Source organism: Chitinophaga silvisoli, assembly GCF_003412465.1.
Taxonomy (GTDB): domain Bacteria; phylum Bacteroidota; class Bacteroidia; order Chitinophagales; family Chitinophagaceae; genus Chitinophaga; species Chitinophaga silvisoli.
Genome location: NZ_QTJV01000002.1, coordinates 749,730 through 1,141,685, shown reverse-complemented (window position 1 = coordinate 1,141,685; position 391,956 = coordinate 749,730). Strand labels below are relative to the sequence as shown.

Sequence of the window (391,956 nt, the reverse complement as noted above, 5' to 3'; positions counted from 1 at the left end):
TTGATAGTGATATCTACCAGTGCTGCTGCTGCGGCCTGCTCCAGGCGGCTTTCCAGTTCTACTACGTTTAATTCCTGCATGGGATTTAAGATTTAATTGGTTTGAAAATCTGTGATTCGAATGGCTATTGAATAGCCGGGGTGGATTAGCAGTTGATAGTGATATCTACCAGTGCTGCTGCTGCGGCCTGCTCCAGGCGGCTTTCCAGTTCTACTACGTTTAATTCCTGCATGGGATTTAAGATTTAATTGGTTTGAAAATCTGTGATTCGAATGGCTATTGAATAGCCGGGGTGGATTAGCAGTTGATAGTGATATCTACCAGTGCTGCTGCTGCGGCCTGTTCCAGGCGGCTTTCCAGTTCTACTACGTTTAATTCCTGCATGGGATGGATGTTTTAAAAGGTTTGAAAATGAATTTTAATTAGTCGCAATTGATGGTGATGTCGATTGCTGCTGCTGCCTGCTCAATGCGGCTTTCCAGTTCTACGATTTGTGTTTCCTGCATGTGATTATGTTTTTAAAAGATGAAAGATGAAAAGATTAACAGTTTACTTCGATCGAGTCGATTACAGTAGATCCGGCCAGTTCAAGACGGGTTTCCAGTTCTACTACATTGAGTTCGAGCATGGACATGTGATATAAAATTTTGGTTGATGAGTGGGTTAAACCGGGGTGCCTATTTATTGATGCAAAGCTGCCTGGAAGGCCTTCTTACACTACGGGCTCCCTCCGGTGTGACAATGTTGGAAAGACCGTTTCTAACTAATTCTTTTTGCATGGGGCGGGTATTACCGGTTATACAACAGCCAGGTGCAATACATCATAGATGCGCTGCGCGAGGGTACCTACAGTTTTGAAGCTTTCTTCACCGAAGTCAGATGCTTCCAGTTCGAATTCTGCCATCAGTACAGATGTTACTTCCAGTACAGCCAGGGAGTCGTCAAACAGGCCTGGGTTTTCATCATTGCCAAATAAGGCCTGATCATTAGATAATTCATCAACAGTTTTGTTCAGGTTCAGTACGCTGATGAGAACTTCTTTAGTTTTTTGTTCGATTACTTTGTGTTCCATAATTATAAGTTTTTTAAGGTTTTTTAATTTTTATATTTAGTGAGTAAGATGCTGGCCATGTTTCCGCCGAATCCAAAGGAGTTGGACAATACTGTATCCAGCGGAATATTATTTTTGTTTTGTGTGACGAATTCGATCTTTTCAGATTCAGGCAGGTCGTCCGCCTCGTAGTTTGCATAGAGCGCATTGTGCTGCATACTAAGGATACTGATGATCGCTTCGATGCTGCCTGCTGCACCCAGGGTATGCCCCGTGAGGCACTTGGTAGAGCCGACATAGGTTTTCCTTGTCTTCTCCTTTAGCAGGGCTTCACACCCTTTTAGTTCTGCACTGTCATTCTTGCCGGTACCTGTACCGTGTGCATTGATATAATCCACATCATCCGTACTCATACCGCCGTAGGCAAGGGCACTTTTCATACACTTCAGGGCATAGATGCCATCGGGATGAGGTGCTGTAGCATGATAGGCTTCGTTCAGGATGTGATAACCTTTGATCTCTGCGTAGATAGGCGCTCCCCTTTCGACAGCCGATTCCAGGCTTTCCAGGATCAGGATGGCGCAGCCATCGCCCAGCGACATACCGTCTCTCGATTTGGTAAAAGGCTTACACTTTGTTTTGGAGATGGCCATCAGGGAATTGAATCCGGTATAGGTGAGCTCCGTGAAGATGTCCATGCCGCCACTGATCATGATATCGGCCTTGCCATTTTCGATCAGGTCAAAGGCTCTGCCTATCGAGTTTGTGCCGGAAGCACAGGCTGTAGAGATGGCGGAGACGTATCCGTTGAGTTTAAAGGCGCGGGCTATCTTGCCTAAGATCTTGGGAGTGGAGTACAACGCCAGTTCATAGTCGTCCTCATTGTCCTGCACAGACTTTTTGATACGCTGCAGGATGGGAAAACTGGCCCCTACTGATGTACCGATGATGAGGCCTGCATTGTTCGCATGCAGTTCGTCTTCTGAGAGCCGGGCGCTTTCCAGGGCCTCCCGGATGCATTTTACGGCTACTTCGCTCATGATGGATACATCCTTGTCCCAGGAGCTCTGATAGAGATCATAATCCATCATAAACCCCCTGTTGTTGGCAAATAACTTGTGGCTGGTACTAAACCTGTCTGATGGGATGGCATTGTATTGAATGCTGCCATTTTCGAGGCTTTCTGTCATCTCAGCGATATTATTGCCTAGTGCTGATATGGCACCGATACCGGTAACAACGACTCTTTTTTTCATGTTACATAGTTTTTATTAGTTCATACCACCATCGATCACGATTTCCTGGTTGATTAAAAACTCGGGGCATTCCAGCGCCAGGTAAGAAATGAAGTTGGAAATTTCATCGGTTGTACCCATGCGCTTCAGCAGACTGTTGCCGACCCTGTTGCTGACATATTGATCAGGCAGATTATCTACCATATCTGTTTCTATGAATCCGGGAGCTACACAGTTGATGATGATCCCCATGCCCTTTACTTCCTTGCTCAGTGATTTGGAGAAGCAATTGATAGCGGCTTTGGAGGCTGCGTAAGCAGACTGGCCGGGGTTGCCCTTGATCCCTGCGAGGGAGGTCACATTGATGATCCTGCCGTTCTTTCTTTTGATCATGGAAGGCAGTACTGCACGACTGGTATTCATCACGCCATTTACATTGTTGTGCATCACTTCCCACCACTCGGCAGAGGATGTCATGAGGAAGGGTTTAGGATTTGCATTCAGTTTGCTATCCCGGATGCCTGCGTTGTTGATGAGTACATCCACATCTTTCAGGATCTCTTTGTTGCCTCTGAACAGGGCTTTTACGTCTGCTTCGTTGCCCATATCACATTTGAATGTGTATACATTGGGGAAGCCTTCTGCGTGGAGTTCATCCACTATTTTCTGTGCGCTTTCTGCAGAATACTGGTAAGTGAAGACTACCTGATGGCCCAGGCGGGCGAATGTTTTTACCAGTTCTTTACCGATTCCTTTGGAACCACCGGTGATGAAAATATTTTTCATGATTAATTTGTTTTTCTAAGTAAGAGATGAGAGCTACCGCCACCTTCGTGGCTTGTATTGACCAGGGCATAAGCGAACCCGGAAGGATGATCTCCGGCTGCATCCGGCTCAGGGAACCGGTCGCTGTACAGGATCTGGCTGGCGATGCTTGCCCCCATGATGCTGCTGGCCGACTTCATATCACCGGTGTAGGCTTTGTGCCGCAGGGGGTATGTTTCGTGTTGTTTATTCAGGTCTTCTAAAAGGTGCCGTTCATTATTCTCTAATTGCCCGGCAGTGGTGTAGGCACTCAGGTATACCAGCTTTCCATTGGCAGTGACGATGGGCTTGAGTGCATCGATCGCTGATTGCACCACTTCCTTGGATCGCCTGGTCGTATCTTCCACATTCTGATAGTCGAAGCAGCTGTGGTATTCTACCAGCTCAGCATATCGCTTCGCTCCTCTGCGTTCGGCACTGGCTTCGCTTTCCAGTACCAGGAAGGCAGCACCGTCTCCGAGTATATTGCGGCGGTCATCAGTCTCTGTAATGGAGGCACTGAATGGATCCGTATTTTCATTTACATGCACCAGGTGATTGCTTTCCTGTTCACTCAGGATCCTGAACTCTGTGTAGTGGTCTACACCGCCACAGATCACGATATCAGCCAGGCCTTTTTTGATCAGATCAAACCCGTAGGTGATGCTGTTGGAATTATAGATCAGGGAGCTGGGTCCGTTCAGTTTGAAGACTCTTGAGATGTCGCCTAAGACGGTATTGGCAACGGTCTTCGTAAACTTCACCGGACTTATTTTCTGCAATCCGAAGCGGTACAGGTCATACAGGTAATCCTCTACAGAAGCGGTGGCTCCGAGGCTGGTTTCTATGACCAGGCCTATTTCGTTGTCCGATGGTTCGAGTACGATACCTGCATCGTCCAGGGCTTTCTTGCAGGCCAGCATACCGAGTTTGGAGTATTGCTGGGGAGGGAAACGATCATCCCATTTTACTTCGCTGGCGAATTCTATCGCAGGGGCTTCGCCGTAGTACTGGGGCTGGATGCTGGTATTGGTCCAGTCGCTTTTTATTTTGAGACCATTTTCGCCTGCGAGGATCTTCTCCCATGCAGCGGCAGAACCATATCCCAGGGGGGACACGCTGCCAAGGCCAGTGATGAGGATTTTGTTATTATTTTTCATATGCTTATAGATAAAGTGATTTCTGCTTTACATACTACTTCTCCGTTTACTGTGGCGACTGCCTTGTATTCGCTGAAGTTTAAGATATTCTTAATGCGTTCAGATGTAATCACCAGTTTATCGCCGGGTAACACTTCCTTATAGAACGTAGCTGATTTTACTTTCACAGCTTTGCCTAATTTCTTTTTCTGTGTGGCTTCGCCATCTCTCTCCAGGGTAGCGACTCTGTTGAGTACACCTGATGCCTGGAACATGGCTTCTATAATGATCACACCTGGTAATAAGGGATAACCGGGGAAGTGTCCTTTCAGGAAGATCATGTCCTCCCCTATTTCGGTTTCGGTGGTAATGGTATTTTTAAAGTCTGTGTGCAATACCTTATCCACCAGCAACATTGGCTCTCTGTGGGGTAGTAGCGCAGATGGCTTCAGGGTATCAAATTCTGCCGTTGTCATATAGTCAATGTTTTTATTTGGCCAGCAGTATCCAGGCATGTCAGTGCAGACATGGATACGAGGTAGTTATTGTTTAAAAGATATTGTCTGGTATAATGTTTTTCTGATAGCAGATTGCCGTAGAATATATCAGCAAGTCCTTTGTCATCGTATAGCTTGGCGATCGATTCTATCTGTGTCCAGAGCATAAAGAACTCCATCTGGTTCTTTACTTTCCTGCCTGTCCATTTTTCCAGCAGGGTCATTGTTTTGCTGGTAGGGGCTGCACTGATGTCTTCTATGTCGACACCTATTCTGTGTTCACTCAGTACACATGCTACGATGCTGTTGCTATAGGAGATAGATATATGGGGGGTGCCCGTATCCATCACTAACTTTCCATGCCTATTGTAATGCAGACCTCTGAGTAGCGCCAGGTCCAGTCCCAGTGTATGGAAGATCTGTACAAGCATCAACCTGGATGTAACCCGCTTCAACCAGTGTCCCGCCCCCGGTGATTTGGTTAACCTGTTTACTAATTCATCGCTGAAATATTCCCGTATTGTCTCCATGCAGCTTTCATCAGCTTCCGGCTTTGTTTCAGCAATGAATAGGTGGGTCATTTGTAATAGGTATTATTGAACTCTATTAATTTCAGATCGTAGTGATCTCCTGCATGCAGGTCGTATTTGTCTTTCAATGCCTGTTCCACTTCGGGGATATTGATTTTGTTCCTGTGAAAGACACCTATTTCCATCCTGTCATCGCCATCCTTGCGGATGCTTACTTTCAGTACTTCAGGAGCGTGATACAGTTCGTCGGAGAGACTGTTGAACCAGATGATCCGGTCTTTGTATTCAATAAAATCTCCTTCCCTGCCGAGTATGAAGTAGCGGTCGTCTTTCTTCACCACGATATCTTTTGTGGTAAGTACTGTATTGGAAGCTGGCTTCTCCAGTACATTGCCCCTGATATAACCGAGGTAAATGGAGGGACTTTCTATTTGCAGATACCCGATAGGTGTATCGTTATATTTGTCCTGGTATTTCTCAGTGGTAGCTACCCTGAGTGTGATGCCTGGATTGACGATGCCAATGCAGGCTTCACTATCTTTTTCCGGGACTTCTGTGTATTTGCAGGTGGCGACTCTGGGTCCCGCTTCAGCCAGGCCATAGGTACTATAGATCGGGCAGCTGAACAGTCTGAATACATTCTGGAATGTAGGCAGGTGTGGCTTGTCTCCTCCCATGGTGATGAACCGCAGGTTATTTTTGATCTTAGGTATTTTCTGATAATAGTATAAGATGAGTCTTGCCAACAGCGGTGTCATAAACACATTCGTGATCTGGTGTTTCTGAAAGAGCTGCGGGAGTTGTAAGATGCCCAGCAATCTTTCGCCCAGTACGATCTTTGCACCTGAAAAGAAGTGTGTCAGGAATTGCGCAATGAGACCGTAGGAATATGATACAGGCAGGAGTACAAGCGTCACATCATCTTTGGTAATGGACATTGCTTCCCTGTTAGATGCAATGTTGGCAATGGTTTGCTGCCTGCCCAGCAGGATCTTTTTAGGAGTACCTGCGGTAGTACCGGAGCTGGATACCACCAGCAGATCATTTTCATCGCCTACATAAACATCATCGTGTATATTATGATAGATGAATGCATCATTTACTTTCTGCGCGGTTGCATTGTCTACTATGCTGTCTGTGATGGCTGCTTCGGCAATGATGGCGTTGAATTTGAGATCTGTTATTTTACCCAGTCCACCGGTTTCCACCAGGAAAGGGATCAGATCACATTTCAGGCAGGAGAAGAACAGCAACAATGATTTGAAGGCATTCTTGTAACCATAGATTACGACGATAGAATGTTTTGCGAGTTGCAGTTGTCCGATGCCCTCAGCTATATCAGCAATCTGGCCATACACTTCTTCATAGGTATAACTCTTCGACTGAGTAGCATCTACAATAATGGAATCGTGATGTTGAGTAAATGGGATGAAAAATGAGTCCTTATACATTTGAAAGGGCTTTTAAGGTTACGTGCTTTAAACAATCGTCCTGTATAGTTTCGACATTCGCCGACAGAAATTCAATGTCTGTTTGTTTGTGGCTTACAAAGTTTACCTCGGACAATTTCTTTTCAACGATGAAGCGCATCAGTCTTGCTTCGTAGCAGTCGTTGTTGATCACGATGGACTTGCCAATGAACTCACCATACTGCTGGATATATTTTCCTTTCTGCAACATTCCGGAAGCTTCTTTTGCCATCATCGCGTAGCAGAATGCCTGGTATGCGTACTTCTCGGAAGCGGGCAGGCTGGTGGTTTTGATGGCTGTGATCAGTTCATCTATTTTTGCTTCAGCCTGCACCACCTTGTAGAAGGCATTTGATACTGTGCTGTAATTTTTAAGTTCCATGTTTTTATTTTCAGTTTTGATTGATGGTTTAAAGTTGCTGAGAAACGTACACTTTGAAAATTCTTTTAGACAAGATGCTGTTTCTACACAACCAAATTTCATTCTCTTCAAACCTCGTGTCTTTTCTATCGGGTGGCAATCATGATCATCTTTCGTTTTTCGTGTTTCGTGATGTGTTATGTTTGCTTCGATGATTCAAATGTCTAACAAATCGCTTCGCACAAAAACTCTTTTAGACGAAATTGAGAGTTTACCACACCAAATAAACCAGGGTTTAGATATTGCGGATTGATGGCCATCCGGATGCACACATTTTGCATTTCTTTTTTCAATAAAGCTGCTATGTCTCACAGATCAGAAAACGGAAAGCCCGCTCCAACATAGTGTTGAAGCGGGCTTTCCGCGATACTGGCGGGGATTTTACTATACTTTGCCAGCTACATTCAATCGATCGATCAACATTTGTTTATGTTGTTTTGATATGATGATAGATTCATTATTGACTAATTCAATTGAATTGCCTACGACTGATTTGATAGCAGGGAGGTGGATGATATATGACTTATGTATACGTACAAACTGTGTCTCCGGCAGCACTTCCTCTATGCTCTTCATGCGCATGTAAGTCACTACATTCTTTTGTTTGGTGACTATTTTAATATAATCTTTCATGCCTTCGATGTACAGGATATCTTCGAAGAGGATCTTGGATAATTTATGTCCATCTTTCACGAACAGGTGCTGGGGCTGTAACGCTTGTTGCGACTGGCTTACAGGAGCAGCAGCTGCGGCAGTTTCGCCTCTTTTCTGATCAATATCTTTCTTTGCTTTATTGATCGCTTTCAAAAATCTTTCGAATGAAATAGGCTTTAATAAAAAGTCTACGGCATTCAGATCATAACCTTCAATGGCATAGTTGGAGTAGGCTGTGGCAAAGATCAGGAAGGGCGGATTAGACAATGATTTGATCAGTTCCAGGCCATTGATCCTGGGCATCTGGATATCTGTGATCAGGAGTTCAATGGTATCTGTCTGCAATATGTCTATCGCATCGAAAGCATCTGCGCAGGATTTGACAAGTTCTAAGAAGGGTATGCGCTCGATATGACTTTCTAACAATTCCCGGGATAATGGCTCATCATCTACGATGATACATTTGATTTTCTTCATGGCTAGATAAGAGTTATGTTAAGGTTGATGCTATGGGAATCCGGATTATTGTTGATGGATAATGAATACTTATTCTGGTATAACAAGGATAGGCGTTTCTGCGTGTTTGCAATCCCTATTCCCCCCGTTCCGGATTCTTTATTATGCTTAAATAATGATTCGTCCCCTTTGCTGTTTGCGATTTCAAAAAAGAGGGTATTGTCCTCCACCTCAAATGAAATCCTGAGCCATGGATTTTTGGTGGTGGTATCCAGCCCGTGCTTGAATGAATTCTCGATGAACGGGAATGTGAGCAGGGGTACGATCTTGAATCCTTCCAGGGACTCAGAATTGTACACAAACTGGATATCTACATCCTTACCATACCTGGCTTTCTCTAATTGAACATAGTTATATAGAAAATCGGCTTCTTTCGACAAGTCTACTACTTCGCGGTTTGACTCATACAAGGTATAACGCAGCATATCGGAGAGCTGCATGATCAACTCGGGTGCTTTGGGATTATTTCTGACAGACAGCGAGTAGATATTATTAAGGGTATTGAATAAAAAGTGTGGATTGAGTTGTGATCGTAGAAAACTCACCTCAAGGTTCAGGTTATCCCTTTCCAGGCGGAGGGCCCGGGTCATGGCCCGGGATATTTCTTCGACGAGTTTTATTGTAATAGGAGGGGTGACGATCATGAGGACCCCGATGGAGGTCTGGAAGATGGTATGGGGTGCCAGGATCTGCCAGATCGATTTGTCGGCTATGACCTTTACGGAGGCCAGGAGGTCTCTGTCGGAAATAGAGAAGTAATTGATAAGCAGTGTCATAAATGAATAATTGATCACTGCCCAGATCCAGAAGGGTACTAACAAGCCGAGGAAGAACAGGACGCGTTCCTTCCTCTTCAGGAAAACCGGTACCAGTACATAAAAGATGAAATAAAAGAAAAACATTGCCCCCAAAAGGTTTCTTAAACCGAAGATGAGGGAAATAACTCCGTTCGTCGAGTAAAGGAACATAATATTCAGGGTATACAGCGTCAACATAATACACCAGAATACAATGTGTACATACTTTACATTCTCGGGGATAAGTAATCGGGTAAAATTAAAGGGTCTTGGTTTCATGTCCTCCTCTAAACAATTAGAAATCAGTGTCTCTCGCCTGGGTCAAATGCTACGTACTCTCATGAAGATATGTTTTTTTTGGCGTATTTCCTTATTTAATGGGGTTTTCCAGCCCAAATTTTGATGAGTATTCCCAGACATAAACCCCATACAACCCCATTTTTCCCCAATTTCAAAATTCCAGATGTTGCCATGTGATCATTTCGTTGGGTAAGACATCACTTTTGTCTAAAAGAATTTTTGTCCGGCGGGAAAAGATGAAAGTTTGTATCGTAATCAACAACAAAAAACTACCACTATGAAACAAGCAAAACAAACTACCGGCAAACAATCAAATCTGAGCCTGAACAAAGAAATTATCAGCAAGCTCAACGCCTGCGGTTGTGGCAAAGGTTCTAATGGCCAGAATAACAACTATTCTTCTATCAATACCCTGCCTACCGGTGTATCCAGCTTAGCGACTATAACCGCTTAATCCTTATTTCATCAATTATCTACCCAGCAATGCTCTTGACCTGCATCATAATAGACGAAGACCCGCTCAGTGTTGATATGCTGGAATACTATATCAGTCAGACGGAAGGAATAAGGCTCATTGCCAAATCGGCCAAAGCCTCCGACATACTGTCTACGATCAGGAAGTCCGCCCCGGATATAGTTTTTATAGACATCAGTATTTCAGGGATTGAAAACCTGGTATTTGATGACATTTTCCAGAAGGACATTGTCTATGTTTTCGTTACCAAATATCCATACGACTATGTGCTGGACGTACTGCCCAGGCAATTAGCGAACGTAGGATATTTAAATAAGCCCGTGAGTTTCCTGCTCTTCAAAAAAGAAATCGGAAGAATCAAGGATCTCCATGCATCCAAATTAAATTAACCCTTATTGTATGCTTAATAAGATACTTACCACAATATTGTTCCTGCTTTTAACCACCGTAGCCTTTGGGCAGGCACAAATAACCGGTTCGGTTACTGACAACAAAAAGCAGGCAATACCCGGTGTATCTGTTGCCATAAAAGACACTTACGATGGTGCCACCACTGACTCTACAGGGCACTTCCGGATCCGTACTACAGAAAAAGGTACTGTCACGGTAGTCGCTTCAGCCACAGGGTACGAGACAAGCACACAAACCATTACCCTGGCTGCTCAGCCTATCCAGGTCAGCTTTGCCCTGAAGGAAAAGATCAGTGAACTGAATGCCGTCACGGTCACCGCAGGCGCATTCGGAGGGGGCATGGGCAAAAAAGGTCTTACTGTATTAAGTTCGCTGGACGTGCAAACCACGGCAGGAGCCAATGCCGACATTTCCCGGGCGGTCAACAATCTACCCGGTGCCCAGCAGATCAGTAACCAGGAAGGCCTCTTTGTACGGGGTGGCGATAGCTATGAAGCCAAGCAGTTCATAGACGGCTCCCTCGTGAACAGACCTTATTACCTGAGCGCCTCCAATATCCCTACCCGGGGCAGGTACCCCGCGACCCTGTTCAAGGGCTTTGCTTTCAGTACAGGTGGATATTCCGCCCTGTATGGACAAGCCCTCAGCTCTGTACTGATCATGGAGACCATCGATCTGCCACAGCAATCCGAAGCCAATGCCTTCATCTCCCCTATTCAGAACAGCCTGGGGATCCAACGCCTGGCTAAAAACCAGCAATCATCCTTTGGCTTCAACTATCAATATACCAACACCAGCCTGTATTATGCACTGGTGAAGCAAACGCCTGATTACTTTATCCGTCCACGGTTTCACAATGCTGATGCGAATTTCCGCATCAAAACCAAAAACGGGATGATTAAATATTACACGACTTTCAGTTACAATAAACTGGGCGTGCGCACCTTCAATATTGACACCGTCGATATGAAGAATGCCCTTACCCTCAGCAACTATAACTGGTTCAATGCCCTCAGCTGGAAAGAGAACCTGGGTGATGGATGGAAGATGAGCCTCTCCGCCAGCTATAGCATCACACACGACAGCATCAGCAGTCAGCTGCAGGATGCACATAATGTACCTCAATATACCTTTGAAAAATACTGGCTGGATACCGTGAACTTCAGACTGGACAGAAGAGAAAGCCTGGTACAGGGAAAAGCCGTGATTGAGAAAAGATTCAGCAACCTGAATACGATTCGCTTTGGGGGTGAATACTGGTACTCTCAATACGACTTTCAATATAATACCATCAGCAAGCACCTGCCTGATCAGTTGAGTGCCGGCTTTGCTGAAACGGAACTTTACTTTACGAATTCGCTCGTGGCCACGATTGGTATCAGGGCAGAATATTCTTCCATCCTCCAAAAGGCCAAAGTGGCACCCCGTGCCTCATTGGCCTATAGGATGGGCAAAGGATCTACGATCTCTGCAGCCTTCGGACAGTTTTATCAGAAACCCGAAAACACTTATCTGCAGGTTACTTCTGCCCTGGATTATACACAAGCCACTCACTATATCATCAATTACCAGCGACAGGTACGTGGTACCTTCCTGAGAGTGGAAGCCTTCTACAAAAAATATGAAGACCTGATTAAAACAGTGCCATCATACAATAATAGTGGCAGTGGTTATGCCAAAGGAATTGAACTGTACTTCCGGGACAAGACATCTTTCAAGCACCTGGATTACAGCATCAGTTATTCCTACCTGGATACCAAACGTGATTACCTGAACTACCCCACTGCACTGATGCCGGGTATTGCAGCCAATCACACGGCTACTGCTTCGGTAAAGCACTTCTTTACCAGGATTGGTACAGGTGCCAGCCTGACCTACACCTTTGCTACAGGAAGACCTTACTATGCCATCATACCCGATAGTACCGGCAAGGCCTACTACATCAAAGATCAGGGCAAGACGAACGGCTACCAGACACTGGACCTGAGTATTTATCACCTGACCAGGATGGGCAAGGCGGCTGCAATATGGTACGCCTCAGCTACAAATCTGCCGGGCAGGACTAACATAGCAGGATACAATTACTCTTATGATGCCAGGGTAAAACAACCTATCCTGCCGCCTGCACAACGTACCTTCTTTGTAGGCCTGATCCTCAACTGGGGTATTGACAGAAGACAAGACGCAATTGATAACCTTTAAAATATAACCATGAAACAAATCATCTTAGCCATTGCTTTGCTGGCCACCATGGGTGCCCGTGCACAGAGCAGCAAATATGTAGCTGCTATGCAGCATAACCTGCAATTACTCGATTCAGCTAAAACCACCGAAGACCTGGCAGCTGTATCACAGGCATTTGAGCGTATTGGTGATGCAGAGAAAACACAGTGGTTGCCTTATTATTACGCAGGACTGGCACAAACACGCATCGGGTTTGCAGATCCTAAATCTGACAGGGATGCCATCGGCCAGAAAGCCAATGAACTGGCCGCGAAAGGAGAAGCCATTGAGAAGAATGCAGAGCTCTGCACCATTCACAATATGGCATCGACTATCCAGATGCTGGTAAACCCCATGGAACGCTTTAAAACTTACGGCATCAAAGCTTATACTTACCTGCAGGAAGGATATAAACTGGATCCGAACAATCCACGCCTGTATTTCCTGGATGGTGCTTCTACCTTTGGTAAACCAGAATACATTGGTGGTGGCAAAGAAAAAGCAAAACCACTGTTTGTAAAAGCAGAAGAGCTGTTCAAGGCAGAGAAGCCGGCAGACTTATATCCACACTGGGGCCTGGCTGAAACAGAAAGATACCTGGCCAAATGTAATTAACCTTCAATTGTTACTACCATGGAAACGCTTGTAAAGATCCTTATTTATATACATGCCTTATTTGGCGGACTTGGACTCATCAGTGGCATTGCCAGCATAGGAATAAAGAAAGGCAGTAAGCTGCACAAAAACAGTGGTAAAGCTTTTTCTTATTCCATGTTCATCAGTTCACTGGTATCGCTGGTGATAGCGAGGATGCCGGGACATGAGAACCTGTTCCTGTTCCTGATAGGCGTGTTTACCATCTACCTGGTACTGGCGGGCAACCGGGCACTTACATTCAGGGGCGATAGCAAGCACAGTGCTGATACCATTGATAAAACGATATCAGGTACGATGCTGGGAGCTTCTGTAGTGATGCTGCTGACTGGCATTTACCAGCTTACGATGCACAGGGGTGGAAATGCAGTGTTGTTTGTTTTCTTTGGTGGCTTTGGCTTGTATATGACATTGAAGGATTTTTACACTTTCAGGGTTTTTAAGGAGAAGAAGAATGCATGGCTGAGTAGTCATATTGGCAGGATGGTGGCGGCGCTGATTGCTTCTATCACGGCCTTTATGGTGGCGGGCCTGCATATACAGACGCTGATGGCGTGGATGTTGCCTTCGGTAATAGGGACGATTTATATTACTTACTGGAATCGAAAAATAAAAGGAGTGCCTTCATTGGCCCTGGCAAAAAATTAAAAAACGCTGCGACCTGTCAGGTCGCAGCGTTTTTACTATTAACTGTTAGTTGAATAAATACCTGATACCAAATTGCATTTGCCATCTTGAAAGAATAGCTGTGTTATTAGCATAGCTGTTTACATAAGGCACCTGGTTTTTTGAATCAGCATAAGGGAATGAGAATAATGGTGTCTTCCCATCGTCAGCCAGGCCTTCGAACTTCAGGAAGTTGTTGACTGTAGCTGCCTGCACGATACCCCAGTTCCTGTTCAGGAAGTTGCCCACGTTGATAATATCCAGGGACAGTCTCAATGTATGCCTGTCTTTTCCTGTTTTTACAGAGATATCTTCTGTGATATTTACATCCAGCTTTTTGTAGTAAGGTAATACAGCAGCATTTGCTTTGGCTGTTTCACCACGGTGGAAAGCGAGGTATTTGTTCTGACCAATGAAGTTGTCCAGCTGGGTGTACATCTGTGCAGATGTTCTTGGATCAGCAGCCGTTCCTGTAGTAGAACCTGTGTGTGTGGTTGAATTGTAAGAACCCACATTGATCAGGTTAATATCAGTTGAACTCTTTGGAATATAAATCAGGTCATTGTTAAAACCATCGCCGTTCAGGTCACCATTGTAGATATAAGATACTGTACCTGCGGGTGCAGCTTCGAAGATAGCACCGAATGAAGTAGAGAAGTACTTAGCATAAGATACTTTGTAAGATGCCATCGCGATAATACGGTTAGGCAATCTGTAAGAAGCATAACCCAGGCTTCCTGCATTAGGGTCTCCGCTTACTGCACGTGCACTCCACATAGAAGAAGCGGTGCTACCTGTTTCAGAAGTATTTCTTGCATCGCCATGTGTGTAAGCTACGCTGGTGTAGAGGTTACCGAAAGTACGTTCTATCCTGGCTGTTACATTGTATGTATACCCCTTGTTATTGTTCTTCATCAGGATCGCATTGCCGATGTTAGGGCTGGCGAGTGAGCTACCATCCGCGTAATACCTGTTACTTGTATTCAGGGAGGTAGTCAGGGATGTATTATATCTCATACGGTTATCACCACCATTATTCAATGCATAGGCATTGGTTTCATTCAGGTTGATATTAGAGAAATAAACAGCATTTACATCTTTGGTATAAGTACCTTCTACTGTGAATACCCAGTCATTGATCTTTTTATCTACTGCCAGGCTTCCTTTCAATACGGAAGGGTATTTGAAATTCTTGTCTGTCAGCGCTACGCTATAAGATGTGTTAGCAGAAGCAGCGGCCGGGCGGTATGCATTCGGATCTGCGCTGAAGGCAACACCTGTAGTTTTTGTGAAGGACCCCCACTGGATACCATTGTTACTAGCCTGGTTGCTCAACCACACAAATGGCGGAGGACCGGAGAAGATACCGAAACCACCTCTCAGCTGCAGGGTTCTGTCGCCCAATACATCGTAGTTAAAACCAATGCGTGGAGATACCAGTACCGCATTGCCAGGTGCTTTCCCAATATTGTATTGTTCACCATCTTTGAAAGTCAGCTTATCAAAATCAGGGTTGTCAGTAAAGGATTGTTTGTAGATGGTCATGTCAAAACGTACACCATAAGTAAATGTAAAGCGATCAGACACTCTCCATTTATCCTGTGCAAATAAACCAAGTTCGGTAGAACCGGCATATGCCCATGGGAAAGAACCATCTTTCAGCGCGGAGTACTGCAGGTAGTAACTTTTTGCATTGGCAGCGCCGGTGTTCACACTGTTGTAAAAGTCAGTCAGGCTGTTGAACTGGTAAGCGCCCTGGTAGCCGGGAGCAAATGCGTTCTGGTACTTCCTGTAATAGTCCTGTGTACCTACTGTGATTTCGTGTGCACTGGTGTAGTAAGTGAAGATGTCCGAAATCTGGAATACGTTAGTATTTAATACGTTGTTGTAAGTATATGGTTCGTATCCGAAGGTGGTGTAGATGTTACCATTGTTCAGGATATCGACCAGGGGGAAGGTAGCGGAAGAAGAGTTAGGTGAACGGAAATCACGCAGGGCGGTATAACCAACCTGGAATTTGTTCGATACCCTGTTACTAAACCGGGAGTTTAACTCAGCTATAAAGATGTTGAAGTTGTTATTGATCACATAACCACTACCGGAGAAAGGCAGGGCATTTATGCCTGGCTGACCGGTGGTAGTACCGGCAGGGCGGCTGTTGCTCGCGAACTGGTCGGCGAAGGATTTCAGGTAGTTATACTTTACCGTCAATGAATGTTTTTCACTGAGGTTCCAGTCGAATTTAATAGTTGCCTTGTCACTGTTGGTTCTGAAAGAGTAACCGCTGAAGGCACCTGGATCATAGCCAAAGTTAGACTTCAGGAAAGCAGCGAGTGCATTCAGGGTATCGGCATTGGCATTGGAGATCCCGGCTGCTGCATTTGCAGGATGGCTGGCATCGGAAGGTACCCAGCTGGTAGCCGGAGCTGTTTGACGGGAAGACTCTAAGCTCACGAAGAAGAACAATTTGTTCTTAATGATCGGGCCACCGATAGAGAGACCACGGATATTGAAGGACAGCGGCGTTTTTGCCACAGTGCTGTTACCTACTTTATAACCCTGTGTACCTGCACCTTTGATATAGGTATATACCGATGCTTTCAGGGTATTGGTACCACTCCTGGTTACGGCATTGACACCGGCGCCGGAGAATCCTCCCTGGCGCACATCGTAAGGCGATACACTCACCTGTACCTGTTCAATCGCATCCAGGCTGATAGGCTGAGCGCTGGTCTGGCCACCCAGGGTACCAGACAGGCCGAAGGAGTTGTTGAAGTTAGCCCCATCGACAGTGAAGTTGTTGTACTGGGGGCTACGGCCACCAAAGCTCTGGCCAGCTGCTACGGTGCTGCTGGTAGGTTCCAGGCGGGTGAAATCCTGCGCAGAACGGCTGATGGTTGGCAGTTTCTCCAGCTGGTCTCTGCTGATGATTTCCTGGGAACCTGTGCGGCTGTTGTTGAAGGTTTTATCCTGCTTGCCTTTCACGATTATTTCGCCCAGCTGTTTTGTACTTGGAGCGAGTGTGAAGTTGCCGGTAAATTCCTGTCCCAGTGACAGATTGATGTTGTCCAGTTTTTGGTCGCCATAACCGATGTAGGACACGGAAATGGTGTAAGGGCCGCCTACGCGTACGTTAGCAAAGTTGTAACGACCATCAGAACGGCTGGTGGTGACATAGCGGGTGCCGGTAGGTGTGTGTACAGCTGTGATGACAGCGCCGGGGATTCCTGTCTGGCCGTCGGTAACGACACCGTGAATCTCGGAGGTTGTTTCCTGTGCCAGTAGAAACATAGGTAGACAAAAGATTAACACAAGTGTTAATAGACAATTTCGGATCAACATGATTTGCCTGATTTTGATTTTGGTTGTTAAATTATATGAATTACAAGCTACTTATTATACGGGCCGTGTTAAGTGTAGGTTACATTTCCAGTTTCTCTTTTACACCATCCTGGAAATATGCTGGTACGTACTTATAGGCACTCTTATAAGGCACTTTAAAACTGTTTTTCCCCTTGGTGATCTCACAACTATCGGCAGGATCACAACAATTACAATACCTGAAATCAATTTGTTGCACTGTATCTGCCACTATTTTGTAAACGCCAAACCGCATAGCCATATCAGCACAGCCATCACTCTGATAAGAGTAGATCAGGCCTGTTTTGTCCCAGTATTCTGCTGATACGATGTGATCAAAATTCTTCACTTTTACGAAACGCTTGTTGCGGTAGAGCCAGAGGTCAGATCGCTCTCCTACATGAATGTCCCAAAAGAATTTCAGCACTTTTAAATCAGGAATGTGGTCCCCATTGAAATCACTGATCACTATAAAATCGGAGAAATTCCCGTATTGGGCCGGAGAAATCACCGCTGAAAAGATGGTATCCCATTTTGTGCCGGACTGTCTTATTATTACGACATGTTCTGTAGAATCATTCTCATAATATCTAAAAAGTGCTTCCTGTTGCTCATGACTGAATAAATGACCGATTCTTAAAGTACCCCTGTTATCTTCGTCGTTATAAGTTAATGAATCTTTATTTTTCAAAAACAACGAATCTATTTCGCTTTTTCTCAGGCTCAGGTATTCTTCATTGCTTAGTTCTGTTTCTTCTGTTGTATCGCTTATCGTTGTTGTTGTATCTTTTGTTATTGCTCCCCGCTTTGGATGATGGTCACAGGACAAAAATAGGGGTACAAGGAGAAATATAAGAAATTTCATAACCCTAATATACAACTTCTCTCATTTTGCTTTTTACCTCATTATCATCTACCTTACCCCACTATTCGATAATTATGCCATCGGGAGTCGCCAATCAATTCATTCCTATACTATTACTGTTCGCTACATTGGGGGTACGCGCACAATCTAAAATACACTATCTGAATAATGAACCGGTACTGGAAATCAGCACTGATTCAGCTCAGATTATAGTGGGGAACCCCTATCCTAACAACGAAAAATACCGGTTTTCCCTCTCCGAGCCACTGAATTATACTTTATATGTCAACGGGAAAGCGCAAAAGGCAGGACCGGCCATCCCATCGTGCCAGCGTGAAAGGGGAGAAATACACCTTAGCTTCCCGGGCAACTCGCAGACCACCCTGCACCTGCAGCTGAATATAGCAGAACTACAGCGATATGGCTACAAAGTTCATCCCAGGATCCGGCTTGAAAAGGAAATTGCCGCCGCCAGCCGGGATCACCTGCTGGTTATTTCCTGGATCATCACGATCTCCCTGCTGGCCTGTTTTGCGGCCTATAATTTATATACCTGGTTCCAGTTGCATGACCGGGTCAATCTATGGTACCTTGTAGTGCAGGTGGGGGCGATGATCTTCATTACTTCCTTCAAGCATTTTACTACCCAGCTACTCCCCTTCTCCAGCTACCAGTTGAGGGTTATGCCAGATGGTACGGTATATATGTACAATCTGAATTCCTTTTTCCTGCACATTGGGTGCATGATCATCTTCACAGGACTTATTCAGCTGACCCGCTCCTACCTGCGGACGAAAGAACTGTTGCCTGTATATGACAAGGTGCTGCGCTGGGTGCTGATCGGGTATATCATTTTTGAGATCATTCCCTGTATTGTTACGATATCAGGCTGGTTCTATATGGACAATTATACCCTGGTATACGATGATTTCTTCATTTGCATTCTTTCCTTAAGTATATTGATTACCAGTATAGTAGCTTACAAAAAACGGATCCGGGCTGCTGGTGCCTTTATGGTGGCCAATACCCTGCCGATTGTATTTGCTACCGGCCTGGCAGTATTCTTCATTATCCATTCAGCACCTAATTATTCTAATAACAGCTCCCTGCTGCCGGAGATTGCCATCATTTCCCAGATCGTTACTTTCACCATCGTACTGGTCTCCAGGATCAGGACCATTCATGAAGAGCTGGATGCCAAGGGCTATGAAATAGCCAGACTGGAAACGGATATTGCCCAAAGCAGGCATCACCACTGGCTCCTGGAAAGGGAAAATGAGCAGATCTCCCTTGCTATACAGGCAGAGAAAGATAAAAATGAGCAACTGCAACTGAAACTGGATAGCAATAACCGGGAGCTGGTCAGCAACAGCCTGTACATCCATCAAAAAAACAAATTGCTGGATGACCTGAAGAAACAATTACATGATATTGACGAACTATACCCTGCTATAAAATCCATCAAAACATCGCTGAGAGAACATAAATTCCTGGACGCTGAATGGGAAAAGTTCAGGTTACATTTTGAACAGGTACACCCCGGTTTCTTTGAAAAACTGAAAGCCAAACATCCAAATCTCACCAATAATGAGTTGAGATTATATGCTTATTTCCACATAAACCTGTCTACAAAAGAGATAGCGGCACTCTTAAACATTGAAGCGGCGAGTGTGCGGCAGGCAAAAGCAAGACTAAATAAAAAACTGAAAACCAACGAGTAAAGCATATATTTTTCCTCTTGTATACACTTTGTAGACGCTCATTTTATACACTTTTGAGCGTTTTATCCTTTCTTTATGCCATAATTATCGATCAGCATAACCGGCCTATTGTCCTTGTAGTAAAAAATTAATCCCCCTTTCTTCCTTAGTGAAGATAGAATTGTTCGTAAACGCATCCACATTTGTGGCCCCAACAATATTATATAGAGAATCCCACTTTTATATTTCTATCAAAGCGTGATGAATTGATAACGCAATTAGCCCCATCCCAACCCATAATTTGACTGGCTGGAAAAGGTGTCTTTTCTGGTCAGTCAGGGGATTGGTTCACGTCACAATTCAATCTTTTCATCTCCCTCTTCGTAGGGCACATAGATCATCATCAGGGTAAACATTTCCTCGTTGGCCCGCATATCTCCGCTGGACATGACCAGTTTTGGGGGATGATTGGGATTGACCGGATTGTCAGCTGTATTGTCATACACCCCGATCATATGGATTACGGAACCTGCCGGAATCCGTACTAAATGCTGCAGGCGATACAGTTCCTGCCAGCGGAAATCCCAGGCAGGGATATGTACCAGTGGGATGGTATCGCGATCCGGTGTTACAGCATAGGCTGTAAATTCTTTCCCCAGCAGGTGCATATGTGGCCATACATACATGATAGACTGGCTTTCCTGTGTCCTCACTTTCAGGGTATACGTACTCACCTGATTGGGGAAGATCACAAACCGGGGCTGTATATCTCTTTCTGCAATTCCTCCTGATCCCAGACTGATGATCTGGACTTTGCGCTGTACCGGACCTTTCTTATAGAATAACTTCACCCCTACGGTAGATACTTCGTCGGCAGCTACGGCGGCATAATGAACGGTCAGGAGTACCACGCCTCTTTTGGGGAGCACCCAACCAAACTGTTTGGGATAAAACTCTTCGGTAGTACCGGGAATCCAACCGGAATAGTATACCATATTTCGCTTCAGGGGGCCGTAACGCTTTGTTTCCAGGCCTGCAGTATCGGTTTCAGCTTCTACAAAGGAGGGGGCGATATTGATATCTTTGCCGGCATCCTGCACGGCATAAAAACCATAATTGATATGGTGAATGACTTTTTTGTTATTGGTGTATAATTCCAGCCGCTCGATATTGGCGGTGTCCTTTAGTTCAAAGGGGACTTTAAAAACAACGAATCGTTCCTGATTGTCGCCCTTCACGGTATAAGCTTTATCAGCTTTCAGGATCAGATCGGGGGCAGTGGTATCAATGGGAGTTGATTTGGTGGCAAGGGCAGGTTTTCCTTTGGGTGCATTGTTGCCGATCCAGTCGAGGATGAGTTTCTTTTCTTCCGGAGTCAGGATCCGGTTATTGGCATAATCCCGGTAGTGCACATCCGCCTTAAAAGGAGGCATATAACCGGTATTGATGACATCTTTGATAAACGAGGTACGTCTCTTTACTTCTTCGTAGCTGGCGAGTGAAAACGGAGCTGAGCCTCCGGTATGGTGACAACCTACACACCTGGCTGCTATTACAGGTTGTACATCTGCATAAGTTTGTGCCAGCATCAGGCGTGCAGGCAATAATATCACCATTAATAAAATTAATGCTCTCATCAGTTATCGTTAATATAACAACCCACCGGTTTGGTAACAGCGGGACTCACTGCCCTGCCGGCCAGGGTATTGATAATGGCGTTTTCCAGATAATGCTCGGTGGCACTGGTTTTAGTCTGCCCAAGGCGGGTGGCCCAGTCATCGATCGCTCCCTGGTAAACTACTTTACGGTGGCTATCGAGCAGGCATACTTCCGGTGTCACGGTTGCATGATATTGTTTTCCCAATTTATTTTTCTGATCGGTTAGCAATGGAAAAAAGACCTTATACTTCTGTTGAAATGTGGCATAATCCTGTTGCGTGTACCAGTGACCAGGGAATACACCGACAACTGTCAGGTTGCCGGCGTATTTCTGGCTGAGTTCATTCAATGGTTTTGTATAATTTTTGCAAAGAGGGCACTCCGGCGATAACCATACGATGGCTACCATCGGGGTATGATATCGACGCACATCCTGCGCAGTGGCAAAATTGCAGATCAGTAATAACAATACTAAAGCCCTCATACAATACTATTAATAAGCGGTATCCCACCATACTCTACCCTTGATATCATCAGGGGTACTGAATCCGGTTTCTTTCACCATCTCTTCAATAGCCGCCAGCCTGTTTGCATAGTTCAGGTCGGACACTGAAGGATAGCTCACAGAAAAGCGTCTTGGCATTACCTTTTCATCGCTGTCTACTACCACAGGTTCACGCTTCAGGATGTTACCTGTCTTAGACGGGAAGCCGGTACGCTTGATGGTAGCCCATGCTTCATTCTGGTTTTTAAAGCTGTTGATGTATTCCTGCACACAGATTTGTTCCAGTGCATTGGCTGCATCATATTTCACACCGGGACTGGCAATATACGTAGCAATTTCATCTGCTGACAGTGCGTTGTAGCCAGCAACACCAGCTATTTTACCCATGCGGTCGTAAGCGCTGACAGATGCTGAGACACCTGCATAATATAAGGTTTGTGCATCTTCGTTAGTGATCCCTCTTACGGCCAGCTCAGCCCGCATAAAACAGATATCAGCATATGTAATGATAGGGAATGTAATTGAATGATGACCGGTTGGATTGTAAAATAATGAGTCCTGGATTTCCGATACCCATCTCTTTGTAACAGATGCACCATTGTAACTAAACTTCAGGTCAGAATAATAATAGTTGACGGTTGGGTCAGTCGACTTAGCAGGGTTTGCAAACTGTCCTCTGTAGAACTTTCCATCCCATTGCAGCGTATCCGGAAGGATCTTCTGGGCTTTAGCTGAGTCAAACTGATCTTTGGTAAAAGATTGCTGGAAGAAGATCCTTACGCGTGGGTCGGCAGTGTTCACCATGAAATCAACATAGTTCCTGGCACCGGATACATTGCCGTTACTTTCAGGATTGTAGTTGCCTCCCTTTGCATAAGTAATTGCAGCTTCAAGCTGCCAGTTTTCATCATTAGAGCTGATCAACCCACCGTCATCAGCCAGGATCTCACTTACCAACGTTTTCATTTTTGCAGCATCTCTGTTTATGAGTCGCATAGCCAGTCTTAAGCGCAGGCTGTTGGCTGCCTTGATCCAGTAACTCAGATTCCCACCGTAATAAACATCCTGGTTACTCAGATTAGCCTGGGCTACAGCGGGATTGGTTTTTAATGTAGCTACACTTCTTTTCAGTTGTGCCTGCAGGGTATCGAACAACACTTCCTGCGCATCATATTTTGGAGTGAGCAACCCGGTGTATCTTGCCAGGAAAGCTTCGGTATAGGCAATGCTCCCCTGCACGTCTGACACATAGGCGGCATAATAAGCCATGGGAATGTAAGTGATGGCATACAGGTGAGTATACTTTTCACGATCGCTGCCCGACTTCTTCTCGATCAGCTGTTGTACATCTTTCAGCTGATTACCCACATGGGTGTAAAAGTTGCTGTAACGCTGATTGAGGTTACCGCTGCCTTCATATACGGTAGCAGAGGCACCATTCATGGTCACAAAGGTTTGTGTCCAGTAGTACATGGCCCTGTTGTAATCGTAGTAGTATTCGAAGTCAGAACCATTAATAGCGGTCAATGCAGATGTAAACTCCTGTTCAGGGTTTACAGTCAATACATCATCCGGGTCGGTATTCATTTCAGCAAATTTCTCTCGGCTGCAACTGATCATGAAGGTAGGTATCAGGAGCAGCAGGAATATATATTTAAAGCTATTCATTCTTTAACTAGTTTTCTGATTAAACAAATCACACCTTAGAAGCTGCCCCAGATCTGGAAGCCGATATTGCGGATATAAGGCATTGCAGATACTTCCTGGAATGCATCAGATCCGCTGCTGTTCAGGTTATCAGGATTCACGTGGTCTTTCGCACTATTGTACAGGTACATGATGTTGTTACCTATTAAAGAGAAGCGCAGGCCATTCAGTTTCAGTTTTGCAGCTACCTTGTTAGGCATATCATAAGTCAGGCTCACCTGTTGCAGAGATACCCATGAAGAGGTGAACATAGATGCTTCGCGGATACCATTGCCCCAGCTATGTGTGTTCTGGTAGTAAGCGAATGAGTTGGTAGGATTGATCCAGCCTTTTTCATATGCATCTTTCATTGTCATACCTGACAGGTCGTGGGATGCACCATCCAGACCAGTAACGACTGTACCATCTCTGTACACACCGTCGATGATCATACCGGTTTCCATTTCCACGCCAGCAGCATTTGTAAATTTCTTACCGCCCAGTTTCTCATTTCTGAAAGGAAGTGTGCTCTTCATGCTACCCAGCCAGCTACCCAGATCATGTGTGAAAGAGTATACTTTACCACCGAATTTGCTATCGAGTACAAAACCTAACTGAAATTGCTTATAGTTAAAGTTGTTGCGCCAGTTACCCAGGAAGTCAGGGGTAATGTTGCCCACTACAGGGTTCTTGTTGATACCGTCATTATAGTTCTGTGCTCTTACATATACAGAGGAACCTTTTGCACTTGACATGCTGAGCACTCTCTTGCCGTTGTTTTCGCTATGTTTGCCATCTGGGCTGTTGTACGATGCATAGCCATAGTTAGCGATGATAGTACCATAATCGCCGCCTTTCTTAGCAATTACGCTGAAACCGTCTCCGCTACCCAGCGATACATAATCCAGGCCATAAGGCAGGCTCAGGACCTTATTCCTATTGCGGGTATAGTTGAAGTAAGTATCCCATGAGAAGTTCTTCGTCTTGATTGGTGTAGCATTCAGGCGAATTTCCCAACCGCGGTTGCGTACTTTACCACCATTGATCAGGGTTGCACTTACACCTGATTCAATAGGTGAAGAGAAACTGATGATTTGTGCTTTACTATCCTGATTGTAGAAAGTGATATCTGCGCCCAGCCTGTTCTTGAACAATTTCAATTCGATACCTGATTCAAACTTATGTGAGCGGGTTGGCAACAGTGCCTGGTTAGGCAGTGTATTGGAGCTATAGGTATAGCTGGCCACTCCATTATAAGAACCATTGGCGGTATAAGCACCGGTATTCGCGGTATAATTGGTAGTACCACCACCTACACTGGCAAATGATGCCCGCAGTTTACCATAGTCAAATGCAGCAGGCAGTTTGAAATTGTCTGTGAAGATCCAGGAAACGTCAGCCCCGGGATAGAAGAAGGAATAGTTACCATGTCCGTCGTTGTATACGAGTGTAGAGTTCCAGTCATTTCTGCCATACAGGTTTAAGTAAAGGAATTCTTTATAACCCAGTTGTGCCTGTGCAAATGCGGAGCTGGATTGGTATTTATTAGGTGCCGATTCGCTTACAGTGGGAACGCCATTAGAGTTCGACAGGCGGTATACATCTGGCAGGATATAACTTTCCATTTGTGCAGACAGGCTTTGTTGCACACCCCTGTTCACCTCACCGCCACCTTGTACCATCAGGCTGAAGAATGGTGTCAGATCATTAGTATAAGTGAGACTGGACTGATAACGCTCTATCGTTTTGTTGGTAGTGCTCACATTGTACCTTGGATTGCCAAATCCTACATCCTGCCCTCTTTGTTTATTATCCCAGTTGGTACCGATATAGTTTACACTGGCAAGGCCCTGCCATCTGAGGTGCCTGGTCAGCTCTGCTTTCAGGTCAATGCTACCTCTGAAGTTATTTTCAGTCTGTGTCATTTTATTCTCCAGGAGAGGGAACCATACATAGGAGGTCATACCACTTGGATCACTTTGATTCACGCCACCATTTTCCTTATCAATGTAGTTAGACATCCAGTATTTGGTATCGTAGTTACGGGTACCACCGTATACGAAGTTCTTCATGGTACCATAGTTAGCGCCTACATTTGCAGGGTTTACAGCTGTACTCTGTACGTAGGTAACGTTTGCATCTACCATCAGTACATTGGCAATCCTGGTAGTACCACGAAACGCGATGTTATTACGACTCAGGTCGTTGTTAGGTGTGACACCTTCAGAGTACAGGTTGGAATAAGACAAGCGGTAGGTACCAAGGTCACTGCCATTAGATAAACCTACATTGAAGTTCCTGGTGATACCTGTGCGGAAGGCATCCAGAATATTGTGTGGACGAGGATTGTTCTGGATGGTTTTGCCTGTTACATCTATTACAGTCTGACCTGTCATTTCGGGGCCAAAGTTGTAACCATAGGTATCAGGGTTGATCTTCAGGTTACCATTCGCATCTGTAGCGAAGTCAGACAGGCCATAACCTGAACCGAACTGGTTCTGGAAGTCAACGGTCTTATAAGGAGTAGCTGTGTACATGTCAGCGCTCACATTTACGCCCAGCCCCCTTTGTTTGAATCCTTTCTTTGTTTTGATGAGGATGACACCATTTGAAGCACGGCTGCCATACAAGGCAGTCACCGCACCGCCTTTCAGTACACTGATAGATTCAATATCGTCAGGGTTTATGTCTTTGAGAATGTTACCCATGTCCTGATCGCTTCCTTTATTTGGCATGATCACATCCTGGTCCATAATGATATCATCGACCACTACCAGGGGTTGGTTGCCATAGGGATCAAGAGAAGCGCTCCCTCTGATCAGGAAGCGGGTAGTACCCTGTGGGCCACCGATACCTGATTGTACCTGCAGGCCGGGCACCATGCCCTGGAGGGCAGCAATGGGGTTGATGGGTGTAGCTTTCAGGATGTCTGCACCACCTACAGTTGCAGTGGCATAGCCTAAAGTACTTTTGTTGCGGGATTCTCCAAATCCTGTGATCACGACTTCGCCCAGTGCGCCGGTTTTAGCCTGCAGGACTACTCTGAGCGGTTCGTTCGAGCCTGCAACCACTTCTTTCTGCTCCATGCCAATAAAAGAAAATATGAGGGTAGCACCAGCCGGACCATCCAGCTCGAAGCTACCATCTGCTTTGGTTGAAGTTCCTTTTTGCGCGCCTTTGAGACGTACAGAAACGCCGGGCAAGGGATTGCCTTTCTCATCTCTTACGATACCAGTAATTACCTGACGGGGAGCCAGTTCAGGGGCAATGAGTCTCTTTGGACTCAGGATGATTGTATTCTCTTCAATTTTGTAAATAATGGGCTGATCTTTGAGGCATACATTCAATGCTTCTTCGATCGTAGCGTCTTTGACAGAGACGCTGACAGGTTTTGCGTTGTCAAGCAAACGGGCATCGTACCAGAAGAGGTAGCCGGTTTGATCCCTGATAGAGCTAAGAACGCTGGCCAGTGCTACATTCCGGCCGGAAAAGGTGACTTTTTGTGAAAACCCCCTTGCGTGAATCTGCAGGCAGCAGGCTAGTATTAAAACAGTAGCAAGGCGCATGATCAAAAAGATTTTGGAGGACATAAAACGGCGGCCAGGCCGGGCTTTGCCGTGCATGGATAAATTCATACCTTGAGTAGGTTTTGGTTACAAAATGAAATAGTTCTTCATGATGGCTATATGCAAATAGCCAGACCAGACTACTGCCGGGATTGTTGCAGCGATCCCGGCTTACTTATAGCAAGCCGTCAGTAGTACAGACAAAAGTTTAATGATTCATTTGATTACTGTTCATAATGATGCTTTAGTTTGGTTAGATATTAAATAGATATAGAATCGCTATGGTGTAACTGTGATGGTATTGCCATCCATCTTAAAATTGACCTGGCTATAGCTCAGGATCTTCAAATTGGTTGATAAACTCGCTTTTCTTTTAAGCTCTCCTACAAAGCGAAAATCTGGTATAGGGCCCTCGAAACTAACCTCCACATCATACCAGCGGGCCAGCTGGCGCATGACGGTCTGTAAGTCTGCCTGATTAAATTTAAAATATCCATTTTTCCATGCGATCACACTTTCAAGGTCCGTGGTGGGTAACACATCCAATCTTCCATCTTTTTGTACCTGTGATTGTTCTCCTGGCTGCAGTATTTTAGATTTCCCCCCGACAGAGACCTTTACTGCACCTTCGATTAAGGTTGTCTGAATTTGTTTTTCATCGGGATAAGCCATGACATCGAAACTGGTGCCCAGTACGTCTATCTGCATGCCGGCTACTTTTACCAGAAATGGTTTGGCTGCATCTTTCTGTACTTCGAAATAGGCTTCACCTGTTAGTTCCACTGTCCTGTTGCTTCCATTGAACACTGTCGGAAAGCGTAGTGATGATAAGGCATTGAGCCATACCTGCGTTCCATCCGGCAGGGTGATCTGGAACTGTCCTCCCCGTGGTGTGCTGATTTTATTGTATAAAACTTCGTTACTATTATTAGCCGCATGATAAGCGAGCTTCCCTCCTGCTAAGTTGATGATGGAGGTGTTGCCCTGTTTCGCGATCTGCTGATTGCCTGTACTATCAAGTTCAATTGTCGATCCATCTGCCAGTGTCAGGATAGCTTTGTCGCCACCTGCAAGGATATCATGCTGGGTTTGTACCTGCGCCAGTGGCTTGCTTTTGAAAGACTTCCACAGGTATCCACCCCGGGCAGCTGCCAGGATCAGGGCGACGGCGGCAGCATAGCGCAACCAGCGGAAGCGGTGTTTCTTCACTACTACCAGCTGTGTATTTTCCTCTGCCTGGAAAATGGCAGTGGTAATAGCGGCAATGGTGCTCACTGGCAGCTCCATTTCGGGGACAGCCTCGTGTGCCTGTTCTATCAACCGCCTTGCTTTCTCCGCGTTCTCAGGTAGCAGCATTAATCGGGTCAGCTCAGCTACTTCCTCTTCAGTAGCCTGCTCATTCATGCAGCGGTTAAAAAGCTCTTCCAGACGGTTTAATGAATCCATTACTAATATTGACGCTTAAAAAATAGGTTTGGGGGGTAAGGCGTAAAAAATATTTTTTACCAGCCCAGCCAGATGATGATCGTAAGTAGGTCCAGGTTGGCCATACAGAAGGCCCGGATGTTCTTCATCGCCTGTTCCAGATTGGATTTTACGGTTTCGGGGGAGATATTCATGGCAGCTGCCGCAGCCTCTCTTTTCATCCCTTCTTTTTTAATGAGGATATAGGTCTGTTGTTGCCGCTCTGGTAAGCGACGGATTGCTTTTTCAAGCAAGCTTTCATATTCCCTGTCCTGCACCACATGTTCAGTCGTGTTGGCTGCCGGCGATCGTTCTTCCAGATCGGTATCGCAGATGCTCAGTATATCCCTTTGTTGCTGCCGGAGGGTGCTATAGATCATGTTTGCAGAGACGGTATGGAGGAATGCCGGGAAGTTGGCGATTTCCACCAGCATCTCTCTTTTTAACCAGATCTTCAGGAATACATCCTGCACAATTTCTTCGGACAGTGGTACGGACCTGGTAAGCCGGTATGCCACGGAATATACACTCTTATGGTAATGGGCGACCAGCAATGCAAATGCAGTCTGATCACCGGATGCGATGCGTTGAAAAAAGGCATTATCTATTAGTGGCCTCGTCATGGTTTGGTTGAAACTGGTAGCTGCCGCACCTATGAAAATCAATTGTGTTAGTAACCCGGATAAAAATACAAAAATCCGCGTATCGGCAAGGGACCTCAAAAAAAAAGCCCTCACTACTGTGAGGGCCTTTTCAAAAACCTTTAATATAGTTTCGGTGCCGCATTCAGCATTGGGAAACCCCGTTGATGCCAGTAAGGATACACCGGCGGTACCTCACTCACCTTGTCCAGTCGCTTCACCTGATCCAGCGTCAGGTTCCAGCCTACTGCGCCAAAATTCTGTTTCAGCTGCTCTTCGTTCCTGGCACCGATGATGATGTTGGAAACGGTAGGTCTTTGCAGGAGCCAGTTGATAGCCACCTGTGCTACTGTTTTCTCCACTTCTTTGGCGATGGCTTCCAGTTCGTCGATGATGTTATAGAACACCTCGTCTGTGATGGCAGAAGCCGGAATAGGGCTACCACCCTGTGCCACTCTTGCATCGGCAGGAGCAGGCTGATTACGGCGATATTTGCCACTCAGTCTACCTGCTGCCAGGGGACTCCATACAATGGTACCTACGTTCTGGTCTATGCCCAGGGGCATTAGCTCCCATTCAAAATCCCTGTTCACCAGTGAATAATAGGCCTGGTGTGCAATGTATTTAGACCAGCCATATCTTTCGGAGATGGACAGCGATTTCATGAGGTGCCAGCCTGAGAAGTTGGAGCAGGCGATGTAGCGTACCTTGCCGCTTTGTACCAGGGTATTGAGCGCATTGAGGGTCTCTTCTACCGGTGTATTGGCATCAAAGCCGTGCAGGTGGTATACATCGATATAGTCGGTGCCCAGTCGCTTCAGGCTTGCCTCAGCACTCTTAATGAGGTGAAAGCGGGAAGAACCATAGTCGTTCACTCCTTCGCCCAGGGGGAAAGTGGCTTTGGTAGAGATCAATACCTGGTCACGCAGCCCTTTCAGCGCCTTGCCCAGAATTTCTTCTGAGGCTCCTGCTGAATACACATTGGCAGTATCAAAAAAATTGACACCAGCCTCTAAACAGATATCTATCAGGCGACGCGCTTCTTCTACCTGCGTACTACCCCATGCTTTAAAAAATTCATTGCCACCACCGAAGGTAGCTGTCCCAAAACTCAATACGGGCACTCTTAATCCTGATCCTCCTAATTGTCTGTATTCCATAGTTTCAAAACTTTTTGTCTACCTATAAAATTAAGCCCCCTGTATAGAAAACCTGTTTACTATCTAACTAAATAGTAATTAAAAAAGGTTGTATTCATAAAAATGATACAACCTTTTTTAATTAAGAATTTTGTTTCGTTTTTCACACGCTTATTGCAGACTATTCTTCGTCATCTTCATCATCACCAAATTCATCTTCATCCAGCCATTCCAGGTAAGCATAATACCAGCTTTCCAGTTCATCCAGCAGCTCCTCTTTTTTAGCCGGATCGTTCTTGAAGAAATCTTCTACATTGTCGATTTCATGAACGATATCGATGTATGCACTTTCTTCATCTTCTTCCACACGCTTAGCGAAGAAACGCGGCTGCTCTGTATGGAAGATATATTCGTTATCAGGATCCGTCACTGGATCGTCTGCGATCATAAACTTGGGTAACTTAGCCATAGTAATTTTATTTTTATTGATGATGTAAAACAAATGTATTGTAAATAAATCATTCAACGAACATACCGGCCTAATCTGTTATAGTCCAGCTCATCAGCTCCTGTACTGGCATCAAAATTGAATAATAATCGGTATAAAAAATTGATGTTATGAAACCAAAAACAATACGTGCAGGTATAGTGGCTATGTCCATTACTGCTGCAGCTTTGCTCTCCAGCCATGCAGGTATGGCGCAGGGTATAGACAGTACCGCTAAGAAAGTAGGTAATAAGACAGCCTCTATCGCTGTAAAAGGTGCCAGTAAGGTAACTGACAAGACTTATAAAGGCAAGGTAGGTCCGGGTGGCCAAACCGTCTATATCGACAAAAAAGACAACAAATATTATGTGGATGACAAGGGTAAGAAAGTTTACCTGAAACCTTCTGAAATCAGGGATAAGAAAGATTAATTCATACAAATAAAGAAGGGCTGACCTCGGATAGTCAGCCCTTCTTATTTATAAAGAAATTATCAGCTTAATTCACTCAGTTCCAACCAGCGCATACCCTTCTCATCCAGTAAGTTAATCACTTCCCCTACGCGGCGCGCAATCGGTTCCAGTTCGGCATATGGAAGAGTCCCTGATGCCATTTTAGCGTCCAGCGTTTCCTTTTCTTTTTCCAGGTCGGCGATTTCCTTTTCCAGCAGTTCCAGTTCCCGTTTCTCCTTGAAGGACATTTTGCGTCCCTTATCTACCGGCGCGGCTGGTGCGGGTGCTGCAGTCGTAGCTGCAGGTACTGGTTTGGGCTCTTCTTTTTCCTGCCCGGGTTTATCCTTTTCCCATTCGCGGTACTGGGTATAGTTGCCCGGGAAGTCACTCACCACACCCTGGCCTTCGAACACAAACAGGTGATCGACCAGTTTATCCATGAAGTAACGGTCGTGGCTCACGATGATCAGGCAGCCCTGGAAATCCAGGAGGAAGTCTTCCAGGATGCTCAGGGTAGGCAGATCCAGGTCGTTCGTAGGCTCATCCAGTACCAGGAAGTTCGGGTTACGGAAGAGTATGCTCAATAGGTGTAATCTTCTCTTCTCTCCACCACTCAGCTTGGAGATGTAGGTATACTGCTTTTCCGGCGGGAACAGGAATAGCTGTAAGAACTGGGCGGCACTTACCTTTGTACCATCTGCCAGGGGGAAGTTTTCAGCAATGTTCTTTACGAATTCAATGACACGCATATCTTCCTTGATGACAAGGCCGCGCTGATCATAGTTGCCGAATACGATGGTTTCGCCGGTATTGATCTTTCCGGAATCAGGTTGTTCCAGTCCCAGCAACATGTTGAGGAATGTGGATTTCCCCACCCCATTCTTTCCTACCACGCCTACGCGTTCACCTCTCTTAAAAGTATAGTCAAAGCCTTTCAGGATCTGCAGATCGCCATAAGCTTTGTAGACTTTTTTCATTTCGATGATCTTGCCCCCCAGGCGGGTCATCTTTACATTCAGTTCCAGCTGTTGTTTTTCCAGTCTTACGCTGGCTTTTTCCTTTACCTCGGCAAAAGCATCGATACGTGATTTAGACTTGGTAGTACGGGCTTTGGGCTGCTTACGCATCCATTCCAGTTCCTTGCGGAACACATTGCGGGCCTTTTCCACACTGGATTTAGCCATCTCCTCGCGGGTGGCTTTCTTTTCGAGGTAGTTTTCGTAATCGCCCTTATAAATGAACAGCTGTTGCTGATCCAGTTCCATGATTTCATTACACACGCTATCCAGGAAGTAACGGTCGTGGGTGACGAGCAGCAGGGTTACTTTTTCCTGGTCCAGGTAGTTTTCCAGCCACTCGATCATACCTACATCCAGGTGGTTGGTAGGTTCATCCATGATGAGCAGGGTGTGCCTGTGTTCAAAGCCGATATCGATCAGTACTTTGGCCAATGCCACTCTCTTGACCTGACCACCGGAAAGGCTGCCCATGAGCTGTTCCATATGGTGGATATTCAGCTTGCCGAGGATTTGCTTCACTTTGGAATCAAAATGCCATGCATTCAGCTCATCCATACGTTCGATAGCTTTGGTCAGCTTGTCCAGATCGGGCTCCTCTCCTTCTTCAGTCAGCATTTCATAATCCCTGATTGCGGAAAGTACAGGATGGCCCTGTGAGAATATGTGGCGGGAGATGGTTTCTCCGGGATTGAAAGCATTTTGCTGTTCCAGCATGACTACTGTTACATCTTTATGGATCCAGACAGTGCCGGCATCTGGTGTTTCCTGGCCGCAAAGAATGCGGAGCAGGGTGGATTTGCCGGTACCATTCAGCGCCACCAGGGCGATCTTGTCACCTTCTTCGATATGGAAAGAAATATCTTTAAACAAGGGGCCTGCGCCATAGGACTTCGTTAGTCCTTCTACTGTAACATAATGCATGGGGCGAAGTTAGTAAAAGCTTTACAAGTTAATAAATAACCACAGATGGGGTTTTATGACCAAACATATAGAAATCGATTATATAAGTATATAAAAACCAATCGAAAATTTTATTTTTGTTAAACTTTAACGGAAATTTTTGATCTAAAGGGGTACATCTTTTTTTCAACCGTATGCGAATATGTGTTGCCTTGCTAGTGGGTAGGGAAATCATTTCCGCGTAACCGATGAAATTTTTTAACTGGAGATTGTTTAACCTGTCATAGGGGGGGATCCTGGAAACGACACCATGATGATTTTTATTGAGTATCCTGGATAAGGATAGTCTCCCCTATTGAGAAAGGAATTTATTTATTGAGCAATTCGGTCCTTAAAGAACGTACTTGCTATGAAAGTTATTTACATCACACATTACACCGACCTATATGGTGCTAATAAATCGTTACTCGATTTAATAGAAGGATTATCGTCTGATGTGGATTTTCATTTAGTAGTGCCTAATGAAGGCCGGCTTACCACTGTAGCCAGCAAGAGAAATATTCCTTACACTATTATTCCTTTTTACAACGAAGTATATTTTAAAGGGCAGGATCAGCAACTGGATTTTAAACGGGTGATGACTGAAAGGGCCAAAGGGATCGTTAAATTCCTGCACAACTGGCGACTGGTGATCAAACACTCCTCCCTGTTTAAAGATTACGATATCATTCACATGAACTCTTCCGCGACCTTAATAGGCGCTTACTTCTCGTTATGGACCAGGAAAAAACTGGTATGGCATATCCGGGAGTTTGGCTGGCAGGATTATAAGTTCAGGTATAATTTCGGATACAAGTACTTTATGTTCTGGCTCAATAAAGCGGATACAGTTATCAGCATCAGCAAAGCGATCTATCAGAAACGGGTGATCGATTCCAAAGCGGGTATCAAGAAGATCGTATACAATGGGGTGATCTCCATCAAGACCCTGAAGCAACATATTGAAGCTATTTCCAATAAAAAAGAGGAGCCGCAGAAAGAGTTTGTCTTTGCCCTGGTAGGACATCTAAGCGAGGAAAAAGGGCAACTGGAGGCGCTCAGGGCGTTTCATCAATTATATACAAAGTGTAAAAATATCAGGTTGATCCTGGCCGGTTCCGGACCCGATGATTATACAGCGATGTTAAAGGCATATGTACAGGAACTTGGACTGGGAGCCAATGTCGACTTCACCGGCTATATTGCTGATATACGCGGGGTGTACACCTCCATTGACTGCCTGCTGATGTGTAGTAAACATGAAGCATTGGGTAGAGTGACCATTGAGGCCATGAGCTTTGGTAAACCTGTAATTGGCTATGATGCAGCGGGAACAAAAGAGATCATCCAGGATGGAGAGAATGGTTTATTATACCTTGGGGAAGCGGACGTACTCGCAGAGAAGATGGCTATTCTAGCCCTGGACAAAGCCCTGCAGGAGAAACTGAGCAGGAATGCATTCAACTCAGTAAAGAAATTCACGATCGAAGAATATGCAGAAACTGTCAAAGACATATACGCATCTCTGACAGTTTCTGAAAGTATAAATTAGAAGTCATAGTAAAGCTGACGGAATGAGCTCCTCAGCCCTACCTGAAAAATCAGTTCATCCTTTTTCCAGGCGGAGTTCTTTTCATGCCTGGAGGTGACAGAACATTCCAAACGCAGGTTATATTTTGGATTGAGCAGGAAGGCTGCTGTCCCCTGTACATTCAGCAGGGAAGTATTCAGACCCTGACCGATGTGGTTACCATAGTCTTCTGCCCTGGTATAGTAAGACTCAAATATGTTCTTACCATAGTTGATACCAGCTGAATCCAAGCCATATTTAGCATACGTGATCTGACCACGCAGGAATAACCTCTTGTAACGGTAATCTGCAATATTCACCCACTCTACGAAGTTTGCGCCTAGCGGATGTGCCAGTGGCTGATTATAATGTCCGTAGTTATTGAGTGTGGTTCTTTGAGAATACGTATATGGTCTGGCTGCGTTCACCTCTGTCAGGATATTCAGGTTCTTCACCTTGAAAAGGTTGTTAGACCTGAAACCTAATTGGCCACCATATTTATTCGCCCACCAGCCGCTGCCGCTGGTTATTTCCTTCAATACAAATTCATCCAGTATGAACTGACCATAGAAGGTACTGTTCACGGATGGTGCATACTTTAAGTTGAAACCCATCAGTGCATTGTCAGGAGAACCTACTGAGAACTCAACAGGTCTGAGGAACACGATCGGGTTCAGGTAACTGGCATCAAAACCTCTCTTGCCGGTGGAGTCACTATCCTGCCAGATAACGGCTTCGAATAAACCCACGGACACCTTTTTACTCACATTCCAGTCCAGGTAGTTGAATACCCCCCATTTCTTGCGGTAACCGGTACCATAAGAAGACTCCGGATATTTCATATCAATGAACTGTGCCCACATGGTAGTGTATTGTACACGGCCCACATTGGCTATGATCTTGAGGAAAGGATAGTTGAAAGAAGCATCTGAGAGGAGCATGGAACGATAGCCATCCCCGATAAAGTTCTTATCGTACCCCAGCTGGAAATCGAAGTGACGGCCTGCCTTGTAATTGATCAATGCAGAAGAATACGCATAGTCAAACGCGGTACCGTTGGAGAAAGACTTCCATTGGCCCTGGCCAGGTACGATCAGGTTCTGTCTTCCATAATCATCTATGTAAGTGGCGAACTTGCCCTGGTTCTCATAGAACTCTGCTTTCAGGGTGAGGTTCTTGCCGATGGTACCACCGGCTATTACGCCACGGGTATTCAGCCAGATATTCCCCCTTGTACTGCTATGACCTAATTGCAGGTCAGGCAGTATGCTGGCGTAAAATGAATAGTCGTCTTCTTTTAATTCCAGCAGATGTTCTCTGAACAGCTTGCGGTAAAACCAGCTCTGCTTGTGTAAAGTATCGCCCTGCGGCAGGTCAAAAGACGGTTGGATACTGTAATCACGTTGAGAAGAGTGGTAGTTAAGGGAGTCTGTTGAAGACTTATAAAACCCCAGTGAGTATTGGGTTCCTATACTCTGAGCATTCACGGTGGTACTGACAGCCAAACCACTAAACAGTAGTATGGCTGTGGGGGTAATCACATTTTTGAACATAGATTTGAATTTGCTTGCCAGTTGCAAATATATCGGCTTTCCATCGAATAATGCGGTTTACGCGATTAAAAGAGGATTATAACATATTGCCAGACTCATCTTCATTATTCTAGAGATATGCGTGCTGTTGGTTGTCTTTTAACTGCTCTGCAATCTTCTTAATCTCCTGTTCCAGTGATTTAGGGTAGATGAGCAGCACATTTTCCGTATCCACCACGATGTAGTCACTCAGGCCCCTGATCACTGCCATCTTATCTTTCGGCAGTCTGATGATACAGTCAGCGGTCTCCATCAGCTGGTGTTCGCCTTCTGAAATCACGTTATTGTTATCTTTCTTTTCCAGTACATGGTAGAGAGAAGCCCAGGTTCCCAGGTCGCTCCAGCCGAAATCGACGGGCATGGTACTTACGTTGTCCGCCTTTTCCATGATCGCATAGTCTATGGAAATCTTAGGAGAATTGCCGTAGTGCGTATTGATAAACTGCTGTTCTTCAGGTGTATTGTAGTAAGGCAGCCCTTCATTGAAGATGTCGTATACATCCTTTGCATAGGTTTTAAACGCCTGCAGGATGGTGCTTACATTCCAGATGAAGATACCGGCATTCCACACATAGTTGCCTTCTTCGAGGAAAGCCACGGCTGTTTCATGTACGGGCTTTTCGGTAAAGCGGAGCACCTTACAGATCTTGCTACCGGGCGTATATTCATAGTTGATATAACCATAACCGGTATCAGGACGGGTTGGTGTGATACCTAATGTGAGCAGGATATCGCGCTGTGCCACAACTTCGAGCGACTCTTTGATATCCCTTACAAACTGCTGTTCGTTGAGGATAAAGTGATCGGATGGAGCTACCACCATACGGGCGGAAGGGTCCAGCTTCATCATTTTGAAAGCAGCGTATGCGATACAGGGCGCTGTATTGTTCCTGGATGGTTCACAGAGAATATTGGCTGTATCAATATTCGGCAGGTGTTCCAGTATCAGGTCTTTATACTCATTATTGGTAACGATGTAGATATTTTTCTCAGGCGCAATTTTGAGAAAACGTTCGTAGGTAAGTTGTAATAAGGATTTCCCTACGCCCATTATATCAATGAACTGCTTGGGGCAAGCTTGGCGACTTTGAGGCCAGAAGCGACTACCGACGCCGCCTGCCATTATAAATATATAGTTATGGTTATCCATAATCAGTTAATCCATTTTGTAAGTCTCACGTGTTTATACACCGAAGCAATGCCTGCTTTCAGTTCGGTCTTTGCTTTCCAGCCCAGTGCATGCAGTTTAGACACATCCATTAATTTACGTGGAGTACCATCTGGTTTTGTAGCATCAAATACCAGATTGCCTTCATAGCCTACGATCTCTTTGATCATTTTAGCCAGATCGAGAATGCTGATATCCTCGCCTACGCCTATGTTCACCAGTCCTTCTTCGTTATAGTGCTGCATGAGGTAGAAACAGGCATCCGCCATATCATCAGCATGCAGGAACTCACGGAGCGGAGTGCCGGAACCCCAGATCACCACTTCGGGTGCCTTTGATTCTTTGGCTTCATGAAATTTACGCAATAATGCAGGTAAAACATGGGAGTTCTTCAGGTCGTAATTGTCATTAGGGCCATACAGGTTAGTCGGCATGACAGAGATAAAGTTGCAACCATATTGTGCCCTGTAGGCATCACACATTTTGATACCTGCTATCTTGGCTATCGCATACGGTTCATTGGTAGGTTCCAGTAAACCGGTGAGGAGGTAATCTTCCTTCAGCGGCTGTGGCGCCAGTTTTGGATATATGCAGGAAGAACCTAAGAACATCAGTTTCTTCACATCATTTGCCCAGGCATGATGAATGACGTTGTTCTGAATCATGAGATTCTCGTAAATGAATTCGCCTTTGTAGGTATTGTTAGCTACAATTCCCCCTACCTTGGCAGCAGCGAGGAATACATAGTCAGGCTTTTCTTCAGCAAAGAATTTACTTACAGCCGCCTGATCACGCAGGTCCAGTTCTTTGGAGGTTCTCACTACAATGTTATTGAAACCATCCTGTTGCAGTCTTCTTACGATGGCAGATCCAACCATTCCCCGATGTCCGGCTACATATATTTTATCCTGTTTTTGCATATACTATTCGAATCGGTTTAAAACATTATAACCTGCATTTTTCAATACAAGTTCTTTTCTGAACAATTCCACATCGGCAGCCATCATTTCTTTTACCAGCCCGGCCAGGTCGTACTTTGGTTTCCATCCCAGTCTTGTCTGTGCCTTTGTTGGATCACCGATCAGCAGATCTACTTCGGTAGGGCGGAAATATCGGGGGTCTATGGCCATTACTTCCTGGCCCGGTTTGCAATGTTCATTGTTAGCGCTTACGCTTTTGATGATTGCTTTCTCGTCTACACCGGTGCCTTTATATTCAATCTCAATACCTACTTCGGCAAAAGCCATCCTGATGAAATCTCTTACTGGTGTGGTGATACCGGTAGCGATCACATAGTCGTCAGCCTTATCCTGTTGCAGTATCAGGTACATGGCTTCCACATAGTCTTTTGCATGGCCCCAGTCACGCTGTGCATCGATGTTACCCATGTATATTTTATCCTGCATACCCAGTGATATCCTGGCTACGCCACGGGTGATCTTGCGGGTCACGAAGGTTTCGCCTCTCAGCGGACTTTCGTGGTTGAAGAGGATACCGTTGCTGGCATGCATCCTATAGGCTTCACGGTAATTTACAGTGATCCAGTAAGCGTACATTTTTGCTACGGCATAAGGTGATCTTGGATAGAACGGGGTTCTCTCAGACTGAGGAACTTCCTGCACCAGACCATACAGTTCGGAAGTAGAGGCCTGGTAAATTTTAGATTTCTCCACCAATCCCAGCAGTCTTACAGCTTCCAGTATCCTCAGGGTACCAATACCATCTGCATTGGCAGTGTATTCAGGTGTCTCGAAGCTTACCTGAACATGGCTCATGGCGCCCAGGTTATAAATTTCATCTGGTTGTACCTGCTGGATGATCCTGATCAGGTTCGTGCTGTCAGTGAGGTCACCATAGTGCAGTTTCAGGTTGATATTTTCATCATGGGGATCCTGGTACAGATGGTCAATTCTATCCGTGTTGAACAGGGAACTACGGCGTTTGATACCATGTACTTCATATCCTTTTGATAATAACAATTCGGATAAATAGGCACCATCCTGCCCGGTAATGCCGGTAATTAATGCTTTCTTCATAATTCTATTTAGCGTTGCCAGTGACAATCATTTTTAAGGTTCTCAGTTGGCAAGTATTATGATTTTATTTTTCAGTTTTTCACACTCTGTATTTAGCGAAGCCGTTCAGGGCCCAGTGGAACAGGTAATAGCAACTCCTGATCAATCCCAGCTTTTCTATTTTGTAATACACCAGGAATTGTGGTTTTACTACCTTCTTCTTTTTACCAGTGGTAGAGTTGGCCAGTACTCTGTAGCTTGCCAGTACTTCGGTATTTCCATATGCTTCTTTACATTGCTTGATGATCGTGAGCCAGTACACATAGTCATCCCTGAGGCTCTTAAGATCTTCTCTAAGGTACATCTTTCCAAAACGTGACGTATCATACACGCCTGTTAAGCAGGAAATAGAGCAGGTTTTGAGCAGGCTGTTGTAATCGACCTTTTCGGGTACGAGGAACGGGCGCATGCACTCTTTGGAATGCTCATCTATCCGGCGGTGAGAACCATATACGAGGGTGGCGTTCTTAGCTTTCATCAAAGCCAGTTGCTTCTCGAGGAAATCGGCATCCCACAGGTCATCTGCATCCAGCAGCGCTATATATTGCCCTTCCGCTCTTCTGATACCATTATTTCTGGCGGCAGCGGAGCCGGCGTTGGGCTGTGAGTGCAATTGTATACGACTGTCTTTCTTCACATATTCACTGATCACAGCTACGCTGTCATCTTTTGAACCATCATTGATGATGATCATTTCCCAGTTAGGATAGGTTTGCGCCAGCACTGATTCGATCGTTTCGGGTATGAACCGCTGCGCATTGTAAACCGGCGTAATTATGGATACTAGGCCTTTTTGCATAATCTATGTTTCAAATAAAATCTAATCACTTCCCTTATCATGATCACTCTTCCCCGCAGCTTTGCATTCAGGCTACGTTTACTTTTTCCCTGACCGGTATTGGTAAAGGCAGCACTATGGCGCCTGTACATGATCAATGGCTGCTGGTAGAAGAATACTTTCGCATTCAACATCTCGCCTACCAATCCAATCCATAGATCATGACCTATTTCGATCGTGTCCGGGAAAGGTAATATATGAGGTAATAAAGATCTTTTAAATGCCATACAGCTACCGTAATAGGTCGACTTGAGCATGTTCTTTATGATACCCTTACCACCGTTAATGAAAGCTAACAGGGAAGGCGCTATCTCAGATAAATTTTCATCGACTATCGTAGCATCGCTCACCACTACATCGTACTGTTCAAACAGCGGTAATGTTCTCTCCACCTTATCATCCATCCACACATCATCCTGATCGGACAAAAAGATCAGTTCTCCTGTAGCCTGAATAATAGCATGCTGAAAGTTTTTGATCGCTCCTTTTCCAAGTGTATTCTGTACGATCTTTACCCGCTTATCATTCAAACTTTCAACGATCGCAATCGTATTATCTGTGGAATGGTCATCACTCACGATCAACTCATCATTTGCTGCCAGTTGTTTTAATATTGACTCGCATTGTGCTTTTATAAAACGTTCTCCGTTGTAAACGGCCATACACACAGACACACTCATATATTGCTATTTTCTCAGTAAATATTTTTGAATAAAGATCTGCAGGTAACGGGCATCCCTGTTCTTCAGCATCAATCCACCCATCCTCCTGATCGTCCATGCCAGGTACCAGAAACTATCTGCCACGCGCTCTCTGTCACAATTCCTTGCGCCTTCGCAAAAGAAGGCAAAGCGGTGCCGCAGCTTATCCGGATTGGTATCGTAGGCTGAAAAATCCTGTTCACAAACAAGGTCCAGTGTATAAAACCAGTTGTAGTGCCGGGCCAATCGCTCTATAAACTGAAAGTCGGCAAAGTCTAGTCTGACAGCTCCATTATACCCTCCCGCCTTTTGAAAGGCATCCAGGTTGATCAGTAAACCACTATTGACCGGACTGTATTTCTGTAGGCTATATTTACCTTCCGGTACGGATTTCACCCAATATACCCGCTTCCGCCTATAGATACCGGGAGACATAATATCTCCGTGTTGTGTCTTAAGGACAGGTGCAAACAACGGAATATCCGGGTTTCTGTTGACTGCATCTTCGTAAATAACAGGGAAATTGGAAGGGAATACCGTATCCTGATCAAGCAACAACAACCATGATTTCTTTAAGGTCAGGCCGTATGCTGCTCCTGTATTATAGGCTTTGCTTACTCCAGCGTTCACTTTATCATGTACATACTGTACTTTAAAGTTACCAAAAGTAATACTATTTTCATACATCGGCTCGGGACTGTTGTCATACACAAACAGGTCCATTTCCGCTCCCATTGCTTTCAGGTAATCATTCAGCACAGCAAGGCTCTTTGCGTTTTCAAGCTTTTGCTTATACAGCACAATTACTGGTAGTATGGAAGTAGAAAACTGCATCAGATATAATAAGGGTTTAGGAATCCGTTATAAATAAGGTCCAGGAACAGGAATAACAGGCACCATCCAAATACGAATGTCAATACCAGGTACTTATAATCCAGCAGGTAAAACAGCATTGGTACTAGTGCCAGCTCTACTATTCCAAACACATCCGCAAATCTCAGTGCAAAAGCAGGCATACTGGCAAACAGGACCATAAATGCGATTGACAGCACATACATCTTCACCATAATGATGAAATGTGGATTGCGATCCTTCAGGTATTCGTTGTTAAACAGGAATATATAGATCAATACGATCCTTAACATTACCGCCGGGTTGAATACATTTATCTTGGTGTACATACCTACTGATTGCAGTGTATTGTACGCCTCTATCTTGCTCTGGATAATGCCGATGTGCAGCTTCCCTAATATTTCAAGTAACCCGAGGCCACCTAAGAATAATACATAACTGACAGGAATGATCAGGAAATAGATCCTGTTCATCTTCACCGTCGACAGGAAGTACACTGGTATTAATACGATCGCCGAATAATGGAATAAGGTAGCGATCCCTATCACCAGCAAAAATTTATACAATTTCCGCTCTTGTACATAGTACAGGCTAAACAGGACCAGACCGATCGCTACACCGGCACGTACCTGGTTCATTTCATGTACAAAAAAGTAATGGGTAACCCATAAGGCTACGGAGAAATAAGGGAAGGAGGATACTTTTTTAAAGGCAAGGATATGGATAAATACAGCTAAGAATGCAAAGATCACCATCACATACCTGATATTCGGCACTATATGGGTGATGAATACAAATGAGGGCTCTACCATTAGCAATGATTCTGATATGGACAGATGTTTTACCCTATCAAAATAATCGATGTAAGTAGAATAGTCACCATCTACCTTGTCGCCCCTGAAGCCTGCGAACAGGAAAAGGAAACCACCAATCAGTAACAGGGGAATAAGGTCCTTCCTATCATTGAAATGAACTGCAACTAAAAACAGGCCTATAAAAATGATAAAATAAATAGCCATTACTTATTCCCTCTCTTCATTCTATAACTTTACGGTTGCTGTATTTTTAAATCTCATTTTCTCCAGCCTGCTGATGATGCCACGACCAAAGAGTTTGCGTATTACCAGTTTGACCTTGTAATAGCTCACATCCCTGATCATGCGGGGCAGCGAGATCCTTCCAAAAATATAATCGGCGCACTTCTTCTGATAAAATGACCAGGATGCTGCCGATACACCATCTCCGGTATTGATGGAAATAGGTTCATCCACTTTCATCACCACCTCTTCAGGTACATTGTTGAAGAAGAGGTAATCCGAGATAATAATACGCTTGGTCACGTTGTAATAGCCATACACCTCGTGTAGTGCGCGCTTATAGATCGCAGACTGATGCAGGATGATACCGCGTTTGAAATCAGCTGTGAACCTTGCCTTTCCACCGGGGAAGTAAGGTTGACTCATATAGAAATCTGAATAGATAAAAGCAATATGATCAGGAATATCAGCCATGACGGTGGACAGTACTTTGCTATGGCAAAAGGTATCCGCAGCATTCATGAATATGATCCACTCTCCCGTCGCCATCCTGATACCTTTGTTCATAGCATCATAAATACCCTTGTCAGGCTCACTGATCCACCTGCTGATGGAGCTTTCGTATTTCCTGATCACATCGACGGTGCCATCTTTCGATCCTCCATCTACAACTATATACTCCAGGTTATCTACATCCTGCCCGGTCACACTCTGAATTGTATTTTCAAGCAGTGCCGCCGCATTGTATACGACTGTGATGACAGATATCCTGGGCGATCTTTCACTTGGCATATTGATATCTTTGACCTTTTCGATTACTATATAATATTCTGTATAAATTATTCAGACATCGTAATGCCTTTTTTTTCCGGCTATCCGCTTTCAACGTCTGACCTGTAGATCCAGAAACACCTTCCCATACCGGCACCCTGCCAAATGGCTGATGGTGTACATGATAGGCTGTTAAGGCATCGCAATATACATGTTCCAGGTACCGCCCTGCATTATCATCAACTTCTACATACTGATTGATCAATACCTTTTCAAACACCTCCCTGGTACAATAATAAAACCTCGTATCAACGAGTTGCTGTTTTTTGAAAGGATTGTTGCCAATCGCCTCAAAGTAAATATTACCGGGCCTGATCAGGTGATGAATATGGGTAAAGTTTAACACCTTCACCCGACCGGTAATTTTAAAAAATGAGCTGTATTCACGTAACAGCACACTCTTATCAAAAACGTAATTCATGATCATTCCTTCACCATACCCCTTCCCCTGATGTAATATCCTGATTGAATCAGCCTTGAATGATAACGTTTCTATTTTCTTTTTATACAATGCTGCATGATCAATTATTTCAGGTACCTCTCCATAATCAAACCCACTATTGTCGCAAATAACTATCGCAGATATTCCTGGTTTTCCCAGATAAAAAAGTACGCTTTCAATATATTGCTGTCTGCGTACTTCAGGGTCAGTTAATACTGTAAAACTACTGTTTACATAGACGGTGGATGTCAACACCAAAAGGCACATGAGAGGATTTTTTCAATAAATAAATTAATATCCGGTAAGCCTTATTGGACACTTACTAGTTAGCCATTATTTTCTTATAAAATTTCAGCAAAATTAGTCCGATGACTGATAGAAATCCACCGAGGAAACCACCAATTACAATACCCATCATCTTTCCAAATCTTTTTTTCTTTAAAGGCAAAATAGGAGTATCTACAATCTGAATAATAGGCGTTTCCTGAGACATAGAAACTTTACTTAACTCAAGGTTCTTTACAACCTCGGCATACATGGTCTGCAACACCGTTTTATCTCGTGATGCGACTTCCAGCCCAACTGCCGCCTGTACCTTTGCAGGGTTTATATTCAGATCTTTGGCAGCAGCTGCTGTATAGGTTTTTTGATTTAATAGTCTTTCAATAGAGTCAGCTTTGGCTTGTAATTTGTCCACATTTACTTTGGATCGTTGTGTTTTCATTGTTACATAAAAGGATGTGGCCTCTTTTACAAGTTCCTCAACAAAATATTTTGCAAATAACTGGTCTTCGGAAAGACAGGTTACATATATAAAGCTGATCTTTTTATCAGGCTTTTCTACGGTTAAGTCCTTCTCTGAAATACGATGGTATAATTCAAATAATACGCTGTCCTGTTGTAAGGAGAATTTACTTCTATCCTCTCCTACCGGGAAATGTATGTTCGCGAGCGAAGCCAGTTGCTCATCTTTCTTCCACTGCTCCCTGAATTCGTTTAAGTCAATGTAATAATCTGCCAGCGAGATTTCTTTGCCATTGATCGTGATAGGTGATAATAATGCTTTCTCTACCATGAGCCGCGACTTCAGGAACTCCATGATGTTGTCGCCGGCGAACAAGCCACTGCTACTACCACCCAACCCACCCAGGTCTACACCCAGGGAGTTGGCGATACTTGAATAGCTGCCTAACATGCTCGATTTGCTGCTTTCTTCCAGTACGAAGCTTAACTGACCTGTGTATTTCGGCTTTTTGAATATGGAAACAGTTACTCCTATTACAGCCCCCAGTACCGCTACGAGTATTATGATCAGCTTTTTCTTCCATAGATACCCGACCCATTCCTGAATAACCAGAATTAAGTCCTTCAGTGAAATCTCTCTCTTTGGTGCATTATCAGGCAACTGATTCGGCAGGTTCATTATTTTTCCTTTTTGAATACTTATTTTGAAGCATTAATAATTGTCACAATCACCAGTGCCAGCGATGCCATTGCACTTGCAATACCCACTATAGCAGCCGGACCCAGACCTTCCTTCACTTTCTTAGCTGGCACATATACCTCCGCGCCAGGTTTCACCCTTGGATACCTGTTAAAGAACAGCACCTTTCTTGTACTTCTTACTTCACCGTTTGAGTACACTACATAACTCCTTCTTCTCAGTGACTGTGAAGAGAAACCACCTGCTCCCCTGATATAATCCCTGAATGTATAGTTCTTGTCGAATCGTACTTTCTTTGGGAAGTATACCTCACCAAATATCTGCACGGTTTGCAAGCGCTTAGGTACTCTCAGGATATCGCCATCTTCCAGGTACAGGTCATATTTAGAACCCGGATGCGCCATTACTTCCTCCAGCTGGATACCTAATAACTGTAAGTTCCTGCCTACTGCATTTCTCACTTTTTCTACGCTTGTACTATCATAGAGCTTGTCGTAGAAGATCTCCAGTTTACTGCGGATCAGTGCACTGTCCGCATTGTTTGTATAAGTTCTTCTCAGCAATACGCTACCTTCTGCATAAGCTTCCGGACGTAAACCACCTGCTCTTTTGATCAGGTCTGACAATCTTTCTTTCTTCGTATTGATCGTATATGACCCGGGATACACTACTTCACCATCCAGCATCACATCCGCCTGCTCTGTGTAAGAAGGCGATCTCCGGATTATCACTTCGTCAAAAGGATGTAAAGGGAAAGCACTGGATGGATCCACTGCCAGGTCTTTGTTAATATCAAATTGTGCGGTGATCGCCATCCTGATATCTGTTGAGTCAAAGGCACCATCGGTACGTATTCTCCTTGATACTTCCACATTCTTGAGACTCGCTGCATCTTTCAAACCGCCTGCCAGAAGGATCAGGTCTTCCAGGTGCATGCTGTCGCTGTATGGATAATACCCCGGCTGGTTCACCTCTCCATCTATCTTTACGAGGTATTCCTCTCTTACTGCTAGTTTGGAGAAGATGATTACGCTATCCTCACGTTGTAATTTTAAGTTTTGTTTACCTGCCAGTACTTCCTGTACATTGAAGTTTAGCAAAGCAGGTGTGTAGTCATCTTTCAGCCTGCGCACCACACCTCTTGACAGTAATGCTTCGTCCAGTACACCATCTGCTTTCTTCAACAGATCGGCTATTGTCATATCCTGTTCCAGTGCATACTCGCCGGGATGATAAACGGCACCACTCAGTGTGACGCGATTGGCGTAGCGGGCAATTACAGAGTCTACTACAAATTTATCGCCGGTTTGCAGGTGGAAAGAACCTATCTGATCTTCCGGCACATTCAATACTTCCCGGTTACGGTTGTTGACCCTGAAAGCTTTTACCATGCCTTTGTAAGCGAGATCTGTGTACCCGCCGGCAAAGTCAATGATGTCTTTCAGTGTCTCAGTCGATTTTCCTTCGAAGATAGCCGGACGCTTTACCTCACCAGTCAGTTCTACCCTGAGTTTATACGGATTTACCTTTACGATATCCTGATCCTGTAATACCACGTTGTTAGAAAGATCACCATGTATGAGGAAATCGTACAGGTCAAAAGTAGCCACAGACTGACCATTCCTGATCACGGAGATCTCACGGAAGGAACCATTCTCGTTCGGACCACCTGATACATACAGTGCATTCGCCACTGTAGCCAGGGACGGTAAGGTGTAAGAACCCGGTTGCATCACTTCGCCAATCAGTACTACCCTGATGCTACGGATGTTGCCAAGGGATACCTGTACCTGTGTATTTCCGGTTTTGATACCGGCATAAATCGTTGATAATTGTTTGGTGATGCGGGTCTTCGCTTCTTCCATAGTCAGGCCGTTCACATATACCGGACCTAGGTTCGGGATGAAAATATATCCGTCAGGTGTAACCCTCAGTGTATGTTCTATTTCTGAATAACCGTAGATGTTGATGACTACTTCGTCGTTTGCTGCCAGCTTGTAGTTAAGTGGCGTAGCCATTCTTAAGTTGGGCTCAAACGTGAGGTTCTTGTTACTGAATAACTCGGTTCCGAAGATCCGCTGCCTCCTCATTTCCTTATCGTAGTCCTGTTTGGCTTTGATCTTCTTGTACTGATCCTGCCAGTAATAGGCGGAGTCCAGCTGGTTGGCATCGTTGTTACCTCTGCCGGTAGTATCTGATAATTTATTCTTGCCTGAATTGCTACCTGAGGTTAACTCTGTGTCAAGATTCAGACTTTTAATCCTTGCTTTTAGCTTATCTACTTCAGTCGTTGAAATACCTTTTTGTGCTGCATATTGATCAATCTGGTCATAGCCAATGTTGTTCTTCTTCATCTCTGCCACAATCTGCCTGATCTGGTCATCAGATAAATTATCCACCTTGACCTGGCTTAACTGTGACTGAGAGATAGACGAACTGGAAACCTGAGCCTGCACAAATGAAAATATGGTCATCAATAACAGTTGCAGCAGTAATAATTTTTTCAACATGTACTTATCAGATATTCTCTTTGATTAAAAAAAAGTCAACCAACACCTTGTTTCCCAATGGATTTGATTCTGGATATAAATCAGGTGCAAATCTATTAAAAATAATATATAAATATTAACCTGATGAAAACCAGTCATTCACTTAGACAACCGGAAATGTTTCACCGATTAAAAATGACATAATATTTAACTATACAATTTCATTATTCACAATCCCCTGGCCCTCCGCAGCCACTTCCTGTGGTTTTGCTTTCTTCCAGGTATTCCAGTTCAGTAATTGTAGTTGCTGGTCCTTCACCACCAATACCTGGAATAGCAAATAATACAACGCACAAAGTGGTATTCCTGTTACTAAAATTATCAATTCATTATGGCTAATCTTCCGACAGAGCCAACCAATTGGCAAGAAGACAATGACTATCAGCAAGTTGTAAATTACCATCTTCCACCTTACGTTGATAAGGTAGTATTTAAACACAAAGTACCCGGCGATCAGGGTAACGACTACCTCTGTCATAATATTGGTGACTGCTGCTCCTACCGCCAAAAACCGGGGTACCAGCAAAAAGTTGAGTGCCAGGGAGATCACCGTTCCGCAAATTACAGCTATAAAGTATTGCTTTTCATATCCTCCTGGTATCAGAAACTGTACTGCCATGATATGTGCCATCCCCACCACAAAGACAAGGGGACCCATCACTTGCATAGGGATAATAGCATCAGCAAATGCCTTGCCGGCAAATAAGGTAATGAGTTCAGGGGCAAACAAATAGAGCCCGGCCATCATAGGAATACCTAAAAAACACACGAACCAGAATGACTGGTCGAACAATCTTTGTTGCTCCATTGTGTCGCCATCCTTAATAGCAATGGTGATCCGCGGTATCAGTACGGTTCCCAGTGCGGTGATCAGGGGCAATGCAACCCTGTTCAGTTTTATGGCTGCGGTATAACAGGCTACCGCCGGCTCATTGCCCAGCAACCCCAGTAAAACGGTATCAAACTGTGTATATAAACTTACAGCTAGCATCACTCCAAATGTGAGGAACACTGGTTTCAGGTGCCGGCGCACATCCAACCCGCTTAGCGTAAAACTCACCACCTTGTGCAGGGAGACCAGGTTCCATATCTGGTTACCTATTAATGCAAACACACTGATTGACAGGTAGATATAAGTATCAGTCGCCGTATGTACAAAGCAGAACAAGGCAATAAAAGCCAGTAACTTGATGGTCACTGACCGGAATGTGATCACCCCGAAATTCTCCAGTCCTGAGTATAACCAGTCTACATTCGAAAAACTGCCGATGATAATCAATCCGGCGAGATAATAGTAAGACGCATCCTGCTGAAATCGAGGAATACCCACGACCATGGCTACATACACTACCATCACGATCAGTGAAGCGATGACATTGATCACCACTATCTCTGAAAACAACTTTGACAATGCAGTTCTGTCATCCCGCACTTTGGAAGTTTCCCTCAATCCGTAAATAGGAATACCCAATGCGGAGAAGATGACAAAATACTGGGCGAATGTGAGTATAAACTGGGTCTTACCTATACCCGTTACACCCAGCACGCGGGAGGCGTATGGGAAACTGATAATTGGGAACAGAATATTACAGACAGTCAGCAAACTGTTATAAACAAAGTTTCTCTTTACGGAGCGCATACATTAAACCGTGTTTGGTAGTCCTTAATGGCGGGTCCAAAGGTAAGTTATTCTTTATATCCCCGCCGTATGCTCTTTATTTTGGAATAGTGAGTCAGCAGGTAGCAGATCTCCCTGAGGTGATACCCTGCCGACACCGGTTTGAGCCGGAGCGTACTTGCTAGCAGCCCTACCAGCCTGATCCTGGTAAAAAGCAGTACCCTGCTGGTCCATCCATTTGTAATATCCAGCAGTACGGACAGCGACATGGTACGTTCTCTTAGTTTATCGGGGGTAGGATTCAGCTTTCCTTTTCTTACTTCCCTGTCATGGCAAATGGTGTAAGCAGGGGCTACGCCAATTTTGAAATTGTGCGCTCTTACTCTCTGGCAATAATTCCAGTCCTCGCCATAAAAGAAGAATAATGGTTCAAATCCACCAACTTTCCTGTAACACGCCATTGATACCAGCCAGGCGGCGGCATTCACAAATTCGAGATCATAGACAGGTTTCAGTTGCCGGATGAACATATCTGACACTAACCCTTCGCATTTGTCAGGGGCAATGTAATTGGAGAAATTAATATCAAGGCCGGTATAGCTCCCATTCAGATGGATCGGGCTGATGATGCCGAAATCCTTATTGCTGGCCGCTACGGTGACCAATCCCTGAAGAGTATCACCCTCTATCCAGGCATCCTGGTTGAACAGGAAGATATAATCTGCACCAGCTTTTTCGGCCAGTTCCATACCCATATTATTGGCCTTGCCAAAACCGAGGTTCGACTCCGCCTCCATCAATTGCACTTCGGGGAAGTCTGCCCTGATCTTTTCTACAGAGCCGTCAGTGCTGCCATTGTCAATAGCGATCACCGTTACAGGCAAAACAGATTGCCGAAGGCTGCCAAAGCACCTGTCTATCCATTTTAATCCATTATAGATTACTATGACAACGTATACTTTCATTACGGGTGTCTTTGGAATATTTTGTCAAGATCTGCTATAAACACACGCTCTTCATCATAGATCTTTTGCCTGTATGCTTCGAAATCATTGACATGCTTGCTGTATGCAGTACAACATTCTTTGATCCTGTTTGTAATCGTCGAAATTTGGGTAGCCGAATCTTCTATCTTGTATTGTTCTGGTATAGGTACATCGCCGGCATTGGCCGCAGAACCTTTTCTACCGGTGATCACACAGCAACCATAGATCGCAGCTTCTCTTGGAAAACGGTCCTTACCCGGATGTTCCCCAAAGTCGATATAGACCATAGAAGCCTTGAGTAATTCCGCCACCTCAGCGGGTTTCAACCCTATCAGCGGAATCCATTTTGCTTCAGGATAAGCTGCCATGATCTGCTTTGTAAATTCTATCCCTTTCTTAGGGTTATACAATACCTGTGGCAGCTTTTTATTGTAATCTACCTGGCGGGAATCTTGTAAGAAATCTGTATTCAGATAGTCAGATAAATAACCTGCCTTTATTCCATGTTTGTCAAGGAAATCTATGGCGTAATATGACTGGGCGATGTGATAGTCGAATTTCCCTTTTACCTCACCTATCATCACGCTCTTTCTGAACAGGTTTTCTCCACCCAGCCTTCTGATGTATTGATAAAATCTTGGAGATAATCCGTACTTGAACAGGTTGTCGATACTGAGCCACCATACACACTTACGGATATGTTTGAAAGCTTTTGTTTTAAAGAGCAAAGCTTCCGGGATGATCAATATGTTCTGCGGATCATCTTCTATCTGTGTTACAAATTTGCAATTGTACTTCAGGTAATTTTCATGCACTGGGTTTTCCTGCACAGGCACGTAATATATACTGATGTCAAATCCCTTGCTGCTCAGTGCCGATACCAGCTGATGCAATAGTTCAGGGCCACCTGTCGCTGTTTGGGGTGGACACATCATATATATCTTCGTATTCCCGGATACCTCAATCATCGAACTACTTTTTGCTTAGAAAATTCTTCACCTGGTGCAATGCAGAACCTACTACCTGGTGCATGTCGTAATACCTGTACTCTGCCAGACGGCCACCAAAGATCACAGCGGTCTCTTTGTCTGCCAGTTCTTTGTATTGCTTGTACAGCTTTGAATTTTCATCGTCGTTGATTGGATAGTAAGGCTCAAGCCCTTCCTGCCATTCCTGTGAATATTCGCGGGTGATCACTGTTGATTTCTGTGTACCAAATTCAAAGTGCTTGTGCTCTATGATTCTTGTATATGGCACTTCGCGCTCTGTATAATTCACTACTGCATTCCCCTGAAAGTCAGGTACAGACAGCTCTTCGTGCTCAAAGCGTAAACTGCGGTATTGCAGTTTGCCAAACCTGAAATTGTAATACTCATCCAGCTGACCGGTGAATACAACAGTGGTAGCCAGTTGATCTAATTCTTCTTTTGATTTCAGGTAATCTACATCCAGCCGCACTTCTATACCATCCAGCAATCCATCGATCAGCTTGTTGTAGCCACCTACCGGAATACCCTGGTACTTATCGTTGAAGTAGTTATTGTTGTATGTAAAACGCAGTGGTAAACGCTTGATGATAAATGACGGCAATTCTGTCGCCTTGCGTCCCCATTGTTTCTCTGTATATCCTTTGATGAGTTTTTCGTAGATGTCAGGACCTACCAGTGAAAGCGCCTGCTCTTCGAGGTTCGCAGGTTCTTTGATATTGAGTGAAGCCACCTGTGATGCAATCTTATCTTTTGCCTGCTGAGGTGTTTTTACTTTCCACAACTGGTAGAAAGTATTCATGTTGAATGGCAGGTTGTATAACTCTCCTTTGTAATCAGCCAGCGGAGAATTTACATAATGATTGAATGGAACAAATGAGTTCACATAGTCCCATATATCCTTATCATTGGTATGAAAAATGTGCGCTCCATACTTATGGACATTGATATCCTGAATGTTCTCGCAATATACGTTTCCGCCTCTGTGACTGCGTCTGTCCACAACAAGTACTTTCTTTCCTTCCTTTACGCATTCATGTGCAAATACAGCCCCGAACAATCCACTGCCCACTACTAAAACATCAAATTCTTTCATTTACCATTTTTTTAATTCTTACATAATTTTCCACCCACAAGGTTTCCTTCAATACAAATATTTCCATGATCGCATAATAGATCGAACACAACACTGCTGTCAAAGCGATCGTCAAAATCATATTCTCCGAACGGACCACGTTGTATATACCCCAGAAAGGTACACATACAAGACAATTGACAAGCAGTTGTCCCCATGCATATTTTACATTTATTTCCTTACATGCAAAATAACCGGTCAATATAGCTACCAGTAGTTCTGTGAGCGTAATGGCCACCGATGCACCATTGTGATACCAGAATGGGATCAGCACCAGGTTCGCCACTACATTCAGCACCGTACCTGCCAATACACTTCGTAGCAATAATCGCTCCTTGCCATTGGCAGTAAGGATCTGCATACCAAAGATATTATTCAACCCTATCAGGAAAACGATAGGTGCGATGATCACAAGCGATGTGGTAGCCGGTAAAAACTCCCTGCCAGTCAGTAAAATAATGATTTCATCTGAAAGGCAGATTAATCCGGCGGTAATCGGAATACCGATGGTATGTACAAATGATACTGCTTTCCTGTACAGGTGGTGAATGCGGTCCATGTCCTGGTCCTTAAATGCCTTCGACATTTGTGGTACCATCACGATGGCCAGTGCACTGATCACGGTGAGCAATACCTTCGCGATCTTGAGCGATGATGCATAATAACCGAGGTATTTATCATCGGCCATATAACCCAGTATTACTTTATCAAGTAACACATATACACTGATCGCTACCTGCGAGGAGAAGAGTAAAGTGAGAGGTTTGATATGGCGTTTTAATGCCAGGTCTTTGAATGTAAACGTCGTTTCCTTACCCAGTTGCCTGAGATTGACCAATACATTCAATGTGAGGGTGATGATATTGATCGCGTAGTACCACGTGGCATCAGCAGGTGATTTCACCAATGTGAACAGGAGTATCAGCGATACGATATTCAGGAAAAAACTACGCGTAGCTACATATTTGAACTTCTCCATTCCCTGGAAGAACCATTCAGCAGGAAAAGGAGTCAGTAATAACCCGATAGCACCTAATATAAACAGAAAGTGATTGCCGGCATACTTATGCGTTAAGATGGCAATGACAAAGTAGAAAACGCAACAGATAAGCGATCCGAGAAAATTTAAAACCAACAATTCTGATGTCAGTTTCTTTAATCCGATCGGGTCATGTCTTGTTTTAGCAACTTCCCTGATGCCGTATAATGGTATACCTAAAGCGGCTAATAAGCAGAAGTATTGGGAGTAACTATCCACAAAATTGATCTTTCCAATACCGTCAGGACCCAGTATCCGGGAGGAGTAAGGAAAACTGATCAATGGGAAGATGATCCGGCTAACAGATAAAATGGAATTGTAAAAGAAGTTTTTCTTTATCGATGACACATTGAACCAATTTTAGAACTAATTAAGTCGGTTTTCTTTAGCAATTCCTATGAATTTTCAATAACAGATAGGCAAATTTATTAAAATTTACATATAAAACTCAATATGTAAGAAATCAGTAGTGTATCATGTTGCCTTTTTAGCCGGCCGCAGGCATTCGCATGATTTATTAAGAGAAAAATGAAAATGATAAGCGGTCACTCTCCTTTTACGCCATACAACAGCCGCAGATATTGCTTTTCGATAGCCGGCCAGTAGATCAGGAACAACACCTGCCCCACCAGGAATACAACCAGCGATAATGGCCAGATACTTGAAAGCGCGAGGAATATGACGAAAATACGGGCATATTCTAGGTAAAACACCCAGCGGCGTTGTTCAAGTATAGCCCCTGTATTGATCAGGGTCAGAAAGATCAACAATGAGATACAAATTTGTATAAACACAGATGCATAATGCTCCAGCAGCAAAAAGAAAAATAACACCACCAGCGTGGCCAGCACCTGCCATACCACATACAGATGAAGCCGTCGGGTAGCTACCCCCGTCCTGTTCCTGCTCAGGAACTTTTCTTCCAGTTGTGGCCGGATGGCAGGATCAATCTTGTCAGGCTTACCGAAGATGACTTTGATTTTTTCCCTGAAACCCGTTGTCTGCCTAACGGCATATATGATCTCCAGTATAAAATGAAAGTGCTGCCAAAGAAAACTATTGCTATCCAGTGGTTTAGTCAACCCATACACCGGCTCCTCCTCCTCCACTGTAAAGGTGCTAAACAGCTTGTCCCAGAATATGAACACATCCCCATAGTTCTTATCCAGGTACTGGTCATTAGAAGCATGGTGTACACGGTGATGGGAAGGTGTTACAAAAATATATTCTAAAAATCCCAGCTTAGGGATCGTTCGGGTATGTATAAAGAAAGGATAGATGCCATGTACCAGTTGCACACTGATGATCATAGCAGGAGGAAAACCGATCACCGGCAGAATAGACCAGAAACACATCCGGGCAAATGCCTGGAATACAGTAATCCTGGCCGAGACGGTGTAGTTGAAGTCATCACTCTGGTGGTGTACCACATGGGCAGCCCAGAGAAAATTCACTTCATGCGCCAGCCGGTGGTACCAGTACCAGATAAAGTCTGTAAGCAGGAGCAGGCTAAACCAAAGGAGTACGCCAGATTGAATGTTGAAAATTGCAAAGTGGGTATGCAGGAATTCATACACAAAGTAAAAGATCCCTACGGTAAAGGTATCCAGCAATCTTTCTGCGATACCAACATTAATGTTGCTGACGGAGCTGGCAAAACCAAAATAGTTCTTTCCGGTCTTACGGGCTACAAGATACTCTAAGCCCATCAACCCCAGGAACAGTGGAACGGCCCAGGCCATGTGATTTAAATGCACGCCAAGAATAATTTCGAATTACGGGTAAAAGCCCTACTGTTGGTGGCCAATGGAGCGAGATCAAGGCAATATTACATAAAATTATTTAAATAGTCTACAGTTTTAATGGACTAATTGTATAATAAAATCCCCCGCCGGATAAGCGGGGGACTTAAAACATTATAACTTAAAACCGGCTCTGAAACCAATCGTAGCCTCCTGCTTTTCGAAGCTGGGCTCGTGCTGGTTCATCACCTCCGCTATCGTCATCGGCTTATCGATCATCGTCTGGAAGCCCTGGTTGCCCGACAGCTGACGCGCCTTGTCTACTGAAAGCTTTCCAAACTCATACTTGGCGATCAAACGTCCTTTTCTCATCAATGCACTATCAATCTGTGAAATATCACTGTTGAAAGTACAGATTACCTGTACATTCAGGCAGTCTGCCAGCAGACCGTCAGACAGGTTCAGGAGGTTAGACACCGAGGAGTTGCCCGTAGTCTTTCTGTCCATGATGATGTTTTCCGCATCTTCGATCACCAGGATCGTGTTGGGATTGTCAATCAACAGGTCTATGAACTCAGGCTGCATAATATTGCGGGCTACTGCCGGCGAGAGGAATAATACCCTCTTTTTTAACCGGCCAATCAGGTAACGCAGGTAAGTAGTCTTCCCGGTACCCGGCAGGCCGTGCAGTAATACTATCCCCTTGTCGTCGTCTGTATTCAGCCGCTTGTAGATCAGCTGGTCAATAGCGATAAAGTCATCCTCATAGTAGAGACTCAGATCCAGTTTGGTCCGCTTGAACTCCATTGCCTTCAGGGTCAATGCACCATTTTCGACGGTAATGAGGTTCAGTTCAAATTTCTTTTTCTTTTCGCGGGTACGGTATCTTCTTACGAGGGTTGTTACTTCTTTGACAAAGGCATCGGACTGTCCATTGTGCAGAATTTCACAATATCCATCTCCAAATTCCACCATACATTCATTGTTCAGGACCACGATGGAGATGTCATGCTGATAAGTTTTATCCTTCTTATCGATCTCTTCTCTTCTGTATACTTCAGATATCTTATCCTTGTAGGCATTTCTAAACCCGGCGAAAGACTTCTCGCCGTTAATGCCGTAAACCATACTTATATTAGGTATTCTATTGAAATAATACAGGTAGAATGGTCTGCTTTCCAGCAAGCCATTGCCAAAAATAGTATCCCCACTGATCACCCGCTGCTGTAAAATATTTTCCATGCGATTTTTAAAAATGATTGCAAAGGTACATTCTTATACAAGAAAACTGGCAGGGCAGGATTACCCCGCGGTCTACGTACGATGTTTCTTACAATATCATTTGGGCGTATTAACAAATTTTGGGGGTGCTGCTCCTTTCACAAAAATACCGGCGACAAGATTGTCACCGGTAAACTGATGGTATTAGAACAGCGGAATTAAAAAACAAAGGATGAGAAATATAGTTGACCATATTATAGCACTGCCATATCTGCTGCTGCTTCATCTGGCGCATCTACGATGGCTGTCACGATTCGTGTAGCCGGTTCTTTTTCTCCGTTGTATTCCCTTTTCAACCTTTCCATCTGGCGAATATGACGCTCGATGTGCTTAGTCAAAAAGTAGATGTACTGGTAAATATCCAGTTTGCCAAGGTGATTCACAGACATGTTGGTGAGTACCAACCTGCCTTCTCCGTTTTTCAGCAGACTAAGATTATACATACATTGCGCAAACTGTTGTTTGAGCAGGGTTCTGATTTCGTGCATGTCCTGCAGGCCGCTAGGCTCCAGGTGTTCGGGTCTGATCCAGCCAAAAGAACGACTACCTATCACATCAATCTGTTCAAACTTTTCATGGTAATCTGCAGGCAATGTGATTGCTCCGGCCGCATGTCTGCGATCCAGGGCACGGCGTGTACTCTTGTTAATGATCAGTAACAGGAAATAATTTGTAAGGCTGATATGTTCCAGCACTTCTCTGGCATTCCAGTGCCCCGCGTCAGGTTTATAGTGCAACAGGTCAGCGTCTTTTTCAAACCACTTGTCTAACTCCCTGAAATTGGTGAGCAATGCCTCTCTTACTACTTGTATTACGTTTCTCATCTTCTTGCTGTTTGGGGTTATGCACCCTATCCCGATCCACTTTCTGTACACGGTTAGTACATAACAGTATTATAAAATATTAATGTCCATAGTTTGTTTTTTCGTTTCACCGGATCGTTTATAAAATAAAAAACCCGGTTCCTTAGATCAGGACCGGGCGTATCTACATAAGTTTACTTATGTCAGTACATACCTGGCCCATTCGGCCCTGTAGAGGCCAATGCGATCCATCGCGCAGATACTTCCGGCTTTCCCTGACAGTATATACACATAACAGTTGTCTGTATCGATTCCTTATCTAACTCAGTCGTCTTCATTTCAGTGCTTAAAAAGCAAAAGGTCCCGCATCACCTGCGGGACCTTTGTTTTATCATTTGATAAGTTATTTCTTCGTTATCAATTGGTGCAACATTCCCGCAACCCACAGCTGGCCTGCTTTTGCTTACAGGACATCGCTGATGTAATATGTTTTGGACTGCGTTTCATTTATCTTTTTTATTGCTACACAAAGATATTTTTTATTTTTTTATTTCTGCTATATTCTTTAATAAATTTTTTCTATTTTTTTATAGAGCAATCTAATATAATCAGTAGCAATGATATGTGCTAAAACAGTCGCAGCTGCACTTGCGGGCGTTGAAACAATTCAGTATTGAATTCAAACTTCTCCTGGTTCAAACCAAACTTTTTCGTGTGTACTTTGAATTGTTGCCGTATCAGGTCCGCAATATTTCCCTCTCCTCTCATCCTTCTTCCAAAGTTGCTGTCATTTACCTGGCCGCCATGCAGGCCTTCGATATGATGCCATACCTTGTCTGCCCTGTCCGGGAAATTCTTGTATAACCAGTCATTAAAAATCACTTTCACCGCATCGTTCAGGCGCACGACCGTGTACCCTGCAAATTTAGCGCCATTCGCTGCAGCCATATCCAACAGCTGCGGCATTTCATGATCATTTAACCCGGGAATCATTGGTGCCGTCATCACTCCTACCGGTATACCCAGCTCACTCAGCTCCTTCACTATCTTGAAACGCTGCGCTGCCGTGGTAGTACGGGGCTCCATCTTCAGCCTCAGATCTTCATCTGCCGTTGTGATGGATACATATACACATACCAGGTTGTGCTGCGCCATCTGCTGCAGTATATATTTATCTCTTAATACCAGGGAATTCTTTGTAATGATGCCAATCGGCTGCTTATACTCCCACGCTATCTGTAGCAGGGACCGGGTCAGGAACATCTTCCTTTCCAATGGCTGATAACAATCTGTATTACCTGAAAGGGAAATGGGCTTAGGTACCCAGCTTTTGTTGTCGAGGAACTTCCGCAGCAATTCAGGTGCATTCTTCTTGACAACGATCTTTCTTTCAAAATCAAGACCAGCGCTCATGCCCCAGAACTGGTGCGCATTTCGGGCATAGCAATAGATGCAGCCATGTTCACAACCCTGGTAAGGATTCATACTGTACCACATGCCTACATCAGGACTATCTACCTTATTGACCAACGTTTTTGCGTGTTCTTCCAGGATCTGGGTAGGCACGTCTGCCTGCCACCATTCATCAATGCCTTCAGCATGCTCCTGTGCATATTCGTTCTTTAGATATTTGTTCTTAGGATTTAATTGGGCACCACGTCCTTTATAATAGAGATTCTCCGGTACACTCTCCTGAAAAGGCAAGGTCATAGCTAATATTTTTAGCTAAAATACTAATTAAATTAGCATGACCAAATTTTAATTATTTAACAGATGTGGGCGCTAAATGATCTCCATCTTCTTCATCAGGAAGGTCGCATTCTTATTCCGCGCCACCCCTTCCCTGATCCGGTAATCAAAGAACAACTGCTCTTCCTGGATGGTACTCTCAAAACAATAGTTCCTGATCCTGCCCGGATACTCTTCTTCCATTTGCCCCAACTCCAGGTCATGCGTCGCTATCATACCCAGGCAATTATATTGCAGGAAATGAGCGATCAGACTCCGGGATCCGGACAACTTATCTTCCGAATTCGTTCCTTTCAAAATCTCATCCAACAGGATAAACACCTTCTCCCCTGATTTCAACACCTTCACAATCTCCTGCAACCGCAGCAACTCTGCCTGGAAATAAGACGTATGCTTCGCAATGGAATCCTTGATCCGCATACTCGTCATGATCTTCATCGGACTACAGGTAAACTCCTCCGCACATACCGGCAGCCCACACATAGCCAGCAGCAGGTTGCTCCCCACACTACGCAGGAAGGTGCTCTTGCCGCTCATATTTGACCCCGTAATGATCAGGAACTGCTGCGGTGTACCAATGGCTATACTATTCTTCACGCTCGCTGCCGCCGGAATCAGGGGATGGCCAATGCCCTTCCCTGTCAGCTGCGATTGTTTATCATCTATCACCGGATAAATGAATTCCGGATGATTGTAGGCAAAAGTGGCCATACTATTATAGATCTCAAACCCATAGATCACATCCATCCAGCCAGCTACCCTATCCTTGTATTTCAGCTTCCATTTCTCCAGGATCACGGCACAATGCAGGTCATACAACCCCAGTCCGTTCAGCACCATCCCGATGGCCATATTCATACGCTGGTCCCAGATATTTACAATCCTTGCCAGGCGCTTCAGGGCCGCACCCGCTTCCTGCGTCTTTTCCTGGTCCCTGTTCAGCAGCGCCGCCTGCCCGAACTGCTCACCATTGATCATCTGTACCAATACCGAAAACTTTGCAAATACCCGCTCCTTGCTGGAAATCAGCACATGCTGACGGCTGATTTCCGCTACATATTGTCTTAAGATCACACTATTGATCAGCAACATCGCCAGCAAAGGATACACATTGTATGTAGCAAGCAGGTACCCCACAGCCACCACACTCAATACAGGGCTTACCCATCTCACAATCTGAACAAACTGGTTATTGATAAACTTAACCGGCATATCCAGCCATAATCTCAGCTCCTTCTGGTCATCCGCCTTTTCTCCTGCCAGCTCAGCCTGAGCACTGAGCAGTTGCCTGAATTGCAGTTTTGGTACCAGTTCCTTTACAGCTTCCTGTCTTTCCCGGGTCCGCTCTACGCCCGGCCATGGCATTTTTAAAAACTGCGCCAGCACGCTGGCCCCTGTCATTGTGCCCGTACGGTTTATATGACTATAAATAGAAGAGTGTCCGAATACATCCAGGTCACCCGTATAAGGATGGGTTTCATCAACAAAAAAGGCCCCGTCATAAAATGAAGAATTCCCCGTCGTAGCCAGCTGGTATTCCTTTTCATTCAGTTGCAGCAATGTCCTGGCCAGGACCTGTTTCTCCTGGATGCGTGTATATACCATCAATGCTCCTGCAAATACCCCCAGCATCAGCACCACAGGCAAGATCCACATCAGCTCAAAGCTATCCCGGAAATACAGGTACCCAAAAAATAACATGATCAGAAAACTCAACAAACGCAGATATCCCAGCAAACTTAACTGACGTTTATACTTCGCCAACTCCGTCTTATAATGGTTCATCTGTTCTTCATAAATAGCAATAGGGGCCATGTTTTATTATTTAACGACTGTAATAAAAGCAAAAAATCGCTTCCGCCAATGGCAAAAGCGATTTTTTGCAAATACTTAGGAAGACAATTATCAGGCATAATTGCGCTTCAGCAATTCGGGATACTCGTTGTGAATTTTCACAATCAGCTCACCGAACAGTGTGTTCACCCATGCAAACCATGGACGGGTATAGTCTGAAGGATTGTCTTTATGATAAGATTCATGTATAAATCCGGTTTCACCATCGGTATTACGCAGGGTCTTCAGACATGCAGCTATTTCTTCCTTATCACTGCTGGTCAGCGCCTTCATGATAATACTCATCGGCCAGATCTTGTCTACCCCGGTGTGCGGACTACCTACACCCTCACCATATTTACCCTTGTAGAACCAGCAATGGAAAGGACTCCATACGAAATGACGTGCTGTCTGGTACAAAGGATCATCTGCAGTAGTATAACCCAGGTAAGGGATTGACAGCAGGCTAGGTACGTTTGTATCGTCCAGGAACAGGCGGTTACCAAAACCATCTACTTCAAAACCATACATCTTACCCAGCGAAGGATGTTCTACGATCGCGTAAGCCTTGATCGCACGATCTACTTCTTCTGCCAGTTCTTTACACTCCTTCGCAAAGGCTGCATCTTTGTATACCTCAGTACTGATCTCGGACAACTGGTGCAGGGATACCACTGCAAACATGTTGGAAGGAATCAGGAATGGAAACACAGTCGCATCATCTGATGGGCGGAACATAGAAGCAATCAGGCCCACAGGCAGGATCGGGCTACCATAACCACTGTTGGCTACAGTATCGGACTGCTTAGGGGTATTACGCTGGAAGTGGTAAGGACCAGGACCATCTTTACGCTGCTGCTCCTTAAAGGTTTTCACGATCAGTTTAGCAGCTTTCTTATGGGTATCGTCCAGTACGCTGGCATCACCGGTTTTCTTCCAGTAGTTGTACGCCAGCCTTACAGTATAGCACAGTGAGTCAATTTCCCATTTTCTTTCATGCAGTTCAGGCTTCATTTCAGTCAGGTCACTATCCCACTCAGAACCGGTTGGACCTTCGTTGAACGCATTGGCATATGGATCGATGATCACACATTTAGTCTGCCTGTTTACCACACCAGCTATCAGCTGCTTCAGTTTCTCATCTTCATTTACCAGCTCCAGGTAAGGCCATACCTGGGCGGTCGAGTCGCGCAGCCACATCGCGTGGATATCGCCTGTCAATACAAAGGTATCGGGACGGCCGTTTTCTACCTTGAATTTCACCGTGGTGTCCAGGGTATTTGGAAAACAGTTCTCGAACAGCCAGCCCAGCTTCGGATCTGCAACTTCTTTCTTGATGGTTGCGATCATTTTTTCTACTGCCTGACTGGTAAACTTACGATCTGCCAGCGGAGGACGCTTGGAAACGTATCCTGCCCGGGCGAATACAGCCCCAGGGAATCCCAGCGCCATAGCGCCTGCCAGCAAACTGCTGTTCCTGATAAATTCTCTTCTTGCCACCATTTCTGTTATAAGTTTTCAATTACGATTTGCGCTTTTTTGTGGAAATGCAAGTCAATAAACGTGAATAATGGGTGTAAAATAAAAAAATACGGGAATATTAAGTAATCTGTAATTTGTAAATTACATAGCTTAATTCCACAATGCCAAAGTGCTTGTCAAACACCAAAGCAAATGACTGATACTCCAGCTCACAAAATTCGTATCGTTACCGCAGCAGCGCTCTTTGACGGCCATGATGCCGCAATCAATATCATGCGCAGAATCATGCAATCCCAGGGGGCAGAAGTGATTCACCTGGGCCACAACCGCTCCGCAGCAGAAATTGTGGACTGTGCTATCCAGGAAGATGCCCAGGGCATCGCCATTACCTCCTACCAGGGTGGACATGTTGAATTCTTCAAATACATCTATGACCTGCTGCACGAAAAAGGATGCGGGCATATCAGGATATTCGGTGGCGGCGGTGGCACCATCCTGCCTGCAGAAATTGAGGAACTACATGCCTACGGTATCACCCGCCTCTACTCGCCTGACGATGGCCGTCAAATGGGGCTGGAAGGCATGATTGCCGATGTGATCAGGCAATGCAACTTCTCTACCGTACAGCATTTGAACGGGAAACTCGCTCAATTGCCCGCAAAGAATGCACACCTCATCGCCGCCGCCATTACAGCTGCCGAAAGTAACCAACTCTCCCTGCCCCATCCGGCCCAGGGCAGTATGGTACTGGGTATCACAGGTACAGGTGGTGCCGGCAAGAGCAGCGTGACCGATGAACTGGTACGCCGTTTCCTCCATTCTTTTACAGATAAAACTATCGCCGTAATTTCCGTCGATCCTTCTAAAAAGAAAACCGGCGGCGCACTGCTGGGAGACAGGATCAGGATGAATGCCATCCACCATCCCAGGGCATATATGCGCTCGCTGGCTACACGCGATAGTGATAAGGCCATCAGCGCTCATATACAGGAAGCCATCGATATCTGCAGACTGGCAGCTTTTGACCTGATCATCCTCGAAACTTCCGGTATCGGACAGAGTGATACTGCGATCATCGATCACTGCGATGTATCACTGTATGTCATGACTCCTGAATATGGCGCTGCCAGTCAGCTCGAAAAGATAAATATGCTTGACTATTCGGATGTGATTGCAATCAATAAATTCGATAAAGCAGGTGCCCTCGATGCATTGCAGGATGTAAAGCGACAATACAAGAGAACCCATAAGCTGTGGGATGCAGCAGATAGTGACCTGCCCATCGTAGGCACTATCGCTTCGCAATTCAATGATGCGGGCATCAATCAGTTGTTTCAGAAACTGCTGAAGGCATTGAAGCTCCCTGCTGCAAAAGATGACGGACATCATCCTACTACACGCACACAGATCATCCCTCCTGCACGCGTACGTTATCTTTCTGAAATTGTAACATCGCTGGAAGAGTATAGCAGCTGGGTAAAGGAGCAATGCGCACTTGCCTCCAAACTATATCAGCTGGATGGTAGTATCGGATTAGTAAAGGAAGCTCAGGTTCAGCAGCAATTACAACACATCGCTGATCAGCTGAAGAAAGAACTGCATCCTGATTGTAATCAGTTGCTGGAGGAATGGCCAGCCATACAACACCAATACCGGCAAGACCAATATTCATTTACAGTCAGGGATAAGACCATCAACCTGCCGCTTTATACAGAAAGTCTTTCCGGCCTGCGCATTCCCAGAATCAGTCTGCCTGCCTATAAGGATTGGGGCGATCAGCTGCGCTGGCTGCTCACTGAAAACATACCGGGATCATTTCCATACGCAGCAGGAGTGTTTCCTATGAAGAGAGAAGGCGAAGATCCTACCCGTATGTTCGCCGGTGAAGGCGGGCCGGAACGTACAAACAAGAGATTTCACTATGTATCTGCCGGCCAGCCCGCAAGGCGGCTCAGCACTGCATTTGACAGCGTTACACTGTACGGGGAAGATCCGGGTTTCCGACCCGATATTTATGGTAAGGTGGGCAATTCAGGGGTAAGCATTGCAACGGTGGATGATGCAAAGAAACTGTATAGCGGCTTTGATCTGTGCGATCCCATGACTTCTGTATCCATGACCATCAACGGGCCTGCTCCTATCCTGCTGGCGTTTTTTATGAATGCTGCCATTGATCAGGAATGCGAAAAATACATCGCCAAAAATGGTATTCCTGCAGACCTTAAAAACGGGCCTGTATATGCAGGAGAATTACCTGAAGGAAACAATGGTCTTGGATTAAAACTCCTGGGTATTTCAGGCGATAAAATATTGCCCGCAGAGATTTATAACCAGATAAAAGCAAAAGCCCTGAGCAGTGTAAGAGGTACAGTGCAGGCAGACATCCTGAAGGAAGACCAGGCGCAGAATACCTGTATCTTCTCTACTGAGTTTGCATTGAAACTGATGGGTGATGTACAGCAGTATTTTATACAGGAAAAAGTGCGGAATTTTTATGCAGTGAGTATATCCGGTTATCACATTGCAGAAGCAGGTGCGAACCCGATCACGCAGCTTGCATTTACATTGGCGAATGGATTTACCTATGTGGAATATTACCTGAGCAGGGGAATGAAGATTGATGATTTTGCACCGAACCTTTCGTTTTTCTTCAGTAATGGAATGGACCCGGAATATGCGGTGATAGGCCGTGTGGCAAGGCGCATCTGGGCCAAAGCAATTAAGTATAAATACAAGGGAAATGACCGTTCACAAAAACTGAAATATCATATCCAGACATCTGGCAGAAGTCTGCATGCACAAGAGATCGATTTCAACGACATCCGGACTACGCTGCAGGCATTGTATGCGATTTATGACAACTGCAATTCACTGCATACAAATGCATACGATGAGGCGATCACCACACCAACAGAAGAGAGTGTGCGGAGAGCAATGGCGATACAACTGATCATCAACAGGGAACTGGGTACTGCTAAAAATGAGAACCCGATCCAGGGATCTTTCTTTATTGAAGAATTGACGGATCTGGTGGAGGAAGCGGTGATGGCGGAGTTTAACAGGATCACGGAGAGAGGCGGCGTGCTGGGTGCAATGGAGCGGATGTATCAGCGAAATAAGATCCAGGAGGAGAGCTTGCATTACGAATCCCTGAAGCATAGTGGGGCTTATCCCATCATTGGAGTGAATACATTTTTAAATGCAAAAGGTTCGCCTACGATTATACCTTCGGAGGTGATCAGGAGTACGAAGGAGGAAAAAGATTTTCAGATTCATGCCCTGGAAGCTTTTCATAAGCGACATGCTACTGAAAGTGAGCAGGCATTGAGGCGCTTACAGGAAGTAGTGACGAATAATGGGAATATTTTTGTGGAGCTGATGGAAACCGTGAAGACTTGTTCCCTTGGGCAGATTACGCATGCGCTGTATGAAGTGGGCGGGCAGTATAGAAGAAATATGTAATTGGCTGCATTTGCCAAAGGCAAATGCAGTTCAAATGCCTCTTAAAAAAATTCCCCTGCATAAAACCTTTTATGCAGGGGAAGTATCACACAAAATCAGCAAAACACACTTGCCAGATTTCATTGACGTGGAATTATTCAATATTGTACGTGGAATCTACATTAATAGCTTTTAATAGCTTTCGTGGAATTCATAAAGGCCGGAATTTATAAAGGCCTTGTGGAATTTACAAAGACAAACTCTTGGAATTTATAAAGGCTTACGTGAAATTTATAAATGGCTTTAAACTAATTTTGGTCGTTTTTCACTTCGTTGATAGATTTCTTTAAGGAGCGCATAGGAAAAAACATTCAACCTTTCACTTGTTCCTTATCAATCTGTAATTTTTGTATCCGTCTTTCAGTTGCTTTCGTTTCGTTACACAATCTTAATTAATTTTTTGTTAATAAAAAACTTTTTGGTCATCTTTTTCTTAAAATTAATAGGTCCACAGGGGGCCCAAACACATCAAAAGCCAATACAGACAAGGGAAATGGCTATTTTAGAAATAGTTCAGAAAGTATTTTAAATTTACACGCCGATAGTAAAAATATATGTATACGAAAGAAATAGAAATCACTTTAGCGCAATTAGCGAAGCAACTGTTAGCTGAATTGCAAAAAAAAGAAAGCCCCTCATCCATTGATGAAACGCTGGAAAACCTACGCCGTGTCATACTCTACAATGACTGGCGCTATTATGTACAGAGTGATCCTGTGTTGAGCGATTACGAATATGACCAGCTCTTCGCCTGGTTGAAACAACTGGAAACCGCCCACCCGGACCTCATCAGCCCGGACTCTCCTACCCAGCGCGTTGCTTTGGGCCTGAATAAGGCATTTCCTACTGTACAGCACCTGGTGCCCATGCTGAGTCTGGAGAACTCCTACAATGCCGATGACCTGCTGGACTGGGATCGTAAAGCCCGGGAAATAAGCGGCCTCACCGATATTGAGTACTGTATTGAGCCAAAATTTGACGGTGCCAGTATATCCCTAATATATGAAAACGACCGCCTGACCCGGGGTGCTACCCGTGGTGATGGCGTGGCGGGTGATGATATCACGACCAATATCCGCCAGATCCGCTCTATTCCCCTTACGGCGAACTTTTCAAAGTTTGGGATACATACCATCGAAATCCGCGGAGAAGTGCTGATCAATAAAAGTACTTTCAAAGCCTTCAATGACCAGCGCGCTGCCGAAAACCTGCCGCCACTGGCCAATCCCCGCAATGCCGCCTCCGGCTCCCTCCGTATGGTGGACCCGAAGGAAGTGGCAAAACGCGGCCTGGAAGCCTTCCTCTACCATATGAGTTACCACACTATGGAAGACGGGCAGACAGAACCGAAAGAAATCCAAACCCACAGCAATACCCTGGATATGCTTACCCAGCTGGGCTTCCGCTCTCCTGCTAAAGAAAAGAAGGTGGTAAAAGGCATCCAGGCAGTGATCGATTATGTCCTGACTTTCGAAAATGAAAGGGATAACCTTCCATATGAAATAGATGGAATGGTAATAAAAGTAAATGATTACGAATTGCAGGATAAACTGGGTATGACCACCCACCACCCCCGCTGGGCCATGGCTTATAAGTTCAAAGCCCGCCAGGCTACCAGCAAACTCAGGGATGTGGAATTCCAGGTCGGTCGTACAGGTTCTATTACTCCGGTAGCCAAAATTGATCCCGTACCTATCGGTGGAGTTACAGTTGGTTCCATTTCCTTATTTAATGAAGATGTAATCCGTGAAAAGGATTTGAAACTTGGCGATACCGTACTGGTCGAAAGAGCCGGTGACGTAATCCCATATATAGTGAAGTCAGTTGCCGACCTCAGGGATGGTTCTGAAAGGGAGATCGTATTCCCTAAGGAATGCCCTGTGTGTAAGGAGCCGCTTTTCAAACCTGAAGGTGAAAGCGTATGGCGCTGTATCAATATTAACTGCGAAGCCCAGGTGGTAGAAAGAATGATCCACTTTGTAAGCAAAGATGCCATGGACATCAAGAGCTTAGGCGAAAGTAATGTCCGTAAGTTCTATGGCCTGGAACTGATGAAGGATATTCCGGGTATTTATACCATGGATTTTAGCAAACTGGAACAATTGGAAGGTTTTGGAAAGAAGTCCCTCACTAACCTGCAAACGGCCATCGAAGCTTCCAAAACCCAGCCGCTGCACCGCCTGATCTTTGGTCTGGGAATCCGATATGTAGGTGAAACCACCGCCAAGACCCTGGCCAATGCCATCAGCTATCTGCCGGATTTCAAAGACTGGACGGAAGAACAATTACTCGCCCTGGAAGATATCGGACCGAAAGTAGCTGGTAGCATCAAACAGTTCTTCGCTACACCTGAGAACCTCGATATGCTGAAACACCTGGAAGAATTAGGACTGAACCTGAAGAGCTCCCGTTCTGATCATCCTGTGGGTGGTACTTTCGATGGACAAACATTCCTCTTTACCGGTACGCTCAATAAACTGAAACGTAGCGATGCAGAAGAAATGGTAGAGCAGCAGGGAGGTAAGATCCTGAGCGGGGTGTCCAGCAAACTGAATTACCTGGTAGTAGGTGAAGATGCCGGCAGTAAACTGGAAAAAGCGAAAAAGATCAATACCATACGCATCCTGAGTGAGGATGAATTCTTAAACCTGATAAACCAGCAGCAGGGATGACGGATGAATTCTATATGCAGCAGGCCATGCGCGAAGCCCGGAAAGCCTTTGATGAAGGAGAAGTACCTGTGGGGGCGATTGTAGTGCTCAACGATAAGATCATTGGTCGGGGCAGTAACCAGGTGGAGAAGCTGAATGACTGTACAGCCCATGCAGAAATGCTGGCACTGACAGCAGCGTTTAATTTTCTGGGTAGTAAATACCTGATGGAAGCAACACTGTATGTAACGCTGGAACCCTGCCTGATGTGCGCGGGGGCGCTGTATTGGAGTAAGATTGGCCGTATAGTATATGCGGCTAAAGATGAGAAGAACAGTTATAGAAGGTCTACCGGGGAGGCGAATCCTTTTCATCCCAAAACCAGGGTGGAACAGGGGCCTGGAGAAGCGGAAAGTTTGCAATTAGTAAAAACATTCTTTGCGCAAAGAAGATAGCATTAAAAAGGCACCCACAAAAAAAGTCCGGCCCTCATATGAGGGCCGGACTTTTTTACTTTTATCTTTATTTAGCCTGTAGTTTATTCAGCGCCATCAACTGCTTCATCGTCTGCTCCATCCCCTCAGATGACCCGTCCAGGAAGATCACATTCCCCTTCGAATTCTCTGAGAAGTGCTTAATCGCCTCCGTCCACATAGAGAACAGAATCACAGAGGTATCCAAATTAGCCTGCTGCATCTCCTTAGCCGCCATACTCATACCTTTCGCCACCTCTTCACGGAACAGGGCCACACCCATACCACGCAGCTGTGCAGCCTGACGCTCCGCTTCCGCCGCAATCTTGATCGCATTACCTTCCGCTTCTGCCGCCTTCGTCTTTGTAATCAGCAAAGCCTGACCTTCATTTTCAGCAGCCGCTTTCAGGTTATTGGATGCCACTACCTGGGCCATAGATTTCATAATTGCATCATCGAAAGTGATATCATTCATTTGCAGATCCTGCAGGTGATACCCCCAATCCTCCAGCGTTACATCGATCTGCTCCTTCACATGCTCCGTAATGTCACGACGCAATCCCAATACCTCAGATTGTCTTTTAGTAGCCACAAATCCGCGGATAGAACCTTCAATGGTACGTACCAGCGCCTGCATGAAACTACGTTCATCCAGGAACTTAAAAGCCACATTCTTGATGGTGTTTTCTTCCTGATTCCATACGGAATACAGTAACATCGCTTTGAAGTAAACATTGGCCTGATCAACAGTAATGGCCTGGAATTCCAGCTCTACCGAGCGGTTCTGAATAGAAATACGTTTGAATACTTTTTCAACGATGGGAACTTTGAAGTTAAGCCCGGGGAACAAAATACGGTTATACTTTCCAAAAATCGTGGTTACCCCAATAGTACCTTGCTGTATGGTCACAAAACTCGAGAATACCACAAGCAGGGCTAGAACTAATAAAACGATAGCAATTGTACCCATATATAGGAGATTTAAAGGTAAATATATAATAAATGTCGGCAATATGGTCATTACCGGCACATAAATACGCGCATACCGATGCCTAAGGCATCAGTGTGCGCGATACTATTAATTTGGGAAATAATACGGGTTGAAAGATTAGAAAGACAGACCCTGGGTTATTTTGATTGTGTGTCACGTCAAAAAAACAGCGACAAACAATGGATGAAAGCTGAGCTAAATTACAACGAATGAAAGGGTAATAGCTTCAGGTTAAATCCTTTGTTTCTTTCTGAAATAAATATAGACATCGTCTAATTCTATCTGCTTGAGCTGATATGCCAGCAGTGTTTTTAGATCGTCAGTTTCATTTTTGATCTTTTTATATTGATCTTTCAATGACTCATAGCGGGCAACTATCTCTTCTGCCGTTGCAGAACCGTCCAGCTGCAAAACTTTTAATGCGCTTTCCTCGGTGATCATAGCAATAGGGGTATTACTAACTATCTTTTTCCTTTTTAAAAAAATGTCTTTCCTAACGTTTCAAACTCTCCTTCGGTTAATAGGCTACTAAATTAAAGGGAATTGATTGTTATGCAAATACCCAAGCTTGGGTATTTTTTTGCAAAAGGAGTGCAGGCAAATTGCAGGAATTTTACTTAAATTATTGATACCCAACTTTTCTCGCCAGGGCCACTAATTCAGTAGTATTCCTAACTTTCAGTTTTAAACGGATGTTTTTCCGATGGGTTTCAACCGTATGTCGGCTTAGATTGAGGGTATCAGCTATTTCTTTATTATTCAGGCCATTGACGGCCAGTTTGAGGATTTCTTTTTCTCTTGCTGTGAGCTTCGCCAGCACATCGTCGTTATGCTTGCGCAAAACTTCTCTCATTGCCTCGGCCAGCTGATCATTAGTATCCATGGCCATAGTCAGGTCCAGGAACGCACAGATCACATCTTTCACTTTGCCCTGCTCATCTCTTGTAAATGGCATTGCCAATCCTACCAGCCAGCACCATTGCTCCGTATCCCGTTTACGAAATCGTAACACACCGCCAAATACACTTTTGTTTTCCTGAAATGATTGCTGGGCGATTATTGCCAGATCAAAGTCCTCCGGGTGCATGACCGCTTTAAAAAAATCAAGCCCCATATTACTCATCTCCGCCTGCGTATACCCCGTCACCTCTTCCATATAACGATTACACCAGTTGACAGTCTTAATATTATTCTGATGTGTGTATAACATAGCGGGAACATGGTCCAATAAGGTCTCGAGCCACTTGATCCGTGTCTTCAATAGTTCATTTTCCTTCTGTAAGGCGTTGAGGGAGTAGTTCTGGCCCATGTCCAAGTCTGTCAACATACTTTTAGTTTTATACTAATAGCAGTAACCTTTACGTGTATACGTAAAGGGCATGCTTACTAAAGCTGTTATAACACTTAACGTAAATATAAAATAAAAAAGCATATATCCAACCCATTTGGTACGGGAATTGGGCGGGAATACCTATGTTTTATTGATAATTGAGGCATTATTACACGGCGACCGCAACCACCCACCAGCCCATTTCGCCTGCGCCTTTTGATATTTACCTGATTAGGCAGTAAATTTGGTACCTATTGATACACTCTTATTTATTAACGCAATAAAAAAACATAAGTTATGGCATTTACACTTCCGAGCTTACCGTACGCTACAGACGCACTGGAACCACATATCGACAAGCAGACAATGGAAATTCACCACGGTAAGCACCATCAGGCATATGTTGACAACCTGAACAAAGCAATTGCCGGTACTGAAAATGAAAATAAATCCCTGGAAGAACTGGTTGCTATCGCCGGTACACTGAGCCCAGCGATCAGGAACAACGGTGGTGGTCACTGGAATCACAGTTTCTTCTGGACCATCCTCGGCCCTAACGCAGGTGGCGAACCTACCGGCAAACTGGCTGATGCTATCAAGAGCACTTTCGGTTCTTTCGAAGAATTCAAAGAAAAATTCAATGCTGCCGGTGCTACCCGTTTCGGTTCAGGCTGGGCCTGGCTGCTGGTAAAAGGTGGTAAACTGGAAGTTTCTTCTACTCCTAACCAGGACAATCCACTGATGGATGTTGCTGAAGTAAAAGGTACTCCGATCTTAGGTGTAGACGTTTGGGAACATGCTTACTACCTGAAATATCAGAACCGTCGTCCTGACTATCTGAAAGCATTCTGGAATGTTGTGAACTGGGATGCAGTTAGCAAACGTTACGAAGCTGCTTTGTAATTTTGCATTTTAAATATTAATAAGAACGGCCATTGCTTCGCAATGGCCGTTCTTATTGAATCCTGCACTATGAAAGTCGTTTAATTTTTATATTCTTAAACCAGATTTCACTGCCATGATCCTGTAAATCTATAAACCCTTTTTTCGTAGCACCGTAACCTTTAGCATCTTTCCATTTTCCCTTTTCTTTCTCCGCTTTCCACTCCGCTGAGCCAATTACATAGTCCGCCGTTTTCTGCCCGTTCAGCCAATGCTCCACATGCCCATGATATACCACAATCCGTGCATGATTCCACTCACCTGCAGGCCGGGTAGCATTCACCAGCGGCGCACTCATCGCATAGTTACATCCTGTCTTCTGCCAGTCTTCCAGCTTTTCAGGAAAATTATTATCATCGATTAACTGGTATTCCGGCCCACTCTGGTAAGCAGCAGGATATTCCTCAGAGGCCAGGTAAATGATGCCACTATTCCCCTGCGCCGCAATCTTCCATTCGAGGAACAATTCAAAATTCTCATACGTACTGTCTGATGTCAGATCTGCACGATTGGCCTTGAAATCCTTGTCGCCTTTGCAATGCAGCATGCCGCTGTCCACTGACCATGCGCCACCTGTCTTATGCTGATACAGGTGCCAGCCACTCAGGTCTTTGCCATTAAACAATAACTGCCATCCTTCCACCTTCTCCGTTTCACTCAGTATATTCATTGCCGTTGTATCAAAATATTCAGTTGTCGTATCTTTTCTCATCACGGTTACTGAATCATGCTGGCTACTGGTATTGTTATTATTACATGCCAGCAAAATGGTAACAATAAAGGGCAGGAGGAGCTTTTTCATAAATGGATTTTTAAAATTTCTCTTAACAGGCCGCATGGCCATGCAAAAAAAATCGCTTTTGTCTGAGACAAAAGCGACAAATTTTTATCAATGCAGCAATTGCTGATATTTCTGTGGATCGTGCAGCACTTTCACCGCCTCGGTCACTTCGTTATCTGTCACCAGGGACTGTGCAATTCTACCTTTCTGCATATAATAGCGGTTAGAAATCTCTTCTTCCAGCAGGTGTTTGATCTCTGTTTTATTCTTCAGCAGATCCTGCTTTTTGTCGTGCTTCATCTTTGCCTGCAGCGCTTCGAATTCCTTCGACATGGCATCATAGTATTTTTCTTTACGGGCAGTTGCCTGCAGGTTTTCCATAGCTTCTTCCGTATGGGTTTTATAACTATAATTTCTGCCATCCAGGTAACGCATAAAGTCGGAGAAATCATCTTCACTCAGGGAGAAGGAACCTGCCGCCGCAATCTTAGGATGTGAATAATAGTATTGTGTAGCGTAGTCGAAAATATACTGCCTGCGCAGCAGGGTCACGGTTACCTGGCTCAGGAGGGTTGGATCTACGGCATCATCCGGTTCTATCCCACCCCCATCACGTACCTTACGGCCATCGGCGGTACTGAACGATTTACGCAGGCTGTCCGGTACTGATTCCACTTCACCATCGTCATTGCGGTGAGAATAGTCGATCGCCTGGATACAACGGCCACTGGGTGTATAGTATTTGGCGGTGGTAACCTTCAATTTTGCATTATAAGGCAGCGGACGGGTAGTTTGTACCAAGCCCTTACCAAAGGAGCGCTGACCGATAATTACGCCGCGATCCAGGTCCTGGATAGCACCTGCTACGATTTCTGAAGCAGAAGCAGAGGAGCGGTTCGTGAGTACTGCCAATGGAATTTTGGCATCTATCGCGTTGCCTTCGGTTTTATAGTCACGATCCCAGTTCTTTACCTTGCCTTTGGTGCTTACGATGACCTTGTTCTTATCTACAAAGATGTTCGCTACCAGTACCGCTTCGTCCAGCAGGCCACCGGGGTTGCCACGCAGATCCAGGATCACACCCCTGATAGCCGGATGGTCCTTTTTCAGCTGGGTAAAAGCATCGGATACGGCATCGCCGCTATTTTCAGTGAACTGTGTCATGCGGATATACCCGATATCATTACCTACCATACCGGAATAGCTCACCGGCTTTACATTAATCTCTTCGCGGGTAATGGTTTTGGAGGTTTCTACACCTGTGGACGGATTTTTAGTCACCATTTGCAGGGTAGTACCAGGCACACCTTTCAGCATATGGCTGATGTCGTCCTGGTCCATATCCTGGGTAGGCTTGCCATCCAGAGACAGGATCAGGTCACCGGTTTTCACGCCGGCCTTGTCCATAGGACTGCCTTCGTAGATGTCGGTGATTACCGTGCGAACGCTGTCGGTAATAACAGAAATCCCTACACCTCCGTACTTGCCCGTAGCCATGAATTTAAGTTCATCCAGGTTTTCTTCGGGAATGAAGTCAGTATAAGGATCAGTTTCTTCCAGGATGGCATCTATGCCTTTATGCATCAGTTTTTCCGGGGGCAGGTCGTCTACATAGTAGGTATTCAGCTCCCGGTAGAAAGCTGCGAAGATGTCCAGATTTTTAGCGATCTCAAAGTATTTGTCTTTGTCACTGTATGCTTTGATACCGGTAGCACCTATGATGAGCAACACCAATACCACGACAATTCTCCTCTTTCTTTGAAAAAATGCACGCATAGGTAAAAGTTAATGTGAGCTAATTTATAAAGCAGTCGTAAGCTACAAGTTCTTTACGTATTTGAAAAGTTAAAATACGTGATTGCCAGAGTTTTAGCCTTTCAGGCCGCCGGGATCTATGGTACCGGGTCATGTCCATGTCCGCCCCAGGGGTGGCATGACAAGATTCTTTTTACAGTGAGGTATCCGCCCTTAATAAGACCGTGTTTTTTCAATGCTTCCACGCCATATTGAGAGCAGGTGGGTGTATACCTGCACTTATTGCCCAGTAGCGGAGAAATACCCCATTGGTAAATCCTGATTACCCAGATAAAGGGGTAGCTCAACAAGCTCAAAATCTTCATGATGCAGCCAGCGCTTCCTTCGCCAGTTTCTTTAAAATTAGGGAAATTTTGTGTTGGAGGGTAGTAAAGGGGGCTATTTTCTTGTCGGTATAGATGAAGAATACGGCCAGCTGGCTATTCGGCTGCTGTGCCCGTAGCTGTTCATACAGTTCGCCTTTTTGCAGGCGATAACATTCCCTGGTCAGGCGTTTCACCCTGTTGCGGTCCACGGCATGTGGAAATCGCTTGGTTGAGACACTGAAACCGGCCTGAACGGGATATGGGGCAATGGGAGTATCCACCGGCATATATACTATGCGGTATGGAAAAACAGAAAACGCTTTTCCTTCCCGAAAAAGCGTTTCAATGATTTTTCTGCTTTTTAACCTTTCTTCTTTTGTAAAAGAATAAGTTTTTATGGCAAGTCCGATTTATCTATCAAAAGCAATAACATTCTGTTCGATCAGGAACCAGCCTTAAAAGCTGCAAGTTAAGCCCGAAAGCTCATGCAGTTAAAGCTGACCTTATTTCAGCTTACGCTCGTCAGAAACAGTTAATTTCTTACGTCCTTTAGCTCTGCGGGAAGCTAATACTTTACGGCCGTTAGCAGTTTCCATTCTCTTTCTAAAACCATGAACGCTCTTTCTGCGTCTGTTATGCGGTTGAAAAGTACGTTTCATTTTAATATTTTGTTTTTACCTGTACTATACTAAACACTCTCCCGTTTTGCGGAATCCTGTTTTTAAAACGGAAGGCAAAGGTAAAGAATTTTATGAGATAATAAAGGAATTTTTAAAAAAATACCCCGGGACCGGGTCCCGGGGCTTCTATAGTAAGTTTTGTGTGCCTGGATTATTTGATACCCAGCTTAGCTTTTACAGCTGCAGACAGGTCATCACCAACTGGTGCAACCAGCAGAATGCTCTGGGAATTGTCGATTACATAAGCGTAACCTTTCTCTTTTGCTGTATCTTCGATAGCTTTACGAGCCTTGTCGTAGATTGGTTTCAGCAGTTCCTGACGCTTAGCTTCAATTTTGTTCTGAGCTGCATCCTGGTAGTCCTGGATGTTTTTCTGAGCAGTCTGGAGCTCTTTACCCTTGATCTCACGTACGTTGTCAGTCATTTTATCTGCACCGTCATTAAATTCTTTCAGTTTCTTCTGATACTCATCAATCAGTCCTTTTCCATCCTTATCCAGTTCCTCTGCATAAGTCTGCAGGGTTTTCATTGCCGTCTGGGCTTCCGGCATTGCCTCGATCAGGGCCTGAGCGTTGATGTGAGCCACTTTGGACTGTGCCATTGTCTTCACGCTGAACAATCCGGATACTGCCACGAAAGCAATAATTACATACTTCTTCATGATGTTGTCTGTGTTTAAAAAAGATTTTGAATACTAAACTAAGGTTAAAATTTGGTACAAAAGGTTAATAATTCCTAAATCCCATTTCTGTTGGATGCGCTGCTATTACTTCTTTACACCAAGTGCATTCAGAATATCATCACTTTTATCCAACTTAGTGTCAGAGAAAATTACGGTAACACCTCCGGCCTTATCCAGCACAAAGTCGTACATACGCTGGGCTGCGAGCTTTTGTACGGCATTATAGATTCTGTCCTGTATAGGTTTTACCAGTTCCTCTCTCTTCTTGAATAGGTCCCCTTCGTAACCAAAACGTTTTTTCTGCAAATCCTTTGCCTCTTTTTCTCTTGCTACAATCTCTTCTTCACGTTTGTGCTTCAGTTCGTCCGTCAGCATCACCTGTTCTGCCTGATAAGACTTGTACATCTTGTCTACTTCGAGGAATTTTGCATCTATTTCTTTTTGCCATTGCTCAGCTACAGCATCCAGCTTACTTTGAGCTTCTTTATATTCAGGGATATTGTCCAGAATATATTTGGTATCGATCACGCAATAGCGCTGTGCACTTGCCATCAGGGCAGTACCCAGCACCAGGGCAATCATGAGGCTTAGTTTCTTCATAATGTTTATTGATTTAAACTATAGGCACCCCGGGATTTCGGATTTGCAATATATAATTTAAAATTTATTCAAACGTCACACATCCCCCTGATAGTATGAAAGCTCCCCGTCAGGAGAGCTCCATACTGTAAGTTTCTTTCTATTATTCCGGTTCGAAGCCGAGCATGAAGGTGAACTTAGCAGCATCCTTCAGACCATTGCCGGATGTGATACGGTCAAATCCAATACCGTAGTCAAATCCAAGCAAACCAAACATCGGCAGGTAGAAGCGCATACCCAGACCCGCTGAACGACGCAGTTTGAATGGATTGTATTCCTGTACATCCCTGTAACCGTTGGCTGCCTCCAGGAATGCCAGACCAAAGATCGTAGAGCTTGGATTCAGGCTGAAAGGATAACGCAACTCCATCACGTACTTGTTGAAGATTGTGAAACCTTCGTAACCACTTGGCTGGCTGCCTTCAGAATTGCTTCTTGGGTCAGATGAATAATATACGGGATAACCTCTCTGAGATACGATATCACGGTCATAGATCGCAAAGTTACTCAGACCATCACCCCCTAACTCAAAGCGACCAAATGGAGACAGGGTCGTTCTGCTGTTGTAACGGCTGATATAACCAAATTTAGCCGCAATCTTCATCACGAACATCTTGTTGTCGCTACCAATTGGCTTGCTCAATGGTACGTACCACTCAGCATTGAAACGGTATTTCTGGTATTCGATAAAGCTGAACTGATCTTTTACAGACTCCAGTTTGTAATCCTTGTCAGGATGGAACATGGAGTATGGAGGTGTAAACTGACCGCTCAGCATAAAGTTGGAACCGGATCTTGGGAAGATCTGCTGGTCAACAGATGAACGGGCCAGGGTCAGTTTCAGGTTGATGTTATTTGATGTACCGCTGGAGAAACCTGGGATGTTGAAATAGTTATAGTTCTTCAGTTTATACTGCTGATAGTTCACCGCGTAGATCAGGGTGAAATAGTCATCAGGCCATTTCAGCTGCTTACCCAGTGATAAGGACGCACCCATTACCTTGAAGTATGCACTGTTTGACAGGGTTGAGCCATAAATGTAAGAAGAGTAAGCATTCGGGTTCTGGTAGCTGTTGTAGAAGCTTACAGAGAACTGGTTTCTCTTTTTACCGCCTAACCATGGCTCCGTGAAAGAGAAGTTGTAAGAACGATAAGCCTTACCATTTGAAGAAACACGAACAGATAATTTCTGGCCGTCACCACTCGGTAAAGGATCCCATGTCTGCTTGTTGAAAATGTTGCGCAGGGAGAAGTTATTGAAGGTCACACCGAGTGTACCGGTCAGACCAATGTAACCACCCCAGCCTGCTGACAGTTCCAGCTGGTCATTTGCTTTTTCTTCTACTGTATAGTCGATGTCCACAGTTCCATCCTGGATATTAGGCACCGGGTTCATACCGATCTTTTCAGGGTTGAAGAAACCGAGGTTCGCAATTTCACGGTTAGAACGAATCAGGTCAGTACGGCTGAATTTCTCGCCAGGCAGTGTACGCAGCTCACGACGGATTACGTGTTCGTTGGTCTTTTCGTTACCTGCTATACGTACTTCCTTGATCGTTGCCTGCGGACCTTCTGAGATTCTTATTTCGTAGTCGATAGTATCACCATGAATACCTACTTCTACCGGGTCAGCATGGAAGAACAGGTAACCGTAGTCCATGTAGAGACCACCAACGTCACCACCTTCGGATGACAGCAGGCGTTTCTGCAGCATTTCCTGGTTGTAAGTGTCACCTTCCTTGATGCCCAATACCTTTGCCAGCAGGGAGTCAGTATAGCGGGTATTACCTTTCCAGGTGATTTTACCGAAGTAATATTTCTTACCCTCCATCACTTCCATACTCACATTTACACCACCATTATGGGATTTGTAGGTGGTATCTCTCAGCAGCACCGCATCACGATACCCCTGGGTATTATAGTAAGAGATTACTTTCTCTTTATCTTCAGCGTATTTATTTTCGTTGAACTTAGCAGAGGAGAACAGTTTGAAGCGGAAATAAGGATCCAGTTCTTCCAGTGTACGGGACGGCTGGAGAAAACCGAAAGTACGCCAGTAATCACCACGATCATCAGCGGAATCAGGCCATACTGGCTCATAATCCGGATAGATGGTGAGGCGGGTCCTTTCTTTGGTACCCTTCATTTTCTTTTTCAGTTTGGTATCGGAGATGTTCGCATTACCTACGATGTATATGTTGTCTACCTTGGCTTTGTTACCTTTTGCTACAGTGAATACGACGTTGGTAGCATTGGTCTGACCGCTATCGATTCTTTCGCTAACACCTACTTCGGCGTTACGGTAACCTTTTTCGCTATAGTATTTCCTGATGATGCCTACTGCATTTTGTTCCATGCTTTCGGTTACCACCTGGCCCTTACGCATGCCGGTTTTCTTGATGATCTCTTCCTGTTCTGATTTTTTAACTCCTTTGAAGATAAACTGGTTCAGACGAGGGCGTTCCTGCAATTCAATTTCCAGCCAGATCTGACCATCCTGAATTTTGTTTACATAAATAGCGACGTTGGCAAACAGTCTTTGTCCCCACAGAGCCTGGATTGCTTTCGCAAACTGGTCACCACCGGGATAAACGACTTTGTCACCTACGTTCAATCCGGAGAGGGAGATCAGCAGGGACTTATCAAGATACTGGGTTCCTGACACGATGATGTCAGCTATCTCGTATTGCTGAGGTTGTGAATTTCCCAATGGTAAGTTCAATCCCACTGGTTGGTCTGCTGCAGGGATGGTATCTCTCTCCTGGGCGGATACACGAATGCCAGCACTGCAACATAATACTATGGCCAGTAGGCTCTTAGGAAATAATTTCTTCATTCTGCTGTATTTGATCGCTTGTTTTGCCAAAGCGTCGTTCTCTGTTCTGAAAGTTTAAGATAGCTTCGTAAAGATGTTCTTTGCGGAAGTCAGGCCAACGGGTATCTGTAAAATACAGCTCCGCATAGGCCAGCTGATAAAGCAGGAAGTTACTGATTCTGCACTCTCCGCTGGTCCGGATCATCAGTTCCGGATCAGGCAGATCGGCCGTACACAGGTACTGCTGCCACTTGTCAGGTGTAATGGCCTCGGGTTCGAGTTTGCCATCTTTTACATCCTGGGCAATTTTTTTGGCAGCATTTAGGATTTCCCAACGGGCACTATAACTGAGGGCCATAATCAGATTGAGTCCAGTACATTGACCGGTAAGGGCTATGGCCTCCTCCATTTCGCTTTTACAGTTTCCGGGCAGCATGTTCATGTCTCCGATCACATGCAGCCGGATATTATTTTTAATGAGCGTGGCTACTTCGCTACGGATCGTATTGACCAATAGCTCCATAATCCCGTTTACTTCGTAAACAGGTCTATCCCAATTCTCGGTGGAAAAGGCATAAAGGGTAAGGTAACCAATTCCCAGTTCGGCGCAGGCTTCGGTGATATCACGCACACTTTCCACTCCCTCATAATGACCAAACAGCCTGTCCTGACCGCGCTCCTTAGCCCAACGGCCATTGCCGTCCATAATGACAGCAATATGTCGTGGCAACCGTTGTAAGTCTAATTTGTCCTTCAAACTCATGAGTATCTCCGGCGTATTATATATATCGATACAGATTTTTATTAAGGTGTGCAAAGATACAAAAATAGATATATGCCTTTCCCGGCAAAGAGGGGGTAGGGGTTTTAACGGATTTTTAACAGCGAAATCCTTTGCTGTCGGACGTTTGACTCGAAAAAGCGCTTATAGAAAGTATAAATATTAGGCCAATGGGCCAGAAAGGACTATAGATAGACGAATTTTGCCTGCGAAATCAGAATTTACATCTATAAGACGTAAATAAAATGCTAATCGTCAGTTCGGCCGTAACGAACTGATCTTTGTCACGGCTGTTACCCCGTTGTCTGCCGGCTATCCCGATACGGTCTCCGGTAGCATAACTACGGTCCTGGAGCAGGTAAGCAGCAGTGGGATTACCATTGGCATCTGCCGGGAACAAAGCAGTACCGGCATAGGTGGTGCTTACATCATCCAGGTAATCGGTGTTGGTAAAGCGGTACAATACTTCCAGCCCAAGGTTGACCTTTTTAGACAGGTTATACTTGAAACCACCCCCCAGCAACCAGGCAGTAGAAACCAGGCTATAAGGCTTCCTGTCCGGGTACATGGCACTCCCCTGCCCTTCCGTACGAAGCGGCTGTAAATAGTACTTTTTGTTGTTCAGGAACGCGTATGGATTGTAATAAAACAGCGAGGCTCCCCCTGTGAAGTACGGCGTAAAGCGGTAATAGCTGGAGCCGGGTTCAAAGCGGAAGAAGTTAAAATCGCCCTGTACACCTATCTCATACACATTGGTATTGAAACTGAGGTTGCGGCGTTTTTGGAAGTCATTGTCATTGTACGTGTCCGAATAACCCAGCATCATATAGCGGCCATGGAAGCGTACGCCGATGTAGTCATTCATGTACTTGCGGTAAAAGATACCGATAGCAGGTTTGGGGGCGTTCAGACGACCATTGGTATTGAGATCCCCAAAATAATGGGCCGCTCCTATAGAAAGGCCCAGTTCACCGGTATAAGACAGTTCGTTCTGCGCAAAAGCAGGCGTCAGGAACAGGGATCCCACTGCTATAAGGGTGGTCGTGATGATACGTTTGTAAAAAAAAGGTTTGCCCATAAATCGGTTTGCTTAAACGCGATAATTCCTTTAAACGCGATTATCCTGCTTTTGGTATTAAGCTAAGTGAACAAATGTAATAAAAAATCCTAATGTGCTAATATGCAAATATGTAGGTTATTTACTACAACATCGAATAAAGGAGCTTGTTCACTGTGTACGGATTTCAATTTTTTGCGGACTTTTGTCTTTGCCGGCGGCAAACCCAAATGATTCGGCTATTTTAGGGTGTTTCTTGCATCAATGCCCCAAAGCAATTTATGCCTTAAGGTCTGTAAAAAATTACTATCATCCAGCCTCAGCAGGCTAAACCTGAACGACTCTTTCTTAATCGCCAGCTGCACGGTATTATCAATTGTCTCCATCCGCGAATCCAGCGTACAAAGAAACTGATCACTCCTCCCCTCCACTTCAAAGCTAATCACATTATCATCTGGTACTATAATCGGCCGCACATTCAGATTATGCGGTGCCACCGGCGTAATCACAAAACTCCCCGCTTCAGGAAACACTACCGGGCCTCCACAACTCAGGGAATATCCTGTAGACCCCGTAGGCGTAGCCACGATCAACCCATCCGCCCAGTAAGTATTCAAAAACTCCCCGTTCAGGTAAGTATGAATTTTCACCATCGCCGATGTATCCTTCTTATGTATCGTAAAATCATTCAGACCATAAGGCACCTCTCCAAACAGCGAAGGCACATTACTATCCAGGTGAATCAATGTTCGCTTATCTACCACATAGGTACGCTGTTTCAGGGCCTGCACCGCCGCATAAATCGCATCCTTCCCTATACTCGCCAAAAATCCTAAACGGCCAAAATTGATCCCCAGCACCGGAATATTCTTATCCCGTACATAGCAAACCGTATCCAGCAGGGTGCCATCCCCACCCAGACTCACAAGAATATCAGCCCTGCCATGCAGATCCGCTGCACAGGCAAAGGTCGCCGGCTCTTTTGTATAAGTGATATGTGGCTGTAAGGCCTGAAAGAAAGCTTCGTAAATGATCACATCAATTTCTTCTCTCGCCAGCTCATTCAGTAACAGCTGGATGATTGGCAGGTCTTCTCTTACAAATCCACGGCTATATATTGCAATCTGCATAACTAATCTGGAGGACGATTACATGCTGATATAATTCATCAGCAGATCGTAATTTTTGCGGAGCATATCTTCCTCCTGCTCTTCGGTGATTGTGTACTTAATTGTGTAGTTGAACCGCTCAAATGTAGCTACCAGCCCATGCAGCTCCTGGCGGTTCGTTTTCAGCAGTACTTCCAGTCTGCCCGAAGCCGGACTGGTGATGGTATTCACACTGAGCAGTGTGATATCATTCGATTCTGCAATTCTTGCGATTTCACTCAGACTGTAATCGCGTGGGTCAATATCCAGTGCAATGATCCCTCCCGGTTCCTTGACACCATTGTACTGAGCCAGCACCGCCAGCAGGTTATCTTTCGTGAGCACACCAAGGTACTCATTTTCACGGCTGATGACTGGTAGTACGGACAACTTCAGGTCATAAAAAACCCGCAGCGCCTCATAAAAGTGAGCACTCTCCAATACTCCTGGCTTCGGACCATTGTACTCCATATTCTCCAATGATACTTCGGTATCTTCCAGATCCAGGATATCATCTTCTTCTACCAGTGCCAGGTATTTGTTCTCAAGTACCAGGGGAAGCTGTGACAGATGATATTCATTCATCAGGCGCAGGGCTCTGGACCCTGGGTCAAGAGGATGGAGGATTGGTATAACTGTCGATATGAGATCACGTGCCAGCATTATTAAATTGCGCTATTGTGATACAATAATAGGAAAAGAATCGCTAACGTCCTCGTACCGGACGAGGGGATTTATGAATAAAGCATGCTGCTCAGCTTATATACGTAACGCTAAATGCGCGTGGTTTGTTACATACAGCGCGGTAGGACGATAGTGGATGAGTGGTAAAAAAAAATGAAGCTGATCCTGTTGAATCAGCTTCAATATAGTAATATGAGTAGTAGGTTTATTTACTACCCAGTTTTTGCAGAAAAGGATGCAGGATCTGATTAAACTCATCCGGCTGCTCCATCATAGGTGCATGTCCGCATTTATCGATGAAGTGCAGTTCTGAGTTAGGAATCAGCTTATGGAACTCCTCACCTACCATTGGCGGTGTCACAGTATCATTCAGCCCCCAGACCAGCAGGGTTGGGATCTTGATATCGCGCAACTCCTCACCCAGGTTATGGCGTATAGCCGACTTAGCCAGAGTGATGATCTTGATTACCTTAAGACGGTTGGTCGTAATGTCAAACACTTCGTCCACCAGTTCTTTGGTCGCCATTGCAGGATCATAGAAGGTCAGTTCTGTTTTCTTGCGGATGTATTCGTAGTCCCCTCTTTTAGGGTAAGTTTCGCCCATACCGTTCTCAAACAGACCGGAGCTTCCTGTCAGTGTGAGAGATTTGATCGGAGCTTCAGGATGTTTCAGCAGGTATACCAGCCCAACGTGTCCACCCAGGGAGTTACCCAGCAGGTGCACATTGGTATATTCCATTGTCTCAATAAACTTATGAACGTATTTGGCCAGGCCAGCTACGGAAGTGTCCAGAATATTCAGATCAAACAAAGGCAAAAGCGGCACCACTACTTTGTTGTAGCGGCGGAAGTATTCGATCAGGCCACCGAAATTACTCAGTGCACCAAATAGCCCGTGCAATAATACCAGTGGTTCACCCTCCCCTTCTTCAACAAACTTAAACTTTCCCTGTGTTTTGATTTCGTAATCCATTGCCAAAGCTTGAAAGTCAATTTTGCGCTAAAATAATTCTTTTTATTAATTCAAATAATCTTTGAAGCGAAGGATATAGATCATTTAACCTACGTCCGTCAACCGCTATTGTTTGCTCTGTATCTTCCTGGCTGCGTTGTCAAAAAATGATTGCAGGCTCGCAAACATATCCTTAAATACAGGAATTAATTTGCCAACCGCATTCATGACAGCCGGCCCGAGATGTTCAATATACGGATATACAACAGATTGCATTTTGATCTCCGGACTTAACCAGTATAATTGGTTAGCTATCCATAAAAGCACGCTGTAGACCATGATAAAGATAGCACTATACAGTAAGATCCCGCCTAATTTGTTTAGCCAGCCCATCATCGCCACTTCTACCAGTTTTTGCAGGAGAGTGGCACCCAGGCGCACTAACAATACTACTCCCAGGAACAATGCGATGAAGCAAATAACTGGTAGCCAACGGGTATGCACATCCCAATGTGATTGGGCGTATAATACAGCTACAGTGGTCAACTTCAATGCCGCTGCTAGTCCCAGTGTGACTGCCACAAAGGAAAATACCGCTACTATCAGGCCACGGCTATATCCCTTATAAATAGCAATTACAAGGATAATGGCGAATACAATGTCTATACCCATATATTTCTATAGGAAGATAGGAGGAACGGGGAAAAGAATTAAAATCCCCGCTTATTTTGCCAGTAACTCTTTTACCAGTCCGGAAATGGCTTTACCATCGGCTTTACCAGCTAACTGCTTGGTAGCCACACCCATTACCTTACCCATATCGGCAGGAGAACTAGCTCCGGTTTGGGCAATAATAGCTTCAATGGCTGCTTTCAGTTCAGCTTCGTCCATCATCTTTGGCAGGTACTTTTCGATCACAACCAGTTCTTCCTCTTCCTTTGCGGCAAGGTCTTCCCTGTTTTGCTGACGAAATATATCCAACGAATCTTTTCTTTGTTTGGCTAACTTTTGTAACAGTTTTGTTTCATCTGCTTCGCTCAGCTCTCCGCTAAAGCCCTCTGCAGTCTTGGCATGCAGGATAGCAGCCTTAATAGCACGCAGCGCACGCAAATCCGCTTCGGCTTTTGCCAGCATCGCTGTTTTAATCGCTGCGTTAATGTTTAGTTCCAGAGACATATATGGTTGTTTTGAAAAAACTTGGATTATTGTTCCGCCTTTTGCTTTTCTTCAAACTTCTTGTAGAAGTCACGGGCAAAAGTTCTCAGTTCGTCCGCCTGATCCTTGTATGGAGTAGCACGCTGATAAGTATCTGCCATGGTCATCATCGTCTGAAAGAAGAAATCAGCCATTTCGTCCACCATCATCTGCTTTGTCCACAAATCTATACGCAGCGCTGTTTTTTCAGCTCCGTCCCAGAAAGCAACCATCATCGCCTTCGCCTGCTGGAAACGGTCTGCCTGAGTACTATCCGTCGCCCTCCATTCAATCTTCTCAGGTATCCTGTCATTGTCCAGTTCAACCTGGATCTGTATGGTAGATGTCTTTGCCATAAAAAATAGTTCCAATATTTTAGAAACGCAAATTTACTACTAAACTGCGAATGTGCTGATGTCCAGATTTATGATACTTATATTATTATTTTAATATCTTCGAAGCCGCGTCTGTCCAGCTTCCCGGCAGCGTTACCTGCCTGCCGCGTTCCAGCATCCTGCTGCGCAACACCTCATCTTTGTATAAAACCGACATTTTTTCTGCCAGATCATCCAGACTGTCAGGGTCGGTATACAATACCCCCTCTGCACCCGCTACCCTGGCAGCAGCCCCTTCCATAGCCACCACGGGAACTTCACATTTCAAGGCTGCATATACCGGCATCGCCAGCCCCTCAAAGCGGCTGGTGTAAACCAGGGTATAGGCTCCTGCTATCACACGGGACAAAGTTTCCTGACTCGCATCCTGCAACCAGATGATGTCGTTCCGGAACTTGTATGTGGCCATATTTTCGATGATTTCTGCACCGGCATTGGTGGAAGCACCGGCGAGGATCAGTTTCATATTGGAACGTAAACGACGTTTCAGGGCGGAAAATGCCTTCAGCAAAGGAAGAATATTATTCCTGGGATGCATACTGCCAACGGCTACAAAATACTCCAGTCCCCCTGTAAACTCCTGCTTGATCTGCTCTCTCTCCTCCCATTCCACCGGGCGATAACTACTATCCAGGCCTGGAGGCAACAACACCAGCTTTTCTGCTACTGCCGGCGCATAAGTTAACAAATCTTCCTGTACCACAGGAGAAACAACCAGTACTTTTTGCGCTGCCTGTATATATTTCAGGGTATTCTTCCGCAGGAAACGCTGCAAATCCTTCGACATGCCAGCCACTCCATGCAGGAAACCCGTATCAGTAACCAGTAAACGGGCAGGTACCTTACTCCGCAGCGGCAATTGCCCATCCATACCCAAATACAAGTCCAGCTGCTGCTTTTTGATCGCCGCCGGAAGCTGCCACTCCCGCCACCAGTACAACTGCCAGGCCTTTTTCCCCTTGAGCGGCACTTCTACAAGTTGCACATTACCAGGGAATTCCTCCAGAGACACCCCAGGACCGTCTACAAAAAAGATAAACTGGTGCTCCGGGTGTAAACGACATAATTCCTTCAATAACGCTGTGCTGATATTTCCTGTATCTGCCGGTCTGTCTCCAGCCAGGCCGGCGGCATTCACTCCTATACGCATAGTTAAGCTGCTTGTTCTGATGGCTGCAAAGCTACAGCTTTTGTACCAAGCAGTATATAGATAGCTGGAAGCATCCTCTCCAACAGGTCCCCAAAAGGACACCATAAGGTCACCAAAAGGGCACTTCAATATCCAATCGATATAGAGGTGACCTTTTGGTGACCTTATGGTGATCTTATAACGACATAGTAATACCGAAGCTACAGTATGGTTATACCGAAGCGTCAATGATGTTAAACCAGCCTTGTAAGGGTATTATTCTGACTTATTGGTAATCCAGAAGGTCTTGGTGATGGTATTGTCCGGATTGTCGACAGAAGTAATTACCACCGTCACCAACACAGTACGCAACGGCTCTAAGCCGATCAGGGTAATCTCAATGGCCCCACTGGAACTTGGTGCCACTGCATTCTGGGGAATATTGATTCCACCAGGGTCTGTGACAGCTGTCACGGTGATCGTCACACCATTGGTTGGCAACCTGGATGTAACAGCTGCCTGGAAAGTATAGGTGCTGCCCGCAGCAGCGGTATAGGAAGCCTCAGTTACATTTGCAAGAGATACTTTCAGTCCTTCTTCCGAAGGTTTTACAGCAGTACCGCTGTCTTTCTTACTGCAGGATGAAAAAATCAGGGCAAAGAGGGCCAGAACAGGTAAAAGATATGATTTCAAAGGCATAAAATAAGGTTCAGAATGATGTTAAAATTAATAGTTTTTATAATGCGAAACAAGGGGACTACTGTCTCACATCCATTGCATCTCTCAACCCATTCCCCAACAGGTTAAATGCCAGTACCATAAGCATGATAGCTACACCCGGAGCCAATGCCAGTAAGGGATTATGTGTGATAATAAAGTTGTAGTTTTCTTTGATCATCAGGCCCCAGGAAGGCTGTGGTGGCTGTACCCCCACCCCCAGGAAACTTAAGCCCGCCTCTACCACTATTGCCGTGGCAAAATTGCCGGCAGCGACCACCATCACCGGACCTAAGATATTGGGTAATATATGTTTTATGATTGTTCGGGTATGTCCAAAACCCAGTGCACGGGTAGCTTCTATAAATGTCAGCTCCCGGAGAGATAATACCTGTCCCCTGATTATCCGGGCTACATTCACCCACATGGTGAGTCCCACCGCAATGAATACCTGCCAGAAGCCCTTGCCCAATGCCAGCGTAATGGCAAACACCAGCAGTAAGGTAGGCACTGACCAGATCACATTGACCAGCCACATCACCACCTCATCCGTAGCACCCCGGAAATATCCCGCTACCGCCCCCAGGAAGATGCCAATGGTGAGCGATATAATCACAGCAATAAATCCAACACTTAAACTGACCCTGGTCCCTACAAGCAGGCGACTCAGGATGTCCCGCCCAAACTTGTCAGTCCCCAGCCAGGCCTTGTAATGTTTTATATACGTTCCCCTGGCCGGGTAACTTTCCCGCATGGATGTTTCTTCATCTATATAATGCTGTACAATGATGCTGTCTCCCACCGAACGGTAAGCACTCAGTGGCACCCAGGTCACATCTTCATCCTGGCCATCCATTAGCCTTTTCAGGAAGCCTGCTTTTTCCACCGGCTGCTGCCGGGGCAATGCCAGCAGGTCGATGCTGAATCCAGGATGCTTACCTCCGATCTCTACGATCATCCTGTTCGCCATAGGAGTACCATCGGGCGAGACCCAATAAGCAATGATACTGACTACGACAGCGATGGCGATCAGAAACATACCTGCCACTGCCCCCTTATTGCGTCGCAGCCTGGCCCAGGCCTGCTGCCGGAAAGATGAACGTATATTGAGCTCCGCCATAATTTATTTAACTTTTCGCCCCTTCCACTGGTAAGAACCAAACTTACCCAGCCACCCCGCCACTACAATATATGGAATATGAAATAACTGTCCGGGTATAAACCAGCTGAGCATCCCTTTTTTCCGGAAAAACCGGGATACAGGGATCAGGAAGTAGAACTCCAGCACTACCTTATACACCATCGCTACCAGGAAATATGGCAGGGCTCCCGGGGCAAAGATGCAGAACACGCCTCCAAACAGCAGGACCACATTCCAAAAGTAAACCAGCGCCAGTACCCAGGTCAGTCGCTTATCATCATATTTATCAGCTTTGGACGACCAGCGGATCCGCTGGTTCATGAAAGCACGGAAAGTATCTACAGGCAGGGTTTCCACAATGGCATCCTGGCTCTTTAAGTATTTCACACCATCCGGATATGCTTTAAAGACCTTGAACATCAGCAACATATCGTCGCCAGAGGCAATATTGTCGATCCCTTTAAAGGCACCTACTTCGTAGAATACCTTTCTTTCATAAGCCAGGTTGGCTCCATTACACATGGTACCGTCTTTCAGCCGGGCGAGCGCCCCTGTGATCCCCTGCATGGTCATGAAGTCCAGCGACTGGAGGACCTTGAAGAAATTATTTTCTTTATAAAAGCTCACTGGTGCGGCGATAAATTTGGGCTGGTATTGTTCGTAGAACTTCACCATGGTACTGATCCACAAAGGCCCCATCACGCAATCTGCGTCCGTAGTCATGATCAGGTCACCAGTCGCCTGTTCTACTGCCAGTTCGATCGCTTTCTTCTTATAGGAATTCAGTCTTTCAGTAGCGCTGAGGTGCTGGCTTAGTTGCAGCAGTTTGATATTCGCAGCGGGAAAGTCTTTGACCACGTTGGGTGTACTGTCGGTAGAGAAATCGTCGATGACGATCACTTCGAAGAGGTCTGCCGGGTAGTCCTGGGCATGGAGTGCTGCCAGCAAGGGAGGCAGGTTATCTTCTTCATCGCGGGCAGGAATAATGACGGTCACTTTGGTGAGGCCGCTAATGGGTTGAGCGGGGATATAGGGTGGTAATGCCTTCCAGCCATGTCCATATCGTATCATCAATATGCCATACAATCCTCCCAGCAGGAATAAGACGGTCAGAAAAAAATACATATGCGAATTTATATCTTATCTAATATTATTTCACCCAGGTCTTCCGTGAGTAGCTGATGTCCTTTGTCAAGTACCATCATCTCGCAGGGGAAGGTGCCGTCCATAAAACGTATACCCAATGACGATGGTATCACCCTGTCATACTTCCCGAATATAAGCAGGGTATGGATACGGTATTGCGCCAGCATTTGTTTGATGTGCTTACGGTTGGGCATCATATGGGCCATGATGGTCCATACGTTGAGAACCAGTTCACGTTTCTGCAGGGTATTCATGCTGTTATTAGCAAAGCGGTGCAGGCTGTTATTGATTAATTTCAGTTTGTTCCCTGTATTAAGTAACCAGAAATAAAACCCCGGGTGATAGGTGATGTGTTTAAAAAGCCGGTGACCGATGCGGGTCTGGGTTACGAAGTGGTGCCAGGGATTATCCCTGAGACCATCGGCAGCCAGCAGGATCAGTTCCCTGATCTGCGGGGCCATCATTTCGGTAAGGCAAAGTGCCAGCCGGCCTCCCATGCTGTAACCCAGGAGGGAGAAGCCGGATTTCTTTTGAGCCTGCAGGAGCAGGTGGATGATAGCACGCAGATCTTCTTTTTCAAAAGGGCGGTTTTCCTCCCATTGGGTTTTACCATGAAGGGGCAGGTCGAGGGCCACAATGGTGAAAATATCGCCAAGGGTGGGCACCAGCCTGGAAAAAGGCAGTGTACTTTCTCCGAAACCGTGCAGGCAAATGAGGAGATCCTTGCCTTTGCCGGCAATGGCTCCATGGATGCGGCTGTTTTCATATGGGAGGTAGAATGACTGCATGGCGCAAATGTACCCTTTTCAATTTTAACGATTTTTTATGGGGAATTCCGAATATCCGGTAACCGGATATTCAGGCCATTATTCCGCCGGAAATTGAGTAGCTGGCTGCCCGAATTTCCCGATTTAAAATTGCTATGTGAGGTAAAAAAAGTAAATTGAATAGTAACTCAAATTAACTGATAAAACTTTATCACAATGGAAGCAACTGTTGATAAGTCCACGTTGAAGGGAGCCGAGTTCCTGATCAAAGAAAGCCCCGTACATGAAGTGTTTACACCCGAAGATTTCAACGAAGAACAAAAAATGATTAAAGAAATGGCCGAGCAGTTTGTGGCAAAAGAAGTCACACCTGTATTGGACCGTATCGATAAACTGGAAGAAGGGCTCATGCCTTCCTTACTGGAAAAAGCCGGCGAGCAGGGATTGCTGGGTGCTGCCTTCCCCGAGGAATACGGAGGCCTGGGCAAGGACTTCATTACTGCTACACTTATCAACGAAGCCCTGGGTGCAGGTCATTCCTTCTCTGTAGCCATGGCAGCCCATACGGGTATCGGTTCCCTCCCTATCCTGTACTTTGGTACCGAAGCCCAGAAACAAAAATACATTCCTCTCCTGGGCACCGGTCAGATGAAAGGAGCATATGCGCTGACGGAACCTAATTCCGGTTCCGACGCACTCAGTGCCAAAACTACCGCCAAACTCTCCGCTGACGGTAAATACTACATTCTGAACGGCCAGAAATGCTGGATCACCAACTCCGGCTTTGCGGATGTATTCACTGTATTTGCAAAAATAGACGGTGACAAATTCACCGCCTTCATCGTAGATAAAGACACGCCCGGGTTTACCCTGGGTGCAGAAGAGCACAAGATGGGCATCAAAGGATCTTCCACCCGTCAGATCTACTTCCAGGATGCACAGGTACCTGTGGAAAATGTACTGGGCGAGATAGGCAAAGGGCACCTCATAGCCTTCAATATCCTGAATATCGGCCGTCTGAAACTGTGTGCCGCCGCATTGGGAGGTGCCAAGCAAACAGCGACTATCACCATAGCATACGCGAACACACGCGAGCAGTTCAAACAGCCCATAGGCAACTTCGGCGCTATCAAGCATAAGTTAGCCGAAATGGCTATCCGGATCTGGGTCAATGAATCTGCCCTGTATCGTACTGCTCAACTCATAGACGAGAAAGAAAAAGAACTGCTGGCAGCCGGCAAGCCTTTCAACGAAGCCCTGTTGGGTGCTGCAGAAGAATATGCCGTGGAATGCGCCATCCTGAAAGTAGGAGGTTCTGAAGCCCTCGACTATGTAGTGGACGAAGGCGTTCAAATCCATGGCGGAAATGGTTTCAGCGATGAGTATGTGATTTCCAAAGCATACCGCGACAGCCGCATCAACCGCATCTTTGAAGGCACCAACGAAATCAACCGCCTGCTCACACTGGATATGACGCTGAAACGCGCCATGAAAGGAAGACTGGACCTGATGAATCCCGCCATGAATGTGATGAAAGAGCTGATGAGTATTCCGGATTTTGGCAGTGATGATGAGACACCTTACAGCGCAGAGAAAAAGCAGATCCTGAACCTGAAAAAAGCGATCCTGCTGGTAGCAGGAGCAGCTGCACAAAAGCTGATGGCTAAGCTGGAAGGGGAACAGGAAATACTCATGAACATTGCGGATATGGCCATAGAAACCTTCCTCGCGGAAAGCGCGCTGCTGCGCCTGCTCAAGCGGATAGAGATAGAAGGTGAAGCCTCCAATGCCCTGCAGGCAGACATTGTGAAAACTTACCTGTATGATGCCGCTGACCGTATTAACAAGTATGCAAAAGATGCCATCAATTCCTTTGCAGAAGGTGATGAACAACGTATGATGCTGCTCGGCATCAAGCGCTTTACCAAAGCCGCGGCTGTGAATACAAAAGATGCGAGAAGAAGAATTGCTGATAAACTGCTGGCAGATAATAAGTATAGCCTGTAAGGCCTCCTGTTATTTAAAATACGAATTCAACTATATGCCATCCCGCGAAGAGCCGGATGGCATTTTTTTTGGTAAAGTATCGTTTTGAATTTAATCAAGCCGGCCGCAGGCCCTTACCGAATCTCCGCGCTTTGCCTGCGGCAAACGCGGAGATTCGGTAATTTTTGAAAGGAAATTCAAATTGATACACTACCTTTTTGTTTATTTGCGACCGGACAATCATGAGAATTACAGCATTAATCATACTGATACAGATAGCATTTACTGGAGTAAAAGCGCAGGAGCAAGCCTTCCTTAAAATGGTGCAGCCGGTAAAGACTGAGATCAATACCAGTAGTTCGAAGCAATATATGTCAGGTCGCACCTGTGTAGGTTGTAAAGTAACGCTGAATGATGATACCATCCACGTCTACCCTACCGGCGTATTTGCCTTAAAACGCATCATCAAACCAGGCAGAACATCCTTTACACTGACAACAACGGATACCACCGGCAGGAAGGTATCACGCACCTACAATTACTATTATACGACACTGCCACCAGTCAGGGCAACCAGCGTATTCAGGATAGACGATGTCAAGGTATTCCCCAAAGGCAATAGTACCCTCTCCCCCGGCGATACCATCCGTGTGCGGATAAAGGGGTACCCTGGCTGTAAAGCCTACTGGATGCATGAGACCCCTTTGCATGAACTGCCTTCTTCCAGGTACGGTGCTGAAGGATTCTATGAAGGATCCTATGTAATTCAGGAATCTGATTCACTGCTGGATAATAAAGTAGCCGTTTTCCTGAAAAATAAAGATGGCAATACCACTGTTTTGCAAAGCACGAACAAACTCACCTATCAACGCAATCAATTGCTGGCTGGCAGAACGATTGACAGAAATACGTATCTCACCATCGCTCCCGAAGGCGATCGCCTGGGACCCATCAAAATAGGGTACCTCGATCAGGATGTACTGCTACACATCACAGGCAAACAGGGCAACTATTTCAAAGTAAAACTCAGCAACCAGCAGACGGCATTCATACCTGAATTATTGCTGGATACCCAGACACTGGCAGCGCCCACACCGCTCAATATAGTAGAGGAAACCCGTACCTGGAGCGATACCAGGTATGACTACATCTCAGTAAAATTATCTGAAAGGCTCCCCTACCTCAGTACACAGCAGGTAGATCCGGGCAAAATCACCCTGGATATTCATGGGGCGAACCTGGAACCGGATTTCACCCCTCTTTCTGATTCCATGCAGGAAGTAAAGGAGATTAAATGGGAGCAAATAGGTTCGGATGTGCTGCGGATTAATATTTCCCTGAAACATAAACAGCCCTGGGGCTACAAGGTATACTATGACAGTACCCGCCTGGTAGTGGCGGTGAAGCATATCCCGGCCAGTTTCCAGCTAAAAAACCTGACATTTGGCCTGGATCCGGGCCATGGAGGTACCAATGTAGGTGCTTTAGGTGCTGCAGGGTATTATGAAAAGCAGCTGACGCTGATGATTTCTATGCTGCTGAAGACGGCACTCGAGAAGGAAGGAGCGAAAGTACTCATGACCCGTACTACTGATCAGTACGTGCCAAATGAAGACAGGCTCTCATATTACAGGCAAATGAATCCTGATCTACTCATAAGTATTCACCTGAATTCATCGGTGAACCCCGTAGATGTACATGGTACAGCCAACTATTATAAGCATCCTTTCTGTGAGCCTTTTAACAGGGCGATCCATGCACAATTGCTGGGCCTGGGCTTGTCCGACTTCGGCAATAATGGGGATTTTAATTTTATCCTGAATAATCCCACCGAGTTTCCTGATGCACTGATCGAAACGCTGTTTTTGAGTAACCCGGAAGATGAGATGAATGTGCTGGATGAGGGGTTCCGGCAGAAGATGGTGGACAGAATTATGGCAGGGATCAAGGATTTTTTGCGGGAAGCGGAGCAGGACCAGGTTACCAGAAAGGCCGGGAAACAGGCGGAAGAGTCTGGTTCAGAGGAAGGACCAGGCTCCGATCAGTAAAAAAAGACCGATTTCGTCATAAATTTTCCTTTTTGCGTAAACGATTTTCCGGAATCGATATGAATTGCAGCTTGTCTAGCTGCAATTTTGCTGCGCAAAAAATAACAAAGATTTATGATAAGGATGACTATTAAGTCCTTCATGCTTGTTCTGAGCATGATTGTTTCCTTCTTCTATGCTACTGCTACTACTTTAGAAGATAACAATGGTGGAATCAAGGGTAAAATTGTGACATCTGATGGCAAGCCAGCTGCGGATGTGTCTGTGATTTTACAGGGGACCAGTTTTATGACGGTTTCTGACGGTGCCGGTACCTTTGCTTTTAAGAATGTACCTGCTGGGAATTACCAGGTTGCCATTTCTTTTACAGGGTATGCTAATAAGACACAAGATGTGGTGGTTGAAGCGGGTAAAGTTGCAACAGTGAAGTTCCAGCTGGAAGTATCAAGCAAACAGCTCTCCGAAATAGTTATTACGGGCAATCAGACCAAGCTGGTAAAACGCTCCAGTAATTATGTAGCGAAGTTACCATTAGCCAACGTCGAAAACCCAACAGTATATTCAGTGATCACCAAGGATCTGCTGGCACAACAGCAAGTGTATACTGTGGATGAAGCAATGAAAAATGCACCTGGTATCACTAAAATGTGGGAGGCTACCAACCGTAGCGGTGATGGTGGTGCTTATTATAATTCCCGTGGCTTTACTGTTCAAAGCCAGTTCCGCAATGGTGTAGCCGGAAACGTTTCTTCTGTGATTGATGCTGCTAACATCGAAAGCATCGAGGTAATCAAAGGCCCGAATGCTACTTTGTTCGGCAATCAGCTCACCTCTTATGGTGGTTTGATCAATCGTGTTACCAAGAAGCCTTATGATCACTTTGGTGGTGAGGTTGCATTTGCAGGCGGCAGCTATGCTTACAACCGTATCATGGCTGACGTAAATACACCGCTGGATTCAGCAAAGAATGTACTGCTCCGTTTGAACACGGCCTATACTTCACAAGGTAGCTGGATGGATAATGGTCATAACAAAACATTCGCATTTGCTCCCAGCCTTTCCTACAAAATCAATGATAGATTAAATATCTTACTCGAAGGTGAATTCTTCAGCGGAGAAGGTAATGGTAATACATTCTTTTTCTTCCCATGGGGACACAATGTTTCCGAGCTGAGTGCGCAGAGAGCGGATAAACTGAACATCGATTACAACCGTACTTTTGCAAACGAAGACCTGACATCTACCAGTCGCAATGCGAACTTTTTTGGTACGATGAATTATAAGATCTCTGATCAGTGGAACTCTCAGACAGTTGTATCCATGACCAACAGTTTCTCAAATGGTTTTGGTCCTTACTTCTACCTGTTTGCCGGTGATTCCATTTCACGCGAAGACCAGTCTACAAGCAACAGTAAAGTAAATACTACAGAGATTCAGCAAAACTTCATTGGTGATTTCAATATCGGAAAATTCAGAAACCGCTTCGTAGGTGGTATTGACTTCTTCTACCTGAATTCTGACCAGATATTTATCAGTGCTGCTTACGATAAGGTATCTACTCATGGAGTAATATCAAACTACAGCGATTTCAATGCTGCAAACATGAGCGATGTTTATAAGGCAGCAGGTAGCCTTGTCAGGTATCCTTATATCTACAAGAGATATAATTACAGTGCTTACGCATCTGATGTATTTAACATCACAGATCAACTGGCTGTACAGGCGGGCTTGCGTATAGATTACTATGATTTCAAAGGCAACTATAGTGAGAGCGCAGGCACTGCATCCGGTGCATATAATCAGGTTGCACTGTCTCCTAAATTTGGGATCGTTTACCAGGTTATTAAGGATCGCCTGTCTCTGTTCGGTAACTACCAGAATGGCTTCACAAATACCAATTCACAGATTTACGTGAGTGAAGGCGTGAGCAAAACATCCAGACCTGAACAGGCAAATCAATGGGAAGGTGGTGTAAAAATGGACCTGTTTGATGGTAAGCTGACAGGTACTGTGAGCTACTATGATATCCTGGTGAAAAACGTACTTCGTGCAGATAATGCACATGCTAATTTCTATCTCCAAAACGGTTCTCAGAAAAGTAAGGGCGTAGAATTGAGCATTATTGCAAATCCATTCCAGGGCTTCAGCGTTGTAGCAGGGTATGGATATAATGATTCCAGGTATATCAATGTTGATGTGGATGGTACACCTGATGTGAATGGTCGTCGTCCGGCTACTTCTTCTGCTCCTACTTCAGCTAACCTGTGGTTAAATTACCGTTTATCAAATGGTAAACTGAAAGGCTTAAGTATTGGTGCGGGTGGTAACTACGCAAGCGATGTAAAGATTGTAAACAGCATCAGCCAGGGCGTATTTATCCTGCCTTCTTATGTAATTGCAAATGCTACACTTGCTTACGAAACATCTAAATTCAGGTTCGCTGCAAAGGTAGATAACCTGACAAACAAACATTACTGGATCGGTTATTCTTCTATGAATCCTCAAAAGACAAGAAGCTTCACCGGTACAGTTGCTTTCAAGTTTTAACACGACACTTGCATAATTGTAAAAGGGGTTATCGTAATTACGATAACCCCTTTTAGTTTATAAGTCAAACTTCACACCGAAGTTATATCTCGGCCTATAATACTCTGCCTGCATTGTTCTCGAAGAAATCCCCTGATAATAACGCAATGGCTGATTAGTCAGGTTATTCGCCTCTGCAAAGAAACGCCAGTTCTTCGCAAACTTATAAGACGCATTTGCATCCAGGAAGAACTGCTTATCATAATAGCTGTCATCAAAATCACTGCCACCCAGCGCATCCAGATAAGCCGCTGTATAGTTACCTGATAATCTCGCAGTAAAACGCTTATTCTCGAATGAAAGAGACGCATTAAACATATGCGGTGCTGTACCGGGCAATGTAACACCGGTGCGCTTTTCACCATCAGAATTATACACTCCACTTGCAGTTGATTTGGTATAAGTATAGTTCACATACACGCCAAAACCCTTTGCAAATCCAGGCAGGAAATCCAGCTGCCGCTGTAAGGCCACCTCAAATCCATACACCTTCACATTATCACCGTTACGCGCCTGTTTGTACGTCCAGTTCTCTCCATCAGGAATAGGATTAGTAGCCGTATTACCATAATCAGCTGTAAAATCTGCAGCTGAATAAGACACGTTTTTATAAGTATAAATAAAGTCGTTGATACTCTTATAAAATACGCCGGCAGACAGGATACCCACGGATTTAAAATACTGCTCCGCCATAATATCAAAGTTCCATGCATACGCAGCTTTCAGATCAGGATTACCTGCACTGATCGCAGCATCATCTGCCACACTGCTTACATAGGGCGCAATGTCATAATAGTTAGGACGCGCAATAGATGTAGTAGCAGCTGCACGCAACACTAAATCATTATTTACATTGTACCTGAAAGTCACTCCCGGCAATACATTCAGGTAACTATTCTTCACAGCACGCTGACCAGCTAAATCTTCTTCATCCTCTACTACGTTACCTTTATAATCAGTAGAAGTATTTTCTACCCGTACACCGGCAATCATAGACAGCTTAGCATTGAAATCCTGGTCCCAGCGGACATAAGCAGCGGTTATGGTTTCATTTGCTTTATAGTTCACTGCCAGGTATTCAGCCGGATTATCTTCACCGGCGAATTTAGATGCGTCATTCAGGTTCAGGCTACCCAGGTAGTCTTTTGATACAAAAGAGCCACGGGTGTATTTGGAACCTGGCTGATAGCCTTCCCCGTTATAGTTTACCTGCGGCAATGTCGCCATTGAACCATACTCCGTCACCGGCTCATAATCGAAGTAATTATTCTCACGTTTTTTATCCTTGATCCGCATTCTACCACCTACACGCAGACGGCCTTTCTGATCAGGCAGAATACTGAATGGGAAACGCAGATTTAACTTCATTCCCAACTCGTTCTCGCGGGTATAATCATGGTTCTCTGACAGTGAATTAAACTCCAGGTCATTCTCAGTAACAGTTGTCGTCACCAATGGGAAACGGGTGTCAGTGAGATCCAGTGATACAGGTGCATCTTTCACACGGAACTCTATATAGCGCTCATTCGGACGATCTTCACTTGCTGATGAATAGCTCACTGCCCAGTCCAGGTCTACCTTGCTACCCAGCAGGTGTTCACCACGCAGGGAATAATTCTGTACGCGCTGATCTTCCAGTCTTCTGCCTTTATTCCTGTCATTGTTGATACCACCTTTTGTTTCCCGGCGCACCTGCCCGGTATAGCTGGTGATGCTGCCATCAGTAGCATACTCAGGTTCGATATCGCTATATCTCAGGCGGTAGCGGTTTTCACGGTCATCGCGCCAGTTGTACATGGCATTTGCATAAAGCGTGTTCTTTGAGTTGATCTTATAGTCCAGGGCGGCAGATAAGCTACGGCGAATACGCTGAACATTATAAGTACGCACTTCCATTTCTTCGGTGTATACATGCCCTGCATCGTCTTTCTTCCAGGTAGCTTCTACATCGTCAGAGCCATAGTCGTTGTTATTGTAAGAAGCGCTGACTACCGCCCCCAGTTTGTTGTTGAAGAAGCGATTGCCCAATACCAGGCCACCGGTATACAGCGGCTTGTTACGAATGGGGTTCACACCACCGGAAAGTGTAGCAGACACACGCAGGCCATTCGGTGCCGCACGGGTGACGAGGTTCACAGAACCACCGATTGCATCCGCATCCATATCAGGGGTAAGGGTCTTATTGACTTCGATCGTCTGCACCATGTCTGAAGGAATGAGGTCCATCTGCACACGGCGGTTATCACCTTCGGCAGACGGGATCCTGTCACCGTTCAAAGTCACAGAGTTCAGCTCAGGAGCCAGACCGCGGATGATAATGTTACGGGCTTCGCCCTGGTCATTCTGCATGGTGATACCAGGAATACGTTTCATCGCATCGCCTATGTTCGCATCCGGGAAACGGCCGATCTGGTCAGCAGAAACGATATTGGTCACGTTGGGATTGTTTTTCTGCTGGTTCAGGGCTTTGGCCTGGCCCCGGAGACGGTCACCCACTACCAGGATCTCCTTTCCGGCCACACCACCGGCTTCAAGTTGCAGTTTCAGGTCGGTAGCTTTGCCGGCAGTAACGCTTACTTCCTGTGTATGAGATTGATAACCAATGTAAGTGACTTCAAGTGTGTAGGTGCCAACAGGTACGCTAAGGAATTCGAATTTACCCTGTTGGTTAGATACTGTGTAGTGGTTGCCGGGTTTCAGCTTCAGGGTGGCTCCCGGGAGCGATAATGCCTGATTTTTGTCGACGATACTACCTGTGACTAAGCCGGTAGTCTGACCCAGGCATATCATGCTGAGCCACGAGAAGAGCATAGTGAAAAATACTTTCCGCATAAAGGTTGAATTAATGTGTGGGATTTTTTCGCATAGTTGAATAGAAGCAGGTTCCCCAGACCTGCAGGTGAGCATTTAGTTCAAAACATGTGGTTGAATAGTGATGCAAAGGAAATATTCTAATGTTACGCCACTGTTAAGCGAGCGAAATTAAATGGACGAAAGCAAGGGTTTTGCGGGGGGCAAAACCCTTGCTTTCGTGGTGGGCCTGCCGCCGGCTTTGGGAATGCATTTAATTACTTATTGTTATGAGCTATAACCGGCAGTTATGCCAAACCTTATAATAAATTATAAATCAAGAACTTAATAAAACGAGGTTTTAGCCTCACAAAGCACTAGTCTACTCATTAAGTAGATTGATTTATATTTGGGAATCGTTTCATAGCTTTATTGTGCAAATACAATAAAATGGCAGACGAGATAAAAGCATTTAACGAGTACCGGGAAAAGATGAATGAGGTCATTCTGGGCAAACAGAACAAAGTGATCAACCGGTTATTCAACCTGGACACCAACACTTATATGGAAGGTGCCCTTAGTACGAAAGTGAAAGAAATGCTGGGATTGGTTTCGTCTATGGTATTACGTTGCGACGACTGTATCAAATACCATCTGGGCAAGTGCCATGAACAAGGTGTGACCACTGAAGAGATGTATGAAATTTTTGCAGTAGCTAATATAGTTGGAGGTACGATCGTGATACCACATACAAGAAGAGCGGCTGAATATTGGGAAGCGTTGTTGGCACAGGAAAACTGATTGTGGTCAGTTCCCTATACAGTTATTCCGGATTGCGTAATCCCTATCGGGTTACAATTCGTAACTTTGCCAACCAATTATAACTTTTTCTATTAACAATACAACAATGTCAACAGCAACTATAGCTCCGCAGGCGTTAACGGCGAAGGATTTTGCAACGGACCAGGAAGTACGCTGGTGCCCGGGTTGCGGAGATTATTCTATATTGAAACAGGTGCAGACCATTATGCCCGGACTGGGTATACCGAAGGAGAACATAGTGATTGTTTCCGGTATTGGCTGTTCATCCCGCTTTCCTTACTATATGAATACCTACGGCATGCACTCCATCCATGGCCGTGCTACTGCGATCGCGTCCGGCCTTAAAGCTGTACGTCCTGAGCTGAGTGTATGGATTGTGACAGGAGATGGCGATGGCCTGTCCATCGGTGGTAATCACACGATTCACCTGTTGCGCCGTAACTTTGATGTGAATGTAATGCTGTTCAACAACCAGATCTATGGTCTGACCAAGGGACAGTACTCTCCTACTTCCGAGTCCAACAAGGTAACGAAGTCTACCCCTTACGGCAGTATCGACCATCCGTTCAACCCGATGGCGCTGGCTTTGGGTGCTGATGCCACCTTCATTGCCAGAAGTATGGACCGTGATCCTAAACACCTGCAGGAAATGCTGAAACGCAGTCATGCGCATAAAGGCGCTTCTTTCCTGGAGATCTATCAGAACTGTAACATCTTTAATGATGGCGCATTTGAAGTGTTTACGGAAAAATCCAGCAAAGCTGAGCAGGCTATCTTCCTGGAGCAGGGCCAGCCACTGGTGTTTGGCGCACAGAAGAATAAAGGTATCCGCCTGGATGGTTTGAAACCTGTGGTAGTGGAACTGGGTGCTGAATACAGTGCCGCGGACCTGTGGATTCATGATGAACACGATTTCTATAAGGCACAGATCCTGACCCGTATGTTCGACGATCCTCGTATTGAAGGACACTTCCCACGTCCGTTTGGGGTGTTTTATCAGGGATTCCGTCCTACCTATGAGGAGCAACTGAACTTCCAGGTAGAAGATGCATTCAGCAAGAGAGGTCCTGGCGATCTGGATAAGCTGCTGGCGGGTAAGGAAACCTGGACTATTAAATAGGAGCTTTTAATCCACCAATAAATAGAAAGCATCTTCCGCAAGGGGATGCTTTTTTTTAAAATGAAAAATGCGCTGTCACCTTCGGTAACAGCGCATTTTTCGCAAGAGCGCCTGCGGCGGCTCCAAAAATTTTAATGACCTATTGCGCTTACATTGAATGCCATCTGGTAGAGAAGCAGCAAGCCAAACACAATCATACTGGCCCCGGAAATCTTATTTAACCACTTCACATTCGTGAGGGTCAGCTTATGCCTGATTTTATCTGCTACGAATACCTTCAGTATATCGGTAGACAGGACCCATATCAGGCAGACCCCATATGTAATAATCTTATGTCCTACCGGGTGCGGGGCGTTCGAAACACAGATTCCCAGCCAGAACAAAAGTACCCCGGGATTCAGCGTATTCATCAGGAAACCCGCCAGCCAGATCTTCAGATAATCATGGGTTCTGAACATTTCAGGCTTTTCATCGCCGGTGCTGATCTTTACTTTTTTGAACAGCAGGCCGTACAGGCCCATGCAAATCAGTAAACAACCCCCAACTATCCCGATCAGTTTATTGTACTCCTTCAGATTTTCGATAAAGGCAGTGGCCAGGTTGCCCAGCATCACATACATAATATCACTGAATGATACACCCAGCGCAAAACTAATCCCGGCTTTGAAGCCGTTATTCACACTATATTTTATAATCGCGAAGATGACGGGGCCGACAGATACTGATAAAACCAGTCCAAGTGCCACTCCGGAGAAGACCGCTGATAAGAAAGCAGATGTCATGCGCTACAAGATTCCCTATCTAAAAATGAGGGGTAAACTCCCCTTTGTGGTTGAAGTTACCCCTCTTTTTACTTTAAAATTCGTTAAAGTTCTTACACTGATTTCAGCCTGGATGCCAGGAAGTTCTCCCAATCCTTCAGTTTTTCTCCTTTCATCACGCGGGGGAACTTGTTCATTGCACCTTCCTTGCCTTTTACGCGCAGGTAGTCGATGAACACATCTTTTGGCAGGATCTCAACAAAGAGTTCCTTCAGTGCGGAGGTACGCTCTACTGCATAGTCGTCATTTACCTCACACAGGGTCTGGTCTATGATTTCACGGACACGGTTGCTATCTACATTCACATCATCGGTACCAATAAACCAGCGGTGTGCAAACAGGCTATCGTGCGGGAAGCCTGCTACAGTAAATTCACTAACGGTAATACCCAGTTTCTTCTGTACAGCATCGATCGCATTGTTCATGTTATCGATACTCATATGTTCGCCGCAAAGGCTCAGGAACTGTTTAGTACGGCCTACTATGATAATCTCATGCTCTTTTACGGAAGTGAACTTCACAACGTCACCAATGAGGTAGCGCCATGCACCGGCACAGGTAGAAAGCATGACTGCGTACTCTACATCTTCCACTACTTCGTGGATCATGTAGGACTTAGGATTTGCTTTTACCTCGCCATCACTGGTAAAGTTGTCTTCTGTAAATGGTATGAATTCGTAGAAGATACCGGTGTTCAGGACCAGTTTAATGCCCCTTACACCCGGACGGGCCTGGAAGCCGAAAGAGCCTTCCGAAGCCATATATGTCTCGATGAAATTGATCGGTTTGCCCAGTAGTTTCTGAAAACTGTCGCGGTAAGGCTCGAAGGAAACGCCTCCATGTATATACACGGCCAGGTTAGGCCAGATCTCATGGATATTTTTCACCCCGTGGTATTTGATGATCTCTGCCAGTACAATCTGTACCCAGGCAGGCACACCACATACGGTACCTACATCCCACTGTGGCGCTTTGCGCACGATGAGCTTGATACGCTGTTCCCAGTTTGGCTTTTTGGAAATGTTCCCACCGGGTTTGTAGAAACGTCTGAACCAACGGGGGATGTTCTTCGCCTGGATACCACTCATATCCCCTTCATAGTAATCCCCTTTTTCATACAGGGCGGTGGTACCACCCAGCATCAGGATTCCCTTGGAGAACGATTTAGGAGGAATGTCGAAGTTAGCCATAGAATATAGCTGCTTGACACCCACCTTCTTTACGTTACGCAGCATATCGCGGGTAACGGGTATGTGCTTGCTCGCAGATTCGGAGGTTCCCGAACTGAGCGCGAAGTATTTAATCTTTTCAGGCCAGCTTACATTAGCCTGCCCTTCCAGGCACTTATACCACCATTCCGCGTGCATCTTATTATAGTTGTGTACGGGTACAGTGGAACGATAATTAGCGATGATATTCGGGCTATTGAGTATTTCCTGGAAGTTGTAATGCTGACCAAACTGCGTATCCTTAGCTTTTGTCAGTAGCCTGTACAATACCTGTAACTGATACTGGCGTGGCGTACCTAACTTAAATGTGAACTTCTTCCTGATGCGCAGTGACCTGGATATAAGATTACCTAAAATGGCCATTAATTACCTTCTTCTTTATAAACTGCAAAAATACGGCGAATTTCGGATTGGGTGGAGACTCAATTTTGTCAGACCGGCCGTTAGCAGCCTGAACATTCTACTTCCAAATATTGTCCCCAGTTGGCAATCCTATACAAACATATTACTAAAAACGATATGGCAGGTAAAAAAATTGAAACGTACCTTTGCTGCATGTTAAAAGAAACCCTTCTCAAGGCAACACAGGCTGGCGGACAAGTTTTACAGCACTATTTCAACGGCGCTTTTCAGATCAGCAGTAAGAGCACGATCAATGACCTGGTAACGGAAGCCGATAAAGGGGCAGAATCTGCCATCTTTAAGGTAATCCAGGATACCTATCCTGACCATTTCATTCTCAGTGAGGAGTCGGGTGAGCTGGTAACCACTTCTAATACCAAATGGATCATTGATCCCCTGGATGGTACGGTGAACTTTGCCCATGGTATTCCTATCTGCTGCGTTAGCATAGGTGTGGAAGTAGATGGAGAAATGGTACTGGGAGCTGTGTACAACCCTTTCCTGAATGAGTTTTACTTTGCAGAAAAAGGGAAAGGCGCTACGCGGAACGATCAACCGATCCACGTATCTGCCAAGACAGACCTGGGCAGTGCCTGCATGGCAACGGGTTTCCCTTACCAGTGGGAAGGCGGTGAAAACGATCCGGTGGATATCTTTGCTTACTTTGTGAAGAGAGGACAGGCCGTACGCCGCCTTGGTTCAGCTGCTATAGACCTCTGCTGGGTAGCCGATGGTCGCTTCGATGGTTATTATGAACATACACTGAATGCCTGGGATGCTGCTGCCGGTTTCCTCATCGTGGAAGAAGCAGGTGGTAAAGTCACTGACTTCAAAGGCAACAGGTACTCCCCTTACCAGCGTACGCTGATTGCCACCAATGGCAATATTCATCAGCAACTGGTAGATGTCGTTAATGGAAAATACTGAGCAAAATAATGAGTGAAGAAAGAACCGAGATCAACTCGTTAGGCGAATTCGGCCTGATTGAGCTCCTCACCAAGAATATTGAAATCCAGCAGGCCAGCACCGTACTGGGTGTGGGCGACGATGCTGCCGTGATCGACCACTTCGGCCGTCAGACAGTTGTATCTACCGACATGCTGGTGGAAGGCATTCACTTTGACCTGATGTATACCCCGCTCAAGCACCTGGGATATAAATCTGTGGCCGTGAACCTCTCCGACATCTATGCCATGAATGCAACGCCTACACATATTACAGTAAGCATTGCATTCAACAACCGTTTTTCAGTGGAGGCACTGAACGAGTTTTACGAAGGCGTATATGCTGCCTGTGAGAAATATGGCGTAGACCTGATTGGAGGAGATACTTCCAGCTCACAGAAAGGATTTGTAATCAGCGTAACTGCCCTGGGTGAGGTAGCCCCTGACCAGTTTGTGAAGCGCTCCACGGCCCAAAAAGGTGACCTGCTGTGCGTATCCGGCGATCTGGGTGCTGCATTCCTGGGTCTGACCCTGCTGGAAAGAGAGAAAAAGATCTTCCTGGAAAGTCCGCAGCTGCAGCCAGACCTGGAAGAACAAACCTATATCATAGGCCGGCAGCTGAAACCAGAACCAAGAAGAGATATCATCGAGTGGCTGGAAAAGAACGACATCAAGCCGACGGCGATGATGGATGTAAGTGATGGTCTGAGTTCTGAAATCCTGCACATCTGTAAGCAATCCAACCTGGGCGTAGTGCTCTATGAAGAAAAGATTCCTATTGCACAGGAGAGTAAGGAAATGGCACTGAAGTTTGGTATGGACCCTACCGCATGTGCACTGAGTGGTGGTGAAGACTATGAACTGCTGTTCACCATGAAACAGGAGGACTACGACAAAATTGTAATGTCCGAAGAAATCAGTGTGATCGGATATATGGCAGATATCAGCGAAGGGGCACACATCCTCACGAAAGGTGGCAATAAATTTAAGTTGGTAGCGCAGGGATGGAATGCGTTTCAACAATAAAAGATTGATTTTAAAAGCGCTTCACTCCGAAGCGCTTTTTTATTAACAAAAATTTCCGTTTTGGATCATTAGTTTTCCGTCTTGCGTAATGTAACCTTTTGTTTTTCAGAGGACATTTGTCCCACTGTAAAACAACTCCATGACACTGAAGCATGCGCTGATCCTATCATTAGGCAGCATCCTTATTTCCTTTCAACCAATTTTCTCTCAACAAATCACGCCGGCGCAAAAATTAGTCCTGACTACCGGAGAAGATTCCCTGACCGCAGGTACATCTTCCAGCAGAACGGTGATTTCCGGGTATGGTTCAGCGTTCTACCAGCGTGACATGAATGAAAAGATGGCCCGTGCCACATTAGAAAGGGTCGTATTATTTATAGGACACCAGTTTAATTCCAAAATCGCCTTCTTCAGCGAGATGGAACTGGAAAATGCGAAAGTCCAACCGAATGCCGTCGACAACGGTTTTGCCGGTGAGCTCTCGATGGAACAAGCCTACCTGAAGTTCAGCCTCAATCCCCGCCAGTACATCGTAGCTGGCCTGTTCGTACCGCGTATCGGTATCCTGAACGAAAACCACCTCCCAGTCAATTTCAATGGCGTGCAGCGACCAATGGTTGAGCAACTCGTGATTCCTGCTACCTGGCGTGAACTGGGTGTGGGTTTCTATGGGCGTGCACGCCGTATTCCGCTGAACTATACTCTGGCGGTGGTAAATGGTCTGAACGATGCCACCTTCACCCACGGCACAGGTGTAGTAGATGGCAAGGCGGAAGGTAGTGGTGCTTATGCCAACAACCTCGCCGTTACTGCCAGCCTGCAATACTACTGGCAGAACTTCCGCTTCCAGGTATCCGGTTATGCCGGCGGTACCAATGGACTCAATGCCCGTAAGTCGGACAGCCTGAAACTTAATCATGGTACTTTTAGCCTTCCTATCTACCTGGGTGAAGCGGATATCATGTATAGCAACAAAGGCTTCTCCGCCAAGGCAATTGGGACCATGATCTCCTTCCCCAACGCAAGTGATGTGAACAGAGCATACGCCAACAACGTAGCAAAAGTGATGTATGGCGCTTATGGAGAACTCGCCTACAACCTGCTGGAAAATTCTGTGAAATACAAAGACCAGCAACTGAATGTATTTGGCAGGTACGAAATACTTGACCTCAATTCCTCTATCCCTTCGAATGGTATTTACGATGGTACGCTGAAACAGCAACATATCATTGCCGGTTTCACCTACCTCCCTATTCCCAACGTTGCGATCAAGGCAGATGTGAGAATCCTGCATACGGGCGATGAAAATCCAGCACTGGTGATCAATCCTAGTCCTGCAAGAGTGCCTTACAGGGTCAATAATTCCTTCCTGAATATTGGTATCGGTTATTCATTCTGACAATTGGAATTTATGGAAAACAAGGGCAGAAGAACTTTTCTGAAAGACACCTGCAAGATCTGTGTACTGGGCGCTGTATCATTTTCTGTAGCTGACTTCCTGGCCTCCTGCGGCACCACACAAAAAGGGTTTAAGACGACTGTAGACGATCATAAAGTCACCGTGCCCCTGACGCTCTTTGATGCCGGCAACGCGCAGATCATCAGCCCCAAAAACTACGAATACGAAATAGCCGTACAAAAGAATCCGGACAACACTTATCAGGCATTACTACTGCGCTGCACACATCAGCACAATCCACTCGTGCCTACCGGTAATGGTTACCTGTGCAGCCTCCATGGCAGCCAGTATGACAAAACCGGGAAAGTGAAAAAAGGCCCTGCCGAAAAACCGCTTCCTACGCTGCAAACGGAAACAACAGCTACCAATTTGATCATATACATATAACTAAACATCATGAAAAAACTTGTATTACTGTTCGCTGCAGGTACTATCACGATCCTGTCCTGTAGCAAGGATAGCGACAACGATACGTCCAACAGTGATTTTGCTGCCCTGGAAGACTCGGTGACCCTCAACTTCGTAAACAAAACCGCCGTTCCGGGCTATGAAGACCTGCTGGCCAAAGCCACTACTTTCAACAATGTGGTAACGGCGCTGAACTCATCTACTACTGAAGAAAACCTGACCGCTGCTAAAACAGCCTGGAAAGATATGCGTAAGACATGGGAACAATGTGAAGGTTACCTGTTCGGCCCTGTTGAAGATGATAACTATGATCCGAATATGGACACCTGGCCGGTTGACTATGTACAAATGGACTCCCTGCTCAATAGTTCAAATGCACTGGAGATAGCAGACATCGAAGGGCTGGCTACGCTCTCCCTGAGAGGTTATCACCCCATTGAATATATCCTGTGGGGTACTGATGGCAAGCGTGCTGCCGCTGCGCTCACTGCCCGCGAAAAGAAATACATCACCAGCCTGACGGTAGACCTGAAAAATACCTGTACCAAGCTGCGTGACAGCTGGATCGCTGCCGGTGGTAACTACTCCGCCAAAGTACTTGCTGCAGGCAAAGGTGCACAGCCATTCCCTACCAAGCAAAGCCTGTTTACTGCTATGGCAGCAGGTCTGGCAGACATCTGCGGGGAAGTGGGTGAATCAAAAATGAAAGAGCCTTATGATGCACAGGATCCTAATATCGTAGAATCACCATTCAGTGGTAACTCCACTACTGACTTCAAGAACAATATTGTGGGTGCTTATGACGTATATATGGGAACCTTCCTGGGCAGCAATGGTAAAAGCCTGCATGCACTGGTAGCAGCAAAGAACCTGAGCCTGGACACCAAGTTACAGCAACAGTTTGAGGCAGCCATCGGCTCCTTCGATGCTATCACAATGCCTTATGAAAAAGCGATCATCAGCCAGAGAGGCTTATGTGCTACGACCATGAGCAACCTGGTAACGCTGAAAGGCACCATTGAAGAAGATCTTGAGAATTTCATCCTCACTAATATCAAAGATTGATTTGAACCAGCCGGCACTTCTTCCGAAGGCCGGCTACTTTTTTAATATACTTTTCAATGCGGATAAGGAAGATCTATTTAGCAGCGGCTTTACTGGCCTGCCCTTCATTGCTGATGATGTGTACCAAACCGTCACCATTCAGCGAGGAGGATTACGATCCGCGACTGAGCGGGGGCGCTGCTACCGTATTTGATGCGACCAGCAAAGCTTTTGGCAACGTCATCCCTGGCCTGAGCAACTATGACCAGCACGTCCACGACCTGGGCGACAACAGCGTAGACCAGACATTCGTAACAGCACCTGCTACTATCAATAGTGGCTTAGGACCTATATTCAATAACGTGAGCTGCCGCAGCTGTCACCATAACGATGGAAAGGGAAGCCCGACTACCGGTACGGTCACATCTTCGATGCTGATGCGATTGAGTATTCCCGGTACGGATGCACATGGAGGCCCCCTGGCAGTGCCGGGATATGGATTACAATTGCAGGATCTGGCAGTATTCGGGAAGACGGCAGAAGCTTCTGTCAAAATCACCTATACAGAGCAGGTGTATACTTACCCTGATGGTACGGTTACTACCCTTCGTAAACCTACTTATAACTTCGTCAATCCTTATACAGCACTACCGGTAGATCTGATGGTATCACCACGTATGGCACCACCATTTTTTGGACTGGGATTGTTAGTCACTATTCCGGAATCTACGATCCTTTCCTATGCAGATGAAAATGATGCAAACGGCGATGGCATCAGTGGTAAACCTAATTATGTATATGATGCATCGAAAGATAAAATGATGCTGGGCAGGTTGGGTATGAAGGCGAATACCGCTACCATCCTCACACAGGCCGCAGCAGCATACCAGCAGGATATGGGGATTACAAGCAGGATCTTTCCCAAAGAAAGCTCTTATGGACAGCCACAGATGGATAATCTGACAGATGATCCTGAGCTGCCGGATAGTTTGCTGGATGCAGTGGAGTTTTATTTATTATCACTGGCGGTGCCGGCGAGGAGGAATACGACAGATGGAGATATTATGGCGGGTGAAAAGCTGTTTGCACAGGTAGGATGTAGTAATTGTCATATTCCTACTATGCAGACGGGAGTTGATGTGCGGTATCCGTATCTGAGTAATCAGCGGATCCATGCTTATACAGATTTGCTATTGCATGATATGGGTGATGGGCTGGCAGATGGCAGACCGGATTTCAGGGCAACGGGAACTGAGTGGAAGACACCGGCGCTCTGGGGTGTGGGGCTGTTTGAGAAAACGAATGGGACACCGTTTTATCTGCATGATGGCAGGGCTAGAACGCTGGAGGAGGCGATATTGTGGCATGATGGTGAGGCGGCAAAGGCGAAAGGAAAATTTAGTGAGTTGAGTGCGGGGGAGAGAGGGCAGGTGATCGCGTTTTTAAAATCACTTTAAATTCATAGCCGGCTGCTTAGCAGCCGGCTATAAATTTAAACCAAAAGGCCGGTCAGCAGAGCTGACCGGCCTTTTGATTTATTCTACGATGACTTTTATTGTCTGGCTATTATGCGTCGGCGGCAACACCCCGGCGAATACGCAGAACTTTAGTTGGTATGTACCCGGTTTATCAGGCATCTGTACTTCTATTCTTACTATCCTGCGTTCTATTGCTTTGCTGATCGTTAACTCCGTTTTTACAGCAGGAAATTCTACATCCTTTTGTGTAAACGCATATCCTACTACCGCCTCATTTGCCGGATCTACCGGCACCGCTTCATGATACCCGTTATCCACCTGCAATAAGAATCCCATCGTCGTTCCCGGTTTTACTTTTACCTGTCCCATAGCTGCTTTAAACTGCACCAGGGAATATGAATAATAAGGATCCTGCAAATGGAATTTCACCAACCCTTTCGGCGTATTAAAACTATCAGTCACGGGTATATTTTCTGTAGCGTACGTAATCTCTACCTGCTTACCCCACAACTGCTTTTCCGTTTCCCAATAGTTATACTGGCTCCGGCGATTATACCGGCTGTTGATACTATATCCCAATCCATTGTCACTATAAAACATATACTTGGAAGGCATCTGGTAGCTATTCAAAAACACAATCGGGCGGCCACCGGCATGCTCCTGCAATGTCTTTGCCCACTCCCTGTTATGATGAATTTCAGGGCGAATATTTACCCCCGGCATAAAATCCCAGATCATATAAACACGTGCTATAAAAACCACTACCAATGTAGCGGGTGCCAGATACTGAATAACCTTCAGTGAACGACGAATAGATCTCTTTCTTCTTACTGACTGATGTGCCAGCACCATCACAGGAGTAAACAACATCACCGTCCAGTTTGCCTCTACCCTACCCTTGAATGTACTGAGCAGGAAGAATGCCAGTACCCCCACTGTACAGAACTTCAGCGCTCTTTCAAATGCACTCTGTATAGGACATACAAATGCATAATATAATACTAACCAACCAGCCAGGGGACCAAATAACAGGATCTGACCGAGGATGTATTCTATTGTAAAATTAAGCTGGTATACGGATGCATTTCTTTCTATCAGGTGATATTGCAATGAAGGAAAGTTATGCGCGTATTGCCAGTATAAATGCGGAAAGAACAAAATAGTGGTGATCACCACCGCTACATAAAACTTAAATACCCGCAGGAGATTCAGGTTAGAAATCACCGTGAAGCCTACCAGCAATACACCATGGTACTTGCTATAGAACATGAGCGCCATGCTCAGCGCCAGGAGAAATGTATTCTTCCAGCTTTGCTGTTCCAGGAAAGCACGATAGACATAAAAGTACAATGCAGCAAAGAAAACCAGCGGTACATCCGGCACAGCCAGCATCCCCCCCACCTGCATCGCCCCCATTACCAGCAATAAGAGGTAGAAAAGGCGGTTATCCTTGCGGGGAATCAGTTTGTCTGTAATGATAATGGTTCCCAGGTTCAGGATCACCATACCGATACGCACACCAAATTCATTGTGAAAAAGGGCATACCCCAGCCTGATCAGCACCGCAACCATTGGCGGGTGGTCAAAATACCCCCAGCTCAGGTGATGCGCGTACACCCAGTAATAAGCTTCATCGTCCATCAGTTCTGTATACCCTGCCTGTATGAGGCAAAGCAGGAACCAAACCAACAGGAAAAGGTTCTTATATTGATTCTTGGTGAAGTAGCGTAGAATGCCCATGAAATATAAATATCTGCTTGAAACCGCTAAGATAAGATAAGTTGCTGGAAGGCCCAGCTTTCATCCAGCGCCAGCATGGCGGTCCGGAAGCCCGGGGCTATGCGGCCCAGCTCAGAAGAGAGTCCGGCTACTGTAGCAGGATAAGCCGCTGCCATACGCAATGCTTCTTCCGGTGCTATACCTACCTGTGCGATACAGTTCCTTACAGCTTCCAGCATGGTGAGTGCAGAACCTGATAATGTTCCATTCGCATCTTCATAGCGATTGCTTTCCGGATTCCAGTGAAACCCGTATTCAGCACTATCACTGCCTGCTACCGCATCGGTGATCAGGAATAAGCGGTTTGCCATTATCTTTTTGCTGATGCGGATTGTATTGAAGTCTACATGAATACCATCGGCTACCACACTGGCATGTACATGCGGATGATCATAGATCGCTCCTACCATACCCGGTGCGCGGCTTTGTAGCTGCGACATGGCATTGAACAGGTGGGTACAGGTAGTAATACCATTTTCGAAAGACTGGTATAACTGCTGGTAGGTGCCATTGCTATGGCCGGCAGATACCAGGATCCCGGCTTCCTGAAGGCGGGTGATGAGTTCAGGAGCTACACGCTCTGGTGCCACCGTCATCATTTTTACGATACCCTCACCATGGCTCAGTACCCAATCAATATCTTCGGAGCCAGGTGATTTGATGTATTTCAGTATATGTGCACCATTCTTTTCAGGACTGATAAAAGGCCCTTCCAAATGTAAGCCCAGGCAGCCTTCACCGCCCTGATCCCAATACTCTTTTACGGCAGCAATGGATTTTAAAATTATTTCAGGAGAATGTGTAGGAATAGTGATCATGAAGTAAGCCGCACCACCAGCTTTGCAATATTCATAAGTGGCCTTGATGGACTCCACATCGGGCAAAGAAGGGAAATAACGACCATTACCACCATAAATCTGTAAGTCTATAAAAGCGGGCACCAGGTCTGCCCCGTTCAGGTCATGAAGTATAGCATGTGGGGGAACTGCTTTAGGGGAAACAATATCCGTGATTTTACCATTTTCGGAAAGTACAACGTGATCCTCCAGCCAGTTATCGCCGGTGAAGATCCTGCAATTGCTATATGCATTCAGCATGGGTTATGTTTTATGATCCGCCAGGCTCACTGTTCATATAGCTCCAGTGGTAACCCATCCGGATCGGTAAAAAATGTAAATCTCTTTCCGGTATATGGGTCAATTCGGACAGGCTCAGTGTCAACAGCGTGGGTCTTCAGGTGAGCCACAGCCTGGTCCAGGTCCGACACAGCAAATGCCAGGTGACGCAGGCCGCTCGCCTCCGGCCTGGAAGGGCGGGGCGGAGGATCGGGAAATGAAAATAACTCGATCACATACAGTCCATTCAAAGCAAGATCCAGTTTGTAGGATTTACGTTCCATCCGGTGGACTTCCCTGATTATTTCCAACCCGAGCACTTCCGTATAAAACTTCTTACTCCGCTCATAGTCTGAGCAGATTACTGCAATATGATGAATGGCTTGTAACATTAAAACAACTGAAATTTATCAGCATCCCTGAGGAAAGGAATGTTCTTCCTTATTTCGTCCAGTTTGGCGCGCTCAAGTGTGGTAGTAAAAATATCTTCGTCGTGACTCTTTCTATAGAGGATTTCGCCCAGCGGATCAATGAGGCTGGTATCGCCACTGTGGTAGATGCCGTTGCCATCATCTCCTACCCTGTTTACACCGATAGCATATACCTGGTTTTCGATGGCGCGTGCCTGAATCAATGTTTTCCAGGCAGTGCTGCGGCGCTCTGGCCAGTTTGCTACGTTGATCAGGAGGTCGTAGGCAGGGGCATTGGTATCTGGATTGATCTGGTTGCGCTGCCATACAGGGAAACGCAGGTCGTAGCAGATAGTGAGGCAAATTTTCCAGCCTTTTACAGAAGCAATCAGGCGGGTATCGCCGGCAGAATAGTGCTTGTCCTCACCAGCGTAAGCAAAACGGTGACGCTTGTCGTAAGTACCGGCTACACCATTTGGCTGCATCCATACGAAGCGGTTGAAGTATTCACCATCTTCCTCGATGATCAGGCTTCCACCGATAATGATGTTTTTCTCTGCTGCTTTTTTAGCCATCCACTGCACAGCCTTACCATCCATCTTTTCAGCCAGCTTTTCAGGAGCCATGCTGAATCCTGTGCTGAACATTTCAGGCAGGATGACGATTTCGGTTCTTTCCTTGATGCTATCTATCTTTTCGTTGAACATGTTCAGGTTAGCATCAATATCTTCCCAATGCAGTTTCGTCTGTATAAGCGTTACTTTCAGATCTGACATAAATTATCGGTTTCTAATTGCATAAAATTACGATGACTTCGGCTAAAAACTTTTAAAATTATAGCCCATCTTTTGCAATTTGTTTAAGGATATCGCTTACCAGCTCGGGTTCATAGCCTTTTTGTAGCAGGTACTGGGTCGTCTTATACTGTCTTTTCAGGTATTGTTCTCCTTTCAGAGAGGCGTATTTCTTTTCAATGAGCGACTGCAACACATCCATATAGTCTTCATCATCAATCTCTTCCATACCTTTTTTGATACAGTAAGCAGAAACCTGGTGTTGCCTGAGGCCTGCCAGGATCTTTTTCCGCCCCCATTTCTGCGAGCGGAATTTACCACCGGCATAGGCCCGGGCAAATCGCTCTTCGTTCAGGAAGTTGTCGGCAATCAGCGCAGCTATCACCTCATCGATTTCATCGCCACGCAGCCCCAGCTCCAGGCTTTTTGTTTTCACCTCGCTGTGGCTGCGTTCCTGGTAAGCACAGTAATGACGTAATTTTAAGAGAATGGAAGTCTGCATTATTTCTTTACGATCATCAATCGCGCATAGTTCAGCATAATCTTTTTTTCACCGCCACCTTTCGGGAATAATACGGTAGCGATACGGTTGTTAGGTGCTCCTTCCATACTAAGGATGGTACCGAAACCGAATTTCTGGTGTTCCACTTCCATACCTGCTTCCATAGTAGCCGGATCATCCGGTGTAAAACCGACGCTTGGTACATGGGTGCTGGCAGCAGCGCTGGCAACTGGTTTAGGTGCAGGGCGGGGACCGGCTACAGGCTGGGAAGACTGGCTACCCGGCGTTTTCTTCTGCATACGGTCAAACATGTTGCCTCCACCACTGTTGCCCCAGAGGCCACCACCATTGTTGATCGGGCTTCTGTTGCCTACAGCACCACCACCTGCATAGCTGCGGTCAATGTACTGTTCCGGCATTTCCTCAAGGAAACGGCTGGATTCATTGTTCACCAGCTGACCAAAGCGGTAGCGGCTGTTAGCATAAGTGAGGAACAACCTGGCTTTTGCACGGGTGATAACCACATAGAAAAGACGGCGCTCTTCTTCCAGCTCCTCCCTTGAATTGATGGAGAGGGAGCTCGGGAAAAGGTTTTCTTCCAGACCTACGCTGAACACTACCGGGAATTCCAGTCCTTTTGCAGCATGGATGGTCATCAGTTTTACCACATCGCTGTCTTCATCGTTGCCTTTGTCAGCATCGGTGAGCAGGGTGATTTGCTGCAGGTAGGTACCCAGTGATTTTTCCAGCAGCTCACCATCTTCAGTAGGTGTTTCGGTGAATTCCTTTACGGAGTTCAGGAGCTCCTGGATGTTCTCGTAGCGGGCAAGACCTTCAGTGGTTTTATCGTTGAAGAGTTCTTTGACGATGTTGGTAGACTTACCTACCTGTACGGCGATGTCGTACGCATTGTGTTTACCCAGCATAGCCTGGAAACTACGGATCATAGTCACGAAGTTTTCAATAGCTTCCAGGGTACCACCTTTGAACCCGAATTCCTGTGCTCTTTCCAGCACGTTCCAGAAGGTGATATTGTGTTCGTTTGCGTAGATCACCACCTTTTCAACGGTGGTTTTACCAATGCCGCGGATAGGATAGTTGATGATGCGTTTCAGGCTTTCTTCGTCGGATGGGTTCATCACGATACGGAGGTAAGCCACGAAGTCTTTGATTTCCTTGCGCTGGTAGAAGGAGATACCTCCATAGATGCGGTAAGGAATCGCTTTACGACGTAAGTTTTCTTCAAACGCACGGCTTTGAGCATTGGTACGGTACAGGATGGCGAAGTCCCTGTTTGCATAATGGTTACGCAGCTTTTGCTCGGCAATGGTTTCGGCTACAAATTTGCCTTCCTCATTGTCGGTCATGGTTCGCACCAGTTTTATCTTTTCTCCACCTGGATTGTCTGTCCAGAGATTCTTTTCGATCTGCCCCTTGTTATTGGCGATCACATCATTGGCAACCTGGAGAATGGATTTGGTACTACGGTAGTTCTGTTCCAGTTTTACCACTTTGGCATCGTTGTAGTCCTTTTCGAACTGGAGGATGTTCTGGATGGTAGCACCGCGGAAGGAGTAGATACTTTGCGCATCGTCTCCTACCACACAGATATTTTCGTGGGCAGCGCCCAGCAGTTTGATGATTTCGTACTGAGCAGGGTTGGTATCCTGGTACTCATCGATCATGATGTATTTGAACTTGTGCTGGTATTTGTGAAGTACTTCAGGGAAGTTCTTCAGGAGCTGGTACATCTTGAAGAGCAGGTCATCGAAGTCCATAGCGCCGTTTTTGAAGCAGCGTTTGGCATACATTTCATACAGCTTGCCGGTCATGGGGCGGTTGGCCCTCATGTCTTCCTGCTGGATGGCGTAGTCATGCTGGTATTCTTCGGGGCCTACAAGGCTATTTTTGGCGGAAGAGATGCGGTTATAGACCATGTTAGGTTTATAATGCTTATCGTCCAGGTTTTGCTCGTTAATGATTGTTTTCAATACGCTTTTCGCATCGTCGGAATCATAAATTGTAAAGTCATTGGGATAACCGAGGCGATGGGCTTCGGCCCTTAACAAACGGGCAAATACCGAGTGGAAGGTACCAATGTAGAGGTTCCTGGCTTCGGTACCGCCAAGGATCTTTTCCACACGTTCCTTCATCTCTTTTGCAGCCTTGTTGGTAAAGGTCAGTGAGAGGATATTAAAAGCATCTACACCATTGCGGAGCAGGTGGGCGATACGGGTGGTAAGTACTTTCGTCTTACCGGATCCGGCACCCGCTACGATCATCAGCGGGCCTTTGATATGCTCAACTGCTTCGCGCTGCCGCTCATTCAGTTCGTCTAAGTAATTTGCCTTCATTATTGTTATTAAAAATCCACATTACCATCAGGAACTGATGGTCAAAAAAATTAAAGGGAAGCCGTAAAAGTACGAATTAAATTCATGTACCCATCGCTCAATGTGGAAAGCGTTGCGGGATGTAGGTTTCAGGATATTTTAAATTGTTAAGGTAAAGAGAAATAATGTCCTCTGCAGATGGTATAATCTGCATTAAAGAATTGTCCCCGATTCATGTAATAAAAAGATTAAAAGCGTACGATCCTTGACTTCAGCATTTTTCTGGCAAAGTGTATGCGGCTTTTCACAGTCCCCAGTGGTTCATTGAGCATGGCTGCAATCTCGTAGTACTTATAACCCTCAAAATAAAGCATGAAGGGTTGTTTGAAAATCACCGGCAGGTTGTAGACTGCTGAATGTACATCCTTGATGCGCAGATTTGTTTCTGCAGCATTTCCGATGGTAGGAATCTGCTGGTGCATCAGGAATTCGCCGGCGGAGTTGTCCAGCAGGCGGAACTGCCTGTTGCCGCGGCGATAATTGTTGATAAAAATATTCCGCATGATGGTGTAGAGCCAGGCGCGGATATTGGTACCGGCCAGGTACTTATCGCGATTGGCGAGTGCACGGAAAAGTGTTTCCTGGTAAAGGTCTTTTGCTGATTCAGCATCCTTGGTCAGGGTAACAGCATACGGTCTCAGGAAATCGGCATTTCCTAACAAAAGTGCGTTAAATTCTGTCGATGACATATTTGAGAAGTTTAAGCATCTGAAAAAATGTTGTTTCAGCTGATAAACCGGATTGAAGGAAAACAAATATTACCAGTATGGGGATAATGTGAATATCGCTGCTTGCTCTAAATCCGGATGGGGTTGCATCACATTTTCTCAGTTCAGGTATCCTTTTGCTTCACAAATAATGTCGTTGCGCTATTACGACGAATAATAGTAATTGGGCGCCGGCTTACATGATAAGTAGCAGGTGTTTCCATGGTGGTATAATTTTATCGGTTATTGATGATGGGGGTTTTGGTTTGCAATTCTCTGGTCTAATAAATAATTCCTGTGCGATGTTAAATACCGGACGTGTAACAATGCTTTTTTTGGTTATACGGAATAGTCGTAGGTATTTACTAAAGCACGCTATGTACAGATTGGATTCTAAGATAAAATGACACTCAACTGACTGACTCTTAACACAATTTAACAAAACATTTTATTATCGCCAAAATAATTCTATGTTCGAAATGAGTGGGATTATTATGATTTTCACATGTTATACCTTGCCTTCGATTGCAATGAAAAAAATCATAAAAAAGCGAAGGCGTTGCATGTGCAACGCCTTCGCTTTTTTATCGTTTACCTGTTATTTGTTATAAGCAGGCGATTTTTCTTACTCTGTTTTCATGTCTGCCACCTTCAAATGGAGTGTTAATGAACACATCTACCATTTGCTTTGCAACTGCATCGTCTACAAATCGGGCAGGTACGCACAACACATTCGCATTGTTATGACAGCGGGCCAGGCGGGCCAGTTCTTCGCCCCAGCAGATAGCTGCACGAATTCCCTGGTGTTTATTCGCTGTAATTGCTACACCATTACCACTACCACAAACGAGTATACCAAACGCAGCCTGCTCTCTTTCTACCAGTGTGGCTACCGGATGAGCAAAGTCAGGATAATCAGCTGATTCACTCGAGAAGGCACCTACATCCTTTACCTGCAAACCTTTTGCTTCCAGGTATGAAATAATCTCTTCTTTGTAGTCGAAGCCAGCGTGATCAGAGCCGATAGCAATTGGCAATGACAAATTGAATGTTGTTTGTTGTGACATAAAAAAACTTTTAAACAGTGAAACCGTTACGCTTTATCAGGACCACTCTTCTATTTCCGGTTCTTTTTCTTTATCCTCCATACCTTTCAGTGCTCTAACAGATATATAGATACTGATTTCATACAGCAAATATAAAGGTGTAAATACGATCAGCTGGTCAATTACGTCAGGAGGTGTGATTACCGCTGCCAGTACCAGGATTATAACGATCGCATGACGACGGTAGGTACGCAGGAAAGTAGGCGTAATCAAACCGATCTTTGTGAGGAAGAAGATGAGAACAGGCAACTCAAATAATACCCCCATACCGATGACGATCTGGGTCATAAGGTCGAAGTAATCATCTATGAAGAACTGGTTAACAGCTTTCGTTGTTACAGTATAGCCAGCCAGGAAGTTGATGGTAAACGGAGCCATCAAAAAATAACTGAAACAAATCCCTAAAAAAAACTGGAAAGATACCCAGAATATTATTCCTCTTGCGCCTCTCACCTCCTTTGGTTTCAATGCCGGCTTTACAAAGCGCCAGAATTCCCAGAAGATATAAGGGAACCCCAATACCAAACCCACAATAAATGCCAGTTTGAACTGGAGCATGATCTGACCAGTCAGTACATGGTTTTGAAATACGATATCTACCGGAACGATACAAAGCTTATCTCCCAGCCCGGTTGCGTGGCTAATTTTACACAGTGCGATATAGGAAGGGAAATCTCTGTTGGTAGGCCCAAAAACGATTTTATCCAATATTTCATTTGTATATACCCAACCTATAATTCCAAATACCACAATTGCTACAGCAGCGCGGAACAGATGCCCTCGTAGTTCTTCCAGGTGGTCAAAGAAAGTCATCTCCGCTTTCTCGTTGTTATTTGCAAAAATTCTTTTGAACATATCTGTTTGTCAGGCTGAGTTAAACATTAATTCCTAAGGAGCACAAATATAGCGGTTGCCTGGAAGAAAACAGAGTAAAGCAGGTGGTTTTAATGTGATTTAAATGCCGGGCGGAAAGAGTACGGTATAGACTGGCAGAGAAGTTGATATAAGATTAACGATTTAGCAGAGGCGAAGGGGACTTAAAAAAAGAGAGCCAGCCCGAGAAGAATCAAGAGCCGGCCTTTCATCCATTGTTTGTTAACCCCAAAAAAGTTGAATTCGAGAATGTCTTTAGTTTCCAGTGTCACTTTCTATTCGATTGATGGCAAGCTTTCAAAATAGTCCGTGTTTCTGGTCACTTTTAAATTTCTATTACAAAAATAGTAAAGAATTATGTTATTATCAATGTTGTAACAATTTTTTTTACATCCTTTTAACAAAAATCAAATCATTGTGTTACATCATCTGTAGCAAATGTATAAAATCCGTGTTAATTCCCTACTACTTTTTTTTAAATCGTTTTAGCAGGTCAGATGCTTAATGACTATGCAAATATATTAAAAAAAATATCACAATATCAACACCTGATTTCTTTTCTTTTATAAAAAACTAGTAAGTTCTCCTAAATACCTGACAAATAAGCAACTAAAAATGAAGTTTCTTTTAAAAAAGCCGTTATTTTATCCAATTCCGGATAAGTATATGAGATTCTTTACTTACCCAAGTACCTTCATCTTAATCATTTCGATACGTGTCTCTGTTACATTAATAATTTCAAACTCGTAATCGTTGATAATTATACGCTCCTTCTGACGGGGAATCGTCTCGTGGTGGTTGATGATATAGCCAGACAGGGTCTCACTTTCATCTTCCGGAAAGTCAAATCCATACTTCTCATTGAGGTAATCCAGCTCCAGGCGACCAGAGAAAATATACTCTTTTTCTGCAATCTGCTTGTCTACAAATTCTTCCTCATCGTGTTCATCTTTGATCTCCCCGAAAATTTCCTCCAGTACGTCCTCAATCGTCACGATTCCGGCGGTACCACCAAATTCATCTACTACCCAGGCAATACTCTTACGTTCTTTGTTGAACTTACCCAGCAGGTCAATGGCACTCATGGTCTCCGGCACCGCCAGGATCGGGTACAGGATAGCCTGAATATCAGCAGGACCTTTGAACATATCCAGCTGGTGAATATAGCCGAGTATATTGTCGATCGTATTTTCGTAAATAATGATCTTGGACAGTTTCGTGTCCATAAATTTACGCTGTGCCTGTGCAATCGGACTGTTTATTTCCAGGGCTTCTATTTCCTTGCGGGGAATAAGGCAACCACGGATCTTCACATGAGCCAGGGAAAGGGCATTTTCGAATAATTCGGTATTCAGCTCCTGGTTCTCAGTCACATGTTGTTGCGACTGCCGTATAAAATGCTCCACATCTACACGGGGAAAGGAAGTGGCTGTTTCGATAATTCTGACGTTAAAGAGGTATTTCAGGATCCATTCGGATACTGATACGAGCAGACTACCAACTACAAACAGTGGTTTTGAGATCACTGATATAGGCAGGGCAAAGAAACTGAGCAAACCTTCCGGCCGGGACCGGAATATAGCACGGGGCAGGAAGAATCCGAATGTAAGCAGTATGAGGGTAGCCAGCAGGACTTCCATCAACAATAACAGGGGCTGGTAGCTGATACTTTCCTGTGGGGAGAGCACCTTGTTCCAAAGGGGCTGAAAGAAACCAGCGAACAAAATGCCATAGATAACAATAGTAATCGTAAGGCCCAGCAGGCTGGTTGCCAGAAAACGGGAGGGGTTATCATTAAAACTGGCGAGGATTTTTCCGGTAGCGCGTCCTTGCTTCTTCTTGAGCTCAATGCTTAGTTTGTTCACATTGGCGAAGGCTGTTTCCAACCCGGCGAAGAAACCTGCCAGCAATACCAGGAATGCCAGTATCGGGAGTGTATAAGTATCCATATGTAACAAAAATAAAGAATTTCCTGACTGCAAATAGTGTGCAGATAATTTAGGAAAGGGGACCTTTAAGCCCCCTATCATGCAATTATTTCAAAAAGCCTTCTACCAGCGCTTTTACTTCCGCGTAGGCCACCGGCAATTTATCATTGACCACAATTTCATCAAACTGGTGAGAGAAAGACAACTCATATTTAGCTTTTCCCAGTCTTTCCTCCAGTGAAGCCTGTGTTTCAGTTCCACGTTCGCTCAAACGCTCCCTGAGGGCATCAATTGAAGGCGGCTGAATAAAAATCGTGAGTGCCTCATCCTGATAATGTTCTTTGATTGAAAGCGCTCCCTTTACATCAATGTCTACCATCGGAATTCTGGCATCAGACCAGATTCGCTCCAACTCAGACTTCAGCGTTCCATAATATTTACCGGCATACACCATTTCGTACTCCGCAAATGCATGTGCCTCTATCTTCTCATGAAAATCTTCCTTTGTCAGGAAATAATAGTCTCTTCCGTGCACTTCATTCTCTCTTGCTGCACGTGTTGTAGCAGAAATTGAGAATTCCAGCTGTGGCATTTCTGCCAACAGTTGCTTAACGATGGTGGTTTTCCCTGCTCCTGAAGGGGCAGTAATAATGATGATCTTATTAGCCATAATATAGTTTCCTAATTAAAAGTAAGCCATAAGCAGCAGGAGTTGGTCTCTTGTAGCTTATGGCTTATAATATTCTGCGTACAGCTAATTGTACTTATACTCTCTTGATATCCGCACCCAGCTTGCGCAGGCGCTCATCGATGTACTGATATCCACGATCGATCTGCTCGATGTTCTGGATGGTACTCTTACCTTCTGCACTCAGTGCAGCAATCAGCAGGGATACACCTGCCCTGATATCAGGCGATGACATAGTGATACCTCTCAGTTTGTGCTGACGGCCCAGGCCTATCACCACTGCACGGTGTGGATCGCACAATACGATCTGTGCACCCATATCGATCAGTTTGTCCACGAAGAACAAACGGCTTTCGAACATCTTTTGGTGAATCATCACGCTACCTGATGCCTGCGTAGCTACCACGAGTACGATACTCAGCAGATCCGGCGTAAAACCAGGCCATGGATGGTCAGAAATAGTGAGGATTGATCCATCCAGGAATGTCTGGATTTCATATTTTTCCTGTGCAGGAATATAAATATCATCTCCCTGGATTTCCAGTTGAATCCCCAGCTGGCGGAACTTTTCAGGAATAATACCCAGGTGTTGCACACCAGCTCCTTTGATCGTGATTTCGCTCTGCGTCATAGCAGCCAAACCAATGAAAGAACCAATTTCAATCATATCTGGCAGCATACGATGGCTACAGCCTTTCAGAGAGGTCACACCTTCGATGGTGAGAAGATTGGATCCTACCCCACTGATCTTAGCGCCCATGCTGTTCAGCATTTTGGACAACTGTTGCAGGTAAGGTTCACAGGCAGCATTGTAAATGGTGGTTGTACCGTTTGCCATTACAGCAGCCATTACGATATTGGCTGTACCTGTTACTGAAGGCTCGTCCAACAGCATGTAGGTACCTTTCAGTCCACCATCGCCGGCTTCAAGTCTGAAGTAATTATCATCATTATCATATACGAACTGAGCACCCAGTTTCTCGAAACCAATAATATGAGTATCGAGGCGGCGGCGACCAATTTTATCACCTCCGGGTTTAGGGATATAGGCTTTGCCAAAGCGGGCCAGTAAAGGACCAGCTATCATGACAGAACCTCTCAGTCTTCCTGATTTCTTTTTGAATTCTGCACTCTCCAGATAAGGAAGGTTGATCTGATCTGCCTGGAATTCACATGTGTCGCGGCTGATCCTGTTAATCTTCACCCCCATATCACCTAACAATTCTATCAGCAGGTTTACATCCAGGATATCCGGGATATTGCTGATAGTCACCTTTTCGGGAGTTAGTAAAACAGCACTGACAATCTGTAAAGCTTCGTTTTTGGCACCCTGGGGTACAATTTCCCCTTTAAGGCGGTTGCCACCTCTTACTTCAAAAGCACTACTCACTTGTTCCTGTTTTTATATTTTTGGTTCTTGTTGTTATTGTTGTTTTTAGTCTTTCCGCCTTTGAAGTTATTCTGCTGCTGGAAATTGCGTTTTTTATTGCTGCCACCACTGTTGTTGCCGCCGGATGTGCGTACAAATTCAGCATTGGTGTTGAAGTTCGGACTTGTTGCAGCGATTACTGCACTCGCATGAGCGGCCGTGTTGAAACCTGGATGAAACTCCAGCTGACCGTTGGTAATACCAGTCAATTCAGCCTTGATAGCATCGTCATGTACACTTTCCTTGTGCCAGTTGCTATAGGCCAGTTTCATGTAATTGCCAATACATTGTGTAAACCCTTCCTTCTTTTCAATATTATCTTCTGCAATGGCTTTATCAATCACCATTTCCAGATTTTTACCGAAGTGACGGTTGCGGGGATACTTTTTAGGATAAGGCAGTCTTTCTGGTCTTGCTTTCAGGGTTTCACGCGTTGGAATGGGGTAAGGTGATTCTACATCTAGTCTGAAGTCGGAGATGAGAAACAGGTGATCCCATAACTTGTGCCGGAAGTCTTCTACGTTGCGGAGGTGGGGATTGAGCGTGCCCATGAGTTCAATAAGCGCCATTGCATTGGCCTGGCGGTGATCTGGGTCTTGTATGCTCAGGACGTATTCGATCATCTTTTGGATGTTCCGTCCATACTCCTTCATAATCAAATGGTTACGGGTGGTATTGTATTCCATATCACAATTTAAAAAATACGATTATTGTCTTGCTTGAAAGGTAAGTTTGTGCTTTGCGCATTCACAAATGCAAAAGTGCTAAAGGAGAACATTTGTCAATTTTTGTACCCTGGGCTCTGGCTAAAGCCGGGATGGCTTTTTATATGTGAAAGCAAACCGTTCTATGCAAACTTATGAAAAATAGTTTAATTGTACGATAGCTGGGAGTTTCGTGGAAAATTAGTTTAACTTTTTCTATAGAAATACCGGGCACGGCCCATCAAATGTTAAATCTCATCTAAATTCTGGCTTCCCTCCTCATCCCGGGCCTCAAATTGTTGTTTCAACGTATATCCTCCTTAAAGTAGATTTTACTGGGTCACTGAACAGCAAAAATGCCGCCATACTGTATACTCAGCAAAATACACGTGTCAATACAGTAAGTCATGAGCAGCCCCGCCGCTTCATTTGTCACAGGCTCCTATTATCCTGTAGACGGTGCTTACCTTGCACGATAATCAATCATTAAAAAAGCCGCAATTCAACATTGCGGCTTTTTTTTATAATTCTTTCCCCCAGTTATCCAATTCTTCTTCTGTCCATAATTCAGGGAAGAATACAATTCGTTTATTGCGGGGAGGCAGGTATTTCTGCCAGTTAGTACCACCAGTAGCAGCTATATCCTCCGGCTTGCGGTTCAGGTAGCGAACAGCTGACTTATAATGCATGAGCGGCCAGCGTACATTGATGTTGGTATCATACTCCTTCAGTAATGGTATGAGTTCCTGCTGGTCTGCAGGGGATAAACGGCGATACTGCGCCTGTATATTATTATCCTTATAGCGGGAGGCCAGTTGCAGGAATTCGTTCATGTATTTCAGTTCAAACTGCCTGAGTGTAAGGGTTTTCTTCCCTGTAGACAATTCAGTAGCCCCACTCCTCCAATAGATCTGATCCAGGATCTTATCAAGTTCAGCCCCTATGAGCCCCGGGCGCTGCGGTTGATACACCAGGTTCACCAACTCCGTTGAGCAGATTTCTATTTTCCTGAACTGGCCGCTCTGAAAGCCAGAAGCTGGCAGCAGGGCCATACGGAACTGCAGGAACTGATCTTTATCCATCCCATCTACCATGATCTCAAAAGAATTGATCAGATTACGGAAGTAATTATTGATCCTCTTGAGCTGGGTTTTGAATCCAGCCACCGTCAGCTCAGGTGCAAAACTGATTTGCTCAATAGCCTGAAGGGTAAGTTTGAAATAAAGTTCAGTGATCTGGTGGTAAATGATAAAGATGTTCTCGTCCGGGATAGGGGTGCGCGGATGCTGGAGGTTGAGCAACACGTCCAGCTGGATATAATCCCAATAGGTAAGGTAATCGGCATAGAGCAGCCCATCCAGGTAGGAAGACAGGTCCTGGCCCATAGCAGCATACTTCTCTTCAAGACGCTTGATCTTGTCGGCGATTTCTGTTGTAACCATAAATATGTATATGAGAGTTAGAAGCCCCTCCCCTGCCTTTGCTGGCTGCCGGGAAGGGGAAAATATCATGGGGTGGCTTATTCCACAACGTTGATGGTTCTATAAAAGCTCTCTTCCAGGGAAATCAGTGTTTCAGTGCGTTCTATCCCTTTGATCTTCTGTAATTCATCATGGAGTATACGGCGAAGTTGTGTTATGTCTTTACAGATAATCTCTGCGAACATGCTATAACTACCAGTCGTATAGTTCAAACGTACCATTTCCGGTATCTTACGCAGTTCTTTGGCCACAGTGTCGTACATGGAGCTTTTTTCAAGGTAAATACCGATAAAAGCAATTACATCATAGCCTATCATTTTTAAATCTACGTGTAATTTTGTACCTTTAACGATACCCAGTTCTTGTAGTTTCTTCATTCTAACGTGGATCGTGCCACCGGAAACGAAAAGCTTCTTCCCGAGGTCAGCGTAGGAGATTTCTGCATTATGCATCATTTCACTGATGATCTGCAAATCGAGTTTGTCAATATTCAAATTGTGGCTCATTTTTACAATTTGTTTTTGAATGCATTAAAATTACATGCAAATATTTGAAAAATATCGAATTTTCAAAAATTTTTCTTAAAAAATTTGCAAGAAAACCGTTATGTCTTTAGATTTGCATCATAATAATCATTCAAAACAACAACGGCATCAAAAAGTGAGGCCGAAATTGAGAAAAAAGAATGAGAAGTTCTTAAATATTGTGGGGTGATGAAATTTGGCAGACATGCCCTCTTGTCTCGGGGGTTGGGAGTCCAGGATAAACACAGCATAATGGGTTGACCACTAATCTTATTTGTGCTGCGGCTAACTGCCCAGTGGAGGTTCGAGTCCTCCCCCTACAGCCTTTGTTTAAAGCTGTTCCGTTCACGCGGGACAGCTTTTTGCTTTTATACCATCAAAGCCTTCCCCCCGTAATTTAACCAGTCCCCTTCACTTAATTATGCCATTCCTGTTAAAAAAGAAATAAAACCTACATCTTCCCCCGAAGGCAGATGCAGTTAATCTATTACTTTTGCACCCAAATGGGACAGAAAAAATTACAACGTTTCGCAGAAATTGAGACATTCCCGAATGTACTGATCTACCCGGAAGGTATGCCGGGCCAATGGCAGTCATTCTATAAGAATACCAACCCTCTTACCCTGGAACTCGCCTGTGGTAAGGGTGATTATACTATCGGGCTCGCCAGGCGCTTCCCCGACAGGAACTTCCTGGGCGTAGACCTGAAAGGTAACCGCATCTGGAGAGGAGCGAAAACCGCTATTGATGAAAAAATCAATAACGCTGCTTTCCTCCGTACCCAAATCGATAAACTCAACAATTATTTCGCCCCAGGCGAGATCAGCGAAATATGGATCACCTTCCCCGATCCATTTCTCCGTCAGTCCAAATCAAAGAAACGACTGACCCATCCTAAATTTTTACAATTATACCAACCACTCCTGGCACCAGGCGGCACCATCAACCTGAAGACAGATTCCCCTGAACTCTATGCCTTCACCCAGGAAGTGATTGAACATAGCGGCTGTACTTTGGTAGAAGATATTCCCGATATTTATGCTTTAACGGAAGTACCCGCCCTTTTACAGATCAAGACATTTTACGAAAAAATGCACCTGGAAGACGGTAGAACTATCCGCTATCTTAAATTCAGACTGCCGGAACAACCTATGGACTGGAAGTCTATAAAATTACCATCGGATGCAGCCCCAGCTGAAGGAGGGAATTGATTTTTATTATAATGAAGACGGCTACGTAGTACTCACCGCAGCCTTTTTACTGAAAAGAGGATATTGCTGTGGTAATGGTTGCAGACACTGTCCATACAATTACGAAAAAGTTCCGGAACCCCGCAGAACCAATCTGCTCGCTGCCCGGAAGTTAAATAATAAAGAAAAAGGCTGAGATCGCAGCCTTTTTCTGTTCTTGGCACGGAAAGTGCCCGTTATGTGTGACAATTCCGTAACCTTAAAAGGTGTACTTTGGCGTCGGCCGGGAAAAATGGTTATATTACAATGAGAGACGCTGTTGAACATCAACCTACTACTAGTCAACCTACTAGCATGTCAGTACTCAAACTAAAACTGGATCAGGACCAATTAGTGGAAGACTTCTTCGGGTCGACTCATTTAATTGGCATCGTGTCTTCTGCACGGGATTATCAGGTGTGCTGGCAGGTAAACCGGGATCTGCACTATGATTTCAGGGTGAACAATTCGCTCGAAATCAACCTGACCAAAAACCAGCGGTCGTTTTACTTCAGTGTATTCGAATTTGAAGAGCCGACCAAATCGGCAGCGCATTATTTTTATAATAATCACTGCCAGGCAGAATTCCTGCTCCCCGAGCTTAAAAATGTAGATTATCTCTGGCTCATTAAAGGAGATTACTACCAGCTGCAGGATGTCAAAAAATTAATCGGACAATTACGTCATGTGGAGCCAGTACAATTAGTATCTTTATTGGATATTAGAAAGCTCGAAAACAAGATGAACCTCATCTTTTAACCGGAACCTACCGGTTTTCCTCACCGAATCACACTATTGCATGGACAATTCTATTGTTTCATGATTAAAATCTTTTTGTTATGTGGCAGGAGAAAAACAATCAATTATATCGTGCCTTTACATTTAAAGACTTTAAAGAAGCATTCTCATTTATGACAAAAGTGGCACTGATAGCAGAAAAAATGGATCATCACCCCAATTGGAACAATGTCTACAATAAGGTGGAAATCTACCTGAGCACGCACGATGCCGGGAACGCTATCACCGACAAGGACCATGCACTGGCGAAAGCTATAGATGGTTGCCTATAAATTTTACTTAAACAGTGATTCGGATCTTTTTCTTATTACTGTTGTTTTGTTACTCCAATATAGCCAAGGGCAATATAACCGCAAAAGACACGCTGGCAACGGATTTTGATAATCTTCCGCCCGGTCTGGACCTGCGGCCCTGGTTGCTGAGTATAGAAGATATGGAGGGACAGGTAACACTGCAACAGGTACCTACTTTAAATTTTTCCCACAACGTCTCGCTTTTCCACGACTCAAAGAAAAATAATGGAAAAGGTCACGATTGCTGGCTGCGACTATCTGTAAAAAATACCGGTAGCGAAGATTCTGTTGTTACCCTCTTCGCAGGGTGGCATGACCATATGTACTGGTACGTACAGGAAGGCCGGCAATTACAACTGCTGGTGCAGACCGGCATGATGCATGACAGGGAAGATATCCGTCGCTGGGAACATTATGCCTTCCCTGTAAAAGTACCTCCGGGACAAACACGTACCTTCTATTTACATATCAATAATCAGTTCTTTAACGAGAACCCGCTGATGCCTGTATTGTATGATGCCATGCAATACAACAACTTCCGGAATGCCACACTGGCCCACTTCCGCAAGGAAGCCGCTATGATCTTCATGCTGCTGGGCATGCTGCTCGTATGTCTCACTATAGCAATTATCAACTACATCCAACTACCTGATCGCTCCTATCTCTACTTTGCCGCGTACATGCTGGGACTGATCTTATTTTTTGCCCTCCGCCTGGATAGTAAACCTTACCAGTTATCCATATTCTACAACTGGCCCATGCTCAAATACTACTGGGATGTGCCAGCCCTGTTATTCTGTTTCTACCTCATGTACCTGGCCTTTGGAAAATCATTTCTCAACCTGCAGGAGCGGTATCCCTTTATGGAAAGGTTGTTCAATATCTTCGCATCCTGCATTGGAGGAATCATTATCATTTGCTTTTATTGCATAGCAAGGGGATTGTACCAGGTGCCGGGCATGATCTACAGCTATGTCTACCTGGCTACACTTCTGCCCCTGCTGGCTGTATTCGCAGCACTGGCCAAGCGATCCCGCCATCATCCGCTGGTGCGGTTCTTCCTCTTTGGCTCACTTTGTTTTTACATGGCCAGCTTTGGTTCCTTCCTGATGCTGATACGCCCTTTGGGACTGATCAGCGCATTGGGAGAATTATCTGCCCCTTCCCTGCTGATCATCATTGGCGTTCTGATGCAATCCATGTTCTTCCTCGCAGGACTCAGTTATCGCAATAAACTGGTACACCACGAAAGAACCCGTACACAGGAATTGCTGATCAAACAGCTGAATAAAAACAAAGAACTGCAACACAAGCTGAACGAGCAACTGGAAGAACTGGTAAAAGAACAGACAACAGAAATCCTGCGCAAAAAACAGGAACTGGAAGAACAACGTAAAATACACCTGGAAACAGAGTACAATAAAAAACTGACGGAAATAGAACTCAAAGCCATCCGTGCACAGATCAATCCACACTTTATTTTCAACTGTCTCAATTCCATCCAGCTGTTTGTCATGCAGCGGGATTATGAATATGCACAGAAATACCTGTCAGATTTCTCTTACCTGATCAGGAAAACACTGGACTTCTCCAGACGTAATTTCATATCCTTAGCGGATGAAATTGCGTACCTCAATACCTATCTTGGTCTGGAAAAGATGCGTTTTGAAAATAAGATGGAATATGAGCTGGCGGTAGACCCCCTTATTGCCACAGCAGAACTGGAGATCCCGGCCATGCTGCTGCAGCCTTATGTAGAAAATGCTGTAAAATACGGGATGACCAATTCCCGTGACCATATCGGACAATTGCTGATACAATTTAATCAGGTAGAACCGGATATGCTGGAATGCCTGATCGAAGACAATGGTATTGGTATTAACAGGTCTAAATCCATGCGTACATTGCCGAAGCATCATCAGTCCTCCGGCATGGAGATCAGCTCTAACCGTGCAGAACTCCTCAACAAAATGTACAACACCGGAATTCACATAGACATCATTGATAAATCGGAGAAAAATTCTGTGGAAAGTGGTACTATTGTGCGGATACTTATTCCCCAATTGTAGGCCAACTACTACTCTTTAGATTTTTATGATAAAGGCCGTAATTATAGATGACGAGCGCAATAGCCGGGACATCATTTCCCTTATGCTGGAAAAGTATTGTCCGCAGGTAGAAATTGTAGCTACTGCTTCTGACTGTGCTGATGGTATAGCTACCATCCGGGAATTCCAGCCCGAGCTGGTTTTCCTCGACCTCGAAATGCCTGATGGGACCGGGTTTGATGTATTATTAGGTACACAGGACGTGCCACCGTTTGAAGCGGTATTTGTCACTGCTTTTGAAAAGAAATTCCTACATACGATCCGCTTCAGTGAAGTCGAAATCATCTTAAAACCAATAGACAGGGAAAGTCTGACTACCGCCATCTCCATCATCAGCGCGCGGCTGGCAGCAGGTAAGAGTAAAGAAAGGTACAAGGTATTGCTGGGCAATTTTAATAATGGCCGGAACACCAGTACAGAACTGGTATTGCCACAACTGGAAGGCGATGATAAAACCATAGCGCTTGCTACTGTAACTTATCTTGAAGCCTTTGGCGATAAGACATTATTCTACCTGGATGATCATCACCAGATACAGGCCAACAGGCCATTCAGATATTATGCTGATCTATTCAGCACTCTGAGGTTTTACCAGGTCAATAACCTGCAGATGGTGCAAATGAGTCAGATCGGTCATGTAAGTATGGAGGGAGGAAATGTGGTCATGCGCAATGGGGTAACGCTGGAAATAGCAGAACGGCGAAAGAAAGATCTGCTATTACACTTGAAACAGTATAAATAAAAAGACAAGATTCATCCCCGGGAATGAAAACTATTTTCAAAAAAAAGAGCCTGTATCTTTCTTAAGATACAGGCTCTTTTTAATTACGGTTGGAAGTCCTTTATCCGTTCATAGAGATCAGGAACTCTTCATTATTTTTAGTCCCCCTCATGTGCTGCAACATGAAGTGCATGGATTCTTCTGTATTCATATCCGCGAGGTGATTGCGGAGAATGTGAAGGCGTTTCAGATGATCCTTGTCGAGGAGCAGATCATCACGGCGGGTAGAGGAAGCTGATACGTCGATAGCAGGGAATATACGTCTGTTCGCCAGTTTACGATCCAGTTGTAATTCCATGTTACCGGTACCTTTAAATTCTTCGAAGATTACTTCGTCCATTTTAGAACCAGTATCGATCAGTGCAGTAGCAAGGATGGTAAGTGAACCACCATTCTCAATTTTACGGGCTGCACCGAAGAACTGTTTTGGTTTCTGCATAGCGTTTGCTTCCACACCACCACTCAGTACTTTACCTGAAGCAGGAGCAACTGTGTTATGTGCACGTGCGAGACGGGTGATGGAATCCAGCAGGATCACTACATCGTGTCCGCATTCTACCAGGCGTTTTGCTTTTTGCAATGCAATAGCAGAAACTTTTACGTGCTTTTCTGCCGGCTCATCGAAAGTAGAAGCGATTACTTCTGCCTTTACGCTACGTTCCATATCGGTTACCTCTTCAGGGCGCTCATCGATGAGCACTACCATCAGATAAACTTCGGGGTGGTTTGTTGCGATTGCATTAGCTACTTCTTTCAGCAACATGGTTTTACCCACCTTAGGCTGTGCTACGATCAGACCACGCTGGCCTTTACCTATAGGGGTAAACATGTCCATAATGCGGGTAGAGTAGTTATTAGAAGTAGTAGTGAGTCGCAGTTTTTCGAAAGGGAACAGTGGTGTCAGGTAATCGAATGGTACGCGGTCACGTACTTCTTCAGGTGATTTACCATTGATTGTTTCTACTTTCAGGAGGGCGAAATATTTCTCCCCTTCTTTCGGAGGTCTAACGGAACCTTTAACGGTATCGCCTGTCTTCAGACCGAATAATTTGATCTGGGAAGGAGACACGTAAATATCATCAGGAGAACTGAGGTAATTATAATCAGAAGAGCGGAGGAAACCATAGCCGTCAGGCATCATTTCCAGTACACCTTCACTGAGGATAATACCATCAAATTCTATATTGAAAGCAGGCTCTTTCTGCTTGTTGTTGAAACGTTGTTTCTGCGGCACGATAGGCTCTTCAGGCATTACGAAGTCGTCGTCGTCATCCTCTTCCTCATCTTCGTCTTCCTCATCTTCTTCCACTACTATTTTTTTAGCAGGAGCAGCAACAGGTGCCTTGGTATTAGTAATTACTTCTTCCTCTTCATCCTCCTCGTCTTCAGTAAACTGAGGGATGATTTCATCGTCGTCGTCATCAAATGTCAGGGAAGGAATACTATCCAGGTCGATATCGAAGTTTTTCTTTTTGGGTTTGGTTTCGGATGCCTTAGGTTCTTCAACTTCTTTAGCTTTATTGAGTGTTCCAGGTTTTCTGCCGCGTTTTGGTTTTTCATCTGATGCGGCTTCTGCTACTGGTTCTTCGTGTTCGTGCTCGTCTTCTTTCTTAGTTGATTTCCGTTTACGTGTCTTCTTTTCTTCTCCATTGGCCGGGTTACCTTCTGAGGCCATTACTGCCTGCTTGTCGAGAATTTTGTAGATAAGATCCTGTTTGCTCAGTTTTTTGGCGTTTGGCACATCCAGTTTCTCTGCAATGTCAAGCAGCTCAGGAACGAGCATGTCGTTCAGTTGTAAGATGTCGTACATCATCGTGTGTTGTCAAATTTTAGAAGTGTTGCAAGGTGGGTACCACTACATACCAACATACACCAATTACAAAATAATTGTTTTTTGAGTCCAATAAATTTAATCTGGTTATTAAATCTGATAGGGAATGTTGAGTTTAGGACTGTCGATTAGGATGGAAATTTGAACTTAATCAGACAGATTGTAACGCAAGATTAAAACAACTTTCGCTATTATCCAAAAAAAAAGCAGGTTCCCAAAAGCCTGTAATCCGGCCCTGAGGCAGCTTGGAGAGCGGTTTCAGGAAGGAAAACACCGGCCCACAGCCTATCTCCGGATATGGTCCCGCTTATTGCCAGCAACATTCCTGCCAAATCGGGGATAACAGTATTTTTCCACATTTAACATTTTATTTGGAAACCCGGACTTAGGCTAAAATTTTCCATTTACCCCGAAAGCACCCGAAACCAGCAGGCAGTGTTATGCAGTATGCTTCCTATCACTTAAATTTGCAGTCCTAAAATATATACATATATGAGCCAAAGAACGAAGGTTAAGCAGATCCTGCTTGACGAAAAAACAGACTACAACGTAGTGGTAAAAGGTTGGATACGGTCTTTCCGTAACAATCAGTTTATAGCTTTGAACGATGGCTCTACCAATAATAATATCCAGATTGTATTGGATCAGAATTCCGTTTCTGCTGAACTGATCAAGCGCCTTACCACCGGTGCTGCCATCAGCGTATCTGGTACCGTAATCCCTTCTCTGGGCAAAGGCCAGCGCGTAGAAATCAAAGCTGTAGAACTGGAAATACTCGGTGATTGCGATGGTGAGAAATATCCCCTGCAGCTGAAAAACCGCCCGAGCCTGGAATATCTGCGCGAAATTGCACACCTGCGCTTCCGCACCAATACCTTCGGAGCCGTATTCCGCCTCCGTCATGCACTGGCATTTGCTGTACACAAATTCTTCAACGAAAAAGGCTTTGTATACCTGCACACCCCTATCATCACTGCCAGTGATGCTGAAGGTGCCGGCGAAATGTTCCGCGTAAGTACCCTGGATCCTAAAAATCCGCCACTGACAGAGAACGGCGATATCGATTACAAAGAAGACTTCTTCGGGAAAGCGACCAACCTGACCGTATCCGGCCAGCTGGAAGGCGAACTGGGAGCTATGGCATTTGGTGATATCTACACCTTCGGCCCTACCTTCCGCGCGGAGAATTCCAATACAGCCCGCCACCTTGCTGAGTTCTGGATGATCGAACCAGAAATGGCCTTCTATGACCTGGAAGACAATATGAACCTGGCAGAAGCTTTCATCAAATCCGTAATCGGCTATGCACTGGAAAATAACAGGGAAGACCTGGAATTCCTGGCTGCCCGCCTTGCTGAAGAAGAAAAACAAAAACCACAGCAGGAAAGAAGTGAAATGGGCCTGATCGAAAAACTGGAATTTGTACTGAACAATGAATTCCAGCGCCTCACTTACACCGAAGCAATTGACATTCTGAAAAACAGTAAGCCAAATAAAACCAAGAAGTTTAACTACCTGATCGAAGAATGGGGTGCAGATCTGCAAAGTGAACACGAACGTTACCTGGTAGAAAAACACTTCAAAAAACCAGTGATCCTTACCGATTATCCTGCTGCTATCAAAGCTTTCTACATGAAGCAGAACGCAGATGGCAAGACCGTAAGAGCAATGGATATCCTCTTCCCTGGTATCGGTGAAATCGTAGGTGGTTCACAACGTGAAGAAAACTACGACAAGCTGGTAAAACGTATGGAAGAAATGAAACTGCCTGTTGAAGAAATGAGCTGGTACCTGGATACAAGACGCTTTGGAACCGCGCCACACGCCGGTTTCGGCCTAGGTTTCGAAAGACTGGTATTGTTCGTTACTGGTATGGGTAATATCAGAGATGTCATTCCTTTCCCAAGAACACCAAAGAGTGCAGAGTTTTAATTTATAATATGCACAATATTTAAAATGGCTCCGGGTGGAAATCCGGAGCTATTTTTTTATGGAATTCTTTTACGCCAGCGTCTATATTATAAATCTTTAGTTATGGCTGAAATGAATACCCAATCCAACCCTGGCAAACAAAGAGGTGGCCAGCGTGCTAAGAAACTGAGTACCCGTGTCGATATGACCCCTATGGTAGACCTGGGATTCCTGCTGATCACCTTTTTCATGTTGACCACTACCCTGCTGCAACCCAAAACCATGGACCTGATTATGCCCCGTGATGATGGCGAACCTCAATCACTGGCAGAAAGTAATGCCATGACCGTATTACTCGGCGCTAATAATACCGTGAAGTATTACGAAGGCATGTACCATCCCGAGGACGTAAAAACTACTACCTATGGGGAAATCAGGGAGGCCATCATCAAAAAGAAAGAAGATATTATGAAGAAAACCGGCGACAACAAACTGATGGTCCTGATCAAAGCCGACAATGATGCTAACTACAGGAATGTCGTAGACATTATGGACGAAATGCTGATCAACCGCGTAGACCGCTATGCCATGGTAGATATTACCGACGAAGAAAAAGCATTACTGAAATAGGCATTTTCGATACCTTAGTGATGTAAATCGCATTAACTATGGTAACAACTCATTCCATCCCTGTTGTAGACCTCGCCGCCTTCACTAAAGGCGACGCCGCCAGCAAAGCAGCCTTTGTGCAGCAGCTGGGTAAAGCTTACGAAGAAGTAGGATTTGTAGCAGTAAAAAATCATGGTATTCCTGACAAGCTGATTGAAGACCTGTATAAATATGTACAGCAGTTCTTCGCTCTGCCAGCTGATGTAAAGCGCAGTTACGAAATCCCGGAACTGGCAGGTCAGCGTGGTTATACCTCATTTGGTAAAGAACACGCAAAAGGATTTGACGCACCCGATCTGAAAGAATTTTTCCAGTTTGGACAAACAGTTACAGATGGTGACCCGATTGCCAACGAATATCCGGACAACGTAGCAGTAAAAGAATTACCTGCTTTTACCCCTACCTGCACTGAAGCCTACAAAGCTTTTGAAACTTCAGGTATCTCCCTCTTACAGGCAATTGCATTGTACCTGGGACTGGATGAGCATTACTTTGACAAGTTTGTTCACAATGGTAATTCTATCCTGAGAGCCATCCATTATCCGCCAATCAAAGAGGAACCTAAATCTGCTATCCGCGCAGAACAGCATGAAGATATCAACCTGATTACCCTGCTGGTAGGAGCTTCTGCCGATGGTCTGCAGATCCTGGATAAACAGAATAACTGGGTACCGGTAACGTCATTGCCTGAGCAGATTGTAGTGAATGTAGGTGATATGCTGCAAAGACTCACGAACAATAAACTGAAGTCTACTACCCACCGTGTAGTAAATCCACCTCGTGAACGCTGGGGCACCAGCCGCTTTTCAATTCCATTCTTCCTGCACCCTAAATCAGAGATGCCACTGAATTGTCTTGAAAGCACAATTGATGCAGAACATCCAATAGAATACGAACCTATTACTGCTGGTGAGTACCTGGATGAACGCCTCAGAGAAATAGGATTAAAGAAATAACTCCGCTTATTTTATGAAGCCGGCCATCACTGGCCGGCTTTTTTATGATATTTATCATAGTTAGCCCAACAAAATCAGGCTTTTGTCGCTTAAATGTTTGATATTTTCAATATTTTATTGAAATTCGGGCAGCCGTAATTTCCCACATAGTGTTTCTTCGTCATATTCCGTTCCTGCGGGCTGTTTTTTTACACAGTATAACAGCCTATGGTGGCCCACAAGGTCACCTGGCTATGATGTTGAAAACATTCGTGCAGCAAAGAAGGGATGTGACAGAACAGGAGTTGATGGAATACAATGCCTTCTGTCAGCTGCTTCCCGGTGCATCCTCTTCACAGACACTTACCCTCATCGGTTATAAACGCGGAGGTGTACCCTTAGCTGTAGTTACTTTACTCATATGGATCGCCCCGGCTTGTCTGCTCATGGGATCCCTCAGTTTCCTGTTACAATACTTTGATCAGAAAGCCCTGCACACAGACATTTTCAAGTACGTGCAACCTATGGCGGTAGGCTTCCTCATTTTTGGCAGCCTGCGTGCTTTCAGTATCAGTATTCGTAACCTGGCGACCTTTATCATCATGGTTGTGGCATTGCTCACGGCTGTCTATCTGAAGTCTCCATGGACCTTCCCGGCATTAATCATATTGGGCGGAATCGTCTCCAATTTCAGTAATAAACGTATTCCTGATATTCCAGACCAGCCTAAGAAGATTCAGTGGACAAACATCTGGTTGTTTGCCACACTCTTTATACTCGCCGGTGTATTCTCCGAGGTAGCGCGTACGCACAACTGGATGACCCGTCGTCCTTTCAACCTGTTTGAAAACTTCTATCGTTTCGGCAGCCTTGTATTCGGGGGTGGAGATATCCTGATTGCGATGATGCTGGAACAGTATGTAACCCGCTCGAAATCGGCGTTCATGAGCGCAGAAGAGCTGCTGACCGGCGCAGGTATCATGCGTGCCCTGCCGGGTCCCACTTTCTCCATTACTGCATATGTAGGAGGAATGGTGATGCACAATCTGGGACCAGGCTACCAGTTGCTGGGCTGCGTACTGGCACCCGTTGCTATATTCTTACCCAGTTTGTTGCTGGTATTATTCTTCTTCCCGATCTGGACCAATCTGAAGAAATATGTCGTCATCTACCGCGCACTGGAAGGTATCAATGCAGCAGTAGTAGGCATCATGTGGGCGGCAACATTCATGTTGTTCATGGCCATTACACCCACATGGTACAATATCCTGATCACCCTGAGCACCCTGGCAATACTGGCCTTTTCACGCCTCCCCTCACCTTTCATAGTACTGGCCTGCCTGCTCCTGGGCTGGTTAGTATAAGCGCGCTTACGATGCCCGCTTGCCATTGCCCAGACTGGCTTTGAGCTGACTAAACAAGTCTGTACTCTTGGTATGCACCACCTTCATTTTCTTCACCGTACGTTTTTTACCACTTGCTTTTTGCTTGATAATTTTCAGCAGCTCTGCATGGTATTCATCTTTGTACTGGCTAATATCAAAATCAGTAGTATAGCTCTCTACCAGTTTTACAGCCATATCCAGTTCTTTTTTCTGAATTTTGGCTGCTGTACCTGTAGGCAGGGCAAGGTCCTCCGCAGAACGGATCTCTTCCTGGAAACGGAGCTGTTGCAACAGTAAATAGCCTTCCCGTGGACGTATTACAACAACATGTTCACTGGTGCGCAACACGAATCGGCCAATGCCCGCTTTACCCGTTTGCTCAAGCGTTTTCAGCAATAATGCATATGCCTTGGCACCGGATTTCTCCGGCTCAATGAAATACGGCGTTTCGAAATAAATATCATCAATAGCCGTTTCTTCAACAAAGGATTCAATATTGATGATCTTCGTTTTTTCAGGCGCTGCAGCTTCAAAATCTTCATCTTCCAGAATGATGTACTCATCATTGTACAGGTATCCCTTTACTATTCGGTCCCATGGCACTTCCTTGCCGGTTCCTTCATTGACGCGGTGGAATTTAATATGTGCATGATCACGCTTGTCCAGCATATCCAGGTCGAGCCTGCTATCCTGAACAGCGCTATACAATTTCACCGGAATATTGACCAGCCCGAAGCCGATGGTTCCTGACCATATTGCTCTCATAGTTCATTGATTTATATATTTATTGGCATCCAAAGGATATGCCATGGCACGCCTTTTGGATTTTTGATCTGTAAAAACCTTTGTTTATGGAAAAGCCAGGTGAAATGACAACACTAACCAGAGTGTTAGAAAAACTGCACAATAAGGGTCTGGATCATGAGTTGGTAATGAGTGACCATGGCCGATTGCAGAATAAAGAAAAACAAAAGATCTACAACCCCGATGAGTTGAAGATCATTAAAACCTACCGGTTTGAAGGAGAATCTGATCCCGGCGATATGTCGGTATTATATCTTATAGAAGACAAGGAAGGAGAAATTGGTTACGTGCTGGATGCATACGGTGCTTACAGTACGCACGAAGAATCAGGCTTTGATGAATTTATCCAGAAAATACCGGTAGAAGACAGAGAAGATCAGTTGATCTTTGCTTAATTAATAACTACTAAAACTTATTAAAAGAGGGACGATTGTAACTTACGATCGTCCCTCTTTCATAAATTTCAACAGTACCCGCTCATCATTGTGTAAGCCTCCTTTCGCTTCTTTTTCCCTGCCTGCTTTCAATGCATCCAGGTAAGGCCCCAGCTTACATTGTTCATAAGCTTCCACGAGACGGGGATGAATGTAATATTTCTTACACACGGCCCTGGTATTTCCCAGTTTTCCCGCCACACTATCGATGATACCTACCAGGTTTTGCTTGCACTCATGCTGCGACGCAAATGGTGTCAGGTCCGCCAGTAAATTCAATGCATGCAATGTACCTGACCAGGTACGAAAATCCTTACAGGTAAAATCCTCTCCCGTCCATAATTTCAGGTATTCATTGATGTCTCCTGAATCAAGTGATTTGTGCTCCCCTCCTTCATAATACTGAAACAATTCCTGACCTGGAATATCACGTACTTTCTGCAATAACCTGGCGAGCTGGCGATGCTTCAGGGTAATCTGGTGCATGACACCTTTCTTACCTTTAAACTTGAAAAAAGCAGTGCCGCCGGAGATCTTTACGTGTTGATCACGAAGGGTAGTAAGACCGTAGGAACCATACAATTTTTCATACGCCACATTGCCTACGCGAATCAATGTTTCCTGCATTACACTGAGTGCAATAGCAATGACTTTCTCTTTGTCGAGCGTTTTCTTTTTTAGCGCATTATCAATATGGCGGCGCAGTTGCGGTAGTTTCTCCCCAAAATGTAGCAGACGATCGTACTTGGTTTCATTGCGTACCTTTGCCCATGTGGTATGATAGCGGTATTGCCTCCTGCCCATAGCATCAATGCCGGTGGCCTGCAGGTGACCATTGGCATAAGGAGAAATCCATACTTCCTGCCAGGCAGGAGGAAGCACTAATCCTCTGATGCGATGCAGCGTTTCTTCATCAGTAATCCTGTTCCCATCCTGATCCAGGTAGTAAAACCCGCTCCTGGTTTTCACACGTGAATAACCAGGGGTACCTGATCTGACATATCTTAATTTCACGGCCTTTGCGGTGGCCATTGCTTCTGCGACTAAGTCCATAGCTCCTTAAATTTAAACCTTTAAAAAAGGCTCCGTACATTACTTAAAATGCAGGAGCCTCTCAGGGTTTTCAATGATTAGTAAGAAATTATTCTGCGGAAGCTTCCTCATTGATAGAAGATTCAGCTATCTGTGTGAGCAGGCTATCTGCTTCCTTTTCTTCATTCAGCGTCTGCTCTAATACAGCAGCTACATCATCATTGCCCATGACATGTGCGAGTGTACGCAGGCTACCATATGCAGCGATTTCATAGTGTTCTATTTTCTGTGAGCAGATGATGATGCCCGCATCTCTTACTGCGGTATCTTCTTCTGTATCTTCTACTACTTCCTGACCTTCTGCGATCAGGCCTTCCATAGCTTCACATTTTTTAGCTCTTGGTGCCTGACCCAGCATTTCGAATACTTGTTCTAATCTTTCAACATGACCCTTAGTCTGCTCCTGGTGTTCAGTGATGGCATTGGCCAGTTCTTCTGACGTAGCTGCTTTCGCCATTTTACCCAATGCTTTCACCAGGTTTTTTTCAGCCCAGTAAATGTCTTTCAATTCTTCATTAAAGAGTTTCTGGAATTTAGATTCGGGCATTGCAGCTTTTGAAGTAGATTTTTTTGAAGCTGTGCTACTTTTAGATTGAGTTTTTGTAGTTGCCATAATTTTGGAGTTTATATGTGTTAAGCTTTTGGATTAGGTGGAGTACGATGTGTATCGTGATCAGGCACTTCGTTCGGAACCGGGTTCCTTTCTGGACCCTGCGGTGATGGCGGAGGAGTAATCTCCGGACCGGGAGCTGGGTTTGGGTTCGTTGGAGGCGGCTGTACAGGTTGTTTTTCAGGTACGCCTCCAGGAGGCGGATCACCTGCGAACATTGTATAGTGTAACATGGTGATTAATTTTTACAGAAATAAAAACAAAGTTCATTCCCGCTGCCATTTTCTGAGTATAAATCGCAAGCCACCAATGCCCGAAATCCTTTACCACAAGCATTTATAGCGGCATACTAACAACGTACACAGCTATATTATTTTGTACAGCAGCCACGACTGCACATGCTGTAGACAAGTACTTTCATATTGTAGAATTTGTTTCCGCTACGTAAGCCGGAAAGTTTTAGTACATTCGAATGCTGTCGAATAAACTACTATGCATATCCCGGTTCAGAAAAAGCTAAGAGCAGGATTTTTTATAGCTGCTACTGTAATGATCATTGCTTCTGTTTGCTCGTATATTGTCACTAAGAACCTGCTTGATAATGCTAGATGGATGAACCATACGATTGAAGTATCCAAAAGGCTGGAAGTAATCACCAAGCAGGTAAAAGATGCGGAAGCTGCCATCCGTGGTTTTAGCATCACCAGGGACACTGCCTTCCTGCGCCCCAGTATGCAGGAAAGGAGCATCAAAATAGAAGAAGAATACCTGCACCTGCGGGAGGTGACCAAAGCAAGCCCACAGCAACAACTGCACCTCGACACATTAAAACATCTGCTGGATAATAAATACAAACAACTGGCTGCCGGTGAAACAAAATGGCGATCCTTTAAAAAAGATACCTCCTCAGTACAGGAAGGTGAAAAATCTATGGACAAGATAGACCGGAAAGTACAGGACATGATGAAAATAGAAGAAGGACACCTGCAAAACCAATCAGAAATGCAGCACTTCTATTCCATGATCTGGGCACCCGTTATTTTTATCTCCTCTCTCATTGCCATCTTCATAGGCATCTATTCTTATGTGACACTCACAAGGGAATATCGCCTGCAATTACATATTGAATCAAGATTAAAATCTTACCAGCGTGACCTGCAGCAAAACATCAGTCTGCTGAATAAATCCAACGAAGAACTGGAACAATTCGCCTATGTAGCCAGTCATGATCTACAGGAACCTTTACGTAAAATCTCCACCTTCAGCGACCGCCTGCAGATCAAATATGGATCACTGCTCCCTACAGAAGCCAATGAGCTGCTGGATCGGATGGGTGCTGCAGTAACCCGCATGCGGGTCCTGATCAATGATCTGCTCATCTTTTCAAGAGCAGGCCGCATTACTCCTGATTCTATCGTAAAAGTAGATCTGAATACCCTGCTCCAGCAAGTGAGCAGTGACCTGGAAGAACGATTGCAGGAAAAGAAAGGCACTATTCATACAGAAGAACTGCCCGTAATAGAAGGTCATCCCACCGCCCTGCAACAGCTCTTTCAGAATATCCTGACCAACGCTATTAAATTTGCCAGTCCCGAACGGGAACTGGTCATCAATGTTAGTTGTAAAATTATAAAAGGTGCCGCCCTGGACATTCCGGTTAGAGAAAATCAGCTGGACGATACATTCTGCCAGCTCTCATTTGAAGATAATGGTATAGGATTTGAACCCGCCTATGCCGAGCGCATCTTTTTGCTTTTCCAGCGGCTACATGGTATGAGTGAATACTCAGGAACCGGTATTGGTCTGGCTATCTGTAAAAAAATCACAGATAGTCATCATGGCTATATCAAAGCTTATGGAGAAGCAGGTAAGGGTGCCACTTTTATGGTCATATTACCACTTACCCAAACCCATCAGGATGAGCAGTATTAAACCTGCCGGAAAAATTAGCATCCTTATTGCAGATGATGATGCTGACGACCGAGAATTGATCAAGGCCGCTTTTGACGAAAACAGCACACAGCAAGAGATTCACTTCGTTGAAAACGGAGAAGAATTGTTGCTTTACCTGAAGCGGAGTGGGCAGTATGCGGATGAAACGCTACACCCGCTTCCACATATCATACTGCTGGACCTCAATATGCCTAAGAAGGATGGTCGTGAGGCATTAAAGGAGATAAAGGCTGACACTTTATTTAAAAGCATCCCTGTTATCATTCTGACTACCTCTATGGAAGAAAAGGATATTACCACCAGCTACGAACTCGGCGTAAACAGCTATATTATCAAGCCTGTCACCTACTCCGGCCTAGTAGAATTCACCAGCGTATTAAGTAAATATTGGTTCGAAATTGCAGAACTGCCAAACGTTTAAAGAATGACTGATCAACCTGTTCACATACTAATGATCGATGATGATGAAGATGACTTTTATCTGGTAAGCCAGTTATTGCAGGACATCTCTCCCGGTCAGTACGATCTGGCCTGGGCTCCCACCTACTCAAAAGCCGTAGAGGAAATAGAGCGTAAAAAACATGATATCTATCTCGTAGATTATCGGCTGGGACCATATACAGGTATCGACATCCTGCACCACTTCCAGCAGCTGCAATACAAGGCACCAGTGATCATGCTCACAGGTAAAGGGGATTACAGCATAGATAAAGAAGCGATGCAGGCCGGTGCCTCTGACTACCTGGTAAAAGGAGAAATCAGTGCTGACCTCCTGGAACGCTCTATCCGTTATGCCCTGGACGAAGCCAGGCATCTGCGCACCATCGAAGAGAAAGAAAAGAAATATTTCAGTGTGTTTGAAAAAGCACATGACCTGATTATACTCGCCGATTGCGATAAAAACGTGATTGATGCAAACCCTGCGGCCATCAGAACCCTGCTGTACAGCAAGGAAGAATTCCTGCAGCTGAACCTGAAACAACTTTTCCTGCAGGAAGAGCAAAGCCGCCACTTCTTCGACCACATCTGCGGAGAAGACAGCAGCCTGCAAACGGAATATAACTTCGTGACCAAAGAAGGCAAAAAACTGGATGTCATGGTCAGCGCTGTAATGCTGGACGAAGCAGAACAGATCTTCCTTTGTATCGCCCAGGATATTACCGAGCGGAAAAGAGAAGAACTGGAAAAACAACAACAACAGAAATTCATTGTCACCGGTCGTATTGCCCGTGTCATAGCACATGAAGTAAGAAATCCCCTCACCAATATCCTGCTGGCGGTAAGCCAGTTCAAAGGAGAACCGGTGAGCATGGAAGAAAGCCAGGTATACGTAGATATCATTGAGCGCAACTGTACCCGCATCAATCAGCTGATCACGGAATTGCTCAGCTCTACCCGTATGATAGAACTGAACATTCGTCCGCATGGCGCGAATGAACTGACAGAAAAGGCACTGTTGCTGGCCAAAGACAGGTTGCAGCTGAATGAAATTAAAGTTAATAAGGACTACAGTTATCCTGATATCATGGTACCTGCTGATGAAGAAAAAGTAATCATTGCATTACTCAACATCATCATCAATGCTATCGAAGCCATGACACCCGGCAAAGGAGTACTTACCATCAATACAGAACGCCTGAAAGACAAAGCTGTAATTACAATAAGTGATAATGGCCCGGGTATACCTGAGGAGACAAAAATGAGGCTCTTTGACCCCTTCTTTACGAACAAACCGAAAGGCACCGGCCTGGGATTAACAAGTACTCAGAATATTATTATGAACCACAAAGGAACCGTACATGTAGAAAGTGAGATAGACCGGGGTAGTGTGTTTACGGTCGTTTTGCCCGCTAACTAATCAGATAAAAAGGCCGGAGACTTTATAGTTGTCCGGCCTTATTTTTTCTCTTCCTCTTCAAATTTCTCATCTGTATTTTCAATCGCCTCTTCTACAGAGTGCGACTCTTTCATCGACATTCTCTTCTTGGTTTCATCCGCCAGCTTGCAATAATATTTATGCAGCGTGTCCAGTTCTTCTTCTGACAGATCTTCTACCACGATAAGGCGGTTGCTGGCCTGCTTGTTCGCCGCAATTAATTCATTTAGTTTTAACTGAAGAGACTTGGAATCTTTATTCTGTGACTTCTGAATTACAAATACCATGAGAAAAGTGATGATGGTAGTACCCGTATTGATGACAAGCTGCCATGTATCAGAATAGTTAAACAGTGGGCCTGTAATTCCCCACACAATAATCGCTAACAGCGCCAGGAAGAATGCACCTGGCGAACCCGTGATATGACTGACTTTACTTGAAAATTTCTCGAAAAAGTTTCCGTTTCCTTGTTGCGCTTTCATGACGTTGTATTTATAACTTATAAAAAGGCAAATAATATACCTGTTGACAATAAAAAAGGGGCGCTATAAAGCGCCCCACAATAAACTATAAACAAACACTATATTGATCAATAAATTAATAATTTATGTTCAGTAAGCGCAGCTTGTTGTACAGCGTTTTCCTGTCAATATTCAACAGCTGTGCTGCCTTAGTTTTATTATATTTTACCTCTTTCAGTACATTGATGATCTTATTGTATTCAGCCTGCAATGCCACTGTTTTCAGATCATTTTCGTTGGTTATTGAAATCAGTTCGCCTGACATATTCACCTGATGATCTTCTTCATAAGATGGTTGTTGGGAGAATGATTCTTTCATTTCCAGCGGCAATGTAGACAGGGTGATGTCTTCATGTTCCGGTGTCAACAGGCAGGCACGGCGAATTACGTTTTTCAGTTCGCGGATATTACCCGGCCAGTTGTAACGGTTGAAACATTCCCACACTTCGTGCGTGATCTTACCACAGTTCTTTTGCAGTTCTCTTTCTACCTGGCGCATAAAGGCATCTACGAATAAAGGCAGATCTTCCACTCTTTCACGCAATGGCGGAATGTAAATAGTGAACTCGTTGAAGCGATGGAAGAGATCTTCACGGAAACGTCCTTTCTGTACAGATTCAGACAGTTTCTCATTACTTGCCACAATGATGCGCACATCGATCGGAATCTCTTTCAGATTTCCTACACGACGAATCACTTTTTCCTGGATCACGCGCAGCAGGGCTACCTGTATATCGTAAGAAAGATTGGCCACTTCATCCAGGAAGAGTGTACCACCATGGGCCTGTTCAAAAGCACCGATCTTGGTATTAATCGCACCGGTAAATGCACCTTTTTCATGACCAAACAGTTCACTCGCGGCAAGTTCTTTGGAAAGACTTCCGCAGTCCAGCGCCACAAATGGCTGTGAATGACGTTTACTATGGTGGTGAATGAGGTGGGCAACTGATTCTTTACCCGTACCTGTCTCACCAAATATGATAGTACTATAATCTGTAGGTGCTACCAGTTTGATCTGACGAATCAGCTCGCGGGCGCCGCCACTTTCACCATATACGTATTTATTGCTTTTATCCAGCATCTCACCATTTGGCTCGTCGGATGATGTAGCCGCAACAGCAGGCCTTTCACCTACGCTGCCATTGTAAGTTCTGGCAGGCATGGAAGATTCCCTTTCACGTTCGGAATCCATGTGCGCGAAAGCTTTATGTACAAGGTTGAGGATCTCGTCCGGATACAATGGTTTTGATAAATAATCATAAGCACCATTCTTCACCATATCTACTGCAACCCTTACATCAGTATAACCAGTGATAATAATCACGATTGTACGGGGATTGATTTGCAATATATCCTGTAATAACTGAGCACCATCTGTATCCTTTAAACGATAGTCACACAACACCAGATCAAATGTTTTCTCCTTCATCATTTTCAGGGCCGTAGCACCGCTCATAGTAGTATCTACTTTGAAACCGTGTTTGCCCAGAAATTTACTAAGCAGTGTACAAATATTGATCTCATCGTCTATAATCAGAATATTTCTCATAAAAGTTATATGTGGTGTTAGAACAACAGCTTTTTTAAATTTACTAATTAATACCTTTCATCGCAACGCACTATCTGCTTAACATGTTACTCATCAGCTCATCCAGACTTTTTACATTGAATGGTTTCGCGAGGAAGTAACTGGCACCAGCCTTCAATGCTTTCTGTTTTTCCATACCATTATCATATGCACTGATGGTAACAACTGGCAATGCCGGGCATTTTTTCTTGATAGCCGGAAGCGCTTCTAATCCCGATCCATCTGGCAGATGAATGTCAAGAAAAAGCAAATCCGGTTGTTGCTGTTGCAAATACTGCGTTCCCTCTGTGAGTGAATGCACATATTTTACATTATATCCATGTTTAACAAGACTCAACTGTAACAGTTTGCAGATGTCCGGTTCATCGTCAATAATCAGAATAAATGATTTGTTCATCCCCTCGTGCGTATATACTGTGTCGGATGGGGGTCCCACATCCGGTTTAATATGCTGTGCCATGCTTACACTTGTTCCATTAATAAATTGATTATCAAAAAATAGAAGGCTTTTCTTCGTTCTATATCACATTTCAACTAGCAGCTTCATCGTATTTCACTCCATTTTTCTCCCTTTATTAGTTTCAAATATCAATCCATTATGCCTGTGGCAGCTTCTACAAGATTTTATATACAAAAGTGTGGAATTATTTCCACAATTCCTGATTCCCTATGACCACAATCCCAACCGGAGAAGTGTGGAATCTCTCAAAGAAGTGCATGGTATGGTAATTGAAACCTTTATCCGTGAAGCATAACATTTTTTTCATTCATAGCTGTTGTTTTAGTTTATTGTCCCGGGCGCTAACCCGGGACAATCTTTTTTTTATGCGATCGACTATTTTTTTTCATTAACATGGCGTTCACATATTTTTCCGATCAAGACCCTACATTTGACCCAGACGACGAAAAGCTAAATCAGACAACCTGCCGGAGAGCAGGCTCATCATCAATTTTAAGTACATTTTATTAACAGGTTCTTGAGCGATGCCTGGCTATCGAATAGCCAGGCAAACGCTATCAGGTATTCTGTGGAAACCATTATTCTTTATTCATCTTAAACTCCATCACCACATGCGCACGCTTGCTTGTAGTATTACAGTCAACGGGGTCAGCAGGAAAATCTCCCTGCGTAAAAAAGCAAAAGAAAAAAAGTACCTGGTAGTTATGAAGGAAGCAGTGCTTGAATATACTTTTGGGAAAGACAACACACTTCTACAGCTGGCAGGCCCTGTTATTACAGAAGCCGGCCTCTCCGAACATATTGAATGGATGATCCGGAACTACTTTGGTCCCGAACCTTCTGCCCAGTAGTTTGAATAACTTACAGAACTCCCGTACTTTTGCCCGGCAATGCAAAACGTATACGAAAATATCCTCTCTGCGCTCCAGATCGACGCGCTGAATGAGATGCAAGAGGCATCTATCAAAGCAAATCAGGAAGCAGACAATGTCATCCTCCTCTCTGACACCGGCTCCGGAAAGACCCTGGGCTTCTTAATTCCTGTACTGGAATCGCTGGACAAAACAGCACCCGGTACCCAGGCCCTGATCGTCGTGCCCTCCAGAGAACTGGCCCTTCAGATAGAAACTGTGTGGAAAAACATGCGTACAGGTGTTAAAATCACCTGTTGCTACGGCGGCCATAAGAGAGAAACAGAAGAAAATAACCTCCAGGAAGCGCCGGCCCTCATCGTTGGTACCCCCGGCAGACTTGGTGACCACATCCGCAGGGAAAATATAAAAACCGACACCATCAGGATGCTGGTGCTGGACGAGTTCGATAAATCACTGGAACTGGGCTTTGTAGATGAACTGGAATTTATTCTCAATTCCCTCACCGGACTGAAAAAACGCCTGCTCACCTCCGCTACCGATACTGTAGAGATACCGGAATTTGTAAAAATGGATAACCCGGTTACACTGGATTACCTGAGCGGAGAACCCGCACCTGCTCTCGCCATCAAGTATGTCGAAAGTCCCGACAAGGATAAACTGGATACCGCGTTTCAGCTGGTATGCAAGCTGGGTAACCGCTCCACCATTATCTTCTGCAACCATCGCGAAGCCGTAGAACGCACTAACTCCCTGCTGAAAGATAAAGGACTCGTAAGCGTATTCTACCATGGCGCTATGGAGCAAAATGAAAGAGAAGCCGCCCTCGCCAAGTTTAGAAACGGCTCTTCCAACCTCCTCGTTACTACCGACCTGGCAGCAAGAGGACTGGATATACCTAATATCCGTTACATCATTCACTATCACCTGCCCACCACAGAAGCTATTTTCACCCATAGAAACGGCCGTACAGCCAGGATGGATGCCAGCGGTACCGCTATCCTCATTATCGGTCCGGAAGAGCACCTGCCTGATTATATCTCTGAAGAGGTAGAGCTGATTGATGTAGAAGGCGATTATGAGATTCCTGAAAAGCCAAAATGGACCACCTTCTTTATAGGTGCCGGCAAAAAGGATAAAGTGAACAAAATCGATATCGTAGGCTTCCTGAGCAACAGGGGTGAGCTCAAGAAAGAAGATATCGGCTTAATTGAAGTGAAAGATTTCTACTCTTTTGTGGCAGTACGCAAGAGCAAGGCCAGCCATGTGCTGAACCTCATTCAAAACCAAAAGATCAAGAATAAGAAAGTGAAAATAAATGTGGCTAAATAAAGCCTTTTTCCAGCGCCAGAAATGCTTCCGCAGCATTCTGGTGCTGCCATAATATGGAAAACACCGCCTGCGCTACCGGCATATACGCCCCTACCTGCTCATTCATTTCTTTCAGACACTTACTGGCATAATACCCCTCGGCAATCATGTTCAGCTCCAGCTGAGCAGACTTCACGCTGTATCCCTTGCCTATCATATTGCCAAAAGTACGGTTACGGCTATGGAGACTGTAGCAGGTCACCAACAGATCGCCCAGGTAAGCGCTGGCATTGTAGTTATGCTCAGTTAGAGTTTCTGTATGATGCTGGCTGTAGGTCTCCAGGAACTGCTGCATCTCTCTGAAGCAGTTCGTGATGTATACACTCAGGAAGTTGTCGCCATAATCCAGTCCATGAGCAATTCCTGCACCCAAGGCATAGATATTCTTCAATACCGCCGCCAGTTGCACCCCAATCACATCTTTGTTTACAATAGTCTGCAAATAACTATTGCTAAACAGATCCGCCATTTGCTGTGCAGCATCCTCTTCCAGCCCGGAAAAAGTAAGGTAAGAGAGTTTTTCATTGGCCACTTCTTCTGCATGACAGGGACCAGTGATGGTAAAGTATTGATCTAAAGGAAGACTGAAGATATCTTCCAGGTATTCGTTGATGAGTTGGTTGGCTCCAGGTACCAGGCCCTTGATAGCGTTGATAATCTTTTTTCCCTGCAGTGCATCGGTAGGTAGCTGTAAAAGCACTTCTTCCAGGAAAGCAGAAGGCACCGCCAGTACCAGTACATCACTGGCAGCTACTACAGCAGCCAGATCATTACTCAACTGTATCAGATTCGTATCAAAGTATACAGATGTGAGATAATGCTTATTGTGGTGGCGTTGCTGCATGTAACGGATCGTCTCTTCACTCCTGATCCACCAGTTGATCTGTTTGCCATTGTCGGTTAAGATTTTGGCCATGGCTGTAGCCCAGCTACCGCTACCAATAATACCTGCTTTCATCCCTGTATCCAATTTTCTGCAAAGTACGTGAACCTGCAATAAAAAAACGCTTTTGCGGGGGGCAAAAGCGTTTTTTTGTGATTATTTAGTGAGGTAAATATTCCTTACTCCTTGTTTTTCATTGGGTTTATCACCTGCTACAATGGTGAGTTCCCCTCCCTTTGTAATCTCATCCTGGGTGATCCAGTTCCGATCCAGCGGCTTTCCATTCAGCAATACCTGTTGTATATACACGTTTTTGTCAGCGAAATTCTTTACCTGCACATGGAATTTCTTTCCACCATTCCACTCCCACTCCACAGATTCAAACAACGGCACATTCAGGTAATACACCGGCTCTCCGATACAGGCAGGGAATATACCGGCTGATACCAATACAAACCAGGAAGACATTGTACCAGCATCATCATCCATCGTTCTCGCATAGGCAGCAGGCTGATTTTTATAGATCACATCTATTTCAGACCCAATGCCCCTGCTATTGTCATTGAAGTAATGCTGAATCATCGTATCTACCGCAATCTTATGTACCAGTGCCTGAGATTTCCATGGCTCTGCCGTCATATTATACTGGAAAGGTGCCTGCAGATCCGGCTGATTGGTATGATTGTAATAATCGTGACCAAAGAATTCATCCAGTTGAGCAATGTATTTAGCTTCGCCTCCACACAATTCAATCAGGCCTTTGATGTCAAAAGGCACAAACCAGCGATACTGCCAGATGGTACCCTGGTATAATCCTCTCGCCTGCATCTGGTCTACATCGCGACGGCTCAGGTCCTGAAAATCTTTGGTCCAGTATTGTTTGTAGTTAGCAGCCCTGTCGCGATAGAGAGTGGCCTTTTGCTGATCCTTCAACGCATTGAAGATCCCCGACAGCGCCCAAAGATCATAGGAAGATTCCAGAGCCTTATCAGGATGTGCAAAATCTAAATTTGCAGCCTCTTTTTCCAGCGAATCGGCGATGGTTTTAAAATCAACTTTATATCCTTTGCGATAAGCATCCAGCAGTACTACTTCCGCATGTTCTGTACGAACAGTGATACTTGGTTCATGCAAGGTAGCCATGTCTTTTTTACCATGTGCATACAGGCCTGCGATGGATGTCATCATATCCTGGTACTCTCCCGGAAATGCAATAGACAACAACGGTAACTGTGCCCGGTAATTATCCCAGATGGCCCAGCCATTGTAAATTTTGCTGCCAGTTTTTTGCAGGGTACCATCCGTCGCAGCATAACTCCCATCCGGCTCTGATACCACATAAGGAGATTGCATAGAACGATAGAATAAAGAATAAAACAGTTTCTCACGGGCTGGATCACCCTTCACTTTGATGTGCCCCAGCATTGCATTCCAGTCCTTATCACTGGCCGCTTTCAGGGTTTCAAAATTACCGTTGTTGATCGCCGCTTTTGCATACGATTCACCTACTGAAGAGAGAGCAACTCTGACATTCAGCAACTTTGTATCGTTGCCTACACGCGCAATCAACTGGTGATTCGCTGTTGAATCCCAGCTTACAGGCTGCCCGGCTTCCAGGTAATAATAAATGCGGTAGATGCCTGCACTACAGGTAGTGCGGGATTCAATCCATCCACTTACCGCATTGCCACTGATAGTATGCTGCTCAGCCACAAAGCGGCCTACATGCGCAAAACCAAGATCGATGAACAGGCCTTTTTTCCCCGCAGGAAACTGGTACTGGTGTAAGCCTGCATTTTTATAAACGGTAAAGGAGGCACCGATTCCATTCTCAAAAGCCACTGCATAATATCCTGGCGAAGCTTTCTCTGTAGCCTTTATCAGGTCCGCTTTGGCAGGACCATCTCCCAGGAAAGGGCGCACCAGCAGGTTACCACCACACCCCTGGCAGCCTACACCTTCCATACGGTTGTGCGTAAATCCCAGAAATTCTTTTGCGAGATACTCATATCCTGTGTGGGTAGATGGATAGGTTTCCGGGCCAATGCTAAGCATGCTAAAGGGATAGGATGCTGCGGGGGACATCTGCCCATGGTCTCCGGATGAGCCAAGGAATACATTCACCTGACTGCTTTGCTGGCCCGCTGCCGCCACAGGCAGGAGGCTCAGGAAATATATGACAAGCCTTTTCATACTAAAAGGCCTAAATATATACCAGAACGCCCACATATACCAGCAAGTACTGTATAAGTGGGCGTCGTAACAAACTTATGTTACCTATTCAGCTGCTACCGGTGCAGGAGCTGCTGTCGTTTTTTTGGTCTTAACAGCTTTCGCTGGTTTAGTTTTCTTTTTGGCGCTTACGGCGTTTTTCTTTGCTTTCCCGATACCTTTACTTAACAACTTAGCAGCCTTCTTGATTCGGCTTTTGAACTTTGTGTCTCCCAGGTCTTTCTTCAGATCAACGAGCAGTAAATCCAACTTTTTCTCTATATCATGGCGGGCATCTTTGCTGGCGGATTTACCAGCTTTGGGCGTTTTGTTACTTGACATAACCTCTTAAATATTTGCTTAATGTGATAACATAAAATTAATGTTAAATTAACATTGGGCAATGTTAAGTTTTTCATGACATCGTCAGGTAAAAATGTAATGGGCATACCCAACAAGTGAATACGCCCAATACTATAGTTTCCGTTTATAATATGTTTATGAATTACCTTCAATCACTTTGTAAATACCATTACTGAACTTACTTCCCTCCTTTGCTTATGATGTTTAAATATTAGTGGAACAATTGTAGACTCAGGTAATTGATATGTTATAACATTTTCGCAAAGATCCGACCAGTAATTGTTAAGAAAAACAAAAACGCTTCTGCCAATTAAACAGAAGCGTTTCATATAAAAAGTTAGACCTGGCTATTAGTTACCGGTACTTTCAAAAAGATCTTTCTTAGGCACCACCTTCACTTTCTTATCATTTCCGAGGTCTTTCGAAATAGCAGAATAAGGTGCTGTCACCACAGCCTCTCCCTGTTTCAGGCCTGATAAGATTTCTATATAGTCATTATCCTGCACCCCGGTAGTTACCTTTACCTGTTTAACCGTTTTATTGGGTTGCAACATGAACACTACTTCGTTGTTATCTTTTGCATCCTCTCCTCTCTCCTTCGTAACAGCATTAATAGGTACAGAAAGTACATGGTTCTTGCGCTGGGTCTGAATATCAACTGAAGCACTCATTCCCGGGCGGAAAGGATAAGGTTTATTACCAGTGATCAGGTCCTTGTAGCTCTCCTGCAGAATGCGGATGTGCACTACATAATTTGTAACCTGGTCTGCGGAAGATGTTGTAGTGGAGGTGCTGGTAGCAGCATTCTTGCTGGAACTGGCTATCTGGGTCACGATACCTTTGAACTTACGGTTATTGTAGGCATCTACCTCTATGATGGCAGTATCATTATATTTTACACGGGGAATATCGTTTTCACCTACATCCACCTGTACTTCCATCGTATTCAGATCTGCAATACGCATGATCTCTGTACCGGTCATCTGGGCAGTACCTACCACACGTTCTCCTTTCTTCATTGGCAGCAGGGATACGATGCCATTCATAGGAGCTACAATAGTGGTTCTGTTCAGGTTTGTATTGGCTTCTGTAAGACCTGCACGGGCGCTGGCCACAGCAAAACGATTACTGTTCACCTGTTCTACAGCAGCATTGTAATCTGCCAGTGCCGAGCGATAGGTACCTTCTGCTGTTTCAAATTCACTGCGGGATACCACCTTCTGGGCAAACAATTCCTTATTACGGTCATAAGCCAGCTTATTCTGATCCAGCTTCGCTTTATAGGCAGCCAGTGCTGCTGAACTGTTGGCCTGCTGTGCCTGTGCCTGGCTGAGGGCGGCATTGGCTTTGTCCCTCATAGAGCCATATACATCCGCATAGATCTTTACCAGTACCTGGCCTTTTCTTACGGAATCTCCTTCTATGACCGGGAGGTCAACAATTTCACCGGATACGTCAGAACTTACTTTTACTTCTGTCTCTGGGTAAACCTTTCCGTTGGCAGACACTACTTCTATAATGTCTTTGTATCCGGCTGCCTCTGTTGCAACCTTAATACCATCAGATTTCTTGCTGGCAACCATTGCCCAGATACAAATAATAAGCAGGAAAACAATGACAAGTACCCAGACTAGTGTCTTTTTTCTTTTTTTCTTCATATGCCGGTGTATTTCAAAAAGGAGCGGGATCCGCCTTGCTACAGCGCTATTTTTTGATCCCTGTAAAACTCCAGAAGCTTCATTTTAAATATATAGTCGTATTGCGCGGAAACCTTATTGATCTGCGCATTGAACAATTTGCTTTGTGTAGTAATATAGTCAATCGTATTCATTAAACCCAGATCAAATCGTTTAGTGGCAAAATCATAGGCCTTCTGGGATGCATCTACCCCTCTGGATGCAGCATAATACTTCTGTAAAGCAGATACAGCATTGGCATGGGCAGTATAAATATCCTGACGCAGCTTCTGATTATCCTTTTCCATCGTCAGCTTCTGGGATTCGATATTCAGCTTTGCCTTCTGGGCATTTGTACGATAAGTCCAGCCATTCAGGATCGGAATATTGAGCGATACACCAAGTGTTTGCTTAAAGTTATTACTGACCTGGTCCTTAAATGGAATAGTAGTAGATTTCGTATTGTATTCGTACACTTTATTAGTTACATTGTAGGTTCCTGTACTTGTAACCACTGTACCAATCGTCTCGTCAGACACATTCTTTATGGAAACTATCTCTGTATTTTTTGCACTGGTCGCAAATCCACTATATGCCTGCCCTGAAACACTCAGCGTGGGATACATCTGCGCCCTATAGGCAGCATAAGATCTCTCACTGGATTTAATCAATAACTGATCCGCCTTTATCAGCGGGTTATTGTTATTCGCCGCGCTGTAAACCATTTCCGGATCTACTTCATCCAGTCTTGGTAAAGGGATCTCTCCAATATTATCCGGGATCTGAGGTACATAAGGCTGGTCAAAACTCAGATTCAGCAGGGCCTTCATTTGCAACGTTGACTGTATAACCTGATTCTGGGCATTTACCAGGGTCACGCTATCCGTAGCCAGCTGTGCTTCCAGGTCCGCCTGGTTACTTTCCGGTACAGACCCCGCTATCACCAGTTTTTTGGTATTAGCCAAATTATCCATGGTAAGCTTAACCTGTACCTCGCTTATATGCACCTGCTCTGTATTCAGCAGAATCTGCAGAAACGCAGTCGCAATATTAAAGGCAACATCGTTTCTGGCTTTTTCTAACAACTTATCTTGTGCCTGATAATTATACTTATTAGAGGCAATGGTGTTCTGCTGGTAGAAGAAATTGAAAATGTTTGCACCTGCAGAAAGTGCACCCGTATAGGACGCATAAGATGTAGTAATGAAAGAGTTCGTAATCGGATCAACATTTCGTCCACTTGCATAACTTCCATTTACAGACCCGTTCAGGGTAGGTATCCGCGCCATCTTGCTCTGGTGCAGCGTCAGCTCAGCCAGTCTTTTCTGAACGGACTGCTGCCTGATATCTATGTTATTCGCAAGGGCATAATCAACGGAACGCTGAAGGCTCCAGGTGTCCTGTGCTTTAGTTGCTACAATGTTAGCAAACAACAAACAAATTGCCAGGATACATCCCGGGTACTTGGATAATTTCATGACATTCCAAAAATATAATAATTGTAATGATAACATAAACATTTTCTTTATAAAAGCCTTAAAAACATTCCCTCCAGTGTACAAAAAACCGGCGTTCAAAGTCCGCAACTGGCAAAACGGCTGTTCTGCTGCACCCAAGAGACTTTAAACGCCGGATTATTAAATTATTAACTCCCAATTATGCGATTTTCCCGTCGCGGATTTGTATAATTCGCTGACCGTAGGTTGCGTTTAACTCGGAGTGTGTAACCTGTATAATGGTGATCTTGTCTCTTTGGTTCAATTGCCTGAACAATTCCATGATCTCCTTTGCCTGGTCAGAATGTAGGTTCCCCGTAGGTTCATCGGCCAGTATCACCCTGGGTTCGGCTACGATAGCGCGGGCTATACCTACCAGTTGCTGCTGTCCGCCGGAGAGCTGATTGGGAAACAGGTCCTTCTTTGCTACAATATTAAACCTGTCAAGTACATCCGCCACACGGCTCTTTCTTTCTGCTGAAGGAATGTTCTTATATAAAAGTGGTGTTTCTATATTTTCATAAACCGTCAATTCATCTATCAGGTGGTAAGCCTGAAACACAAATCCGATAGAGCCACGGTGCAATTGGGTTCGCTTCTTTTCATTCATCTTGTGTACCGGCTCCCCTTCGAATAAGTATTCTCCCTGTGAAGGTTCCTCCAATAGGCCAAGGATATGCAGTAAGGTGGATTTCCCTGAACCGGAAGGCCCCATAATGGATACAAACTCCCCTTCAAATATTGTGAGGTCAATATCTTTCAATATTTCATTTTTGCCAAATCCTACGGGATAATATTTTGAAATGTGCTTTAGCTGTATCATTATTTATGCTGTTTTGATCGATTTTACGGGATTCATGAATGCTGTTCTGATCGTTTGTATACTGATAGTAAAAAATGCTATAATGAGCGCCGCCAGTCCAACCAGGACAAATAACCACCACTGAATCTGGATGCGGTATGCAAAATGCTGTAGCCAGGTGCTCATGATATACCAGGCTATAGGTGTAGCAATCACAATGGCAATGACCACCAGCTTCAGAAATCCTGCTGACAGCAGGGTAACAATGCTGCTTACAGATGCCCCCATTACCTTGCGGATTCCAATCTCCCTGTTGCGCTGCCCTATCACCAGTACAGCTACCGCGAACAGACCCATACAGGAGATAAGGATAGCCAGTATTGCACTACAAACAATAATGGTAGCTAACCTTGCTTCGGCGATGTACATCCGGTTTACATTCTCATTCAGGAATGAACCTCTAAAGTCCCCTTGCGGCACTACTTCCTTCCATGCCTTTTCCACGGTAGCCATAGCACCAGGCAGGTCTGTGGGTTTCACTTTTACAAATACAGCGGCTGCCTGCAATGATGGTGTCAGCTTCAGTGCCAACGGCCCAATACCCTGGCGCAGGGATTTAAAGTTAAAATCTTTTACGATGCCGATGATCTGTATCTGCTGCCCGTCAAATTCGAAATGCTGCCCTATCACATCCTTTCCCCCATCCAGCGAAGCTGCCAGCTTTTGGTTTATGATCACCGTATTTGAGTCTGCTCCATATGACCGGGAGAAATCTCTTCCTGCCACCAGCCTCAGACCCAGGGTCTTTAAATAATCGTATTCCACCGGTACCCATACCGTCTTTGCCTCATGACCATTGAAATCAAAGCCTACTTTCCATGTTGATTCTCCTCCTGCCAGACCAGTCCCCAGATTCATAAACGATGCCGTGCTGGAAATGATATGTGAATTTCCATCCAGCCGCTGTTGCATACGTGCCAATACCCTGCTGGCATCTACATTGCCTGTCACAGGTATGCTGATCACCTGCGCTGTATCAAAACCCATTGGACGGGTACGCAGGTAATTCAGTTGCTGCCATAACACAGCCGTAGAACTGATGAGCAATACCGCCACTACAAATTGAACGATAATGAGCGTGTTTCTCAGTAAACTACTTTTGCCTAAACTCATTTTACCTTTCAGCACTTCTATCAGGTTCGTACGGGCTATCAGCCAGGCAGGATAACCACCTGCCAGTATCGTCACAAAGAAAAATGCTACTATCGTCCAGCTAATCAATTTTACATTCAGTAAAATGGAAAAGTCAAGATGATAACTGAATAAACGGTTGAACGAAGGCAGCATCATTGCTCCCAATACCAGACTGCCTATAAATGCAATGCTGCAAACAATCAGCGCTTCACACCAAAACTGCATAATCAGTTGTGTACGTACAGCTCCCAGTGCCTTTCTTAATCCTATCTCCCCTGCCCGGGTAAAGGACCTGCCCATACTCAGGTTGATAAAATTGATGCTGGCAGTACCTACTATCAACAACGCCATGATCAGCAACATCCAGGGATAAAATGGATTGATGTCTCCACCGGCACCACTTTCTTCTCTAAAATGCATCTCTGCCAGCGGCAAAGTACGCATAGACAACAGCTCTCCATCTGCACCAGGCGTTACACCATTCTCCTTCATGCTGTTCAGCTTATTGGTTCTGTAACGATGCACAACCGCCTTCATTTGCTGCTCCAGCATAGCAGGTGTAGTATGAGGCCGCAGCTGTACAAAAACCTGGTAAGCCTGATTATCCCAGGTATTGGGATCTTCCAGCGCTGCTATTACATTCTGAAAACTACAAAGCACCTCAAAATCAATACTGCTATTACGTGGTACATCTGCCATCACCCCCGCAATAGTGAATGGTTGCAGATGATTATTCATATTGATCTGTACCAGCTTGCCAATGGGTGATTCGCCATGAAATAATTTGTCCGCAGCCTTCCTGGTTATGAGGATCTGACTGGGTTTCTGCAAGGCATTTTTATCTCCTTCCTGCACAGGAAAACTGAACATGGAGAGGAATGATGGATCTACAAAAGTGATATGCAGGTCCAAAGAATTATCTTTGTATGACACCGACTCATAGTCCCAGCCAAAACGACTGCTTGATTGTACCGCAGCACATTCTTTTTCAATAGTAGGACCAAATGGTGCTGCCTGACTACTGTTATGCTGCACACTGCCATCAGCCATACGCTCCGCAGTATAGACCTGTACAACACTGTTTTTATTTGCATGAAACTGATCGTAAGACCATTCAAAATAAGCCGCAATACCTAACAGGAAAGCAACACAGAATGCCACCGTCATGCCTACGATATTGATCGCGGAAAAAACTTTTTGACGCATCAGGTTGCGCCATCCTATTTTTATATAGTTATAGAACATAACCTTGTTATTATTCTGATCTCAATGCTTTAACCGGGTTTAAATTAGCAGCCCTGAAGGATTGAATACTTACTGTAGCAAGTGCAATCAATACAGCCAGCAGTCCTGCTATACCAAACATCCACCATTCAATGTCGATGCGATAGGTATAATGCTGCAACCAGTTGTTCATAATATAGGCTGCTAAAGGCGATGCAATGACTATAGCAATTAACACCGGCTTCAGGAATTCTTTAGACAATAACAACATCACCTGTTGAATACCGGCACCCATTACTTTGCGAATACCTATTTCCTTTTTACGCTGTTCAGCAGCAAATACAGAAAGGCCTAATAAACCAAGACAACTGATAATAATGGCCAGCGAAGCAAAGATGTTGATAGCCCTGCCCAGGAACTTTTCATTATCATATTTCTTTTGATAACTATCGTCGACAAATGTGTAATTGAATGGATAATCAGGATTCATTTCACGATATACTTTCTCCAGCTTATCCATAGATGACTGCACAGAAAGTGCGGGATTGAGTTTAAAAGTCATCAGTCCCCGCCAGTCAGTATTGTAGGTAAAAATCATAGGTCCGATTGGCTTATAGGACATATCTGAGACAAAGTTCTTTAATATCCCGGTGATAATACGTTGCTGACCATTGTAATTAATTACCTGGCCTAATGGGTCTTTCAGGTGCATTTCCTTTACCGCAGCTTCATTCAGCATGATCCCCAGTGAATCGTTTGGAGAGAGAAAGTCCCTGCCCTGCACCACCGGGATACTAAAAGTAGCGGCAAAGTTGGCCGCAGTCGCAATTACACCAAAGGATTTGTTCTCCTCTCCTTCTTCCATTCCCGGCCATTGGAGGCCCCAGGTAGTACTCCCGGAATTTGTAATCTCACCGCTCACGGTAGTTCCATCCACAGCCCCACCAGAAGCAATGACCGCATTCCTGAAAGCTCCGTAGTTTTCGTACAACTTACCTTCCAGCTGGATATCTACCAATCCTTTGGGATCATAACCAATAGGCCTGTGCTGGATAAAATATAGCTGGCGGTAAATGACAATTGTAGTAATGATCAGTACTACTGCCAGGCCAAACTGGAATATCACTAATACCTGCCTGGACAGGAAATTGCCTTTTACCTTAGTAACACCACCCTTCAATACCCGGATAGGGCGGAAAGAAGAAAGATATAAGGCAGGGTAACTACCCGCCAACAAACCGGTTAACAGCAATAAACAAGGTAAACTCACCCAGAAAATCATGGGAGCCGTACTTAACTGCAGAGAACTGGCTGCAAAGGTGTTGAATGCAGGCAGCAGGATCCATAGCAACAACAGGGCTAATGCTGCAGACAATACCACCAGTATCAGCGACTCTCCAAAGAATTGCCAGATAAGTAATCTCCTGTTTGCCCCAATCGCTTTCCGCACCCCTACTTCACGTGCTCTCCGCTCCGCCTGCGCTGTACTCAGGTTCATAAAGTTCACACAGGCAATGAGCAGTATACCCAGAGCCAATATGAGGAAAAGGCGCACTGTCTCGATATTACCGCCAATTATCTTCCCATCTTTGATATTATTATATAGCTTCCAATCCTTTGCTGCATGCAGCATCAGGGTAGTCGTCATTTTAGATCCGCCTTCTTGTTGCAGTACATGCTTCACCTTAAGCTGAACAGCCGTAAGCGACGCTTTAGGGTCCAGCAACACATAGGTATGCAGGCCAAAATTGCCCCAGGTATTTTCTTTAACCCAGCTTTCCTTTGCCTCGTACAATGACCAGCCACAGAGGAAATCGAATTGAATTGAAGAATTAGCAGGAGGATCATTCACTACCGCACTTACTACCAATGGATCCTCTGCATCCAGCTTTACAATCTGACCAATAGGATTTCCATCCCTGAACAATTTATGGGCTGTACTCACTGTCAGCACTATTTCATTTTTCTCATGCAATGGTTTTTGATTCCCATTCATGACAGGAAAGCTAAAAATATCCAGGTATTGTGGATCAACATAGCCACCCTTCAACTTAACCCCCGTTTCTCCTGCCAGCAGCAGGTGGTCAAAAAAATAGCTGGACCGGGCAGTAGTTTTAATTCCAGGTACCGTTCTTTCCAGCGCAGCCGCCAGGGGCGCTGGTGTAGTCCATACACCGGCATCGGCTGTCACTACCTGGTAAATGTTATCTGTATTGGCATGAAACTTATCAAAACTAAATTGGAAGAGTACATACAGTATAAGCATAAAACTTATCGCCATACCTATTGCCAACCCACCAATATTGATCGCAGAAAATAACTTATTACGCCATAGGTTGCGCAACGCGATCCTGATGTAACTCTTAATCATAACAACCGATTTAAAATTTGGTTAGTAAAAAGGAAGGGCTGGTTAAAACCGGCCCAGGTTTCATTTTGAACTTGTCATTTTAAAACGTAACGACTTACATATCTTTATTCTGTTCTTAATGATTTTACAGGGTTCGTCAGCGCAGCCTTTACCGACTGGAAACTAATGGTGACCAATGCAATGATCATGGCCATAATACCCGCAGTTAAAAACATCCACCACTCTACATTGATGCGATAGGCAAAGTCCTGCAGCCATTTGTTCATCAGGTACCAGGATACAGGAACAGCTATCATCAGGGATACCATTACCAGCTGCATAAAATCCTGTGAAAGCAACCTTGTAATATTTGTCGTGGATGCACCCAGTACTTTGCGGATCCCAATTTCCTTGGTGCGCTGTCTGGCTATCAGAATACTGAGACCGAACAATCCCATACAGGCAATTAAAATAGCGAGCATAGAGAATGTACCAAACAGTGATGCCAGGCGATCCTGGTTGACATACTGGTGAGCCAGATCGTCCGATACAAATGAATAGGTAAAAGGATAATCAGTGACATATTTTTTCCATACAGTCTCTACATCTGCCACCTGCTTCGTGAGATCTCCACCTTTTGCCAAACGGATACTCATCACGCTAAAACCGTCGTTGCGAACGATATAAATAGCTGGTGAAACAGGTACAGTCAAGGTCGAGTAATTGAAGTCTTTTGCTACCCCAATAATTTCGCCTTTTCGCTCAGTAAATCCAGGTAGCCATTTGATACGCTGACCAATAGGATCATGAAGATTCATGGCTTTCACCATCGCTTCGTTCACAATAAAAGCATTATTACTGTCTGTCGAAAAACCAGGAGAAAAATCACGGCCTTTCGTCAATTTAATATCCAGTGTCTTCAACAGGTCAAAGTCACCCATGATCACGCTGGTTACTATAGATTTATCTTCACTGTCGCCTTCCTTTACCACCGGGTTCACAGACCCTACATACCGGCCCATAGCAGTGTTGGACACCGTTACATGCAGAACCCCTGGCTGTCTTAACAGGTCTTCTTTGATCACTTTATAATTCTTTTCCGCACTACCGGAAGTAATATTTACATTCACCAGTCTATCCTTATCAAACCCCAGGTATTTATTCTGCCAGAAACGCAACTGGCTATATACCACAATCGTAGCTACAATAAGAATAATCGCAATTGAAAACTGCGCAATTACCAGGGTCTTCCTGATCCATACCCGGGAGCCGGATGTTTTAAATCCGCCTTTCAGCACTGCCACCGGTAGCAAACCGGAAAGGTACAGTGCGGGATAACTGCCGGACAATAACCCTACAATGACAGACATCCCGAAAAGATATCCCAGGAAAGGAATATTGCCCAGGGTAAAGAGCCCGAATTCCTTGCCGGTAATTTTATCAAACCAGGGCATGAATAATAAAGCAAGAAAGATAGCCAGTACAAATGAGAGCGAGGTTAATAACACCGCTTCTGATACAAATTGGATAATCAGCTGCCGGCGCTCGCTGCCCATTACCTTTCTTACCCCTACTTCAATAGCCCTTTCATTGGCCCTTGCCGTAACAAGGTTCATGAAGTTGAAGCAGGCGATCAATATGATGAAGATGGCAATAGCAATATAGATATAGAGTAAATGGGTATTATCCTGCTTGTTCTTATCACCATATGGATGCAAATGTATATTGGCCAATGGTTGCAGATCCAATCCAAATACTTCGCCCAGCGAACTGGCAATACGTTTGATATGCCTGTCTACAAACCCCTGTAGCTGAGATTCCATCTTATGCAGACTTACGCCCTCAGGCAATTGTATATATGTAGTGTTATCATTAAAGTTATACCATTGCTCCATAGAACCACCACCTTTCTTTATCAGCTGTTCTACCGTAGCATAAGATAACAGGATTTCTTTTCCAACATCCGTATTCAAAGGCAAATCTTTTACTACAGCAGTAACCCTGCAATCAAACTGATTATCTACCTTCAATATCTTGCCGATTGGGTCATCATTACCGAAATACTTCTTTGCAATTTTTTCAGTAATTACCATTGTATAGGGTTCCTGTAAGGCGGTTTGGGCATTCCCTTTTACTAACGGGAAATTAAACATGGAGAAAAAACCGGCATCTGCATATGCTAAAGGATCTACATACTGCTTATCCTGGTAAGTATACAAGGCTGTACCAGCATTCATGACCCTTACCGACTCTTTTATATCGCTTATTTCATTTTTCAGATAAGGCCCTACAGGCCACTGGGTATTGCTGCCATAATTGGTTTCTCCGGCTTTAGTGAAACTATTTGTAACACGGTATATATTCCTGCCATTGGGGTGAAAATTATCAAACCCATATTCGTTTCTCACGAACAGTACAATCAACATACAACATGCCATCCCAATTGCCAGTCCCAGTATGTTAATCACAGTGATAATCTGTTGCCGCCTCAGGTGGCGGAGGGCAACTCTGAAATAATGCTTCAGCATGTTTATTGTAGTTTAAACGTGAAACTGCTCCTTGATGTTCTCAGTTACTACCTTACCATCGAACAGGTTGATTACGCGGTGTGCAAATCCCGCATCATAAGGGCTGTGCGTTACCATGATCATAGTCGTACCGGCATCATTCAGCTCCTGCAACAGTTTCATTACTTCTTCACCATTGGTAGAATCAAGGTTACCGGTAGGCTCATCCGCCAGGATCATTTTAGGTTTTGCTACTACTGCACGGGCAATAGCCACACGCTGTTGCTGACCACCAGATAACTGTTGTGGAAAGTGATTGCGACGGTGCATAATATTCATACGCTCCAGCACTTCTTCTACCTTCTTCTTACGATCACTGGCAGGCACTTTCAGGTACAGGAGTGGCAATTCCACATTCTCAAATACAGTCAGCTCATCGATGAGGTTAAAACTCTGGAATACGAACCCGATAGAACCCTTTCTCAACTGGGCGCGTTGTCTTTCACTCATTCTGGCTACCTCATGATCCCAGAAGTGGTATTCACCACCAGAAGGATTGTCCAGCAGTCCCAGGATGTTCAGTAATGTTGACTTACCACAACCGGAAGGTCCCATGATGGCAACAAACTCCCCATCCTTTACTTCCATGTTGATCCCATTGAGCGCAGAAGTTTCAATTTCTTCAGTGGTAAATATTTTTTGCAGATTAACGGTGCGTATCATTGGTGTTATTTTGATTATTAAAATACTAATACTTCTTTATCTCCGAAATTCTCATAGGATGAAGTGATCACCTGTTCACCTTCCTGCAGGCCTTCGAGAATCTCAAAGAACTGCGGGTTTTTCTGGCCCAGGGAAATGTTGCGTTTTACAGCCCGTTTACCACTTTTATCTACTACATACACCCAGTTACCACCGGTATCAGAGAAGAAACCACCTACAGGCAGCAGCAGAGCAGCCGAAGATTTACCTAATTCGAGGCGGATAGGAGAGGATTGTCCTCTGCGAATACCTTCGGGGGTTTCTTTGTCAAACTTCATATCTACATTGAAACGGCCATTCTTTACTTCAGGATATACTTTCAGGATGACCAGTTCATAGCTTTTATTATTGAATTCAAAACTGGCTTTTAATCCAGGGAACACCCTTGAAATATAATGTTCGTCTACCTCAGCTCTCATCTTGAAACCATTCAGGTCATCGATCTGGCCAATGTTCTGACCAGCCTGAATGCTTCCCCCTACCTCCGCATCTACTGAAGACAGCTGTCCGTCAATCGGCGCTTTCAGTACCAGGTTGTTCAGGTTATCCTTCATCATCTGGAGGTTGCGCTGGGTGCGGGCGATGGTAGATTCCAGCCTTTCAATCTGGATTTTGGCATTATCTTCCTGGAACTTCTGGCTTTCGATCTCAATCTGCTTTTGCTTTACCAGTCTTTCGTAATCCAGTTTATACTTAATATAGTCCTGGCGGGCTACAATCTTCTCATCTACCAGCTGTTTGTTTCTGTCATACAGATCTTTGGCCTGGTCTATCTGGAAGTCCAGTTCATTGATGGTTTGCTGCATCGTGAAACGGTTCTGTTTCAGCGTCTGCCGGGTATTCTGCAGCTCATTGATCAGACGGTATATTTCTGTTTCATGGTTTACAAACTCCATCATCATATTCTGGTTTTCCAGGCGGAGAATGCTGTCTCCTCTTTTTACCATACTACCCCCTTCCAGGTATTTCTGGCTCACATATCCCCCAACGATCGCATCGAGACGGATCGTCTTTAAAGGTAATACGACTGCTGTAACAGCAATATACTGATCAAACGTACCCCGGGTTACTTTAGAAATAGTGATCTTGTCCTTCTCTACATTTAACTTAGAGCGGTGATCGGCAAAGATCAGGTTATAGATCAGCAACAGTGCTACGACTGCGCCTCCACTTACCAGGGTGATCCTTTTCTTTGACCAGAATTTCTTTTCTATTTTTCTATCCATAGGTGAATGTGCTAAACTTGCATTCCCAGTAAGACAACCGGCATGCCAAAGCCAGAAACCCTTTACCAGCAAAGCATTTCAAAGCATTACCCGCTTTTAAAACGTCCTGTACCGCACACCGTACGTCCAATTCCGGACACTTTCCCTGAATCCTGCTCCAGTACTGCTGAAAACCGAAATCTTTTTATAATATTGCCAGTGGCCACATCCGCAGTCGTTTGCTCTTATTACTTATTGTCGGGAACATTGTTTGCGGAGCTCTATCAACTTTTATTTTATTTGATTTGGTTATGACTACGACTACACTGCCTGGTAAAATACTGATAGTAGATGATGATATGGACGTATTGCGTGCAGCACGTCTCCTGTTGAAACGCCATTTCGGCCAGGTAGATTTTGAACGCAATCCCCAAAAGATCCCTTACCTGGTGTCTAACTTTGAATATGACGTGATCCTGCTGGACATGAACTTTACCCGCGACCTGAGTAGCGGCAAGGAAGGTTTTGAATGGCTGGACAGAATTCTGGACATTCAGCCGACTGCTGCCGTGGTCATGTTCACCGCCTATGGCGACGTAGAAATGGCAGTCAGGGCCATCAAGGCCGGAGCAGCCGATTTTGTGCTGAAACCCTGGGAAAATGAAAAGCTCCTGGCCACCATGCAGACAGCCTATAATAAAAAAAACCAGCAGAAAGAAAAGGTTACTCCCCCCTCCCCTGTCACTAACAATACAAGTTCAATCATAGGCAATAGCCCCGCTATGCTGGCTGTACTCGATACTGCTGCAAGGGTAGCCGGCACCGATGCCAATGTGCTTATACTTGGTGAAAATGGTACAGGCAAGGATATGCTGGCCAGGCATATTCACCAGCTCTCCCATCGCAGTCCTCACCCTTTCGTGAGCGTAGACCTCGGAGCCATTAGCGAAAGCCTGTTTGAAAGCGAACTGTTTGGCCATGTAAAAGGTGCCTTTACGGATGCCCGCGAAGACAGGGTGGGCCGGTTTGAAGAAGCCAATAAAGGAACCATCTTCCTGGATGAATTGGGCAACATCTCCCTCCCGCTCCAGGCAAAACTGCTCACCGTACTGCAAAACAGGGCTGTGACCAAAGTAGGCAGTAACAAAGCCATCCCGGTAGATGTCCGGCTGATCTGCGCCACCAACCGCAATATTCAACAAATGGCGGCCCAATACCTGTTCCGCCAGGATTTACTCTACCGTATCAATACCATTGAAATCCAGCTCCCTCCCCTCAGAGAAAGGCAGGAAGACATTATCCCACTGGCAGAACACTTCCTGCAACTCTATAGTAGTAAGTACAAACGCCCGGTGAATAGTCTGCACGAATCCCTCATTCAACAGTTATTAACATATGACTGGCCGGGAAATATCCGGGAACTGCAACACGCCATGGAGCGGGCTGTCATCCTTTCTCAGGGCAAAGTACTACAGGCCAAAGATGTATTTGTGAAAAACCCGGTACAGGAAACCCAGCTGAACACCGGCTATAACCTGGAAGAAATGGAACGCAACATCATCACCCAGGCCATGAAAAAATGTAATGGCAACATTACAGAAGCCGCTAAAGAGCTGGGCCTCAGCAGAGCTGCCCTCTACAGAAGACTGGAAAAATATAATATCTAAATGAACCGGTTCAGTATCAATATATTCCTGCGCATACTCCTGCTCACTGCCAGCACTATTGCCGGTGTGGAAGTATGGAGAACACTGGGCCCCATTCCGGGCCTGGCCATCATCGCCCTGATCTGCCTGCAGATCTATGGAATGTATTACTACATGAACAGGATCAACAGGAAACTCACCCTTTTTCTCGAATCCATCCGCTACGAAGATTTCTCTATCCGGTTCAGTGCTGACAACAAAATGGGCAAAAGCTTCCAGGCACTCAACTACCAGTTCAACGAAGTGCTGGAAGCCTTCAGGCAGACGAGGGCAGAAAAAGAAGCAAACCTGAAATATATAGATACTATCGTACAGCATATCAGTATCGGGGTACTATCATTTGATGCTGAAGGAAGGATAGAACTGATCAATCCAGCAGCTTTCCGCTTGCTGGGTATCTATCGCCTGCGCAACATTGCGGAGCTCAGGTCAGCACACCCCGATTTACCTGAATTGCTGCTTCAGGTGCACTCTGGCAATAAAATCCTGTATCGTACCCGCAATGAGCAGCAGTTGTCTATTCAGGCAGCTACCGTACGCCTGCAGGGTCGCCTGGTCAAACTGATTTCCCTGCAAAACATCCATGCAGAACTACAGCAAAAAGAACTGGAAGCCTGGCAAAACCTGACCAAAATCCTTCGCCATGAAATAATGAACTCCGTCACCCCTATCGTATCCCTCATCAGCACCATGCAGGATATAATAGAGCAGGATATAGCACCTGACAGTCACCAGCCGGAAGCTATTACAGACCTGATGGAAGCGCTTGAAACAATCAAAAGCCGGAGTAAAGGCATCATGAACTTTGTGAATGCCTATAGAGATTATACCACCCTGCCCAAGCCACAATTCACAGATGTCAATATCAAGGAACTGATTACCGTAGTGAGCAACCTGCTGCAATCCGATCTTAAACAGGCAGGTATTTATTACCAGTTTGAAGTAGATTCTGCAGGTGCAGAAATTCATGCAGACAGTGCCCAGTTGCAAATGGTGCTGATCAACCTGATCAGGAATGCGATGGATGCCCTGGAACATACCGCACGCCCGGAGATCAAAATCACAGCGACCATGACTACTTCCAACCAGGTTTGTATATCCATTTCCGACAATGGTCCGGGTATAGATGCAGATGCGATCAATAAAATCTTCATCCCTTTTTATACCACCAAGCGAAAAGGCAGTGGTATCGGCCTAAGCCTCTCCCAGCAAATCATCCAGCTGCATGGCGGGCAATTGAAGGTAAATAGTACCAGCAATAACGGCACTACATTTAATGTCATCCTGACTACAGTGTAATTTCATATGTTTGCAACATGAAACCTGTTGTCTTTAACAGTCTGAATTGGAGTATAATGCCAATACTGCTCTGGGGCTGTATTGTTGATTCCTTCTTTTTAATGCAGCTTTCAATGACGCTGTTGGCGGTGTTGTCGGTGGTATTTTTCCTGAAAGGAACCCGTTTTACCCCCATGATGCTTAGAGTGCTGTTAGTAATAGGTATAGCGCTCACGATTCCTCCCCAGGTCCTCCTCAGGTCCATAACAAGTCCACCTCAGGTCCACGTTCTCGCCGTCGCTTCTATACCGCTTGTTCATCTTGTATATATTGCTTTCTTCCTCAAGATCCGGTATACCAATTATCCATTGCCTACCTGCAAATGGGCCTTTATCTTCCTGACAGAAGCCCTGGGCCTGGCTATCTTTTTCTACCTCCTTCCCCGCCTGGAAGCTAAGGGCATGGTTTGGCAGGTGGTGCTTTGTATGTTCACAGCTTCCATTGCCCTTCAGTCGGTCATGCATGCCTTTCGCCTCCGGGAACAACCCTATGGCTGGTATTGCCTGGCAGGAATTTCCTTTCTCATTGCGGGTGCCGCGCTGGCACTCTCCTCCCCTTCACTTAGCATGCTTTGCTACGGTTTAGCCAATTACGGCCTCGTCTATGGTGCTACCCGTTATATCTGGCAAAAGCAGGGTGTCCCTTACGCAATCAGGTAACAATCCGGTAATATACCGTACATTTGATTCGCTAGATGAGTTATTATGCAACAGACAGACTTTTTAGTGATCGGTTCCGGCATCGCAGGATTAACCTATGCGCTCAAAGTGGCAGGTGCCTGTCCAGATAAGAAGATCACCATTATCACTAAGACCCAGGAAGACGAAACAAATACAAAGTATGCCCAGGGTGGCGTAGCCGTAGTGAATGATCTTGAAAATGACAGCTTTGCCAAGCACATAGAGGATACGCTGATTGCCGGCGATGGCCTGTGCAACGAGAAAATCGTGGAAATCGTAGTGAAGGAAGGACCGGAACGGGTAAACGAGATCATAGAATGGGGAACCAACTTTGATAAAAATCCCGGTGGTGACTTTGCCCTGGGCAGAGAAGGCGGGCACTCCGAATTCCGGGTGATCCACTACAAGGACATCACCGGTTATGAAATAGAAAGAGCCCTGCTGGCAGCCGTTAAACAGCGCCCAAATATCGAACTGGTCACTCACTGCTTCGTGGTAGACCTCATCACCCAGCACCACCTGGGCTACCTGGTGACCAAGGCTACGCCTGATATAGAATGTTATGGCGTATACGTATTGAACCTCCTTACAAACAAGATAGAAAAGATCCTGAGCCGCATCACCGTGCTGGCCACTGGTGGCAACGGACAAGTGTATCGCAGCACAACCAATCCTACTATCGCCTCCGGCGATGGAGTGGCCATGGTATACCGTGCCAAGGGTAGAATCGAAAACATGGAGTTCATACAGTTTCACCCTACCGCCCTCTATCAGCCTGGCGTAAACAATGCCTTCCTGATCACCGAAGCAGTACGTGGCGATGGTGGTATACTGCGCAATATACACGGCGAAGACTTCATGCATAAATACGATCCCCGTCTCTCCCTTGCTCCCCGCGATATCGTAGCCAGAGCAATAGACAGCGAGATGAAGATCACAGGTACAGAACATGTATACCTCGATTGCCGCCATATGGATATGGAGAAATTCATACACCACTTCCCCAATATCTATGAGAAATGCCTGGCATCCGGTATAGATGTGAAGAAGGACATGATACCTGTAGCCCCCGCAGCTCACTATAGCTGTGGTGGAATCAAGGTAAATGAACATGGCTGCACGAGCATCAAGAATTTGTATGCCTGCGGCGAATGCTCCAGCACAGGATTACATGGTGCTAACCGCCTTGCGTCCAATTCACTGCTGGAAGCCATGGTATTCGCACATCGTTGTTACCTTACAGCGGTAGACAGGATCGATTCAATCTCATTTAAAGAAGACGTGCCAGACTGGAATGCAGCAGGCACCACGGCTCCCAAGGAAATGATCCTCATTACCCAGAGCCTGAAGGAACTGAAGCAGATCATGAGCGATTACCTGGGTATCGTACGTACAAACGAACGTATTCAAAGAGCGATTCGCAGACTGGATATCCTTCACGAAGAAACAGAAAGCCTCTACGAAAAAACAGAAGTATCTCCACAATTGTGTGAGCTGCGAAACCTGATCACCGTAGGTTATCTGATCGTAAAAAGTGCTTCCTTCCGTAAAGAAAGCAGAGGTCTTCATTTCAATACTGATTATCCAAATAAGAGCGCGCTGGTACAAAACATTGTGTTATAGAATTTGTTGCTAAGTAGAGATGTACTATTTAATACTGGCATTTACATATGCCATATCAATATTGCCATTGTGGCTGTTATACCTCATCAGCGATGGGTTATACCTCATTATTTACTACCTGGCCGGCTACCGGAAAAAGATTGTATTTGATAATCTCCGGCAGTCATTCCCGGAAAAATCTCCTGCTGAAATTACGAAGCTGGCGAGGAGTTATTACCGTAATCTGACGGATATGACTGTGGAGACAGTCAAACTGCTCACCATGAGCAAAAAGGAGCTGGAAAAGCGCTTTAAATGCGATTTAACGGTATTGCATGAGCTCTATGCACAGGGCAAAAGTTGTCAGCTACATTTAGGCCATAATTTCAACTGGGAATGGGCCAACGTATTTTGTATGCAGCGGGTGGGGTTCCCCTTCCTCGTAGTATACATGCCGCTCACCAACAAATCTGCAGATCGTTTTTTCCGTCATTTCCGGGAGAAGTCAGGCACCGTACTGATTCCAGCCAATGACATCAAGGAGGCCATGGCTCCCTGGCAGCATAAACAGCACCTCATTGCACTGGTGGCGGACCAGAACCCGGGTAATCCCCGCCGAAGCTACTGGTTCCCTTTTCTGAACAGGATGACGGCATTCTACAAAGGACCGGAAATGAGTGCGAGAAGAAACGATACCCCCGTGGTATTCGTGGATATCCGAAAAGTGAGAAGAGGATATTACCATGCTACCTTAAAACTGGCATTTGATCATCCACAACAGGAACCAGAAGGCAAGGTGACAGAAACCTTTGTAAGGTACCTGGAACATAACATCCTGGAGCAACCGGATGTGTGGGTATGGAGCCACAGAAGGTGGAAACATCGCTATAACGGGCAATAAAAAACTATAAGAAAGAAATAAGGAGAGAGTTCCGTAGGGAACTCTCTCCTTATAAATATTCATTTTATTGCTGTCCACCGGTATCTTCAGGCATCGGAGGTGGTGGGGGTATTACGGGTTCCACCATAATGTTGTTATTCACAGCTTTTACGCCGTTTATTTTCTTCACGGCATCTTCTGCTGCTACTTTGGCGCTGTCATTGGGCACTTCGCCGTTCAGGTCTACAACACCGTCTTTTACCTGGGCTGTGATGCCGGGGGAATTATTCAGTTTATCAATTACGGCCAGCTTCACAGTATCATCTCCGGGCTGGCACGAGTACAGGCTTGTTACCACCAGCAGACTGGCGGCCATCAATAAAGATTTACGATCCATGGTTAAAATTTTTAAATACTAAAATGCTCTATCCATTGTCGGCGAAGCCGGGATAAAGGGTCATTCCTCCATCAATAAATAAGGTAGTTCCTGTCACATAATCGCTCTCATCACTCGCCAGCCATACGGCTGCTTTAGCTATATCTTCCGGTGCTCCTATCCTGCCATAAGGTATGAGTTCCAATAATTTCTTTTCGTCTTCCGGGGTATCCCACGCATCCTTGTTGATACGTGTTTTGATGGCACCGGGAGCCAGGCTGTTCACTCTTATTTTATACGGAGCCAATTCCTGTGCCATAGATTGCATGAGTAATTTCACACCTCCCTTACTGGCAGCATAATTTACATGGCCCGCCCAGGGTATCACTTCATGCACACTACTCATACAAATGATTTTTCCGGCAGCTTTTGAGCGGGAGCCGTCTACACCCCTTCTTTTAAATTCTTTGGCTGCCTCACGGGCACAAAGGAATTGTCCTGTAAGGTTAGTGCCAATCACCGCATTCCACTGTTCCAGGGTCATCTCCAGGAAGGGGGCATCCTGCTGAATGCCGGCATTAGTCACCGCAATATCAAGCGTACCATATCGGGATAAGATTGCTGAGAACATATTCAGCACTTCCTCTTCCTTACTGATGTCACATTGATGTACGAAACCATCCCCCCCGGCAGATTTAATTTCCTCCAGGATTTCTTCAGCATCCCCCTTGCTTTTGTCACTATGATAGTTGATAATTACAGCAGCGCCTGCCTCTGCCAACGCCCGTGCTACAGCAGCCCCAATGCCCGTACTGCTACCGGTGACCAGCGCCACCTGTCCTTGTAGTTGTTTGCCCATAGGAAGTACTTTTTTTCATTTATGGTCAAAAAGCATACCCTCCCTTCATAAAAAAAGGACCGTACACCTGGCACGATCCTTTTTAAACGATTTTGTAATAAGTTTATTAATTCAGTACGTTCGTTTCCTTCACCACTTCCAGTCCGTTAGTGCCCTTCATATTGTTGAAACCACCTTCCACATTACGCAGGTTGTGAATACCTTCTCTCTTCAGGATAGAGCAGGCAATAATACTTCTGTAACCACCCTGACAGTGTACATACAGGTTATGATTCTCATCGAAATCACCCAGGTTACCCGGATCTGTCATATCACTGAGGGTCAGGTTTATTGCATCCTTAATATGGCCATCGGCAAACTCAGCTGGTTTACGTACATCCAGGATCACCAGGTTGGGATCATGAGGAATATCCATAGCCAGTTCATCAGGCTCAACGTTGATGATCATATCATGCTTTTCACCGGCAGCAATCCAGGCTTCATAGCCACCCTGCAGGTAACCTACTACATGATCGAAGCCTACACGCGCCAGACGAATGATAGTTTCTTCTTCCTGCCCAGGAGTGGTCACCAGTACGATATCCTGCTCAAAGTTCAGCAGACTGCCTGCCCACTCTGCAAAGCGGCCTTCCAGTCCGATGCTGAGTGAACCTGGTACAAATCCATTTGCAAATTCTGTAGCAGGGCGTGTATCCAGGATACCAATACCTTCCTTCACTTTCGCTTTAAATGCTTCTACACTCAATGGCTGATTCGCTTTTTCCATTACTTCCTGCAGCGCATCATAACCTTCCTTGTTAATTCGTGCATTGATCGGGAAATAAGATGGAGGTGTAGTCAGACCATCCGTTACCTCAGCTACGAAAGAAGCTTTATCGTTCGCCAGCAATGCGTAGTTAGTCGCTTTCTCCTCGCCCAGGGTGCTGAAAGTATTCGGACCCAGATTCTTACCACAGGAAGAACCCGGCCCGTGAGCAGGATAAACGGTTACGTTATCAGGCAAGGTTTTGATCTTATTATTGAGGGAGTCGTAAAGCAGACCTGCCAGTTCTTCTTTGGTCAGGTTACCGCTGAAGAGGTCAGGACGACCTACATCGCCTACAAAGAGGGTATCACCTGTAAACAGGCTGGCAGGCTGCCCCTGTTCGTCCAGTAGCAGATAACAGGTAGATTCCAGTGTATGGCCGGGTGTATGAATGACCTGCAGGCGCAGTTTTCCAATCCTGAATTCCTCTCCGTCTTTTGCTTTATAAATAGGAAAGCTGGTTACAGCTTCAGGTCCATAAACGATAGGTGCCTGCGTAGCGGCAGCCAGATCCAGATGACCTGATACGAAATCAGCATGGAAGTGTGTTTCGAAAATATACTTTATAGTGGCATTGCGCTCTTTGGCGAGGTCGAGATATGCATCGATATCCCGCAGGGGATCTATCACAACAGCTTCACCTTCCGACTCTATAAAGTAGGCAGCTTCCGATAAGCAATTAGTATACAGTTGCTTTACAAACATTGGTCTTTGATTTCCTGCAAATTTACGGATAATAAAGCAGGAAGCTACCATGGGAATAAGGAGAGAACATATTAAGAATGCTAAACAGATATGTATAGCAAAAAAACATCAACCCGTTATGATATCATAACCGGAATGATGTTGAAAAGATTTTTACAATGCTACTGAGCTATCACTACAAACAAATGCTTCCCCCGCAAAAATTTGAGCCTAACTAAAAGTTCTCAGCTTTTTTCACTCTTAGTTAGTCCCAATATTTTTTGTACTCAGCTGAGCAATAACCAAAACCATCTTAGCCTACCAGCTCTTCTACGAATTTGGCAACTTCTGCTATACGTTGTTTGTTAATCGTATAGTGAATGAATTTACCATCTCTTTCGGTAATCACAATGCCGGCACGACGAAGAATAGCCAGATGCTGTGAAGCTACTGACTGCTCCAGACGCAGCTTAACGTAGATTTCAGTCACTGTCATTTTTTTGTGATCTTCCAGCAGCTTAATCATTTGCTGGCGCAGCTTATGATTGATTGCACGCAATACCATAGCTGCCTTCTTAACGGCAATGTAATCCAATTTAATTTGGTCTTTTTCATTGGTACCTCTAGAAATAATAAGAGTATTAGAAGAGGTCGTTAATAATGTTTTTTCCATCGCATAATAGTTTTAAAAAATGATGAAATGAAAGGGATCAACGGACAGTAAACCCATAACTTGTTAGAAAACAATAACCGGGTATCGATTTATACAAAAATATAATATTAGTCGTAATAAAAAAAACTTCTATACCTTATTTTTTAATATATAGACGGGGTTTACTTGCCAATTAAACGTAATTTGACAGTTCTATGACACTATTTTGGATAAAGGTTGGGATTACACTTCTTTTTATAGGGAAAGAGGCGGTATTTAGGGCTAAACAGGCCTGTTTATGACAGTATGAGTACTTACTTTTTCATTGTCGTGTGAAAGGGTTTCAGGTAGTAGGGACTGAAATATGCCACATCTTCAAATGTGCCTTTTTCAAACGCTTTTTCTGCTAATTGCACCATGTGTTCCGCATTCATTGTATATGGTAAAAATGTAGCATGAACATGTTGCCCCAATAACTGGGACCATTTTTCACTTCCATTTCCAAAGAAGTAAATCTTCTTCTCTGCCAGCTGAGCGGCGTATGATTCAGGTGTTAAAATCAATGCATGCGGAGCCAGTATTTCATCCAGATCTGCCGTATATACGGCAGTGTATACTTCCATACGTCTCGCATCGAGCATGGGAGCATATAAAGCCTGCTCATTTCTTTCGTGCAGCAGGATCCCCTGCGTCATTTGTTGAAGCGTGGAAACTGCTATCAGCGGCTTCCCCCAGGCATAACACAATCCTTTGGCAGTAGCTACTCCTACCCTCAATCCTGTGTAGGAACCTGGTCCCGCACTTACGGCTATGGCATCCAGTTCGGCAGCGGTCACATGGTGTTCCTGCATCAACTGCTGTATGAACAATGTCAGGGTCGCAGCATGATCCTGCTGCTGATCATTGACCAGGGTCTGTAATACCTGTCCATTCCTGGAGAGACATACTGAGCCTATATTCGTTGCCGTATCGATATTGAGTATTAATGCCATTGTTTAGTTGTTAGTAGCTTCCTTTTTCAATAATTCACTGATAATGTAACGTTCGTTGCCGGTAGCTGCGTGTACAGCAGCGAGCACTTCGTACACCTGCCGGATCCCGATTTTCTTACTCCATTCAAAAGGTCCCATGGGATAATTGGTGCCCAGTTTCATCGCAACATCGATGTCTTCTCTTGACGCTGTATCTGTTTCTGCCGCCATATATGCTTCATTGATGATCATGCATACCACCCTTGGCGTGACCATGCCTACTGCATCCTGCACCAGTTCATACTCCCAGCCCAGTTGCTGCATAATAGCTGTCAGCACAGGCTTTTGTGCTTCTTCCAGCAGTGAGATTTCCGTCACAGGCATATCAATAAAACCCGGCAGCCAATTGCATCCGATGAGGGCGCAGCTATATGTATCCTTTACTGCTTGCAGGGAAGTTTTCACCACACCTGCCAGCACAGGAATAGCCGCATATTGTGCGTAAATAGCCGCATTTTCAGGATGCCCGTCGAACTGCAGGTCGATGACGAGGTCCCTGTTTTGCAGTGCCTCCGCCCCTTTCAGGCTGTCAGCCCGCTCCACAATATGTGAAGCCAGACCTCCTTTGCGCTGCAGCGCTGTAAAATTTTGCTCATCTCCGATAACCAGGATGTTCATGGGCTAAATTTTCGCAAACCTATTAATTAATAACTAATTATTTTTACACTATGGAAAAACAGATCATCAATACTCCAAATGCGCCTGCTCCAATAGGCCCATATAATCAGGCAATCCTGACAGGCAATATGCTGTTTGCTTCTGGACAGATTGCTCTCAATCCAGCTACCAACCAGCTGGTAACTGACGATATCGTTGCCGAAACTCACCAGGTCATGCAGAACGTAAAAGCGATTCTGGATGCTGCCGGTATGGATTTCAGCGATGTACTGAAGAGCACCATCTTCATTACCGATATGAATGACTTCGGTAAAATTAACGAAGCTTACGGTAGTTATTTCAGCGGTTATTATCCTGCCCGCGAAACTGTGCAGGTAGCAGCCTTACCAAAGAACGTACATGTGGAGATCTCTGTGATCGCCAGCAAGTAATATTAAAGCCAAAGGCTGACTTTATAAGTCAGCCTTTGTTCCAAATAAGGTAGTGGCCAGTTTTGCATCGTGACCATATACATCATCCCTGAAATTCAGCCGGCCCTCACTATCCACAAATGCAGTGAAATAACCTATATACACCGGTACTCTTTGTTTCAGCGTTACAAACTTCTCCTTACTTCCATTCATTGCATCTACAATCTTTGCTTTGGTCCAGCTGGAATCATAGCGGAGCAACCATTCCGCCAGATGCTGTGGTTCAGACACACGAATACAACCATGACTAAAAGTGCGTTTATTTTCGCCAAATAATCCTTTCGAAGGTGTATCATGCAGGTAGATATTGTACTCATTGGGGAAGAGGAATTTCACCTTACCCAAAGCATTGGATCCACCTGGTAACTGGCGAATTATATAAGGGAAATTGGAAGCAGTAGCTTTACTCCAGTTGATCGACCCTGCACTCACAGGCTTACCATTGCCTGTCACCACTTCCATATGATTTCTGGCCAGATAGCCACTGTTGCGGCGCATGGCTGGCAGTACTTCATTTACCAGGATACCGGGAGGTACATTCCAATATGGTGCAAACACTACATACTTCACTTCATTGCTGAAGATAACAGTATTAGCACCCGGTTTTCCTACTACCACATTACAACTCCAGTCTACCTTATTGCTATCGTATACATAGAGTTTAAATGCAGGAATATTTACCAGCAGATAAGTCGATGGAGGGGATGCTGGTACCCAGCGCAAACGCTCCATATTGATCAGGATCTGTGTAATGCGCTGCTTAGGAGTTACATTCAATGCACGTAGTAAAGGGGCCTGAATCGTACCATCAGTTTTTAAACCTGTGCGATCCTGGAAGTTGCGGATGGCAGAATCCAGTGCCGGTGTAAATACAGAGGAAGTATCAGCAGCCGCCAGATCGCCCAGGAGGTGCAGACGATGTTTAACACCGGCGATTACGGGAGCTGTAGCCCCTTGCTTATAGAGTTTTTCTGTTGCACGGAGAGAATCCCATGGCTCTTTCTCGAGGGCTGCAAGTTGCTTTAGTTTATTGCGGAGTAATTTATACTGAATGTTCACAGGTTCTTCAAAGGCATTGGCTGGACGGGTGATCATTGAATCCAGCAATCCTTCTATATTTATCTGTTTGCGGGGAATGAACCATTCCAGGTCTTTGGCAGTATCAGAGGTCAACCCACCCCAAACCTTATTTCCATATACGAAGAACTGGGCAGTAAGTGCCAATTCAATCTGGGAAGCGGTTTTATCACCAGGCTTCAGTTTACCGCCTTCCATCATGAGGGTGTCGTACACGGCACGCAGTGGACGGCTGATGATGCTGCTGTCATTCAGGCCAAAGTCGGCATCTGATTTCATCAGGTTAATAAAGTTACCTGCCTGTTCGGTTAGCTGGCCATCATTGCCTATCCAGGCAAAGTGAAAATTTCGTTGCCTGTAGAAGTTACGGATATACGAAGCGTTGCTGGTATCATGCTGTAAAAATGAATTTACAGTATTACTATCGAGTATGAGGTCAATATAGTCCTTCTGGGTATAGTGACTGGTATCTCTGGCGCGCTGGCGTTTACGTTTACCTTCGTGGTTACACGATGCGAAGACAGCTGCCAATGCAAGCAGAAATAGGGGAACATTGCGCATGATCAATGATTTAAAGTGGTGTGTGCTATAAAAGTAAAATAAAAAGTTGATACCCATATAAAAGCAGAAAGCTTAATGCGGTTACGGCATTAAGCTTTCTGCAATATTGTGTGGTACTTAGTTCTAGAGTTTTATTTCTTCATCATTGGCATCAAAGAAGCGGTATTCTGTCAGGTGGTAGTTAGAGTCTGCTTTTATTTTGATCCATTTCTTATAGAGGAAATACCATTTCCATTGACGGGATGTAAGGAATCCCTGTGTAAGGAAAGCTTTGAAGATGGGATGTACATGAATGGAGAGTCCCTTATGCTGATGGTTTATCAGGTATTGCAGGTTCTTTTCGATTTCATCTATGATCAGTACAGAGGCACCGATTTTGCCGGTACCGTGGCAGGTAGGGCAATCTTCCGCCACCGAGATGGTGACTTCGGGTTTCACCCTTTGGCGGGTGATCTGCATGAGTCCGAATTTGGAGATAGGCAGGATGGTGTGTTTAGCTCTATCCTGTGCCATGAATTTCTCCATTGCTTCATACACTACCTTTTTGTTTTCAGGCAGCTTCATATCTATGAAGTCAATGATGATAATGCCTCCAAGGTCACGCAGGCGCAGTTGTCGGGCTATTTCCGCGGCGGCTTCCAGGTTGGATGCCAGGGCGTTTTGTTCCTGGTTATTACTGGAGCTTTTGTAACCACTGTTCACGTCTATGACGTGGAGGGCTTCAGTAGCTTCAATAATGAGGTAAACACCACTATCCAGGTTGACAGTTTTGCCAAACGATGCTTTTACCTGACGGGTAATGCCGTAGTGATCAAAGATGGGTGCGCCATTATGATAATAGGTAACAATATCCTGTTTCTCGGGAGCTATCTTTTGGATATACGCCCGGGTATCAGTATACATATTTTTATCATTAATGACGATCCGGTTGAAACTTTCGTTCAACAGGTCACGGAGTATACTGGTAGTCTTGGCCTGTTCGCTCAGTATTTTCTGTGGAGGTTGTGCGCCTTTCAGATTGGACTGGATATTTTTCCAGGTTTCGACCAGGGTGGTAAGGTCTTCGTGCAGTTCTGCAGTTTTCTTTCCTTCAGCGGCTGTGCGCACTATCACACCAAAATTGGGTGTTTTGATAGCTTCTACAATCTTTTGCAGGCGTTTTCTTTCTTCGGAAGAGTGTATCTTTTTAGATACAGCTACAATGTCATTGAAGGGTGTTAACACAATAAATCTTCCTGGTAAAGAAATTTCGCAGCTGAGACGGGGGCCTTTTGAAGAAATGGGCTCTTTCAGGATCTGCACGAGAATATTGGGTTTACCGCCCAGTACGTCTGTGATTTTACCGGTTTTTACAATTTCCGGTTCATTCTTAAACTTTGTAAAGTCAAACCCCTCGGGGGTTTTATCAGAAATAGCCTGCTGGGTAAATTTTAGTATGGAGCGTATGTAAGGGCTAAGATCAGTGTAATGCAAAAAGGCATCTTTTTCAAAGCCAACATCTACAAACGCCGCATTAAGGCCTGGAATTAGTTTTTTAACCCGCCCCAGGTATAAATCTCCTACAGCAAAATTGGGGTTGCCACTTTCATGATGCAATTCGACCAATTTTTTATCTTCCAGCAACGCTATTTCCACACCAGTAGGTGCCGCATTTATAATTAGTTCCTTGTTCAAGCGTCCAAAATTTTAACCATTATTACTTCACCTTTATGTTATGCACGACTATTTAACAACAGCTTACTGCATACCAGATTATAGCTAACAGTGATGTCAGCATACATGATGATGGATTGCTTAAGGGTTTAGCGATCTAGCAGGTAATATCCGGGATGCTAAGCGGGAATTGTGGAAAAACCTGCATGACTTCAGCAATTTAAGAATAATCGCTAAAATCATGCAGGGTATATAAAAAAATTTATCCGATTAACACGCCGTAAATAAAACCTGGTTAGTATAAATGGCGGGAAACAGGAGAAAACTATTTCTTATTCTTCTTATGCCGGTTCTTTCTCAGTCTTTTTTTACGTTTGTGGGTGGCAATTTTATGTCTCTTTCTTTTCTTACCGCAAGGCATACTAAAAAGTTTAAAATGATTAGAAAATAGAATATTATTGAATACTCTTAATATAATTGTCAATTTCAGCCTTTAGGGCTGGGTCTTTGAGCAGTTTTTTGCATTGCTCGAACAGTTCTACTGCTTTTTTTACATCGCCTTTAGAGCGGTAAGCTTCGGCCTGGACAAAAATAGCTTTCGCTTCGTCCGGGTGGCGTTGCAACAGTGTATCCATACGTTGGATGGCTTTATCATACTGTCCGGATTGGATAGCAAGATTCGCCAGTGTCAACTGAGCTTCAAGATTGTCGGGATTGGCAGCCACCACTTCCCTGAGTTTTTGAACACCTACCATAGGTTCGCCGGTATTCATATACAACAGCGCCTGTTGAATCTTTAGGGAATCATTATTCGGGCTAAGTTGAATAGCCTGATCCAGCAATGAGAGCGCCTGCTGGCTTTCCCATTTACTAATTGCCGGATCCTGAGCATGTTCCAGGTGTTCCAAAAATAAATTGGCTGCAAAGGTGAGGCTTTTTTCGGAATTTTCCAACTTGGCTGCTTCGCCAAGATAATGCGCAGCTATGGGTAGTTGGTTAAGGCTATCCCAGGAGGCATAAAGCTGTTTATAAGCGGCTATTTGCTGAGTTTTAACATCTCCCCGCACTACTTTATTTTCCAAAGAATTGATCAAAAGTAATTTATCAGCAGGGACTTTTTGCTTGGCGGAAGCCAGCAATTCGCTAAAGGCAATAGGTTGCTGCTCCTGACCGCCCATCATAGGGCCGGCAGTTGGCATCGCTCTCTTCTCCGAATGTGGTATGGTGCGGCCGAAGGCGACCAATACAACTAGTAATGCCACCGCGGCACCTACCAATAGAACTTGTGATTTTTGCACGCCTTAAATATTAGGCTGCAAAATTACGAAGAACTTTTAAGCTTCTTTACCTCAGCAACGAATTCTTTCGAAGGTTTGAATGCAGGAATAAAGTGCTCTGGAATTTCTACCGCCACATTCTTCTTAATGTTACGACCAATCTTGGCCGCTCTCTTCTTTGTAATAAAGCTACCAAAACCTCTAATATAGATATGCTCGCCATTAGCCAACGCTTCCTTGACCTCCTTAAACATGGCTTCTAGTGTTACTAACACATCTACTTTAGGTATGCCGGTTTTTTCAGCAATATTGTTTATTAAGTCAGCTTTTCTCATAATTGAAGCGAAGGATTACTTGTCCCAAAATTATTTAATTTTTTTTAATTGCTGAATTTTAAGCAAATAAATTTTATCTTTTTTTCTTATACCTTATATCTTTTTATTAATCACTCTACAAGTCTTTGTAAACTAACCCTTAATGCATTTTTTGGCAACAGGTTCCTGCCCCGCAGAGCTCATATTTCGTGATCAGTATATCGTCACTTCTATAGGTATGTAGCGGAAAATTTCACTAAACCACTACTTAACGAATATACAAAAAATAATATTCATTTTGTCTTTTTTTTCTGCTCTTAATGAAAAAGTTACGCTCATTTTAGCAAAATGAAATTCGGGCTCCTACCTAAATATAACGCATTTTTCTGCACATTCGTCTATTTATCAGCAAGTTCTGTTAAAAAAGCATTCAGATAACGGTTATTTTCATATGTTATAGATGATTATATATATTTTCACTGCGCCTCCCATAACACCTCCTCTTTTTATCATTCCCGACTCACTTATCTTTGCATTTCATGAAACAATTTTTCACCAGTGCCCTCCTCGAATGGAATCGCGAAGACAATACACGCTCAATGCCATGGAAAGGCGAAAAAGACCCCTATCGTATATGGCTGTCTGAAATCATCCTTCAGCAAACCCGCGTGGAACAAGGTTGGGCTTATTACGAGAAGTTTATACAGGCTTACCCCACCGTACAGCATTTAGCCGCTGCACCGGAAGAAGAAGTATTCCGCCTATGGCAGGGATTAGGTTACTATGCCCGCTGTAAAAACATGCTGGCGGCTGCCCGTCAGATCGTTTCCCAGTTTCACGGCCATTTCCCCAATACCTACGAGGCTATTCAGTCCCTCAAAGGTATCGGACCCTATACCTCCGCAGCTATCGCTTCCTTTGCGTTCAACCTTCCTCATGCTGTGCTGGATGGCAACGTTTTCAGAGTCCTCTCCCGCTTCTTTGACATAGATACCCCTATCGATAGCACCGCCGGTAAGAAGCAATTTGCATCCCTGGCCGCTGAACTTCTCCCCCACGGAGAATCAGCTGTCTACAATCAGAGTATTATGGACTTCGGCGCTGTGGTCTGTAAACCACAACAGCCCGCCTGCAAAATATGCCCCCTGGCCAGGAAATGTAAAGCCCTCCACCTGGGCCTTATAAGCGTACTACCCGTAAAAACAAAGAAGCTGGTAATCAAAAAGCGATATTTCAATTACCTGATTGTTAAACACAAGGACGACCTTTATATCCGTAAGCGCACCGAAAATGATATCTGGCAAAACTTACATGAGTTTGTACTCATCGAAACCAGCGCCCCCACAGATATCCAGGCCCTGGAAAAACTCCCGGCCTTCAAAGAAAAATTAAGCGATATGAGTTATAACATAGATGCAGTGTCCGCCTCGTTTAAACAGCAGCTTACACATCAGACTATTCATAGCCAATTCATATTGCTATCGGTTGCAGAAAAACCTGAAATGCCCGGCTATATTGCTGTTCCTCAGGATCAACTGGATAGATATGCATTCCCAAAAACGATTACAGACTTCCTGAAACGGAGAGAATTGAGCTTGTTCTGATTCTAAAATCAACCCGGGCCAAAGTGCGCTTAACTTGCTGCGGCAAGGTATTTGAAGCTAAAAGTAGTCAGCATTTTTTTCACATCGATTTGAAAAAAATGTTAACTTTAAGAAGGTTGTTTATTTAAAGAAACATTATATTTCCATCGTTAAATCAATAGATTAAAACCTGCAACAATGAGAGGTGTTAATAAAGTAATCCTGATTGGCAACTTGGGTAGAGATCCGGATGTACAGTTTTTGGAAGGCAATATAGCAGTAGCTAAATTTTCTCTGGCTACCACAGAGACATTTAAAGACAGGGCCGGTAAACTGATCTCCCAAACAGAATGGCACACGGTAGTTTTATGGCGTGGACTGGCAGAATTGGCGCAGAAATACCTGCACAAAGGCAGCCTGGTTTACATCGAGGGTCGTCTGCGCACCCGTAGCTGGGAAGATAAGGAAGGAAATAAAAAATTTGCTACCGAAGTTGTAGGTGATAACCTTGTTATGCTGGATAAACGCATGGATCTTAACAATTCAGAACATGCCATCCACCATAGTAATACAGGCAGCACCTCCGGTGACAATTTCCCCAATATGGACATCCCCCCCCAAATTAGTGACGCAGCTGACGATCTGCCCTTTTAAGTTATCCAATTAAAAAATATTAATTCTTTTTTGCTTGATAATCCCGTAATGGGGTATTACTTATATTTGCATATAGGGAAAGCGATTCAATTTAATACCTGAATTTCTTTCCCATTTTTTTGGAACCTGCTTTGCAGTGTAATGCTGGTTTTTTTAATTCCTTAACGAAAAGTTGAACAATTTGTACACCTATCCGGCAAGCATTATTTCTGGTAAGCTCACCCTGTTACAAGCCTCGGCACCGATTGCCACGCCGAACGTGGTGATTTATCTGCTTGTAATCTTCATACTCTTACTCCTGGCTTTCATTGTCTCCGGCGCGGAAGTAGCCTTCTTTTCCCTGAACTACAAGGACCTGAACGCCCTGAAAACCAGACAAAACACCAGTGGAAAACTCATTACCAAACTACTGGAAAAGCCCCGCTCCCTGCTGGCATCCCTCCAGATAGCAGGTATCCTCCTCTCCCTGGCCTTCATCCTGGTGACCAGCTATCTCATCACCCAAATGGAAGACCTGCAGACCCTGCCCGTCGTTTCATTTGTTGTACGCATAGCCATCATCATCTTTGTACTCCTCTTCTTTGGCCAGGTACTCCCCAGAGTATGGGCCGCCCAAAACAATATTCGCTTTGCTACCTATTTCGCCTGGTTCGTAAGCATTATCCATGCTACCCTCGAGCCCGTGAGCGACTTCTACGTAAGCATGAGCGAAAGCATCGAAGCCCGCTTCTTCCACCGTGGCAGCGGCGCTGTCAACTACCAGGAAATAGATGAAGCCATCGAAATGAGCGTGGATCCAACCGCCTCCCAGGAAGAAAAAAACATCCTGAAAGGCATTCTGAAATTTGGCAATATCACCGTAAAACAAATCATGCATACCCGCCTGGACGTGCATGGTGTAGAATATGACGCACCTTTTGATGTGGTAGTCAAACATGTCGCTGACCTTCACTATTCCCGCCTGCCTGTTTACAAAGGCAATCTGGACAATATTGTTGGCGTTATTCATACCAAAGACCTGCTTCCTCACCTCGACAAGGGTAAAGCTTTTGACTGGCATACCGTGATGCGCCAGCCATTCTTCGTACACGGCCACAAGCTGATCGAAGACCTGTTGTCCGAATTCCAGACCAGGAGAATGCACTTTGCCGTAGTAGTGGATGAATTTGGTGGTACCTCCGGTATTGTAACCCTCGAAGATATCGTGGAAGAAGTAATCGGAGATATCAAAGACGAATTTGACGAAGAAGAATTCAACTATTCAAAAGTTGACAACTATACCTACGTGTTCGAGGGCAAAACCATGCTCAACGACGTTTGCCGTATCATGAACATTCCGCCGGATACCTTCGAAGCCGTAAAGGGTGAAAGTGACTCCATTGGAGGCCTTATCCTTGAACTGGCCGGTAAATTCCCGGAAGAAAACAGCGTGATCACCTATGGGGACTATGACTTTACCGTACTGGAAAAGAGCAAGATGCGCATTCAAAAAGTACAGGTAAGCGTAAGGCAGAACGTGGAAGAAGAATAATATCACAACATAGAAGCAATGAACTGTAAGAGAAATAGAAGCCTGTCAACTGTTACCGCCCGGCTGAAGGGCTGTTTCATGCTGTTATTACTGCCGTTGCTGTATACTGCCTGTGACCAAACTTATACTCCCAAACCAAGAGGTTACTTCCAGATCACCTTTCCTAAAAGGGAATACCGCGTATTCGATCAACCCGGCTATCCATATACTTTCGAATATCCCGTTTACGCCAATATCGTCAAGGACAGCCTCTTCTTTGGGGAGAAAACGGAAAACCCCTTTTGGATTAATGTAGAGTTTCCTTCCCTGAATGGGAAAATATACATGAGCTACAAAGAGATCGGGAAAGGGGAAAACGACTTCCAGAAACTCGTGAATGATGCATTCAAGATGACCTATAAGCATACTTATAAGGCTGAATATATTGAAGAAAAAAGCATAGGGAACCATGACAATCATATCTATGGCCTCTTTTACGATGTAGGAGGAAATGCTGCTTCCGCCAAACAGTTTTATGTAACGGACTCTGTAAAACACTTCCTGCGTGGTGCCCTTTATTTCGATGCCGCCCCTAATGCTGACTCCCTGGCTCCGGTTCACAAATTCCTGCAGGAAGACATGCTCCACCTGGTAGAAACACTCAAATGGCGTTAGACTCCGGACCGAACCATGTAAAAGCAAGCGGATTGTTGTAATTTTGCGGTCATTATCCTGCCAATGATCATCATAGACGATAAATATATCAGTGACGAAGTAGTAGAAGAAAAGTTCGTATGCAACCTGGGGGCCTGCAAAGGAGCCTGCTGTGTGGCTGGGGACTGTGGCGCGCCACTGGACAAAGAAGAAGTGAAGATCCTGAAAAAGGTCTATCCAAAAATCAAATCTTACCTCCGCCCGGAAGGGATTGCCGAAATAGAAAAAACCGGTACCAATACCACCGACGATGAATATGGCTACGTCACTCCCATCGTAAATGGAGGTATCTGCGCCTACGCCAGCATCGATGAATATGGCGTAGTAGGTTGTGGCATAGAAAAAGCATATAAAGACGGTGTAGTAGATTATAAAAAACCAATCTCCTGCCACCTCTACCCTATCCGTGTCACTAAATACGAATCTTTTGAAGCGGTCAACTACGACCGCTGGGACATATGTAAGCCAGCCTGCAAAAATGGTAAAAGTCTGAAAGTACCAGTGTATCGTTTCCTCCAGGAAGCTATTATTCGCAAGTATGGCGAAGAATTTTATGCAGTACTCGATAAAATAGCAACCAAGAAATACCGCGCTGACTAAGGCTAAGAGCCAATAGTATTATCCATCCGTAATTCCCTATCTTTACCAGATAGTTGTCTAATACACCACCATACCGGAAAACGGTATGGCTTTTGTCATTCGCAATCAGCAATTCCAAAAACTTATGCATCAGAATGCCTCCACATTCCTGGACAAGAGCGATAAGAAAGCGACAGACCTCGGTCATCGCCAGACAATCAATTATAATATAGGCAAGTATAACACAGCAGTTAAAGCCGGAAAGAACCAGTTCTCCGACCTCATGACCGCCCGTGAACGCGCCAAAAATATCAAATGGAGAGCTATCGAGCAACTGGACAAACACCTCGAAGAGTTTGAATCCAACCTGACCCGCCGTGGCGGCAAAGTAATCTGGGCAGAGAATGCTGAACAGGTGCTGGAAGAGATCCTGGCCATCTGCAAAGCAAAGAATTGCAAAAGCATCGTAAAGAGTAAATCCATGGCAACGGAAGAAGTTCACCTGAACAGCTTCCTGGCCGATCATAATATTGAGTGTGTAGAAACAGACCTGGGTGAATACATTCAGCAGCTGGACGGAGAGCCGCCTTACCACATCGTAACGCCGGCCATGCACAAAAGCAAGGAAGATGTAGCCCGCCTGTTTGAAGAAAAACTGGGTACCCCTCCCAATCTGACACCACAGGAACTCACCATGGTAGCCCGTGAAAAACTGCGCCAGAAATACCTGGATGCAGAAATCGGCATTACCGGTGCAAACTTCATCATTGCAGATATCGGAGGAATTGCGGTTACTGAGAATGAAGGAAACGCACGCCTGAGCACCGCTTTCCCCAAGACACATATTGTACTCGTGGGCATCGAGAAGATGCTCCCTTCTATCAACGACCTGGCACTCTTCTGGCCCTTGCTGGCTACCTATGGTACCGGTCAGCAGGTAACCGTGTACAACTCCATCTTCAGCGGCCCACGCCAGGAAGGAGAAGTAGATGGTCCGGAAGAAATGTATGTGATACTGATGGATAATGGTCGTACCAATATCCTCGCAGATACTGAAGCCAGAGAAGCCCTGTATTGCATTCGTTGCGGCTCCTGTCTGAATGCCTGCCCTGTCTATAAAAACATCGGTGGCCATACCTATGGCACTACCTATAGTGGCCCTATCGGCTCTGTCATTACCCCACACCTGAAAGGTATTGATAATTATATGCACCTGAGCTATGCTTCTTCCCTCTGTGGAAACTGTACAGAAGTATGCCCGGTGCGCATTAACCTTCACGAATTATTACTCCACAACCGACATAAAGCAGTAGAAGAAAATCACACTTCCGGTGCAGAAAAGATCTCCTGGTTTGGCTGGAAACAAGCTAGTCTGAGCCGCCGGATGATGAACCTGGCAAGTGGGAATATGAAAAACTTCTTCATGAAAAAGTTCTTTACCAAGGCCTGGGGAGACGACAGGGAACTACCGGTATTTGCTCCTAAGTCCTTCAACCAAATGTGGAAAGACCGCAAAAAGTAGTATATTCAATAAAACACCACTACATGACACTGATAGCAATATTGTTACCCTGGCTATCATTTTTGCTGAGAGGTAAGCTCCTTTCCGGCATATTATGCCTGATATTACAATGCACTATACTGGGCTGGATTCCGGCCGCAATATGGGCTGTCGTATCATTAAATGATAGTCGCGCAGATAGAAGAAACAGGAAACTGATTAAGGCAATAAAACAAAACAGAGCGAGCTATTAGTGCGCTTCCGGGGTAAACTTCACATCTACTTTTACTCTTACAGCTTTTCCATTTGCCGCCGGCAGCCAGGCTGGCCCGGACTTAATTAACCGGATGGCTTCCTGATCACATTCAGGCTGTAACTTCTTTAGCACCCTGAAATCTGTCAGAGTACCATCCTGCTGTACATAGAACTGTACCCTTACTCTACCACTGACCGTAAGGCCAGCAGGATATTGCACATTTTTAGCGAGATATAATTCGAACTTGTCAAATCCACCCATTGGAGATGGGTCATTGCTGTTATTAATAACGGTTGTTGAAGTATCGGTGGTTCTTTTAAGCTGCATTCTCACAAAAGCATCTCCTTTGTAAGTCTGGCTATTAGTTTTATACCCGGGGGCATATGCAGTAAGCAGCTGCTGGTTACTACTCATTTTTTTTCTGCTTAACACCGGCCCATTAGCAGGTAGAGAGAAATATCCTTCCTGATCAGTGGTAGTTCCCACCGTTCCCATGCTGACAGTTACATTAGCAATGCCACTATCCCCATGCACATTGAGTATCCGGCCTTTGATCTGACCCGGATCAATTGCGGATACTGCTGCAGCCCTTTTTAACCCCAGGGAGGAAACGGCCATATCATCAGTATCAAAACTCTTATAAAAATTCTGACTGGCTATCATTTTGGCAGTATCAGCTACAGGCATTTCTGCTTTAGGAGCAGGTTCAGCTGCGGCTACTTCAGCCTGTGGCGAAGGCGTAACGGCCGGCGCAGGACTTACCATTGGAGCTGGTAGAACCGGGCTCCTATAGGGCTTACGACTATCCTGGCTCTTTTTGAACATGGTTGCATTCTCCGGTACCTGCACCATACCAGATACTTCGGCGGGAATGATTGTATCAGTTTTAACAGTAACCTTCGCTATTTCACTTTGATTATTGGCTGGCCACAACCAGATGATACTTGAGCCAACGACAAAACATACAGCTGCAGCAGCGGCCCAACGCATATACATCGGGATCACTTTCTTTTTAGCAGGCTGCACCCTTTGCTTCAGTCGTTTGCTCAGGTCAGCCAGGTTTACCCGCTGATCCGGAGCATGCTGTTCGAAGCCCTCCAGTGCCTCAGCCAGGAACGGATCATCCAAAGCCTGCCGCTCCAGGGCGTGCATAGCCTTGTGATCCAGCTCTCCGGCCAGATAACGGCGTATCAGCTCAGGATCGGCCACAGGTTTAATATGATTGTTTTGCTGCTGCATTTTGTTGTTCCATACAAATTTTCAGATTGCGCTTTCCATTCTGAATGTAACTCTTCACCTTCTTCATCTCATAACCCGTCAGGTCTGCTACTTCTTTATAACTCTTTTCCTTCAGGTAAAAAAGATCAACACTGCGCTTCTGCTCATCCGGCAAGGTCTCCATACACCTTTCCATATCCTGAAGATTGGTCTCCAGGGCCGTGCTGCTTTCATGATGTGCAAATTGCTCGTTTTCCATAACAGGGAGTCCATCCAGGGAGATTTCACGGCCTTCCCTGTTCTTCATGGACCGCAATTTCATGAGGCAATGATTCCGGGTAAGGACGTGTAGCCAGCTCTTAAAGTTTTGTACCTCATGCTGTTGCAATTTCACAATGAGCTCTTCGAAAATCTGCATCACAGCATCCTTACTGGCCTCTTCATCAAAATAACGCAAACATACCCCGTATACCAGGTTCATGTAACGCTGGTAAAGGGTGGCGAGATCTTCCAACTTACCGGACTGCTTGTATATCCGGATCAGCTGCGCATCATCCGCCCCGTTGTCACTATTGTGATGTATAAATGCCATAGCCGGTAACAAATATAAAAAATAAGCACCGGCATAACCGGTGCTTAACAAATATTATTCTTGCTGCTAAGGAAAGCTTAGTGCCTGAAATGACGCATACCGGTCATTACCATCACCATATCATTTTCCTTACAGTAAGTAACTGAGTCATTGTCACGTACTGAACCACCTGGCTGAATGATAGAAACGATGCCCTCAGCATGAGCAATACGTACGCAGTCATCGAATGGGAAGAATGCATCAGATGCCATAGCAGCACCTCTCAGATCGAAATTGAACTGCTTTGCTTTTTCAATTGCATGACGCAGTGCATCGATACGGGAAGTCTGACCACATCCCTTACCTATCAGCTGTTGGTTTTTCACCAGCGCGATAGCATTAGATTTCAGGTGCTTACATACGATGTTAGCAAAAGTCAGGTCAGCTTTTTCTTCAGGAGTAGCTGGTTTTGCACCTACATCATTCCAATCCTGGAAGTTACCTTTATCATTACCCTGCAGCAGCACGCCGTTCAGCACATTCTTGTACACGTATGGGGCTACTACCGGTGCTATCTGCTCTAATAAGATGCGGTTCTTCTTAGCCTGCAGAACTTCCAGTGCATCAGGTGCAAAACCTGGAGCAATCAGGATTTCGAAGAAGATCTCACTGATAGATTCAGCCGTAACCTTATCTACAATAGCATTACATACCAGTACGCCACCAAATGCACTTTCCTTATCACCTGCCAGTGCAGCATCCCAGGCTTCTTTCAGGGTAGAGCGGCTGGCGATACCACATACGTTGGTATGCTTGATCACAGCGAAAGTAATGTCTTTAAATTCCTGGATCAACTGGCAGGCAGCATCTACGTCTACCAGGTTATTATAAGACAGCTCCTTGCCATGCAGCTTGTTGAACAGCTCAGACAGGTTGCCGTAGAATACACCCTTCTGGTGAGGATTTTCTCCATACCGCATGATCTGACCCTGAGGTGCAGATACCTGGAAATAAGCAGCAGGCTCATTGTTCAGGAAGTACTGTGAAATAGCTACATCGTAGTTAGCACATACTTCAAAAGCTTTGGCAGCAAAAGCACGACGATCTTCGAGAGAAGTAGCACCGTTATTGTCAGTCAATACTTTTTCCAGATCAGCATACTGGTCTTTGGAAGCTACGATCACAACATCCTTGTAGTTCTTACCGGCAGCTCTGATCAGAGATACACCACCGATATCGATCTTCTCGATGATAGCTTGTTCTTCTTTGGTGCTCTTTACAGTCTCTTCAAATGGATACAGATCCACAATTACCAGATCCAGTTCAGGAATCTCGTATTGTGCCAGCTGCTCCAGATCCTGTGGATTATCGCGACGAGCCAGAATACCACCAAAAACTTTAGGATGCAATGTTTTTACACGGCCTCCCAGAATGGAAGGATAAGCTGTCAAATTTTCTACAGCCACACAGGAAACACCTAAGTCTTCAATAAACTTTTGTGTACCACCGGTAGAATAGATGGTTACACCCTGTTCACCTAATTTTTTAACGATGTTCTCCAGGTTGTCTTTATAGAAAACGGAGATCAATGCTGATTTTATTTGCTTTTGCATGTATGGAAACATTAGAAATTTACAACATAGGCTCCCTGGTCCGGAACCGAAAGGAAGCGCAAAGTTAGCGCGTAACATTCACTTTTCCATTCCTGTATCCTGCTACGGGAACTGGATGCATCAAAAATATAACAGCCCACTTCAAAAAACCCCTGCAAATCTTTGATAGCCACATGTGGATTATGTGACAGTAAAAGATAATCTGTCTTGAATTTTTTTGTTGCCCTGCCAGCGGGCAATGCGCTGTCCACAATTACCAGGCGCTTGTTTCCACAACAAATAAAATGCCCCAGCTGTTCAAATGCGGTTAGTCTTCCTGTATCTACTTCATAAAAAGCCCTTGCTGTCCGCAGTATTCCGGTAGAAATACTATCATCACCTACGAACTGAACTACATGCCCCTGAATAAAGTCTATGCCTGTATGCCGTGGTTGATTGTATACAATCATTAGTTGCTGTTGCTGCCGCTTCAGGTGCCCAGGCAGTATTGCCAGCCTCCACAGGCAGAGTGCTGCCAGCATCCATATCATCCCTTTCCTGCCGGCTAATATTGCAGCTATACAAATGTACAATGCCACTACGCCGTACACTGAAATCTGTAAGCCTGAAATGAGTGCGCCGGGCAAATGACCGATCCAGGCAACGATGCTATTCATCAGCGTCAACAACCATTGCAGACACATTCCCAACCAACGATGCTGCACACACAAAAGCAACATCTCACCATATAAGATCAAAGTCGACAATGGTACCGCCAGTAAGTTTGCCGGCAGAAAATAAAGCGGAAACTGGCCAAAGAGATACAGGCACAAAGGGAAAGTAATTGCCTGCGCAGCAATAGCCAATGCAGTTGCTTCCCAGAGCTTGCGCTTCCAGTAAGACTTGAATAACAACAAATCGTACAGGGGTTTATAGAGCAACAGGATGCCTGATACAGCCAGGTAAGATAATTGAAAGCCTATATCTTTGATCAATCCCGGATCATAACATAATAACAGGAATGCGGAAAGCGCCAGCTGATTGTAAGTAGATGATTCCCTGTCTAAAAAGAACTTTCCGATAGTTACAACAGTTAGCATGACTGCCGCTCTCAATACAGAAGCAGAGGCACCTGTGAGTAGCGTAAATCCCCATATCACAACAATAACAAGCAATCCTTTCACCGCAGGAATGGGGATCCATTGCAGGCACCAGATCAGGCATGCATAAATCAATGCCAGGTGCATTCCTGAAATAGCGATGATATGCACAATACCAGTTTGCATATAATCATTCTCGATCTCTTTGTCTAAACCATACCTGTATCCAATCAGCAAAGCCGCTGCCAGTCCGGCTTCGCGGCCGCCTATATAAGTATTGATAATACGCAGACAACTATTCCTGCAACGCAGCAGAAAACTCCTGGGCATTGGCATATGCCGCCAATGCCCCATTTGCAGATGTACCTGCTGATAAATATATCTGCTGGCACAGTATGCACGATAGTTGAATGCACCCGGATTGCCACTAAAAGAAATGGATTGTACCTGGCCGTTGAATAATAGCTTATCTCCTTCCTGGATAGCCATGACAGCACTATCCGGAGGAAAGTAAATCAGTAACTGTTCCTTTGTCTCCAGGGCTATAATCGTTCTGTATCCATACTGACTGCTTTGTACAGGAACTATTACTGTACCTGCCAATACCTGATCTGGCGCGGGATTGATTAAACGATGCTTATGCTTTTCCTTTGCATCAACCAGTAAACTACCGAGACATACAAGTAACAACTGTAGTATCACTCCTCTGTATGCATCCAACCGAAACCGCAGCCACACAGGCATACAGCCGATTCCCACATGAAGCACCAAAAGAAAAAACGCAACGGGAATGACATATAACAATGGGAATGGCCATATAATACCTGCCATAAATGGAATTACAATCTGCAAAAATGGAGCAGTTCTCAGAACGTAAACAAACATGACTTACTATTGGTTAACAAAAATGGAATACGGCAATTTAACATACCAATCTCAGGAGTAAAAATTTAACAACCCCAAAGTCATCATGATAAGTTAATAAGATGAAAATTTCCTAAACTTTAAAATTGTTTTTACATATCTGCTTTTATAAATATCTATTATTTAATTATTTATCAATGGAATAAGAATTATGAGAATTTTCATCTGTTATTGATTAGTTAACATCTTTTTAATATTTAATATTTATAGTAAACTGCATTACCGGTCACGCTATTTATGTAAGTAAATAGTCGTGTCTTTAATGGTTATTTTGAGGGAAAAGAAAGAGCCTGATCTTCATCAGGCTCTGATTTTTTTTATACTTACCGCATTTATTCTTCACTTTTTTCATTGCACTAAACATGCAGTAATTGCATAAAAAAAGGGATGCATCTTATTGAGATACACCCCTTTTCAGAATATGCTATTACAACTTATTTGTTGCTCAGATACATGCTCTTTTCCTTATACAAGGTTCTGAAATATGGATCACGCAGGTCTTTAATGAAGCGGATAGCTTCACCTGTAGATTTCATTTCAGGGCCTAATTCCTTGTTCACTCCCGGGAACTTATTGAAAGAGAATACAGGCTCCTTGATCGCAAAACCATCCAGTTTCTTCTCGATAGTAAAATCGGTCAGTTTGTTCTTACCCAGCATCACCTTGGTAGCAATGTTTAGGTATGGTACCTGGTATGCTTTCGCGATGAATGGAGTAGTACGGGATGCACGTGGGTTTGCTTCGATCACATACACCTGGCCACTCTTGATGGCAAACTGGATGTTGATCAAACCACGGATATCGAGTGCTCTTGCAATTTTCTCAGCATAGTACTCCATGGTCGTTACTTCCATTGGAGAAAGGTTGAACGCTGGCAATACGGCGTTACTGTCGCCACTGTGAATACCCGCAGGCTCGATGTGCTCCATTACACCCATTACATGGAAGTTTTCGCCATCGAAGATACCATCGATCTCTGCCTCCTGACAACGATCCAGGAAGTGGTCAATCAGGATCTTATTACCTGGTAAGTGTTTCAGCAGACTCAGTACAGAGCTTTCCAGTTCTTCTTCGTTAATTACGATACGCATACGCTGACCGCCCAGTACATAAGAAGGACGAACCAGTACAGGATAACCTACTTCTTTCGCTACTTCAATTGCTTCGTCGGTATTGTATGCAGTACCATATTTAGGATAAGGAATGTTCAGTTCTTTCAGCAGGTCGGAGAAACGGCCACGGTCTTCAGCGATATCCATGTTATCGAAGGATGTACCGATGATGCGGATCCCTTTTTCTTCCAGCTTTTTAGCCAGTTTCAGCGCTGTCTGACCACCCAGTTGTACAATCACCCCTTCAGGTTTTTCCAGCTCGATAATCTCCCACAGATGCTCCCAGAATACTGGTTCGAAGTACAGCTTGTTCGCCATATCGAAGTCAGTAGATACTGTTTCAGGGTTACAGTTTACCATGATTGCATCGTAACCGCATTCCTGAATCGCCTGCAGACCATGCGTACAGCAGTAGTCGAATTCAATACCCTGACCTATACGGTTAGGACCTGAACCCAGCACAATTACTTTCTTCTTATCAGAAGGCTGACTTTCATTGACCTGATCAAATGTAGAGTAGAAATATGGAGTCTTTGCTTCGAATTCAGCGCTACAGGTATCTACCATTTTGTAAGTACGGGTGATGCCCAGTTCCTTACGTTTAGCGTATACCTCTTCTTCTTCACAGTTACCCAGCAGGTTTACGAGCTGTGCATCGGAGAAGCCCATACGTTTAGCTTCGCGCAGCATATCAGCAGGTAAAGTTTCCAGATCGTGCTCCATCAGTTGTTTCTCCAGGGTCACGATATCATTGATCTGGTTCAGGAACCATTTGTCAATATATGTCAGCTGGTGCAGGTGCTTTACTGATACACCTTCCATCAGGGCATCCTTGATACGGAAAATCCTGTCCCAGGTAGGTGTCTTCATTCTTTCCAGCAGCTGCTCGCTCTTCATCTGGGATTTACCATAGTAACCCAGACCCAGTGCATCGTTTTCCAGACTCTGACATGCTTTCTGCAAAGCCTCAGGGAAAGTACGGCCAATTGCCATTACCTCACCTACAGATTTCATTTGCAGACCCAGTGTCTGGTCAGCACCTTTAAATTTATCAAAGTTCCAGCGTGGCATCTTTACGATTACGTAGTCCAGTGCTGGTTCAAAGAATGCAGAAGTGGTTCTGGTGATCTGGTTTTCCAGTTCATCCAGTGTATAACCGATTGCCAGTTTAGCAGCAATCTTTGCAATTGGATAACCAGTTGCTTTGGAAGCCAGTGCAGAAGAGCGGCTCACACGAGGGTTGATCTCGATAGCGATAATCTCTTCAGTAGCAGGATTCAGAGAAAACTGAACGTTACAACCACCGGCAAAGTTGCCGAGGTCACGCATCATCTCCATTGCCTTGTTACGCATCAGCTGATAAGCAGTATCACTCAGCGTCATGGCAGGAGCCACAGTAATGGAATCACCAGTATGGATCCCCATTGGATCCAGGTTTTCCACTGTACAGATGATTACTACGTTGTCTTTAGAATCTCGCAGCAGTTCGAGTTCGAACTCTTTCCAACCCAGTACGGCTTTTTCTACCAGTACTTCATGAATTGGAGATGCCTGAAGACCACGCTGTAAGGCTTCGTCCAGGTCATCCTTGGTATGCACGAAACCACCACCGGTACCACCCAGGGTGAAGGAAGGACGGATTACCAGCGGGAAACCGATTTCCTGTGCAAATTCTTTACCTTCCAGGAAGGAGTTAGCTGTCTTTGCAGGCGCTACAGGTACCCCCAGCTGAATCATCCACTGGCGGAACTGCTCACGGTCTTCTGCTTTATCGATAGCTTTGATATCCACCCCAATCAGGCGAACATTGTATTTTTCCCAGATACCCAGTTCATCTACCTCCTTACAAAGGTTCAGGGCAGTCTGACCACCCATGGTAGGCAACACAGCGTCTATCTGCTGCTCTTCCAGTATCTGTTCTATACTTTCTACCGTCAGTGGCAGTAAGTATACCCTATCGGCCATCATAGGGTCAGTCATGATAGTGGCCGGATTGGAATTTATCAGGATCACTTTGATTCCTTCCTCGCGCAGAGAACGTGCTGCCTGAGATCCGGAATAGTCAAATTCACATGCCTGACCAATAATAATAGGACCAGAACCAATAATAAGAACAGATTTGATAGAAGAGTCTTTAGGCATTTGCGTATTTCATTGAAAAATTAAAACCTGGCTGATTTTCTTCTCATTCACCCGACAAAAAAATCGTGCAAAGTTAAGAGTAATAAACTTTATTGTTGCAATAAACTTTGAAACTTTAAAGATTCCATTACCTGGAATCCACTAGTAGCCTGTAATTCACCTGATGAATAATATTTAATCATATATAAATTTGCCGGACCCCATTACCAGATATCCAATAGATACATATTTTATTTTTCAATAATCAATTAAGTACCAGCTGGTTAATGTTTTGGCTTTCTACCAGTTATCATTCCATTATAGAATAACATCATTGTCCATTGTATGTTTGCACTCATAATAATTTCTTAACGCCCAAATTTCCTATGAAACAATTCATCAAACTTTAATTTATAACTACCATATACGGAGAAGGCACCTGCCTTTAGACAGGTGCCTTCCCCAAATGATAATGTTTTTTCTTTTTGTATGAGCTTGCGCATATCCATTCCTGGATATGCTTTTTTAATTCTTAACCCGCTTACTCATCACTGCTATAGATAAACCCATCAGCGCAATGAGAAAGAATGATGCCCGCAGACTACTCACCTGTGCTACCAGCCCAATTAATACAGGACCAAACAAAAATCCAAGATAACCAATCGTTGAAACCGCCGCCAGCGCCATTCCCGGAGTCATCGTATTACTACTCCCCGCAGCACTATACACCAACGGAACCACAGATGATACACCAGCACCCACCATCAGAAAACCAACTATGGCTGTAGTGAAATAAGGGAATATTACCGCCAGTAACAAGCCTCCGGCTATGAGTCCGCCACTTAACTGCAATACCCGCTTCACCCCAAAACGGAGCTTCAGATAATCAGCCAGGAAGCGGAATGAGGCCATCGTACTCATAAAAGCATTAGTACCTACTACCGCAATATTTACATGAATCACTTTTCTGAAGTATACGCCGCTCCAGTCAAACATAGCCCCCTCGCAGATCATAGACGCAAACGCAATAATACCAAGGATCATCAGGAACTTGTCTGGCAATACAAACAAGGGCTGCTTTTCCTCGCTCTCACCGGTTTTATAATCATGCCTTACTACATGGTTGATATTTACCGCCAGAAGGATAAACACGATTACCATGCTCACCAGGAAATGCTGATATGGCAAAATATGCCACTTCTGCATACCCCAGGCCAGTAAAGAACCCGCCAGGCCACCAGAGCTCCACAATCCATGGAAGGATGCCATTACAGACCGGCCATACATTTTCTCTACAAATACAGCCTGGGTATTCACTGCTATATTCGCTATGTTGCCACAAAATCCAAAAGCAATTAACAGGGAAAATAAGATCCACGTCTCTCCTGCCAATCCTAGCGTTGGCAGGATCAATCCATACAATAATCCAAACACCAGCAGAACCTGCCTGCTGCCATACCTGGCAACGAGTGCACCAGCAGCCGGCATAGACAATAGAGAACCTATTGGCAATGCCAACAACAATCCACCTAACTGCCCTTCGGAAAGATGTAATTGCTGCTGAATGTCCGGAATACGGGTGGCCCAACTAAAAAAGCAAAATCCCGTCAGAAAAAAGAGTGCGCTCACTGCTATGCGCGCCTGCCGCTGCTGCGGAAGGCCTGCTGTCAATACCTGAAACATAAAAATTTTTAAAATCAGATCACATTAATGCCTAATTCTCTGTAAGGCCCAGCCATGGCTAATCCCTTCTCATCGGTTATAATTGTATCCATCTCTCTTATTCCACAGACCTTATACGGTTCCGCCGTTCCCATTTTCTCACTTGTCACCAGCGCAATCACCTTACTTGCAGACTGAACCATCACATTCTTTACTGTAACCTCATCCAGATGAGGACCAGTTACCCCTACTTCTGTATGCAAACTGCATACCCCCATAAAACATATATCAGCACGTAGCTTTTCGAGCATACGAATCGTTTCTATTCCAGCTGTTACCTGCGAACTTTTGAAAATACGCCCTCCCGTAAGTATAACATCCACGCCCCGATGCTCCATCAATAACATAGCGATTGGAATACTGGGAGTTACTACTGTCAACTGTAATGCAGGAGGAAATAACTTGGCAAGCGCATAAGTAGTAGTACCACCGTCCATTATAATAGTCTGACCATTGTGTAAAAAAGAAAGCGCCTTCGCAGCAATCGCTCTTTTGTCATCTTCATGAATGGCAATTCTTTCAGTAAAATTGAACGGATTGGGAGAATGGGGAATAGCCCCTCCCCTTACCTTGGTTAATAAACCACTAGCCGCCAGGGCCTCCAGATCACGGCGCACAGTATCTTCAGACACATTTAAGTCATTACTCAGCTCTGTATGCAATACCTTATGGTCTGCCTGTAACTTCCTGAGGATGTACTCAAAACGTTCCTCTTTCAGCATATTCTTGCAATTTTCTGCAATATTAACTAAAATGATGCAATAATTTGCTACTTATTTTGTGTTATTTGCATAACTTTGCAATAAATCGCAAAATATGGCAAGAATAGCAATAGACATGGATGGAGTAATGGCCGATACCAGCCAACAATACATAAACTGGTATGCAAACCGCTACGGGCAAACAATAGACATAAATTCCCTGGTAGGCTTACCAGAAACTGAAGGTTTTCCTGCAGGCAAAGATGTGATCAGAAGTTTTCTCTATGAACCCGGATTTTTCAGGACTAAACCAGTCATTAAAGATTGCCAGGAAGTAGTCAAAGCCCTGTTTGATAAACACGATGTTTTTATCGTATCTGCAGCGATGGAATTTCCTCAGTCCTTAGTTGAAAAACTGGATTGGTTAAAGGAGCATTTTCCATTCATCGGATGGGAACGTATCGTTTTCTGTGGATCCAAAACCATTGTACACGCCGATTACATGATCGATGACCATGTGAAAAATCTGCAATCCTTTAAAGGTGAACCACTGATGTTTACAGCACCGCACAATGTGAATATTTCTGGTTACAAACGTGTAAACAGCTGGGAAGAAGTTGGCCAGATTTTATTGTAAATCTATGCCTGCTTTATTATTTACACTGTTATAAGGATAATATTCCGGATCCGATGCCAACCCTTTGCGCACAGGTAAAAACAACATTTCATTTACCCTGTGCTCAAAGGCTTCGGGACTTGTAATCAACTCATATGAAACGGGTTCCCACACCAGGCTGTCAGCAGATTCGGATGCACCTCCAGCCTTCAAACCAGCCAGGTATAATTCCTTCAATTCCTCCAGTAACTGATCCCTGAAAGCAGGCCACCAAACATCAAATTTAAGGGCTTCTTCCTGCACCATCAGGTGTAAGGTATCGGGCAACAACAGATAATCATCTACACTGATCAGACGATTCGCCTGATCCTGGTTTAGTCTGTGCGCCAGCACATCGCAATATCTCTTCTGAGTTAGAATACCAGATGCACCCTTTAAATGCATGACGATATACCACAAGGGAACATCAAATGCACCAGGCAAATAATTCATATCAGTGACAATTTTTTAAATCCTGGAATCGGGATTAGCAATTTATAATTTACTGTAAAAATAGTAATACTAACTATGTACAATAAAATATGCTCGACAATGGAATTAAGAAAATGGCTCTCTATTTAATACAGAATAGGCTTTTTCAAATAGGTCTTCTTATAGGTTGATAAACACTGGTTCTTTTTAATTCTTTTTAGCCCTTTTTGGACCGGGCTTGTTTACGTAATTGTAAATTATCTTTCTTGGCCTGTTCAAGTGCTTCTTTTAATGAGGAATGGGTCTTCAACAACAAATTGTGCTCCTCCAGCAACTTGTAATATTTTTCCCTCAAAGCAAGCATCTCATCATTATCAGCAATCCGGTTATCATCCAATGATCCGGGGTGAAGGAAACCGGTGGAACTTATTTCAAGCGCCCGGGACACCTTGTCTAATTCTTCGCTTCCGAATAGCTCTTTGTCAAAGAGATTGTACATCGTTCGCCTCGACATTCCCAGCCGCTTGGCTAACCTCGTTTTGTTCAATCCCCGTTCGCTGATCAACTCCATCAATCTGTGACCGTGATGTAATACTGTAGATGCAGGTGGCTTTTCGCCATTAACGATAGAAACACTGTTCCATTCATAGAATTCCTCCGGCGAGATATTAATGATCTCACAGAACTTCTCTAATGTACTTCGTTTCATATCGCTTTTTCGTAGATGGTAATGGGCTATCTGGTTTGTGAAACCGGCCATATCAGCAAAGTCAACAATCTTAATCTTTCTCTGCTTTAAGATTTGCTTCAGGCGCTGGCCCATATGGATTAACCTGGACATGTATGCTTGATTTTACTAACTGTTTATCGCTTTTATGTGCAATTCATACAATATAATAATAATTTCCATTTCATTTCCCTAATTGATCTTTCATATAGACAATATAGTTACGTCATACTTACAAGGGTAAAGTGACAAACTCCGTTAAAAATCAAGCAATCTGCCTTCAAAATCAGGGCAAAAAGTTGACATTTATAAACTATACAAATTTATAATAATAAGGTTTTTAGTAATTTATGAAAAAATGTGTGTAGATATTACGCCAATTATAATTTTATAAATAAATTTGTTAGCAAGTGCAGGGCTTTTATCATATTTACATAATTATCAACAAGTTGCAATCAACAATCCCAAGGTATAAAACCATACAAGATGACAAAACACGGCAACGAAGCAGTGAACCTCATGGCAGACCTGCACTCAAGGATGATTGGCCTGCCACTTACATTCCGCGAACGCGTTTGTAATGAATGTAACTGGAGCATTCCTACTTTCTATCGCAAAATGCGACCATCCTACAGAACAGTCAATGGAGAGAAAGAAGCGATTATTCCTTTACTTAGTAATGCAGAAAAGGAAAAGATCATCGCAGTCTCAGACGAAGTCTACAAAGAGTTCTGGGACTACTGTGAGAAGTATCGCAAAAGGAATGGACGGCACTAAGCACTCCATGTTACTCTTCTAATTTCGCCTCCCGTCCGGAGGGTATTTACTATCTCTCCCAAGGTCATAGTAAAAGGCATATCAGTTACTCCCCTGTTCTTTTACATTAATATTTGCTTATAAACGGTTAATGACTACCACCGTATTCCCCAATTTTATTAAATTTAAGCTGCACATATTACGCGCACGTTATTACTTATTGACCAACACAAAAACTGATTGCAGCCATGGCTTATCCTTACCAGATTAGAAGCTTAGAAGAGTATCAACAGCAATATCAGCAGAGCGTTATGGACCCCGAAGGATTTTGGGCCAATGTTGCTGACCATTTTTATTGGCGCCGCAAATGGGATAAAGTCCTGGAATGGAACTTCAAAGAACCAGATGTAAAATGGTTCGTCGGTGGCAAACTCAATATCACTGAGAACTGCCTCGATCGCCACCTTGGCACTTTAGGCAATACTCCCGCCATCATCTGGGAACCCAATGATCCGGAAGAACGCCACCGTGTTATTACTTACAGAGACCTTTATAACAAAGTTTGCCAGTTCGCAAACGTCCTCAAAAATAATGGTGTTAAGAAAGGAGACCGCGTCTGCATCTACATGGGCATGATCCCGGAACTGGCTATCGCCGTACTGGCCTGTGCCCGTATCGGTGCCGTTCACTCCGTGGTATTTGGAGGATTCAGCGCGCAATCTATCGCTGACAGAATTCAGGATGCCCAGGCCAGCCTCGTCATTACCTGCGATGGTGCCTTCCGTGGTAATAAAGACATTCCCCTGAAATCCGTAATCGATGATGCTCTCATCGCCTGCCCTTCCGTAAAGAAAGTCATCGTATGTACCCGCACCCGCACTCCCGTAAGTATGATCAAAGGACGTGACCTGTGGTGGGAAGATGAAATCAAACAGGTGGAAACTATGGGCAACCCTCCATGCCCCGCTGAAGAAATGGATGCCGAAGATATGCTCTTCATCCTCTACACCTCCGGCTCTACCGGCAAACCCAAAGGCGTAGTACATACCACCGCAGGTTATATGGTATACGCCAACTACACATTTGTAAATACATTCCAGTACCAGCCAGGTGAAGTATACTTCTGTACCGCAGATGTCGGCTGGATCACTGGTCATAGCTATATTATCTATGGCCCCCTCAGCGCAGGTGCCACCACAGTAATGTTCGAAGGGGTGCCCACCTGGCCGGATGCAGGTCGCCTGTGGTCTATTACCGACAAATTCCGTGTCAATACTCTCTACACCGCACCTACCGCCATCCGCAGCCTCATGGGTTACGGTCTGGGCCCTGTAAATCACAAAGACCTGAGCTCCCTCAAAAAACTGGGCAGCGTAGGTGAACCGATCAACGAAGAAGCATGGCACTGGTTCAAAGACAATATCGGTAAAGGACGTTGCCCAATCGTAGACACCTGGTGGCAAACTGAAACCGGTGGTATTATGATAACACCAATAGCCGGCATCACACCCGAAAAACCAGGTTACGCCACACTCCCACTCCCCGGTGTACAACCCATCCTTGTCGATGAACGGGGCCAGGAAATCACCGGCAACAACGTGAACGGTAACCTCTGTATAAAATTCCCATGGCCAGGCATGCTCCGTACTACCTACGGTGACCATGAACGCTGCCGTACCACCTACTTCGCTACCTACGACAACCTCTACTTCACCGGCGACGGCTGCCTCCGCGATGAAGATGGTTACTACCGCATCACCGGTCGTGTGGATGATGTATTGAATGTAAGCGGACACCGTATCGGTACTGCCGAAGTGGAAAATGCAATCAACATGCACGCAGGTGTTGTAGAAAGCGCTGTCGTAGGATATCCGCATGATATCAAAGGACAAGGGATCTACGCATTCGTCATCGCAGAGAAAATGGTACACGATCCGGAACTCAGCAAGAAAGACATCCTCCAGACTGTATCCCGTATCATCGGCCCGATTGCCAAACCAGATAAGATCCAGTTTGTGAGCGGATTACCAAAGACCAGATCAGGCAAAATCATGCGCCGTATTCTTCGCAAAATCGCTGAAGGCGAAATGGAGAACCTGGGCGATACCTCTACCCTGCTGGATCCAAACGTAGTTGATGAGATCAAAAAAGGAAAGCAATAATACTACCCAACAATGCTTCTGCCGCTGGCAGAAGCATTGTTTTAAAAGAAAAAATCCTATACCTTGTTCCCCATGAAACTGCTTAAACGTACCCTGCTTATTCTCTTCCTCGCTCTCAATATTGTCGCCGCCTTTCATGCTTATAAATTCACACACTTTTATGCTCCCGGCACTACGGACAACCGTAAGCCTGAGCAGATGAATGCCCTCGAAAAACTAAAGATCATTTTCTTCGGTGTACGCATGTCAAAAACCGTAGCTAATACAACTCCGGATACTGCTTACATTCCCGTCAACCTGCCTACTACCAATGGCCTGCATTTGTCCTGCTGGTATATACCTGTACCTGATTCCAAAGGTACTGTACTCCTCTTTCACGGCTATGGCGGCAACAAAGGTCCGGGCCTCTCTGAAGCTGCCTGGTTCCGCCATTTAGGATATAGTACTTTCCTCACAGACTTCAGAGGACATGGCGACAGCGAAGGCAATACATGTACAGTTGGTTACAAAGAAGCAGATGATGTCAAAGCCGCCTATGATTATATCAGCAAAAAGGATAACAAACCAATTATTCTCTGGGGTGTAAGCATGGGTGCTGCCGCAATTCTTAGAGCTATACCAACGTATCACCTGCAACCTGAAAAAGTGATCCTGGAATGCCCATTCGCCACGCTGACAGATGCCGTCAAGACTCGTATGCGGGCCGTCAATCTACCGCAGACACCACTCTCCCAATTACTGACAATCTGGGGTGGTTTAGAGCAGGGATTCTGGGGGCCGGGATATCAACCTGCAAAAGAAGGAGAAAAGCTGAAAATGCCCGTATTACTCTGCTGGGGAGAGCATGATATAAGAGTGACCAGACAGGAAACCAATGCCGTTTTCAATCACCTGGGTAGCACCCAAAAACAACTGGTGATATTTACGCACTCAGGTCACCAATCCTTTTGCAGACAAGAAGGGCCTAAATGGAAAAAAGCCATTTCTACCTTCCTGGCCGCAAAATAAAAAAGCATGCTTCACCCGAATGAAGCATGCCTTCACAAGACCAATACCCGCCTTTATGTTAATTCATGACACCAGCCACTTTCCGTTGCTAATGTCACTACAATGCTTAACCTAAAGTCCGAAAGATCTTCTAAGAATTATGTCGTATAGCTATACAAATTTAATACCTCTTACTGCAATGAAATATGCAGCTTTTATTTTCTGATCACCACCGGTGTTCCTACCTTTATCACCTCGTACAACTCGCTCACATCACTATTCTTCATACTGATGCAACCCAGCGTCCAGTTGATCCGCTGCTCTACATAATTGTCACGGATGCCGGAATTCCACTCTACACCATGGATACCAATACCACCGCCCGGTGTCGCCACTGCAGGCAGATATCCCTCATTCTGTAAACGATGGAAACGCTCCATAGATGCCTCATTCGGATAATCCAGCAGCATAAACCTGTTCCATAACTTATCAAACCGTTTACTCATGATATGAAAAGTTCCTTCCGGAGTCAGCCGGTCACCTTCTTTGCACTTATCAGACTGGTCATTATTACCAAATACTACCTTATAGATTTTGCGCAGCGTCACATCCTCATATAAGTAAAGCCTGTAGTCACTTTTGTCAATCAGCAGAAAGATCTTGTCAGGGTCTATATTCCCCGGATTCACCTTCACTGAATAAAGATAACTGTCATTGTTAATGTTAGTAGTAATTGTGGTTTTAAATCCTGATACTGGCACATACAGTAATACCAATAATAGTAGCAGGCAATAGCGATTCATTTTCACAGGGTATTTAGCTGGTTACTTAACGTTGAGTGTCAATTCTTTATTGCAAAGGGTTAAAAAAATTGACTTCGCAAAGGTAAATAAAAAACCCTCCGGCACCATAGCAGGTACCGGAGGGCTTATATTTTTTTGAATGTATTAGTAACCGAAGATCTCTTCCAGCGTTAATACTTTCACATCTCCAAACTTCTTCAGGTCATCCAGGCTCACACGTTTATCAGATGCTACCACGCAATAAGTATATGGCTTGTTCGCCAGCTCCTGGTCATGGAATTTCTTCACATCATCAAAAGTGATCTTATCGATCTTTTCGTATACCTTCTTGCGGTTATCTTCCTGCAGCCCCAGTTTCTGGTCTGCCAGGTAAGTAAAGATGATACCATCCTGCGTGATTCTTTCAGTTTCAATATCCTGCTTCAGGCTCTGTCTTGCAGTTTCAAACAGCTTGTCAGAACGAGGAATATCATTCAGCAATTCATTCATGCCGTTGATCGCATCATTCATCTTATCTGCCTGGCTACCCACATAAGCTACTGTAGAATAACGCGCACCTTTTTTATCAGGAGTTGAATAAAAAGCATAAGTAGAATAAGCCAGTGCTTTGGACTCACGGATAGTCTGGAATACAATAGATCCCATACCACCGCCAAAGTAGCCGTTGAACATGCTTACCAGCGCTGTGTTGTCCGGATTGTACACTTCAGAGTTTCTCACCCAGTTTACCTCTGTCTGCACCATATCATAGTTTGCAAACAGGACCTGGTTTTTGGTCTGATCTATCTTCTCAAATTTCTGCTGGGGAGCTGCTTCCTTCCATGTAGCAGGAATCACATGCTCTTTCTGTACAGCAGCAATGATATCATTCATAGACTTAGGACCATAATAGATCACAGTATGCTTGTAGTTGCCGAATGAATGCAGGATATCTGTCAGCTGGCTGGCAGTTACACCATCCAGATCCGCCTGACTCAAAGCATTGTTGAAAGGATTCTTAGCACCATACATTGCATAGTTAGCAAGACCTTTCATGATATTACCCTTATTCAGCTTGCTATCTGTACGTGATTTGGCTATACGGCCTTTCAGTGCAGCCAGCGCCTCTTCATTTGCCTGGCAATGTGTCAACAGGTGCTCGAACAGGCTTACTGCCTTATCGAAATTCTCCTGCAGACCGGAAATAGTGATCACTGAATTTTCATTGCCGGAAGACAGGTTGAAACTACAGGCGATGTTGTAGAACTCCCTGCTGATCTGCTCTGAAGTATATTTATCAGTGCTCAGGAATTGCAGGTACTGAGCCGCCAGTGGCAACAGCTTATTGTTCCATGCACCCATATCAAAACGGTAGTACAGGCGGAACAAACCATTGTCTTTGTTCTGCACATACAGTACATCTGCCAGACCAGCTTTGCCTTTCTGAATATCCTTGTCGAAATCCAGCCACTGTGGTTGTACCGGAGTAGCAGGCATTGCATCAACCTTTTTCAGGAAAGCAGATTGATCATTGCGGTTGATTTCTACAGGCGTGATAGTTGGCTTTTCAACCTTTTCAATATTTTTGTCTTCACCCTTACGCTTGTACAGCAGTACGTAGTTATCATTCAGATATTTGTTGGCGAAATCAACGATCTGCTGTTTGGTTACCTTACCCATGTTATCCACATAGGATACATCTGACTGCCAGTTCTGGCCCCTGTGCTTAATAAAACCATCCATCAGGGAAGAAGCACGGTTATTGTTATTTTCCAGGCCCTCTAATTCAGCCAGCTTGGCATTGTTCACGATCGCCTTTACCAGGGTTTCGTCGAACTGACCTTTCTTCAGAATTTCCAGCTGACCCAGTAACAGATCTTTCACCTGATCCAGTGTCTGGCCCTGTTTAGGTTTACCACTCAGTTGGAATACAGCATAGTCTTTCCAGCCCATTACACCAGCACTTGCACTCAGTACTTTCTGTGCCTTGTTGATGTTCAGATCCAGCAGACCCGCTTTACCATTGTTCATGATCTCGGAAACCACACCCAGCAGTACAGAGGATTTAGTATCCAGTGCCCCAGGCATACGATAAGCGATCATTACATTTTCAGCATCCGGACCTACTACTTCTTTCACAATTGGCGCTTTGATAGGCGCTTCAACAGGAGCTTTGTATTCAGGAACTGGTTTAGACTTCATGTAGGCGAAGTCCTCATCAATTTTCTTAATCACATAATCAGGATTGAAATCACCCGCCATTACGATAGCCATATTGTTAGGCACATAGTAAGAGTTGTAGAACTCGCGGATAGCTTTCAGAGAAGGATTTTTCAGGTGCTCCACTGTACCGATGGTGCTCTGCTGACCATAGTTATGGGTAGGGAACAGGGATGACAGCATCAGCTCATATGATTTACGGCCGTCATTGTCCAGACCTCTGTTCTTTTCTTCATACACCGCCTCCAGCTCTGTATGGAAGAGACGGAATACAGGATCTTTAAAACGCTCTGCCTGTACAGCAAGGTATTTGTCGATGGCATTGGAAGGAATGTCTTCCTCATAGATCGTTTCTTCTACCCAGGTATGTGCGTTGGTACCCTGTGCACCCATACCTGTCATCATTTTATCGTATTCGTTGGCAATGGCATATTTAGCTGCCAGACCAGATACGCTGTCTATCTGATGATAAATAGTTTTGCGGGCAATAGCATCACTTGTATGATTGTAAGTGTCATACAGGCCCTGAATCTGGTCCAGGTAAGGTTTTTCCTTAGCCCAGTCCAGAGAACCATATTGCTGGGTACCTTTAAAAAGAAGGTGTTCCAGGTAGTGTGCCAGACCTGTGTGATCTTTGGGGTCATTGTTACTACCTGCTCTTGTGCCGATGAGGGTCTGAATACGAGGATCTTTTTTGTTGACACTCAGAATTACAGTCAGACCATTTTTCAAGGTATAGAACCGGGCCTGCATGGGGTCATTGGTGATATACTTATAAGTATAACCACCCGATTTGGCCTCCTTCCATTCATACTTCTGCTGGGCAATAGTCAGTTGGATCATGCAACTGGCTAGCAGCATTAAAAAAATTGTTTTTTTAACGAGGTTCATTTGTTGGTTTTTGAATAAAAACCAAATATAATGGTAATGTTCAATTTCCTGCCAGGTGGAAATTGTTAAAAGGAATATAAAGGTGAGCAGCGGACCATGTAATCTTGTCCCTACCTCATAATGAGGTGATCATGCTTGGGCAACAAAATAGAATCGGCATAATGCCTGCCAGAAGCATTTGCGATAAATACAGGCACAGGTGAACGTGATTCTTTTTCAGCATATCCATCCTGACCCGGTTTTTCATCTGGCCCATGACCATAGATCTTTACACCTACTATTCTCTTATCACATGAGTGGGCCCAGATAATAAATCCGGTACAAACCATAAACGTAATGAATGAGCGCATACTAACTTTTTTGATCCCCAGGTATTAAAAACCATTGAAGCGTAGTCCCACAGAAAAAGGATATTGCTCAAGTCCGTAGTCATGTAATGGCGTTAATGCAAAATTCCCATACAGCTTAACGGGACCATATCCCACATCTCCGGTAATACTGAGTCTCCATTTATTCAAATTAAAATCGTCAACTTTCTTTACCTTCCCCCGTTCCTTACTGATCTGCTTTGTACGGGCCTTTACAAGATATCCTCCCATAATACCCATACTCATTTTGAAAGCACGGGAAGGACGGGCAGGATTGCTGTTGTAGTTCAACATGACAGGCACACTCAAATATTCTACAAACAGCTTATTTTTTGAAAAGCTCACGGTATCCCTCATAATAGTAGTAGGATAACCAGGAACATAAGTAATATTACGGGCAAATCGATAATTGTTCATCTCCACACCCAGCGCATAAATCAGGTTCAGTTTATGCCTGTATATATTCAACCGCTGCTGGAACAACCAGATATTAACATTGACGGACTTGCCTGCAATCAGCTTAAACTCAGATGGGGTGAGCGGTGAGCTACCTGTTCTGGGTGCCAGGGTATTTAAGCCCGCAGCTGAATAAGTGTAGGACTTCATGTCACTATAATATACATCGCTGGGTGAACCATACAGGGCATATGCAGCTGCCCCGTTATAATCACTCCGGTCCATATAATTATTATATCCCAGATCCAAAACGAACCAACGGGTCTGTAAATTGCGTTTTAGTTGAGTTCTGGCATATGCAGTATCATTATACAACTTAAAGATGCGCTTGCCTTTGGCATCCTTTCCCTGCACAATAATTAACCCTTTCACCTGGATAGTGTCTGCTGTCTGCGCATGAACACCCGCACAGGTAAAAAGCAATAAAATTAAACAGCGTAATACTTTACACTTCATATTGATAATTCTTACATCTAATATTACCGTCCTGACAACAGCATTGCTCTGCTTATTTCTTCTTTTTGGAAAAGAATCGCGCTACGTTTGCAACTCCATTCAATATTTTACTATCTCCTCTCATTGTCACTGACACAACAAGTTCTCCCTGAACCGGCCTGGAAGCCTCAGTTACCCGGGTATTCATAGCATCTTCTTTACTATTGTTCTCCGATTTGGCCATTACCGGAGCTTTATCTGTTTCATTGGTTATTCCTGAGTTGGCAATCTGCTGTTGTTCCTTTTGTTCCTTCAGTTGTTGCACAATCTCACTGGTCGTACTCTCTGGCTGAGGCAGCTTGTTCAGTGCAACAGATGCCGGGTGATCCTCTCTTTTTATCTCCTTTGTTGCTGGCTGAGGTACAGGTGTTGCCGGTACTGCATGCGTTGGCACAGGACGATTGCTGGCTATTTGTGGCGTAGTTACTATCGGTTTCTCCACCACTTCCGCAGCTTGTTTTTCTCCTGCAGATTGTTGAGTAGAAGAAGGTGCAGGAGCAGGCGTGGCTACTGCAGGCGTTTGCTGATGAACAACCATTTCAGTACCCTGGATCCCTGTATGGCGCGGTGGAATCATCACTATTGCCACTCCCGCTACTACAGCAGCGGCTGCTGCCCACCACCAGATGGCACGTACGCGGGTCGTATTCCTGTAAAGCCTTGCCTTATCCGGGAATTTAACTGAAAGATCCGGTTTCAGCCTGGATGCCTCCAGCAGGTGTAACTCACGGCTGATGTGCGGATGTTGCTGAGCGAGGGCTTCCACCTTGCGCTGATCTTCCGCATTCAGTTCTTTATCTACATAATCCAGCAAAAAGCCTTCATAGTTTCCTGCAGAAAGTATGTTTGTATCGGACTGCCTGTACAACATTTCCTTCCCATCAAAGCGCAGTTCATCATTCGGCACTATACGGGCCGATTGCAGCAGGAGGAACTCCTGTCTGTATTTAGGATGCTGCTGAAGGAAAACCTCCAGCGCTGCCTGCTCCTCCTCATTTAGTTCACCATCCACAGCACTCAGCAGGTACTCCTCATAGTTCGATATGTCAATATTTATCGCCAAATTCTGATAAATAATTAAAAATCAGGTCAAATTACATTTTCAATTTTCACAAGATACTGCTTCAGGTGCAACCTCGCCCTATGCAGGTAAACTTTTACCTGTGAGGGATTCAACTGCATTATCTCTCCTATCTCTTCATAACTGTATCCCTCATAGTCCTTTAACAGAATCAGGGATCGTTGTACATCCGTCAGTTTATCCAGTGCCTTCTCCAGTACTTTCCTCGCATCATTTATTTTCTGCTCACTGATCTTCGTATCTTCCTTAAACTCATCTACCAGCGTAATCCGCTTTACCTTACGGACATGGTCGATCATATTGTGGTAAGCTACTGTAAAGAGATAAGACTTGGCCTTTTCAAAAGGCACATCTATACAATGTTTCCACAATATTTCAAACGCATTCTGTACCACGTCCCTCGCATCCTCTGTATGGTCTAGATTCTTTACTATAAACCGGAAGAGATTATCCGCGTACAGATCCACGCATTTGTTGTACTCCTTTTCCGTCATCCAGGTGTTGCAGGATTTTAGTGCTAATGTCCGACAATTACTTTAAACGCATCTCTTCCTCTTGTCGTGCCCAACTACGTACCATAATTTTCTGCAATATTTCCCCACTTTCTCCGGATGACAGAACTTCCCGCGGGCGCTCAAGCCATCTTTCACTACATACAGCGCGGAAATATTCAGTCCGGATCATTTTCTCCCGGGTAAACAGGATCAGGGTGCAGACATTATTATGACGCAAAGCTTCAACCAAATGTTACAGCCCCGTCAAACTTTTTATATAAGTACCAGAATTCGCTTCCCGGGTCCCCGAATCGTAATACTTTTATTGCCTTAACTTTGAACCCGGTTACAAAATCTGCTACTATGAACGAAAAATTCATTGCCCGCCTGCAGGAGGAACTAAACGAGATCCAGACTGCCGGCCTTTTTAAAAAAGAAAGGATTATCACCTCTGAACAAGGGGCCGAAATCCAGGTAGGTGGCAATACAGTGCTCAACTTTTGCGCCAATAACTACCTGGGCCTTTCCAGTAACCCCAGGGTAGTGCAGGCTGCTAAAGACGCGATCGATACTCATGGATATGGTATGAGCAGTGTGCGCTTTATATGTGGTACCCAGGATATTCATCGCGAACTGGAACAGAAAATTGCACAATTCCTTGGTACTGAAGACACTATCCTCTACGTGGCGGCTTTTGACGCAAACGGCGGTGTATTCGAACCCCTGTTCAACGAACAGGATGCCATCATCTCCGATGCCCTGAACCATGCCTCTATTATAGATGGTGTACGCCTCTGTAAAGCACAGCGTTACCGCTATGAGCATAATAATATGGCTGACCTCGAAGCCAAACTGCAGGAAAGTGCAGGAATTCGCAGCCGTGTCATTGTCACTGACGGTTCTTTCAGCATGGACGGCACTATCGCCCAGCTCGATAAGATCTGTGACCTGGCAGATAAATATGATGCAATCGTAATGATCGACGAAAGCCATTCTTCCGGCTTCCTGGGCAAAACCGGCCGCGGTACCCACGAATACAGAAATGTAATGGGCCGTATCGACATCATCACCGGTACCCTCGGCAAAGCTCTGGGCGGTGCTTCCGGCGGTTTCACCAGCGGAAAAAAGGAGATTATCGACATGCTCCGCCAGCGCAGCCGTCCTTACCTCTTCTCCAATTCCGTGGCTCCAAGCATCGTAGGCGCTTCCATCGCCGTACTAGATATGCTGAGCTCTACCACCGAACTCCGCGATAAGTTGGAATACAATACCAAATACTTCCGCACCAAAATGACGGAAGCCGGTTTCGACATCAAACCAGGTGATCACCCAATCGTACCCGTAATGCTGTACGATGCCGTACTCAGTCAGCAGTTTGCCGAAAAACTACTGAAAGAAGGAATCTATGTCATCGGCTTCTTCTTCCCCGTAGTAGCCAAAGGCCAGGCCCGCATCCGCGTACAGCTGAGTGCAGCCCACGAACAGGCCCACCTGGACAAGGCCATCGCCGCCTTCACCAAGGTAGGAAAGGAATTAGGTGTCATTAAATAATTCAGAAGCCCGCCCCTAAAGCGGGCTTCTTCCTTTTATATATTACTTTTGCAGGATCAAAATTTTGCTATGATGAAACAAACCGGTTGGCTGCTATTGCTGATGGCGATCCTGGTGAATGCCTGCGCACCAAACAATGTGCACGTTCAGAAAGAATGGGAAAAGTATTTTACCGACAACAAGGTAGAAGGCACCTTTATGTTGTTTGACAACGGACAGGGCTCTTTTAAAGTGTATAATATTGACCGTGCAAAAGAACGCTTCCTGCCGGCTTCCACCTTCAAGATCTTCAATTCCCTGGTAGGCCTGGAAACCGGTGTAATCAAGGATACCAATACCGTTATTCCCTGGAATGGTGTACACCACGAAGGTGCCGATTCTGTATGGGACCGCGACCTGAACATGCAACAGGCTTTCCGCTTATCTGCCGTTCCTTACTACCAGGAAGTAGCCCGCCGTATTACCAAACCCGTCATGCAACATTGGCTGGATACCGTGAAATATGGCAACATGAAAATCAGCCGGATAGATACCTTCTGGCTGGACAATAGCCTCCGTATCTCCCCTGACGAACAACTCGGTTTCGTAAAAAAACTGTATTTCGATGAACTCCCCTTCCATAAGCTGACCATGCAAACCGTTCGGGCTGTAATGGAAATCGAAAAAACACCTAAGTACGAACTGCGTTACAAAACCGGCTGGGGCCAGGAAGGCAAAAAACAAATCGGCTGGATAGTAGGCTGGATCGAAGAAAACGGACACCCTGCCTTCTTTGTACTTAATTTCGACACTGATAATCCAAACATAGACATGGAAAAAGTGAGAATGAATATCACGAAAAGCATTCTCCAGGATGCCGGTTATATGGAAGGACACAAATAAATAATTTTAAGAAAAGGCCGCTAAAAACGGCCTTTTCTTATGTCTAAAAAAATCACTTGACTCTGTCAATCAATTATTTGACTCTGTCAATCATCCCTCCTGCCCCCCACCTACGTTAAAAATCTCCTAAATCCTTACCCTCTAATAGTGTAAAACGTACTAAAAAAATTATATTTGATCCCTATGATGTTACGTTTTCAGCATAGCGAATATTTATGGGCCTTAGCACTGCTGCTTGTATTGCAACTGGCATTTATCAGCATCTCCTGGTGGAAGCGCAGCTCAATTCGCAAATTGGGTGACCCTGTACTGGTTGAGAAGTTATTCACCGGCTACTCCCGCCGGCGTTTTGCATTCCGCTTCCTGCTCATTTTCCTGGCCTTTTTCTTTGGCGTATTGGGATTAGCCAATATCCAGAAAGGTAGCCGAATGGAAAAAATAACCCGCAAAGGAGTGGATGTAGTCATTGCCCTCGACGTAAGTAAGAGTATGCTGGCCGGCGATGTTAAACCCGACCGCCTTACCCGCGCCAAACAATTAATTTCCAAACTGGTCGACAAGCTGGATAATGACCGTGTAGGCCTGGTTGTATTTGCCGGTAACGCTTACCTGCAAATGCCCCTGACCATCGATTACTCAGCCGCCAAAATGTACCTGAGCACCGTAAGCCCGGATATGATCCCTACACAGGGTACCGCCATAGGTCAGGCCATCCAGGTAAGTGACGATGCCTTCAATAAAAAAGAACGCAAACACAAATCCCTTATCATCATCTCCGATGGTGAAGACCATGACGAAGCCGCCATCTCCAAGGCTAATGCAGCCTTCGATGCAGGTGTGGTGATCAATACCATTGGTATAGGTTCCCCTACCGGATCTCCATTACCAGATCCTGAAACCGGCTCCTATAAAAAAGACAAAGATGGCAATACCGTCATCTCCAAACTAAATGAAGAAGAACTGAAACGTATCGCTGCTGCCGGCAAAGGCATCTACGAACACCTGGATAATAATACGGAAGAGGTGGTGAACTCACTGGTACATAAAATAGATAGTATGGAACAGAAAGAGTTCGGAGAGAATATTTTTACAGACTACAACAGTTATTTCCAATATTTTCTCGTTATTAGCCTGATCCTGCTGGTAGCCGAGTTCTTTATTCCGGAAATTAAGCGCAGCACCCGCGCCAATGTTGTCACTGCTACAGAAAAACCATGAGAAAGAATAACCTGACATATCACCTGTTGCTGACTGGCATGTTCCTCTGCATTTGTAGCTATTCCTTCGCACAGAACGGTAATAAATACATCCGCAAAGGCAACGACCTGTACTCAAAAAAGCAATACACCGATGCTGAAGCCAACTACAAGAAAGCGCTGGAAGTAAACCAGGCATCTGTAGAAGGAAGGTATAACCTGGGAAACTCCATGTACGAGCAAAAACGCTATGACGATGCCCGGGCACAATACCTGAACAGCTTCAAAATGGCAGCTAACAAAACAACAAAAGCAGATGCCAGCTACAACATCGGAAATACCTTTATGGAAGGAAAAAAGTGGGAAGAAAGCATCAAGGCTTACAAAGAAGCCCTGAAAATGAATCCTTCCGATGAACAGGCCCGTTATAACCTTGCCTATGCCCAGGCCATGCTGAAAAAACAGCAGGGCGGCGGCGGAAACGACAACAAAGACCAGCAGAACAAGGATAAGAACAAAGACAAGAAAGACCAGCAAAACAAGGACAATAAAGACCAGGATAAAAAAGATCAACAGAACAAAGACAACAAAGACCAGAATAAAAATAACAAGGACCAGCAGAACAAAGACAAGAAAGATCAGAAAGATCAGCAGGACGATAAGCCGCAACCGCAACCCAGCAAACTGGACAAGCAGGAAGCAGAGCGTTACCTGCAAGCTTTAGGTCAGGAGGAAAAGAAACTGCAGGACAAAATGAAGAAGGCCAAAGGACAGGTCGTACCCGTTGATAAGGATTGGTGATTTAACATCCCACGTGATGCTTTTTGTTACCTTTGTCCTGGATATTTTTTCGAACTATGCAGTTATATTGTAATTCACTGACGGAGTATAAAAGGTTAGCTACGCTGGAAGTTAAGGTAGGAGATTTGTTGATAGGGAATTTTAACCCTGTGCGTATCCAAACCATGACGACTACAGATACAATGAACACCCAGGCTACTGTAGAGCAGGCCATCCGTTGTATCGAAGCGGGCTCCGAACTGGTGCGTATCACTGCGCCCAGCAAAAAAGAAGCAGAAAATCTGCTTCCTATCAAAAACGAACTGCGTAAAAGAGGCTATCATACCCCCCTTGTGGCCGATATTCACTTCACACCCAATGCCGCTGAAATAGCAGCCCGCATCGTGGAAAAAGTGCGTATCAACCCCGGCAACTTCGTAGATAAAAAGAAATTTGAGACCATCAACTATACAGACAGTGAATACCTGGCTGAAACAGACCGTATTCGCAAACAATTCACCCCGCTGGTGAACATCTGTAAAGAATATGGTACCGCTATGCGTATCGGTACCAACCATGGCTCCCTCAGCGACCGCATCATGAGTCGCTATGGCGATACACCTATGGGTATGGTGGAAAGCGCTATGGAGTTTCTTCGCATCGCCGAAGATCTCAGTTACCGCAATATTATACTGAGCATGAAAGCCAGTAACCCGCAGGTCATGGTGCAGGCTTACCGTTTGCTCATCCAGACCATGCAGGAAGAACTGGGGCATTGCTATCCATTACACCTCGGTGTTACCGAAGCCGGCGACGGCGAAGATGGTCGTATTAAATCGGCCGTTGGTATCGGCACACTCCTGGAAGATGGAATCGGCGATACGATCCGTGTGTCTCTCACAGAAGATCCGGAATTCGAATTGCCAGTATGCCGTGACCTCGTCAAGCGCTATACCAGCCGTCAGAATCATACCCCGATTCCTCCCGTTGAGCAGGTACCCTACTCTCCCTTCAATTACAAACGCCGCGAATCTATTGCCTTCAATAATGTGGGAGGCAAACAGGTTCCAGTGGTAGTAGCTGACCTGAGTGATGTCAATAATATCAAACCGGCAGACCTGCAGGCCATCGGTTATAATTACGATGAAGCTACAGATAAATGGAATATTGCCGATGCTGCAGCAGATTACCTGTTCTGCCATGAGGTACTTTCCTTTGCATTGCCAGGCACATTGAAAGTGATTGTTCCCAACACCATCTGGGAAACCGCTGATGACAAGGAAAAATACATGCCGCTCTTCTCCTCTGAAGAGTTTATACAGGCTAAAAATACTTCTGCAGTACTGAACTTTGTAGACATCAATACCGGTGTCGCACTGACAGGAGAACTGTTATTACAACTGAACAATGGTAAGCCCGTTGTGCTCTGCCTGCATTCGTCTAACCAGCATGCTATGCCGGAAGTGCGCAGGGCATTCATGACACTGATGCAGCAAAACGTACAGTTGCCATGCATCATTCGCTGCATTGCCGCAGACCACACCAACGATGAGCACCTGATCCACTACGCCACTGAAACCGGTGCCTTACTGCTGGATGGCTTTGGAGATGGCTTATGGCTGGTGAAAACAGCTACCGCCGCAGCTTCAGTAGATCATACTTTGCTGAACAACGTAGCCTTTGGCATCCTGCAGGCTACACGTACCCGTATTTCCAAAACCGAATATATCTCCTGCCCTTCCTGCGGCCGTACCCTATTCGACCTACAGGAAACTACAGCACGAATCAGGGCAGTCACTAACCACCTCAAAGGAGTGAAAATCGCCATCATGGGTTGCATCGTAAATGGCCCCGGTGAAATGGCTGATGCTGACTTTGGCTATGTAGGCAGCGGCGTTGGCAAGATCACACTTTACAGGGGTAAAGAAGTGGTAAAACGCGGATTGAACAGCGACGTAGCTGTAGATGAACTGATCAATCTGATCAGGGAAAACGGCATGTGGGTAGATACAAATAACTAAAATAAAGTAGGGCTGTTGGTTCACAACAGCCCTCGCATCTTTATGCGTGTTCTTGAGGTTAACGGACGAACTAAAATCAATAGAGGGGTTATATTATATATAGTCAGACAATCGATGCATCATTTTCTCTAACATTCAAATAGCTTTTGGGGTTAATCATATTGTTGTCAGGTTGATACAAAGGTACGTCTGACATAGGACCTGAGTCAAGCGTATATATACGTATTTTATATGTGAAAACTACGGTTTAATTATCTAAGTACCAGTCGCTTAAACACGAGCATTGACGTAATATTTTCTATACTTTTTAATAATAAATAAACAACACTATGAAAAAGTTTCTGACTGGTGTATTCGCCCTCCTCATGGGTGCCTCTATTGCGTTCGCACAGACTCCTGCTACACAGCAAAAACAGGACAAACCTAAAACCGAAGCTAAACAGGATGCTCAAAAACTGAAGAAAGACGGTACTCCTGACAAACGTTTCAAAGAGAACAAAGAAGACAAAACTGCAACCGGCCCTAAGAAAAAAGACGGTACTCCAGACAAACGTTACAAAGAAAATAAAGATGCAAAAGCACCAAAAGCTGATGCAAAGAAAAAAGCTTAATCATTGTAAAAGGCTGGCTCATAGTAGCCAGCCTTTTAATTTTCGTACATTTATCGCATGTTGGACTTCAGGTTAAAAGTGTTTTATACAGTTGCCCGGCGCTTAAGCTTCACCAAAGCTGCCGAAGAGCTTTTTATTTCCCAGCCAGCCGTCACCAAGCATATTCACGAGCTGGAACAACAGCTGGGTATGGCCCTCTTTGAAAGAATCGGTAACCGTATCAAGATTACCCGAGCAGGACAGATTATGCTCAGGCATGCAGACGATATCTTTACCAGCTACCGCAATCTCGAATACGAAATCAACCAGCTCAAACATGAACAGGGCGGCCTACTGGCCTTAGGCGCAAGTACTACCATCGCACAATACTTTATACCACCTTTACTGGCGCAGTTTAATCAACGCTATCCAGAAGTAGCCGCATCTCTGATCAGCGGTAATACCGAACAGGTAGAACAGGCACTCTTTGACAAAAGTATTCAGCTGGGTCTCATAGAAGGCCGCTCCAAAAATCCCGTACTCAAGTATGTGGAAATTGCAAAAGATGAAATAGCCCTGATCGGAAATGTGAACTATAACTATGGAGACAACAACGGCCCTCTCAGCGCTTCCGATCTGAAAAATATTCCCCTGCTCATGCGTGAACATGGCTCAGGTACACTGGAAGTCATTAACGATGAACTGAAAAGATTAAAACTAAAACTAACCGACCTGCAGATAGCCATGTATATGGGTAGTACAGAGAGTATCAAATCCTACCTGCACCATGCACCATGTGCTGCGTTCCTCTCACTGAAAGCCGTACAGCGGGAACTGGAAGCCGGTGAATTTAAAATTCTACCCGTTAAAAATTTTAAACTGGTAAGGAAATTTCATTTCATATACCTGCAGGGCCAACAGGACAAATTAGCTCAACTGTTCATGCGCTTTGCACGGCAGCACGCAGGACAACAACAGGTATAAAATAAAAAAACCGGCCATTACAGCCGGTTCCCGTTTTTATAACTTATACCTTAACTACGCTGTAGCGTATAAATGATATATCCTGTCTTGTCTTCATAGTTCACAGCCGCTCTCCATACCATGGTAGTTTTGTCCAGAGAACTGATCTCCAGGCGATACCCTTCCGTTACATTCTTGGCCTTCACACCACCACCTATCTTTTTGAACTGTAACATCTGTACACCACCGGCCTTGTAAATAGACCATACGATAGGCTGAGATGCAGTACTACAACCATCTTCAGTAGAAGTCAGCGTAAATGAACCATTTGTTTCATTATTCGGGAATACCCACTGGCTACCTTTAAAACAACTATAAGAAGCCTGATCAAAAACAGTAATTTTTGAATGCTGAGGGATCCCTTCAAAGCTGATATCAGTAACAATCCAGTTTCCTTTTACACTTCCCTTGCTTGCGCTCACACTTGTATCAGTAGCCCCTGACTGGGTCTTGCAGGATATGGTGAAGAGAGATGCCAGCAAGCACAATGCTGCTAATGTAAGATGCTTCATGTATGAAATATTTAAATGTTTAATAAGACAGTAACGCAATTAGTTACCAGCTCGAAAATAGAAAAGACAAGAAGTGTACCAAACCTACCTGCGGGTTGGCTGTTGCTGCTCTATGTTGGGCAGCATGCGGAGAAAACGGTCTTCCATCTGATGAAAACGGTTATAGAAATAAATGGTGCTTGCCAATAAAGCGATGATAGCCATCCCCATCGCAATAAAAGCACAACGCCACCAGATGCTCACTGTCATGGTATATTTCTGAGGCTGTAAAATATAGGTCGGATTTTCAGGCGAAGATCTTTTGTTCCTGGGTGGTTTTTCCCAACTGATCTGGGCCGCAATCTTGTTCCAGACAACTGCAGGTGGTGTTACACCTCCTTCTTCTGTAATTCTTTGTAACCGGTATTCGGCCATAGCGATTTCAGTTTCCAGCTCGGGATAGATATAACGCATACGTTCCAGTAATACAATATCATCAGCCGAGGCGAGTCCCAGCAGGTAACTTTCAATAATACCACTATCTATGTAATCCTGTAAGTCCAGAAGGCAAAAAATAATAGGTGAAACCATGTTCCCCCAAGGTCAACTTCACATGCCTGGACGCAAATGTCAAATTAAAATCTGAATAATATAACTTTTTTTGTGGTATTAACCGTAAAATCACCTGGGATTTGCATGTATTTCCGCACGGGGAGCTAATTGTTCCAGCTTTTTTTCCTGCATTTGATACTTCAGATAGAAGTAAATAGCCGAAGCCAGACAAACTTTTGAAAGTATAAACACAGCGATGAAAAAGAGTTTCCACCATTTGTGTACCGTAATATATTGATTATCCTTTGGCTGGATATTTATGTAAGTAGTGTTGTAATTGGCCTGTTGGCGTTGATTGGACGATCTGCGGTAATCTGTCGTATCATAATACTCTTCCTCTCTCCAGTTGATCCGCTGTAAAATACGGTCTTTCAGCTGCACAGGAGGTAATACCGCTTCTGAAAATGCTATTCTCTCCATACGCTTCTCCACAGCAGCTATTTCACTGTTGAGTTCCGGGTAGAGCCTACGCATATATTGCAGCTCCTCTACCTCTATGTTGGTAGCAAGCCCAAGTACGTAGCTCTCTATAATACCGCTTTGTATGTAATGATCGAGTTCCAATTAGTTCCTTAAAAAGTTTCTGAAAGCCATCATTATTTCCTTCATCTGTCCGGCTACCGTTTCTGCCTCTACCCCCATCATCCGGGCTACCGCTTCTTTGGGCAGGCCTTTAAAGTAGCACAGGTAAAAAACCTTTTGTTTATCCTGTGGTAATGTGTTGGTAAATCGCTGAAGCGAATTATTCCCCTGGAGTAGTACCCCTTCAGTTACTTCCCCCCCTGCATAACTCCCGTCGGAAAACACTATCTCCCTTGTCAGGCGCATCATCCAGCCGAAGAGTAGGGTGTTTCCGGACTCCTTGTAAGTATAGATGTCACTATATATACGTACAAACACAGTAGTAAGGATGTCTTCTGCCTTTTTATTATCTGGAACCACTTGTAAGATTATGCTGTAAAGAGCCGGGCCATAGTAATCATACAATAACTCCCTTGCTCCGGGGTCACCAGCAATCAAGCGTTCAATTAGTAAATGCTCATCAATATGAACAGCAGGCTGTCCCAAATGTTGTCGGTTTAACTATAACTAAGATAGCTATTCTCCAACTATCCGTCAACTTTCTTGTTATAACATCTAAATGTTATTCAAAGAACTCCTGTACCCTCTTTCGCCTGTAAGCAAAGATTCCCTCCAGCTGACGGCGCACAAAAAGGGCATGTGCTACCCTGCCCAAAATACCCAATGGCAGTGAGTAGTGTACAATGTCCGTCATCTTTACGCCCCCCGCTACCGCCTCAAAATGATGTTGATGATGCCAAAGCCCATAAGGGCCCTCACGCTGTTCATCCACAAAATATTCCCCCTCTTTTACGTGGGTAATTTCTGTCATCCAGCGCAAGGGTATCCCAAGCACAGGATGAATAACGTAAGTAATAATTTCACCGGCATATATTGGCTTATCTGTCACCGGCGAAGTAATGTCAAATCGCATATACGAGGGCGTAATTTTCTCCAGGTTATCCGCCCGGGAAAAAAACTTCCATGCCTCCGGTATCGATGTATTTAATACCTGCTCATACCGCAACAGATAGATTTTTGCCATAACTTCATATATATTTTAGTGTCGACGGATGCTAATCCATTTTCAAATATAGTCATGTCCAGAGATCAATATCAACAACGTTTCGAGGAAGTATATAATCGGCTTAATGAACGACAGCGGGAAGCTGTTGACAATACAGAAGGCCCTGTGATGGTGATAGCCGGTCCCGGTACCGGCAAAACGCAGATCCTGGCATCGCGTATCGGCAAAATTCTGCGTGATACCGATTTTTTACCACAAAACATTCTCTGCCTTACTTATACTGATGCCGGCACAGTTGCCATGCGTAAGCGCCTCACCGACTTCATCGGCCCCGATGCTTACCGTGTTAATATCCACACTTTCCACTCCTTCTGTAACGAAGTGATACAGGACAACCTCGGCTATTTCGAAAAGAATAGCCTCGATCCTATATCAGAACTGGAAAAAATACAGCTGCTCAAAAAACTCATCGACGGTTTTGATAAACAAAACCCCCTGAAACGATATCGTGGCGATGTGTACTTTGATATGAATAACCTCTCCAATCTCTTCTCTACCATGAAGCGGGAAGGCTGGACTGTCGATTACATCAAAGATGCCATTAAAGCCTATATGGATGATTTGCCAAACCGTGAAGATTTTATCTGCAAAAGAGCGACCAAAAATTTTAAAAAGGGCGATATCCGTACAGATAAAATAGAAATTGAAGCAGAGAAAATGGCTCGCCTGCAAGCCGCTGTTGAACAATTCCTCGTATTCAACTCCCTCATGCACGCCGCCAACAGGTACGATTTCGATGATATGATCAACTGGGTGATCAGGGCCTTTGAACAAAACCCTAACCTCCTGGCTGATTATAAAGAACGCTACCAATACATACTCGTAGATGAGTACCAGGATACCAGCGGTACCCAGAACAGGCTCATTCAGCAACTCATCAACGGCGAAGAACTGCCCAACGTTTTCGTAGTGGGCGACGACGACCAGTCTATTTACCGCTTCCAGGGCGCGAATATCGAGAACATGGAGCAGTTTGCCGGTGGCTTTGCAGAAACCCTGCGCACCATCGTACTCACGCAGAACTATCGTTCTGTACAGAACATCCTGGATGCTTCCATGACCCTGATAGACAACAATGGTAATTCCCGCCTGGTAAATCAGCTGCCAGGACTGAGCAAACAGCTCACATCCAGCAATGATAAGCTGATGCACCTGAACATCACACCTGTCATCCAACGCTATAACACGCCACGGGATGAAATGGCAGGCATTACAAATACCATGGTATCCCTGCTGGAAAAAGGCGTTCCCGCCGGCAAAATAGCAGTGATCTATCGTGAAAACCGGTTCGGCGAAGAGCTGGCACAATACTTCCGTCTCAAAGGCCTTCCCTTCTATTCTAAAAGACATGTGAACCTTTTTGAAAATCCATTCGCCCGCAAAGTATTAACCATACTCCGATACCTGGCAGCAGAACTGGATACACCTTACAGTGGAGATGACCTGCTCTTCAAAATCATGCACTTTGACTTCTATAACATACCTCCTGTTGAAATAGCCAAAGTAAGTATCAGGGTGGCAGAAAAAGGATATGCCGAAAAATCGTCCATCCGTCAATATTTACAGGAATGGCAGACTACCCGCAACCTTACACTCTTTACCGAAGCGCCCGAACTGGCCATGATGGAACTGAGCAGGATGATGGAAGGCTGGATTAAGGAAGCACATAATCTTACCCTGCAACAACTCTTTGCCAGCATTATCAGCGAAGGTGGCATCCTCACCCACATCATGGATTCTCCGGAAAAAATGTGGCTCATGAAAGTATTGCAGGCTCTCTTTGATTTCATCAAAGAAGAAACCCGCCGCAATCCAGACCTGAGCCTCGTACCATTCGTAGAAATGGTAGATCTCATGGAAGCCAATAAAATTCCTATTCCCCTGGTACAGGTGTCTGGCAACGAAAAGGGAATTAACCTGATCACCGCACACGGCTCTAAAGGACTGGAATTTGAATATATTTTCCTGGCAGGTACTAACTCTCATCTCTGGGAAAAGAAGAAGAAAAACAACAGCGGATTCTCCTTCCCGGATACCGTATTCGCCACACAATCTACCAGTACGGATGAACAGGAATTACGCCGCCTCTTCTATGTAGCCATTACCCGTGCAGAAAAATACCTGTACATCAGTTATCCTGAATTCAGACTGGATGGAAAGCCACTGGAGCCAAGTATGTTCATCACAGAAATACTGGAAGAACACCAGCTGCCCAACGAAAAAGTAGAACTCTCCGAAGAAGCGATGTTCGCCTTCGAAGCACTGCATTACAGCAAGCACCTGGCACCTGAAATTGCCCGTGCAGACCAGTTGTTTATCGACACCCTGCTGGCTAGTTTCACCATGAACGTGACAGCACTGAACAATTACCTGGATTGCCCCCTGGGCTTCTTCTATAAGAACCTTGTTCGTATCCCGACAGGCCGCTCTGAGAATACAGAGTTCGGTTCTGCCGTACACTACGCATTGGAAAAGCTTTTCCAGAAAATGCAGGAAGCCGGCAATAACACCTTCCCCACCCGTGAAGAATTCATCAAAGACTTCGCCTGGAGCATGCGCCGCAACCGCGAGTGCTTTACCCGCGAATCCTTTGAGAGAAGAATGGAATATGGCAAGGAAATCCTCACCAACTATTACGATACCTACATCGGCACATGGAACAAGATCGTAAGTGTGGAAAGAAACGTGCGAAATATTGTAGTAAGTGGTGTTCCCCTCAAAGGAAAAGTGGATAAACTGGAGTTTGAAGGCAACCAGGTGAATGTAGTAGATTACAAAACCGGCGATTACGAAAAGGCCATCAAAGATTATAAAAAGTTCGACCGCCCTAACGAGAAAAATCCTAATGGTGGCGACTACTGGCGACAGGCCGTATTCTATAAAATCCTGCTGGAAAACTACCGGTCCAAAAGCTGGCAGGTAGCCAGCACTGAATTCGACTTCATCGAACCAAACAAACAAAAGGTTTATCACAAAGAGAAAGTGTTCATCACCGCCGATGATATTGCAGCCGTAACACAGCAAATCGTAGATACCTGGACCAAAATCCAGAACAAGGATTTCTATACCGGCTGCGGTAAGGAAGAGTGCGTATGGTGCAACTTTGTAAAAGATCACAAACTGCATATCGCACTGCACGACCTTGAAGAGGAAAGCGAAATACAATTTTAACATTTCCTGCGCTCCGGCAATATTTGGATATTACTGATTCAAATTTGATCTTTGGACCCGGTTTTTGGCATAATACGATAAAAATGAATCAGAACTTCCGTGGCTGGGTTTCCCTGCTTACAGTTATAATAGCAAGTGTACTTTTATTCCCCCGCTGTGCGAACATTGTTCCGCCCAGTGGTGGCCCTAAAGACACTTTACCTCCTGTATTGCTTGGTGCCAGCCCGGCGGACTCCAGCCTGCACTTCAATGCCCACAAGGTCACCCTGTCATTCAGCGAATACGTAGAGCTGGATAACATCTTTGAAAAGCTGATCGTATCCCCTACCCTGAAGCGTACACCCACCGTGACAGCCAAGCTGAGAACGGTCACCATGGTCATCAAGGATACCCTGGATCCAAATACCACCTACACCTTCAACTTTTCTGATGCCATCCGCGATATCAACGAGCGTAACCCCATCCAGGATTATGCTTACGTAGTATCTACCGGCGACTACCTCGACTCCCTGCAGGTAAAAGGCTTTATAATCAACGCCGAAAGCGGTAAACCGGATAGTAATGTGTCCGTGATGCTCTACCGCCACCGGGAAGACTCCGTTGTTTCCAAGGAAAAACCGGTCTACTACGCCCGCTCCAGAGGTAATGGCTCCTTCTGGTTCAAAAACCTGGCTCCCGGCGATTACAAGATCTTCGCCATCAAAGAAGAAAACAAAGACTTACAATACAACGATCCTAAAGAACTGATTGCCTTCCAGGATAGCCTGATACACCTGCGGGAAGAAAACCTGTACGATGTACCACTCCTCACCTTCCTGGAAAAAGACTCTACCCTCAAAAGTGGTGGTCCTGAAGAAATAGGCGGTCCTGGCGGCCCTACCGAAGGTAATAACCCGCCTCCTCCTCCTGTGGAAGAGGACAAAAAGACCAAAGAGGAAAAGGAAAAAGAAAAGAAAAGAAGAATCCTGGTAGCTGCTACCCTGGGCGAGAAAAATACCCAGGATCTGGGCCAGCCACTGATTGTGAACTTCAGTGCTCCTGTAAAAACACTGGACACTACCCGCATGATGCTGACCGAAGATACTACTTTCAAAGCGGTTCCCTTTACCACATTCTTCGACTCTACCCGCAAAGTGCTGCATGTAGTCTACACCTGGAAAGAAGGTACCCCTTACCGCCTCACAATTCCCAAAGAGGCTGTACTTGATACCCTTGGTCAGGAGCAATCCAAAGCCGATACAATCCTGTTCAATGCAAAGAAAGAATCTGATTACGGCAGTGCCATGCTGACGCTCACCCTCAGCGACAGCCTGAAAAATGCAGGTGGCGATACCATGCATTATGTAGCACAGCTGGTGAAAGACAAAGAGATAAAGTACGCAGGCAAAATTGTAAAAGGTGCCTGGATCCAGAAGCGCATTCAGCCTGGCGAATACGAAGTAAGGATCCTCCTGGATGATAATAATAACGGCGTTTGGGATCGTGGTGTGTACTATGGTACACCGAAAAAACAACCCGAAAGAGTCGTGAACTTCCCCAAAAAGGAGAACATCAAAGCCAACTGGGGAGTACCGATCAAATTGCAGATCTAACCGGCCAGGGGCACATTGCCCCCATGAAAAAACATTATTTTTGTACCATGATCTTCTCCTCCGCTCTGATAGAAAATGCTGTAAATGAATTTGCGCGGCTGCCAGGTATTGGCAAGAAAACAGCGCTCCGCCTGGTATTACACCTCCTCAAACAGGATCCTGCACAGGTGAAGCTATTCGGCGAGGTAGTTACCCGCATGCGCGACCAGATCAGGTTCTGCAAAACCTGCCACAACGTTTCCGACGAAGAAGTCTGCTCCATCTGCAGCAGCCCTTCCCGCAATAAAGCATTAGTATGTGTCGTGGAAAACATCCGCGATGTCATGGCTATAGAAAATACCCAACAATTCAACGGTGTATACCATGTGCTGGGAGGCATCATCTCTCCCATCGATGGTATTGGTCCCGACCAGCTGAATATCCATTCTCTTATAGAAAGAGTACAGCAACAGGGTGTGGAAGAAATCATTATGGCGCTGAGCCCGACAATAGAAGGGGACACCACCATTTATTACCTCTCGAAAAAGCTGAAGGAATTTCCTGTAAAGATTACCACCATCGCCCGTGGTATCGCCTTCGGCGGCGAACTGGAATATGCGGATGAAATGACGCTGGCCAGATCTATCTCTAATCGTTTACCACTGGAAAGTTACGTACAGAAATAAAAAACGCCGAAGGTATCAGCGTTCTGCAGCTGCCTTTCAGCGTTTTTTTAAAAAAGATACGAGTGCTCAACAACACCCGTGTGTGTTTAACCTGTAATTCCACGTTATGAAAAAGCTATGATTGATCTTTATCTTTTTGTTGTCCGCTTCCCTCCTCTTCATTGCGCAGCTCCCGCCAGCGCTCTATCTCATACTTGTTCAGAAAGCAGATCCTGAATACAGTAGAAGCTTCATTTTCAGCATCCTCAGGAACCGGGTATAAACCAAATTGCGCCAAATGCTTTTGTAAACTGTGTACATGCTTCGCAATGCTCATTGTCTTAAATTTTTTGTTTAAGCAGGTTGTTAACTATGCGGGCAAAGTGGTGGATTCCCTGGTAGTAATCAGATGGTAGTATATTGATTCTTTTGTTGTATTACCCTACAAATATAGTAGACTTTTGGTTTCAAACAAAATTTTCTCTCATTTTCCTGAATAAAGTAAAAAATTCTGCTAACAGTACTTCCAATGGTGATATTTCATATAATGAGGCAATAAATAAGTATCTTTGTATGTCTTTCCGGAAAAAATAGTAAACGCATTATCGATATGAAATCATTATCCCAGTGTGCAGCAGAACGTATTCTGATCATAGATGGTGCCATGGGTACCATGATCCAGCGTTATAAGCTGGAAGAAGCAGATTATAGAGGCGAGCGTTTCAAAGATTATCACCTGGATGTAAAAGGCAACAATGACCTGCTCAACCTGACTCAGCCCCAGATCATCGAAGCCATACACAGAGAATATCTCGAAGCTGGTGCCGACATCATCGAAACCAATACCTTTAGTAGTACGACCATCGCAATGGCCGACTATGATATGCAGGCCCTGGCCTTCGAACTGAACGTGGCCGCCGCACAAATTGCAAAAAGAGCTGCAAACGATTATACAGCGAAAAACCCCGACAAACCACGCTTTGTAGCTGGCGCAATCGGTCCGCTGAATAAAACACTCTCCCTCTCCCCCGATGTGAACAATCCGGGCTTCCGCTCCGTTACTTTTGATGAAGTGGTGACTGCCTATTATGAGCAGATCCGCGGTTTGCACGAAGGAGGAGTAGACATCCTGCTCATCGAAACCATCTTTGATACCCTCAATAGCAAGGCCGCTATCTTTGCAGCCAAGAAGTATTTCAGGGATATCAAACAACCAGAACTGCCCATCATGATCTCCGGTACCATCACCGATGCCTCCGGACGTACCCTGAGTGGCCAGACACTGGAAGCTTTCTACATCTCCGTTATGCACGCCAAACCTTTCTCTGTTGGGTTAAACTGTGCATTGGGTGGTGAGCAAATGCGCCCTCATGTGGCTGAACTGGCCCAGATAGCTGGCTGCTATGTAAGCTGCTATCCAAATGCCGGTCTGCCAAATGCATTCGGTGAATATGATGAAACACCGCATGATACCGCCTGCATCATCGAAGACTTTGCTAAAGAAGGTTTTGTAAACATCGTAGGCGGCTGCTGTGGCACCACTCCGGATCATATCCGGCACATTGCCCAGCACGTAGCGAAGATTGCACCAAGACCTTTACCAGTGCAGGAAACAACACTGGCTTAATATAATTTTATCTGCTAATTACCATAGCTTACCAAATGAGCGATACAGTCAATACCGCGCAAACTGACACTGAACAGGAGAAAACTGTCATCAAACCATTCCTCCGCCTGAGCGGCCTGGAACCACTGGTAGTACGACCTGAAACCAACTTCATCAACATCGGCGAACGTACCAACGTGACCGGTTCCAAGAAATTTGCCCGTCTGATCAGGGAAGGACAGTTCGAAGAAGCGCTCTCCGTAGCCCGCCAGCAGGTTGAAAATGGCGCACAGATCCTGGATGTGAATATGGATGATGCCCTCCTCGATGGTGAACAGGCAATGACCACCTTCCTGAACCTGCTCGCCGCAGAACCGGATATCTCCAGGATCCCGGTGATGATCGATTCCAGTAAGTTCAGCATTATCGAAGCAGGTCTCAAATGCCTGCAGGGTAAATGTATCGTAAACTCCATCTCCCTCAAGGAAGGTGAAGAGAAGTTCATCGAACACGCCACTATCTGCAAAAGCTTCGGTGCCGCTGTAGTAGTAATGGCTTTCGACGAACACGGACAGGCAGATACTGAAGAGAAAAAAGTTAGCTTTTGTCACCGCTCCTACAAGATCCTCACAGAGGTAGTAGGCTTTGATCCACAGGATATCATCTTCGATCCAAATATCTTTGCTATTGCCACTGGTATCGAAGAACACAATAACTACGCAGTAGACTTCATCAATGCCACCCGCCGTATCAAGGAACTGATGCCGCTGACCAGCGTAAGTGGTGGTGTGAGTAATATCTCCTTCTCTTTCAGAGGGAATGATGTAGTGCGCGAAGCCATGCACTCCGTATTCCTCTTCCACGCTATCAAAGCGGGTATGAACATGGGAATCGTAAATGCAGGTATGCTGCAGATCTATGATGAAATCGAACCACAGCTGCGTGAGCTATGTGACGATGCCATCCTCAATCGCCGTGAAGATGCAACCGAACGCCTCATCGCCTTTGCCGAAACCGTAAAGGCAAAAGGTAAGGTGATTGAAAAAGACGAATCCTGGCGCCATGGCTCTGTAGAAGAAAGACTGAGCCACGCTCTCGTAAACGGTATCACCGATTATATCGAAGCCGATACCGAAGAAGCCAGACAAAAATATCCCCGTCCGCTGGATGTGATCGAAGGTCCGCTCATGGATGGTATGAACGTAGTTGGCGACCTGTTCGGCAGCGGTAAAATGTTCCTCCCACAGGTTGTAAAAAGCGCCCGTGTGATGAAGAAATCCGTAGCCGTACTGACTCCTTTTATCGAGGAAGAAAAGGCCCGCCTGGTAGCTGAAAATGGAGGCGTGATCAAATCAGCAGGTAAAATCCTGCTCGCTACCGTAAAAGGCGATGTTCACGACATCGGTAAAAATATTGTGGGCGTGGTATTGGGTTGTAATGGCTACGACATCATCGATTTGGGCGTAATGGTACCTGCAGATAAGATCCTGCAGACCGCCCGCCAGGAAGATGTAGACATCATTGGTCTCAGTGGCCTGATTACCCCCAGCCTCGACGAAATGGTACACGTAGCCAGAGAAATGAAACGCCAGCACTTTGAAGTACCATTATTAATAGGTGGCGCTACTACCTCCCGTACACATACCGCCGTGAAGATTGCAACTGAGTATGAACATGGTGTCATACACGTACTGGATGCATCCCGCAGTGTGACCGTAACCGGCAACCTGCTGAACAAAGCACTGAAGAAAAACTTCCTGCAGGAAGTAACTGCGGAATACACGAAACTGAACGAAAACTTCCGGAACAAGAAACCCGTGAAACAATACCTGCCAATCGCAGAAGCCCGCCAGAATAAGGCAATCCGCGATTGGACCGGATTCAACCCAGTAGTTCCAAAACAACTGGGAGTGCAGGTATTCAAGAGTTATAACCTGGCTGAAATAGCTGAATATATCGACTGGCAACCCTTCTTCATTTCATGGGAACTGCATGGTAAATTCCCCGCTATCCTGACCGACGAGGTAGTAGGTGTGGAAGCAAGCCGCCTGTATGAAGATGCAAAAGCAATGCTAAAACGCATCGTAGAAGAAAAATGGCTCACTGCCAATGCCGTAATTGGCCTCTTCCCTGCCAGCAGAACTGCTGATGATACCATTACCGTATTGTCTCCCAAACCAGGTCAGGGAACTGTGAAACTGGAATGCTTACGCCAACAGATCAAGAAAGCACCAGGTCAGCCAAACCTTTCACTGGCGGACTTTATCGCTCCTTCTGATACTGGTATACAAGATTACATGGGTGCCTTTGCAGTAACTACAGGTGGCGATATCGAAGGCTGGCTGGAGAAATTTAAGGCAGACCATGATGATTATAGCAGCATCATGCTGAAAGCCCTTGCAGACAGACTTGTAGAAGCCTTTGCAGAGCTGATGCACGAACGCGTGAGAAAAGAATTCTGGGGTTATGCTTCAGAGGAGCACCTGAGCAAAGATGACCTGATCAGAGAAGAATACGCGGGTATCCGCCCTGCACCAGGTTATCCTGCCTGCCCTGAACATACAGAGAAATACAAGATGTTTGATATGCTGGATGCTACTGAGCATACCGGTATCACCCTGACAGAATCACTCGCCATGTATCCTGCTGCAAGCGTGAGTGGCTGGTACTTTGCAAATCCGGCAGCCAAATACTTTGGTATAGGCAAGATTGAAAAAGACCAGGTGATCGACTATGCGGAGCGCAAAGGCTGGACTGTAGAGGAAGCAGAGAAATGGCTTAGACCGGTACTCGAATACGACATGTAAAAACTTCGTTATAATTTTTAGCTGAATGCCGGTGGTTGCGCTGCAATCACCGGCATTCGTATATTTACAGTATGAGAATCATATCGTACAATGTAAACGGGCTACGTTCGGCCATGACAAAAGGCTTCACAGAATGGCTCAAAACAGACCCCGCCGATATCATCTGCTTACAGGAAATCAAAGCGCACAAAGACAATGTGGATTTTCGACAGTTTGACGAGCTTGGTTATGAACACTACTGGTACCCTGCCCAAAAGAAAGGCTACAGCGGTGTGGCGGTCCTCACCAAAATAAAACCAGATCATGTGGAATATGGAAACGGCTACATGCAGAGCGATGCCGAAGGAAGGGTCATACGCCTTGATTTCGGCGATCTGACACTCGTTAACACATATATTCCATCCGGCACCAGTGGAGAGGAAAGACAAACCTATAAATACCAATGGCTGGATGAATTCTTTGCTTACCTGCATACACTCAAAGCTACAAGACCTAATATAATAGTGTGTGGAGACTATAATATCGTCCACAAACCCATCGACATTCATGACCCTGTAGGCAATAAAAAAAGCAGTGGCTTTTTGCCTGAAGAACGTGCCTGGCTGGATAAACTATTTGAAAGTGGCTTTGTAGATACCTTCCGCCATTTCTGTCAGGACCCTCATCACTATAGCTGGTGGAGTGTTCGTGCCAATGCACGCAATAATAATAAAGGCTGGCGTATTGATTATATCAGTGTCACCGCCCCCCTGCAGGAGAAATTGAAAGAAGCTAAGATCTACCCTGATGTAAAGCATTCCGATCACTGCCCGATATACCTGCAATTGAGCCACTAACAAGGACTTCCGACTATGATTATATTTAACATTACCACCCTGGTATCACATCCCATCAACGACAGATGGCTGCAATGGATGAAAGAAGACCAGATTCCTGCAATTATGAACACCGGTTTATTCCATGATTACCGCATATGCAGGCTGCTGGAGCAGGATGAGGAAGATGGTCTCACCTACTCCGTACAATTCTTCACAGATACACTGGAGAACTACCAGACTTACATAGACGAATACGCACCGGTGCTTCAAAAACGCGCTTATGACCTGTTTGGCAGCCAGTTTGTGGCCTTCAGAACCGTGATGCAGGTAGTATAACATCTAAACTTATCCACAGGAAATCCACTGTTTATAGGGGATTGTGAGTTTGGTACAATACTTGGAACACTCTGACGTTTATTATAAAACCAGTAGCAAATTGCCACTAGCAGCGGGTTTCAGCAATTAACTCCTGTTTCGCTCATACATCCATATCATGAGTGAATCAGCTGTAACCGTTACCTGTAGCCCTTTTCAGCCGATAAAATTTTGCTTAAAAAAGATGCAAAAAATTTGGTAATCTGATAAAACGCGCTATATTTGCTCACATCAAACATTTTAATTCACTAGTTAAACTTACTAGCTATGAACAAAGCCGAATTAATCGACAAACTGGCAAAAGATGCCGGTATCACTAAAACCCAAGCTAACGAAGCACTGGATTCTTTCACTAAAGCTGTTGCTGATACCCTGAAAAAAGGTGGTAAAGTAACCTTAGTAGGTTTCGGTACTTTCTCTGTTTCTAAACGTGCTGCTCGTAACGGTAGAAACCCACAGACTGGCCAGATCATCAAGATCAAAGCTAAGAAAGTTGCTAAATTCAAAGCTGGTAAGGCTCTGTCCGACAAGCTTTAATCTGTTAGCTTACCTTATTCAAGCAAGGAACTTCACTGTTTCTTGCTTTTTTTATTTTATATAGGTCCACCTTTTGTCCACCTTCTGTTCGACGCTTCTTCGACGCTTCTTCGACCTTTCTTTGATACTTGTTCGATGCTTGTTCGATGCTTGTTCGATGCTTGTTCGACCTTTGTTCGATGCTTCTTCGATACTTGTTCGACGCTTCTTCGACCAGAAAAGGCATGTGGCCCGCTAAATTCAATCCAGATTGGTACGTCTCCCCCTGGAATGTCCCGATTTGTGGTATTTTCCCTTTTTTCTGTAATTTGCACCAATTAATAATAAACAATCAAACTGTCTAACAATGGGTAGAGGTGATATCAAAACCAAAAAAGGTAAGATTTTCAGTGGTTCTTTCGGAAAATCAAGACCTGCTAAGCCTGCGAAAGCTGCTGCTGTTAAAGCTGCAAAGGCTGCTGCAAAACAAGCTTAAAATTATTAAAGAGGCTGACCACCTAAACATGATCAGCCTCTTATAATTTTATCAGGGTGCCAGACGCTCTATCTTCCAGCTACTTCCTTCCTGACTGTACTGGATACGGTCATGAAGCCGGCTACTGCGCCCCTGCCAGAACTCCATCGCTACCGGTTTCACAATATATCCACCCCAGTTCTCCGGTCTCTCAGGCGCATGCTTCTCATATTTCTCAGTCACTGATTTTACCTTCTCTTCCAGGAAACTCCTGTTCGGAATAACCTTGCTCTGTGGAGACGCAATCGCACCAATTCGGCTGCCTATCGGACGGCTGTTGTAATACTCCGTACTCATAGCCGCATCCACCTTGGATACTACCCCGTCTATACGCACCTGCCTTTGCAGCTCTTTCCAGAAAAACAACAGGGATACATGTGGATTAGCTGCCATCTCGTGGCCTTTACGGCTATCATAATTGGTAAAGAACACAAAACCATCCTTATCAAAACTCTTTAACAATACAATACGGGTAGTAGGAATCCCTGCGGAGGTACTGGTAGCCAGCGTCATCGCATTGGCTTCATCTATCTCTCCGGTGAGGGCTTCATTCCACCATTTTTCAAATTGCTGAATAGGATCCTGGGCTACTTCGCTTTCGTCCAGTTCGGCAAGTGTATAATCCTTGCGCAGGTCAGCTACTTTTTTGTTTAGCATGGGCCAATAATTTACTGCCACAAAGATACAGCAAGCCCCGGGCAACAAAGCGCTAAAATGCTTGATTGTCATCAGTATCAAGCCCCACAAAAAGAATATGAATAATTATTAATTTTAACCCATGAGAACCATACTCCTTATTATTATCTCAGCTATTTTACTGGTATCCTGTGGTGACAGACATCCCAAACAAGCTGCTGTGAGTCTCCCCAATTTCAGGACCACACCCTATTTCTACGTACAACTCAAAGGAACCCTGGCAGGTAAAAATATTACAATGCAACTGACCAAGGGCAATCCAGCCATGTACCGCGGATATTATAGTTATGAAGAATCAGGAGAGCCAATCGCCATCTGGGGAAACCTGGACCAGAACAATATGCTGGTATTATATGAGAGTACGGACGAAAAAGAAGAACGCTTTTTTACCGGCATCCTTGATAGCGCCGGCGTATATAAAGGCAAATGGAGAGGAAGAGGCACAACTTATGAGTATACCCTCACTGCCAATATGAAAGACGCAACGCCATTAACTGTATATTATGGAGAAGACTCACTCAAATTATTCCCGGCCAATCCTAATACCCCGGAAGCAGTAGCGACCAATGCCATCTTATGGCCGGCCCCTGGCCTGGACGATGCTACAGCTGCTTTCATCCGCAATACCGTCACTGGCAATCCCATATTTGATAACCCTGTCCGCTACCTGAGAAGGGATATAGACTCCTTCCTGGTTACTTACAAAACCACTGAAACCGATATCGATACCACGCAGGAAATTCCTGCTACCGCCAGCTGGTCTGCCGATGCCGATATGAAAGTAGTGTATAACCACTATCCCTATTTGTGCATTGAATCATTCACCTATGAGTATACAGGGGGCGCACATGGCAATTACGGCTCCATTTACAAGGTTTTGGATCTTAGTAAGAAGAAAGTATTAACGACAGATGACCTGTTTAAACCGGGCTATAAAGAGGCATTACCGGCATTGCTGGAAAAAGCTTACAGGAAGATTTTCAGGGTAAGTGAAGAAGTTTCTTTAAAAGACCAGTTACTGGTCGATAAAATTCCGGTGAATGAAAACTTTTTCATCACCGACAAGGGAATAGGGTTCTGTTATACGCCTTATGAGATCGGGCCTTATGCCATGGGCCAGGTCAACCTGTTCGTCCCTTTTACGGAGCTCAAAGCATACCTGAAATAAAGCAAATCGGGGAATTGCTAAGCAATTCCCCGATTTGAAATAAGTTTATCCTTTTACCAGTGTCCCCACATTCTTTCCCATAATTACCTGGAGCAGATTGCCAGGACGATTCATGTCGAACACAATGATCGGGAGTTTATTTTCCTGACACAGTGTGAAGGCGGTCATATCCATCACATTCAGTGATTTCTGATACACCTCAGAGAAGGTAATGGTTTCGAACCTTGTAGCAGTTGGATCTTTCTCCGGATCAGCAGTATAGATACCATCTACACGTGTTCCTTTCAGGATCACATCTGCCTGGATCTCGATAGCACGGAGGGAAGCAGCTGTATCAGTGGTGAAATACGGGTTACCGGTACCGGCACCAAAGATCACAACACGGCCTTTTTCAAGGTGACGGATGGCTCGGCGGCGGATGTAAGGTTCTGCGATCTGCTCCATTTTGATAGCTGATTGCAGGCGGGTATATAAACCTACCTTTTCCAGACCACTCTGCATGGCCATACCATTGATAACTGTCGCCAGCATCCCCATATAGTCGCCCTGAGCACGCTCAATCCCTGTCTCCTTCTCGTTCATACCACGATATATATTACCACCACCAATCACGACCGCAACCTGCACGCCCAGATCAGTAGCAGCTTTAATATCGTATGCATACTGGGAGATCACTCTGTGATCAATCCCGTAATTACCTTCCCCCATAAGGGACTCACCGCTTAGTTTAAGTAAAATACGCTTGTACTTTGGCAACATGACTATTGAAAAATGATATATTAATTGAAGTTAGTTATCTCTTACTGCGCCCCTAAGATACAAAAAATGCGGAACGCGGAATTTCCGGGGCAGGTTTACCCGTTGTTGACACTACATGATTTCCGTTAGGCACAAAAAAAAGGAGAGAAAAACTTCTCTCCTTTTTTTACCGGGAATTTATTATCCCAATGCGATTCTGCTGAATCCTGTTACCTTCAGGCCTGCACTTACAGACTTCAGGTAATCACCAACAGATTTATTATTATCTTTTACAAAAGCCTGCTGTAACAGGGTATTGTCTTTGAAGAATTTGTTCACCTTACCCATAGCGATTTTCTCAGCCATGTCTCCGGTTTTACCTTCAGCAGCGATCTGCTCGAGAGCGATTGCTTTTTCACGAGCCACCAGATCTTCCGGAACACCAGCTGCATCTACAGCGATTGGGTTCATAGCAGCGATCTGCATAGCTACGTCTTTACCTACTTCTTCAGCTACAGCTTCAGAGAAACCTACCAGTACACCCATACGGTAGTTACCATGGATGTAAGCAGTTACAGAAGCAGCGCTGATCTTTTCGAAACGTGCCAGGGTGATCTTTTCACCGATCTTAGCTACCTGGTCGTTTACTTTATCATTTACTGTTGCGCCATCCAGCGTAGCAGCACCCAGTTCTTCTACAGTGTTAACACCGGAAGCCAGTGCCAGGTCTACCAGAGACTGAGCAAACTTGATGAAGTCTTCGTTCTTGGCTACGAAGTCAGTTTCGCAACCCAGTGCTACTACCACGCCAGATTTGCCATCAGCAGCAGTCTTAGCAATGATAACACCTTCTTTGGTTTCACGGTCAGAACGTAAAGCGGCTACTTTTTGGCCTTTCTTACGCAGATAATCAACTGCTTGTTCAAAATCACCATCGCTTTCTACCAGCGCCTTTCTGCAATCCATCATACCTGCACCTGTTTGCTGACGCAGTTTGTTTACATCAGCGGCTGTAATTGTTGCTGCCATAACTTATAATGAGTTTAAGAGTATTAAGTTTATATGAATTTTGCTACTTGTCCGGTTTATATGACCAATTGCGAACCACAGATCAGGTAAGCTGTCCACGGTTCGCAATTGATCTATTTAGTCATGAACAGAATTATCTTCCGCCACCACCTGGTCTGCTACCACCAGAACCTGCTGGACGACGCTGTCCGCCGCCACCGCCGCCTGGACGGTTACCACCACCGCCACCAGGACGGTTGCCACCTGGACGATTGCCGCCACCGCCTTGACGGTTGCCGCCACCGCCACCAGGACGGTTGTTGTTACCACCAGGACCACCTGGGCCACGACCACCTGGCTTACGACCTCTTTCACCACCACGATCATCACCGCCTTCGAGTTCGAATTTCAGAGACTTGTTGTCTTCTTCTTCTTCTTCAACTACGTCGTCAGTTTTCTCGTTAGCTCTTTCAGCCAGACCCTCTGCAATAGCTGCAGCGATATAGTTAGTAACGATTGCAATAGATTTAGTAGCATCATCGTTCGCTGGTACTGCGAAATCTACCTTGGTAGGATCGGAGTTAGTATCTACCATACCGAAGGTGGAGATACCCAGACGACGAGCTTCTGCCAGTGCAATGTGCTCATGGCTGATGTCAACCAGGAACAGTGCAGCAGGAACACGAGCCAGCTGAGCGATACCACCCAGCACCTTCTCCATTTTCTCCTTGTCACGTGTTAAGGTCAGACGCTCTTTCTTAGTGATGCTATCGAAAGTACCATCAGTCAGCATTTTCTCGATGCTCTGCATTTTCTTCACACTCTTACGGATAGTGGTGAAGTTGGTCAGCATACCACCTAACCATCTTTCAGTCACGTAAGGCATGTTTACACGCTTAGCCGCTTCTGCTACGATTTCTTTAGCTTGCTTTTTTGTTGCAACGAACATGATCTTCTTACCGCTCTTTGCGATAGATTTCAGGGCTGCAGCAGCTTCCTGTAATCCTTCAACGGTTTTGTTCAGATCTATGATGTGAATACCTTTCTTTTCTGCGAAAATGTAAGGCAGCATTTTTGGATTCCATTTCTTCTTCAGGTGACCGAAGTGTACACCTGCCTCCAGTAACTGCTGCTGTAATGAGGTATTATTTTCCATGTTATTATACTCTGTTATAAAAGGTCAATGTTAATAATCTGCGAAGGGTATATACTACCACCACGCATTCATCACGATTAGCGTTTAGAGAACTGGAAGCTTCTTCTGGCTTTAGCTTTACCTGGTTTCTTACGTTCAACGCCTCTAGGATCACGTTTCAGTAATCCAGCCGCTTTCAGTGCAGGACGGAACTCGATGTTCACTTCACACAGTCCGCGGGCAATACCCAGCTTCACTGCTTCTGCCTGACCCTTGATACCACCACCAGCAGCATTTACCTTTATATCAAATTTATCCAGAGCGTCGATTGTTTTCAACGGCAGTTCTACCTGATTCTGCAGGTAAACCAGCGCGAAATATTCTTTATAGTCTTTGTCGTTTACTGTAATTGCACCAGTGCCCTTGCTGATATACACGCGAGCTACGGCTTCCTTACGACGACCAATAGTATTTTTTTGCTTTTCCATGTATCAGAGAAAAATTAGAAAGTTAAGGATTTAGGTTTCTGCGCAGCATGCGGATGCTCAGCGCCGGCATATACAAACAGTTTTTTGTACATAGCACGTCCCAGACGGTTCTTAGGCAGCATGCCCTTAACAGCTCTTTCAATCACCACTTCCGGACGACGACGGATCAGCTCCTTAGCAGTCTCTGCCTTCTGACCTCCAGGATAACCTGAGTAAGTCAGATATTCCTTGTCATTCCATTTATTACCAGTCAACTGGATCTTTTCAGCATTGATGATGATTACGAAATCTCCACAATCAGTATGAGGAGTATAGTAAGGCTTGTTCTTACCTCTTAAAATGGACGCAATCTTCGCGCTCATCCTACCCAGTGTCAGGTTGGTAGCGTCTACAATATGCCAGTCACGCACTACAGTTGCGTCGTTGGCAGATTTAGTCTTGAAGCTTAAAGTATTCATTATAGTAAATAAAATTTACGCTTGAAATATGATCCCACACAATTTGGGAGTGCGAAGTTAATTCACATACTTTGAATAACCATACATTTTGAGACATTTTTTAGATAGCACCCTCACAAGATATTGATTTTCAATAAATTTTTTGACTCAGAATTATTAACATAGCCGGTGGAATATTTAGTTGGGCTGTTTTTCCCCTGTTTATCAAACAGGAACATATATGGGGCAATTATTATAAACGAAAAGGCCGGAAGCAGTCTCTTACTTCCGGCCCTTTAATTATGACAAAGTGCTTGCTTACTAATTCCTGTCCCTTGCATTCAGGAATAAAAAGATATACTGTAACAGCGTTACTACCGAAGCTACCGCCGCTACCACATAGGTCATAGCCGCCCACCAAAGCGCATCCTTCGCCTGATCATGCTCCCGGGGCCTCATCACATTCGTATTGTCCAGCCAGATCAATGCCCTGCGGGATGCATCGAACTCTACCGGCAATGTTACCAGCGCAAACAAAGTTGTCAAACTAAATAATAAAATACCAATCAGTAAAGGGGCCGATGTCCAGTACAAAGCAAATACCCCGATCATCAGCACAAACTGCAACCATTGCGAACTAAACTGCACCAATGGCACCAGCCTGGACCTTAAACCCAGCCAGGCATAAGACTTCTGATGCTGGATCGCATGCCCGCACTCATGAGCAGCCACCGCAGCGGCCGCTACATTCGCTCCGGAATAGACCTCCGGACTTAAATTCACAGTCTTGTTGGCAGGGTCATAATGGTCAGTCAGAAACCCATCCACAGATATCACCTGCACATCATATATCCCATTCTCACTCAACATCTTCTGCGCTATCTGCTTCCCGGTCAGCCCGGATGAGGTAGGTACCCCACTGTATTCCCTGAATTTTCCCCGCAACCGGTAACTCACCAGCATACTGATCCCAACAAAAATCAGTGATACTATCAACATTCCAGGTGTCATAAATAGAATAAGTGTTTATTTTTTTACAAAATTACCCCTTACTAAGATCAAATTCCCCTCCAAATCCACCCTTCCAAAAGGATTTATGATTTCCTTAAGAAACTACCCCAATTCTTCCCCCAGTCACCTGACAAACAGAAATTTAACACTGTCATTATGTCCTCTTTTGTAATTTTTAAGTCATAAATCCGGACGATATGACAGATATAAATAAGCGCTTTATGACCCTTTTTTCATATATATTTTTGGGCGTTATCAATCCTATTTATCAACCTTTTACGCCCTTTCAATGAAAGTATAATTAAATACCGGGAAGCCCTGAAATGGGCTCTGGGAGCCGATCTGTCACATTACAAAAACTCCTCAAAAGTTATTCACATCGATTAAATAAACTTTTTTATTCTGAAGCCATTTAGTAATTTAGACCTGAATTTAATGGGTTAGTAAGTAGAAAGAGTCAGCAGAATCTTCTGTTGGCTCTTTTCTTTTTTAACCAATTTTTTTCCACCCCAATTTTTCCCTTTTTAAACTTTTTTATGGATAGCACTGCTCATTTTTTTAGTGCTTTTATCACCTTTGCTACATGAAAATAAAATCAGCATTCTTCTGTCAGAATTGTGGATACGAATCAGCTAAGTGGACAGGTAAATGTCCTTCCTGTAATCAATGGAATACATTTGTCGAAGAAAAAATTCAGAAAGATGTTCCTCTACGCAATCAAAGCTGGCAGCAAGAAAAAGAGAATGGTCGAAATAACATTGTGAACCTCAGCGAAGTAAGCGCAGTTGAAGAAGAAAGACTACTCACCCCCGATGTAGAACTGAACCGTGTACTCGGTGGCGGTATTGTTCCCGGATCACTCGTACTCGTAGGCGGTGAACCAGGAATTGGTAAAAGCACTCTCTTCCTGCAAAATGCATTGCACCTTAAAAATATCACTACACTATATGTAAGCGGCGAAGAAAGCGCATCCCAGGTAAAGATGCGCGCAGACCGTCTGCAGGCCACCAACGATCAGTTCTACCTGCTCACGGAAACCAATACCCAGACCATCTTTCAGGAGATTAAAAAACTCCGCCCGCAACTGGTAGTCATCGACTCCATTCAAACATTGCAATCACCTTTCATCGAATCCGCTCCAGGCAGCGTATCTCAAATCAGAGAAACCGCCGCCGAAATGCAACGCTTCGCAAAAGAAAGTCATGTACCCGTTTTCCTGATCGGACATATCACTAAAGATGGTTCCATCGCAGGCCCGAAAATTCTGGAACACATGGTGGATACTGTATTGCAGTTTGAAGGTGATCAACACTATGCTTACCGCATATTGCGTACCATCAAAAACCGTTTTGGATCCACCGCAGAACTGGGCATCTACGAAATGACCGGCACCGGATTAAGACAGGTAACCAATCCATCCGAAATTCTCATCTCCCAGCGCGAAGACCTCCTAAGTGGTGTAGCCATCGCTTCTACGATGGAAGGTATGCGACCTATGCTCATCGAAGTGCAGGCACTCGTTACACAATCAGTATATGGTACTCCCCAACGTACCGTCACCGGTTTCGATCTGCGTCGCCTGCAACTCCTACTCGCCGTACTGGAAAAAAGAGGCGGCTTCCACTTCGGTGTCAAAGACGTATTCCTCAATATCGCCGGTGGTATCCGCGCAGAAGATCCTGCTATCGATCTCGCAGTACTTTGCGCACTGCTATCTTCTTACGAAGACATTGCCATTGCCAACAAAATCTGCTTTGCAGGCGAAGTAGGTCTGAGTGGTGAAATACGCGCAGTCAACCGCATTGAACAACGCATTGCAGAAGCAGAAAAACTGGGTTTCGATAAAATCTTCGTGAGCCGGTATAATAAAAAAGGAGCCGACTTCAGTAAATTCAATATTGAAGTGATTCCTGTAGGCCGCGTAGACGAAGTATACAGCAGATTATTCTAAACAAATACATGTTTACAGCATTACTCCATCTTTGTTTTCCCCATGTATGTGAGAGCTGTGGTATCACACTCACACCTACAGAGGCATTCCTTTGTCATCAATGCACTATACAATTACCGCGCACCGGCTTTCAGCACTTCGCAGAAAACCCTGTCGAAAAACTTTTCTATGGAAGAATACCCGTACAGCATGCACTGGCTGCTTACTATTTTTCTGAAGCCTCCATGCTACGCAAGCTGGTGCATAAAATAAAGTACCGGCACAAAAGGAAACTAACAATCTTCATGGGAAGGCAGATGGGCAAAATACTCCTGCAAACCAGCTGGATCCATCAGATCACCTGTATTGTACCAGTACCTGTTACTAAAAAAAGGGAGAAATTCCGTGGCTATAACCAGTCCGCTTTGCTCTCAGCAGGTATCGCAGCAGTAATAGGAAAACCAGTGTTACCACATGCACTTAAAAGAGTCGTTTTCACCGGCTCTCAAACAAGGAAAGGAAGAATACTCCGCTGGCAAAATGTGGAACACGCCTTTCAGCTGGAACAAGCCGGATTACTGAAAAATGAACATGTATTACTGATAGACGATGTAATCACCACAGGCGCTACCACTGAAGCCTGTGGAAAGCTCTTTCAACAGGCAAATATTCCGTTCAGCATTTGTTCCCTGGCTTATGCACGCCATTAACTCCTAATGTGTGATTTATTCTATAATTTCAATACAAACTTTGTAGGTATGTTAAAAACATTGCTCATCTCGTTACTGATATTTATGAAAAGCAGCGCGATTTATGATTTTAAAGTTGATGCTGTAGATGGTGGTAAAATCAATTTTGCCGATTACAAAGGCAAGAAGATCCTGATCGTAAACACCGCTTCTCTCTGTGGCAATACACCACAATATGCAGAGCTGGAAAAACTGTACGAGAAGTACAAAAAGAACCTGGTGATCATCGGTTTCCCCGCTAATAATTTCGGCTCCCAGGAACCAGGCAGCAACCAGCAGATCCAGGAATTCTGTACCAAAAAATATGCAGTCACATTCCCAATGGCCGCCAAGATTTCCGTAAAAGGTGCAGACATCCATCCGATCTATAAATGGCTGTTAGAACAAAGCAAGGAAAAACATTTCGAACCTGCAGAAGTACAGTGGAACTTCCAGAAGTACCTGCTGGACGAAAAAGGAAACCTCGTTGCCGTGTTCGCACCAAAAACACAACCTAATTCCGCAGAGGTAATCGCTGCAATCGAAAAGAAATATTAGCAGTATGCTTATTTAATGCAAAGCCGGCCACCGGCCGGCAATGAAAAAAACGCTTATGCCTGAGGTGTAAGCGTTTTTTCTTTTAATTTGCACCCATGCTTTTCTCCAATATCATAGGTCAGGACGACATCAAGCTCCAATTGCTCAACGCTGTCACCCAACACCGCATCAGCCATGCCATGATCCTGCTGGCCCCGGAAGGTGCCGGTGGTCTGCCCCTTGGCCTTGCCTTCGCCCAGCACCTGGTATGCGAAGACAAACAGCCGGAAGGCCCCTGCGGTAAATGCCCTGCCTGTATCAAAGCAGAAAAGTACATTCACCCCGATATTCACTTCTCCTACCCTGTCATCCCAAAGAAGACAGGCGATAAACCCGTAAGTGCCGATTTTGCCAGTGAATGGCGTGAATTCATCGCCGAACATCCTTACGGCAATGCATATGACTGGTTACAATTTATAGGAGCTGAAAATAAACAGGGAAATATTACGGCAACCGAATGCCAGGATATCATTCGCAAACTAAGCCTGAAAAGCTTCGAGAGCAAATACAAAATCCTCCTCATGTGGATGCCCGAGTACCTGGGCAATGAAGGTAACCGACTGCTCAAACTAATCGAAGAGCCACCAGATGATACCATCTTTATCCTGATCGCCGAAAACCAGGAGCAAATACTGGCCACCATCCTCTCCCGTACCCACCTCATCAAGGTGAATCCACTTCCCAAAGATGTGCTGGTAAACGCACTCGTGACCAGGGCCAATGCACCCATAGCCAGAGCCCGTCAGGCAGCTACCATTGCTTCCGGCAACTACCGGGAAGCCCTTGCCCTGCTGCAAAACTCTGAAGATGACTACCACGAGCTGCTGCGCAACTGGCTCAACTATATCTTCACCAACAATCGCCTGGCCCTCCAGGAATGGATCGAAGGCATAGCCAGCACCAAAATGGGTCGCGAAAACCAAAAACAATTCCTCCGCTACTTCATCAACCTCCTGGAACATACCCTGAGACTGAAGTACATAGACAAAAGCCAACTGGCCTTTTCCGAAGAAGAGACCGACTTTGCCTTCAAACTGCAAAAACTCGCGAACCTGCAGCAAATGGAACTCATCATGCAGGAGCTGGACAATGCGAGCTACTATATTGAACGCAATGCCAACGCCAAATTGCTGTTCCACGCCCTCAGTATCAAATTACAGTACATTTTTAAACATAAGCCTATCCCGGCCTGTTAAACCTATATTGACACGACGGGACATTACTTTTTCCGTTACCTTTGTTACTTTCGCCCTTTTGTATATATAAGGGGAATTACGTATTTTAAAGCGTTCGGGACAATACCGGATGCATATCAATTAACTCTTTTAAATATATAAATATGGCTTGTGCCGGATGTGGTACAGGTGCAGAGGGAAAGCCGTCAGGATGCAAAAGTAATGGAGGTTGTAGCACAGGTGGATGTAACCGATTAAATGTTTTTGACTGGCTGGCCAATATTCCCTTAAGTGATAGCTTAGCACCATTTGATATTATAGAGGTAAGTTTCAACAACGGAAGCAGGAAAGATTTCTTCCGAAACGTTACCAAACAGTTCCTGGATAAAGGAGAAATGGTAACGGTAGAAGGAGTGAGTGGTTTTGACGTAGGCCAGGTAAGCCTCACCGGCGAACTGGTCAAACTCCAGATGAAGAAGAGAAGGATCGAAGATACCCCTGAAGTTAAAAAAGTATTGCGTCGCGCCAGCAATGAAGATCTGCACAGAATGGGTGAAAATAAAACCCGCGAAAAAGATGCCCTCGTCAAAGCAAGAGCAATAGCCCGCAGTATAGGCCTCGAAATGAAACTCGCCGAGGTAGAAATTCAGGCCGATGGACGTAAAGCAACCTTCTTCTACACTGCTGATGACCGTGTTGACTTCCGTGAACTGATTAAGCTCTACGCCGGAGAATTCCGTGTTAAGGTGGAAATGCGCCAGATAGGTGCCCGCCAGGAAGCCGGTAAAGTAGGCGGTATCGGTAGCTGCGGCCGCGAATTGTGCTGCTCTACCTGGCTCACTGACTTCAAAAGTGTTAATACCACTGCTGCACGTTACCAAAACCTTTCCATCAATCAGGCAAAATTGTCCGGTCAGTGTGGCCGTCTGAAATGCTGCCTGAACTATGAGCTCGATACTTACCTCGACGCACTGAAAGACTTCCCTGAAGATGCAGATAGCATTGAAACTGCCAATGGCGTTGCTACCCTGCAAAAGAGAGATATCTTCAAAAACCTGATGTGGTATAGCTATGGCGACAGCAACAAGCAATACCCGCTTACCATCAGCCGCGTAAAAGAAATACGCCACCTGAACAAGCAGAACATCAGACCCGAAGACCTGAAACCAGTTGAAGTCGTAGCAGGTAAACCAAAAGAAACCGACCTTGGATTTGCAGATGTAGTAGGCCAGATCAGCCTGCGCTCTCTGGAAAAAACATCCCAGAAACGCAAACACAAAGACAAGGAAAAACAAAAACACAAACAACAGCAACAAGGCGCTAAACCTGCTGAACAATCTGCTCAACCGCAAAAGCCTAAACAGCCTCAGCCTCAGCAGCCGCAACAACAGCAGAAACCTAAACAGCCGCAACAGGGACCTAAACCTCAGGGGCCTAAACCTCAACAGCAGCAGCCAAAACAACAGCAGCAGCAACCAGGTAAACCCCAGGGACCCAAACCTCAGCCAAAGCCACAACAACAAGGTGGCGGAGGCCAGCAGCCTCCTCAAAACAGGCCGCCGAAACCTAAACAAAAACAACAGAAATAAAATAGAAAACGCTTCTGCTAAAAACAGAAGCGTTTTTTTATTTAAACAATCTTATTCTTTCGCCGTTAATACTAAAAGGCCGCCCAAAAGAGCAGCCTTTATTAATAATTGGTTTTTGCTTATGAAAATTTTTAAATCCGATCGTTGTAATGTTAGACGACTCATACCGCAATTTGTTACGGTAGTTTAACTTTCATTCTCAAACAAAAGTTTATAGTAATACATATTCGTGGCTTCATCAAAACCCCGCTCAATCAATTCCCTGTTACCGTGTATGTATATATGAAAATTCTTATCCAGTTTTAGAATACTCTTGAATACCTTCTGCTGCTTCTTAAAAGCTGGCGCTGATATATCAAATTCATCCGGTATCTCCTGCCTATAATCCTGTTGATATTGCTCTCTGTACTCCTTAAACGATTCGATAGCATCCGGATGCCCCAGTACTTCCTGCGCAAAATCGTCCATCTGAAATTGCTCTTTCTCCTTAAAATAAGCTGCTGATTTGTTGAGCAGATCAACCTGATCTATCCTGCTCATTTCGTACTCACTGGGTAGCTTCTCGCTGATGAATTGCTTACACATGTTCACCGCCAGCTCCGTCTGATGATAATTATCCTCCCTCCTTTGTACCTGCAGGAAAGCATCTTTCCAGTATACAGCCTCATTCTGCTTGCTGATACTATCTATTATACTGACTTTATAACCCTCTTCTTCTTCTGTATTAAATACAAGACACCCCTTATCCAGCTTGTTGATATTAATACCGTCATCGTAATTTACCTGGTAGCTTTCGTTGGACAAGTATACTTTCAAATAGGTATCTCTCGTTTCTGATTTAAATATACCAATGGCCTCCACATCCTCTCCATCCACCTGACACTTGCTAAAGTAGGCGATATACAACTCCCCTCCCTTGATTTTAGGATGTGTGGAATGCTTATATAGATGCTTTGCTATATTTACAGATTGCTCATGAAAATTGTCCCGATTCTCAAATATACGACGGCAATATTGAAAAATCTCATTTAATTGGAGCTCAGCCTCATGGTAAAAGCGGAAGTACTCCGCTGCATTTGTAAAAGGCTGAATAAAATAACTCAGCAAGAGCTGACTGATGGTCTCATCCTGTAATTGCAAAGGCTCCTGGGAGCAGATCAGGGACTCTTCCTGAGAGGCGTTGCCCACCTTGTGGATCGATAGCAGCTCCAGGTCTTTAAATTCAGAAACATGTATCATGCCGGCGAAAATAGTGAAAATTAACCCATTGAAGGGTGAGGGAATCCCCTATTTCACAAACCTGCCAGCAACATCTACATGCACATCCTGCCAGCAGTAACATGATGCTGAATTCATATAAACCACCTGATACCCTTCAAATATAAACGGAACAGATGCCTGCGTCGTACTATAACATTACAAACGTATAGAATATTTATACTGTTTGGATTCTTATCTTTCTGGCTCAGCATTGCACACCGGCACAAATTTTACTATCTTAATCTCTCATCGTCAATCTTTCTATCATGAAACAACTTATCTGTTTATTAATAGGTCTCACCGCAGCAGCGCAGCTAAAAAGCCAGGATTTATACAAGACAAAAGACCTTACCAAAGAGCAAATGTTCTCCGTGAACATCGAAGGACCACATTACGATAAGTCAGGCTATCTCTACGTAGTCAACTTTGAGAAAGATGGTACCATCGGCAGAATCAATACCAAAAACGGTAGTGGGGAAGTATTCGTAACCCTGCCAGACAACAGTGTTGGCAATGGCATTCATTATAACAGCAAAGGCCAGATGTTCCTGCCTGACTTCATTAACCACAATGTACTCCAGGTAGATCCAAAGACCCGGAAAGTCAGCGTATATGTTCACAATGACAAGTTCAATCAACCCAATGATCTCTGCATAAACAAAAAGGACCAGATCTATGCCTCAGATCCTAACTGGAAACAATCTATTGGCCAGATCTGGCGCATCGATAAAGGCGGAAAAGCCGTGCTGCTGGAACCCAACATGGGCACCACCAACGGGATTGAACTGAGCCCCGACGAAAAAACACTCTATGTTAATGAAAGCGTACAACGCAAGATCTGGAAGTTCGATGTCGACAAAGACGGAAACCTGAGCAACAAACAGCTCTTCGCCGAAGTACCAGACTTTGGCTTCGATGGTATGAAGTGTGATAAAGCAGGTAACCTGTATGTAGCCCGCTGGGGCAAAGGAGTGATCTGGGTATTATCTCCTGCCGGTAAAACGATCAGGGAAATTCCCCTCAAAGGCAAGCAATGTAGTAACCTTACCTTCGGTGGCCCGGATGGCAAAACAGTCTTTGTTACATTACAGGATCGCAAGTGTGTAGAAACTTTCCGGGTAGCAACTCCCGGTAAAAAATACTAAAAACAAAAAAGCGGTTGAGTCTCCTGACACAACCGCTTTTCTGTTATATATATCCGTATTAGATATTCAAACCACCACAGGCACTGATCGTCTGACCTGTTACATAAGCACCCAGGTTAGAAGCCAGGAACAAGGTTACGTTTGCAATATCCTCAGGGCTACCAAAGCGACCCAATGGAATTTTCTCAATGTAAGCCTGCGCGCCCGTACCCTCTTTCAGGTAGTGCGTCATATCAGTTTCTACGAAACCAGGTGCCACCGCATTTACACGGATGTTACGGCTACCCAGCTCCTGTGCTATCGACTTGGTAAAACCAATAATACCAGCCTTGGAAGCAGCATAGCTACTCTGACCAGCATTACCCTTGATACCGATAATAGAACTCATGTTAATAATGGAACCAGACTTAGCCTTCATCATCGGGCGGATCACATGCTTAGTCATGTTATACACGCTCTTCAGGTTGATGTCCATTACATCATCCCACTGATCAGGACTCATACGCAGCAGCAGGTTATCTTTGGAAATACCCGCATTGTTCACACAAATATCAATAGCGCCGAACTCTTTCAGTACATCAGCGATCAACGTTTCGCATTCCTCGTAAACACCGGCATTGGATTTATAGGCTTTCGCCTTTACTCCCATACCTTGCAGCTTCTGCTCAAGCGCTTTGGCTTTTTCATCAGAGCTCAGGTAAGTGAAAGCTACATTTGCACCCTCTTCTGCAAATTTGATAGCGATAGCTTCTCCAATACCACGGCTGGCCCCGGTGACGATAGCTACTTTGTTTTCCAGTAATTTCATATAGACGTATTAGTTAATGGTTTCCCAATTATATCACACCAGTGATACCAGTGAATTTTAGAATTTCCTCAACATGCTGACGGTCGTTGTTCAACCTTGGCACTTTGTGCTGACCACCCAGTTTGCCTTTGCTCTTCAGCCATTCGGTGAAGGTGCCTTTCGGCAGCACATGCAATACTGGTCTGCGCAAAGCCATATCTTTGTGACGCTTGGCCTCATAGTCAGAATTGATAGATTTCAGTGTCCGATCCAGTACATCGATGAAGTGATCTACACTATCCGGCATCACATCAAAATCAAGTAACCATTCATGACCTCCCGCTTCCCCTTCGCTGAAATAAATAGGGGCCGCCGTATAATCATTTACGATGGCACCGGTTTCTTCACATGCCTGGGCAATCGCCTTATCTGAATTCTCGACAATCAGTTCTTCTCCAAATGCATTGATAAATGATTTGGTACGACCACTCACCTTCACACGGAATGGAGATACAGAAGTAAACTGCACCGTATCACCCACCATATAGCGCCATAAGCCACCATTGGTGCTGATCACCAGCGCATAGTTTTTACCTTGTTCCACTTCATTCAGCTGCAGGGTCTGTGGATTTTCTTTTCCTACTTCTTCCATTGGCATAAACTCATAGAAGATTCCATGGTTCAGGAACAACAACAGTCCCTCCTGCCCGATCACATCCTGTGCAGCAAAGAAGCCTTCAGATGCATTGTAGGTTTCCAGGTAAAACATATCCGGCTTGCGGATCAGCTTTTTGAACTGCTCACGGTACGGCGTAAAACTTACACCACCATGCATATACAGCTCAAGGCTGGGCCAGATGTCCGCCAGGTTGTCCTTACCGGTGATCTCAAAGATCCTTTTAATCAATACCATGGTCCAGGTAGGTACCCCTGCTATAGAGGTCACATTCTCATGAATCACCGTATTGGCCATACGCTCAATCTTCTCCTCCCACTCATCCATCAGTGCAATAGACAGATCCGGCGTGCGGATCATATTGCCGTAGAATGGCATGTTCTGGAGCATCACAGCACTCAGGTCACCAAAGTAAGAATCGCTGTCCGGAGCCAGTTTGTTCACCTGGTGACTACCACCGATTACCAGTGACTTGCCGGTGAGTAACCTGGACTCAGGATAATTATTATAGTAAAGAGAAAGTACGTCGCGGCCTGCACGATAGTGACATTCATCCAGGCTTTCTACAGACACAGGAATGAACTTGCTCTTATCGGCAGTAGTACCACTGGATTTGGCAAACCATTTTATGGGTGTATTCCACAAGATGTTTTGCTGGCCTTCCATGGAACGCTGAATATATGGCTTCAGGGTATCATAATTATGAATGGGTACCCTTTGTTTGAACTCTTCGATCTTATAGATCTGGGAGAATCCATATTGCTTGCCAAACTCAGTATACTGAGCGGCACTAAGTAGGTTTTGAAATACCTGCTGCTGCACCTGCAGGGGATACTGCATAAAATATTCTATGCGCCCCATGCGCAAACGCGCCAGTTGTGATATTGCAGGACTTAATATTCTCATAATAGGATGGTAGGAACGGAGTAGTTGTAGTTATTTCTGCTTAGCTGCTTCGTCCAGATAATTTTTACGACGTAAAATAAAATTCTGTCCAAGATACACTTTCCTAACCTGTTCATCTGCAGCTAATTCTTCGGCTGTTCCGGCTTTCAATATTTTCCCTTCAAACAGCAGATATGCGCGGTCAGTAATTGATAAGGTCTCCTGTACGTTGTGGTCAGTGATCAGGATTCCAATGTTTTTATATTTAAGGCGGGCTACGATAGATTGGATATCTTCTACAGCAATAGGGTCAATACCGGCAAATGGCTCATCCAGCAGAATAAATTTAGGATCTACCGCCAGTGCCCGGGCAATTTCTGTACGTCTGCGCTCACCACCACTCAATACATCGCCGGGACTCTTACGCACATGGGTAAGACGAAACTCTTCCAGCAGACTTTCCAGCTTTTCCTTCTGTTCTGCCTTCTTCAGGTTAGTCATCTCTAATACCGCGGCAATATTGTCCTCCACACTCAACTTACGGAATACGGATGCCTCCTGGGGAAGATATCCTATCCCCATCTTGGCCCGTTTGTACATAGGTAGCTTGGTGATGTTTACTTCGTCCAGAAATACCTGTCCTTCGTCCGGCTTGATCAGGCCCACCACCATATAAAACGTAGTTGTCTTACCGGCACCATTCGGGCCCAGCAATCCAACGATCTCTCCCTGAGTTACCTCTACAGAAACTTGATTGGCTACCGTTCTCTGACCGTAGCGCTTTACCAGCTGATCTGTATGTATTTTTAATGCCATATGTTGAAACTTAGCAAAAATAAGCATTTACTTCAGCTTTCAATGCCGGGTAATTCTTGCCTGTGCTTTTATCTACGAATCTCGCACAAAGGTTTGTAAATATTCGGACTATTCGAGAATTATTAGATGATAATTCTAAGAGATGCATTATTTTTGTCCGGCTACATATATTAATAAGCCCACTTGCTATGAAAGTAACAGAACATATCGCACAGGCAAAGGATACGTTGATCTCTTTCGAAATTCTGCCCCCACTGAAAGGAAAGAGCATTGAGTCCATATATGATCATCTGGACCCCCTGATGGCATTCAAACCTGCATTTATCAATGTTACCTATCACAGAAGTGAGCACATGTTCAAAAAACGGTCTGACGGCACCTTCGAAAAGGTGGAAATCCGTAAAAGACCCGGTACGGTAGCCATTTGTGCTGCCGTCATGAACCACTATAATGTGGATGCCGTTCCTCACCTCATCTGTGGAGGCTTTAGCCGCGAAGAAACGGAGAACGCCCTCATTGACCTCAACTTCCTGGGTGTGGACAATGTACTGGTACTGCGTGGGGACGCTCCTAAGAATGAACCCTCCTTCGAGCCGGAACCTCATGGCCACCGCTATGCAGAAGAATTGCTGCACCAGGTAGTGAACATGAACAATGGTATGTACCTGGAAGAAGACCTGCAGGGCGGCGTAAAAACCAAATTTTGCATTGGCGTTGCCGGTTATCCCGAAAAACACTTCGAAGCCCCTAATCTCGCTACAGATATGAGTTACCTGAAGCGGAAAGTAGAGAACGGGGCGGATTATATCATTACCCAGATGTTCTTTGACAACCAGAAGTTCTTTGACTTTGTCAAAAAATGTCGTGAAATGGGAATTACAGTGCCCATCATTCCGGGCCTTAAGCCAATGACCACCCGCAAGCAGCTGACCGTACTGCCAAGGGCCTTCCATGTAGATATTCCAAACGACCTGGCCACCGAAATCCTGAAGTGTAAAACAGATAAAGATGTGGAACTGGTAGGTACCGAATGGCTGATTCAGCAGTCAAAAGAACTGAAGGAATTTGGAGTACCTGTACTGCACTATTACACCCTGGGGAAACCGGAAGTGATCAGAAAAGTAGTAGAAGCTGTGGTTTAACCACACTTCACCTCACATACCAACCCGCTTTTGCCCCAGGTAAAAGCGGGTTTTTGCTTTAAAATAAAAATGCCATTACGTGGAAACGTAGTGGCATGTCCGAATAACTGTCACACTTTTGTTTTATCAAATTTTAAAATAGTTTACAAGTAAGACGCGGGTCCCTGGACATACCCCTACTCCAAACAAAAAAAAGGTGCACCCGTCTCCGGATACACCTTCTGTTATATTTGTACATATAAATTATGGCCGCTAATAATCCTCCCTGCTAAGCATTATGCCCAGGGTAATACCCACACTATTGTTCCGGATCGTGCTGTTGCCCGACAGGTCCAGGTTCCGGATCCCCCTGCTATACTGCACACCCAGCGTGAGCAGGTTGGTAAATTCAATTCCGGCCGCTACCTGTGCCCCCACATCCCAGCGATTCAGCCTTGTACCGGGATAAATACCCTTATTTACATTGCTACTGAATCCCACGCTGTAATCAGTAGTACTCACTATATTTCCTGCGTTATACACCTGCATACGGTTATTGCCATTCAGTCCATAAGCTGTATATGGACCCGCTCCAATCGTAAGCCGGCCAAAGGATACAGGTACTTTATAGGTGAGATTGACCGGTATTTCCAGGTAACGGACTTCCAGCCGGCGGGTATACTCCCCGTCTCCACCTGTAGTCAGGTTTGTTCCCTTGGTAATATACCTTACACCAGGTACCAGGTAAAGACCTTCAACCAGTGGTACGTGCATCAGGAAATCGGCATTAAATCTTGTGAGCGGTTTACTGCTCTCGGCGGAATGGCCGGCAGGATCCCGGAACTGCATCCAGGATTGGTTGACACCCACATTCAGACCAAAACTAACTTGTCCCTTCAATTGGCCTGGTATAAAAAAAATGCTCAGCAGGGATAAAATACGAACACGAATAAATGAATGCTCTGACATATAGGGGTTTGTGGGGACTAAGGTAACGAATATGTGGGAATTGTGGTATTAATCCATCGTTAATATAGCAACAGGGCTGATCTCCTTCCCCGGAGATCAGCCCTGTCATTAAATATTGCTTGCCATCAAAATTTATATCCTACTGAAACACCGAAGGAAGTATTCTTCCAGCTTCTACCATTGTCGGTATTGTCATATGCATTTACCAGTCCTAAGTCTGCATTCAGACCCAGGTATAAGCCTACAGGCAGTTCGTAGCCAGCTACTATACCCAGACCAGCATCAAACTTTTTCAGCTTGCCGGTACCTGCTTCATCATCAAATGCCTTGGTCGTCACCTCCACATTGTTGATGGTAGCTTTGTACTTACCACCTACACCGTAAGCAAAATATGGACCTACACCCAGGTTCAGCTTTCCGGTACCTACTTCAGGTTTAAACAGGAAATTTACCGGCACCTGCAAATAAGATAAGTTTACCTTAACAGGAGATTCCTTACCACCTCTGCCAGAGTACAGCAAACCGGTTCCGATGTAAAACTCTTCTGCCAGGGGAATATCTACTGTGATACCAGCCCTGAGGTTCGTAGTCAGATCACTTGTTTCTTTGCTTACATTATCAGCTTTCGTCGTGAAACTTGAAAACTGAGGTCCTGCAATAATACCCCATTTTGTCTGTCCAAAAGATACACCGGCAATCAGAAGACCGGCTACTGCTAAGAGTACTTTTTTCATATAGGAAATTTTATCAGTATAGCATCCTACAGGCGTTGTTGGATGCTATACATGTTCATAGCTGTTGTTTTAATTACAGACGTTGCCTGTCTACGCCCGGTTGTTTACTTGCTTTTAAAACAGGTAACCGACATTTACACTAAACACACGGTTTTTGTTCTTGTCATTGTTACCATCGTTTCCACCGGAATTGATCTTGTTAAAACCAAGTCCGTACTGCGCAGAAATAAGGAAATTGCTGATCTCTGCACCAATCTGTACGTTACCTCCCCAGTCAAAACGTTTATACTTGTCATAACCCTGGTTAGGATCGCCATCATTGAACGGGGTATCATCATCCCATTTAATGTTGGATTCTGTGGTTGTAGTTACACCACCCACAGTTGAATAAGATTTGTTCTTACCAGCCACACCAAATGCAAAGTATGGACCTACACCAGCAAAGAGACTTGCACTGGGACCTACCGGTACTTTACCAATGAAGTTCAGGGGTACTTCAATGTAAGATGGACGGGTAGTAAACTTGTACTGCACGGCATCGTCGCCACTGCCTGATTTCAGCTTTGCACCTTTGGTCGTGTAAAACACACCCGGCTGGAAGGATAAAACTCTTGGTACTAATGGCATATCTGCGATAACACCAATATTAAAACCAGACAGTGATTTGTCGTTATCTACATCACCGCTGTTGTTAACTGTAATGGATGAAAGGTTCCAGCCACCTTTTACACCTACACGTACCTGCGCCATAGCGCTTGCTGAAAAAATTGCAAGGGTTGCAAACGAAAGGATCATCTTCTTTGTCATAACCTAGAATGTTTGATTACGACTAGACATTGCCAAAGACTATGCCAAAGCAGAAAACAGCAAACGCATGCATCTGATAATAAGGTATTTATAACATTAATTATATAGTCATTTAATATTTACTCACAATTATTGTGTACTCATTTTTTCAATCGATATCATCCTGTTCTTTTAAAAAGAAATCCCGTGTATCACTTGCTGCATATGCCTGCAAACGATACACGGGATAATATTTTTTAGTGAGGGAGATTAAAAATTACTCAATTTTTTCTTTGCGCGTACAACCTGTACGATCTGTTACACAATCGTGGAAAGCTTATTGTTTTGCTGTCTTTCCCTTGCTGTCAATCCGTTCAATCACATCACTCAGTTGCTCCACACCCAATCTCTTTGCTATAATTTTCTTCTTCTCATCCAGCAGGTAAACTACCGGTGTACTATATACGTCGTATAGCCGCCTGTAGTTAGATTGGGCATCAGGATCCCATGCATGGATCCATCCATTCAGGTGGTTGTCATGAATGAATTGTTCCCACTGCTCTTTTGTACCTTCTGTCTTAAATCCAATCATCGTTACACCCTTGCTTTTCCAGCTGGCATTGTAGGCTGAATCCAGCTTGGGAACTTCTATCTTACAGTGTCCGCAGGTTGGATCCCAGAATACAAGCACGGTATACTTCCCTTTGGTGGTATACAATGAAAGTGGTTTCATGCCACTGTCTTTTACTTCCAGCGGAGGTGCCTGCTGACCAATCAGGTTGGGTGCTATTGCGTAAGCACGTGAAATCACTTTATTCAGTTGTTCATCATTCAGCCAGTAAGCATCACCTGCTACATAATACTTCTCAACGAGGTGTACGAACACCGCATCCATACCCATATAAGGAGAGGTCTCGTAGGTAGAAGTCAGCCACCATACCACGAACTTAAAGTTCTCTTTGTCCTTGCGTGTTTTTTCAATCAGTTCGTCTGCCGCGACATTGATGGAATCAGGATCCAGTGGTACCAGCTGAGTGAAATACCTGTTCAGCTTATCTTCCAGCACCGGCGTACGGGCCAGTCGTCCGTCACTGAGGTTCGTATTATCCCAGTAGTGGGTTCTAAAATAACGGTATTCAAAGGTAGAATCCGCACCTGCAGGCCTTGGGGGCACTTCCGGATCTTTCATCATTTTGAAGATGCCGGCAAGCAGACTTTCCGGATGCTTGCTCACTACCTCACTCCTGTAAGCCTGTAACTTTTTGCCCAATTCTGCCTGGATCTTCCTGGCACCGGCCGTATCCGCGGCAGTATGCTTTGCCAGCAGGGCCTGGGCTTCCTTGTTCAGGACTCCCACATCTTTTGACAGGAATTTATTGTACTCCACGAAAAGCTCATTCTCAGGGGAGCCTTTATAAATAAGTTTATTGATCAGGTCTGAAGTATCAGCAGAAACGGAGAAATTTTCCTGCTTGCTGTCCAGCAGCATTTCAAAATACCGTGTTTTACCGGGGAACACGACCAGGTAAATACCGCCGGGTAAGGCCTCCTTTCCCTGTAGCACGGCTACACCCTGTTCATTCAGCATGGCAGAATCTGCCATATATGTCTTTTTGCCCATATACTGGGCCAGGTACATCATACCACCCTTGTACTGTTTCAGCTGTACTGTGATCTTGTAGCCATTCTGCGCCTGTAGCTGCATTGCAGCGAAAACAAACGCCAGTAATATCATAAGTTTATGCATAGGACATCGGTTGATGTAAATGTAGCCAAGAATTAGGAATTTGAAAAATACGACCCCTCTTCCCTCCCACATTACTCTTTGAAAATCCTACCTTTGCACCCGTGAGGAAAAAAAACGTAATTCTGGAAAAAGTTCCCGTGAGCGCTTATGCCGCTGAGGGGAAAGCACTGGCCCGCATAGACGGCAAAGTGATCTTCATTGAAGGTGGCGTAGTACCCGGCGACGTAGTAGACGTACGCCTGGGAAAAAGTAAGAAAGACTGGGCCGAAGGCCGCGCCATTCGCTTTCATAGCTACGCAGCTGACCGCGTGACTCCTTTCTGCGAGCACTTCGGCACCTGTGGCGGTTGTAAGTGGCAAATGCTCCCTTACGACAAACAGCTCTCCTACAAGCAACAGCAGGTGACCGACAACCTGACCCGCATAGGAAAACTGGAACTTCCTGACATGCAGCCCATCCTCGGCTCGAAACACATTACACACTACCGCAACAAACTGGAATTCACATTCAGCAACAAAGCCTGGATGCCTTCTGAAGCTATTGCCGAAGACGGTACCATCCCCAGGCAGAACGCCCTCGGATTCCACGTACCCAAGCTCTTCGACAAGGTGCTTGACATCCACACCTGCTACCTGCAGGCAGAACCTGTCAATGCCATCCGCAATACAGTCAGGGCTTATGCACTCGAACACAACCTTTCCTTCTACGATATCCGCGCCCAGGTAGGCTGGCTGCGTAACCTCGTGGTACGCATCCTCACCACCGGCGAAGTCATGGTCAACCTCGTGATCCAACACGAAAACAAAAAAGACCGCGAAGCCCTGCTCGACCACCTGCTGGCTACCGTACCCGGTATTACCACATTACTCTACACCATCAACCCCAAGTTGAACGACAGCATCTTCGACCTGGAGCCTAAAGTGTATTTTGGTAAAGGATATGCTGAAGAAAAACTGGAAGACTTTACTTTCAAAATCGGCCCTAAATCATTTTTCCAGACCAATACTTACCAGGGAGAAGCCCTCTACCAGGTAACAAGAGAGTTTGCAGGATTAACAGGAACAGAAATTGTTTATGACCTATATTGTGGAACAGGCAGTATCGGCATCTTTGTATCCCGACAGGCAGGAAAAGTAGTAGGTATCGAACTGATTAAGGAGGCGATAGATGATGCGAAAGAGAATGCAGCCCGCAATGGCGTAAAAAATGCTCAATTCTTCGCTGGCGATGTAGTAGACATTTGCAACGATGCATTTTTTGCACAACATGGGCAACCAGATGTAATCATCACCGACCCTCCCAGGGCCGGTATGCACGAAAAACTGGTGAACAAACTACTCGAAATCGCAGCCCCCCGTATCGTATATGTAAGCTGTAACCCTGCTACCCAGGCCAGAGACCTGGCACTGCTGGATCAGCTGTATGCTGTGAAAAAAATCCAGCCGGTAGATATGTTCCCTCACACACATCATATTGAGAACGTGGTATTGCTGGAAAAAAGGTATTAGTAATAATCAGAACCGGAAATCATAATGAGTGAGTTCAGGCCCCGTAGATTTGATATATTGCCTCTGGTGATTAAAATCCTTATGATCATCAACGGGTTGGTGTTTCTTGTACAGTTTACAATGGGAGAAATTCAGAATCCGTCAGACAACCATTTGCTGACGGATCTCTTTGCCTTCCATTACTGGCGCTCGCCACTGTTCAGACCTCACCAGCTGCTGACTCACCTCTTTATGCATGCTTCGTTTTCCCACCTGGTTCTAAACATGATCACCCTGTGGATCTTCGGTGCCGCACTCGAACACCTCTGGGGGCATAAACGCTTCCTGGCCTTCTACCTCATCTGTGGATTAGGCGCAGCCCTCTGCTACATGGGAGTCATTACCTACGAAAATGTACGCCTGACCAGCGAAGTCAATACCTATCTCGCCAACCCGAGCTTTAATAACTTCAGGATCATTTCTACGCATTACGACCTGGTCAATGCTTATAACGAAGAACTGAGCTTTCCCGATACCCCGGCCAAAATGGAAGTGGCCAAAATGTTCCTCCGCGGATTCCAGATTGCTAACCGCGATATGGCTTTCCTGGGCGCTTCCGGTGCTATATTCGGCCTGCTCTTCGCCTTCGGATACCTCTTCCCGAACAGCTTTGTATATATTTATATTCCCATCAAATCCAAATATATCGTCGGTTTCCTCATCCTGGCCGAACTGATAGTAGGCATCCAGAACGTGCCCGGCGATAATGTGGCACACTTTGCCCACCTCGGTGGAGTACTGATCAGCTACCTCTTGCTACGAAACTGGCACAGGAAGGGCAAACACCATTTTTACTAAATGGAATCGTACCTTTGAGCCCTAAAGTTTAGGTCAATGGACGTAGTCGAAAAAGGAGAACCCATGCCAATCCTCTCTCTTGGAGAAGGAAAGAACATGGTCACCCAGTTGATACTGGTGAACCTGACAGTATTTATCCTGCTATTTTTTACTCAGGTAGTTTACAATATTGAAGGTAATTCAACCATCCGCTTCAACCTGGATGTGATGAACAATGTGATTTTACCTGCCAGCTTCAGCAGACTGGCCCACTTACCCTGGACATTTATCACTTCTCTCTTCGTGCACGAAAGCGTTTGGATGGTATTTGGCAATATGATCTGGCTCTGGGCATTTGGCTCACTTTTACAGCGTAAGGCTGGCCCCGGTGTTATCCTTCCGTTATATCTTTTTGGAGGTCTCATCGGCAACCTGTTGTATATGCTCGGTATGCAGTTTATACCATCTTTCCATCTCACCCAGTTTTTTGCTACATATTATGGCTCTACAGCAGGTGTCATGGCCCTGGCGGTTGCTACCCTCCTCATCGCCCCGAATGTGCGCATTTTCCAGCAGCTGAGTGGTGGTATACCTATGTGGATTGTTACCATCCTGTACATCATCATGGCAATAGCCGCTCACCTGTTTTCTCATAATGACCTGACCTACCTGCCAGCCGTAATCGGTGGTGCACTGTTTGGGTTCCTGTTCATGAATGCATGGAAAAAAGGAAATGACTGGGGTGCCGGATTCAATAAGGCACTACATACAATCACGCACATCTTCCACCCGAAAGGAAATTAATCAGGAAATTATAGCTGGAAAGAGCTTGTATCAAAAGTAAAAATCCCGGGGATATAATCCGGGTACCTGACAGAGAGAATTTTTATGTAATTCTCAATGCCTTCAGATTACTTTTGATACCACCTCTTTTCGCATTATAGAGTATTTTGTTATTTTTATGGAAACCCCTGTACAGTGTCAAAAGCATTTATCGCCACGAGTATCGTCGCATTATCCCTGATCCTTTCCAGTTGGCTCCCTTACCTCAACCCAGGTAAATGGTGGCTGAGCGGCTTTGCCGGACTATTCTTCCCCATCGTGCTTGTCATTAACCTGGTTTACCTGATCTATTGGCTCATTCGCCGGAAACCCTATTGGGGACTTTCCCTGGCCGCCATCCTGCTCTCATGCAGGGCACTGGTCCTTACCTTTGGGCATCAGCCGGGTGGAAATGCTGCTACTTCAAAGGCCGGTAGCTTCACCATCATGACCTTCAACAGCAGCAGCATGGGATTAAAGAAATATGTCGAGGATGCAGCACTCAAAGAAACTATTTACAGCACCCTGCAATCCGCAGCCCCGGATATCCTTTGCATACAGGAATTCTACACCAACAGCGCCCCTGATCATACCAATCACCTGAACAATATCCAGCAGCAATTACACTACCCTTATCGTTATTTTACCTGCGATAAAACTCGCTGGAATACCTGGCAATACGGAATCGTACTATTCTCAAAATATCCTGTCATTTCAGCCTGCCACATTCCCTGCGGTCACAGCGATGTAGGCAGCGGAAGTAGCATTCTGCAGGCAGATATAAGAATAAATGAACATACTATCCGTGTCCTCACAGCACAACTGCAATCCTACATGTTCCGTCATAAAGATTATGCCGCCCTGCAAGGTGAAACCACAATGGCCAGAGGCCTCGCCTCCAGGATGAAAAATACTTTTGGCAAGCGTGCTGCACAGGCAGAACAACTGGCTGCACTTGTCAAAGAAAGCCCTTATCCCACCATCGTTTGCGGCGATTTTAATGATACCCCCGTCTCTTATACTTACAACACAGTCGCACCCGATATGCAGGATGCATTCCTGCAACAGGGCTGGGGCATTGGCAGAACCCTTTCTTTTCTTGCTCCTACCCTGCGCATCGACTATATACTTACACAATCTCCTTTTCATATTAATGGCTTTAGCTCCTTTCCTCACAAGGGTTTTGAACATTTTCCAATAATGGCAAGCTTATCCCTATAACAAAGTTGATCGTTTCAATTATCTTTATTCGCAAAAGCGATTAGGAGTTGAGATTTCTGCGGTTATTCACAAAAGGATTTTTTCTAACGGTCAACGTCATTATCATGCTATTCTTTCTGGTAGCATGTCTGGCTCCTTTTGTATCCCCCGTACAGTGGTGGCCCATCAGCTTTTTCACATTATTGTTTCCAATCCTCCTGCTGGCACTAATTCTCTTTTTCATCTGCTGGTTACTCTTCGATTATAAATACTGCCTGCTTTCACTGCTGGCAGTTGTAATCGGCTGGAAGTCTATCTCTGCTTTCATTGCCTTTAACTTTCCTTCTGCACAACAGGATGCCCCTCCGGGCAGTCTCAGTGTCATGAGCTACAACGTAGCACAGTTTGGATTGTACCGGGAAAAAGACAGCAAGTACACCCGCCAGGCCATGTTCGCCCTGATCAAAAAGCAGGAACTGGACATCGTTTGCTTCCAGGATTTTTATACTTCAGAAAAGAAGAATGATTTCAATAACCGGGAAGATATCTCCCACGAATTACACCTGCCCTATCGCTACTTTTCCAGCGACTTTAACCGGGCCGGTATGCAACACTGGGGCTCTATTATCTACTCCCGCTACCCGATCATCAAGTCGGACAAGATTAAGATGTCTACAGGGCCACGCAGCGAAAGCCTGATCTATGCAGATATCGTGCGGGATACCGATACCATTCGTATTATCAATATGCACCTGGCCTCCTATCGCTTTGACCAACGGGATTATCACAATATCCAGAAAATCAAAAACCAGCAGGACAGTGGTCTTGTCGCCACCCGCAACATTATTGAGAAGATGAAGGATGCCTATGTGGGGCGTGCCCGTCAGGCAAGGGTCGTATCAGATTTTATTAAAACCAGTCCCTACCGCACCATCGTATGTGGGGACTTTAATGATACACCTGCCTCCTATACTTATTTTACGATCCGTGGCACCTTACAGGATGCCTTCCTGCAGAAAGGCAGTGGCATTGGCCGCACCTTTGCCGGCCTGGCTCCTACACTGCGAATCGATTATATTTTCTTCGATAAATCACTGACAATCAACTCTTATCGTAAAATCAACTCCGACCTCTCCGATCATTATCCCGTTATCGCCAATTTTTCCCTGCATGCAACCCATGCAAAATAATTTGGATGACTGGTGCCGGGGACTATCATTACCCTGACGAAACAATAACTATCTTTGCAATCCGAATTAAACTGATATGTCTGAGCTTAAAGTATACAACTCGCTGAAGCGACAAAAGGAAGTATTTACCCCATTGTATCCTGGTCATGTTGGTATGTATGTGTGTGGTCCAACCGTATCAGGAGAATCCCACCTGGGACATGCCCGCCCTTACATCACCTTTGACGTGGTATACAGGTACCTGCAACATCTCGGCTACAAGGTCCGTTATGTAAGGAACATTACCGATGCCGGTCACTTTGAGGAAGAAGGCCGCGAAGCCGAAGATAAAATCAGCAAAAAAGCCCAGCTGGAAAAGCTGGAGCCTATGGAGCTGGTCCAGAAATATACAAACCTGTTCCACTGGGCCTTTCGTGAGTTCAACACGCTGGAGCCAAGTATCGAACCTACCGCTACCGGTCATATCATTGAGCAGATTGAAATGATCAAGACCATTATCGACAAGGGCTATGCCTACGAAGTGAATGGTTCCGTATATTTTGATGTGAAAAAGTATGCTTCCACCCACGACTACGGCATTCTCAGTGGCCGTGTGCTGGAAGATATGCTCGAGACCACCCGCGAACTGGAAAACCAGGATGAAAAGCGGAACAAGGTAGACTTCGCCCTTTGGAAAAATGCACCACCAGAGCACCTCATGCGCTGGCCCAGCCCATGGGGAGAAGGTTTCCCCGGTTGGCACATTGAATGTTCTGCCATGAGCAGCAAGTACCTGGGCACCCAGTTCGACATCCACGGTGGCGGTATGGACCTGCAGTTCCCACACCACGAGTGTGAAATCGCCCAGAGCGAAATCGCCCACGGTGAACTGATGGCCCGCTACTGGATGCACAATAACATGATCACTATCGATGGCCGTAAAATGGGTAAGGCGTATAACAACACCATCCGCCTCACTGAACTGTTCTCCGGCGATAACTATCAGCTGGAAAAACCTTATAGCCCAATGACCGTGCGCTTCTTCATTTTGCAGACGCACTACCGCAGTACACTTGACTTCTCCAATGAAGCACTGCAGGCCGCCGAAAAAGGATTACAACGCCTTTGGGCTGCCTACGATGTACTGCAAAAACTCGGGTATACTAAAACTGAAGGTGCCCTGAATGAAGACCTGGACAAACAAGTTCGTACCTGGTGCGAAGAATGCCAGGACTTCATGAATGATGATATCAATACCGCAAAGGTTTTGGCCAACCTGTTCGAGATCACACCTGTAATCAACTCTCTCAAGGGTGGACAGATCAAAATGCATGAAATCAGTGAAGATACTTTCCAGCTGATCAAAAAGACCTGGAAAACCTGGCTGATTGACATCCTAGCACTGGAGCCTGAAAACCAGGCTTCTGACAACAATACGCTGGATGGCGTAATGCAATTGATAATCGAGATGCGTAAAGAAGCGAAGAGCCGTAAAGACTATGCTGCTTCCGACAGGATTCGTAACCAGCTGCTGGCAGCCGGCATTCAGTTAAAAGACGAAAAGGATGGTAGCGTGAGCTATACTATCCAGTAAGATGTTCATAAAATGTTCTCGTTTCATATGCATAAATTGATTGGCATTTTAACAGGCGTAGCCCTTTGTGCTGCTGCCTGTCATTCAGATACAAAACCATCCGGGACAACTGATACCGCCTCCACAACAAAGCAGGTCAATGTGAATGTTCCGGTATTCAATGCAGATAGCGCTTATGCATACACTGACAAACAGGTATCCTTTGGTCCGCGCATTCCTGCTACTCCTGCACAAAATACCTGTGCAGAATGGCTGATCGCCCAGTTCAAACCACTGGCAGATACCCTGTATGTACAGCGTACCAATGTCACTGTTCCCGGTGGTAAATCTGTTCCCTGTATCAATGTGATCGCAAGCTTCAATCCTGATGCCGCACAGCGGATCCTGCTGCTGACACACTGGGATACCAGGCCCCATGCAGACCAGGATGCGTTTGATAAAACCAAACAATTCGATGGTGCTGACGATGGTGCGAGTGGTGTAGGCGTATTGCTGGAAGTAGCCCGTCAGCTGCACGCACAGCATCCCGCCGCGGGGATCGATATCCTGCTGGAAGATGTGGAAGACAGTGGTGTTAGTGAAGATGAAAACAGCTACTGCCTGGGCACACAATATTGGGCAAGAAACCCGCATGTAAAAGGTTATAAGGCAAACTACGGTATCCTGCTGGATATGGTGGGTGGCCGTGGTTCCCAGTTCTATATGGAAGCCGGTTCACAGCAATATGCTTATGGTCCGATGAAGATGTTCTGGGATGTGGCGAACAGGCTGGGATATTCTGATTACTTCCGCTATGAGAACACCGGTGCCGCTATCACAGATGATCATGTGTATATCAATACGATTGCAATGATCCCTACATTTGATGTGATTGCAATGCAGCCAAGTGGTAACTTCGCTCCACACTGGCATACGACTAATGACAATATGCAGGTGATTGATAAGAGAACCCTGCAGGTTGTAGGACAAACATTGCTGGAAGTGATTTACAAACAGCCCTTTGAATATTAACTCTCTGACTGAATAAATATATAAGAGAGGGTCGGCCAAATGGCCGACCCTCTTTTATGTTCCTGTTAAAATAAAAATCCCCGCCTTAAAAAAGGCAGGGACATTACGTTAATACTAACTAACCCAATGCTTATTTCTAAGCTTTAATATATCTAAAACTAAAACAACTCTTAATTAAGCCTGTGCAGCCTGCTCAGCCAACTTGGCTTTGATCTTCGCTTCAATTTCAGCAGCTACTTCAGGATTATCGCCCAGCAATGTCTTCACGGCATCGCGGCCCTGGCCCAGCTTGTTTGATTCATAACTGAACCAGCTGCCGCTTTTCTGGATAATGCCATATTCAACACCCATATCGATAATTTCACCCATTTTGGAAATACCATTTCCAAAGATGATATCGAACTCAGCCTGGCGGAAGGGAGGTGCAACCTTGTTTTTAACCACTTTTACTTTCACGCGGTTACCTACGGCCTCATCACCATCCTTAATCTGGCTCATACGGCGAATATCCAGACGTACAGAGGCATAGAACTTGAGCGCGTTACCACCCGTTGTGGTTTCCGGGTTTCCAAACATCACTCCAATCTTTTCACGCAGCTGGTTAATGAATATACAGCAGCAATTAGTCTTTGAAATTGTAGCAGTCAGTTTACGCAGTGCCTGAGACATCAGACGTGCCTGTAAACCCATCTTGCTTTCACCCATCTCACCTTCCAGCTCACCCTTTGGTACCAGCGCAGCTACAGAGTCAATTACCACCACGTCTACCGCTCCGGAGAGGATCAGACGGTCAGCAATTTCCAGTGCCTGCTCACCATGGTCTGGCTGAGAGATCAGCAGTGAATCAACATCCACGCCCAGACGCTGAGCGTAAGAACTGTCAAATGCGTGCTCCGCATCTATGATCGCACAAATACCACCCTTTTTCTGAGCTTCAGCGATCGTATGTATAGCAATTGTTGTTTTACCGGAAGATTCTGGACCATAAATTTCAATGATCCTTCCTTTGGGGAAACCACCAATACCTAACGCAATGTCAAGTCCCAGGGAACCTGTGGAGATAACCTCCATCGGATCAGATCCCTTCTCTCCCATCATCATCACGGAACCCTTTCCGAAATCCTTCTCGATCTTGTCCATCGTAAGGCGCAGGGCCTTCAGTTTATCTGCATTTGCTGTAGACATATTAGTAAGATTTTTACAAATTTAATGGTGTGCTAAATTATTATATTAATTTCGATTTTCCTAAAATTTTTAGCATTTTATCTGCTTTGCTAATTTAGCTAGCAAAATAAAATGAGGGGGGTTAACTCACAACAGACGCATATGTCAATTATCAAATAACAATACAAAGATGGGAAGCCCTCGCGCACTGAATTTGCGCAGCCGGAAAATACTTTAAAAAAGGGCGGATTTTTTTCTTTTATCCCACTATGACATATGCGATCAGCTGTGCCAGTATACCCACCAGGAAACCCGCGTAAATCTCCGCCGGTTCATGGGCATTTAATATAAGACGTGCTGTAGCTACAATCGCTGAAAGGAAGAAAGCCAGGATCAATACACCGCTTACATTCAACTGCAGACTGAACATCACGATCAGGACAAACCCGATCACGCCGCCCCAGCCTACCGTATGCATGCTCACTTTCATACGTATATTGAGTACCATGGACAATATCACCGCTATAAAGACCCCTAAAAAGAAGACATTGAAAAAGGCCGGGGCCACACCCTGCTTCTTAAAGGCATAGAATGCCCAGAAATAATAAATCGTGCAGGCGATATATGGAATAATGCGATCTTTCTGGGTACGCAGATGTAAACTATCGATAAAATTCAGCGCCCTGGACAATCCCACTGTCAGTGCAGGGAAGAAAATGCTGATGGCAATGACCCTGAAATACAACGTATCGTAAGCAAAACGGTAACTGATCTGCTTGAAGGTCACAAAATACTCCGGCAGTGCATGCACCACCAGCCAGGTGACCAGCAGCGGTATAAATAAAGGATGCAGCAGATAAGATATAAACATGGCGATCCCGCGAAGCACGGGACTAAACACCGGAGCCTGTTCTGGCCGGTTATCTGTTGCGTGTATAGTTGCTTGTTCCATTTAAATCATCTGTACATATGGGCTGTACAGCTGCCCTATTATAACTCCTTCCTCAGCCTTGCTACCGGGATATTCAGCTGCTCACGGTACTTCGCTACTGTACGGCGGGCAATATTATATCCCTTGTCCTGGAGCATCTTCGTCAGGTTTTCGTCGCTCAGCGGTTTCCGCTTGTTCTCTCCTTCTATCAGGTCAGACAGGATCTTTTTTACCTCACGGGTAGATACCTCTTCCCCACTATCTGTCGATAATGATTCGCTAAAGAAAAATTTCAGTTTGAAAGTACCGAACTCCGTCTGCACATACTTACTATTTGCCACACGGCTCACGGTAGAAATATCCAGCTGGGTGATGTCCGCAATGTCTTTCAGGATCATCGGGCGCATAGTAGTCTCATCTCCCGTCAGGAAAAACTCTCTCTGATAGTCCATGATGGATTCCATCGTAGACAACAGGGTATGTTGCCTTTGCTTGATCGCATCTATAAACCATTTAGCCGCATCGATCTTCTGTTTGATAAAGAGTACCGCCTCTTTCTGGCGTTTGTCCTTTTTATCCCCCCGGTCATACTCTTTCAGCATGTCGCGGTAGCCTTCAGAAATACGCAGATCGGGTGCATTCTTTGAGTTCAGCGTCAGCTCCAGTTTACCATTGTTGTTCATGATAAAGAAATCTGGCACCACATAGCTCTCCGCCTTGTTCAGGGTAGCAAAGTTGCCTCCCGGCTTCGGCGTAAGGCGAATGATCTGGCCAATCGCTTCCTTCAGCCCTTCATCACTCATGTTCAGCCCCTTCTGGATCTTCTCATAGTGCTTTTTGGTAAACTCATCGAAGTAGTTCTCCAGGATCAGGTAGGCACCTACTACACCCTCATCGTCCTGCGGCTTGCGTTTCAGCTGCAGCAACAGGCACTCTTTCAGGTCGGTGGCACAGATACCCGGAGGGTCGAAATCCTGGATCTTTTTGATCAGGTCCCTGATCTCTTCTTCATCAGTGCTCACATTCTGTGAAAAGGAAAGATCGTCCACAATGGCACTCACTTCCCTACGCAGATATCCGTCGTCGTCAATGCTTCCGATGATCTGCTCGGCAATGGCATTTTTCCTTTCATCCAGCTCCAGCATGCCCAGTTGTTCCAGCAGGTGCTCATGGAAAGATGTCTCTACCCTTACCGGGATGGTCTTGTTCTCATCCTGATCGGGGTAATTGTCATCGCGGAGCTTATAATCGGCTATATCATCATCTCCTTCGCTTACATACTCGGAAATGTCAATATTATCATATTCGTTCTCACTTCCATCTGGTTCAAATTCGTCGTCACCCTCGCCTTCCTCATTACCTGAAAACTCATCCTGCGGATCCTTAAATTCCTCTTCATGTGCCTCTTCCCCATATTCAAGGGCAGGGTTCTCCTCCAGCTCCTCCTTGATACGTTCTTCAAGTACAGCTGTAGGGACCTGCAACAGTTTCATGAGCTGAATCTGCTGAGGCGACAATTTCTGTAATAGCTTCTGCTGTTGTGTCTGCTTTAACATAGTCTGATCCTATCCAAGGGCAAAAATAATAACAATAGTGTTTACTAATCTTAGTCTATGGCCGCTTCCCCTCCAAAGTCCAGCGTTAGCTGTTCATCCGGCAGTAACCGGAAGGACTTTCTGTGAAAGGGAGTTTCTCCATGTTCCCTGATGGCATTCCGGTGCTGAATTGTAGGATATCCTTTGTTTTCAAGCCACCCGAAATGTGGGAATTGTTCGTGCAGCTTCATCATATATTCGTCCCTGTAAGTCTTGGCCAATATAGATGCTGCTGCTATTGATGCATAAATACCATCTCCTTTGATAATGCAGGCATGGGGCACACTTCCATAGGGTTTGAAACGGTTGCCGTCTACCAGGATGTATCCCGGCTGCTGCTGCAACCTTTCCAGCGCTAAGTGCATAGCCCTGAATGAAGCCTGTAATATGTTGATTTTATCTATCTCTTCGTTATCTACGCTTGCAACTGCATAGAAAAGTGCTTTCTCCTCAATCACCCCACGCAGGTATTCCCTGTCGGCAGCCTTCAGCTGTTTGGAATCGTTGAGCAGCTTGTGGCGGAATTTTGGTGGCAAAATAACTGCCGCCGCAAAAACCGGCCCTGCCAGACACCCTCTTCCGGCTTCGTCACAGCCGGCTTCTAATGCGATCTCTTTCTGATGGTATGAACGTAACAAGGCGTTTCTTTTGATTGTTGCCCGGTAAAGTTAGGGATTTTAGCCTTGTTCCGGTACCCGTCAAAAATCTAAATTCTTACTGGAATAATTCTTTGAAATCCTGTTTGAAATTCGTCCATTCCCGGTCGGAACGCTTTAAGGCAGAATCTATATCTGTACGGGTGCTATCCCAGCCCGCAGCAGTGCCATTTTTCAATTCATCCAGTTTTCCGCTGATCTGGTCTCTCAAACGGCCCAGTTTACGGCGCGCTTCCTGACTTCTGGCGGATCCATCACTCTTTAGCTGGTCCATTTTTTTATCTATATCATTTCTCCTTTCTTCCAGGTCACTTTTCAGTTTCTGCCGCTCTTCATCCAGATAATCCCCAGCATCACCGGCAGCGGACTTAACATCTTGTCCAATTTTTTCCACACCTTCTTTCAACGAATCCTTCTTCTCCTCCTGTTTGGGAGTCTCGTTACAAGCGAAGAATGCAACGGCAGCCAATAGATACAACAGCTTCTTCATAAGTAGGTTTTTTAATAAAGTTTGTGTGCATGATTGCAATAATCACATCCCCCTTAACAAATGCCATTCCATAATTATGCCTTTGCTGCCAGCGGCAGAGAATCAGCCCCCTCCCATCATAATATCAGCGGTCAATACCTAAAAATTAGGTAGGTTTGACCCTGTTTTCAAAAAAATTCGATATCAATGAAGAAAAAAGTTCTGCTGCTTTTGCTGTTATTGGCAGTTAAATTTGCCAAAGCAGACGAAGGCATGTGGCTTCCTTATTTATTAGGGCAGCAAGTGTACAATGATATGGTCCAGAAAGGACTGAAACTCACCAAAGAACAGTTATACAGCATCAATAAAGCATCGGTAAAAGATGCAATCATCATATTCGGCGGCGGCTGTACCGGCGAAATAGTGAGCAATCAGGGCCTCATCTTCACAAACCACCACTGCGGTTATGATGCCATCGCTACTGCCAGCTCCGTAGAACACAACTACCTGAAAAACGGATTCTACGCCCAGTCCAAAATCCAGGAAATCCCCGCCAAAGGCCTGACCGTGCAATTCCTCGTACGCGTGGATGATGTAACCAAGAAAATGGAAGAAGCCCTCCAGGGCCTCAGCGGCCAGGATAGGATGAAGAAACAACAGGCCACCATCAGCGAAATCGTCAGCGAAGCTATCAATGGCACCGGCTACGAAGCCAAAGTACTGCCCCTCTTCAAAGGCAACCAGTTCCTCCTCTTCGTATACGAACGCTATAAAGATATCCGCCTTGTAGGCGCTCCCCCTGAAAGCATCGGAAAATTTGGCGGTGATACTGACAACTGGGAATGGCCACGCCATACCGGCGACTTCTCCGTATTCCGCGTGTATGCTAATAAAGATGGTAAACCAGCCGACTATTCTGCGGACAATGTACCTCTCAAACCTAAACACTTCCTCCCAGTATCCATCAAGGGTATCAAGGAGAACGATTACGCCATGATCTTTGGCTACCCCGGCGGTACCAACAGGTATGAAAGCTCCGAAGGCGTGAAACTCAAAATCGAAGTCGAAAATCCTTCTATCGTCAACCTGCGCGCCGTACGCCTGAAATATATGTTTGACCAGATGAAGAAAGATCCGGCGATCAAACTGAAACTGGCATCTTCCTATGCAGGCGTGGCTAACTACTGGAAGTTCTACGACGGTGAAACCAAACAGCTCCTCAAATACAAAGTACAGGAACAAAAACAACAGAATGAAAGCGCTTTCGTAAAATGGGCACAGGGCAAACCTGAGTTTGAGCAGATCTTCAACGATTATGCCCAGACCTACAAGGAATGGACCCCATATGCGAAACACCGTATATACATCAATGAAGGCATCATGGGCTCCCCACTGGCCGCTTTTGCAGCGAGCCTGCAGGCACTGGAAAAAGCCATGGTACAGCCAGGCACCAGCAGTGACGTAATTGCCAAAAGCATTCAGGCGGCAGACAAAGCACGCACCGCCTTCCTGGAAGAAGAAGACAAACCAAGCGATCAGAAAATACTGGCAGCCACCTGCCGCATGTTCTATACAGACATCCCCGCTGCACAACATCCAATCGGGTTTTACGATGCTGTAAAAGCAAAATTTGGTAGCCTGGACGAAGACAATACCTACCGCCTTTGGGCGGCAGCGCTGATGTCCAGCACAATGATCCTGAACGATGCCCGCTGGAAAGCTTTCATCGAACATCCGGATGCAGTAACCCTGCAACAGGATCCTGCATTTGCCTATTCAAGTGCCTTCGTGAAAAACTGGAGCATCAAATACCTGCCACTGTACAACCAGTTCGTTACCAAAATCAATGATCTGGGCAGAGGCTACCTGAAAGGTCTCATGCAGATGGAACCAAACAAGAAATGGTATCCTGATGCCAACTTCTCTATGCGCCTCACCTACGGACAGGTAAAACCATATGCACCACGCGACGCAGTATCTTATGATTATGTTTGTACTATGAAAGGGGTGCTGGAAAAATACAAACCAGGTGATTATGAATTTGACCTGCCTGCGAATTATGTAGACCTCTACAACAAGAAAGATTTCGGTCAATATAAAGACGCACGCAAAAACGATATCGTTACCTGCTTCATTACTACTAACGATATCACTGGGGGTAACTCCGGTTCACCTGTGCTGAATGGTAATGGTGAACTGATCGGTTTAGCGTTTGACGGTAACTATGAGGCACTGAGCCACAAAATTCAGTTTGATCCGGTATACAACCGTACAATCTGTGTAGACATACGCTACGTACTCTGGTGTATCGATAAGCTGGGTGGCGCACCCAACATCGTCAATGAACTGAAGCTCGTGAAATAAGTACTTGAATTTAAATCAATAGTAAAAAAGCATCTGCCTATGGCAGATGCTTTTTTTGTGAGATGGCCAGTGACAGGCCGGAAATTTATAAATTTACCCCGTGTATGCCGAGTATTCTCCCCCCGCCCTGCTAGCGCCTTATATAGACGCATACTGGACCGTCTCCACTACCGGTCCGGCCACAACCCGCATACTCCCCGATCTCTGCGCCGATTTCATTTTCAACCTGGATGATGAAAGTGTCAAAGCCGTTGGCACCATGACCACTTTTCACGATGCACATGCATCTGCCAGCTCCCGTTTATTGGGTATCCGCTTTAAACCTGCTGGCATGGCCGCCTTTGCAGGCATGCCCATGCAATTATTAACGGATCAGCATCTACAAGGTGATGATCTCTCGCTACCCTTAGTCCGCCAACTACAGGAAGCCGTCGCCCGGGGCGGCAATCGCTTCCAGGCTATCTCTCATTGCCTCTTAAAAGCATTGCCGGATCAACCTGCCCGTATGCAGGCCGCTATCCATTCCATCCAATCCAGCCATGGTAATATCTCCCCTGTTATACTCGCGGCACAGGTGAATATGAGCCCCCGCAATTTTGAACGCACCTTCCTTCACCAGGTCGGGACCTCTGCCAAAACCTTTTCCCGCATCGTGCGTTGTTTAAGTGCAAAACACGCATTGCAACATCAACCCGGTTCCAACCTGCTGGAACTCGCCATCCGTTACGGTTATCATGATCATGCGCACCTGACCAGGGAGTTCAGGCACATTACCGGGGAGGCTCCAAGCGAATATTTGTCGTTTTTATACAAATAACGACAGCCTTTATGCGCTTACCTTTAGATTCTAATATTCACATACATGCGACAAAAACTGACACTGGTAACCCTGGGTGTAAGAGACCTGCAAAAATCTATTGCCTTTTTTGAAGACGGACTTGGCTGGAAGCGTTCCTCCGCCAGCCAGGACGGTGTTGCCTTTTTCCAGTTGAATGGAATGGTATTATCTCTCTTTGGCAGAAAAGAACTCGCTGCCGATGCCAATGTACCTGAAGCTGGCAGCGGTTTCCCTGCATTTTCACTGGCACTGAACGCAAAAGACAGGGCAGAAGTAGACAGCGTACTGGAACAGGCTGCTAAAGCCGGGGCAGAGATAGTAAAGCCGGCGGAAGAAGTATTCTGGGGTGGGTACAGCGGTTATTTCAGGGATCCTGAAGGATTCCTTTTCGAAGTGGCACACAATCCCTTCTGGGAACTGGATGAAAAAGACAATATCATTCTCCCCTAAAATCCTTTAAACCGCAGAATGACCTTGCCGCTGTCCTTCAGCTGCAGGGTCGCTCCGTTTATATCATATGCATACGTATGATTGTTCAGCAGGCGGAGCAACTGGCTTTCCCTTTCATTGGCCCTGGTATCCAGACAAGCCATGCGGGTACTAATAACTTCAGCAAAAGTCAACGCCTTATCCGTAGCGGTATAATTACCTGATATTTTATTACAGCCAGCATTGCCAGTGAAGCGGTGAGCACTGGTATCGAACTGTATATAGACCGGCGATGAATCCAGTTTTTCGTTTTGAAGCTGTACAAGGCCCCAACGAAGGCCGCCCAGATCCGGAATCTTCCTGAGCGAGGTGCAGGCCGTCAAAATGAGCAGCCCCAGGATTATTTTGCCTGACATAAGCATAGTTTTCTGATAGAAAAACAAAAATCAAACCAGTGGTTTTATTACCCGGAATGTAAGATTGATCCGCTCCTCAATTGGTTTTGCTGTCTTCGGTACCTGATGCTGCCAGTGATGTTGCAGGCTGCCTTTCATGATCAACAAGGATCCATGAGTCAGGTTTAATTCGTACTTCAGCCCGGCCTGCTGGTGGCGAAACATAAACCGGCGGGTAGCACCAAAATTCACAGATGCGATCACAGGGTCCGGCCCCAGCTCAGGCTCATCATCGGCATGCCAGCCCATAGAATCATTCCCGTTTCTATAAAGGTTCAGTAATACGCTGTTGAATACAACTCCCGCCGGCCTGGATACCTGCTCCCTGATTTCCTGCAGTTCCTTTGTCCAGGCCGCAGGCTCATAGCGCTTTCCCGAAAAGGCATAACTACTGCCGGCATCCCCATACCAGGCCATTAGTCTGGGAAACAATACCGGCTTTCCATACATCATCATCCCCTCCTGCTTCCAGTCAATATTCATTATCAACGAGCGAAAATACAGATCCGCTACCTCTGCTCTAAAGAAGTGAGGATAGTACAGCAATTCCCCGTCCTGCAAAGGAATAAACTGCTCCGATGGCTCTTCAAAAAATGGTAACTGCATAAAAAAAGCCGTCCCACCTTACTGGCGGGACGGCACTAATATACTTGGTATTATTCTTAAAATTAAGCTACACCATCAGCTTTCATGGTCTTCTGGAAACGCTTTCTTTCTTCCTCATCCAGGATGGTCTTACGCATACGGATGTGGTTAGGCGTTACCTCGATACACTCATCCTGCTGGATGTATTCCATACATTCTTCCAGGGTCATCAGTGTCTTAGGAGCAATGCTGGTAGCAGCATCAGAACCACTTGCACGCATGTTGGTCAGTTTCTTTCCTTCATTAGGATTCACTACCAGGTCACCAGGCTTGTTGTTCTCACCGATGATCATACCTTTATACACATCTTCTCCCGGATCTACAAAGAAGAAACCTCTATCCTGCAGTTTATCGAGAGAGTAACCAGTGGTGGTACCAGCTTCTTTAGCGATCAGTACACCATTGCTACGTCCTGGGATTGGACCTTTCCATGGTTTATAATCGTTGAAACGGTGTGCCATTACAGCTTCACCAGCAGTTGCAGTCAGCATTTGGGTACGCAGACCGATCAGGCCACGGGAAGGAATTTCGAATTCCAGGTGCTGCATGTCACCCTTAGTTTCCATGATCAGCATTTCACCCTTACGACGGGTAACCAGGTCAATCACCTTGCTGGCGAAGTCCTGAGGTACGTCTACTACCAGGGTTTCATATGGCTCACATTTCTTACCATCTACCTGTTTCAGGATTACCTGAGGCTGACCTACAGTCAACTCAAATCCTTCACGACGCATGGTTTCGATCAGTACGCCTAAGTGCAGGATACCACGGCCATAAACCAGGAAGCTATCAGCACTGTCAGTATCTACTACGCGTAATGCGAGGTTCTTTTCAGTTTCTTTAACCAGACGGTCACGGAGGTGACGGGAAGTTACGAACTTACCATCTTTACCGAAGAATGGAGAGTTGTTGATGCTGAACAACATGTTCATTGTAGGCTCATCCACACTGATAACCGGTAATGCTTCAGGATTTTCGAAATCAGCAATTGTATCGCCGATACCAAAATCTTCCAGACCTACTACCGCACAGATATCACCAGCCTGAACTTCTGTTACTTTCTTTTTACCCAGTGCTTCGAACACATACAGTTCACGAACACGGGATTTCTTGATAGTACCATCAGTCTGCACCAGGGAGATTGGCATGTTTTCCTTGATCACACCACGAGCCACTCTTCCTACAGCAATACGGCCCAGGAAGGTAGAGTAATCCAGAGAGGTAATCTGCAGCTGCAGGGTACCCTCAGCGATCTGAGGCTCTGGTACGTGTGCCAGGATGCCATCCATCAGTGGAGTGATATCCTCACTTGGAGTTAATGAATCGTTGAACCAGCCATTCTTACCTGAACCATAATAGGTTGGGAAGTTCAGCTGCTCTTCCGTTGCATCCAGGTTGAAGAACAACTCAAATACTGAGTCATGTACTTCATCAGGACGGCAGTTAGCCTTGTCTACCTTGTTAATAACAACGATAGGTTTCAGGTTAAGCTGCAGCGCTTTTTGCAGCACGAAGCGTGTCTGTGGCATTGGGCCTTCGAAGGCATCTACCAGCAGGATCACACCATCAGCCATTCTCAATACTCTCTCTACCTCACCACCGAAGTCGGCGTGGCCTGGAGTATCGATCACGTTGATCTTCACCCCCTTGTACTCAACGGAAACGTTTTTACTTAAGATGGTGATCCCACGCTCCCTTTCCAGGTCGTTGTTATCCATGATCAGTTCACCTGTTTCCTGGTTAGCCCTGAAAACGTTGGTAGAATGGAGGATCTTATCAACCAGGGTGGTTTTACCGTGGTCTACGTGCGCAATAATTGCTATGTTACGGATATTCATAAATCAAATTAGTTGACTTCGGCTAGCTGGTCCCCAGCCAAAAGAAGGCGCAAAGTTATAACAAATTGTGGAAAATGTGGGGAAATCCCTTTAAATAATTGTGATCTTTGACTGCACCCGCACCGGCATTACTTTTGCGCCTTACCCATTATTTTATTCACTCATTAGACGAAACCATGCTCATCAGATCAATTTTAACCGCCGTTCTTCTCAGCGCCGCCATTTTGCCCGGCCGTGCACAGGAAATTCCCGCGCTGGATGCGGAACTCACCACATTTCAGTACCCTTATCCGGTTCATAATATTTCGCTGCAAATTCAAGGCCAGCAAGTGCACATGGCTTATATGGATCTGCAGCCCGCCAAACCTAATGGTAAAACTATTATGCTCCTCCACGGCAAGAACTTCCCGGCTGCCTACTGGGATAGTACCGCTGCCGGGCTAAGCAAAAGTGGTTACCGGGTTATAATGCCTGACCAGGTGGGTTTCGGTAAATCCTCAAAACCGGCACACCTTCAATATAGTTTCCAGCTGCTGGCCCAGAATACCAAAGCCCTGCTGGATACCCTCCACCTTTCAAAAGTTGCCGTTTTAGGCCACTCCATGGGCGGCATGCTGGCTACCCGCTTCACCCTGATGTACCCGGATGTGGTGGAAAAACTGATCCTGGAAGATCCTATCGGCCTGGAAGACTGGAAAGTGAAAGTACCTTACCAGTCAGTAGATAAATGGTACCAGGGTGAACTCTCCCAGGATTTTGAGAAGATCAAAAAATATCAGCTGGATGGTTATTATGGTGGTCAGTGGAAACCAGCCTATGAAAAATGGGCCGTTGTACTAGCCGGCTGGGCCAAGGGCCCCGATGCAAAACGCGTAGCCTGGAACAATGCCCTGACCTACGATATGATCTTTACCCAACCGGTATTTTATGAATTTGAAAATATTAAGGTCCCTACACTGCTCATTATTGGCCTGAAAGACCGTACCGCTTTGGGCAAAGCCAATGCCCCTGAAGAAGTACGAAAGACATTAGGTAACTACCCTGTATTAGGCCCTCAGATCAGCAAAAGAATTCCTGACTGCAAACTGGTAACGATTCCTGATGTAGGCCACCTGCCACACATCCAGGCATTCCAGCAGTTTATTCAACCAGTGCTGGCTTTTTTATCAGGCTCATGATACTGTCAAATGATGCCTGGTTGGTGGGATTATCCAAAGCCCCGGCAATATCTATTTTTTCACGGGAGGTAAGGTGGAAGCTCAGTGCTGCTGCCTTATCTTCTTTCTGAGGTACATATTGCAGTATAATTCTGTGAAATCCTATCGGGAAATATCCTTCCAGGTAACTCAGTTTATCATCCTGTCCGAAATCCTGCATGGAACTCCAGTGCTGTTGCATTGTAAACAGCGGATCAAACATCAGATCTGTCAATACCTTCGTTTTCTGGATAGGCCGGATATCATTTTTTCGTGTATCCCTGATCTGGATAAATATTACACCACTTGTATTCGCATTGATCCAATCCCTGAATGTATACAGATAACGCATAGAAACATCCTGCCCAAAGTTATCCCTGATCCCCGCATCCATCACATCTACAATCGGATCACTGGGCAGAAATACATTCGGTAATACATAAGGAAAAGTTGCACACATTCTGATTGCACTGGTCACTCTCAAATGCATAGGATTCTGCTTTGCAAAATACTGTGTGAAGTCCACCCCGTCTACATCCTGCCAGGTTTGTTTTCCTTTGGGATAAGCCGGTGCACAGAGATAACTGACCGGCTGCGGGGAAATAATCAACCTTCTGCCGTCAGCATTGATAGTAGCGTTCCAGATCAGCATAGGAATTTTCGCCTCCTGTTCCGGCTCTCTGTACTCTCCGATCGTTTTGGAAAGCACATAATCTGTATTCGCATTCAGCTGCATTTCAAATGCATATCCCCGATCTTTTGCATAACGGTTGTCGCCGATTTTAAAACTACGCCACGGTGTGATAAAATCATTCACAGACATGGAAGTGAAAATAGAGTTAAGGAGGTCGCGGCCTGTTCGTTCTGTAAAACTACTATCATACAGGTTCAGACTTCTGCCATGCGCTTTTTGGAGGTACAATTCCCGGAAGTAAGTAGCACCAATCATACCTCCTGAAGCACCTGTCATCAACACGGTCTGATTCATCAGCTGCCCACCCATAATGGAATCCAGCCGCTGCAATACATTCATGCTCCAGGTAGCAGCACGTAAACCACCACCGCTGAAGTTCAGCACAATCAGCTTGGGACGCTGTGCAGCGGGAAACTGAGCGCGCCATGCTTTCAGAATTTTCAGGGTTTGTGCTTTATCCTCAGTCCTGCGTTTTTCAGAAAAGAATTTCTGCAGGGCAACGGTACTGTATTCTGGTCGCTGATCATGTTGTTTATAATTTAATCCATAAGCCTTGTTACGGTTATCCAGCAGGTCGTGTTCTACCATCCAGTTCATGCCCACCATCAATACCAATGCAAGCGGAATGGCCCAGCTCTGTAACAGGTACGCATATGCGCCGGCAATTCCAATCAGGAAAGCAAAAAAGATCATCACACTGGCACCTGCCGGTATTCTGAAAAATGGATAATCCATCATATATGCCAGCAATACCAGGAAGAACAAAGCACAGACTACAGTGATCATGGCCGCATAATGATGCTGCTTCAGAATACTGTCGAGGTAATGCTTGTTGTAGTGATCTACATTTCTGGCGCGGCGTATCCGCCAGGGAGAGTTAAAGTAGTTAGTAACGGGGAGTGCATTTTCATCTTTTTCCTGGGTCGGCTTCAGTACCAGTCGCAGGAAATCGCGGGGTGTACCAAACTTTTTTTCCAGCCTGCGGCCAATGTTTTTATCAGCGTTGAAGAAGTAGAAAAACGAGAAAAAAATGACGAATAAATATCCACAGATGAAGCCTTCCGTCAGCAGCATGATTTCCGGTACAGAGCTCAGTTGTTGATAGCGCTGGTATTCCCACGAGCGTATCAGCAGATTGATGATAAATGCAACCGGAACAATGAAATTGTTAAGGCAGTATTTAAAGAATGGCTGTGATGTAGTTGCAAGAAATTTGAAACGGCCGGTGTGCAGAATAAATGTAGTAATGTTCCAGCTCATAGTGAATAAACCGGTAGACAGCCCCAGAATAGTAGTGCTGTAAAAGTTCACCTGTCCAAGGTATTCAGGTGCGAGATACAATGCATCTCCACCGAATACTTTTGCGAAGCCTCCATTGATAGTACTGAACAGGATTGCCCAGAATATGAGCAGTACCTGGTACTTCCGGAAATGCAGCAACAATAGTTGGATCGGGAAAGAATAGAAAAATTTGACCGGCAGATATTTCACTTTCATCCGTAACGCAATTACAACTAAACTTACGAAAAATTGTAATAGGTTCTTATAGAAAATAAAACAGTCGCTTGCAGCGACTGTTTATATAAACCGGCCAGCGGCCCAATAAATGCGAAAATTTATTTTTTCCCGTAGCTCAGAAAATACGTCCACACCAATACCAACAACAGGAACATCCCTACCGCCTGATGCAGTATCGCCTGCAAAATAGGAATATGAATCTGGCTACCCAGCAATGTCAGTACACCCAATAATACCTGTACCAATACCAGCAGCAAAGGCAGATACCGTACCCTGTGCAGCAGGCTGTGCTCCGGTGTTTCAGACGCAGCCTTCCACCACCAGATCACTACCAGGATCGTAATGAGGTAAGCCAGGTTCCTGTGTACAAAATGTATCGTCTGTGTATTATGTGTCAGATCTTCCAGGAAACTTCCCTGGGTAAACATATTGCCGGGAATCCATGCACCATTGATATCAGGCCAGGTGCTTGCCGCCAGTGCAGCATGCAGACCTGCCATCAATGCACCAAAGAACAATTGCAGTGTCAATAAACCCAGCAGCCATCCATTCAGTTTTTTTAATCCGGGCGCTATAAGGATTTCTTTTACCGGCGTGCTCAACTTCAGCGCAAACCACAACACATACACCAGCAGTGACAAGGCTGCCAGGAAGTGTATCGCCAGGCGTATATGGTTTACGTACAGATTGTCTTCATTCAATCCGCTTTTTACCATGATCCAGCCTATAGCCGCCTGTAATCCGCCCAATAAAAACAGGATGATCATAGGCTTAATCATAGACCGGTCAATCTTTCTTTTAATCAGGAAATACACAAAGCCTACCAGAAATACCCCTCCCATCAAACGGGCCCAGTCACGGTGCAGCCATTCCCAGAAAAATATTCCTTTGAAATCAGATAAGGTAAAATGATTGTTGAGATACTTTGCCTGCCCGATTTCTTTATACTTATCAAAGGCCTTCACCCATGCCGCTTCATTCATTGGAGGAAATGCACCCAGGATGGGTTGCCATTCGGTAATAGACAGGCCTGAACCTGTGAGACGGGTAATGCCGCCCAGTAAAACCTGAATAATCAGCATCCCCACCCCTATATATAACCAGATCGCTACCGGCCTTTGCTGTTGTGTTGTCATTCTTTCCATAAATCAAAAATCGAGGGCAAAGTTAGTACTTTGAGGTTTGACATTCGTAATGCTTTCTTAACATGTCCATAATATTCTCTTAACACCACCTACTGATCTTTGCGGCGACAAAAGGGACCCTGAAAAATATCAAAACACTAAAACAAACTTTTGTATGAAACACATACAATTTATAGCAGTCATCGCAATTATCCTATTTAGCCAATCCATTGCTGTAGCCCAGGACTTTGCGTTGAACAAAGTAAAAACAAACGTTGCCAACAACCAACCACCTACTGCTCCCAGCGATTTCAAACTGGACGTAGCACAGGTAACCGGAACTGAACTGGTATTTCGCGTAACCGTGGAAAATCCGGGTAGCGACAAAATAATCCTGAGTATCAAGGATGCAAACAATACCACCTTGCACCAGGAATCACTGCCGGTAACACTGGTTTACAAAGCCCGTTTTAACCTGGCAGACCTGCAGGATGGTACTTATGTTTTCGAAATCAGAAAAGGTAAGACACGCCTGGCAGAAAAAACTATCGGTATCAGAACCGAGACAAGCATTAACAGAACTGTTTCTGTCCAATAAAAACAAATAGTGACAAAATGAGTGGCTGCAGAGGCATATCTCATCTTGTCACTATTGCCTATCTTATAGAAAGGTGCTTCTCTTATCCGGTTATACGTGCACGTAGGGATGTATCGAAGTATGATGCTTCATTAAACCCGGATACCCGACAAAGAGAATTCTTATTGATGCAATTCACCATGCCTTCAAAATACTTTTGATACAAACCCTGCGCCGGGCACTACTTCTGATTCATTGCTTCGTACAGCACTTCCATTATATTTTCTCTTACATGCATGGTGATCAGCTTTTTGTTGTCACCACCGGCAGGACACACCCTGTTGCTCAGGAAAATGAATACCAGCTTAGACTGGGGATCCACCCAGATACAGGTGCCTGTAAAACCAGTATGTCCGAATGTAAGTGAAGAAGCACTCTTTGCAGGGTATGCTTCACCATGCTTACCATTGTTTTTATCAGGCTTATCAAAGCCCAGACCACGACGGCTGATATTGCTGTTGTAAGCTGTAAACAATTTGATAGTTTCTTCTTTGATGAAGCGCTGGCCGCCATAAGTGCCCCCATTCAATAACATCTGCATCAGCACTGCCAGATCTTCTGCATTGGAGAATAATCCTGCATGCCCGGCTACACCCCCAAACATAGCTGCACCCGGATCATGCACATCGCCCCTGATCCATTGCATACGGAATGTACGCTCACTTTCAGTAGGTGCAATCTGCGAAAGCGGGAAACGCTCCCTTGGTTTAAAACCTGTAGAATTCATGCCCAATGGCTCATAGAAAGTTTCTCTCACATAGTGATTCAGTTTCTGACCTGTTATAGACTCTACTACCTTGCCCAGGAAAATAAAATCATTGTCGCTGTATACATAGCCCTGCTGTGGTTTCAGCGTACTTTCCAGGATCTTCTGGTACATGGTATCTACATAAGCATCTTTCATATACAGATGCTCAGCCACACGCCTGCAATACACAGAATCTGCATAGCTGTGGAACAATGCTGTATCAGGTGCTCCATTCTTCATGAGCACACTCTGGTAGAAAGGAATGAATGCCACCAGGCCAGCCTGGTGCAGGAGTACATCCCTGATTTTCAGATTCGCTTTATTGCTGCCTTTCACCCATGGCAGGTAATCGCCCAATGTTCCATCCAGACTCAGTTTGCCTTCGTCATAGAGTTTCATGACAGACATTGTCGTTGCACATACTTTCGTTACCGAAGCCAGGTCATAAATGCTGGAATGAGTAACTGGTTCATTGGTACTATAATCATAGTGACCGAATACCTTGTTGTATACAATCTTGCCATCTTTCAACGCCAGTATTTCACAACCGGGAGCAGCACCTTTAGCAATCATCTCTTCTGCCAGCCTGTCAATTTTTGTAAGCGTTGCCGCATTCATGCCCACCTTTGCCGGTGCCACTTCCTCCAGTGGCTGTAATGCAACAGCTGGTGGTGGTGTAGCAGGTACGATGCCCATTCCATACGTAAAGTTCGGACATACAGTCACCGGAAGTTTACCCGTTGGTATGAGTTGGCCAAACAATAACTGAGCTGCCGATTTTTGGGTGTCATCATCATCTTCATATGCCGCTACAATAGTCGGCGCATCACAGAAGTATTGAATTGCATAAGGATTACCAAATACTACCGTAGCAGATGGCATTTCCTGCTGCAGGCGCTGTACCAGCAAGCGCTCCGCAGAACTGATACCAAAGTTGTTAGCCGGCCGGCGACCATAATTATGTACACCGATAATCACCGCCTGGAATTCATTTTTCAGTCGCTCTACCACAGGTGCTACCTGTGCAGCAGATTGACGGGACGTGAAGATGAACGTACTCACGTCCGGACGGGTCGCTTTAATGGATTGCAGGAATGCATTATTGACATCTGCGCCTACTGCGATCACCGCTACCTTGCCAGGGGTATGCTGTTTGAAAGGAATAAGCTGGTTATCATTTTTCAGTAAAGTCAGGGATTGCCTGCCTATATCTTTGATCAGTGTATCGGTTACCGCATTCAGGTCCTCAGCCAGGTTGGCCGTTTCTACGAACTGTGGTTTGTTCAGTCCCAGGTTGTATTTTGCCAGCAATACCTTCTTCACTCTTTCATTCACCTCATTCCAGCTTACCTCACCCCGGCGAATCGCTCTCTTGATCGCCTCTACACTCCCCTCGGCGGTAGAAGGCAGCATGAGCATATCATTCCCCGCCACCAGTGATCTTGCAGCTTCTTCCCCACCGGAGTAAAATTTAGCGATGCCTTTCATTTCCAGCGCATCGGTGATCACAATGCCTTTATAACCCATTTCCCCTTTCAGCAGATCAACTACTGCTTTATGTGAGATGGAAGTTGGCGTGTTAGGAGTGCTGTCAATGGCGGGAATGTACAGGTGAGCCATCATGATGCTGGCTACCCCGGCATCTATGGCTTGTCTGAAAGGGTATAATTCCAGGGAATCCAGCTGCGCCCTGGATTTACGGATTACCGGCATATCCAGGTGAGAATCCGTATCAGTATCACCATGACCGGGGAAGTGCTTGGCTACTGCCATCACACCCTGATCCTGGATCCCTTTGATCATTTCAATACCCATACGTGCTACCTGGTATTTGTCCTGACCAAAAGATCGGTCATTGATCACAGGATTATTAGGGTTATTGTTAATATCCATGTCAGGCGCATAGTCTACATGGATCCCCAGCCGGCGACATTGCTGGCCCAGCACCTTCCCGGCCTTATAGGCAAGGCTGCTATCCTGTGCAGCACCAATCATGAGGTTGCGGGGCAGACTGATTACGCTATCCAGCCGCATGCCGAGTCCCCATTCCCCATCGATAGCGATCATGAGCGGAGTCCGGGAAATGGATTGGTAATAATTTGTCAGGTTAGCCTGTCGTACCGGCCCCCCCTGGAAGAAGATCAAACCACCCACCTTGTTGTCTTTGATGTCCTTCTCGATTTTTTTGACGTGATCAGGCCCCAGGTTAGAGTGTGCCCTGATCATGATAAGCTGGGCGATGCGCTCATCATTGTTGAGCGACGCAAATACACTGTCCACCCAATGCGTAGCGGCAGCGTCTGCTGTCAGTAATTTTGGAACGGGTCCATCTTGTGGCGGGGCTGGTTTTTTGCCCGAACCTGCTAACATAAATCCGGAGAGTCCTAAGATCAATAACTGCTTCATAATCTTGCTGCTTGTCAATAAAAAAGTTATCATACGGGAAATTACATCCCTGTTCAGGGAGCTGTGCCCTAATTACATTTTGAGTCCCAATTATTATGCTACCTTACATATTCACGGCTGTAAAGCGGCAGTATAAATACTTATATTTACATGAGGAGGTAGGAACAAATGACCTGTAATCCTTAAACATAATAAAATATCTTTCGACTATGACCCTCAAACAACCATTTTTTTCTTCTTTATGGAACAATCTGCTTAAAAATAATCCATTATTTCCAGCAAATCATTAAAACATATCTACGATTTTTCTTAAATATTTCATGTTATTCAAGCAATTGTAATTTTAGTTACCTATACATTCAATTGTTTGCTATATTTGCAGTCTTGCTAAAGTTTTTTTAAACACATGGTCAATATTATTCTATTTGGCCCTCCCGGTAGTGGAAAGGGCACACAAAGTGCGAACCTGATTGAAAAATACGGGCTGATTCACCTGTCTACCGGTGACCTGCTGCGTGGAGAGATTGCTGCTCAGACTCCCCTGGGCCTGGAAGCGAAGCGCCTGATGGACCAGGGATTACTGGTTCCGGATGCTGTCGTAATCGGCATGATCAGTTCGAAACTCGAAGCCAACCCGGAAGCAAGAGGTTTTATTTTTGACGGCTTCCCACGTACTACTGCTCAGGCAGAAGCACTGGACAAACTGCTGGATCTGAAGAAAACCGCTATCTCCAATGTACTTTCTCTGGAAGTACATGAAGATAACCTGGTACAGCGCCTGCTGGCCAGAAAACGTCCGGATGATAATGAAAAAACCATCCGTGAGCGTTTCGTAGAATATCACAACAAAACCGCTCCTGTAGCTGACCACTATGCCCGTTTCGGCAAGTTTAAGAAAATAAATGGGGAAGGTACCGTTGATGAAATCTTCGCTCGTTTAAGCAAAGAAATCGACCCGCTGGTAGAAGAAAAAGTATAAGCAGCAGGCTGATCTTATCATATTAGACGCAAAGATCGTAAGTAACCATCCATGTAAAGTGGATGAACTTCACGATCTTTGCGTTTTTAAATTTATAATAAATCGCTCCACATTGGAAAGAGGCAATTTCGTTGACTATATCAGGATATCCGTCAAATCGGGTAAAGGCGGTGCAGGTAGCGCCCACTTTATGCGTACCAAATACAACCCCGAAGCCGGCCCCGATGGCGGTGACGGTGGTCGTGGCGGCCATATCATACTCAGAGGCAACTCCCAGTTATGGACCTTGCTGCACCTGCGCTGGTACAAGAACGTAGTGGCAGAAGATGGCGGTAACGGACGAGACAATAACAGTACAGGTAAAAACGGTGAAGATATAATTATCGAAGTGCCCCTCGGCACCCAGGCCTTCGATGAAGAAACCGGCGACCTCGAAGTAGAAATACTTCATGACGGGGAAGAAGTAATCTGGATCCCGGGCGGCCAGGGTGGTCGTGGTAACAGCTACTTCAAGTCAGCAACCAACCAGGCACCCGATTACGCACAGCCAGGTATGCCAAGCACCGAAGGCTGGAAAGTACTGGAACTGAAAATGCTGGCAGACGTAGGTCTGGTAGGATTCCCGAATGCAGGTAAGTCCACCCTCCTCTCTACCATCACAGCAGCTACCCCGAAGATTGCGGATTACGCGTTCACCACGCTGACTCCCCAACTGGGCATGGTGGCCTATAGAAATGACCGTTCTTTCTGTATTGCTGACCTCCCGGGAATTATTGAAGGCGCACATGAAGGGAAAGGACTGGGACACCGCTTCCTGCGGCATATTGAAAGAAACCCGGTATTGTTGTTCCTGATCCCTGCGGATAGCTCCGATCACAAAAAGGATTATGAAATCCTGGTGAATGAACTGGCAATGTACAATCCTGAATTGCTGGACAAACAGTTCCTGCTGGCTATCAGCAAGAGCGACATGCTGGACGATGAGCTGAAAGAAGCAATTGCGGCAGAACTGCCTGCAGATGTACCACATGTGTTTATTTCTTCTGTTACGCAACAGGGATTGCCACAGTTGAAAGACATGTTATGGAATGCACTGAATGCGGCTCCTAAAGAATAAAAAAAAGCTCCTGCCAGTGGCAGGAGCTTTTTTTATCACTAATCTTTTAATCCCAGCCAGGCCTTCACCTGCTTATAATCACTCATATCCACAGTCTTCGCTTTCCTTGCTTCCGTGCCACCCGGCACTAACACATACCGGTACTGCCACCTGAGTTTTGAATTACCATCCGTCCAGGTACCGGCATCTCCATTTGCATACAATTCAACCCCACCGGTGAAGAAAGTCGCCAGGATATTCCAGCCCGAATAAATATTCGTGTAGGGCAATGGCGTTACCACCGGATCATCCGGGGTATTCAGGTTGAGGTACACTTTCATTTCGCCGGTGCTGATCAGCGTAGCATCCAGTTTAGCTATGTCAATATCAGCATAAAATCCAATGGTATCAATCGTACCATCTGTGTTGTGGATTGTATCCGGCAGGAAAGCGACCGTAAGCCAATCCGAATAAATAACATTTGCAGTCCCTGCATCTCCTTTGGGACCAGTCGGACCTGCAGGCCCTGTAGGTCCTGGATCACCCTGGGGACCAGTTTTACCATCTTTACCACAACTAAACATACATAAGGCTACAGCCAGGAGTAACAGGGATGCATTAACAGAACAAAAGATTCGTTTCATGTACAGAAATTTTGGTTGTTATAAATTAAAAATGGGGATGTAGGGGTTCGGATTATCACGCAGACTAAATATACGAAGAAAGCCTCCTCTTTTATCACTAAAAATTTTTGCATTACTTTACAAAAAAATGCCCTGTGAAGTACTTAATCCAAGTTTGTATTAGCGCCGCCTTATTTTGCGCCTGTAAATCGTCGACCTCCTCGCCTCCTGCCTCGGATAGCATTGCTGTAGCCATTTCAAAGCCAGATGATGGCTTAACGGGATTGTATACTGGTGATTTCGATGGCAAAAAGATCTATATCACGATCAACTATGCAAGAAATAATCATCTCGCAGGTTATAATGTGCATCTCGGATTGCGCCGCAATGTGAGCGGCAGTTATAAGATTGCCGGTGATGGTATTGATGTGACCCTGAATGAACCAGGGGATCATCCATTCGACGGAAAATTTACCATCCACCTGGATGCAGCCGGCGACAAAGGAACCGGCAAATGGGTGCCCCTGAACAATGCTAAACTGAGCACCAAAGAATTCAGCCTCACAAAGGTCATAAGGACAGGTGATAAAGGCAATAATTTCGAAGCCGATTATCCTATGGGTGGCGATAACCGGGATATCACTTTTAAAAATGATGGTAGCGCTGTCTTAAACTACTATCCCCAAATAAATGATTCTACCCGTGCCGGGCAAATGGTTACTGTAAGAGGTACGTGGGAAAGAAAGGGAGACTCACTCTACGTAACCTGGGAAAAGAAAGGAGATCTGCCGGAACCGGCCACACTCTATACTATCACCTACGAAGGTGAGGGCGAAAACCGCTGGTTAAGCGGGGTAGAAACTGCTGACAGCATCCGTTATTGGGTAGGACCTTGATAAACACAAAATACATATTGAAGAAGGGGGGTATCACCCTGTTCGCTGCCGGCATCCTGTTTGCAACCTGGCTGCTAATCAGGCTGAGTATCCCCTATCTTTCGTTTGATCCATACACGGATTTCCTGATGACCAAGCAAAGGATCTATCATATCCTCCACTGGCGATTCAGCTTCTATGTACATGTATTCATCAGCTTTATAGTGATGATCACCGGTCTGCTGCAATTCAGCTGGTACCTGATAAAAAAATATCCCGGTCTGCATCGCAGATCCGGGACAATATATGCAGGGGTTGTGCTTTTCTTTAGTGGCCCCAGTGGTTTAGTGATGGCGTTCTATGCGAATGGTGGCTTACCGGCACGCACCAGTTTCGTCATCCTCGCGCTCCTGTGGTTATATACCACTGCCATGGGCTGGTATTATGGCAGGCAGCATCAATGGCTGCCACATGGTGCAATGATGCTCCGGAGCTATGCCCTCACACTTTCTGCTGTGAGCTTACGCCTGTATGCTTACCTGATAGACATCCTGAATATTCCGCTGCGCCCCCGCGCAGCTTATATCCTCATTGCATGGCTCAGCTGGACGCTGAACCTGGTTATTGCAGAACTGATCATCAGGAAACTCGCAAAGATCTACCCTGTCAAAAAGGCTTAACGCATGCCCAACATCACATCTTTCTTCACGAAGTGACCATCATCTTTGATCGCATAATTATCCTTCCCTAAAGGTTTCTGACTCTTGATAGGATTGTCTTCATATCCTTCTTCATTCACATCTTTTTCGTAAGTCAGCTCAAAATTGGAGACCTCAATATCGTAGTTCGCATTGATCGTCGCTACCTTGAAAGGATCTTTCAGGATCTTCTGTCCACCGATCATTAATTTATCGATCAGGGTACCCTTATTGTTAAAGCTGGCGATGTAGTATACCGGCAGTCTATTGCCACCCATTTCATCGACTACACCATAGATCAGCGTACGATTACTGTCATTAGATCTTACCAATCCTACCCTGTAATATTCTGCACCTACTTCCCTGGAAAATGCATAGTCACGCATTTCAGGCACATAGCGCTCATTGTCGTAAGAGATGATCCTGTCTTCCGTCATGTTGTCAGCATATTTCATATCCAGCAACAAGGGGAATTTTACCTGGGTAAATTCATGACTGAACACTGCCCATTGCAGTTTATCCGGATCTGTAGAACCGGACATCGCGGTCATAATAATATCGTTGAAGGTATATTGATTGTCTTCTCTGAGTTTGGCAAGATCCTTATCCTTTTGCAGGTTTTTCAGATTGCCGTAACCAAACTCGATGGCAGAAATGAGGTATTGTTTCGCCTTGTCCAGCTCATTTAATCGTGAATATAAACAGGCTTTGTTATAGAGCAGTTTGTTCAGGGGTTTATAATCCAGGATATCCGCTATATCATAGGCCTGTAACCCTTCCTGCAATTCACCTATATCGCCCAGTGCATTCCCCATTTCATAATAGGCCTTGGCCTGTGGCTGTGCCAGAATAGACTTTTTGAAGATAGCTACCGCCTGGGATGGATTCTTTTTGTTGCGGTAAACATCGATGGCCTGCAGAAACAGTTTATCGGCTTCCTTGTCCTTCCCTGAACTGGCATGGGCCACCATCAAAACAGTGTCTTCGGAGTACAGGTTACTTTGGGTAAGTGTAACACCGGCTGCTGTTCCCTTTTTGCTTTCCGAGGGGCCATTACAGGCAAATAATGTGGCTGTTGTTACAAACAATAACAATTGACGCATACGAGAGTACTTTATAGGCTAAAGATAATATAAGATTTTTATAATACGAGGAGCCTTCATGTAGGGGTAACCAGCATTCCGAATTTAAGACCAACAGGTCTCCAAAAGCTCATTTAAAGCACACCATAAGGTCACCTCAATATCCCGGGGATAATGAAGTGCCCTTTTGGTGTACTTATGGTGTACTTATAATGCACTTATAGCACTATAGCTTCACTATTGCCTGCCTATAGTTAAAACAGACCTCCCAGCGGGCCCAGCATACCACCAGCTACACTTTTCATTTCGGCTTCCCAGGTATTCTCGGCTGATTTCAGGGCACGGTTCAGGGCTGTTATCACTAAATCTTCCAGTTCTTCTTTGTTATCTTTTTCCAGTAATCTCTCTGCTATTTCCAGACTCTTTACCTCGCGGTTGCCTGTCACGGTTACTTTTACTGCACCATCACCTGCTTCCCCGTCTACGGTGATCAGGGCCAGGCGTTCTTTACTTTCTTTCATTTTTTGCTGCGCTTCCTGCAGCTTACCAAACATATCAAACATGGTAGGTCGATTTTAGCCCGCGAAGATATTTCACTTTTCTTTATCTTAACACTCTAAATCAACAGCATGTTGGAAACCAAAGTATGTATTATCGGTGCCGGTCCTGGCGGTGCCGCAGCAGCCCTGCAACTTGCACAACTGGGAGTTGAATGTATAGTAGTAGACAAAGCTGTTTTTCCCCGTGATAAGGTTTGTGGAGATGGATTAAGTGGAAAAGTACTCACGGCGCTTAACCGTATCGACCCCGCCATTGCGACCCGTCTCAAAGAGGCTACTTTCAAAGTAAACAGCTGGGGTGTCACCTTTGTATCGCCCGGTCGCCATAGCCTGGATGTTGGCTATCGCCCTGACTATAACAGCAAAAATGAAGGCCATAAGGAAACTCCTATTGGCTATGTAGCCAAACGCATGGACTTCGACAATTTCCTTGTGGATGAAATAAAACGCCGCAAAGAAATCAGCTTATACGAAAATGTAAACGTCGATAAATACGAACTGCAGGAAGATGGCTACTTTGTAAGCGGCAACAATGGCACTTTCCAGGTAAAAGCTAAACTTCTCATTATTGCCAATGGTGCCCACTCTTCTTTCACCAAAGAAGTAGCCGGCATTACCATGGAACCTGATCACTACATAGCCGGTATACGTGCCTATTACAAGAATGTAAGCGGTAATAATGCTGACAACTTTATAGAACTGCACTTCCTCAAAAACCTGCTCCCCGGCTACTTCTGGGTCTTCCCCCTGCCAAATGGCGAAGCCAATGTGGGCGTAGGCGTGCTCAGCGAAACTGTGCGCAAAAAGAAGATCAATCTGAAAAAGGAAATGCTGGATATCATTGCCAACGATCCTGTATTCAAAGAACGATTCAAAGATGCTGAACTGATCAGCAATATCGAAGGCTATGGGCTGCCACTGGGCAGTAAAGTACGCGTGCTCCACGGTGACCGCTACATGCTGGTAGGTGATGCCGCATACCTGATAGATCCGTTCACCGGCGAGGGCATCGGCAATGCCCTGTATTCCGGCCGCATAGCCGGCCTACAGGCACACGAAGCCCTGCAGGCAAACGACTTCTCTGCTGCCAAACTGGCTAAGTATGATGCTGAAGTCTACCGTGTAATGGGGCCTGAGCTGAAACTAAGTCACCGCCTCCAAAAGCTGATCCGCTACCCATGGCTGTTCAATACACTTATGAAGGTGAGCAGCCGGAATAAACAATTGCAGGAACTGCTCTCCTGCATGTTCTATGAGGTAGATCTGCGCAAGCGACTCACCAAACCATCCTTCTATTTCAAATTACTGTTTAATCGATAACAAGTGAAGAAGTCCATCGTATTGGGTGCACTCTTAATCAGCACTTTTATGTCTACCGCCTTTGCACAACAAGCACTATATACACACAACAGCGCAGGCCACCTGGAACTGACTGTTGATGGTGCCGCACACCTGTCTAAACTGCCACTGAAATGTATGCAGCTGGAATTTCCGTACAAAACAGGTGTAGTATTTACTGATACCTCTCTGGTAACTAATCCGAGAAATTATCATCCTGCTTTCTACGGTTGTTTCGACTGGCATAGCAGCGTGCATGGCCACTGGATGCTGGTAAGGTTACTCAAGTCATTCCCCACCCTGCCACAGCACGAACTGATCCTGGCCAAACTGCAGCAAAACCTGACTGCCGATCACATTCTGCAGGAACAAAAACTGTTTACCAACAAGGAGAACAAAGGCTTTGAACGCATCTATGGCTGGAGCTGGCTCCTGCAACTGCAAAGGGAACTGCTCACCTGGAACTCGCCAGAAGGAAAGGAACTGGCTGCCAATGTACAACCACTGGCTACTCAGTTTTCCAAAGCCTATATCGATTTTCTGGGCAAACTAATGTACCCCATCCGCGTAGGTGAACATACAAACCTGGCCTTTGGCCTTTGCCTGGCATGGGATTATGCCGTGACAGCCAAAGATCAGCCATTGCAGGATGCTATTAAAGCGGCTGCAACCCGCTTCTACCTGGCCGACAAAAACGGTCCTGTGAGTTATGAACCGGGTGGCTACGACTTCCTTTCTCCCTGCCTGGAAGAAGCTGACCTGATGTGGAGAATACTGCCGGCGGCGCAATATCAGTCATGGATCCAGGAATTCCTGCCAGGACTGTTTGCGAAGAATATCACCCTCTTCCCCATCGCCCAGGTAAAAGATCGTACTGATGGTAAACTCGTACACCTGGATGGCCTGAACCTGAGCCGTGCCTGGTGCCTCTATGGTATTGCCCGTCATGCCGGTAAGAACAGCGCCGCTATTCAGGCCCTGGCCAACCAACACCTGGAAGCTGCTATACCACACGTAGCCAGCGGCGATTATGCAGGGGAACACTGGCTGGCATCCTTTGCCGTATATGCGCTGACTGTCGAGAATAATTAATAAAAATATGCGATTCATTCTGCTGATAATATTCCTGTTCGCACTACAGGCAGACCTGATAGCCCAACATAATTTCACCGTATCCCCTACTCCTGACTGGCTTGCTCCTTACAAGCCAGACCTGAGCAAAACACCAGATGCAAGTGAAGTAAGTAACGGCTATTTTCTGCTCCTGCTCGAAGAACAACACCATGCAGAAAAAGATGCGGTGTACAGGCATATTATCAGGCAGATTGTATCGGAAGCAGGTATTCAGAATGGTGCTGAAATCTCTGTTGATTACGATCCCACTTACGAAAATCTGCACTTTCACCAGCTGATCATTCGCCGCAACGGTGCAGTGATCAATAAACTGGATCCCTCCCGCTTCCGCTTCCTGCAAAAGGAAGATGAACTCTCCCGTTTTATTTACAGCGGTACCTTCACGGCTTATTATATTCTCGACGATGTACGCAAAGGCGATCAGATAGAATATGCCTATACGCTCGAAGGTGCCAATCCCATCTTCGAAAATAAATACGCAAATACCTTCTACTTCACCTCTTACGACCCCATCGTCAATTATTACAAAGCACTTATCGCAGCACCTGCCAGAGACATTCAGTTCAAACCCTTCAATCATGCACGATTGCCGACAAAAACCAGCTGGAAGGGCATGCAACTCTACGAATGGAAGATCGCTGATGTAATGCCTGCCGATGAAGATGACAATGCGCCGGAATGGTATAACAACATGCCTTTCGTACAGGCCAGTGAATACAGGTCCTGGGCTGAAATCATCAACTGGGGTGCTAAAATAAATACCCCTCCCCCACCCGGTACACGCCTGCAAACAAAGATTGCCGAACTGAAAAAACAATCAGGTAATAACAAAGCTTTATACCTGCAAAATGCAATGCGCTTTGTGCAGGACGATATCCGCTATATGGGTATTGAAATGGGCGAATATTCCCATCGCCCCAACAACCCCGACAAGATCTTAGATCAGCGCTTTGGTGATTGTAAAGACAAATCACTGCTGCTGACCACCCTGCTGCAGGCAGATGGTATCAACGCCAGCATGGCTTATACCAATACCTATCTGAAAGCACATGTATCCGACTACCTGCCATCGCCCTACATGTTCAATCATGTAATCGTATATGCAACACTGGGAGACAGCAGCTATTGGATAGATCCTACTATCAGTTATCAGCGGGGATCACTGAGTCAGCACACCGTGCCCGATTACCAGCAAGCACTTATCATCAGGACTGATGGCAGCAATAAACTCACCACTATTCCACAAGTAAACAAAGGCAGGCAGATTATTAAAGAACATTTCACCCTGCCGGATGCTAAAGGCAAGAAAGGAAAACTCACCATACATAGTGTATATACGCTCCGGTTTGCTGACCAGCAACGCGATGTATTTGCCAACAACAGTATGAAAGAGCAGCAGAAAGCTTATCTCGATTACTACAAGAATATTTATGGAGAAATGCATACCGATTCTGCACTGAAAACTATTGATGATCCAATCAACAATCAGTTCAGCGTAATAGAACGTTATGTACTGGAGGAACCCTGGAAAAATGACTCCGATGAACCGGGAAGACTTGAAATTCCTGTAACGGCAGGCATCCTCCAGGAAGCCTTACCAAAGACCAGCAAAAAGAAAAACAATAAATCGCAGGCACCACTTGCGCTACATTATCCTTATGCACTGGATTATACCATCGATATGGATATGCCGATAGCCTGGTCGCTCAGCGATGAGCCTATTGAAATCAGGAATAAGTATTATGCATTTTCATTCAGATCCGAAGTGAATGGCAGTCACGTTGCGTTCCATTATACCTTCGAAACTTTCCAGGACAATATTCCTGCGCATTACTTAGCGCAGTACGAAAGTGACAGGAATAAAATGGATGAAGCTATTTCCTTTAGTCTCTTCTGGACACCGGGAGACCCTGCAGAGATGGCCGCACCCGCTGATAATTCGGTGAACTGGGTAATGGTGGTACTGGCCGTTTTCTTCCTTACATTCTTTGCACGGATCGCATGGAAGTATAATCAATATAGCATCTATCCGGTTCAGGATGTACCTGCACCCGCTGAGTTGGGAGGCTTCCTGTTTGTCATCGGCTTCTTTGTGTTTATTACACCACTCGGCATGTTGCAGGGCTTTTTTAACGGCAGCGTGTTTAGCTTTAAAACATGGTACCAGTTAGGCCGGTCTACCAATATCATCAGCAATACTTCCTTCCTTCAATTGCTTTTCATATTCAGGACGGTGGCCGCCATCTTCTTTTTTGTTTATAGCATTTTGCTGATCGCATTATTCATCAACCGCAGGGATACTTTTCCAAATGCCATGGTGTACTTTATGGTAGGTGCCCTGCTATTCACGGTAATAGATGCCGGCATCCTGCATTATCTCTACAAAACACATTGGGAGATCATGGAGCTTGGCTGTGTTGTATACAACTTTGTAAAGGGCTTAATCTTTACACCTTACCTGCTGCAATCAGCACAGGTAAAAGAAACCTTTATCATGCCCCACCGCTCGGTGGCAGGCAAAGAAAAAGGGTACTGATCCAAAGATCAATACCCTTTTAATGATGTAGCTGGCGCTGTTTTTTAAATAGATTCTGAATCGAAGATCACTACCTTTTCCCACAGGTGTTTGCAGCTTTCTACGAATGCCAGGTGCACCGGGTGTACCTGATAGGTGTCGTGACCTGCTTCGTCATTGAACGCCGTGAGCAAACAATAACTGTAATCTTTTACAATCACTGGTCTGTCAGTAGCTGCAGGTTTGCCTACATTGAACGTCACGAGGGTCTCCACAGCACTGAGGGATTTTACACCTTCTTCAAATGTTTTGATATCAGCTGCTGAAAGATCGGCTTTCAGATAAAAATTTACAACGTGTACAAACATGTTCAACTTGCATTTTATGTGTTAGAAAGAATAGATTGAATTAACTGATCTCGTTGATATATCTCTTCACACTCTGCAGATTCACAATATATACCAGCACTATCACCAGCAACGCAGCACCGGCAGTACCAGGGCTGATCCATGAAGATACGAACATATTCATGCCAGCGAGTACTCCTGCGGCTTTCCACTGCAATCCTGTAATGAGTAGCAGTGAAATGATTGCTGTAAATATATACAAAGGCACGAATTGACGCATCAGGTATCGCTGCAATTGGCGGGGTGCAGTACCCAGGGTCACCAGCAACTGTATTTCCCGCTTACAGCTGGCAATCACCACCTGGATAAACATACTGAAGACCAACAATGCAAAGAGCAATAAAATCAAACCAAAGAAACCGATGACAGATACAATGGTCTGTACAATCACTTTTGTTTTGCTGTATTTCAGTTTGTCCTGGTTAGTGCTATAGCCTTTGTCTTCCAGGTATTTGACCAATACCGGGTTGGACGGATCTTTTGTTTTAATGATCACGCGGCTGGGAGCTGCTTCCACTCCATTGCCAAACTTTCCATTCGCCCATTCCATAAAACTACCGGGTACGAGGAAAGAGGTAATTCTGTCTGAAAAACCAACGATTCTACCAGTGAATTCCTGTGTAAGCAAGCCTTTGGAAATCGTGATTTTCATAGGGAGCGCTTTGATCGTCTCCTGGGATATTTGTGGTAATCCCTGGCTCAGTGCATAGCCAAAGTTGTACAGGTTGAGAAAGTCATTAGGCAGGATAATAGGAATTGTATTATCGCCAGCCTGCCATTTCCAGTCTTCACTTTTTACATCGATGAAGGTATCTGGTACGGCTTCGAAAAACATTTCGGTATAGAAGTGCAGATCACCGGGAGCGGCAGCAGTCACCTTGTATTGATTGGAGGTGATGAAGCCAAAAGCAGCGGTGAATGGCTGTTTTTTGATATCGGCTATTTCCTGTGGGGTGAACACACTTTTCTCCGACTGCCCCATCATATCGTTGGTGATCTTCTTGTTGATAACGAGGAAGTCTACGCTTTCATTCTGGTTCTGCTGGTTGTAGAGCAACTGGTTAAAGTCCGTATGCATCTGGATGGACAGCAGCAACAGGAACATGGCAATGCCCAGGCCGATAGTGGCCATAAGCAGGCGGCCTTTGCCTATGCCCGTCTGAATGATCTTTTTGAGTAAGCCAAAAAACGATTGCTTCATAGATTGAAATGTATATCGTAGGCAAACCTGTTGTCATGGTCCAGGTCTGTTAAAATAAATCCGGCATTGCGGGCACGGCATTCTTCTGAGATCAGGTCAGCAGCCTTTTGCGCGTTCTCATCATCGAGGTGACTGAAAGGTTCATCCATGATGAGCCATTCGAATGGTTGTACCAATGCACGAATAATGGCAATACGCTGACGTTCTCCGTAAGATAATGTTTTACCACTTTGGTTCATGATGTGAGATACGTTCAGGCGGGCTGCCATTTCAGCCACTTTTTCAGCAGTGCAGTATGGGTTGGGGAGCATGACTCTTTTGAGCTCTATATTTTCCGCTGCAGTGAGTTGATCAAAGATGCGCAGGTCCTGGAAGACAACGCTGATCTGCTGCTGACGCATGCGGGCTATCTGGTCTTTCTTGTAAGCATCCCATGCCTGACCATCTACCAGCACCTTCCCGGAGTAATCATTCCTGATGTTGTACAGGTAGTGAACCAGGGTGGTCTTGCCTGTACCCGATGGAGCCTTGATTTTAACAAAACTACCGGGAGTGAATGTAACAACCTGGTTCCATAGATCCGAAGTACGCTGCAGGATTTTGTCCCTGAGAGGAATGGGAACCAGGTTTTCTAATTGTAACTGCATAGTGAATTAATATTATCTAAAGCAAAAGAACATCCTGCAGGATGTTCTTTTGCTTTAAAATTTCCGTGCACAGAAATTTTAATATACAACTGAAGTATCTGCCTTCTTTTCTTCCTGTACAAATTTGGCAACATTGGTACCAAGATTTACCAGTTGAACCAGGCTGTTCTCATCCTGTTTCCTGAAGTTCAGCACTACCTCTGAATGCTGTGACTTACCATCGAAAGGATGAGTGATGGCTGTCGCATCTTTCAGCAGGTCTTTTACCTGGCCGGCGATAGCCTTGCCACTTTCAGGAATCTCGTTATCCGGAATTGCAGCTGCAATCTTTTCAAAGTTGATATAAGCACCCATTGGATTGCCTTTGATCTTGCTGACGAAGCTATTGTCCAGACCACCCGCTTTACCTTTACCACCCAGGTAAGCATCCAGCGTAGGCTGGTCGTTTGCCACAGTGATCAGTTTATCGTCGATGTTCAACGCTGGCATACCCGGCTGTTGCATCATCGGTGCCAGTACATATTTATTACCCTGTTTGCTAACAAATGTCTGCAGGGCCGGAATGCTCATTACTTTTTCGAAAGCAGCCTTATCGCCTACTTTCATTGCAAATACCCATTTCACATCAGTTCTGGTGATTGAATCGCCCTGTACAACGGTGCTTGGGGTTTTCTTTACACTCAGGTCTGAAGCGGCAAAGAACATCTGGCCGTTGAAAGCATTCAGGATATCATCCAGGGTCAGGTTCTGATTGCCGGAGTACATACGGAGACTAATATTGGCCATACCATCCAGACCGGTTGCCTTTACGATATCGCCTACCATACGGAAGTCGAAACCATATACCATAAAGCCTAAGATGTTGTCAGAAGGATATTGTTCCAGCAGTTTTACATCAGATTCTGTTTTACCATATTTCTTGTAAATATCAGCCAGGTCTTTACCCGCATAAGATACACCGTCCATTACCACTTTTCCTTTCTCAAAGTTTACTGCACCGGTATAGTAACTACCTTCCAGCAGTTTCTTCAGGTTAGCAGGGATGGCTGCACCCTGAGAAGCATACATGGGCTCCGGGTTTACATATACGCTCAGGTCAGCATTGTTTTTGAGCAGGTCGTGAAATGCGGAGATGTCAGCAGCAGATTCATCTTTCTTCAGGTGGAAGAGGTGATCAGCTTCTGCTACCCAGGTAGCTTGTGCATCAGTGGCTTCGTAACGCACCTGTGTGGCTACTGCACTGTCTACAGCACTGCTGTCGTCTTCATCTTCATCGAAACCACCACCGGGAATACCGCCTGGCATACCACCTGGGAGACCGCCATTCTTCAGCTTGTTGGCATCTACACCACGGAGATAGATAACAGTTTCTTTGTTCCAGCCGATTACAGCTTCCTGGTCACCTTCCCATACATATTGGAAGTCGTTTTTCTTTTGCAGGGTAAAGCTTGGCAGGTTCTTTTTCAGGTAAGCTTCGAACTTGGCAGCATCTTTCAGCCCGCCGGTAAGGGTCACGTAGGACTGCTGGCTACCATTGAATACTACCGATACGAAGAAATTATTCTGAAGGTCCACACCCGAGTTTTCTGCATCTTTCCAGGCTTTCATAGCAGGATTTGCGGTATCCTTGTCTTGCAATGCGGAAAACATTTTTTCCATGGTCAGACCATTTGTCACCAGTTTATTAGTGATCTGCTTGCTATTGATGCTGAGCACCACGCCCGCAGTTTTGGGGATGTATTTGCTCTGATCAGGTACTTTCGAACATGCAGACAACATAACTGCCGCAGTAACAGCAGTTAACAAAACTTTGGAAAACATCTTTGTCATAAAAAGGGGATCTGAATTTAATAATATAGATATTATGGACGCTAAAATACTCCGTTTTTCGTTAGTAAAGCTATGAGGGGTTAATATTAAGTTACAGCTTTTTCAGATATGTGGCTGTTTTCAGGGATATCACAATCCATTCATTTATATTGAGTATTATAAAATTAAATGCTGCAATAGTTTTATACCTTTGCACCAAGGTTTCCAATCATCCTATTATTGAAACGCTATCATGTACCTGATCCTGTTACAATATATCAGACCTGTGGCTGCCATAGAACACTATATGGAGCAGCATAGAGCATTTCTTGACAAATTTTATAAGAGTGGCAAATTCATTTTGGCGGGTCGCAGGAAACCTAAATCCGGGGGCCTGATCATATGTAAAGCATCGAGCCGCAAAGAAGTGGAAGAAATTATGAGTGAAGACCCGCTGGACAAATTCCAGCTGGCGCTGTATGAGATTATAGAATTTGAGCCTACATCCTACGTCAATGAGTTGCAGGCTTATCTGTCGTAGATCTGCAAACAAAAAAAGACTGACCAAAGTCTCTTCAGTCAGTCCTTTTCCCTGTATTTAAAAATTTATTACTTGTCTCCTTCGAAGTCGAGGATGACAGAATTGATGCAATAGCGTAAGCCTGTTGGAGGAGGACCGTCGTCAAATACGTGTCCGAGATGGGCTTTACAGCGGCCACACATAACCTCCGTACGGTGCATACCATGAGAATTGTCAGGAGCATAGATCACGCTGCCCTTGGTCACCGGTTCAAAGAAACTGGGCCAGCCACAGCTGCTTTCGAACTTAGCATTGGATATGAACAATGGGTTACCGCAGGCGGCACAATAGTAAGTGCCATTATCTTTTGAATTCCAGTATTTGCCAGTAAAAGCCCATTCTGTACCTTTCTCCCTGGCTATGTGATATACTTCCGGACTTAAGCGCTTTTGCCATTCTTCGTTTGTCAGACTCACCTTGTTGGTATCCGTCCGGGAATATACGTCACTCTTTTTTTCGTCTTCCATATGCAGGTTTTTTCCCTAATCAAATACGTTTTTATACTGCGAGGATCAAAATTATCAGATTCCCTCAGTAGATGGCTGAAATTCACGGCGATTAACGTCTTGTTAACAAGGTGGAAATGTTAATAACATATCCACACTATCCACAAAGCGCTGAAAGCCTTATCAATATGGGACTTTGGGAGATTGGCAAAACGCTAGTCCACATTTTGCCAGCATCTTATCCCCGCCTCCGGAATCAACAGTAAACTTTCCTAACTTTACAGCATAAAGGCACATTATACGTGGCGAACATTATCAATCTATTACCAGACAACATAGCCAATCAAATCGCAGCAGGTGAGGTGATCCAAAGGCCGGCTTCAGCAGTGAAAGAACTGCTGGAAAATGCGGTGGACGCTGGTGCAACGGAAATTCAACTAATCATCCGGGATGCCGGGAAGGAACTGGTACAGGTAATTGATAATGGTAAAGGAATGAGTGAAGCAGATGCCCGCATGTGTTTCGAGAGGCATGCCACCTCTAAAATCCAGACCATTGAAGACTTGTTCCAGATCAGGACGATGGGCTTCCGGGGTGAAGCATTGGCTTCAATTGCCGCCGTATCGCAGGTTGAACTAAAAACCAGGATGCGCGGTACAGACATAGGTACTTATATCGAGATCGACAATAGTGCCGTCAGGAAACAGGAACCCTGCCAAACGGCGGAAGGGACCTCTATTGCAATGAAGAACCTGTTCTTCAACGTACCAGCCCGACGTAACTTCCTGAAAAGCAATGCTGCTGAGATGAGACACATCGTAGATGAGTTCATCCGCGTAGCCATGGCTTTTCCACAAATCCAGTTTACACTCCTGAACAATACACAACAGCTCTTCTACCTTGAAAAAGGTTCCCTGAAGCAACGTGTCATTGCCATCCTCGGCCAGCACTACAATTCTAAGCTGGTGAGTGTAAAGGAAAGTACCGACTATATGGACGTACACGGGTTTGTAGGTAAACCGGATGCTGCCAAAAAGACAAGGGGCGACCAGTTCTTCTTTGTCAACAACCGCTTTATCAAAAGCCCTTACCTGAACCATGCGATTATGACGGCCTATGCCGATATAATCCCTGCAGATAGCTTCCCGTTGTACGTACTGTTCATAGACCTCGATCCGGGACATGTGGATATCAACGTGCACCCCACCAAGCAGGAAATTAAATTCGACGATGAGAAGGTCATGTATGCATTTGTACAGTCAGCTGTCAAGCATTCACTGGCACAATTCAACGTGATGCCAACCCTCAACTTCGAACTGGATCCCGATATTCAGCACCTGGATGCCGTGAGCCAGCCATTTACTGCTGAGCGCCAGGAACAATCTGCAACCACCTCCCTGTACAAAACCTTTACCCAGGCCAATCAGGCACATGTGATCGATAAGAGCAGCAGCAACCTGAAACACTGGAAAGACCTGTACGATATTGGCAAATCATCCTCCGACAGCTCCTCCTCCTACAGAGAAGAACGTGAAACGACCCTGACACAGCCATTACCAGCTGTTGGCTTCGAAAGCCGGTCTTCCACCGCCTCTGTAATCGATGAACGCTGGCAGGACAATACCATCGACCAGAAAGTACCCGTTCAGGTACATCAGCAATTCATACTTTCCCAGATCAAGTCAGGCTTTATCCTGATCGATCAGCAGGCAGCACACGAGCGCATCCTCTACGAACGATACCTCCGCGCCCTGCAGGAAACACCGATGCCGGCACAGCAAAGCCTGTTCCCACAGACACTGCAACTGCCTCCTGCTGATGCTGCCCTGGTCATGGAAATGCTCCCCGACCTGCAGGTACTGGGGTACGACCTGGAACCATTTGGCAGCAATACCTTTGTAGTAAGAGGTACCCCCGCCGATATCCAGAGCGGCAACGAACAGGCCAGCATCGAAGGACTACTGGAACAGTTCAAACACTATAGCGCTGAACTGAAAGTCAATAAGCGCGAACAACTCGTAAGGTCCATGGCCAGAAACAATGCCATCCCTTCCGGCAGATCGCTGACGACAAAAGAAATGCAGAATATTATAGATGAGCTTTTTGCCTGTGCTATGCCTAATGCAGCACCCGGCGGGAAGTACACTTATATATCATTTAAATTAACGGACCTCGCAAAGATGTTCGGCGGTTAAACAAAAAACTAAAAACGTCATGCCTTCCGGCATGACGTTTTACATTATAGGAAATACGGGTTTCAACGCCTCGTATAGTTTTACATAGATCTCATAAGATTTTTGATAGATCCCAGCTTTGGCCGGATCCGGCTTTATCACGATCTCCTCCTGTGCGGCCAGGGTTACCTTAAGTTTTACGGCATCCGCTGCCAGCAACACCGCCCCCAACGCCGAGGCATCACTCTCCTTCGTCATATACATCGCTTGCTGAAATACATCTGCCAGTAGTTGCACCCATTCCCTCGAGGCAGTAAACCCTCCGCTCACAGAAATCTTCGTCACTTCTTTCGTCGTCTCTTCCAGCGCTTTCGTAATGCTTAATAAACCATAAGCCATTCCTTCCAGGATGGCTCTCATAAAATGCCATTGGGTATGCTGCGGCTGCACGCCAATAAAAGCGCCTTTCGCATGCCCATCCCAAACCGGGGCCCTCTCACCATGCAGATAAGGCAGACAGATCACCCCTTCGGCACCCGCAGGTGTAGCAAATGCCTGTTGCAAGCCGGCATCTATACTCATTCCCGCTTTCAGAAATTTATCCAGGTACCACTGGAGCAATACCCCTCCATTGTTAATCGCACCACCTATCACAAAACGACCCGGGGTAAGAATGTAAGTAAACAACCTGTTATGCTCATCCGTCATGGCCGTAGGTACAGCCATCCTCACCGCACCACTGGTTCCGATCGTCAGGGAGGCATGACCTGCATCCAGGGCATTGCTCCCTAACTGTGCCAGACAGCCATCGCTGGCACCGGCTATAAACTTTGTATCTACAGGCAGACCCAGTTCCGCCGCAATCGTGGGATCCAGGCCTGTAATAATAGTATCACTACTCACTGCCTCCGGCAGCTGCTTCTCTGTAATCCCTGCTATCGCCAATGAATCAGCATTCCAGCGTAACTCGTGGATATTAAATAAGCCTGTGGCAGAAGCAATGGAATGATCTGTAATGTACCTGGCGAAGAAATGATAGAAGATATACTCTTTGATGCCGATAAAACACGCCGCCTGTTTAAATAACGCGGGTTCATTTTCCTTCCACCATACGATCTTACACAAGGGACTCATGGCGTGGATAGGCGTACCTGTCTGCTGATAAATGCGATTGCCCTGTGGGGTCCCCCTGAGTTTATCCGCAACAGCCTCACTCCTGTTGTCTGCCCATATGATTAATGGGCTCATGGCGGTACCCTGTTCCGACATCATCATCACGCTGTGCATGGCACTACTGAAAGATACGGCAGCAGGTGCCTCCCTCATTATAGTAGCCACGCTTCTGATTCCACTCTTCACTGCTGCCAGTATGCTGGCGGGATCCTGTTCACTATACCCTGCCTGCGGCTGGTGAATGGTGTATTCCTGCTGGCAGTGCGCCTTTACGCTTCCATCCTCCATTACGGCGATCACTTTGGTACTGCTGGTTCCTATATCTACTCCAATGATGTATGCCATTGCTATATTTTACCTTCTTTCTTTAAAAATAAATTTATAGATTTAAAATCATTATTGGTCGGAATAAAGCGCAAATAACGATCCACGATTATGGTATAAATCAGTCTCAACTAAATAAACATTGTTAATATGGTCCACGAAAAAAACACCCCGGGAAACCAGGTCTCCCGCCGATCGTTCCTGAAAGATGGCGCGCTTGCAGCAGCCGGATTTATGATCGTGCCACGTCATGTACTCGGTGGTAAAGGATTCATTGCACCCAGTGACCGCCTGCGTGTAGCCGGTATTGGTGTTGGCGGTAAAGGAGAAAGCGATTTGGAAGAAATTGCAAAAGGTGCTTCTGACATAGTCTACCTCTGTGATGTAGACACCCGTCGTGCAGCAAATTCTGTAAAGCGCTTTCCAAAGGCGAAGTTCTACAAAGACTTCAGGGAGATGCTTGACAAGGAGCATAAGAACATAGATGCGGTTACGGTGTCCACACCGGATCACCAGCATGCCGTTGCCGCCATGGCCGCAATGCAGCTGGGCAAACACGTATATGTGCAAAAGCCCCTTACCCACGACATCTACGAAGCTCGCATGCTGACGGAAGCAGCCAAAAAGTACAAAGTAGTGACCCAGATGGGTAACCAGGGTTCCAGCGGCGATGGCGTGCGCCAGCTGCGTGAATGGTACGATGCAGGTACTATTGGCGATGTACATACCGTATATTGCTATACTGACAGACCCGTATGGCCACAAGGTATTCCATGGTCAGACAGGAAAGCACCCGTGCCTCCTGAACTGGATTGGGACCTGTGGTTAGGTACTGCACCTTACAAAGATTATATCGATAAACTCGTTCCGTTCAACTGGCGTGGCTGGTGGGATTACGGTACCGGAGCACTCGGCGATATGGGATGCCACATCATCGAACCTCCTTTCCGCACCCTGGGACTGGGCTCTCCAAAGTCAGTAGAATGTAGCGTAGGTAGCGTATATGTAGATGAATTCAAAAGAGGCTATTTCCCTGAAAGCTGCCCTCCATCATCACATGTGACCCTGAAATTTGAAGATCATAAAGGCAAGGAAGTTACCCTCCACTGGATGGATGGTGGTATTCAGCCTGCAAGACCGGAAGAACTGGGGCCTAACGAAGTAATGGGCGACGGCGGTAACGGTGCCATCTTCATTGGTACAAAAGGCAAAATGATGTGTGGTACCTATGGCCGTGATCCTAAATTACTGCCTACCAGCCGTACTGAACAGACGAAAGTACCTCAGAAGTATGCTCGTGTACCCGAAGGTCACTATGTACAATGGGTAAATGCTGCGATCGCTGGTTATAACAGTGATAAGGACAAGGCAATCTCTTCTCCTTTCTCTATTGCAGGTCCATTGACTGAAGCATTGCTAATGGCAAACCTGGCTATCAGAAGCTTCGACATCCGCAAGGAAGAAAACGGTAAAACCTCCTACCCTGGCCGTTATGTAAAACTGCTGTGGGATAATAAAAACATGAAGGTGACTAACTTTGACGAGGCCAATCAGTTCGTAAAACGGACTTACCGTCAGGGATGGAGCCTGGGTGTATAAGACTTTACTGAGCTTACTTTATTGAGGCTGGCTTGCGCATGCAGGTCAGCCTCATGTATTGTAAATCAACAATATACCCTAACTTTATCGGAAGAGCTAATCCCGCTTTTTCCACTGTTACTATGTATTTGCTAAGATTGTCCCCTCTACTGCTGTTGTTGATCGCAACTGCCTGCAAAAAGACCATTTCTACCGAAACTGTCGATCCCGTCGAACAGACTCCTACAGCTCCCTCCTCCTTTCAGGGCCTGGTAGTAGATCAGTCTCAGCAACCCATCGCCGATGCAACCGTATCCTGTGGCGGCCAAAGCACCACCACCGATGCCGATGGCCACTTTGCCCTCTCCAATGTCATAGTCGACACCAATGCTGTCATAATCGCTGTCAACAAAAACGGCTACCTCAATGGGGTACGTACCCTGATGGCCCGCGCTAATGGCCAGCAATACCTGCAGGTGACGCTGACGGCCAAAGACCTGACCACCTCTTTCCAGGGAAACGCCGTGGGCAATATCGGTTTTACCGGTGTGAACATCGTATTCTCCCCTAACCAGATCTATACCCCCTCCAACCAGGTTTATAAAGGCACCGTATCTGTCGCTGTAGACTTTCTAGCCCCCTCAGATGCAGACCTCCCTACCCGCATGGCAGGAGACCTGAGAGGCATTGACAACAACGGGAACCAGGTTGGCCTGATTCCTTATGGACAGGTGTCCGTGGATCTGCTGGATACAAACAATATCGCCCTGCATCCGGATGCAGAACACCTGGTCAATGTGACGATTGCCATTCCGGGTCCTTACAGGGCAAGCGCGCCTGCCCAGATTGGCCTCTTTTACCTGGATACCATCAGCGGATACTGGCGACAGGAAACCCTGGGGTATAAACAGGGCAACAGCTATACAGGTAATATCCGTAAGGGAACCCGCTGGCTTTTTGCTACCTCCTACTCACAGGTGACACTGGACGCAAATATTTTCCAGGAATCTGGCCTGCCTGTCAGCAACCTGCTTACCACTATCGCTACTAAAATTGACTTCACTCCTACATTCAATTATACTAACGCTGATGGCCATTTCATAGGAAAAGTAGCCCTCAATCAACCTCTGATCCTCACCCTTACTGATCATTGTGGCAAGCTTGTATTTCAAAAAGAAATAGGTCCCTATAGTGCAAATACAACCATTGATACCCTCAAAACCGACAATCTGATCCTTTGTACGCCTTAAAAAATCTGTAGGACTCCCAATTACGTTTATTATTATGCTATCCTCTGCAACCGATTGCCAACTTATAAAGAGAGATAACGTATGCCAATCTTTTCCCGGGTTTTTAAACCCGTTATTCTCGTGCTGTGCCTAACTACCGCCTGTAAAAAAGAATATAGCTATGAAGGGGGTCCGGTAAAATCTGTAGATACTGTTAGTACGCCTGAAGTAGTTAATTATGCTCCCTATACCGAAGGTGCAGTGTACAATTATATGTATAATACAAAAACAGACACCTTCTACTATTCCATGACCGTCACCGGCGACACCCTGATTCAGGGTAATACCTTTTTTATTCAAAGTGACGGCTATAACAAACAATATAACAGGTATAGCGAGGGCGTATATTACTACTTTGAGCCGGCATATCAATCTACTACCTCCAATCACCCTGCAGCCATCCGCCCTGTATTGTATGACTATTATCCACTCAATGGCCATTGGTCCGATACTGTGAAAGCTACTACCTTTTCAGGCAATCCGGAAACAGCTTTACTGGATTATCATATCATTCAGAAAGCAACACCTAAAACTGTGATGGGCAATACTTATTCAAAGGTGATTGGAGTAAAGCAGGACGGTTATCTTATCATTGAAGGCAAAGCATATAGTCTCGGCACCATCGGCAATTATTATTATGCAGATAGTGTAGGATTCCTCGAGAAGGATTCTCCGACAGATACGATACGCCTGATCAGTTATTCCCTGAAAACTCAGTAGTTCTCGTATACCTGCGTCAGGAAATGTTCTACTTCCCTGCGGACCGTAGAGGCACTGTTGTTGTGATTATTTACCAGCACACTGAATATTAGTGTCTTATTTTTCTTAGTGACGAGATATCCACTCAGGGCCACTACCCCGGTAAGGGTACCGGTTTTTGCATGCACAAACTGCTCCTTGTAGTAGTTTTTCAGGGTGCCCTTGCCTCCTGTGGCAAACAGGCTGTAGAGACGTGATGTAGGATAGGTGTTGTACATGCTGGTGAGTACATATACAAAGTCTCTCGGAGAGAAAAGGTTGTACCGCGATAAGCCGCTGCCATCCGCCCAGTTGGGGGTATCAGGCAGGTCTTTCAATGAATGATCCAGCATATAGCTGATCATGTGTTTTGTACTGATGGTATCGAAGAGTTTATCCGCACACATCATGAGCGTTTGCTCTGCAAAAAAGTTATCACTTCTGTGCATCATTGGAAGGAAGAGAGAATCGGATGGAATGCCTTTCATAAGTTGCAATCCCGCAGGTGCCTGAGGAGCGATGTATACAGGTTTGTGCAGGGTATCCTGCAGGCGGAGAGCCAGATCTTCCAGGCCACCGGTAATGAAAGGCACTTCCTCTTCTTCTGATTTATATACCGTGCTGTTGTAGCCCATGGAGAAGCGGTTGCTGCGCTCATCTCTTTTTACTTCCAGTTCTGTAAGGCTGTTATTCTTATTGGTGCTCAGTTCGTACATCTTAGGAATGATGTATAAGCTGTCTCCATGATGACGGAGCCGGGCAACATTGCCATACATAGGCCACTCATTCAGTTCTGACTGATAGTAATCTGCATAATCATTCCATGACCAACCATAGCCGAAGCGGGGGTTTTCATTATTAGCAGGCACAATTTCTATTTTCTTATTGCTTTGCTGCAGTAGCTGAAAGGCTGGCTGAAAGGTATAATCAGGATGCAGGAAAGCGGGATCCGCAGTACCCTGTACATACAATACAGAGTCCGTATCCAGGTACCTGAGTGCGGGGAGTGAATCTCCAAGCAATAACATACCTGTGTATAAAGAGAATATTTTAGTGTTGGACGCAGGAGTGAAGTAGTGATCTTCCTGGTAGTTGTACCAATACTTATTGGTCGCAGGTTCGTAGATGCAAATGCCCACATGCGCAGGCTTCAATGCCTTGCTGGCGAGCAATTCTTTTTCTGACCAGGATCGAATTTTAGCGTACTGTGAAAACACGGGTTGTTGCAAAAGGAACAACAACATGACAACAAGTAAGATTCTGCAATTCCTCATGCTTCAATATAATAAATAGAGTCGTCTCAAAAGTAAATTCTTTACTCTTTGAGACGACTTTTTATATAAAAATTAAACGTACCTGGTGGTACCTGGTTTAGCTACCGGATAGTTTCCATCTGCATCCGGCAGGATTTGTGGCTTCGCATCAAATGCATAGGTAGCCGGTTGTAAATTCAGGTCCAGCTTCAATGCCTGATCAAATGGTATCACCTGGCCGGAGTAGGTAGCGAGTCTGCCAATGATAGCAGTGTGCGTTGTCTTTGCTGCCCGCTCTGCATCGTGGTATTTATATTCTCCTTTCGCTACTGCCTCAAACAGTTCATCGTGTTCTGATTGATAAGGCTGATTCTCCTGCTTTTTATCGAACTGGTACAGCACTTTTCCTTTGTGATCCTGTATCACTGCCTTGTCGCAAATGATGCGGCCTTTGGTACCAATCAGTTCTTCATCCACACGACTGGCGCTGTCTTTCCAGTGACGGCACTGGCTGTTCATTACTACGCCGTTTGCAAAGCGATATTCTACTGCATGGTGATCATAGATCTCTCCGAACTCTTTGCCCGTGCGTATTTGCCGGCCACCCATCCCTACGGCTGTTACTGGATATTCATTCATGAACCAGTTGCCGACATCTATATTGTGAATATGCTGCTCTACAATATGATCGCCACAAAGCCAGTTGAAATAATACCAGTTCCGCATCTGGTATTCCATTTCTGTGTACTCCGGTTTACGGGGTTTTACCCACAGTGCACCCTGGTTCCACCATACATTCATGGAAGTTATATCTCCGATCATGCCATCCTGTGCCCGTTTGAACAGTTCCCTGTAGGAATTTTGGTAGCGGCGTTGTAAACCAACTACCACATTCAGTTTCTTTTGCTTTGCAATTTCAGCAGCTGCCAGTACCCGCCTGATGCCCGCAGGATCAGTCGCCACAGGCTTTTCCATAAAGATGTGCTTACCCTGCTTCACCGCTTCTTCGAAGTGAACAGGCCTGAAACCCGGAGGGGTAGCCAGGATCACCACATCGGCCAGGGGAATGGCTTTCAGGTAGGCATCGAAGCCTACAAATTTATGTTCATCTTTTACATTCAGACGGCCGGGTTTATCACCCACTTCTCCTTTTATGTTTTCATAGCTTTCGTTCAGGCGGTCGGCAAAGGCATCGGCCATAGCAACCAACTGGACATTTTGTTTGGTACTCAGGGCTTGTACAGCAGCACCTGTGCCACGGCCACCACAGCCGATCATAGCGATCTTAATGACATCATTGCCACCAGAGAAAAAATTGGCCTGACTGATTAAAGGCAGGGTTAACAGACCTCCTGCCAGCAGCGAGGTTTGCTTTACGAAGTCACGACGACCTGAGTGGAATTCTTTTTTTTGCATGATAGTGAGTGTTTTTATCGTTTATCGGGAACCAATATATTTATCCAGTACGTCAGCAAAGAACTGTTCGGCTTCTTCTTTCGTGGGTTGCTTTACAGGCCTGATAATGCGGAAACCGATAAAAGGAGCATCGGCATTCCACCACTTGCTTTTAGGAATCTGAGGGTCACGTCTGTTCCAGTCAGGATCAGATTTTAAACGGGCCGCACTGCGCAGGTGTGAAGCATCGTCCTGGTAATGGCCCCCTTTGATGCTACGGGGCGTTTTGGAAGTAGGTTGCTTCCATGGATCTGTATCGGGTGCCTGTTCTAAATAGTGTACATCGTACTGGTCAAGGGTCCATTCTGCTACATTTCCCAGCATGTCGTACAATCCCCAGGCATTGGGCTGCAACTCTCCTACTTTGTGGTACTTACCGCCACTGTTACCTGCATACCAGGCGTACTGTTTCAGGTTTGCACTATCCTTGCCAAAAGGATAAGGCGTAGTGGCACCGGCACGGCAGGCATATTCCCACTCCGCTTCGGTAGGCAGGCGGTAGAAGATGCCGGTTTTGACATAGAGCCAGCGACAATAGCTCAATGCACCATATTGGCTCATGCTATTTGCCGGGTAGCCCCCCTGCTTACCCATACCCAGGGTCAGGTCAATGTATGGCGGGCTGGGGCGGGTCATACCATCAGGAATGGGGGTCTTGTCTTTTTCTGCATCTGCATACACATCGTATTCATCGAAAGTGACTTCATGTGCGCTCATCCAGAATGCCCCGATTTTTACCTGTTGATGTGGACCTTCATCTTCGTTTCTGCCCTTTTCCGAGACAGGGCTTCCCCAGTTGAAGGTACCAGCAGGTACAGGCACCATCCTGAAGGAAACAGTAGTACCAGGAAGGGTGGCCGTATATGGCTGGTTAGGAGGACTATTGTCCTGGCCTGATACACTTTGGGCGATCATACAGCCGAGAGACAGTACAAGCAATTTGTTTTTCATAACACCGGTTTAAAGAATCGGTAGTGAATTTATTAAATCGATTGCGGTAAAGCAATGTTTTTTATACATTTAGTAATCTCATGCAATAAATATAACGTTATGGAAAGAAGAAAATTCTTGCAGCAGGGAACCCTGGCAGGTCTGTCAACCCTTGCATTCAGTGCTGCTACTGCTGCCGCCCATCCCTCGGAAGGCTCATTACCAGCCATCGGAAAACCTTTTAACCTGAACTATGCGCCCCATGATGGCATGTTTAAGAACAGTGCCGGCAGCAATGTACTGGACCAGATTCAGTTTATGTACGACCAGGGATTCAGATCTTTTGAGGACAACGGTCTCATGAACCGGGATGTGGCCGAACAGGAAAAGATCGGGAACCTGCTGGCAAAACTGGGTATGCAAATGGGCGTTTTTGTGATAGACGGCGGCGACAACTGGAAAACTTCCCTCACCACCGGCAAACAGGAGTTCAGGGATACCTTTGTGAAAATATGCCGCAAGGCACTGGAAACAGCGAAACGCGTGAATGCCAAATGGGCCACCTTTGTACCCGGCTACTTTGAGCGCAACCTCCCCATCGGTGTGCAGACAGCCAACGTAATCGAAGCCCTGCGCCTCGGCACCGCCATCCTGGAACCTCAGGGCCTGATCATGGTGCTGGAACCCCTGAGCGATAATGCAGACCTCTTTCTCCGCACCGCAGAACAAAGCTATATGGTGTGCAAAGCGGTGAACAGCCCCAGTTGTAAAATACTCTACGACATCTACCATATGCAACGCAATACCGGCAACCTGATACCTGTCATGGACCTTTGCTGGGACGAAATTGCCTATATCCAGATCGGAGATAATCCGGGTAGAAAAGAACCTACTACCGGCGAGATCAATTACAAGAACATCTTCAAACATTTACATACAAAAGGATACAAGGGAGTACTGGGTATGGAACATGGCAATGCCAACCCTGGAAAAGAAGGTGAGGTAGCACTGATAAAGGCTTACAGGGAAAGCGATGCATTTCTTTAATTTCAGTACCTTTCGTTCAAATTTATTCACATGAATTTCCTGATCCGCCTGTTAATTAGCGCCATCGCAGCCATGGTTACGGCTTATGTGTTGCCTGGAGTTAAGATCAACAGTTTTGGTACCGCCCTGGTACTGGCTATTGTATTGGCTATACTGAACCTGTTGGTAAAACCTGTTTTAATCCTGTTGACATTGCCTGTGACCATCATTACCCTGGGGCTTTTCCTGTTGGTAATTAATGCAGTCATTATTATGATTGCCAGCTCACTGGTGTCCGGCTTCAAAGTAGATGGTTTTATATGGGCGCTGCTGTTCAGTCTTGTGCTGACTGTAGTTACAGGCATTATGAATAGCCTGGCAGGTACCAATCCTAATGATTGATGTACTTCGACCGCACACATATCAGTGACGACGAATTGCGGGCCTTTTACAAAGCCCTGTTATACCCCCGGCTTGTGGAGGAGAAAATGTTATTGCTGCTAAGGCAGGGTAAAGTAAGCAAGTGGTTTTCAGGTATAGGGCAGGAAGCAATTGCCGTAGGCGCGACTTTAGCCCTGGACCAGGATGAATGGATCCTGCCATTGCATCGCAACCTGGGCGTATTCACCACGAGGCAGATGCCCTTGCAGCAACTGTTTCATCAATGGCAGGGTAGTCCGCTGGGATATAGTAAAGGCAGGGAACGGTCTTTTCATTTTGGAAGCAGGGCACATCACATCTTTGGTATGATCTCTCACCTGGGACCGCAGTTGTCTGTAGCCGATGGTATCGCTCTGGCGCTTCAGCTGGAAGGTGAAGGCAAGGTAGCCCTGGCTTTTACAGGAGAAGGCGGCACCAGCGAAGGGGAGTTTCACGAAGCCCTGAATGTAGCCGCTGTGTGGGGCTTACCAGTTATTTTTCTCATTGAAAATAACGGCTATGGCCTGAGTACCCCGGTAAGGGAGCAATTCAGGTGTGAGCAGCTGGTAGATAAAGCCGCCGGCTATGGCATACGGGGTATGCGCATAGATGGTAATAATATCCTGGAGGTATACCACGCGGTGCAGGAAGCCAAGCGACATGCCCTGCAGGAACAGCAACCCGTACTGATAGAGGCAATGACCTTTAGAATGCGGGGACACGAGGAAGCCAGTGGTACAAAGTACGTGCCCCCGGCCCTACTGGAGTATTGGGCACAGCGCGACCCCATCTTACATTTTGAACAATTCTTACAGTATCTGAATCTGTTCGATGCTTCCCTCAGGGAATCACTGAAACAGGAGATAGACCTGGATATACAGGCAGCATTGCATGAACCTGTGCATGCTTTTAACCTGGACGATGAGCTGGCGGATATGTATGCCCCGGCACCTGCTCCCCTGGCTCCTGCAGGAGCCGTTTCAGAGAAACGCTTTATTGATGCGATTGCCGATGCCCTGCAGCAGGCGATGAGTCTGCATCCTGAACTGATCCTGATGGGACAGGATATAGCGGAATATGGTGGCGCATTCAAGATCACAGAAGGCCTGGTAGCCTTATATGGTAAGGAGCGGGTACGTAATACGCCCCTCTGCGAAAGTGCCATTATCGGTGCAGGATTAGGCTTATCAGTGATGGGGTACCGGAGCATGGTGGAGATGCAGTTTGCTGACTTCGTTTCCTGTGGGTTTAACCAGATTGTAAACAATCTCGCCAGGATCCATTACCGCTGGGGCCAAAATGCCAATGTGGTCATCAGGCTACCTGCCGGTGCAGGCGTAGGTGCAGGCCCTTTTCATTCGCAGAGTAATGAAGCCTGGTTTACACACACACCGGGTCTGAAAGTAGTGTACCCGGCTACACCTGAAGATGCAAAAGGCTTATTGCTGGCAGCACTGGCAGACCCAAACCCGGTATTGTTTTTTGAACACAAAGCTTTGTACAGGAGCATCAGCGGTCCCGTACCCGATGCACCCTATACAATAGAGATTGGGAAAGCGAAGGTGCTGCTGGATGGGGATGAGCTTAGTATCATTACCTATGGAGCGGGCGTACATTGGGCATTGGAGTATGCCCAACTGCATGAGGATTTATCTATCCATATCTTAGATTTAAGATCCCTGCAACCACTGGATTATAACGCAATCCGGGAGGCTGTCGCTGCTACGGGAAAAGTACTCATCTTACATGAAGCTACCCTGACGGGAGGTTTTGGAGGTGAAATAGCTGCCTGGATAGCGGAACACTGTTTCCATCTGCTGGATGCACCGGTCATGCGCTGCGCATCCCTGGATACGCCGGTACCCTTTGCGGCGGAGCTGGAAGGGCATTTCCTCGCCAAGTCAAGGCTGCATGAATGTGTACAAAAACTGGTTAAATACTAGCTTTGAATCAGCGCTTAGTCCTGACGGAAATTTTCCTCCTTTTTCTAAATTGAATGTGCTAACTTGCACCCCGGATCATTAAACGAATTTTTTATGTTGCTTGCCGTAGTTAATAACGTAGAGACCACAGATTTTTTCAGAGCAGGAGATGCATTTGCTCATTACGCTACTTACTTTGTAATCGCTGCATTTGCTGCAATGTTCCTTTTTGCTGCGTTCAAATACGTAAAACGCTAGTATTCAACTTCTTCATGATACTAAAAAGCTGTCTTAAATAATTAAGACGGCTTTTTTATTGCCCTTCACTACCTTTGCATCATGGATCAGTCGCACGGGAGGATCTATACCTTCCACTTTATCATGCTATGCCTTAGCAACGCACTGTTTTCCGCCAGCTACAACATGATGCTTCCAGACTTACCAGCTTACCTCAGCAGCATGGGCGGTGAACAATATAAAGGCTATATTCTGGCATTGTTTACACTCATGGCCGGGTTGTCACGCCCCTTTAGCGGTAAACTGACAGATACCGTTGGCCGGGTTCCGGTAATGATTTTCGGCTCCGTTATCTGTGTGATCTGTAGCCTCCTCTATCCCCTGGTCAGCACCGTAGCTGCTTTCTTATTACTCCGATTCTTTCATGGATTCTCAACAGGCTTCAAACCTACCGGCACCGCTGCCTATGTGGCAGACATCGTACCGACTACCCGCAGGGCAGAAGCAATGGGCATGGTGGGACTCTTCAGTACAATTGGTATGGCCCTGGGACCCGCCATCGGGGGCTATGTCACCTCTATCTGGGATATACATGTAATGTTCCAGCTGTCTGCCGTGTTCGCCCTGCTTTCAGTGGTGATCCTGGTAGGTGGTATGAAAGAAACGCTCCCTAATAAGCAAGGTTTCCGGCTTTCGTCTTTGAAGATTTCGAAATCAGAGATCTTTGAGCCACTGGTACTGGCACCGGTCATCGTCACCTTCATCACTTATTATAGCTATGGCGTACTGTTCACAATTATTCCTGATTTCAGCAATTATGTAGGACTGCCGCCTGCGAGCAAAGGCCTGTTTTATACATTCTTCACTGCCAGCTCTATCAGCATCCGCTTATTGGCCGGTAAGGTATCTGACCGTTATGGCAGACTACCGGTACTAAAGATTGCTACGGTGATTATGGCTATCGGAGTCTTTACATTGGGAGTCGCCAACACTCCTGCCCTGATGCTTACAGCTGCTGTGATCTATGGTGTATCTGTAGGACTGAACTCTCCTGCGGTGACTGCCTGGACCATCGACCTTGGCAGACCTGAATACAAAGGAAGGGCCCTGGCATCTATGTACATAGCCCAGGAAGCCGGTATCGGGATAGGTGCATACCTCTCTGCATTTGTATATCACAACGATTCCAGGTTATTCCCGATCACCTTCTATTCTACTGCTATTGTAACCTTGCTGGCGACAATCTACCTGATCTTTATTTATCAAAATCGCCGCATGCAAACTGTGAAACAAATTGTATTCTCACCAGGCAAATGGTTTCAACGATAATTCATGCCTGGTATAAAATAAAAAATCCCGGCGCTGCACAGCGACCGGGATTTCTTTTTAATATGGAGTCTGATTACAGTCTTTCGTAGAGTGCTCTCAGTCTTTCTCTTGTCATCTTCTCTTTCCAATCCTTACCCAATGCATTCTCCCACAGCGGAGCCATACCCAGGGATACATCGATCATGATGTTGAATTGCTCATCAGTCAGTCCTTTGGTGATCCCCTGCGGAATGTCGATGTTGTGTTTCTTCACCATTTCTTTGAATTCAACTACACCTTCAGGATAGAACTCTTCCAGCTTGTCGAACACGATACAGTTACCAATACCATGCTTGGTGCCCAACAGGTAAGCCAGACCGTAGCTCACAGCGTGCGCTACACCCACCTGAGAATAAGCGATACTCATACCACCGGCATAAGAAGCCATCATCAGTTTCTCATCGGCATCGTCATCCCACTGTGCTTTCTGCAGGAAGATCTCCTGGCAGAGGCGCAGGGCTTCTTCACCGTAAGAACGGCTGAAAGCATTGAGGTAAGTACCTGTCAGGGATTCAATACAGTGGATATAGCAATCCATCGCTGTATAGAACATCTGGTTCTTAGGTACCCCTTTGATCAATTCAGGATCCAGTACGATCTGGTCGAATGGGGTAAAGTCGGAGTTCATACCCAGCTTGCGGGTAGGGCCAGTCAACACACAGGTACGGCTTACTTCAGCACCGGTACCGGAGATGGTTGGAATACCAGCCTTGTATACGCCGGGGAACTTTACAAGGTCCCAGCCCTGGTAGTCAGCAGATGAACCGGGGTTGGTCATCATCAGGGAAACCGCTTTGGCCATGTCCATTACGGAACCGCCACCGATGCCGATGATACCGCTCACTTCACCAAATTCCGCTTTCAGTTCATCTCTGATCTTGTCTACGTATTTAGTTTTAGGTTCGTCGGTAACGTCTATAAAAATGATTTTGTCCTTGCCTCTTACCGGGATGCGCTTAGCGAAAGCGTCATTTCCCTGAAAGAAATGGTCCACGAAAAAGATCATTGGAGCATCTCCTTTACGGTTGGGAGCCAATATTTCATCCAGTTGGTCAAAACATCCGCGGCCATATACCACGTAGTCAACCATCTTAAAGTTCCTGAATTTCATCTCGAACAGTTAATATTGTTACAATAATTTTTCTGCTTTCACCAGGTCTTCCGGTGTATCGATTTCCACACCCATGTACTCTGTTACTACCATTTTCATGGAGATGCCATTTTCAAGGTAGCGCAGGCATTCTATCTTTTCAGCGGCTTCCAGCGGACTTACCGGCATTTGGGTAAAATCCAGCAGGGTTTTGCGGCGGAAGGCATAGATGCCGATGTGCTCATAATAAACGGGTTTCACCTGTTTATCCCGTGGATAAGGGATGACGGAACGGGAGAAGAAAAGTGCGTTGAACTGTTTATCCACGGCCACCTTCACATAGTTAGGGTCTTCGATGGATGCCCAGTCTTTCAGTTCCTGCATCAGGGACGCGACCTGTACTTTCTGACCAGCTTCGCCTTCAAACACCTGGAGGAGTTTTTCCAGCGGTTCTTTCTGGGTGAAAGGTTCGTCTCCCTGTACATTCACGATGATCTCTACATCTTCCCTGTCAGCGATCGCTTCGGCAATACGGTCGGTGCCACACTCATGTTCCTTTTTGCTCATGACTGCTTTACCACCATTGCTGATGATCTCCTGGTAGATTATATCGGAATCGGTCACCACCATTACCTCGTCGAACACACCTGTTTTCACGGTGCTTTCGTAAGTACGCAGGATGACTGACTTACCTCCCAGTTTTGCCATCAGCTTGCCCGGGAAGCGGGTAGCGCCATAGCGGGCAGGTATTAAGGCTACTTTTTTCATTTACAGGGCGCTTTTTACTGCATTTACCAGTTTCTCAGCACGTTCAGCTACCTCAGCATCGCTCCAGCCTAAATTGATAGGGGTGCAGATGCAACGGCTCATGATAGCGTCAGAAGCAGGGAATTGTTTCACTTTATACAGTTCCATTGCCTGTTGCAGGCCTGGTGCAAAGCGGCTTAATACCGTGCTTTGTTTGAAGTGTTCCCAGTTACGGATATAATGCCAGTTGTTGTCAAACCAGTAAAATGCAGGCAGGCCGGCAGCTTTCATAGCAGCAGCGGCAGCCCTTGCCTGAGATTCTTCCGGCAGGAAGAAGGCCAGGAAGGTAGCACTGTCACCTGCTGCATCCGGCAGGCGGCGGAAGCTTACCTGGGGAAGAGCGGACAATGCATCTTTGAAGATCTTTTTGGTTTTGCGCTGGATGCTCAGGAAGGTATCCAGCTTCCTTACCTGCGCGAGGCCTACGGCAGCGTGCAGTTCAGAAATACGGAAGTTGTACCCGATGAAAGGGTGCAGGTCCGCACCGCGGTCTACGCCCAGGTGGTCATGACCATGGTCGGAATAACCATCCGCTTTTACATAAATATCCTTGTCGTTGGTTACGATAGCACCACCTTCAGCACAGGTGATGGTCTTTACGAAGTCGAAGGAGAAGGCACCGGCGTGGCCGATAGTACCTACCGCTTTACCTTTATAAGTAGCGCCGAAAGATTGACAGGCGTCTTCAAGTAAGATCAGATTGTGTTTGTCGCAAATGGCCTTCAGGGCATCCAGGTCAGCCATAGCACCACACATATGTACCGGCATTACCGCCTTGGTACGTGGGGTGATTGCTGCCTCAACCGCTTTAGGGTCCAGGGTCAGGGTATCATCTACGTCTACCAGCACCGGGGTAGCGCCTACCGAGAAGATACACTCAAAACTTGCCACAAATGTGAAGGTCGGCATGATCACTTCGTCTCCCGCACCTATACCCAATGCCTGCATTGCTACAGTGAGGGCTGCTGTACCACTGGATACGATCTGAGTGTATCCAACATTCAGTTTCTCAGAGATGGCTTGTTCCAGCTCCTTTGCTTTCCAGATGCCTTTGCGTGGGCCGTCAAACCCATAGCGCATAAAGATGCCGGTTTCCAGCACGTCATTTACTTCCTTGCGTTCTTCCGGGCCAAAAAATTCATATCCGGGCATAAGTTGTTGATTTTTTGCAAAGGTAGTATAATCCACTACTCGGCCCTCGGAAAAACTGTTTATCTTTTACTAAAAATTACCATGCGTTTTATCCTGTATCTTATTCTGTTGACAGCCCCTTCTATTGCTGTTCTGGCACAAACTGCGGACAGTGAGATCCGCCAGCTGATGACGGTGCAAACCAGTACCTGGAACCAGGGGAATATAGAGGGCTTTATGCAAACGTACTGGCAATCGGACTCGCTGGTATTTGTAGGCAGTCATGGCCCCACTTATGGCTGGAAGGCGACTTTGGAGCGATATAAAAAGTCTTACCCTGACACTGCAGCCATGGGCAAACTGGATTTCAAGATCCTGGAAATCAGGCCTTTGGCAAAAGATCTCTGCTTTGTAGTAGGTAAATGGCATTTGCAGCGAAGCGCCGGCGACCTGCAGGGAGCATATACCTTATTAATAAGGAAGATAAAGGGGCAATGGAAGATTATTGCCGACCATAGCAGTTAGGAGTAAACTATAAGAAAGTGAGGAATGCCTATAAAAAGAAAACCATCCCATGAATGGGACGGCCTGCTATACACCACAACATTAAAGAAGAATCTTACTAATCGTTTGATCTCCATAATAGGTTAATCAATAAACTATGGCAAACGAATTAGTTATCATTATTTGAACGATCCTGATCCCTCACCGCTTTATTTTCCTCCTCCGGTTCTTCGGAGAGTGCACCATGAAGCGGGTTGGTATTAGTATCGGCTTTATCGGTTTTTAAAATATCAACCTTGTGCTGTAAAGGTTGCTTGTGCTCTTCACGAGGAGGCTGTTTACTTTCATCACTTAGCATGAGTTTCCGTTTTATTTGTTAACAGTTCCTTTGTCAATCAATACGAATATACCTTTGCAAAGTATGTACCATCCCGAAATACTTGCTAATAGGGCATTTGATAGTGCTCGTATGAGTAAATGCCTCCACATATTGCGTAATGCGACAACAACCCCGGCTCCCATGTCTCCACAACTTAACATAAAATTCACGGATGCAATAGATTGCATTTCAGGTGCTAAAATGGTTATTCGAGTATTTTAGCATAATTTTAATTCCTATATTCAGTAATAGGTACCCCGCAAACTATTTATTAGAAAGGGACATAATTGATCAATGCGGTTTACTTTTTTACCCCATAATGCTGCCAAATGGCACAGATGTTGAATATTATAGTATTACGTTCTTGAAGATAACTGTTTGATTTAGACCTCAATGGAGGGACCCCCTGTTACCCTGGAACGATGGATTAATACGTCACATATTTATAACTCAATAAAAAATAAGCTTTACTATGAACATCCGTAGTTACCAGTGGTCGGTACTGAAGAAATTGCTAAAACAACGTTTCACAGAGTTGTCTGATGAAGATCTGGTATTTGAAACAGGCAAAGAGAAAGAGTTGTTTGTACGGTTGGAACGTAAGATTGGCAAACCTCAGGAAGACGTAGCACGCATTATCAAAGGGATGCAGCAGGCTTATCTGCAACAAGCCCTCCTTTAATTAACTTAATCTCTCCATCAATAATGGCGAATTACGGAAAACGTAGTTCGCCATTTTTTATTTTAATAATTATCTGTAGTGTGGCCATGTTTCCTCCACGTTTTCCACACTATGAAGAGGTATGCCACAAGTGTAAGGAAAGCAAAGCTATAGAAGAAGATCATTCGGCCGGGCGTAAACTCCTCCGGCACGGCAAATCCGAGATATAATCCCAGAAATACATTGACAATCCCCCAGAACAGGAACAAAAAGACGGTTCGGATAATGCGTACGAAATAATATACGATCCGCATATCCATCGGGGCCTTCTCATCTTCCCGTTGGGGAGTTTCCTGGTTTTCCATTAGTGCTTTTTTGCGCGAATTAATAACTTACTGAATGCCACGCTGTCTCCTCTGAATACATTGAAGTCTACAGTGGTCGATATTCCATTTACCCTGCCCCCATCATTATGCTGCCAGAAAAGCCAGTTCCTTGCGGATGCCGGTTTCTTTTTCCGGTAATAATGGGCTACCCACAAAGGATAGTCGTCAAATTCATCGCCAAGATAAGTTTCGTAAAAATGTACGTTCGTATAAATGATGGGCTTTACCCCATAGGCTTTCTTCATTTCTTCCAGCCAGACACGGGCGGTGCTCCTGATCACGGCTGGCGGTTGCCCGTTACTCACCTCTATATCCAGTACCGGGGGGAGATCGCCCGGCTCCAGCTGCACCACGTTCTGAAAATTGATGGCCTGCTTAAGTGGATTACGGGTAGCATAAAAGAAATGATAGGCACCCCGCACCACTCCTGCCCGCTTGGCACGAGTCCAGTTCTGCTTAAAATTGGCATCCTGGCGGGTAATTCCTTCCGTAGCCTTTATAAACGCAAAAGAAATGTGGATCTTATCTACCTGCATCTGCTGTACCGCGTCCCAGTTGATATTCTTTTGAAATTTGGAGACATCAATCCCATGTATTTCATAGTCAACGGGCATATCGATACCAAACTCCGCATACCTCACAAAGTTGAGCCCCCCTGTCTTTAGCTGGTAATAAACGATGCCGGCGGCAATCAGGACCACCATTGGAAAGATGAAGATAAGTAGACCCCAACCTTTTTTATCTCTGGATTTTGTCACGATAGTATTAATTCTGCTTTTAGCATAGCCTTTGCTTTTGGAGTATCCGCTACGTATTGACTATGTCAAATTTATAGCAAGTATAATATTATTATCCATAACCGATATAGTTATCTTATTTTTACAATATCCAAAGTGTTTGTGTTATGCCGGATTTTAATTGGAATGATTCGTTGAACCTGCTTTCTAAGTTTACCCTTCGTCGTGGATGGAATGCCGGAAAAGTACTGAGCAGTTATTTTGTAAGTAAATGGTCTCGGAAACCAGTGCAATGGGGTTTACCAATCTCTGTGTCATTCGAACCGACTACTTCCTGCAATCTCCGGTGTCCGGAATGCCCTAGTGGCTTACGGGCTTTCACCCGTCCTACAGGGATGCTGAATCAGGATTTCTTTAGAAAAACGATTGATGAGATCTCCAAAGATCTCCTCTACCTCATATTTTATTTCCAGGGGGAACCATACCTGAATACAGGATTCCTGGACATGGTAAAGTATGCCAGCAGCAAAGGCCTGTATACTGCTACCTCCACTAATGCGCACTACCTGACGGACGAAAACGCCCGCAAAACGGTAGAAAGTGGCCTGGACCGCCTGATTATTTCTATTGATGGTACCACACAGGATGTGTATACCCAATATAGGGTGGGTGGCAACCTGGAAAAGGTAATTCAGGGGGCTAAAAATATCGTGAAGTGGAAAAAGGAACTGAATTCCAAGAAGCCCTTTGTCTTCTTCCAGTTCCTGGTTGTGAAGCCAAACGAACACCAGATTGAGGATATCAAACTACTGGCGAAGGAAATAGGGGTAGACCAGGTGCGCTTCAAAACTGCACAAGTGTATGATTATGAAGAAGGAAACCGACTGATTCCGACTATTGACAAATTTAGCCGTTACCGTCGCCTCGAAGATGGTACCTATAAGATCAAGAATAAAATGGGGAATCACTGCTGGCGCCTGTGGCATGCACCTGTTATTACCTGGGATGGTCTGGTTGTACCCTGCTGTTTTGACAAGGACGCCCAGCATAAACTGGGCGATTTGAAGCAACAGTCCATGAAAGAACTGTGGCAAAATGAGAAATATGTTGGTTTCCGTACCCAGATTATGAAGGGCAGGGCCAATATAGATATCTGTGCAAACTGTAGTGAAGGCACCAAGGTATGGGGCTAATCTTCTTCAGGAGGAGTAGCCGCCATTTTGGCTTTCTTCTTTTTGCTTCTGCTCTTGCGGAATTTATCAAAGAGATTGATTCCCATTCTGACACCAACAAATTCTAATGCCGTCATCAGGGCATTGGTAGCGAATGATTTGGCACTGCTACTTTGCCAGGCCACTTTCGCTACCTTGCCTGCAATACCCATCCAACCCGAATGTTTTGCACTACCGGGTATGACAGAATTGAGGGCCATCTTGCCATAATTGCCTTTGAAATAATCTACGCGGTCTCCCAGCTCATTTTCCAGCGAACGGGATTTTCTCTTTAACCTCAGGATCTCACTTTGTAGTGTGCTTGAGTTGGTGATCTTCACCTTGGGCATGTGTAATTATTTTTTCATGATGGTTAAATTATAACTGCTCATGATATTCGTCTTCCTCCTCCATTCTGTCTAATTCCTTTTCCAGTTCTGCTTCTTCTTTGGCTTCAACCTCCATTTCACTCACTAATTCCTTAATCAGCATATTGGACAGCGGGCGCTGAATGAGGGGCTCGCGGAACCATAAGATGATGAGGAGTAAGAAGATGAAAAGCCCGGCGGAACAGGAAAATCCAATTGTATAACTATTGGTCATTTCTCCAATCCAGAAGCCCAGTACCATTCCAAGAAATACGACAACAAAAAAGAACAGCAGGAAAGCCAGTATCAAAGAGAAAAAAAGCCCGAGGGCCTTTGATAGCTTTCCTGCTGCCTGGAGCTTAATGAGGTCCAGACGGGTTTCCAGATACTCTTTGGCAACCTTGCCTGTCTGGTTAAAATAGTTGCTGAAATTATCTTCCATGCAAATGATTTTAGTGCAATAAGGGATTAAGCCAGCTCATTTTCCAGGGCATCCTCATATTGCTCCTTTTTCTTTTTCAGTTTATCTTTCAGTTTGTCAGCCTGATATTTCAGCTTGTCGACCAGTTCGTCTTTCTTGTCAGAGTTCAGGAAATAACCTACCGCAACACCTACTGCTGCGCCAACAATGAATGATACAACTGCTTTTGATCCGTTGCTTGCCATAATTCTGGTTTTTTAGGTGAGTAATTAGATTAACATAATTGGAATATGAGAGGTACAAACACTATTCCAAGATTAGCAGTTAACGAAAAATACATGTTGAAAAAATCGGCAGGCGCAATTAGTAATCACTCAGGGCTGGTAAGGAAATAGCAGCGAACGGTACTCTTTTTGTATCACCTTCTCTTACATTAACTTATCAACCTTATGAGCGCGATTGACAACGAACGCCTGAAACAGATCTGTTTCCTGCTGATTATCGTTTTGCTGGCTACACTCCTCTTTATTGAGATGTATGCCTTTTTCCCCGGCTTCCTGGGTGCCATCACCCTATATGTAATCAGCCGGAATTACATGTTCAGACTGGTTGAAAAGCGCAATTGGAAAAAGCCGCTCGCCGCTGCTATGCTGATGATCCTCTCCTTCATCATCATCTTATTGCCGGTAGGCCTGATGATCAATATGCTTACTGACAAGGTTGGCTACGCCATTGAGCATACTTCAGAGTTGATTGGAGGTCTCAAGACACTCAATGAACGCATTCATAGTGCCACTAAGGTAGATGTGCTTTCGCAGGTTAAACTGGAACAATTGCAAGGCTACCTGACAGCGGTCCTCCCCCGCCTGCTGGGCGCTACTTTCAATACCCTTACTACGATCGCCATCATGTACTTCATACTTTATTTCATGCTGGTATGTGGCCGTGAAATGGAGGCCTATCTGTATGAATACATCCCCCTGAAAGATGAAAATGTACTCCGATTGGGCGCTGAATTCCGCAAACTGGTGATTGCCAATGCGGTGGGAATTCCACTCATTGCCATCATACAGGGTATCGTCTCCCTGATCGGATACTTTATTTTCAAAGTACCACAGCCTGTCTTTTGGTTTGCCGTTACCTGCTGTACCTCTATGCTACCAGTAGTAGGTGCCGCCGCCGTATACGTTCCCATGGGTTTATACCTCCTGGGCACAGGCAATACCTGGCAGGGCATAGCCGTTCTCGTTTACGGATTTGCCGTAGTAGGTACGTCAGATAATATCTTCAGATTTATGCTGGCTAAAAAGATTGGTGATGTACACCCTATGATTACCGTATTCGGTGTGCTGGTAGGCGTAAACCTGTTCGGGTTTATAGGACTGATCTTCGGACCTCTGTTAATATCTATGTTCATCCTGCTGCTCGAGATCTATTCAAATGAATTCCTCGTCAAGAAGCGGGAAGTAAGGATAGAGAAATAATTACTTGTAGTAGTTATTGGCTGCAATATACGCTGCTACATTGTCTGGCACCATGTAACGGATTGACATTCCTTCTTTTATCCAGTTCCGTATATCTGTTGCTGATATATCCAGCATAGGCGCTTCCAGTATTTTTACCGTAGCGCCATGTGTCTCTGTGACCTCATGTCCCGGACGTTTGTACACATAGATCGGGTAATTCCTCACAATGTGCTGGTAATTGCGCCAGCGGGTAATGTTCTGAAAACTGTCACTCCCCATAATGATCGCAAACTCCTGTGTCGGAAATTTCTCTGACAGGTAAGCTAATGTATCAACAGTAAATGATGGTCTTGGTAACGAGAACTCGATGTTACTGGCCCTGAGCTTAGGCTCATCCTGGATAGCCAGTTCTACCAGGTGAAAACGGTTATGTTCATTGAGTAATGATGCCGATGGTTTTAATGGATTTTGTGGAGAAACGACCAGCCACACCTTGTCCAGATCCGTATGATATGCCACGAAATTCGCGATGATCATATGACCGGTATGTATAGGATTAAATGATCCAAAATACAAGCCTATCTTCATGCCCCTTGCTTTTTGAAGCGTGAAAGTAAATAAATATGAGGAAAAATCAGGTAAGGGGCTTAAACTGTTCGAACATCATTCCACATTGACGGCAGAAATGCATGGCCCTGCAAAGGGTCGCTCCAAAGGGAGAACGCATAAATGTATTGTCACTGCCACAATGCGGACAGGTGACATGCAACAGCATATCTGCCTCTATTTCACCATGATGTACCGGAGGCGCTGCTATGCCAAAACCACGGAGCTTTTCCTTCGCAGTTTCAGTCAACCTGTTGCTATTCCATTGTATAGCAGCATCTACGCTCACTTCTACAGGCAAGTGCAGGTCTTTACTCACCGTATCACTGATTGATTGCCTGATCACTGAGATAGCCGGACAAGCTGAAAAGGTTGGGATCATTTTTATATGAATGCCTTTTTCATCCTGCTGTACATCGGTAATCATACCCATTTCCAGTACATTCAATACAGGGATTTCCGGGTCCATGACCTTTTCCAGGGATGCATAAATGGCTTTGATAGTATCCATATTATCTTCAGTTAAAAAGCTCACCAGGCTGCAGCAGGATCCTGTCTGAACACTTCTCCCATTTCTTCCAGTAAAGCATGCAGGTAAGGTGTGTGCTGACCATACCTGCCACCATAAGCAGGCGTTACTTCTCCAGGAAGATTCAGGGCTGCTTTGGTCAATACAGGATAAATATTCTCCATCCAGCGCTCCTGTAATACCTTCTCTCCGGGGTATACATCACTCAACCCTCCATCATCAGGACCCGGTTCAAAAATACCTGCCGCCAGCGGGAAACAACTGTCCAGCGCTGCCTGCATTTTTTCATGACTCTCCGCCCCTCCTTTTCCCAGCTGGATGATCCAGGCATCTGCATGAAGTGTATGGTATTTCAGTTCCCCTTTTACTTTTTGGGCCAGTTGCCGGAGTGGCAGAAAACTGCTTTCCAGCAGACTACTATAGCGTACAGTCTCTGCATGATCAAACAGAAAATGTCGCATCAGACTAAATTCATAAGTACCAATGGGCATCTCTGTAAGATGACAGCATTTGTATTCTGATGCAGGTCTTAAAAATGCGAACTGGTCAGGATCCTGGCCACCTTCCATGTCCTGCAGCATGCGGTAAAGCGCCCAGGCATGTCCTATCTTGTCCTGTGCCATGGAAGAGAAAGCAATGTCTTCTTCCATTACAGGGCCGAGCCCCGTCCATTCAGAATTACGGTGGCCCAGTATCAGGGCATCGTCAGCCATTTTGGTGACAAGTTCTTTTATTAAGTTTTCCATTATTGTCAGGGCTTACCTTTGAACTTATTGATCTTTTCCATCACCTTGAACCCGCTGGCATCGCGGTAGGTCTTCTCCATATTGTTGGCAAACATATCTTCATCTTCCAGCCCGAAAGCCAGAATGTCCGCACTGCGCACTACCCAGAGATTCACACATTTCTTTCTTCTACCAAATTGCTCTTTGGCGAAAATCAGCGCCATTTGTGGATCTGGTGCGTGTACACACCCCACATGTTCATGGTGTGCGCCGCGCTTTTCCTGGTGAAATACTTCATAGGCCTGCCAGTTTTCTCCTTCTTCTATGGTAAAGGGGGCATCAATATTATCTAACCGGAGCCGGTTGACACGTGGATCTAATGAGTCAGTCATAATCGTGAAAAAAATTCTTGTTAAGCTACGGGGGCTGTTTGTCGTTTCATTTCTTCCGGGCGCATCAGGGCTTTTCTTATCCAGCGGCCATTTTCCTCCGCCCATTTTCTTACATCCAGTCTTTCTTTATTACAGGGTCCATTGCCCTTGATCACTTCGAAAAACAGGTCCCAGTCCGGGTCGGAATATTCCCACTTTCCTGTCTCCGGGTTCTTTTTCAATAATGGATCCGGCAGGGTCAATCCCAATTCCCAGATCTTAGGAACATATGTATCGAGAAACTGGTTGCGCATGTCGTCATTGCTGGCCATCTTCACTTTCCATTGCATCAGCTTTTCGCTGTGATTGCTGGCTTTATCAGGAGGACCAAAGAAGTGCATGATGGGTTGCCACCAGCGATTCAACGCATCCTGCAGCATTGCCTTTTGTGCCGGCGTACCGGTCGCCAGTTCTATAAATGCATCGTGGCCCTGCTTGAGGTGGAAACTTTCCTCATAGCAAATGCGCTCCAGTGCCCTGCAATAAGGGCCATAAGACCCTTTGGCATTCGCTACCTGGTTCACAATAGCCGCAGCATCAATCAGGAAACCAATCACAGTTACATCCGCCCAGGTTTCAGCAGGATAATTAAAGACATTGGAATATTTAGACTTGCCACTGAGCAGGTCGTTGATCATAGCCTCCCTGGATTTGCCCAGGGTTTCGGCTGCATTATAAAGCAACTGCCCATGGCCTATTTCATCCTGTACTTTGGCTATGAGCGCCAGTTTACGTTTGAAGCCGGGTGCACGGGTGATCCAGGTACCTTCTGGCAGGGCACCGATAATTTCGGAATGAGCATGCTGTTCTATTAAGCGGATCAGCTGCCTGCGGTATTCGGCCGGCATCCAGTCGCCAGGTTCGATCTTTTCCCCATTGGCGATGCGCTTTTCAAAAGCGGCCAGTTTTTCGGGGTCGTCCGGGGTTTGCGCGGACAGGGGCTGCCTTTTCGGCTCTTCAAAGATGTATCCACCACCGTACATAGTGTGATTGTTTTGGTAACCTGTAAGTTACGAAAAATGTACCTTTAATGTGTGCGCAGTATTATCATATGGACCTGTTGCCTTTTTGGATCACTGATGAGTACCCAACCAGTCATCAAAGTCGTTTTTGTACCTGATACCCGGCCTGAAAATTCTCAATCTGATACACTCTTTTACCATTCTGATAGAAAACTACAGTGGTCTGATTTCCAGGCTGCTCCCCCCTCCCGGCCGAAAAGCGGAGCGGTATCCTACAGCAGCTTTGCCTACGAGGGCGGCAGTATCAGAAAGAAAGATACCCTCTACATCAACCTCACCTTGCAGGTCTTTCATATCAAAAGTGCCTCCTGGGTGACTCCCCCGGTACAGGATGATTATGGACTGGCGCATGAACAGCTGCATTTTGATATCACCTGGCTCGTAGCCCTGCGCTTCAGGAAAAAGGTGACGCAAATGGAACTGACTGCCGATGATTACGACAGCATGATCCAATATGAATACATCGAATCCTTCAGGGAAATGAACCGCCTGCAGGAAGCGTATGACAGGGAAACCAACCATGGCATCAACCATTTTGTACAATACCAATGGCAGCAGGCGATTGCCGATTCCCTCAGGGCATTATAAACCCTTGTCCGCTGCCAGCACTACATTCAGGATGTGATTCGTAGCCTGGTAATAAAAGGATGGTTGAATATGCTCAAACTCATCAGAGAGCTTGTGGTAGTCGGGGTGATCTTCCACGCCAAAATATAAGAACGGGATCTTCAGTTTGTGGAATTCATACTGATCACTCTGGCTGATCCAGTTGTTGCTGCCATCTTCTTTATGATCATGACCAGCAATCAGTTTGACAGTACCTGATTTTGCAGCCGCAGCATCTACAAAAGGCTTCAGTGCAGGATATGGAGTCACACCACATACATACAGTTCATTCTTGTCATTGCGGCTCACCATATCCAGATTTACATTCAGCAGAAAACGGTTGACTGGTACGGGTGGGGTCTTTACAAAAGCTGCAGCGCCTTTCAGCCCCTCTTCCTCACCATCGAAAGCAACGAAAATAAGGGTATGTTCAGGTGTGTGCTTTTTGAAATATCCTATCAGGGCAAGTAAACTACCTACACCGGAAGCGTTATCGTCAGCGCCATTGTAAATACTATCCTTTCCTGCCTGGTCTTTCTTTATCCCTAAATGATCGTAGTGTGCGCTGATTACGATAACTGATGCTGACTTACCACTGATATAGCCATACAGATTGGTACCCATTACCTGCTTATCAGCTTCCTGGTAATAGAAGGGATATTCGTAAGTCTTATTAAAGGCTTGTAAACCAGATTGTTTGAAACGGTCTAAGAGATAAAACTGGGCCATCCTGCTGCCTTTGGTGCCTGTGCGGCGGCCTTCGAATTTATCGGCAGATAAAGTGCGGATGTCCTTAATGAGTTGAACAGAATCAATATTGGTCTGCGCTTTTGCTAATACGCCTGTCAGGAGCAGGCAACACAGTATGGTTGTTTTCATAATCAGCTGGATGATAGTTCGCAATATAAACTATTTCACTGCGCGCTATCACCCTGCCGGAAAAAACGGTATGGAATCGTTTTGAATTGTTACTAAAAGCATCAGCCACTGGTTAAGGGGTGGCGTGCTTACAAATAAGAATAAGTTTATCAGCTCAGCAGCTGGTATGCCAACAATGCACTCAGGTAAGCCAGCGCTGTCATATATACAAATTGAATGGCAGGTAACTTCCAGGATTTGGTCTCCCGCTTCACAATCGCCAATGTACTCATACACTGCATGGCAAAGGCATAAAACAGCATCAGCGAAATTCCACTGGCCAGTGTGTATACCGGCCGGCCATCTCTCCAGGTAGCACCATGCATTTTTTCCCTTAAAGTGGCATCATTGTCTTCTTCTGACTCACCCACGCTATACAAGGTCGCCATTGTACCTACGAAGACCTCGCGGGCGGCAAAGGACGTGATCAAAGCGATACCGATTTTCCAGTCAAAACCTAAAGGACGGATTACCGGTTCTATGGCATGCCCCAGGCCTCCTGCATAGGAATTGGCCAGTTTTTCCATGGCTTCCTGCCTGTTCAGGTCCTCTGTCTTATCTGGTTGTGCGGTCTTTAATTGTTCGTATTTCGTGGACACAGCCTCCATCTTTTTCGATGGTCCATACGATGCCAGGAACCACAGGATAATGGAAATTACCATGATTACCTTACCCGCATCCGTGATAAAGATCTTCGCTTTCTGCAGCATAGTGGTACCTACGTTCATCCAGCGGGGAGCACGGTATACCGGCAGCTCCATGATGAAGTAGCTCTTTTCTTTGATCTTCACAAAGATCTTCAGGATCGCAGCTATGATCAGTGCCATCACAAAACCTAAGAGGTACAATCCCATCATCACTAAACCCTGTAAATTGAGGATACCCAATACAGGTTTGTTTGGAATCACCAGGGCAATCATCACTGTATAGATAGGCAGACGGGCAGAACAACTCATGAGTGGTGTAATCAGAATTGTAATCAGCCTTTCCTTCCTGTTTTCAATGTTACGGGTAGCCATGATAGCGGGTACGGCACAAGCTATTCCACTAATCAATGGCATGACAGACTTTCCATTCAATCCCACCTGGCGCATCAGGCGATCGGTGAGAAAACTGATCCTGGCCATATAGCCGGTATCTTCCAGGATAGTAATGAACCCAAAGAGGATCATGATCTGGGGTACGAATACCGCGATCCCGCCTAAACCGGCAATGATACCATTGATGAAGATGTCGGAGAGCTGATTTTGCGGCAGCACATCGGACAGCCAGCCACTCAGCGCACCAAAACCACCCTCGATCCAGTCCATCGGGAAAGAGGCCAGCCAGAAAATACTCTGGAACATAATGGCCATGATCACCAGCAAAATCACATACCCCCAGAAGCGGTGCAGGAGAAGATCATCGATCTTTTCTGTCTGTAACTGTTTCTGCAAAGGATCTGCTTCCACGACTGAGTTACGCATGATATGCTTGATACGGGCATAGCGCTGCATAATTTCGTCTGCCTGTACTTTCGTTTTATTAAACTGGTGCGTTTCAACAGACCTGGAGATGGTTTCTTTCTGTGCTGCATTCAGGAAGTATAGTTCATTGTGATTCACAGCTATATGCAGGGCAGCATAGTCACTCTTCACAGGTACTACTTTCTTGATATCGGTAATTAGCTCAGGGGCCAGCGCACGGCTGTCTATAAAATCACGGGGAGGTGCAGACTGCTTTTCCCGGGTCACGAGTTCAATGATCTTTTTCAGTTCCGGAATCCCTTTATTCTTACGGGGATTAACGGAGACCACCGGTACCCCTAATTCCCTTTCCAGGCCGGCTTCATCGATTTCCACCCCCTTTTTACGGGCAATGTCCATCATGGTCAGTCCAATGATAACGGGGATTTTCAGGTCTATGATCTGGGAACAGAAGAGCAGGTTACGTTTCAGATTGGAAGCATCGGCAATAATGAGGATAATGTCTGGCAGCTCCTCTCCCTGAGGATTTACCAGCACATCATACGTTACTAATTCATCGGCACTCTTGGGATAAAGGCTGTAGGTACCGGGCAGGTCAATTATGTTGGCTTGCAGTGTGGCTGAAATGGTCGCCGCACCGGTTTTCTTGTCAACAGTTACCCCCGGGAAATTACCAACCTTCTGGTTCAGTCCTGTCAAAGCATTAAATAACGAGCTCTTGCCACTATTCGGATTCCCTACCAGCGCAATATTGATCTTTCCATTTTTATTAGCCTGCATTCCTTATCTTCTCCGGTTAAAAGAACAAAACTAGGCATTTAAATGTCAGCTGTTTGATCAATTCGGGAAAAATGTGGTTAAATAAAAAAACCACGGTAAAGACCGTGGTATTCATTTCTTTAACTATTGAACTTATTGTGATGAAAAGTTTAGCTCAAAAGTTTGTAAAGACTGTAGCTGATGGCATCTCCGCCTTCAAAGGCTACTTTTCCTTTACCAGTAGCGTTCGCTGCCTTGGTAGAATCTTCTTCTGCCGGGGTGGTATGGCGCTCCTGTTTTCCTTTGTAGCGGTAATTATCGTCTGAGGAATCATTCTCTGATTCGTGCTTGTTTGATTTGTTATCCACTCCATCAGGAGTCATTTTCATTATCTGCACATCGTTATTATCATCATCATCACTGTCAAAGTGGACGTTATCCCAGTCTCCATCCCATTTCCAGCTGCTATAGTGGTTACGAACTTTTCTGTCCATTTCCACCTGCTTGTCAACCGGCACCCTGATGATGAGGCGTACACGCTGGTCACGGAACTTGCTGTTTCTTGGGATAGAAATACCTGCGGGCAGGTAAATCACTGAGTCCTGTTGGGTGATTGGGAAAGAGATCTCCTGTGCCAGCATCCTTGCCTGGGAGATACTACGGCCCCTGGCCATACGCTGTACTTCCAGGTAGAAACTGTCATTCTTGCTCTTCTCTACATTTACACGGTAACTATTGATAATTACAGTATCGTCAGCCAGTTTCAGGTCATCATCAAAGAAACTTTCTTCTACCTGCACCAGGTTGTCCATTTCTTTAAAGACGATCTTACCGTTAGAAGGTTGCACGATAGCAAAATTTTCTTTTACAGTATTCCGTAACCTGAAGTCTTTTGCTACAGAAATAGCTACCAGTATTCCAAACACCAGGCCTGTGAACCAGAGGAAACTAAGGGTATAACCCACATAGCGGTTCGTCTGCTTTACACCCGTGAGCTTGCGGATGATGAAGATGACAATCCCCACAATCGGTATCCCGATCAACAGGAATACAGATGGCCAGAAGAGCAGGTTTTGCAGGGTGCCTGACAATATCAGGTCTTTGAATGGCAGAAGGACCGGAGAAGCAACTGTGATCATTACGCCCACTACCAGCAGGACGAGGAGGATGACTACAGCCAGGAAGTAAAAGAAGCCTTTAGTCAGTACGATCAGAACGCGGCCTAATACATCAAAAAAGTTACGGCCAAAACGTTCTATATCATTTCCAACTTGTCTTCCCCGGCCCTGAGAAAAATTTCGCATTTCGTTTCCGATATGCTTGAAATGGGCCTTGGTAGCATTAATTTCATCCTGAACAGCAGTTTTGATGTTGTTCACATCTACACGCTCTCCTCTCATTTGCAGCTTTTCAGCAGCAGTATTAGCTTCAGGTGTTACGATCCATAATATGAAGTATACCAGTATACCGGAACCGAAACCACCAATCGCCAGCAGGGCGAAGATGATACGGAAAACCACCGGGTCTACGTTCAGGTAAGCACCCAGACCACCGCATACACCACCCAGTACCTTTGCATCCGGGTCACGGTATAAACGCTTCCTGGTGCGGAAACTATCGTAGATAGGATCGCTGGCAGGTGCTGACTGCTGCTTGGTATTTGTATCGTCGCTTTCTTCAAACTGGTCCGGTGTGCCCATCACAGCTTTCACGCCGATTACATCTTCGTCAGTGATGCAATGTGCACCCTTCTTGATTTTATCCTGGAAGATCTCTGCAATACGACCTTCAATATCACTCACTATCTCATCCGCACCTTCCTCCCTTGCAAAGTATTTTTTCAAACTGTCCAGATACTGCCGCAGTATCTCATATGCGCTATCCTCAATGGGAATAAGGCGGCTGGCCAGGTTTATGTTAATAATCTTTTTCATTACTCGTTGCTATTTATTAGATTTTAGTTTGGATGGATTTTTATTTACTTGTGAGCTGATGTACCGCGTTTGCCAGTTCGTTCCAGGTCTTTTCCAGTTCCAGGTAGAATTCCTCTCCCTTGTCGGTCATGGAAAAATATTTCCTTGGTGGACCTGAGTTACTTTCTTCCCATCTGTAACTCAGTAATTCTGCGTTCTTCAACCGTGTTAATAAAGGATAAAGAGTGCCCTCCAGGATATCCAGCTTTGCTTCTTTCATTTTTTCGATAATGTCTGAAGGGTAAGCTTCTCCTTGCTTGATGATGCTCAGGATGCAGAATTCAAGCACGCCCTTTCGCATCTGTGATTGTGTGTTATCTATGTTCATGGCAAGTGAGCTTTATTAATTGTCTTACTATGTTCATACTATTTGGTTTTTGATATCTACGATACAAAGATAAGGGGATTTATACTACTATGCAATACACAATACCTTTTTAAGCAAAATAATTTGCTTTGTTTATTACTCGTTAAAACATAATGAGCTAGTATTCAACTACTTGATATTTTGGAGGTAGAGAAAATTTATGATGAGCGGTAAAAAAAATAACGTTTAACATATTTTTAAATCGTATATTTACGATACGTCTCAGCTTTTATTATTTTTGTAAAGACACATGAAAAAGGTTATCGGCATATTCCTTCTTACACTGATGTGTATCCAGCTCCTTCCAATAAAGGAGATGGGAAGGTTACTGTTTAATAACCAGATTGTGGAGGAACATCCCTCAGATGGATGCTCGGGTGATGATGTAGTCAAGCTCGCCAAAGACTTAAAATGGCTGAAGCACCATGATCACTCCTTCCACGAACCTTCCCTTTTTCTTAGCAAGATCCATTTCACAGTAATGGAGAACATTCTTAAAGGCCCCGCCAGGGAAATACACTGCCCCCCTCCCAACTGCTAAAGCTCATTTTCTTTAATTCTATTGCATCCGGCACCACTATGCCTTCGATGCTGCTTTTACACATTTATTACTACTCAAACACAAAATTCCATAGGGAATGCTATGCCTACGCGGGAAAGCGCACTGGCACTGCTATCCCCATGACCAACCTCGCGCAAGCGTAATTAAATTCTATTGACTATGAGCAGGCAAAATATATTCTCGAACGTCAAAGGCGACCTCTCCTCAGGTCTTGTAGTATTTCTGATTGCGGTGCCTTTATGTCTCGGTATTGCCCTGGCATCCGGTGCTCCATTGTTCTCCGGTATGATCGCCGGCATTATCGGGGGCCTGGTGATTGGCTCCCTGAGCGGTGCTCAACTGAGCGTAAGCGGCCCTGCTGCAGGTCTTACCGCTGTGGTACTCTCTGCCATCACCAGGTTTGGCGTTTTTGACGTATTTCTCATGGCCGTTGTGATCGGTGGCGTGATTCAATTCGGACTCGGCCTGCTTAAAGCAGGTACCGTAGCCAACTACTTCCCTTCCAATGTGATCAAAGGGATGCTCACTGCCATTGGTATTATTATTATAATGAAGCAACTTCCACATGCCTTTGGCTATGACGCTGATTCTGAAGGAGATTTTACCTTTATCCAGGTAGACGGACATAATAGCATCACTGCTTTGCTGTCCACTATCAACCATATCCACCTGGGTGCGACTATAGTTTGTGTTATTTCGGTGCTGATCATCCTCTACTGGAACAAAATTCCTAAAGTAGGGGTGATCCCTGCACCACTGGTAGCCGTAATCACTGCCGTGGTGCTGAATGCCATCTTTATTGCCATCGGTAGTAAACTGGCCATTGCACCTTCTCACCTGGTGAGCCTGCCGGTGCCTCAGAGCTTCGGCGACTTTATCGGGCAATTTACTACTCCCGATTTCAGCTCCATTACCAACAAGGAAGTATGGATCGTAGGTGCCACTATCGCCATCGTAGCCTCAGTAGAAACCCTGCTGAACGTAGAAGCGACTGACAAACTGGATCCGCTGAAAAGACATACGCCTCCTAACCGTGAACTGCAGGCACAGGGCATCGGTAACATTATAAGCGGAATGATCGGTGGTCTGCCTATCACCTCCGTAATCGTTCGTTCATCTGCCAATATCAATGCAGGTGGCCGTACCAAACTCGCTACCATCACACACGGCGTACTGCTCCTGGTATGTACAGCCCTGATTCCTACCATCCTGAACAAGATTCCGCTGGCTACCCTCGCCGCCGTACTACTGGTGACCGGGTATAAGCTCTGCAAAATCTCCATCTTCAAAGAGATGTTCAAAAATGGTAAGTACCAGTGGGTGCCTTTCGTGGTGACTGTAGTAGCTATCGTATTTACCGACCTGCTGATTGGTATCACATTAGGCATGGCGGTTAGCGTGATTGCCATTCTGAGAGGTAATATGCGTAGCTCCTACTATTTCCGCAAGGAAAAATACCAGAACGGCGACAGCATCAGGCTGGAACTTGCACAGGAAGTATCATTCCTGAACAAAGCCAGCATCCTGCTTACCCTGGATCACATGCCGGAGAACACAACAGTAGTGATAGATGCAAGCAATACAACCTATATAGATTTCGATGTCCTGGAATCTATCAGGGAATTTAAAGATGTAAAAGCAGCTCAAAAGAACATTAATGTGGTGCTAGCGGGGTTTAAGAATGAGTACAAAATCCAGAATTCTGAAAATATTCCTGCCGATTACCAAGCCGATATCAGGTCCGGACACGTACATACTATATCCACCGGTAATCATGAGCAGTTATTGAAAGAATTGCAACTGAACTAAACCAATTGTTGACCCGCCATTTAAAAACCAATAAAAAAAAGTGAAAAGAATGAAAACGTTAAATAAATCTCTGCAAGACAAACTGACTCCAGCTACTACCCTGGAACTGTTAAAGAATGGTAACGCCCGCTTCGTGGAGAACCTCCGCCTGCACCGCGATCACCTGGAACAGATCAATGAAACCCGCGATGGTCAGTGGCCAATGGCCGCCATCGTGAGCTGTATGGACTCCCGCACTTCTGCAGAACTGATTTTTGATCAGGGCCTGGGAGACATCTTCAGTATCCGCCTGGCAGGTGCTGTGATCTCCGAAAATGTACTGGGTAGCCTGGAATATGCCTGCAAAGTAGCCGGATCCAAGTTTATCGTTGTACTGGGCCATAGCAAGTGCGGTGCCATCAAGGGTGCCTGCGACAAGGTTGAAATGGGTAACCTGACTGCCCTGCTGGGTAAAATTACCCCTGCCGTATACGCAGAAAAGACCATTACAAAAGACAGAACCTCTCATAACCCTGCGTTCGTACATGCGGTAACACATATCCATACCGAACGTTCCGTACAGGCAATTATGGAGCAAAGTCACATTTTACGCGAAATGATTCTTGCCGGAGAAGTAGGTATTATCGGAGCCATGTATGATGTCGAAACCGGCGTAGTGACTTTCCTGGAAAATACACTGATTATTGGTGAAGAAGTTGCGAAAGAGCAACTGGAGGCTGTAACTGTGTAACACAAGCCTTGCTTGTAGTCATATACAAAGGAAAAGCCGCTCTGATTACAGGGCGGCTTTTATTTTAGATCTTTTTAAGGCGCTCTACTGCCTTTTCAAGTGTTTCGTTCCTTTTGGCAAAACAAAACCTGACCACATGGTCATCCTTCCCATCTTCGTAAAAAGCAGATACCGGAATACTCGCTACCCCGAACTCTTTCGTGATCCGGATCGCAAAATCCTTATCCCCCTCATCTGATATACGATCGTATTTCATCAGCTGGAAATAACTGCCTGAAGAATGGAGAGGCGTAAAGCGGGTATCCTTCATGAGCGACAGGAAATAATCCCTCTTCTCCTGGAAGAATGCCGGCAGGCTCAGGTAATGATCCGGCGTTTGCAGGAACTTAGCCAGGCCATACTGCATAGGCGTGTTTACGGAGAAACACAGGTACTGGTGCACCTTTCTATACTCCGCCATCAGGTGAGCCGGTGCTATACAATAGCCCATTTTCCACCCCGTATTATGAAATACCTTCCCGAAAGAGAAGGTCACAAAGCTGTTTTTCAACAAAGAAGGATAGCGCAATATGCTCAGGTGTTCCTTCCCGTCATAAATGAGGTGCTCATATACTTCGTCGGAGAGAATGAGAATATTATGCTCCGCCACCAGCTTTTCCAGTTCCGCAATGTCATTCGGCGTAAGAATGCTGCCGGTTGGATTGTGCGGTGTATTGAGCATGATCATCTTCGTACGGGGCGTAATCTTACTCCGCACCAGCGACCAGTCTATATGATAGTCAGGAAATGAAAGTGGAACCCGTACCGGAACCCCGCCATTCACCAGTACATTCGGAATATAACTGTCATAGGCAGGTTCAAAGATGATCACCTCATCGCCAGGACCAATTACTGTCGCTATAGCGGTGAAGATGGCATACGTACCTCCCGGGGTAACGGTGATTTCCGTATCCGGATTGACACTTTGCCCGTACAGTAAACGAATCTTTTCAGCAATCGCCTCGCGCAGGGGCATGATCCCCGGCATGGGAGCATATTGGTTATATCCTGCTTCCATGGCCTCGCCTACAAGGTGCTTCAGGGTTTCGTTACAATCAAAATCAGGAAAACCCTGCGACAGGTTGATGGCAGCATGCTGCGCAGCCAGGCCCGACATGACCGTGAAGATCGTCGTTCCTACATTGGGTAATTTGGACATATCTTAAAGGTACTTCTCTCCTTTGTTGCGCTTTACCTCCGCTACATATTCCTTGATCGCCTGCTCATTGTCTTTGCGGCAGATCAACAATACATCGTTGGTATCGACTACGATGAACTCATCGAGGCCCTGCAATACCAGTAACTTATCGTGGGGAGCCCTTACCATACAGTTCGTTGCATCTATCATCATCACGTTCTTTCCCTGAATGGCGTTGCCGGAATCGTCCCTTTCCAGGTTCTCGTAGGCAGATGCCCAGGTACCCAGGTCACTCCATCCGAAATTGGCAGGAATCACATACACATTATCTGCCTTTTCCATGATACCGTAATCTATAGAGATATTGGTACACTGAGGATAGATGGTTTCTATCGCCTTTTTCTCCCCGGGAGTGTTCAGGGCGGATCTGTATTGCTGGAAGAGCTCATCTACCTCTGGCAGGTAGGTCTTCAGGGCAGCGAGAATGGTTTTCACGTTCCATACGAAGATACCGGCATTCCAGAGGAAGTCTCCACTTTGTATAAAAGTCCTGGCCAGTTCTAAATTCGGCTTTTCTGTGAAGGTCTTCACAGGGTATACATTGTCCGCAACCTGCTGGGTTTCAAACTGGATGTAGCCATACCCCGTGTCAGGACGGGTAGGTTTGATGCCCAGGGTCACCAATGCACTATTTTTCTGAACAAACATCAGGGCATTGAGGCAGGTGCTGGTAAATGCAGTCGCATCCATGATCAGGTGATCAGCCGGCGCACAAATGATGTTTGCCTTGGGGTCCTGTCCATAAATCTTGTGCGAAATATATGCAATGCAGGGTGCCGTGTTCTTCCTGGATGGTTCGGGGACAATGTTGTCAACGACCACATCCGGCAGTTGTTCCTGCACCTTGCCAATATAATGCTGGTGCGTAACTACAAAAATGTTTTCCCGTGGAATAAACTGGGAGAATCGCTCATATGTCCATTGCAGAAGGCTCTTCCCCGTATTCAAAATATCGAGGAATTGCTTTGGATAGTCAGTACGGCTATAAGGCCAGAACCGGCTACCTATACCTCCGGCCATAATGGCCACATAAAAATGCCTGTTCACGTAAGTCATCGTGTCAAATAATTCCTTCCCGGATTAAATCATGTAAATGAATAATACCTATATACTTCTTGTCATCCAGCACTAACAACTGGGTAATATCATGTTGTCTCATCATCTCCAGGGCATTTACAGCCAATTCATCACATTGAATTGTTTTGGGGTGGCGAGACATAATATCACTGGCAGTCACATTGTCAGTTGACATACTTTTTTCCAGCATACGGCGCAGATCACCATCTGTAATAATGCCGCTTAGTTGGTCATTGCTATCTAATACGGCTGTTACTCCCAGCATGCCGGAACTAATAGCCACGATTACATTTTTCAATGAACTATCCAGATATACCTTAGGCGCATCGTGCTGACGGCATAGATCCAATACCTTGAGATACAATTTTTTACCAAGCGTACCCCCCGGATGGAATTTTGCAAAGTCAGCAGCCGTAAAACCATGCCATTCTATTAAACACACGGCCAGGGCATCCCCCATTGCCAATTGGGCAGTGGTGCTCGTAGTAGGTGCCAGGTTATTCGGACAGGCCTCCTGGTCAACAGTTGTATTTAACAAGAGGTCTGCCTCCAGTGCAAGATAAGAATCAATATTGCCCGTCATGGCAATCAACTTGTTGCCAAAACTCTTGACCAACGGTACCAATACCTTGATCTCCGGCGAATTGCCGCTTTTCGAAATACAGAGAATAACATCTTCATCCCGGATCATACCCAGATCCCCATGGATAGCATCGGCTGCATGCATATAGAGGGCAGGTGTACCTGTAGAATTAAGTGTAGCCACAATTTTCTGGCCAATGATAGCGCTCTTGCCTATACCAGTGACAACTACCCTGCCTGTACAGGCAGCGATGAGTGCCACCGACTGCTCAAAGTCAGCATTGATAAACTTCTGAAGATTGTCTATCGCCGCAGCTTCAACCTGGAGTGTCTTTTTTGCTATAGCTGCTATATTAATATCCGTTCTGTTTTTCATGAGCATTGCAAAGTTAACCAGTATTAGGGAGATTCGGTCCTATACATGCACCTATTTTATAATGAGTTGCGCTGAATCATTCCTTATTCTCATTCCCTACTATACCAGCCGCAGCCTCTACCTGCTGGCCCTGCTGCTAAATCGCATGCCAAAGCAGTACTGGACCTCATTTCGGATAAATTTAATTGGGGGTCAATGCAATTTTAGTTAACTTCGTGTCCCCTAAAAAACACATAAACAATATCCATAATTTGTTACTTTCTTTAGAGTTTATTTGTTTTAAATTTTGAATGCAATGGCTGTTGTAAAGGTAAGTTTGATAGATGCATTACGGGAACATTTTGGATTTGATTCTTTTAAAGGGAATCAGGAAATTATCATTAAAAGCATTCTTGCCCGCAAAGATACTTTTGTCATAATGCCAACCGGCGGAGGCAAGTCCCTTTGCTACCAACTCCCGGCATTAATGAGTCCAGGATGTGCTCTGATCGTCTCTCCGCTCATAGCTTTAATGAAAAACCAGGTAGATCTAGTTCGCTCCTACAGTAGCAAGGATAATGTAGCGCATTTTCTAAATTCTACCCTTTCTAAAGCTCAAATCAAGAAAGTAAGAACCGATCTCCTCTCCGGAAAAACCAAGATGTTATACGTAGCACCGGAAACATTGACCAAGGCTGAAAACCTGGAGTTTTTCAAGGAACTGGACATCTCTTTCATAGCAGTGGACGAAGCGCACTGTATCTCAGAATGGGGACACGATTTCCGTCCTGAGTACCGCCGCCTCAAGGAAATGATAGAAATGATCAATGGCGATCTGCCTATCATCGCCCTCACCGCCACCGCGACTCCAAAAGTACAAAGCGATATCGTCAAAAACCTGGGTCTCCGCGATCCGCAGGTATACCTCTCCTCCTTTAACAGGCCTAACCTCTACTATGAGATCCGCCCAAAAAGGAAGAAAGAACAGACCATCCGCGAAATCGTCAAGTTTATCCACCAGCATAAAGGTAAAAGCGGTATCATCTATACCCTGAACCGTAAAACCACCGAAGAACTGGCAGACATGCTGGTAGCCAACAATATCAAAGCTGTTGCTTACCACGCAGGTCTGGATGCCGGCACCCGCGCCCAGCGGCAGGATATGTTCCTGCACGAAGAGTGTGAGGTAATCGTAGCTACCATCGCCTTCGGTATGGGTATCGATAAGCCGGACGTTCGCTTCGTTATTCACTACAACATTCCCAAGAGCCTGGAAAACTACTACCAGGAGACGGGTCGTGCAGGTCGTGACGGCCTGGAAGGGATCTGCGTATGCTTCTACTCCTACAAGGACGTTCAGAAGCTGGAACACCTGATGCGCGACAAGCCCCTCAGCGAAAGGGAAATGGGCGCTCAGCTCATCAACGAAACCGTTGCCTACGCCGAAAGCTCTGCCTGCCGCCGCAAAGTGATCCTCCACTACTTCGGTGAGAAGTACGAAGAACACCAGTGTAACGGTGCCTGCGACAACTGTCGTAATCCAAAAGAAAAGATTGAAGTTAAAAACCGTGTGGTTATTGTACTCAAAGCCATCCAGTCTCTGGAAGAACGCTTTGGCACCGACTACGTTGTCAATATCATCACCGGCAAGATCAACCCGCAGATCACTACCTATGGTCACAACCAGCTGGAAGTGTTTGGCAAGGGTAAAGAATTCGATGCACACTTCTGGAACTCCCTCATCCGCCAGATGATGCTGGAAGACCTGATTGCCAAAGACATCGAAGAATATGGCCTGCTAAAGATCACTGATAAGGGTAAAAAGTTCCTCAAAACCCCTTACTCTATCATGGTCTCTCTCAACCACCAATTTGAAGAAGAAGGCAATGAAGAAGATGAAGTAGCCGCAGAAGCCCAGGCTTCCGCTGACCCTGTTCTCTTCGAAATGCTGAAAGAGCTGCGTAAAAAAGTAGCAAAAGAAAAGAACCTCCCTCCATTCGTCATCTTCCTCGAGACCTCCCTCGAAGACATGGCTACCCAGTACCCTACTACCGTACAGGAACTGGAGAAAATACAGGGTGTAAGCAAGGGTAAAGCCATCCGCTATGGCAAACAGTTCGTAGATGTCATCTCTAAATATGTAGAGGAAAATGATATCGTAAAACCGGATGACTTTGTCATGAAGAGCGTGGTGAATAAGAGCGGCCTGAAAGTATTCATTATCCAGAATATCGATAAGAAAATGCCTCTGGAAACCATCGCCCGCAACAAGGAACTCACCATTCCTCAACTGCTGGACGAAATGGAAACCATCGTGGCAAGCGGCACCAAACTCAATCTTGACTATTGCCTTGATGAAGAACTGGACGACTACGCCCAGGACGAAATCATGGAATACTTCAAAGGCTGCGAGACCTCCAGTCTGGCACTGGCCCGCGAAGAACTCATCGATAGCGACTACACCATTGAACAATTGAAATTGATGCGTATTAAGTTCCTCGTAGTATACGGGAACTAAAATAATAAACCAACCATGGGACAGGATTCGATCAGAGCAGCTATTGCTCCTGTAAGGGAAAAGATTATTCAGCACCCGCTATATCATGAAATGCAACGCATGGAAGACATCCGGTCATTCATGCAGTACCATATCTTCGCCGTATGGGATTTCATGTCACTTTTAAAATCCTTGCAACGCAAACTTACCTGCACCAACCTGCCATGGGTACCCGTAGGTAGTGCGGCTACCCGCTTTCTGATCAATGAAATCGTAACAGGCGAAGAGAGTGATATCGATCCTGATGGTAAGCGTGTCAGCCATTTTGAATTATACCTGGATGCAATGAAACAAGTTGGCGCAGATACTTCAGTGATGGAGAATGCCCTGCTGTCCCTGCAAAAAGGTGTAGCCCTGACCGATATCTTTAACACCTTCCCCCCTGCCGCCAAAGCATTTGTACAACATACTTTCGACCTGATCGAAAATGCACCGATCCATGTGCAGGCGGCTGTTTTCACCTTTGGCCGTGAAGACCTTATTCCTGATATGTTCGTAGCACTGGTAAACGATCTGGACAAGCAGTTCCCCGGACAGATCAGCCTGTTCAAGTACTACCTGGAACGTCATATCGAAGTGGATGGTGATCATCATAGTCACCTCGGAATGGAGATGGTAGAGGAGCTTTGTGGTACTGATACACTCAAATGGGAAGAAGCTGCCAGCGCCTGCCGCGAAGCATTGGAGCAGCGGAATGCACTGTGGACAGGCATTCTGGAGGAAATTCGTGCAACTGCAATAATTTCTTAGAATAATATTTGGATTTTAAATTCATATTTTGTTATCTTTGCACTCCCTTCGAGAGAAGGATGTGAGTAAAGAGTTGGTGTGGTAGCTCAGTTGGTAGAGCAAAGGACTGAAAATCCTTGTGTCGCCGGTTCGATTCCGGCCCTCACCACAAAAAAGAAAAAGCGATTACGAAAGTAGTCGCTTTTTTTTTTTCCACCTTAAGTCCACGTCTTCTTCGATGCTTCTTCGACGCTTGTTCGACTCTTCTATATCCAAACCTCACCGCTACCAAAACATCAACTTTCCTTAAATAATCTGCGCTATACACCCCATTCTCTAATCCCACTATTAACCCCTTCCCTAACTCCTGCATTAGCCCCCCCTCTAATGTGCCCCTGGTGCCGCCATACTTTCACCCAGCAATTTGTACACATGCCAGCTATCCCCCAGGTACGGATCTCGCCTGAATGCATTCAGCCAGGCATCAACAACTTCTTCCGGAGAAATGTAATAGTGATCCTTTTGATAATACCATCGCTATATTCGCCAGCGACATCCGTATATCATCCGGAAAGTGACCTCTTAAATATCCGGGAAATTTCGGGTTCCTGTCGTGTACCAGATCAGAGCGATCTGCAATCAGCGCATAGGGTACAAACTCATATTTCATTTCTTAAAATCGACAAGGAGCTACAAACAATGCATAGTCCATTAAAATTTAAAAAGGCCACCTTTGCAGATGGCCCTTATATCAGTAGTTTATTTCTTCTTACATATCACAATGTGATTCAGGAAGGCATCATATCGCTTTGGCAGTATCGCATTCAGGAACATTACCCAGATATTCATCAGGGAGATCGTAATGTTTGTCACCAGCTTCCTCAGCGGCGGGAAGAAGTTGAACTTGGACAGAATAGAACTATCCATATACGACATCCTGATCTGCGCCTGTGTCTGTACTGAAGTACCCAGCTTTTCGTAATACACGATTTCAAATCCTTTACGCTCCAGCAAACTCTTTAAGCCAAATGAAGTATAACGGCTGCAATCGTTCGGTGCCTCGTGCTCAGCGATCAGGAACGGCATGGTGATCAATATGGTCCCTCCAGGTTTCATCACCCTGTGCAGCTCAGAAATCATATCTTCCAGGTTGAACACATGCTCAAACACCTCCGTGGACAATACGCTATCAAACGAATTGTCTTCCAGCGGCAATGTCAGCCCGTCATAAAACACATCTATCTGCTCGTTCTCATGGCTATGCCCCTCTCCCTGGAAATCTACACCTATATATTCATCTACGTTAATAAGGGTCTTATAAGGCTTACTACCGCAACCAAAGTCCAACATACGGCCATGAAGCACGTTGAAATGCTTTTTCAGGTTCGTGATCAACAGATTACGAGTTATGTAGAACGACTGATTGATGGTCGGATTGAAATCTTTGCTTACATTCTTCATAGTGACACCAAAAATACATTTTTACCCGGTAGTGTATCCTATTCCTTTCAAAAAAACGCCCAAATCCCCACACGGGAATTTCGTTCAGGCCTGCGGCCGGCTTCATTAAATGCAAAAATGAGACAACACTTATTACGCCAATAAAGTCAGCACCAATCCGATCAATGCCGGCAGCCCCTGTACAAAGAAGATCTTCTTCGCAGCAGTAAGGGCTCCGAAAACACCTGCTATCACCACACAACTCAGAAAGAACACGGCTATATTTTTCTGCCATGCAGGATCACTGATAAAAAAAGACCAGATCAGGCCTGCTGACAGGAAACCATTGTACAATCCCTGGTTGGCAGCCAGTCCTTTTGTAGGCTTAAACAGCTCCGGAGGCAGTTGTTTGAAAGTTCGTTTACCCGCAGTTTCCCAGGCAAACATTTCCATCCACAGGATATACAAATGCTCCAGCGCGACAAGTGCTACAAAGATCTTCGCGATAATGACCATAAATTTAGTTTGTTGGTAGAGCCTCTTTTGTTTTTTCCCCGGTACAGGATGCATTCCTTCCCGTATCAAAATCCCAATTGAGTCCCATCCCCGTTTGATTTGATTATGCTACCGGCCGTGCAGGATCCGTGATCCACTCACTCCATGATCCTGCATACAGTTTAGGTACAGGATAGCCGGCATATACTGACAACAGTACATTGTAAGCTGCCGTTACTCCAGAGCCGCAATAAAATACGACATTCCCCTTTGCAAATTCTTCTTTGAAATGTTCTTTATACACGGAAGGCGCAGCCACCCCTTCTGCACCTATCTGTGCATTGAAAGGTTTGGAAATAGCCGTTGGAATATGCCCCGCTACCGGATCGATCGTTTCATTCTGTCCCGCATATCTGTCAGCTGTTCTGCTATCTACCAGGCAGGTATTACCTGCTTCGATAGATGCCATGACTTCATTCACTGATGCCAGCATACTATCATTAAAATGGGCTACAAACTGCTTTGGCTGCAGCGGCATAATATCAGCAGTTAGAGGATAACCCTGCGCTGCCCACACACCTTTTCCTCCATTCAACACAGCTACCTTTTCATGCCCTGCCCAGCGCAGCAACCACCACATCCTGGCCGCAGCCATGAAACCGGCTGTGGCATCATAAACCACTACCTGCACATTTTCGTCAATACCCAGTTTAGAAAAAGTCTTTACCAAAGCATCTTTCTTTGGCAATGGATGACGGCTGGTTTTCCCTGCTATTATTTCTCCTGACAGGTCGTAATGCAGGTCTGCATATACTGCGCCCGGAATGTGTGCTTTTTTATATTCTTCTACACCCCATTTTTTATCAGCCAGCGAATAGCTGCAATCAACAAACAGGAAGTTAGGGTCGTGCAAATTTTCAAGGGCCTCTTTCGGCTGAATGAAAGTAGTATAGCTCATAATCTTTTAGTTTTTTAAAACACAAACGGTATCAGCCGCCATGTCCTCTTTTTATACTGTAAATACTCCTCTCCGAAGTTATTTATCAACACCCGTTCCTCTACATACATCCTATACAAAAACGCGCCGGTGACAGGCAATACCGTGATCAGAAATGCAATGTGATTATTCATTGCAATGCCATTCCCTACAAATGAAATCAACGAGCCCAGGTATGATGGATGCCGCAAATATTTATACACACCATGCTGTATGATCTGATGATCCTCCCGGATAGATACATCTACCGTAAAGTAATGCCCCAGCGTATAGATCGAATAAAACCGGAACATCATACCTATTACAATCAGCGCTATTCCAAACTTAGAAAAATAAGCATAATTCACGATCGGGGCTGCTGTATGTTCCGCTACATAAGATCCCAGCGGCAGCGTAGCCATAATCGTCACCCAAATCCAGAGCAACGATTTTCTGTCTGCTTTCTGTCTTTCCTGTGGTCCGGAACGAAAAATGCGGTTCAGAAAAATCTCTGAAGCCAGCCAGATAGCGACAATAGTTGTGTATAACATAAAGATGCAGGTTTTTCAATAGGTCTGATGCTCAATCACCTCAGATGGTTTTTACGTCTCCGTTTTCATAGGCAATGATCACTGTAGGTTTCAGATTCAGGAACAGGCCCGTCTCTACAACGCCGGTTAGTGTTTTTAATTGTTGATGCAGCTGCTCCGGTTCACGGATTACGCCAAATGAACAATCGATAATGTAATTGCTGTTGTCCGTAATATAAGGCTGATCGTCTTTCGTTCTGAGTGTAGGATGTCCCTGCAGGGCCTGTAGTGTTTTGAATACCAGCTCCCAGCCAAAAGGTACAACTTCTATCGGTAATGGAAACTTCCCAAGCGTCTTTACATATTTTCTTTCGTCACCTACTATCACACGGTGCCTGCTGGCCAGTGCCACAATCTTTTCCCGGAGCAGGGAACCACCGCCGCCTTTTATCAGTTGCCCTTCTTCACTGATTTCGTCTGCCCCATCAATGTCCAGGTCCAGCTGCTGGATCTCGCTGAATGAGGTAATGGGGATCCCCAGTGCCAACGCCTGCTTTTCCGAAGCAATGGAAGTTGCCACTGCCTGGATATTCAATCCCTCCTTTACCATCTGACCGATCTTTTCGATCGCCCAGTAAGCGGTAGATCCTGTACCCAATCCTACCAGCATCCCTGGTTGTACCAAAGCAGCAGCTTTTTCGCCGGCAGCTTTCTTCGCTTTTGTGATTGCATCCATTGTATGACTCTTTAGAAATTTAATGCTAGTGTACAGCAATATAAGCCTTATTTTTACGATCCACCTTAGACCTCATTATGATTATCGACTCGCACAAGGGATCAATGACCACACTTCTTCGTATCAGGGCTATCTTCACCGGTTCTGTCGGCAACCTCGTCGAATGGTACGATTGGTATGCCTATGCTGCCTTTGCAATTTACTTTGCTCCTTCCTTTTTTCCCAAAGGGAATCCTACTGCTCAGCTACTGGATACGGCAGCCATCTTTGCCGTTGGTTTCCTCATGCGCCCGGTTGGTGGCTGGCTCTTTGGTACCATAGCTGATCGTACAGGTCGCAAAACGGCCATGACATTATCTGTGTTGCTGATGTCGCTGGGGAGTCTTATGATTGCGGTAGCTCCTACTTATCAGACTGCCGGTTTATTTTCCCCCATATTATTGTTATTGGCCCGCTTACTGCAAGGCCTGAGTGTAGGGGGTGAATACGGTACATCTGCTACCTACCTGAGTGAAATCTCTACTCCCGATAAAAGAGGTTTTTATTCCAGCTTTCAATACGTAACCCTTATAGGTGGTCAACTCATTGCACTGGGAGTGCAGTTAATATTGCAGAAAGTATTTCTCACACCTGATCAGCTGCATGCCTGGGGATGGCGGATTCCCTTTGTAATCGGTGCCCTCCTCTCCCTCTTTGCACTCATCATCCGCCGCCATATGGAGGAAACTATTTCTGTGAAGAAAGGCGATGAAAAACGGGGTTCGCTAAAAGTATTATTCAATGAACATCCCAGAGCTATCCTGACTGTAGTAGGCTTAACAATGGGTGGTACCCTCGCCTTCTATACTTACACGACATATATGCAGAAGTTCCTGGTGAATACCGTACATCTTACCAAGGAGAGATCTACTGTGCTTACCTTCTGGCTCATGCTTATTTATGCATGTATACAACCTCTCTGTGGATGGCTGAGTGATAAGATAGGACGCAAACCATTGCTGATTACTTTCGGGGTAGCCGGTACCTTATTTACAGTACCTATCCTGACTGCGGTGAGCCATGCCAGCACGGAGACCACAGCGTTTCTTTTATTATTAACTGCCCTGCTGATTGTAAGTGGGTATACTTCTATTAATGCAGTGGTGAAGGCTGAGTTGTTTCCTTCGCAGGTCCGGGCATTGGGTGTGGGTTTGCCTTATGCCTTGACGGTGGCGATCTTTGGAGGTACAGCGGAGTATATTGCACTTTATTGTAAGAATATCGGCCATGAGTCATGGTATTATTGGTATGTCACGGTGTGCGTGTTTGTTTCATTGTTGGTGTATGTATTTTTGAGGGATACCAGGAAGACTTCTTATATGAATAGAGAACTATAATTCGTTCTGCTGCTAAAGGAGTTTCTCTGCCAGGCTACAGCCGGACAATATGATTCTTTCTTACTGCCGCAGGCCATTTCAAATCCCATAAAAATGAATCGTCCATTCGCCGATATGCCTTACGGCTATCCCCCTGCTTTCTGCTATCCCCTTACCGAGATATGCATGTACATTCTCTTTCTCCTATGTTTATACCATGCCTGGAAACAAGGCATTTCCAAACTTGCTTACCTCCTCGGCGGCTTCGGCTTTGGCCTCCTCCTTGAATACATAAACGTCAGGGCTAATGCCGGCTACCGCTACGGCCACTTCCTCCTCATGATCCGCGATATCCCTGTAGGTATCGGCGCAGGCTGGGGCATCATCATGTATACCTCCCGCCTCATCACCGAAAGCATGCATATGCGCAGCTGGCCCGCAGCCGCCATGGAAGCATTACTCGCTTTAAGCATAGACTGGAGCATGGATGTAGTGGCCTACCGCCTCCATATGTGGCACTGGAACTGGGAAACGATCATCAATCCATCCGTTGCCCTCAGCGCCCAATACTTCGGCGTACCCTGGGGTAATTTCTACGGCTGGCTATGTGTTGTATTCTTCTACTCCCTCTTTTCCCGCTATCTCGAAAAGACCCGCATCTGGAAAGCAGCGATTCCCATCCTTGCCATTCTCATTTCACAAGTCGCCTTGTACGTCACCCTCTTCCCCATATCTTTTTTCCTAAAAAATCATTTTAATATCCTGAGCGCAGATAAGTTAGTATTTACCCTCCTTTTCTTTGCAATACTAACAGCAATTGAGATCTATAAAATGAAACGACATCCACTCAACCTACCCTTCATCACCTGGCTCGTTCCTGCCTGGTTTCACCTCTATTTTTTCTGCTGGCTATTCATCGGTGGCTTCGCTCAGGAAAATATCCTGATGACCATCCTCAGCGTACTGAGCTTATTAGTGGGAACGCTTATCCATTGGCTATTGATTTTAAATACTAAATCCCGAACTTAGTGACCACTAATTAATCAATCATGGAAAAGGAAACAAGGGCTCTTAAGATCAGTAAAATTGCAGCAAAGTCGGCCATCCGTTTATTTGTCATCATCGTTTTTGTAGGCGCACTCCCTTTTATCACAGGTGAACAACCCTGGAGTAAAAGACTGGAAAACGCACACTTCGTCATCCCTAATAAAATGACACTGATAGCCCCTGCACTGCTCTTTGCAGGTCTGCTTACCCTGATCGTGCTGGTGATCAAAAAGAAATACACCGTTATTGATTTCAACTGGCTGCTGGTACTGAATGCTGTTATCCTGCTGGTGTATATCACAATAATTTATATCCGGCTGTATTCGCTCATTTTTGTATAATCATAATATCTACTCCATTGCTCCTGACAGAAGAACATGTAATAGGTTTAGCCCCGGATGACGCTTCCCGTAAAGCGGGATCCGCACTGGCCAGTCCGGGAAAATGGGTAAGCAAAGGTGCCAACACTGATGCCTTATGGGGGGAATGCCAGGGCAGCGGCAGCAAGCCGTATCAAACCCAGGTAGACATCATAAACGTAGCATTCAAATGCAGCTGCCCCAGTCGCAAGTTCCCCTGCAAACATGGTATAGGACTCATGCTACTTTATGCCCGTCAGAAAGATACCTTCACGGACAATACTCCTCCTGCATGGGTGAGTGATTGGCTATCCAAACGCGCTGAAAAGAAAGTCGAAAAATCAGATAAACCCGTAGACGAAAACGCACAGGCAAAAAGACTACAGGCACGCCAGCAAAAAGTAGCCGATGGCATCACAGAACTCATGCTCTGGATGAAAGACATCGTGCGCAATGGCCTCCTGCAGATCCCTGAAAAAGGCGATGCCTACTGGGAAAATATGGCGAGAAGAATGGTCGATGCACAAGCCTCCGGCCTCGCAGGAATGGTGCGCGCACTGGGCGAAACAAACTTCTATAGCGAAGGCTGGCAACTCTCCTTTCTCGACCAGTTATTACGCATCTATCTCGTTGTACAAGGCTATACGCAAAGTGCTGACTTAGATGAACCTCTTCAACAGGAACTACGTAGCCTGATCGGCTTTACACAAAACCAGGAAGCACTCAAACAACAGACTGGTATTAAGGATAGCTGGCTGGTGCTGAGTAAACAGACGACTGAAGAAGAAAACCTCACCACTGAACGCTACTGGCTCTATGGGCAACATAGCCGGCAATCGGCACTGGTACTTCAATTCTATGTCCGGAACCAGACAAGACCTGAAGTACTCATCACCCCCGGCATTGCACTACAGGGAGAACTCGTTTACTTTCCTTCTCCCATACCACTCAGAGCCATCATCAAATACCCTGTATCCAATATCTCCCTGCCTGAAGTAACAGGTTTGGAAGGATGGACACAGGTCACAGCTACCGAAACAGCACTCTTCGAACAGATGCCTGTGCGCAGTGAAAGACCTTACATCGTACAGCAACTCACCCCTGTTCAACACAACCTGCAATGGTGGCTCAAGGATCGGGAAGAAAGACTGATGCCTCTGAAAGCCGGCTATCCAAACATCTGGAAACTCCTCGCCCTCAGTGGAGGAAAACCACTGAACATGGCAATACTGGGCAAAGAACAACAATATGAACCTTTAGGCGCATGGCATAACGGCTCTTATAAACTATTGTAATCGCGGGACAAAACTTATGTGGAATAATATTGTTAACACCGTCCTGTTAGGTACAGGCAAAAAACAACTGCGCAAAGACGATCTACCCCCTGCTTTATCCGCGATAGCTGATACCGTGTTGGGAGACAAATCACTGGATGTGGAAACACAGTTTCTACACCTCGCCGCACTTGCTCTTAATTACCGCCAGAGTGGTGTCACCGCACTACAGGATAGTAGTGTCACCCTGGAAGCTGCTCCTGACGAACTATTGCCTTATTGCAGTCCTGCTGCATGCCAGGCATTGCAAACCGCTATCGACATGGGTTTACAGGCACTCATCCTCTATTGGATGGAAGCCTGCGCAGCCGCCCGGCAACTCGCTCCTCCTGAATTCATTCCTACCCTGATGGATATGGCCATCAAGGAAAAACAATGGAGAAACCTGGCCCTCACTGTTGGTGGCAAAAGAGGTGAATGGCTCGGCCAGCTCAATCCTGCATGGGCTTTCAAAAAGATAGAAACCACTGAAGAACGCTGGCAAACCGGTGCACTTGAAGAACGCAAACAGGTGCTTGCTGCCATCAGGCAGGAAAATCCTGCACAGGCCAGAGAGTGGCTGCACCAAACATGGTCACAGGAAAACGCAGCTACCCGGGCTGAATTACTGGAGGTATTAAAGATCAATGCCAGTGAAGAAGATGTACCCTGGCTGGAAACACTGCTCACAGATAAAAGCACCAAAGTGAAAAATGAAACCTGGGAACTACTCAAACAGTTACCCACATCATCTATTACACAGGCTTACTGGCAGTTACTAAAACAAAGCATCACTCCTGCCAAAAAAGGATTGCTCAATAAAAAGTCGCTGGACATCCACCTGCAATTGCCTTCTGATAAAAGAATTGCAGATTCAGGAATACAGTTAATAAGCAGTTCAAAAAATACAAATGATGATGTTTTCATTCTCTATCAGCTCACTGCTTATGTACCTCCTGCATGGTGGGAAGATTATCTGCAAACGGATAAGAAAGGTGTACTTTCCTATTTTAATAATACAGAGCTCACAGAAAAATTCATACAGGCATTAGGTATGGCCGCCAGCCGTTTCAGGGACCTGGACTGGTTACGGTTGATAATAAAAGAAGGTGAAGACTTCTACATGGATGCCATGAAAATATTACCCGTTCATGATATGGAAGCTTATGCTCTCAGATTCCTTGAAAAAGAAGCACAATTCATCATCCGCATTCTTAGTGAAAGAGATTATGAATGGGGTCTGCCCATCACCCGGGAACTGTTCAAATGGATCGCTAAAAATCCTTACCAGTACAACCGTAATTTCTTTGATAAACAGATACAGAATATCCCCTTGCTAATCGCGGGCGAACTGGAAAGTTTTACACCTGAACTCCCCGCCTACCAGGCTACCTGGAAGAATACAACCGAACATATCAAAAGATTATTGACCTGCAAGGCTGCGATCAATAAATCTTTCTCAAATACAAAATGATCACCTTTTTAAGCAGATAAAAATGTCCAACATTTTACGTCAACACGCCGAACAACTGTTCGCTCAGGAACTGGAAGAACTGCAAAAGCAGGATACTGAAAAGCGTCCTTATATGTGGAAATTATCCCCACAGGCAGTAGTTACTTACCTCATGGGTGGTACACTGAAAAATGGATTTGAAATTCAACCCAAATACATTGGCAACCGCCGCCTGATGGAGATCGCTGTAGCCACCCTGACTACCGACCGTGCACTGCTCCTATATGGTTTGCCTGGTACTGCCAAAAGCTGGGTGAGTGAACACCTGGCTGCTGCAATCAGCGGAGATTCAACCCTGATTGTACAGGGTACTGCCGGTACCGGTGAAGAAGCTATCCGTTATGGCTGGAACTACGCCCGTCTGCTGGCAGAAGGTCCTACCCCCGGGGCAATCGTGGAAACACCTGTAATGCGTGCTATGAAAGATGGTAAAATTGCCCGTATCGAAGAGCTGACCCGTATCGGTGCCGATGTACAGGATACCCTTATCACCATCCTCTCCGAAAAAACACTGCCTATACCGGAACTGAGCAGTGAAGTAATGGCTCAGAAAGGCTTCAATATCATTGCTACAGCCAACAATAGGGACAAAGGTGTAAACGATCTTTCCAGCGCCTTAAAACGCCGTTTTAATACCGTTATTCTACCTGTTCCGGACAACATGGAAGAAGAGATCGACATCGTGAAGAGAAGAGTAGAAAGCTATGAGAAAGTAATGGACCTGCCGGCAGAGAAACCGGCATTGGAAGAGATCCGTCGCATTGTGACCATCTTCCGTGAACTGCGCAGCGGCATCACTGCCGACGGCAAGACCAAGATCAAAATACCAAGCGGCACGCTGAGCACTGCCGAAGCCATTTCTGTAGTAAACAACGGGCTGGCCATGGCAGCATATTTTGGGGATGGTGCTATCAAAGCAGCAGACCTGGCTGCAGGCATCATCGGTGCAGTGATCAAGGATCCTGTGCAGGATAAAATCGTATGGCAGGAATACCTGGAGACTGTCATCAAAACAAGAGATGAGTGGAAAGATATTTACCGGGCATTCCGGGACCTGTAAACGCATATTATGTCAATTCATATACTGGGCATACGGCACCATGGCCCTGGTTCTGCCAGGAGAGTACGCGCTGCCCTGGAAAAGATAAAACCGGACATCGTGCTCGTAGAAGGCCCGCCAGATGCTGACGTTATACTGGAATGGGTGGGACATGATGACCTGAAACCTCCGGTAGCCATCCTTGTATTCCAACCCGACGATCCAAAGAAAGCAGTGTTCTATCCATTTTCGGAATTCTCCCCCGAATGGCAGGCAATTCTCTATGCCAGAAAGCATAAGATCCCCGTTAAGTTCATGGACCTGCCAATGGCACATCAGTTTGAACTGCGCCATCAACCTGCTGCCGATTCCTCTTTGAATAACAGTGTTGTGATTCCCGATGCGGAAACACTCAGGAGAAATCCTATTGCATGGCTGGCCGCTGCCGCAGGCTTTGAGGAAGAAGAAACCTGGTGGGAACATGAGTTTGAATACCGCCAGGATGAAGAGCAGGTCTTCGATGCTATCACCGAAGGCATGCACGCCCTGCGCACTGACCTACCACTTCCCTATGACAGGGAAGAACAACTGCGTGAAGCATGGATGCGTAAAACCATCCGCCAGGCAGAAAAGGAAATGTATACAGAAATCGCTGTAATATGCGGTGCATGGCATGCCCCTGCATTGGCACATATGCCGAAGGCAAAAGATGACAATGATCTGCTGAAAGGATTGCCAAAAGTTAAAACAGCAGTATCATGGGTGCCATGGACATACAACCGTTTGAGTTATACCAGTGGTTATGGTGCAGGTATTAATTCCCCCGGATGGTATGAACACCTGTGGCATCATCCCACTGATGATGGTACCAGATGGATGGCCCGCGTAGCAAGACTGTTCAGGGAACAACAAAAAGATATCTCGGTAGCGCATGTAATGGAAGCTGTTCGCCTGGCAAATGCACTGGCCTCTCTGCGCAGATTGCCAAGAGCAGGATTGGAAGAACTGAATGAAGCTACCTTGAGTGTGCTTTGCAATGGTGAAGACATCCTCGTCAAACTGATTGAAAAAGCATTGATCGTCAGTGATAAGATCGGAGAAGTACCTATCGACGTACCCCGTCCTCCTTTACAAACAGATATCGAAAAGCTGCAAAAGAAACTGCGTTTACCGCAGACTGCCGATTTCAAAGATTACACCTTAGATCTCAGGAAGGAAAATGACCTGGAACGAAGCATCTTTTTACATCGTTTGGAATTGTTAGGTATTAAATGGGGAGATCGCTACGATGTATCCGGCAGAGGTACTTTCAAGGAACAATGGCGCTTGCAATGGGATCCGTCTTTATCTATTGATATCATCGAAAGAGGAAGCTGGGGGAACACTGTCGAAGAAGCGACTAACAGCTATGTGAAATACCGTGCACACGCAGCAGACAACCTGAAAGAAGTATGTACCCTGCTGGAAAGCGCCATTCCTGCAGAACTGGATGCCGCGATCGATTTATTGATTCAGCAGATCAATAACCTGGCCGCCGCTACCGGCGATGTGATGCAGCTCATGACGGTATTACCTAACCTGGTACAGATCAGCAGATATGGAAACGTACGTAAAACGGACGCTGCACTGGTAGAAGGTATCATCAATGGGATGATCACGCGTATCTGCATCAGTTTACCCGCTGCCTGTACAAGTCTTGCAGAAGATGCTGCATTACAGTTATTAGAATTGTTCTACAACATGAACGATGCAATCCTATTATTACAACAGGATGACCTGACTGCACAATGGACACAGACATTATCTTATATCGCTCATAATAATAACACCGCTCCTGTCATAGCAGGATATGCTACCCGCTTATTATCCGATCACAGACAGATTACAGGTGCTGAATTAGTGAAGGCATTCAGCTATGCCATGTCTACTGCCAATGCTCCTGCTGTAGCCGCAGCATGGCTGGAAGGATTTCTGAAAGGGAGTGGTACCTTATTATTGGTGGATAACGATTTGTGGACGGTTGTGAATAACTGGATGAATCAGCTGGAACAGGATACGTTTACACAACTCCTGCCTTTATTGAGGAGAACGTTTTCAGGGTTTAGTAAACCTGAGAGAAGGAAGCTGGGAGAGAAAGCTAAGAGTGGCATAGGTGGCGGACCTGCGGCGGCTTCTGTCGAAGTACATTTCGATACAGAAAGAGCGGAGAAGGGTATTCCAATTGTAATGAAAATGCTGGGGATTAAATCATAAACAATCCGGTTGAAATGATTTGCTCTCAGCAAAAAAAGATAATTGTATGGACAACTTACATAAATGGCGGCTCGTACTCGGTGGTAAAGATGCCGACGGCACAGGCTTTAACCTCGCCGGCAATGAACTGAAAATGGACCAGACGCTCGAAGCACTCTACGATAGTGAAAAGAAAGGTGGCCTTGGCCCCTCCTCTCCTAACGTAAGCCGTTGGTTAGGTGACATACGCACCTTCTTCCCGGCATCTGTCGTACAGGTAATGCAACGTGATGCTTTGCAAAGACTGAACATCACACAGATGCTCTTTGAAAAAGAAATGCTGGAAAATGTTGAACCTGATGTACACCTCGTAGCCACCTTATTAACATTACGCCACGCTATTCCGGATAAAACAAAAGACACTGCCAGACAAGTCGTTCGCCGTGTAGTAGAAGAGTTATTAAAGAAACTTACTCAACCTACTCAACAAGCGATCACCGGTAGCCTGCATCGCAGTATCCGTAATCGCCGTCCTAAGCATAATGAGATCAACTGGCATGCGACCATCTTAAAAAACCTGCGCCACTATCAACCTGAGTATAAAACTATTATTCCTGAAACACGTATTGGGTACGGACGCAAAACCACGTCTTTAAAAGATGTGGTGCTTTGCCTGGATCAAAGTGGTTCTATGGGAACATCCGTCGTATACTCCGGTATCTTTGGTTCTGTCATGGCATCCATTCCTGCTATCAAAACAAAGATGGTTGTATTCGATACCGCAGTTGCAGATCTCACCGAAGAGTTGAAAGATCCTGTTGATTTGTTGTTTGGTGTACAGTTGGGTGGTGGTACCGATATTCAGTTAGCACTGAATTATTGCCAGCAGATTATTACCAGACCTGCAGATACTGTTTTAGTATTGATCACCGACTTATTTGAAGGTGGTAGTAATGACCGTATGCGTAAGCGCGCAGCTGAACTGGTGGCGGCTGGTGTACAGGTGATTGTATTGCTTGCATTGAATGATGATGGTGCGCCGTATTATGATCATGAAAATGCACAGTTCCTTTCTAATTTGGGAATTCCAGTGTTTGCGTGCACGCCGGACAAGTTTCCTGATATGATGGCGGCAGCGCTGAGTAAGCAGGATATCAATACCTGGGCAGCGAGAGAAGACCTTGTATTAAAAAAGTAAAAAGGTGCGGCTCTTCGCCGCACCTTTTTTGTATTAATTTGTTTTCAGCCATTCATCATCCTGCATAATCACTCCCCCCTCAATCGCCTGTTTTATAGCTGTTGATAATTCCGCTTTCAATTCTTCTGTAACGCGGGTAAACCCTAATTGCTTCGCCACTAATGGTATTGCTGCCTCCTCTGTAATCGCCACCGCATCTCTCACCACCTTCTCTATTGCCAGCTTCATTTCCTCCGGTGCTATATACATCAGCTTCCGCGATGTGGCTGGCATATTCGCCCTGCTTCTCAGCACCGGCACTTCCATTTTCGCATCCCACAAAAACGCATCTTTCACTACAATACTTCCCCCCTCTTCTGCACTGGATATCGCCTGCTTCAGTGTCTCACGTATACGGCTACCCACTCTTGCCACTCCTGCTGCTTCTATCAATCGCCTCGCTACTTCCTCTGTATGCACCGGACTTTCCACCTGCACTATTTTTTCCAACCAGCTTCTTAGTTTATCCAATCCATGTGCATGCAATTCTTTCGTAGAAATCTCCATCGGTAAGATGGCAGTTTCATACAATGGCAGTTCCGGCATCGTCATATCTTCCTCCTCCCTCACCATTGTAAAATCTTCTGCTGCTTCCGGTTCCGGTTCAGGAATCACTTCGTTCTTTTTTGCCTGTTCCACCGCAGCAAGCAATCGCTTTATTTCTCTCGCAGGATGTCTGAACCAATCCGTGCTCCACACATGATATAAGTTCCAGCCCATATCTTCCAGCACCTGTTGTCTCAGTCTGTCCCTGTCTCTCGCAGACCGCGCAGAATTATACCCTTCCCCATCACACACAATACCTATTATATACTTACCCGGATGTTCAGGATCAGAAATAGCCAGATCAATAAAGAAGCCTTTGCTACCTACCTGCTTATGCACAGTATAACCTGCCTCCTGCAAATGCTTTGCTACTTCTTCCTCAAAAGGAACTTTAGCCGGCAATCCATCAGCAGACGGTGTATACAATTGTCCATGCTGTGCAAAGTATAGAAAGTTCTTCAGCGCCTTCACACCTTCACTATCTGTACGATTCATATCTATATCATCAGCACTAAGGTTAGTAAATACTTCACATCTTTGTTTTGCACGCGTGATCAATACGTTCAACCGCTTCTCACCACCTTCATTATTCAATGGACCAAAAGCTAAACTAACTGAACCATCAGCCGTACGACCATAGCCTATACTGATGTAAATGACATCACGCTCATCACCCTGTACATTCTCCAGGTTCTTCACAAAGAATGGTTCATGTGGATGTGCTTTAAAAAACGATTCCACTTCAGGCAATTTCTTTCTCGCTGCTTCCAGTGATTCCTGTATCGCCTGCATTTGTGCTGTACTAAATGCCACCACACCTAAACTCAAATCAGGATGTTCTTTTGCATGCCGGATCACTGCTTCTGTAATCGCATTTGCTTCCTGTGGATTTGTACGCGTCTTACCACGATCGTATACTGTATCTTTCAGGTGATGATAGATCAATCCCATCTTATGCGTCGCACCAGGACTTGGGAAGATCACCAGTTTATTTTCATAAAACTCCTGGTTTGATAATGTGATCAGTGATTCATGACGACTACGATAATGCCATCGCAACATGCGTTGTGGTGCACCCTGTGCATCGCACATACCTAAAATGCTCGGCATATCGGCAGTCACATTTTCTTCATCATCAGTTTCCTTCAGTAATGAATCGAAGAAACTACCTGGTGGCATCTGCTTACTATCTCCTACCACTACCAGTTGTTTACCTCTCAGCAATGCACCCAATGCATCCACTGGTCTTACCTGCGAAGCCTCATCGAATATAACCAGGTCAAACTGCAATGATCCCGGTGGTAAGAAATTAGCAATTGACAATGGGCTCATCATGAATACAGGTTTGATAGCCTGTACCGCCAATCCCGCTACCTGCATCAGTTTTCGGATAGGCATATGTCTTGCTTTTTTATTGAATTCAGTACGGAGTACATTTACCTGTCCACCCGCATCTAACGGTGGTATACCATCATAGTGTTTCAATGCAGCCCGTGCACGATTGTATTGCAGGTTTAGTGTATCCAGTTTTACAAACTGCTTCACGGACGACTCATGACTGGCTCTTTCAAATTTCCTCAGTGCAGCATGTTTCACCAATGCCTGCTCATACAAATATTCATACCATGTTTTCTGCAAAGCAGGTGTCAAACCTTTCTGTGCTTCCGGCCAATACACTACTGCATCAATTAAAGATTCCAATCCTTCATTGATGGCAGATGATGCTAAGTTATTCCATGAGATCATCAAATGAATTTCAGGCAAACCTGCAATCCATGATTCCATCAATACGATCTGGTCTTCGTATGAACGTTGTAATAACGGGGTGATTTCTTTGTAACGAATTTGCTCATTGAAAGCAGTTGCAGTTACTATTTGTTCAATAGCAGTTCCATGCAGCTGCAAATATTTTAACAGTGTATCCAGGTACTGTTTGGCTGTCGCCTGCGGCTCATTTTTTTCGAGATAAGAGAGAATCACTTTGTCGCATGAACCGATACTAACCTGCCTGTGTACATCACTTAAATAATTAGAAATAGCTTCCAGCTCATTCCAGTTACTCAATCCTTTTTGCCAGCGCTGACCAAACAGATCTTTAGCAAGTACTTCATAATCCTGCACCTGTTTATCCAATCGCTTTGCTTCCATGATTGCATCTACACATGCAAGTTTTGCAGCAGCATCAGCAGGTGCGCCGTTCCTGCATAATGCAGCTAACTGGCGATTACTCCTATTGTAATCACCAATTGCAAACTTGAACCACTTCTCGCCATAGGCTAACAGATTTTGCCTGATCTCGAGTACATTTTGTTCCCATGCTTCGGGTATCAGAATAGAATCATATACCTGCCGTATTTGTGCTAATCTTTTTCCTGTTTGCAACAGCTCCTTCACATCTTCTTTTCTTTGCATCCAGGCAACGTTCGAAATATTCACACCTGATAGATCAGGTCTTACAGCTGCTACCTGCAGCACATAAGAAAGGTCCATTGTATCTTTCTTATTCAGTGGCATCGGCATGCCTACATGCGAAGCAATCATGGCACTTTCATGTTGCAGACTTTTGATCGTCTCAACAGCGTGCTGCATGAGTGGAATTAATTTTTCCTGTTCGGAAGGTGTTAAGATTGTTAACTGGCTACCCCAGAATAATAATGCAGATGGCATACCTGTTTCACCTAATCTTGCGGTGATCCTGTTTGCCATATTTTCTGCACGTTGCATATTGCTGGCATCCCAGTTTGCAATATCCGGAATAGGTATACGTGGTAAAATTAGTTCACCTGCTGCTTCCTGTAGTTGCAACAAATAGCCCATGAGTTGCTGCGGTGATACTCCACTTTTTCCAACAGGTGAATTCACTGCTAAACAATAATCATTCAACTCACGCCTGTACTCATGTAATAAGGCAACTTCCTGCTGCAGCTGCATGATAGCAGGTTTACCAAGTTCCAGTGTGCGGCGCAGTTCCTGGTGCAGTTCTTTTTTATTCGCTTTGTGACTATGCAATTCTAAACATGCATCGCCGAGTTGAATCGTATCGAGTCTTCTTTTCACTACTTCCAGCGCTGCCATTTTTTCTGCAACGAAAAGTACTTTCTTTCCTTCGCCGATAGCGTTTGCAATCAGGTTGGTGATGGTCTGTGATTTACCTGTACCAGGCGGTCCCTGTATCACAAGATTTTTTCCTTCCTGCACAGCAAGCATGGCAAGCAGTTGTGAACCATCTGCATCTACTACCTGATGCATTTCGTGTGCATTGGTTTCAGTATCTATAAATGTTTCATCGCTTACAGCAGATTCACCTTCACTGAATCCCCCACCGAATAAGCTTTGCAATACAGGATGTAAGGCAGGTTGTTCATCGTCAGGCCAGTTTTCACTATCCAGGTCATGGTACAACATCAATTTTCCGAAGGAGAAAAATCCTAGTTCCACAGCATCCATTTTCACTTCCCACTTCGTCATACCATATACGGCATCTGCTATTTCCTGCAAGTAATCGTTGATAGAAATTTCATCCGTTTCCGGCATATCTGGCAATACAATTCCAAAGTCAGTTTTGATCTTTGTTTGTAAACTCAGGTTCATTTCTACATCACTACCGGTATAGCGCAAACGAAATCTCTCGCGTGCACTACTTCTTTCCAGTGATACTGGTATGAGTATTAAAGGAGCTTGTCGTGCTTCTTTGGTATTATCCTTTTCATACCATTGCAACATACCTAATGTAAGGAAGAGGATATTCACACCTTGTTCTTCCAGGCTGGTACGTGCGGCATAATAAGTATTGAGCAATCTGTTTTGTAAAGCAGCAGCGGCTTCGGTAGTTTGCAAACGGGTATCGTACACGACTGTTTCGGGTAGTGCGGTAGATCCTTCTTTTTGCTCTTCTTTCGGAAGTCCTGTTTCGTCAGTAGCGGGTGGGGTTACCAATACTTCTTCTTTCAAAAATGCATTGGGGTCATCCAGCATACCGGCTGTATTATCTTCCGGGGTAACAGCTTTCTCCTTGTTTTCTTTATTACCTGGTTTGGGTAAAAACGTCATCGCCTTTCCTTGCTTTACCAGCACTTCATAGACGTTGGCACTTTTTTCCTGATCGATATGAACTCCACGGCTAACTGGTAAGCGATAATTTAATAAAGGGTTACGCAGTCCCAGGTCGAGCAACTCCCTTCTTGAGGCCTCCAGTTTGGAGAGGATTGATTCCTGCATGTACAGTTTGTTGTTACAACAAAAAAATTACTAATTATTTTTAGAACGAAGGATATTAATAATTATTTGGTACAAATCCTGAAGAGTTAGAAAATTAACAGTTAAATCGCAGGATCCGAACCAATTCATGGAACCTTAGGCCGCATTAATCGGTTCGGATCAGTTCAATTCTCTAGAAGTTGAAATTCAGTATTACCTTTATCATACATAACCATATAGCGTGTATCAGGTACTATATTTTCTTTGGGGCACCGACTGGCACATCGCCATCAAGATCTTCGGCTATGTATTGATCAGCCTCTCCTTTATAGGGGTAGTCAGCACTATCCTGCTGGAAAACCGCAACCCTGTTAAAGCATTGTCTTACATCATGTTATTGGTGTTCGTTCCCATCCTTGGACTAATTGTCTACTACTACCTGGGCCGTGACCTGCGCAAACGCCGCCGCTTCACGCTCAAAGGCAGTAAAGACGAAACCCTGATGCTAAGATACTGGGAATCACAGCGCAGAGAAATTGAACATATGCAGCTCTCACTCCGTCATCACGTGGCCAGCAAACAGGAGATCTCCGCTATGTTACTGAATACCAGAAATTCTGTCCTTTCTCAAAATAATAAAATCCAGATCCTACTCAATGGTGAAGAGAAATTCCCTGCTGTAATGAAAGCCCTCAGGGAGGCCAAACATCACATTCACATGGAATACTACATCTTCGCCGCAGATGATATAGGCAATGAAGTAGCCAATATACTCGTAGAAAAATTAAAAGAAGGTGTAGAAGTCAGATTTGTATACGATGACCTGGGTTGTAGTGATATCGGTGATATCCCCGATCTGCTGGAAGAACATGGTGCGGAAGTATTTAAGTTCTCACCTGTACTAATCAACTTCTACCTCAATGCTAATTATCGTAATCACCGTAAGATCATTATCATAGATGGTAATATCGGTTTCACTGGTGGTATCAATATGGATGACCGCTATCTCAACAATGGCAAGCATCCCGTGTTCTGGAGAGATACACATTTACAACTGGAAGGGGATGTAGTTAACCTTTTGCAGCTACAGTTTATGATGAGTTATCGTTATTGCAGCAAGAACACTTTTCCATTCAGTGATCCATACTTTCATCGTTCACATCTGAAAGAGCATTGCTTTGCAGATATCGTATCCAGCGGACCTGATTCAGATTTCCCGATGTCTATGCAAACGATTCTCATGGCGATCAATGTAGCGAGAAGAAGTATCCGCATCAGTAATCCATATTTCATTCCTAACGACCAGATCCTGACTGCTTTACAAATGGCTGCACTGGCAGGTAAAAACGTAGAGTTGTTAATGCCATCAGAAAGTGATTCGTTTTTTGTGCAACATGCTGCACAGTCATATGTAAAACCAATGCTGGATGCAGGTGCGAAAGTATATTTTTATCAGAAGGGATTTATTCACGCCAAGACTATTGTGATAGATGATAACCTGGCGATAGTAGGCACTGTAAACCTTGATAACAGAAGCTTTTATCTGAACAGTGAGATTGCAGTAGTCGTGTATGACAGACCGGTAGTACATAAGTTAAATGCTGCCTTTGAACAGGACTTGCAGGATGCCGTTCAGATTGAAAGGCGCTCCTGGAAAAACCGCTCTATCTGGCAACGTTTTATTGATGCTGTGTGCAGATTGCTGACACCATTATTGTAATGAAATTCATTAAAAAATCCGCCGTTGATAGTTGATGCATTTTTCATCAATTATCCACGACGGATGCGAAGGCCTGGGGCCTGCTATAAAAATCAAAATTGATTCGCTATTTAAATATCATCTTCATTCGTCTCATCCAGATCTTCGTGTCTGTCTCCACCTAAGCTGTAATAATTATTTTCTTCATCTTCTTCACCGATTGATTCTTCCTCATCATCCAGTTCTGCACCTGGTATATCCAGATCATCATCTTCCTCACTGAATTCCTGTGGAATAGATCCTTCTTCCCTTGCTATTTCATTATTGATCCTGCGTGATCCGGTTACACCTTCCACATCCAGGTCCTCTCTTTCTTCATTATTCATAATGTCTTCACTGGCCGGATAAGTAGGATAGCCCGGAAAGGCCTGATCTCTCTTAGCTTCTAATTCTTCCTGAGTTGGAATGTGTTCATTCCCTGTTGTTTTATTTTTTAAGTCTTTATTTTTCATGGCTTGATCTTTAAGGTTTGTACCGAAAAAGTTATGCCAATGCGATTTAATTACTGCCTATGAATTTCAAACAAACCGGACTTGGAGTCTTCAGTTCTTCCTTCTGTTTTTTGAGGAGTCCGCTTGCTTTATCCCTTTTGAAAACGGTCACATTGTTTGACCCCTGATGAGCAACCAGCAGGTAGTTGCCGGAAGGATCGATCACAAAATTCCTGGGTGTTTTTCCACCTGTAGCTGTCTCTCCTTTTTTCACGAGATTCCCTGTCTTAGCATTGATGGAAAAAGTCAGGATATTATTCAGGGGATCCCGATTCGTTGCATACAGGAATTTTCCATCGGGCGAAATGTGGAGGTCAGCAGCCCAGGGCTTTCCCTTGAAATTTTCCGGAAGAATAGATACTGCCTGGAAAGGAGTCAGCTTACCATTGTCATAATGAAAGGAAGTAATTTTTCCATCCAGTTCATGTATCACATAGACCCATTTCCCATTGGGATGAAATACCAGGTGGCGGGGACCTGAGCCCGGAGGGAAAGGTGCGAAACCCGGATTAGCAGGCACCAGTGGTTGTACATCACCCTGGCGGTAATTGTAAATGGCTATCTGGTCGATACCCAGGTCGGACACATATAGATACTGGTGATCCGGACTGAAATACACACAATGCACATGTGGTTTTTCCTGTCGCTCTTTGTTTGGACCGGAACCGGTATGTTCAATGGTTTGCACCGGTGCTTCGAGGCGACCATCCGGTTTTACAGGCAGTATAGAAAAACTGCCGCCGGAGTAGTTCGCGACTACTACATATTTTCCATCCTGGTCGGTAGTGATATAGCAAGGATCGTCACCGCCCGAAGCTTGTTTATTTAAAAAGGTAAGTTGTCCTGAAATTGTATCCCATCCAAAGGCGCTCACATTGCCCGGTTTATCCCCATTCGTTTCGTTCACGGCATATACATACTTGTGATCCGGAGCTATCACAAGGTAAGAGGGATTCTCTACATTGGGAGCTGTGCTTACAAACCGGAAGGTACCGGTTTGGGTGTTGAAGGCATAGACGCTGATACCTTCATCAGGAGTTTTAGTATAACCACCGATGAGTAAATATTTCTCAGCAGAAGATGTATCTGTTTGAGCAAGCAAAGTAGAGGAAAAGAGTAAAGCTGTGCTGGTGAGTAAGATTTTGATCATATTCGGGAATTGTTATGCCTAAACAAATTACTAAAAGTATCTAAAAACAGGAAAACGCATTTTAAGGGGGTAATTTTAATTTGATACCTGTTTTGAAGGAATCACATAGCCGATTCGGTGATCGTTGAAATTTAAGGAGATATTGAGATCGAATTAATTAATTGATTATCAATTTATTATGAATAATAAGGGGATTTAGAGGAGAAAAATGAATATTTCGCGATTTTAAAAGAGCCCAGTCCGAAGAAACGGACCGGGTGTTTATTATACTTCTAATTTAACCTTCACTTTAAAGAATGTATAGGCAAGGCAATACCTTAACCTTCATGACAAATTTCTTAAGCTACGAATACAGGAATTTATAAAAACGAGTTTCAGTTTATTTTTCTAAAGGTGGATAATTTCATAAGTCTAAGCAGGAATCATACTACAGGAAAATATGCTTTGGCCAGTGCTCATAGTTGTGTCGTTTAAATTGAGGGATATGATTCAGTACTTATAGAACGAATATAGTCAAAAAAAAATACATGCTCTACAAAAGCATGTATTTTTTATTCTATAAATAAAAATTTAAAATACGAGTTTTATCTTCCCATATACACCATCAAAATCTGAACATCACTTGGGTTTACACCACTAATTCTGGATGCCTGTCCTAAAGTACGAGGTTTTATTTTATTAAATTTCTGTCTTGCCTCGGCGCTTAGTGAAACCAATTTAGTATAATCAAAACTATCCGGGATCACCAGGTCTTCAAGTTGACTCATTCTTTTTACCAGTTCATTTTCCTTTTCGATATAAACTTCATACTTAATCTGGATCTCTGCCTGTTCCAGGGTTTCATTATCGAATGGTGCCATAGCATTTTTCATCTTCGTCACATTGTCCCTCATAGAGAAAATATCCATAGATGGACGAAGTAAAATCTGGTAAGCACGGATTCTTTGGGTAAGCGGGGAAGTATTTTTCTCGATCATGAAATGATTAATATCTTCCGGATCGATGGGTAATTCTTTCAGAATCGCTTTAATTTTTTCTACTCCTTCTGATTTAACCTTCACTTTTTCCATCCTGTTCTCCCCTGCCAAACCAATTTTATGACTCTGTTCGGTCAATCTCAGATCCGCATTATCCTGGCGAAGTAGTGTTCTGAATTCTGCACGGGAGGTAAACATACGATATGGTTCATCGGTTCCCTTGTTGATCAGGTCATCGATGAGTACTCCTATGTAAGCTTCACTTCTTTTCAGAACAAAAGGAGCCTGACCGCTTGCCTTAAGGTGGGCATTGATACCTGCCATCAGGCCTTGGCATGCTGCTTCCTCGTACCCGGTAGTACCATTTATCTGACCTGCGAAGAAGAGGTTTTGAATATGTTTGGTCTCCAGGGAGAAACTCAACTGGGTTGGTGGGAAGTAATCATACTCGATAGCATATCCCGGGCGGAACATTTTTACGTTCTCAAAACCCGGCACTAACTGCAGGGCTTTATATTGAACATCTTCTGGCAGGGAGGTAGAAAATCCGTTTACATATATTTCCACGGTATTCCAACCTTCCGGTTCTACGAACAGTTGGTGTCTGTCTCTTTCGGCGAACCTGTTTATTTTGTCTTCGATACTTGGGCAATAGCGAGGTCCCCTACCCTGTATTCTACCCTGGAACATTGGAGAGCGATCGAAACCTGTCTTCAACATTTCGTGTACTTCGTCACTTGTATAGGTGATGAAACAACTTCTTTGTTGTTCAGGTTTTATCTTCTCGACATCCAGGTACGAGAAGCCGGTAATGACATCATCTCCTTTTTGTTCTTCCATTTTGGAGTAATCCAGGCTTCTGGCATCAATACGGGGAGGTGTCCCGGTCTTAAGACGATCACTTTCAAAACCGAGGGAAACCAATTGTTCGGTGATACCGGTAGCTGCTTTTTCTGCTACGCGACCTCCACCGAATTGTTTATCACCAATATGCATTACACCATTCAGGAAAGTTCCGTTGGTGAGCACTACGGATTTTGCTTTTATTTCATGCCCCAGGCCTGTCACCACACCATAGCAAATACCATCTTTTACAAGAAGGCCTTTCACCATGTCCTGATAGAAATCTACATTGGGAGTTTGTTCCAATGCTTCTCTCCACTTAGCAGCAAAGAGCATTCTATCATTTTGGGTGCGGGGACTCCACATTGCAGGCCCCTTAGATCTGTTCAACATACGGAACTGGATCATTGACTGGTCAGTCACGATACCAGAGTATCCACCCATGGCATCGATCTCTCTAACTATTTGTCCCTTTGCGATACCACCCATAGCAGGGTTGCAACTCATTTGGGCAATAGTCTGCATGTTCATGGTCACTAAAAGAACCTTTGAACCCATATTCGCTGCAGATGCCGCAGCTTCGCAACCGGCATGTCCTGCACCTACCACTATAACATCGTAAGATGGAAACATAATATTAATTAATAGAGATGCAAAGGTACAACCAAGGAAGCACATATTATGTTCCACGTGGAACAAATGAAATTTTATAAAGATCGGGGTGAAATAAAGAAGAAGAATTCCTCGATTCCTTATCCCGGCATTAAGACAAAAAGGATATTATAAGTACATCAAGAGGGCACCAAAAGGTCACCTCAATATCGATTGGATATTGAGGTGACCTTTTGGTGCCCTGATAGTGACCTTATGATAATGTTTTAGTACAAAAGCCGAACTATAAAACAATAGGATGAAGAAAAATAAAAACTCATGAAAACAGACGGTCAAAATAAATGCCATCAGAAATGGAAAGTGGAAACTTAGAATGAGGTCATCAATTCTCTATTTAGAAATGAATAGAAATAAAAAAGGTCAACTTTAAAAGTTGACCTTTTTCTTATTACGATAAGTGTTCCACGTGGAACATTTAAAGTGACACACCTAAATATTCTTTCAAACATTCATTTTCTTTAGCTCGCATAATAGCTGCCTGCTCCTTTGACTTGTCCTTATACCCACATAAATGTAATGCGCCATGAAATATTACCCGGTGTAATTCCTGTTCAACAGGTACTTTGAATTTTTCTGCATTTTCCTTTACCCGGTCTATACTAATATAAATCTCCCCTTCCGTCACTTTCGGGTCAGTACCCAATTCAAAAGTTACAATATCCGTATAGGTATCATGCTGCAAAAATTGCTGATTGATCTCCAAAAGATAGTCATCTGAACAAAACACATACTGTAAGTCCTTCAGTTTTTGTCCCTCCCTGGAAAACTTCTCTTTTATGTATGCCTTCAACCTTGTCTTATCTTTCAGGTTTACCTTTACCTCATGGGAAGTAAAATTTATCGCCATATACCACTGCTGTTTTTATAGTGTAATTCTATATGTAAAAGTATAGTGAAATTTCTGATTAACAGCACACTATCTTTGGGGGTCTCCCCTTCAGCAAGTACCTTTGCACTGTCGTTAAACACCACATGAGATGAAAAAAAGTGCGATTAAATTGTCCTCGCTTGCTATAGGAAAAAGTGCCGTAATTACTGCTTTCGAAAGTGATGACTTACATATCAAATTGATGGAAATGGGATGCGTGCCTGGAGAAACAGTAAAGATTGAAAAAATTGCACCCCTCGGAGATCCCATCTCAATAATGGTAGCCGGATATAATCTTTCCCTTCGTAAAACAGAAGCCGATTATATCTGGGTAGAAGAACTTGCATAAAGATTTACTCTCCCCTTTTTTAAAATACCTGATCCATGCCTTCATCCAATTCTTTGCCTACCCACCACCTGGATCCTTTCCATAAAGAACGTCACCGTACTTCTACCAATGCGATCTTTGGGTACAACAACTTAGCGGTACAATATCAAATTCCAGGATTTGAGTTGTACTCCTCCGAAGGCATGATACCAGATTACGGTCCGGCAAAATCTACTTTCTACAGAGTCGGTATTGTTCTAAAAGGAAGTATCCATATGAAGTTAGGCCTGGAACATTTCGACGTTGGCCCACTTAGCCTGACCTTTTCTATCCCCGGACAAGTGCATAGTAAATCCAATGCCAGTCCCGATATCTTCGGTTACTATATATTATTCTCATCTACTTTTCTTGAAGGCATCCTTCCCCCTTTGAATTTGAGTACCGAATTCCCCTTCTATGACTATTCCTGTTCCCAACTGCTTCAGTGCAACGAACAGGAAATCAATGAAATAGTGAGTTTTATAGAAAAAATAGACGCTGAGCTAAAGTCAGATTCTTCAGGGAAGGTGACAGCCATCAAAATGTATCTCTACCTTCTACTTTTGACCGCCAAAAGATCATATGAAAGGCAGTTGCCCCATAATAATTTAAAACCGGCTACACACATAGTCACCCAATTTCATAAACTGGTGAGTCAACACTTTTTGCAATACAGGCAGGTGAGTGATTATGCACGGATGCTCCATGTAACCCCTAACCACCTAAACCGGGTGGTAAAAAATACAACCAATCGTACCGCATCGGATGCCATCCAGGAAATGCTGGTACAGGAAGCAAAAGTTTTGTTGCAGAATACTGCGTTATCAATTTCAGAAATATCTTATCAATTGGACTTTAGCGAACCGGCAGCATTCAATCACTTCTTCCGGAAATTAACCGGGGGAACCCCGCTGAGTTATAGAAGTATGTTCGCCACGGTAGTATAAACAACACCATTGCCTTTTCATTCAAACTTAAAATCTCATTCCCTCAATCAGATTTGCATCCCCCACTTTCTCATCAAAGCATAATCTGATCAATTCCCTGCATCATTCAAACAATTCCCCCACTCCACAGCTTCGCATATTTGTATGGTCGAAACAAACAACCGTACAATGGAAAAAATAATCATCGCCGGCGGAAGCTCCGGAATCGGATTGGCCACCGCAAAACTCCTGGCAGAAAAAGGTGCATCAGTAATCATCACCGGCCGAAGTGAAGATAAATTAGCTAAAGCCCTTGAAACAGCACCTGGTATTAACGCTACCTCGCTCGACAGCACAGATAGCAACGCACTAGAAACATTCTTTAGCCAGACCGGCCACTTTAATCACCTCATACTTACCTTGAGCAGCGCCAAAGGAGGTGGTCCATTTGCGACAATGGATCTCAATGATCTGCGTGCAGGCTTCGATGGTAAATTCTGGCCACACCTGCAGACCATCCAGGCTGCACTTCCATGGCTCGATAAAAACGGTAGCATTACCATCGTAAGTGCTGCATCCTCCACAGCTATTCTGCCAGGCACCTCAGGACTGGCAGCTATCAACGGTGCGCTGGAAGTGATGGTTCCCATCCTTGCCAAGGAACTAAAGCCCCTTCGCATCAATGCTGTTTCACCTGGTGTAATAGATACTGAATGGTGGAATTTCCTGAACAGGGATGAGCGGAAAGCCACCTTCGAAAACTACGCCCAAGGCATCGCTGTGGGAAGAATAGGTAATCCACAGGATGTGTCTAACCTCATTGAAACAGTTGTGAATAATTCATACATAAACGGGGCTGTGCTCAATGTAAATGGTGGTCTATTGTGAATTGTGAATTCGCATTTACTCACATTTGTGGAAAACTAAGGCACTAATTTCATTTTTGAAGGCGCTGAGAATCAAATGGCTAGGCTTATCCCCAGGCAATTAGCTTTTATGTGATTCTCAGCGCCTTCATTTTTAATTTTATCTATTTTTATAGCTTTTGTTAATTCAATGTGGATAATAGTGAAAAATATCTGCTTTTATGAAGGCCCTGAGAATGAATTATACTATCTCCATTCCAATTACTAACATTTCCACACGATTCTCAGGCCCTTTATTCACGAAGGCGCTGAGAATTGGATGACATTAATACTCCTCTGGATAGTCAAATTTCATCGCAATTATAAAGCCTTCTTTTTTAAAGCCCCTGAGAATTAAATGGCCACTATCCTACCCGGGATCTGCGATTTTCATTAAAATCTCAGCCCCTTCATTCAACAATACTTTCACATTTTTATATAGGGTATTCCACATACAATGTTAACTACATGCCATATCATATTTGCCAGCCTTATACACATAGATGACGTGTAAGACAATTGTGAATAAGGTGAGTAAAATTGAATTTGAGCGCGCTGAGAATGAAGCGAGGTGGATAATGGTACGAGCACAATAATTCTATGCAATTCTCAGGGCCTTCATTTTTAATTTTAGTATGAATTTTCACATTTTGTGAATGGGCTGTGGATAAGCGGGAGTATAATCTGCATTTATGAAAGCCCTGAGAATTAAACGTACCCTCCCTACCCCTTGACAATGAAATTTTATTCAATTCTCAAGCGCTTCATTCAGGAAGGCTTCCACAATTTAATCCCATAGATATCCCCACTATTATATAATGTATAACAAAACTACGGGCCACTCATAGGCATAAAAAAAGCCCGGTTAAATGAATAACCGAGCCTTAGATTCAAATAATTAATTCGTAACTATTTGTATTTCAATATTTTAATTTACAAACCAGCCTGTGCACTAATCTCCAGCATCCTTTCAATAGGCTTTTTGGCTGCTATACGGAGTTGTTCGTTCATCGTTATTTCCGGGGTTTCATATTCCATACAGAGGTAAAGCTTTTCCAACGTATTGAGTTTCATGTGTGGACAGTCATTACAAGCACATGCATTGTTGGGCGGTGCAGGAATAAACGTTTTGCCCGGATTCTCTTTCTGCATTTGGTGGAGAATACCTGTTTCGGTCACAACGATGTACTCTTTTGCGTCATCTTTTTTCGAAAAGTTAAGGATCCCGGTGGTAGAACCAACGTAGTCTGCTATTTCCAGGACAGCTGCTTCACATTCCGGATGTGCCAGGATCTTGGCTTTTGGATGCCGGATTTTAAGCCGGGTGATCTTCTCCAGCGAGAAAATTTCGTGAACCATGCAGGCTCCATTCCAGAGCAACATGTTTCTACCCGTTTTTTTGGCCAAATAAGCCCCTAAATTCCTGTCGGGGGCAAAAATGATCGGCTGGTCCTTGGGAACGCTCTCGATGATCTTTTCGGCATTAGAAGAGGTACAAATGATGTCGCTGAGTGCCTTGATTCCGGCAGAACAATTGATGTAGGAAATAACCAGGTGGTCAGGATGTTTCTCTTTGAACTTGCGGAACAGCTCCGGAGGGGCGCTGTCGGCCAGTGAGCAACCCGCTTTCAGGTCAGGCAAAAGGACCTTTTTCTGCGGACTCAGAATTTTTGCGGTTTCGGCCATAAAGTGGACACCGGCAAAAACGATTATGTCAGCATCGGTTTTCGCAGCCTGCTGACTAAGTCCGAGACTGTCGCCGATGTAATCTGCTACATCCTGAATATCTGGTTCCTGATAATAGTGCGCGAGGACGATTGCATTTTTTTCTTTTTTTAATCTTTCGATTTCATCAAACAGATCCAAACGTGAATCGACCGGCAAATCCAAAAAACCTTTTCGTTGCAAATCTTTTTTTGCGATTTCGAGCTCCCTTATCATAACTATATTTATAATTTATTCTTTTTAAAAAAGAAAAACCCACTACTACTAGGGCTGTGAATATGGGGAAAGTAATTTTTGCCACCGTGTACAAATGTAGTTGTTATTCTTTTTGCCTGTTCTATTCACAGGAAATTAACAGCCAATTTCGGCCATAGCATTGATTTTTGGCACTTATATCCACATAGGTGGATTTCTCATTGCGTGAATATTTTGTTTGGGTACCCAGTATTAAAAAAATGTTAACTACAGGGTATAACAATCCACAAAACAGGCCATTTTTTCTTCAGACCAACATTTAAGGAAATAACAAATTTAGTTTTACGGTCACCGACCTCGGGTTTTTCAGAGGTTATTGAACAAAAAAGGTGGGTTTTTTAACAGGTCATGTGGATAAAACGAGCTCAAAAATTATTTCTCTATGCATTTCCCGTTTTTAGTTTTACTTTCACTTTTGTACACATTTCGATGTGAATCAGGAAACTGGACAATCTGAAATGTGAATATTGAGCCCTTAATTTCTTTAAGTGGTTTAAGCCCGAAATAAACGTCAGTAGCGGCACCTGGAAGTTAATTTCAGGGTGTATTCAACACTGTCTTTTTTAACCTTAATGTGGATAACCTGTGAATGAAAGATAAAATACCTATACCGTAATTTTCAATGAAACCCTTTACTGTATTGGGTTTGAGCCAAAAAAATCTGTTTTGTAGATACAGTTATTTTATTCTATTTTTGCTTTCCTTAAAAAATTTAGACTATATAATATATGTCAGTTATTCAGAAGATCAGGGATAAATATGCCGTGGTGATCGTAGTAGTGATCTGCGTGGCTATTGTCAGTTTCCTGCTGCAGGATGCCTTTTTCGGCAGAAATTCCATCATGCGCCGTTCTACTACGGTGGGTAAAGTCAATGGTGAAGAGTTAGATATCACCCAGTATCAGCAAATGATCCAGGATGCCGAGGCAGCTGCACGCCAGCAAAGCCCAACCGGTAATCTGAATGAACAGGTTCAACAGTATGCCCGTGAGCAGGCATGGAACCAGTTCGTAAGTGAGCAAATCATGACTGCCCAATATGATAAACTGGGTATTCAGGTAACTGAAAATGAACTGGTAGATCAGTTCAGTGGTAAAGAACCTAATCCAATTGTAGTACAGCAGTTCACAGACAGGAAGACCGGTCAGTTCGACCGTGCTGCTCTGCAACAGGCTTTGTCTTCTGTAGGTCAGGATCAGACCGGCAGAATGAGAACCGCGCTGAAACAAATGGAAAGCTATATTATAAGGTCAAGAATGCAGGAAAAATATATCTCCCTCATCAAGGGTGGTGTATACTATCCTAAATGGCTGGCCGAAGCCCAGATAAAAGATAACTCACAGTTTGCGAGCGTATCTTATGTATCTGCTCCTTATGCATCTATTGCAGATTCTACTATCAAGGTTACCGATAGCGAACTGAATACATATATTAATAACCACAAGGCTAACTTCAAAACTGAAGAAGGCCGTCGCGTAGATTATATCTCTTTCAATGCACTGCCTTCCTCCCAGGATACTGCTAATGCACTGAAAGTATTGCTCGATGCAAAAGATGAATTGGATACTACCGGTCTGGCAAATATCGAAAACTTCGTAAAACGCAATTCCGATATCCCTTACTTCGATGGTTTCGTTGCCAAGTCAGCACTGATGGTTCCTCAGAAAGATACCATCGCTAGTCTGCCAGTAGGTACCGTATTCGGTCCTTACTTCGACAACAACCTGATCGTATTCGCAAAAATGATGGATCGCAAAACTTTGCCAGATAGCGTAAAGGTGCGTCACATCTTAATTGCAACTGCCAATCCTCAAACTGGTGCAGGTCTGCCTGACTCAATTGCCAAGATCCGTATCGACAGCATCGAGGCAGCTGTAAAGGGTGGTGCAGATTTCAAAGCGCTGGCAGCCCAGTTATCTGACGATCCAGGTAGCAAAGACAATGGTGGTGAGTACGATGTAACTCCATCTTCTTCTTTCGTTACTGAATTCAAAGATTTCGCGCTGGATGGTAAAACCGGTGAAATGAAAGTGGTGAAGACCCAGTTCGGTTATCACCTCATTCAGATCATGAGCCAGAAGAACTTTGGCCCTGCGGTAAAAGTGGCTTACCTGGGAAAACCAGTAGAAGCGAGCAAAGAAACTGACAGTAAAGCTTATGCTGCTGCCAATGAATTCGCTGCTCAGAACCACGACGCTAAAACTTTCGAAAAGAGTGTTCAGGAAAAAGGTCTGAACAAACGTATTGCTGATAATCTCCGTCCTATGGATTTCGTAATTCCAGGTGTCGGCCAGGCACGTGAACTGGTTCGTTGGGCATACGAGGCTAAGAAAGGCGATGTGAGCAATGTATTCACTTTCGAAGATAAATATGTAGTAGCTGTACTGACTGGTATCCGTGCAGAAGGCACTGCCTCTCTGGATGAAGTAAGACCACAGGTAGAAGCACTGGTAAAGAAACAAAAGAAAGCTGAGCAACTGATTGCTAAGCTGAATTCTCCAACCAGCCTGGAAGCTGCAGCAGCTGCTGTAAAACAGCCACAGCTGAAAGCTGAAAATGTGAACTTCGCTACTCCGTTTGTTGAAAATATTGGCTTTGAGCCAAGGGTAGTAGGTGCTATCTTCAATAAAGCATGGGGTGTGGGTAAAGTAACTGCGCCTATCGAAGGTAATGCAGGTGTGTTTGTGGTGAAAGTAGATGGCTTTACCCCAAATACACAAGCTGTAGATCCACTGTCTATGGCTACTCAGTATGAGCAGACAGTAAAGGGTACCCTGGATCAGGGTGGTCAACTGTATGAAGTGCTGAAGAAGCTGAATAAGATTGAGGATAATCGTGCTAAATTCTTTTAAGGAAGAGTAATAACTGATGATATTTTAAGCCCGGGGCATTCGCCCCGGGCTTTTTTGTTTTAGAGAGGGTCATTTATTTATTTAGTAAATTTGATACATGGAAGAGATAGTAAATAAAGTAGCGCAAAGTGGACTCCTCACATTAGATCTGGAAGACTACTATCCTCAGGAAGAAACTGTTGTATTCGACCTGAAACAATATCTTTTTATGGAGATGATCCTGAAAGAAAAAGATTTCCGTGCCGCATTACAGGGATTAGACTGGGAACAGTATAGAAATAAAAACGTTGCTATCATCTGCTCTGCAGATGCCGTGATACCTTTCTGGGCTTATATGCTGGTGATGACTTACCTGGAGCCTATTGCAAATTATGCTGCCTTTGGTTCCAAAGAAGAAGTGTTTAAGACCCAGTTTATGAAGCGACTGAATGCAATAGACATGAGTGCTTATGAAGATAAGCGTGTAGTAGTAAAAGGTTGTGGGGATAAAGGTGCCGGCGAAGCGGCTTATGTGGAAATCACACGTTTGCTGCGCCCGGTGGCTAAGAGTATTATGTATGGAGAACCTTGCTCTACTGTGCCTATTTATAAAAAGAAATAGTCTTGCAGGTTTAAAAGAGATCCTCAGCGCCATTTTCCGGTTTCCCGGAAGAAATATTCACGCTGGATCATTTATTTAAAGAGCTGATCAGAACCACCCTCTTTTTCTGAAAAAGACTATCATGCCCACCAGCATGAGCACCATCGCACCCAGTACTACATAGTAGCCATCCCTGGTATGCAGCTCCGGCATGTATTCAAAGTTCATCCCGTAGATCCCCGCTACCAGTGTCAAAGGAGCCATCAGGGTCGTTACCACCGCAAGCACCTTCATGATCTCATTCATCTTCAGGTTGATCTGTGTATGGTACTGCTCCTGTACGTTTAGCAGTGCTTCCCGATAGTTCTCCGCCAGGTCATTGGCCTGTATGATATGATCATACACGTCTTTAAAGTATTTCATAGTCCGCTCATCCAGTAGCGGACTTTCGCTTTTCATAAACCCATTGATCAGGTCCCTCACCGGAGAGATAGCCCGCTTAAACAATAAAAGCTCCCTGCGCAGGTAATTGATCCTCGCCAGGGTACGAGTATTGGGTTGGTGCTGCACCAGGTCTTCCATCAGCTCTATCCGGTCTCCCAGTTTATCCAGGATCAGGAAGTAAGAATCCACAATTATATCCAGCAGGCTATAACATAAATAGTCCACCCCCGCACTACGGATCCTGGAATTGTCTATTCTGAGCTTTTCTCTTACATGATCAAATACATCTCTTGTAGCCTCTTCCTGGAAGGAAATCACATAGTTTTTACCTACCACAATGCTCACCTGCTCATACTCTATCGCTGCTGATTCTACATTGTAATAGGCCATTGGCAATAAGGCAAAAAGATGTGCCCCTATCTCATCCATCTTGGCCCGCTGCCCGATACTCATGATATCTTCTTCCAGCAGCATGTGTATGCCCAGTTTTGTGCAAATTTCATGAACCGTTTCTTTATTGATCCCATCTACATTGATCCAGGTAGCTTCCGGTGTATCAATGTATTTGAAAATCATGCGATGGTCTTCTCCAGAACTCTCTGTCACATGTACCGGTGTGTAATCAAATATTGTTACTTTCTCGCATCTACCCGGCGGGCGTGAAGCAGGGCCTGTCACCGGATTATAGTTCATAATCCTTTGCTTCTTCGCCTTGAATGGGTTCAGTACATCCGGGATGGGAATGGGTATGATGGACTTTGACTTACGCATGTTATAAATGTAAACAAAAAAACAGTTGACTTTTGGGCCTTTAAATCCGGTTGCAGACATCAGCAAGCCGCTCTTTTTTCCCAATAAACAGACCACAAAAAAAGCGCTTTGCTATTTAGCAAAGCGCTTTCAAAGATAATGGTTGTGCCTCTCTTTTTTTAAAAGGTACTGCCGGCGAACGTTCCACCGGCAGCCAAAGATTGGTTATTAAGATAGGATATGGAGACTAGGTAATATAATACTTCCGCTTCCGTAAATTATACGGAACAACAATAAACGTAAGTACTTGAAAAAGGAAATTACAAATAAAGAATGGGTAAAAAATTAAAAGTCAGCTCTAAACACATCCCACGACACTCACATTCCACTTGTTGTGATGGTATTTCTCGTCATTCTCAGAAGGTATATGGTTCACACTGATTGTCCTGCAAATAACAATACTGTCATAAGAATTCCAAAAAAAATAGAATAAATACTACAAAAATGTAAGGAAAATGAGTAACGATACCTGCATGTGAGTAAAAATGTGGACAACTCCTATGGGGAAATCATCCGTGCAAAGTCTGTCTGGTTGCGGGTGCCTAAAAGGAACCGTTTTTGTACTGGCATTAATAGCACTTAAACACCATCATTTTTAAAACATGAATTATGGAAAACAAGCTCAGTAATAAGAAAGTAGCTATCCTGGTAGCAGATGGATTTGAAGAGGTAGAATTTACCAAACCATTGGAGGCATTAAAAGATGCTGGTGCGGAAGTAGATGTTATATCCCTGCACGATGGAGAAGTGAAAGCATGGGCTGAAAAGGACTGGGGTAATAGTTATCCCGTTAACCTGACTGTTAGCAATGCCAATGCAAAAGATTATGATGCCCTGGTACTGCCAGGTGGTGTAATGAATCCTGATCACTTACGTGAAAATCAGGAGGCTGTAAACTTTGTAAGCGGTTTTTTTGATGATAGTAAGCCTATAGCTGCTATCTGCCATGGTCCGTGGACATTGATTGAAACAGGTGAGTTAAAAGGTAGAAGGGTGACCTCCTATCCTTCTTTAAAAACGGACCTGGTGAATGCTGGTGCCAACTGGGTTGATGAGGAGGTAGTGGTGGATAACGGACTGGTTACCAGTCGTAACCCACATGATCTGCCTGCTTTTTGCAGAAAAATGGTGGAAGAGATTGGAGAAGGTGTTCACGCCTGAGCAGGCATGTAAAAAAGAAAGTGGGCAGTAAAGGAGGGATTCCTCTTTGTTACTGCCCACTTTTTTATTGTTGCTTAGCGCTGGTTATATATTTAAGTAAATCTTTTTCGGGAAATGAAGCTCCGAAAAAACAGCATTTATAGTTAAGACTGTCTTTTTCCCAGGGTATTTATTTCTTCTTTTTATATTTTATTTCTACCTGTGCCACTCCTGTGCTGATCATCCCCAGTTTCTTTGCAGCTTTCTTCGACAAGTCTATTACCCTGCCTTCTGCAAAAGGCCCCCGGTCTGTAATGGTAACTTTTGCCGTGCGGCCGTTGGCAATATTCACCACCTTCACTTTTGTGCCGAAAGGCAATGTACGGTGTGCTGCGGTCATTTTGTTCTGGTGAAAGATGCTGCCACTGGCAGTTTTCCTGCCTTCAAACTTGTCCGCATAATAAGATGCTTTTCCACTTTCTGTAATTTTCCTGCTACAGGAAGAAAATAAAATCAGCATCGCGCTACACAGCACGAGCAAGGTCCTTGAGTGTTTCTTTGTAATCATAGGCATATTGCTAAGTTAAACCAATTAGAACGGATAACCGATCGCAATATTCAGAATCAAATTCTCCTTGCGCCAATCCGGATCCCCGAACTTAACATCCTTCATCACCCATCGCTCGCCCTCTGGCAACCACGGTTTTCGGAGAGGGAAGGCCAGATCCAGACGTACTACAAGAATAGATGCATCCACACGTAAACCTGCACCCGCATCTACTGCGATCTGACTGAGAAATCTACCGGTGCTGAACTGACTTCCCGGTTTTTCAGGTATCTCTTTCTTGAGCCAGATATTACCGGCATCCAGGAATACTGCTGCGTTGAAGATACCAGAGAGATGTGCACGTATCTCGGAGTTGTATTCCAGTTTCACATCACCGGCTTCATTGGCCAGGTACTTACTGCTGGTATCCCGATAGCTACCAGGACCCAGGGTTCTGGCACGGAAACCTCTCAAACTACTGCTACCACCTATAAAGTACTGCTTCACAAAGGGTAAGGTGCTTGAGTTACCATACGGCATACCATAGCCTGCAAAAATCCTGTTTACCCATGTCAGTCCCCTGCTTAGTTTCCAGTAATGACGTATATCGGCAGACAAACGAATGTACTGTGCAAACGGGCTACCTACTATGGTTTTCATGCCGGTATCATTCCTGGGAACAATCAGGCCTGCCAGATTACCGGAGTAATCAAGGTTGCCATTCATGTAGAATGTATGGATCTTATTGGAGGCCTTATTGTCATAAGTAATATCATAGCTGCCACCCAGGATGAATTGCTTCTCTATCGCTGCCCGCTGGCTGGGATCATACTTTAAGATACTGTCATATCCTGTTGTCGTTTTGGTAGGCAGTACATAAGTAACGGATACAGGTGCCCACTTATGTTCCAGGTATTGGGTCTTGCGCCAGATATACTGGAACTGGAAGTTATATGCATTCAGATTGTACAACTGGCTCCGGCTAAACAATTCATAGCTCACACTGATGCGGGTGCGTGGTACATACGGTGTATGCACATTCAGATTCCAGAATGGCTGATAGAAACGGGGAATAGTCACCGCCGCTTCTGCCTTCAGGTTATATCCATTGCCGCCCACTGCCGTGGATGTTGCCTTACCCCCTACCTGCCATTCCAGACCACCGGAAAGTGAGATCTCCAGCAGATCAGCATAGTGCAGCCAGTTACGGTTCTTGGCGGTTATCTTTAATTCAGAGCCTGCAAAGTTGTTAGACTTGGAAGTACCTCTCAATTCGGCAGATAAACTGCGTCTTGGGTACGGTGTGAGATAGAAGCTGGCATTGAGCCTGGAACTATCTCCCCTCACCTGCCGGAACTGTCCTTTTACAAATTTGAAGGTACCAAGGTCAGTGAGGCGATGCAGGGTAATGTCATGATTACTTAATCTGTACAGGCTATCCGGTTTCAGGAAGACCATGCGGTCAAATACGCTGGGTTTGAACTTCTTAGCCGAGTCTATGATGCGGAGACCATTGTATAAAACCGGTGTACCTCTGCGGGCCATTGAATCCTGATCCAGCGAATAATCGGGGTACAGCGTGATGTTCTTCATTGTGTACGGCCGCTTTGCCTGTGGCGGTGTTTCGGGTTTCACTTTCAGGTACAGATCTACCATTCCATTATTGGTACTATCTACTTCTACCAACAAATGATCTACAGTAAAGTAATAGTAGCCCTGATCTTTCAGGATATTATTGATCCTCACTCTTTCTGCCTTGATACTATCCAGGCGATAAGGGCGGTTGATCTTCAGAGAGGTATTCTTGTATGCTGCAGCAATAGCTTTACCCAAATCGCTGCTGTCAGTTTCGTAAGTTACACTCTTGATGCGGTAGCGGTGATTAGGAGTCACTGTATATACACCGGATGCTTTTTTGCTACCTGAGGTTTTTATCTCTGAAGTAACAAGTGCCTGGAAGAAGCCATTGTCTACCATGTATTGTTCCAGCACATTGGCAGTATAATCGGGTTTAGCTGAACTTAGCAGCACGGGAGCCTCTCCCAGTTTATTGCGAAGCAGGTAATTGAGGCCTTTCCCTTTAGGTTTTTTGCCCAGGTTATAGAGCCAGAGCCGAATAGGCATGCCCAGGAATTTTTTGTTAGGTTTCGGCCTTACGCTGCTTTCCAGACTGGCTTTGAGCGTACCATAATCCCTGGGCTTTTTGCCATCCCACTTTACGGTCGTACCTGTATACAGGCGATCGCCTTCCGGTACAGACTTAGTCGTACTACACGCATAAAAGCCCATGGCGAACAAAACCGCCAGGACCGGGGAAGTTATATGTCTATAGCTTTTAACCATCTTATTTCTTAGTACTGGTTTTCTTCTGGGTACGGAGTTTTTCAGTTTTCTTTTCTTTTTTCGCCCGCTGGAAGATTTCGCGGAAATTGTCGTAGTCCATAATCAATGCAAAGGCGACACCGGTTTCTACTACCTGACCTTCAATCACAGTAGTATTATCCTGACGTTGATACACCCTTACCCTGTAGCGGCCATCACGGGTTAATTTATATTCTACTGATACATCGCCAACCAGGGAGCTTGGATTTGCCTGTGATTCACCTTCCAGCATCACATTGGAACCAATGGATACAGACAGGCGATCGTTGAAGAGGCTCTTGGATGCGCCTACTTTCAGATTAGTAGTTTGCTGTGCAGAACCGGAAGAATAGTCTTCATCTGATTCCAGGTCGAAGTTCAGGTCAACTCCTTTGATTAGGTTTCCTGCCAGGTTATTCAACTGCTGAGAGAGGATCTTACTCACACTTTGCCGGGCCATGTTGCTTACGCCATAATCACTACTACCCTCGCCAGCCATTGGATCTTCAGGTATAAAACTATTCAGCACCAGCAGACCCATTACCTGTTTGTTCAGTTCAGAAGGTATCTGGTTAATCTGCTTGATACGGTTATACACACTACCACTGAATGCATTTTGTTCTGCCTCCGGCATATCCAGTTCAAAGGAGATGTCTGGTTTGAGCAGATTGCCTTTGATATGGAGATATACATAGAATGGTAACTTCTGTTTGTATTTGTTTCTATCTGTTTGTGAGAGATTGGTCAGCTGATCGGAAACGAGGTCGGCCGCCTGTGCATTCACGGTATATTTTGCTGTGATATCCAGGTCTGCGTCGGTGGCATCGCCGCTAAAGGTGATCGCACTTCCTTTTTCAATGGAAAAAGAACGTTTGATCAACTGGTTCAGGGACATTTCGTACTTACCTTCTGAGATTTCGTAACGACCGGTAAGGCTCATTTTACTACTTGCGTCCAGGGTAGCATTGATGCTGGCTGTACCTTTTGCCTCTACAAAGTCTCCATTCACAGGGTCGATGATGATCCGGATGGTGGATTGAGGTGTGATTTCAGCATTACCGGAGAAGTTGATGCCTTTTAGTCTTGGGTTTTCCAGCTTGGTGCTGTCTACCATTTTCACGAACGAAGAATCCAGGGGATTGTCTTTGTCTACGAAAACAATTACCCCTTCCCTATTCGCTACACCCGGTTCTTCAGATGGCAGGGTCACAGTTACGCTCGACTTATCACGCAGCTTCACATAAGCATCTACCCTCGGCAGATCCAGGTTACCCCTTATTTTGATACGGGTATCTACGAATGCAGGCCCGTAATACATTTGCTGAGGATCGACCTGTTTACCCAGGATCATGAAGTTGTCCGAGTTGATATTCAGGTTAAAATTATAGTTGGAATAGTCTTTTGTATTGATCCGGCCGTCCAGTATCAGCTCATTCTGCAGACTATCTGCGATCACAAATTTGTTGAACTGCACGCCTTTTTCATCCAGCACAATGTTCTCATCCGGCATGGTGATGCTGGCACCTACATACGTGATGGTACCACCTGCATCATTGAAGTGCAGGTTACCGGTAGCCTTTGGATTGTCTGTAGTACCTGTGATTTTAAAGTGACCATCAGCTGTGCCATGCATGCGGTTCATATTGCCAAAAGTGAATGACTCCAGCGATTTCATATTCAGCTGGTTAATGTCCACGATGGCATTGATAGTAGAATCGTAGGTCCCTTTTACCTGCAGGTCGTTGTCATTGCCTTCAAGACCCATATTCAGGCTATACTGCTTTGCCTGTGGAGTTGTTACTTCTGCCGTGAGAGTACCCAGATTAGAAGCACGGAAGGTAAGACTATCTACTTTGAGCTTTGAACTGATCAGCGGTGACTGATCCAGGTTACGTATAGTGGCATTTGCATTCAGCACGCCATTGGCCAGTAAGGTATCGGCAGCCAGCAAAGCAGTGATTGTAGAGAGCTTGAAATTCTGGATATGAGTTTCAAGCGTGGGCAGTTTGCCACCGGCACTGCTGCTATCAGAATTTGTCTGGATGGCGATGGACTGGTCATTGTAGGACAATTTGATGTGTGCTGTATCCGGTCCGCCATTGTGAATATGGATGCGGTTATTCTCATCCACCTGCCATTGCTGGCGATTGAGCAGCAGGTCTGGTTTCAGGGAGAGTGCCAGCGCATTATCCGGCAGGAACTCCACGAAACCGCCGACTTTATATTTAGGATTGCGTTTCAGATCATCGAGCAACAGGTCCCAGTTCACCCTTCCCGCCGTAGCAGCTGCTGTGAGGGAGGTGTGATACAGGGGCATTACTTTATGATGCACATCCGCAAGCGATACCTGTGCCTTGAGGGCAGTGTCTGCAATGTGCGCAGCAATGGCCAGGCTATCCAGCAAGATAGAATCGTAGCTCAGTTTGGGTAGTGCTGCATTGAGTACCAGCAGACTACTGTCAGAGTTCAGACGACCACTTACCAGTAATGGCTTTTCCATGCGCAATGTCGGTGCCATCGCCTGGAGGCTGCGCGGGAAAGTCAGAGAAGCATCCCATGCCAGGACCTGACCAGCAGGCAGTTTTACCAGTTTTGCACTATCATAAGGACTCAAAGGCTTGTTGATAATCTGCCCAAAAGCAGGGCCGACCTTAGTATAATCTATATTACCATTGGCATTGATATAGCCAAAAGGACCTGTGAGGTTCAGGTACTGCTGGTCTTTGTACTGGGCCAATAATGAAATCGTATCCAGTACGAAGACCTGTCCATTTGTGGCAAGCTGCCAACCCGTGAGGAATGCATTACCATCGAGGCGGCTGGGTGTCAGGCTGCTGAAATCCAGGTCCATATTGCCTTTCAGTTCGAAAGGATCACTGTATAGATGCGTAGTGTACAGATCTGCACGTACTATCTGGGCCTGGGCTTTCAGGGATTGGAGAGTTGTATCGTTCAGGGTACCGTCTGCATTAAAGGTGAGGTTGATACTGGAATCATTGCTCTGGCCTTCGGCATGCAGATTCTGCTTATCGATGTTGGCTTTAATGCTTACATCGTGGTAGGTATACCTGTTGTAAGTAGCTTCGTTGATGTGGGCATCTGCTTTGGCAACGATACCGGGGAAGGCATATCCCTGGCCGGAAGCCATGGCACGACCACTAATCCAGCCGATGCTCGTATCGTACAGGAAATATCCCGGTTGCACACGGAATGAGGCAAGGTTCAGGTCATAGCTGCTATGGATACTATCCATAATATTCACAAGATGGGCAGTCAGACTGGCGTTTGCGGCATTACTCTTCAGGTCCAGCTTCGTTTTCATGTCTTTCATACCTCCGAGGAAACTACCT

The 391,956-nt window shown here is 45.2% G+C and carries 345 protein-coding genes and 1 tRNA gene (1 of these 346 cut by a window edge); 135 read left to right on the top strand and 211 right to left on the bottom strand.

Annotated elements, in window-relative coordinates; genetic code table 11:
* Window positions 1–796 precede the first annotated feature (796 nt).
* From DXN04_RS10980 to DXN04_RS10935, 10 genes are all read right to left on the bottom strand, one after another.
* Window positions 797–1,072, bottom strand: a complete 276-nt coding sequence (locus DXN04_RS10980; protein ID WP_116853363.1) for an acyl carrier protein — start codon at window positions 1,070–1,072, stop codon at window positions 797–799.
* A 23-nt stretch (window positions 1,073–1,095) separates the two neighbouring features.
* Window positions 1,096–2,307 carry a beta-ketoacyl-[acyl-carrier-protein] synthase family protein gene (locus DXN04_RS10975; RefSeq protein WP_116853362.1) on the bottom strand — a complete coding sequence of 404 codons (1,212 nt, stop codon included), beginning with the start codon at window positions 2,305–2,307 and terminating at the stop codon, window positions 1,096–1,098.
* A gap of 15 nt (window positions 2,308–2,322) precedes the next feature.
* Window positions 2,323–3,072 carry an SDR family NAD(P)-dependent oxidoreductase gene (locus DXN04_RS10970; RefSeq protein WP_116853361.1) on the bottom strand — a complete coding sequence of 250 codons (750 nt, stop codon included), beginning with the start codon at window positions 3,070–3,072 and terminating at the stop codon, window positions 2,323–2,325.
* A gap of 2 nt (window positions 3,073–3,074) precedes the next feature.
* Window positions 3,075–4,250 (bottom strand): beta-ketoacyl synthase N-terminal-like domain-containing protein, encoded by a 1,176-nt coding sequence (locus DXN04_RS10965; RefSeq protein WP_116853360.1) that lies wholly within the window; start codon window positions 4,248–4,250, stop codon window positions 3,075–3,077.
* A complete protein-coding gene (gene fabZ, locus DXN04_RS10960) occupies window positions 4,247–4,705 on the bottom strand; it encodes a 3-hydroxyacyl-ACP dehydratase FabZ (RefSeq protein WP_158568958.1) in 459 nt (152 codons plus the stop codon). The genes DXN04_RS10965 and fabZ overlap by 4 nt, the downstream gene beginning before the upstream one ends.
* Window positions 4,702–5,307 carry a 4'-phosphopantetheinyl transferase family protein gene (locus tag DXN04_RS10955; RefSeq protein ID WP_116853358.1) on the bottom strand — a complete coding sequence of 202 codons (606 nt, stop codon included), beginning with the start codon at window positions 5,305–5,307 and terminating at the stop codon, window positions 4,702–4,704. Before DXN04_RS10955 ends, fabZ begins: the two co-directional genes overlap by 4 nt.
* Window positions 5,304–6,707, bottom strand: coding sequence for an AMP-binding protein (locus DXN04_RS10950; protein WP_116853357.1), 1,404 nt, complete (start codon window positions 6,705–6,707; stop codon window positions 5,304–5,306). Before DXN04_RS10950 ends, DXN04_RS10955 begins: the two co-directional genes overlap by 4 nt.
* Complete coding sequence (locus DXN04_RS10945; protein ID WP_116853356.1) at window positions 6,700–7,107, bottom strand: hypothetical protein; 408 nt, start codon at window positions 7,105–7,107, stop codon at window positions 6,700–6,702. The genes DXN04_RS10950 and DXN04_RS10945 overlap by 8 nt, the downstream gene beginning before the upstream one ends.
* A 423-nt stretch (window positions 7,108–7,530) precedes the next feature.
* Window positions 7,531–8,277 (bottom strand): LytR/AlgR family response regulator transcription factor, encoded by a 747-nt coding sequence (locus DXN04_RS10940; protein ID WP_116853355.1) that lies wholly within the window; start codon window positions 8,275–8,277, stop codon window positions 7,531–7,533.
* Between the two features lie 2 nt (window positions 8,278–8,279).
* Complete coding sequence (locus DXN04_RS10935; RefSeq protein WP_116853354.1) at window positions 8,280–9,392, bottom strand: sensor histidine kinase; 1,113 nt, start codon at window positions 9,390–9,392, stop codon at window positions 8,280–8,282.
* 298 nt (window positions 9,393–9,690) lie between these two features.
* Here DXN04_RS10935 and DXN04_RS34755 point away from each other — a divergent pair, with 298 nt between their 5' ends.
* From DXN04_RS34755 to DXN04_RS10915, 5 genes are read left to right on the top strand one after another with little or no spacing between them, the layout of a single operon-like run.
* Window positions 9,691–9,867 carry a hypothetical protein gene (locus DXN04_RS34755; protein WP_158568956.1) on the top strand — a complete coding sequence of 59 codons (177 nt, stop codon included), beginning with the start codon at window positions 9,691–9,693 and terminating at the stop codon, window positions 9,865–9,867.
* 29 nt (window positions 9,868–9,896) lie between these two features.
* Window positions 9,897–10,277, top strand: coding sequence for a LytR/AlgR family response regulator transcription factor (locus DXN04_RS10930; protein ID WP_116853353.1), 381 nt, complete (start codon window positions 9,897–9,899; stop codon window positions 10,275–10,277).
* A gap of 10 nt (window positions 10,278–10,287) precedes the next feature.
* Complete coding sequence (locus tag DXN04_RS10925; protein ID WP_116853352.1) at window positions 10,288–12,501, top strand: TonB-dependent receptor; 2,214 nt, start codon at window positions 10,288–10,290, stop codon at window positions 12,499–12,501.
* A gap of 9 nt (window positions 12,502–12,510) precedes the next feature.
* Entirely contained in the window at window positions 12,511–13,137 is a 627-nt protein-coding gene (locus tag DXN04_RS10920; protein WP_116853351.1) for a hypothetical protein, read from the top strand.
* Window positions 13,138–13,155: 18 nt separating this feature from the next.
* Window positions 13,156–13,824: a DUF2306 domain-containing protein gene (locus DXN04_RS10915; RefSeq protein ID WP_116853350.1), complete on the top strand. Its 669-nt coding sequence runs from the start codon at window positions 13,156–13,158 to the stop codon at window positions 13,822–13,824.
* A gap of 45 nt (window positions 13,825–13,869) precedes the next feature.
* Here the strand turns inward: DXN04_RS10915 and DXN04_RS10910 are convergent, their stop codons facing one another.
* Entirely contained in the window at window positions 13,870–17,133 is a 3,264-nt protein-coding gene (locus DXN04_RS10910; protein ID WP_233525561.1) for a TonB-dependent receptor, read from the bottom strand.
* A 130-nt stretch (window positions 17,134–17,263) separates the two neighbouring features.
* Window positions 17,264–18,067, bottom strand: coding sequence for an XAC2610-related protein (locus DXN04_RS10905; RefSeq protein ID WP_147319896.1), 804 nt, complete (start codon window positions 18,065–18,067; stop codon window positions 17,264–17,266).
* Window positions 18,068–18,141: 74 nt separating this feature from the next.
* On the opposite strand from DXN04_RS10905, the gene DXN04_RS10900 reads away from it, so the two are divergent.
* Window positions 18,142–19,788, top strand: a complete 1,647-nt coding sequence (locus tag DXN04_RS10900) for a 7TM diverse intracellular signaling domain-containing protein (RefSeq protein WP_116853347.1) — start codon at window positions 18,142–18,144, stop codon at window positions 19,786–19,788.
* Window positions 19,789–20,120: 332 nt separating this feature from the next.
* Here DXN04_RS10900 and DXN04_RS10895 read toward each other — a convergent pair whose 3' ends face one another.
* From DXN04_RS10895 to DXN04_RS10860, 8 genes are all read right to left on the bottom strand, one after another.
* Window positions 20,121–21,404, bottom strand: coding sequence for a c-type cytochrome (locus tag DXN04_RS10895; RefSeq protein ID WP_116853346.1), 1,284 nt, complete (start codon window positions 21,402–21,404; stop codon window positions 20,121–20,123).
* A complete protein-coding gene (locus DXN04_RS10890) occupies window positions 21,404–21,910 on the bottom strand; it encodes a redoxin domain-containing protein (RefSeq protein WP_116853345.1) in 507 nt (168 codons plus the stop codon). Before DXN04_RS10890 ends, DXN04_RS10895 begins: the two co-directional genes overlap by 1 nt.
* Before the next feature lie 9 nt (window positions 21,911–21,919).
* Window positions 21,920–23,599 (bottom strand): SusD/RagB family nutrient-binding outer membrane lipoprotein, encoded by a 1,680-nt coding sequence (locus tag DXN04_RS10885; RefSeq protein ID WP_116853344.1) that lies wholly within the window; start codon window positions 23,597–23,599, stop codon window positions 21,920–21,922.
* A gap of 35 nt (window positions 23,600–23,634) precedes the next feature.
* Window positions 23,635–27,252, bottom strand: coding sequence for a SusC/RagA family TonB-linked outer membrane protein (locus DXN04_RS10880; protein WP_116853343.1), 3,618 nt, complete (start codon window positions 27,250–27,252; stop codon window positions 23,635–23,637).
* 210 nt (window positions 27,253–27,462) lie between these two features.
* Window positions 27,463–28,629 (bottom strand): FecR family protein, encoded by a 1,167-nt coding sequence (locus tag DXN04_RS10875; RefSeq protein ID WP_116853342.1) that lies wholly within the window; start codon window positions 28,627–28,629, stop codon window positions 27,463–27,465.
* Between the two features lie 56 nt (window positions 28,630–28,685).
* Window positions 28,686–29,270: an RNA polymerase sigma factor gene (locus DXN04_RS10870; RefSeq protein WP_147319895.1), complete on the bottom strand. Its 585-nt coding sequence runs from the start codon at window positions 29,268–29,270 to the stop codon at window positions 28,686–28,688.
* Between the two features lie 140 nt (window positions 29,271–29,410).
* Window positions 29,411–30,448, bottom strand: a complete 1,038-nt coding sequence (locus DXN04_RS10865; RefSeq protein ID WP_116853340.1) for an aldo/keto reductase — start codon at window positions 30,446–30,448, stop codon at window positions 29,411–29,413.
* Window positions 30,449–30,608: 160 nt separating this feature from the next.
* Window positions 30,609–30,896: a hypothetical protein gene (locus DXN04_RS10860; protein WP_147319894.1), complete on the bottom strand. Its 288-nt coding sequence runs from the start codon at window positions 30,894–30,896 to the stop codon at window positions 30,609–30,611.
* Window positions 30,897–31,045: 149 nt separating this feature from the next.
* Here DXN04_RS10860 and DXN04_RS10855 point away from each other — a divergent pair, with 149 nt between their 5' ends.
* Window positions 31,046–31,345 carry a hypothetical protein gene (locus DXN04_RS10855; RefSeq protein WP_116853338.1) on the top strand — a complete coding sequence of 100 codons (300 nt, stop codon included), beginning with the start codon at window positions 31,046–31,048 and terminating at the stop codon, window positions 31,343–31,345.
* 62 nt (window positions 31,346–31,407) lie between these two features.
* On the opposite strand, the gene DXN04_RS10850 is transcribed toward DXN04_RS10855, so the two are convergent.
* Window positions 31,408–33,306 carry an ABC-F family ATP-binding cassette domain-containing protein gene (locus DXN04_RS10850; RefSeq protein WP_116853337.1) on the bottom strand — a complete coding sequence of 633 codons (1,899 nt, stop codon included), beginning with the start codon at window positions 33,304–33,306 and terminating at the stop codon, window positions 31,408–31,410.
* A 388-nt stretch (window positions 33,307–33,694) separates the two neighbouring features.
* Between DXN04_RS10850 and DXN04_RS10845 the strand changes: the two genes are divergently transcribed.
* The gene (locus tag DXN04_RS10845) at window positions 33,695–34,876 is read left to right on the top strand and encodes a glycosyltransferase family 4 protein (RefSeq protein ID WP_116853336.1); all 1,182 of its coding nucleotides are present in this window, start codon (window positions 33,695–33,697) and stop codon (window positions 34,874–34,876) included.
* Here the strand turns inward: DXN04_RS10845 and DXN04_RS10840 are convergent.
* From DXN04_RS10840 to DXN04_RS10730, 23 genes are all read right to left on the bottom strand, one after another.
* Window positions 34,873–36,447: a hypothetical protein gene (locus tag DXN04_RS10840; RefSeq protein WP_116853335.1), complete on the bottom strand. Its 1,575-nt coding sequence runs from the start codon at window positions 36,445–36,447 to the stop codon at window positions 34,873–34,875. The genes DXN04_RS10845 and DXN04_RS10840 overlap by 4 nt on opposite strands.
* Before the next feature lie 109 nt (window positions 36,448–36,556).
* On the bottom strand, window positions 36,557–37,609 hold the full coding sequence (locus DXN04_RS10835; protein WP_199415010.1) for a mannose-1-phosphate guanylyltransferase: 1,053 nt from the start codon (window positions 37,607–37,609) through the stop codon (window positions 36,557–36,559).
* 29 nt (window positions 37,610–37,638) lie between these two features.
* Complete coding sequence (fcl, locus tag DXN04_RS10830; RefSeq protein WP_116853333.1) at window positions 37,639–38,574, bottom strand: GDP-L-fucose synthase; 936 nt, start codon at window positions 38,572–38,574, stop codon at window positions 37,639–37,641.
* A gap of 3 nt (window positions 38,575–38,577) precedes the next feature.
* Entirely contained in the window at window positions 38,578–39,690 is a 1,113-nt protein-coding gene (gene gmd, locus DXN04_RS10825) for a GDP-mannose 4,6-dehydratase (RefSeq protein WP_116853332.1), read from the bottom strand.
* Between the two features lie 79 nt (window positions 39,691–39,769).
* The gene (locus tag DXN04_RS10820; protein WP_116853331.1) at window positions 39,770–40,528 is read right to left on the bottom strand and encodes a glycosyltransferase family 2 protein; all 759 of its coding nucleotides are present in this window, start codon (window positions 40,526–40,528) and stop codon (window positions 39,770–39,772) included.
* Window positions 40,513–41,247, bottom strand: a complete 735-nt coding sequence (locus tag DXN04_RS10815) for a glycosyltransferase family 2 protein (protein WP_116853330.1) — start codon at window positions 41,245–41,247, stop codon at window positions 40,513–40,515. Before DXN04_RS10815 ends, DXN04_RS10820 begins: the two co-directional genes overlap by 16 nt.
* 6 nt (window positions 41,248–41,253) lie before the next feature.
* A complete protein-coding gene (locus tag DXN04_RS10810; protein ID WP_116853329.1) occupies window positions 41,254–42,102 on the bottom strand; it encodes a glycosyltransferase family protein in 849 nt (282 codons plus the stop codon).
* Complete coding sequence (locus DXN04_RS10805; protein ID WP_116853328.1) at window positions 42,102–43,139, bottom strand: EpsG family protein; 1,038 nt, start codon at window positions 43,137–43,139, stop codon at window positions 42,102–42,104. The genes DXN04_RS10810 and DXN04_RS10805 overlap by 1 nt, the downstream gene beginning before the upstream one ends.
* A gap of 21 nt (window positions 43,140–43,160) precedes the next feature.
* Entirely contained in the window at window positions 43,161–43,949 is a 789-nt protein-coding gene (locus DXN04_RS10800) for a glycosyltransferase family 2 protein (RefSeq protein WP_116853327.1), read from the bottom strand.
* On the bottom strand, window positions 43,939–44,697 hold the full coding sequence (locus DXN04_RS10795) for a hypothetical protein (RefSeq protein ID WP_116853326.1): 759 nt from the start codon (window positions 44,695–44,697) through the stop codon (window positions 43,939–43,941). The genes DXN04_RS10800 and DXN04_RS10795 overlap by 11 nt, the downstream gene beginning before the upstream one ends.
* A gap of 55 nt (window positions 44,698–44,752) precedes the next feature.
* Window positions 44,753–45,853, bottom strand: a complete 1,101-nt coding sequence (locus DXN04_RS10790; protein ID WP_116853325.1) for a Wzz/FepE/Etk N-terminal domain-containing protein — start codon at window positions 45,851–45,853, stop codon at window positions 44,753–44,755.
* A gap of 20 nt (window positions 45,854–45,873) precedes the next feature.
* Window positions 45,874–48,384: an SLBB domain-containing protein gene (locus DXN04_RS10785; RefSeq protein ID WP_116853324.1), complete on the bottom strand. Its 2,511-nt coding sequence runs from the start codon at window positions 48,382–48,384 to the stop codon at window positions 45,874–45,876.
* Window positions 48,385–48,574: 190 nt separating this feature from the next.
* Window positions 48,575–50,062, bottom strand: coding sequence for a flippase (locus DXN04_RS10780; protein ID WP_116853323.1), 1,488 nt, complete (start codon window positions 50,060–50,062; stop codon window positions 48,575–48,577).
* A gap of 47 nt (window positions 50,063–50,109) precedes the next feature.
* On the bottom strand, window positions 50,110–51,006 hold the full coding sequence (locus DXN04_RS10775; protein ID WP_116853322.1) for a glycosyltransferase family 2 protein: 897 nt from the start codon (window positions 51,004–51,006) through the stop codon (window positions 50,110–50,112).
* The gene (locus tag DXN04_RS10770; RefSeq protein ID WP_147319893.1) at window positions 51,006–51,962 is read right to left on the bottom strand and encodes a glycosyltransferase family protein; all 957 of its coding nucleotides are present in this window, start codon (window positions 51,960–51,962) and stop codon (window positions 51,006–51,008) included. Before DXN04_RS10770 ends, DXN04_RS10775 begins: the two co-directional genes overlap by 1 nt.
* A gap of 37 nt (window positions 51,963–51,999) precedes the next feature.
* Window positions 52,000–53,109, bottom strand: a complete 1,110-nt coding sequence (gene glf, locus DXN04_RS10765; RefSeq protein WP_116853320.1) for a UDP-galactopyranose mutase — start codon at window positions 53,107–53,109, stop codon at window positions 52,000–52,002.
* A complete protein-coding gene (locus tag DXN04_RS10760) occupies window positions 53,096–54,535 on the bottom strand; it encodes a flippase (protein ID WP_116853319.1) in 1,440 nt (479 codons plus the stop codon). The genes glf and DXN04_RS10760 overlap by 14 nt, the downstream gene beginning before the upstream one ends.
* A gap of 197 nt (window positions 54,536–54,732) precedes the next feature.
* Complete coding sequence (locus DXN04_RS10755) at window positions 54,733–55,944, bottom strand: sterol desaturase family protein (RefSeq protein WP_116853318.1); 1,212 nt, start codon at window positions 55,942–55,944, stop codon at window positions 54,733–54,735.
* Window positions 55,945–56,103: 159 nt separating this feature from the next.
* A complete protein-coding gene (locus tag DXN04_RS10750) occupies window positions 56,104–57,171 on the bottom strand; it encodes an AAA family ATPase (protein WP_116853317.1) in 1,068 nt (355 codons plus the stop codon).
* A gap of 233 nt (window positions 57,172–57,404) precedes the next feature.
* Window positions 57,405–58,034: a DinB family protein gene (locus tag DXN04_RS10745; RefSeq protein WP_116853316.1), complete on the bottom strand. Its 630-nt coding sequence runs from the start codon at window positions 58,032–58,034 to the stop codon at window positions 57,405–57,407.
* Between the two features lie 606 nt (window positions 58,035–58,640).
* The gene (locus DXN04_RS10740) at window positions 58,641–59,723 is read right to left on the bottom strand and encodes a PA0069 family radical SAM protein (protein ID WP_116853315.1); all 1,083 of its coding nucleotides are present in this window, start codon (window positions 59,721–59,723) and stop codon (window positions 58,641–58,643) included.
* A 72-nt stretch (window positions 59,724–59,795) separates the two neighbouring features.
* Entirely contained in the window at window positions 59,796–61,577 is a 1,782-nt protein-coding gene (locus DXN04_RS10735) for a MutS-related protein (protein ID WP_116853314.1), read from the bottom strand.
* 90 nt (window positions 61,578–61,667) lie between these two features.
* Window positions 61,668–63,098 (bottom strand): glycoside hydrolase family 125 protein, encoded by a 1,431-nt coding sequence (locus tag DXN04_RS10730; RefSeq protein WP_116853313.1) that lies wholly within the window; start codon window positions 63,096–63,098, stop codon window positions 61,668–61,670.
* A 171-nt stretch (window positions 63,099–63,269) separates the two neighbouring features.
* Between DXN04_RS10730 and DXN04_RS10725 the strand changes: the two genes are divergently transcribed.
* From DXN04_RS10725 to DXN04_RS10715, 3 genes are all read left to right on the top strand, one after another.
* A complete protein-coding gene (locus tag DXN04_RS10725) occupies window positions 63,270–66,539 on the top strand; it encodes a methylmalonyl-CoA mutase family protein (RefSeq protein ID WP_116853312.1) in 3,270 nt (1,089 codons plus the stop codon).
* A gap of 593 nt (window positions 66,540–67,132) precedes the next feature.
* On the top strand, window positions 67,133–69,250 hold the full coding sequence (ligA, locus tag DXN04_RS10720; RefSeq protein ID WP_116853311.1) for an NAD-dependent DNA ligase LigA: 2,118 nt from the start codon (window positions 67,133–67,135) through the stop codon (window positions 69,248–69,250).
* Window positions 69,247–69,684 carry a nucleoside deaminase gene (locus DXN04_RS10715; RefSeq protein WP_116853310.1) on the top strand — a complete coding sequence of 146 codons (438 nt, stop codon included), beginning with the start codon at window positions 69,247–69,249 and terminating at the stop codon, window positions 69,682–69,684. Before ligA ends, DXN04_RS10715 begins: the two co-directional genes overlap by 4 nt.
* Before the next feature lie 67 nt (window positions 69,685–69,751).
* Here DXN04_RS10715 and DXN04_RS10710 read toward each other — a convergent pair whose 3' ends face one another.
* The 3 genes from DXN04_RS10710 to DXN04_RS10700 all read right to left on the bottom strand — a co-directional run bounded on the left by DXN04_RS10710 (window position 69,752) and on the right by DXN04_RS10700 (window position 72,020).
* Window positions 69,752–70,672: an SPFH domain-containing protein gene (locus DXN04_RS10710; RefSeq protein WP_116853309.1), complete on the bottom strand. Its 921-nt coding sequence runs from the start codon at window positions 70,670–70,672 to the stop codon at window positions 69,752–69,754.
* A gap of 252 nt (window positions 70,673–70,924) precedes the next feature.
* Window positions 70,925–71,134, bottom strand: a complete 210-nt coding sequence (locus DXN04_RS10705; protein WP_083724458.1) for a hypothetical protein — start codon at window positions 71,132–71,134, stop codon at window positions 70,925–70,927.
* A 181-nt stretch (window positions 71,135–71,315) separates the two neighbouring features.
* Window positions 71,316–72,020 carry a LuxR C-terminal-related transcriptional regulator gene (locus tag DXN04_RS10700; protein ID WP_116853308.1) on the bottom strand — a complete coding sequence of 235 codons (705 nt, stop codon included), beginning with the start codon at window positions 72,018–72,020 and terminating at the stop codon, window positions 71,316–71,318.
* Window positions 72,021–72,320: 300 nt separating this feature from the next.
* Between DXN04_RS10700 and DXN04_RS10695 the strand changes: the two genes are divergently transcribed.
* Window positions 72,321–72,926, top strand: a complete 606-nt coding sequence (locus DXN04_RS10695; protein WP_116853307.1) for a superoxide dismutase — start codon at window positions 72,321–72,323, stop codon at window positions 72,924–72,926.
* 67 nt (window positions 72,927–72,993) lie between these two features.
* On the opposite strand, the gene DXN04_RS10690 is transcribed toward DXN04_RS10695, so the two are convergent.
* From DXN04_RS10690 to DXN04_RS10590, 21 genes are all read right to left on the bottom strand, one after another.
* Window positions 72,994–73,767, bottom strand: a complete 774-nt coding sequence (locus DXN04_RS10690; RefSeq protein ID WP_116853416.1) for a 3-keto-disaccharide hydrolase — start codon at window positions 73,765–73,767, stop codon at window positions 72,994–72,996.
* Window positions 73,768–73,854: 87 nt separating this feature from the next.
* Entirely contained in the window at window positions 73,855–75,522 is a 1,668-nt protein-coding gene (locus DXN04_RS10685) for a S41 family peptidase (RefSeq protein ID WP_116853306.1), read from the bottom strand.
* A 116-nt stretch (window positions 75,523–75,638) separates the two neighbouring features.
* Window positions 75,639–75,866 (bottom strand): membrane protein insertion efficiency factor YidD, encoded by a 228-nt coding sequence (gene yidD / locus DXN04_RS10680; RefSeq protein ID WP_116853305.1) that lies wholly within the window; start codon window positions 75,864–75,866, stop codon window positions 75,639–75,641.
* A complete protein-coding gene (locus DXN04_RS10675; protein WP_116853304.1) occupies window positions 75,863–76,264 on the bottom strand; it encodes a ribonuclease P protein component in 402 nt (133 codons plus the stop codon). The genes yidD and DXN04_RS10675 overlap by 4 nt, the downstream gene beginning before the upstream one ends.
* Before the next feature lie 105 nt (window positions 76,265–76,369).
* The gene (rpmH, locus tag DXN04_RS10670) at window positions 76,370–76,525 is read right to left on the bottom strand and encodes a 50S ribosomal protein L34 (protein ID WP_012788729.1); all 156 of its coding nucleotides are present in this window, start codon (window positions 76,523–76,525) and stop codon (window positions 76,370–76,372) included.
* A 172-nt stretch (window positions 76,526–76,697) separates the two neighbouring features.
* Window positions 76,698–77,207 carry an OmpH family outer membrane protein gene (locus tag DXN04_RS10665; RefSeq protein ID WP_116853303.1) on the bottom strand — a complete coding sequence of 170 codons (510 nt, stop codon included), beginning with the start codon at window positions 77,205–77,207 and terminating at the stop codon, window positions 76,698–76,700.
* A gap of 105 nt (window positions 77,208–77,312) precedes the next feature.
* A complete protein-coding gene (locus DXN04_RS10660) occupies window positions 77,313–77,828 on the bottom strand; it encodes an OmpH family outer membrane protein (RefSeq protein ID WP_116853302.1) in 516 nt (171 codons plus the stop codon).
* A gap of 142 nt (window positions 77,829–77,970) precedes the next feature.
* Entirely contained in the window at window positions 77,971–80,703 is a 2,733-nt protein-coding gene (locus DXN04_RS10655) for a BamA/OMP85 family outer membrane protein (RefSeq protein ID WP_116853301.1), read from the bottom strand.
* Window positions 80,684–81,445, bottom strand: a complete 762-nt coding sequence (locus DXN04_RS10650) for an isoprenyl transferase (protein WP_199415009.1) — start codon at window positions 81,443–81,445, stop codon at window positions 80,684–80,686. The genes DXN04_RS10655 and DXN04_RS10650 overlap by 20 nt, the downstream gene beginning before the upstream one ends.
* Before the next feature lie 232 nt (window positions 81,446–81,677).
* Entirely contained in the window at window positions 81,678–82,541 is an 864-nt protein-coding gene (gene porG / locus DXN04_RS10645; protein ID WP_116853300.1) for a type IX secretion system protein PorG, read from the bottom strand.
* A gap of 218 nt (window positions 82,542–82,759) precedes the next feature.
* Window positions 82,760–83,650 carry an NAD kinase gene (locus DXN04_RS10640; protein ID WP_116853299.1) on the bottom strand — a complete coding sequence of 297 codons (891 nt, stop codon included), beginning with the start codon at window positions 83,648–83,650 and terminating at the stop codon, window positions 82,760–82,762.
* An 18-nt stretch (window positions 83,651–83,668) separates the two neighbouring features.
* Window positions 83,669–84,331 carry a CBS domain-containing protein gene (locus DXN04_RS10635; RefSeq protein WP_116853298.1) on the bottom strand — a complete coding sequence of 221 codons (663 nt, stop codon included), beginning with the start codon at window positions 84,329–84,331 and terminating at the stop codon, window positions 83,669–83,671.
* A 226-nt stretch (window positions 84,332–84,557) separates the two neighbouring features.
* Entirely contained in the window at window positions 84,558–85,325 is a 768-nt protein-coding gene (locus DXN04_RS10630; RefSeq protein WP_116853297.1) for an alpha/beta fold hydrolase, read from the bottom strand.
* Window positions 85,326–85,430: 105 nt separating this feature from the next.
* Entirely contained in the window at window positions 85,431–85,976 is a 546-nt protein-coding gene (locus DXN04_RS10625; protein ID WP_116853296.1) for a CvpA family protein, read from the bottom strand.
* 51 nt (window positions 85,977–86,027) lie between these two features.
* On the bottom strand, window positions 86,028–86,480 hold the full coding sequence (locus DXN04_RS10620; protein ID WP_116853295.1) for a GatB/YqeY domain-containing protein: 453 nt from the start codon (window positions 86,478–86,480) through the stop codon (window positions 86,028–86,030).
* Between the two features lie 26 nt (window positions 86,481–86,506).
* Entirely contained in the window at window positions 86,507–86,854 is a 348-nt protein-coding gene (gldC, locus tag DXN04_RS10615; protein WP_116853294.1) for a gliding motility protein GldC, read from the bottom strand.
* A gap of 85 nt (window positions 86,855–86,939) precedes the next feature.
* Window positions 86,940–88,043: a glycosyltransferase gene (locus DXN04_RS10610; protein ID WP_158568954.1), complete on the bottom strand. Its 1,104-nt coding sequence runs from the start codon at window positions 88,041–88,043 to the stop codon at window positions 86,940–86,942.
* 255 nt (window positions 88,044–88,298) lie between these two features.
* The gene (locus DXN04_RS10605; protein ID WP_116853292.1) at window positions 88,299–88,721 is read right to left on the bottom strand and encodes a hypothetical protein; all 423 of its coding nucleotides are present in this window, start codon (window positions 88,719–88,721) and stop codon (window positions 88,299–88,301) included.
* 58 nt (window positions 88,722–88,779) lie between these two features.
* Entirely contained in the window at window positions 88,780–89,859 is a 1,080-nt protein-coding gene (locus DXN04_RS10600; RefSeq protein WP_116853291.1) for an ABC transporter permease, read from the bottom strand.
* 3 nt (window positions 89,860–89,862) lie between these two features.
* Window positions 89,863–91,005 (bottom strand): glycosyltransferase, encoded by a 1,143-nt coding sequence (locus DXN04_RS10595; protein WP_116853290.1) that lies wholly within the window; start codon window positions 91,003–91,005, stop codon window positions 89,863–89,865.
* An 8-nt stretch (window positions 91,006–91,013) separates the two neighbouring features.
* The gene (locus DXN04_RS10590) at window positions 91,014–91,814 is read right to left on the bottom strand and encodes an alpha/beta hydrolase (RefSeq protein WP_116853289.1); all 801 of its coding nucleotides are present in this window, start codon (window positions 91,812–91,814) and stop codon (window positions 91,014–91,016) included.
* 195 nt (window positions 91,815–92,009) lie between these two features.
* On the opposite strand from DXN04_RS10590, the gene DXN04_RS10585 reads away from it, so the two are divergent.
* From DXN04_RS10585 to DXN04_RS10575, 3 genes are all read left to right on the top strand, one after another.
* The gene (locus tag DXN04_RS10585; protein ID WP_116853288.1) at window positions 92,010–93,800 is read left to right on the top strand and encodes an acyl-CoA dehydrogenase family protein; all 1,791 of its coding nucleotides are present in this window, start codon (window positions 92,010–92,012) and stop codon (window positions 93,798–93,800) included.
* Between the two features lie 221 nt (window positions 93,801–94,021).
* Window positions 94,022–95,827, top strand: a complete 1,806-nt coding sequence (locus DXN04_RS10580; protein WP_116853287.1) for an N-acetylmuramoyl-L-alanine amidase family protein — start codon at window positions 94,022–94,024, stop codon at window positions 95,825–95,827.
* 114 nt (window positions 95,828–95,941) lie between these two features.
* Window positions 95,942–98,374, top strand: a complete 2,433-nt coding sequence (locus tag DXN04_RS10575; RefSeq protein WP_116853286.1) for a TonB-dependent receptor — start codon at window positions 95,942–95,944, stop codon at window positions 98,372–98,374.
* 57 nt (window positions 98,375–98,431) lie between these two features.
* Here the strand turns inward: DXN04_RS10575 and DXN04_RS10570 are convergent, their stop codons facing one another.
* Window positions 98,432–101,245: a TonB-dependent receptor gene (locus DXN04_RS10570; RefSeq protein ID WP_116853414.1), complete on the bottom strand. Its 2,814-nt coding sequence runs from the start codon at window positions 101,243–101,245 to the stop codon at window positions 98,432–98,434.
* A gap of 408 nt (window positions 101,246–101,653) precedes the next feature.
* On the opposite strand from DXN04_RS10570, the gene DXN04_RS10565 reads away from it, so the two are divergent.
* Together DXN04_RS10565 and DXN04_RS10560 are read left to right on the top strand one after the other, a co-directional pair.
* The gene (locus DXN04_RS10565; protein ID WP_116853285.1) at window positions 101,654–102,004 is read left to right on the top strand and encodes a carboxymuconolactone decarboxylase family protein; all 351 of its coding nucleotides are present in this window, start codon (window positions 101,654–101,656) and stop codon (window positions 102,002–102,004) included.
* A gap of 106 nt (window positions 102,005–102,110) precedes the next feature.
* Window positions 102,111–103,145 carry a 2-oxoacid:ferredoxin oxidoreductase subunit beta gene (locus tag DXN04_RS10560; RefSeq protein WP_116853284.1) on the top strand — a complete coding sequence of 345 codons (1,035 nt, stop codon included), beginning with the start codon at window positions 102,111–102,113 and terminating at the stop codon, window positions 103,143–103,145.
* Window positions 103,146–103,276: 131 nt separating this feature from the next.
* Here DXN04_RS10560 and DXN04_RS10555 read toward each other — a convergent pair whose 3' ends face one another.
* Together DXN04_RS10555 and DXN04_RS10550 are read right to left on the bottom strand one after the other, a co-directional pair.
* Window positions 103,277–103,927: a LysE family translocator gene (locus DXN04_RS10555; protein WP_116853283.1), complete on the bottom strand. Its 651-nt coding sequence runs from the start codon at window positions 103,925–103,927 to the stop codon at window positions 103,277–103,279.
* Window positions 103,928–104,019: 92 nt separating this feature from the next.
* Window positions 104,020–105,558, bottom strand: coding sequence for a GH3 family domain-containing protein (locus DXN04_RS10550; protein WP_116853282.1), 1,539 nt, complete (start codon window positions 105,556–105,558; stop codon window positions 104,020–104,022).
* A gap of 192 nt (window positions 105,559–105,750) precedes the next feature.
* Between DXN04_RS10550 and DXN04_RS10545 the strand changes: the two genes are divergently transcribed.
* The 6 genes from DXN04_RS10545 (at window position 105,751) to DXN04_RS10520 (ending at window position 111,935) form a co-directional block, all read left to right on the top strand.
* On the top strand, window positions 105,751–106,524 hold the full coding sequence (locus DXN04_RS10545) for an inositol monophosphatase family protein (RefSeq protein WP_199415008.1): 774 nt from the start codon (window positions 105,751–105,753) through the stop codon (window positions 106,522–106,524).
* Between the two features lie 8 nt (window positions 106,525–106,532).
* Window positions 106,533–107,567: a thiamine-phosphate kinase gene (gene thiL / locus DXN04_RS10540; protein WP_116853280.1), complete on the top strand. Its 1,035-nt coding sequence runs from the start codon at window positions 106,533–106,535 to the stop codon at window positions 107,565–107,567.
* A gap of 139 nt (window positions 107,568–107,706) precedes the next feature.
* A complete protein-coding gene (locus DXN04_RS10535; RefSeq protein WP_116853279.1) occupies window positions 107,707–108,966 on the top strand; it encodes a hypothetical protein in 1,260 nt (419 codons plus the stop codon).
* A 12-nt stretch (window positions 108,967–108,978) separates the two neighbouring features.
* Window positions 108,979–109,413 (top strand): QcrA and Rieske domain-containing protein, encoded by a 435-nt coding sequence (locus tag DXN04_RS10530; protein ID WP_116853278.1) that lies wholly within the window; start codon window positions 108,979–108,981, stop codon window positions 109,411–109,413.
* A gap of 9 nt (window positions 109,414–109,422) precedes the next feature.
* Window positions 109,423–110,499, top strand: coding sequence for an imelysin family protein (locus DXN04_RS10525; RefSeq protein WP_116853277.1), 1,077 nt, complete (start codon window positions 109,423–109,425; stop codon window positions 110,497–110,499).
* A gap of 56 nt (window positions 110,500–110,555) precedes the next feature.
* A complete protein-coding gene (locus DXN04_RS10520) occupies window positions 110,556–111,935 on the top strand; it encodes a di-heme oxidoreductase family protein (RefSeq protein ID WP_199415007.1) in 1,380 nt (459 codons plus the stop codon).
* Between the two features lie 78 nt (window positions 111,936–112,013).
* Here DXN04_RS10520 and DXN04_RS10515 read toward each other — a convergent pair whose 3' ends face one another.
* From DXN04_RS10515 to DXN04_RS10445, 15 genes are all read right to left on the bottom strand, one after another.
* Window positions 112,014–113,696 carry an ArnT family glycosyltransferase gene (locus DXN04_RS10515; RefSeq protein WP_116853276.1) on the bottom strand — a complete coding sequence of 561 codons (1,683 nt, stop codon included), beginning with the start codon at window positions 113,694–113,696 and terminating at the stop codon, window positions 112,014–112,016.
* Between the two features lie 26 nt (window positions 113,697–113,722).
* Window positions 113,723–114,832 (bottom strand): N-acetylglucosamine-6-phosphate deacetylase, encoded by a 1,110-nt coding sequence (gene nagA / locus DXN04_RS10510; protein ID WP_116853275.1) that lies wholly within the window; start codon window positions 114,830–114,832, stop codon window positions 113,723–113,725.
* 26 nt (window positions 114,833–114,858) lie between these two features.
* A complete protein-coding gene (gene gloA2, locus DXN04_RS10505) occupies window positions 114,859–115,242 on the bottom strand; it encodes an SMU1112c/YaeR family gloxylase I-like metalloprotein (RefSeq protein ID WP_116853274.1) in 384 nt (127 codons plus the stop codon).
* Window positions 115,242–116,036, bottom strand: coding sequence for an amidohydrolase (locus tag DXN04_RS10500; protein ID WP_116853273.1), 795 nt, complete (start codon window positions 116,034–116,036; stop codon window positions 115,242–115,244). Before DXN04_RS10500 ends, gloA2 begins: the two co-directional genes overlap by 1 nt.
* Window positions 116,037–116,094: 58 nt before the next feature.
* A complete protein-coding gene (locus DXN04_RS10495) occupies window positions 116,095–116,556 on the bottom strand; it encodes a regulatory protein RecX (RefSeq protein WP_116853272.1) in 462 nt (153 codons plus the stop codon).
* A complete protein-coding gene (locus DXN04_RS10490; RefSeq protein WP_116853271.1) occupies window positions 116,556–118,910 on the bottom strand; it encodes an ATP-dependent helicase in 2,355 nt (784 codons plus the stop codon). The genes DXN04_RS10495 and DXN04_RS10490 overlap by 1 nt, the downstream gene beginning before the upstream one ends.
* Before the next feature lie 227 nt (window positions 118,911–119,137).
* A complete protein-coding gene (locus tag DXN04_RS10485) occupies window positions 119,138–119,638 on the bottom strand; it encodes an RNA polymerase sigma factor (RefSeq protein ID WP_072362852.1) in 501 nt (166 codons plus the stop codon).
* 623 nt (window positions 119,639–120,261) lie between these two features.
* A complete protein-coding gene (gene rpiB, locus DXN04_RS10480; RefSeq protein WP_116853270.1) occupies window positions 120,262–120,723 on the bottom strand; it encodes a ribose 5-phosphate isomerase B in 462 nt (153 codons plus the stop codon).
* Between the two features lie 36 nt (window positions 120,724–120,759).
* Complete coding sequence (gene tatC / locus DXN04_RS10475) at window positions 120,760–121,617, bottom strand: twin-arginine translocase subunit TatC (RefSeq protein ID WP_116853269.1); 858 nt, start codon at window positions 121,615–121,617, stop codon at window positions 120,760–120,762.
* Between the two features lie 698 nt (window positions 121,618–122,315).
* Window positions 122,316–123,584, bottom strand: coding sequence for a hemolysin family protein (locus tag DXN04_RS10470; protein WP_116853268.1), 1,269 nt, complete (start codon window positions 123,582–123,584; stop codon window positions 122,316–122,318).
* Between the two features lie 85 nt (window positions 123,585–123,669).
* Window positions 123,670–124,233, bottom strand: a complete 564-nt coding sequence (gene gmk / locus DXN04_RS10465) for a guanylate kinase (RefSeq protein ID WP_116853267.1) — start codon at window positions 124,231–124,233, stop codon at window positions 123,670–123,672.
* Window positions 124,234–124,327: 94 nt separating this feature from the next.
* Window positions 124,328–125,641: a UDP-N-acetylglucosamine 1-carboxyvinyltransferase gene (gene murA, locus DXN04_RS10460; RefSeq protein ID WP_116853266.1), complete on the bottom strand. Its 1,314-nt coding sequence runs from the start codon at window positions 125,639–125,641 to the stop codon at window positions 124,328–124,330.
* Entirely contained in the window at window positions 125,638–126,366 is a 729-nt protein-coding gene (locus DXN04_RS10455; RefSeq protein ID WP_116853265.1) for a DUF4290 domain-containing protein, read from the bottom strand. The genes murA and DXN04_RS10455 overlap by 4 nt, the downstream gene beginning before the upstream one ends.
* Before the next feature lie 539 nt (window positions 126,367–126,905).
* Entirely contained in the window at window positions 126,906–127,826 is a 921-nt protein-coding gene (locus DXN04_RS10450) for a tryptophan 2,3-dioxygenase family protein (RefSeq protein ID WP_116853412.1), read from the bottom strand.
* A gap of 77 nt (window positions 127,827–127,903) precedes the next feature.
* On the bottom strand, window positions 127,904–128,371 hold the full coding sequence (locus DXN04_RS10445) for an Lrp/AsnC ligand binding domain-containing protein (protein WP_012788686.1): 468 nt from the start codon (window positions 128,369–128,371) through the stop codon (window positions 127,904–127,906).
* A 521-nt stretch (window positions 128,372–128,892) separates the two neighbouring features.
* Here DXN04_RS10445 and trmB point away from each other — a divergent pair.
* The 6 genes from trmB to DXN04_RS10415 all read left to right on the top strand — a co-directional run bounded on the left by trmB (window position 128,893) and on the right by DXN04_RS10415 (window position 133,559).
* Window positions 128,893–129,600 (top strand): tRNA (guanosine(46)-N7)-methyltransferase TrmB, encoded by a 708-nt coding sequence (gene trmB, locus DXN04_RS10440; protein ID WP_116853264.1) that lies wholly within the window; start codon window positions 128,893–128,895, stop codon window positions 129,598–129,600.
* A complete protein-coding gene (locus DXN04_RS10435; RefSeq protein ID WP_116853263.1) occupies window positions 129,572–129,775 on the top strand; it encodes a DUF5522 domain-containing protein in 204 nt (67 codons plus the stop codon). Before trmB ends, DXN04_RS10435 begins: the two co-directional genes overlap by 29 nt.
* Window positions 129,776–129,933: 158 nt before the next feature.
* A complete protein-coding gene (locus DXN04_RS10430; protein WP_116853262.1) occupies window positions 129,934–130,377 on the top strand; it encodes an IPExxxVDY family protein in 444 nt (147 codons plus the stop codon).
* Between the two features lie 80 nt (window positions 130,378–130,457).
* Window positions 130,458–130,688, top strand: a complete 231-nt coding sequence (locus tag DXN04_RS10425) for a 4a-hydroxytetrahydrobiopterin dehydratase (RefSeq protein ID WP_116853261.1) — start codon at window positions 130,458–130,460, stop codon at window positions 130,686–130,688.
* Window positions 130,689–130,702: 14 nt separating this feature from the next.
* A complete protein-coding gene (locus DXN04_RS10420; protein WP_147319891.1) occupies window positions 130,703–132,778 on the top strand; it encodes a histidine kinase in 2,076 nt (691 codons plus the stop codon).
* Between the two features lie 25 nt (window positions 132,779–132,803).
* Window positions 132,804–133,559 carry a LytR/AlgR family response regulator transcription factor gene (locus DXN04_RS10415; protein ID WP_116853259.1) on the top strand — a complete coding sequence of 252 codons (756 nt, stop codon included), beginning with the start codon at window positions 132,804–132,806 and terminating at the stop codon, window positions 133,557–133,559.
* A gap of 100 nt (window positions 133,560–133,659) precedes the next feature.
* Here DXN04_RS10415 and rho read toward each other — a convergent pair whose 3' ends face one another.
* Window positions 133,660–135,408: a transcription termination factor Rho gene (gene rho / locus DXN04_RS10410; protein WP_116853258.1), complete on the bottom strand. Its 1,749-nt coding sequence runs from the start codon at window positions 135,406–135,408 to the stop codon at window positions 133,660–133,662.
* A gap of 513 nt (window positions 135,409–135,921) precedes the next feature.
* Here rho and asnS point away from each other — a divergent pair.
* From asnS to chrA, 4 genes are all read left to right on the top strand, one after another.
* Window positions 135,922–137,361: an asparagine--tRNA ligase gene (gene asnS / locus DXN04_RS10405; RefSeq protein WP_116853257.1), complete on the top strand. Its 1,440-nt coding sequence runs from the start codon at window positions 135,922–135,924 to the stop codon at window positions 137,359–137,361.
* 102 nt (window positions 137,362–137,463) lie between these two features.
* Window positions 137,464–137,970, top strand: a complete 507-nt coding sequence (locus tag DXN04_RS10400) for an ExbD/TolR family protein (protein WP_116853256.1) — start codon at window positions 137,464–137,466, stop codon at window positions 137,968–137,970.
* 38 nt (window positions 137,971–138,008) lie between these two features.
* Window positions 138,009–138,965 (top strand): isopenicillin N synthase family dioxygenase, encoded by a 957-nt coding sequence (locus tag DXN04_RS10395; protein WP_116853255.1) that lies wholly within the window; start codon window positions 138,009–138,011, stop codon window positions 138,963–138,965.
* 149 nt (window positions 138,966–139,114) lie between these two features.
* The gene (gene chrA, locus DXN04_RS10390; protein ID WP_116853254.1) at window positions 139,115–140,308 is read left to right on the top strand and encodes a chromate efflux transporter; all 1,194 of its coding nucleotides are present in this window, start codon (window positions 139,115–139,117) and stop codon (window positions 140,306–140,308) included.
* A gap of 6 nt (window positions 140,309–140,314) precedes the next feature.
* Here the strand turns inward: chrA and ku are convergent, their stop codons facing one another.
* Window positions 140,315–141,094: a non-homologous end joining protein Ku gene (gene ku / locus DXN04_RS10385; RefSeq protein ID WP_116853253.1), complete on the bottom strand. Its 780-nt coding sequence runs from the start codon at window positions 141,092–141,094 to the stop codon at window positions 140,315–140,317.
* Between the two features lie 104 nt (window positions 141,095–141,198).
* Between ku and DXN04_RS10380 the strand changes: the two genes are divergently transcribed.
* Window positions 141,199–141,528: a hypothetical protein gene (locus tag DXN04_RS10380; RefSeq protein ID WP_233525559.1), complete on the top strand. Its 330-nt coding sequence runs from the start codon at window positions 141,199–141,201 to the stop codon at window positions 141,526–141,528.
* 42 nt (window positions 141,529–141,570) lie between these two features.
* On the opposite strand, the gene DXN04_RS10375 is transcribed toward DXN04_RS10380, so the two are convergent.
* The 3 genes from DXN04_RS10375 to DXN04_RS10365 form a co-directional block, all read right to left on the bottom strand.
* The gene (locus tag DXN04_RS10375) at window positions 141,571–142,620 is read right to left on the bottom strand and encodes a DNA topoisomerase IB (RefSeq protein ID WP_116853251.1); all 1,050 of its coding nucleotides are present in this window, start codon (window positions 142,618–142,620) and stop codon (window positions 141,571–141,573) included.
* Window positions 142,621–142,708: 88 nt separating this feature from the next.
* Window positions 142,709–143,272 (bottom strand): YciE/YciF ferroxidase family protein, encoded by a 564-nt coding sequence (locus DXN04_RS10370; protein ID WP_116853250.1) that lies wholly within the window; start codon window positions 143,270–143,272, stop codon window positions 142,709–142,711.
* Window positions 143,273–143,292: 20 nt separating this feature from the next.
* A complete protein-coding gene (locus DXN04_RS10365; RefSeq protein WP_116853249.1) occupies window positions 143,293–143,502 on the bottom strand; it encodes a hypothetical protein in 210 nt (69 codons plus the stop codon).
* 379 nt (window positions 143,503–143,881) lie between these two features.
* On the opposite strand from DXN04_RS10365, the gene DXN04_RS10360 reads away from it, so the two are divergent.
* Genes DXN04_RS10360 through DXN04_RS10350 form a run of 3 tightly spaced genes read left to right on the top strand, consistent with a single transcriptional unit; the run spans window position 143,882 to window position 147,080 of the window.
* Window positions 143,882–145,201, top strand: coding sequence for a sensor histidine kinase (locus tag DXN04_RS10360; protein ID WP_158568952.1), 1,320 nt, complete (start codon window positions 143,882–143,884; stop codon window positions 145,199–145,201).
* Window positions 145,188–145,643 carry a response regulator gene (locus tag DXN04_RS10355; protein WP_116853247.1) on the top strand — a complete coding sequence of 152 codons (456 nt, stop codon included), beginning with the start codon at window positions 145,188–145,190 and terminating at the stop codon, window positions 145,641–145,643. The genes DXN04_RS10360 and DXN04_RS10355 overlap by 14 nt, the downstream gene beginning before the upstream one ends.
* A gap of 3 nt (window positions 145,644–145,646) precedes the next feature.
* Window positions 145,647–147,080 (top strand): hybrid sensor histidine kinase/response regulator, encoded by a 1,434-nt coding sequence (locus tag DXN04_RS10350; protein WP_116853246.1) that lies wholly within the window; start codon window positions 145,647–145,649, stop codon window positions 147,078–147,080.
* A 38-nt stretch (window positions 147,081–147,118) separates the two neighbouring features.
* Here the strand turns inward: DXN04_RS10350 and DXN04_RS10345 are convergent, their stop codons facing one another.
* From DXN04_RS10345 to DXN04_RS10335, 3 genes are all read right to left on the bottom strand, one after another.
* A complete protein-coding gene (locus DXN04_RS10345; RefSeq protein WP_116853245.1) occupies window positions 147,119–147,580 on the bottom strand; it encodes a low affinity iron permease family protein in 462 nt (153 codons plus the stop codon).
* Between the two features lie 115 nt (window positions 147,581–147,695).
* The gene (locus DXN04_RS10340; RefSeq protein ID WP_116853244.1) at window positions 147,696–149,168 is read right to left on the bottom strand and encodes a sigma-54-dependent transcriptional regulator; all 1,473 of its coding nucleotides are present in this window, start codon (window positions 149,166–149,168) and stop codon (window positions 147,696–147,698) included.
* A 70-nt stretch (window positions 149,169–149,238) separates the two neighbouring features.
* Window positions 149,239–149,667: a response regulator gene (locus DXN04_RS10335; protein ID WP_116853243.1), complete on the bottom strand. Its 429-nt coding sequence runs from the start codon at window positions 149,665–149,667 to the stop codon at window positions 149,239–149,241.
* A 611-nt stretch (window positions 149,668–150,278) separates the two neighbouring features.
* On the opposite strand from DXN04_RS10335, the gene DXN04_RS10330 reads away from it, so the two are divergent.
* A complete protein-coding gene (locus DXN04_RS10330; protein ID WP_116853242.1) occupies window positions 150,279–150,518 on the top strand; it encodes a hypothetical protein in 240 nt (79 codons plus the stop codon).
* Between the two features lie 39 nt (window positions 150,519–150,557).
* Window positions 150,558–151,871: a DEAD/DEAH box helicase gene (locus tag DXN04_RS10325; RefSeq protein WP_116853241.1), complete on the top strand. Its 1,314-nt coding sequence runs from the start codon at window positions 150,558–150,560 to the stop codon at window positions 151,869–151,871.
* Here the strand turns inward: DXN04_RS10325 and DXN04_RS10320 are convergent.
* From DXN04_RS10320 to DXN04_RS10270, 11 genes are all read right to left on the bottom strand, one after another.
* Window positions 151,864–152,868, bottom strand: a complete 1,005-nt coding sequence (locus DXN04_RS10320; RefSeq protein ID WP_116853240.1) for an NAD(P)H-dependent glycerol-3-phosphate dehydrogenase — start codon at window positions 152,866–152,868, stop codon at window positions 151,864–151,866. The two genes, DXN04_RS10325 and DXN04_RS10320, sit on opposite strands and share 8 nt — an antisense overlap.
* A gap of 81 nt (window positions 152,869–152,949) precedes the next feature.
* Window positions 152,950–154,986, bottom strand: a complete 2,037-nt coding sequence (locus tag DXN04_RS10315) for a glycoside hydrolase domain-containing protein (RefSeq protein ID WP_116853239.1) — start codon at window positions 154,984–154,986, stop codon at window positions 152,950–152,952.
* Window positions 154,987–155,070: 84 nt separating this feature from the next.
* Entirely contained in the window at window positions 155,071–155,346 is a 276-nt protein-coding gene (locus DXN04_RS10310; protein WP_116853238.1) for a hypothetical protein, read from the bottom strand.
* Between the two features lie 371 nt (window positions 155,347–155,717).
* Complete coding sequence (locus DXN04_RS10305; protein ID WP_116853237.1) at window positions 155,718–157,025, bottom strand: efflux RND transporter periplasmic adaptor subunit; 1,308 nt, start codon at window positions 157,023–157,025, stop codon at window positions 155,718–155,720.
* Between the two features lie 38 nt (window positions 157,026–157,063).
* A complete protein-coding gene (locus DXN04_RS10300) occupies window positions 157,064–158,521 on the bottom strand; it encodes a TolC family protein (RefSeq protein ID WP_158568950.1) in 1,458 nt (485 codons plus the stop codon).
* Between the two features lie 178 nt (window positions 158,522–158,699).
* A complete protein-coding gene (locus DXN04_RS10295) occupies window positions 158,700–159,362 on the bottom strand; it encodes an ABC transporter ATP-binding protein (RefSeq protein ID WP_116853235.1) in 663 nt (220 codons plus the stop codon).
* 3 nt (window positions 159,363–159,365) lie between these two features.
* Complete coding sequence (locus DXN04_RS10290) at window positions 159,366–161,780, bottom strand: ABC transporter permease (protein ID WP_116853234.1); 2,415 nt, start codon at window positions 161,778–161,780, stop codon at window positions 159,366–159,368.
* A gap of 10 nt (window positions 161,781–161,790) precedes the next feature.
* The gene (locus DXN04_RS10285; RefSeq protein ID WP_116853233.1) at window positions 161,791–164,130 is read right to left on the bottom strand and encodes an ABC transporter permease; all 2,340 of its coding nucleotides are present in this window, start codon (window positions 164,128–164,130) and stop codon (window positions 161,791–161,793) included.
* A 104-nt stretch (window positions 164,131–164,234) separates the two neighbouring features.
* Window positions 164,235–166,637 (bottom strand): ABC transporter permease, encoded by a 2,403-nt coding sequence (locus tag DXN04_RS10280; protein WP_116853232.1) that lies wholly within the window; start codon window positions 166,635–166,637, stop codon window positions 164,235–164,237.
* Between the two features lie 12 nt (window positions 166,638–166,649).
* Complete coding sequence (locus DXN04_RS10275) at window positions 166,650–167,339, bottom strand: ABC transporter ATP-binding protein (protein WP_116853231.1); 690 nt, start codon at window positions 167,337–167,339, stop codon at window positions 166,650–166,652.
* A gap of 17 nt (window positions 167,340–167,356) precedes the next feature.
* Window positions 167,357–168,604 carry an efflux RND transporter periplasmic adaptor subunit gene (locus DXN04_RS10270; RefSeq protein ID WP_116853411.1) on the bottom strand — a complete coding sequence of 416 codons (1,248 nt, stop codon included), beginning with the start codon at window positions 168,602–168,604 and terminating at the stop codon, window positions 167,357–167,359.
* A gap of 290 nt (window positions 168,605–168,894) precedes the next feature.
* Here DXN04_RS10270 and DXN04_RS10265 point away from each other — a divergent pair, with 290 nt between their 5' ends.
* From DXN04_RS10265 to DXN04_RS10235, 5 genes are read left to right on the top strand one after another with little or no spacing between them, the layout of a single operon-like run.
* Complete coding sequence (locus DXN04_RS10265) at window positions 168,895–170,250, top strand: sigma-54-dependent transcriptional regulator (RefSeq protein WP_116853230.1); 1,356 nt, start codon at window positions 168,895–168,897, stop codon at window positions 170,248–170,250.
* Entirely contained in the window at window positions 170,251–171,588 is a 1,338-nt protein-coding gene (locus tag DXN04_RS10260; RefSeq protein ID WP_116853229.1) for a sensor histidine kinase, read from the top strand.
* A 17-nt stretch (window positions 171,589–171,605) separates the two neighbouring features.
* Window positions 171,606–172,286: a hypothetical protein gene (locus DXN04_RS34530; RefSeq protein WP_147319890.1), complete on the top strand. Its 681-nt coding sequence runs from the start codon at window positions 171,606–171,608 to the stop codon at window positions 172,284–172,286.
* A 45-nt stretch (window positions 172,287–172,331) separates the two neighbouring features.
* The gene (gene nadB / locus DXN04_RS10240) at window positions 172,332–173,930 is read left to right on the top strand and encodes an L-aspartate oxidase (protein ID WP_116853225.1); all 1,599 of its coding nucleotides are present in this window, start codon (window positions 172,332–172,334) and stop codon (window positions 173,928–173,930) included.
* Between the two features lie 19 nt (window positions 173,931–173,949).
* Entirely contained in the window at window positions 173,950–174,810 is an 861-nt protein-coding gene (locus tag DXN04_RS10235) for a lysophospholipid acyltransferase family protein (RefSeq protein ID WP_116853224.1), read from the top strand.
* Window positions 174,811–174,874: 64 nt separating this feature from the next.
* Here DXN04_RS10235 and DXN04_RS10230 read toward each other — a convergent pair whose 3' ends face one another.
* The 6 genes from DXN04_RS10230 to DXN04_RS10205 form a co-directional block, all read right to left on the bottom strand.
* On the bottom strand, window positions 174,875–175,186 hold the full coding sequence (locus DXN04_RS10230) for a BON domain-containing protein (protein ID WP_116853223.1): 312 nt from the start codon (window positions 175,184–175,186) through the stop codon (window positions 174,875–174,877).
* Window positions 175,187–175,214: 28 nt separating this feature from the next.
* Window positions 175,215–176,024: an SDR family oxidoreductase gene (locus tag DXN04_RS10225; protein WP_116853222.1), complete on the bottom strand. Its 810-nt coding sequence runs from the start codon at window positions 176,022–176,024 to the stop codon at window positions 175,215–175,217.
* A gap of 106 nt (window positions 176,025–176,130) precedes the next feature.
* A complete protein-coding gene (locus DXN04_RS10220; RefSeq protein ID WP_116853221.1) occupies window positions 176,131–177,534 on the bottom strand; it encodes an MBL fold metallo-hydrolase in 1,404 nt (467 codons plus the stop codon).
* A gap of 292 nt (window positions 177,535–177,826) precedes the next feature.
* Entirely contained in the window at window positions 177,827–178,186 is a 360-nt protein-coding gene (locus tag DXN04_RS10215; protein ID WP_012788619.1) for an ArsR/SmtB family transcription factor, read from the bottom strand.
* A gap of 293 nt (window positions 178,187–178,479) precedes the next feature.
* Complete coding sequence (tsaB, locus tag DXN04_RS10210) at window positions 178,480–179,157, bottom strand: tRNA (adenosine(37)-N6)-threonylcarbamoyltransferase complex dimerization subunit type 1 TsaB (protein ID WP_116853220.1); 678 nt, start codon at window positions 179,155–179,157, stop codon at window positions 178,480–178,482.
* 3 nt (window positions 179,158–179,160) lie between these two features.
* Window positions 179,161–179,814, bottom strand: a complete 654-nt coding sequence (locus DXN04_RS10205; protein ID WP_116853219.1) for a 3-hydroxyacyl-CoA dehydrogenase family protein — start codon at window positions 179,812–179,814, stop codon at window positions 179,161–179,163.
* 50 nt (window positions 179,815–179,864) lie between these two features.
* Here DXN04_RS10205 and DXN04_RS10200 point away from each other — a divergent pair, with 50 nt between their 5' ends.
* Entirely contained in the window at window positions 179,865–180,245 is a 381-nt protein-coding gene (locus tag DXN04_RS10200; RefSeq protein WP_116853218.1) for a RidA family protein, read from the top strand.
* Window positions 180,246–180,266: 21 nt separating this feature from the next.
* Here DXN04_RS10200 and DXN04_RS10195 read toward each other — a convergent pair whose 3' ends face one another.
* The 4 genes from DXN04_RS10195 to DXN04_RS10180 all read right to left on the bottom strand — a co-directional run bounded on the left by DXN04_RS10195 (window position 180,267) and on the right by DXN04_RS10180 (window position 185,187).
* On the bottom strand, window positions 180,267–181,922 hold the full coding sequence (locus DXN04_RS10195; RefSeq protein ID WP_158568947.1) for a L,D-transpeptidase family protein: 1,656 nt from the start codon (window positions 181,920–181,922) through the stop codon (window positions 180,267–180,269).
* A 123-nt stretch (window positions 181,923–182,045) separates the two neighbouring features.
* Complete coding sequence (locus DXN04_RS10190; protein WP_072362801.1) at window positions 182,046–183,596, bottom strand: Rne/Rng family ribonuclease; 1,551 nt, start codon at window positions 183,594–183,596, stop codon at window positions 182,046–182,048.
* A 434-nt stretch (window positions 183,597–184,030) separates the two neighbouring features.
* A complete protein-coding gene (locus DXN04_RS10185; protein ID WP_116853216.1) occupies window positions 184,031–184,873 on the bottom strand; it encodes a tetratricopeptide repeat protein in 843 nt (280 codons plus the stop codon).
* Window positions 184,874–184,896: 23 nt separating this feature from the next.
* On the bottom strand, window positions 184,897–185,187 hold the full coding sequence (locus DXN04_RS10180) for an HU family DNA-binding protein (protein WP_072362799.1): 291 nt from the start codon (window positions 185,185–185,187) through the stop codon (window positions 184,897–184,899).
* 518 nt (window positions 185,188–185,705) lie between these two features.
* On the opposite strand from DXN04_RS10180, the gene mutY reads away from it, so the two are divergent.
* The 7 genes from mutY (at window position 185,706) to DXN04_RS10145 (ending at window position 191,961) form a co-directional block, all read left to right on the top strand.
* Entirely contained in the window at window positions 185,706–186,770 is a 1,065-nt protein-coding gene (gene mutY, locus DXN04_RS10175) for an A/G-specific adenine glycosylase (protein WP_116853215.1), read from the top strand.
* 177 nt (window positions 186,771–186,947) lie between these two features.
* Window positions 186,948–187,403 (top strand): single-stranded DNA-binding protein, encoded by a 456-nt coding sequence (locus DXN04_RS10170; RefSeq protein WP_072362797.1) that lies wholly within the window; start codon window positions 186,948–186,950, stop codon window positions 187,401–187,403.
* Window positions 187,404–187,575: 172 nt separating this feature from the next.
* Window positions 187,576–188,934, top strand: a complete 1,359-nt coding sequence (gldE, locus tag DXN04_RS10165; protein ID WP_116853214.1) for a gliding motility-associated protein GldE — start codon at window positions 187,576–187,578, stop codon at window positions 188,932–188,934.
* An 18-nt stretch (window positions 188,935–188,952) separates the two neighbouring features.
* Window positions 188,953–189,588: a gliding motility lipoprotein GldD gene (gene gldD / locus DXN04_RS10160; RefSeq protein WP_116853213.1), complete on the top strand. Its 636-nt coding sequence runs from the start codon at window positions 188,953–188,955 to the stop codon at window positions 189,586–189,588.
* Window positions 189,589–189,651: 63 nt separating this feature from the next.
* A complete protein-coding gene (locus DXN04_RS10155) occupies window positions 189,652–190,227 on the top strand; it encodes a DUF3109 family protein (protein WP_116853212.1) in 576 nt (191 codons plus the stop codon).
* Window positions 190,228–190,351: 124 nt separating this feature from the next.
* Entirely contained in the window at window positions 190,352–191,728 is a 1,377-nt protein-coding gene (locus DXN04_RS10150; protein ID WP_116853211.1) for a LutB/LldF family L-lactate oxidation iron-sulfur protein, read from the top strand.
* Window positions 191,729–191,751: 23 nt separating this feature from the next.
* Window positions 191,752–191,961, top strand: a complete 210-nt coding sequence (locus tag DXN04_RS10145) for a YqaE/Pmp3 family membrane protein (protein ID WP_116853410.1) — start codon at window positions 191,752–191,754, stop codon at window positions 191,959–191,961.
* Here the strand turns inward: DXN04_RS10145 and DXN04_RS10140 are convergent.
* The 7 genes from DXN04_RS10140 to DXN04_RS10110 all read right to left on the bottom strand — a co-directional run bounded on the left by DXN04_RS10140 (window position 191,958) and on the right by DXN04_RS10110 (window position 203,045).
* A complete protein-coding gene (locus DXN04_RS10140) occupies window positions 191,958–193,202 on the bottom strand; it encodes a TonB family protein (protein WP_116853210.1) in 1,245 nt (414 codons plus the stop codon). The two genes, DXN04_RS10145 and DXN04_RS10140, sit on opposite strands and share 4 nt — an antisense overlap.
* The gene (locus DXN04_RS10135) at window positions 193,177–193,773 is read right to left on the bottom strand and encodes an RNA polymerase sigma factor (RefSeq protein WP_116853209.1); all 597 of its coding nucleotides are present in this window, start codon (window positions 193,771–193,773) and stop codon (window positions 193,177–193,179) included. Before DXN04_RS10135 ends, DXN04_RS10140 begins: the two co-directional genes overlap by 26 nt.
* Window positions 193,774–193,850: 77 nt before the next feature.
* On the bottom strand, window positions 193,851–195,365 hold the full coding sequence (purH, locus tag DXN04_RS10130; protein WP_116853409.1) for a bifunctional phosphoribosylaminoimidazolecarboxamide formyltransferase/IMP cyclohydrolase: 1,515 nt from the start codon (window positions 195,363–195,365) through the stop codon (window positions 193,851–193,853).
* 11 nt (window positions 195,366–195,376) lie between these two features.
* A complete protein-coding gene (locus DXN04_RS10125; RefSeq protein WP_116853208.1) occupies window positions 195,377–197,329 on the bottom strand; it encodes a ComEC/Rec2 family competence protein in 1,953 nt (650 codons plus the stop codon).
* A 473-nt stretch (window positions 197,330–197,802) separates the two neighbouring features.
* Window positions 197,803–200,622 carry a carbamoyl-phosphate synthase large subunit gene (gene carB, locus DXN04_RS10120; RefSeq protein ID WP_116853207.1) on the bottom strand — a complete coding sequence of 940 codons (2,820 nt, stop codon included), beginning with the start codon at window positions 200,620–200,622 and terminating at the stop codon, window positions 197,803–197,805.
* Between the two features lie 504 nt (window positions 200,623–201,126).
* A complete protein-coding gene (locus DXN04_RS10115; RefSeq protein ID WP_116853206.1) occupies window positions 201,127–202,284 on the bottom strand; it encodes an MFS transporter in 1,158 nt (385 codons plus the stop codon).
* A gap of 14 nt (window positions 202,285–202,298) precedes the next feature.
* Complete coding sequence (locus DXN04_RS10110) at window positions 202,299–203,045, bottom strand: DeoR/GlpR family DNA-binding transcription regulator (protein WP_116853205.1); 747 nt, start codon at window positions 203,043–203,045, stop codon at window positions 202,299–202,301.
* Window positions 203,046–203,139: 94 nt separating this feature from the next.
* On the opposite strand from DXN04_RS10110, the gene DXN04_RS10105 reads away from it, so the two are divergent.
* Complete coding sequence (locus DXN04_RS10105; RefSeq protein ID WP_116853204.1) at window positions 203,140–203,661, top strand: 5' nucleotidase, NT5C type; 522 nt, start codon at window positions 203,140–203,142, stop codon at window positions 203,659–203,661.
* On the opposite strand, the gene DXN04_RS10100 is transcribed toward DXN04_RS10105, so the two are convergent.
* Together DXN04_RS10100 and DXN04_RS10095 are read right to left on the bottom strand one after the other, a co-directional pair.
* Complete coding sequence (locus DXN04_RS10100) at window positions 203,653–204,132, bottom strand: hypothetical protein (RefSeq protein WP_116853203.1); 480 nt, start codon at window positions 204,130–204,132, stop codon at window positions 203,653–203,655. The genes DXN04_RS10105 and DXN04_RS10100 overlap by 9 nt on opposite strands.
* Before the next feature lie 196 nt (window positions 204,133–204,328).
* Entirely contained in the window at window positions 204,329–204,952 is a 624-nt protein-coding gene (locus tag DXN04_RS10095) for a helix-turn-helix transcriptional regulator (protein ID WP_116853202.1), read from the bottom strand.
* 372 nt (window positions 204,953–205,324) lie between these two features.
* Here DXN04_RS10095 and DXN04_RS10090 point away from each other — a divergent pair, with 372 nt between their 5' ends.
* The 3 genes from DXN04_RS10090 to DXN04_RS10080 all read left to right on the top strand — a co-directional run bounded on the left by DXN04_RS10090 (window position 205,325) and on the right by DXN04_RS10080 (window position 208,764).
* Window positions 205,325–205,615, top strand: a complete 291-nt coding sequence (locus DXN04_RS10090) for a hypothetical protein (protein ID WP_116853201.1) — start codon at window positions 205,325–205,327, stop codon at window positions 205,613–205,615.
* Between the two features lie 227 nt (window positions 205,616–205,842).
* The gene (gene acs / locus DXN04_RS10085) at window positions 205,843–207,756 is read left to right on the top strand and encodes an acetate--CoA ligase (protein WP_116853200.1); all 1,914 of its coding nucleotides are present in this window, start codon (window positions 205,843–205,845) and stop codon (window positions 207,754–207,756) included.
* Window positions 207,757–207,828: 72 nt separating this feature from the next.
* A complete protein-coding gene (locus DXN04_RS10080) occupies window positions 207,829–208,764 on the top strand; it encodes an alpha/beta hydrolase (RefSeq protein WP_116853199.1) in 936 nt (311 codons plus the stop codon).
* Window positions 208,765–208,958: 194 nt separating this feature from the next.
* On the opposite strand, the gene DXN04_RS10075 is transcribed toward DXN04_RS10080, so the two are convergent.
* From DXN04_RS10075 to DXN04_RS10050, 6 genes are all read right to left on the bottom strand, one after another.
* Window positions 208,959–209,546 carry a L,D-transpeptidase family protein gene (locus DXN04_RS10075; protein WP_147319889.1) on the bottom strand — a complete coding sequence of 196 codons (588 nt, stop codon included), beginning with the start codon at window positions 209,544–209,546 and terminating at the stop codon, window positions 208,959–208,961.
* Between the two features lie 144 nt (window positions 209,547–209,690).
* Entirely contained in the window at window positions 209,691–212,606 is a 2,916-nt protein-coding gene (locus DXN04_RS10070; protein WP_233525558.1) for a M16 family metallopeptidase, read from the bottom strand.
* A gap of 140 nt (window positions 212,607–212,746) precedes the next feature.
* Window positions 212,747–212,986: a hypothetical protein gene (locus DXN04_RS10065; protein WP_147319888.1), complete on the bottom strand. Its 240-nt coding sequence runs from the start codon at window positions 212,984–212,986 to the stop codon at window positions 212,747–212,749.
* A gap of 24 nt (window positions 212,987–213,010) precedes the next feature.
* On the bottom strand, window positions 213,011–213,916 hold the full coding sequence (locus tag DXN04_RS10060) for an outer membrane beta-barrel protein (RefSeq protein ID WP_116853195.1): 906 nt from the start codon (window positions 213,914–213,916) through the stop codon (window positions 213,011–213,013).
* Window positions 213,917–213,968: 52 nt separating this feature from the next.
* Window positions 213,969–215,018, bottom strand: coding sequence for an anti-sigma factor (locus DXN04_RS10055; RefSeq protein ID WP_116853194.1), 1,050 nt, complete (start codon window positions 215,016–215,018; stop codon window positions 213,969–213,971).
* Window positions 215,019–215,044: 26 nt separating this feature from the next.
* A complete protein-coding gene (locus DXN04_RS10050) occupies window positions 215,045–215,530 on the bottom strand; it encodes an RNA polymerase sigma factor (protein ID WP_116853193.1) in 486 nt (161 codons plus the stop codon).
* Between the two features lie 363 nt (window positions 215,531–215,893).
* Between DXN04_RS10050 and kbl the strand changes: the two genes are divergently transcribed.
* The 7 genes from kbl to DXN04_RS10015 all read left to right on the top strand — a co-directional run bounded on the left by kbl (window position 215,894) and on the right by DXN04_RS10015 (window position 223,534).
* The gene (gene kbl, locus DXN04_RS10045) at window positions 215,894–217,081 is read left to right on the top strand and encodes a glycine C-acetyltransferase (RefSeq protein ID WP_116853192.1); all 1,188 of its coding nucleotides are present in this window, start codon (window positions 215,894–215,896) and stop codon (window positions 217,079–217,081) included.
* A 69-nt stretch (window positions 217,082–217,150) separates the two neighbouring features.
* On the top strand, window positions 217,151–217,963 hold the full coding sequence (blaOXA, locus tag DXN04_RS10040; protein WP_233525557.1) for a class D beta-lactamase: 813 nt from the start codon (window positions 217,151–217,153) through the stop codon (window positions 217,961–217,963).
* A 183-nt stretch (window positions 217,964–218,146) separates the two neighbouring features.
* Window positions 218,147–219,181, top strand: a complete 1,035-nt coding sequence (locus DXN04_RS10035; protein ID WP_116853191.1) for a VWA domain-containing protein — start codon at window positions 218,147–218,149, stop codon at window positions 219,179–219,181.
* Window positions 219,178–219,960 (top strand): tetratricopeptide repeat protein, encoded by a 783-nt coding sequence (locus tag DXN04_RS10030; protein ID WP_116853190.1) that lies wholly within the window; start codon window positions 219,178–219,180, stop codon window positions 219,958–219,960. Before DXN04_RS10035 ends, DXN04_RS10030 begins: the two co-directional genes overlap by 4 nt.
* Window positions 219,961–220,016: 56 nt before the next feature.
* Entirely contained in the window at window positions 220,017–221,960 is a 1,944-nt protein-coding gene (gene ispG, locus DXN04_RS10025) for a (E)-4-hydroxy-3-methylbut-2-enyl-diphosphate synthase (protein WP_116853189.1), read from the top strand.
* A gap of 329 nt (window positions 221,961–222,289) precedes the next feature.
* A complete protein-coding gene (locus tag DXN04_RS10020) occupies window positions 222,290–222,571 on the top strand; it encodes a hypothetical protein (protein ID WP_116853188.1) in 282 nt (93 codons plus the stop codon).
* Between the two features lie 57 nt (window positions 222,572–222,628).
* Window positions 222,629–223,534 (top strand): LysR substrate-binding domain-containing protein, encoded by a 906-nt coding sequence (locus DXN04_RS10015; protein WP_116853187.1) that lies wholly within the window; start codon window positions 222,629–222,631, stop codon window positions 223,532–223,534.
* A 50-nt stretch (window positions 223,535–223,584) separates the two neighbouring features.
* Here DXN04_RS10015 and DXN04_RS10010 read toward each other — a convergent pair whose 3' ends face one another.
* The 5 genes from DXN04_RS10010 to DXN04_RS09990 all read right to left on the bottom strand — a co-directional run bounded on the left by DXN04_RS10010 (window position 223,585) and on the right by DXN04_RS09990 (window position 226,282).
* A complete protein-coding gene (locus DXN04_RS10010) occupies window positions 223,585–224,085 on the bottom strand; it encodes a lipocalin family protein (RefSeq protein WP_116853186.1) in 501 nt (166 codons plus the stop codon).
* An 84-nt stretch (window positions 224,086–224,169) separates the two neighbouring features.
* The gene (locus DXN04_RS10005) at window positions 224,170–224,655 is read right to left on the bottom strand and encodes a hypothetical protein (protein ID WP_116853185.1); all 486 of its coding nucleotides are present in this window, start codon (window positions 224,653–224,655) and stop codon (window positions 224,170–224,172) included.
* A 90-nt stretch (window positions 224,656–224,745) separates the two neighbouring features.
* On the bottom strand, window positions 224,746–225,240 hold the full coding sequence (locus tag DXN04_RS10000) for a hypothetical protein (protein WP_116853184.1): 495 nt from the start codon (window positions 225,238–225,240) through the stop codon (window positions 224,746–224,748).
* Window positions 225,241–225,744, bottom strand: a complete 504-nt coding sequence (locus DXN04_RS09995; RefSeq protein WP_116853183.1) for an RNA polymerase sigma factor — start codon at window positions 225,742–225,744, stop codon at window positions 225,241–225,243.
* A 76-nt stretch (window positions 225,745–225,820) separates the two neighbouring features.
* Window positions 225,821–226,282: an SRPBCC family protein gene (locus DXN04_RS09990; protein ID WP_116853182.1), complete on the bottom strand. Its 462-nt coding sequence runs from the start codon at window positions 226,280–226,282 to the stop codon at window positions 225,821–225,823.
* A gap of 54 nt (window positions 226,283–226,336) precedes the next feature.
* On the opposite strand from DXN04_RS09990, the gene DXN04_RS09985 reads away from it, so the two are divergent.
* The 3 genes from DXN04_RS09985 to recR all read left to right on the top strand — a co-directional run bounded on the left by DXN04_RS09985 (window position 226,337) and on the right by recR (window position 231,752).
* Window positions 226,337–229,495, top strand: coding sequence for an ATP-dependent helicase (locus DXN04_RS09985; protein WP_116853181.1), 3,159 nt, complete (start codon window positions 226,337–226,339; stop codon window positions 229,493–229,495).
* Window positions 229,496–229,578: 83 nt separating this feature from the next.
* Complete coding sequence (locus DXN04_RS09980; RefSeq protein ID WP_147319887.1) at window positions 229,579–231,087, top strand: Ig-like domain-containing protein; 1,509 nt, start codon at window positions 229,579–229,581, stop codon at window positions 231,085–231,087.
* 23 nt (window positions 231,088–231,110) lie between these two features.
* Window positions 231,111–231,752 (top strand): recombination mediator RecR, encoded by a 642-nt coding sequence (gene recR / locus DXN04_RS09975; RefSeq protein WP_233525556.1) that lies wholly within the window; start codon window positions 231,111–231,113, stop codon window positions 231,750–231,752.
* A 115-nt stretch (window positions 231,753–231,867) separates the two neighbouring features.
* Here the strand turns inward: recR and DXN04_RS09970 are convergent, their stop codons facing one another.
* Window positions 231,868–232,068: a hypothetical protein gene (locus DXN04_RS09970; RefSeq protein ID WP_116853179.1), complete on the bottom strand. Its 201-nt coding sequence runs from the start codon at window positions 232,066–232,068 to the stop codon at window positions 231,868–231,870.
* 273 nt (window positions 232,069–232,341) lie between these two features.
* On the opposite strand from DXN04_RS09970, the gene DXN04_RS09965 reads away from it, so the two are divergent.
* The 6 genes from DXN04_RS09965 (at window position 232,342) to DXN04_RS09935 (ending at window position 238,349) form a co-directional block, all read left to right on the top strand.
* Window positions 232,342–233,358 (top strand): homocysteine S-methyltransferase family protein, encoded by a 1,017-nt coding sequence (locus tag DXN04_RS09965; protein ID WP_116853178.1) that lies wholly within the window; start codon window positions 232,342–232,344, stop codon window positions 233,356–233,358.
* Window positions 233,359–233,393: 35 nt separating this feature from the next.
* Window positions 233,394–236,144: a methionine synthase gene (gene metH, locus DXN04_RS09960; RefSeq protein WP_116853177.1), complete on the top strand. Its 2,751-nt coding sequence runs from the start codon at window positions 233,394–233,396 to the stop codon at window positions 236,142–236,144.
* Between the two features lie 71 nt (window positions 236,145–236,215).
* Entirely contained in the window at window positions 236,216–236,980 is a 765-nt protein-coding gene (locus DXN04_RS09955) for an exodeoxyribonuclease III (protein ID WP_116853176.1), read from the top strand.
* A gap of 15 nt (window positions 236,981–236,995) precedes the next feature.
* Window positions 236,996–237,298 carry a DUF4286 family protein gene (locus DXN04_RS09950; RefSeq protein ID WP_116853175.1) on the top strand — a complete coding sequence of 101 codons (303 nt, stop codon included), beginning with the start codon at window positions 236,996–236,998 and terminating at the stop codon, window positions 237,296–237,298.
* A 306-nt stretch (window positions 237,299–237,604) separates the two neighbouring features.
* On the top strand, window positions 237,605–237,874 hold the full coding sequence (locus tag DXN04_RS09945; RefSeq protein ID WP_012788562.1) for an HU family DNA-binding protein: 270 nt from the start codon (window positions 237,605–237,607) through the stop codon (window positions 237,872–237,874).
* A 346-nt stretch (window positions 237,875–238,220) separates the two neighbouring features.
* Window positions 238,221–238,349: a 30S ribosomal protein THX gene (locus DXN04_RS09935; protein WP_072362758.1), complete on the top strand. Its 129-nt coding sequence runs from the start codon at window positions 238,221–238,223 to the stop codon at window positions 238,347–238,349.
* A 51-nt stretch (window positions 238,350–238,400) separates the two neighbouring features.
* Here DXN04_RS09935 and pdxH read toward each other — a convergent pair whose 3' ends face one another.
* On the bottom strand, window positions 238,401–239,045 hold the full coding sequence (gene pdxH / locus DXN04_RS09930; RefSeq protein WP_116853173.1) for a pyridoxamine 5'-phosphate oxidase: 645 nt from the start codon (window positions 239,043–239,045) through the stop codon (window positions 238,401–238,403).
* Between the two features lie 121 nt (window positions 239,046–239,166).
* Between pdxH and DXN04_RS09925 the strand changes: the two genes are divergently transcribed.
* Complete coding sequence (locus DXN04_RS09925; RefSeq protein WP_116853172.1) at window positions 239,167–240,252, top strand: DUF3298 and DUF4163 domain-containing protein; 1,086 nt, start codon at window positions 239,167–239,169, stop codon at window positions 240,250–240,252.
* Between the two features lie 45 nt (window positions 240,253–240,297).
* On the opposite strand, the gene pyrH is transcribed toward DXN04_RS09925, so the two are convergent.
* From pyrH to DXN04_RS09895, 6 genes are all read right to left on the bottom strand, one after another.
* Window positions 240,298–241,011: a UMP kinase gene (gene pyrH, locus DXN04_RS09920; RefSeq protein ID WP_116853171.1), complete on the bottom strand. Its 714-nt coding sequence runs from the start codon at window positions 241,009–241,011 to the stop codon at window positions 240,298–240,300.
* Between the two features lie 180 nt (window positions 241,012–241,191).
* On the bottom strand, window positions 241,192–242,019 hold the full coding sequence (gene tsf / locus DXN04_RS09915; protein WP_116853170.1) for a translation elongation factor Ts: 828 nt from the start codon (window positions 242,017–242,019) through the stop codon (window positions 241,192–241,194).
* 133 nt (window positions 242,020–242,152) lie between these two features.
* On the bottom strand, window positions 242,153–243,154 hold the full coding sequence (gene rpsB / locus DXN04_RS09910) for a 30S ribosomal protein S2 (RefSeq protein WP_116853169.1): 1,002 nt from the start codon (window positions 243,152–243,154) through the stop codon (window positions 242,153–242,155).
* A 77-nt stretch (window positions 243,155–243,231) separates the two neighbouring features.
* Window positions 243,232–243,621: a 30S ribosomal protein S9 gene (rpsI, locus tag DXN04_RS09905; RefSeq protein ID WP_116853168.1), complete on the bottom strand. Its 390-nt coding sequence runs from the start codon at window positions 243,619–243,621 to the stop codon at window positions 243,232–243,234.
* Window positions 243,622–243,635: 14 nt separating this feature from the next.
* Window positions 243,636–244,079 (bottom strand): 50S ribosomal protein L13, encoded by a 444-nt coding sequence (gene rplM, locus DXN04_RS09900; protein WP_116853167.1) that lies wholly within the window; start codon window positions 244,077–244,079, stop codon window positions 243,636–243,638.
* 300 nt (window positions 244,080–244,379) lie between these two features.
* Entirely contained in the window at window positions 244,380–245,069 is a 690-nt protein-coding gene (locus tag DXN04_RS09895) for a zinc metallopeptidase (protein WP_116853166.1), read from the bottom strand.
* A gap of 583 nt (window positions 245,070–245,652) precedes the next feature.
* On the opposite strand from DXN04_RS09895, the gene radA reads away from it, so the two are divergent.
* The 5 genes from radA (at window position 245,653) to DXN04_RS09870 (ending at window position 251,088) form a co-directional block, all read left to right on the top strand.
* Window positions 245,653–247,020 (top strand): DNA repair protein RadA, encoded by a 1,368-nt coding sequence (gene radA, locus DXN04_RS09890; RefSeq protein WP_116853165.1) that lies wholly within the window; start codon window positions 245,653–245,655, stop codon window positions 247,018–247,020.
* A gap of 8 nt (window positions 247,021–247,028) precedes the next feature.
* The gene (locus DXN04_RS09885) at window positions 247,029–247,709 is read left to right on the top strand and encodes a ComF family protein (RefSeq protein WP_147319886.1); all 681 of its coding nucleotides are present in this window, start codon (window positions 247,029–247,031) and stop codon (window positions 247,707–247,709) included.
* Window positions 247,710–247,757: 48 nt separating this feature from the next.
* Window positions 247,758–248,285, top strand: a complete 528-nt coding sequence (locus tag DXN04_RS09880; protein ID WP_116853406.1) for a glutathione peroxidase — start codon at window positions 247,758–247,760, stop codon at window positions 248,283–248,285.
* Window positions 248,286–248,380: 95 nt separating this feature from the next.
* Window positions 248,381–249,520: a DNA polymerase III subunit gene (locus DXN04_RS09875; RefSeq protein WP_116853163.1), complete on the top strand. Its 1,140-nt coding sequence runs from the start codon at window positions 248,381–248,383 to the stop codon at window positions 249,518–249,520.
* A 143-nt stretch (window positions 249,521–249,663) separates the two neighbouring features.
* On the top strand, window positions 249,664–251,088 hold the full coding sequence (locus DXN04_RS09870; RefSeq protein ID WP_116853162.1) for a PSP1 domain-containing protein: 1,425 nt from the start codon (window positions 249,664–249,666) through the stop codon (window positions 251,086–251,088).
* 186 nt (window positions 251,089–251,274) lie between these two features.
* Here the strand turns inward: DXN04_RS09870 and DXN04_RS09865 are convergent, their stop codons facing one another.
* Window positions 251,275–252,327 (bottom strand): nucleoid-associated protein, encoded by a 1,053-nt coding sequence (locus DXN04_RS09865; RefSeq protein ID WP_116853161.1) that lies wholly within the window; start codon window positions 252,325–252,327, stop codon window positions 251,275–251,277.
* A 287-nt stretch (window positions 252,328–252,614) separates the two neighbouring features.
* Between DXN04_RS09865 and DXN04_RS09860 the strand changes: the two genes are divergently transcribed.
* On the top strand, window positions 252,615–253,493 hold the full coding sequence (locus DXN04_RS09860; protein ID WP_116853160.1) for an SMP-30/gluconolactonase/LRE family protein: 879 nt from the start codon (window positions 252,615–252,617) through the stop codon (window positions 253,491–253,493).
* A gap of 58 nt (window positions 253,494–253,551) precedes the next feature.
* Here the strand turns inward: DXN04_RS09860 and fabG are convergent, their stop codons facing one another.
* The 3 genes from fabG to lptB are packed head-to-tail and all read right to left on the bottom strand — an operon-like array spanning window position 253,552 to window position 256,657.
* A complete protein-coding gene (gene fabG / locus DXN04_RS09855) occupies window positions 253,552–254,301 on the bottom strand; it encodes a 3-oxoacyl-[acyl-carrier-protein] reductase (RefSeq protein WP_116853159.1) in 750 nt (249 codons plus the stop codon).
* 28 nt (window positions 254,302–254,329) lie between these two features.
* The gene (locus DXN04_RS09850; RefSeq protein ID WP_116853158.1) at window positions 254,330–255,862 is read right to left on the bottom strand and encodes a GH3 auxin-responsive promoter family protein; all 1,533 of its coding nucleotides are present in this window, start codon (window positions 255,860–255,862) and stop codon (window positions 254,330–254,332) included.
* 30 nt (window positions 255,863–255,892) lie between these two features.
* The gene (lptB, locus tag DXN04_RS09845; RefSeq protein ID WP_116853157.1) at window positions 255,893–256,657 is read right to left on the bottom strand and encodes an LPS export ABC transporter ATP-binding protein; all 765 of its coding nucleotides are present in this window, start codon (window positions 256,655–256,657) and stop codon (window positions 255,893–255,895) included.
* A 188-nt stretch (window positions 256,658–256,845) separates the two neighbouring features.
* On the opposite strand from lptB, the gene metF reads away from it, so the two are divergent.
* Window positions 256,846–257,799: a methylenetetrahydrofolate reductase [NAD(P)H] gene (metF, locus tag DXN04_RS09840; protein ID WP_116853156.1), complete on the top strand. Its 954-nt coding sequence runs from the start codon at window positions 256,846–256,848 to the stop codon at window positions 257,797–257,799.
* 252 nt (window positions 257,800–258,051) lie between these two features.
* Here metF and DXN04_RS09835 read toward each other — a convergent pair whose 3' ends face one another.
* From DXN04_RS09835 to DXN04_RS09820, 4 genes are all read right to left on the bottom strand, one after another.
* Window positions 258,052–258,678, bottom strand: a complete 627-nt coding sequence (locus DXN04_RS09835) for a porin family protein (protein WP_158568945.1) — start codon at window positions 258,676–258,678, stop codon at window positions 258,052–258,054.
* A 194-nt stretch (window positions 258,679–258,872) separates the two neighbouring features.
* Window positions 258,873–259,481, bottom strand: a complete 609-nt coding sequence (locus DXN04_RS09830) for a porin family protein (protein WP_116853154.1) — start codon at window positions 259,479–259,481, stop codon at window positions 258,873–258,875.
* Between the two features lie 114 nt (window positions 259,482–259,595).
* Window positions 259,596–260,288: a porin family protein gene (locus tag DXN04_RS09825; RefSeq protein WP_116853153.1), complete on the bottom strand. Its 693-nt coding sequence runs from the start codon at window positions 260,286–260,288 to the stop codon at window positions 259,596–259,598.
* 316 nt (window positions 260,289–260,604) lie between these two features.
* The gene (locus tag DXN04_RS09820) at window positions 260,605–262,014 is read right to left on the bottom strand and encodes a TlpA family protein disulfide reductase (protein WP_158568944.1); all 1,410 of its coding nucleotides are present in this window, start codon (window positions 262,012–262,014) and stop codon (window positions 260,605–260,607) included.
* 101 nt (window positions 262,015–262,115) lie between these two features.
* On the opposite strand from DXN04_RS09820, the gene rlmD reads away from it, so the two are divergent.
* From rlmD to DXN04_RS09785, 7 genes are all read left to right on the top strand, one after another.
* The gene (gene rlmD, locus DXN04_RS09815) at window positions 262,116–263,522 is read left to right on the top strand and encodes a 23S rRNA (uracil(1939)-C(5))-methyltransferase RlmD (RefSeq protein WP_116853151.1); all 1,407 of its coding nucleotides are present in this window, start codon (window positions 262,116–262,118) and stop codon (window positions 263,520–263,522) included.
* A gap of 66 nt (window positions 263,523–263,588) precedes the next feature.
* The gene (locus DXN04_RS09810) at window positions 263,589–264,359 is read left to right on the top strand and encodes a rhomboid family intramembrane serine protease (RefSeq protein WP_158568942.1); all 771 of its coding nucleotides are present in this window, start codon (window positions 263,589–263,591) and stop codon (window positions 264,357–264,359) included.
* A gap of 36 nt (window positions 264,360–264,395) precedes the next feature.
* Window positions 264,396–265,142 carry a rhomboid family intramembrane serine protease gene (locus DXN04_RS09805; protein WP_116853149.1) on the top strand — a complete coding sequence of 249 codons (747 nt, stop codon included), beginning with the start codon at window positions 264,396–264,398 and terminating at the stop codon, window positions 265,140–265,142.
* 174 nt (window positions 265,143–265,316) lie between these two features.
* On the top strand, window positions 265,317–266,381 hold the full coding sequence (locus DXN04_RS09800; RefSeq protein ID WP_116853148.1) for an endonuclease/exonuclease/phosphatase family protein: 1,065 nt from the start codon (window positions 265,317–265,319) through the stop codon (window positions 266,379–266,381).
* Window positions 266,382–266,485: 104 nt separating this feature from the next.
* A complete protein-coding gene (locus tag DXN04_RS09795; RefSeq protein WP_116853147.1) occupies window positions 266,486–267,550 on the top strand; it encodes an endonuclease/exonuclease/phosphatase family protein in 1,065 nt (354 codons plus the stop codon).
* A gap of 76 nt (window positions 267,551–267,626) precedes the next feature.
* On the top strand, window positions 267,627–269,123 hold the full coding sequence (gene cysS, locus DXN04_RS09790; protein ID WP_116853146.1) for a cysteine--tRNA ligase: 1,497 nt from the start codon (window positions 267,627–267,629) through the stop codon (window positions 269,121–269,123).
* Window positions 269,124–269,150: 27 nt separating this feature from the next.
* Window positions 269,151–270,134, top strand: coding sequence for a M28 family peptidase (locus DXN04_RS09785; RefSeq protein WP_158568940.1), 984 nt, complete (start codon window positions 269,151–269,153; stop codon window positions 270,132–270,134).
* A gap of 174 nt (window positions 270,135–270,308) precedes the next feature.
* On the opposite strand, the gene recA is transcribed toward DXN04_RS09785, so the two are convergent.
* The 5 genes from recA to DXN04_RS09760 form a co-directional block, all read right to left on the bottom strand.
* Entirely contained in the window at window positions 270,309–271,319 is a 1,011-nt protein-coding gene (gene recA / locus DXN04_RS09780; RefSeq protein WP_116853144.1) for a recombinase RecA, read from the bottom strand.
* A gap of 238 nt (window positions 271,320–271,557) precedes the next feature.
* On the bottom strand, window positions 271,558–272,250 hold the full coding sequence (locus DXN04_RS09775) for a hypothetical protein (RefSeq protein ID WP_116853143.1): 693 nt from the start codon (window positions 272,248–272,250) through the stop codon (window positions 271,558–271,560).
* 38 nt (window positions 272,251–272,288) lie between these two features.
* Window positions 272,289–273,785 carry an RNA polymerase factor sigma-54 gene (gene rpoN, locus DXN04_RS09770; RefSeq protein WP_116853142.1) on the bottom strand — a complete coding sequence of 499 codons (1,497 nt, stop codon included), beginning with the start codon at window positions 273,783–273,785 and terminating at the stop codon, window positions 272,289–272,291.
* 50 nt (window positions 273,786–273,835) lie between these two features.
* On the bottom strand, window positions 273,836–274,462 hold the full coding sequence (locus DXN04_RS09765) for a ribonuclease HII (RefSeq protein WP_116853141.1): 627 nt from the start codon (window positions 274,460–274,462) through the stop codon (window positions 273,836–273,838).
* A gap of 76 nt (window positions 274,463–274,538) precedes the next feature.
* Window positions 274,539–274,970 carry a hypothetical protein gene (locus DXN04_RS09760; protein ID WP_116853140.1) on the bottom strand — a complete coding sequence of 144 codons (432 nt, stop codon included), beginning with the start codon at window positions 274,968–274,970 and terminating at the stop codon, window positions 274,539–274,541.
* A gap of 186 nt (window positions 274,971–275,156) precedes the next feature.
* On the opposite strand from DXN04_RS09760, the gene DXN04_RS09755 reads away from it, so the two are divergent.
* From DXN04_RS09755 to DXN04_RS09745, 3 genes are all read left to right on the top strand, one after another.
* On the top strand, window positions 275,157–277,313 hold the full coding sequence (locus DXN04_RS09755; protein ID WP_116853139.1) for a S46 family peptidase: 2,157 nt from the start codon (window positions 275,157–275,159) through the stop codon (window positions 277,311–277,313).
* A 100-nt stretch (window positions 277,314–277,413) separates the two neighbouring features.
* Complete coding sequence (locus tag DXN04_RS09750; RefSeq protein ID WP_116853138.1) at window positions 277,414–278,130, top strand: AraC family transcriptional regulator; 717 nt, start codon at window positions 277,414–277,416, stop codon at window positions 278,128–278,130.
* A 45-nt stretch (window positions 278,131–278,175) separates the two neighbouring features.
* Entirely contained in the window at window positions 278,176–278,601 is a 426-nt protein-coding gene (locus DXN04_RS09745; RefSeq protein ID WP_116853137.1) for a VOC family protein, read from the top strand.
* Here the strand turns inward: DXN04_RS09745 and DXN04_RS09740 are convergent.
* The 3 genes from DXN04_RS09740 to typA all read right to left on the bottom strand — a co-directional run bounded on the left by DXN04_RS09740 (window position 278,598) and on the right by typA (window position 281,518).
* A complete protein-coding gene (locus DXN04_RS09740; protein ID WP_158568938.1) occupies window positions 278,598–278,996 on the bottom strand; it encodes an META domain-containing protein in 399 nt (132 codons plus the stop codon). The two genes, DXN04_RS09745 and DXN04_RS09740, sit on opposite strands and share 4 nt — an antisense overlap.
* 30 nt (window positions 278,997–279,026) lie before the next feature.
* Complete coding sequence (locus tag DXN04_RS09735) at window positions 279,027–279,641, bottom strand: alpha-ketoglutarate-dependent dioxygenase AlkB family protein (protein WP_116853135.1); 615 nt, start codon at window positions 279,639–279,641, stop codon at window positions 279,027–279,029.
* Window positions 279,642–279,703: 62 nt separating this feature from the next.
* Window positions 279,704–281,518 (bottom strand): translational GTPase TypA, encoded by a 1,815-nt coding sequence (typA, locus tag DXN04_RS09730; protein WP_116853134.1) that lies wholly within the window; start codon window positions 281,516–281,518, stop codon window positions 279,704–279,706.
* Between the two features lie 176 nt (window positions 281,519–281,694).
* On the opposite strand from typA, the gene DXN04_RS09725 reads away from it, so the two are divergent.
* Entirely contained in the window at window positions 281,695–282,696 is a 1,002-nt protein-coding gene (locus tag DXN04_RS09725) for an alpha/beta fold hydrolase (RefSeq protein ID WP_116853133.1), read from the top strand.
* On the opposite strand, the gene DXN04_RS09720 is transcribed toward DXN04_RS09725, so the two are convergent.
* Window positions 282,659–284,905 carry a patatin-like phospholipase family protein gene (locus tag DXN04_RS09720; RefSeq protein ID WP_116853132.1) on the bottom strand — a complete coding sequence of 749 codons (2,247 nt, stop codon included), beginning with the start codon at window positions 284,903–284,905 and terminating at the stop codon, window positions 282,659–282,661. The two genes, DXN04_RS09725 and DXN04_RS09720, sit on opposite strands and share 38 nt — an antisense overlap.
* A gap of 119 nt (window positions 284,906–285,024) precedes the next feature.
* Entirely contained in the window at window positions 285,025–286,071 is a 1,047-nt protein-coding gene (locus tag DXN04_RS09715; RefSeq protein ID WP_116853131.1) for a COX15/CtaA family protein, read from the bottom strand.
* Window positions 286,072–286,225: 154 nt separating this feature from the next.
* Here DXN04_RS09715 and DXN04_RS09710 point away from each other — a divergent pair, with 154 nt between their 5' ends.
* Entirely contained in the window at window positions 286,226–286,648 is a 423-nt protein-coding gene (locus DXN04_RS09710; RefSeq protein WP_116853130.1) for a hypothetical protein, read from the top strand.
* A 220-nt stretch (window positions 286,649–286,868) separates the two neighbouring features.
* Here DXN04_RS09710 and DXN04_RS09705 read toward each other — a convergent pair whose 3' ends face one another.
* Window positions 286,869–289,841, bottom strand: a complete 2,973-nt coding sequence (locus DXN04_RS09705; protein ID WP_233525555.1) for a glycoside hydrolase family 3 N-terminal domain-containing protein — start codon at window positions 289,839–289,841, stop codon at window positions 286,869–286,871.
* A gap of 406 nt (window positions 289,842–290,247) precedes the next feature.
* On the opposite strand from DXN04_RS09705, the gene DXN04_RS09700 reads away from it, so the two are divergent.
* The gene (locus DXN04_RS09700) at window positions 290,248–290,820 is read left to right on the top strand and encodes an adenylate kinase (protein ID WP_116853129.1); all 573 of its coding nucleotides are present in this window, start codon (window positions 290,248–290,250) and stop codon (window positions 290,818–290,820) included.
* Window positions 290,821–290,932: 112 nt separating this feature from the next.
* A complete protein-coding gene (obgE, locus tag DXN04_RS09695) occupies window positions 290,933–291,937 on the top strand; it encodes a GTPase ObgE (protein ID WP_116853128.1) in 1,005 nt (334 codons plus the stop codon).
* Between the two features lie 38 nt (window positions 291,938–291,975).
* On the opposite strand, the gene DXN04_RS09690 is transcribed toward obgE, so the two are convergent.
* Entirely contained in the window at window positions 291,976–292,560 is a 585-nt protein-coding gene (locus DXN04_RS09690; RefSeq protein ID WP_116853127.1) for a collagen-like triple helix repeat-containing protein, read from the bottom strand.
* Between the two features lie 134 nt (window positions 292,561–292,694).
* Between DXN04_RS09690 and DXN04_RS09685 the strand changes: the two genes are divergently transcribed.
* The gene (locus tag DXN04_RS09685) at window positions 292,695–293,435 is read left to right on the top strand and encodes a hypothetical protein (RefSeq protein WP_147319885.1); all 741 of its coding nucleotides are present in this window, start codon (window positions 292,695–292,697) and stop codon (window positions 293,433–293,435) included.
* Between the two features lie 17 nt (window positions 293,436–293,452).
* Window positions 293,453–294,094, top strand: a complete 642-nt coding sequence (locus DXN04_RS09680) for a DUF2306 domain-containing protein (RefSeq protein ID WP_233525554.1) — start codon at window positions 293,453–293,455, stop codon at window positions 294,092–294,094.
* Here the strand turns inward: DXN04_RS09680 and DXN04_RS09675 are convergent.
* Together DXN04_RS09675 and DXN04_RS09670 are read right to left on the bottom strand one after the other, a co-directional pair.
* Entirely contained in the window at window positions 294,091–295,215 is a 1,125-nt protein-coding gene (locus DXN04_RS09675) for a tetratricopeptide repeat protein (protein WP_116853125.1), read from the bottom strand. The two genes, DXN04_RS09680 and DXN04_RS09675, sit on opposite strands and share 4 nt — an antisense overlap.
* Window positions 295,216–295,448: 233 nt before the next feature.
* Window positions 295,449–295,757, bottom strand: coding sequence for a YbaB/EbfC family nucleoid-associated protein (locus DXN04_RS09670; protein WP_116853124.1), 309 nt, complete (start codon window positions 295,755–295,757; stop codon window positions 295,449–295,451).
* A gap of 66 nt (window positions 295,758–295,823) precedes the next feature.
* Here DXN04_RS09670 and DXN04_RS09665 point away from each other — a divergent pair, with 66 nt between their 5' ends.
* From DXN04_RS09665 to DXN04_RS09655, 3 genes are read left to right on the top strand one after another with little or no spacing between them, the layout of a single operon-like run.
* On the top strand, window positions 295,824–297,074 hold the full coding sequence (locus DXN04_RS09665) for an NAD(P)/FAD-dependent oxidoreductase (RefSeq protein ID WP_116853123.1): 1,251 nt from the start codon (window positions 295,824–295,826) through the stop codon (window positions 297,072–297,074).
* A 3-nt stretch (window positions 297,075–297,077) separates the two neighbouring features.
* Entirely contained in the window at window positions 297,078–298,184 is a 1,107-nt protein-coding gene (locus DXN04_RS09660; RefSeq protein ID WP_233525553.1) for a DUF2891 domain-containing protein, read from the top strand.
* A 7-nt stretch (window positions 298,185–298,191) separates the two neighbouring features.
* Window positions 298,192–300,762, top strand: coding sequence for a DUF3857 domain-containing protein (locus DXN04_RS09655; RefSeq protein ID WP_116853122.1), 2,571 nt, complete (start codon window positions 298,192–298,194; stop codon window positions 300,760–300,762).
* 44 nt (window positions 300,763–300,806) lie between these two features.
* Here DXN04_RS09655 and DXN04_RS09650 read toward each other — a convergent pair whose 3' ends face one another.
* The 4 genes from DXN04_RS09650 to DXN04_RS09635 form a co-directional block, all read right to left on the bottom strand.
* Window positions 300,807–301,109: a Dabb family protein gene (locus DXN04_RS09650; RefSeq protein WP_116853121.1), complete on the bottom strand. Its 303-nt coding sequence runs from the start codon at window positions 301,107–301,109 to the stop codon at window positions 300,807–300,809.
* A 40-nt stretch (window positions 301,110–301,149) separates the two neighbouring features.
* On the bottom strand, window positions 301,150–302,349 hold the full coding sequence (locus DXN04_RS09645) for an FtsX-like permease family protein (protein WP_116853120.1): 1,200 nt from the start codon (window positions 302,347–302,349) through the stop codon (window positions 301,150–301,152).
* Entirely contained in the window at window positions 302,346–302,996 is a 651-nt protein-coding gene (locus DXN04_RS09640) for an ATP-binding cassette domain-containing protein (protein WP_116853119.1), read from the bottom strand. The genes DXN04_RS09645 and DXN04_RS09640 overlap by 4 nt, the downstream gene beginning before the upstream one ends.
* A gap of 78 nt (window positions 302,997–303,074) precedes the next feature.
* Window positions 303,075–304,826 (bottom strand): DUF4836 family protein, encoded by a 1,752-nt coding sequence (locus tag DXN04_RS09635; RefSeq protein WP_116853118.1) that lies wholly within the window; start codon window positions 304,824–304,826, stop codon window positions 303,075–303,077.
* A 232-nt stretch (window positions 304,827–305,058) separates the two neighbouring features.
* Here DXN04_RS09635 and DXN04_RS09630 point away from each other — a divergent pair, with 232 nt between their 5' ends.
* The gene (locus tag DXN04_RS09630; protein ID WP_116853117.1) at window positions 305,059–305,346 is read left to right on the top strand and encodes a YciI family protein; all 288 of its coding nucleotides are present in this window, start codon (window positions 305,059–305,061) and stop codon (window positions 305,344–305,346) included.
* Window positions 305,347–305,414: 68 nt separating this feature from the next.
* On the opposite strand, the gene msrB is transcribed toward DXN04_RS09630, so the two are convergent.
* Window positions 305,415–305,852, bottom strand: coding sequence for a peptide-methionine (R)-S-oxide reductase MsrB (gene msrB, locus DXN04_RS09625; protein ID WP_116853116.1), 438 nt, complete (start codon window positions 305,850–305,852; stop codon window positions 305,415–305,417).
* A 281-nt stretch (window positions 305,853–306,133) separates the two neighbouring features.
* Between msrB and mutL the strand changes: the two genes are divergently transcribed.
* Window positions 306,134–308,026, top strand: coding sequence for a DNA mismatch repair endonuclease MutL (gene mutL / locus DXN04_RS09620; RefSeq protein WP_116853115.1), 1,893 nt, complete (start codon window positions 306,134–306,136; stop codon window positions 308,024–308,026).
* A gap of 39 nt (window positions 308,027–308,065) precedes the next feature.
* Here the strand turns inward: mutL and DXN04_RS09615 are convergent, their stop codons facing one another.
* Window positions 308,066–309,523, bottom strand: coding sequence for a gluconokinase (locus DXN04_RS09615; RefSeq protein WP_116853114.1), 1,458 nt, complete (start codon window positions 309,521–309,523; stop codon window positions 308,066–308,068).
* Window positions 309,524–309,652: 129 nt separating this feature from the next.
* Here DXN04_RS09615 and DXN04_RS09610 point away from each other — a divergent pair, with 129 nt between their 5' ends.
* The 3 genes from DXN04_RS09610 (at window position 309,653) to DXN04_RS09600 (ending at window position 313,089) form a co-directional block, all read left to right on the top strand.
* The gene (locus tag DXN04_RS09610; RefSeq protein ID WP_116853113.1) at window positions 309,653–311,101 is read left to right on the top strand and encodes a Gfo/Idh/MocA family protein; all 1,449 of its coding nucleotides are present in this window, start codon (window positions 309,653–309,655) and stop codon (window positions 311,099–311,101) included.
* Between the two features lie 122 nt (window positions 311,102–311,223).
* Window positions 311,224–312,330 (top strand): carboxypeptidase-like regulatory domain-containing protein, encoded by a 1,107-nt coding sequence (locus DXN04_RS09605; RefSeq protein ID WP_158568936.1) that lies wholly within the window; start codon window positions 311,224–311,226, stop codon window positions 312,328–312,330.
* Window positions 312,331–312,450: 120 nt separating this feature from the next.
* Window positions 312,451–313,089 (top strand): hypothetical protein, encoded by a 639-nt coding sequence (locus tag DXN04_RS09600; RefSeq protein ID WP_116853111.1) that lies wholly within the window; start codon window positions 312,451–312,453, stop codon window positions 313,087–313,089.
* Here the strand turns inward: DXN04_RS09600 and DXN04_RS09595 are convergent.
* The 3 genes from DXN04_RS09595 to DXN04_RS09585 form a co-directional block, all read right to left on the bottom strand.
* Window positions 313,083–314,351 (bottom strand): D-alanyl-D-alanine carboxypeptidase, encoded by a 1,269-nt coding sequence (locus DXN04_RS09595; protein WP_158568934.1) that lies wholly within the window; start codon window positions 314,349–314,351, stop codon window positions 313,083–313,085. The two genes, DXN04_RS09600 and DXN04_RS09595, sit on opposite strands and share 7 nt — an antisense overlap.
* Before the next feature lie 102 nt (window positions 314,352–314,453).
* Window positions 314,454–315,776 (bottom strand): Gfo/Idh/MocA family protein, encoded by a 1,323-nt coding sequence (locus DXN04_RS09590; RefSeq protein ID WP_116853109.1) that lies wholly within the window; start codon window positions 315,774–315,776, stop codon window positions 314,454–314,456.
* A gap of 21 nt (window positions 315,777–315,797) precedes the next feature.
* Window positions 315,798–316,766 (bottom strand): formylglycine-generating enzyme family protein, encoded by a 969-nt coding sequence (locus tag DXN04_RS09585; protein ID WP_116853108.1) that lies wholly within the window; start codon window positions 316,764–316,766, stop codon window positions 315,798–315,800.
* A 99-nt stretch (window positions 316,767–316,865) separates the two neighbouring features.
* On the opposite strand from DXN04_RS09585, the gene DXN04_RS09580 reads away from it, so the two are divergent.
* The 5 genes from DXN04_RS09580 to DXN04_RS09565 all read left to right on the top strand — a co-directional run bounded on the left by DXN04_RS09580 (window position 316,866) and on the right by DXN04_RS09565 (window position 321,679).
* Window positions 316,866–317,792, top strand: a complete 927-nt coding sequence (locus DXN04_RS09580; RefSeq protein WP_116853107.1) for a hydroxypyruvate isomerase family protein — start codon at window positions 316,866–316,868, stop codon at window positions 317,790–317,792.
* Window positions 317,793–317,822: 30 nt separating this feature from the next.
* Complete coding sequence (locus tag DXN04_RS09575) at window positions 317,823–318,173, top strand: phage holin family protein (protein ID WP_116853106.1); 351 nt, start codon at window positions 317,823–317,825, stop codon at window positions 318,171–318,173.
* Window positions 318,173–320,134 carry an alpha-ketoacid dehydrogenase subunit alpha/beta gene (locus tag DXN04_RS09570; protein ID WP_116853105.1) on the top strand — a complete coding sequence of 654 codons (1,962 nt, stop codon included), beginning with the start codon at window positions 318,173–318,175 and terminating at the stop codon, window positions 320,132–320,134. The genes DXN04_RS09575 and DXN04_RS09570 overlap by 1 nt, the downstream gene beginning before the upstream one ends.
* A 93-nt stretch (window positions 320,135–320,227) precedes the next feature.
* On the top strand, window positions 320,228–320,371 hold the full coding sequence (locus DXN04_RS34750) for a hypothetical protein (protein WP_158568932.1): 144 nt from the start codon (window positions 320,228–320,230) through the stop codon (window positions 320,369–320,371).
* Window positions 320,372–320,452: 81 nt separating this feature from the next.
* Window positions 320,453–321,679, top strand: coding sequence for an MFS transporter (locus tag DXN04_RS09565; protein ID WP_116853104.1), 1,227 nt, complete (start codon window positions 320,453–320,455; stop codon window positions 321,677–321,679).
* Window positions 321,680–321,752: 73 nt separating this feature from the next.
* On the opposite strand, the gene DXN04_RS09560 is transcribed toward DXN04_RS09565, so the two are convergent.
* From DXN04_RS09560 to DXN04_RS09550, 3 genes are read right to left on the bottom strand one after another with little or no spacing between them, the layout of a single operon-like run.
* Window positions 321,753–322,829, bottom strand: coding sequence for an iron-containing alcohol dehydrogenase family protein (locus DXN04_RS09560; RefSeq protein ID WP_116853103.1), 1,077 nt, complete (start codon window positions 322,827–322,829; stop codon window positions 321,753–321,755).
* A gap of 18 nt (window positions 322,830–322,847) precedes the next feature.
* Window positions 322,848–323,576, bottom strand: a complete 729-nt coding sequence (kdsB, locus tag DXN04_RS09555) for a 3-deoxy-manno-octulosonate cytidylyltransferase (RefSeq protein ID WP_116853102.1) — start codon at window positions 323,574–323,576, stop codon at window positions 322,848–322,850.
* Window positions 323,577–324,767 carry a DegT/DnrJ/EryC1/StrS family aminotransferase gene (locus DXN04_RS09550; protein WP_116853101.1) on the bottom strand — a complete coding sequence of 397 codons (1,191 nt, stop codon included), beginning with the start codon at window positions 324,765–324,767 and terminating at the stop codon, window positions 323,577–323,579.
* Between the two features lie 81 nt (window positions 324,768–324,848).
* Here DXN04_RS09550 and DXN04_RS09545 point away from each other — a divergent pair, with 81 nt between their 5' ends.
* Complete coding sequence (locus DXN04_RS09545) at window positions 324,849–325,271, top strand: YybH family protein (protein ID WP_116853100.1); 423 nt, start codon at window positions 324,849–324,851, stop codon at window positions 325,269–325,271.
* Between the two features lie 148 nt (window positions 325,272–325,419).
* Here DXN04_RS09545 and DXN04_RS09540 read toward each other — a convergent pair whose 3' ends face one another.
* Window positions 325,420–325,608 carry a hypothetical protein gene (locus DXN04_RS09540; protein ID WP_116853099.1) on the bottom strand — a complete coding sequence of 63 codons (189 nt, stop codon included), beginning with the start codon at window positions 325,606–325,608 and terminating at the stop codon, window positions 325,420–325,422.
* Window positions 325,609–326,101: 493 nt separating this feature from the next.
* On the opposite strand from DXN04_RS09540, the gene DXN04_RS09530 reads away from it, so the two are divergent.
* Window positions 326,102–326,311, top strand: a complete 210-nt coding sequence (locus DXN04_RS09530; protein WP_116853097.1) for a general stress protein CsbD — start codon at window positions 326,102–326,104, stop codon at window positions 326,309–326,311.
* A 62-nt stretch (window positions 326,312–326,373) separates the two neighbouring features.
* On the opposite strand, the gene DXN04_RS09525 is transcribed toward DXN04_RS09530, so the two are convergent.
* Window positions 326,374–326,655 (bottom strand): hypothetical protein, encoded by a 282-nt coding sequence (locus DXN04_RS09525; RefSeq protein WP_116853096.1) that lies wholly within the window; start codon window positions 326,653–326,655, stop codon window positions 326,374–326,376.
* Window positions 326,655–327,434 (bottom strand): glycoside hydrolase family 25 protein, encoded by a 780-nt coding sequence (locus tag DXN04_RS09520; protein ID WP_233525552.1) that lies wholly within the window; start codon window positions 327,432–327,434, stop codon window positions 326,655–326,657. Before DXN04_RS09520 ends, DXN04_RS09525 begins: the two co-directional genes overlap by 1 nt.
* A 146-nt stretch (window positions 327,435–327,580) precedes the next feature.
* On the opposite strand from DXN04_RS09520, the gene DXN04_RS09515 reads away from it, so the two are divergent.
* Window positions 327,581–328,606, top strand: coding sequence for an SPASM domain-containing protein (locus DXN04_RS09515; protein ID WP_116853094.1), 1,026 nt, complete (start codon window positions 327,581–327,583; stop codon window positions 328,604–328,606).
* Here DXN04_RS09515 and DXN04_RS09510 read toward each other — a convergent pair.
* Genes DXN04_RS09510 through DXN04_RS09500 form a run of 3 tightly spaced genes read right to left on the bottom strand, consistent with a single transcriptional unit; the run spans window position 328,603 to window position 329,658 of the window.
* Window positions 328,603–328,974, bottom strand: coding sequence for a hypothetical protein (locus DXN04_RS09510; RefSeq protein ID WP_116853093.1), 372 nt, complete (start codon window positions 328,972–328,974; stop codon window positions 328,603–328,605). The two genes, DXN04_RS09515 and DXN04_RS09510, sit on opposite strands and share 4 nt — an antisense overlap.
* 28 nt (window positions 328,975–329,002) lie before the next feature.
* The gene (locus DXN04_RS09505; RefSeq protein ID WP_116853092.1) at window positions 329,003–329,434 is read right to left on the bottom strand and encodes a hypothetical protein; all 432 of its coding nucleotides are present in this window, start codon (window positions 329,432–329,434) and stop codon (window positions 329,003–329,005) included.
* Between the two features lie 26 nt (window positions 329,435–329,460).
* Window positions 329,461–329,658, bottom strand: a complete 198-nt coding sequence (locus tag DXN04_RS09500; RefSeq protein WP_072366229.1) for a YtxH domain-containing protein — start codon at window positions 329,656–329,658, stop codon at window positions 329,461–329,463.
* Between the two features lie 204 nt (window positions 329,659–329,862).
* Between DXN04_RS09500 and DXN04_RS09495 the strand changes: the two genes are divergently transcribed.
* Window positions 329,863–330,897, top strand: a complete 1,035-nt coding sequence (locus DXN04_RS09495) for an AI-2E family transporter (protein ID WP_116853091.1) — start codon at window positions 329,863–329,865, stop codon at window positions 330,895–330,897.
* On the opposite strand, the gene nadD is transcribed toward DXN04_RS09495, so the two are convergent.
* From nadD to paaA, 5 genes are read right to left on the bottom strand one after another with little or no spacing between them, the layout of a single operon-like run.
* The gene (gene nadD / locus DXN04_RS09490; RefSeq protein WP_116853090.1) at window positions 330,898–331,467 is read right to left on the bottom strand and encodes a nicotinate (nicotinamide) nucleotide adenylyltransferase; all 570 of its coding nucleotides are present in this window, start codon (window positions 331,465–331,467) and stop codon (window positions 330,898–330,900) included. It abuts the gene before it with no gap.
* 46 nt (window positions 331,468–331,513) lie between these two features.
* A complete protein-coding gene (paaD, locus tag DXN04_RS09485) occupies window positions 331,514–331,996 on the bottom strand; it encodes a 1,2-phenylacetyl-CoA epoxidase subunit PaaD (protein ID WP_116853089.1) in 483 nt (160 codons plus the stop codon).
* Window positions 331,997–332,016: 20 nt separating this feature from the next.
* On the bottom strand, window positions 332,017–332,760 hold the full coding sequence (paaC, locus tag DXN04_RS09480) for a 1,2-phenylacetyl-CoA epoxidase subunit PaaC (RefSeq protein ID WP_116853088.1): 744 nt from the start codon (window positions 332,758–332,760) through the stop codon (window positions 332,017–332,019).
* Window positions 332,761–332,765: 5 nt separating this feature from the next.
* Entirely contained in the window at window positions 332,766–333,131 is a 366-nt protein-coding gene (locus DXN04_RS09475) for a 1,2-phenylacetyl-CoA epoxidase subunit B (protein ID WP_199415006.1), read from the bottom strand.
* Window positions 333,132–333,151: 20 nt separating this feature from the next.
* Window positions 333,152–334,153, bottom strand: a complete 1,002-nt coding sequence (gene paaA / locus DXN04_RS09470; RefSeq protein WP_199415005.1) for a 1,2-phenylacetyl-CoA epoxidase subunit PaaA — start codon at window positions 334,151–334,153, stop codon at window positions 333,152–333,154.
* 51 nt (window positions 334,154–334,204) lie between these two features.
* On the opposite strand from paaA, the gene DXN04_RS09465 reads away from it, so the two are divergent.
* Window positions 334,205–334,780 carry a hypothetical protein gene (locus DXN04_RS09465; RefSeq protein ID WP_158568930.1) on the top strand — a complete coding sequence of 192 codons (576 nt, stop codon included), beginning with the start codon at window positions 334,205–334,207 and terminating at the stop codon, window positions 334,778–334,780.
* Here the strand turns inward: DXN04_RS09465 and DXN04_RS09460 are convergent.
* The 4 genes from DXN04_RS09460 to DXN04_RS09445 all read right to left on the bottom strand — a co-directional run bounded on the left by DXN04_RS09460 (window position 334,775) and on the right by DXN04_RS09445 (window position 340,242).
* Window positions 334,775–335,677, bottom strand: coding sequence for a M28 family peptidase (locus DXN04_RS09460; RefSeq protein ID WP_116853086.1), 903 nt, complete (start codon window positions 335,675–335,677; stop codon window positions 334,775–334,777). The genes DXN04_RS09465 and DXN04_RS09460 overlap by 6 nt on opposite strands.
* Window positions 335,678–335,826: 149 nt before the next feature.
* On the bottom strand, window positions 335,827–337,962 hold the full coding sequence (gene feoB, locus DXN04_RS09455; RefSeq protein WP_116853085.1) for a ferrous iron transport protein B: 2,136 nt from the start codon (window positions 337,960–337,962) through the stop codon (window positions 335,827–335,829).
* Window positions 337,963–338,111: 149 nt separating this feature from the next.
* Window positions 338,112–339,875: a PspC domain-containing protein gene (locus DXN04_RS09450; protein WP_116853084.1), complete on the bottom strand. Its 1,764-nt coding sequence runs from the start codon at window positions 339,873–339,875 to the stop codon at window positions 338,112–338,114.
* 40 nt (window positions 339,876–339,915) lie between these two features.
* Window positions 339,916–340,242, bottom strand: coding sequence for a PadR family transcriptional regulator (locus DXN04_RS09445; protein WP_116853083.1), 327 nt, complete (start codon window positions 340,240–340,242; stop codon window positions 339,916–339,918).
* Window positions 340,243–340,531: 289 nt separating this feature from the next.
* Between DXN04_RS09445 and DXN04_RS09440 the strand changes: the two genes are divergently transcribed.
* From DXN04_RS09440 to DXN04_RS09430, 3 genes are all read left to right on the top strand, one after another.
* Entirely contained in the window at window positions 340,532–340,822 is a 291-nt protein-coding gene (locus tag DXN04_RS09440) for a hypothetical protein (protein WP_116853082.1), read from the top strand.
* 180 nt (window positions 340,823–341,002) lie between these two features.
* Window positions 341,003–342,652: a SulP family inorganic anion transporter gene (locus DXN04_RS09435; RefSeq protein ID WP_116853081.1), complete on the top strand. Its 1,650-nt coding sequence runs from the start codon at window positions 341,003–341,005 to the stop codon at window positions 342,650–342,652.
* Window positions 342,653–342,701: 49 nt separating this feature from the next.
* Entirely contained in the window at window positions 342,702–343,382 is a 681-nt protein-coding gene (locus DXN04_RS09430) for a carbonic anhydrase family protein (RefSeq protein WP_116853080.1), read from the top strand.
* Window positions 343,383–343,446: 64 nt separating this feature from the next.
* Here the strand turns inward: DXN04_RS09430 and DXN04_RS09425 are convergent, their stop codons facing one another.
* The 3 genes from DXN04_RS09425 to DXN04_RS09415 are packed head-to-tail and all read right to left on the bottom strand — an operon-like array spanning window position 343,447 to window position 346,654.
* Complete coding sequence (locus tag DXN04_RS09425) at window positions 343,447–344,580, bottom strand: methionine aminotransferase (protein ID WP_116853079.1); 1,134 nt, start codon at window positions 344,578–344,580, stop codon at window positions 343,447–343,449.
* 3 nt (window positions 344,581–344,583) lie between these two features.
* The gene (locus tag DXN04_RS09420; protein WP_116853078.1) at window positions 344,584–345,675 is read right to left on the bottom strand and encodes a mannose-1-phosphate guanylyltransferase; all 1,092 of its coding nucleotides are present in this window, start codon (window positions 345,673–345,675) and stop codon (window positions 344,584–344,586) included.
* Between the two features lie 4 nt (window positions 345,676–345,679).
* Window positions 345,680–346,654, bottom strand: a complete 975-nt coding sequence (locus DXN04_RS09415) for a KpsF/GutQ family sugar-phosphate isomerase (protein ID WP_116853400.1) — start codon at window positions 346,652–346,654, stop codon at window positions 345,680–345,682.
* 295 nt (window positions 346,655–346,949) lie between these two features.
* On the opposite strand from DXN04_RS09415, the gene recQ reads away from it, so the two are divergent.
* The 3 genes from recQ (at window position 346,950) to DXN04_RS09400 (ending at window position 350,088) form a co-directional block, all read left to right on the top strand.
* Window positions 346,950–349,151, top strand: a complete 2,202-nt coding sequence (gene recQ, locus DXN04_RS09410) for a DNA helicase RecQ (protein WP_116853077.1) — start codon at window positions 346,950–346,952, stop codon at window positions 349,149–349,151.
* A 15-nt stretch (window positions 349,152–349,166) separates the two neighbouring features.
* A complete protein-coding gene (locus DXN04_RS09405; protein WP_116853076.1) occupies window positions 349,167–349,940 on the top strand; it encodes a DUF3050 domain-containing protein in 774 nt (257 codons plus the stop codon).
* Window positions 349,941–350,015: 75 nt separating this feature from the next.
* Window positions 350,016–350,088, top strand: a tRNA-Phe gene (locus DXN04_RS09400).
* Window positions 350,089–350,403: 315 nt separating this feature from the next.
* On the opposite strand, the gene DXN04_RS34525 is transcribed toward DXN04_RS09400, so the two are convergent.
* From DXN04_RS34525 to rpiA, 6 genes are all read right to left on the bottom strand, one after another.
* On the bottom strand, window positions 350,404–350,589 hold the full coding sequence (locus DXN04_RS34525) for a hypothetical protein (RefSeq protein WP_147319883.1): 186 nt from the start codon (window positions 350,587–350,589) through the stop codon (window positions 350,404–350,406).
* Window positions 350,590–350,678: 89 nt separating this feature from the next.
* The gene (locus DXN04_RS09390; protein WP_116853074.1) at window positions 350,679–351,380 is read right to left on the bottom strand and encodes a class I SAM-dependent methyltransferase; all 702 of its coding nucleotides are present in this window, start codon (window positions 351,378–351,380) and stop codon (window positions 350,679–350,681) included.
* 132 nt (window positions 351,381–351,512) lie between these two features.
* The gene (locus tag DXN04_RS09385) at window positions 351,513–351,875 is read right to left on the bottom strand and encodes a DUF1304 domain-containing protein (protein WP_116853399.1); all 363 of its coding nucleotides are present in this window, start codon (window positions 351,873–351,875) and stop codon (window positions 351,513–351,515) included.
* A 103-nt stretch (window positions 351,876–351,978) separates the two neighbouring features.
* A complete protein-coding gene (locus DXN04_RS09380) occupies window positions 351,979–352,812 on the bottom strand; it encodes a sulfurtransferase (RefSeq protein WP_116853073.1) in 834 nt (277 codons plus the stop codon).
* Between the two features lie 14 nt (window positions 352,813–352,826).
* Window positions 352,827–353,381: a methyltransferase family protein gene (locus DXN04_RS09375; protein ID WP_116853072.1), complete on the bottom strand. Its 555-nt coding sequence runs from the start codon at window positions 353,379–353,381 to the stop codon at window positions 352,827–352,829.
* A gap of 40 nt (window positions 353,382–353,421) precedes the next feature.
* Window positions 353,422–354,096, bottom strand: coding sequence for a ribose-5-phosphate isomerase RpiA (gene rpiA, locus DXN04_RS09370; RefSeq protein WP_116853071.1), 675 nt, complete (start codon window positions 354,094–354,096; stop codon window positions 353,422–353,424).
* Window positions 354,097–354,200: 104 nt separating this feature from the next.
* Here rpiA and DXN04_RS09365 point away from each other — a divergent pair, with 104 nt between their 5' ends.
* The 8 genes from DXN04_RS09365 (at window position 354,201) to DXN04_RS09330 (ending at window position 364,152) form a co-directional block, all read left to right on the top strand.
* Window positions 354,201–355,472, top strand: a complete 1,272-nt coding sequence (locus tag DXN04_RS09365) for an MFS transporter (RefSeq protein WP_116853070.1) — start codon at window positions 354,201–354,203, stop codon at window positions 355,470–355,472.
* 93 nt (window positions 355,473–355,565) lie between these two features.
* Window positions 355,566–356,480, top strand: coding sequence for a carotenoid biosynthesis protein (locus tag DXN04_RS09360; protein ID WP_116853069.1), 915 nt, complete (start codon window positions 355,566–355,568; stop codon window positions 356,478–356,480).
* A gap of 20 nt (window positions 356,481–356,500) precedes the next feature.
* Entirely contained in the window at window positions 356,501–356,839 is a 339-nt protein-coding gene (locus tag DXN04_RS09355) for a hypothetical protein (protein ID WP_116853068.1), read from the top strand.
* A gap of 17 nt (window positions 356,840–356,856) precedes the next feature.
* Window positions 356,857–358,152 (top strand): SWIM zinc finger family protein, encoded by a 1,296-nt coding sequence (locus DXN04_RS09350; RefSeq protein WP_116853067.1) that lies wholly within the window; start codon window positions 356,857–356,859, stop codon window positions 358,150–358,152.
* A 16-nt stretch (window positions 358,153–358,168) separates the two neighbouring features.
* A complete protein-coding gene (locus DXN04_RS09345; protein ID WP_116853066.1) occupies window positions 358,169–359,644 on the top strand; it encodes a DUF5691 domain-containing protein in 1,476 nt (491 codons plus the stop codon).
* A 22-nt stretch (window positions 359,645–359,666) separates the two neighbouring features.
* Window positions 359,667–360,743, top strand: coding sequence for an ATP-binding protein (locus DXN04_RS09340; protein WP_116853065.1), 1,077 nt, complete (start codon window positions 359,667–359,669; stop codon window positions 360,741–360,743).
* 9 nt (window positions 360,744–360,752) lie between these two features.
* On the top strand, window positions 360,753–362,975 hold the full coding sequence (locus DXN04_RS09335; protein WP_116853064.1) for a DUF5682 family protein: 2,223 nt from the start codon (window positions 360,753–360,755) through the stop codon (window positions 362,973–362,975).
* A gap of 46 nt (window positions 362,976–363,021) precedes the next feature.
* Window positions 363,022–364,152, top strand: a complete 1,131-nt coding sequence (locus tag DXN04_RS09330) for a vWA domain-containing protein (RefSeq protein ID WP_116853063.1) — start codon at window positions 363,022–363,024, stop codon at window positions 364,150–364,152.
* A gap of 33 nt (window positions 364,153–364,185) precedes the next feature.
* On the opposite strand, the gene DXN04_RS09325 is transcribed toward DXN04_RS09330, so the two are convergent.
* Window positions 364,186–368,955, bottom strand: a complete 4,770-nt coding sequence (locus DXN04_RS09325) for a DUF3320 domain-containing protein (protein ID WP_116853062.1) — start codon at window positions 368,953–368,955, stop codon at window positions 364,186–364,188.
* Between the two features lie 220 nt (window positions 368,956–369,175).
* Here DXN04_RS09325 and cls point away from each other — a divergent pair, with 220 nt between their 5' ends.
* On the top strand, window positions 369,176–370,654 hold the full coding sequence (gene cls, locus DXN04_RS09320; RefSeq protein ID WP_116853061.1) for a cardiolipin synthase: 1,479 nt from the start codon (window positions 369,176–369,178) through the stop codon (window positions 370,652–370,654).
* A 110-nt stretch (window positions 370,655–370,764) separates the two neighbouring features.
* Here cls and DXN04_RS09315 read toward each other — a convergent pair whose 3' ends face one another.
* From DXN04_RS09315 to ybeY, 4 genes are all read right to left on the bottom strand, one after another.
* The gene (locus tag DXN04_RS09315) at window positions 370,765–371,145 is read right to left on the bottom strand and encodes a hypothetical protein (RefSeq protein WP_116853060.1); all 381 of its coding nucleotides are present in this window, start codon (window positions 371,143–371,145) and stop codon (window positions 370,765–370,767) included.
* 46 nt (window positions 371,146–371,191) lie between these two features.
* A complete protein-coding gene (locus DXN04_RS09310; protein ID WP_116853059.1) occupies window positions 371,192–372,334 on the bottom strand; it encodes a lactonase family protein in 1,143 nt (380 codons plus the stop codon).
* Window positions 372,335–372,918: 584 nt separating this feature from the next.
* Window positions 372,919–374,787: a tRNA uridine-5-carboxymethylaminomethyl(34) synthesis enzyme MnmG gene (gene mnmG / locus DXN04_RS09305; RefSeq protein WP_116853058.1), complete on the bottom strand. Its 1,869-nt coding sequence runs from the start codon at window positions 374,785–374,787 to the stop codon at window positions 372,919–372,921.
* A gap of 454 nt (window positions 374,788–375,241) precedes the next feature.
* Window positions 375,242–375,673 carry an rRNA maturation RNase YbeY gene (ybeY, locus tag DXN04_RS09300; protein WP_116853057.1) on the bottom strand — a complete coding sequence of 144 codons (432 nt, stop codon included), beginning with the start codon at window positions 375,671–375,673 and terminating at the stop codon, window positions 375,242–375,244.
* A 130-nt stretch (window positions 375,674–375,803) separates the two neighbouring features.
* Between ybeY and DXN04_RS09295 the strand changes: the two genes are divergently transcribed.
* The 3 genes from DXN04_RS09295 (at window position 375,804) to DXN04_RS09285 (ending at window position 377,875) form a co-directional block, all read left to right on the top strand.
* A complete protein-coding gene (locus tag DXN04_RS09295; RefSeq protein ID WP_116853056.1) occupies window positions 375,804–376,043 on the top strand; it encodes a FeoA family protein in 240 nt (79 codons plus the stop codon).
* Between the two features lie 35 nt (window positions 376,044–376,078).
* A complete protein-coding gene (locus tag DXN04_RS09290) occupies window positions 376,079–377,008 on the top strand; it encodes a helix-turn-helix domain-containing protein (protein WP_116853055.1) in 930 nt (309 codons plus the stop codon).
* Window positions 377,009–377,176: 168 nt separating this feature from the next.
* Entirely contained in the window at window positions 377,177–377,875 is a 699-nt protein-coding gene (locus DXN04_RS09285; RefSeq protein WP_116853054.1) for an SDR family oxidoreductase, read from the top strand.
* A 950-nt stretch (window positions 377,876–378,825) separates the two neighbouring features.
* Here the strand turns inward: DXN04_RS09285 and nadA are convergent.
* Window positions 378,826–379,833 (bottom strand): quinolinate synthase NadA, encoded by a 1,008-nt coding sequence (nadA, locus tag DXN04_RS09280; RefSeq protein ID WP_116853053.1) that lies wholly within the window; start codon window positions 379,831–379,833, stop codon window positions 378,826–378,828.
* Between the two features lie 767 nt (window positions 379,834–380,600).
* On the opposite strand from nadA, the gene DXN04_RS09275 reads away from it, so the two are divergent.
* A complete protein-coding gene (locus DXN04_RS09275) occupies window positions 380,601–382,724 on the top strand; it encodes a peptidylprolyl isomerase (protein ID WP_116853052.1) in 2,124 nt (707 codons plus the stop codon).
* A 97-nt stretch (window positions 382,725–382,821) separates the two neighbouring features.
* Window positions 382,822–383,325: a DUF2480 family protein gene (locus tag DXN04_RS09270; protein WP_116853051.1), complete on the top strand. Its 504-nt coding sequence runs from the start codon at window positions 382,822–382,824 to the stop codon at window positions 383,323–383,325.
* A gap of 87 nt (window positions 383,326–383,412) precedes the next feature.
* Here the strand turns inward: DXN04_RS09270 and corA are convergent, their stop codons facing one another.
* Window positions 383,413–384,519: a magnesium/cobalt transporter CorA gene (corA, locus tag DXN04_RS09265; protein ID WP_116853398.1), complete on the bottom strand. Its 1,107-nt coding sequence runs from the start codon at window positions 384,517–384,519 to the stop codon at window positions 383,413–383,415.
* A gap of 648 nt (window positions 384,520–385,167) precedes the next feature.
* On the opposite strand from corA, the gene DXN04_RS09260 reads away from it, so the two are divergent.
* The gene (locus DXN04_RS09260; protein WP_116853050.1) at window positions 385,168–385,719 is read left to right on the top strand and encodes a type 1 glutamine amidotransferase domain-containing protein; all 552 of its coding nucleotides are present in this window, start codon (window positions 385,168–385,170) and stop codon (window positions 385,717–385,719) included.
* Window positions 385,720–385,888: 169 nt separating this feature from the next.
* On the opposite strand, the gene DXN04_RS09255 is transcribed toward DXN04_RS09260, so the two are convergent.
* The 3 genes in view from DXN04_RS09255 to DXN04_RS09245 are tightly spaced (at most 18 nt apart) and all read right to left on the bottom strand, a layout consistent with a single transcriptional unit that may run on beyond the window.
* Window positions 385,889–386,272 carry a septal ring lytic transglycosylase RlpA family protein gene (locus DXN04_RS09255; RefSeq protein ID WP_233525551.1) on the bottom strand — a complete coding sequence of 128 codons (384 nt, stop codon included), beginning with the start codon at window positions 386,270–386,272 and terminating at the stop codon, window positions 385,889–385,891.
* Between the two features lie 18 nt (window positions 386,273–386,290).
* On the bottom strand, window positions 386,291–388,588 hold the full coding sequence (gene tamL / locus DXN04_RS09250; protein ID WP_116853049.1) for a translocation and assembly module lipoprotein TamL: 2,298 nt from the start codon (window positions 388,586–388,588) through the stop codon (window positions 386,291–386,293).
* Window position 388,589: 1 nt separating this feature from the next.
* Window positions 388,590–391,956: the 3' portion of a translocation/assembly module TamB domain-containing protein gene (locus tag DXN04_RS09245; RefSeq protein WP_116853048.1), read on the bottom strand. The gene runs 1,703 nt beyond the window's last position; only the last 3,367 of its 5,070 coding nucleotides appear in the window; the start codon falls outside the window, past its right edge; its stop codon occupies window positions 388,590–388,592.

Bases quoted from the DNA above. Each gene is read 5' to 3' on its own strand.
- DXN04_RS10980 (WP_116853363.1), bottom strand. From the start codon at position 1,072: ATGGAACACAAAGTAATCGAACAAAAAACTAAAGAAGTTCTCATCAGC.
- DXN04_RS10975 (WP_116853362.1), bottom strand. From the start codon at position 2,307: ATGAAAAAAAGAGTCGTTGTTACCGGTATCGGTGCCATATCAGCACTA.
- DXN04_RS10970 (WP_116853361.1), bottom strand. From the start codon at position 3,072: ATGAAAAATATTTTCATCACCGGTGGTTCCAAAGGAATCGGTAAAGAA.
- DXN04_RS10965 (WP_116853360.1), bottom strand. From the start codon at position 4,250: ATGAAAAATAATAACAAAATCCTCATCACTGGCCTTGGCAGCGTGTCC.
- fabZ (WP_158568958.1), bottom strand. From the start codon at position 4,705: ATGACAACGGCAGAATTTGATACCCTGAAGCCATCTGCGCTACTACCC.
- DXN04_RS10955 (WP_116853358.1), bottom strand. From the start codon at position 5,307: ATGACCCACCTATTCATTGCTGAAACAAAGCCGGAAGCTGATGAAAGC.
- DXN04_RS10950 (WP_116853357.1), bottom strand. From the start codon at position 6,707: ATGTATAAGGACTCATTTTTCATCCCATTTACTCAACATCACGATTCC.
- DXN04_RS10945 (WP_116853356.1), bottom strand. From the start codon at position 7,107: ATGGAACTTAAAAATTACAGCACAGTATCAAATGCCTTCTACAAGGTG.
- DXN04_RS10940 (WP_116853355.1), bottom strand. From the start codon at position 8,277: ATGAAGAAAATCAAATGTATCATCGTAGATGATGAGCCATTATCCCGG.
- DXN04_RS10935 (WP_116853354.1), bottom strand. From the start codon at position 9,392: ATGAAACCAAGACCCTTTAATTTTACCCGATTACTTATCCCCGAGAAT.
- DXN04_RS34755 (WP_158568956.1), top strand. From the start codon at position 9,691: ATGAAACAAGCAAAACAAACTACCGGCAAACAATCAAATCTGAGCCTG.
- DXN04_RS10930 (WP_116853353.1), top strand. From the start codon at position 9,897: ATGCTCTTGACCTGCATCATAATAGACGAAGACCCGCTCAGTGTTGAT.
- DXN04_RS10925 (WP_116853352.1), top strand. From the start codon at position 10,288: ATGCTTAATAAGATACTTACCACAATATTGTTCCTGCTTTTAACCACC.
- DXN04_RS10920 (WP_116853351.1), top strand. From the start codon at position 12,511: ATGAAACAAATCATCTTAGCCATTGCTTTGCTGGCCACCATGGGTGCC.
- DXN04_RS10915 (WP_116853350.1), top strand. From the start codon at position 13,156: ATGGAAACGCTTGTAAAGATCCTTATTTATATACATGCCTTATTTGGC.
- DXN04_RS10910 (WP_233525561.1), bottom strand. From the start codon at position 17,133: ATGTTTCTACTGGCACAGGAAACAACCTCCGAGATTCACGGTGTCGTT.
- DXN04_RS10905 (WP_147319896.1), bottom strand. From the start codon at position 18,067: ATGAAATTTCTTATATTTCTCCTTGTACCCCTATTTTTGTCCTGTGAC.
- DXN04_RS10900 (WP_116853347.1), top strand. From the start codon at position 18,142: ATGCCATCGGGAGTCGCCAATCAATTCATTCCTATACTATTACTGTTC.
- DXN04_RS10895 (WP_116853346.1), bottom strand. From the start codon at position 21,404: ATGAGAGCATTAATTTTATTAATGGTGATATTATTGCCTGCACGCCTG.
- DXN04_RS10890 (WP_116853345.1), bottom strand. From the start codon at position 21,910: ATGAGGGCTTTAGTATTGTTATTACTGATCTGCAATTTTGCCACTGCG.
- DXN04_RS10885 (WP_116853344.1), bottom strand. From the start codon at position 23,599: ATGAATAGCTTTAAATATATATTCCTGCTGCTCCTGATACCTACCTTC.
- DXN04_RS10880 (WP_116853343.1), bottom strand. From the start codon at position 27,252: ATGAATTTATCCATGCACGGCAAAGCCCGGCCTGGCCGCCGTTTTATG.
- DXN04_RS10875 (WP_116853342.1), bottom strand. From the start codon at position 28,629: ATGGATTCATTAAACCGTCTGGAAGAGCTTTTTAACCGCTGCATGAAT.
- DXN04_RS10870 (WP_147319895.1), bottom strand. From the start codon at position 29,270: ATGACGAGGCCACTAATAGATAATGCCTTTTTTCAACGCATCGCATCC.
- DXN04_RS10865 (WP_116853340.1), bottom strand. From the start codon at position 30,448: ATGGAATACAGACAATTAGGAGGATCAGGATTAAGAGTGCCCGTATTG.
- DXN04_RS10860 (WP_147319894.1), bottom strand. From the start codon at position 30,896: ATGGCTAAGTTACCCAAGTTTATGATCGCAGACGATCCAGTGACGGAT.
- DXN04_RS10855 (WP_116853338.1), top strand. From the start codon at position 31,046: ATGAAACCAAAAACAATACGTGCAGGTATAGTGGCTATGTCCATTACT.
- DXN04_RS10850 (WP_116853337.1), bottom strand. From the start codon at position 33,306: ATGCATTATGTTACAGTAGAAGGACTAACGAAGTCCTATGGCGCAGGC.
- DXN04_RS10845 (WP_116853336.1), top strand. From the start codon at position 33,695: ATGAAAGTTATTTACATCACACATTACACCGACCTATATGGTGCTAAT.
- DXN04_RS10840 (WP_116853335.1), bottom strand. From the start codon at position 36,447: ATGTTCAAAAATGTGATTACCCCCACAGCCATACTACTGTTTAGTGGT.
- DXN04_RS10835 (WP_199415010.1), bottom strand. From the start codon at position 37,609: ATGGCAGGCGGCGTCGGTAGTCGCTTCTGGCCTCAAAGTCGCCAAGCT.
- fcl (WP_116853333.1), bottom strand. From the start codon at position 38,574: ATGCAAAAACAGGATAAAATATATGTAGCCGGACATCGGGGAATGGTT.
- gmd (WP_116853332.1), bottom strand. From the start codon at position 39,690: ATGAAGAAAGCATTAATTACCGGCATTACCGGGCAGGATGGTGCCTAT.
- DXN04_RS10820 (WP_116853331.1), bottom strand. From the start codon at position 40,528: ATGCAAAAAGGCCTAGTATCCATAATTACGCCGGTTTACAATGCGCAG.
- DXN04_RS10815 (WP_116853330.1), bottom strand. From the start codon at position 41,247: ATGAGTGTGTCTGTGTGTATGGCCGTTTACAACGGAGAACGTTTTATA.
- DXN04_RS10810 (WP_116853329.1), bottom strand. From the start codon at position 42,102: ATGCAGTTTTCTACTTCCATACTACCAGTAATTGTGCTGTATAAGCAA.
- DXN04_RS10805 (WP_116853328.1), bottom strand. From the start codon at position 43,139: ATGGCTATTTATTTTATCATTTTTATAGGCCTGTTTTTAGTTGCAGTT.
- DXN04_RS10800 (WP_116853327.1), bottom strand. From the start codon at position 43,949: ATGCCAAGTGAAAGATCGCCCAGGATATCTGTCATCACAGTCGTATAC.
- DXN04_RS10795 (WP_116853326.1), bottom strand. From the start codon at position 44,697: ATGTGCCTTTTGGTGTTGACATCCACCGTCTATGTAAACAGTAGTTTT.
- DXN04_RS10790 (WP_116853325.1), bottom strand. From the start codon at position 45,853: ATGAACCTGCCGAATCAGTTGCCTGATAATGCACCAAAGAGAGAGATT.
- DXN04_RS10785 (WP_116853324.1), bottom strand. From the start codon at position 48,384: ATGTTGAAAAAATTATTACTGCTGCAACTGTTATTGATGACCATATTT.
- DXN04_RS10780 (WP_116853323.1), bottom strand. From the start codon at position 50,062: ATGCGCTCCGTAAAGAGAAACTTTGTTTATAACAGTTTGCTGACTGTC.
- DXN04_RS10775 (WP_116853322.1), bottom strand. From the start codon at position 51,006: ATGAAAGTATACGTTGTCATAGTAATCTATAATGGATTAAAATGGATA.
- DXN04_RS10770 (WP_147319893.1), bottom strand. From the start codon at position 51,962: ATGATGTGTCCACCCCAAACAGCGACAGGTGGCCCTGAACTATTGCAT.
- glf (WP_116853320.1), bottom strand. From the start codon at position 53,109: ATGAAAGAATTTGATGTTTTAGTAGTGGGCAGTGGATTGTTCGGGGCT.
- DXN04_RS10750 (WP_116853317.1), bottom strand. From the start codon at position 57,171: ATGGAAAATATTTTACAGCAGCGGGTGATCAGTGGGGATACTATTTTT.
- DXN04_RS10745 (WP_116853316.1), bottom strand. From the start codon at position 58,034: ATGAGAAACGTAATACAAGTAGTAAGAGAGGCATTGCTCACCAATTTC.
- DXN04_RS10740 (WP_116853315.1), bottom strand. From the start codon at position 59,723: ATGACCTTGCCTTTTCAGGAGAGTGTACCGGAGAATCTCTATTATAAA.
- DXN04_RS10735 (WP_116853314.1), bottom strand. From the start codon at position 61,577: ATGGCCCCTATTGCTATTTATGAAGAACAGATGAACCATTATAAGACG.
- DXN04_RS10730 (WP_116853313.1), bottom strand. From the start codon at position 63,098: ATGGTGGCAAGAAGAGAATTTATCAGGAACAGCAGTTTGCTGGCAGGC.
- DXN04_RS10725 (WP_116853312.1), top strand. From the start codon at position 63,270: ATGACTGATACTCCAGCTCACAAAATTCGTATCGTTACCGCAGCAGCG.
- ligA (WP_116853311.1), top strand. From the start codon at position 67,133: ATGTATACGAAAGAAATAGAAATCACTTTAGCGCAATTAGCGAAGCAA.
- DXN04_RS10715 (WP_116853310.1), top strand. From the start codon at position 69,247: ATGACGGATGAATTCTATATGCAGCAGGCCATGCGCGAAGCCCGGAAA.
- DXN04_RS10710 (WP_116853309.1), bottom strand. From the start codon at position 70,672: ATGGGTACAATTGCTATCGTTTTATTAGTTCTAGCCCTGCTTGTGGTA.
- DXN04_RS10705 (WP_083724458.1), bottom strand. From the start codon at position 71,134: ATGATCACCGAGGAAAGCGCATTAAAAGTTTTGCAGCTGGACGGTTCT.
- DXN04_RS10700 (WP_116853308.1), bottom strand. From the start codon at position 72,020: ATGTTGACAGACTTGGACATGGGCCAGAACTACTCCCTCAACGCCTTA.
- DXN04_RS10695 (WP_116853307.1), top strand. From the start codon at position 72,321: ATGGCATTTACACTTCCGAGCTTACCGTACGCTACAGACGCACTGGAA.
- DXN04_RS10690 (WP_116853416.1), bottom strand. From the start codon at position 73,767: ATGAAAAAGCTCCTCCTGCCCTTTATTGTTACCATTTTGCTGGCATGT.
- DXN04_RS10685 (WP_116853306.1), bottom strand. From the start codon at position 75,522: ATGCGTGCATTTTTTCAAAGAAAGAGGAGAATTGTCGTGGTATTGGTG.
- yidD (WP_116853305.1), bottom strand. From the start codon at position 75,866: ATGAAGATTTTGAGCTTGTTGAGCTACCCCTTTATCTGGGTAATCAGG.
- rpmH (WP_012788729.1), bottom strand. From the start codon at position 76,525: ATGAAACGTACTTTTCAACCGCATAACAGACGCAGAAAGAGCGTTCAT.
- DXN04_RS10665 (WP_116853303.1), bottom strand. From the start codon at position 77,207: ATGAAGAAGTATGTAATTATTGCTTTCGTGGCAGTATCCGGATTGTTC.
- DXN04_RS10660 (WP_116853302.1), bottom strand. From the start codon at position 77,828: ATGAAGAAACTAAGCCTCATGATTGCCCTGGTGCTGGGTACTGCCCTG.
- DXN04_RS10655 (WP_116853301.1), bottom strand. From the start codon at position 80,703: ATGAAGAAATTATTTCCTAAGAGCCTACTGGCCATAGTATTATGTTGC.
- DXN04_RS10650 (WP_199415009.1), bottom strand. From the start codon at position 81,445: ATGAGTTTGAAGGACAAATTAGACTTACAACGGTTGCCACGACATATT.
- porG (WP_116853300.1), bottom strand. From the start codon at position 82,541: ATGGGCAAACCTTTTTTTTACAAACGTATCATCACGACCACCCTTATA.
- DXN04_RS10640 (WP_116853299.1), bottom strand. From the start codon at position 83,650: ATGCAGATTGCAATATATAGCCGTGGATTTGTAAGAGAAGACCTGCCA.
- DXN04_RS10635 (WP_116853298.1), bottom strand. From the start codon at position 84,331: ATGCTGGCACGTGATCTCATATCGACAGTTATACCAATCCTCCATCCT.
- DXN04_RS10630 (WP_116853297.1), bottom strand. From the start codon at position 85,325: ATGGATTACGAAATCAAAACACAGGGAAAGTTTAAGTTTGTTGAAGAA.
- DXN04_RS10625 (WP_116853296.1), bottom strand. From the start codon at position 85,976: ATGGGTATAGACATTGTATTCGCCATTATCCTTGTAATTGCTATTTAT.
- DXN04_RS10620 (WP_116853295.1), bottom strand. From the start codon at position 86,480: ATGTCTCTGGAACTAAACATTAACGCAGCGATTAAAACAGCGATGCTG.
- gldC (WP_116853294.1), bottom strand. From the start codon at position 86,854: ATGGCAAAGACATCTACCATACAGATCCAGGTTGAACTGGACAATGAC.
- DXN04_RS10610 (WP_158568954.1), bottom strand. From the start codon at position 88,043: ATGCGTATAGGAGTGAATGCCGCCGGCCTGGCTGGAGACAGACCGGCA.
- DXN04_RS10605 (WP_116853292.1), bottom strand. From the start codon at position 88,721: ATGCCTTTGAAATCATATCTTTTACCTGTTCTGGCCCTCTTTGCCCTG.
- DXN04_RS10600 (WP_116853291.1), bottom strand. From the start codon at position 89,859: ATGGCGGAGCTCAATATACGTTCATCTTTCCGGCAGCAGGCCTGGGCC.
- DXN04_RS10595 (WP_116853290.1), bottom strand. From the start codon at position 91,005: ATGTATTTTTTTCTGACCGTCTTATTCCTGCTGGGAGGATTGTATGGC.
- DXN04_RS10590 (WP_116853289.1), bottom strand. From the start codon at position 91,814: ATGCAGTCATTCTACCTCCCATATGAAAACAGCCGCATCCATGGAGCC.
- DXN04_RS10585 (WP_116853288.1), top strand. From the start codon at position 92,010: ATGGAAGCAACTGTTGATAAGTCCACGTTGAAGGGAGCCGAGTTCCTG.
- DXN04_RS10580 (WP_116853287.1), top strand. From the start codon at position 94,022: ATGAGAATTACAGCATTAATCATACTGATACAGATAGCATTTACTGGA.
- DXN04_RS10575 (WP_116853286.1), top strand. From the start codon at position 95,942: ATGATAAGGATGACTATTAAGTCCTTCATGCTTGTTCTGAGCATGATT.
- DXN04_RS10570 (WP_116853414.1), bottom strand. From the start codon at position 101,245: ATGCGGAAAGTATTTTTCACTATGCTCTTCTCGTGGCTCAGCATGATA.
- DXN04_RS10565 (WP_116853285.1), top strand. From the start codon at position 101,654: ATGGCAGACGAGATAAAAGCATTTAACGAGTACCGGGAAAAGATGAAT.
- DXN04_RS10560 (WP_116853284.1), top strand. From the start codon at position 102,111: ATGTCAACAGCAACTATAGCTCCGCAGGCGTTAACGGCGAAGGATTTT.
- DXN04_RS10555 (WP_116853283.1), bottom strand. From the start codon at position 103,927: ATGACATCTGCTTTCTTATCAGCGGTCTTCTCCGGAGTGGCACTTGGA.
- DXN04_RS10550 (WP_116853282.1), bottom strand. From the start codon at position 105,558: ATGGCCATTTTAGGTAATCTTATATCCAGGTCACTGCGCATCAGGAAG.
- DXN04_RS10545 (WP_199415008.1), top strand. From the start codon at position 105,751: ATGTTAAAAGAAACCCTTCTCAAGGCAACACAGGCTGGCGGACAAGTT.
- thiL (WP_116853280.1), top strand. From the start codon at position 106,533: ATGAGTGAAGAAAGAACCGAGATCAACTCGTTAGGCGAATTCGGCCTG.
- DXN04_RS10535 (WP_116853279.1), top strand. From the start codon at position 107,707: ATGACACTGAAGCATGCGCTGATCCTATCATTAGGCAGCATCCTTATT.
- DXN04_RS10530 (WP_116853278.1), top strand. From the start codon at position 108,979: ATGGAAAACAAGGGCAGAAGAACTTTTCTGAAAGACACCTGCAAGATC.
- DXN04_RS10525 (WP_116853277.1), top strand. From the start codon at position 109,423: ATGAAAAAACTTGTATTACTGTTCGCTGCAGGTACTATCACGATCCTG.
- DXN04_RS10520 (WP_199415007.1), top strand. From the start codon at position 110,556: ATGCGGATAAGGAAGATCTATTTAGCAGCGGCTTTACTGGCCTGCCCT.
- DXN04_RS10515 (WP_116853276.1), bottom strand. From the start codon at position 113,696: ATGGGCATTCTACGCTACTTCACCAAGAATCAATATAAGAACCTTTTC.
- nagA (WP_116853275.1), bottom strand. From the start codon at position 114,832: ATGCTGAATGCATATAGCAATTGCAGGATCTTCACCGGCGATAACTGG.
- gloA2 (WP_116853274.1), bottom strand. From the start codon at position 115,242: ATGTTACAAGCCATTCATCATATTGCAGTAATCTGCTCAGACTATGAG.
- DXN04_RS10500 (WP_116853273.1), bottom strand. From the start codon at position 116,036: ATGTCAGATCTGAAAGTAACGCTTATACAGACGAAACTGCATTGGGAA.
- DXN04_RS10495 (WP_116853272.1), bottom strand. From the start codon at position 116,556: ATGCAGACTTCCATTCTCTTAAAATTACGTCATTACTGTGCTTACCAG.
- DXN04_RS10490 (WP_116853271.1), bottom strand. From the start codon at position 118,910: ATGAAGGCAAATTACTTAGACGAACTGAATGAGCGGCAGCGCGAAGCA.
- DXN04_RS10485 (WP_072362852.1), bottom strand. From the start codon at position 119,638: ATGTCATCGACAGAATTTAACGCACTTTTGTTAGGAAATGCCGATTTC.
- rpiB (WP_116853270.1), bottom strand. From the start codon at position 120,723: ATGTCACAACAAACAACATTCAATTTGTCATTGCCAATTGCTATCGGC.
- tatC (WP_116853269.1), bottom strand. From the start codon at position 121,617: ATGTTCAAAAGAATTTTTGCAAATAACAACGAGAAAGCGGAGATGACT.
- DXN04_RS10470 (WP_116853268.1), bottom strand. From the start codon at position 123,584: ATGGATACTTATACACTCCCGATACTGGCATTCCTGGTATTGCTGGCA.
- gmk (WP_116853267.1), bottom strand. From the start codon at position 124,233: ATGGCTAATAAGATCATCATTATTACTGCCCCTTCAGGAGCAGGGAAA.
- DXN04_RS10455 (WP_116853265.1), bottom strand. From the start codon at position 126,366: ATGGAATACAATACCACCCGTAACCATTTGATTATGAAGGAGTATGGA.
- DXN04_RS10450 (WP_116853412.1), bottom strand. From the start codon at position 127,826: ATGGTTACAACAGAAATCGCCGACAAGATCAAGCGTCTTGAAGAGAAG.
- DXN04_RS10445 (WP_012788686.1), bottom strand. From the start codon at position 128,371: ATGAGCCACAATTTGAATATTGACAAACTCGATTTGCAGATCATCAGT.
- trmB (WP_116853264.1), top strand. From the start codon at position 128,893: ATGGGACAGAAAAAATTACAACGTTTCGCAGAAATTGAGACATTCCCG.
- DXN04_RS10435 (WP_116853263.1), top strand. From the start codon at position 129,572: ATGCAGCCCCAGCTGAAGGAGGGAATTGATTTTTATTATAATGAAGAC.
- DXN04_RS10430 (WP_116853262.1), top strand. From the start codon at position 129,934: ATGTCAGTACTCAAACTAAAACTGGATCAGGACCAATTAGTGGAAGAC.
- DXN04_RS10425 (WP_116853261.1), top strand. From the start codon at position 130,458: ATGTGGCAGGAGAAAAACAATCAATTATATCGTGCCTTTACATTTAAA.
- DXN04_RS10415 (WP_116853259.1), top strand. From the start codon at position 132,804: ATGATAAAGGCCGTAATTATAGATGACGAGCGCAATAGCCGGGACATC.
- rho (WP_116853258.1), bottom strand. From the start codon at position 135,408: ATGTACGACATCTTACAACTGAACGACATGCTCGTTCCTGAGCTGCTT.
- asnS (WP_116853257.1), top strand. From the start codon at position 135,922: ATGAGCCAAAGAACGAAGGTTAAGCAGATCCTGCTTGACGAAAAAACA.
- DXN04_RS10400 (WP_116853256.1), top strand. From the start codon at position 137,464: ATGGCTGAAATGAATACCCAATCCAACCCTGGCAAACAAAGAGGTGGC.
- DXN04_RS10395 (WP_116853255.1), top strand. From the start codon at position 138,009: ATGGTAACAACTCATTCCATCCCTGTTGTAGACCTCGCCGCCTTCACT.
- ku (WP_116853253.1), bottom strand. From the start codon at position 141,094: ATGAGAGCAATATGGTCAGGAACCATCGGCTTCGGGCTGGTCAATATT.
- DXN04_RS10380 (WP_233525559.1), top strand. From the start codon at position 141,199: ATGACAACACTAACCAGAGTGTTAGAAAAACTGCACAATAAGGGTCTG.
- DXN04_RS10375 (WP_116853251.1), bottom strand. From the start codon at position 142,620: ATGGACTTAGTCGCAGAAGCAATGGCCACCGCAAAGGCCGTGAAATTA.
- DXN04_RS10370 (WP_116853250.1), bottom strand. From the start codon at position 143,272: ATGGCAACTACAAAAACTCAATCTAAAAGTAGCACAGCTTCAAAAAAA.
- DXN04_RS10365 (WP_116853249.1), bottom strand. From the start codon at position 143,502: ATGTTACACTATACAATGTTCGCAGGTGATCCGCCTCCTGGAGGCGTA.
- DXN04_RS10360 (WP_158568952.1), top strand. From the start codon at position 143,882: ATGAACCATACGATTGAAGTATCCAAAAGGCTGGAAGTAATCACCAAG.
- DXN04_RS10355 (WP_116853247.1), top strand. From the start codon at position 145,188: ATGAGCAGTATTAAACCTGCCGGAAAAATTAGCATCCTTATTGCAGAT.
- DXN04_RS10350 (WP_116853246.1), top strand. From the start codon at position 145,647: ATGACTGATCAACCTGTTCACATACTAATGATCGATGATGATGAAGAT.
- DXN04_RS10345 (WP_116853245.1), bottom strand. From the start codon at position 147,580: ATGAAAGCGCAACAAGGAAACGGAAACTTTTTCGAGAAATTTTCAAGT.
- DXN04_RS10340 (WP_116853244.1), bottom strand. From the start codon at position 149,168: ATGAGAAATATTCTGATTATAGACGATGAGATCAATATTTGTACACTG.
- DXN04_RS10335 (WP_116853243.1), bottom strand. From the start codon at position 149,667: ATGGCACAGCATATTAAACCGGATGTGGGACCCCCATCCGACACAGTA.
- DXN04_RS10330 (WP_116853242.1), top strand. From the start codon at position 150,279: ATGCGCACGCTTGCTTGTAGTATTACAGTCAACGGGGTCAGCAGGAAA.
- DXN04_RS10325 (WP_116853241.1), top strand. From the start codon at position 150,558: ATGCAAAACGTATACGAAAATATCCTCTCTGCGCTCCAGATCGACGCG.
- DXN04_RS10320 (WP_116853240.1), bottom strand. From the start codon at position 152,868: ATGAAAGCAGGTATTATTGGTAGCGGTAGCTGGGCTACAGCCATGGCC.
- DXN04_RS10315 (WP_116853239.1), bottom strand. From the start codon at position 154,986: ATGAAAAGGCTTGTCATATATTTCCTGAGCCTCCTGCCTGTGGCGGCA.
- DXN04_RS10310 (WP_116853238.1), bottom strand. From the start codon at position 155,346: ATGTCAAGTAACAAAACGCCCAAAGCTGGTAAATCCGCCAGCAAAGAT.
- DXN04_RS10305 (WP_116853237.1), bottom strand. From the start codon at position 157,025: ATGAAGAAAAAAAGAAAAAAGACACTAGTCTGGGTACTTGTCATTGTT.
- DXN04_RS10300 (WP_158568950.1), bottom strand. From the start codon at position 158,521: ATGAAATTATCCAAGTACCCGGGATGTATCCTGGCAATTTGTTTGTTG.
- DXN04_RS10295 (WP_116853235.1), bottom strand. From the start codon at position 159,362: ATGATACAGCTAAAGCACATTTCAAAATATTATCCCGTAGGATTTGGC.
- DXN04_RS10290 (WP_116853234.1), bottom strand. From the start codon at position 161,780: ATGTTCTATAACTATATAAAAATAGGATGGCGCAACCTGATGCGTCAA.
- DXN04_RS10285 (WP_116853233.1), bottom strand. From the start codon at position 164,130: ATGATTAAGAGTTACATCAGGATCGCGTTGCGCAACCTATGGCGTAAT.
- DXN04_RS10280 (WP_116853232.1), bottom strand. From the start codon at position 166,637: ATGCTGAAGCATTATTTCAGAGTTGCCCTCCGCCACCTGAGGCGGCAA.
- DXN04_RS10275 (WP_116853231.1), bottom strand. From the start codon at position 167,339: ATGATACGCACCGTTAATCTGCAAAAAATATTTACCACTGAAGAAATT.
- DXN04_RS10270 (WP_116853411.1), bottom strand. From the start codon at position 168,604: ATGGATAGAAAAATAGAAAAGAAATTCTGGTCAAAGAAAAGGATCACC.
- DXN04_RS10265 (WP_116853230.1), top strand. From the start codon at position 168,895: ATGACTACGACTACACTGCCTGGTAAAATACTGATAGTAGATGATGAT.
- DXN04_RS10260 (WP_116853229.1), top strand. From the start codon at position 170,251: ATGAACCGGTTCAGTATCAATATATTCCTGCGCATACTCCTGCTCACT.
- DXN04_RS34530 (WP_147319890.1), top strand. From the start codon at position 171,606: ATGAAACCTGTTGTCTTTAACAGTCTGAATTGGAGTATAATGCCAATA.
- nadB (WP_116853225.1), top strand. From the start codon at position 172,332: ATGCAACAGACAGACTTTTTAGTGATCGGTTCCGGCATCGCAGGATTA.
- DXN04_RS10235 (WP_116853224.1), top strand. From the start codon at position 173,950: ATGTACTATTTAATACTGGCATTTACATATGCCATATCAATATTGCCA.
- DXN04_RS10230 (WP_116853223.1), bottom strand. From the start codon at position 175,186: ATGGATCGTAAATCTTTATTGATGGCCGCCAGTCTGCTGGTGGTAACA.
- DXN04_RS10225 (WP_116853222.1), bottom strand. From the start codon at position 176,024: ATGGGCAAACAACTACAAGGACAGGTGGCGCTGGTCACCGGTAGCAGT.
- DXN04_RS10220 (WP_116853221.1), bottom strand. From the start codon at position 177,534: ATGTTTGTAAAGCAACTGTATACTAATTGCTTATCGGAAGCTGCCTAC.
- DXN04_RS10215 (WP_012788619.1), bottom strand. From the start codon at position 178,186: ATGGAAAAAACATTATTAACGACCTCTTCTAATACTCTTATTATTTCT.
- tsaB (WP_116853220.1), bottom strand. From the start codon at position 179,157: ATGGCATTAATACTCAATATCGATACGGCAACGAATATAGGCTCAGTA.
- DXN04_RS10205 (WP_116853219.1), bottom strand. From the start codon at position 179,814: ATGAACATCCTGGTTATCGGAGATGAGCAAAATTTTACAGCGCTGCAG.
- DXN04_RS10200 (WP_116853218.1), top strand. From the start codon at position 179,865: ATGGAAAAACAGATCATCAATACTCCAAATGCGCCTGCTCCAATAGGC.
- DXN04_RS10195 (WP_158568947.1), bottom strand. From the start codon at position 181,922: ATGCGCAATGTTCCCCTATTTCTGCTTGCATTGGCAGCTGTCTTCGCA.
- DXN04_RS10180 (WP_072362799.1), bottom strand. From the start codon at position 185,187: ATGAGAAAAGCTGACTTAATAAACAATATTGCTGAAAAAACCGGCATA.
- mutY (WP_116853215.1), top strand. From the start codon at position 185,706: ATGAAACAATTTTTCACCAGTGCCCTCCTCGAATGGAATCGCGAAGAC.
- DXN04_RS10170 (WP_072362797.1), top strand. From the start codon at position 186,948: ATGAGAGGTGTTAATAAAGTAATCCTGATTGGCAACTTGGGTAGAGAT.
- gldD (WP_116853213.1), top strand. From the start codon at position 188,953: ATGAACTGTAAGAGAAATAGAAGCCTGTCAACTGTTACCGCCCGGCTG.
- DXN04_RS10155 (WP_116853212.1), top strand. From the start codon at position 189,652: ATGATCATCATAGACGATAAATATATCAGTGACGAAGTAGTAGAAGAA.
- DXN04_RS10150 (WP_116853211.1), top strand. From the start codon at position 190,352: ATGCATCAGAATGCCTCCACATTCCTGGACAAGAGCGATAAGAAAGCG.
- DXN04_RS10145 (WP_116853410.1), top strand. From the start codon at position 191,752: ATGACACTGATAGCAATATTGTTACCCTGGCTATCATTTTTGCTGAGA.
- DXN04_RS10140 (WP_116853210.1), bottom strand. From the start codon at position 193,202: ATGCAGCAGCAAAACAATCATATTAAACCTGTGGCCGATCCTGAGCTG.
- DXN04_RS10135 (WP_116853209.1), bottom strand. From the start codon at position 193,773: ATGGCATTTATACATCACAATAGTGACAACGGGGCGGATGATGCGCAG.
- purH (WP_116853409.1), bottom strand. From the start codon at position 195,365: ATGCAAAAGCAAATAAAATCAGCATTGATCTCCGTTTTCTATAAAGAC.
- DXN04_RS10125 (WP_116853208.1), bottom strand. From the start codon at position 197,329: ATGTTTGTTTACGTTCTGAGAACTGCTCCATTTTTGCAGATTGTAATT.
- carB (WP_116853207.1), bottom strand. From the start codon at position 200,622: ATGCCTAAAGACTCTTCTATCAAATCTGTTCTTATTATTGGTTCTGGT.
- DXN04_RS10115 (WP_116853206.1), bottom strand. From the start codon at position 202,284: ATGTTTCAGGTATTGACAGCAGGCCTTCCGCAGCAGCGGCAGGCGCGC.
- DXN04_RS10110 (WP_116853205.1), bottom strand. From the start codon at position 203,045: ATGCTGAAAGAGGAACGTTTTGAGTACATCCTCAGGAAGTTACAGGCA.
- DXN04_RS10105 (WP_116853204.1), top strand. From the start codon at position 203,140: ATGGCAAGAATAGCAATAGACATGGATGGAGTAATGGCCGATACCAGC.
- DXN04_RS10100 (WP_116853203.1), bottom strand. From the start codon at position 204,132: ATGAATTATTTGCCTGGTGCATTTGATGTTCCCTTGTGGTATATCGTC.
- DXN04_RS10095 (WP_116853202.1), bottom strand. From the start codon at position 204,952: ATGTCCAGGTTAATCCATATGGGCCAGCGCCTGAAGCAAATCTTAAAG.
- DXN04_RS10090 (WP_116853201.1), top strand. From the start codon at position 205,325: ATGACAAAACACGGCAACGAAGCAGTGAACCTCATGGCAGACCTGCAC.
- acs (WP_116853200.1), top strand. From the start codon at position 205,843: ATGGCTTATCCTTACCAGATTAGAAGCTTAGAAGAGTATCAACAGCAA.
- DXN04_RS10080 (WP_116853199.1), top strand. From the start codon at position 207,829: ATGAAACTGCTTAAACGTACCCTGCTTATTCTCTTCCTCGCTCTCAAT.
- DXN04_RS10075 (WP_147319889.1), bottom strand. From the start codon at position 209,546: ATGAATCGCTATTGCCTGCTACTATTATTGGTATTACTGTATGTGCCA.
- DXN04_RS10070 (WP_233525558.1), bottom strand. From the start codon at position 212,606: ATGCTGCTAGCCAGTTGCATGATCCAACTGACTATTGCCCAGCAGAAG.
- DXN04_RS10065 (WP_147319888.1), bottom strand. From the start codon at position 212,986: ATGCGCTCATTCATTACGTTTATGGTTTGTACCGGATTTATTATCTGG.
- DXN04_RS10060 (WP_116853195.1), bottom strand. From the start codon at position 213,916: ATGAAGTGTAAAGTATTACGCTGTTTAATTTTATTGCTTTTTACCTGT.
- DXN04_RS10050 (WP_116853193.1), bottom strand. From the start codon at position 215,530: ATGACGGAAAAGGAGTACAACAAATGCGTGGATCTGTACGCGGATAAT.
- kbl (WP_116853192.1), top strand. From the start codon at position 215,894: ATGAACGAAAAATTCATTGCCCGCCTGCAGGAGGAACTAAACGAGATC.
- blaOXA (WP_233525557.1), top strand. From the start codon at position 217,151: ATGATGAAACAAACCGGTTGGCTGCTATTGCTGATGGCGATCCTGGTG.
- DXN04_RS10035 (WP_116853191.1), top strand. From the start codon at position 218,147: ATGATGTTACGTTTTCAGCATAGCGAATATTTATGGGCCTTAGCACTG.
- DXN04_RS10030 (WP_116853190.1), top strand. From the start codon at position 219,178: ATGAGAAAGAATAACCTGACATATCACCTGTTGCTGACTGGCATGTTC.
- ispG (WP_116853189.1), top strand. From the start codon at position 220,017: ATGCAGTTATATTGTAATTCACTGACGGAGTATAAAAGGTTAGCTACG.
- DXN04_RS10020 (WP_116853188.1), top strand. From the start codon at position 222,290: ATGAAAAAGTTTCTGACTGGTGTATTCGCCCTCCTCATGGGTGCCTCT.
- DXN04_RS10015 (WP_116853187.1), top strand. From the start codon at position 222,629: ATGTTGGACTTCAGGTTAAAAGTGTTTTATACAGTTGCCCGGCGCTTA.
- DXN04_RS10010 (WP_116853186.1), bottom strand. From the start codon at position 224,085: ATGAAGCATCTTACATTAGCAGCATTGTGCTTGCTGGCATCTCTCTTC.
- DXN04_RS10005 (WP_116853185.1), bottom strand. From the start codon at position 224,655: ATGGTTTCACCTATTATTTTTTGCCTTCTGGACTTACAGGATTACATA.
- DXN04_RS09990 (WP_116853182.1), bottom strand. From the start codon at position 226,282: ATGGCAAAAATCTATCTGTTGCGGTATGAGCAGGTATTAAATACATCG.
- DXN04_RS09985 (WP_116853181.1), top strand. From the start codon at position 226,337: ATGTCCAGAGATCAATATCAACAACGTTTCGAGGAAGTATATAATCGG.
- DXN04_RS09980 (WP_147319887.1), top strand. From the start codon at position 229,579: ATGAATCAGAACTTCCGTGGCTGGGTTTCCCTGCTTACAGTTATAATA.
- recR (WP_233525556.1), top strand. From the start codon at position 231,111: ATGAAAAAACATTATTTTTGTACCATGATCTTCTCCTCCGCTCTGATA.
- DXN04_RS09970 (WP_116853179.1), bottom strand. From the start codon at position 232,068: ATGAGCATTGCGAAGCATGTACACAGTTTACAAAAGCATTTGGCGCAA.
- DXN04_RS09965 (WP_116853178.1), top strand. From the start codon at position 232,342: ATGAAATCATTATCCCAGTGTGCAGCAGAACGTATTCTGATCATAGAT.
- metH (WP_116853177.1), top strand. From the start codon at position 233,394: ATGAGCGATACAGTCAATACCGCGCAAACTGACACTGAACAGGAGAAA.
- DXN04_RS09955 (WP_116853176.1), top strand. From the start codon at position 236,216: ATGAGAATCATATCGTACAATGTAAACGGGCTACGTTCGGCCATGACA.
- DXN04_RS09950 (WP_116853175.1), top strand. From the start codon at position 236,996: ATGATTATATTTAACATTACCACCCTGGTATCACATCCCATCAACGAC.
- DXN04_RS09945 (WP_012788562.1), top strand. From the start codon at position 237,605: ATGAACAAAGCCGAATTAATCGACAAACTGGCAAAAGATGCCGGTATC.
- DXN04_RS09935 (WP_072362758.1), top strand. From the start codon at position 238,221: ATGGGTAGAGGTGATATCAAAACCAAAAAAGGTAAGATTTTCAGTGGT.
- pdxH (WP_116853173.1), bottom strand. From the start codon at position 239,045: ATGCTAAACAAAAAAGTAGCTGACCTGCGCAAGGATTATACACTTGCC.
- DXN04_RS09925 (WP_116853172.1), top strand. From the start codon at position 239,167: ATGAGAACCATACTCCTTATTATTATCTCAGCTATTTTACTGGTATCC.
- pyrH (WP_116853171.1), bottom strand. From the start codon at position 241,011: ATGTTGCCAAAGTACAAGCGTATTTTACTTAAACTAAGCGGTGAGTCC.
- tsf (WP_116853170.1), bottom strand. From the start codon at position 242,019: ATGGCAGCAACAATTACAGCCGCTGATGTAAACAAACTGCGTCAGCAA.
- rpsB (WP_116853169.1), bottom strand. From the start codon at position 243,154: ATGGAAAATAATACCTCATTACAGCAGCAGTTACTGGAGGCAGGTGTA.
- rpsI (WP_116853168.1), bottom strand. From the start codon at position 243,621: ATGGAAAAGCAAAAAAATACTATTGGTCGTCGTAAGGAAGCCGTAGCT.
- rplM (WP_116853167.1), bottom strand. From the start codon at position 244,079: ATGAATACTTTAAGCTTCAAGACTAAATCTGCCAACGACGCAACTGTA.
- DXN04_RS09895 (WP_116853166.1), bottom strand. From the start codon at position 245,069: ATGACACCTGGAATGTTGATAGTATCACTGATTTTTGTTGGGATCAGT.
- radA (WP_116853165.1), top strand. From the start codon at position 245,653: ATGAAAATAAAATCAGCATTCTTCTGTCAGAATTGTGGATACGAATCA.
- DXN04_RS09885 (WP_147319886.1), top strand. From the start codon at position 247,029: ATGTTTACAGCATTACTCCATCTTTGTTTTCCCCATGTATGTGAGAGC.
- DXN04_RS09880 (WP_116853406.1), top strand. From the start codon at position 247,758: ATGTTAAAAACATTGCTCATCTCGTTACTGATATTTATGAAAAGCAGC.
- DXN04_RS09875 (WP_116853163.1), top strand. From the start codon at position 248,381: ATGCTTTTCTCCAATATCATAGGTCAGGACGACATCAAGCTCCAATTG.
- DXN04_RS09870 (WP_116853162.1), top strand. From the start codon at position 249,664: ATGGCTTGTGCCGGATGTGGTACAGGTGCAGAGGGAAAGCCGTCAGGA.
- DXN04_RS09865 (WP_116853161.1), bottom strand. From the start codon at position 252,327: ATGATACATGTTTCTGAATTTAAAGACCTGGAGCTGCTATCGATCCAC.
- DXN04_RS09860 (WP_116853160.1), top strand. From the start codon at position 252,615: ATGAAACAACTTATCTGTTTATTAATAGGTCTCACCGCAGCAGCGCAG.
- fabG (WP_116853159.1), bottom strand. From the start codon at position 254,301: ATGAAATTACTGGAAAACAAAGTAGCTATCGTCACCGGGGCCAGCCGT.
- DXN04_RS09850 (WP_116853158.1), bottom strand. From the start codon at position 255,862: ATGAGAATATTAAGTCCTGCAATATCACAACTGGCGCGTTTGCGCATG.
- lptB (WP_116853157.1), bottom strand. From the start codon at position 256,657: ATGGCATTAAAAATACATACAGATCAGCTGGTAAAGCGCTACGGTCAG.
- metF (WP_116853156.1), top strand. From the start codon at position 256,846: ATGAAAGTAACAGAACATATCGCACAGGCAAAGGATACGTTGATCTCT.
- DXN04_RS09830 (WP_116853154.1), bottom strand. From the start codon at position 259,481: ATGAAAAAAGTACTCTTAGCAGTAGCCGGTCTTCTGATTGCCGGTGTA.
- DXN04_RS09825 (WP_116853153.1), bottom strand. From the start codon at position 260,288: ATGACAAAGAAGATGATCCTTTCGTTTGCAACCCTTGCAATTTTTTCA.
- DXN04_RS09820 (WP_158568944.1), bottom strand. From the start codon at position 262,014: ATGCATAAACTTATGATATTACTGGCGTTTGTTTTCGCTGCAATGCAG.
- DXN04_RS09805 (WP_116853149.1), top strand. From the start codon at position 264,396: ATGGACGTAGTCGAAAAAGGAGAACCCATGCCAATCCTCTCTCTTGGA.
- DXN04_RS09795 (WP_116853147.1), top strand. From the start codon at position 266,486: ATGCTATTCTTTCTGGTAGCATGTCTGGCTCCTTTTGTATCCCCCGTA.
- cysS (WP_116853146.1), top strand. From the start codon at position 267,627: ATGTCTGAGCTTAAAGTATACAACTCGCTGAAGCGACAAAAGGAAGTA.
- DXN04_RS09785 (WP_158568940.1), top strand. From the start codon at position 269,151: ATGCATAAATTGATTGGCATTTTAACAGGCGTAGCCCTTTGTGCTGCT.
- recA (WP_116853144.1), bottom strand. From the start codon at position 271,319: ATGTCTACAGCAAATGCAGATAAACTGAAGGCCCTGCGCCTTACGATG.
- DXN04_RS09775 (WP_116853143.1), bottom strand. From the start codon at position 272,250: ATGGAACAAGCAACTATACACGCAACAGATAACCGGCCAGAACAGGCT.
- rpoN (WP_116853142.1), bottom strand. From the start codon at position 273,785: ATGTTAAAGCAGACACAACAGCAGAAGCTATTACAGAAATTGTCGCCT.
- DXN04_RS09760 (WP_116853140.1), bottom strand. From the start codon at position 274,970: ATGAAGAAGCTGTTGTATCTATTGGCTGCCGTTGCATTCTTCGCTTGT.
- DXN04_RS09755 (WP_116853139.1), top strand. From the start codon at position 275,157: ATGAAGAAAAAAGTTCTGCTGCTTTTGCTGTTATTGGCAGTTAAATTT.
- DXN04_RS09745 (WP_116853137.1), top strand. From the start codon at position 278,176: ATGCGACAAAAACTGACACTGGTAACCCTGGGTGTAAGAGACCTGCAA.
- DXN04_RS09740 (WP_158568938.1), bottom strand. From the start codon at position 278,996: ATGTCAGGCAAAATAATCCTGGGGCTGCTCATTTTGACGGCCTGCACC.
- DXN04_RS09735 (WP_116853135.1), bottom strand. From the start codon at position 279,641: ATGCAGTTACCATTTTTTGAAGAGCCATCGGAGCAGTTTATTCCTTTG.
- typA (WP_116853134.1), bottom strand. From the start codon at position 281,518: ATGAATATCCGTAACATAGCAATTATTGCGCACGTAGACCACGGTAAA.
- DXN04_RS09725 (WP_116853133.1), top strand. From the start codon at position 281,695: ATGCTCATCAGATCAATTTTAACCGCCGTTCTTCTCAGCGCCGCCATT.
- DXN04_RS09720 (WP_116853132.1), bottom strand. From the start codon at position 284,905: ATGAAAGTGAAATATCTGCCGGTCAAATTTTTCTATTCTTTCCCGATC.
- DXN04_RS09715 (WP_116853131.1), bottom strand. From the start codon at position 286,071: ATGGAAAGAATGACAACACAACAGCAAAGGCCGGTAGCGATCTGGTTA.
- DXN04_RS09710 (WP_116853130.1), top strand. From the start codon at position 286,226: ATGAAACACATACAATTTATAGCAGTCATCGCAATTATCCTATTTAGC.
- DXN04_RS09705 (WP_233525555.1), bottom strand. From the start codon at position 289,841: ATGAAGCAGTTATTGATCTTAGGACTCTCCGGATTTATGTTAGCAGGT.
- DXN04_RS09700 (WP_116853129.1), top strand. From the start codon at position 290,248: ATGGTCAATATTATTCTATTTGGCCCTCCCGGTAGTGGAAAGGGCACA.
- DXN04_RS09690 (WP_116853127.1), bottom strand. From the start codon at position 292,560: ATGAAACGAATCTTTTGTTCTGTTAATGCATCCCTGTTACTCCTGGCT.
- DXN04_RS09675 (WP_116853125.1), bottom strand. From the start codon at position 295,215: ATGCGTCAATTGTTATTGTTTGTAACAACAGCCACATTATTTGCCTGT.
- DXN04_RS09670 (WP_116853124.1), bottom strand. From the start codon at position 295,757: ATGTTTGATATGTTTGGTAAGCTGCAGGAAGCGCAGCAAAAAATGAAA.
- DXN04_RS09665 (WP_116853123.1), top strand. From the start codon at position 295,824: ATGTTGGAAACCAAAGTATGTATTATCGGTGCCGGTCCTGGCGGTGCC.
- DXN04_RS09655 (WP_116853122.1), top strand. From the start codon at position 298,192: ATGCGATTCATTCTGCTGATAATATTCCTGTTCGCACTACAGGCAGAC.
- DXN04_RS09650 (WP_116853121.1), bottom strand. From the start codon at position 301,109: ATGTTTGTACACGTTGTAAATTTTTATCTGAAAGCCGATCTTTCAGCA.
- DXN04_RS09645 (WP_116853120.1), bottom strand. From the start codon at position 302,349: ATGAAGCAATCGTTTTTTGGCTTACTCAAAAAGATCATTCAGACGGGC.
- DXN04_RS09640 (WP_116853119.1), bottom strand. From the start codon at position 302,996: ATGCAGTTACAATTAGAAAACCTGGTTCCCATTCCTCTCAGGGACAAA.
- DXN04_RS09635 (WP_116853118.1), bottom strand. From the start codon at position 304,826: ATGACAAAGATGTTTTCCAAAGTTTTGTTAACTGCTGTTACTGCGGCA.
- DXN04_RS09630 (WP_116853117.1), top strand. From the start codon at position 305,059: ATGTACCTGATCCTGTTACAATATATCAGACCTGTGGCTGCCATAGAA.
- msrB (WP_116853116.1), bottom strand. From the start codon at position 305,852: ATGGAAGACGAAAAAAAGAGTGACGTATATTCCCGGACGGATACCAAC.
- DXN04_RS09615 (WP_116853114.1), bottom strand. From the start codon at position 309,523: ATGGCATACATCATTGGAGTAGATATAGGAACCAGCAGTACCAAAGTG.
- DXN04_RS09610 (WP_116853113.1), top strand. From the start codon at position 309,653: ATGGTCCACGAAAAAAACACCCCGGGAAACCAGGTCTCCCGCCGATCG.
- DXN04_RS09605 (WP_158568936.1), top strand. From the start codon at position 311,224: ATGTATTTGCTAAGATTGTCCCCTCTACTGCTGTTGTTGATCGCAACT.
- DXN04_RS09595 (WP_158568934.1), bottom strand. From the start codon at position 314,351: ATGTTGTTGTTCCTTTTGCAACAACCCGTGTTTTCACAGTACGCTAAA.
- DXN04_RS09590 (WP_116853109.1), bottom strand. From the start codon at position 315,776: ATGCAAAAAAAAGAATTCCACTCAGGTCGTCGTGACTTCGTAAAGCAA.
- DXN04_RS09585 (WP_116853108.1), bottom strand. From the start codon at position 316,766: ATGAAAAACAAATTGCTTGTACTGTCTCTCGGCTGTATGATCGCCCAA.
- DXN04_RS09580 (WP_116853107.1), top strand. From the start codon at position 316,866: ATGGAAAGAAGAAAATTCTTGCAGCAGGGAACCCTGGCAGGTCTGTCA.
- DXN04_RS09575 (WP_116853106.1), top strand. From the start codon at position 317,823: ATGAATTTCCTGATCCGCCTGTTAATTAGCGCCATCGCAGCCATGGTT.
- DXN04_RS09570 (WP_116853105.1), top strand. From the start codon at position 318,173: ATGTACTTCGACCGCACACATATCAGTGACGACGAATTGCGGGCCTTT.
- DXN04_RS34750 (WP_158568932.1), top strand. From the start codon at position 320,228: ATGTTGCTTGCCGTAGTTAATAACGTAGAGACCACAGATTTTTTCAGA.
- DXN04_RS09565 (WP_116853104.1), top strand. From the start codon at position 320,453: ATGGATCAGTCGCACGGGAGGATCTATACCTTCCACTTTATCATGCTA.
- DXN04_RS09560 (WP_116853103.1), bottom strand. From the start codon at position 322,829: ATGAAATTCAGGAACTTTAAGATGGTTGACTACGTGGTATATGGCCGC.
- kdsB (WP_116853102.1), bottom strand. From the start codon at position 323,576: ATGAAAAAAGTAGCCTTAATACCTGCCCGCTATGGCGCTACCCGCTTC.
- DXN04_RS09550 (WP_116853101.1), bottom strand. From the start codon at position 324,767: ATGCCCGGATATGAATTTTTTGGCCCGGAAGAACGCAAGGAAGTAAAT.
- DXN04_RS09545 (WP_116853100.1), top strand. From the start codon at position 324,849: ATGCGTTTTATCCTGTATCTTATTCTGTTGACAGCCCCTTCTATTGCT.
- DXN04_RS09540 (WP_116853099.1), bottom strand. From the start codon at position 325,608: ATGCTAAGTGATGAAAGTAAACAGCCTCCTCGTGAAGAGCACAAGCAA.
- DXN04_RS09530 (WP_116853097.1), top strand. From the start codon at position 326,102: ATGAACATCCGTAGTTACCAGTGGTCGGTACTGAAGAAATTGCTAAAA.
- DXN04_RS09525 (WP_116853096.1), bottom strand. From the start codon at position 326,655: ATGGAAAACCAGGAAACTCCCCAACGGGAAGATGAGAAGGCCCCGATG.
- DXN04_RS09515 (WP_116853094.1), top strand. From the start codon at position 327,581: ATGCCGGATTTTAATTGGAATGATTCGTTGAACCTGCTTTCTAAGTTT.
- DXN04_RS09510 (WP_116853093.1), bottom strand. From the start codon at position 328,974: ATGCCCAAGGTGAAGATCACCAACTCAAGCACACTACAAAGTGAGATC.
- DXN04_RS09505 (WP_116853092.1), bottom strand. From the start codon at position 329,434: ATGGAAGATAATTTCAGCAACTATTTTAACCAGACAGGCAAGGTTGCC.
- DXN04_RS09500 (WP_072366229.1), bottom strand. From the start codon at position 329,658: ATGGCAAGCAACGGATCAAAAGCAGTTGTATCATTCATTGTTGGCGCA.
- DXN04_RS09495 (WP_116853091.1), top strand. From the start codon at position 329,863: ATGAGCGCGATTGACAACGAACGCCTGAAACAGATCTGTTTCCTGCTG.
- nadD (WP_116853090.1), bottom strand. From the start codon at position 331,467: ATGAAGATAGGCTTGTATTTTGGATCATTTAATCCTATACATACCGGT.
- paaD (WP_116853089.1), bottom strand. From the start codon at position 331,996: ATGGATACTATCAAAGCCATTTATGCATCCCTGGAAAAGGTCATGGAC.
- paaC (WP_116853088.1), bottom strand. From the start codon at position 332,760: ATGGAAAACTTAATAAAAGAACTTGTCACCAAAATGGCTGACGATGCC.
- DXN04_RS09475 (WP_199415006.1), bottom strand. From the start codon at position 333,131: ATGACTGACTCATTAGATCCACGTGTCAACCGGCTCCGGTTAGATAAT.
- paaA (WP_199415005.1), bottom strand. From the start codon at position 334,153: ATGTACGGTGGTGGATACATCTTTGAAGAGCCGAAAAGGCAGCCCCTG.
- DXN04_RS09460 (WP_116853086.1), bottom strand. From the start codon at position 335,677: ATGAAAACAACCATACTGTGTTGCCTGCTCCTGACAGGCGTATTAGCA.
- feoB (WP_116853085.1), bottom strand. From the start codon at position 337,962: ATGCAGGCTAATAAAAATGGAAAGATCAATATTGCGCTGGTAGGGAAT.
- DXN04_RS09450 (WP_116853084.1), bottom strand. From the start codon at position 339,875: ATGAAAAAGATTATTAACATAAACCTGGCCAGCCGCCTTATTCCCATT.
- DXN04_RS09445 (WP_116853083.1), bottom strand. From the start codon at position 340,242: ATGAACATAGATAACACACAATCACAGATGCGAAAGGGCGTGCTTGAA.
- DXN04_RS09440 (WP_116853082.1), top strand. From the start codon at position 340,532: ATGAAAAAGGTTATCGGCATATTCCTTCTTACACTGATGTGTATCCAG.
- DXN04_RS09435 (WP_116853081.1), top strand. From the start codon at position 341,003: ATGAGCAGGCAAAATATATTCTCGAACGTCAAAGGCGACCTCTCCTCA.
- DXN04_RS09430 (WP_116853080.1), top strand. From the start codon at position 342,702: ATGAAAACGTTAAATAAATCTCTGCAAGACAAACTGACTCCAGCTACT.
- DXN04_RS09425 (WP_116853079.1), bottom strand. From the start codon at position 344,580: ATGTCCAAATTACCCAATGTAGGAACGACGATCTTCACGGTCATGTCG.
- DXN04_RS09420 (WP_116853078.1), bottom strand. From the start codon at position 345,675: ATGACTTACGTGAACAGGCATTTTTATGTGGCCATTATGGCCGGAGGT.
- DXN04_RS09415 (WP_116853400.1), bottom strand. From the start codon at position 346,654: ATGAAAAACAGAACGGATATTAATATAGCAGCTATAGCAAAAAAGACA.
- recQ (WP_116853077.1), top strand. From the start codon at position 346,950: ATGGCTGTTGTAAAGGTAAGTTTGATAGATGCATTACGGGAACATTTT.
- DXN04_RS09405 (WP_116853076.1), top strand. From the start codon at position 349,167: ATGGGACAGGATTCGATCAGAGCAGCTATTGCTCCTGTAAGGGAAAAG.
- DXN04_RS34525 (WP_147319883.1), bottom strand. From the start codon at position 350,589: ATGAAATATGAGTTTGTACCCTATGCGCTGATTGCAGATCGCTCTGAT.
- DXN04_RS09390 (WP_116853074.1), bottom strand. From the start codon at position 351,380: ATGAAGAATGTAAGCAAAGATTTCAATCCGACCATCAATCAGTCGTTC.
- DXN04_RS09385 (WP_116853399.1), bottom strand. From the start codon at position 351,875: ATGGTCATTATCGCGAAGATCTTTGTAGCACTTGTCGCGCTGGAGCAT.
- DXN04_RS09380 (WP_116853073.1), bottom strand. From the start codon at position 352,812: ATGAGCTATACTACTTTCATTCAGCCGAAAGAGGCCCTTGAAAATTTG.
- DXN04_RS09375 (WP_116853072.1), bottom strand. From the start codon at position 353,381: ATGTTATACACAACTATTGTCGCTATCTGGCTGGCTTCAGAGATTTTT.
- rpiA (WP_116853071.1), bottom strand. From the start codon at position 354,096: ATGGATGCAATCACAAAAGCGAAGAAAGCTGCCGGCGAAAAAGCTGCT.
- DXN04_RS09365 (WP_116853070.1), top strand. From the start codon at position 354,201: ATGACCACACTTCTTCGTATCAGGGCTATCTTCACCGGTTCTGTCGGC.
- DXN04_RS09360 (WP_116853069.1), top strand. From the start codon at position 355,566: ATGAATCGTCCATTCGCCGATATGCCTTACGGCTATCCCCCTGCTTTC.
- DXN04_RS09355 (WP_116853068.1), top strand. From the start codon at position 356,501: ATGGAAAAGGAAACAAGGGCTCTTAAGATCAGTAAAATTGCAGCAAAG.
- DXN04_RS09345 (WP_116853066.1), top strand. From the start codon at position 358,169: ATGTGGAATAATATTGTTAACACCGTCCTGTTAGGTACAGGCAAAAAA.
- DXN04_RS09340 (WP_116853065.1), top strand. From the start codon at position 359,667: ATGTCCAACATTTTACGTCAACACGCCGAACAACTGTTCGCTCAGGAA.
- DXN04_RS09335 (WP_116853064.1), top strand. From the start codon at position 360,753: ATGTCAATTCATATACTGGGCATACGGCACCATGGCCCTGGTTCTGCC.
- DXN04_RS09330 (WP_116853063.1), top strand. From the start codon at position 363,022: ATGGACAACTTACATAAATGGCGGCTCGTACTCGGTGGTAAAGATGCC.
- DXN04_RS09325 (WP_116853062.1), bottom strand. From the start codon at position 368,955: ATGCAGGAATCAATCCTCTCCAAACTGGAGGCCTCAAGAAGGGAGTTG.
- DXN04_RS09315 (WP_116853060.1), bottom strand. From the start codon at position 371,145: ATGAAAAATAAAGACTTAAAAAATAAAACAACAGGGAATGAACACATT.
- DXN04_RS09310 (WP_116853059.1), bottom strand. From the start codon at position 372,334: ATGATCAAAATCTTACTCACCAGCACAGCTTTACTCTTTTCCTCTACT.
- mnmG (WP_116853058.1), bottom strand. From the start codon at position 374,787: ATGTTTCCATCTTACGATGTTATAGTGGTAGGTGCAGGACATGCCGGT.
- ybeY (WP_116853057.1), bottom strand. From the start codon at position 375,673: ATGGCGATAAATTTTACTTCCCATGAGGTAAAGGTAAACCTGAAAGAT.
- DXN04_RS09295 (WP_116853056.1), top strand. From the start codon at position 375,804: ATGAAAAAAAGTGCGATTAAATTGTCCTCGCTTGCTATAGGAAAAAGT.
- DXN04_RS09290 (WP_116853055.1), top strand. From the start codon at position 376,079: ATGCCTTCATCCAATTCTTTGCCTACCCACCACCTGGATCCTTTCCAT.
- DXN04_RS09285 (WP_116853054.1), top strand. From the start codon at position 377,177: ATGGAAAAAATAATCATCGCCGGCGGAAGCTCCGGAATCGGATTGGCC.
- nadA (WP_116853053.1), bottom strand. From the start codon at position 379,833: ATGATAAGGGAGCTCGAAATCGCAAAAAAAGATTTGCAACGAAAAGGT.
- DXN04_RS09275 (WP_116853052.1), top strand. From the start codon at position 380,601: ATGTCAGTTATTCAGAAGATCAGGGATAAATATGCCGTGGTGATCGTA.
- DXN04_RS09270 (WP_116853051.1), top strand. From the start codon at position 382,822: ATGGAAGAGATAGTAAATAAAGTAGCGCAAAGTGGACTCCTCACATTA.
- corA (WP_116853398.1), bottom strand. From the start codon at position 384,519: ATGCGTAAGTCAAAGTCCATCATACCCATTCCCATCCCGGATGTACTG.
- DXN04_RS09260 (WP_116853050.1), top strand. From the start codon at position 385,168: ATGGAAAACAAGCTCAGTAATAAGAAAGTAGCTATCCTGGTAGCAGAT.
- DXN04_RS09255 (WP_233525551.1), bottom strand. From the start codon at position 386,272: ATGCCTATGATTACAAAGAAACACTCAAGGACCTTGCTCGTGCTGTGT.
- tamL (WP_116853049.1), bottom strand. From the start codon at position 388,588: ATGGTTAAAAGCTATAGACATATAACTTCCCCGGTCCTGGCGGTTTTG.